Below are 455,724 nucleotides of genomic sequence, written 5' to 3'. Positions count from 1 at the left end.
GGAGGGCTGCCGGCCTGGAAGGCGGAGGGACGCCCGCTCGAGAGCGGCGAGCCGCAGCGCACGCCGCGAGTATTCACCGCGCGCTTCGACCCCGATCTCGTCGCCGACGCCGCAGCGGTGAGGGCCGCGCTCGAAAGCGGCGCCGCGCAGGTCGTCGACGCGCGCTCGGCCGAGCGCTTCCATGGTCGCGCGCCCGAGCCGCGACCCGGCCTGCGCTCGGGTCATATGCCCGGCGCGCGCAACCTGCCCTTCCCCGCCGTGATCCAGGACGGCCGCATGAAGGAAAGGTCCGGGCTCGAAGCCGCCTTCGCCGCCGCCGGGCTCGACCCCGACCGGCCGGTGATCGCGAGCTGCGGCTCCGGCATGACCGCCTGCATCCTGAGCCTCGCGCTTGCGGCCTCCGGACGCGCGCCGGCGACCGTCTATGACGGCTCCTGGTCGGAATGGGGCGGCCGCGCGGATTTGCCGGTCGTGGCCAATTGATTGATTGAAACAGGCGCCGCCGAACTGATCATCTATCGCCTAAAATTAAGGCATATCGTATAAATCCTCGGCGCCGGACCGGAATCCGGCGCCAGAACTTTGGCCATGGCGCCAAAATCGCTCCAATGCTAGAAGCTCGACGGCGTCGGCTATTGGCGAGGCATAGGCGCGGGCGCGGGCTTAGACGCAGCGCGGGGAAGAGAAATGAAGAAGGTCGAGGCGATCATAAAGCCGTTCAAGCTCGATGAAGTGAAAGAGGCTTTGCAGGCGGCGGGACTGCAAGGCATCACCGTCACCGAAGCTAAGGGTTTTGGACGCCAGAAGGGGCACACCGAGCTCTATCGGGGCGCCGAATATGTTGTTGATTTTCTTCCGAAAGTAAAAATCGAGATCGTCCTGGCGGACGAGGCCGTGGATCGCGCGGTCGAGGCCATTCGCAATGCGGCGCAGACGGGCCGCATCGGCGATGGCAAGATTTTTGTTTCCAACATCGAAGGCGCGATCCGAATCCGCACGGGGGAGACCGGCGCGGACGCGATCTAGACCATCGAGTTCCCGCCCCATGAGCTTTCTCGACAAGATCTTCCGACGCTCCGCAGCGCCCAACACGCACATAACCAGGCAACAGACAGAGGCAACGATCAAAATGACAACGGCCAAGGACGTAATCAAGCAGATCAAGGACAACGACGTTAAATACGTCGACTTCCGCTTCACCGACCCGCGCGGCAAGTGGCAGCACGTCACCTTCGACGTCTCGATCGTCGACGAGGACGCGCTGAACGAAGGCATCATGTTCGACGGCTCCTCGATCGCTGGCTGGAAGGCGATCAACGAGTCGGACATGACCCTGCTGCCCGACCTGTCGACCTGCACGATGGACCCGTTCTTCGCCGCTTCGACCATGTCGATCGTCTGCGACGTCATGGAGCCCCTGACCGGCCAGCCCTACAACCGCGACCCGCGCGGCATCGCCAAGAAGGCGATGGCCCACATCAAGACCGCCGGCGTCGGCGACACCGCCTATTTCGGCCCCGAGGCCGAATTCTTCGTCTTCGACGACGTGCGTTTCTCGGCCGACCCCTACAATACGGGCTTCTCTCTCGACTCGGTCGAACTGCCCACGAACTCCGACACCGCCTATGAAGGCGGCAACCTCGGCCACCGCGTACGCACCAAGGGCGGCTATTTCCCCGTTCCGCCGGTCGACTCCGCCCAGGACATGCGCGGCGAGATGCTGGCGGCCATGGCGGCCATGGGCGTGAAGGTCGAGAAGCACCATCACGAAGTCGCCTCCGCCCAGCACGAGCTCGGTCTGAAGTTCGAGACGCTCGTCACCGTCGCCGATCACCTGCAGATCTACAAATATGCGATCCATCAGGTGGCGCACTCCTACGGCAAGTCGGCCACCTTCATGCCGAAGCCGGTCTTCGGCGACAATGGCTCGGGCATGCACGTGCACCAGTCGATCTGGAACGGCGGCAAGCCGGTCTTCGCGGGCGACAAATACGCCGGCCTGTCGCAGGAATGCCTGTGGTACATCGGCGGCATCATCAAGCACGCCAAGTCGCTGAACGCCTTCACCAACCCGTCGACCAACTCCTACAAGCGTCTGGTCCCGGGCTATGAGGCGCCGGTGCTGCTCGCCTACTCCTCGCGCAACCGCTCGGCCTCCTGCCGCATTCCGTTCGGCACGAGCCCGAAGGCCAAGCGCGTCGAGGTCCGCTTCCCCGATCCGACGGCCAACCCCTATCTCGCCTTCGCAGCCATGCTGATGGCCGGCCTCGACGGCATCGCCAACAAGATCGATCCGGGCGCGCCGGCCGACAAGGACCTCTACGACCTGCCGCCGGAAGAGCTGAAGGCGATCCCGACCGTCTGCGGTTCGCTCCGCGAGGCGCTCGAGAGCCTGAAGGCCGACCACGCCTATCTGACTGCCGGCGGCGTTTTCGACACGGACTTCATCGAGTCCTACATCGAGCTGAAGATGCAGGACGTGATGCGCTTCGAAATGACCCCGCATCCGGTCGAGTTCGACATGTACTACTCCTACTGAGGAGCACGCGCCCGAACGGGCGACGGTCCCGACCGTCGCCTGTCATGCGCGCCGATCAAAGGCCCGAAAGCGGTTCCAACGCCGCTTTCGGGCCTTCTGTTTTTTCACCCTTCATTGCGGTTGAATCCACAGGCGCGACTCGCGTGGATTGACGCGCTCGCTTATGCTGGGCCGTGCGATCGGCGAACGGACAAACCCGCGTCTTTCGTCTTTTTCAGCGGCTACGCCGGTTTCCCGGGAACGTACGAATGTCGAAAAACAAGAACGAGACAGCGCTCGCCAGAAGGCTTGTCGCCAGCGTCGCCTGCCTGCTCGTCGCGCTCACGCCCGAATATTCCTTCGCCATCGATCCCCCGCCCGTCCCGACGCCGGACGCCGCCGCCCCGGCCGCTCCGCAGCCCGCGCCCGAGGCGCCGAAGTTCACGCAGGCCGAGCTCGAGAGGCTGCTAGCGCCGATCGCGCTCTATCCCGACGCTCTGCTGGCGCAATTGCTGCCCGCTTCGGCCTATCCGCTGGAGATCGTTCAGGCGCATCGCTGGCTCGAGAAGAACAGGGCGGCCGCCGAAAAACAGGACTTTTCAGGCGCGGACGCTCAGGACTGGGATCCGTCGGTGAAAGCGATGCTGCGCTTCCCGACCGTGCTCGACAAGATGAACGACGACCTCGAATGGACCGAGAATCTCGGCGCGGCGATCGTCAATCAGCCGCAGGACGTCGCCAATGTCATCCAGCTGCTGCGCGCCAGGGCGCAGAAGGCAGGAACGCTCAGGTCCGGCAAGGAGATGCAGGTCACGACCGAGAAACAGGACGGGCGCGACGTCGTTACGATCGCCTCCCCGGACCCTTCGGTCATCTATGTCCCCTCCTACGATCCGGTCGCGGCCTATGCGCCGGCCTATAATGGAACAGGCATGGCGGTCGCGGCCGGACTGCTGAGCTTCGGCGCCGGCGTCGCGATCGGCTCGGCCTGGCGCGGCAATTACTGGAACTGGGGCACGGGCGCGTTCTATCGGCCGGTCTGGCCGGGTTATCCGGCGTGGCGGCCGCCTTATCCCGGCTGGCGTCCCGGCATGGCCGTCGGCGGCGGCAACAACGTCAATATTGGAAATGACGTCAACATCGGCGGAAAGCCCTGGCGGCCGGATCCGGGCCATTACCGGCCCGGGGGCCGGCCGGGCATTGGCGGCGGACCGGGCGTGGGAGCCGGGCGCCCCGGCTATGGCGGAGGCCGTCCGGGCGCGGGGATCGGCGGCGGGCGCCCCGGCGCGGGAGGCGGACCCGGCAATAATGGCGGACTCGGAGGCGGCGGCGGGATCGGCGGCGGCCGTCCAGGCGTGAGCGGCGGGCGCCCCGGAGTCGGCAAGCCGGGCGTTGGCGGAGGCGCCAAACCCATCGCCCGCCCGAAACCTGTGACTCGCCCCGTGACCCGGCCCGCCACGAGACCGGCGATGAACCGGCCGATAGCGCGCCCGGCGGGCGGTTTCGGCGGCGCCGGAGTCGGCCGGCCCGCAGGCGGCTTTCGGGGCGGCGCCATGAGGGCCGGCGGCGGCTTCCACGGTGGCGGCGGTTTCCACGGCGGGCGCCGATCCGACTTGCGCCTCAAGCATGCCGTCACCCTCCTCGGCCGTCTCGACAATGGCCTCGGCTTCTATCGCTTCATCTACAACGGCGGCGAGAAAGCCTTTGTCGGCGTCATGGCTCAGGAAGTGCAGAAGGTCATGCCGCAGGCGGTCTGGCGCGCGCCGGACGGATATCTGCGGGTCGCCTACGACAAGGTCGGCGTCAAGTTCCAAAGCTACGACCGCTGGGTCGCATCCGGCGCAGAGATTCCCGCGACCCGACGCTGAGACCGGGCAGGCGGCCCCCCGGCCGCCTTTCCCTTGCCTCGCTGCCGGGCGCGGCTCAGTAGATGGGAAATTCAGCGCACAGCTTCCGCACCTCCTCACGAATGGCGGCGATCTCCCGCCCGTCGTCCGGCGCCCGCAGAACGCGGTCGATCCAGCGCGCGATTGTTTGAAACTCCCCGACGCCGAAGCCGCGCGTCGTTCCGGCGTTGCTGGAAAGGCGCAGCCCCGACGGCGCCTCGGGCGGCTGCATGTCGAAGGGGATGAGGTTCTTGTTCACGGCGAGTCCCGCCCGCTCCAGCGCCTTCGCCGCGATGTCGCCCGTGACGCCGCGCGGCGTGAGATCGACGAGCATCAGCCCCGTGTCGGTCCCGCCCGTGACGATGCGCAGGCCCGCTTCCGACAGCGCCTCGGCCAGCGCGCGGGCGTTTTCGAGCGTCGCCCGATTGTAAAGCGTGAACTCGGGCCGCAGCGCCTCGCCGAGACACGCCGCCTTGCCCGCGACCCCATGCAACAGCACCGATCCCTGAACGCCCGGAAAAATGCCGGCGTTGATCCTGTCGCTCAGGGATTCGTCGTTCCAGAGCGCAACGCCGCCCCGCGCGCCGCGAAGGGATTTGTAGGTCGTCGTGGTGACGACATGCGCGTGCGGGAAGGGGTGCGGATGCAAACCCGTCGCGACCAGCCCCGCGAAATGCGCCATATCGACGAGGAGATACGCCCCCGCCTCATCGGCGATGGCGCGAAGCCCGGAGAAGTCGATGGCGCGCGGATAGGCCGAACCGCCGGCGATAATCATGCGGGGACGCGCCGCGAGCGCAAGATCGCGAAGCTCGTCGAGATCGATGCGCTCCGTCTCCCGGTTCACGCCATATTGCGTGATCTTGTAGTCGCGCCCGGTAAGCGTGGCCGGATGCCCGTGACTGATGTGCCCGCCGGCGGCGACATTCATGGAGAGGATCGGATCGCCGGGCTTCAGCAGGCCGAGAAAGACGCCCGCATTGGCGTTGGAGCCAGAATGCGGCTGCACATTCGCGAAGCGGCAACCGAAGAGCCGGCATGCGCGTTCGACCGCAAGCGACTCGATCCTGTCGGCGTATTCCGCCCCGCCATAATAGCGGCGATAAGGCGCGCCCTCGACGGTCTTGTTGGTCAGAACCGACCCCTGCGCCTCCAGCACGAGGCGGGAGACGATGTTTTCGGAAGCGATCAGTTCGATCCCGTCCTGCTGGCGGCGCAACTCCCCGCGAATGGCGTCGGCAAGTTCGGGATCGGCGTCGAGCCCCGTCGTGAAATATCCCTGATGCAAGCAGCTCAATGGCGGCCTCCCCTTCACCGGAGCAAGGAAGCCCCACCTCGGCCGCGAGGGCAAGGCTTCCGGGCGCGTGAAATTTCCGCTGCCGGCGGAGATTGCCGTTCTGGCCGCGCGGCGCCCCCTTCACTCTCGCCGCCCGCTGGCCTAAGACAGTCGCCATGCAAGACTCGCCTGTCCTGACGCCCGCCGCCGACACGCTTGCCGAATTGCGCGCCGAGATCGACCGCATCGATCTCGAAATGCATCGGCTGCTGATGGCGCGTGGCGAGATCATCGACCGGCTGATCGCCGTGAAGCGCGCGCAGGGCGGCGGCTGCGCCTTCCGGCCAGACCGCGAGGCGCAGATGATGCGCGCGCTGGTCGAGCGGCATCGCGGCCTCCTGCCCGTCGACGCGGTCGAAGGCGTCTGGCGCGTCATCGTCTCGACCTTCACCTACGTCCAGAACAATTATTCCGTCCACGCCGACGACTCGGGCGGCGACGCGCAAATGCGCGACAGCGCGCGATTCCACTTCGGCTTCACCGTGCCTTACATCGCGCATCACGGCGCGAGCGCGGTGATCGACGCGGTGGCGGCTTCGGCCGGCGATCTCGGCGTGCTGCGCGCGACCGGCGCGATCAACGACGGCGCCTGGTGGGTGCGGCTCGTCGGCGAGAACGCGCCCAAGATCATCGCGCGTCTTCCCTTCGTCGAGCGGCCCGACCACCCGGCGGGCCTGCCCGTCTTCGTCGTCGCGCGCCCGGCGAAGGACGCCGCCTCGCGGGACATTCTGCTCTATGCGATCAACCTTCCGCGCTGGTCGCATTCCATCCCCGCCGTCGTCTCGGCGCTGGAGGGCGAAATCCTCGCCAGCGCCCCGCACGCCGGCGGCCTCTCGCTGATGGTCGCCGCGCCCGGCCATGTCGAGGCCGCGCGTTTCGCGCAGGAGCTTTCCGCCGCCGGCGTCGCCGATGCGGTCGTGGAGCCCATCGGCAGCCATGCGGGCAGATACGAACTCAACGAAGCGCGCAGCGGCGTTTTCGCGCCAAGGAGCTGACATATGACTCGTCCCGTCCCGCGTCCGGGCGTGCTGGCGATCGACCCCTACGTGCCCGGCAAGAGCGCCGCCCCCGGCGCCCGGCGCGTATTCAAGCTTTCCGCCAATGAGACGCCGCTCGGCCCCTCGCCGCGCGCCGTGCAGGCGTTGCGCGACATGGCCGGAGACATCGCGATCTACCCCGACGGCTCCTCGGCCAAACTACGCGCGGCGGTCGGCGCGCGTCACGGGCTCGACCCCGAGCGCATCATCATGGGCGCCGGCTCGGACAACATCCTCGAACTGCTGGCGCTCGCCTATGTCGGTCCGGGCGACGAGGGCGTCTACAGCCAGTATGGCTTTCTCGAATACAAGATCGTGATCCACGCCGCGGGCGGAACGCCCGTCGTCGCGCCGGAGACGAATTACACCGCCAGTGTCGACGCGATGCTCGCCTGCGTGAGCGAGAAGACGAAGATCGTCTTCCTCGCCAATCCGAACAATCCCACCGGGACCTATCTCCCCGCGTCCGAAGTCGCGCGGCTTGCGCGCGGCCTGCCGCCGCATTGCCTGCTCGTTCTCGACGCGGCCTACGCCGAATATGTGACCCACGAGGATTATGAGGCTGGCGCCGCGCTCGTCGACGCGCATGAGAATGTTGTGATGACGCGCACCTTCTCGAAAATCTACGGCCTCGCCGGCCTGCGGCTCGGCTGGGGCTACGGCCCCGCGCATGTCATCGACGCCCTGAACCGCATCCGCTCGCCTTTCAATGTGTCGAGCGCAGCCTCCGTCGCCGGCGTCGCGTCCGTGGAGGATGTCGCGCATCTCGAAGCGGCGATTGCGCATAACGACCGCTGGCTTCCATGGCTGACGCGCGAGATTTCGGCGCTCGGCCTCGACGTACTGCCGAGCGTCTGCAATTTCATCGCCATTCGCTTCCCGGATACGCCGGGGCGGACGGCGGCCGACGCCGATCGCTTCCTGACCTCGCGCGGCCTCATTCTGCGCGCGATCGGCGCCTATGGGATGGGCGAGTTCCTGCGCCTCACCGTCGGCTCGCAGGAGGCGAATGAGGCCGTCGTCGCCGCCCTCGCCGAATTCATGCAGGACGCGCAGGCGCCCGCGCAGCACGTCGCTCATGGCTGAGCCGATCTTCAACAGGCTCGCGCTGATCGGCGCCGGCCTCATCGGTTCTTCGATCGCCCGCGCGGCGCGCGCCTATGACGCCGCGCGCGAGATCGCCATTCTCGACGCATCGCCGCAGGTGATGGCGCGCGTGCGCGAAATCGCCATCGCCGACGAGGCGAGCGGTGATCCGGCTGAGGCGTTGCGCGGCGCCGATCTCGTCATCATCTGCACGCCGGTCGGCGTCTGCGGCGCGGTGGCGCAGGAGATCGCGCCGTACCTGGAGAATGGCGCCGTCATCTCCGACGTCGGCTCTGTGAAAGGCGCCGTCGTCGTGCAGGTCGCGCCGCATGTTCCGGAGGGCGCGCATTTCATTCCCGCGCATCCGATCGCCGGCACGGAATTTTCCGGCCCCGACGCGGGCTTTGCGACGCTTTTTCAAAACCGCTGGTGCATTCTCACCCCGCCCGACGGCGCCGACGCGGCCGCGGTGGAAAAACTCGCGGCCTTCTGGACGCGCATCGGCGCCAGGGTCGAGAAGATGAGCGCGGATCATCACGACAAGGTGCTGGCGCTCACGAGCCATCTGCCGCATCTCATCGCCTATAACATCGTCGGCACGGCGGATGATTTCGGCGAGCAGACGCGCTCGGAAGTCATCAAGTTCTCGGCGTCCGGCTTTCGCGATTTCACCCGCATCGCCGCCTCCGACCCGACGATGTGGCGCGATATCTTCCTCAACAATCGCGAAGCCGTGCTGGAGATGCTCGGACGCTTCAACGAGGATCTCTCCGCGCTTCAGCGCATGATCCGCCGCGGCGACGGCGACGGGCTGTTCGATTTCTTCACGAGAACGCGCGCCATTCGCCGCTCCATCATCGAACAGGGTCAGGACACGTCGGCCCCGGATTTCGGACGGCGCACGCCTCCCGCCAATTAAGCGTTGCGCCGACGCGAAGCCGTCGAATCATCACGGCTCATGTTCTGTCTAGCGTTCGGACGCAAAAGCGCGCACGCTTCTCCCGAACGCCTTTTCGGGATTCCCCGGTTCGAGTCAGGCTCGAAGGAGCCGATCGGCGAATTCGACGCTTGTCGCTGCTTACTTCTTCGGTGTGTGGCCGATTTTCAACACGTCATCCGCATTGTGCTGGATCATCTGCTGCACCCTGCCCGAGAGCGCGGCCAGCAGCCACGGCAGTTGCACCTCGACGCGCGCCATGTCGGCAAGCACGGTGATCTGCGCGCTCGCAGTCTGGCCGAGCGCCTTGACGTGAATATTGGCGACGTCGCCGGACCATGTGACTTCGGAATGCGCGACCTTGTCCACATAGTCGCGCTGCAATTTCGTCAGCCGTTCGGCGAGGCGCTGCTTCGCCTTCTCGACCCCCAGATTATGCGGCACGGTGACGACGATCTTGTTGGACATGGCGTTCCTCCGCTTCCGCTTGATCTGGGGCGCGACCGCTGGAAAAGAAGATCAGTCCGCGCCCTGCAGCAGTCGCGCCGCCGCCGCGCGCGCTTCGTCCGTAATCGCCGCTCCCGACAGCATACGCGCAATTTCCTCCCGCCGCTCGGCTTCTGCGAGCACGGCGACGCTGGTTGCGACGCGCCTGTCCTTGCCTGCGGATTTGCCGGCCTTCGCCGGCGCGCCTTTGCTGATGCGCAAATGGCGGCTCGCCCGCGCGGCGACCTGCGGCGCATGCGTAACGGCAAGCACTTGGGCGCGCGTGGCGAGGCGCGCGAGACGCTGGCCGATGGCGTCCGCCACGGCGCCGCCCACGCCGGTGTCGATCTCGTCGAAAACGAGGGTCGGCGCGGAGCCGCGGTCGGCGAGCACGACCTTCAGCGCCAGCATGAAGCGGGCGAGTTCGCCGCCCGAGGCGACCTTGGTGAGCGGGCCGGGACGTGAACCGGGATTGGTCTGCACCCAGAATTCGACGCGGTCGACGCCCTCCGGCCCGCCGTTTTCCGGATCGCTCGTCACCTGCGTCATGAAATGCGCGCCGTCCAGCCGCAGCGGCTTCAGCTCCGCATCGACGAGCGCGTCGAGTTTTTTGGCCGCCTTCTGGCGCGCGGCGGAGAGGGCGCGGGCGGCTTCGTCATAGCCCGCCTTCGCCGCCGCAAGCTCCTTGCCGAGCTTCACGAGCCGTGCTTCCGACGCGTCGAGCGCCCCGATGTCGTCCGCGAATTTCTGTGCGATCTTCGTCAGCTCCGCGACCGTCACGTGATATTTGCGCGCGGCGCCGCGCAGCGCGAAGAGCCTTTCCTCGACCCGCTCCAGTTCGGCGGGGTCGAAACGGGTTTCCGCCAGCGCCTGCTCGAGCGCCTGTTCCGCGAGGCTCAGCGCGTCGACGGCCTGCGCGAGGGCGCGCGCCGGCGGCTCCAATATCTGCGGCGCCTGCGTCAGCCGGCGCTCGAGGCGGCGCGCGACCTGCGCGATTTCGCCGGCAGGCGCCGCGTCGCTGGCGAATGCGGCGAGCGCGTCGCGAATGTCGGTCGCAACCTTCTCCGCGCGCTGCATGAAGAGACGCCGCTCGGCGAGTTCTTCCTCTTCGCCGTCCTGCGGCGCGAGCTTCGTCAGCTCTTCATGCGCGTGGCGCAAGTAATCCGCATCGGCGCGGGCTCTGGCGATGCGCGCTTCCTCCTCTGCGAGCGCGCGGCGCGCCGCCTGCCAGGCGCCGTAACGCGCACGAACCTCGTTCGCCTGCGTCTGCAATCCGCCGTGAGCGTCGACGAGCGCGCGATGCGCGGCGGGATCGACCAGCGCGCGGTCGTCGTGCTGGCAATGTATTTCGACGAGCTCCCTGCCGATCGCGCGCAGCGCCTGCGCCGTGGCCGGCTGATCGTTGACGAAAGCGCGCGTGCGCCCGTCCGCCATCTGCAGGCGGCGCAGAACGAGTTCATCGTCGCTCGTGAGTCCGAATTCGCGCGCGGCGAGATGGGCGGGGTGGTCAGCCGGCAGATCGAAGACGGCGGCGACCTGCCCCTGCTCCTGCCCCGCGCGCACGAGCGAGGCGTCGCCGCGACCGCCCAGCGCCAGCACGAAGGCGTCGAGAAGGATGGATTTGCCCGCGCCGGTTTCGCCCGTGAGCGTCGTGAGCCCCTGCCCGAATTCGAGGTCGAGCTCGTCGATGAGCACGATGTCGCGAATGGATAGACGGACAAGCATGACGCGTTACTCTTGGGCTCCCGCGCGCGAACGCCATTTTGCGGTGACGCCACGCATTGACGAGAGGGATGCTCGCTCCCGGCGGAGCGTTCGATTCGTTTCCCGACGGAGGTTGGCATGGCCGGAGCCGAAATCAACGATATTCGCGCGCTTCTCGGCGCAAAGCCCCGGCCCGTGGGCTGGGCGGAGCGGCGCGCGCGCATAGAGGAGGTCGGCGCGTTCTGGCCCGTCGCGCCCGACATCGCGCTGGAGCCCGCCCGTTTCGACGGAATTTCCGGCGAATGGTCGCTCGCGCCGGGGTCCGATCCCGGCCGTGTCCTGCTGTTCTTTCATGGCGGCGGCTATTGCTCCGGGTCGCTCGTCAGCCACCGTCGAATGGTCACCGAGGCCGGCCGGGCGGCGCGGGCGCGCACGCTGGCGGTCGCCTTCCGGCTCGCGCCGGAGCATCCCTTTCCGGCCGCCTATGACGACGCGCTGGCGGCATGGCGCTTTCTGCTGTCACAGGGTATCGCACCTGGGCGCGTCGCCGTGGGCGGCGACAGCGCCGGCGGCGGCCTGACCGTCGCGCTGATGAACCGGTTGCGCGACGGCGGCGAGGCGCTGCCCGCCTGCGCCTGGCTGGCCTCGCCATGGACCGATCTCGCCATGTCCGGTGACACGCTCGCAACGAAGGACGCCGTCGATCCGCTGATCCACAAGGCCTATCTCGAAGAATTGGCGAGCGCCTATGTCCCCGCGGGCGTGGATCGCAAGGATCCGCGCGTTTCGCCTCTCTATGGGGCGTTGCGCGGACTGCCGCCGCTCATCATCCAGGTGGGATCGGACGAGACGCTGCTCGCGGACTCGACGCGCTTCGCCGCCGCGGCTGGCGCCGCCGATGTCGCCGTGACTTTGGAAATCTGGCCGCACATGATCCATGCATGGCCGATGTGGAATGCGCGGCTCGAAGACGGCCGGCGCGCGCTTGCGAACGCCGGCGCCTTCATTCAGGCCCACACTCGATAGCGCCGCGTCAGATGGCGTGGAGCGTCTTGCCGATCTTGGAGAGCCAGGAGTCCGTATATTCATGCGGCTCCAGCCCGCCGGTCTTCAGCAAGGCGTGCGCATCCTTGTACCACTGCGAGTCGGGGAAGTTGTGGCCCAGAATCGCGGCGGCGGTCTGCGCCTCGTTCGTCACGCCCATCGCCATATAGGCTTCGGTGAGGCGGTACAGCGCCTCCTCCGTGTGGCGGGTCGTCTGATATTTGCCGAGCACGTCGTGGAAGCGGTTGATCGCCGCCGGATAATTCTTGCGCGTCAGATAGAAGCGGCCGACGTTCATTTCCTTGGCGGCGAGCTGGTCGCGCGTCACCTGAATCTTGTAGCGCGCGTCCGTCACATATTCGGACTTCGGATATTTCTGGATGAGCTGGGTGAAGATCTCCAGCGCCTTCTCCGCCGGCTGCTGGTCGCGCATGACGTCCGGCACCTGATTATAGAAGGACATTCCGGCGAGGTAATAAACGTAGGGCGTATCCGCCGAATTCGGATAAAGGCCGATGTAACGCTGCGCCGATTGCACCGACTCGTCGTAGGCGCCCTTCTGGAACTGAGCGAAAGTCGTCATCAGCAAGGCTTTGCGCGACCATTCGGACGACGGATACTGCTTTTCCAGATCGCCGAATTTTTTCGCGGCGCCCTCGTAATCCTTGCTCTTCAGCCTGGCGAGACCCTGATTGTAGAGGTCGTCGGCGGGGATGTCGGGCAGGATTTCCGTCTTGTATTTCTCGCCGCCGCCGAAGAGTCCGAAGCCGCTCGTCACGGAGTCGAGAAGGTCGGCGCGCGCCGGCGCCGGGGAAACAGCGACGGCCGCCGCCGCGGCAAGAGCGCCTAGACGGGCCGTCCGCATCGCAGAACGGAAGGAAATAGCGATAACCGACATATATTGCGCCCCTTGCGGCAAAGAGCGACGACGTCGCGCGCTCGTGAGCCTCTTAGCCTAAACCGCCGATCCGCGCCACCTCGGGCGCCCCGCGCCGCGGCGCCGGCGGGGCGAGGCGGCGGATTGTCTCGAGACGGCAGAGGGTAAAGACTCCCTTCTGGCGAGATTATGGCGAAGCGCGGCCATTGGCGTTACGATAAGAAATTCCGCCCGCTGTTCGCGGTTCATGGCGGCCGCCGCGTCGCTCCGCGCGACATTCGCCTCAGCAGGTTGAAGACACGCAGCGCCGCTACAATTGGCGCATTATAAACTCATCTGCACGTAACCGAAGGTGGGGATGCGTGCGCGCAAGGAAAAAAGCCGCCACAAACGAGAGGGCGCCCCATGAAATACATCTCATTGTTAATGTTGTCATTCATGGCTTGCGGCCTCCTGTTCGGCGCCGCGCCCGCCGGCGCGCAGGCGACCCGCACCTGGGTTTCCGGCGTCGGCGACGACGCCAACCCCTGCTCGCGCACGGCGCCCTGCAAGACCTTCGCCGGGGCGATTTCCAAGACCGCCGCCAAGGGCGAGATCAACACGATCGACCCCGGCGGGTTCGGGGCTGTCACAATCACCAAAGCGATCACGATCGACGGCGGCGGCGGGCATACGGCGAGCATTCTCGCTTCGCTCGTAAATGGCGTCATCGTCAACGCTGGCCCTAATGATATTGTCCAGTTACGTAATATCGACATCAACGGCGCCGGAAACGGATTGAATGGAATTCGCTTTCTCGCCGGCAACACGCTGATCGTCGAAAACGTCAAAATCTTCGGATTCACGCAGAAGGCGATCGACTTCGAACCGAACACCGCAGGAAGGTTAATCGTTGCGAATTCGACCATCTCGAACAATCTCGGCGCGACGGCGGGCGGAGTCTTCGTTCAGCCCGGCGCCGCCGGCTCCGCCTTGGTCGATCTCGTCAATGTCACTGCGTCCCGCACCGGCGACGGCTTGCGGCTTCTCGATCGCAGCAGGGCCAGCGTCCAGAACAGCGTGTTCAGCGGAAACTCGATCGGGGTGGTCACTCAATGCGCGACCGCAGTCTGCGAAATTGATCTTGAAAGATCCATTCTCTCGGACAACCAGATCGGCGTCAGGACGGCAGGCGCACAAGGGACCGTGCGTCTGTCGGAGACCGGGATCTACAACAACACGACCGGCATCAGCGTCGCGGGCGGCGCAGTGGTTTCCTTCGGCAACAACCGGATTGCCGGAAACACCACCAATGGCGCGCCGACATCGACGATCTCGCAGCAGTGAAAGCCGCGCCGCACGTGCCGGGAGTCCGGGAAACGCGGCGCACTCGGCAAATTTTCAGGATAAGGAGGCGTCCAGAGCTGCGGGCGCTTCCATCGACGGCCGGATTTCGCAGCGCTCGGCGGCGCCTTCGCGCGCCATGGCCTCCAGCAGGGCCAGATTGAGCCGGTGTCCGCCGCGATAGGAACGGAAGGCGCCGATGATCGGCGCTCCGGCGAGCGCGAGGTCGCCGACGACGTCAAGCATCTTGTGACGGACGAATTCGTCGGGGAAGCGCAGGCCGTGCGGGTTCAGGACGGTCTCGCCGTCGAGCACGACGGTGTTGTCGAGCGAGGCGCCGAGCGCCAGGCCCTCGCGCCAGAGCCGCTGGGCGTCGCGCAGGAAACCGAAGCTGCGCGCCCGCGCGATCTCGCGGCGGAAAGTTTGCGGCGTCAGCGCCAGCGCGCGCCGCTGACGCCCGATGCGGCCGTCGAAGGCGATCTCGACGTCGAGATGCAGGCCGCTGTCCGCCGGCCGCACCTCCGCCCAGCCGGCGCCGTCGGCTACGCGCACGGATCTGGTGACGCGCAAATAGCGGCGGGGGGCTGCGAGATCGATGACGCCGGCTTCGTCGACCGCGTCGACAAAGTCCGCCGCGGAGCCGTCCATCGCCGGGATTTCGCCGCCCTCGACATCGATCAGCGCATTATCGACGCCAAGACCGGCCAGCGCGGCCAACAGATGTTCGACCGTCGAGACGCACGCGCCTTGCGCCGCGATCTGCGTGCGAAGCTGGGTCGCGTCGACACAGGGCCAATGCGCCGGGATTTCCACGCCCGCGACGCTGAACTGGATTCCGGCGTCCGCGCATGCGGGCGCGAGCGTCACGCGCGCGGAGCGGCCCCCATGCGCGCCGCGCCCGGAGAGCGTGATGGTGCGGCCAAGCGTGGTTTGCGTGGCGCGTGATGTCGGGCGAATGACGCAACCCTCCCGGCGGTGGAATCGGCCAAGAACGCCGGCCAGATTAGCCGATGGACCCGGGCGTGCTCCAGTCACGCTTTCTTACAGATTGTTACAGATTGCCGAGCGCCCATGAAAACAGGGGCCCGCACGAGGCGGGCCCCTGAACTTTCGGCGGCGGGGCGCGTCAGTGATTTGACTGGCGGCGCAGGAAAGCGGGGATCTCCAGGTGATCCTCCTCGACCGGACGCGGCGCCGGGGCGCGGCGGCCATGCGGGTCGAGCGCCGCATGGGCGGGCGCATGACCTTGCGGCTGGGGCGCCGGCGCGGCCGGACGCTTGCCGTATTCCGCATGGGTCTGCGTCGGCTGAGGCGCGGCCGGCGCGCGCGGCGGCATCGGCGCGGGCTGGGCCTGCGGGGCCGGCGCCGGACCGCCGTGCATCGCGTCTTCCTGACGGCTCGCGCCGAAGGAGGCGAGACGCTCGAAGATCGACTTGCGGCGCGGATCATGCGCCGCCTCGGCGCGCTGCTGGCGGATCTGATCCTGAATCGGCTTCGGGAAGTCTTCGATCTGCGGCATGCGCGGCGCGCGCGGCATTTCGGGGGCCGGCGGAATATAGGGCGCCGGGGCGGGCTCGGCGGCCATGCGCGGCGCCGGCTCCATCATCGGCTCGCTGTAGGAGTGACGCGCAGGAGCCGGCTCCAGATAGACGCCATTGGTCGTCATCGTCGACGGCGCGACCGGCGCGGGCTCGGCGAAGTAGGACGGCGGAGCGGGCTCGCGCGCTTCCGGCTGATAGGCCGGCGCGGGCGCGCGCTCGGGCGCCGTGTAGATCTGGGCGGGCGCCTCGGCGACCGGAGCCGCCGGCTGCGGCTTCGCCGACTGCTGCATCTGGATGCGCATGCGCTCGGCTGCTTCCGCCATGCGGGCCTGGCTCGTCGGATCGTCCGCCGTGATGGCGGCGAGATCGATGCCGGTCGCGACAACCGAAACGCGCACGACGCCTTCGAGCGAGGAGTCGAAGGTCGCGCCGAGGATGATGTTGGCGTCCTCGTCGACTTCCTGACGGATGCGGCTTGCGGCCTCGTCCACTTCATAGAGGGTGAGGTCGTGACCGCCGGTGATGGAGATCAGCAGGCCGCGCGCGCCCTTCATCGACACTTCGTCGAGCAGCGGATTGGCGATGGCCGCCTCGGCCGCGAGATTCGCGCGGCGCTCGCCCGTGGCTTCGCCCGTGCCCATCATCGCCTTGCCCATGCCGCGCATGATCGAGCGGACGTCGGCGAAGTCGAGGTTGATGAGACCCTCCTTGACCATGAGGTCGGTGACGGAGGCGACGCCCGAATAGAGCACCTGATCCGCCATGGCGAAGGCGTCCGCGAAGGTCGTCTTCTCGGTGGCGATGCGGAAGAGGTTCTGGTTCGGGATGACGATCAGCGTGTCGACGCATTTCTGCAATTCGCCGATGCCCGACTCGGCGATGCGCAGGCGGCGCTGACCCTCGAAGTGGAACGGCTTGGTGACGACGCCAACCGTGAGAATGCCCATCTCGCGCGCGATCTGCGCGATGACCGGCGCGGCGCCCGTGCCCGTGCCGCCGCCCATGCCGGCGGTGACGAAGCACATGTGCGCGCCCTGCAGATGCTCGCGGATTTCCTCGCGGGCTTCTTCAGCCGCGGCGCGGCCGACCTCCGGCTGCGCGCCGGCGCCGAGACCCTCGGTGACCTGCAGACCCATCTGAATCACGCGCTCGGCAGGCGAGGAAGCCAGCGCCTGCGCATCGGTGTTGGCGACGAGGAAATCGACGCCGGACAGGCCGGACGAGATCATGTTGTTGACGGCGTTGCAGCCGCCGCCGCCCACGCCGCAGACCATGATGCGGGGCTTCAATTCCCGCAGTTCGGGAGCTTTGAGATTGATCGTCATTTGCCAGGCCTCTCGATATTTACACTGCTCATCGGCGTCGGTTGTCCGTATCCTTGGACGCCCCGTCGCCGAACGCGTCGTCCTCGGTATTTCCGCTCGGCGGCTCGTCTCGGTCTCACTGGCCCGAACGCGCGGAGTCTGGAGAATCACTTGCTCCCGATTCTAGAAGCTTTCTTTTAACCATCTACCCACTCGCGTCATGTAACCGTCGGTTCCGGTCGCCGCCCGTTCGAAGCGATGCGGCTCGAAATATTCGCGGCCCGCGACCTGCGGGTAGACAAGGAGTCCGGCGGCGGCGGCGAAGGCTGGGCTCCGCGCCGCGTCGGGCAAACCTTCGACGCCGATCGGACGACCGACGCGGACCTGGCCGCCGAGGATTCTGCGCGCGGCTTCCGCGACGCCGGTGAGCTGGCTCGCGCCGCCGGTAAGCACGATGCGGCGACTCGGGCCCGAGGGGTAGCCGGCGCGCGCGAGACGATCGCGCAGGAATTCGAGCGTCTCTTCCACGCGCGGACGGATGATGCGCACGAGATGCGATTTCGGCGCGTGTGCCTTGTGCGGGCCGCGCTCGCCGACATGATCGAAGGATACGGTCTCCCGATCGTCGGATGAGGAGGCGATCGCCGAGCCATGGAATGTCTTGAGGCGCTCGGCGTCCGCGAGGCGGGCGTCGAGTCCGCGGGCGATGTCCATGGTGACGTGATTGCCGCCGAGCGTCACGGCGTCGAGATGAACCAGCTCGCCGCGCGCGAAGACGGCGAGCGACGTCGAGCCCGCGCCCATGTCGACCACCACGACGCCCATCTCCGCCTCGTCTGGCTCGAGCACGGAGAGGCCGGAGACATAAGGCGTCGCCGCCATGCCCTCGACGCCGAGATGGCCGCGCTCCACCGCGAGAATGAGATTGCGCGCCGCCGCCTGATCGCAGGTCGCGACGTGAAGGTCGACGCCAAGCTCGTCGCCGATCATGTCCTTGGGCTCGCGAATGCCGCTGACGCCGTCGAGCGAGAAGCCCGTGGGCAACGAATGCACGGCCACGCGGCCGCGATGCAGATGATGCGCGGCGGACGCCTCCAGCACGCGATGGATGTCGGACTCGGCGACCTCGCGGCCGCCGATGGCGCGCTTCGCCTGGAAATGCTCGGAGGCGAGGCGCCCGCCGGAAGCGGTGACGATGACCCGGTCGACCTGCATGCCGGCCATGCGTTCGGCGGCGTCGACAGTCTGGCGAATGGCGCGCTCGGCTTCGTCCATGTCGACGACGAGCCCGTGCTTTACGCCCAGCGAACGCTGATGCCCGATGCCGACGACGCGAATGCGATGCGTGCGCCAATCGCCCGGCGCGACCTGTCCGACCGGCGTGAGGCGCGCGATGAGGCAGGCGATCTTCGACGTGCCGACGTCCAGAGCCGCGAGCGTCGCGGAGCGGCGCGGCGAAAGGGGCTTCATACGCGGCGGAACGATTTGGGCCTTCATGACTCTAACCACCACTCTTGTGCGACTTGCGCGACAGCGTCGCCTCGCGCGAGGCGGCGCCTTCTTCGGTGAGACGAACGGTGACGCGATCCGTCATGCGCAGATCTATGGACATCACATCCTTGTCGAGGACGCGCGCCTCGTGCTGCAGGCGCGAGAGCGTCTCCAGCGCGCCGAAGGGATTCTGCTCGGGAAGCCTGACCATGACGCCGTTGGTCATCTCGAGATCCCAGCGGCGGCCGGCGACGAGCACGCCCGCCTTGACGCGCTTGGCAAGATCGCCGGCGACTTTCATCAGCATGGAAAATTCCGCGAGGCGCTTCTGCGCGCCCTCGCCGACGACGAAGGGAAGATTGAGATAGCGGTCGTCGCGCAGATCGTCGATCGCCACGCCGTCCTCGGAAACGACCGACACATGCCCGTCCCGCTGCCACAAAGCCGAAGGCTGGCGCTCCTCTATCGCCACGACGAGGCGATTGGGATAGAGCTTCATCACCCGCGCCGATTTGACGAGCGGAACCGCCATCAGTCTCTCACGCACCGCATTGGCGTCGAGAAAAGGCAGCGACTGGCGCGGGCCGACGCCGGAGGCGACGAGCAATTCCTGTTCGCTCATCCGCGACTGACCGGTGATCGTGACGGCGGAAATGTCGAAGCCGACGGCGCGCGCGACAATGTCCCAGGGCTCGCCTTCACGGGCGACGAGATCGGCGTAGCCGCCATTCTGCACGAAACCCGCGAGGCCGACGCCGCCGAACAGGAGGACCGTGGCCGCAAGTCCGACGCCCGGCCGGCCGAGCGCCGCGAAGCGCGACAGTCGGGAAGAAACATCGACGCGACGGCGCGACTGCGCGCGAGGCGTTGGAGAACTTGCGGGCGCGGGCTGAAAGGGAGCCGTCGGGGCGCCCGCTATCGCCGGGCGGGCCTGGGCGAAGGGGGCATGAACAAGCGGAAGGGAAGCCGCTACCGACTCCCTCAACGATCGCAGGACGCGTCTTCCACCATCCATCTGACAAGCTCGCCGAACGAAAAACCTGCATAAGCCGCCATTTCTGGCACGAGCGAGGTCTCCGTCATTCCCGGCTGCGTGTTCACTTCCAATACGACGAGCTCGCCCGTACCTCCGGGGCGGTCGTCGTATCGGAAGTCCGCGCGGCTGACGCCGCGACAGCCGAGAGCTCTGTGAGCCTCGATGGCTAAATGTTGAACCTCTTGGTAAATATTCTGTTTAAGATTTGCAGGAAGAACGTGTTTCGAGCCGCCTTTCGCGTATTTCGCGTGATAGTCGTACCATCCGCCGTCTGCGGCCAGGATTTCGATCACGTCCAGCGCGCGGTCGCCCATCACCGCGCAGGTGAGTTCGCGGCCGGCGATGAATTGCTCCGCAAGCATCAGATCGCCATGCGCCCAGTCGGCCCTTGCAAGCTCCTGCGGCGGCGGCGCGTCGCCGTCCGTGATGATGAAGACGCCGAAGGATGAGCCCTCCGAAATCGGCTTCAATACATAGGGAACCGGCAGCACATGCGCCTTCGCCGCCTCCAGCCGATGGACGACTCGGCCTTTCGGCACCGGCACGCCGGCGGCGGCCATCACGACCTTGGCCACGTCCTTCTTCATCGCGACCGACGACGCGAGCACGCCCGAATGGGTGTAGGGAATGCGCAGAAGCTCCAGCACGCCCTGTATGCATCCGTCCTCGCCGAACTTGCCGTGCAGGGCGTTGAAGGCGACGTCAGGCTCGAGCGCAGCCAGAACGCTTGCGGCGTCATGACCCACGTCGACTCGCGAGACGCGATAAGCCTGCTCCTCGAGCGCCTTTGCGCAGGCCTCGCCCGAGCGCAGCGAGATTTCGCGTTCGGCGGAAAGTCCGCCCATCAGCACGGCGACATGTTTGGTCATCACGGTCTCGTTGTCTGGAATGAGGCTGCAAGCCTCGCTTGAGCGTTTCTTGGCGGGAGGCCGAAGCTCGACGTCTGGCGAGCCGCAGCCGGAATGGGGACGCTTGGCAAAATTCGCTTCGCGGATGGACGGACAATGATACGTGATTCGCGCTCAGGCCGGGACGCCGCCTTGAGCGGCGCAATATTGTCACGGCGCCTTGCGCGTCCAGATCTCGATCTCCCCGGCCTGTCCGGCCTTCTCGTAACCGTCGAGCGCGCGCGCCGTTTCGGGCTGCTTCACGACCCATTCGCGCGTGTCCCTGTCCTCGACGACAATCACGTCGGGCCGCCCGTCGCGCACATCCTCCATGAAGCCCGCAAGATCGCGGCGTCGATATTCCTCGAGACGCGCGCGCCACTGCGGATCTTTCACGTCGCGCAACAGATAGGCCGCGAGACTGGCCGTCCATAGGGCGTTGGGGCGGCCGACCCACACGCCGTCGAGCTGGCGCGTGACGGGATGGCCATAGTCCAGCTGGCGCGCCATGGCGATCACACGCGGATGCGGCGGCGCGACCCGCGCGATTTCCGCGCGCAAACCCGGATGCTCCTCGACATTGGTCAGCACCTTGACGGCGCCGAACAGCATCGGCGCGGCGATGAAGGCGGGAAGAAAGACGAATTTGAACAGCCGTCCGTCGCGGACCGCCTGCACGCGCGGATGCTTGTCGAGCGCGAAGAAACACCATGCGAGAAGCGCGAGCGCGACGCCCGGAAACGCATGGTTGCTCCAGCCTTTTCCCTGCAGGAAGAAGCCCGCCAGAAAAGCGGCCGACGCATAGGCGCAGACGCGCGCCGCAGCGGGCGCGACGAAGCCGGGAGCCACCGGCGGCGTCGCGAAGCCGCGCGCGGATGCTATGGCGAGCGCGACAAGCAGCGCGATGTTGAAAGGCGCAAGCGTGAAGAACGCCAGATTGCTCGAAGTGTCGCGCGCCGGCTGGTAAACGTCGACGATCACGGGCAGCGCGTAACCGGCGTAGGCCGGGAAGAACAGCAGCGTCGCCGCCGCATAGCCGAAGCAGACGCCAAGCGCCGTCGCCATTTCCGCAGTCAACAAAAGCCGGGGCGAGCGCTCGCGCGCGGCGAGCGCCAAGGCCGGCAGAACGATGGCGAGCGCGAAGAAGGGCTTGAAACACACGGCGACGCCGGCGCCGGCGCCAGCGATGACGCGCAGCGGAGTAGCGACGCGGCCGCCTTCGGCTGAAGCGGCGAGCGTCGCGAGCATGGGCGCAAGCGCCAGAAGCGCAATATGCTCGCGCTCGGCGAAAACCATCGCGGGCGTGATGAGCAGCAGGAACACGGCGCCGTTTACGAGCAGGCCCCAATCCTCCCGCGAACGCGGCGCGCCGGAACGGAAGACCAGCGCGCTGACGATGAAGGAAACATAGGCGAAAAGGAAAACGAGGCCCGCAACGACGGGCTCCACTGCGACATCGAGCGCGCGCGCCAGGGCGACCGCCGGCGCCAGCGCCAGAAAAGCGGCGGGCGGGTTGGGATCGGTGACGTCGACATAGGGAACGGCGCCGTCGAGAAATTTCTCCGCGAAAGTGATGAACCAGGAAACATCGCAGTCGAGATGACCGGCGATTTGCTGCGCGATCGCGATCAGCGCGAGCGCAAGCGTCGTCCAGGGGCTTGCCAGCGTCGACGCAAGCCGCGCAGGCCGACGTTCGGTCATCACTCCCGGCGCATGTCTCGAACTGATGGAGCTCATCTATGCAACGCCAATCCGTTTGATTTCCCATTGCAGCTCGACGCCGCTCGTCTCGCGCACGCGACGACGCACCGTCTCGCCGAGAGTCTCGATGTCGGCCGCGGTCGCTCTGCCGCGATTGATGAGAAAGTTGCAATGCATCTCGCTCACCTGCGCGTCGCCGACGACGAGTCCGCGACAGCCGGCGGCGTCGATCAACTGCCACGCCTTGTGGCCATCAGGATTTTTGAAGGTCGAGCCGCCGGTCTTTTCCTTGATCGGCTGCGAGGCTTCACGCGCTTCCGTTATGCGATCCATCTCGGCGAGAATCTGCTTCGGATCGCCGGGACGCCCCTGATAAAGCGCGCTCGTGAAGATCACATCATCCGGCGCCGAGCAGTGGCGATAAGTGTAACCCATGTCGGCGTTGGCGAAGACGCGAATATCGCCGTTACGGTCGACGCCGCACGCTTCGATAAGGGCGTCCTTCGTCTCGCCGCCATGCGCGCCCGCGTTCATGCGCAACGCGCCGCCGATGGCGCCGGGAATGCCCCGATAGAAGGCCAGTCCGTCGATGCCCGCGTCGGCCGCCGCGCGCGCCGCCTTCACATCGGGCACAGCGGCGCCAATGCGCAGACGACAATGGTCTTCGACGGCGATTTCGCCGAAGCCTTTTGCAGAGAGGCGTATGACCACGCCCGCGACGCCGCCGTCGCGCACGATGAGATTCGAGCCGAGGCCGATGACGGTGACGGGAATCTCGCGCGGCAGGTGCGCGAGAAAATAGGCAAGGTCCCCCTCATCCGCGGGCATGAACAAAAGCTGCGCCGGACCGCCCACGCGAAACCAGGTGTAGGGCGCGAGCGGCTCATTCGCGCTCACGCGTCCGCGCAATTGCGGCATGAGCCGCGCGATATCGGCGGTGAGGTCGGGGAAGGTCACTGCGCGCCGCCCGCCGCAAGCTGCTCCGGCAGCGCATAGGCCCATTGCGTGATATTGCCGGCGCCGAGGCACACGACATAATCCCCCGGCGCGACGATCTCTCGCACCATCGCGGGCAGGACCTCCGGCGACGGCAGCCCCACGGCGCGGCGATGACCATGCGCGCGAATGGCGTTGACGAGCGCGTCGCGATCGACGCCCTGAATCGGCTGCTCGCCGGCGGGATAAACGTCGGCGATGATGACGACGTCGGCGTCGTTGAAACAGGTCGAGAAGCCGTCGAACAGCGATTGCAGGCGCGTGAAGCGGTGGGGCTGCATCACGGCGACGACCTTGCCTTTCGTGGACGCGCGCGCGGCGCGCAGCACGGCGGCGATTTCCACCGGATGATGGCCGTAATCGTCGAAGACCTGCACGCCATTCCAGTCGCCCGTGCGCGTGAAGCGGCGCTTGACGCCGCCGAAGCCCGCGAGCGCCTTGCGAATCTGATCCGGCGAGAGGCCGAGCTGATAGGCGACGGTGATCGCAGCCGTCGCGTTCAGCGCATTGTGATGGCCCGGCATGGGCAGCACGAGATTTTCGAGATAGGTCGCCTGCGCCGTCTTGCGGTCGCGCAGCAGGACATTGAAGCGCGAGACCCCGCCTTCCAGATTGACGTCGAGCAGCCGAACGTCCGCCTGCGGATTTTCGCCATAGGTGATGACGCGGCGGTCCTCGATCCTGCCGACGAGCTCCTGAACCGTCGGATGATCGAGACACATCACCGCGAAACCGTAGAATGGAAGGTTCTCGATGAAATTGCGGAAGGCTTCCTTTATGGCGTCGAATGTGTGGAAATGGTCGAGATGCTCGGGGTCGATATTTGTGACGATCGCAACGTCCGCGGGTAGCTTGAGGAAGGTGCCGTCGCTTTCGTCGGCCTCGACAACCATCCATTCGCCGGCGCCGAGCCGCGCATTGGTGCCATAGGCGTTGATGATGCCGCCGTTGATGACCGTCGGATCGAGTCCGCCGGCGTCGAGCAGCGTGGCGACGAGCGAGGTCGTCGTCGTCTTGCCATGCGTGCCGGCGATGGCGACGCATTGCTTGAGGCGCATCAGCTCCGCGAGCATCTCCGCGCGACGCACGACCGGGAGGCGCTTCTCGCGCGCGGCCGCGAGTTCCGGATTGTCGCGCTTTATCGCGGTCGAGACGACGACGACGGCGGCGTCGCCGAGGTTCTTTGCGTCGTGTCCGATAAAAACGGAAGCGCCCTTCTCGGACAGGCGCTTGACGTTGGCGTTTTCGGAAGCGTCCGAGCCCTGCACCTTATAGCCGAGATTGAGCAGCACTTCGGCAATGCCTGACATGCCGATGCCGCCGATGCCGACGAAGTGAATGGGGCCGAGATCGCGCGGCAGCTTCATACCTGTCTCCGTTCCAAAGCGCGGGCCTGGGCCACGCTCAAAATTAGATCCGCAAGCCGCTCGGCGGCGTCGGCGACGCCGACATGTTTTGCGGCCTGCGCGCGCGCGGCGAGCTGCTGCGGCGCGTCGATGAGTTGCGCGAGGCGCGCCGTGAGAAACGCGGGCGTGAAATCGCTCTGTCTCACGGCCTCCGCCGCGCCCGCCTGCTGCAGGAAGGCCGCGTTGGTCGCCTGGTCCTGATCGAGCGCATGGGGCAGCGGCACCAGCATCGCAGGCCGTCCGATGACGGCGAGTTCCGACACAGTTCCCGATCCGGCGCGCGCGATGATGAAATGCGCGGCGGCCATGCGCGCCGGAAGATCGGTGAAGAAAGGCGCGATCTCGGCTTTGACATTAGCGCTATTGTAAATCGCCTCGACGCGCGAAATGTCTTCGGCGCGCGTCTGCTGCACGAGGCGGATGCGCGCGCGCAGATCGTCCGGCAGCGCGGCGATCGCTTCCGGCACGATGTCCGCCATCACGCGCGCGCCCTGCGAGCCGCCGGTGACGAGAAGGCGGAAAAGCCCGTCCGCGAAGTCGGGATAGGGAAGCTTCGCCGCCTCCAGCACATTGGGACGCACCGGATTGCCGGTGACGACGACCTTGCCCTGCAACGGGCCCGGCACGGCGAGATTGGGCAGGCCCGCGGCGATCCTGTCGACATGGCCCGCGAGAAAGCGGTTCGCTTTTCCCATCACGCCATTCGACTCATGCAGCACGCTTGGAATATGCAGCATGGACGCCGCGAGCAGCGGCGGCACCGTGGGGTAGCCGCCAAAACCTATGATCGCGCGCGGCTGCAATTTGCGCAGCAGCGCCGCCGCCTGCGCGGTTCCGTAAGCGAGACGCGCCACGGCCTGCGCGCGCGCGAGGAGCGAACCGCCGCGCGGCGTCGCCGCAGGGATCGTGTGCATGGCGCGCGCGGGAAAGCTCGCGCCATATTGCAGCGCGCGTTCGTCGGTGACGAGCTCCACCGCGACGCCTCGTGCAGCAAGCGCATGGGCGAGAGCCTCGGCCGGGAAGAGATGGCCGCCGGTGCCGCCGGCGGCGAGAAGGATGGGCGCTTCGCTCATGTCACGCAACCGCCGGCTGACCGCTCACGGCGACCTCTGTGAGAACGCGCGTGCGCGGACGCTTGCGCGTGACGGCGAGCAGGAAGCCCATGCCGAGCGAGAGCGAAATCAGCGACGAACCGCCATATGAGACGAAGGGCAGCGTCATCCCTTTCGCGGGCATGAGATGCACATTCACAGCCATGTTGATGCAGCTTTGCAGACCGAAGAGCATGACCAGTCCCGCCGTCGCGAAGCGGCAGAAGGGATCTTCATTTCGCGCCGCGGAGAAAAGCCCGCGCACGACGATGAAGGCGAAGACGGAGGCGAGCGCGATGCAGACGATCACGCCGAACTCCTCGCCGATCACCGCAAATATGAAGTCCGTATGCGAGTCGGGAAGGATACGCTTCACCGTTCCCTCTCCCGGCCCCTTGCCGAACCACGAGCCGGCGATGAAGCTTTCCAGCGCCGTCTCGGACTGGAAGTTCGACGGCACGCCCGCGACGGGCGGCGGCGGCTCGAGAAAGGCGTCGATGCGCGCCCGGACGTGCGGCGCGAATTTATAGGCGAGCAGCGCGGAGAAGCCGCCGAGACCGCCAAGCCCCACGACCCAGATCCAGTGCAGCCCGGCCATGAAGAACAGCGCCGCCCAGACGATGGAGATCAGCATGGTCTGGCCGAAGTCGGGTTGCAGCACCAGCGGGCCGATCGTGAGCGGAAAGAGCAGCAAGGCGATCGTATTGCCCGGCACGTCCTTGCGGCGCGCGCCCTCCGAGAAGGCCCAGGCCACGACGACCACGAAGGCGGGTTTCAGGAACTCCGAGGGCTGGATGCCGAAGATCCAGCGCTTGGCGCCCTTCACCTCCTGCCCGAAGAACAGGGTCGCGACGACGAGCGCGAGCGAGATGACGAAGATGACGAGCGCCGTGCGGCGCACATGACGCGGGGAGAGGAAGGACGTCCCGATCATCACCGCAAGCGCCGGCAGCAGATAGGCGACCTGCCGGTTGACGAAATGGAAGGTCGCCAGATGCAGGCGCTCGGCGACAGGCGGGCTGCCCGCCATCGCGAAGACGAGTCCCGCGACGATGAGAAGGCCGATGCTGGCGAGAAGCCAGCGGTCGACCGTCCACGCCCAGTCCGAGAAGGGCGTCCGCTCCGCGCGCGAAATCATGTGTGTGCTCCTCTGCGCGCCGCGAGTATCGCGGGCAGTCCATGCACGATTCCGCGAAAGGCGTCGCCGCGCACTTCGAAATTGGGAAATTGATCGTATGAGGCGCAGGCCGGCGACAGCAGGACGACAGGCTCCTGCGCCTCGCCCGCAAGCGCGTCGAGCGCCGCACGCGTCGTTGCGACATCGAGCGTCTCACAGCGTTCAAATGGAAGCGCGCCTTCCAGCGTGCGCGCAAATTCATCGCTCGCGGCGCCGATGAGATAGGCCTTGCGGATGCGCGGGAAATAGTCGCGCAAGGGCTCGATGCCGCCCTCTTTCGATTTGCCGCCGATGATCCAGTAAATGTCGTCGAAGCTCGCCAGCGCTTTTTCCGCCGCGGCGGCGTTGGTCGCTTTCGAGTCGTTGACGAATAGCGCGCGCTCGATGCGTCCGACTTCTTCCATGCGATGCGGCAGGCCCGGATAGCTCAGCAGGCCTTGCGCAATCTCGTCATCCTCGAGGCCGCATTCCCATGTGGCGGCGGCGGCGAAGGCGGCGTTCTGCGCATTGTGCGCGCCGCGCAGCGCCCGAGCGCCCTTGAGCGTTCCGATCAGCTCCGCCTCCTCCGGCGGATGTCCCTTTTCGCGAAAATAGACGCTGCCGTCCTCGACATAGAAACCCCAGTCCAGCGCGCGCGCGCCGGAAACCGGAACGACCCGCTGATCAGGGCGCGCCGCGGCCAGGAGACGCGCGCCGATCGCATGAGTGTAAATGTCATCGACGCCGACAAGCGCGACCTCGGCGCCGGCGACGAGCCGCTCCTTGACGGCCGCGTAATTCTCCATCGAGCCATGACGGTCGATGTGATCGGGCGTAAGGTTGATCAACAGGCCGATGGTGGGGTTCAGAGACGGCGCCAGATCGATCTGGAAGGACGAGCATTCGATGACATGGATGCGCTCGTCGGAGGGCGGCTCGAGATCGAGGATCGGCACGCCGATATTGCCGCCGAGCTGCACGTCGCGACCGGCCTCGCGCAGAATATGCGCGATCAGCGCGGTCGTCGTCGACTTGCCATTGGTGCCGGTGATGGCGACGAAAGGCGAGCCGCCGGTATGGGCCGCGCGCTCGCGACAGAAGAGCTCGACGTCGCCGATGATCTCGACGCCCGCCGCCTTCGCAAGCGGCACGGTCCAGTGCGGGGTCGGATGCGTCAACGGCACGCCGGGCGTGAGAATAAAGGCCGCGAATTGCGACCAGTCGGCCTGCGAAAGATCCTCCAGCGGCACGCCCTGCGCGACAGCCTTCAGACGCCCGGCCTCGCCGTCGTCCCAGGCGTGCACATGCGCGCCGCCGGCCATCAGCGCCCGGGCGGTCGAAAGGCCAGAGCCGCCGAGACCGAAAAGCGCGACGCGCTTGTCCTTGAATGTCGTAACGGGAGTCATCGTCACCTCAGCTTCAGGGTCGCGAGGCCCGTCAGGGCCAGAACGAAGGCGATGATCCAGAAGCGGATGACGATCTGCGGCTCCTTCCAGCCCTTTTGCTCGAAGTGATGGTGGATTGGCGCCATCAGGAAGATGCGCTTGCCGGTGAGCTTGAAATAAGCCACCTGGATGATGACCGAGGCGCCCTCGAGCACGAAAAGGCCGCCGACGATAACGAGCACGAATTCCTGCTTCACCGCCACGGCGACAGTGCCGAGAAGGCCGCCGAGCGCGAGAGAGCCCGTATCGCCCATGAAGATCTGCGCCGGCGGCGCGTTGAACCACAGGAAGCCGAGGCCGGCGCCGATGAAGGCCGAGCAGACGATGGTGAGTTCGCCGACGCCCGCCACATAATTGACGCCGAGATAATTCGAGAAGATCGAGTTGCCGACCAGATAGGCGAAGATCGCGAAGGTTCCCACTGCAATCATCGAGGGCACGATGGCTAGGCCGTCGAGACCGTCCGTGAGATTGACGCAATTTCCGGCCGCCACGATGACGAAGGCGCCGAAGACGACGAAGAACAGGCCGAGCGAACCTATGTAGCCCTTGACCATGGGGATCGCGAGCTTCGACATGTTCTCGCCGCCGACCCGCATGAGAAAGTAACATGCGAGTCCGGCAATGAGGAATTCGAGCGCCAGCCGCGCCTTTCCGGAGAAGCCGGCGTGCGACTGCTTCGTCACCTTCAGATAGTCGTCATAAAAGCCTATCGCGCCGAAGGACACGGTGACGAAGAGCACGATCCAGACATAGTAGTTGCGCAGATTCGCCCAGAGCAGCGTGGCGGCGACGAGGCCCGAGAGGATCATGAGCCCGCCCATGGTGGGCGTGCCCTTCTTCGTCACGAGGTGAGAGGCGGGGCCGTCCTCGCGGATCGGCTGGCCCTTGCCCTGCTTGATCCGCAAGGCGGCGATGCTGGTCGGACCGAAGAAGAAGACGAAAAACAGCGCCGTCGCGGCCGCCATCGCGGCGCGAAAGGTGATGTAGCGGAAGATGTTGAGCGGACTGAAGAGATACGACAGGTCCGCGAGCAGCGTCAGCATATTATTGTCCCTGGTTCGCCTTCTGCGGCGCGAATTTCTGCCTGACGGCGGCGACGATCCGCGACATGCGCGAACTGTTCGAGCCTTTCACCATCACCACGTCGCCGGCGCGGAGGGCGGCGAGAACGGCTTCCTCCAGCTCCAGCGCCGTCCGCCGATGCGCGGCGCGCATGGCGTTGGGCGAGGCGTAATAGAGGCTCGCCATCAGCGGTCCGGCGGTAAAGAGCAGATCACACTTGGCGCGCGCAAGGTCCCCCGCGAGTTCGCCATGCAGCTCGGCGCCGGAAGGGCCAAGCTCGAGCATGTCGCCGAGCACCGCGATACGCCGTCCGCCCGCGCCGGGCGTGGTCGCGCCGAGCAGCTCGAAAGCCGAGCGCATGGAGGTCGGATTGGCGTTGTAGCTCTCGTCGATCAGCGTGAACGGGCCGCTCGGCGCCATCAGTTTCTCGCGCGCGCCGCGCCCCGACGGCGGCGTGAAATCGGCTAACGTGAGCGCGGCCTTTTCCACATCGATGTCGAATACGGCGGCGATGAGCAGCGCGGCCAGCGAGTTGAGGGCGATATGTTTACCCGGCGCGCCGATACGATAGGCGAGGCGCTTGCCGAGAATCTCCGCCTCGACTTCGCAACCGTCGTCGATGCCCTTGTAGGACAGAAGACGCGCCTCGGCGCCTTCCGACTCTCCGAAGCTGAAGATATGGCCCGCCGTCGGCGCGGCGGCTGCGGCAAGCCGCTCATAGGTCGCATCGTCGCGGTTGACGATCGCGACGCCGCCATCGAGCGCGGAGAAGATCTCCGCCTTGGCGTCGGCGATGCCCTCGACCGAGGCGAAATGTTCGAGATGAACCGCTGCGACGCGCGTCACCACGGCGACATGCGGGCGCACTTGCGCGACGAGGCCCGTAATTTCGCCAGCGTGATTCATGCCGAGTTCGAACACGCCGAAGCGCGAGGCCGCCGGCATTCGCGCCAGCGTCAGCGGCACGCCCCACTGGTTGTTGTAGGAGGCGACGGAAGCATGCGTCTCGCCGAAACGCGACAGCATCAGCCGCGTCATGTCCTTGGTGGAGGTCTTGCCGACGGAGCCGGTGATCGCGGCGATGAAGGCGCCGCTGCGCTCTCTCGCGCGCTTGCCGAGCATTTCGAGCGAGCGCTGCACGTCCTTGACGATGAGGAGCGGTCCCGAGCCGGAAAATTCCGCCGCATGCGCTTCGTCGATGACCGCGGCGGCGGCGCCTTTCTCGAAAGCCGCGCGGACGAATTCATGGCCGTCGCGCGCCTCGCCCTTGATTGCGAAGAAGAGGTCGCCCGCCTTCAGCGTGCGCGTATCGATCGAGACGCCGGTCGCCTCGCGCGCGAGCGCGCCGCTCACGCGCGCATGCAGCGCGCCGACGAGCGCCAGACCCGACCACAAAGGTTCCTGCCTCATGAACGATGCTCCTGCAACGCTTGCGCTATTGCCTCGTGATCCGAAAAGGGCAAGACGCGATCGCCGACAATCTGGCCGGTTTCATGGCCCTTGCCCGCGACCACGAGCACGTCGCCGGCGCGAAGGTCGGCGACGGCCTTCGAGATCGCCTCGCCCCGGTCAGCGATTTCGATGATCTCCGCCCCGCCGCCGCGCGCGCCTTCGATGATCGCCGCGCGAATGGCGTTTGCGTCTTCGCTGCGCGGATTGTCGTCGGTGACGATGGCGACATCGGCGGCGCGCGCCGCGATTTCTCCCATAAGCGGACGCTTGCCCCTGTCGCGGTCGCCCCCGCAGCCGAAGACGACGATGAGGCGTCTTTTTGTCAACGGCCGAAGGGTCGCAAGCACTTTTTCGAGCGCATCGGGCTTGTGCGCGTAATCGACGAAGACCGGAGCGCCGTCGCGCTCGCCGATGAATTCGAGCCGGCCGGGAGCGCCCTTCAGCTCGTTGAGCGCTGAGAAAACGCGCGCCGGATCATCGCCGGCGGCGATTGCGAGGCCGGCTGCGACGAGCGCGTTCGACGTCTGGAAGGCGCCGGCGAGCGGAAGCTCGACACTGTAATCGACGCCGGCGTGACGCAGCTTCAGACTCGTCGCCAGCGCATGAGCGCGCGCCTCCCGCACCGCAATCGCCTCGCCTTTGGCGCCGACGCCGAAGACGTTCAATCCGCGCTTTTCGCACACCGCAGCCACACGCGGCGCAACGTCGCTGTCGGCGTCTATCACCGCCGTTCGCCCCGGCTGCGACAGCGTATCGAACAGCCGCATCTTCGCCGCGAAATATTCTTCCATGTCGCGATGATGATCGAGATGATCGCGCGAGAAATTGGTGAAGCCGGCCACCGAGAGGCGCACGCCGTCGAGTCGGCGCTGATCGATCCCGAGCGACGAAGCCTCCATCGCGAGATGCGTCACGCCGCGGCCGGCAAGCTCGTCGAGGATCCGATGCAGTTCAACGGGGCCCGGCGTCGTCAACGCGCCATAATGCGCGCCCTTGGAGTCGACGACCCCGACCGTGCCGAGCGACGCCGCTTCATGGCCCATCGTCGTCCATATCTGGCGCAGAAAGGCGACGACGGAGGTCTTGCCGCTCGTGCCCGTGACGGCCGCGATCACTCGCGGCTGCCGCGGATGGAAGCGCGCGGCCGCATGCGCCAGCTCCGCGCGCACATCGTCCACCACGACGAGCGGCAGCGAACATTCCGACTGACGCTGGGCGACGACGACGCGGGCGCCGCGCGCCCTGGCGTCGTCAACATAGGAGAGTCCGTCCCCCGCGTGACCGGGAATGGCGAAGAACGCGAACCCCTCGCGGATCGCACGGCTGTCCGCCGACAGTCCCGCAATCTCGATTCCCGCCAGAGCGGGATCGAGGTCGTTTCTCGCGAGGAGTTCAGTGAGACGCATCAGTGGCCGTGGCCTCCCGTGGCCGGAACATTGGCCATGCCAAAGCCGAGTTTCGCAAGCAAGGGGAAGGGCTGATGCGGCGGCTCGAAACGCGGCGCGAGGCCGAGGATGGGACCGACGCGCTCGATGATCTCGCCCGTGACATGGCCCGAGTTATAAGCCGCCGTCGCATAGCCGCCGGTTTCCGGCAGGCCCTGCGGTTCGTCCATGATGGTCAGGAACAGATATTTCGGCTTGTCGGAGGGCGCGACGGCCATAAAGGTCGTGAACAGGCGGTTCTTGGAGTAATGGCCGCCGATCACCTTCTCCGCGGTGCCGGTCTTGCCGCCGACGAAATAGCCGTCGATGTTGACCTTCTTGGCCGTGCCGATTTCAGCGTTGAGGCGCATCAGATAGCGCATCGCCTCGCTCGTCTCGGGCTTGACGACCTGCACCGCCGTCTTCATCGCCTCTTCCGGGGTGCGCTTCAGGAAGGTCGGCGTCATCAGATAGCCGCCGTTCATGAGGGCGCCCACGGCCATCATCGCCTGCAGCGGCGCGACCGCGAGACCGTGACCGAAGGCGATGGTCATCGTATTCAGCTCGCCCCAGTTCTTGGGCACGATCGGCTCGGCGCTTTCGGGCAGCTCCGTGCGCATGCGTGTGAGCTGGCCCATCTTGCGCAGGAAGGCCTTGTGCTTCTCCACGCCCTGCCCCATCGCCATGCGCGCCGTGCCGACGTTGGAGGAATAGGTGAACACTTCCGGCACGGTGAGCGCGCGATTTTGCGCGTGATAATCGTGGATCTTGAAGCGGCCGAAGGAGAGCGCGCCGCGCGCGTCGAGCCGCGAGTTGAGATTGACCTTGCCGGAGTCGAGCGCCATGGCGATCGTGAGCGCCTTGAAGGTCGAGCCCATCTCATAGACGCCGACGCTCATGCGATTGATGTGCAGCGGATCGAGCGCGTCGGTCGGCTTGTTGGGGTCATAGTCCGGCAGGGACGCCATCGCGACCACTTCGCCCGTGTTCACGTCCAGGATGGCCGCAGCGCCGGCTTTCGCCTTGAAGTGAATGACGCCCTTTTCGAGTTCGTCGCGTAGCGCATGGGTTGCGCGAATGTCGAGGGAGAGCGAGATCGGCTTCAGATCGTCGGGGGTCGCGCCGAAGCCCATATTGTGCAGATCGGCCAGTCCCTGTCCGTCGATATATTTCTCGACGCCGGCGATGCCCTGGTTGTCGATATTCGCAAAGCCCAGCACATGCGCGCCGATCGGGCCGTTGGGATAAACGCGCTTGTTTTCCGCGATCAGGCCGACGCCGGGAAGGCCCAGATGGAAGACCTCGTCGCGCTGATGCGGCGTGACTTCGCGCTTCACCCAGACGAAGCCTTTCTTCGAACCGAGGCGCTCGCGCAATTCCTTGGAGTCGACGTCCGGCAGGACGGCGGTGAGAAGCTCGGTCGCCTCGTCCTTGTCGATGAGGCGGCGCGGCTCCGCGAACACCGACATCACCTTCACATCGCTCGCCAGCACCTCGCCATTCCGGTCGAGAATATCTGGACGCGAGGCGGCGACGGCTTCCGCCGCGGCGCGGCGCGTCGTCGCCGGCTCAGGCCTGAATCCGAGATAAACGAGCTTGGCGCCGATCACGCCGTAAAGCGCGAGAAAACCGAAGGCGGCAAGCTTCATGCGCGGCGCGCTCGACGACAGGCTCGTCGAGAAGGCCGCATGCATGAAGCGGCGAAGGCGGGAGCTCTTTCGCGCCTGCCCCGGCGCCAGAGTTTCACGCATGTCCTGCTCGCGCATGTGCTGTTGCTGTGTCATTGCTTGTGCCGCTCATGGCTGGCGCTCTGGCTTGCGCCTTGCGCCCTGGTGTTCGTTGCGGGCTTGGCGGGCGCAGTCTTCGGGGTCGCCGGCGCGGCCTTCGGCGTCGTCGTCGGCGCCTGCGGAGCGGCGATCGGCGTGGCGGCGGCGCTCAGGCCGAGCGAATCCAGCTTGCTGCCAATGGCGTCGACGCGGGCCGCTTTCTCCGGCAATGACTGCGCCGCGACGAGTTGCGTCACCTGCAGCGGCTTCAGGTCGGCGAGATATTTGTCCGCGAGCGGCTGCAAACGCTCCGGGCGCGTCATATAGGACCATTCAGCGCGCAGCACCGCGATGGCGTCGCGCTCCGCCTTGATCTCGATCTTCGTCTTCGCGATCTGCTCGGCGCGATAGCTCGTCTGATATTTGATCGAATAGGCGTAGACCGCCGATCCGACGAGCGAAAGAATTGCGACGATGTTGAGAAGCCGCAGCATCAGGGTTTTCCTTTGTCGCGGACGGGCAGACGGGCGAGCCGCGCGAGCCTGTCGTCGAGCGGAAGCGCCGGCCCCGCCGTGCGCGTGGCGAAGCGCAGCTTCGCGGAGCGGGCGCGCGGATTCCGCTCGGTCTCCTCGCGCGTCGGCGCCACGGGCTGGCGCCCCTCGCAAATAAAGCTCCTCGGCGGCGGCGCGGCTTCGCCCGGCAGGCGGCGTGAACCGGTTTCGCCGCGCCCGCAGCGCTCGGCGAAAAACTGCTTCACGATGCGGTCTTCGAGCGAATGGAAAGTGACGACGGCAAGCCGTCCGCCCTCGGCCAGCGCGCGCTCCGCGCCGGCGAGACCGTCGAGCAGTTCGCCGAGTTCGTCGTTGACCGCGATGCGCAGCGCCTGAAAGCTTTTCGTCGCCGGATGAATGTCGCCCGGCCGGCCGGGCGCGACGCGCGCGATCATCTCGGCCAGCGCTCTGGTCGAGGCGAAGGGCGCGAGTTTCCGGTCGTGGACGATGGCGCGGGCGATGCGGCGCGCGGCGCGCTCCTCGCCGTAGAAATAGAGAATGTCGGCGAGGGTCTCTTCGTCCGCCTCGTTGACGATGTCGGCGGCGGTCTGGCCACGCCCTTCCATGCGCATGTCGAGGGGGCCGTCGCCGCGGAAGGAGAAACCACGCTCGGCCTCGTCGAATTGCATAGAGGAAACGCCGATGTCGAAAACGACGCCGTCGAGCGGCGCGAAGCCCCGCGCGCGCGCGACCTCATCGAGCTGCGAAAAGCGCGCTTCGACGAGCGTGAGCCGCCCCCGCGCCTCTTCGACCAGCGGCCGGCCGTCACGCACGGCGTTCGGGTCGCGGTCGAGCGCCAGCACGCGCGTTTCCGGATGGGCGAGGATCGCGCGCGTATAGCCGCCTGCGCCGAATGTGGCGTCGAGATAGCGACCGCCGGGCGTGGGGCGAAGGGCGTCGATGACTTCGCGCAGCAGCACGGGAACATGGCGAGCCGCTCCGCCTGTGGCGGCGAGGCCGTCCGCGCCGCGACCCGTCGTCATCCCCCTGCTCCCTGCCTTGACGCCAATCGCCATCCGCCCCTTTGCAAGCCTGTATCGGGACGCAAGTCCCCGCGCATGAGCCCCTCCGCCGGCGGCAAACCGGCTCCCGGTCTCTGGTCGTCGCGACGAAATCAGTTGGACGGGCATTGGTTTTTCGAAGCGTCGAAGAGACGGCGGCGGGCCGAAGCGCCTCTATGGCGCCTTACTCCATTAAGCTTTGTTAGTGTTAAGGGAGCGTTTACGCCGGGCCGGGATCGGCGCGGCGCGCGCAGCCGGCCGCCGGCGCGGACGCAAAAAATTCGCCAGCCGGCCTGTAAGCCGGGTTCTGTATGGCCGCGCCGGTTGCCCGGCGCGACGTGACGGCCATTCCTCTGGGACGGTCGTCGCCGACCGCCTCTGGCGACCAACCCGGGCGACGGCCCGGAGACGGGCATGGGAGCGAACTCCCGTGTCACCCCTATTCGGTCTTGCTCCCGGCGGGGCTTGCCATGCCTGGGGCGTCACCGTCCCAGCGGTGCGCTCTTACCGCACCCTTTCACCCTTGCCGCGCGGCGCGCTCTTGCGAGCGCAAGCGCGGCGGTTTGCTTTCTGTGGCGCTTTCCCTGGGGTCTCCCCCGCCGGACCTTATCCGGCGCCGTGTCTCCGTGGAGCCCGGACTTTCCTCTGCCTCGCGGCAGCGGCCATCCAGCCGACTGGCTGGATCAGGGATAGGGAGACGGAGCGCCAAATGCAAGCCTTGCGAAGGCGCCGCCCCCTCCCGTGACACGCAAGGAGCCGACGAATCCGCCGCGCGGCGCCCGCCAAGCTCAGCGACGGCAGTGCTCGGAAGCGCGTTTTTCGAGATCGATCGAAAACGAACGCGGCTCTCCCTGTCCGCCGAATACTTTCAACCCGATGTGATAGCCAAGGCGCCGGTAGCTCTCGAACTGCGACTCGCTGAAGAACTGGTCGCCCGTCGATTCATGCGGAAAATCGGGATGGGCGGCGGCGTAGCTCCATATGTCCTCCGGCTCGTCGCCATGGATCGCCGCCTTGATATAAACGAGCGCGCCCATCCCCTCGCCGTCCGGATACTGAACGCTGCCGATGTTGCAGTAAGGGGCGGCGCAGAGCGCGGCGGGGCGATTTGTCAGGCCGAGACGCCTGGGATCGCCGCCGGTCGCCGCGGGCTGCGGTTTGTCGAAAGTTATTTCCACCCCGAGGTCGATGCGGGCCTTGCGCACCAGATTGCCGAGATCCTCGTATTTCAGGTCCGCGTCGCAGCCGGCGTCGATCACCACTATGGTGCAGCAGCGGCGGCGCAGCATCTCGTAGACGCCGAGATTTTCGAAATGGCCGCCATCGCTGAGATATACGTAATATTGTTGTTCGTTGGTGAGGCCGAACAGCTCCATCATGAAAGGCCACAGCGCGAGGCTTGGTCCCGGCTTTTCCCAATTGCTCTTTTTCGGATTGCCCAGCCACCACCCCAGTCGCGCGTTGAACAGCGTCATGATGAATGTCAGGAACGGCGACGAGTGATATCCCATGTTGGGGCTCACCGCCGCGCCCGAAATCGCCATCGCCGTGGCGAGGCTGACCTGGTCGCCGTAGCGCTCGGCGGGCCGATAACCCAGCCGCGGATTGCCGGCGGTCAGCGGCGTGAAAGCGTAGGACGACGCCTTGCGCTCCTGTAACGCGAGCGAGTCGCCGTGAACGATATTGAGCGCCGTATTGACGACATGCAGCGGCTTCACCCTGGTCAGTTCGCTCATCATGACGTTGTCGTACTGATCGAGCCCCGTGAAGCGGTTGGGGCGGCGCTCCGCATTGGACGCGCCGAGATAGGCGCGCATCAGCCGATAACGATAATAGGCGTGCAGGGAGAATTTGTTGACGTTGATCATCCAGGCGGCGAGAGTCACCCAGATCAGCATCACGATCGCGGCAATCAGAAAGACGAAGACCGTGTCGTCGGAGACCCTGTGATGCGCGACGATTTTCGCGAGAGAATCGGGCAGCAGGATTAAATCCATCAGTCGTGACAATTCAAAGACCAGCGCGACCGTGAACAGCAGCGCGCCAGCCACCGCCACGCGGCTCCAATTGACGGCGCTCATGCTTTTCGTATCGCCTTGTGTCGCCGCCGTAGATTTGCTGTGTCCGAAGAGCGCCGCCGCGAGGCCCGTCGCGCCGCCGACGGAGGCTATGATCCCGTTGGCCCATTCGCCGAGCCAGTCCTTCATGTCGACGCCGGGCAAATCCTGCCTCGGATCCCAAAGGACCAAAGTAGCGTAAACCGTCCAGGCCAGCCCTATGACGATGAACCAGCCGCCGGAGCGCGCCGTCCATTCGAGCAGATCGTCGAGCCGCGCATTCTTGCTGCTCGTCGCCGCAAACAGGATGCTGCCGGCGAGATGGGCGACAAAGCAGCAGGTGACGCCGAAGACCACCGCATAGCGGGAGTCCCGCACACCGACGACCTCTCCAATAATATGAAAGGCAATCAGCAGAAAGACGCCGAAAACCGCGCCGGCGAAGATGCGCGAAACGGTCATTCGCGGCAATTCGCATAGATGTCTGTTTGCGCCGTCGTCGCAATCGCTGGAAGAAAACTGCGCTCCGAGATTCTCGCCCCACTCGCCGCGAATAAACGAAATGAAAACTGCGATGGCGAAAGGCGCGGCCCATAAATTTGCGCCGGCGGCCGCGAACCAGAACCATGTCGATGGATCGTCGAAGGCGATGCTGTCGCGGAAATAAACGAGCACCGCCGTCGTCAGACAGGCGGCCAAATATATCGGAACAATCACACATGCGAAGTGCATGACCTCGCCCGCGCCATAGGGCGTCGCCTCGACGTGGTCGGATTGCATTCGGGCCAAAGGCTGTTCTCGCTCCAGCCGTTCCCGACGTTTTTGCGCCTGTATGGAAACCAGTTGCTTGCTCGTGAACAGTTCTGCAACGGCGTAAAGAAAAGCCGCGCTCATGAGGAGCGCCCAGGGCGAAACGCCGCCGCCGGCGTCGAACTCGTAATGCAACCTCTCCAGAAGCAGAACGGTGATTTTCGGAACCCAGACAAGCAACAGGAACAGCGGCAGGAATAGCAACCAGTTGATGAGCAGATTTCGAACGACCGTCGCCGCGCCGGTCCAGGTGTCGGACGACATCAGCCCCGCGCGAGGCGTCAGATAATTGGAAAATTCACGAAGGCCGGTGAGCTCCGGGGGCTCGCCCTGCTGGTTCAGCCGCTCCTCGACGCCCTTCATCCCGCCCGCTTCGCGCGACGCCCAGGCCGAGAGCCAGGAGCCGATGTAGCCGCCGCCGGAAACCGTCGAGAGGTAATCGAATTTTCGCAACAGCCCTTGTTTTGCTAGGGCCTGGATGACGCCGAGGCAGAACGTCGCGCTGCGGATGCCGCCGCCCGAGAGACAAAGCGCAGTGAGCTCCGCATCGAACAGCTTTTTTTCGAAATCTTCCGCCAGCCACGGCGGTTTCGCATCCGACGACGCCGATCCATCCCGCATCTCCGCGCTCGCCTCTCCCGACGACGGCTGCTCGCCTGCGACGCCTCTGCCCAGAGTCTTTGCGATAACGGCGATGCTGTCGAGCGCCGCCGAAAACGGGCCGATCGGCTCCTTCGGCTTTTCCTTTTGCGGGAGCGGCGACGCAAGCCCGCTCTTTCGTCGCGTCGTGTTGATGCTTTCAATTTGCGCGAGCTCGGCGCAAATGACGCGCTCCAGGCTGAATGGCCCGTCCGGATTTTCCGCACCATTCGCGCGACCCGCGCTTTTGGCGGAAGGTGAAAATTCATTCGACATGGAATTCATCCCTGCTCAAATACGTCAAGCCGAAAAAAGCGCCAAACCCGTAGCGGAACCGGCGCCCGCGCGATAGAAAACAATCTGGTCCCCTGATTAACTTGTCGTATCGATGGCCCGCCGGCAAGGGCGACTTTCGACTTCGTCCCAATTCAAAACAGGCAAGGCCAAGGCGAGGAACTCCCGCGTCAATTTGTTCCATCCTGAAAGGCGCGGCCACGCTGGCGCGCGTTCACAGGAGCGCTATGTCCAAGCTGTGTGAAAACGCGTGACATGGCGCGACCGCGCCGGCGCCGCGTTATCGAGAGGGAGGAATATTCATGATCAATCGTCGACTCGTCTTCGCCGCGCTGGGCCTCGGCTTCGCTCTCGCGCTGGCGCCGCGCGCCGCGCTGGCGGAGAACCACCATATCACCCAGGCGGTCGCCGAGACCAGGGAGGCGATCCACGAAGGCAAGCAACACATGTTTTCATCCTTCGCGGAGCATACGCATAACGCGCTCGACCACGCGCGAGAGGCCGTCGCTGGCGGGTTCGATCCTAAGGGCCATGTGAAAATGGCGATCACTCATCTTCGTCAGGCCATCAAGACCGCGAAGCGGACGCATGACGCAAAACGTCTCGCCGCCGGCGTCCGTCATGCGGAACGCGCCCTGATCCACCTGAAAGTGGCGGCGGAGCATTAATAATTAATAACGCGAAGCCCACGCATTCCGCGGGCGCGAGCCGCCCGGACGGAACGCTACAGGGTTGATCTGGAGGCGGCCTTGTCCCGCCTCCAGCCTTATTACGTCACACAGGGAACTTCACCCGTCCCCCGACGTTTCTTTATGTGCCGATACGCGCCGCAAGCGCGCGGATTGCGACAAATCATTTTTTCCAAAAGGAGGGTTTCATGCGTATGGATACGTCCTGCGAGTGTGGTTTTTGCTCGATCATTCCGCCCTATATTTTCACCGGCATGGAGCGCTCCGGCGATGAGCGCCTGAGGCGTATCGCTGAGCATGTCCAGCAAGTGATGAAGCGGTTGCGTGAGCGCCGCATCGAACGCTTCTCCGCGACCGCGGTCGTGAAGTCGCTCGCAGCCAAACCCGCGCCGCTCAAGCGGATCATCTATGACTGCGAGCGGGGCGGGGATTTGCCGGGCAAACAGGTGCTCGTCGAAGGCGGTCAGCCGCCCGCCGATCCGGCGGTGCGCGAAGCCTATGAATATTCCGGCGTGACCTGGGACTTCTTCAAGAAGCTGTTCGACCGCTCCTCGATCAACAACGCCGGACTCACCCTGACTTCCTCGGTTCATTATCAGGAGGGCGCCGAGGGTCTCGACAACGCCTTCTGGGACGGCCGGCAGATGATCTACGGCGACGGCAGCGGGATCGCGTTCGATCGCTTCACCAAGTCGATCGACGTTGTCGCGCATGAACTCACCCATGGCGTCACGCAATATGAAGCGAATCTGGTCTATGAGAATCAGCCCGGCGCGCTGAACGAACATTTCTCCGACGTTTTCGGCATTCTGGTGCGTCAGTGGCACGGGGCGAACAAGGGCGACGCGAAGCAGAATGATCCGATGACCGCCGATTGGAACATTGGCGGCGACCTGCTGCTCCCCGGCGTGCATGGCGTCGGACTGCGGTCGATGAGCAATCCGGGCGGCGCCTACGACGATCCGCGTCTGGGCGGCAAGGACCCGCAACCCAAGCATATGTCGCAATATGTCGATCTTCCCAACAACGCCGACGGCGACTGGGGCGGGGTTCACTACAATTCCGGAATCCCCAACCATGCTTTCTATCTCGCGGCGGTCGCGGTCGGAAAGCCGGCTTGGGAAGTTCTCGGAAAGATATGGTACACGACCCTCACCGAACGCCTCAAGGCGGATGCGGACTTCGCCAAATGCGCCGCGGAGACGATCTCCGTCGCACGCGACTATTTCGGCGATGACGTCGCGCGCAAGGTTGCGGCGGCGTGGTCCAGCGTCGGCGTGACGGAGGTAGAACCGCGCGCCATGGCCGCGGCCTTCAGGACGAGCCTGCTGAAGCCGGCGGATGTGCTCGGATTGACCGAAAAGTCGACCAAGGCCAAGGAGAGCTTGAAGAAACTCGAGAAGACCGCCGTCGGCCGGGCGAAGAAAAAGGTTGCGGACGCCAGGAGCGCGATCGAGGCCGCAGCCCATAAGTAACGGTCATTCTCGCGCAAAGGGGAACGGTCTCATGTCGCCGGGAACGGAGAAAAGCGAAAGCCCTTCCGATAACCCGGCGGCGGACCCGGACAAGGGACCCCTGCTCCGCATCACCCGCCTCGGCGGGCATTTGCCGTTACTCAAGCCGAAGCGCGAAGTTCTGTTCAACACATTGTCGCAGGTCGAGCGCGGCGCGATCGAAGCCATATTTTCGCTCAAGACGCCCGAGGAGAGCGTAGAGGCGCGGCGTCCCGACGCGACGAGCTACAAATTTGAACTCGAGGGGCCAACGACCAACCTCTGCGTGACCGTTCCGGGTCTGAAAATCCCCAAACCGCTATCCAGACTGCTGCCGTGAACGTCTCTTAGTCGACCCTGCGGCAGGGAGTCCTCGCGACGACCGAAATATGGTCTATGACGGCTCCATGAGCGGGGCCGAAGACACCACCAACTCGCAGGCGCAGATCGTAGAGGTCCTGCCGCCCGTCGCCGTCGATGCGCCCTACTCCTATTTCGCGCCGCCGGCGCTGGGGCTTCAACCCGGCGACAGCGTGAAAATTCCGCTGGGGACGCGCGAGGCCTATGGCGTCGTCTGGGCCGTCGACGCGGCGCCCGCCGCCCGCGGCAATCTCAAGATGGTCATCACGCGGCTCGATCGGCCGCGGCTGTCGCAGAAGCTGCGTGACTTCATCGACTGGCTGGCGCGCTACACGCTCGCGCCGCGCGGCATGGCGCTGCGGCTCGCGACGCGCGCGGCCGAGGAAGCCGCGCCAGACGCCCTCCGCACGCTCTATCGCGCAACCGGCGCAACGCCCGAGCGTCTCACGCCCACGCGCGGGCGCGTGCTGGCCGCGGCGGAAGGCGGCATGGCCTTCACGAAAAAGGCGCTGGCCGACGCCGCCGCCTGTTCCCCGGGCGTCATCGACGCCCTGGTCGACGACGGCGCGCTGGAGACGATCGCCGCGCCGCCCGACCCGATTGCGCGCCCGCTCGATCCCGATCATGGCGCGCCGCTGCTGGAGCCCGCGCAACTCGCGGCCGCACAGGCGCTGACCGCGGCGGTGCGGGCGCATGCATACAAGCCGTTCCTTCTCGAAGGCGTCACCGGCGCCGGCAAGACGGAAGTCTATTTCGAAGCCATCGCCGCCGCGCTGAAGGAAGGCGGACAGGCGCTGGTGATGATGCCGGAGATTGCGCTCACCGCGCAGTTTCTCGAACGCTTCGCGACGCGTTTCGGCGAGAAGCCGGCGGAGTGGCATTCGGGCGTCTCCCCGCGCAAGCGGGCGCGCATCTGGCGCGCGGCGGCGACAGGCGAACTCAGCGTCGTCGCCGGCGCGCGCTCGGCGCTGTTTCTTCCGTTTCGCGACCTGCGCCTCATCGTCGTCGATGAGGAGCACGAAGGCGCCTACAAGCAGGACGACGGCGTTTCCTACCACGCGCGCGACATGGCCGTGGTGCGCGCGCGCATGGAGGACGCGACCATCGCGCTCGCCTCCGCGACGCCGTCGATCGAAACGCGGGTAAACGCCCAACGCGGCCGCTACGGACATCTGAAACTCGACGCGCGCGCCGGGTCGCGGCCGATGCCGCTGCTCGAATCCATCGACATGCGCGTCGAAGGGCCGCCGCGCGGACGCTGGATCGCGCCTCGTCTGGCCCTCGCCGTCGGAGAAACAATCTCGCGCGGCGAACAGGCGCTGCTGTTTCTCAATCGTCGCGGCTATGCGCCGCTCACTCTATGCCGCGTTTGCGGCCATCGTTTCCGCTGCGAGAACTGCGACGCGTGGCTCGTCGAACATCGCTTCCGCCGCGCGCTGGTCTGCCATCATTGCGGACATGTCGAACGCCGCCCCGACGTCTGCCCCGAATGCGAGGCCGAAGATTCGCTCGCCGCCTGCGGACCCGGCGTCGAGCGTCTCGCGGAAGAGGCGGCGACGCTGTTTCCCGACGCGCGCATTCTCGTTCTGTCGTCCGATTTCCCCGGCGGGGCGGAGCGCCTCAGGCGCGAGCTCGAGGAAATCGCAAAAGGCGCCTTCGACATCGTCATCGGCACGCAACTCGTCGCAAAGGGGCATAATTTCCCGCATCTCACGCTCGTCGGCGTGGTCGACGCCGATCTGGGCCTCGGCAGCGGCGATCCGCGCGCGGCCGAGCGCACCTTTCAATTGCTCAATCAGGTTACCGGACGCGCGGGGCGCGGCGACAAGCCCGGCCGCGCGCTGATCCAGACCTTTCAACCAGACCATCCCGTCATCGCGGCGCTGCTCTCCGGCGACGCCGAAAAATTCTACGCACAGGAAATCGCGCTTCGCGAGCGAGCGGGGCTGCCGCCTTTCGGCCGTCTGGCCGCGCTCATCGTCTCCGCCAGGGACGCCGCCGCCGCCGAGGCGCACGCCCGCGCAATTACGCGCGCCGCGCATGATCTGCCGCCCTCGCCGCGCTACCGCGTCGCGGCGCTCGGCGGACTGCCGGAGGCGGACGAAATCATGCTTCTCGGCCCGGCCGAAGCGCCGATCGCGCTCATTCGCGGCCGTTATCGTTATCGCCTGCTCGTGAAGGCGCCGCGCAGCGCCGATGTGCAGAGCTTCCTGCGGGACCTCATCGGCGCAAGCCCGAAGGAACGCGGCGGCGTGCGCGTGCAGATCGACGTCGATCCGCAGAATTTCATGTGATCGAGGCGCGAAATAATACGGGTCGTGGCGAGGGCGCCACGGCGATTGGATTGCAACGCGACTTTTCACCGCATTCATGTCGGCCGCGAGCGTAGCCATGTCATGTGACGGCGGGAATGTGCGTCCCCGGGACCGCGCAGGAGGAGGCGGCAGCGTCAACACTACAGAAAGTGCCCTGGCTCGGACCGTTGACGTTCGCAATTTCCGACACAGTTACAAGGCGCTATCAGGGAGAATTGAAAATGGCTTATCGGGCGTCAAACTTCATACACGGCGCGATTGCGGCCGTTGTCATGGGCGGCAGCCTGTTTGCGGCGCCGCCGCCGGCGCGAGCGCAGCATCCATCGGACATGTCCTGCGACGAATTGTGGTACGAGCGAAACAAGATCTACGCGCGTAACGGATATTGTTTCAAAACGGCCCGCGCCAGGGCCGAATTCGGCCCCGGATGCTTCCCCCCCTACGGCGATTTGCGCGGCTGGGAGAGAAGGCGCGTAAACGAAATTCAGATGTGGGAGAGCCGCAACGGCTGCAATTGATTGCCCAATTTAGGTGAAACCTCATCCACAAGGGACATGACATGGTTAAGCATGTGAATTTACTCGTTGCCGCCGCTGTGGCGGTCGGCGCCCTGTCCATGACCGCGACGAACGCCTCGGCCATGCCGGCGGCGCCGAAAGACGCTGTCGCGCAATCAGGCGAAGCCGCGGGTCTCGAACAGGCGCATGCGGTGTGGGTCTGTCGTTACGGCCGTTGCTTCTGGACGCATGGTGGTCACCATCACGGCGGCCATGGATGGGGCGGACACGGACACTGGGGCGGTCATCACGGCTGGGGCTGGGGCGGCCACCACGGCGGTCACTGGGGCCATCATGGTCATCATGGACATCATCACCATGGCCACCACCACGGCGGCCACCGCCGGTGATCATCCGGTTGAGACGCTGAAACAGGCGAGCATGACGCGGGCGGGGGCTGACGGTCTCCGCCCGTTTCTTTTCACCCGCCGCCGACGACGCGCGCAACGACTTTCGCGGTATAGTCCACCATCGGCACGATGCGCGCGTAATTCAGCCGCGTAGGGCCGATCACTCCGAGGGCGCCGATGATGCGCCGCTCGCTGTCGCGCAGGGGCGCGGCGATCAGCGAGGAGCCGGAGAGCGAGAACAGCTTGTTCTCCGAGCCGATGAAGATGCGGACGCCCTCGCCCTCTTCCGCGCGTTCGAGCAAATCGATCACGCCGGTCTTGGTTTCTAGATCGGCGAAAAGCAGCCGCACGCGCTCGAGGTCGGCGGCGGCGGTCAGATCCTCGAGGAGATGCGCCTGTCCGCGCACGATGAGCTGACGGGCGCCGCTCGATGCGCCCGCCCAACTCGCCATCCCTTCCTCCACGAGACGCGCGGTCAATTCGTCGAGCTCCATCTGCGCGGCCCGGCGCGACGCCTCTATGCCTTCGCGCGCTTCCGCCAATGTGCGGCCGGTGATGCGCGCATTCAGATAATTCGCCGCCTCGGTGAGCGCCGACGCCGGCAGATCGCGCGCGACGGGAATGACGCGGTTCTCGACCGTGCCGTCGTCGGCGACGAGGATCGCCAGCGCGCGTTCGGGCTCGAGCCGCACGAAGTCGATCTGCTTCAGGCGGACATTTTCCTTCGTCGCGACGACGACGCCCGCGACGCGCGTCAGGCCTGAGAGCAGGCTGGTCGCCTCCGACAGCACGCCCTGGAAATCATGCCCCTTCGAGGCGGCCTCGACCTCGGCGGCGATGCGGGCGCGCTCCGAGTCGTCGAGATCGCCGACCTGCAGCATGGAGTCGACGAAGAAGCGCAGGCCGAGTTCGGTCGGCAGGCGTCCCGCGCTCGTATGCGGCGCGTAGATGAGGCCAAGCTCTTCGAGATCCTGCATCACATTGCGCACGGACGCAGGCGACAGAGTCATCGGCAGAAGACGCGACAATTGCCGCGAGCCGACAGGCTCCCCGGAGGCGAGATAGCTGTCGACGATCTGGCGGAAAATCTCTCGGGACCGATCGGTGAGCTGAGCGAGACCCGAGGCCGGCGAAATTATCGGTGTTGTGCGGATCATGACATAAGACAATATCGCATCCCGCCGCGCCGTCGAGGCCGCGCCGCGAAACAAAAAAGCCCGGCCAAACCGGCCGGGCTCGAACGACGCGCGAGGCGTCGGTTGCTTTGCGTCGATCAGAGGCCGAGGCCATCCCATCCGAGCAGCGCGCCAATGCTCTTCACATTGTAGTTCAGGCCGACGCGGGCGAGATGCGTGTCGAAGCCGCGGCCGTCGAAGGTGCGGAAACCGTTCGGGAAAGCGAGGCCGGTGCCGCTCGGGCCCTTCATGCTCGTGTAGAGATATTCGGCCTTGATCGAGAACTTGTCCCAGAAGGCGTATTCGAGACCCGCGCCGACCGTCCAGCCGGCCTGCCAGGTCGAGGCGTTGGTCGGGAACAGGAAGCCGCCGATGGAATCCGTGCCGGAAGCCTTCACCCGGCCATAGGCGAGACCGCCGGTGACGTAAGGCAGGATGCGGCCGAAGGCGTAGCCGAAGCGGAGCCGCTCGGCGCCGAACCACTCGAGGCGATTGCTCACGCCGCCGAACCAGGAGTTGGTGTTGTTGCTGCGCACGTCGGCGTAGCTGAACTCCGACTCGTAGCCCAGAACGAAATTGTTGGAGAACTGCCACGTGTAGCCGCTCTCGTAACCGACGAGATAGCCGCTCGTGCCCCGCGAGGTGTTGACGTTCCATACGGCGGGAACGGCACCGAAGTCCCATATCCAGGAGCTGGTGCTGGACGAGCCGCCGCCATAGCCGCCGACGACGCCGATGTGCCAACCTTCCCAGCTGAAGACCGGCGGCGGGGGAATGTATTCCGGCGGGGCCTTTCGGCTGGGGAGATCCGCGGCGGAGGCGGCGCCGATCATGAGGACCGACGCCAATGCGCCGACAACGGTAGCCTTGAAAGTCATTTTACCCGTCTCCAATGCAAGGCCGCCGGGGACCCCGCGCAGCACGTCGATATCCAAGGTAACACCACTGAATTGATGAAGAAATTCTAACAACCGCCGGCCGCGTGATTTTCGCGCCGGCGTTGCGATTGCGCCACACTTTCTTCAAGGCCGTGTTTTCACAGCGTAAAAAGTCACGATCCGCGCGCAAGAAGCGGAGCCGTGAGCGTGGCGAGATTGCGCTCGTAGGCGGAGGATGAAAAGCGCGCGTCGTAGTAGGCGCGCGTCGCGCTCGCCCTCCGCGCCGATTCGTCCGCGGCCGGCGCCCGCGCAGCCTCGACGAGCGCGCGCGCGAAATCCTCTGCCGTATCCGCCAGGCTTACGCCGGGCAGCGAGAGCGCTTCCGCGTCCATGCCGCGCAGCGCCTGCGGCGTCGCGATCAAAGGGACGCCGCTGGACATGGCCTCGACCGTCTTGATCGAAAGGCCCGTGCCGCTGATCGTCGGCAAGAGCGCCAGACGGGCCGTCGCATAGACGGCGCCGGGATCGTCCACCCGGCCGAGAAACCAGCGCTTGTAGGAAGCATATTCCTCGGGGGCGCGGGCCCGCACGCCGGCGTCGACATTGCCGGCGATCTTCACCGTCACGCCCGCCGCTTTCGGCGCGACCTCGCGCAGGAACCAGATCACGCTTTCGACATTTGCCGTGTTGTTGCTCGCGACAAGCACGATGTCCTCGCCGCCGGGGCCGGTCGGGGCGGGCGGCGTCGCGGGATAGAGCAGCGAATGGCGCTTCTCCGGCAACATGGCGCGAAAGGCGTCGGATTCCTGCGCATTGAGATGCAACAAAAGATCGGCGCCGCGCATCGCCTCCAGCTCCTGCGCCAGCATCGCCTCATAGGTGACGCGCGGCGGGAGCCAGGGCATGCGCTCGTTGATCAGCGCGAACTGGCGGGCCTGCAGATCGTGGGTGTCGAGCATGATCGGCGCGCGACCGCGCGAGAGGCGGCGCGCGACCGGCATCAGGAAGAAATGGTTGCAGTGGACGAGGTCATATTCCGCCGCCTCGACCTCCGGCGAGAGGACGGCCCGTTCCGCCATGCCTAGGCGTATGACGGCCTGATCGCCATGGATATAGGGCCACAACACGCGCGTTAGGAACCGCGGATCGAGCATGGCGAGAAAGGATGCGCCGCCATAGAAGCGCGCGCCGGCGTCGAGCTCCGGCGTCGAATCGCTGAAGGATTTCCAGATCCACGCGCGCCCCGGAACGAAACCGGGATCGGAGCTGATGGCGACGGGGAACACCTCCGCGCCCAGCGCGCGATAGGCGGCGATCTGGCCCAGCACGACGCGATAGGTGCCGCAGGAGTGCCACGCCGGATGCGTCAGCGCGACACGGCGGCCGGCCAGCGGGCGGGAATCCGTTTCAACTTTGTAATTGTCCATCATCCCGCCGCGAGTAGAGTGTTTGTCAACGGCGCGACCTTAGCACTGCCTGTCCGCCTCAAGAAGGATCGTTACTGAAGGAGCGGCTCCACCGCCGCCGCCAGCGTGCGCGCGTAAGCCTGCGGGCTGAAGGAAGATTCATACAGACGCCGCGTGTCGCTCTCCAGAGGCGGCGTCTCGCCCCTGTCGGCCCGCTCCTGCGCCTCGCGCCAATGTCGCGCGAATTGCGCGGCGTCGTCGGCGAGAGCGACATTGCCCAGCGCATGCGGATCGACCTTCATGCCGCGAAACGCCAGCGGCGTCGCGACGAGAGGGGCGCCGCAGCAGAGCGCCTCGACCGCCTTGATCGACAGGCCGTGACCTTCGATCGTGGGCAGCAGGACGGCGCCGGCGTTGGCGTAGACGGAGCCAATGTCGTCGACCCGCCCCCTGAACAGCGCGCGATGGGCCTCGTAAAGGGCCCCGTCCCGACGCTTCACGCCGCCGTCGATATTGCCGTAGATCGCAACGCGCGCGCCCCCCGAGAGCGGGACGACCTCCTCCAGAAACCAGCGCAGGCTGACGTAATTGGCGTAATTGTCGCTCGCGACGATGATGACGTCGCGCCCGGCCGCGCGGGGGACTTCGGGCACGGCCGGATAGATCAGCGCGTGACGGGAATCGGGGAGGAGATCCCGGAAATCGTGAAACTCCTCCTCATTCAGATGCGCGGAAAGATCGGCGCGGCGCATCCAGTCGAGCTCGACCTTCAGCATGTTGTCATAGGTCGCATAGGGCGGGATGAAGAAGCCGCCCTTGTTGCGCAGGACATATTGGCGCGCCTGAATGTCCTGGGTCTCCAGCACCACGGGAATGCGCCGCCCGTTCTTCAGGGTCTCGACGAAGGGCAGCGTGAAATAATGGTTGGCGTGGATGAGGTCGACGGTCTCCTCCCCGAAGCCGTCCGGCAACGGCGCGCGCCTTGCGAGTTCGATCAGCCAGCTGGCCTGATCACCGTGGATGAGCCGCCACCAGCCGTCGACGAGAAGACGCGACGCCAGACCCGCGAACGGCGGGCCGGAAAAGAAGCGACGGTCGGCGCCGATGTCATGCGTGGCCGCAACATAGGCCCGCCACCGCGCCCCGCCCGGCGGCCGCGACGCAAGATCGTCCATCATCGCGACGGACAGGACTCGCGCGCCCAGCGCCCGATAGGCCGCAATCTGGGCCACATTGACCTGATAGCTGCCGCAGGAATGCCAGGCGGCGTGGACGACGGCGACTGTCTTGCCGGCCAGAGGCTGACCGGCGGGCGGAAGAGGTCCGATCTGCGCCCCCTTGCTTTTGCCTGAACTTTACAAGTACACCCCCTATATGAGCCTTCGTCTCCCGAATCCACCCCTCCGCGCCCCGGACGCCGAGACCGGCGCGGGGAGCGCCGGCAAACGTTACGGCATAGCCATCGTCGGCAACGACAAGATCATCGACTGGCTGCTGCCGTTCCTCGAGAGCTACCGCGACACCAATTCGTCTCTGCCGATCTACCTCATTCCCTATGACGACAATGTCGCCATGACGCGGAAGGCCGCCGACATCTACGGCGCGACCTATATCGCGGAGGAGCCGGTCGAGATCGACAGGCTCTCGCATGAGCTGTACCCCGGCTTTTTCAACAACAACCGCCGCCGGCTGCGCAAGCTGCAGGCGCTCGCCCTGCCGCTCGACGAAGTGGCCTATGTCGACGTCGACGTGATTCTCTTTCGCGACTTCACGCCGGTTTTCGGAAAGCTGGAGGAGGGCAAGACCGAGTTCATCGTCGCCTCTCCGAGCTTCGAATATGTCTACAACGAGCGTCGCGAAAAATATCCGTTCCTGAAGGACGTGCTGCTGTTCAACGACGGCTTCTGGGTTACGTCCAACAAATATCTGAAGCTCTCCGACTTCATCGACACGATGCGCGACGACGCCGCGATTTTCCACGACGTGCGCAAGCGCGGCCAGCTGTTCGCGCAGCCGCTCGTCAATTTCGTCACCCATCGGCGCGGCCTGAAGATCGAGCTGCTGCCGAATGTCGTTGAAAACGCCTCGCACGAGAGCTTCTACAAGGCGCCGGGCGTCACTTTCAGGGACGGCAAGCCGGTCGATTACGAAGGCAAGGAGATCTATTTCGCGCATTGGGCCGGCGCGACCGCCCTGCCCTCGCGCGGCGTCTTCGACCCCGCCTGGACGGAATATTCCAGGGCCGCCTGGGCGAGGTTCAAGAAATGACGCGGCCCCACAGGTAAGACCGGCCATGCCGCGGCTGCTTTTTTCCTACCTCTTCAAGCGCGTCGGATTCGGCGTGCTGGTCGTGCAGCTCGCGCTGTCGGTTCCCGTCGTCCTTTCCTACCTGCTCTATCAGTTGCCGCCGGCGGCGGTGCGCGGCGGCTTGGTGATTCCCGCGCTCGTCGGCATCACGCCGACCGTGGCCTATGTCACGCTGCCGATGGCGGTCGGCGTCGCGACGGCGCTCGAATTCTCCCGCATGGCGAGCGAAGGCATGATCGCCGTGCTCTACGCGCTGCGCCTTTCGGCATGGTCGATCTGCCGGCCGGCGCTGACCCTCGCGGCCGGAATCGTCGTGCTGGGCTATGCGCTCGCCAATTTCATCGCGCCGCATTATGCGACCAACATGCAGGACGTGCTCAACGTCGTGCGCAATTCGCTCAACCACCGCATGCTGGACGCGGCGCATTTCTATACTTTCGACAATGGCGTGAAGACGCTCTACATCGAGCGCTGGGTCACGCCCGATCTCGCCGCCAATCTCTTCGTGCGCCAGCTCTCGATCGAGAAAATGCAGGAAGAGACGATCACCGCGGCGCGCGCCGAGTTCCGCCGCAATGAATCAGGCGTCATCGTCGCGCTGTCGAATGGCAGCATCCAGACCCGCTCGCTGTCGTCCGGCGACGTTCGCATCGCCAATTTCGACGAATACGCCATGGCCCTGCCGATGCAGGGCAGCGGGGGCCTGCCGGACCGCGGCTGGCGCGGCGTCTATGAATTGTCAGCCGGCGCCTTCCTCGCCAATTACGAAAGCGCGAAAGGCGATCCGCGCCAGCTAGGCGAATGGCGGGCGGAGGCGGCCAAGCGTTTCGGCGTGCCGGCGCTGGCGCTGGCGCATACGCTTCTGGCCATGGCGCTCGTGCTGAGTTTCGGCAACATCACCGGCCGGCGCGGCGCCGGAGGCAGTCTCATCATCATCGCAATTCCGGCGGCGCATATCGCTTTTCTGGTGGGGCTGGAATCCCTCCTGCGCATCAGCGGGTTTTTTTTCCTGCTGCTGGCAGGGCTGGCGCTCGCCGAAGTCGGCGTCTCCGTCTGGCTGATCGCGCGGCTCAATCGCAGCGCGGCGCCGGCCCGGCTCTCCGCGGCCTATGGCGCGCCGCAGAGCGACGGTTACGCAAGCCCGCTCGCCTGAGCCGTCAGGCTCCCGTCCCCATTGCCTTGCGATAGTCGGCGATCACCTGCGCGGGGTCGCCGACCTCACGAATGACGCCGTTCTCCAGCCACAGCACGCGGTTGCACAGCGTCTGCAGGAAATTGAGATCGTGCGAGACCATCAGGATCGTGCCGTTCCGGCCGAAATCCGCGATGTATTTCTCGCATTTGCGCTGGAATATTTCGTCGCCCACCGAGAGCGCCTCGTCGACGATCAGCACGTCGGCGTCCGCATGAGCGCAGATCGCGAAGGCCACGCGCGCGATCATGCCCATCGAATAGGTGCGCATCGGCTGGTCGAAGAAGGGGCCGATGTCGGCGAAGGCGGCGATGTCGTCGATGCGCGCGTCGACCTCCTTGCGCGAGAGGCCCAGAATCGCCGCGCCGATTCGGGCGTTCTCACGCCCCGTCAGCAGCACGTCGAAGCCGGAGCCCAGCGCCAGGATCGGCGCGATGCGGCCCTGGACCTTGAACTCGCCCTTCGTCGGCAGGGTAATGCCGCAGAGAATTTGCAGCAGCGTGGTCTTGCCGGCGCCGTTGCGTCCGACGATGCCGACGCGCTCGCCCTTGTTGACCGTGAAGGTCACGTCGTGCAGGACCCACTTCTCCTTGTAGAATTTCTTCCACAATCCGAAAAGGACCTGCTTCAACTGGTCGTTCTGATGCGCATAGAGCTGAAACGCCTTGCCGACGCCCGCGCAGCGGATGGAGGGCTCAGATGACATCGACGATGACCGATTTGTAGCGCATGAAGAACTGGTAACCGCCGAGGAAGACCGCATAGGAGACGGCGACGACGGCGAGATAGCCGAAGACGTTCGGAATGGAGCCGTCGAGCGCCACGTCGCGCAGCATCTCGATGTAGTCGCCGACGATGTTGAGCCGCAGCCAGATCGCCGTCGTGGGCGACATCTGCGCAATCTGGTCGAGCCGGTAGAAGATCGGCGTCGCGAACATCAGCACCGGCACGATCGAGGCCATGATGTGCGCGACGTCGCGCGTGAAGGCCCCGAGCGCCATCAGGAACCAGACGACGCCGAGAATGAAGAGCGCAAAGGGCGCGATCAGCAGCGGCGACAGCACGATCGTCAGGGGGATCGTCCCCGCCACGATGAGCCGGAAGACGATGTAGACGGCGAAAGCGACGCCGGCGTAGGTGAAGGCGCGAATCGTCGCCGTCCAGGCGATGGTTTCGCTGGGAAAGATCGAGCGCTTGACGAAATTGACATGCTCGTGGAGCAGGATCGGCGCGCGATAGGCGAGTTCGCTGAACAGATTGAAGACGATCAGCCCGATGAAGATGCCGCTGGCGTAATCGGTCACGCTCATGCCGGCGGAGAGCTGGGGCACGGTGATCGAGAACAGCGCCGTATAGGTCAGCAGCATCACGAGCGGCGAGATCACCGCCCACGCCGGCCCGAGAAGCGAGCCGCGGAAGCGCGAAATGAACTCGCGCCGCACAACGGCGCGGATGAGCTCCCGGTGACGCCACGCCCGCTCGAAGGGGGCGACATAGGCGGGAGGGATCGAGGCGAGCAACAGGCGAAACGTCCTTTCGCTGAGAGGGGCGCCCGGGGCGCGACCGCCACCGCATAGACCAGTTCGGCCCGCCCACTGTCAATGGCGCGTCTGCGCCCCCTCCGGGGCGCGACAGTTCGCCGGCGCCGACGGGACGATGGTCTTACCCCCTTCCAGCCGCCGCGATTTTGCCATCGCCCGCTTCGCAATATTCTCCGCGTCCCTGCGCGGATTGAGGCGCCGCGACTCCCGGCGCGCGGGGCTTTTCGAAGCGGCCGCCCGCCTTCCATAGCCCCACGCGACGCGAAATGGCCCGGCGCGCCAGAGGCGCCCGCATCAGGCCGGCGAGCGGCTGATCCGCCAGACGTGATTCGGCGCGGTCGACGAGCTGGCGCAGCCGGCGGCGCGCGACGCCGACCTTCGCCTCCGTCACGCGCGACAGCGCGAAGGCGAACGCCACGGTCACGCCGGTCGAGACGGCGAGAACCTCCCACTGCTCGGCTCCCGCCGTGCTTTGGGCCCATTCCAGACCGAGAAACTGCGAGGCCGCCGCGCGGAGAAACACGATGGTCGGATTGTGGATCGCATAAAGCGTGAAAGAGAAATCGGCGAGCCGCTTGTGGCCGGACCAGTCGAGAACACGCCAGTCCTGGAGCGTCGAAAAACGCATCGTGAGGATCAGATTGGCGAAGGCGGCGGCCGTGATGGCGTCGGGAATGTAGAGAAGCGCCGGATAGTCCCGCATCATCGCGCCGGTGAAAATCACGCGCAGCGCGACGATGACAGTTGCGGTCAGGACGAGGGCCCTCGCGGGAGAGCGCATCAGCGGCCGCCGCGCGAGCGTGAGCGCTGCGCCAAGGCCCCAGATCAGGAAGCCGAAGGCGAACCAGATCTGCCTGATCGTCACCGCAATGCAGACGGTGAATATGACGGCGGCCACGATTTTCCGCGTTCCCGGCGAATAGGCGCGCCCGAAGGGGAGCAGGAGCAGAGGGAAGAAAATATAGTACCAGAATTCATAGGCGATGGACCACAAGGGTCCGTTCGTGCCGTAGAATTTGGTGATGATCCCCTGCAAGTTCACAAAGTCCGCCAGCATCAGACGCAGGTCGTAATGCCCCTCGAAATAGGAGACGCCATAGGCGCCGAATTCGACAGGGAAAATGGAGCGGCCGGCCGTGTCGAGAACGAAGGTCAGCACGATCGCCGGGATCAGCACCAGATAGATGCGCGCGAAACGGTGAATGCAATAATCGAGAAGAAACGGCTTGTCCTCCCGCAGCCGCGCAATCGCCGCGCCGCCAACGAGAAAGCCGGACATCACGAAAAAGCCAATGACTCCCTGCCGCGCGAACTCGTAACTGACGAGGAAACGCCAGGCCGCCACGAAGGCGGACTCGTCATTCGGGTCGAGGCGGTTGAAATTCAGGAATAATGCTGAGCCGTGAACAGAGAGAACAAGCAACGTGCCCGCCCAGCGCGCAAGGTAAAGCAGTTGCGACAATTGCTCAGGCACAGCCGCATCAGCTCTTGTTTGAACCTGAGGCGAAAACTGCCACGATGTTCTCGATGGCGATGAAAAGATGCGGTCTGAGATCATCGGTCAGGTCTCAGTTGCGGCTGTGAATTGTCTCAATTCTTAACAGACGCGCGCCCTGTTGCACGCATTTGGTGACGACAAATCAAAAATTCCGCAGCGACTGTGGCGAGTTAGTCACAATATGTGGAATCGGTCGGGGCGCGGGGTCCCGACCGCTGAAATGCAAGCGCAGCCTTTCCGCAAAACGCGAAAGCCGGGCTATTCCACGGTCACGCTCTTGGCGAGATTGCGTGGCTGATCCACGTCTTTGCCCATGAAAACAGCGACATGATAGGCGAGCAGCTGCACCGGCGCGGCGTAGACGATGGCCGCGAAGGGGCCTGACACGGCTTCCGGAAGCTCAATGAAGCCGGCGAGTTCGGCGGCCGCCTCCCTGCGCGCGTGCGGCGACCCGATGAGAATCAGGTGGCCGCCGCGCGCCGCCACTTCCTGAAGATTGGAGACGGTCTTTTCCAGGCTCGCGTCCGGCGGGGCGAGAACGATTACCGGCATGGCGTAATCGATGAGCGCGATAGGGCCGTGCTTGAGCTCGCCCGCCGCATAGCCCTCGGCGTGGATATAGGACAATTCCTTGAGCTTGAGCGCGCCCTCCATCGCCAGCGGGAAGGACGGCCCGCGGCCCAGATAAAGCACGCTGGAGGCGCGCGCCACGTCGCGGGCGACGGGTTCGATCCTCGCCTCATGCTTCAGAACGTCGGCCATCTGGCCGGGGGTGGCGATGAGTTCGGCGACGAGCTCGCGCTCGCGTTCACGGGTGAGCACGCCCCGGGCGCGGCCGAGCGCCAGCGCCAGGCAGGCGAACACGGCGAGCTGGCAGGTGAAGGCCTTCGTCGAGGCGACGCCGATTTCCGGCCCGGCGAGGGTCTTGGCGACCGTGTCGCTCTCGCGGGCGATGGTCGAGGTCTCGACGTTGACGATGGAGAGGATGTGCTGGCCATGCTCGCGCGCATAACGCAGCGCGGCGAGCGTGTCGGCGGTCTCGCCCGACTGCGAGACCACGATCATCAGCCCGTTCTCCGGCAGCGGCGGATCGCGGTAGCGAAACTCCGACGCAATGTCGATTTCGACGGAGAGCCGGGCGAAACGCTCCAGCCAGTAGCGTGCGACGAGGCCCGAGTAATAGGCCGTGCCACAGGCGGAGATCGTGACGCGGGTGAGGCTTTGGGGATCGAAGCCGAGTTCGAAGGGCAGCCGCACCACGCCCTCGGAGAGATCGAGATAATGCGCCAGAGTGCGGCCGACGACCTCCGGCTGCTCGTGGATTTCCTTGGCCATGAAGTGGCGGAAATTGCCCTTGTCCACCAGGAAGGAGCCCGCCTGAAGCGGCTGGCGGCGGCGCTCCACGACGGCGTCCGTCGCGTCGTGGAATTCGGCGCCGGCGCGGCGCAGCGTCACCCAGTCTCCCTCGTCGAGATAGGCGATCGAGGTGGCGAAGGGAGCGAGCGCCAGCGCGTCCGAGCCGAGATACACCCCTTCGTCGCTGAAACCGACGGCGAGCGGGGAGCCGCGCCTCGCGCCGATGAGGAGATCGGTCTCGCCCTCGAACAGAAATGCCAGCGCGAAGGCGCCCTTGAGACGCTTGAGCGCCACGGCGACGGCGGCCTCCGGGGTCGCGCCGCCGGCCATGCTCTCGGCGACGAGATGCGCGACGACCTCGGAATCCGTTTCGGAGGCGAAGACATGGCCCTTGGCCGTCAGCTCCTCGCGCAGCTCGCGGAAATTCTCGATAATGCCATTGTGCACCACGGCCACATGGCTGCTGGCGTGAGGGTGGGCGTTGTTCTCGGTCGGCCGGCCATGCGTCGCCCAGCGGGTGTGGCCGATGCCGATCGCGCCGGTCAGCGGCTCGCCCGCGAGTTTTTCCTCGAGGTTCTTCAGCTTGCCGCTGGCGCGCAAACGCGTCAGCCGCCCGTTCTCCAGCGTGGCGATTCCCGCCGAATCATAGCCGCGATATTCGAGGCGCTTGAGCGCTTCGACGAGCTGGCCCGCAACCGGACCCTTGCCGAGGATTCCCACAATGCCGCACATGACGACCTCCGAAGCGGTTATAGCAAGAGCGCCGCCAGCGCGGCCCGGCGCCCGGATCAGACGACGATCAGGGTTAAGGGCGACAGTCCGCTCAATCCTTTTCGCAGGGCGGAGGGGCCGATTACTTCTTTTCCTTCCGCTCCGCCTGCGCGGCGCGGAACGCCGCGGCCCAGCCGGCCTTCTCCATCTGCCGGCCGCGGGCGACGGCGAGCGCGTCGGCGGAGACGTCCTTGGTGACGACGGAGCCGGAGCCGACATAGGCGCCCGCGCCGACCTTCACCGGCGCCACGAGCGCGGAGTTGGAGCCGATGAAGGCGTTTTCGCCTATCTGGGTGCGGTATTTGAAGAAGCCGTCGTAATTGCAGGTGATCGTGCCTGCGCCGATATTGGCGTTCGCGCCGATGTCGGCGTCGCCGATATAGGTCAGATGATTGACCTTGGCGCCCCTGGCGACCGTTGCGTTCTTGATCTCGACGAAATTGCCGACCCTGGCGTTCTCCGCCAGCGCCGTTCCCGGCCGCAGCCGCGCGAAGGGACCGATCGTCGCGCCAGCCCCGACCTTCGCGCCCTCGAGATGGGAGAATGAATGGATCACGGCGCGGTCGGCGATTTCGACTCCGGGACCGATGACGACATTGGGCTCGATCAGCACGTCGCGGCCGAAGCGCGTATCGGCCGAGAGAAAAACGGTTTCCGGCGCGATCATGGTGGCGCCGGCGGCCATGGCGGCGCGGCGCAGGCGCATCTGCGCGATCGCCTCGGCCCGGGCGAGCTGGATGCGGTCGTTCACGCCGAGCACTTCGGACTCGTCGGCGACGACGATGCGCGCCTCACGACCTTCCGCACGGGCGAGTTCGACGACGTCGGTCAGATAATATTCGCCATTCGCGTTGCTGTTGCCGATCTTTTCGAGGAAGCCCAGCGCGCGGGCGCCGTCGATCGCCATGAGCCCGGCGTTGCAGAGACTTATCGCTCGTTCGGCGTCGCTCGCGTCCTTCTGCTCGCGGATCGCCATGAGGCGGCCCGCGTCATCCCGAATCAGCCGTCCGTAGCCGAAAGGATCGGCGGCCTCGAAACCGAGGACGGCGACGCCGGCTCCCGCCGCGAGGGCGGCGCGCAGGGCGATGATCGTCTCCCTCGTGACGAGCGGCGTGTCGCCGAAGAGCACGAGAAGATCGTCGCATCCCCCGGCGATGGCGGCGCGCGCGGCGAGAACGGCGTGGGCCGTGCCGAGCCGTTCGGCCTGCACGAAGGTCTGCGCCCCGGGGACGAGGCGCTCGGCCTCGGCGCGCACGTCGTCGCGCCCCGGCCCGACGACGACGGCGACGTTTACGACCTGCGCCCCGCCGACGGCGGCGAGCACATGGGCCAGCATGGAGCGGCCGGCGACCTCGTGCAGCACCTTCGGAATGTCGGACTTCATCCGCGTCCCCTCGCCGGCGGCGAGGACGATCGCGAGCGCTTTTCGGCTCTTTATCGCCTCAATCATCGAAGCTTCATCGCATTTTCTTCAACTGGAGCTCGGCGACGGGCGCCGTCCTCCGGCTACTTCGCAGATTCGGGCCGTGGAGAGCAAGTTTTCGCGAGAGCGTCGGAACCGGCGGCGCCTGCGGCGAAAGTCCCAAGAAAACCGTTTTGCTCCCTCATTTTCTTGTATAGATGAGCGACGCGCGATCCTCATTGACCGCTTTCTTCCACGCTCCCGGTTGCTCATGTTCGAACGCAGAGAAGTTTTGAAGGCGGCCTTCGGCGCGATCGCCGCAGGCGTCGCGCCGGCGCAGGCTCGCGCGCAGGGAGCTACGCCGCCGTCGCCCCCGCCCCCGGCGCCCTTCTCCCGCGACATGGTGGTCGATCTGGCGCATGCGCTCGCCGCAAAGCCCTATGTGGCTCCGCCGACCGATTTGCGGGAACCGTTCGAGAGCCTGAGCTACGAGCAGTTCGTCGGCATCAGGACAAAGCCCGGAGCCGCCGTCTGGGCCGGCGAAAACAGGGGCTTTTCGATCGAGCCGCTGCATCGCGGGCATATATTCACCGCCGCCGTCGATATTTTCATCGTCGAGAACGGGGCCGCGAGCCGTCTCGCCTACGACCAGTCGCGCTTCGATTATGGCGGCCTGAAAGTCCCGGAAAAACTGCCGGATCTCGGATTTTCCGGCTTTCGGGCGCTTCATGGGCGGGATGGCGGCGCGGAAGCGGAGCTCGCCATATTTCAGGGGGCGAGCTTTTATCGAGCCGTCGCCAATGGCCAGAACCTCGGAGTGACGGCGCGCGGACTCTCGATCCGCACCGCCGACCCGCATGGCGAGGAGTTCCCCGCTTTTCGCAGTTTCTGGATCGAGAAGCCGGCGCCGGGCGACAATGCGCTCGTCATTCACGCCCTGCTCGACTCCCCCAGCGTCGCGGGCGCCTATCGCTTCACCGTGCGGCCGGCCGAAGCGACCATCATCGACACCGAGCTGACGCTGTTTCCGCGCACGAACGTCGATCATTACGGGCTCGCGGGATTTGCCGCAGCCTCTCTCTACACGCCCCTCGACAGGCGCCGCGCCGACGATCTGCGCCCGATGGTGGCCGCGACGAACGGTCTGCAGATGCTCACCGGCAAGAACGAATGGCTCTGGCGTCCGGTCTCCAACCGCGAGAGCCTGCAGTTTTCGTCCTTCGTCGACGCCAATCCGAAAGGATTCGGGGCGCTGGTGAGAAGCCGCGACATCAACGATTATCAGGACGACGACCAGCATTGGGAGCGGCGCCCCTCGCTGTGGATCGAGCCGCTCGGCGAATGGGGCGAGGGGGCCATGCAGCTCGTCGAAATCCCGTCCGAATCCGAGAACAACGAGAATATCGTCGCCTACTGGCGTCCCAAGGCGTCGCTTTTCGGCGGGGCGGCCGCGACATTCGCCTATCGGCAGTTCTGGTGCTGGGAGCCGCCGATCAGCCCGCCGATGGCGGCGGCGGCGCAAGCGCGTTCCGGCCGCGCCCCGGGCGGCAAGCTCCGCCGTTTTCTTGTCGTTTTTTCAGGCGATGTGCTGGCCGATCCGAAAAAGACGGAGCGGCTCACCGCCGCCCTGACCACCTCGCCGGGATCGGCGACCAACATCCGCACGTTTCTCAACCCGTCGGCGAAAACGTGCCGGGTCTCCTTCGACGTCGATCCCGCCGGCGAAAATTTCTGCGAATTGCGCCTTGTCCTGAAAGCGGGCGAGGAGCCGATCAGCGAAACCTGGCTTTATAGATGGACTCTTTGAATAGCTCGCCAGCCGAAGCTCCCGCGCCGGCGGCCCCCTTCGCCGACGCCGCGCCGCCGACTCCGGTCGAGAACCGGCTTTCGATGCCGGCGCAGAATCTCTTCAAATTCGATGCGCGCCAGATACGCAAGCCCGCCGCGCCCTGGCTGTGGCATACGCCGTGGCTGGCGCGTCTCGTCGCTTTCGGCGGCGGCCTTGCGCTGACCGCCTATGGCGGCCACGAGATGTACAAGGTCATCGACGTCGGCGGCGTCACGACCCTGAAATGGGCGCTGCTCGGGCTCTTCGTTCTCAACTTCTCATGGATCGCGCTGAGCTTCACGAGCAGCATCGTCGGCTTCGTGATATTACTGCGCAGACGTCCCCCCGTCAGCCTGCCGACGGCGCTCAACGAGAAGACCGCCGTCGTCATGCCGATCTACAATGAAGCGCCGAGCCGGGTCTTCGCCGCGCTTCAGACGATCTACGAGGACGTGCAGGCGACGGGGCTCGGCGAGCATTTCGACTGGTTCTTCCTCTCCGACACCACCAATCCGGACGTATGGATCGCCGAAGAACGCGCCTTCATCGGCATCCGCCGCCGGCTGGGGCCGCAGGCGCGCGTCTTCTACCGCCGCCGCGAGAAGAATGTCGGCCGCAAGGCCGGCAACATCGAGGATTTCGTCACGCGATGGGGCGGCGCCTACGCCCATATGGTCGTGCTCGACGCCGATAGCCTGATGACCGGCCCGACGATTGTGAAACTGGCCGCCGCAATGGAGTCGGACCCGGACTCGGGCATCATCCAGACGCTGCCGCTCATCATCAACCGCAACACGCTCTTCGCCCGCGTGCAGCAGTTCGCGGCGCGCATCTATGGCCCCGTGATCGCCATGGGCCTTTCCGCATGGATGGGCCGCGACGGCAACTACTGGGGCCACAACGCCATCATCCGCACGGAGGCCTTCGCGCGCCACTGCGGCCTGCCCGACCTGCGCGGCCGGCCGCCGTGGGGCGGACATATCCTTTCCCACGACTTCGTCGAGGCGGCGCTGATCCGCCGCGCCGGCTATGCGGTCTACATGATGCCGACGCTCGGCGGCTCCTATGAGGAAAGCCCGCCCTCGCTCATCGACCTGTCGATCCGCGATCGGCGCTGGTGCCAGGGCAATCTCCAGCATTCGCGCGTGCTCTTCACGCGCGGCCTGCACTGGGCGTCGCGACAGCATTTCCTCACCGGCATCTTCGGCTATCTGACCTCGCCGCTGTGGCTGCTGCAGCTCCTCATCGGCATCGTGATCGTCTTTCAGGCGAGCTATTTCCGCCCGGAATATTTCACGAGCGAATTCGCGCTGTTCCCGACCTTCCCGCGATTCGACGCGGAGCGTTCGCTCGAGCTCTTCGCCCTCACCATGGGCATTCTGCTGGCGCCGAAACTCTTTGGCCTGCTCGTCGCGATCTACGAGCCGGAGACGCGCAGGGGCTCCGGCGGCGTCATCATGCTGTTGATCTCGACCCTGTTCGAGGTGGTGCTCTCGGCCCTGCTCGCGCCGATCATGATGCTGATCCAGACGGGCCATGTCGTTCATATCGTCTTCGGATTCGACACCGGCTGGGACCCGCAACGCCGCGACGACGGATCGGTGCCTTTCATCGATATCGTGAAGCGCCATCGCTCGCATGTAGCGCTCGGCGCGCTGAGCCTCATCGCCGGCCTGTTGATCTCCCCCTCGCTCGTCGCCTGGATGTCGCCGACGATCGCCGGCCTCATCCTGGCGATTCCGATTTCCTGGCTGACGAGCCAGCGCTGGCTCGGCCTCGTCTTCCGCCGCGCCGGCGTGCTGACGACGCCCGAGGAAACGACGACCCCGCCCGTCGCCAAGCGCGGCAAGGCGCTCTCCAAGGCGCTGGCCCGCGCGGACGAGGACGAAGTCAACGGAATCGTCGCGATCCACGCCGACCCCGAGCTTCGCGCGCTGCACGAAGCCTGGCTGCCGATGCGCAAGCCGCGCCAGCGCGGCGTCGTGACCGCCGACCGCGCAGTGGCGGAGGCGAAGATCGCCGACGCAGAGACGATCGAAGACGCAGTGGCGTGGCTCAATCGGGGCGAGCGTCTGGTCGCGCTCTCCGACCGCGCTTTGATCGGCATGATCGCGCGCCTGCCGCGCAAGGCTGACAAGCAGGCGGAAACCGCGCGGGCGGCGGAGTGAATTCGGACGCCCGCTTCTACGGGGTGTATCGCGCCCGCGTCGCGGAATCGCAGGACCCGGTAAGCCGGGGCCGCGTGAAGGTCGTCGCGCCGAACCTGTTCGGGCCGGAAATGTTTTGGGCGCGTCTGGCGACGGCCGTGGGCGCAAATGAGATAGCGACCGCGCCCGCAATCGGCGATGAAGTGCTGATCGCATTCGAAGCCGGAGACGCAAGTCTGCCTTTCGTCATCGGCGTTCTCTGGAAGGAAGGCGCTCCGCCGGCGTCTCACGACGCCGCGCGGTCCGACGCAGCCGTTGGCAACATGAAACGCATTTACAAGATCGTCTCCGCGCGCGAATGGCGCGCCGCCGAGGCCGCGGGCGTCTTCCTCGGCGCGGCGATAGACGTCACCGACGGCTTCATCCATTTTTCGAGCGCCGACCAGGTTGAAGAAACGGCGGCGAAACATTTCGCCGGACAGACGGACCTTCTCCTCGTTTCCATCGACGCCCACAGGCTCGGCGATGCGCTGAAATGGGAGGTCTCGCGCGGCGGCGCGCTGTTTCCCCATCTCTACGCGCCGCTCTCCCTCGACGCCGTCGCGCGCGTCGACCCGTTGCCGCTCGGGCAGGACGGGCGCCATGATTTTTCGGGGCTTCTCGCATGATCGACGCTTTCGGCCTCCTGCTTCCATTGTTGCGTCTGCTCGACGCCGAGGACGCGCATCGCGCGACGATCGCCGCGCTGAAATTCCTGCCGAAACGCACGCCCGAGAAGGACGATCCGCGTCTCGCCGCCTCCGCCTTCGGCCTCGATTTTCCCAATCCGGTCGGCCTCGCTGCGGGCTTCGACAAGAATGCGGAAGTCGCCGACGCCATGCTGGGTTTCGGCTTCGGCTTCGTGGAGGTCGGCACGCTGACGCCGCGCCCGCAGCCGGGCAACCCGCGCCCGCGCGCCTTTCGTCTCGTCGCGGACCGAGCGGTCATCAACAGATACGGCTTCAACAACGACGGCCATGCGCCGGCGCTGGATCGGTTGACGCGCCGCCTCGCCCGACTGGGCGAGACAAAGGAACGGCGCCATTACGGCGCCGGACCTTTTCGCGGCGCGCATGACGGCGCTGGCGTCGTCGGGGTGAACGTCGGCGCCAACAAGGACTCGGAAGATCGCGCGGCGGATTATGTCGCGGGCGTCGCGGCATTCGCCGACGCGGCGGATTATTTCACGATCAACGTCAGCTCGCCGAACACGCCCGGCCTTCGCGATCTGCAGGAGCCGGCGGCGCTCGCCGACTTGCTTGCGAGCGTCATCGACGCTCGCGACGCTTTGCCGACGCGGCGGCCCGTGCTCTTGAAAATCGCTCCCGATCTGGCCCTCGACCAGCTCGACGGCATTGTCCGCGTCGCGCGCGACAGGGGCGTCGACGGCATGATCGTCTCCAACACGACAATCTCGCGCCCCGATACGCTGCGCTCGCCGCTATCCAAGGAAACCGGCGGCCTTTCAGGCAAACCGCTCTTCCTGCTTTCAACCCGCATGCTCGCGCAAACCTGTTTGCGCGTCGAAGGACAGTTTCCGCTCATTGGCGCGGGCGGCGTCGATAGCGCTGAGGCGGCCCTCGCCAAGATCGAAGCAGGGGCGACGCTCGTGCAGCTTTATTCCGCGCTCGTCTACGAGGGTCCCGGCCTCGTGACGCGCATCAAGCGCGGGCTCGTGGAGGCGCTTCAGCGCGAAGACGTCGCGCTTTCCACGCTCGTGGGACGCCGGGCGAGAGAAATCGCGCAGGGGAAGACATATGACCGACGATGAAAAGGCGATCCGCGCCTTCGTGGATGAATGGTTCGCCGCGAGCAGAAGCGGCGACGTCGACGCGATCCTGCGGCTGATGGACGAAGATGCGGTCTTCATGTCGCCCGGCGCGGAGCCTTTCGGCGCGCAGGCCTTCAAGGCCGCCGCCGCGCAGATGAAGAACATGAAGATCGACATGGCGAGCGACATTCAGGAAATCAAAATCCTCGGCGACTGGGCGATCATGCGTAACCGTCTCGAACTAACCGTCGCGCCGCCCGGCGCAAAGCCGATCCGGCGCGCCGGCCATACGCTGACGATCCTGCGCAGGACCGAAGACGGCCGCTGGGTGCTCTCCCGCGACGCCAACATGCTCGTCTGACGCCCCGCCTTTCATATGACCGCACGCGATGCTATCGAGCGCGCATCCAACGAAGAGGGACAATCATGAGCGAACAAATCTGGCTGGCGACGGGCGAAGCGACGGTTCTGGCGGCTGACGGGCAATATACCGACGCAATGCCGGAAGTGCTGATCGGCAATGTGAAGGGCCCGGTCGGCCATGCGCTGGCCTCGATGACCGGACAGGTGGCGGGCCATCCGCGCATGTTCGTCATCCGCGACCTCAATCAGCAGGTGCGCCCGGCGACCATGATGACCACCAAGATGACGGTGAAGTCGGAAGCCTATGTCGAGCTGCTCGGCGGAATCGTGCAGGCGGCGACGGGCGACGCCATCGTCGACTGTGTGGCGGAAGGGATCATCCCCAAGGCGCAGGTCAACGAGCTGTGCATGATCATCATGGTCTGGCTCGACCCGCGCTGCGCGACGGATGAGAATCTCGACAAGAGAGACCTCTACCGCACCAATTACGAGGCGACGAAGCTCGCGATCTCGCGCGCGATGAAGGGCGAGCCGACGGCCGACCAGCTCATCGCCAACCGCAAGACGGTTTCTCATTACGCGCTGGAAGGCGTGTTCGACGAGTAATCAGCCCTCCTGTCGAGGGCGGGCGGAAATCACCATCCCGTCCTCGAACCAGCTGGCGAGAAACTGCGCGAGCCGCTCCGGCTCGATTTCGCCGGACTGCTGGAAAGCAGCCATCTGGCATATATCGCCGAAGGCGCGGCCGGCCCGCGCCTCGCTCAATGCGACAAATTCGTCTGGCTCCAGCCCACGGAAGGCGGATTCTTCATTGACGCGCCACACCGCGACGGCCTCGACGCCATCCGCTTCCGGCGCCTGCGCGCCTTCGTCGTCCGGCGACGGGTCATAGGCTTCGAGCGTGCCTGCGGCGAGCTCCAGAACGATGAGACTCGGATGGAAGCCGAAGACGAGGCGCGGCCAGTCTTCCGGCGCAAATTGAGCCAGCGCCTCGATCGTCAGCGGCTCGGCGTCGGCGGCGTCGAAGGCGTCCACCATCGCACGCTCGAACAGCGCCATCGAGACGGCGCGCCGGTCGTCGCGCCAACGCGGGCTTTCGCGCATGAAATCCGGCAGGCCGGTCGTGTACCAGCGCGCATTGCGGTTCCGCGGCGGAGTTGCGGCGATATAATCCTCGATGAGCGCGTCGAAGGCCTCATCGCCGAGGAGCGCGCGCAGGCCGGGGTGGTCTTCGCCGAGAAAATCCGCAAGCCGCGCGCGATAGCCGTGCTGATAAACGCCGAGCAGCGTCTCACGCTCCGCGCCGCGCTGCGAGGGGCGCAGCGCCGACAGCAGGGGCTTGTCGCCCTCCCCTGCCCCTTCCAGTATGCGGCCCTGGAACAGCGCCTGAAAGTCGGCGAGCTTCATGCGGCGTTCAGCGCGCCGTCGGCGGCGATGCGCGCGTCGATATCGCGCATGTGCTGAAGCTCCTCGAGCAGTTCGGAGAAGGGCGGGAAATTGTCGTCGCGCTCGATCATCGCCGAAACATTTCCAAAGCGGCGGCGAGCATGTTCGTAGAGCGCCCAGACTTCCTCGCAGACGGGCTGATCATGCGTGTCCACGCGATGCGTCTCGTTGTTGGTGTGACCGGCCATATGAAACTGCACGACGCGCTCGACAGGGATGGCGTCGATAAAGGGGATCGGATCAAAGCCGTGATTGAAGCTCGACACGAAGACATTGTTGACGTCGAGCAGCAACAGGCAATCGGCCCGCTCCGCCATCTCGCGAACGAATTCCTGCTCGCTCATCTCGGAGGCGACGAAAGAGACGTAGGTCGAAGCGTTTTCGACGACGAGTTGACGTCCGAGGAAATCCTGAACGCGCCGGATGCGATCGACGATATGGTCGAGCGACTCGCGCGTGTAGGGAATGGGCAGGAGGTCGTGCAGCGTCACGCCATGCACGCCCGTCCAGGCGACGTGGTCGGAGATCCAGGCCGGCTCAACCCGCTCGGCGAGCGCCTTCAACTGCTTGAGATAGTCGAAATCGAGCGGGTCGCAGGAGGCCAGCGACATCGACACGCCATGCATGACGATCGGATAGTTGGCGCGCACGCGGTCCAGCATGGCGAGCGGCCGACCGCCCGCGAGCATGTAATTTTCGGAGATGATTTCAAACCAGTCGACCGGCGGATTGGTCGAGAGAATCTCATCGTAATAGACGGGCCGCAGGCCGAGGCCGTATCCGAGCGGCGCGGGCTTATTCATCGCGCATATCTCTTCTCAAGGCCGCGCTTCAGCTCGGCGGGACATAATCAAAGACTGGGACGGCCGCGAGCGGCCGCCCCAAATTACGCAACTTACTTGCTCTTGCAATGGCTCTTGTGATGGCAGCCGGCCTTCGTGTGATGACAGCCGTGCTTGTGATGGCAATTGCCCTTGTGATGGCTCATGTGATGCTTGCACACGCCGGTCTTCGTCATGCACTTCATCTTGCCGCCGCACTGGCCCTTGGCCATGTTGCAGGTGTGGCCCTTGGCGTAGGCCGGCGTGACGGCGGCGCCGCTCAGCGCGAGCGCAACTGCGGCCGCGGCCAGAGCCGCGCCTGAAACGACTTTCGTCTTCATGTAGTTCTCCTCAGTAAAGCCCCCGACGGGAGCGAAAGGTCGTGCAAACCGGACGCCGCTGGCGACGCGGATGACTATCGGTTCATCGGCGCCGCGGACGGAGCGGCGCTCGCCGGCGCCGCGCCTGAAGCCGGAGCGCCGGGGGCGGCGTTGGCGGGCGCGGCCTCGTTGGTCGCCGGAGCAGCGGCTCCCTCGGCCTTGCCCTTCGCCGGGCACCCGGCTTTCGCGCTGCAGGCCATTTTCTCGGACGAGGCCGCGCCGCGATGATGCTTCTTGCCTTTGGCGGCGGCTGGAGCTGCGCCAGCGAGCGCGAGAGCCATGGCGGCGGCAGCGATGGCGGCTCCCTGGAAGGTCTTTGTCTTCATGAACAAAACTCCTGAAAAAGAGCGCGGCGCTTCGACGTCGTGCGAAGCAAAGACCACGCCACAAAAGTCAAGCTTACCATCCGATCGCCATTCCGCCAGCGCGTTTTCGGTCAGACCCCCAACAATCAAGGACATGGATAACGCCGACCGTGATTCTCCACAGCGTCAGATTGCTGCAACGCAGCGAATTTGGCAATGCGCCGCACCATCGAAACCCGGGCGGCTAGGCTTGCCGGGACACCGCCCCGCTGTTAGATAGCAGCGCATCGTCGGGCGACCCTCGTCCGGCGAAAACTGGTTTTCGATCGTCGGGCCGCGCCGGCCAGGTCAGACATGAACCTTTCGTCTCTCGCGCGCACGCGCAGGGACCTCCGACTATCGAAAGCCGATCCGTAACGCCAACCCATAGCCGGCGCCCGCCCGCAAAGGGCTCCTCAGGAGAAACAATGTCATCCGCAACGACTCAGCGCGCCCCCACGCGCGAAGATTTTGCCGCCCTGCTCGACGAAAGCTACGGCAATAACGAGGCTTTCGAAGGGTCCGTCATCAAGGGCCGCGTCGTCGCCATCGAGAAGGACGTCGCCGTCATCGACATCGGTCTGAAGACCGAGGGCCGCGTCGCCATCAAGGAATTCACCGGCTACGGCCGCGATCCCGCTCCGAATGTCGGCGACGAGGTCGAGGTCTATCTCGAGCGCGTCGAGAACGCGCTGGGCGAAGCCGTCATCTCGCGCGACAAGGCGCGCCGCGAGGAGAGCTGGGTCAAGCTCGAAAAGGCGTTCGAGACCAATGAGAAGGTCGACGGCGTCATCTTCAACCAGGTCAAGGGCGGCTTCACCGTCGACCTCGACGGCGCCGTGGCCTTCCTGCCGCGCTCGCAGGTGGACATCCGCCCGATCCGCGACGTCGCGCCGCTGATGAACGTGCCGCAGCCTTTCCACATCCTCAAGATGGACCGCCGCCGCGGCAACATCGTCGTCTCCCGCCGCACTGTGCTGGAGGAGAGCCGCGCCGAGCAGCGTCACGAGATCGTGGCGAACCTCGAAGAAGGTCAGGTGATCGACGGCGTCGTGAAGAACATCACGGACTACGGCGCCTTCGTGGATCTGGGCGGCATCGACGGCCTGCTGCATGTCACCGACATCGCCTGGCGCCGCGTCAATCACCCGTCCGAGGTGCTGACCATCGGCCAGACCGTCAAGGTGAAGATCATCAAGATCAATCACGAGACGCACCGCATCTCGCTCGGCATGAAGCAGCTGCTCGAGGATCCGTGGCAGGGCATCGAGGCCAAGTATCCGATCGGCGCGAAGTTCCATGGCCGCGTGACCAACATCACCGACTACGGCGCCTTCGTGGAGCTGGAGCCGGGCATCGAGGGCCTCGTCCACGTCTCCGAGATGAGCTGGACCAAGAAGAACGTCCACCCCGGCAAGATCGTTTCGACGAGCCAGGAAGTCGACGTTCAGGTTCTCGAAGTCGATCCGGTCAAGCGCCGCATCTCGCTGGGCCTCAAGCAGACCCTGCAGAATCCGTGGGAGGCCTTCGCGGAGAAGCATCCGATCGGTTCGACCGTCTCCGGCGAGGTCAAGAACAAGACCGAGTTCGGCCTGTTCATCGGCCTCGACGGCGACGTGGACGGCATGGTCCATCTCTCCGATCTCGACTGGAACCGTCCGGGCGAGCAGGTGATCGAGGAATACAAGAAGGGTGACGTGATCAACGCTCAGGTTCTCGACGTGGACGTCGAGAAGGAGCGCATCTCTCTCGGCGTGAAGCAGCTTGCGGGCGATCCCTTCGCCTCGGTCGGCGGCGGCGAGGAAGGCGGCGACGTCCGCAAGGGCGCCGTGGTCACCTGCGAGGTGGTCGAGGTCAAGGACTCCGGCATCGACGTCAAGATCGCCGGCACCGATCTCACGACCTTCATCAAGCGCAGCGAGCTCGCCCGCGACCGCGCCGACCAGCGCCCCGAGCGCTTCGCCGTCGGCGAGAAGGTCGACGCCCGCGTGACCCTGTTCGACCGCAAGGCGCGCAAGGTCGCCGTCTCCATCAAGGCGCTCGAGGTCGCCGAGGAGAAGGAGGCCATCGCGCAATACGGCTCCGCCGATTCCGGCGCGTCGCTCGGCGACATCCTCGGCGCGGCGCTGAAGGCCCGCGAGGGCGAAGCAAAGAAGGGCAAGAAGGACGAGTAATCCTTCCCCAAAAAAAAGATCAAAGGCCCGCGGCGCGCAAACGTCGCGGGCTTTTTCTTTTGGTTCGGCGCCGCCGAACCCGCGTCAACCTTTCATTCACCATAACGCAACCTGTTTTATCGGCGTTAACCCTAGTTTTGGCCGCGCAGGGCAAGATCGGCGCATCGTTAATGCTTGCCGAACGCGAGCCCCTGGAGTTGCGTCATGAGTGCGAACTCTTTTGATCATGAATATGCCGCCAGTCCTTACATGGGCCCTCTACGCGCCCGACCGCTCGGCGCGCTTGCCGCTTTCGGCATGGGCGCGGGCGCCTCGCTCATTCTCGCCGCGGCCGTGATCCTGACCCGCCATGCGGCCGACCCCCAGTCTGTCGCCAATGCGGACGCTCCCGCAGCCGCGGCGGCGCCCGCCGCCAAGATCGCCAACAAGATCGCCGCCGCCGGCCCGGACCAGGCCGGAGACGCCAGGGCGACGCCCTTCAGCGCCTTCGACCTCAACGCGCCGGAATTCGAGCGTGAGAAGAAGGTCGTCTCGGTGCGCGAGTCCGAAGAAGGCGGCGGCCGCGTCGACAGCCTGACCATGGGCCAGTTCGCGATGGGCGCGCCCTTGCTGCGGATCGACATTCACCAGAATCTGACCGCCAGGGACACCAATCCCGACTTCTTCCTCGACATGACCCGTCACGCCGCGCAGCTTGGCCTCAATGTCGCGAAGATCGGCCAGCCGACGGCGCTGACCACGCGCTTCGGCGCCTTCGAGACCGCCGACATCCGCCTCACCCAACCCGCGAGCGAAGGGGTCGCGGCGAGCGAGCGCTCCTGCCTTGCCACGCGTCTCGTCGACGGCAAGCTGCCGCTCGAGATCGCCGGTCTCGCCTGCGGCGCGGCAACCCTGCCGATCGAGCGCGCCTCGCTGGGCTGCATGCTCGACCGGCTGGAATATGTCGCGCCCGGCGACAACAAGGCGCTCAACGAGTTCTTCCTCAACGCCGAGGCGGCGCGCGGCAAGGGCTGCGCCAATGTCTCGCATGACGACGTGACCGCGAGCATTCCCGCCCGCAAGCCGCCTGCGAAACGAGCCGCCAAGGCCAAGCCGGTCGTTCACAAGACCCAGGCCGTGCGCTGACGCGATGGATGGCGGAGGCGCGACCGCCATTCACTCTAACGGGAAAAAGCCGGATCGCGGATCAAGTCTTGTCGCTTTTGCGAAACGATCCGCTATTATGATCCTAACCGGTTCAACTTGATGGGGATGGAGATGCGCAAAGCTTCGGTTATTTCGGCGGGACTTGCTTGCCTGATCGCGCTGGCGGCGGGCGGCGACGCGCTCGCCAAATCGCGCAATCGCCAGCCCGGCTATTCCGTCTCGCAGAGCCGCGGCCCCATCGAGGTCGAGCGCCGCAGCTTCCTCGACCCGGGCACCAAGGTTCCGACAGGCAGCACGAACCGCTACATGGTGCAGCAGACTTTCAACAATCAGGATCCGATCGAGGCCAATCAGCGCAGCTGGTACATGCAGGAGACCCTGCCCCGCAAATATGAAGTGCCTTACGACGACGGCTTCACGCTCGATCTTTTCCCGTAAGGCCGGGTTATTCTTGACACGGGGGACGGGCTGCTGTAGCTCCCCCTCAGCCTGACGCGGCACGGACCGCGCCGGGCATGCACCCGTGGCTGCTCTCTTCAGCAAAAGACGAGCGCCTGTCGGCCGGATATCCGGCAGAGGAGGGCGCGTTCCGGACCCCGGCGACGCCGGGAGCGTGCGGGAAACGCGATTGCGGCGAAGCGCCCCGAGCATAGGCTCGCGGCGCATTTTCGTCTTTTCGCCTCTCGCGCGCAACGCGACCATGAGAGGACGAAAGTAAAGTGACGAAGCGCGCAGAAGCCAAATACAAGCTCGACCGCCGACTGGGCCAGAACATCTGGGGCCGCCCGAAGAGCCCCGTTAACCGCCGCGAATACGGTCCCGGCCAGCACGGCCAACGCCGCAAGGGCAAGCTCTCCGACTACGGCACGCAGCTGAAGGCGAAGCAGAAGCTGAAGGGCTATTACGGCAATATCTCGGAGAAGCAGTTCCGCAAATATTACGCGGAAGCGATCCGCATGAAGGGCGACTCGGGAGACAATCTGATCGGCCTGCTGGAGCGCCGTCTCGACGCGGTCGTGTATCGCGCCAAATTCGTGCCGACGGTCTTCGCCGCGCGCCAGTTCGTCAACCACGGTCACATCCGCGTCAACGGCCGCCGTGTGAACATCCCGTCCTATCTCGTGAAGGTCGGCGATGTGATCGAGGTGAAGGAAGCCTCGAAGCAGGCGGTGACGGTGCTCGAGTCCGTCGCTCTCGCGGAGCGCGACACGCCGGAATATTACGACGTCGACCACTCCAAGATGACCGCAAAGCTGACGCGCGTTCCACACGCGACGGAAGTTCCCTACCCGGTCCAGATGGAGCCGAACCTCGTGATCGAGTTCTATTCGCGTTAGTAAAATCGACGCTATAAAATCAACATATAGCGTTTAAAAACAAAGATTTAGGCGCCATCATACTATGTGATGGCGCCTTTTCTTTTACACACGCGCCACACAGAACAAAACATGACCTAAATGGTTTAGTGGCTTTATTGGCATGAGAAAGGCTGTGACTTTACACAGACGCTACACAGGCTGTTAGAAGATGGTTGGGAGATTGGGAGCGGGGTTGGGGGCTGGGGAGGTTGGTGCGTAAGCATGCATGGTGGCACCTTGGCTTGGCCGACAATGACCAGCACTTCGGGAACTAGCCGTATCTTTAAAACTCCCGCCAGCTGAACAAAAATTCCGACCTAAATTTCCCATTTTCAGTATCTTGCGAAGCGTGCGGTATTACGTCGCGGCGCGAGCTGTAAATTTCTCGGGCCCTTAAGTGAATATAACAGTTCCTGATCCCGAATATACTCCAGCACTGAGAAAGGACGGTAATTACGTATGCCGCTAATCCCACCTCGCCCCCTACCGCCGCAGTTTGACGAGCCATCGGTCGGCCTCTTTTGGTGCATTGATGACACGATCGTGGCAGCTGGCAAGCCCCTCCGGATTGCAGACCGCTACGGTGAATATCTGACGTATGACGGCGGCCATGGTGAGCACTGGGAAAAGTGGAAGAAAGCCGGGTCTTCCTGGCTCAAGCGCGAAGGACTCCCGCTCACGATACTCAATTCCGAATATGACGACCACCCAAGGGGACGAGTGATCTATTCGCCGAATGATCACGAATTTCGGATCTATGCCGATGCGCGGTTACATGACGAACCAACCATCAACAAAATATGCAATCGCTTCGCGCTCGGAAACAATAAAGCAACCGTCTTTCGCGACTCTCACTACCGATAGGCGCGGCACATGGCGGGCAACGTAACGCACTCGGAAATGGATGCTCTTCTGCGCCTGCACTTTCCCAGCGATGGATAGATCGACCTTAGGTCCGAGTTTGCCGCGTTGTTCGGCCTCATTGAACATATGGGTGAAACCTACACGGTGATTGGTGCGTTTGCGCTTGGCGTGTCAAACGCCATTGAATCGGGAACCCAGTTTTTCATCCAAAAGGGACCCCTGTCTTGGCGCGAGTTTTCTGCCGTTATTGGCATGACGAAGTGGACAGGCTCAGGCGCGGTTCTTGAAGCGCCAGCTTTCGTTGCCGGTCTCGACGATATCGCCGTGATGGGTAAGGCGGTCGAGCAGCGCGGTCGTCTTCTTCGGATCGCCAAAGACGCTCGGCCATTCGCCGAAAGCCAGGCTAAGCTCTCATACACGTAGCCGTCCGGCGTAGGCCGCAGGCGCTGCGTGCGGGATGATTGGCGGGTCGATCTGCCAATTTATACGGGATGCAGGAGTCCGTCGGATTTTAGAGTTTCGATGGCCTTGTGTAGATTTAGGCCGCGATAGACTCGGAACCACTCGCCGGTGTGGCGACGCCACTGAATGTCGAAGCGGTCGGGGCTGATCCAATCGAGGCGAGCGAAGGGCGCATCGAACTCTTCGCCCTGATTGTCGGGGAAGCCGGAACGGTAACGTTGGATGAGGCGATATTTGGCGCCGTGCCATTTGCCGAGAATATCGACCGGATAGTTGAACTCGGTCGGTTGGATCGAAGGCAGGAAGCGAGGCTTCAGGAAGTCATTGATCAACAGCTCGCAGGCGGCGGTGACGCGCGCTTTTTCGGCCTCGGAGAATGCGGCGTTCGGCTTAAGCAGCTTGCGCATGGCTCATATGCGCCTTCCGCCAATTCCATGGCAGCAGTTCATCGAGCCGATGCGCGGGGTGCGCGGCGATGCGGGCGAGGACGTCGGCGAGCCAGGTCTGCGGATCGACGCCGTTCATCTTCGCCGTGACGATGAGGCTGTACATCGCCGCGGCGCGTTGACCGCCGCGATCAGATCCGCAGAACAACCATGACTTTCTTCCCAAAGCGATGCCGCGCAGGCCGCGCTCGGCGGCATTGTTGGACAAGCAGACGCGCCCATCGTCGAGGAACAGCGTGAAGGCCGGCCAGCGCTTCAGCATGTAATGGATCGCCTTGGCGAGATCGTGCCCGCGCGAGAGTTTGGCGAGTTGTTCGCGCAGATAGCTTTCCAGCGCGTCGACGAGCGGGCGGCTCGACGCCTGTCGAACGACGAGGCGTTCCTCCGCGCTCTTGCCTTTGATCGACCGCTCGATCGCAAACAGCGCGTCGATCCGACGAACGACCTCGATCGCGATCGGCGACAGCGGTATCTCCTTCTTGCCCGAAGCCTTGCGCCGCGCATTCTCGTCGATGTCCGCCATTGCGAAGAACGGGCGCCTCGCATGGACCCAGCACGCGGCCTCGCGGATCGGGCCGGGCGCGCGCCCTGCCAGATAGAGCTTGCCGTAGCCGTCATAGGCGTCGGCTTGCAGGATGCCGGACCAGTTCGCCAGATGGCCCTGTGGATGTTCGCCGCGCCGATCGCGCGAGTAATAGAACATCGCCGCCGGCGGCCCGGCGCCGCCGAAGGGCGCGTCGTCGCGCACATAGACCCAGCAGCGGCCTGTGTCGGTCTTGCCCTTGGCCAGCACAGGAACCGTGGTGTCGTCCCCGTGCAGCCGCTCGGCTGCGAGGACATGCGCCTCGACAAGACGCCGCAGCGGATCGAGCGCGGCGCAGATGGAGCCGACGGCGTCGGCCATGGTCGACAAGGCGATCGGCGCGCCTTCGAGCGCATAGCGCTCGGCTTGACGGTTCAGTGGTTGATGCTGGCCAAACTTCTCGAAGGCGATCATCGCCAAGAGGCTCGGCCCCGCCCAGCCGCGCGCAACGACATGGAACGGCGCCGGCGCCTGGGTGATCTTCTCGCAGTCCCGGCAGGTGAACTTCTCCCGCACGGTCTCGATGACCTTCCACTGGCGCGGCGTCGTCTCCAGCGTCCGCGTCACATCCTCGCCGAGCTTGCGCAGGCGCGAACCACCGCAGCAGGCGCAGGTCGTCGGCGCCTCGACGACCACGCGCTCGCGCGGCAGATGCTCAGGAAAAGTGTTGCGCTCCGGCCGCTTGCGCTCGAAGCCGGCGACGGTGGTCGTCTTTGCGACGGCGCGCTCCGCAGCGAGTTCGTCCTCGGTCGCGCTCGCTTCCAGCTCTTCGAGTTCGAGCGACAACTGATCGAGCAGCCGCGCCGAGCGCTCCGACTTTTGCCCGTAGATCTGGCGCTGCAATTTGGCGATCTGGAGCTTTTGCGCGGCGATCAGCGCCATGTCTTCCGACGCCTTCGCGAGCGCGACGGCGAACTGCGCTTTCAGCGCGGCGTTTTCGTCGAGAAGGGCGGCTGCGTCCATGAGGCGAAGTGAATCACAAAACCCGCGATTTGTGGCGCCTCAAACAGCAGACGACCCCAGCTTTTTTGCGTCTCACCCCGCGCTTTGCGGCCTGAAGGTGAGTTGCGGGTTTCGCCAGTCGATCCCTTCCAGCATATAGGCCATCTGCCCGGCCGAGATCGACACCGCGCCCGCGCTCGCCGAGGGCCAGATGAACTTTCCGCGGTCGAGCCGCTTGGCGTAAAGCGACAGCCCGATCCCGTCGTGCCAGAGGATTTTCGCGAGATCGCCGCGGCGACCCCGGAAAATGTAAAGGTCGCCCGCGTGAGGGTCGCGCTTCAACTGCTCCTGCACCTGAAGCGCCAGGCCCCGCATGCCCCGCCGCATGTCGGTATGGCCGGTCGCGATCCAGACCCGGCAGCCCGCCGGCAACGGGATCATCGGCGCAGCGCCTTCACGACCCGCGACAGCGCGGCTGTCTCGACATCGGCCCACACAATGATCCGATCACCGTCGGCGAGCACGATCTCCATCTGGCCGGTCGACCCTGGAGCGGAATACTCCGCCGTCGCGTCCGGCGTGATCGTCACCGGCAGGATCGGCGCGCGTCCCTGCGGCGCAGCCAGATCGAGGCCGAACTGCCGGCGCCAGGTGAAGAGCTGGTTGGCGTTGAGGTCGTAGCGTCGTGCGACCTCGGCGATCGAAGCGCCGTCCTCGAGGCTCTCGCCGACGATCCGGCGCTTCTCATCGAGAGCCCATGATCGGCGCTTGCGACGGAGAGCCGGCGGATCGTCATCGTTGCGCGACATCGGCGATAGTGTCCGCTTGTAATAGTACTGGACACGATCATCGCGCCAGCCGTCACCCAGCTATCCCGAAATCCGAGCTCACCGCCAGGCCGCCGCCGCCGGAGGGATACGCTCGATGTCATGGATCGTCTGAAACAGGAAACGCCGCGCCAACTCGCGAAACCAGCCAAAGACCGTTCGCCAATGACCGAGATGTAAGGGCAGCATCCGCCAGCCGCAGCCTGAACGCACGAGATAGCGCACCGCATTGACCACTTCGCGAAACTCCACTTCGCGAGGTCTGCCCCTGCGTCCGGGCTTCGGCATCAAGGGCGCGATTTGCGCCCATTCCTCATCCGTCAAATCAGACGGATAACGCTTGGTCTTTCCGGCGATCCTGGCCATCCGGCCCCGCTGCTTGCTTGTCCACATCCAAAGTGTGAATCATAGGCGCAGCGAAAAGGGAATCCCCGCAAACCTCGATTTCCAAACAGGCTCTAACCCAATCAACCAAAAACAACCTCGTCATCGGGCTGCTAATCCGGCGATCCGGTACGTCGCCTCATAATCACGAACCAATTTGGCAAAGTCGTATTTCGCTGACATTTCCTGCGCTCCTCGGGAAAATCGCACATAATTATCGGCGTCGAGCATCGCACGCATTGCTTCGGCAAGCTTTGCGACAAAAGTGTCGTCATCTTCCAAATTTGGAACGAGAATGCCCGCCGTTATGTTATTGGCCTCAACCATAAGTCGGAGTTCTCCAATATCAGTTGAGATTACGGGTTTGTATTTCATAATCGCCTCGACAATTGTAAGCGGATATGACTCTCCGGCAAATCTCGTGGGCAGCAGCGCGCAATCACACATATCATAGAACGCCATAACTTCGCGTTGATACCCAAGAAAGATGACGCCCGGCCTCTTGTGGTAGGCGTCGTAAAAATGCTGGTAATGCGGCCCCTCTCCACACAACACAACATATACAGGGACGTCACTTTCGGCTCGTACTTTCTCGAGAGCTTCCACGGCGATATTCCATCCCTTTGACTGGATGGCGCGCGAAGCTACGCCGAAAACAAAAGCATCATTTTCGATTCCGAGAGATTCTCTCGTGTAAGGGAACGTCGCAACGCGAACAGGCACTGCGTTTGGCAATTTGGTCGTCAAAGCTCGATCGAGACCGAGAGCGTCGAGCGTCGAGAGGTTTTTTTCGCTAATATAAACCCAATGTCGTACCGCGTTCATGATCGACTTCAACGTTTCGGGATCGATATCGGAAATCTCATAGGATCCGTGGTGGGTCACAACATAAGGCAATTGTTGCTTCTGGATAGCCCTGTGAAAATCCACGTCGGCGGAGACGTAATGAGTGTGAACCAAATCGATTTGGTAGCTTTCGAGAAAGCGATCGAAGCCGATATCTTCGATCAGCTTCCGCTCGAAAACAGGAATTCGTGAGTCGAGACGCCCTCGAATCTCTTCGTTTTCACCCGCCTCGGTCAACGTCATGACCGATACTGTATAGCCACGTTCGACGAATGCGTTCGCCAAATTGATAGGGAAAATCTCCCCACCCCCGGTGAAGAACCCAATAATGATCATCAAAACATGACGTCGCTCTCGACGCTGTTTCAGAATCGTGTTCAAATGAAAGAACTTCGAAAAATTTCGCTCTGTTTCTTTCTTGAATTGAGCATAGAAAAGACCCGCGACGCGCCTGTAAAACGCGAAGACAGCCGCCTGGCTGAGGCCGAATTGTCGTTGGAGCTCGAGCGCGATGCGAAAATGCTCCTCGAAAAACACAGCGCTATGAGTTTCACCACGGGAGGAGTTGTCTACCTGTGAATGAAAGTGAGTAACAGTTCTCGGGTCGAAAGCGATACGCCCACCGCGCGCAAAATGCATGTACAAATACCATTCGCCGCACACACTATATGTTTGGGCATCAGCCCACACCTCTCTCTCTAACGTCTGCTTTCGAATGAGGCATCCACCCACGCTATCGATAAGGTTCTGCATGCCGAAAGGACCTTTGAACCAAGCGGACGCAGCGTCGATGCGCGGCCCTTTTCCTAGTCCATGCTCGGCCCTTCCACAGTAGTTGTCCGACTCTGAGTTAAAAAGCCCCTCGGATGACGCCTGATCAAACGCGCCAAAAGCGATCATGACGCTTGAATCGCTAAAATACGGCGCAAGAGTCTCAAGGAACTTTTTGTCGCATTCAACGTTTGCGCCGAAAAACCACAATAAGTCCCCACTCGCGAGTGTTGCGCCTTTCTCCCACTGATGGAAAATATTTCCTGAAGGCGCGTCGTCCACGATCAACTTCACAGGAATTGCGAGATCTTTCGTTGCTCGCTCGATGACCTCATGGCCGCCGTCGCTGGATGCATCGTATAAAATTATTATTTCGACAGGAGACCATTCTTGTACAGCAATTGAATTGATGTGCTGCTCAAGCAAACTGGCGTTCTCGAAATTGGGAACGATCACGGAGACCTGCAATCGCTTGGAAGAGGCAGGCCGTTTAGCGCGCATATTGCTGGGCAGCCTTCCTTCGCCCCTTCCGTGCGTGAGATAGTGGTAGAATGGATTTAATCCGGCGCCCTGAACGTCTTGATAGCGCTTTAAATAAAAAGCAGTCGAAAACCATGCGCACGGGTCGCGATATTCTCGCCATCCAATTTCGTTATAGTGAGCTAATAAATTTTCATCATCGAGATGCTCTAGATCTGGATAAAGAAATCGATAGAAAACAGGATCAAAACCATCCTTGATGAGGGCGTCAACCTCAATCATCTGCCTATAGGCGATGTAAGCTATCACGCTTCTCACTGAGTATTGCGTCGTCATTTATGGTAACATCGAACATGCGCCGAGTCGCCCATGACGACAATCCCTCAGGCGCCGAACTACCAGATATTGAGCAACAAACGCCCCGGCTGTAGGCATGAACATATCCGGGACATAATTTGACGCCCGAGTAAGCGGCACAGCCAATTTCAAAACCTCGCTCATCGATTGTCAGCGCCGCTTTGGCGAACGGTGGCAAGTCCTTCCCTTAGGAATTCGCCTCCTGCGGCAAACCGATTTCCATCACCCCGGGGACGATCCTGCACGGCTCGAAACTGCCGCTGATCGTGTGGTTTTGGGCGTCCTACCTCATGCGCACCGATTCCGACGGAATTTCCTTGCCCCAATTGCAAGGGTGACTCGCGCTGGGCTGGTATAAAGTCGATGCCGCCCAACTGCGCCGCGCCATGAGCGCTCGGGATCTCCGTTCGCCTGCGGGGATGGTCGATGTCGATGAGTCGACCCCCCCCTTGCGGGGAACGAAAGAGCTGTTCTTGGGCGGACGCGGTCGCCCTCGCCAGGGCAAAATGCTTCTCGGCGCCGCGGTTTAGATCGAATCTGAAGGCCCGGTGCGGACCCGTCTCGGGAAGGTCGCGAACTACTTCGCCGCGTCGTTGCATGGTTTCGTCGACGTGAATTTGGCGCAAGGCGCGACAGTCGAGACTGACTGATGAGCCGCTTATCCGGAGGCGCCCGGCGTCGATCGCGAGACCCATGTAGCCGGCGCGATGGCCGCCCATGTTGTTTTGCCGTGGATCCATCGCGTCGTCTCTAATCCGAAGATCTAGGCGCTCGTCTTCTATCATGGGTTGCGGGATCAGTGTCTTCAAAGCTATCTGGACGAGTTCGTCTTTCGCTTCAACTCACGCCAATCGCGTCAAGCCGACTTCCGCCCTGTCTTCTCCATCGCCTGCGCCACACAGGCTGTTACATAAATACTATCGGCCAAACCTGAGCTTCGGAATAAGCCTCCGCCCATATTCATGACCGCGCGTTTCCATCTCAAGGCTATGGCCTTGCACGAAGATCTATTGAAGCTCGACCGTCTCCACCTCCCTCAATATCACATAGAATTACACGATTTCAAGCAATAATATTTTTTATGTCACAAATGCCCATCGGCGCACTGCCTGGAAGAATAAAAGTCCGCTGCGGCAGGACGCCTCGCCCCCATATTCGGCCTCCAGCTCATGCCCGAAGACATACTTCGAGGTGGATCAGTTCATCGTTCATCGGGGGTGAACCATGGAGAATTTGCCCACGATACGCCTCAAGGCGGCATTATTCGCCTACCGGACGCATATCGACCATGCAACACCGGGGACGATCTTGCTCGCAGCGTCCAGACGTACACGACCATCGGTTTGCCGCCCAAATTCGTCCTTCCAAAAATCGTTAGCGCTGGTCTCGATTCTTTCTCCAAGTGTCCCCCGCAAAAAGGCGCGCCCTATCGCTGGAGAGGGTCGCCCCCAAGTAGCAAATTATTGCCGGACAACCTCCGAATTTGACAGCAGGTTCTCTCTGGAGCTTCCGGGATTGAGGCCATAGTAAGACTCTAGGAAATTGCTGTAGTTTCGAAATGTGCACGCGTGCCGCTTTGCCCACTCATTGGACACGTTCAGCTTAAGAATAGCGTCGTTTAGAGCCACAGGGTTGCGAATGAGCGCATAATCGAAAACCACTCCGAAGTCCTCGTATTTGACACGATCTGCCTGTGCGCCGATGTCAAACACCAAAGGTGGAAGTCCGAGAGCGAAGGCGATGGAAAGCGAATAACAATAGGTCTCTGGCCAGATCGACGGGAACAGCGCAAAATCAGGCTCAAGCTTCTCTATCATCGATATGCACTGGGCGACCGTACTGTAGCGCCCTGTTTCTACGACATTTACTTCGCGCATTTTTTCTTCGCTCGAAGAGTAGCCCACTATATAGTATTCGATTGGCAAAGAGCGCAGTTTTGCATCGAGCGCCAGGGAGTAAAGCACATCGCGTCCTTTGTGGGCTCCGATAGCGCCGATCGTTACGACACGAATTGTTGAGCGTCCGGCGTGAGGCGAAAGAAAGGCGACATCGGTAAACGATTCCTCATGCTCACGAACGACGAACGATAGGCCGGGGAAATGGTGGGATAGCCGCTTTTGAGTATCCTCCGAAGGCACGAACACCTGGTGCGCGTGTTTCAAAAACGATCGATATGCCTCCTTTCGTTCCGCGGGATCGACGACGTCTACGGCGGCATTGTCATTGCGTACACAAATCCGGCAATCTGCTAATGTCATGACATCGCAATAGCGAGCTTCTCGATCCACCATATGGTGACGATGGCAGATCGAGTCATAATCATGCAGTGTAACGAAGAACGGGCCCGACCTGTCGCAAAGCATCTTCATCAAAAGCTTCGCTGAAGTCCAATTAACGATCGCAAACGAATGCACGTGGACAATTTCAGGACTCAGCCAATCGAGAAACTCTGCGATGAGGTTCACATTGGCCTTTATGTTAACCGGGCTGAGCGACGGTAAGTAGATATTCTTGCCTTGATCGAACAGACGTATAGTGGCGGTATCATTTTTGACGTAAAGCAACGCCGTCGTCATTCCGGACTCTTCGAGCCGCTCAGCGAGGCGTTCTACATGGGTCGGAATGCCGCCACTACTTTCGATCGTGATAAGGACCGCGGAACGAGGGCCGATATGACGCGCTAATCGATAGAGATCGAGTCGCATACGAGCTTCGAGCGCAGAATCGGCGTGGATGAACGCGCTGACCTGAGACTGATAGTCGGGATGCTTCCTTGCGAGAGCAAGTTGACCAGGCTCATACTCCTCTATACGAAACTCATTGAAGGAGACCTGACCACTGTGATAGACGAAGACGTCGTGCGCGAATAGATTCTTGTAACCGGCTTTTAAGGCGCGCATACAGAAGTCGTTCTCCTCGCCATAGCCTCGGCCGAAAACGAGATCGAAATCGCCGATTTCATCGATAACGGATCTACGCATATAGAAACAGAATCCGACGCCCGTCGGCACGCGCGTGCTTCGTCCCTTATTAGAAACGCTCGCATACTCATCAAGTTGTTCTAATGTGCACTCGAGTGCAAGAAAATTAGCACGATTCGTATCGGGATAACTGCAAATTGACGCGTTGTTGGAGAACGGCGTCACAGTCGCAACTCTCGAATCATTCTTGGCATGTTGAAGCAGGCGGTCGAGCCAATCGCCATAGACGAGCGTATCTGCGTTGAGCAGGACCACGTCATTGTGTGGCCGCATTTGCAATGCCTTGTTGACGGTCTTTACGAAACCAAGGTTTTCGGGGTTTTCGACATACACGAACAAGCCTTTCTGCGCCAAAGCCCGCAGCTTTTCCGTCAGGTTTGACTCGGGGCTCTTGTCGTTAACGACAATAAGATCAAATTTACATTTCTGCGGATTACAAAGAGCAGAATATATCGCGGCCAAAGAATCATCGTAGCCTTTATAGACAGGCACGATTACGCTTACATCGAGGTGTTCTTGGTCTGTCATGGGCGCCAGCTTTGCCCATTGTTCGTCAGTGGGGGCGACAGGACGCGACCATCGTTCCACACCCATAGGATTGGGCTTCAAGCCATTCTGCCGTCCATGGCGCAGATAGTGATGAAATGGATTCACGCCCGCCAACTTAACTTCGGGATGGCTGGACAGGTAATAATTAGTCCAGAAATACGCAGTTGGGTTACGCCCTTCCTTCCAGCCATAGTCAACGTAGTGACTGACCGGATTAACCTTAGCCCTTGCGATGTCTGGATTTTCATCGCAATAAAATCGCGCATCGAAATGTGGAGCAATCGCCGTTATCAGCTCCATCCTTTCGGCTTCTCTTGCGACTGATTGCTGGTCGCCGCCCATTTGTGTCGACGACGCTGCTTGCGCGCGCGAATTTTCTGCGGTTACGATGAAGTGATAAAATGGATTGATATCTGAGTTGGTAAGAAAGGAGTTGAGCGCAACATATTGTTGCGTGTCGAAATCCTCTCGAGGATTGAAACCCTGCTTCCAGCCGGATTCTAAGTAGTGATCAATAGGCTCAAGCCAGCTGAGCATAGGCCCATATTGTCGCTTGTAAAATGTTTCATCGAAAAGATAGGCAATTTCTTTTTTTTGTATTTCCAGCCATTCAGCCGGCGTTTTTGGAGCAGTGGCAGTCTTTTTTCCAAGTTGCGCGTAATGCAACAGAGGATTCATAGAAAGTTGGCCACCCGGCATATTTTTTTTTGCATAATATAACGTGTGGAAGCAGGAGGCAGGATTTCGGCCTTCCTTCCAACCATAATTGTGAAAGTGATCGTGTGCAGATATCCCTGACGCAACGACATCAGGGTATGCCGCGAGATAGAACTTCTCGTCGACGACCAACACTTCGGCTCCTGAAGAATTGACGAAACCAAGAAGTTTACGCCAGTAAGCTTTGCTCATCGGTCACCTCGGAACAAAGAGAAATTCGGGTAGGGGAGTCGTCCTTCTGCGAAGCCTGACCGCTCAAAGTGCTGCTGTCCCGATTCAAATATGTTGTCCTCGATCGCAGCGACGATATCCGGGTATTGTTGTCGATAAAAATCCTCATCGACCTTGATCGGCCGGGGTTGCCGGTTCTCCTTGTAGCCATAGAGACGATAGTGTTCGGCTGCGCTGTTTACAAAGCCAGCCTCAATTGCGCGTCCGACATCCTCGTATCGCGCTAGATACCAGTCTTCGTCGACTCTTATGCTAGACACGGCCGCATTCAATAAAATTTCGAACAGATAGCCAGGAACGATATACTCGGGCTGTTTGTCCCCATAGACGACCTTGGCATAAAGTCGATTTAATTCAGTGAATATCACTGGCGATCTCCTCCAAGGTAAGACGCATCCGAGTTGCTCAGCTAGTTGTCCGCAAATTCCTCTAGTGGAATTTGATCGGCGTCACGCACCGCCATAGCGGGACCCCGCACTAGTAGCTACTGTCGCATTTCGGTGAGAAGTAATTCAAGGCTGCATCGACAACCTTTCTGGAGCGACGCGGGTTACGTTGCCTTGTGATGAACGCGCCGAACTGGAGGGCTTGGCGCGCTCGATCAGGACGGAACGCCGCTCGCGAGTGAAGGCGCAAATCGTGCTGAGAGCTGTCGATGGCGCGGCGACGCGGGTGATTGGGCGCGCGCTCGGTTGGACAAAGTCCAAGTTTCACCAGAAACGGCTCAAATCGTGTTTCGCGCACCAGTGATCCCGGGCGCTTGTAGATCGCTTCCAGGGAAGGGATCATATTGGGCGCATCCAACACAAACCGGCGACTCATGAAAGGACCTGAATGCATAGGAGCGCCTTCAACGAAGCGCTGTTTTGGTTGCGCGCCAATTTAGTCGGCACATTGCCAGTCCTCCCAAACAGGGATTCTTTATTGCCACAACTTGGCGATATCAACAAGCCTCTGCATTTACATTTGATTGGCAAGAAAAATCGCTTGGCGTCGGCGTAAAAAATGCTGCTGTCGCCCCCAAGTATTATGCTCGAGGAACCTTGTGAGCTCCTCAATTGTGCTTCACGCCCGCGAACCCCGTCGCAGTCCGAGGGTTCTGATGTGAAGCACATCGCGCCCGAACACTCTGTTTGATCAACGAAAAAGCCCCGTTTCAATTAAAATCCTGGCCTATTGCGGCCCTTTGAGGGCAAGAGACCCCATGGGGAGGGGGAATAGTGAGCCTATCCAACGGGACGTATGTCGCACAGCGCCTCGCAATCCGCCAGAGTTATAGGCGGTCACTGTCATCCGCACTTGCTGAAGATGGCTTTGCTATAATCAGCCTGCGAAGTGTCAAGGCCCCGCCCCACCTCAGTCAAAGAGGCGGCTTCGTCCCAAGAATCGGGATGCGATTTCGTCGTTATCCGCTTGGAAGCGCTTCATCAACTGCTCCCGCTCGTCCGCGCTGAGGATGTCGTAAGCGGCAAATGCCGGTGAGCTCTGCTCGCGCATGATTTGGGCGCGAGATCGCTTCAACGCGTCTGGCGCGTCTTTTAGAGCCCGGTTTGCCTTGAGCATGAGACGCACGCCGTCGGAAGAGAGACCCGGATTCACTGCGGTGGCAGGCCGGTTCCAACCTGCGCCATTCACGCCAAGCTGGAGGAGAAAGTCGTCAAAGAGATCATCGAACTCGCGCTTGTCATAAACGCGCACCGTTACGGAACCTTGCCCAAAGACCCCTTCCAGGGTGTCGATGAATTGCTTGTAGTCCAATCGCCTTCCAAGCCTCTTGGCAAAGCTTTGTATGTCTTCGGTTTCGCCAAGAGACTTGACATGGTGGTTATATATTGACTCGAGCAGTTGATCCTGACGTCGCACATAACAGATGGGTCGAATCGACCATCCGTCAAAAGCATTCCTCACAGGCGCATAGGAATGGGCGCCGCGAATGAGACAAAATTCTTCGGAGCTAACGACTGCTTTTTTGCCAGCGATTTCCAAGCGCGCCTTGCGCCAGAGGCCGCTTTTGTCTCCATCCCGAAGCGTCCAGGCGAGTTCATGATGACCCCAGCTCACGGCGTTATCGAGCGCGCCCGTGACCGGACGGAAGACGCCAGCCTCGTTCAGTCGATCAGCGTTGTCGAAGAGGAACTTTTGTATCGCCGTGGTGCCGGTTTTATGTACACCAACGTGAAGGTACAGAATCGGTTTCATGACCTCAATCGCTATGAAAGGACGATCTTATGGCCATGGAAGTCCTGCTCGACGTTATGCCTGCCCTTCTGAATGTTTGTGCGGAAGTTCACGCTTTGCGGCTCATCGCCTTCCATGATCATGCTCTCGATGGCGGACCGGTACCGGTCCTCGTTTGATCGGTGCGCGAGAAACAATTTGTTGGAAATATAGGCCACAGGGACGACAGCGCGCGGCGTGCTCAAAAATGCATTTACAGCCTGATTAACGCCAATAGTCAGCGGATTGAGGAAATCATCCACGGCGATGACGCCTTCAGATCCCAGAACCTGCTCGCAAAGAAGAAGGTCACGATACACATTTTCGAAGTCATGCGCCCCGTCGATGCTAATGAAGCGGGGCTGCTGGATGGCCGCCGCAATCTCGTGCGGCGTCACGCTGGATGATTGCCGCCGCCAAATCGCGAAGGACTTTTTGCCGTCAGGGCCGAATACCCTACCAAGCTCATCCACCACGCGCTGCTCCGGCGAATACTGGAACGTATCGATACCCAGCGCGGTCGAATCGGTTGCTATCGCGGAATCGACCAAAACCGCAAAGTATTTGCCACAGAAAACGCCGATCTCCAGAAGGTTTCCCGTGATGCCTTGGTCGGCCTGCCAGCGGAGAATATCCATCGTTCTGTGAGCTGTCGTCTTATTAAGCCAACCCGGTATACGGTCGATTTGGTCATAGATGGCATACCGTTCGGTCAGTGCGTTTACAGGAGGTTGCATAACGCCCTTGTTCAACTTTCTGTGAGAGTTTAGTGGCTCAGCCAACAGGTAACTCGAAAGTAAATGATTAGACATCTTACGCGCAATAGCTTCGAAATTATTTTTCTATCGCGTCGATGTTCCGATCAGTTACCATTGTCTTCAGTTAGATTCCTTGTTCAGGCTCAACTGAAGCTTCGTTGTGCCGGGACGATAATACGATTCTTGGGTCCAAAGTCAACGACCCGCAAAGCATACGCCGCTTTTGGATGTCGTAATAGCCGCGGCCCGAGTCTGATGGCGAAGGCCGGACGCTTATCCCCGTGTCATGATGAACGGGGTTCCGTTTGAAGCCTATGAACCGCCCCCAAGCATGCAGATCGTAGAACAAGCCAGAAAACGTCGAAGCACAGCCCTTCCGTTGGCGGCATTTACCCAATGCTTGCGCGTTTTTCAGAATTGAAGCAAAAAGCAATCATACGGCTTGGGAAGCCTTTCCCAGTCATCCTCGTGCAGGAAGCAAGACTTGACGGGTTCCGGATCCACCGAGTGCGGCTGAAGTAAAGGATCGAAAACCATGTCGTCGATCCGGTCTCGATTGCATCATCGCGCTGGCGTCGGCATGCAAGGACCGACCGGTTCGATGGCGAGGCGCCGCTTCACGCGCTTCTTGCGTATGAGCGCGGCGCACCATGAGTCTGCGCGATGGTCAAGACGCCGCCTACCGAGGATAGAGGATCAGCGCCGTCTATGCCGCAATCGCAAGAACAAATAGAGCTGTTTCACGATGCCCGACAAAACCGTTCAAGACGATAAGGCAATTGTCGCAGGATTCGAGCGGCGGCGCGGGAGCGGACGAACACTGATTTTGCAAATCCACCGCACGATAGGCTTATTCGCGGGCGCAGTCTTCGTTTTGATCGGGCTCAGCGGAGCGCTCCTCGCCTATCGCGAGGACATCGACGAACAACTGAACGCGTCGATCATGCGCGTTGAGAAGCCGCAAAAAAACTCCGTCTATCGCCCGATCGACGAGATCATCGCCGCTGCGGTCGCCCTGATGCCGCCGGACGGCAAACTGGAAAGGCTCACAATGCCTCGCGGGCCTAAATCGGCCGCGGCGCTAACCTACATCGTCGAGACGGATGATCTCGACACCTACGCCTATGAAATATTTGTCGATCCCTACACTGCGAAAGTCAAGGGGCAGCGGCTTTTCCTGCATGGCGACGATCCGCTCTCGCAGCCGCTCGTTGCGAGCCTCATGACCTTTCACTGGACTTTATTGCTTGGCGTCAACAACGCTTACATCGTCGGAGCGTTGGGAATAGCGCTTTTCTTCTCGTTGATGCTCGGTCTGTATCTCTGGTGGCCGCTCAACGGCAACTGGCGGTTGGGTTTGAAGGTCAAATGGGGCGCCAGCCCCGAGAGAGTTGTGTATGATCTGCACAAGAGCATCGGCGCCTATTGTGCGGCTATTTTATTGATCACGCTGTTTACGGGAGTCGCCATGATCTTCAAACCGGCGACGCGATCCGTCGTCAATCTGTTTTCGCCTGTGCGAGCGGATCCGGATTTTGGAAAATCGACGCCGGGCGCTGGACGCCAGCCGATCGGCGCAGGCGAGGCGGCGGCGGTCGCGAATAAGGTGTTCCCTGACGGCAGGCTTCACTGGATTCTCTTCCCGAGCAGCCCCACGGCTGTTTATGTCGTCGGCAAGCAATCGGATTGGGAGCCGAACCAGACAAAAACCTATCGAAACGTCGGCGTGGACCAATACACGGGCCAGGTCCTGGGCGTGCAAGATCGTAGTCGTTTCACAGGGAGCGAGACCTTCCTCGAATGGCTGTTTCCGATACACAGCGGCGAGGCGTTCGGAGGCCTCGGGCGTCCAATCGCTCTGCTGATCGGTTTGTCGCCCCTCTTCCTCTTCCTGACCGGCGTTACGCGATGGCTACAAAAACGCCGCGCGTTGTCGCGCCCGACGTTGTTTTAGGTTTTCCCTCGTCCGCGGCCAGGAGAAACGTGGCGGAGTGCGCCGTTTACTGCCCGACGCGGATTGGCATTTCGATCGTGTCTTCCTTGTTCTTGGCTTCCCCGAACGCGACCTTGAGAACATATTTCCCTTTGTGGGGGACCGTCGCTTCCAGTGTTGCAAATCCGCTCGGATAGGGCTTCGAGGGCAGAGAATTTATCGGCTTGAGAGCGCCGTCGGATTCCTCCTGAAAGAATGAAAGCGCGACAGTTTCGCCCCTGGCTTCCTTTTCCATGAGAGTGATGGAGAAAATGACCTTGCCTGTTCCCGGCACCCGGTCGCAATATTCGTCATATTTGGTCAAATCGTCTGTTGCGCCTCCCGCGCTTTCGGATGAATCCGCCAGAAAATAAGTGGTGAGGTGCACTGAGTAAAAATCGCTCACGCCGAGACATTCGGATATCGTTCGGTCGCCTGCCTTTACGGCGGGTTTCAGCGTATGCGCTTTCCAGAAGTCGCTCACATATTGGTTGAAGGCGGGTCCCCACCATCCATAGGAAAAAACGGCTCCATTGACGCCCCCGAGTAGAACAATGCCCAGAAACAGGATCAAGTTTAACCGACCGGTCGGAGTCATCGCTTTGGCTTCCTTTCCCTCTCGACATTGAGCGCCTTCAACGCTTTTCTTGTTCGAATATGTCGCGGCGCGTCGCTCTCTCGAATTCAATTCAGGGGCGCACCTCGAATTCCCAGGCGCCGCTCACGAGATGGCCGTCGGCGGACAATGCGCGGTAGCGCACCGTATATTTCCCGGCAGTCAACGAATTGACGCTCACCGAAACATGGGCCGGATCGGCGCCGTCGATAGCTGCGTCGCGCTTGTCCACCCGTTCGCCGGATGCGCTGACGACCGCCAGGGCGGTGAAGGCGTCACGGATACCCGCGTCGTACCAAACATCGACCTTACCAATATTGGCGTCGGCGACGCCGCCCTGCGCTGGAGAAGTGCGGACGATAATCGCGTGCGCCAGAATGATCGGCCGCTGTGCTGGGGTCGGCGGCCGGGACGGGAAACTGAGCTCGATTTTTCGCGCCGGGGCGGACTGCCTGCGCTCCGGTTCGCCGGGCGCGAGGCCGTTCCCATAGGCCGCTGCGCGCTCGGGCGCCGTTGCGACCGCCAGAATGGCCCCGGCGAAAAACGCGATCCGTTTGCCCGCAAAAGCGTTCTTGTACCTATGCTGAAATTTCGTCATCACGCCCGACCTTCGACACGAAGAGTCCTCAGTTTGCCGCTTCCGGCGCATTCCGCCAATGCCCAAGGACCCAACCCATCCGCGTCGCCCGACCCGGACGCCCCGCCCAACGACGCCGCCGGACTTGAGCTTGTTATTCCTCGCACAATATGCACAATCCGCCAACAATGCATACGCAGCGTCTTTCCGTCACGTCAAGGGAGCCATCGGCAATGGCGCGGTCTATGGGAATCGCAGTCGCCGCCCTATGGGCGATGATTTTTCTCGTGACGGCCGCTGCCGCCCACACCGCCGATATTTCCAGCAGCCGGATCGTGCCGGAAGGGAATGGCCATTATCGCGTCGATGTCGGCTTCCTGGGCACGGATATCGAGCGGATGTTCGCTGAAAACAAGAAGGAATTAAAGGACATCGACCTCACCGAGCCGGGCGTCATCGAAGCGATGATCGGCAAATTCATCCAGAAACGCGTCGCATTGCAAAATGAGGAAGGCCAAACCTGCCCAAGCACGGTCGTCTCCGTTGGCGAAGACCCCACCAATCCTTATGATTCCAAGGCTATTCTGAGGATGGATTGCACCGCCGTCCCCGGGCAGATCTTCTACAACCCGTTCGAGCTCCTGAAAGCGCAGGGGCCACGCGCGAAGCATCTCGTCAGCATCGGCGAGAAGGACGACGCGTCGGCCTTGACCGAAGCGCAACGAATGGGCCGGGAGCCGGCGCCGGGTCAGGTCATGATCTATCCGGGCGACTCGCTGATCGATCTCTCGAAGCCCCTGCTCTCTCCCTGGCGCCTCGCGCCAAAATTCTTTGCGGCCGGTATCGAGCATATTATGACGGGATACGATCATTTGTGCTTTTTGCTCGCGGTTGTGCTGTGGGCGTCCCGCGCCTGGCCGGTCGTCAAGATCGTGACCGCCTTCACCATCTCACATTCGATTACCCTGTCGCTGGCGGCCCTTCAGGTGGTCAATATCCCTAGCGCATGGACCGAAACAGCGATCGCGCTTTCTATTATTTATGTCGCCATCGAAAATTTCTTTACGCGCAAGGTCGAGGGGCGGTGGCGCGACACTTTCCTCTTCGGCTTCGTCCACGGCTTCGGCTTTGCCAGCGGCTTGACTGAAATGGGCGTGCCGCAACGTGCGATTGTGCCGGCGCTCGCAAGTTTCAACCTCGGCGTCGAAGTTGGTCAGATTGGCGTCGTGATGGTGGTCGTCCCGCTCCTTGTGCTCATCGACAGACTGTTTTTCAACGGACAGCGCAATCTGCGCCTGGTGCAGATTTGCTCCGGGGTCATCGCCTGTTTCGGGGCATACTGGTTGTTCGCGCCGCCCGCATAGGCGACGGTCCCGCGCGCGTGGAGGGGCGATGACATCCCCTCGGACAAGTCCCGACCCTCCAGCGACGATTACCCGAGGACCGGGCTAGCCGGACGATTTGCCAAGCGCAACCGGCGGACCGCTGGCGTTGATCATGATCTGGCTGGCGGCTTTGTCGCCGATGATCGTTACAACCTGCCAGGCCCTGGGGCCGAGCGACGCGAGAAGCTCTCTCGCGTCGTAAACGACATCCCGCGTCGCACATTCGAAGGTCAGCACGACGAGAACGCCCTCTTCATTTGACGGGTCCTCCCCAGCTTTCTCGACTTTGCTCTGACAGGCTGCTCCTTCCACACTCTGCATCTTTATTTTTCTCGCGACGAATCTCCCTATCTCGAGTTCGAGGAGTCCCGGGCCCGAAAGGTCGATTCTGCCCAAGCCAGATAATTGCCTTCGGAACATCTCTTCGAAATCAGTCGCCAGGATGCTGACTTCCACAGTATAGTTTCTATTGTTTTCGAAAATTTTGGCTGCGGATATATCCGGCTGGATGTATGTGTTCGGCACGGCAGCGCCGGCTATGCCGACGTTGACAGCGCTAATTGCGACAGCGCATTTCAGACCCAAAGACCAAGAAAGTAAAGACATTCGATCGCTTTTCATCTGTGCGCACGATCGCAAGCGACCGAATGCGGAGGCGCGCAAGAAAGCCCCGTTTTCCTTTGTTGCGGCCGTCTCCATTCTATCCATTAGATTCGCCCTTCGTTACATCCTCAGTTCATGAAGGCCGAGCTAGAATAAGATAATTTTTTAGCTTCTGCACACCCCGTCTGTTCACATTCGCAGCAGGCGCAGACCAAGGCCGGAATGACTATGGACGCAAAACTGATCTGCAAGGAGAATCAGCGCATCACGGCCCGCCGCCTTCAGCGCTAAACTGGACACCTCCATAAACCCCTGGGCAAAATGCGCTTGAGCTGATTCACTCATATCATGTCGCGAAGGGGATGGCGGGCATGACGAAAGAAGCTCCCGGTTTTTTCGATGTGGACGAGCGCCTGGCGGAGTTGTCGGCCAAGGGCGACGATCTGGAGCGGCTGAACGCTCTCGTCGATTTCGAATTGTTCCGCCCTTCTCTGGAGTCGGCGGTTCCGCGCGGGGATCGCTCGAAGGGCGGGCGGCCGCCATTCGATCATGTGTTCATGTTCAAGATCCTGATCCTGCAGGCCATGCATGCGCTCTCCGACGAGCGCTGCGAATATCTGATCAAGGACCGGCTGTCCTTCATGCGCTTCCTCGGCTTGGGGCTCGCCGACGCGGTTCCCGACGCCAATACGATCTGGTCGTTTCGCGAGGCGCTGAAAAAGGCCGACGCCGTCGACGCCCTGTTCGCGCGCTTCGACACGGCGCTGCGCGAAGCGGGCTTTCTGGCGATGAGCGGACAGATTGTCGATGCGACGATCGTCGCCGCGCCCAGGCAGCGCAATACGCTTGAAGAAAAGAAGGCGATCCGGGACGGCCGCATTCCGAATGGCTGGACGGACAAGCCGAAGAAGCTCGCGCAGAAAGATCGCGACGCGCGCTGGACGGTGAAATACAGCAAGGCCAAGCCGCGCGAGGATGGCTCGCTTCCGCCGGTCGATCTGGCCATTGCGGCGTTCGGCTACAAGAATCACGTGTCGATCGACCGCGGCTTCGGCCTCATCCGCAAATGGACGGCGACCCACGCCGCCGCGCATGACGGCGCGCGGCTCGAAGACGTTCTGGACCGGACCAACACGGCGAGCGACGTCTGGGCGGATACGGCCTATCGCTCGGCGAAGAACGAGGCCATGCTGACACGGCGCGGCTTCGTCTCGCGCATCCACAGGAAGAAGCCGCAGGGCCGGCCGATGCCGGAACGCGTGCGGATCGCCAATGCGCAGAAGTCGAAGGTGCGCAGCGCAGTCGAGCATGTGTTCGCCTTGCAAAAGGGACCGATGGCCCTCTTTGTCCGCACGATCGGCATCGGAAGGGCCAGGGTCAAGATCGGCCTCGCCAATCTCGCCTACAACATGCGCCGCTTCGTCTTCCTGAAGGGAAAATACGCAACGGCCTGAGGCCGGGAGCCGACAGTAAGGCTGCCGCAGCCGCCTGAGGCCAAGATATCAGCCAGCCCAATCCGCGCTCGCGAGACGGTCGCCGGTATGCGACGACCTCCACCAGCCAAAATCGCGGTTTATGGAGGTCTCCAACTTTCATATGGATTTTCAACGCTCGACAGCCACCAAATCAGCGCTGCGCCACAAGGGGGTATGACAGGCTGCTAAGTCGTCGAAATATGAACGTTTTCCTATTACAAAGTTCCTGCCCGCGCCATTTTCAACATCGTAGGCCATTGTTTTTTCTCAACCCGACACTCCACCATGATTCGCGCTAAACCGTTTCGGCGTGAACACGCAAGATATAGGAAATTTTAAAAATCCGACGTCAGCATTTCATATGTTGGCCCCTTCTCTTCTCCGCGCGGTCTACCCGGAACAAGGCGTCGCCAAAATGAATGGATCGCAGTTTCCACTTTGAAACGGCGGCAAATTTCCAGAGGCGCCGTACAGATTGTCGGGCGCCGCTGGCAAGAAGCATGTCGGAAAAGATGACCAGTCGATTCATGGATGCAAGTCGACCGCTCCCTTGCCAGGAGCCTAAATCTTGTCGTGACATGGTCTTTTTTGCCAACACCGCCCGACGTCAAGTTCAGCTATTGTATTTCCTTTCGCCCGCAACCCAGGTTTCGCTGATTTTAATTTCACCAAGCTTTTCGGGCTGCGTCTTGTAAGGATCGCTCTCCAGAATGACGAGGTCCGCTTCCTTGCCCTTTTCAAGTGAGCCTATCCGGTCGCCAAGGCCTATTTGATGCGCGGCGTTTATAGTGACCGCCCGAAGCGCCTGATCTAGCGAGACCGCCTGATCCGGACCGATAGTCGAACCGTCTATCGCACAGCGGCGCGTGATCGCGGTGCTTACAAGCGCGAGCGATCCCGGCGGCGAACATGGCGAGTCCGTGTGCAAGGTGAACGGAAGGTCGGCTTTGACGCATTCACCAGCCGGATCTGTAAACGCAGTCCGCTCCGGGCCAAAGATTTGATCCCGATATGCAGCGCCGTAAAGTCGGACATGATTCATGAGGAAGCTCGGTTGTACATTGAGCTTCTTCATGCGCTGGATCTGGTCGGGTCGCGCCATCGTCGAATGTTCGATACGGTTGACGCCGTCCGACACTGACGCGCCATAAGCAGCCTCAATGGCGTCAAGAGCAATGTCGATTGCATAGTCGCCATTGCAGTGAATCAGCACCGGCAATCCGGCCGCCTTGACCTCGGCCACCATTTGCTTCAGCGTTCTAGCGTCGAAGTTCGGCGCGCCTTTCTCTTGCGTTCCCAAATAGGGCAACGTCTGTGCGCCGGTCTCTGTCTGGTTCGACCCATCGCCGACAATCTTTATGCCGTACAGGGAGAACAGCGAGTTTGGCAGTTGCGTGGCTTTGGACCCAAACCCAAGATCGCGATACGGTTCAATCCCCTTCATATCTTCATACATCAGGCTCGCACTGGTGCGGCAAGCGGCGCGCGAGGAAAATTTTGCAAAGGGAGCAATCCATTCAGAGCGAAGGGTGCCGGGTTCGTGCACCGTTGTATTGCCGACGGCCGCAACGGAGCGCAGATAATCCCCCATTGCTTTCGCAGCGAGTTGGGGAGTGATCTTCGGAAAAGCAAGTAGCGCAAATTTTTTCAGCGCGCTCTCTTCGTACACAAGCCCGTTCAGTTGTCCCTTCTCGTCGCGACCGAAATGCCCTCCACCCGTTAGAACGCCTATATCCTCCGGGATGTTCGCGACTTTCAACGCCATGCTGTTGACGCACGCGTCATGTCCATTTGTATACCAGACAAAAATCGGATGGCTGGTCGACACTCCATCCAGCTCCTCGCGTGAGAGGTCGCCGCCCTGCAGGAGATTATCGAAATTGGAGCAACTGATCCATTGACCGGGCGGCGTGCGCATTGCGATTGCACGCAATTCTGCGAGCAATTTCCCGCGCGTGGGAAATTTCGTGTAGCCAACGTCATTGAGAAGCTCGAAAATCAGGGAGGCGAGGACCGTATGGTGGTGGGGGTCGATGAAACCCGGCATCATGACGCGTCCATCGAGATCCACAATTTTCGTGTTTCTCGATTTGAGGCCCATTACGGAGCTTTCGGAGCCGAGCGCCAGAATCTTGCCGTTTGCAATTGCGAGCGCTTTCACTGAAGCGGATCCGGGAACCGGAATGATCTTCCCGCCCTTGAAGATGACATCGGCTTCCGTTTCCGCCGCCGTGGCAGAACGGCCGCTTGCGACAGCGGCGGCCGCGGTAGCTGCGGCGACCGAATACGCCATGAAATTACGCCGAGAGGGGCGGATTGAGGCGCCGCCAAACATTCGATCGCCGCCACTTTGATGGAGATCGCTATCGAAAACGAGAGGGCTGAAACAACCGCGGCACATGAGAGGGTCTCCGGGAAGGGAAAACTACCCAAGAGTGTAATCTCAATTTTGTCGGCGGAAAACCGCTTGTTTTAGGCGACCCTTCGAAAACTTCCTGTCCTGCTAAAAGGCATGAGCAAAAAACGCGGGAGGCGCGCGACGATGGCGACTACCCGACCCTTATTTGTCGTCAATTAACATCGTCAAAGGAGGTCAGCGCTAACGCTGACCAGGCGAGCATCGAAAGCCGGAAAACTGAGCTTCCCTTGCGGAGCCGATTTCAGTTTCTGACAATTCAACTCACGCTATTCGCTCGATCGGCAGCCGACGTCGCTATGCAGACGTCAATTGGACTATATTGCAGGCAAAGGCTGGATCGGCAGCATATCGGTAATTATTTCAAGCGTATGTCTTGGCTATTTTTCAATGCAATCGCCAATGTTTCGAGCGAAGCCGCCCGAATTTCATTGCGCGATGCCGTTCCTTGATCTGGCCATATACAGAATCCCCTATTGTCTTCCTTCACACGCGCCGCTTCCGGGCGGAACAGTCGCGAGACATTGTCGGGCGTCATTGGTTCATAAGACAAGCGAGCGGCAACGCCGGCGCTGGTCGCTGGTCGGAACGATCGACGCCGGCGCGCTTACAGAAATTAGTTGAAACTAAATCAGAAATTCAGACTTCCCTTTTCGATCCAACCGCTGACATTTTGGCCGACGGCATGCACCTGCGCCCATCTGCCGTCCTCCCCGATTACGTCAACCGAAGATCCGAAGACGGCTCTATCCAGAATTTTCGCGTTTGCTCTCGGCGCCTCCCGAATTGCGGCATTGTTCCCGGAGACGAGCGCCGCGCGGTGTTTTATCGGCGCCTTATTTTCTGTAAGGGCTATGCCAGATTCTGCTGTCTTGTGCCCGGCGACGCGCTTTTGCTTTTCGGCAGGTCTGTATAGTGTCGCATGGCGCTCTTTCGTCGAGGTCAGAGCCGAAACGGCGCCGAACACAACCGCCGTGGCGACGAGGCACTTCAAAACCAAGGCAACATATTTTCCCCTATCTCCACCAAGGAATGCCGGCGCCCAAATTCTTGGCGCCGTCCCGACCGACGTTTGCGATCGGCGTTGCTTCCTTGCGGGCTTCCTGTCGATACGCGTGGGGTTGGTCGTGATGGCCGCCATGAGAAATCCTCGAACGCTTCGAGCGACCATAGAGCGATAAGGGATTTAAAGGATCGTTGACATCGGCTGACCGGACGCGTCGCTTCCTATTGGCCGGTCCGCCGGGCGGCGCGCGCGACCGCACCGGCCGATCCCGGCCGCTCCAGATTTCACCTAGTCGATTTCGAGCGCCTTGCTTTGCGAGCCGTCGACATTGATCGCCGCAAAACATTCAGAAATTGATCACCCTGGTGTCAGGTTGTTTGGCGGCCGAATGGAAGTCGCTCATGCCGCCAAGCTTCACACGCTTGTCCAGTTTCGCCGCATCCAGTCCTCGAGCTTCGAGGCAGGGCTTGCAGACGAGGACCGACGCGTCGGGATGACCGACGACGTCCTCATATTTGTTGGGCGGCCCGACTGGCACGAGCCTGACGGCCGCTCCGTCGACGGCCGTAAAAACGGAGTCGGCGAACAGCATCAGCGTCACCTTGCCCCCGTCCTGAAGCGCCGTCGCTGCGAAGATAAAGGGCAGCATGGCCCTGGTCGGATCCGTTGGCCCATAGGTGGCGGAAATCACAAAATGCATCGCTTCCCTCCAATCTTTTCCGTATCCTGTTCATAATATCATCAATAGCTGAAGAGTGCGCGGAAGGCGCGGCGAGAAGGGAGCGCCGGTTTCGGCCGTTCGGGCATGCTTATGGTGCAGGGCCGCGATATGACGACGGCGGCGAAAACGAAGCAATTGTATACTCGCTCGAAAAAACATTGTCCTGCCCGCGCAGATAATCGAACGCCGCTTTCGGCAGACCCGAGATTCAGCCGGCATGGACCGCTGAATGGCGGAGCGCGGAATACGCCATGTCAAGTATCCACGCGACGATTGCCGGCCAAGGAACGGAAACAAAGCATCGTGAAACGAATCGAAAACCCGATATTTTGGTAATAGACAGCGAACGCACAAAAATCGCGTCGGCTCCAAATTGGTATACATTCTCCGGACAATGGATTTCGTTGACAGTCAGAAGCACAAATCCATCACTGAGCATGGGGTATGCATTTCTCTATTTTCGATTCACGAGAGCATCTAGGCAGGTGCAATGAGTTATGCGATTGTTTATTTATCTCATCTCGTTACTCAGGAGAAAATATGAAGAAAATTCTCACGGCCATCGCGGCACTGGTCCTCCTCGCGGCGACCTCGATCCCCGCTGACGCCTGGGTCAGAGGGCCGGGTGTTGGCGTTGGTCGTCCGGGGGCCCGCGGTTTTGGCGGCGTCGGCGGCCCGGGGCGGGTTGGAGTTGGGCCGGGGTTGCCCGGTCGCCCGACGCCCTACCGTCCCTATGTCGGCCGCGTTTATCGTTGAGCCGAAGGCGGGCAATCTATGGCCGCTCAGTTTGCTGGCGGCCATGGGTCATGCACTTCGCCTGTTTTGGCCGACGGTTCGCGACATAAACGCAGAGCCTGCAAATTTCGGTAGAAGCTAGTTTCTAAATATCCGGCGCCGGAGGCTCCGGTCGCTGATTTAATCTGGCTGATTGAAGCGTTGATGGCGTGCATGCGACATGGCACCATCATCATTGGATCAAAATGACGCATGGTCATCGAGACGCGATCATTGCATGACTTGGCAATCGGCGTCTCCTATGGGGTTTCTCCCCATAGGTCACTGCTCTTCTGGTTTACAGCGCCGATTTGGGGCAAAATCTCTCATTGGCGCTTTCGTCGTCGCGACGTCGCCGAAAGCGAGGATGAACCGAGGTCGACCATGGAATGGCGAGGGACGGACTCAATGCGCCCTGCGTTGCGCATCGACGGACTTTCTCTCAAATGGCTTGCTATTGTGCTTGCGGCTGCCGGACCGACCGCATCCGCCTCGGGTCAAGACGGCTGGCGAGAATGGGACGCCGGCGATGTCACATTTCTATCGCCGCCGAGGTTGCGCGCGCCTGGCGTCGACCGGCAAACGCCTGCGCAAGTAGACCGAAATGGGCCCGACTGGAATTTTACGATTACCGATAACCCCAACCGCCCGGATCGCGGCGCGACATTGACCTTCGTTTGGTCTCGCGACGTGACGGAGGAGCCGACAGGCGACGAAGTGATGTCGGATGCGCGCATGCGCCTGGGCGGGCGGGACGCCAGAAAAATCACGTGGCGCACGCCCTCGATGGGTTGGCGCGGCTACGATGTCATCATCGATGGCGGTGCGAAGGACGGCGCGCGATTCAGGTTCACTTGCCACGCCCCCGAATTTCGATGGCGGGAGACGCGCAGCCTTTGTGATCGCGTCGCTGAAACAATCCGTTTCCCGAACGAAACCGCGCAGGTCGCCAAGCCGTCGGACGAAGCTTCTCCGCAGCAGCAGCTCGAGATCGCGCGCGAACGCCTTGCGCTGTTCTTGAAGAATCAGGCGGTCGCCGAATGGCAGGGCGCTTATGAGGCGGCGAAAAAGGCTGTCGCCATGGAGCCGAGGAGCTCGGAGAATTGGCGGATTTACGGCTACGCCAATTCCCTCGCTCCGGCGGATCGGGAGAAATATGCTTCGCAGGCCGAGTCCGCGTATCGCAGATCGATCGAACTGGACGCGCGCAACACTCAGGCCCGGTTCCTCCTTGCGAGCCTCCTCATCTCCAGAGATTCGCTCGCGCCCGCCATCGAACAGATCGAAACGGCGCTCGACGTGAAGCCAGAGCTTGCAACCTGCAAGGTCGTTGAAGATCTTACGCATCTATACCAAAAGACCGGAGAGAGGGATCGCGGCGTCTCTTTTTATAGCGGCTTCGTCGTCCGCCATCCCGAAGCGCGGGCGGTCGCCCTGGGACAGGCTATCCTGTTGAAAGATACAGGCAAGCGCGCCGAAGCCCTGCTGGTGCTGCAAAAACTCGCGACTGATCCGAGCGCGGCGCCGGATGAAACGGCGCAGGCGCGCGCGCTTTTGAACTCGTGGCTCTGACGAGGCAAGATCATGAAAACACCTGTTGCCAGCGCCGCCCTTCCTGAGGGCGCGTCGCGCACGAAATGCGAACCCCGTCCTCGCGCCGCGCTTTGCGCGAGCGCCACATGGTTGCTCGCGATCATCACTTTTGCCGGCGCCGGAACCATTGTGTCTTCGCCGACGCAGGCCCAAGGTTCTTTAGTAGATCGCACATTGGATTGGGCGTCGGGCAAAACAGCCGGCATCGAAAATAGAGAGCGCATCCTGACCGTGCTCACCCACCAGCGCGTCATCAGCGTTCGCAATGGGCGGATCGAAGTCAACGATGAGAAGGCGCTGAAAGACTATTACCAAAAGCTGCGCACTCACAATGTGCTCAGGAACATGCCGCCGTTCAATGACGACCCATACGATGAAAAGGCGGGTCAGTTTTGGCGAAACTTCTTCGACGAGAAGGATCACTCAGGCGATCCGACTCTCCCGCGGATCGCAGATCCCTTCGCCAATCCGAAGCTTGCGACCGCGATTCACAATGAGTTGAGGGAAGCGACAAGTCCCGATGACAGCATAAAATACGCCGAAACGGCGAACGAATTGAAAATGCGCGGCATCGACGTGATGAACCAGCAGTTGCGCAAAGGCGTGGCGATTGGCGCGGAAGCGATGATCCAGTCGCTCAACGCCATCACCGGCGGCGCCTCAGGTCAAACGGTGAAATGGGTCGAAGCCGCGGCCGAAGCCGGCCAGAAGGCGAGTGAAAATCCCGCCGCCGCCGTTCAGAACACGATCAACTCAAAAGTCGACGACGCGATACGCGACATCTTCGGCGATAAGGTCAAGGCGGCCATAGGCGCGGACAATTACAAAAAGATCATGGATGGCTACAAAAAATATGGCGACGAGCAACAGCGCCTGAAAGCCTTCATGGACGACATGTACGCCAAGACGGGCGACGAGCGTTACAAGACCGCCTCGGGTCTTCTCGACAAGGCCTCCACCGACGAGATCAAGAAGAAACTCAGCGAAAAATCGAAGGAACTGGTCGAGGCCGCAAAAGGCAAACTGGCCGGCGCCGACAAGGACAAGGAGCCAAAGACCGAGAAAGAAAAAGAGGAGAAAGAAGGGAAAGAGACGGAAAAGCAGCCCGGCAAAGATAAGACAGCCGACAAGGGAAAACCGTCAACGGCGACGAAAGCCGAAGACGAAGCGGGGAAGGACAGTCGAGACGGGTCCAAAACGCCCGACGCCGGCAAGACGGCGCAGACGGGCACGAAATCATGGGCCCAGATGACCAATCAGGAAAAACGTGAAGCGCTGAAAGCGAACGACCCCGCCGCATGGGCGGCTTTAGGCAAGCTGGTCGTCAGCGACCCATCGCAGGCGACGGCGATCCTCGATTCAAAGAAGGGCGACGAAACGTCCGGCGCGAGCGGCGACGCGCCGACCGGCGGCGACGCTGGGACGGCCGAGATCGGTCAGGCGATCGCCGATGCCGGCGCAGCGGATATCCGCAAGCCCCCTGCTGCGACCTCGGACGCCAAGCCGGTGACGTCACCGGAGGTCAAGAACGATGCGCAGGCCGACGAAGAGCATCCGATCGCGCCGCCGGCCGAGACGCCGCCGCAGACTTCCACTGCGCCCGCAACAGCCGGGACAACCGAGGTCGAAGGCGGATGGCTGCAAGACAAGAATGGAAAGACGAAGGTCGTCTATATCTACGATGCGAAAGGCAATCGCATTGGTGGTTATTACGTTCACTATGACAAGGATGGTCGCGAAATCGGTCGTGACCCATTCAAGGAAAGTGGTGACGAAACGCAGCAACAGCCGGGCGCCGTGTTGGATGGCCGGTATCAGGGCCGGATAACTGGAAAGTCCTCTGGCACGATCACCCTTACCGTCTCGGGCTCCAACGTCTCCGGCACGATCAAGGGCGTCTATTCGGGCGACTCATTCACCGCGCGTTTCTCCGGCTCGCTTAATTCCGATGGCTCCTTCGACGCCGCCGCGCAGGGCGTGTTATACGGAGACTGGGGTGACAGGGTTACGCCCTACCGTGTCAGCGGCCACGTGAAAGGCCGCGTCGACGGTCGCAGGGGCGCGGGCTCGTGGTCCGGCAAGAACCAGTGGGGCAGCGACCAGGGCGCGTGGCAGGCGTCAAAATGATCGCCGCCCCGCGGGAACAAAAACATCGTCGACGACAGAACGCCGCCGCCTCACCAGGATAGCGAGTCGCCGAACAATTCGACGAATGGATTGCCGGCGGCTGCTTGCGACGGAGCGGCGTAGTTTCCACGACCGCGGCTTCTTGCAGAAGCATGAACGCCGGGCCCGCGAACTCTCGAATAACCGCCCGGTCTGGCGCCGGATATCGTAATGTGACCGCCTTCCGAGCGAACCATGTCGTAAAGTTGTTTTGCATGCCATGGCGCGAGCCGAACGCAACCATGTGACGCGGGACTGCCCAGTGACCCTGTTTCGTAACTCCCATGTATTGCATAGCCGCCGCGGAAGAATATTGAATGGGGCATCGGCGACATATGGTATTTTCGCGAATAATGCATGCGCTTCATGCTCTTCGGCGAATAGCTCCCGCGCGGCGTCACATATCCGGCGCGAGCGGTCGAGACGGGCCACGCGTAGCTGCCCCTCGAAGATTGCACATACATTGTTTGCGTCGACAAATTGATGTGAATGCGCGTATAGGCGGAGGCCGGCGCATTGGCGGCGATAGCGGCTACCGCAACCGCCAGGGCTCTGATCGACAAGCGCATGGTGACCTCCGCCTTTCGGGTAGGAGTTTGAGACAGAACATCCGAGGTAAAGCAGAAAACGGCAATCGGTTCGTTTTGTTAAGGTTTATAGCAACAGACGCCAGATTTGGCCCCGTGCGGAGCGGATGGACAATCGCGGACGCTCACGTCGCCAGTGAGGTCGCGCCAGCCAGAATCTCCTGCAGGACGGCGCCGCCGGCGCGAATCTCGTGACTTGAGTCGTCCAGGTCGTCGCCGACGGGCTCCGCGCGGCCGCCGAGATAGCGGGCCAGGAAAAGCTCCATGACGGCCTTGAAGGCGATGTCGTTTCCGGGCCGATCGAATCCGTGGCCTTCATCGGGATAAACGACATAGATCACGGGAACATGTTTCTCCGCCATCGCCGCGACAATCTGGTCGCTCTCGGACACTTTGCATCGCACGTCATTGGCGCCGTGGCCGATCAACATGGGCCTTGTAATGTCGCCAGCGCGGTGAAGCGGCGAGCGCGCCTTGAGCAATGCGACGCCGTCGGGCGTGCGCGGATCGCCGATGCGGTGACACTCCTGTTCGTAGAAGGAAGTCCAATAGGGCGGCGGATTGGCGAGCATCGTCTCCAGATTGGTGATCCCGACCACCGGAACGCTGCAACAAAATACGTCCGGCGTGAAGGCGGCGCCGACAAAGGCGGCGTATCCGCCATATGACGCGCCATAGATGGCGATGCGCTCGGGATCGGCGACGCCCTCTTCGATGGACCAGTTGACGGCGTCGATGAGGTCGTCGTGCATCTTCCCGCCCCACTCGCGGTCGCCGGCCCGGGTGAAGGCCTTGCCGAAGCCGGCGGAACCGCGGAAGTTCACTTGCAGAACCGCATAATTGCGGTTCGCGAGCCATTGGACGTCACGATTGTAACGCCAGCTGTCGCGCGCCCACGGTCCGCCATGCACGAGGACCACCATCGGCAGCGGATGGGCGGGGCGCGCGCCGGTCTCCGACGCGGGCAAGGTGAGATAGCAGACGAGATCGAGCCCGTCGCGCGCCTTGATGACGACGCCGTGCATGGGCGCGAGTTTCGCCTCGTCGAGCTTCGGCCTCGCCGAGAACAGGAACGTAATCGCTCCACTGCGCCGGTCGAGCAGACGCCATGAATAGGGACGATCCGGACGCTTCACGCCGACGACCCAGAGCGCGCCGTCATCGGACTGACTCTCGATTTCGATCGTCGCGTCGAGCTCACGCTCAAGCATCATAAGGTCGCGTCCGACAGCGGGGTCGACGACGATCCATTCGTCGCGGATATATTCGGCGCAAGCTGCGGTCACCTCATAGGTGCGCGGGTCGATCATCCACCCGGAGATGTCCGCTTTCTCATGGCTGGCGATGAGCGTCCGGGTTCCTGTGGTCCAGTCGACCCGAAACACGACAGCCTTGTCGCGGCCGACGGAACTGCGCAGGAACCAGGCGTCTCCGGCGCGATTGACGTGTAGCGGCTCCGTGACGAGCACATCGTCGGCCTCGATCGACATCGCTTCTTCGAAGGCGGCGCCGCTCCATTTCAGAATCGCCGAGCCGCTCCCTCTGTCTCGCATCGTCGCCGCGAGTCTCGGCCTCAGCGCGCTGTCGACGACGAAGCTCGCGATTTCATCCGTGTTCTCGTAGACGAGGCGGCGCTCGCCCGTGCGGATATCGACAATATAGAGGTCGTGCCATCGCGCGTCGCGATCGTTCATGCCGACTGCGACGAGATGCGGATCATCGTGATGCATGCCGAGGAGGATCGCGAACAGGTCGGGACAGGGCGTCAGATTTCGCGCGGCGCCGTCGAGTCCGACGCACCAGAGATTATAATTCTCGTCGCCGTCCCTGTCCTTGAGGAAAAGCACATGCTCATTGGTTCGCGCAAACCAGTGCGTGAAGATCGGTCGATCCGTCTGACGCGTCAACGCACGGGCCCTGGTCAAATCGTCTCTCGGCGCGACCCATATGTTCATGACCCCATCGACTGCCGCCAGCCAGGCGAGCCAGCGCCCGTCGGGCGAGAGTTGCGGGCTGGAGGCGCTGGCGTTCTCGAAGAAGGTCCTGCGCGGGATGAGGGGGATGGTCCTCTCGTTAGACATGCGTTTCTCGCCCTGCGACAGTCGAAGTTTCGTTTTCGCGTCGCGATCGCCGTTAATTATAGCCGCCCATTATCCGTATCCATCAACCAAAGATTTTCATCGGGCGGTCAAATCGGCTTGCTCCCTGCATATTTATCGCTCGCGTCTGTTTTCAGACATGCGATTCCTTTGTTAATGTAATGCTTGATGAATGCGCGTTCCATCCTGAGCGCGCCAATATCGAGCATGTCATGAACGAGGCGCGTCGGGAAGCGAGCATGACCTTCACATTTGGTTCCGATAGACAATATTGACGAAGAGGCAGCGCCGTATGAATATCCTGGGGATCAATGCTGTTTTTCACGAGTCCTCCGCTGCGATCGTCGTCGATGGAAAGGTCGTGGCGGCCTGCGAGGAAGAGCGCTTCACCCGCATCAAGCACGGCAAGGAGGCGCGGGTCGACAACCCCCAGGCGCTTCCGGAAAACGCCATTCGTTTCTGTCTGGATTACGCGGGGCTCAAAGCCGACGACGTCGACTTCGTGGCCTATTCATTCGAACCAAAGCTCCGTCGCACGAAGTTCCATGCCGATTGGTGGCCGGACAGCCGCCTGGAGGCTGACTTTCTGCGATCGCTCGACGCCGTGGATGACGCCGTCTCGAAAGTCATGGGCCGGCGCATCGGCAAGGCGCTCAAATTCACGCCGCATCATCTCGCGCACGCCGCCTCGGCCTTTTATCCGTCCGGCTTCGACCAGGCCGCGATTCTCGTCGTCGACGGCATCGGCGAGGCCGATTGCTCGATGCTGGCGCGCGGCGACGGCCTGCGCATAAAGACCCTCGAGACGTTCACCTATCCGCACTCCCTGGGGTTCGTATGGGAGCATGTAAGCGTCTATCTCGGCTTTTCGGCCTATGACGCCTCCAAGGTCATGGGGCTCGCAGCCTATGGCGACCCGGAGGTCTTTCGCCAGCAATTCGCAAAGATCATCCGGATCGGGGAGGACGGCTATGCGGTCGATCCAGACGCGATCGGCTTCCAGTCGCTCGAACCTCGCGGGCTCGACGCCCTTTTCGGGCCGCGGCGCGAGCCGGATGGCGAGATACTGCCTCACCACATGCATGTGGCGGCGGCGTTGCAGGCGGCCAATGACGCCGCCGTGATCGCGCTCCTGCGACGCCTCGAACACACGGTCGGAGGCGAGCGCCTTTGCCTCGCCGGCGGCGTCGCGCTCAATTGCGTCACCAACGCCTTGATCAGCCGGATGAGCGCCTTCTCGGACCTATTCATCCCACCGGCGCCGCATGACGCCGGCACGGCGATCGGCGCGGCGCTCGTCGTTCACTGCGCACAGCCCGGCGCCAGCCGGCCCTCGGGCGGCGCCACTCCCTATCTGGGTCCGGAATTCGACGAGCGCGAGATCCTCGCGGCGGTCAAGGCGGCCGGGCTCAAGCCGCACAAATGCAAGAACGCCGCCCGCGAGGCGGCCGACATGATCGCCGACGGCAATATTGTCGGCTGGTTTCAGGGTCGCATGGAATTCGGACCGCGGGCGCTCGGCAACCGGTCGCTTCTCGCCGACCCGCGCCGACCCGACACGAGGGCGATCCTCAATCGCCGGGTCAAGCACCGCGAGGATTTTCGACCCTTCGCGCCCAGCGTTCTCGCCGAACATGCGGAAGAATGGTTCGATATCGGCCCGCCCTCGGCGAGCCATGAATACATGCTCTTCGCCTGCGCGGCGAAGCCCGGCCGCGCGGACCGCATTCCTGCAGTGATCCATGAAGATGGCTCCGCTCGCGTGCAGATCGTGCGGCGCGCGTCCAACCCGCGCTACCATGCGCTGATTTCACATTTTTACGAGCGAACCGGCGTGCCGCTGGTTCTCAACACCTCCTTCAACGACAGCGAGCCCATCGTCTGCACGCCCGCCCACGCCATCGCGACCTTTCGCGGCGCCGGGCTCGACGCGCTGTTCATGGGGGATATCCGCCTCACGTCCGAGACGTGAGGCGGCGCGCCGACGGCGACGGGGGGCGTATTGACCGACGACATTCGCACGCTATACTAACCTATCGTATGGATTTTTGGGCCTTTTTGTAGGGAGGGTGTCATGGCGCGCTCATCAGACGACTCGCAAAACAAACGTGGTGGAAAGAAAGCGCTCGGCGTGATCGGCGTGTCGCTCTCGCTCGCCGGCGCGGGCTGCGCGACCAGCGCCCCCGCGGACGCCTCGACGACGCCGGCGACCAGCAACATGCGCACGATCGACCTCCATGAGGAAGAATTGTTCGACGTGGGACTGAGCTCCTTCCGCCTTTTCGACCGCGAAGAGGTCAAGGACGCCAAGGGCGAGCAGGTCGCTCAGTGGTGGGGTTGGGGCTGCCGCGGTTGCCGTGGTTGCCGTGGTTGTGGCGGCTGCCGGGGATGCAGGGGCTGCGGCGGTTGCCGTGGTTGCCGTGGCTGCGGCGGTTAACGTCGCAACTCGCCTCGTGACTGCGGGTCCGGCGACAAGTCGCCCGCAGAGCGAACGTGGCCTCGGGCCGATCTTTTGGGCCGAGGCTTCAGGGTCTGCCGTTACGTGCGGAAAAATCATGAGCTTCCGCAGGCGCCTGTTTCCGTTTCCAGGATTCCTGTAATCTAGTCGTTCAAACTCGTTGCCGGCGGGTTGCAGCGAGACGATGGAGCGCGCGCCAGCCAGATGACAGTCGAAGCATCCACACTGCCTTCCCCGGAGCAGGATGCGCGGGGCCGGGACGGCGACGTCCTTCGGTTCTCGCCGAATTTTTCCGTCTATATCCTGCCTCCCGACGTCGTCTGCCTCTATTCGGAAGACCGGAAGTTTTTTCTTCGCGGCGCGCTTTATTGCGCTCTGGCGGAGCGGATCGGCGCGGGCGAAGACGTCCACGCCATTTATCACGCGCTTTCCGCCGACTTTCCGTCCTCGAAGATAGACGAGGCGTTCAAGCGCCTGCGCGAGCGCCGCTTCGTTGTCCCCGCGGGCGTCTCGGAAGACGTCGCCGCGGCCTATTGGGCGAGCCTAGGGCTGCATCCCGAGGCGGCTGCGGAAAATCTGCAAAAGGTTTCGGTTCAGATCGAATCGCTCGGCGTCAACGGCGCGAGCGCGCTGGAGGAAGCCCTCCGCGGTTTCGGCGTTCAGGTCGTGAAGCGGTCTGGCGATTTGTCCGTCGTGCTCGTCGGCGATTATCTCGACGGCCAGCTCGAGGCGCTCAACCGCAAGCGCCTCGAACAGAAAAAAGACTGGCTGCTCGTGCAGCCCTCGGGCATTTTCCCCCTGGTCGGCCCGATCTTCAGCCCCGGCAAGAGCGCCTGCTGGAGCTGCCTCGCCGACCGCATGAAATGGAATCGGCAGGTCAAGGCGTTCCTCGATCGCAAGTCCGCGCATTGCGTCTCGGTCTCGCCGCTCGGCGCCAATCCGCTCGGGCGCAGCGGCGTCGGCCTTGCGGCGGCGGAGATCGGCAAGGCCATCGCCAGCGGCTTCCGCACGGATCTGCATCATCACATCGTGAGCCTCGACATGATGGGCTCGGAGGTCGCCCGGCATTATGTGCCGGCGAGACCGCAATGCCCTGTCTGCGGCAGTCCCGAGGCGCGCGACCCGGCCCGGACGCCGACGCCCGTCAGGCTGCGTGCCGGCGGGCGGATCGTCGTGACGAGCGGCGGCTACAGATCGGTGCCGCCGGGGGAGACCGTCGCCCGTTATCGCAAGCATGTGAGCCCGCTGACGGGCGTCGTGTCGCATCTGGAGCGGATCAAGAGCGAACAGCCGCTCGACGCGAGCTTCATCGCGCGGCACAACTTTTCGCCGCGCCCCGAAACCGTCGAAGCGCTCCAGGCCGGATTGAGCGGCGACAGCTATGGCAAGGGCAGCATCGCCGAACAGGGCGAGGCCAGCGCCCTGATGGAGGCTATCGAACGCTATTGCGGGATTTTCCAGGGCGACGAGATCAGGACCGTTCGCCGTTATACGGATTTCCTCGCGGGCGAAGCGATCCTTCCAAATGACATTCTGAACTACAGCGACGCCCAATATGAACAGGGCGGGGATTGTGGCGGCTGCTCGCCCGACGGCGCGCCGGCGCGTTTCGATCCCGATGCGGAGACGGAATGGTCGCCGGTCTGGTCGCTGCGCGACGAGCGCTTCAAATATGTGCCTACCGGGCTTTTGTATTTCTTCCATGAATCGGGCTGCGCCAATCGGATCAGCGCCGATTCCAATGGCTGCGCCGCGGGCAATACGGTCGAAGAGGCGATCCTTCAGGGGTTCCTCGAACTCGTCGAGCGGGACGCTTACGCCATCTGGTGGTACAACCGTCTGCGCCGGCCGGAGGTCGATCTCGACAAGATCGGCGACAGCTATGTGCGCGACCTGCGCGCCGTCTTCGCGGCGAAGGGCCGTGACATCTGGGCGCTCGACGTGACGAGCGATCTCGGCATCCCCGTCGTCGTCGCCGTCGCCCACTGGACCGAGGACGGCCGCGAATTCATCGAAGTGGCCGCGGGCGCGCATTTCGATCCGCGCATCGCCACGCTGCGCGCCATGACCGAACTCAACCAGTTTCTCGCCATCGAGAGCCTGCGGGGTCGTCCCTCGGGCGGGCCCGACGACGATTACGGCAACGATCCCCTGCCCCTCCGCAAGCACGCCTATCTCAAGCCACAGGGCAAGGCGTCGTTCGGCCGGTCGCGGTTCAAGAATTTCGGCCAGCTCGACCGGCGTGAGCAGGTGCTGGCCTGCGTGAAACTCGCCGCGCGCGCCGGTCACGATTTCCTCGTCCTCGATCAGACGCGCCCCGACGTCGAGGTGCCGGTCGTGCGGGTGATCGTTCCGGGACTGCGGCATTTCTATCGCCGGTTCGGCCCCGGCCGTCTCTACGACGTTCCCATCACGCTCGGTCTGCGCAAGCGGCCGGTGCGCGAGGCCGATCTCAATCCCCTGTTTCCGCGAACCTGACTTGCGCAGCGATCCGCCCCACCCTCCCGCCCGGCTCTTCGCCCGGCTCAACCCCGGCGTCACGGTCGAGGACGACGGGGCGGGCGGCCTTTCCGCATTTTTCGACGGACGGGGACTGCGGCTCGGAAAGTTCAGCCCCGGCCTGATCGAATGCGCCGCCGACCTCGCGTCGGGCGTCGCGCTCGAGGATGACCGGGATCGGGAAATCGAACAAGAGATAGGCGAACTCGTCCGGCGGCTGGCGCTTTACGGTCTCGTCGAATATCGCCTCGCCTGCGCGCAGGACGGGCCCGATCTGATGGTCGTCGAACCACAGATACGAGACTATGCGCCGAGAATATCCGGGCTGGATGACGATCGCGCGCTTGTCCTGTCGCGTTTCGCCTATGTGCGTCGGCGCGGCGCCGACATGGCTCTCGAGTCGCCGCGCGCCGGCGCGCTCTTTCGGCTGTGCGCCCCGAGCGCCCTGGCGATGATCGGGCGATTGTCCGAACCCCGCACGGTGAGGGAGCTGCGCGACGCGCCGGACTTTCCGGGCGTCGAGTTTCTGGCGCTGCTCCTCGAAGCGGACATTATCTTCACGCCGCCCCCCGGCGCGGACAGGGGTTTGCGCGCCGCCGAAGGCGACAACGATCTCATCCTTTGGGATTTTCACGATCTTCTGTTCCACACGCGCAGCACCAACGGACGGCATGCGAACCCCGCCGGCGGTCTTTACGCCCGCGCGCATCTCGTGCCGCCGCCGGCCGCCGTGCGGCCCGGCTGGCCGGGGACGGCGATCGAGCTGACGGGTCTCGACACGGCGCCGGCTTCGCCCTTCGCGCAGATGCTGCGACGCCGCCATTCGACCCGCAACTACGACGCCCACCATCCCATCACGGCTGCGCAAGTCGCGCGACTTCTCGACGGCGCCGCGCGCATCATATCGCGCGAGCGCTTGCGGGACGACGAGGGCGGCGAGGGGTTCGAGATCGCCGCGCGCCCTTATCCGTCCGGCGGCGCAAGCTACGAGCTGGAGCTCTATCTCGCCGTCGACAAATGCGATGGTCTGGCGCGCGGCTTCTATCATTACGACGCCGACCGTCACGCGCTCCTTCCGATCGAGACGAACGAACGCCTGCTTGCGGCGATGCTCGAAGACGGGCAACTCGCCATGGGCGCGTCGGCGCCCCCGCAGATCCTTATCACGATGGCGGCGCGCTTTGGCCGCGTGTCATGGAAATACAGCGGCTTCGCCTATGGGCTCGTCCTCAAGCACGTGGGCGTGGTTATGCAGACGCTCTATCTGATGGCGACGGAGATTGAGATCGGCGCCTGCGCAATCGGCGTCGGTGACATCGACCTCTTTTCCAGAATGACGGGCCTCGAATTTCACATCGAAGGCGCGGTCGGACAAATGGCGATCGGAAGCGCCGGCGCGGCGCGCGACGAATTTTGACGCGCCGAGCGGCTGCGCCCCTACCGGTCATGGGATCGGTTGAAAAATGACAGTCTCCACGAGACGCGCGTTTCTGATGGGCGCAGGGGCCGCAGTCGCCGCGGCGACAGACGCGCGGTCGCGCGGCGGGACGGCGCCTCTAAACGCCGTTCAGGTCCCGGCGTCCGAATGGGATTACTGCACGATCACGGAACTCGTCGACGCGTTGCGGACGAGGAAGATTTCCGCGCTGGAGCTGACGGATCGCGCCATCGCGCGCATCGAGTGCGTGGACCGCAGCGTCAATGCGGTCATCGTGCGCGACTTCGAGCGCGCGAGGGACGCGGCCCGGGCCGCGGACGCCGCCCTGATGCGCGGCGAGACGCGCGCATTGCTGGGCGTGCCGATCACCGTCAAGGAATCCTTCGATATCGCCGGCCTGCCGACGACGTGGGGCGATCCGCGATTCAGACGCTTCATGCCGAAGGAAGACGCGCTCGTCGTCGCCCGCGTAAAGAACGCCGGCGCCGCTATCCTCGGGAAGACCAATGTGCCGTTGCTGCTGAGCGATTGGCAGACCTACAACGACATTTACGGCACAACCAATAATCCCTGGGATCTTCGTCTGACGCCGGGAGGCTCCTCGGGCGGCTCGGCTGCTGCGCTCGCTTGCGGTTTCGGACCCTTGTCCCTTGGCTCGGACCTCGGCGGCTCATTGCGCGCGCCGGCCCATTATTGCGGCGTCTATGCGCACAAGCCGACATTGGGCGTCGTGCCGCGCCGCGGTCAAACGCCGCCGGGGACCCCGCCCTTCGCCCGCGACAGCGATTTTGCCGTTGTCGGCCCGATGGCGAGAAGCGCCGCCGATCTCGCGCTCGCGCTCGATCTTGTCGCGGGCCCCGACGAGCAGCGCGCGGGCGTCGGCTACCGACTGGCCCTGCCTGCCCCCCGTCGCGACCAGCTTCAGGACTTCCGCGTCCTCGTCATCGACGCGCATCCCCTCGCGCCGACGTCCGCCGTGGTGAAGGCGGCGCTTGGCCGACTGACCGAGCGGCTCGTGCGCGCGGGCGTCAAGGTCGCGCACGCCAGCCCATTGCTCCCTGACCTCGCTGAATCGGCGCGCCTCTATGCGCGGCTATTGTCCGCATATTGGGGAGCGGGTTTGCCGCCCGGGGAATACGCCCGCCTCGGCCGCAAAGCCTCGACATTGGCGCCGGATAACCGCAGCCTCGCCGCGGAGCGCATGCGCGGCGCGGTCATGAGCCATCGGGATTGGCTTGCCGCCGAAAGCGAGCGGGCGCTGCTTCAGCAGCAGTGGCGCGAGCTGTTTCGCGAATGGGACGTCGTGCTTTGCCCCGTCATGCCGACGCCGGCCTTTCCGCACGACCATTCATCGCCAATCGAGGCGCGACACATCCGGATCGACGGCGAATCATGCTCCTATCTCGACGCCCAGACTGTATGGGCGGAGCTCGCCACGACGCCGGGACTTCCGGCGACGGCGGCTCCGATAGATCGTTCAGAACACGGTCTCCCGATCGGCGTGCAGATCATCGGCCCCCATCTCGAAGACCGCACCACGATCGCCTTCGCGCGGTTCCTCGAGCAGCGCTTCGGCGGCTTCGCGCCGCCGCCGACCTGTTCGCAATCTACCGCGCAATGAGGCATGGCGGCGGGCGAGCGCTTCAACCTCTCCCGCCCGGCGCGACAAAAAACGCCCTCCCGGTTTTTTGTCGCAGATAAGATTCAGCAAAATGCGTCGCCGGCTGTTTTTTCCGTGAGTTGCTATACCCGCGGCGCCCGCCGCGCATCTCGCGGATCAGCAGGGCCGGTTCGTCATGCAGCTCGATGCGCGGGATGTTACACGGCAGATGTTTTTTGAAGCGTCGCCTCTTTTTGTGTCAGCAATTTGACTTGGACCTGACCACAGAAGCATAATTAGCGCCAGCTAAACAAGACAACGCCGACACTCAGGCGTTGCGGGAGGAAGCCTTGACCTTAGCCTTAGAGCAAACTTCAGATATTCAGCACACGCGCCGCCCTGACGCCAAAGCTCTGGCGAGACGCATGGGGGAGCTCAAGGCCGAGGCCCGTGACAAGGGTTATTTCAACGTCCCGCTCTGGGAGCAGGCGCTTCGCTGCCTGGAGCTCGTGATGCTCCCCGCCATCGCCTTCGCGCTCCTGACTCAGGGCGGCTTCGCCGCCGTGGCGGGCGCGATAATCCTCGCCATCCATTACCCCCGCTCGGGATATCTCGCCCATGACATCGCCCACAACCACTGGGGGCCGCGGAACGAGCCGAAGGCGCGCGCGATGCTGAGTGTCGTGGCCCTCACGCAGGGCTTCGGGGCGACGTGGTGGGTCGAAAAGCATGAGTTGCATCATTCCTTCCCCAACGGCTGCAGAATGGGCGACGACGGCGTCTTGAGGCCGATCGACGGCGACATCGACACCGCGCCATGGCTCGTCTGGGACAAGGCTCTGGCGAAATACAATGCGCTGGCGAGAAATACGGTTTGGGACAAGATTTTGTCCTTTGCGATGCCCCGGCTGCAGGTCGCCCTGTTTTTCCCGCTTCTCGCACTCTCCCGATTCAACTGGAGCTGGCAGAGCATCGAAACGGCGATGCGAAAGGAAAATTTCCTCGAAGCCTTTCTTTGCTCCGCGCACTGGATTTTGGGCCTTACCCTCGCCGGCTTTCTGACCCCCGGTCCCGCCTGGACGGGATGGGTATGGTTCCTTCTGGCCCAGTGCCTGGGCGGATTCATTCTCGGCTTTGTCTTCGTTCTCAACCACACCGGGATGGAAGTTTACGACGCCGGCGCGTCTGGCGGCTTCTATGACAGGCAGGCCCGAGCCACCAGAAACACGCCGAGTTCGATATTCCACGACTGGGCGACCGGCGGTCTCAACAGCCAGATCGAACATCATATGTTTCCGACGATGGCGCGGGGCAACCTGCCCAAAATGCGAGAGGCGACGAAAATCGCACTCCTCGACTGCGGCTACGCCTATGAGGAGCTCGGAAACCAGGAGGCCATCCGCGCCGTAATCAACACGTTGAGCGAGGCTGCGAGGGCCTGATCCTCAGACAACGCCCGTAATCATGCGGAAGGCCGACTCGTGATCGCCTTCCGCTCTTCCCGGCCCCCGGGCAGCGACAGGATATTTGGTTGTGACTTCCTTCCGGTTCGACTGAACCGAAAGGAAACGCCGCCCTTGAACCGACGGCGTTAATAGGCCCCCGCCTCGAATTCGAGGGGCGTGATATCCCCCGCCTTTCTCGCCTAACTGCATTCCGACCGGACGGCCAACGTCGGCATGAAATACGACAGCATTTGAACGGTGGCGACGACGCGCTCTACCGCGAGCCTCGGGACGTCGGCAACAGCCTCGGCAGAAAGAGAGAAATCTCACGCCGCGAAACGGCCCCTGCGCGCCAAACTATTTCAGGGAAAGAGCCTTGTCGCGCGATCAATATGTCCTGCTACTTGATGCAGTTCGCGATCTTAACGCCCGACAGCCTTCGCACATTCCTCGGGCGCGTTCTTGATCTTCATGCATTCGCTGTAACGCACCGCCTGCTCCTTTTGCATTCTGCTCTGGCTGTTCTCCCTGAGAGCGACAAGCGCCAGAGCGGCGAGGAGCGCGTAACCCAGCCACTTGCTCCATTTCTTCGTCTCGAAAGACATTTCCATTCCCCGATGAAGCCTGCAACCGTTCAATGATTGCGGGAATATTACAAATTCGATTGATATATGCCAAGCGCTTACGCCTGAAAGAGGCGCTCTCAACAAAGCCGGGAGAGAGTCTGTTTTCAAAAGTGATTTGCGCCTGAACGGCGCCAAATAAAAAGCGTCAGGGAGGCTCGCCTACTGACTTGGCCGGAGAGACGCCGGCCAAAGGGGCGATGCCGAGCCCTGGCTCCCGGCCGCCACAAACTAGCGTTTCAACTGATCGAGCGCCAGTTCGAGAGGTTCGGTGGACAATTGGATCAAGCCCATGAACGGCATGTCCAACTCGAGAATGAGGTAAATAGCGCCTGTGACGGAAGCGGCGGCCACGAACAGGGCGGTCACCACGCTTGCGTTTCGAGGAGCTGTCAGACCGAAGCTGAAGAAAATGCCCGAAAGCCAGAACAGGAGAACGGCCAAAAATGGCCATTGCAGACTGCTGCTCAAACTCTCGTAAATCTGCCATCGTGAATTCGCTATTTCACTTCCGATCGAAAGCGCTGATGATTTGAGCCAGGCCTGATCCTCGTTTTCGGGCCTGAGGGCAAGCAGCTTTCTTTGTAAATTGTCGATAATGGCGCCGGTATTCAACCTCTCGGCGTCCGCGCCCTGCGCATGCGCCGCATGAACGCGGGCTATTCCATTGATGACCACCTGACGTACCTGATCGCGCGCCTCCTCCGCCTTTGGTCCATATTTTTCAAGAGTACGATCCAACACAATGATTTTTGCGGCGGAAGATCGCAGCTCACTACCCTTCAAATCAAAGGAGCTCTTCGCGGAGGCGACAAGCAATCCGACGGTCAAGGCGGCAAGGCCAACGATCACTCCTCTGGCCGCCTTGATCGTATCGATCGATTGATCACTGAGGTGATGCTCGGGCAGAAAGGCGCCGAGAATCATGCCCGCCAGCGACCCGCCGAACACGCAAACGAAACCGATCAGGCAAACAATAGTCACGCTCACGGAAAAGCGCCCTCTGTCTGAAGAGTTCCCCCGGGAAGCCGGGTAAATCCGTCCCGGTCAACCGCCCGAGTCACTTCCTTGGCCTGCGCGCAGGCGTCTTGCCGCTCTTCTTGCCCAGGCCCATTGTCATCGCCAATTCAGAGCGCCTCTGGGCATAGTTTGGCGCGACCATCGGGTAATCTGGCGGCAAGCCCCATTTCGCCCGATATTCCTCGGGCGTCATTGAATATGAACTACGAAGGTGGCGCTTGAGCGATTTGAATTTCTTTCCATCCTCCAGACAAATGATGAAGTCGGGCGTAACGGATTTCTTGATCGGAACCGCCGGCTCCTTCGCGACGGCCGCTTCAGCGACAACGGACGCGCCCCTGGAAAGTCCAACCAGCGCAGCATGCACGGATTGCAGCAAGGCTGGAAGATCCGACGCCGGCACCGAGTTGTTCGATACATATGCAGACACGATCCCGGCGACGTGTTCGATGTTGGCTGCATGTTCCGGTTGTTTGTCGTCAGACATCCGAGTTCCTTCAGTTCAATCGAATCGCTCAACTCGATTACTAAATAAAACATTTATAGAGAGATCAATACCCGGAATCGGCGAAATCTGAACTGGATGCATTTTGATCTTTATGCTCACATTTTATCCAAAGATAAAGAAAGCTCGGATCATTGTGAACATGCTAATTATTTTCTTATAATTTATGTCCACTCATCATCGTGCGTTTAAATTAAATTACCATTAAACATTTAAGCGCCGCCGACCCATGCTAAACCTTGGCTATTAGCTACTTGCGCAGCTATCGTCCTTGGCGGAAGGGTAGCCGGCAATTGTAATCGGCGATCATTTCATCGACCGCGCTCCTCTCCCGCACGAGATAATTTGCGACAGCCTCGCCCAGACGGACATCTGCAAACTCATGCGCGGAATGTATGACAACGGGACGATATCCACGCGCGAGCTTGTGTTCGCCCTGGGCCCCGGCTTCGACTCGTTTGTAGCCATGACGAATTGCGAATTCGATCGCCTGATAGTAACAGAGTTCGAAATGCAGAAACGCCCTTTCTTCGATTGCGCCCCAGTTCCGTCCATAGATCGCGTCATCGCCGAGAAAATTAATGGCGCCGGCGATATATTTGCCGCCGCGACGCGCCATGACCAGTAGTATGCGATCGCTCATCGTCGCGCCGATCTCATCAAAAAAGGCGCGCGTGAGATATGGACGCCCCCATTTGCGGGAAGCCGTATTCAAGTAGAATGTGAAAAACGCATCCCAGTGAAAGGTTTTGATGTCCGCTCCCACCAGTAATTCTACGGCCAGTTCCGTTCCAAGCGCATCCTGCCGTTCACGTTTGATCATTTTTCTCTTGCGCGACGCGAGGGAGGCGAGGAAATCGTCGAAATCGCGATATCCCTCATTAATGAAGTGAAACTGTTCACCGGAGCGCAACATGAAACCAGCCTCGCGAAGAGCGCTGGCGTCCGTCGGCGAGGCAAAGGTGACATGAATTGAAGACGCCGCCGCCTCATCACGCAATGCGCGCAACGCGGCAATCAGAGACTCTCGCGCCTTCGCAGGCGCGTCGTCCGCGACGAGCAGCCGACGCCCCGTGACGGGCGTGAAAGGGATCGCAACCTGCACCTTGGGATAATAGCGCCCGCCTGCACGCTCATACGCCTCCGCCCAGCTGTGATCGAAGACATATTCACCCATGCTGTGGTTCTTCAGATAGGCCGGCGCGGCGGCTAAGAGGCGCCCGCCACCGTCTCCAACCAGGGCGTAGGCAGGCGTCCAGCCTGTGTTGCGGCCAACCGATTTCGATTTTTCGAGTGCGAGCAGAAAGGCCGAGGAGACGAATGGATTAAACCGCTCTACGACTTCTTTCTGCGCGGTCGCGCCGGATGGATTGGCGCAGGCGTCCCAGGCCGAGGCGTCGACATCGCCAAGCGATGCAGCGAATCGGATCGTCAACTTTGCGTCGGACATGATCACCAGGCGACGGCGGAAGCCGCTTAGATAGTCCTTCTAACACGACTAAACGAAATTCCGCATCAAGGCCGAGTCGCCGCCTCCAACGACCTCATAGCAGCGCTCACGCTCTCAGCTCCCCGAAAAATCTGCTCGCGTTCTTCGACGAACCGGTCAACGAGTTTGAACCCGCAGAGAAAGTCGGACCGCGGCTATTTTTAGACATCACGTTTTTTCGCCCGGCTGGCCGCAGCGACATTTCGACACATCAGCATCGATAGCGGGCTACCAAATCGCATGTTACCGATTGCGGTATTAAGCATTTCAACACGAGGTCTGGAATGAACCATAAACATCGCGCAGCTTTGCATGCGCTATTCTCACATCCGATCAGCAGCAACATCGACCCGAAGCTGGTGAAGTCAACCCTGGAGGAACTCGGCGCCGAGGTGGCGCATGGGGGTCACGGGCAGATGATCGTCAGACTGAACGGCTTTACCCACGGATTTCATGAAAGCCAGCATAGCCTCTCCAAGGACGAGGTGGCGGCGCTGCGCAAGTTCCTTGTCGAAGCGGGCGTGGATCCGGAGAGAGATTATCCGCTCTGAGATTGACGCCGGCGCCATCCCGCCCTCGAAACGGGCGTATGAACAAACCGACCATTATCGACATTGCTGTGAATGACAAGCTGGTGCGACAGCGACTGATTGCATCGTTTTGGCCGACAAGTCATTGATGGCCCGGCTCGCGCGAAACCACCAGAACCACGATGATTGGCTCAAACAAGACGCTCGACCAGACCGGTCGGGCGTCTTTAATATAGTATGATCAAGCGTTTCGTGAGCCGGCAGGACAAACATGCAACAAGCTGTCCCTCGCATTCGTCAGATTGCTGCTGCTGTGATCGGCAATGCTCTGGAGTGGTATGATTTCATCGTTTTCGGCTTCTTCACGACGATCATATCTCCGCTATTTTTCCCGAGCCATAACGCCCAGGCATCCCTTTTCCTGACAATGGCGACATTTGGCGCCGGCTTCTTCACGCGTCCATTGGGCGGCGTCGCGTTCGGTCTCTATTCGGATAGCAATGGCAGAAAGTCCGCGCTGCAACTTATTATTCTCCTGATGACGGTGGCTGTCGCATTGATCGCTTTTGCGCCTACCTATTCCAGCATCGGCCTATTCGCTCCGTTGCTGATAACATCAGGGAGATTGCTGCAAGGATTCGCCACCGGCGGCGAATTCGCCAGCGCCACCACTTTCCTCGTCGAGGCGGCGCCGTCGACGAAACGCGGCCTCTATGGATCGTTGCAAATGGTCGGCCAGGGCTTCTCCGCCATGCTCGGAACTCTCGCGGGCATCGTTGTCACCACCGTGCTGACGCCCACACAGATCACGGATTGGGGCTGGAGAATTCCATTCCTGATCGGCCTCCTCATCGGTCCTATCGGGCTATATATTCGCAAGCATCTCGATGAAACCGACGTCTTCGTCAGGCTGCAGCAAAGTGGCGCAGGCAGAGCAACGTTGCGCGGCCTGCTGCGCGAGCATCGCCGCGCTCTCTTTGTTTCATTCGGTTTGACAGTAAGCTCCACGATCTACTTTTACGTTGTTCTTGTTTACATGCCGACATATGGCAAGACCGAACTTGGATTGGCGCTCGGCGACGCTTTCATCGCACAGGCAGCGGGGTTGCTTTTCCTGATCGTGCTGACGCCGGTGTTTGGCTCTCTTTCGGACCGGATTGGCCGGCGCCCACTCCTGATGGTCGCCAACGCATTGTTCCTGCTTACCTTATATCCCTTGTTTTCATGGGTTCAAAAGGAGCCGTCGCTGACAAGATTGACAATGATGCAGATAATTTTCTGCAGCATGATCGCAATCGCAAGCGGGCCGATTTCGACCGCGCTGGCCGAGCAGTTTCCAACACGTATACGTTCGACGGGGCTGGCGACAGGCTACAATTTGGCCGTGATGATCTTCGGCGGCTTCGCGCAACTGATCGTCGCTTGGCTAATTGACGTTCTGAATACGCCAGTCGCGCCAGCCTTCTATGTGATGTTCGGCGCGTCCGTCGGATTGCTGGCCTCCTTTGTCCTAACGGATCGCTATAGAGTTTCATCGCTCGATTGAGCGAATCCTTGATTGCCGTTTCGGCGGATAGCCGGGATGACGAACAAATCCACCACAGCGATGTGCGCAGCGCGATTGCGCAGAAAGGCGCTCTACCCTGGCTCGGCGGTCCTCGCTGCCTGACCACGTGTTTGGGGACGGTTTACAGAGAACCCTCAAACCCGAGCTTCAGCAGTTTGCCGGGAATGCGCGGCGCGCCCCACAGCGGGAGCTCGCGCCTCATTTGTCGTATCCCCGCCCCCCGCTCGCCCTGAACCTCCGGTTGCCCGACCCAGCCCCATGATTTACGATCCCAATGGCGGCGGAAGCCAGCCCGGTGCCAGCGCAATAGGGTCTCGCGACGGACGATCGTGGCGCTATCGAGGATCGATGGCAACCATCGATCCAGCTGCACGAAAAATCCGGCAGTCGGCGTTCGTCAGCTCGGCGCGAGCGTGAACCTTACGCCACAAGATAATCAATTGTTTTCGGAGCGCGGCTTTCTCTGCTTCAAGTCCGATTCTTGAATTGACGGGTCAAGCCCGAATAGTCGGCAATACGCGATCCGCGCGATCAATTCGCCAGCTTGGCCGATTTCGTCGCCATATCAATGTGGATGAGATTTTCGACACATTCGGAGTTAGCATCCGCTGATAAACGCGCCGAACCGATCTCCGTCGCCCTCACGCCATATTTAGGCGTCGATCAACCGCAGCCGATCGTTCATGAGATCTGCATGGCCACCATTGCGATGTCATCGCTTGGCGGCGTCTCGCCGCAAAAAACGCGAAGATTTTTCAGCAACTCTTTGATCAGCGTCTCGGGTGAAAGATCACGATACGCCTTGAAGGCGTCGCAGAGACGTGCGACGCCGTAGAACTCGCCTTCTCGATTCTGCGCCTCCGTGACTCCGTCGGTGTAGAATAGAAGCTTGTCGCCTACGCGCAGTTTGAGGCTGCGCTCCTCATAGACCACGCCGCGCTTTACGCCGAGCACCAAGCCGTCCGCATCCAGCAGCGTGCAGCGTGTTTCCGACGACCGCAGCAGCACCGCCGAATTGTGGCCTGCATTGGCGAATTTCAGAATGTGGCGCTTGGGCAGGTAGCGGAAACAGAACATCGTGATGAACAGCTCGGCGCGCGTTAGGTCGGGATGCAGCAACTCGTTCAGGTCGCGCAACACATCTGCGGGTCCGCTCCGCGCCGAAGCCCTCTTGCGGAGCTCGGCGCGCAGGGTGCTACGGACCTCTGTCATGATCAGCGCGGCCCCGACGCTGTGGCCCGACACATCGGCGATGACGACGTCGACGACGCCGGAATTCTCGAAATAGTCGAAATAGTCTCCTCCTACATGAGTTGCGGGTAGGCAGACGCCCGCCAACTCCACGCCCGGGACATGCAGCGGGCCCGCCGGCAACAAGGAAAGCTGAATGTGCCGTGCGATCTCCAGTTCGTGCCGACTCTCCTCTGCCCTGCGCTTTTCGGTCACATCCGTCAGCACGCCAATGAAATGCGTGATTTTTCCTGTGTCGTCCACGACTGGCGAAATGAGCAAATCATTCCAGAAGGCGCCGCCGTCCTTTCGGTAGTTCATCATCGTGACTTCACAGATTTCGCCGGCGGCGAGGGCGTGACGAATTTGCTCCAATACAGCAGGGTCGGTTCCAGGCCCATGCAGCATTCGCATGTTGCCGCCCAGAAGCTGCTCGCGCGTATAGCCAGTGATGTGGGAAAGCGCCGGATTGACATAAATGCATGGATTCCCAGGCGCCCGCGCATCAGATATTACTATGCCGATTTGCACGGATTCGATCGCGCGATTGCGCACGCGCAATTCGTCCTCGAATTCCTTTCGCCGGGTAATGTCATGGTCCACGCCGCGCCACTTTATAAGCCGGCCGGCGCCGTCGAAAATCGGCGCGCCAGTAGACTCGGTGAATATGTCTCTCCCGTCCTTGTGACGATAGTGATTGACGATCCGATGGAAAGGACGCTGATTCCCAGCCTCCTGCGCACGCAATGTCATAAACGAAAGGTTCTGATTATCCGGAAAGAACAGCTCCAAGTAGCTCCTGTTGCGGATCTCGTCGGGGGTCAGACCAAGTATGTCATGGACGGCGTCGCTGCTATAAATGTAACGGCCGTCCGGATCCTGCTCCCATAGCCATTCACCCGCCATCGCTGCGACATTACGAAAACGCTCTTCGCTTTCGGCGAGGGCCTCCTTGTCACGCTTCTGCTCCGTTATATCCTGTTGGATCGCCAGATAATGCGTGATCTCTCCGTCAGCGTCACGCAGGGAGGTGATGGTCTCCTGCGCCCAGTATAGCTCGCCATTTTTTTTGCGATCTTGAATTTCGCCGCGCCATTCCTCACCGCTACGAATTGCCTCCCAGAGCCGACGATGCTGCTCCTTGCTCGTATGACCTGATTGCAGAATACGCGGATTTTTGCCGATGATCTCATTGGCTTCGTATCCGGTCAGGCGGGTGAAGCAGCTGTTTACATATTCGATGCAGCCATCCTTGTTTGAAATCATCACAGCGACGGGACTTTGATCGACGGCTGCAGACAATGTCAGCAGCCGCTTTTCGGCCAGCTTCAGCCTGGTCAGATCATGTGTGACGCCAACAAAATATCGCGCGCCCTCAAGCCGGATTTCGCCGACCGACAGATACATCGGGAAGGAAGAGCCGTCTTTGCGCTGGCCGGCGACCTCACGCCCCAGGCCAATGATCTTCCTGACGCCGGTTTCGCGATAGGACGAAAGATAGTCGTCATGCGCCTCCCGATAGGGCGAAGGCATCAGCATCTTCACGTTCTGGCCGAGCACCTCTTTTGCGGCGTAGCCGAACAGCTTCTCGGCCCCGGCGCTGAACAACTGAACCTTGCCGTATTCGTCGATCACGACCAGCGCATCCGGCATTGCGCCGAAGATAGCCTCGAGCTGCTCCTTCATATCATGAAGCGCGGCTCCTCCTCGCTCCTCGTCAGCGCGCTTGCGAAGCTTCAATAAAATCGAGACTGCGCCGGGCGTCTCGAGCGCACGCAGGTAGCAGGTCAGACTTGCTGTCGTTCCATCCTTGCGATTAAGCTGCGCAGGCGTCCATCGCTCACGCGGCCACAGCGACCAGTCAGCGGGGTCGATCCCGCGGTTTCCGAGTGTGACCGCAAGTTTCTCCACGAATGGCTGGCCGGACAGTTCATCCGTACGGTAGCCCGTCAGTTGCTCGGCCGCGCTGTTCATTTCGCATAGCGCTCCTGACGCGTCGAGCAGGCAAAGGCCTTCATCGAAGGCGTCGATGATCGTGCGCGCGGACGGATGCAATTTCACAAGGTCTGCTCCCTGATCCGACAATCGGCGTCCGCTCGCTATCGGCTCCATTTCTATCCTGCTCCCAGCGCTGCGTCTAACGCTGTGACGCCGGCGTCAATTAAGGTGTCCAGTTCCGCCACGAACGCCGCGAAGGGCGTGAGCGTAGTTGGTCCCGACTCGCAAAGCTCGGCGCGTAGTCGCTGAAGACACGAAACACGCGACTCCATGCCGAGCTCGGCGAAGAGCGACCCCAGTGTGCGCGATCCTTTGCGAAGTTGCATCGACACGATTCGTGCTGGAGCGGCGCGAAGGCGATCCTCGAGCGCGGACTGCAATCGTTGCTCCCAGGCATCTCTCGGTTTCACATTGCCTAGCAGCGTTACGATCTGGCGCAATCCCAGCATATTCGCGATCTCCTCGGAAAGCTCCGCGATGACATGCATGCTTTCGTGCGACGCCTGCACCAGTTCCACCAGAATCGGGAAGTCGCGCAGCCGCGTCAGGAATAATTGCCGAGAGGCTTCGGGGGCAATGAAGGTCAATTTGGCGAATTCTCCGTTCTCGCTGAACTGATCGAGATATTCGCGCAGATAGGCCCGCCACATTTCGACTTCCTCGTCGCGTGGAAGCAGGCGGCGGCCATGCTGAATGGCCCATCGGCAAAGATGCGCCAATGCGTTCTCCAGTTGCAGAAGATATTCATATTGAAGGCTCGCGGTCATCTTTCCGTCGAGCGCCAATATTGCTTCACGCCATCGATCGCCCTCCAGAATCCGATCAAAAGCGAGGTAAATGCCTACCGCCGCGAGCAAAGTGGTCGGCGCGAGAGACTCGCCAATCAGCAGGAACGATGCCCCCGCCTGATCGACTACTTTGTTACAAATCATTGTCGCGACGATCTCCCACGCAAGCGAGTGCTCTGTCAGGCGATCCGCGTAGCGCGCTCGCACTGCCTCGGGGAAATAGGCGGCGAGCAGATCAAGGGTCCATTCCGCCCGCAGGAAATCCGGCGACTCCAGAGCCGTGCGCTTGAGCGCCAGTTTCGAATGGGCCATCAACGTCGCTAGTTCAGGCCTGGTCAACTGTTTCCTTGCGCGCGAAGAGACTTCCTTGTGCAGCGGGAAAGCGTCGATCGTTCGATCCAGAAATCCCGCATTCTCGAGTTGGTCAGCGAGGTCCATGAAGGGCTTGGCGTCCTCGCCACAACGTTCGCATTCCAGCGAGAGGCAGAGGCTCTGGCGATAGTTGTTGCACAGGACTGAGGCGCAGACGTCTTCGGTCAGCGCGGCGAGCAAGCGATTTCGTTCGCCCTCGGAGCGAGCAGGCTGGGGGCGTTCCGACAGGCAGAGGAGGATCTTCAGATTGACCTCATGGTCGGAGAGATCGACCCCCGCGGAATTGTCTACGGCGTCGGCATTAATGCGGCCGCCGTTGAGGGCATATTCCACCCGCGCCTGATGGGTGAATGCGAGATTGGCGCCCTCTCCGACAACCTTGGCGCGAAGCTGGATCGCATCGACACGCGCGCCGTCGTTGACGCGATCGCCGACGCTTTCATTCGTCTCGAAGCTGGCTTTTACATACGTGCCGACGCCGCCCATCCACAACAGATCGACAGGCGCCGTCAGCAGCAGACGGATAAGGCCTTCGCCGTCGATCGAGTGTGTCCGGACGCCGAGCCATGCGCGCGCCTCCGCGCTCAGGCAAATGTCCTTGTCGTCGCGACGGAACACACCGCCGCCCTTGGAAATGAGCGTCTGATTATAGTCCTGCCAGGTTGAGTTTGGCGTTTCGAACAGGCGCTTGCGCTCCCCAAATGACAGATGCGGATCCGGCGCCGGATCCAGAAATATATGGTGGGAGCTGAATGCGGCAAGCAGACGAATATTGCTCGTGTGCAACATTCCGTTGCCGAACACGTCGCCGTCCATGGAGCCGACGCCGACGACGCTGAATGGCTGTTCGTCTATGTTGCGTCCAAGTTCAAGAAAATGCCGTCTTACACAGATCCAGGCTCCGCGCGCGGTGATCCCGAGCTGCTTGTGGTGGTATCCGTTCAATCCGCCGGTTGCGAAAGCGTCGCCCAGCCAGAAGCCGTAAGATTTCGCGATCTCGTTGGCAACGTCCGACCAGCCCGCGGTACCCTTGTCGGCCGCTATGACCAGATAGGGATCGGCGTCGTCGTAAGTTACGAGTTCAGCAGGGTGGATCACTTGAGATCCCGCCAGATTATCTGTCAGATCCAGCAATCCCCGAATGAAATCCGCATAGGCGTCCTTCGCAATGCGGTAGTTTTCGTAAGGCGTCCCGCCGGACATCTTGACCACGAATCCGCCTTTGGCGCCCTGAGCGACGATCAGGGCGTTCTTCACCATTTGGGTCTGCATCAAGTCCAGTATCTCGGCGCGAAAGTCTTCCAGCCGATCCGACCAGCGGATCCCGCCGCGCGAGACTCTCGCCCCACGCAAATGAACGCCTTCCATCGAGCGCGAATGGACGTAGATCTCCACCATGGGTTTCGGGCTCGGCATGTTGATGACGCCGAGACTGTTCATTTTGAATGCGATGGGATCATCGTCGCGTCGACCGCGCAGATATATGTTCGTGCGCAGCGTGGCGTCGATCAGATTGAAGAGATCACGTAGCAAACGATCGTCGTTCACATCCGCGACCTTATCAAATCCCTCGATCAGCTGAAGTCGGATGGATGTCAGAACATCGAGCTCGGCGTCATATCGCTCGCCTGCTTCGCCACTGGGCTCGAAGCGAGCCTTGAAATAGCGATACAGGAGACCGGCGACCTCGACATTGTTGACAAGCGACTGATATATTCGATTGCGATCGAAGCGTCCTCCGAGCTGGAGATAATAATTGCAATAGGCGCGAAGCAGATCGATCTCTTTCCAGTTCAATCCTGCTAGCAGGGTCAGCCGATTGAGAGAGTCGTCCTCCGCCCGCCCGGAGAGCAGGACGTCGAGCAATTGAAGGAGCGCCTTCTTTGAAGCCTGAAGGCTGCCGGCGCCCTTTGTCGTCGGCTCGACGATGAAATTTCGGATGAATCGGCGCTCGGCGCCGACGGTCACGTCGAACCGCATCTGATCGACGACGCGGAGCCCCAGGTTCTGCAGCACCGGCATGAGCTCGTCGAGTGTGTGTTCCTTTATGCAGTAGATTCTCAGTTCGTGGCGTGCGCCGTCGGGCAACTGCGGATGGAGATCCGCCACCTCGCGCCCACGGTCGGCCGCCGCTTCTAGCGACAGGAGGTCGCGGGCCGCACGCCACGGCGCAACCAGCAAACGATAGCTCGCCGGAAATACGCCTTCGACAGAACAGGCCGGCCGCTTCAGTCGAAATCTGCGGACTGCGCGATCAAGAAAGTTATGAAAGTCGGATTCCCAGTCCATTGCCTTATGACTATTGTGACGCCATCTGCCGCCTCGAATTCGCCCTGAGTTCGTCCCCTCGTCGCCGCTACGGTCAGGCAAGACATTTTCGCATTTCGAGGACATTTCCCGAATCCGTCTTGTGATACTCGACGGAATCCATCAGCGAGCGAATGAAAAAGATGCCCCTGCCGCGCTCGTCGAGATGATCGACCGCGGTCGTCGGCACGGCCGAGAGGTCGAATCCCTGTCCGTGGTCATAAACACGAACCCACAAATCCTTATTCTCGACTGACAGCGATATTCTGACAGTGTCCTTTCCGCCCTTGTCGACTCCATATTGAATTGCATTCACCATTGCCTCGGTAAGAACGAGGTTGAGATGATAGGCGAGATCGTCACGATCGCAGTTCGCCACCTCCAATTGCTTTGCCACCTGCTCGGCGATACTGCCAACCAGTCGTAGATAGCGGGTCTGGTTGGGGACGACGATCTCAAGGTTCACGATCTCGGACATTTCGATCACTCTAGCCCACGCCCTGGTCTGCTATTGCATCCTGAAGATCCGGGTAGATGTCGAACACGCGATGCAGGCGGGTGAGTTCGAACATCGACCTGACACGCGGTTGTAGGCCAACCAGCGCAAAGGCGCTCGAACGCAGACTGGCGTTTTTGTATCCGGACAGAAGCGCTCCCAGACCTGAACTGTCGATAAACTGGACCTGACCGAGATCGATGATGAGATTGCGCACGCCGGCTTCGAGAATTTTGAGGATGCGTTCTTTCAACTCGCTGGAATTATGCGCGTCGAGTCGATCCTCCTGTACGCTGAGGACAGTCCGTCCTCCCTGCATTTCCGTCACGAGTTTCATTGTTCAGATCCCGCTTCGAAAAATTGATCACGCTGCCCGACGCGTCATAGGTAGGGCGGCAATTGAATATGTGAACTCGCTTAAAACGGGTTCGGTGTTTTCCGTTTCTGTTCAGGATTCCCGAATCGACGAGAACATGGTTCCTTCATTGCGACAGCGATGGAGGCGGATATGGCGCGCTTACAGCTAGGATTTGCATGGTCGCGTGATTGACGCCGCATTGGCTGGCGTCCCGGCTCGCCATGCGGCGGCAAGGCTTGGGATTGTCGACGCCACGGCGATTGTCTGGGTGCGGCAGGCGCGAGAGACCGGGAGCGCACGGCGGGCAAACAGGGACAGCCTCGACGCTCGAACCTCGATCCATATCGGGATTATCTGCCGGGAGTGACCGAGGCGACGCCGGACTCGACGATCAGCGAACTCCTGGATCGGCTGCTTGCCGAGCACGGCGTGAGGCGCAGTTGCGCGACATTTTGGACGTTTCTCGACCGTTACTGTCTGACGTTCAAAAAAGACCATGTCCTTGTCGGAAATTAAATACGGACGTATCGGTGGCGTAGTCCGCCGAGAATTGGTGTGGGAGCAATGCGTCCGACGGCCTGAATGGCGCGCGGCATGGGTGCGTCTTTGTTCAATGAGAGGTGATTCCGCGCATCATTGTAATAGGACTGACCTGCCCCTGAGAAACTCCACCAGATGCGATTAGAGTCCGGCCATATCGGGACGGACGAGATGAAGAAGAAGCGGTTCACGGAAGAGCAGATCATCGGGATTTTGCGGGAGCACGAGGCGGGCGCGAAGGCGGCGGATCTGGCTCGCAAATATGCTGTGTCGGAGACGACGCTTTACAACTGGAAGGCCAAATATGGCGGCATGGACGTCTCCGAGGCCAAGCGGTTGAAAGCGCTCGAAGAAGAGAATGCGCGGCTGAAGAAGCTTCTGGCCGATCAGATGCTGGAAGCCGCGGCGCTGAAGGAGCTTTTGTCAAAAAAATGGTAGGGCCCGCCGCCAAGCGCGCAGCCGTTGCGCATCTGCGAGCCGCCATGGCTCTGTCGGAGCGTCGGGCCTGCCAGATTGTCGCCGTCGATCGCGCGACCGTCCGCTACATCTCGAAGCGGCCGACCGACAAGCCGTTACGGGAGCGGCTGCGGGAACTCGCCAACGAGCGCCGGCGCTTCGGCTATCGGCGGCTGTTCGTGCTGCTGCGGCAGGAGGGCGAGACGTCGGGCAAGAACCGCATCTACCGGCTCTATCGCGAGGAAGGGCTGACGGTGAGAAAGCGGCGCGCCCGCCGAAGGGCTGTCGGCGCGCGGGCGCCGATCCTCGTCGAGGCGCGGCCGAATGCGCGTTGGTCTTTGGACTTCGTGCATGACCAGTTCGCCAGCGGACGCCGGTTCCGCATCCTGAACATCGTCGACGACGTGACGCGTGAATGCCTCGCGGCGATCCCCGACACATCCATCTCGGGCCAACGCGTGGCGCGGGAACTGTCGGCGCTGATCGCACGGCGCGGCAGGCCCGGCATGATCGTTTCGGACAACGGCACGGATTTCACCTCGAACGCCGTGCTGTCGTGGTCGAGCGAGAACAGGATCGAGTGGCGCTATATCGCGCCGGGCAAGCCGATGCAGAACGGCTTCTGCGAGAGCTTCAACGGGCGCATGCGCGACGAACTGCTGAACGAGACGCTGTTCTTCGGGCTCGACCATGCCCGGGAGAAGATCAGCGCCTGGGCCCAGGACTACAATCACCGCCGCCCGCATTCGGCCCTCGGCTATGCGACGCCGGCGACCTTCGCGGCCAATCTCACCGCAACAGGCGACCGGCTGCGCAACCAGGACCAACTCCGCCGATCGCCTGTTGCTCCATTCGCGCCCTCGGGCGTATCAACCGGAAGGACTCAACCCGCCGCTGGATGAAAGTTCAGGGGCAGGTCACGATGACGTCAGGGACCGCAAGCTGATTGTTAACGCGTCGGAGGCGTCGACCGTTCGCATGATCTTCAAGCGCTACGCCGAGCTTGGCTCGCTCGGGTTGCTGAAAGCGGAACTCGATGCAAAGGGCGTCGTGAGCAAAGTCCGCTCGGGCGTCGGCGGCGTGCGCCTCTCGGGCGGCAACGCTTTCATGCGAGGCCCGCTTTATCTGATGCTGCAAAACCGGCTCTACCGGGGCGAGGTCGCGCATCGAGGCAACGTCTATCCCGGCCAACACGAAGCGATCGTCGATGAAGAACTCTGGCAAGTTGTGCAGGACAGGCTCGCCGCTAACCGGCGGGCGCGCTCACTGGGAATTGGCGCCGACGAGCCGAGCCTGCTGACAGGGCTGATCTTCGACGCCGACAATAATCGCCTGTCTCCCAGCCACGCCGTCAAGAAGGGAAAGCGCTATCGCTATTACGTTTCCAGCACTCTGATCAAAGGCCGTCGGTCGGCCCACCGCGCCGGGCAACGCATCCCCGCGGGCGACATCGAGGCGCTGGTGCTGGACCGGATTCGCGCGCTTTTTCAGTCTGAGCTCGTGGCAAGCGACGCTCTCGCGCCATTTTGCCTTTACGCGGCGCGCCAAAAGGCAGCGCTCGGCCGATTGGCGGAGCTCGCGGCCGAGTGCTCGAAGCTGCCTCGCTCGAACTGCGGGAAATCGTGCGCACGGTCGTCCAGCGCGTGGAGGCGGGAGGCGATCGCATCGTCGTGAGCGTCAATCGACCCGCAATCCTTTCGATCGCAACGTCCAGCACCGCGCCGGAAATCGCGCCGGACGCCACCCCAGACGATGCGCCCTTGACGCTGACAGTCGCCGCAAAGCTGCGCCGCGCCGGCAAGGGCGTGCGTCTGGTCATTGGCGGCGGCTCCGCCGACCGGATCGATCACGGGCTCGTGTCGCTCCTTGGTCGCGCGATGGCGACGCGCTGCAGGTTTCTTTCGGGCCGGGAGGACAGCGTCGACTCAATGGCCTCGCGACTCAGCCTGAGGCGAGATTATCTTTCCGTCCTCTTGCGCCTTTCCTGCCTCTCGCCCGAGATCGTTCGGGCGATCCTGGCCGGTCGACATTCCGTCGAGCTGACCCCGACGCGCCTGATCGAATTATCGAAAAATCTGCCGCACGACTGGCGCGAGCAAAGCCGGGTTTTGGGATTTTCGCCAGCCTGAAGGCTCTGCAGCTTCACTTCGACCGGGCATCGCCGCTCGACATCTGACGGTCCGAAAACCGGCCCGAGAGACTTTCCGCCCCCTGGCGCGCCGGAAGTCCCGGATTTTCGTCTCTGGGGAGCCAATGCTGCGACGCCGGCTCTGTAACCGGCGGAGTTGTCGGGAGGTTTCGACCGCGCCCGAAAATTATAAATGCGTGCAAACTCAATAGGTCAGCTGGCTGGGGCGGGAGGATTCGAACCTCCGTATGGCGGAATCAAAATCCGCTGCCTTACCACTTGGCGACGCCCCAGTGCGCCGCTCTCCATAATGCCGGCTGAGCGTCTCCGCAACCCGCGTTCCCTGGAATTGCGTCTGCCGCGGGGGACGGGCAGGAGACGCCTCGGGCACAGCGGTCATGCGGATCGCGCGCGGCGGCAAGACTGTCGATCTCAAAAAGCAACGCTAAATTAGTGATCAAATAATCCATCACGGCTAAAAGCAACGCTTACGTTTTCTGTCAGGACCCGAAATAAATTCGTTCAATTTTCGATGGATGTATATGCTCTTGTCCGACATGACATATTTGCATGGGCGCCGTGGGGCGCTTTTCGTCAATCCATTTCAGACCGCGCGGCCAGTTTGAAGCATAGGGGGTCAAGCAATGGCGGGGATCTTGAAATCGTTCTCAACCGCAAAGCGACATCGGCAGGCAAGGGCCCGCTCCGGCGCCGCCTGTCTCGGACTGAGCCTTTTGTTGGCGCCGGCATTGGCGTCAGCTCAGGAAGGGCCTTCGTCCCAGCCCGGAGAACGACTGCAGGTTCAGGCGGCCGATTCCTCGGAGTCCGGCACAGCGGCTGTCGGTCGCGCAGCGGAGCGTGCGAGCAAGTTGCAAGTGGGTCTAATAAAGGCCGACCTGGAGGCGAAAGCGGCCGCGGACAGGGCCCGCAGCGCTGCCGAGGGAACGGCGGGACGGGCTTCTTTGGACGAAACGGCCCGGGCGACGGTCGGCAATGCGTTGACGGGACCCGCGAATCCGTCCGTCGTCGGCGGACTCAATTTTGCCGGGTTGACGGACAATACGGGCTCCCCGCCGGACACGACCGGCGCAATCGGCACAACCAGATTCGTCCAACTCGTCAATCGCAGAGCGGGCATTTTCAACCGCACAACCGGGGCGCTGATCAGCTCCGGAACCCTGAACCAGCTGGCGGGCGTCGCATCGACCGTCAACAGCTTCGATCCGCAGATCATCTGGGATCCGACGACAAATCGTTTCTATTACACGATGGACTCGATCCATTCGTCGTCGAGCGCGCGGCTCTCCTTCGGCTTCAGCAGAACGAGCAGTCCTCTGAACGTGACGACGGACTGGTGCCATTATCAGATCAATTTCGGCACGCGTTTTCCGGACTATCCCAAGCTCGGCGACAGCCAGTTCTTCCTGATCATCGGAGTCAACAGCTTCAATCTCGTGACCGATAACTTCATTGCGTCGGACCTCATCGGGATCAGCAAGCCATTGGCGGGCACGACCTGTCCGGCGGCCAGCACGTTCAAGGTCGGCCGGAAGTTGAATCTGTTGAATTCGTCCGGTTCCCAGGTTTTTACGCCGGTTCCGGCCAATCAGATCGACACCGCCGCCACGGGCTATGTCGTCGCGCGAAATTTGAGCCTGCCCTCGAACAGGCTTTGGTTCTATAGCGTGGCGCGCAATTCCTCGACCGGCTTCCCGATTTTCGGCGGCCCGAGAGGAGCGACAGTCGCCGCCTATGCGTCCCCCCCGAACGCCACGCAGCCGAACTTTCCGGGCGGCGTCGTAGCGCCGACGCTCGACACGCTGGACGCGCGTCCGACTCAGGCCGTGCAGGCGATCGACCCGCGGCTCAGGACCTTCTCCTTCTGGACCCAGCATACGATCGCCAATGGATCGACAGGCTCTGCGGTGCGTTGGTACGAAATCAACCCGGTTCCCGCGACGCCGGTCGTCCAGCGGCAGGCGAACATCGCCTCGCCGAATGTTTTCTATTTCAATGCGGCGATTTCGCCAGACCGGAGAGTCGATGGCGCGACGCGGACCTTCGGGAATAATTTCGTTATCGAATACAATGTTTCGAGCAGGGCGGCCAACGTCAGTCCGCGCATCGTGGCAGGCTCCAGCGTCAACGGCGCAGCCTTGACCTTCCTGCTGGTGCGAAATGGCGTCGGCCCTTACCGCGATTTCACTTGCACAACCGCCAGCAGCGTGTGCCGCTGGGGCGATTACTCCGGCGCGACCCCCGATCCGCGGCCGACATTGGCCGGCCGTGGCCAGGTCTGGGGCACGAACCAGTTTTCTGGAATTCTCAACCCGCCTGTCAATGGCGTGAACTGGCGCACCCGGATTTTCAATCTGGCGCCGTGACGGTCTGAATTCACAACACTTCAGGGGTCCGCTTGAGCGGGCCCCTGCGTCCGAGAAAATGCGTCCGCAATATCGGGAACATAGCCGCGGTCAGCGCGTGCGCGAATTTACTGGGCCGCGCTAATTCCGGCTCCATGCGCGGAGTTCCGCATAGCGCGAGAATTTTTTCACCTGATGGCGCGACATGCGCGCAAGAACGTCGCGCAGGAAAGCGACGCCCCCGACAAGAAACGGCCCCTTGTTCAGCATCACGCAATCCGCCCGCTGCGACATGGCGGCGTCCGTCGTTTCCGGGCGGCTCGCGACTCCCTCCTTGACGAATTGATCCAGCACCTGCGTGGCCCAGATCACGGGAATGTGCGCCGCCTCGCACAGCCAGAGGATTTCTTCCTGAACTTCCGAGAGCCGCGCGAAACCCAGTTCGACGGCGAGGTCGCCGCGCGCCACCATCACCGCCGTCGGATGCTGCCGCGCGGAATGGAGCATCAGTCGCGGCAGATTGCGCACGGCGAGCGGCGTCTCGATCTTGAGAACCAGCGTCTGCGGGGGCGCGTCGCCGCGCCGGGCGGCGAGATGATCCTGCAGCAATTCGATGTCCGCCGGCCGTTGAACGAATGAGAAGCCGACGAGGTCCGCATGGCGGGCGACAATATCGAGATCGGCGAAATCCTTGCGCGTCAGCGGCGAAAGGTTGAGTTCGGTTGTCGGCAGATTTACGCCCTTGCCGGGCTTCAGGCGCACGCCCTTGGCGCGTGCGAAGAGAATTTCGACATCGGCGCGGCCGTCGGATTTCTCGACGACATGTCCGCCCGCCTTGCCATCGTCGATACAGACCTCGTCGCCCACGACGAGTTGATCGATCACCGAAGGCGCGTTCAGCGTCACCGCGACGTCGCCTTTGCGGCCATTGTCGAAACCCGACAGCAGTTGCAGACGTTCGCCGGGAACGAGCCGGTATTTCTCGGGCGCGCGCACCCCTTCGACGCGCAGTTTCGGGCCTGCGATGTCCATCATGATCCGGCACGGGCGGTTGCAGCCGCGCTCCGCCGCGCGAATGTTCTCGATCATTTTCAGCCACGCGTCGGCATCGTCATGCGCGCAATTGATCCGCGCGCAATCCATGCCAGCCTCGATCAGCCGCGCGACAAGGCCGGGGTCCGTCGCGGCGTCGCTCGGCAGCGTCGTCATCACGCGCGTCCGGCGCGGCGTGGCGTCGGCTCCGAAGATCCTTGCGCAGGCGGCGGCGAGCGCGTCATCCCCCGCCTGCATCTCGGCGCGGGACGGATAATGGGCGTTTGTCTCGCCGCACAGACGGCGCAGAGTGGCAAGCAGCGCATCGAGCGCCGCCGCGACCTTTGCCTCGCTGCGGCCCAGGGACGAGAGGCCGAAGGCGGAAAGCCGCAATTGCAGGGCGCTGAGATCATGTCGGCGCAGCGCGACATAATGGGCCAGATTGATCGCGGCGTCTTCGGGACGCAGAGTCCTGGGGTCGACGCCCCATTCACGCAGCAGCGCAGCGCCTTCCCGCGTCACCGACTCGCGCAACGCCGCAGTCTCGTCGAGGAGGCTGCGCAATTCGATCGATTCGCTGTCGATGGTTACGTCTTTACACATGTCGCTGTCGCCTCGCGGTCGTTCGCCGCCCGGTCTTTCCCAGCAACATGACAAGGCTGTTACAACGTGCGGGGAAACCCTGCGGCTAAATGCTCACCGCTCCGGCGCTCGCCGCCGCCTGACGCAATGCGGCGATGTTGCCTGCGTAGGCCGAAGGGCCGCCACGGAACGCCGCGGAACCCGCGACGAGCGCGTCGGCGCCGGCCTCGACGATCGCGGTCGCCGTCTGCGGCGTTACGCCTCCGTCGACTTCGAGGCGGATCGGACGCCGGCCGATCATCTCGCGAATGGCGCGGATTTTTTCGAGCTGGGACGGAATAAAGCTCTGACCGCCGAAGCCGGGGTTGACGCTCATCACCAGCACGAGGTCGATCTCGTCCAGCACATATTGCAGCGCGCTTTCATGCGTCGCCGGATTGAGCGACACGCCCGCCTTCTTCCCGCGCGCGCGTATCGCCTGCAGCGATCGGTGCAGATGCGGCCCCCCCTCGGCATGCACCGTGATGATGTCGGCGCCGGCGTCGGCGAAGGCGCCGATATAGGGATCGATCGGCGAGATCATCAGATGCACGTCGAGCGGCAGGGTCGTATGCGGACGCAGCGCCGCGACGACGGCGGGCCCAAAGGTGATGTTGGGCACGAAATGTCCGTCCATCACGTCGAGGTGGATCCAGTCCGCCCCCGCGGCCTCCATCGCGCGCGTTTCTTCTCCGAGCTTCGCGAAGTCGGCGGAAAGGATGGAAGGGGCGATGAGGATGTCGGACATGGGGACTCGGGCGTCGATCGGCAGGATTGTTATCTGGCGATGATGAATCCATCAACCATAAGAATGACACGGAGTCTGTTCAGATTGACTGCAGCGGGGGCGTACAGACAAGCTACAGGCTGTTTACGGGAGGGGAGTCTTTTGACAATACTGGAACGTCGTTTTTTCATCGCATCCTGCGCCCTGTTCATGGCGGCGGCGATGCTGGTGTCCGGCGCGGCGCGAGCGCAAAGCGCCGCCCGAACTCTCGAGGGGCGCCTTTCCGTCCTCTGGGCGGATCCGCGCCCGGGTCTTCCAGGCGGCGCCATACGTTTCAATCTCACGATGGCGGACGGCTCCAACGTTCCGTTGAGCGTGGCGTCGGTCGACCAGCTCGCCGCCATTCGCGCCTTTGGCAAGCGCGTGCGGATCGAAGGCCATGACGTGGGTCGGGCGGCGCCCCAAAAGGCGGGCGCCGCGCCGATCGCTGTCGACAAGATCTCCGTTCTGGACGCCGATGCCGCGCCCCGCGCCGCGGCCGCCGTCCCGACGACCAAACGCGTTCTCTTTATTCTGCTCAAATACAAGGGCGACACACAGACCCCCCATACCCCCGCGTTTTACTCAGCGCTGACAAACCCGCTGACGCCCAATACAACCTTGAAGATCCCGGCGACAATCAACGGTTTCTTCACTGCGACGTCATGGAACAATCTCAAATGGAGCGCGGATATCGCCGGCGTCGGCGGATTGAACCCGACGCAATGGCTGACCTTGCCGAAAACGAAATCCGGCTATGCGAATTGTGGCTGGAGCAGCGCCTGCGCCGACGTGTTTCAGCTTGCAAATGACGCCATGGCGCTGGTTACGGCGCAGGGCGTGAACGTCGCTCTCTACGACAATATCAACTTCGTCGTGAACAACGATCTCGATTGCTGCGCCTGGGGCGGCGGCTTCGTGTATCAGAGCAAACTCTACGGGGTGACATGGGAGCCGCCGTGGGGCCAGGACGCGAGCATTTATGTCCACGAAATGGGCCATAGTCTCGGCCTGCCGCATTCGGGCTGGACGTATCATGCGTATGACAGTCCATGGGACGAGATGAGCCGGGGCTCTCGGGCGCAGCAGGTTTCCTGCGGCACCTACCGCTCGGCCAACAGCGGCGGAGCGCTGGATACGCTCTATTGCTCGGAGCCCGGCGGCGGTTACATAGCGCCCTACAAGGATAAATTGGCTTGGATTCCCGCCGCGAACAAAGTCGTCGTGAATAGCATATCGACGCGGACAGTGACGCTGGAAGCCGATTCGACGCCGCTCGGCGCGAACCCCAAGATGATCAAGATCTGTCTGGTCAATCGGGCGTGCGACGGCTCGACGGCGCAATATCTGACGGTCGAGGCGCGGGTAAAAACGGTTGCTTACGACAAGGGGCTGCCGGGCGAAGGCGTGATCGTCCATGATTTCAAAGCCAACCGAACCCCTGTCGGCGCGGGCAACGCCTGCTTCTTCAATACCCAAAGCGGATGGGCGATGCCGATCGACGCGACTCCCGGGGACTATCGCGGCGCGCCCTATTGCGACAGCGGAGGCCGGCCCTACCCGAACTATGCGCTCAACAATGCGCAATACACGGTAGGAAAAACCTATCTGTCCTCAACACTCGGCATAAAGATCGAAGTATTGAGTCGCGTAGGCTCGACCTTCTCTGTTCGCGTTACGCGTTCCAAATAAAGGAGCAGGCCCGGTCCTCCCGGATTATTATCGCGAGGCCCGGGCCTGCCCTTTCCTGATCCTTACTCCGCAGCCTTCTTGCTCGCGAATTGCGGGTCGAGCGCCCCGCTCGCATAGCGCTTGGCCATTTCCGCCATGGGAATCGGCTTGATCTTCGACGCCTGGCCGGCTGTGCCGAATTCCTCGTATCGCTGCCTGCAAACCTTGACCATCGCCTCCTGCGCGGGCTTCAGATATTTGCGCGGATCGAATTCGCCCTTGTTCTTGCCCAGCGTCGCGCGGATCGCCGCCGTCATCGCGATACGGCAGTCGGTGTCGATATTGATCTTGCGCACGCCGAATTTGATGCCGTGCTGGATCTCCGAAACCGGCACGCCCCAGGTCTGCGGCATCTCGCCGCCGGCCGCGTTGAAGGCGTCCTGCAACTCCTGCGGCACGGAGGACGAGCCATGCATCACGAGATGGGTGTTGGGCAGGCGGCGGTGGATTTCCTCCACGACATGCATTGCGAGAATGGCGCCGTCCGGCTTGCGGGTGAACTTGTAGGCGCCATGCGAGGTGCCCATGGCGATGGCGAGCGCGTCGACCTTGGTGCGGGCGACGAAATCCTCGGCCTGCGCCGGGTCGGTCAGCAACTGGTCGTGCGAGAGCTTGCCCTCGGCGCCGTGCCCGTCTTCCTTCTCGCCTTCGCCGGTCTCCAGCGAGCCGAGTACGCCGAGTTCGCCCTCGACCGAGGCGCCGACCCAATGGGCAAGGTCGACGACGCGGCGGGTGACGTCGACGTTGTACTGATAATCCGCAGGCGTCTTGCCGTCGGCCTTGAGCGAGCCGTCCATCATCACCGACGAAAAGCCGAAGCGGATCGCGCTGGCGCAGGTCGATTCGCTGTTGCCGTGGTCCTGATGCATCACGATCGGAATGTCGGGATACATGGCGATGAGCGCCTCGATCATCTTGGCGAGCATGATGTCGTTGGCGTAGCTGCGCGCGCCGCGCGAGGCCTGGATGATGACCGGCGCGTCCACGGAGGAGGCCGCCTCAAGAACCGCGAGGCCCTGCTCCATGTTGTTGATGTTGAAGGCGGGCACGCCATAGTCGTGCTCGGCGGCGTGGTCGAGCAGTTGCCGAAGTGTAATGAGAGCCATTGTCGCCTCCGCTGAATCTCAAGCCTTAAGTAGGGTGATGGCCGCGTCGGCGACTGCCTCCGCGGTGATGCCGAAATGTTTGTAAAGTTCGGCCGCCGGCGCGCTGGCCCCGAAGCCTGACATGCCGATGAACATGCTGCGCTCGCCGAGCCAGCGGTCCCAGCCGAGCCTGACCGCCGCCTCGACGCCGACGCGCGGGGCCGCTCCAAGCACCTTGGCGCGATAGTCCGCCGGCTGCGCCTCGAAAAGCTCCCAGCAAGGCATGGAGACGACAGCCGCCTTCACGCCCTGCCCCGCCAGCGCGTCGGCGCCGGCGAGCGCAATCTCGACCTCCGAACCCGTGGCGAGAATCGTCACGTCGCGGCCGCCCGCCGGCTCGCGCAGCACATAGGCGCCTTTGGCCGAGAGATTCTCGTCAACCGGGCGATCGAGCGTCGGCAGGTTCTGGCGCGACAGGCTCAGCACCGACGGCGTGTGACGGGCGCCGAGCGCCAGCTCCCAGCACTCCGCCGTCTCGATGGCGTCGGCGGGCCGGAAGACATGGAGATTCGGCATGGCGCGCAGGGACGCGAGATGCTCCACCGGCTGATGCGTCGGGCCGTCCTCGCCAAGGCCGATGGAGTCATGGGTGAGAACGTAGATCACCCGCAGGCCCATCAGCGCCGACAGACGGATCGCCCCGCGCGCATAGTCCGAAAAGACGAGGAAGGTGCCGCCATAGGGCACGAAACCGCCATGCAGCGCGATGCCGTTCATCGCCGCGGCCATGCCGAATTCGCGCACGCCGTAATGGATATAGCGGCCGGAGAAGTCGTCGGGCGCGACCTCGCCCATCCCCTTGGTGATGGTGAAATTGGAGTGGGTCAGATCGGCCGAACCGCCGATCGTCGCCTGCGTCGCGTCATTGATGACGCCGAGCGTCATCTCGGAGGACTTGCGGGTGGCCACCTTGGGCTTTTCCGTGGCGAGCGATCTGCGAAAGGCCGCGAGCGGCGCAGCGACCTCGGCGGCTGCATCGCCCTTCAGGAAGCTTTCGAAGGCGGCGCCCTTCGCCGAGGCGGCGCGCCGCGCCTCCCAGGCCTTGCGCGCAGAGGCGCCGCGGCCGCCGGCCGCCCGCCAGCGGCTCATCACTTCCTCTGGCACGTCGAAGGGAACATGCGGCCATTCGAGGGCTTCCCGCGCGGCGGTGACCTCGCCCGCGCCGAGCGGCGCGCCGTGGCTGGACTCCTTGCCCTGCTTGCCGGGCGAGCCATAGCCGATGAGCGTGCGGCAGGCGATCATGGACGGGCGTGGATCAGCTTTGGCCGCCTCGATGGCCCGCGCCACCGCTTCCGGATCGTGGCCGTCGACTCGCGCCGTGGACCAGCCGGCGGCGGCGAAGCGCGCGAGTTGATCCATGGAGGTCGCGAGGCTCGTTGGGCCGTCGATGGAGATCGAATTGTCGTCCCACAGGACGATCAGCCTGGAGAGCTTCAGATGTCCGGCGAGATCGATCGCCTCGTGGCTCAGCCCTTCCATGAGACAGCCGTCGCCGGCGATGACGTAGGTGTGGTGATCGACGAGTTCGTCGCCGAAGCGCGCGGCCGCAAGCCGCTCGGCGATCGCCATGCCGACCGCCGTGGCGAGTCCCTGGCCGAGCGGGCCGGTCGTCGTCTCGACGCCCGGCGCATGGCCATATTCCGGGTGCCCTGCCGTCGGCGCGCCGAACTGGCGGAAGTTTTCGAGATCGGCCTTCGTCATCCCCGGATAGCCGAGGAGGTAATGCAGGGCGTAAAGCAGCATTGAGCCATGGCCGGCGGAGAGCACGAAGCGGTCGCGGTCCGGCCAGTCGGGCTGCGAGGCGTCGAATTTCATGAATCGCTGAAACAGCACGGTTGCGACGTCCGCCATGCCCATCGGCATGCCGGGATGGCCGGATTTCGCCTTCTCCACGGCGTCCATGGCCAGCGCGCGAATGGCGTTGGCGCAGCGGCGCGTCTCTGTTGCGGCGGGCGGATCGAGTGCTTCGGACATTGTCGGTTCTTTCAAGACGCGCTCTTCTTGCGTTTCACGAGTTCGAGAATCCTCGGCGTGAGGATGAGTTGCATGGCGAGATCGAGCTTGTTGCCCGGAATCACGATCGAATTGGCGCGCGACATCCAGCTCCCGGCGATCATAGCGACGAGATAGGGGAAGTCGACGTCACGGGGATCGCGAAAGCGAATCACGACGATCGACTCGTCGGGCGTCGGAATGGAGCGCGCCACGAAGGGATTGGAGGTGTCGACCGTCGGCGCGCGCTGGAAATTGATGTCCGTCTCCGAAAACTGCGGACAGATGTAATGCACATAATCGTGCATCCGCCGCAAAATGGTCTCGGTCACGGCCTCCGTCGTGTAGCCGCGGGAGTTGCGGTCGCGGTGGAGCTTCTGCGTCCATTCGAGATTGATGACCGGCACGACCCCGATCTTGAGGTCCGCATAACGGGCCACATTGACCTCGTCCGTCACCACGGCGCCATGCAGGCCCTCATAGAACAGCACGTCCGTATTGGGCGGCAGCTCCTCCCAGTCGGTGAAGGAGCCGGGGGGCACGCCCAGCAGAGCCGCCTCGTTCTCGTCATGCGCGTAGTGGCGATAGCGGCCGGAGCCCGTCTCGCCATATTCGCGAAACAGGTTTTCGAGCTCCGCGAGCAGGTTGGCTCCCGGACCGAAATGGCTGAAATGGTAATTGCCGCCCGCCTGGGCCTCGGCCATCCTGGCCTTCATCTCCTCGCGGTCGTAGCGGTGGAAGCTGTCGCCCTCGACATAGGCGACCTCGATCCTCTCGCGACGGAAGATCTGCTCGAAGGTCGCCTTGACCGAGCTGGTTCCGGCGCCGGAGGAGCCGGTGATCGAGATGATGGGGTGTTTGACCGACATGGGCGCTTTACCCAGTGAGTTCCTCGTCGAGCATGGCCGGCGACCCCGCCCGCAGGCTCCCCGCGCCCGGCTTGTCGCACGGCCGCACGGCAAAGGAAAGACTGAAGGACCAACTCGCGGCGCAGGATCGGGTTTCGGGGCGCGCGGCGGCTCCGGCCGCTGCGAAGGGAAGGAAACGCCTGTCGTCTCGCCGACTCCCCTGAAGCTGGACGCTCCAGTCGCCTGCGGCGCGCTTTTGCCCCGACGCGCCGACCTCCTGTCTTGACTTGCCGCCATCCGGCGACCTATATCCCTCCCCGCTGGAGGCTGCTTCAAGACAGCCCGGGGCGGAGTAGCTCAGTTGGCTAGAGCAGAGGAATCATAATCCTTGTGTCGGGGGTTCGAATCCCTCCTCCGCTACCAAACAAAACAATCACTTATAAAAATCATTGCTGGCGTTAGGCTCACTATAGTCTCCCAGACGCGAGCCCGAAAAATCCACACGAAGAGGAGCCAGTTCGTCATCGAACATCGTCGACGCGCACGATCGCGTCGTTTCCGCAGGCGCGAATCATCCGGTCGACTTCCGCGTATGGCGTAGCGCGTTTCGGAGCAGATATCTTCAACGTGACTGTGCAGTCGCTCATGCGCTCGTCTCCTGAGTAGAACGCAACCATGCCCTGCGACGCGACAAGCGACGTGGTGAAGCCGCTGCGCACTTTGAGACGATAGGGAATTCCCGAGACGAATTTGAGCAGGGCGTCCTTCGAGGCGAAGAGCGTGCGCGGCTCAAGCTTTATCGGCGACGACGGTGGTTCAGCAACGGGCGCAGTTGACGGGCGCGCAGCGGTCGGCGGGGAGATGGCTTGCGACAGAGGCGGCGCACTGCGGCGGGCGACGTTACTTCCCGGTGTGGTCGGCGCGACGACGGCCGGCGATAGCGCTCGCTCGCTTGGCGTTTGCGGCGCTCCGCGCTGCGTGTCGCCGACGATGACACCGATCATATAGAGGGCCAGCACGCCGCCGGTCAAAAGCCCGACGACGCCGCCCTGCTGCCCGAACTTGAAGATCAGCCCAAGGCAGACGAGCACGCTGATCGTCGCCAAGGGATAACTGAAGAGGGCAGCGCGGACTGGCGGAAGCCAGATGGTCATGAGGCCGAACAGCAGCAGCCCGGCGCTCATGTAGCCGCCCTTGTCGTTCTTGAGCGCCAGTGAGAGGAAGAAACCTATCCCCGAGCCGAGGACAATCAGGCTGCTGACGAAATTCGTTTCGACGAGCACGCTGCCGACGCCGATCAACGCGGCGGCCAGGACAGCGACGCCCTTCAGGCCGCTGTTGAGGAGTCCTCGGAAAAAGCGCGAGAGGTCGTCCCAGGTGAGCTTCGCCCAGGTCGCGCGATCCCCGGACTCCCATGCCTCTGCTCGCATCGTGCGGAGCGTCTCCTCATGCGCCTGCGCGGCGCGGTGCAGCTCTTCCAGTTCTTCGTCGATGTCGCGATAGGCTCTCTGCCGCCGACGCGCCTCTTCAGCTCGCGCGTCCTCGCCGCCGGCGCGATCGTATCTGGGAGCTTCCTCTTCCTGTCGCATATACGAGCGCTTGAGCTCGTCGAGGACGAAGGCGTAGGCGGTGTTGAGCTCGACCATCGACTCGTGGGTGCCGCCCAAATCCGGATGTCGCGTCTTGCTCGCGCGTCGATACGCGGCTCTGATCTCGTCGAAGCTTGCGCCTCGCGCGACACCAAGTATGTCGTACGGGTCGCGCATCACTCGGCTCGTGTCGTCGGAGTCATGGGTTCACTGCCCGCGCAGCTGGCGGATCAAGGCGTCGACCGAGAGAGGAACCTGCGTCATCGACTTGGATGATTCCGTCTTGCCGATCATCAACGAGAACGACAGCGGCGCTTTCGGCGAGCCGGGATTGGGAGCCGAACACTCCTCGGCGATTAGCGTACCGGCGACGCGGCCGCCCGCAGGAACGTAGACGGCGCGCGGCACTCCGACGCTGAGATCGACGCCGTAGGCGATGGCGTTGGGGCCTGGCAGAAGCGGCAGGCCCCCATGGGCGTTGCGAACTTCGGTGCATGAGCCCATCGACACCGAACCCATCGCGATGCCCATGTAGAGGTTCATGCCCGAATTGTTTGTAATCGCGTAGGAAATCGATGTGCGCCAGTCGAAGAGATTGGCTTTGGCGGCTGTGGCATTGGCTTCGAGCTTGAAGGATTCTGGGACGAGCTGCTCCTGCAGGGAGTTGTCTTCCAACACCTGTGCGACGGCCGGCGAAATCAACGCAAGAAAAACAACCATGGCCCTCAGCATCTTTGCCTCCAAATGCATTGAAGAGGGCCATAGCAAAATCCGGACAATGGCCCGGGTCAAGTGATTGGGACAAACGCCGTGCTTCCGGCCTCGCTACGGCCTACGCATTCACAGAGGGGAACAATCGCCATGCCCAAAGCCGAACTCGGTATGAAGCGCCGATGCCTGAGTTGCAACGCGTTGTTTTTCGATCTCAACCGCGCGCCGATAGTCTGCCCCAAGTGCGCCGCCGTTTTCCAGGTTGTGGAGATAGCGCGCTCGCAGCCAAGACGGACGCCGGCGCGTCCAGCCGCGGCCGAGAGACCGCCTCCAGTCGACGCCGCGGAGGCCGATCTGGCCTTGCCAGAGGTGGAAGTGCCGGACGATGAGAGTGACATTCTCCCGATCGAGGAAGACGAAGAAATCAAGGTCGAGGACATTGTAGAAATCGAGCGCGATAATGAGGGTCCGAACCAGTAGCCGGCTGCGGACGAATGTCGCCATGGTGAGAAGCGAGCCCCGCGAAAAGCGAGGCTCTGGAATTCAGAAGAACGACAAGCTCTCGCACTGCCGTTCATCCATCAGGGCGGCGAGACATTCGAGCTGGATGCTCTTGATGTCTTCAGTCAGGAAGCAGACCGTGTTGCCGCACCCGGCCTCAAAGGCCTTGAGCACGTCGAGCGGATCGCGCACGAGAAAGAGCTGTCCACTCCCCACCTTGTCGACGCCGAAAATGTGCTCTTGCGGGTCGAGCCCGTTGGGGAAGGTGAGCAACGGGGTGTCGTCCTTCACCGTGCGGCCCATGTAGCCGACGATCGTCCCATCCTTGGTCGCAACCGGCAGAGCGAGGCGCCCCCGATTGACGCCAGAGTTTGCATAGCCCGCGCTCCAGGCGCGGAGGGTCTCGGCGTCGACACCGAGCCCCGTCAACGCCTCGTGGCCCGGGTCGAGAGACTTGGCGTACGCCTCTGCGTCGAAGCCTGACCGTCTCTCCCGCCGGGGCTGGGGGGAAGCGTTGGAACGGGTCAACGCTTCGCCGGCCGCGCACAACTTCTCATAGAGTTCCTTTGCGGCAGCGTATGCGCCGTTCGGGTCTTTGCGAGGGTTGCCGCGCACGAGCGAGGCGAGTTCGATCTGATCGCCGCCGGCGGGGCACTTGAAGCAGTTGAACGCACCGGTCTTGTCGCGTCCGCCGTCACTCGTGACGACGAAGCAATCGACCCCGTTGCAGAAAGGGCATGCGCCTTTCCATTGCTTGGGGCTCCTTTGCTTCAATCTCGGCAAACCGAGATAGGCGATGACTTGCTCCATCGAGACGGTTCGCTTGAGTTCGTCGAAGTCGATCTTGTAGCTAGCTGTGGACATCGCGTCCTCCTCTAATTGCCTGTTTGAATTATACTTTCAGCAGCACAGCCAAGAGAGGAGATGTGCACATGTCCGCGATTGATCAGAGGGCGCAGCGAGAGGCGCATAAGAGCGAGAACCGCCAACCGGATTACGTGGTGAGAGCCAAGACCGGGCCGGGCCGCAAGGAATGGTGCACGATCGGCTCCGCGTGGACACGCGACAACGGAGAGGGAATCTCCATCAAGCTGCATGCGATGCCGATTGGCCCGCATTGGAACGGCGTGCTGAAGCTGCTGCCGCCCTATGCAGCCGACGACGCAAGCGATGCGTGAGGGAGGCGTTCCCTGACGCGAAAGGCCGCCATGTGCGGCCTTTCAGCTTGGCCAGCCGCGCCTATCCTGCAAGGATAAGGTCGTCATGGCCGACCCGTTTCCAGGGAGCGGCAAAGAGGCGGCCGGTCGGAGCCGGCGTTTTCATGAAGTCGCCGAAGCCAGGTTCCGCGCGAAAGCCGAACATGGTGCTCCTGCCGTTCTTCGCGATGAGCGCGAGTTCCTGCATGACGTTTTTCATCCGCGCTTCGCTCGTCGTGGCGAACAGCACACAGAGATTATTGATGCCGAGATGGTCATCGATGATCCCTGCGGCGACGATCTCGCGATAGGCGAGGATCTTCGGTACGATCACGCCCTTGATGCTTTCGGTCGCCTTGTCGGCCTCCAAGGCATAATGCCGGTCGCCGATCGCGAATAGCGCATCGGGTTCGACGAGGGTGTGACGGCCGTTCAGTTCGACCGGAATCTTCAGCGGCTTCGGCTGGGCGCGCGTCATCGCCGGGGCGGCGCGCAGGATGTCGATGTGGGATTTGTAAGGCGCACCGACCGCACGCGCGCCGATCTCGATGTCGAGGGCGATATCGGAGGCCATGTGGTCATGGGCTAAGCGGATGATGCGCGAGGGCGTCGTGCTGTTGCCCCCGATGCGGCTGTTCGCGACCCAATCCTCAGACGGGATGATCCCCTTGGCGCGAAGCAGCGCTTCGGCGTCCGCGCCGAGGCGGTGCATGTCATCGACCGAGAGGTGGTTGGCGAGGAGGATGTCTTCGCTGAGGCGATGCAGCCAGTGCGAGCGCTGTCCGGCGGTGCCGTGCCAGAGCGCGCCTAGGCGGGCCTTGGTGAGGATGGGATGACGCGCGCCGAATGCGACGAGCTGGCGCGTGGTCAGTTGCGCGTGGCGGGACAGCGGCTCAAAGATATCCCGGATGTCGTTGTCGGTGATGCGCACGCCCTTCGCCATCGCTTGGCGAGTGAGATGCGAACGGCGCTTGTGTTCGGTCGCGGATGTCATACGCGACGGATATGATGAGCGAGAGCAGCCGTAAACGTGACGCATGTGACGCCAGGCGCAGCGGTGGACGGCGAGGGTACGCCATGCTCCCGTGGAGAAATTTTACCACGGGCGAGATTTTTCCTCTGGCTCCGTACCGCAAGGTCGTGTGATTCTTGATCCTGCCTTATGACGCATCAGGATTGCGGCGCTTTGACTTTGATGCGGGGCGGTCAGTGGAGCCTTCCTGCGGTTCGTGGTGCTGGTCGGTTTTCGAGTCGATGGAGTTGGCATACATGTCTCGGTTGCGTTGCCTGACAAGGGCGCGTTCGGCCTCCGTCATGGTAGCGAACCGGGACAATGCGTTTAAGGGAAAACGCATCGATATCGCCTGCGGGGTAGCGCCGCGAACGAAAGTCGCGAAAGAGCCAACCTGCTGATCGCGGATGAAGTCAGGCACGGTATTCATGTCGCGCGCCATGGCGGAACGATCTGCACCTTCAATGCGCGAGGCCATCTTGATGCTGGTGTTTGCGGCAAGCGCCCGCAGCACGGGCGATTCAATCTGGCCGAGATACTGGTGAGCGAGCACGAGGCCGATATTCTGCTGGCGCGCCTCGGCAAGGATGATCTGCACCTTCGGGTCGTTGTGGATGTAATTGTGGCATTCGTCGACGTAGACGAAACAGGGAAGTCGTTGGCTGCGCGGGAGCGACGAACGTTGCGCCGCCGCCTGATTGATGAGCGCCAGGAAGAAGCGGCCGAACAGCTCGGTGCCTTCTTCCTTGAGCAACCCCTTTTCGGCATTGATCAGGATGACCTTGCCTGGTGTGTTGGTCTCGGCGAACAGGTCGATCTTCGACTGCGGGCTGGAGAACATGCGCAGGAATGTCTGATTACCGAGCACGGCCCACAATCGAGCGATGACTTGTTCCTTGGTCTGCTTCCATTGTGCATTGGCAAAATCGGTGGCGAAGAATTGGCGCGTCGTGTCGTCGAGCGTATCGATATACGGCTGATATTTCTTGGGGCCGTTCGCGAGGATGTCGTGGAAGGTATGAATCGTGGCGTTGGGGATTGCGAACAGGGCGCGGGTGACAAACCGGAACAGCGTCGATTGACGGCTGGTCATTTCGGCTTGCAGCAGTGACCCGATGATGAAGTCATACATCTCAAGCGCGCTATTGGTCAGCTTCTCCTTTTCGAGCGGCGATAGCGTTGCAAGCCGATCCAGCTTCATGTCGAACAGATTGACCGCAATCGGATATTCCACATCGGCGGCGTCGAGGAGGCATAGCTTGCCATCGAGCGGCTGTCCGGGGGCGAAGAGCTTGAGGCCCCACAGCTCCTCGATCAGCTGGTGCTGGCTATCGATGACGACAATCGAACATTCGCCGCGTGCGGCGCGTTCCAAGTCCTTGGCAAGAAGGTAGTGTAGCGCCGTTGTCTTGCCCGCGCCGCTGCCGGCCACGATCCAATGGTGCTCGTTGCGAATATTTTGGGGGATGTCCGTGCCGAGCGGCGTCGTCAGAATGCTCGCGAACGGCGTGCCGTCGAGGAACGGGGATGGGTCGTCGAGATGGTGCGGCTCGGCGAGTTTCGGGGGCTTGTCATATTTCCTGCGGGCGATGCCGGAGATGCGATAGACGTTATCTTCGTAGCGATCCGCGAAGGCCGGAAAGTGCGAGGCGTTGAGCGGGCGGACGAGGGTCTCGACGAACCTTCCCGGATTGACCAGCGTGCCGAGTGGCGAGGTGATCTCGCCATCGCCGACAATCTTTGGCAGGGCGGTGATGGCTGCTTCGATAGCAGCGAGACAGGCCTTCCGCATGGCGATGAGGGATGATTCGTTCATGCGTGCGATCTCGCGGCGCATCCGGTCGCGCCAGCGGATGCCGTCGAGATTGTCCAGGTCTGCCGGGATCGGCGGAACCTCCAACATCATGTTCTCGGCGTACAGCGATCGCAGGGACTCGAAGAGGGTGTCGTGCAGGCTGCGCGGTAGCTGGACATGGCGCAGCACTGAATCGGCGAAATCGTTCTTGCTCGGGAGGTCGCGGGAGAGGGAATAGGCTTGCCGGAACAGGTTTCGCGCTTCGGCAGTGTGGTCGGGCTTCTCGGAAAGATCGATGGCCTTCAGTAGTTCAGCGATAAAGCGGATTGGGAACCAGACGATGATGATGGCGAGGGCCATTGCCGTTGCACCGAGGAAGCCGCCCCAGGTTCTCGGGCGTGCCGCCGGCTGTGGCATCTCGGCCTTGACTTGGTTCCAGACGGTCTCCCACAGAGTCACAGTTCGTATACGACGGAGCACTCCGTCGTCCCAGAGGCGCGCGACAGGTGCTCGGCGACTTCCTCCAACTTCAGACGTAGCGCTGTCTCCGCCTGGTCGGCGGCGATGAGGTCGGGCCAAACGCCGAGCAAGGTCTTGCGGGAAAAGGCGAAAAGATCGCGGAGGAAGAACAGACCGAAGTCCTCTGCGTTGAGTTTTTTGATTTTCTCCGGGTCCGTCACGTCCGGGGGGAGAGGCGCGCGGAAGAAGACGTAATGGCCGAGGCCGGCATGCCTGAGCAGGTAGCGTTCCTCCTCGCTAAAATGGATGGTGAGATAGATGCAATAGGCCGGAATGGAGATGCGAGCGAACCATCCGGTCGGAATCCGGCGTTCCTCACGCTCCCGGTCGATTCTCACTCGCATTCAGCCAAAATCCGCATCCTTTTGGCTTTCGTCAAGGCTTCGCAGGGCCGGCGATAGCCAGTTTTACGCTCTACTTCCGTAGTGGCTAAGGCTCTGGTAACTTAGTTAAGGTGTTTTCGTCTGTGTAGCTGCCGTTGGCAAGGTCTCACATTCGATATTAGATTTCATTCGAATCCCGAACAGTGGTGATTCGTGTGCAACCAGCGCATTCCAAGAGAACTTATGACGAATAATTCAAGCCCATACCCAAGAGGGTCAGAGTGGCGGCAATGGGATCTTCACATCCATTCCCCGGCTTCTTTTCATTGGCGGGGCGAGAAATTCTCACCCGGATTCGATCAGCCTCGGGATATTACCCTGGTGGACGAAATGATCGAAGCGCTAAATGGCGCGACGCCAGCGGTTTTTGGGTTGATGGATTACTGGTGCTTCGACGGTTGGTTTGCCATCAAAAAAAGACTTGCCCAGAAGGGAGCACCGGTTCTCAAAAAGACTTTGTTTCCTGGAGTCGAGTTACGACTCGCCGCTCCAATGCAGGGCCGACTCAATGCGCACGTTCTTTTCTCAGACGAAATTTCTGACCAGCATCTATTGGACTTTCTTTCTCGCCTCAGACTCGAATTGACTGATCAGCCACTTTCTCGTGGCGCGCTGATCGACTATGCGCGGCGAGTTGGCAAGGACAAGTTAAAGGTTCACGGCTTTGACAAGGCTGATGTTGATCACGACGACCAGAAAGCTCTGGAAGCAGGGTATGTGGTCGCGGAACTCAAAGTTGATTCCTACAAAGATGCGATCCGAGCTGCTCCCGCCAACATGGCAGTCGGCTACATGCCCTTCACGACGAATGATGGATTGGGTAGCATCAAGTTCTTGGAACATTATGCGTATGCGATAGGCCTCTTTGAGGCTTCTCCGATTTTCGAAGCCCGAGACGATGCTACTTGGAATGCCTTTGTGGGACGGAAAGTTGAAGGTAACGAGAAGTGGATCGAGAATTTTCAAGCTGCGTTGCGAAACGTTCCGCGTCTTCCAATCTCGGGCAGCGATGCTCACCAATTTGTAGGGGTGGTCGGGGACAATGATCGGCGCGGTTATGGCGATTTTCCATCGGATAGAATTACCTGGATAAAGGCAGACCCGACTTGGCTTGGCCTCCTCCAAACGATCAAGGAACCGGCAAGACGCTGCTATATTGGCTCGCAGCCGCCTAAGCTACAACAAGTGGCGAAGAATGGTTCTTTTTATGTGAAGTCAGTTTCGATTTCGAAGGTCTCCAATAGCGCGCTTGCCGATATCTGGTTTGATGGAATTGATGTCCCACTAAATCCTGATCTCGTGGCGATCATCGGCAACAAGGGTAGCGGTAAGAGCGCATTGGCGGACGTGCTAGCGCTTCTTGGAAACTCCCAGGAACGAAAGTTCTTTTCATTCCTTAAGCCCGATCGCTTCAGGGGGAAATCTGGCGAGCCTGCTCGCCAGTTTAATGGCACACTTAATTGGCTCGCGGGCGAATCGTATCAAATGAACCTGGCAGACGATCCGTCGTCTGAGCGAGTGGAGTTGATTCGCTACATTCCTCAAGGACGATTTGAAGCGCTTTGCAATGACCACGTGGCTGGAAGGTCAGGCGCCTTTGAACGAGAGCTTCGAGCGGTAATTTTTTCGCACATTTCTGATGAGGCCCGCCTTGGTGCGCTCGACTTCGATCAGCTAACTGAAGAACAAGAGAAAGGTTTTCGAGGAAGATTAAGCGAGGCTCGAAAGAATCTAAACGCGGTTAATAGGTCGATAGCTGCGATCGAAGACCAGATGCACCCCTCTGTTCGGCAAAACATCGAGGAGCAGATAAGGCTTAAGCAGGTGCAGCTCAAGTCGTTGCAGGAGGCGAAGCCGGCACAAATAACTGAACCGTCAGAGCAGTTGACCACGGAGCAACAGGAAGCTGCTACCAAGCTGAACGAGATTTCGAAATCTGATGCAGAACTCGTAGTAGAAGAAAAAGCCTCTCGCGAGCACCAAACTCAAATTGCAGCAATCAAAAACGCTGCCAAGGAAGCAATCGAGCGGATTGATCTGTTCGAGACACAATTGGGAGCTTTTCGAGCGGAGTTGACGGTTCCTCTATCTAAACTAGGCATCAAGATCGACGATGTAGTCTCGATTGCGATTAATCGCGAATGCGTCAACAAAGCAATAGATGACGCACAAGCAGAGGGAGTGATAGTTGCCGAGAAACTCGCTGCGATGGCCGCAATGCGTGAGCAACATGCCGCAACAAAGAAAGTTGCGGCTGCTGCGCTCAACGAACCCCAGAGGCTCTACCAAAGTTATGTGTCGTCATTGAAAGAGTGGGAAAAGAACGTTGAGGTTCTTATTGGGTCCGAGAGTGTGCCGGACAGTATGAAGGGATTGGAAAGGCGTCGCGAACAAATTGATGCATTACCGGCGCAGCTTGAGGCAAAGCGGAAAGATCGCGCCACCCTGACGGCGTCGATTTTTGACGTATTGTCTGAACAACGTGATGCTCGTTCTGCACTTTTCGTGCCTTTGCAAAAGCTTATCGCCGATAATCAGTTGATCCGCGAGGAATATAAGCTGCAGTTTAAGGCAGAGCTGTCGTGCTTTCATGATAGCATTTCCGATAATTTGTTCTCCCTAATAAAGCAAAATGCGGGCAACATAAGGGGCGAGGATGAGAGTCGCCAGCAAATTAAATCACGCTGCGACACGCATGATTTGGACAAGAAAGACGGAGCTCTCGCATTTGTTGATGACGTACATAGCCTGTTGCAGGACGCTGCACGCCAAAGCACCCGTGAAGGATTCGATCTTGGACCCTTGATGCGAAAAGGTAAGGTGCCTACGGACGTGTATGACTATATTTTCGGGCTAGGTTATCTAGAGCCAAAGTACACGCTGCTATTCCAGGATACTCAGATCGAACAGCTATCGCCCGGCCAGCGCGGTGCTCTTCTCCTTATCTTTTACCTGCTCGTAGATAAGGGCCGCAATCCGATTATTCTCGATCAGCCTGAAGAAAATCTCGACAACGAAACTGTGGTCAGTTTGCTAGTGCCTGTCCTCAGCGCGGCGAAAGAACAACGGCAGATCATCATGGTGACGCACAACCCAAACTTAGCAGTAGTGTGTGACGCGGAGCAAATCATTTTTGCCGAGTTCGATAGAAAGGCCGGCTCTGTTATCCGCTATTCGACCGGCTCGATCGAGAATTCGAGGTTAAACGGACACGTTGTGAATGTGCTTGAGGGCACGAAGCCCGCTTTCGACAATCGAAGCAAGAAGTATCATTAAAGAAGCACACAGCACTGGGCGGGATGTGCCCGAAGCTAATCACTATGGCTGGTCGCAACAGGCAATCAATCTGGCTCGCGCACCTTGCGGCGATGGCGTGGGCGTTTAGCAGGCGTCTTGGGAAAGGAAGCATTGATTCGTGATTCGACGAGCGCACGGGGAACCATATGACGGGCATGGACGTGAGCAAGGACGCGTTCAAACTTCTTGCCTCGCTGTGGTGGCGGCAAGGTATGGATTAGCCGCGCTTCGCGTGGGGAGCCTTCCCGCATCAAACGCAACCATGCGTGGAAATTATCGGTCTCGCGCAATGGCTTGGGACTCGACATGCCGAGTTCGGCGGCAATCGCTGGGGCGTCCTGCGCGCCCACGCGGAAGGCGATGATCGTCCCGGCGTTGCCGAAGACCGCATGCTGGAGGCTTTCCGGCAGCTGAGCAATATGCTGATTCACCGCGACCAAGGACAGCCGCCATTTTCGTGCCTCTGACAGGATCGAGGCGAAGCTGTCGGTCGCGAAGTTCTGGAATTCATCGACGTAGAGCGTGAAGTCGCGCCGCTCGCTCTCGCGTGTGTGTCGCCGGGCTTCTGCGGCCTGGGAGAAGGCGGTGATCAGCAACGCGCCGAGAAGGTGGGCTGGCTCCGTCCCGAGCCCGCCTTTGGAGAGATTGATGATCAGCGCTTTGCCCTTGTTCATGATGCGAGAGATGTCCAGCGTCGAAGCGTTCTGGCAGAGGATGGCGCGCAAGTACGGGTTTGCGAGCAGAACGCCGATTTTGTTTTCGATCGGCGAAATCGCTTCGTTGCGGAAGCGCGGGTCGTAATCGGCGTAACGGTCGCGCCAGTAGCCGCGAATGACCGGATCGGCACAGCGGCGGACAAGCCATTCCCGGTAGACGTCATCGACAAGTAGGCGGGGAAGCCCGAGCAAAGTTTGATCCTTGGTGTCGAGGAGGAGCCGCAGCGCGTTCGTCAGGATAAATTCGAGGCGCGGCCCCCAGCTCTGGCTCCAGATGTTCTTGAACGCCGAGGCAATGTTCGCGGTCGCTGTGGCGCGCTCATTCTCCGGCACGTTCGAGAGGGGATTGTAAGCAAAGGTATATTCGGGATCGGACGGGTCGAGATAGATAATGTCCTTCATCCGCTCGGCCGGCGTCATGCCGGCAATGTCTTTGCTCGCGTCGCCGTGCGGGTCGAGGAAGCAGAACCCCGCGCCGGCTTCGAGGTCCGCGCGCATGAGATTGACCAGCAGTCCGGTCTTTCCGGTACCCGTCTGGCCGATGATATACAAATGGCGGCGGCGGTCTTCCGGCAGCAAAGGAACGGCCTCGCCCGTCGCGAGCTCACCAAGGATCGTGGAACCGTCCGTGCGCATAGGCCGGCGGCGGAGCCGTGTCGAGGGTTCGTGCCGCTGGTACGATCTTCGATCGGTATCTTGCGCCGGCCTTTGTGCGCGGTCACCCGCGCGGAAGAGCTTCCCGCTTTCATTATAGGCGACCCTGGCCGACGGAGCGGCAACACGCTGCTCAAACCCGCGCCCCTTTGAATTGGGCGCGCGGGAATCGTCGAAGCGGTGAAAATTTTCGGCCGGGCGCTGCTGCGCAGCGCCGGTGACGAAGCGTAAGCTAGTCTGCTTGTGTCGTCTGGTGATGTCCGCGCCAGTTCGTCGTGCCGCGCTAAGCGGCCGACCCAAGGGGCTTTCCCGCGCGACGTGCCCTTGTGGCCGGAGCGCGTGGCTGGCTGGCCTCCGACAGGGGACAGAAAGGCCCTTGGGTCGGGCGCGATAGCGCACGCGAACTGGCGCGGAAGTGTTGATAATTCAGCGGTTTGTTGAATCGTGGGTCATATATGCGGGATATATGACCGAATATATGAGCTGATATATGTGTTCGCGCTCGATCGCGAGGGGAGCTGTCGGGTGGGTTTCGGGAAGCAGGGGATAAAAAAGGGGGACTGACGGCAAATGCCGGCAGCCCCCAAGAGCACCCTTGTCAGGAGTTACTATTCAGCCGAAGTGGCTGGATCGCGTCGGGCGATCCGCTCGGCAATCCATTCACAGATTTCCTTGTAGCACCAGGCGACCCGGCATTGTCCGAGCTGTACCCGCTTGGGGAATTGGCCCGCCTTTTCGAGTCGCGAGATGTGCTGGAAGCTGTAAGGGATACCGATCGTCTTGAGCTCCTTTTTCGAGACCAGCAGTCTGTCGATGTGCATCGTAATACTCCCGTGTCAGGGAGCATCGCGATGCTCGCCAGGAACCGCCGGCGGGCGAAAAGAATATAACAGGTCACCATGGCTGCGGCGAGCGTGACGTGGCTGAACATGGCGGAACATGGCTGCTCTGGAAAAGAGGAAGCCCCGCGTGATGCGGGGCTCCGGGTTTTGACGACAGCGACGTCGCGCGACTGCCGGGCTATCCCGAGTGAGGTCTTAGGTCGTTCCGAGCGGGTCTCTATCGGACGGCGGCCGATGTTCGAACGGCTCGGTTTCTCCCTCGCCGCTTCCCGTCAGGCGCGACAGGGCGTCGAACGGGAAGGAAGGGAGCGCGCTCGATGACGGCGGCAACGCTTTCTCCTTGGCGGACTTTTGCGGGCAGGTACGCGCCGTGTGTTCCGTGCTACCGCATATCGAGCACCTCGGCTTCTTCGGGGCTTCGCCGCCGAACAGCTCGACGAGCTGCTGGTCGATCTCTTCCCGCCTCTTGATGAGGTCCTTGGCGAGAGCGATACGGTCTTCGATGTTCATTTAGTCCTCCTGTTGTCGTTGGCGGGCGTGGCGCGACGAAGCCGTTCGCGCGCCATGTCCAAATATTCGGCGTCCTGTTCGACGCCGATGCAGTTGCGGCCGAGGAGTTTGCAGGCGACGGCCGTGGTGCCGGAGCCGAGGAATGGATCGAGGACGGTCTCGCCAGGCTTGCTGAACGACGCGACGCACCACTTCATCACGTCGAGGGCCTTCTGCGTCGGATGCCCGACGCGCGGCTCCTTGCTGTCGCGGACGAACCCGCGCCAGCGGCTGTTGAACACTTGTGCGGGCTTGGCGAATGAAGTCCACGCCAATTCACAGTCGGCGAAGGTGCCGCAGGGCAGCCCGTCATTCTTCCACCACACCAGCCAGCATCGAGACGGGGGAAGGTAATGCGCGAAGTGATTGCCGCCCCAGATCACCTGGCGCTTGCTCACACGGAGCATCTCGTCGAAGTAGACTTTCGGCGGGATAGCGGAATCCCAGTTCTTGGGCGTGAACGTCGAGCTCCCGATCTTCCCGGTCTTTGCGATGCCGATGCCATAGGGCGGATCGGTGCACAGCAGGTCGATGCTCTTGTCCGGAAGCCGCACCAAGGTATCGAGACAGTTGCCGAGGATGAGCCGGTTCATGCCGCCCTCCTGTTGTCATTGGCGGCCTGCAGCTGCGCGAACATCTCCTCGAAAAGCGCGAGCGGGATACGGCTGCGGTCTTTGGCGAGGGCAATGCCCTGCGTGCCGGTCTTCGAACCGCGCGGGGCGGCCTGGTGGCACGCATCGCCGTTCTTGCAGGGAGGCTTAGGTTTCCACCACCCGGCGTTCGTCCAGATATCGGTCGGCTTCATACGCGTATCGCCGTACTGGCAATAGGTGACGGTGTGCCGCGTGAGTCCTTGCATGAATGGCATCTTGCGGAGCATCCCGCGCGGGTTCTCGATGAACCACCAAGTCGGGCCTGTGGCGGCGATGAGAGCGAGGGTGCGGACGACAAGAGCGAGCGCGGTTCGAGCTCGTTCGGTCTTGGGCCGCCCGTCGCGATGCCAGTTCCTGCCGATGACCGCGACGCTGAATCCTTCACAGGGCGGCGACGCCCAAAGGATGTCGGGGCGGCAAGGCAGGTCTCCTACCCGAATATGCCGGATGTCCTCGCATAGGTCGGGGTTGAACGAATTATCGTTGTCGACGGTGAAAGTCTGATGGCGGAAGCGCCGAGCGACACCGCTGAACGATTCGGTGCCGCTGAACAATTCGATTGTCTGCATCTGGTGTGTCCTCCAATGTGGCGGACACCCATTTATTCCCAGAAAATTCAGCTGTAACCGTCACGCATGTTCAGGTGCGCGCCGCCATGTTGCCAGTGAATGGCTATGAGGACACAAAAAATATTCGCTCACACGCCTCCCGTCATTCGTCTCGCGAAGTAACACGGTAAAGCCGCTACCGCCGGCCCGCTTGGTTACGGAAATCTCGTTCCAAAGACGACGGTGGTACACACATTTATATCGAGCCCGGTGCAATGTGCGCAAACGCACTGCGACGTTGCTCAGTCGCTTGTAGACGAAGCTGAGTACACCACCCTTGCATCGGAGATAGGGATGAGACGCTTTAGGCAATCCGCTACCATGGCTGTTCTCGTGATGATGATAGCGACGTCGAGCGCCACCGCTCAGTGTGTTCGCGCCGATGCATCGCTCGCCGGTCACTACTCTATGCGCGGCGTGATGGAAGTCGGGTCGGAACTTCGGCTGCAGGCGAACGGCCAGTTTGAATACATGCTGGCCTATGGCGCGCTCGACGAACTAGCATCGGGCTGCTGGTCGCGCGATGGTCAGGTAGTGACGCTCGTGGCGTCGACATTCGAGGCTAACGCGGAAGACCCTATGAAATTTGATCGACTCGAATTGGAGGTCAAACCGGGTGGCAAACTCATGCGCCGGTTCGATGACGGCCATACCGGCACATATTCTCGCTGATGTCATGCTGCGATAAAAGGAGCCCCGCTCAACGCGGGGCTCCGGATCCGGTCATGCGCTTTCCTCCAGCTTCTCGGAGAATGAGCGCAGGTAGTCGGCTGCCGCACTCGCTTTCGACGCTGCGGTGAAGATGGCCCGGTCGTCCTCCTTCAGAAGCGATAGCCAACTCGCGATGTACTCGTCGTGACGAAGGCGTCCCTCCACGCCAAGATGCGCGCACAAGAACGCCGCGCCGAGCTCGGCGACGAGCTCCTCGGCCGCATATGCTTTTGTGCCGAAGCGGTTCGCGAGATCGCGCTTGAGGCGCTTCTCGTTTCCGCTCCAGTGGACGAGCTCATGCAGCTTGGTCGCTTCGTAGTGCTGCTCGGATTCGAAGTCACTTGCATTCGGCAGCGCGATGAAGTCCCGAGAGGGGACATAGCAGGCGCGGTCGCCGCCGTGGCGGATGTCCGCGCCCGTCGCTGAGACGAAAGTCTCGACAACGCCAGAGAGCGGTGGCTCCGGTAGGGGAGCGAGCGCCTCGACCCCTTCCACCTGCGCGACATTGAAGACGGTGAACGCGCGCAACATGGAAATCTGGCGTGCCTCGTCATCGTCGTCGGTCACGCTGATGCGTTTGGTGAACACAATCTGCGTGCCTTTCTCGCCCTTGCGGACATGGCCGCCCGCATCGAGCGCCTGCTTGAAGGTCAGCCAAGCGTTTTTGGGGAAGCCTCGCTCATCGGCCGCGTGCCAGAGTATCGGCACGTTGATGCCACGGTAGTGGTGTCCGTTAATCGCGTTGGCCGGCATGATGCCGACGCGCGTGCCGCTCTTCCATGGCTTGATCCACGGCGCGGTTCCTCCTTCGAGTTCGGCGATGATGGATTTGGTGACGTTCTCGTAGACGGCGGCTATGTGCATGGCCGCCTCCGTGTCAACGAACGTGTCATTGGTCTGCTCCTCCTCACAATCGACGCGCGCGAGTCGTGCGCCGAATGGGGAGGAGGAGGCTGCTCAGTAAATTGTAGCGCCGGTCTGCAGTGGAAAGAATCTTTCGCCGGTGCTCAGAAGAACTTGCCGGCGCGGTAGAGAAGCGAGCCCACCCACAAGACGAGGACGAGGTAATAGAACGCCCATCCCTCGGCAGGCGGGAACCACCGCGACATCGTGCGGAAGTGCTGCAGATACCAGTCACGCCCGAAGTAGACCATCAGGTTCGCGCCGACGGCGTCGACGAGGAGAAGGATGAAGATGATCGCTTCGATATTCATGATGCAGCCTCGAAAGGAGGGTTTGACGAACCGCCATTTTCATTGCCTGATTAATCCGCGGGAAGCAGTTCAATAGGGGAGCGATTGCACTGATCTCAACCTGGGCTGAAATCTCGACGATTTGGATTATAGCACGAGGCAGCGGGATGGGGACGCGGGCACCGTGATACAATGCGCCGGCTCAACATTCGCGGCGTATGAAGGACGTGCTATTCAGAAAATGGATAACCCTCAAAGGAAATTTGCATAGTCGAAGGCATCAGCCCCCGTTCGTCTCCGAGGGAGACATTTGGTGGGCGAGCGTCGGAGAGAACGTCGGTTCGGAAATCAATGGGAAAAGCGATCTGTTCTCTCGACCGGTGGTGATCTACAAAAAGCTTGCCCATGGCTTCTACTTCGTCGTGCCGACAACGACCGCGGAGCGACAAGGCAGTTGGTTCGTCGCATTTCGCCAGAACAAGAAGTCGATGGCGGCGTGCCTGCATCAGGCGCGTGCGATCGACCATCGACGACTGTCATCGAAGCTCGGCGCGTTGGACGACGAGGATTTCGAGCGGATCAAAGACGGGTTCCGAACGCTCTATCGATAAAAAATTCCCCGCCATTGCTGGCGGGGCCGCGGGAGAATCCCGAATGTAAGTTCATTGTACGCGAAGGCATGGTTCGCGCAAGCCGCAACGTGCGAAATCGAAGGTCGGCAGGGAATGCCTCAACAGAGCCATTTTCTAGCGTCGCACAATATTTGTTTCGCGACCTGCAGCATTGGCAATCATCAGGGTCATCCCGTGATTTCGCTTCGGCGCGATTGAATATAACTGATCGCGTCCGCTTTCGAGCGGCTATCGATACCGGTAAATGTTATCTGATCGCCATCGCGGAAAACGATCTTTGTGGCCGTGGGAACGAACCACCCTGCATTTTGATTGTCTTCACTTATACTTGAAATATCCGCAATCGTGTGTGTTCTTGGACGACCAATCAAGGATGTACGAGTTATCGTGTCGCCTGTGATAGTGATTGTCTGGCCGAATTGAATAAATAGAGCCACCAATAATATCGCAAATATGAACCATGCTCGGTTAATCATTGCGCCGGCGTCAAACTCCCCTGGATTGAAGGCAAGACTTGCGAGGACAGCGAACACCACCATGACTATGGTATGAATTGTCGGTGCTCGAAGCACAAAGTGTCGCTCAGTGATCATTTTGTGGAATGAATGGGGACAGGCAAAATTAAGTTTGGAATCCTGTGTCATGATGGCGCAACGAGTTGTCATCCGTTTGCGTGACCCGACGAAATTATAGCAACGTTAGCTATTCCCCTCCCCTGATACGACCATAAAGAGAGGTTCGCACTGCGACACGCTGCCGCTTTATGTCAAGCCAGCCCCCTTCCTTGTCTCGTATCCAGATTTGTCGATGTTCTATTTCAGTTGCCCATCCGTCAATTCCTGTTGGATTTAATGGTCCTTGGAAGTATGGCTGCCTCTACAACGCTAATGGCCCGAAGTAGGTCACATACGCGCCTATGAGGAGCGAAATCCCTACAGCGAACATTGCGACGTCATATGTTTTTCGGAACCAGGGAGCATCAGTATCGATGAGCCAAGAGAACAAAGTTTCAAACCATGGATGATGGAGATCGTACAGCCACTCGGCGATTCGCGCGCTGCGCGCGATAAAGACAAGACCCAATGCTGCGATTATCAAGGATATTACTGGCACAATGTGTTTCTGGTAGAGGCTTTAGTCGAGCAGTCCTAGCGTCGCAAGCCCAAAAATTACCATGAGTGCTCCTATGAAAGCGCCTTTTGATCCGGTGATGCGCATGTTGGCAACGGCGTTTTGATACTCATCTGACTTTATGTCAGGTCGCTTTCCTTCGCTGCGTGAAAAATTCCATTGTTGATATGAGTGATGTGTCGCTAGCAATAATCCCCAAGTCAGGATGGCTGCGCCAATGATGATTGAACTTACCTGCCCTACAACGGCTAAGAATGCATTGATCGTAGGTAACACATTACGTCAGATTACAACTAGCAATACGTTCGAGGGCTATCACCGTCGCCAAACTCCTAGGCGAAGACCTGTGCCAATCCAGAGTACGACCGTTCCTATGTCTATCATCAGCAAAGTATCATTTGGTATCGCGGTCACATTCGTCGAAAACAGGTGGACGAGGCCAGCGGAGAGAGTATAAAGACCAGCGATAGACCAAAGCAGCTCATCGTTATGCAGGCTTCTCTTCCATCGAAGATAGCCATAAGCGGTCGCCGTCGCTCCAAAAAAGACCGTTAAGATGTGAAAAAAGTTGCCAGCCATAATCGATTTATTTACAGATAACGCCACATGTAGATTGTGGTTTTCGTAATTCTGCGTTTGTCTGCGCCATTTGAGGAAGGTTGGTCCCCTCCACTAGGGAGGTTTGTTGTCCTGTCGTAGTGGTTCGTGGCGCTGCAATTGATTCAGTCGGCATACAGCTGTCGCGGCATGCCTCTGGATAGCCTGCTGGGAACTGCTTTACAATTTGCGGTCTAGGCATTTGGGAATTGCGGAATGCTTCCGCCGTATTCGCAATGCTATCTGCCTTTTCCATGAGTGACTGCGCTACATCAATTAAGCCAATCGAGACACCAATTGTTGCGATTGTAGGGCCCCACTTTCCATGTGGCGGCCTAATGGATCCGTCCGGAAGGCCGTTTAGGTAAGCATTCTGTGTCACCAACTGACCTGTTTGGTAGTCCACGCCAGGCGCTGGGTAGTATTGCGAAGCAATATATACGGCCGCTGCAACAGAGCCTATAGCTATGACTGGCGGCAACCAAGCGGGCGCTGTAACAGCAATTTCTGGAATCAATGGAGCAAAGGCCGCCGAACTAGCAAACCGGCCATTTGGGTCTTTGCTTGTAACTGGATTGGCGTTGGCATACCCATAGCTATTGAGTTGCTGTGGGTTACTGAGAACGACTAGGCCCTCTCGGGTCCGCGAGATTTCCCAGAACACCGGGTCCTGTGAGAGGAACTGTCCCCTTCCCCCGTCGTAGTAGCGGGCGTTTAGGTAGCTTAGCCCGGTCGCGTCGCCGTATTCGCCGATATACTCTCGCTGCGCTCCGGCATACGTGCCCACTTTCGAATCGAGGCGTGTGACACCGTACGGATAGTAGTCGAGTGTCTGCACGACAGTGCCGGTACTGCTCGTCACGACCTGCGTTGATCCGAGATGATCGGCGAGGATGAAGCGGACTGCTGAGGTCGCCGAACTACCGCTGGAAGCCGAGACGAGCGGCTTGAAGGTGGCAAGAGAGGCCGCCCACGCGCCACTCGTGGAGACGGTAAACGTTGCGGCTGTGCTCGTGCCGGTCGAAACGACCTTGTCCTCGCTCGCGTGGCGCTCTACCCAGTCGTTGTCGATGACTTGCGTGCGAAGGGTGTAGCCTGTCCCGGCTGTCCACGTATCGTTTGTGTTCATACTCCACGCCGCGCCGAAGTACAGCTCGTTGTCCAGTGTGGTTGTCACGGAACCGGAGGAGAGTGCCGTGCCGGTGCCGACTGCCTTGTTGTTCTTGTCCAAGGGCGACGACGTGGCAACCCCGGAATACTCGTGTGCCGAGATGGTACCGCCTTTGCTGCTGGTAATAGTGAAGGAGGAGCCGCCCGTGACGTTCTTGGCGTAGAAGATAGCGATATGGTCGTCGCCGTTCCCAATCTCGTTGACGCGGGTGTAGGTGTTGCCCTTGTTGTCGGTAATTGCGTTCGTCGGAATTGCGGTGGTGCTCCAAACGGAGAGTGCGACGGTGACGAGATTGCCAGCCGTCACGGAATTCGGCAGCGTCACGACACCGCTCGTTGCGACGGCTGACTGGATGATCGCGGGCGTTGAGGTGCTCGGGCCGCTTGGCGAGCCAGGTGTTCGGTCGATCGTGGCTACGGGTAGGCCGAAGGCGAAAATGTGCTTGGTGTTCGTCGCACCGCTGGTGCTGAAATACTTGTTCGGGAAGAAGGTCGTCTGCGAGCCTTCCACCGTCTTCACTCGGTTTTCCGTGTGGTCGTATGAGTATGTAGACGTTGCCGCGCCGGTGCCTGCCGAGGTGAGGCGATTGCGATAGTCCCAGGCGTACGTCCAGGGGCTCGCGGCCGCAAGGTTGCCGTTGTTGTCGTAGGTGTAGGTGGTGGCCGAGCCGCCGCCTCCCTGCGTCACCAGTGGCTTGAAGGTGGCTAACGCCATCGCCCATTCGTCGCTCGTGCCGGTTGTGAATGTCGCCGAGGTCGTCGTCGCAGTCGTGAGAACGCGGTCTTCGCTTGCGTGTCGCTCGTACGAATTGTTGTCGATCTGCTCTTGACGCTTGGTGTATCCGGAGCCGGCTGTCCAGGAGTCATTGTGCGCCATGCTCCACGCGACGCCGAAGGCGAGTTCGTTACCGACCGTTGTCGTCACAGGGCCGGTAGTGGGTGTGTTGCTTGACCCCGTGCTCGTCGCGACCTTGTCGACTGGCGACGAGGTGGCGATGCCCGAATACTCGTGCACCGAAAACGTGTTGTTGATGCTGCAGTAGACAGTGAAGGAAGAGCCGCCGGTAACGTTCTTGGCGTAGAAGATCGCCGCGCGGTCGTCGCCATTCACCGCCTCCCCGAGCTTCGTGTAGGTGTTGCCCTTGTTGTCGGAGATGGCATCTGACGGAATAGGCACGGTGCCCCACGCGGTGACTCCGACGATGACGGTGTTGCCAGCCGTCACCGAGCTCGGCAGCGTGGCGGAACCGGTCGAGCGGTCGAGTACGCTTTGGATGTAGGTCGGGGTCGAGGTGCTTGCTCCTCCTCCCCCGCTGGAGATCGATGTCACCGCATGCGGGTTGGTATATCCGGTGCCGGCATAGCTATATGTGCCGGCCGGGCCAGAGAGGATGCTGCCGAGCGCGTCGTACGAGAAGGCATGCTTGAAGTCTTGGCTTGATGTCGCAGCCGACGAAGAGGCAGTGACGAGGCGCGAGAGCGCGTCGTACGTGTAGTCCATCGTCTTGGCTGTCGCCACGGTCGAGGCGTCGACGATGCGCGTTATGTTGCCGACGGCGTCGTAGGTATACGTGAGGTCCTGCGCTTTCTGCGCATTCGGGAGCGTCGAGACCTTCGAGGTGAGCCGGTACAGGGCGGCGGGGTTGTATGTATTGACCGTTGTCACGCCGTTAGCGAGCTGGAGGGTCGTGGGCAGCCATGTTGGCGCGTAGTCGACGTTGGTAAGGATATTCGTAAAGTTCGACCCTGATTCCTTCGCCTGGATGGAGTCGATGAGGCCGGCGGCATTGTAGACATAGCGAACCTGCGTGTTGTCCGGGTATGTGATGAGTGTCTCGTTCCCGTGCCGGTCGACTGTGTAGCCGGTCGCAAAGGACGTGGTGGTGCCGATGATGGTCACCGTGTCTGTCGCCTTCGAGCCGAGTGGGTTGTACGTAAACTGGTAACGAGCCGCCGTGCTGCTGGCGATGCACAGGCGTAATTTGCCGTAGGTGCAGGAGTCGTAGGTGTAGGTTACCTCGGTGCCGCTTGAACCGGTGTAGTCTTCGGTCGCTACGCGATTGAGGGCGTCGTAGGTGTAGTAGATGGTCTGAGTCTTCGGGTCGACGGTCTGCGTGAGATTGCCCGCGTCGTCGTAGGAATACGACCAGGCACCGAAGGTGCCGTCAGCGGGCGCGTGCAGGTCCTGCGCACTGAGCCGGCGCGAGCGGCCGTCGTAGGTGAAGTTGCGGATGTTGCCGAGAGCGTCGGTGATCTTGGTGAGGTTGTTGAGTACGTCGTAGGTGTAAGTGGTCGAGTAGGTAGATGTGGCAAGATACTCGTTGACCTGGACAAGGTTCTCGAAGGCGTCTTTGAGGTAGTCGTGCACCGAGCCGTTCGGGTCGGTGGTGGTCACCTTCCATGGCGTGTAGGCATTGGTCGTAGTGCCGACGGCGGTGGCGATTGTCGTTGGGCGGCGCAGGGCGTCATAGGTGTAGGTGGTGAAGAGCGATGCGGTGGTCGTCGGCGAGGTGTACGACGAGCCGGTCGAGAAGTATGGCAGCGACTCGGATGACGTGAGACTGTTGAGGCCGTAGGCGGTGTCGCGCGCGACGAAGGTGTTTGCTGCTTCGGCGGTCTTGCGCTCCTGAATGATGCGGCCGAGGCCGTCGAAGTATTGGTAGGCGTCGGTCGACGTGGCGCTGTTGAGGTGGTCGGTGCGGCGAACGGAAGTGGGCAGTGTGTTGTCGACGTAGGTGAAGGACGACTTCGTGACGAGTGTCGACGGCGTCGTGAGGTCGGGTTGCTTCACAAGCACGGGGCGGCCAAGGCCGTCATGCACGGTGCTTGTGACGAGTCCATTCGAGTCAGTGGTCGTGGCGACCTTGCCAGAGGCATAGTCGTACGAGTAAGTGGTCGACTGTGAGAGCGCGTTGGTGGTGGTGGCGACGTAGAGGTTGTAGGGGTCGTAGGTAGAAGTCGCGGTGTTCCCGCGCGCATCCTTCGACTGCATGACGAGGCCGTATGAGTTGTAGGTGCGCGTGGTACTTGCGTAGGATGTGCCGTCCTTCCATTCCTCGGTCTTCGTCTCGTTGCCAAGGCTGACCGAGCCGAGCGCGAGATTGTCGTAGTAATGGCGGGTCTGCTTCACCTGCGTCGCGCTGTGGTCGACGGTGACTTCATCGTACGGCGCGTTTTTCACGCTGGAGCCGCCACTCAACGCATAGCTGATGGTGGTCGTGCGGCTGTCGGTGCCGGTGTCGCTGAACGTGCCATCGGTCGCGCCGGTGACCTCTCCCCATTCTTTCTTCTCGGTGAGGTTGCCCGTCGTCGACGAGTAGGTGTACGAGGTCGCGCGATCGCGGTGCGTGCCCAGGCCGTCGTATGACAGCTCAACAGTCTGCGCGAGGAATGGGAAGGTTGCGCTGCCGCTGGTCGTCGCCTCATCCCACTTGGTGATGGCAAGGTGGTAGAGGGTGCCGGCGGTGCTGGCGGTCTCCACGCGGTACGGCTTGCCGATCTTGCCGTAGGAGTCGCTGTACTCGCCGAGCGTCGTGGACGATGTGTTGCCCTGGTGGAAGTACGTCGTGATGGTGCGATCGGAGTCTGTCTGCACGATCTTCGCGAAGCCGCCGAGACGGTGGTTGGACGCACTCTCGTAGTGGTTGACGCCGCCGTGGTAGCTGTAGGTGGTGGTGGCGCGCAAGCCGAGCCCGTCGTCGAAGCCTGCTGCCGAGAGCGTCTGCAGGAGGTACGGGAGCTTCGGATTGAGCAGCTGGTTGGATGCGTCCTTGTAGCGTGGCGTCGCCTGGTACGCGAAGTTGTATGCGCCGCCCTTCGGAAGGTTCGCCCGTATGAGGATATCGGTCGCGCGGTTGTTGCTGATCCAGACGTGATTGTTGCTCTGCAGATCGCTTTGGAATTCGTCGGTGACGCCGTCGCCGTTGAGGTCGGAGAACCCGACGCCCTCCTTCGTTGTGTACTCGGGCACGCTCCAGTCGGTCTCGGTGCGCCATGTGCCGTCGCCGTTGTTGATGTGCACGTCGTCGTGGTAGTTGGTTTCGCCGTACCACACCTTGTTCACCACGTCCGCAAGGCCGTCGCTGTTGACGTCGACGATCTCTGCGCCGAAGCCGGCGACCTTGTTGCCACCGAATGAGATGGGCATCTGCCAATCGTTCGCGAGCGTCCAGCCATGCCCGGTGCTCAGCCATACTTTGTTTGCAGGGCCGCCGGTGTTGGTGCCGGAGTTCGAGTGGTAGACGTCGACCAGGCCGTCGCCGTTGAGGTCGGCCATGCCGGTGCCATCCCAACCCATGTCGACCGGCACGGCCCAGGTAGTCGTGCTGTTCGTCCATGTGCTGTCGCCGTTATTGATGAAGACGTCGTCGAATATGAGGGAGGGGTTGTAGGCGATGTGGCGCACGAAGTCGGTGAGGCCGTCGCCGTTGACGTCGAGGACGTAGGTGCTGGTGTACGCGCTATCCATATTCAGCGGCAGTGTCGTGCTGCTGAGCGCCCAGCCTGCGCCGGTGTTCATCCACACGTTGTTGATGGTCGTCGTGCCGGCGACGTAGCTCTCGTAGATATCAGGGAGCGCGTCGCCGTTGAGGTCAGCGAGGCCCGCGCCGTTGGCGCTCCAGATGCCGTGATAGAGATAGATGGGAAGCGCCCAGGTCGAGGTGCTGTTCGTCCAGGTGCCATCGCCGTCGTTGAGGAAGACGTCGTTGTATTGGGCGCCCGCGCCGAAGTCGTATGAACGGATGACGTCGGTCAGCGCGTCGCCGTTGACGTCGATGAAGTAAAAGCCCGTGGCGTCGGTCGTCACGGCCGCGGGCATCGACCACGAGGCATCCTGTGCCCACCCCTTCGTCGTGGTCGCGTACGAGAAGGTTGCTGCCGGGAGAGTGACAACGCCTCCTCCTGCGTCTCTGCCGGATTCGGTGATGCCGGTCAGGAGCAGCCGGTTGCCTGCGACCCCGGTGCCGGTCGAGAGCGCGTACTTTCTCGCCCATGAGCCGTTGACGCTCGCAGCGATCTCGCTGATGCGGTAATTCGTCTTCACCGGGAAGCCGGCGAGCGCGGTGAGCTGCTTGTTGTCGGTGCGTGACGTACGCGTGAAGTCGATCTGAAAGACGCCATTCGTAGCGCCGTTGCCTGTGTAGATGATTGATGATGGGTATATCTGTCCTGCGTCCTTGTAGTACTGGTATGTGATGAAGTCGTTGTTCGTGTCGCGCACTTCCGTCAGCATCCATTTGTATATGCGGGTGCTGTCGGCCGGGTCGTCTTGCCGCTCCGCGGTGGTCGAGCCAAAGGTGTAGCGCGTGCCTCGCTTGTCGGTGACGACCCAGCGATTATCCGAGAAGAGATACGAGAGAAATGAGCCGTCGTCTGATTTGGCGATATAGGTGCTCGTTGCGCTCGTGGTCGCAAGCTCCCCGGAGAGGGAGGAGTAGAAGGAACTGCTCGACGCCATCTTCTCGATGCCGCTGCGATTCTCTCGCCGGATGAACGGAATATTCAATGACCACCCGTATCCGAACAGTACGTCTTCTGCCGAATGCTGATTGCTGTACGACAGCTGCAGATCGGGCTGCAGGCCGTTGCGGCCGGGAGGCAGCGTCAGCGGGTACGAGTATGTGAGAGCGCCGGATTCGTAGCCGGCGCGGTAAGGCAGATTGTTTTCCATCGTCGTGAATTCGCCGACGACGCCTGTTGAGAATGCGGCCGCGGCATCTGGTGCAGGCGTCTCGGGGGTGAGGCCTGCTGCCGGATTCGATACGTCGACCGCCGTATCGCTCGGTGATGGTTCGGGGAGCGGGGCGGGAGCTGCCGCAGGCGGATTCTCTGGCACGGGCGGCGCAACCTCGGGTGCTGCGCCTCCCACAGAATCTCGCTCTGGACTCACATGCCGTTCTGCTCGAACAGGAGGACTTGCGTCATCTTGAATGGGCGCTTCTTGCGCCAGTGCGACGCCAGTCGACGAAAGGTTGAGGGCGACAAGCAACACAGCAGCGATGCTTCGTTCGAGAACTCCTGCTCTTTGTGGCCAGAGCGACCCCATATGCCCCATATGCTACGCCTATTCCGGAAGCCCGCCACTGGCGCGTGTGGATATATCGTGTCGATTCGAGACGGCTTCATCAATATCCATGCGCTACCTTCTCTCGTCTCGCCGATTCGAGAACGCTACCTAAGTGCCGAGCATAGAGGATTACATTTGATAGGATTGCACGGCGCATGGGGAAGAATCCGCGCTCCGGGCCACATTGAAGCAAATCAGCTCGTTCCGGTTCCCGCTATCGCCATATCCCACTATCCTTCGCGAGTCTCCGAGATTTTCAACAATGTGTTGAGCACAAGAATGTCTGACCGAACGTGATTTTGGTAATAGTCAAAGTTGCGGCGCATCATCGCGAGCCGATCTTGCGGATTGTTCAACAGATGTCGAACATTGGCTATCAATTCAGATTCGGACGTGAATGGGAGATAATTGGTACCCTCGGTGAAGTCGCCTGGCAGCATGTAAGCTAGGGGCTCTGCGACCATCGCTCTGGCCGCGGCGACATATTCTCCGAATTTCCATCCGATGGAGTCGTGCAGGCCGGCAGTAGCAATGCATATATCGCTTTGCTTTACGGCCCGGAGAAAGGGCTCCCGTCTGGTGAGAGAACTCGGCAAAATGAGGTCTGGGGCTTGCGATCTCGAATACGCTTCATCCTGAAGCCCGCCAACAAATTGATCACCGAATTCGGCTCGACAAGCTCTGATGCAGTTGATTCGATTCTGGTTGATGGCTTCTCGTTCAGCCTTCAAGTGAGGCAGCGCAACATCGGCAGGGTTCCAAAGGCGGGCGAGGAACAGGATTCTGTCATTGCCGGTGGGCACCGGGTAATGTTCGAAGTCAGAAGCAGAAAACAACAATTTCCCGTAATAGGCGGAAAGCAGAAGCTTCGCCAGATCCTTCGCCTTATCGGCGATAGGCTTAGCCACGCCGTCCGTTGGTGAAAAAGCATAATTCAAGCCAAGGGGGTAGACTTTGCAATCCGGTGGAGCGTGTTGCGCAACCTGCTTATTGAAGCTTCTTTTGAAATAGAAATCTGCTTGAATGTGATGCTGGAAATACTGAAGATTGTCCTCTATCGTTCCGTCGATCCAGTTGAGCCCATCAAGGGTATCGTAGATTATGCGGTAGGAATCATTCACAGTCACTGCGAGAAGGGGTTTTTCTGGGTCACCCGTACTACTCGCGTAGGAAATGGAAACAATGCCCGCATCGGCCAGTCGTTGGAAGCCATCATAGAGTTGCGACAAATGCGGTGATGAGAAATATGACAATTCACACTTGAACGGAAACGTCATTGTCGACACTGTAGCACAAGCCGGAATATCGCAAATGACTGCTCATTTGGCGACGGCACACCAGTTTCTGTTCTCCCCTGGTTCGGCCGGATGACCGCGCACGAGTGGCGCTGCCTCGCCGGTGTCCATCATCACTCGCACCGGCAACAAATCGAGCGCATCAAAGCAGGGCTGGCTCAATTGTGAGCCTAGATTTTATCCTGGTAGCAATGCACCTTGCCCTGCGGAGGTGACCGTCGTCCCGGCGCGTCGAACCGCGTCCGTCCCTGTCTTGTCGCGACCTGTCGCGGCGCAGCGACACGAAGCACGCGCGTGTTTTCTGGGTTATCCCTCCTTGCGGGGGGAACAACAGATACCTGCTTTCGCAGCCCGGATATTGGCGGATTTTCTTTCTTTGAAAGCCACACAATGTGTTGAATATATTAAATACATATTAGAGAGCCGGAGGCGTTTTCAAACGAGTGAAGATTGGAGCGACGAAACGGTGATTTGGGCCTCTGATTTTTTCGGTCAAAACCCACACTCTTTTCGGTCAAAACCCACACCCCCTTCGGTCAAAACCCACACCCTGGGCTAGCCCGCTGTCCCTTTTTTCGGTCAAAACCCACACCCGAAATTTCGGTCAACCCCCCCACCTGACGCGAGCAATGACGCCGTTCTTAGCGATCGGCGCGCCAGTCCTCGAAGGTTCGAATTGCCGCGCGGTGGCGCTCGATGACAATCTCCTCGCGCTTGCGGTCGGTCATCATCTTGCGCAGCGACCCGGAAAAGGATGCGGCCCTCCCGGACGCCTCGGCGTCGATCGCCTCCCGCTCTTCGGGGGTGAGGGTCTCGTAAATCCGTCGCGCCTCGGAGCGCGTAAAGCGGTCGTACGCGTCCTGCTCCGCCTCGGACTCGCGCTCCTGCGACGCTTTCGCCGCCTGCGCCTTCGCGGACTTGCGGGCGTCCTTTGTCGCTTGGTAGCCGGCGAGGTACTGGCGGATGCCGCCGAGGGTCTGGACGTCAAAGTTCGTGCGCTTGGCCTCGGCGAGGGCGTAGTCGATGAAGTCGGCAACCTCCGCAAATGGGATGACCTGGAGAATCTCCTTGGCGGTCGAGACGTCCTTCGAGGGGAAGGATGCGATCTGACCGACCGGTTGCCCGGTGCGCTTGGCGACGAACAGTTGCGCGACGCGGAGCGGTTCGCTGATCTCGCGCTGCTCGCCATGGAACTCGAACTGCAGCTCCCCCTGCTTTCGGTTGCGGTAGAAGCGATCGTAATCCCGGAAGAAGGTTTCGCCCGGTCGGAAGGAGACGATGAAGTCGTCCGAGTTCGCCGACTTGGCGACCGTATACGAGGTGAGGACACCTTCGGCGACGAGTTGGTCGAGGTGCGGCCCAAGCTGCTCCCCCACGATTTTCGACTTGTGACGCAGTACTGTCAGCCCGCCGAGCCACTCGCTGCAGATGTCGTCGTAGCGCTTCTTAAAGCTGAGCTTCGACTTGTTGCGGCCGTCGTAGAGGTTCGCGAAGTGGAAGAAGCTGCGCATGTAGAGCGCTTGGCCGATGGTGCCGAGCCTGGTCATGAGCCCGTGGTTGAGGCAGGTGAAATGCTCGTCCTGGAGTGACGCGACAATCGGCTCCGCCAACATGATCGTGCAAGCCTCGATCGGATCGCTGAGAAACTCCCGGCGCTCGATTAGAATTTCCGGGAAGATGTTGAAGGACTGCTCGATGAAGCGGCCGGTCTTGTTGCGGAAGTGCGCCTTGATGAACGTGAAGTGGATTTCGTGCAGGGCGCGGGAGAGCTGCTCGCTGTCCTTCCCGCCCCATACCTTGCGCCCAATCAGTCTACCAAGCTCACGTTGGGTGAATGAGATTTCCTTCTGGATCGGTCGGCCGTAGTCCGAGTGCTTCTTGAGGAGCGCGACGAAAATCTTGTGGGCCAGTGGGCCGGGCTGCCCGAGCTCCGGGTCGGGGCGGATGACGATGCTCTTCTCCTTCACTCCCCGGTTGAGCTCGATGGTCCCCGTGTTCTTGGCGGCGCGCTTCGCGTCATGACAGAAGAGCGCGCCGGCGACGCGTAGCAAGGTGTTCTCCATGAACAGCTTGTCTTGAGCTTGTGCTTTCTCCTTCTCGGGAGCCGCGTTCATATACGGTCAGTATATCCCCCGGCTGCGCCTGCGCTGGTCGCGACACGGCGCGACACTGTGGAGAACCCCTACTGCTGCGGGCGCTGGTCGTATGTCTGCCCGGACTGATGCGGGTCTGGTGATCCCAGCAGCGGCGCGAGCAGTCGCTGCAGTCCTCCGATGAGAACGTTGGTCTCGCGGCTGCGCTCGGAGAGCTCTTTGATCTGCGCATCCTTTGTCGCGACCTGTCCGCGCAAGAAATCCACCTCGCTCTCCAGGCGGGCGACATAGCGCGACTCGGCCGCGCTGGTCGCGACCTGTCGCGCCTCTTCGTGTTGTGTCGGGGCAGGTGTCGCGGCAGGCGGCGTCGTGTCGTGCCCTGAAAATTGCTGAGCGACAGGCGTCGCGACGTGTCGCGGCTCGTCGACAATCGTCGGCGGCTCTTGTCGCATCGTGTCGCGCGGCGGATAGGCTGCGACGTCTTGCCCGAACGGTCGTGACATGTCGCGCCCTGTCGAGTCGGCGATCTCCTGGATGTAGGCGATGTGCTTATCAACCGATGCGGGAGAGATGAGATACTTCTCGCCGAACGGCGTCTCGATCAGCCGGGCGTCGAGGTGACCCTTGGCGCAGTAGCGCTGCACGCTGCGCGGCGTGCGGGGCAGACCAGCGCGAGCGTAGCGTTCGACGGTCTCGTCGATGGTCAGGGTAAAGTCGTTGTCGGGGCCGGTCGCGGCATGTCGAGACATGTCATCCATGGCCGAATCATAACCCGACCTCGTTCCACGCCGCGCCGGGTTGTCCACAGCTCTTGCGAGTGGAAAGCCGTGCGGTCACATCTGCCAAGCCTTTGTAAGGAGCGGCGGAGGGGTTAGAATACCCTCAACGAAACAGCTCTTTTTGATTCACGCTGATTCCTCGTCAAGAAGCGACCGGGGTGAAATGCGCTGCAGCCTAGCGTGGAGCATGAGTGAGTTTGCATGATTTACTCGATCATGAGCGGATCAATAAGAAATAGAACATGGCAAAGATCGAAGACCTTATAGCTCACATTCAGGACGAACGCCTCCGCAAAGCGATCACGGCTGAAGTGCGTGCACTAAAGAAGACCAAGAAGTTCGGTCTTGTATTCGAGGAGCATCTCCCGGAGACCGTGCACCTGCCGAACCTGCCGGTTAAAGAGGGCGAACTTGTCGCGAAAAAGGGGCAGTCGGGAAACGACCTCTGGCGGGTAAAGTCGATTCGTCGGAACACCGCGATTTTAGAGAAAGCAACGGAGGACGAATCTCCGCGCTCGGAGAGCACTGTCGACGTTTCCTTGGATGACATCGTCGTCGTGCGCAGCTTTGGCGATCCAATTTACCCGGCTCTGGTGCCGGTCGGTGGGGTTGCGCGCGGTGGTCCGGACAAGCCCTCGCATATGCTTATCAATGCAGACAACTTCCACGCCCTTCAGCTTCTGCTTTATGCCTACGATGGCAAAGTGGACGTGATCTATATCGACCCGCCCTATAACTCAGGTGCCCGTGACTGGAAATACAACAACGACGACGTGGACAAGACCGATTCGTTTCGACACTCGAAATGGTTGTCGATGATGAAGAAACGGTTGCTTTTGGCGAAACGGTTACTTCGGAAGGACGGCGTTCTCATAATCACGATTGATGAAAACGAAATCAATCACCTTGGAGTTCTGCTAGAGGGTGTTATGTACTTTGGTCGTTGATTGCCTTAGTAGAATCGGATGTCTCCGATTCGGAAGCCTTATCCGTCTGACGTCAACGACGAAGAGTGGTCGCTGGTTGCGCCGTATCTGACGCTCATGGACGAAAGCGCGCCGCAGCGTCAACATTCGCTGCGCGAGCTGTTCAACGGGCTACGTTACGTGCTGCGCTACGGCATCGCATGGCGCGCCATGCCTAATGATCTGCCGCCGTGGTCGGCCGTGTATCAGCAATCGCAGCGCTGGCTGGCGGCGGGCGTATTCGAGGCGCTGGCGCAGGATTTGCGCGCCGTCTTGCGCGTCGCCTCCGGACGGGCTGCCGAGCCGACGGCGGCGATCATCGACAGCCGCACCTTGCGGTCGACCCCGGAGAGCGGCCCGCGAGCCGGCTATGACGGCGCAAAGCGCAAGCGTGGCTCGAAGCTGCATATGGCGGTCGACACATTGGGCCATCTACTGGCGCTGCATGTCACGCCGGCCAACGTCGACGACCGCGCCGAGGTCGGCAAGCTCGCCGCCGCCGTGCAGGAAGCGACCGGCGACAGCGTCGAACTCATCTATGTCGATCAGGGCTACACCGGCGAGAACGCGGCCGAAGCAGCAAAAGCGCAGGGCGCCGAACTTTGCGTCGTCAAACTCGCCGAGGCGAAGAAGGGCTTCGTGCTGCTGCCCAAGCGCTGGGTGGTCGAGCGTTCATTCGCTTGGGCGACGCGATGCAGGCGGCTCGTCAAAGATTACGAGCGCTATGCTCAGACCCTCGCAGGACTACACGTCGTCGCTTTCGCATGTCTCATGCTCAAGCGCGCCGCGGAGTTCATCATACAGAGTGCATAACACCCTCTAGAGGAAATGTTCCCGAATAGTCTTCGGCACACGGTGACAATGGTAGTCAATCCAAAGGGTGCGGGCAAAAAGAATTTTGCCAGAACCGAGGAATATGCGCTTTTTTGTGTGCCAGACACCGGCCAGTCAGTAGTCAATGCGAATCTACTTAATGATTTAGCTCGTGTGGGGTTGAGCCAAGAGCTTATTGAAGAAGAAGAAGACGAAGAGGGGTCCGACGAGGAGACAGAAGCTGAAGCCCCGCTCGAACTACCTCATAATCTCAAGCCCGAGGACCTGCCATTCCCAATTGCGGAAATTGACCAATGGGAACTTCGGCATGCGCGTCGTCGTGGCAATGAGTCAAGCTACCGGCACCAGCGGAAAAATCAGTTTTACCCGATTTATATCGATGTCGCCAACCGCACTGTCGAAGAGATCGGCGATTCGATTCCGTTGAACGAGGAACCCAATTTCAAAAAGAAGAACGGCCTTACGCCAGTCTGGCCGATCGATAAAGAGGGCAACCATCGGTGCTGGCGGTTCATCCCCTCATCGATGCGTACTCTTCTTGAAGAGCGCAGGCTAGTTGTTGGCCGACAAGACTCAGTGACTGGCAATTGGACATTAAACATATGGGAACCGAAAACAAAACATAAGAAAGTGAAGACCGTATGGTGGCATTCGCGTCACGACGCGGGAACGCACGGCACCTCGATGTTGCATCAAATACTTGGAAGGCGGGATGCGTTCCCATTTCCGAAATCATTGTATGCCGTTCGCGATACACTCCTGACTGTAGTTGGTAACCGGCCGAATGCTTTGGTGCTGGACTTCTTCGCGGGTTCGGGAACCACTCTGCATGCCACAGCGCTCATCAATGCCCAGATAGGGGGAGCACGGCGATGCATTCTTGTTTCCAATAATGAGCCCGGCGAGAAAACCGCCAACAAGTTGCAGCGGCAAGGACACTTTGCCGGTGATCCAGAATTTGAATCTGTGGGAATATGCGAGAGCGTCACTTGGCCAAGGGTTAAGTTCGCGCTCAACGGCAAACGAGATGATAGCGTTGCGCTTAGGGGAACTTACCTCGACTTGGATGGACATCCCAAGGCTTTGCGCTGGTCCGATGGCTTCCAAGAAAATCTTGAATACTTCCGCCTCCACTTCCTCGACCCCGACGAAGTGGCGCGAGGGGACGCTTTCCGGGCCATTCTGCCAATTCTCTGGATGGTGGCGGGCTGCCGTGGGGAGCGGGAGGACTCTAAAGGCTCGATGCCCTGGTTCATCCCAAGGAAGTCTCCTTTCGCAGTGCTGATTCAGGAGAAGCAGTTTCGCGGATTTAAGGAGAAGCTCGCCGAGAGAAAGGATATTGAATGGGTTTTCCTTGTCACAGATAGCGAAGAGAACTTCGGCCAGATGCGGCGGACGCTGGGGCGCAAGTATGAATGCGTGCAACTGTACAAGAGTTATCTAGAGAACTTCCGCATCAACACCCATGATGCGCTAAACGGCTAACCGATAAATCGCATGAAGTTTGAACTTAAAGACTTTCAGACCACTTCGGCCCGAGGCATCATTACGAAGCTCGGCCAAGCGCGCCAGGGCGTGAGCAGCGGAGAGTTAGAGGCAATCGTCCTCAGCGCTCCGACCGGCTCCGGCAAAACAATCACCGTTGCAGCGGTGATTGATTGGATGTTCGGCGGTGCGGATGGCCTTCCGGCGCGGCCCAACACCACCTTCCTGTGGTTGTCTGATTCTCCGGAATTGAACCAACAGAGCAAGGGAAAGTTGCTCGCCGCTTGTGACTACGTGCCATTTCATCGATTAGTGACGGTGGACAGCGAGAGTTTCGACGAAGAACGACTGGCACCGGGGTATGTCTATTTCATCAACACGCAGCTGCTCGGTAAGGACAAATTGCTGACTAAGGGCGGGGACAAGAAGACCTTCACCTTCTGGCAGACTGTGGCGAACACCATCGCGGCGGCACCAGAAGATTTCGTTCTAATTATCGACGAGGCCCATCGAGGCTCGGGCGTCACTGATCGGGCGCGAAAGCCGATTATGCAGAAATTTATTACGGGCTCAGACGCTGATGGATTGCCGCCAGTGCCGCTAGTGTTGGGCATGAGCGCTACGCCTCAGCGATTTACTGAATTGCTCGGCAACACAACGCGGACGCAGCGCCCTGTGAACATCACTGCGGAAATGGTGCGGCAAAGCGGCCTCCTCAAGGACTTAATTATCGTCACCACCAACAAATCAACAACCGTGGAAAGCGACCTGACGCACCTTCAAAATGCGGCTGCGCGCTGGAAGCACTTCCGTGATCGGTGGGAGGCTTACTGTTCCAAGGAAAAGGAAAAGGCGATTGTGAAGCCGGTCTTGGTGGTGCAGGTACAAGATGGCACAGAAAGCACACTAACTGCAACGCCGCTCCATGATGTAGTCAAGGTGATTCAGCGTGTGACAGGTCCGCTGGCTGTAAATGAAATTGTCCACTGCTTTCAAGAGAAAGAGGAGATTTCATACGGAGGCTGCATTATTCGACGAATGGATGCATCGCGCATCCAGGACTCGCCCGACGTGAAAGTCGTGCTGTTCAAGACCGCCCTGACAACGGGTTGGGATTGCCCGCGAGCGGAGGTGATGATGAGCTTTCGCCGTTCCGTGGACGCGACAACCATCGCCCAACTCGTAGGTCGGATGATCCGGACACCCCTTGCGCGACGTATTGAAAGCGATGAGGCGTTGAATACCGTTGAACTGTTCCTGCCGCACTACGACACAGAGAATCTCACAGGCGTGTTAAATGCGCTTCGCAGCCCAGAAGCGCACGAGGGCGTCCCCAGCGATGTCACTACCCAAGCAGTCGAATACCCACGCAATCCTGCCTTTGCGGATGTCTTCGGACACCTTGCGAAGTTGACTACCTACAGCGTAAATCGCGCGCCCAAGATGACCGATGTAAAGCGTTCGCTGCGTCTCGCAGGGATGCTGGTGCATCAAGGCATCGACCAAGATGCAGACGAGCGCTTGCGCAACGCGCTCACGGCAAAGCTCAAAGAACTGCGGGATAATTACGAGAAGAATGACCCACAGTGGGAGAAGATGGTCAGAGAAGGGGGAGAGATTGATGTTGACGTGACGGCAGTAGCGACTGGAGATATGACGGTTTCCAAGCGTCACACGACGCGCTTTGCTCTGTCAGAAGAAAATATTGAACAGCTCTTCGATGAAGCGGGTCGGAAACTAGCTGCCGGAGAGGGATTACATCGTTCTTATTGGAAGCGCTATCACGCTCACGATGAGCCGACGGTAGCGAAACTCGAACTTGCCGCGGTGTTGCGGCAGGGCGATGCGCTCCCCGTGCTAGAGAAGCTCGCAAGAACGGAATTTGAAAAACTTTGGGCTACGAACAAGGGCGCGATCAAGCAGCTTCCGGCATCAGAGTCTGCTCGGTTCACACAGCTCGTTCAGTCCAGCGGTCAGCCTGTTGCACAGCAATGGGAGTTGCCGAATTGCATCGTGGAGAAGTCCGGAGATTTTAACTGGAAGGATCATCTTTTTGCTAACGAGAAGGGAGAATTCTCAGCGACGTTGAATGCCTGGGAGAGCGAGTTTCTCGCTTACGTAATGGGGCAAAAGGACTTCCTGTGTTGGCTACGGAATTTAGATCGCAGGGAATGGGCATTTTGCGTCCCGTATGAGTTGGGCGGCGATAAGCCATTCTTCCCGGACTTCGTGATAGTGCGGAAAAATGGGTCCAGCTACGAAGTCGACGTTTTGGAGCCGCATGATGATAGCCGCACAGATACATGGGCGAAAGTGAAGGGCCTCGCGAAGTTTGCTGAACAGCATCATATGGATTTTGGCAGGCTGATGGTCGGCAGAAAGAAGGACGGCAAATTGCAGGTCGTCGATGTTTCAGACGATAATGTCAGACAGAAGGCCTTAAAGATGGGCGCGCCCGCGGATTTAGAGGCACTTTTCGATCAAGTTTGACGGGTGTAGGGACAACTAGGAGAAGACGTGGATTTAACGGGCGGGGCTGGTCAAAAAGTTCTCAGTTTCTTTAGAGCAGCACCAAGATGGTTACTGCTCGCGCTCTTTCTTTCGGCCCTGATATTGTGGCTGATCCCGAAGGATGCACTCCCCGTTGAGCTCGTGCCCTGGCTACCAACCGTGACCGTGGTGCTTGGGGTCGCCGTTGTCTGTCGGTTTGCAGCGGACCTTACAGTCTACGCCGCTAAGCAACGCGCCCATGCGCTCGCTTACGATCGCCAAATGCTTATCCGCGTCTATCGGCCTCTTCGAATGTTATTTTTGACTCGCCACGTGATTATCAGCACCGGCGTAGCAGCGCCGAGATTTCGTGATAGGTGGGAAAACGCTCGCTATGAGATCGCCAGCCATCGACACTGGCGCGCCGCTGTAAAAAGGGCTTGGCGCGCGCTTTTCGATCGTAAGAGCTCAACTAGTGCAGAGATGGATTTTGGAGGTGAGTTCCCGTTAGGGGAGATATGCGAGCTTGCGAAATCTTGCTCGGCCTACGCTGACACAGAGCTGCTCGAACTAATTAGACGAGCTGACCGAGCGAGCTGTGAATGCGCTGCTGACACCAATTTACTGACAGATGAGGAGTTGGCTCTGTTTGAGCACATCATCGAAGAGCACGAACGACTCTCTCGCCGCACGGGGGGCCAGCTAGTCGATTCGTAAGCTCCATCTTGTCTATTACTAGATTTCTCGGGAACTTTAACAGAACAAACTGCACGGATTTACGTGCAGCTTCCTGCTTCGTTCTGCCTGCACTTGTCGAATCGGGTTTTCTGGCGATCCGGCAAGTGTCTGATTTCTCAGGAAAGGAGTGGTGCTGCAAGAGAGGATTGAACTCTCGACCTCTCCCTTACCAAGACTAAGAACCAACGAAACAGTGACGCATGTCGGCGGCTGCCAGGCGCGTGTCTGCGTAGGTCGCGACGAAGGCACGTTGGTCGGTCGGAAATTCGCCGTGGCGTTGGAGGTACAGCATCTGCCCGACGATTTCCGCGTCGATGAGTCTGCACAAGCGGCGGGTGCGCGGTGTGTTTCCATAGATCGCGATGAGCTGCCGGCGCTGCATACCCGCGACCGCAATCTCCCCTGCAGGGGAGAAGTCATGCCTGCCACGCCAGTGGCACCAGTCGTGCCACGCACGGACGGCGAAGTTGATCTTTGGGTCGGAATAGATCGTGCGCTCGGAGCCTCCCGACCAGACGACGAAGACGCCCTGCCCCTCAACTTGGCTGATCATTTCTTCGTACGTCTGTGGTGCGTCGTCCGCGACAATGAAGTCGCCTACAGTAAGCCACGACATCCGTACGACAGCCGCATCGAATTCAATGTCGGGCAACCAGTATTTTGATTCCATGATGCCCTCCTCTGGAGGAAGGCATCTGATTCATCACACGTTTCTTGTGCGCACAACGTTCTGAACTATAAAGAGTATTGCCTGGCGCAACTCGACGCATCGCAGTGAGCAAAGAAAAATTTTTCACGACGCCGGCGACCTGTCGCGACAGGCGACACCCGGTCGGGGCCTGTCGTGGCCGGTCGCGTTCGGACGCGCTGTGTCCGGAGCAACGACATCGGTGCCTACCTATGCGCGTGATAGCAGAGCAGTGAGTCGAGCCTCCCATGCGTCAATCGCTTGTCGCATCTCGTCCAAGTAGTTGTGGCGCTGATAAACACCGACGATACCACCGAAGCTCCCGGAGACATGGTTCAGAAGTTTCTCGGTCACCTCGATCCGCACGCCAAGCGCTGCCATGTTCGTTGCGAACGTACGGCGCAGGTCGTGCAGCGTCCAATCAGAGACACCGCAGGTTCGATCAAGCGATTCCTTGCACTTGCCCCAGCCGTTGAAGAAAACGGTTGGCTTTCCGCGCACGTGTTCGCGGCTTGCCGGGAAAACGAAGTCACCGATGCGGGGCGTGTTCTCCAAGATGGAGGCCGCCAGTGCTCCGTAGGGGAATGTGTGAGGACGCTTGTTCTTCGTGAGGCTTGAGGGGAGAGTTATCGTGCGTTCGCCGTCGTTGAGATACTCCCACCTCAACGCTGCTACCTCGCCGCGCCGCTGCCCGGTTAAGGTGAGAATTGCAACGATCCGCGAGAAGGCGTCCTGGCCTTCTAAGGCAGCTGCAAAGACCTTCTTCAGCTCATCGTCGGAAAGCACGCGCTCGCGAACGCGCTGCTTGGCGGCGGACATGGCTTCGCATGGGCTGCGAGATATCAGATGTCGTTTGACGCACCAGGACATGAAGACTTTCAACGCGACGAGGGCGTGGCTTTGCTCGGCTGGGGTCGCGCGCAAGCGATCAAGGCGACGCAAGATTTCTCGCGGCGTAACATCACCAAGCTGCGTGCGGCCGAATGGGAAGTGCGATGTGAGGAGCCGTTTGTAGTCGCGCGTGGTGAGAGGGCGCTTCGTCTGGGCAGAGTGGTCGAGGAATTGCGCAAGCGCGTCCTCAAAAGGAACGCTCCGTTCGAACGTGTGCCCGAGGGTCTTCTCAGCGAGGATGCGTTTCGCCTCCGCCCGGGCTTCCGCGAGCGAGATGATCGGATACCGCCCAATTGTGACACGGCGACGTTCAAGGCCGTGAACGAGAATGAACGATTTCGTGCCACCGGCCGACACGCGAACGCCGAACCCCCGCAAGGCGTCGTCCATGTAGGCGACCTGGCCCTTCTCCGGCGGCTTCAGGTTGCGGATAGTGATTTCCGTCAGCGCAGGCAATCTTAGGCTCGCTATAGGCTCTTAAAAGCTGTGCGTAGCGGGGAAACGCCACGCGCACCTATGTCGCATGAACAGTCTTAAAAATCAATCTAGTGGGCGCTCTCACGGAGAACCATGAGCGGCCATCTTCCGGCCAGAAAACGGAATCATAATCCTTGTGTCGGGGGTTCGAATCCCTCCTCCGCTACCATCTTACCCCACGGACCCGGTTAGGGTACGCGTTTTCCCCGAGCAGCGCCATTAAGCGGCCAGAAACCTTTACCTGGACGCCCCCTGCTCGGGAGGCATCCGGGAACACTGTGACTGTCTCGACCAAGTCCCGGATCGCCTCAGAACACTTAGTGTCACCGTCTCTGATCCCACCCGCCAAAGCAGCCTGGAGACGCGTCAGCTGCTCCTCCTACCGTGCGAGCATGGCCGGATGCAGGGAGACTGCCTCCTCGGGGTGACCCGCCTTCCCGAGTTCGACAGCGACCATTTTGCGTTCGCCATCCAAAAGCGTTGACTTGGGACCCAGAACGGCCGGGTCGCCCTGACCCCTCGCGATGGCGTCGACAAGACGGTCAATCTCACGGTTAAGCTCTCCCAGCCGTCGCTCGAGCCGCAACCGATGGCGACTCGCTTCGGCAGTGAGCTGTTTACGCACCGCGTGATAAGTCGGAACGTATTCGGCGATAACCTCGGGGTGGCGGAGTTCTGTCGTCAGTCCATTGAGGACAGCCGCCTCAACGGTGTCGAGATAGAAGGTCCTCGGATCTGGACATATACCACTCACGGTCGCCGCCGAGCATCGGATCCGAATACGTCCAGATCAATCCTTGCCATTGCTCGCCAGCCCCGCGCCGCATGCCCCGCATTTCAGCAATCCGGATAACATGTGACGGGGGCGGCGCTACTGACTTGGATGCGTGACGCTGCGCGCCTTCTTTCGCTTCTGGGCGGCTTCAAAAAGGTCTCGGCTTACAATTGCTGAGTCGGGAATATCTGTCGCCTGCCAATCCTTCTCGGCGTTCGGGCGAGAGATTCGCTTCCCCGTGTCCGGATTCTTCACCATGCGGACCTTGTTCCAAACCAGCCGCCCCACGTATAGCTCGTTGTTCAGGATCCCGTTTCCTCGCCGCATATTCCCGTTGATCGTAGAAGCTTTCCACGCCCTACCACGAGGCGGGGTGATCCGCTCCGCGTTGAGGTCGTGAGCTATGTCACGTGGCGTGCGTCCATCGACATAATCGCGAAAAATTCGACGCAAGATTCCCGCTTCCGCCTCGACGATCATGCGTCTCCCGGGATCGCAGGGCGCGGGCACGTAACCATAGGTGAGACCGCCGGCACTGAGGCCCTTGCCGACGCGTCCCGCCTGTCCCCTTCGCACCTTGTGCGCGGTGTCTTCGCGGTAGAGCTGCCCGACCAAACCACGCAAGCCAATCAAAACGGTGTTCACAACGCCTTCATGAACCGCGCGGATTTCAATGCCCAAGAACGATAGGCGTTTGTGAATGCCAGCGAGATCCTCCATATCGCGGGGGAGACGGTCGAGGGCTTCAACAACGATCACTTCGAACGCCCGTTCGCGCGCTTTATCCATGAGGACAAGCAAACCGTCGCGCCCGAGAATTGAGCCGCCCGAGCGCGCGCGATCATGGAAGACCGCGACGACATGAAGCATCTTGCGCTCAGCGTACTTTTTGCAAAGACTGACTTGATCTTCGATCGAGCGTTCATCCTGAAGATCGGTCGAAAAGCGGGCGTAGATCGCAGCACGTTTCATTTGCTGGGGCCTTGCCAGCGCGCTCTTGCGCATGATCTTCTCGCGCGGCCTGACGAGCGAGAGCGCGCGCAAGACGAAGAATCGCGCTATCCGCTGCGACATGCAAGGTCCGCTTTTCTAGTTGATTCGCGCCGTTCTGCTGAAGCTGTGATAGAGGAAGATTTGGAGGCGAGTCCATGTCCCCCGCGGAACATAAATGCTGGTTCGCGCCGCACTTGGAGACGGCAACAGCGCGCAGAACTCTCTTGGGACGCACGATCCTTCGGGCGTTGTCCGTATCCGATCATGGATGCGCAATCCAACTCTCGAAAGTCGATCACGGTGCGAGTCGAAGGAATGAGCTGCTGCCGGTTTCGTGGACGCCGAGAAACGGTGTTTCATGAGGCCGGAGGTTTGTTATGGCGAGACGGATATTCAGTCGGGAGTTCAAGGTCGAGGCGGTTCGGTTGGTGAAGGAGCGCGGCGTCACCGTCGCGCAGGCCTGCCGCGATCTGGATGTGCATGAGAACGTGTTGCGGCGCTGGGTTCGGGAGCTGACGACGGATCCCGTGCAGGCCTTCCCCGGACACGGCCAGCAGAAGCCGGAGCAACTGGAGATCGAAAGGCTGCGCCGTGAGGTCGCCAAACTGCGGGCGGAGCGCGACATTCTAAAAAAGGCCGCAACCTTCTTTGCGAGGGAAGCGAAATGAGGTTCGCTTTCGTCGCAAAGCACCGGAGCGTCTGGCCGGTGGCGTGGCTCTGCGAAGCGCTGGACGTGTCCCGATCGGGCTTTCACGCCTGGCTGCGTCGCGGGCCGAGCGCCCGATCGGTCGCGGACGAGATGCGTCGTGAGCGGCGCCGATTTTAGACCGTGCCATACGACGCGCGCCTTGATCACAACGCCGCGCGATTGGGAGGTCAGGCCGCGCAGCGCCGAGAGCCTCGCCGCCCGGCCACGGCCGAAATCGCCGCGCACCCTTCCGCGCCCGCCCAACAGACGGAGGCCGCCCGCCTTCTGCGTCGCGGGCAGCACATGCGACACGAAGTTCCCCGCTCTTCCCGGCTTCGTCGAGCGGATGCGGCCGGGCCGAACGCGAATGTCGTCGTCACTCGACATGGCGAAGCGCAGACGAGGGGAAATTGGCGCGTCGTTACAGGGACTTGCTACGAGCGAAAGGCTGTGCGCCGAAAACGCAGCCTGTATGAATGCATTGAAGCGCAACGACAAACCGACCGCCGGACAAAGCCGCAGGCTGTCCCTTTTATCTTGCGATAAGTCGGTCGCTGCCGCTCCCTGTGCAGCGCTCGCGCACAAAGGCGTGAGGACATGCGCAATTCTACGAAAATGGGGAAGCGGTGTCATTGGGACGCTCCAGACAACTGACGAATAGCGAAAAGGTCGGAGGCGCGCGAAGGAGCCGCAGGCGACGCAGCGTTTAGGCGGCCTGTTGCGCGCAAATCTGTTGCAAATTGTCTGACATCTGGCCGCGCCGGAACGAGAGAATGTCGTGTCCATCCGTCGGCTCTGACAGCGGTATCCGCGCTGTGTCTCGACTGTTTATCGTCCAACCCTCCCGACGCGGTGACCGCCACGAAGATTGGAGAGGCGCGGTTGCAGGAGGAAACCAAAAAAGGTGCCGGGGAGCGTCCGCCGAGTGAAAGTGCGGGCTCAATCCTTCGGACATAATCCGTCGTTTCGGCCGGCAAAGAGCGACCGCGAAGATAGTGCTCATAGCGCCCTGGACCGGCGTTATACGCCGCCAGAAAGCCGTGCTCGCCATATTGGTCGAGCAACTCGCGAAGGTAGGCGGCTCCGGCCAGAATATTGTCGTGAGCGTCGAACGGGTCGCGAGGCCGTAGCGCGTGCGCAACTCGGCGTAGGTCGCCGGCATGATCTGCATGAGTCCGATCGCGCCTTTGCTGGAGACGGATTTGGCCTCGCCGCCGCTCTCGGCGTGCATGACGGCGCGCAGCCAATGGACTGGGAGATGGAAGCGATTGGACGCCTCCGCCAGTGCGCTTTTGATAGCGAGAGGGCACGATTTTTCATTCGCTATAGCCTCGCCGCCTGTGGACAACGCAAAAGCAGGAAGCGCCGACAAGACGCAGAGCAGGGCGAGCGCACTCGCTTGAAATCTTGCCGAACGCCGACCGATAGAAGCGCCGTTGCACGTTGCGTTGCCGCAGAGGGATGGATCGACCATCACTCCGCCTCGGTCCAGATCGGTCGCGCTCGGCCGATGACAGCGGCAACCGGAAGCGCCCCGAAATACCGCCCGTCGAGCGAGGCGGGATTATCCCAATTGAGCAGGAAGACATCGCCTCGACTGAGCGTGTAACATCGGCGCCAGCGCGGCAGGTCGCGGCCTGCGTGATCGCGCGCACTCGCCTCCGCTACGACGCCCTCGTCGACGGAGATTGGGAGGTCAGTTCGGCAGAGTCTTAATTCGGGAAGCGCGGCCAAGCGCTTAATGAGCAGCGCGCCCTTGGGCAGATAGCCGCGCGTCGCAAGCCAATTGGCCAGCGGCTCCGGCGGCCGGGCGACGACGAGATCGGAGATAGCGAGCGCCCCGAGCGGGCGGAAGTCGCGACGCGCCGCCTTCGGTCGAGCGTTTGCTCGGTAATTGCTTTACCGAAGCGCAGCCAGCGTGCGATGTAAGCGCTGTTACGGCCCCACCTTCAAACGCGAGATGAAAGCGGCGAGTCTGGTCTCCTGATTTGGAGATAAGGCTCGTGTCCAGACTTGATCCTTTGCTTGATCCGAACGGCTCCGGGTTGCGGCGCATCGAGGTAATCACTGGAGCTGGCGGGCGGCGCCGGTGGTCTGAGGAAGAGAAGACGCTGGCGGTCCAAGAGTCGCAGGCTCCCGACGCGGTTGTCTCGCAGGTCGCACGTCGACATGGCGCGACGCCACAGCAACTCTTCACCTGGCGAAGGGAGGTGCGCCGCAGGGCTGAGGCGGTGGGCGCGCCGGCATTTGTTCCGGCGATTGCCGAGAACAGCGGCGCCGCCGTGCGCGCGCCGACGCCTGCGCCGAAAGCGGCGGCCGCCGCGCCCGTCGTGGAGATCGAGATCGGCGAGACGCATGTGTGGATCTGGCGTGACGCGGACATCGGCATGGCGACGGCGATCCTGCGCGCGCTGCGAACCTAGCCGGGGGCGAAGTGATCGGCCCGACGGGCGCGGTGCGCGTGATGGTGGCGACAAAGCCGGTCGACTTCCGCAAGGGCGCGGAGGGTCTCGCGGCGCTGGTGCGCGAGACGATTCATTGCGATCCCTTCGACAGCGGGATCTACGTCTTTCGCGCCAGGCGCGCCGACCGCATCAAGCTGGTCTTCTGGGACGGCGCGGGCGTGCGCCTCTTCGCCAAGCGGCTGGAGGACGGCGAGTTCCGCTGGCCCAAGATCGAAGACGGAGTCATGCGTCTGTCGGCGGCGCAATTTTCGGTGCTGCTGGAGGGACTCGACTGGCGACGCGTCCACTGCGCGAAAGAGGCGCCGGCGCCGGCCTTGCCGGGATGATGCGACACAGTGAATCAGGGCGCCGAAGCGTGTCGAAAGGCGGCGGAGAATATGATCTTCTGCGGTTATGGCGCAGCCGATCGAGACGCTTCCCGACGATCCGAACGAACTGAAGGCGATGCTCCTCGCCGAGCGGGCGCGCGACGAGCGCCTCGTTCGGAGAAACGCCGCAGTTCGGCGGGGTCTTCGGGCAAATCGGCAGCGGCGCGCGACATGGTTTCATCTATCACGAAACACGTGACGGCGCAGCTCAATAATGAATGGATTCTACAGGAAGGCCGGGCGCTCCGGCGCTTCTGGCGCAACCGTCCGCCGCCAGTCGATCCCTTCGATCAGCAAGGCCAGCTGCGCCGGCGTCAACTGCAGCGCGCCCTCGACGATCGGCGGCCAGACGAACTTTCCCTTCTCCAGCCGCTTGGCGAAGAGACACAGGCCTGACCCGTTCCAGGTCAAAATCTTCACGTAGTCGCCGCGCTTGCTGCGGAACACGAAGGCCGCGCCAGAAAAAGGATCGTTACGCAGCACCTGCGCCACGTCGGCGGCGAGCCCATCGAAGCCGCGACGCATGTCGACGGGCTTCAACGCCAGATAGACCTTCATCCCCGGTGCGAACTGAAGCATCAAAGATCACCCAGCGCAGACAACACGCGGCGCAGAGCGTCCGTATCCACATCCGCGTCGAGCGACAAGCGGGCGCCATTCGGCAGGCTGACTTCCATCACACCGCGCCGCACGCTCTTGCGCGCCCCCTCGCTGGCGTGGCGGCCATCTTCGCAACCGGTAACGACGACGGCGCCAGAGCCGGGCTCACCAGAGTTGGCTTCAACTCCAGAACCTCCACGGGAACGAAGGTTTGTGCGGCCGCGGTCTCTTTCGCCGGCGCGCGCCGACGATCCAGCCAGCCTTCGCGCGAACGCCGTAGCCATTTGAAAATCAGATTGGCGTTCAATCCGTGCCGCCGCGCAACCGCCGCTACGGACGCGCCAGACGTCAACGCCTCCGCGACAATCCGCTGCCGTTCTTCAAGGCTCCACGCGCGCCGCTTGACGCCATCCTTCGCCGCCGACATTTGGTGTCCACCTCTTCGATGGTGGATACCTAACCAACTCCATATGCGTTCCGGCAGGCGGTCGTCACATCACGGTTACTCTGCTGGTCGCGTGTCCGCCGGCGCTTCCATGAACTCCCCGCCGCTGGCGCTGCGCCGATCGCTTCGCAGGCGCTCGAACGCATCGGCGCGCTATACGCCATCGAGAGCGACATCCGCGGACGCAGCCCCGACGGGCGTCGTGACGCGCGGCAGGAAAAATCCCGCCCCATCCTCGACGCCCTCGAGCCATGGCTGCACGAAAAGCTCGCGCTGATCAGCCAGAAGACCAGGCTCGCCGGGGCGATCCGCTACGCGCTCTCGCGCTGGGACGGCCTGACGCGCTTCATCGACGACGGGCGCATCGAGATCGACTCCAACATCGTCGAGCGCGCCATTCGCCCCATCGCCCTAAATTGCAAGAATGCGCTCTTCGCCGGCTCCGGCGGCGGGGCCGAAAATTGGGCGATCGTCGCCTCGCTCATCGAGACCTGCAAACTCAATGACGTCGATCCGCAGGGTTACATGGCCGACGTCCTCACGAAGATCGTCAACGGCCATCTCATGAGCAAGCTCGACGAGCTCATGCCCTGGGCCTACGCCCCGCCGGTCACTCTCAGAGACGTGGCCTGAAAACAGCGCTTACAATCTACTCTCGCAGTCGCAAATTACACATTCATCCGGACCCTCGCTATCCTACAAACGGGTGTCATTGATCATTGCCCTTTCATTTCTTCTTGTTTCGTCGAAGAGTTCCGGGCGGGTGGTCGAAAAATCGCCGGAACGCCGCATTGAAGTGATTCACGTGAGAGTACCCTGCGCGCTCGGCCATTATCTTCAACGGCAAGTCTGTCTGCTCTACACAGTCACGAGCAAATCTAATGCGATGTTCAGTTATGAATGAATGAATGAATGGTTACACCATACTGCCTGACGAACTCAGCGTTAACCCATCTTATTCAGCGATGAGGTCATTTTGGGTTGGCGAGCGTAGCGTAGGATTTTGAATTAGCGTATACATTAGTTTCTTACGCTGATCCCTCACACCATCGCATCGCAGCCACACTCGCCATGACCGAAAGTATCCCCCTCCCGTTCTCGTTTCCAGCCGTTGGCCGCAAGAAGATCACTGCAGCCTTCGACGGTGGACGCATCACCTCGGATGCTGGGGTGATGCTTTTGGGGCAAGCCGAGCATCGTCCGGGTCTGGCCGACAAGCTCGCCGCCGTCATTGCCGATCCGCGTAATCCTTTGTTGATCACCCATTCGCTCACCAGCATTTTTCGTGCGCGCATTCTCGCTATCGCTTGCGGTAACGAGGATGCGGACGATCTCGATCATCTGCGCAAGGATCCGGTCTTCAAGATCGCTTGCGGGCGCTTGCCCGATACGGGGAACGATTTGTACTCGCACCCGACCATGTTGCGTTGGGAGAATGCGCCGGCTTTGCGCGAAATCGTGAAGCTCGGCGGCGTGCTGATCGATCTTTATTGCGCCAGCTACTCCACGCCTCCGAAAGCCGTCACGCCCGATATCGACGACACTTGCAACATCGTGCATGGGCATCAGCAACTGTCGCTGTTCAATGCTCATTACGACGAGCGCTGCTTCCTGCCGATCCATATTTACGACAACGCGACCGGACGCCCTGTCGCCATCATTCTACGTCCGGGAAAGACGCCGACCGGCAAGGAAGTGCGCGGTCATTTGCGCCGGATCGTCCACCGCATCCGCGCCCATTGGCCGACGACCAGGATCACCATTCGGGGCGACGGTCACTACGGCCGCCACGAGGTGATGGATTGGTGTGAGGACAATGGCCTCGATTATGTTTTCGGCCTGTCTGGCAATAAGCTTCTCGCCGCCGCCGTCGAAGAAAAGGCCGACGACATCCGCACCCGTCGCGCATTGGAACAGTTGGTCGTCCTGCGCGACTATGCGCAAACGAACTACGCCGCCAAATCCTGGCGGGCCGAGCGCCGCGTCTGCGCCCGCATCGAAGCGACGGAAATGGTGCTGGATATCCGCTACGCTGTCACCAACATCACGACTGGCTCAGCCGAACATATCTGCGACACGCTCTATTGCGCGCGTGGCCAGATGGAAAATCTGATCAAATTGCACAAGAGCCAGCTGGCGTCGGATGGCGCCTCCTGCCGGGAGCCGCTCGCCAATCAGATGCGGCTCTTCCTGCATACAGCCGCCTATTGGCTGATGCTCGAATTGCGCGACGCCATTCCAAAGCCTCATCCACTCGCCGTCGCTGAATTTGCCACCTTTCGCGAGAAGCTGCTCAAGATCGGCGCGCGCGTCGTCGAGACCGCAACCCGCATCAGCCTTGCGCTCGCCAGCGCCTGCCCGCAAGCCGAGCCATTCCGATGTCTGGCCGGCGCGTTGCAGCCGGCAGGACCGTGAACGACGGGGCCGAGACTACGTCCGGAAGCCCCAGATAGCCCGTCCTTTCATCTCCAACGCGTTCAAAAAGTCCGGACCTCACTCAACGGTAAAGCGCAAAGCGAACCCGCGTCCACGATCATGTCGCGGAAAAACTCAGCAAAGCTCGTCGGCTGTGCGAATAGGACGGGTTAAAGGCGGCTACGAAGCCTCGGTGCCACAGGGTCAACAGATCCAGTCGCGCATTTTCCTGTTCCTGATTGCGAATATATTCCCGCATCAGTTCCTTGTCCCGGCCGACCGTCGAAACGAAATATCCCCTCGCCCAAAAATGTTCGCCAACGAAACTGCGTTTGAGTTCGCCACGGACCCGCGTCAGATGGATCGCGCTCTTGCTGTTGATGTATCCCGTCACTTGGGAAACCGCATATTTCGCCGGGATCGCGAGCATCGTGTGGAAATGGTTGAGCATAATATCCCCCTCCTCGATCAGGCTTTCCTTTTGTGCGGCAAGCCTCTTGAACACCTCACCAAGACGCGGGCGAAGACGACCCTAAAGCGTTCGTCTGCGATATTTCGGGATGAACACGACATGGCATTTGCAGTCCCATTTCGTGTGGCTTAGGCTCTAATACTCGTCCATCGTGGAATTTCATCGTCGTGTGCTTGGCGGCTCGCAAGAGGAAATGTCCTCGATGGACTTCCGAAAACGTCAAGCTGCGACTGCCACCCCGGCAAAGCCGGGGGAGCTCTCACTTCGCTTTAGTGCTTTGGCGTAATAACGTCAGTCGGCACTGCACATCGCATTCATATTAAATGTTGAGCCCTTTAATAATCTCATGCGCTGCACGTTAGATACGACTATACCTGCCCGCTGACGCCAGGAAACCTGATATGGGACGCGAAGCCAATGCGTAATACATTGTTCATTCTGCGTCAGAAGTCATCCGCTCGATCGCTGATTGGAGTATTCGGACTGCCTCACCCTTGTCCGCCGTGGCAAGATTGACCGCCACGAGAAGCCCTTCGCGCTCTTCGTGAATAAGAGCCAACGCATCCGCGCTTTTCATTCGTGTTATTTTGTATGTGCGAATCGGCGCACTGATTCCTTTCACATGCAGTATAGTTTGCTCTTCTGCTTCTATCGCATCTCGAACGAGCGACATTGTCTCATGAGATATCAAGATCGTGCCCGGGGCGGCGGATTGCTCGAGTCGCGCCGCGACGTTAACCTGATGGCCTACAATCGTGTAATCCATGCGTTCCTGACTTCCGAAATCTCCAACTGTACAATATCCTGTGTTGATCCCGATACGTATCTGGAACCGGTTGTCCAAACCCTGCTGGCGCCATCTGCTCTCGAGGTGACGTGTCATCGATTGCATCTCTATCGCCATCGAGACGCAAGCCAGCGCGTCCTCCTTGACGCCTCGTGTCTCTGGGTCGCCGAAAAAGATCATCACAGCGTCGCCGATATATTTATCTATCGTTGCGCCGTGCCGCAGAGCGATGATGGCCATTTCGTTCAGATATTCGTTGAGCATTCGTGTAATATCTTCAGACTCCAGCCGCTCCGTCATTTCACTGAAGCCGACGATATCCGAGAAAAAGATCGTCAACTTTTTCCGCTTCGCCGAAATCGACGAGACCTGGTTGTTCCTGAACAGAGTTCCATACAGTTGGGGCGAAAGATATTTCGAAAGACGGGCCGAAAGCCTCTCCAGCTCTGTGTTTCTTTCCTCCAGAGCGAGGGTTCGTTCCTTTACGACCGAATCGAGGATCTTTTCGCGATCGAGAAAATCCTGGGCCATCTTATTGAAGACCCGCGCCAACTGTCCCACTTCATCATTGCGTATTTCAACGTCTGAAAGTTCGCCCGCCGAAAAGGCCCGGCGTTCGACATTGCGCGCAGCATTCGTTATCGCCACCACCGGCGCCGTCTGCCGCCGTGCGATCAAGGCGGCCATGGCGGCTCCGAAGAGAGTAATCGCCGCCGCAATCCCGAGGGCTGCTTCGATTTGCAGAGAAATGATGTTTTTGAGGCGATTGGTCGGGATCCGGATTAGAGCAGCCCCAATTACAGCGCCCTCATCACTATTTATCGGAGAAATCACGCTGAGCGTGTCGTTACTCTTTACCGATCGCGATTCTCCGCTTTCGATGACGGCGCGAACCGGGAGCAGCTCCTGCTCGCTCAAATGGTCGTCCCCGACTTTCTTGCGCGCTGTTTTGGGGCTCGCGATCAAGTCCGAATCCTTGTTGAAAACGAAGATCGCGTCGATCTCACCAGCGCCAAGAAGATTGTCGATGGCGCGCGGGAGGCCAATCTGTTCCGTGAGGGCGCCGAGATACTTCGCATTATAGCCGACCTGAACGATGCGGGGTTTGTCGACGCCGCCTACGCCGACATATTTGAACTTCTCGTTGTCAATTTCACGTTTTCGGGCTTCCTGAACAATTACGTTCTTGCGGCCTGTCAGCAAGTCCCAAAACTCGTATGCCTGCGGCTGTTCCAGAGCCGAAGAACTGAATGCGAAATCACTATGTTCGTTCTTATGAATATAGGCGTGGCCATTTTCATCGGTGACCCAGAACTCGTCGAGAATTGTCTTGCCCGTGATGGCGGTCAACCGATTGTTTATCTCGATTGCGCTCATGCCGGCTTTTTCCGCGGCGGCGACAAACTGCGCCAGAAGCTCTGCCGTGACAACCATATGCTCGGACAGCATCTGCTCCACTTCGAGCGGAAGCTCACGCGCGAGGCTGGCGCTTCTCGCCAGGAGTCGGGCGACGCTCTCGCCCTGGACTTCAGCTTCTGCAAGGGTGGCGCGATAATAGGACCACGACAGGAGAGCAGACGACATCAGCGTTGCGCTAACGCTCATTGCGGCGACCAGCGCAACGAGGCGGGAGGCAAAGCTAAGTTCGACAGGCCACATGTACATACTCGCGTTTTTCACCCTGCATTTCGACAGAGCATACCAAATTTCATTTTTGCGCCCATCCGGGCAAGCGATGCTTTCGACGTTTCCACGGTTCCCTCGGCGTTCTCCTCATGGATTCGGCGAGGGGCGGGTTGGGAGGCGAAGTCTTTCAACCGCAATTCCCGGTCTGTCTCGACGTGGCCTCCGCGGCATGCGCTGACGGAGAGGGGGCTTGCAACGCGGCCCCAAGGTAAAGATAGTCGCGCAAAACAGGTCCCGCCAAATTTCAACATGAGCGCTCGACGCTGGACGGTCGCGGGATACGAGGAACGCACCCGTGCGCGAGGATATCATGTCTACCCCTGCCCTTTTTTATCTGCTTGGCGTTATGCTCCTCGTCGAGCCGGCCTTTGCCGCCGAAACGCCGCCGCCCGCCGTACTGGTCGAGGCGGCGGAACTCCGTTCGCTCGCGCGTCAAAGGGATTTTGTCGGCCGGGTCGAGTCTCTCGAAAAAGTTGAACTGCGGGCTCGGGTGACAGGCCAGCTCGGGCCCCGGCGCTTTCAGGACGGCGACAAGGTGAAAACCGGCCAGGTCCTGTTCGAGATCGAGCGCGCTCCCTATGAGGCGACCGTCGCCCAACGCGAAGCGCAGGTTCTCCAGGCGCAGGCGGCGCAAGCCAACGCCGAACAGCAATTGCGGCGCGCCAAGGCGCTCGTGAAGACGAAGGCGATTTCAGAGGCGGAAGTCGATCGGCTGACCGCCGATGAATTGCGCGCCGCGGGACAGGTGAAAGAAGCCAAGGCCGCTCTCGACCTCGCGCGCATCAATCTCTCCTATACGACGATCGTCTCCCCCATCGATGGAAGGATCGGTCGCGCGAATGTCACGCCCGGAAATCTGGTCGGCCCCGACTCCGGCGTGCTTGCCACCATCGTCCGCGACGAGGAAGTGCGGATCCTTTTCCCGGTCAGCCAGAAGGAAATTCTCGAGGCGCGCCGCAATGGCTTCAAGGGCGGCAACTCGACGGTGTTCGTGAAGCTCGCCGACGGCACATTTCTGAAAGACCTCGGGCAGCTCGACTTCCTCGACGTTATCGTCGATCCGAGAACCGATGGACAGATCGTTCGCGCCACTGTCCAGAATCACGACCATCTTTTGACCGACGGTCAGACCCTGCGGGTGATGGTCGAGCAGCCGGCCGCGACGCGGGTCGTCGCTGTTCCCCAGGTGGCGGTCGCCTCCGATCAGGCCGGGCCTTACGTGTTCGTCGTGAACGACAAGAACCAGATCGAACGGCGTCCCGTCAAAGTCACGGATCAGCGCGAGGGCTATATTGCCGTCTCCGAGGGCGTGAACGCTGGCGAGCGCGTCGTGGTGCAGGGTCAGCAGCGCGTAAAGCCGGGGCTGACCGTGACGCCGCAAATGGCGCCGCGAGCGACGAAGTAACGGAGACCGCTCATGCTCTCCTCCGTTTTCATTCGTCGGCCGCGACTCGCTCTCGTCATCTCCATCGTCATCACGGTAGCGGGACTCATCGCCTATTTCGCCCTGCCGGTCGCGCAGTTTCCCGACATCGTGCCGCCGCAGGTGCAGGTGACGGCGGTCTATCCGGGCGCCGACGCCAGCGCGGTAGAACAGGGCGTCGCCCAGATCATCGAGCCCGCCGTCAATGGCGTTGAAAAAATGATCTATATGAAGTCCACCTCCGGCGCCGACGGCAGCTATACCTTGCTCGTCAGCTTCGAGGTTGGCTCCAATTCCGATCTCGACTCGGTGAATGTCACCAATCGCGTCAATCAGGTCATCGCGCAATTGCCGCCGGAGGTGCAACGCCTCGGCGTCACGGTGAAGAAGCGCTCCGCCGCGATGGTGCAGGTTGTCACCTTCTATTCGCCGGATGGATCGAAGGACGCGCTGTTTCTGTCCAATTATGCGACGATCAATGCGCTCGATCGGCTCGCACGCGTGCCGGGCGTCGGCGAGGCGCTATTGTTCGGGCCTCTCGATTACTCCATGCGCTTGTGGCTCGACATAGACCGGCTGTCGAGCCTCGGACTCACGGCGGCGGACGTGGTCAAGGCGGTCGAGGCGCAGAATGTGCAGGCCGCGGTCGGCCGCATCGGCGCGGCCCCATTGGTCGACTCCGTCGATTTCCAGATCAATCTCACGGCGCAGGGCCGCATGACCTCCGTCGAGGAGTTCGAGAACATTATCGTGCGCGCGAGCGGCGAAGGCGCGCTGGTGCGCGTCAAGGACGTCGCGCGCGTCGAACTCGGCGCGAAGGTGAGCGACTCCGCTACCCGCTTCAACGGCAAGCCGGCCGCGGGCATCGGCGTCTACCAGGCGCCGGGCGCCAACGCCATCGAGACGGCCCATGGCGTGCGAAAGGTGCTGGAGGAGCTGAAGCCGCGCATGCCCGAGGGCGTCACCGCAGAGGTGATGTACGACACGACCGTCTTCGTCGAACAGACGATGGAAGCGGTGAAACACACGCTTGTCGAAGCCTTCGTGCTCGTCGGCGTCGTCGTATTCGTGTTTCTCGGCAGCCTGCGCGCGACGATCATTCCGATCGTCGCCGTGCCGGTGGCGCTCATCGGCGCCTTCGCCGTCATGCTGGCGCTGGGTTTTTCTCTCAATACAGTGTCGCTGCTCGCGCTCGTTCTGGCCATCGGCATCGTGGTCGACGACGCTATCGTGGTGGTCGAGAATGTCGAACATGTGCTGGAACACCATCCGGAGCTGACGGCGGCGGAGGCGACCGAAAAAGCGATGGGGCAGATCACTGGCCCGATCATCGCCATTACGCTGGTGCTGCTCTCGGTCTTCGTGCCCACGGCCTTCATCCCGGGCATCACCGGCCAGCTCTACAAGCAATTTGCGGTGAGCGTCTGCTTCTCGATGCTCATCTCCGCTATTGCGGCGCTCAGCCTCTCGCCGGCGCTCTGCTCGCTGGTCCTCAAGCGACGCGAGCGGCCGACTGGCGTGATGGCGAAACTTCAGGGCGGCATCGACGCCGCACGCGACGGCTATGTCAGAATGGCGCGTCCCCTTGTGCATCGAGCGCTGATCTCCGGCGCCATTGTGCTGCTTTTCGCGATTGGCGCGGGCGCGCTCGCAAAGATCGTTCCGACCGGCTTCCTCCCGGACGAGGATCAGGGCGCCTTCATGGGCGAGATCCAGCTCCCCGACGCCGCCTCGGTCTCTCGCACCACGGCCGTGCTGGAGGACGTCGAGCAGATCATCATGCAGAAGCCCTGGGCGGCGGGCGTCTTCTCGGTTTCCGGCAAGAGCTTGCTCGACGGCCTCGCCTTGTCGAACAAGGCCTTTTTCGTCGTCACCCTGAAACCTTTCGCCGAGCGCAAGGATCCGTCCATGTCGGCTTTCGCCGCCCTTGCGGAATTGCGCGCGGCCTTCCAGAGCGTGGCGGCGGCGAATATCTTTCCCTTCAACCTGCCGCCGATCATGGGTCTCGGCACAGGCTCTGGCTTCGAGTTCCAGCTTCAGAGTCTCGCGGGCGCGAAGCCTGATGAAATCGCGGCGGTCGCGCGCGGCCTGATGATCGCCGCCAGTCAGGATCCGCGACTGAAGGGCGTCTTCACCACTTTCAGCGCCTCGACGCCGCAAATCCTCGTCAAGGTCGATCGCGAAAAAGCGCAGACCTTTGGCATTCCGCCCGCCGACATTTTCAATGCGCTGCAGACCGATCTCGGGGGCGCCTATATCAACGACTTCAACCTTTTTGGCCGGACATGGCAGGTGAAGGCGCAGGCTGACGCCTCGAACCGCATGACGCCGGACGACATCTTCCGCGTGAGACTGCGCGGCGCGTCGGGCGAAATGGTGCCGCTGCGCGCCGTCGCCGACATCGACATCGTCAACGCGCCGGCGTCGATCGTGCGCTACAACAATCTGCGCTCCGTCACGCTCAATGGCGGCCCGGCGCCGGGATACTCCTCCGGCGAGGCGATCGCCGCTATGGAAGAAGTCGCGAAGAACAATCTGCCGAATGGATTTGGCTATGAATGGACGGGCACGGCGCTTCAGGAAAAAGCCGCCGCCGGCCAGACCGGCCGCATTCTCGGTCTCGCCGTCCTCTTCGCCTACCTCTTTCTCGTCGCGCTCTACGAAAGCTGGTCGATCCCGACGGCCGTGCTGTTTTCAGTCTCGGTGGGTCTTTTCGGGGCCATGCTGGCGCTGAAACTCACGGGGCTGGACAATAACCTGTTTGCGCAGATCGGTGTTGTGGTGCTAATCGCGCTCGCTGCAAAGAACGCGATTCTCATTGTCGAATTCGCCACGGAGCGACGCCGCGCCGGCCTTTCCATACGTGACGCTGCGCTCGAAGCCGCGGGCCTGCGCTTTCGCGCGGTGATGATGACCTCCTTCGCCTTCATCCTCGGCCTCGTGCCGCTGGTGAAGGCGACGGGCGCCGGCGCCGCGACGCAACGTGCGGTCGGCACCTCCGTATTTGGCGGCATGCTGGCGGCGAGCCTTGTCGGCGTCTTCCTGATCCCGGGGCTTTACGTCATCATCCAGACGCTGCGCGAGCGAATCCGTGGACAACAAGTTCCGGCCGTCGCCCCCGAGGCGCCAAGCGATCCGCCCGAAGCGCATTGAGGAACGCGCGGCAAAAGATCCGGAAAATCGGGACGCAATGAAGAAAAGCCGGGGGCGACCAGCGCCTCCCGGCTTTTCCTTTTCAAACCCGAGCTTGGGTCACAGTTCAGCGAACCGCCGGCAACGCCTTAGCCCGGTTCTTCGACTGAGCCTGTGTGAAGGCGAGGCAGGTCGGATGTCCAAAACCGCCTGCGCTCACGCCCGTGCCGCCATTGGGATTCGGGGTGATGTCGAAGACGATGTTGTCCGGGCGCGCCGCATCGCCGGAAACGCCGCCGATCGTCGCGAGATAGTCCAGATTGAGATTGCGGCGCAGGCGCCACGCGACGAGGTGGTCCTCGCAAGAGGTGTCGCCGCTGACGCCGACGCCCCCAACCTTCACGCCGCCTTGGGCGTAAAGACCCAGACCGCCGCCGAAGACGTTGATGCCGCCGATGACCTGACCGATCATCGGGTCAGACGCCGTGCCATAGGTCGCCGTATCGATCGGGCCGGCGTATACGCCGCCGGGGCTGATCTTGTCGCCATAGGCGCCAGCCGCCGCGACCGGATTGCTGTGCTGCAGACCATAGAGGCTGCCGCCGGGGTTGACCGCCGAATAAAGATTGGCGGATGACAGCGCCAGCTTACCCGTCGCCAGCGGCAGTCCCGACCCCGAGTTGGCAGTCGGACCAAGGCTGAGCGTCGCGGCCGTAAACGCCTTTTGGGCGGAAATGACGCGGCTCGCAAGCCATTGGCCCTGAATGGGGTCGCCGCTCGAATTGGCGACCGCGCAAACAACGCCATCCGCTGCGACGACCGTCGCCCACATGTTGAGACCGAGACCAAGGCCGTTCGGGCCCGTCTGAACAATCGCGTTCTTCAGAGCCGTTTTAAGTTGAGCGTTCGAGATATTCGGGCAGGGAGCGTTCGCCGCAAACGCGCCAGTCGAGAAAAAGCAGGCGGCAGCGCCTGCGATCAACATCTTCTTAAGCATAGCCCCTCCAGAGAGAAAATTTAATTGGTCGCCCGAACTGCAAAGAAAAAACGCCACCGACAGATGAGGCGACGATCGTGCGTACCAAAAAGCAACATGAAACGCAATCCGGTAATAATGTTGCGCACACTCCAAATGTTGCAAACATGATACACTCATGAGCAAATCATCCAACCTGATTGGCGTGATATACAAAGCTGCGGCTTTTTATGGCATTTCTTTTCTCCAAGGGCGCGACGACGGAGACGCCTTGACAGTAATCGCTATAGGAGTTTCGATATGGCCAAGAATTTCTGCGCCGCAACATTTCTTGTTTGTTACTTTTCAGCCGCCGCCAGCTTCGCGGCCGACCTGCCATCTTACAAGGCTCCGCCGCCGCCCCCACCGCCGATGATGACATGGACGGGCTTTTATGTGGGTCTCAACGCCGGCGGAACATGGGGCCAAAGCAGCAGCGCCAATCTGTCTTCCTTCGCGCTTTTCAATGATCCGCTGTGGTTTCAGGGAAATGCCTTCGCATCGAGCGCGTGGGGCGCAGTTCCCACAAGCAATGCGAGCGGCTTCATCGGCGGCGGCCAGATCGGCTATAATTGGCAATTTGGGGGCTCCTTCCTTACTGGCGTCGAAGCCGACATTCAGGGCATAGCCGCGAGCAGCGGCCGCAGCAACGTCACAGGCGTCGCCTTCAACGCATTGACCGGCGCCATGGCGATGACGACGACGGACGTCAGCAAGCGGCTCGATTACCTCGGCACGGTGCGCGGGCGACTGGGCTATCTCGTCACGCCGACGTTGCTGGCGTATGGAACGGGCGGTCTCGCCTATGGCGGCGTTGGGCTCAACGCCTCGCAATTCTCCTTCGATACGGGCGCCTTTTTCGGGGCGGGGATCGGCAATACGACATTCAGCAACACGCTCGTTGGCTGGACCGCGGGCGGCGGCGTGGAATGGATGTTCATGCCGGGCTGGAGCGCAAAGGGCGAGTATCTCTATTATGATCTGGGATCAACGACGAACAATCTTGCGCCGGTTGCAGGCCTGGCCAATGTTTTCAACCTGCCTCCCGGATCAATCGGCTACGCCTATGCGTCGAACGTCTCGTCCCGCTACAATGGCCATATCGTCCGGGCCGGCGTGAATTACCATTTCAACTGGGGAAGCTCCGCCCTCCCAGGTTTCTGATCGAGATCGGACGACTTGCCATGAGGCGGGAAACGCAACGGGCAGTTGCCAGTGGATAATGATGAGGACGCCCGGCCGCCGCGAACGGCCGGGCGTGCTTATTTCCTGCATATCAATTTGCGGATGAGAACCTTAAATAAAGACGCGCTCACATCGTTTCCAACCGAGCGTTGCTCGAACTTTCCATTACCGCAGGTCCTGCCGCCCCGGGGGGATTGCAACATCTCGCCGTCGCCCGCGTATGAACCCGCCCTATTCGAGCGGACCGATCTGATCGAGCGCCATTTGAAGAGGCGCACTGGACATTCTGATAAGTCCCTTGTTTGGCGAGTCCAGATCAAGCGTCAGATGGATCGCCATCGCCATGGCTGATGCGACAACCACCATGGTTCCAACGGCCACCCAGTTTCGCGGAGCTACAATTCCGTAACTGACGAAAACGCCGGCCAGCCAGAAAATGAGGATGGCGAGAAAGGGCCACTGTATATTGCCTTCCGAGCCCGAATATTTCAGCCAACGAAAAGCGGCGAGTTCGCTGCTGAGCGTGAGCGCCGACGACCTGAGCCAGGTTTCGCGATCACTTTCAGGACTCAACTCGAACAATTTGATCTGTAACTTGTTGACGCCAATTCCCTTGCGAGTCTTTTCCGTATTGAAGCCTTCGTCGGCGGCGATCTCTATCCGCTCGATGCCTTTCGCAACAATTCGGCGCAACGCCTCCCGACTCTCTCTCGCTTTCGGTCCATATTTCGCCAATGTCGAATCGAGCGCGATGATCTTCGACGCGCTGTTTTCGACCTCGTTTGTCCTCAAATCGAAAGAGGCCGTGGCGGAGGCGATGATCAGACCGAGAGTCAGCGTGGCGAGCGCGACCAGCATGCGTCGCGCCTCCTTGATCAAATCACGATTGCGGTCTGTCAACTGCCCTTCGGGCAGGACATATCCGGCCCACATGCCGCCAAGCGACGCCGCCATGAAGCACGCGAAAGAAAACAGGCTGACTCCGATCGGGTACACGATAAGGCTCTCCAGCAGGTCTATCGCGCGATCGCGCGCGATTTCACCGAGGCGGAGAATAACGATCCATTCGCTGATTTTCAAAAGCGCCGGCCGACGGGATGTTTGCAATCGCGCATTCGGTCTTGGTTCAGGCCCTGTTCCCGGGTTATCAGTATGGCGCGCCATCCGAAGTTTCGGCGCTTCTCTCGGCACGCGCCCGATTGCTGGGGCAGTGGGGAATTGGTGAGTCCATGTTTAGCCAATCGAACAAGTCGAGCGCGATCGCGGCCTGCCTCATCGCGCTCCATACCGTCACAGTTGGCGCGACGGAGCGCCCTAAGACCCGCTGGCAGGATGGATTCGTATCGCGCGTCGAAATACTGGCGCTGCTGCAAACCTTAAACGCTAATCTGCTCGCTGGCCGTAGTGCGACAACCGTGCTGGAGAAGTGGTGCGCCGACCATAAAATGGCGGCAGAGCCAAAAGTGATCGCCCGCCGCATCGATGGTCCGGAGAAGCCCGCGAGCGCAGAAACGCGCCAACGCCTTCGCGTCGAACCGAACGAAATCGTGAAACACCGTCACGTGCAACTTTTCTGCGGCGACCACGTTCTGTCGGAAGCGGACAACTGGTATGTGCCCGCTCGTCTCACAGCGGAGATGAATCACACACTGGAAACGACGGAAACGTCATTCGGTCGAGTCGTGCAACCTTTGCGGCCGTTTCGGCAAAACATCGACGCAAAAATACTTTGGTCGCCATTGCCGCAGGGCTGGGAGTCCGGAGCCACGGCGACCGATGTGCCGAGCGACGCCGCCCCCCGTTCGATCCCCGTTCCGCATGAATTATTCGAACACCGTGCGGTGTTGTACTCTGAAGATCAGAAACCATTTTCCGAGGTCGATGAGCGATATACGAGTGAGAATCTCGACTTCGACTTTCGTCCGATATCCGCGCAATAAATTGCCGCGCGAGGGTCGGCTGACGCCCCTTTCACCGCTCCCGTCCGAGTGATCAGAGGCGCGCAGGGCTCGCGCGCCTCTCCGCGGACCCTCGGCAAACCGGTCTCCGCCAGGAATTGGCTCGCATCAGACGGGCCGGTTCTCGTTTCGATTGCGAACAGGCCCCATGCGCTGCAGCCCTTCCGTATAAGCGATAGCCTCGAAGGCGGCGTTGAAACGGAGCGCGGCGTCGGCGATTGCATCGATCTTGCCAGCCGTGGACATGCGCTTCAGCGAACCTTTGTCGAGGTAGAGCAGCTCCAGCAGCTCATTATAGACCGTCGCCTCGTCGATTGGCAGGACATGGAACGTCGCGCCGTCGATGACGACGTCATATTTGCTGAGGAGATCAATGTTGTTGCAGAAGACGAAATACTTTCCCTCCGGCGTCAGCAGCCCCTTCAACACATCTGCAAGCGCGGTGAGCGATTCGAAGGAATGCAGATAGGCTGCGAAAAAGGGGAACGTCCCCTCTCCCGCCTGCGCGACCGCGATGACCTGGTCGGCGCTCAGCTCCGGCGGACGCTTCTCATCAGCGAATTGCTGAGCGAATTTGATCGCCAGTTCGCCACGAAATCCGAAGCGCCCTGGACGCTCCGTCGGCGCCTTGAGAACCGCATTGAGCAGACGACCTTCCTTTTCCAGTCGAGCGAACGCCGTATCGTCTATCTTTGTCATCGTTGTCATCCAAAGTGTCGATTATCCGCGCGCGGCGATGTCGATGATTCCCTCGACTGTTCGGCCTGGCCGTTTTGCGCCATTCGCAAAGGGCCGTGCATGACCTTCGAGACCAGCGCGCAATGGGTGCTCGAAGACGATGCGTTCATCGATCGACCGGCAAGGGCTTTCCTGCCCTATGCGCCGCGATCCATTTTTCCAGCTCGGCGACGTGGCCGCGCTCCTCCTCGACGAATTCTTTCGCGAGAACCCTGATTTCAGGGTCGTTCGTCGTCTCGAGGATAGTCTTGTAATAGTTGTAGCCCGCCCTTTCGGCCTCGAGTGCGATCTCGAGCGCCTGCTCTCGGCCAACGAACGGGTCCGCCGCCCATATCGCCGCGGTCTCGGGGCTTTCGACGTCGGGCCAAACGAATTCGTCCGGCGTCATCTCTGGAACGTCCCGATACCCCGACCGGGTTCGCGCATCAGCGAGATGCAGGCGCGAATAATCGGCGAGCCGGCGAAACAACTTGCCGACTTCACGATTGCCGCAAGCCTCCATAGCATCAGCCAATTGCCCGAAGCGCTCGGCAGCCTCCTGCTCGAGCCTTATGGCGTAAGCGAGGAAGGTCTCGACAGACTCCATTCTCGTGCTCCCTGCCCCGTCGATGGTCAGATTGGCGTTCGACGTTCTTTCGCCATCAATCAATGAGCAGGCATGCCTCGCGTCGCCCATTCCTCGCGTGTGATCCATGCCTCCAGAACCTTGACATGTTCCGCCTCCTCCTTGACGAACTGCCTGGCCGCCGCAACCACCTCGGGCGATTTGGCGGTCGCAACGACTGCGCAATAGAATTCATAGCCGCGCCGCTCGCCTTGCAGGGCCGCCTTCAAGGCGCCAAGGCGCATGAGGGCGACGTCTCCAGACCATTGTGAGGCCTGCTCTGGCGAAGACTGGTTCGGCCAGGCGTAGTCCGGAGGAACAGACTTGGCTGGATCGATCGATTTCGCCGTCTCCTTCGCCTCGGCAAGATGTTGTCGCGAAAAGGCCGCAAGCTGGCGGAAGAGTTTCGCGATTTCCGTCGCGCCGTGCGTCTCGAGCGTAAGGGCGAGCGCCTCGAAATGCACTGCTGCGTCCTCCTCGACCTTGACCGCGTAACTGAGGAATTCATCGACCGTCGGAATTTCAGTGCCGCCCTTGAAGCGACTGGCCGCCTGGGTGACATACGGGCCCGCAGAGGGGAGCGTTTGATCACCCTCGAATTTGACGATGATGTCCTCATTACGAACGAAGCATTGGCACGCGAGACGATAGCGCGGCGGCATGTCATTCACTTCGGCGTTTTCAAGTTCCGCCTTGCTGATCTTGCCCAGTTGTTTCAGCATCTCCTTTTCCTTTTCGGTCAAGGCGACACCGTAGATTGCATTGGGATTCAGATGTTCCACTTCGACGAGGCAGGACCCGCATTCGCCATCCTGACAATCGAAGGGAATGGGAATCTTGTGAGCCTTGGCCACGGCCAAAATCGTCCCGCGATCGCCCGCGACGGCATAGACCGTAATGTCCTTCGGCATCACAGGTGATGAAAAAGTGATATTGGCCAAGGTCCGTCTCCTGATTTGCTCTCGGCTTGCGGGCGAACGACGCCACGCATCAGCTCGGAGCAAGACACGGACCAAGCAGCCGGCCCTTGAAATTCCTTTCAAATCAATTTCTATTTGATAAGAATCAACTGTCGTTAGCTACACTGTGTCTGGTTTCCGACATCGGTGTGCGAGACACGCCTGTTGCATCCGCGATCCAACAGAGCAGGGCGCAGGCTGCGGTTTCGCCCCCTCTTTGTCTGCCGCCTAGAATTTCTTCACTGCGATGCCGTGCTTCTGCAAGGCGTAGCCGATCTGCCGAGGCGTAAGACCCAGTAGCCTCGCAGCTTTCGCCTTCACCCAGCCCGCCCGCTCCATCGCGTCGACAAGCCTGTCATGATCCATGCGCGGATCCTTGTCGATGATGTTGCAATTCTCCGCCCCTGGACAGGTTTCCGGAGCGAGACTTTCTCCTGCTTCCGCTCCGGAAGCGTGCGGCGGCGACGGCGGCTTCACGCGGTTGGACGCGACGATCGGCAACGGTGAGAAATTCGACGCCCGCATCGTCGGGTCATGTGAACCGCTCCACAGGATCGAAGATAGACAACCGTCGTTACGGCAGGAAAAGTCCCTGTCGGTAATGACGTCGCCACGAGCCAGCGTCGCCGTTCGATAGATGCAGTTTTCGAGTTCGCGAATATTGCCCGGGAAGGCGCATTCGTTCAGCACACTCATCGCGGACTCGGAGAGTTGCAGGTGACTGCCCTGATCCGCATTGAAACGCTTTACGAACTCATTGGCGAGCGACTCGAGATCGCCTTTGCGCTCGCGCAACGGCGGCAGGAAGATGGGCACGACACTGATGCGATAGTAGAGATCAGCGCGAAAATCACCGCGTTGAACCGCTTCCTCAAGATTTCGGTTTGTGGCGCATACAAGCCGCACATCGACTTTCAGTGTGCGCGACCCGCCCACGCGTTCAAACTCGCCTTCCTGCAGAACGCGCAGCAGCTTTGCCTGGAACGCCGGAGTTATCTCCCCGATTTCATCCAGGAATAGCGTGCCTCCGTCAGCAAGCTCGAAGCGCCCCTTGCGAAGATTTGCCGCGCCCGTAAACGCCCCGCGCTCATGTCCGAACAACTCCGATTCGAGCACGCTCTCAGGCAACGCGGCGCAATTCAACTTTACGAACGGCTTCGAACGGCGCGGCGAAAGGTTATGGATCGCGGCGGCAAAAAGCTCCTTGCCCGTTCCCGACTCGCCGCGCAGCAATACCGTGGATTTGGCTTTTGCGACCACGCGAATTTTCGCGACGACCGCACGCACCGCCGGACTGTCGCCGACAATGCCCTTGAGCTTTTCTCCCGAAACGTCAATCGGCGGTTGCCGATCGACTTTCTCCAGACGCGCCTTCTCCTGCATTAGTCTTTCGCGATCTCGCGCGATCAGCTTGTGGAGACGTAGCGTCTGCCCAACGAGATTGGCGATCATAGTCAGAAACCGGACGTCGTGATCGAATAGCACGCCTGCGCGCGCATTATATACGCGATCAACGGTCAAGGTTCCGACAACGGTTTCACCTTCTTTGATCGGGACGCCGATCAACGAAAACGGCACTCCGTCTGTTGGTCCCCATTCGGAAAGATCGGTTCCCTCGAAAAGCGGCGACGTCGCCACATTCTCGATGACCAGCGGCATTTTTGTTGCAACGATTTGTCCAACTGCGCGCTCCGGCAAACGATCAAAGAAGCGCTTCGCCGCTCCTTCGGTCCAGCCGGAACCGACCACCATTTCTGGCGCGCCGCCTTGATCAAGCAGAGCGATGAGGCCATGCCGCATATCGAGAAAGCTCGACAATAAGCTCAGGACGCCCGCGAGCACGCTCTCCAACCGATGCGGCGACGCGAGGAGCTTGGATATCTCATATATTCCGACGAGTGCGGTTTCACCGGAGTCGATCGCGCGTCTCGGCGCGACGCCGACCTGGCCGCCGACTTCAAGACCCATGTTGAAGAGCCTCACAACAGGCTTTGATTTTGTCGTCTTTCAAGCAAACCGCGCGCCAGTTGAGACGGATCGCTGTTTCGCAATGATTTCTGCGGGTTACGCTAAAGCTCGCGCGATCGGAGCGCCACTTATTAGCGCGACTTGGCACGGTTTTGTGCTGCGGCGCCAAATCATCTGGCGCCGGTCGCCGATCCAACGAGCGGCGCAGCGGAAAATCCGCCGATGTTCGAATGTCGCGTAGCTAACAAGAAGATGACGGTTTGTAACATCGAAGAACTCCTCCCGCCCGGATGTCATATCTGGATTAATTCCAAACTTTTCAGCCAGCTATAACAACAAACGAACCATGGCATGCTTGTTGCGCTCCCTTTCGCAGCGCGGACAGCCCATTCGCAAGGTGGGCGAAATAAACCCTTCTCGCGGGGTCCAAACCTTCAACGCTCGTGAGGTTAAAAAATGGACGACGCTCACTCTTTCGACACCTTTGAATCCGACGCGGCGACGCCGCTCGATGAAGTCATGCAGAAAATCGCCGAGCACAAAGGTTGCGGCACAAGCGGCGGCAGCGGAAAGGCAAGCTGCGGCTCGGGCGCCGGCCAGAGCGACATGCCGGCCGAGATTTGGGAAAAGGTCAAGAATCATCCCTGCTACAGCGAGGAAGCGCACCATCATTATGCGCGAATGCATGTCGCTGTCGCTCCCGCCTGTAACATCCAGTGCAACTACTGCAATCGAAAATATGATTGCGCCAACGAGTCTCGGCCGGGCGTTGTCAGTGAGAAGTTGACCCCCGAGCAGGCCGCAAAGAAGGTTCTCGCCGTCGCATCCGCAATCCCGCAAATGACGGTCCTCGGGATCGCCGGCCCCGGCGATCCACTCGCCAATCCAGCGAAGACCTTCAAGACCTTCGAGCTTATTTCCGAGGCTGCGCCCGACATCAAGCTATGCCTTTCCACGAATGGTCTCGCCTTGCCAGATCACGTCGAAACGATCAAGAAATTCAACGTCGATCACGTCACGATCACAATAAACATGACGGATCCTGACATCGGCGCCGAAATCTATCCTTGGGTCTTCTGGAAGCACAAACGCGTCACCGGAAAGGACGCCGCGAAAATTCTCACCGAACGCCAGTTGCAAGGCCTGGAGATGCTGACGGCGAACGGAATTCTCTGCAAGGTGAACTCTGTCATGATCCCAGGGATCAACGACGATCACCTCGTCACCGTCAACAGGGAGGTGAAGTCGCGCGGCGCATTCCTCCACAACATTATGCCGCTAATTTCATCGCCGGAGCATGGCACGGTCTTCGGTCTTAACGGCCAGCGCGGCCCCTCGGCTCAGGAGCTGAAGGCGCTTCAGGACCGTTGCGAGGGCGAAATGAACATGATGCGCCACTGTCGCCAATGCCGCGCCGACGCCGTTGGCCTACTTGGCGAAGACCGTAGCGCCGAATTCACGACCGAAAAAATCATGGAGATGGATGTCAATTACGATCTAACCGCGCGTCAGGCGTATCAATCCAGAGTGGAGGAGGATCGCGTGGCCAAAGTCGCCGCGCGCAACGCAGAGCTCGAAGAGCTCGCCGGCGAGAACGCCGACATTGCGATCCTTGTCGCCGTCGCGACCAAGGGAAGCGGCCGCATCAATGAACATTTTGGCCATGCGAAAGAGTTCCAGATCTATGAACTCACCAGCAGCGGCGCGAAGTTTGTCGGCCATCGCCGCGTCGACCTGTATTGTCAGGGCGGCTACGGCGAGGAAGACAGCCTGGAAACGATCATCCGCGCAATCAATGATTGCACAGCCGTCTTCGTCGCCAAGATCGGTCATTGTCCAAAAGACGATCTCATCGCCGCGGGAATCGATCCGGTGGATCAATACGCCTATGAATTCATCGAACAATCAGCGATCGCCTACTTCAAGGATTACCTTGCCCGCGTGAAAGACGGCGAGATCATCCATGTCGCGCGCGGCGACGCGGATATCCGTCAAGGCGCCTTCATCCCTGTCTGACGCAGTTTTCCCAAAGGAGCTGAACCATGGCCTACAAAATCATCGCATCACAATGCACCTCTTGCTCCGCATGCGAGGCGGAGTGCCCGAACGTCGCAATTTCGGAAAAGAACGGCACTTTCGTCATCAATCCGAAGAAATGCACCGAGTGCATCGGCTACTTCGATATCCCACAATGCGTTGCGGTTTGTCCTGTTGACAACACTTGCGTGATCGACACGTCCTTTCCGCGTTATCAGGCGGGGGCGTGATGAAAATCGCATTCACTCCCGCCGCCGAGAAATTCATCCGCCGGCTCGTCATGTTCGACGGGCCACCCGGCTCCGGCTTGAGATTGCTTGTATCTCCTGGTGGCTGCTCGGGCATGTCGGCGGAGTTTTCCGTAGAGCCTGCGCCCCGCGATGGCGAACAGATCTATGCGCATGGCGTATTCAACCTTTTCTTACCTGCGCAAAGCCGCCTTCTGCTCGATGGCGTCACAATCGATTTCGTCGAAACGCCGACCTCGACGGGCTTCATCTTCCATGACCCGAAGGCGAAGAGCTGCGGCTGCTCGACGACCGACGCTCCCGTCTTCGTGGAGACGCACTGAGGGAAGAGTAATGTTCGCTTCCAAAGCGTCGCAGAATGATGCCCTGGCGATGCAGGATTTTCCTGCATCCGCCGTCCTCGGCGAGGGTCTTCCCGCCGAGGTGGAGAATCATCTTCGCGCAGCGGCGGCCGTGTATCATGATGACGAAATGGCCATGCGACACCTCGTAGAAGCACAACGAATTGCGCCCACGCATCCGGCGACGCTCATTGGCCTCTATCGCTTCCACTTTTACAAGGGGCGACTCGAAGAAACCCTTGCAGTTGCACGCGCCTGCCTCACGCGCGCGGCGATAGACAATTCTCTGCCATTTGACTGGCGCGCCGTTCGACCACAGGACGCAAAGTTTGGCGATTACGACGCGCCACAGCCACGCTTCTTCATGTTCACGCTCAAAGGATACGCCTATCTGAATATGCGGCTCGGCGATTACGAGGAAGGACGCGAAGCTATCGAAAAATTGCTTGAGCTCGATCCTGCCGACAAGGTCGGCGCGCGCGTGTTGCTCGACGTTCTCGATCGGATGGGGGAAGAAGATGTCGACTGACATCGACGAGGCGCTGGACTGGCTCGGCCGGCCAATCGATTGCGCTGACTGTGCGCACAAGGATCGACTGCTTGATGAGCGATGCAAGCCTCTAAGGGCATGCGCCCATGATCGTTACGCGCGTCGCATTGATCGTTTCTTCGATTGGAATCCGGATCTGGCGCGCGATTATCTCTCCCACCCCTATTTCGAGGCCCGGGCCTGCGCAGCCAAGGCCGCCGAAGTATTTCTTTTGCCGGCGTTGCTCAATGATCCTGAAGAAGCTGTTCGCTGGAGCGCCGCGCGCCGCCTTCCGAGATCCTACCTTCTGAAGCTCCGAAACGATCCGCATCGCGAAGTTCGCATACGCATTGCGGGTCGCCTCGAGGGCGCCGATTTGCTGCCCATGATGTCGGATCCCGATTATTTTGTCCGACAGATGGTCGCCAAACGACTGCCAACGGACCTTCTTGTCTTGATGATCAACGACGACGACGCCGAAGTTCGACGCGTCGTCGCGCAGCGAATAAATCAGGCGCTATTGATTCGTCTTGCAAGGGACCCCGACCCTGTCGTCCGTTTCGAGGCCGCGCAACGACTCGAGCCGTTGGACCTGCTCTCGCTCCTTGACGACCCCGATTGGCGCGTGCGTCACGAAATTGCGCAGCGCGCGGATATCAAATCAATCGGCGCCCTTCTTGCGGATGCAGATCCAATTGTTCGTGAAACCGCCCTCGAACGACGGCGCGCCGCGGGTCTGAACGATGATGCGTCGATCGCCATCCTCGCGACGGGCCAAGGAGAACGACGATGACAAACATCAGTCGCGACAGCGACACAGTCGAACTCGAAGGCCCGCCATATTTCGATTATGGCGACAAGGTTCGCGCCCGCCGGACGATCCGTAATGACGGAACTTTTCCGGGGAAGGACATCGGCGAAATCCTCGTGACGAAAGGAGAGGAAGGTTATGTCGTCAGCATCGGCTCCTTTCTCCAGCAGTTCTATATCTACGGCGTCGAATTCGTTTCGACTGGCCATCGTGTCGGCATGAAACGTAAGGAACTGGAGATGGTCGAAATGGTGGAGGAGAACCACGAATGAGCATGACGCCTGCGAAATATGATTGGGGTCAGCGCGTGCGAGCAGCTATCGACCTCATCAATGACGGCTCCTATCCCGATCGCGCGGCCGACGAACTCCTCGTCAGGAGCGGAGAGCCCGGCGAAATTGTCCAGGTTGGTTCGCATGTCGAAACCGAAACGATCGTCTATCTGGTCGAATTCTCGTCACAACTTGTCATCGGCTGTCTCGAGGACGAAATAGAAGCCCTTTGACCGCCGGGTTAACCAATGCAAACGAACGAGGCGCACCGTGAAAGTTATGATCAGAAAAGGTTCTGACGGCGTTCTGTCAGCCTATGTTCCCAAGAAAGACCTCGAAGAGCCGATCATCGAAGTTGAATCACCCCTCATGTGGGGCGGCTCCGTAACGCTTGCGAATGGATGGAAACTGCAACTTCCCGAGATGGATCCGGGCACGTCGCTTCCTATCACCGTCGAAGCCAAAAAGCTCGCGTGAGCATCGCATGAGTCTCGAGCCCGCGCAACTATCCGAAATCGACCTCGCTCTCGGGGCGGCGTCAGTCGACGCGCAGACGATCGCTGCATTGAGGCGACTGACGGGCCTCGTCGTCACCCGCTGCGACGCGATCGACATGCGCGACGAGACCCCGTTTCGAACCTATGAAAGATGCGCTCTCTACCTGATCGACGGTCGTGATCATTGTTGGAGAATCACCCAGGATCCACGCTACGCGACTGGCCTCGCGCTGACCGCCAAAGGAGGAGGAGCATGAAGACGACGCTGCTGCCCCTGAACGACCCCGACCTGGCCCAGAGCGACCTCGACGCGGTAACGGAAATTCTCTTGTCACAACGCCTGTCGATGGGCTCCGTCGTCGACGCATTCGAGGAGGAATTTGCGCGCTATCTTGGCCGCAAACACGCGATCGCCGTGTCGAGCGGCACAATCGGATTGTTGCTGATCTTGAAAGCGATCGGGATAGGGTCCGGTGACGAAGTCATTGCGCCCGCGTATTCATTCCGTGAGACGACGCACGCCATCACACTCTCCGGCGCGCGACCAGTCTTTGCGGACATTGACTATTGGGCGGGAACGCTTGACGCCCAAAAAGTCCGAAAGTTGGTCACCGAGAGAACGCGCGCGATCATCGCCAGCAACGCCAATGGACATCCGGCGCCATGGGAGCCGCTGCGCGGTCTCGCTGATGAGCACAGTCTCGCCGTCATCGAAGATTCCACCGAAGCGATCGGATCCGTCTACAAGGGCGCGCTCGTTGGCACATTCGGGGATTGTTCGATCTTCGACTTTTCGCAGCCCGGCGTTCTGGCGTGCGGCGAAGGCGCGATTATTGTCACTGACGATGATGAACGCGCATCCATGCTGCGTCGGTTGCGTAGCCGAAAGATCGAGGAACGCTCTTCCGTCGTGCTCGGCGCTTGGCCGCCATTGCAGGCGGGATTGAGCGACATCGCCGCGGCGCTCGGTCTTGCGCAACTGCGCCGATTGGAGCTTCTGCTTGCGCGCCGCAAGCGCGTGGAGCGTTGGTTCCTAGATTACGTTCGTTCATTCGAGGGAATTAAAGATCCATATGTGGCGCCGGAGGTTGAGCAGTGTCACTGGTTTCTTTACGTGGTGCATCTCGGTACACGATTCTCGCGCTCCAGCCGCGACGCAATCCTCGACGATCTGCGCACTGAGAGGATAGAAGGTTGCGCCTATGCTCAGCCCCTTCATCTGCAGCGCCATTATTTCGATCTCGGATACCGCCGCGGCGATCTCTTCGTGACGGAAAAGGTCGCCGACCGTGCGGTCGCCTTGCCATTCCATGCGCATCTCACAGAAGAGCAGGTTGCGTTCATTGTCGGCACGATGAAGGACGCATCGATCAATGTCGGCGCTGGAACCGCCATCTATCTTTGAATTTTCGAAATTTGCTCGGTTGCTTCAGCGCGGGCAATTCAACAGGAGCGAGACGATGCCTACACTTACGATTCTTCCTTCTGGAAAGACCGTTGAAGCAGCGACAGGAAGTCGTTTGCTCGACGCAATACTCGCTGCGGGCGAAGCGATCGTGAGCAAATGCGGCGGAGAAGCGAAATGCGGTCAATGCCACGTTTTCGTTCAGGAGGGAAAGAAAAGCCTGTCGAAGACGACACGCAGCGAAAACGAAAAGCTCGACTCGATTGTCGGCGTCAGCTCGAAGTCCCGCCTAGCGTGTCAGGCGTTAATTGGCGCCGAAAATGTCACTGTCGAACTACTGGGCTTCGGCTCAGGGTTCTGAATACTGCAACCGAGGAGACAAACGATGACCGACAAGAATCTCATCATTCATGTTCGATTTGCCCCCGACGGAACGGTCTTCGAGATCGGGGAAAGGCCGAGCGCGCTGACCGCGCAACAATGGTTTACGAAGCTGAGCGAAAAGGCCGGCAACGCCTTCGAATCCCTATCGGGCGGGCGTGGCGTGTTTCGCCTGTCGCGCGATGAAATTGAGTCGATGAAGGCGACAGTCCTTCAATAACGATCAGCCGGCTGCGCGGCAGGAGACGACTATGCTCAGCGAAATCGAAAACGCCTTTCGTCGGGGCGATATCATTCCCTATCTCGGGCCGGCGGTGACGGGGCTCGCGGGGGCAGATGCGCCGCCGGCGACGCCTGAGACGCTTGTCGCCCAGCTCGTCGCCGGCGTGACCGTCCCGCACAAAATTCGCAACAATCTGACTGCGGCGGCGCAGTATATCGAGAATTTCAAGCACCGAAAGACGCTTACCTGCCTGATGACCAAAGCGTTCACGTCGTCCGCGGCGCCGAGCGACTTGCATGTCTGGCTCGCTGCGCAGGATACATTGCCGCTCGTTGTTCACGCCTGGTATGATGATCTGCCACAAAAGGCGTTGCAATCGCGCAGCGACTGGGGCGTCGTACAAGGCGTGACGCAAAGCGAACATTTTGGCGAATGGGTGAATTACTTCCGCCCCGACGATTCGCTGGTTCCCGGGAAGAATTTCGTCCGGGATGGCTCGGGAGCGAAGGCCCCCGCCGAGGCGCCTGACGAAACTCTCAGCTGGAAAACCTTGCTTTATCAACCCCTCGGCTCGATTTCGCCGGGCGCAAATTACATCGTCTCAGATTCGGACTATGTCGAAATCCTTACCGAGATCGACATTCAAACTCCGATTCCGGAAACTGTGCAGGCGATAAGAAAAGGGCGCAGCTTCCTTTTCCTCGGATGTCGATTCACCAACCAGCTCGAACGGAGCTTTTCGCGCCAGATCATGAAACGATCCTCCGACAGGCATTGGGCCGTGATCGAGGGCAATTTGACGCGCAATGAAGAGAAATTCCTGCAGGAGCAGAATATCACCCGTATCGATGCGTCGCTGGTGGATTTCGTCGCCGACTTGACGCGCACGCCTGTCCGGGGTGTCGCCTGATCCCGATCCTGAAAGCAATGCACATGATCGCCGAACTTCCCGTCGTTTTCAAATATCACGTCTTCACATGCTTTCAACAGCGGCCGCCGGGTCATCCCCGCGGAAGCTGCGTCAGCGCCGGCGGCAAGCCGTTATGGGATCGCCTGCAGGCAAAACTAACTGCGCAGCCAATTCCGGACGTATCTATAACGGCGACCGGCTGCCTCGGCTTCTGTCGCGCCGGTCCGCTTATGGTCGTTTATCCGGAAGGCGTCTGGTATACGCCGCGCACGGAAGCCGACATCGATGAAATTATCCAGTCGCATTTCACCGAAGGAAATCCGGTCGAGCGACTGATTATCGTGCCGCAACTCTGAACGCGCCAATCATGCTGGCGTGCGAGACGGCCTTCCGTCCGCACCGACAAATGGGAACAGACCAGACTGGAAGCATTGCGTCATGTGCTGCGCACGTGCGATCGCTTGCGCGGCAAGCGGCTCCGGCATGGTTTCTCCGGCCGCCTCAGTGAAAAGCTCCAGCCAACGCGTAAAATGCGACGGTTCGATTGGCAAGTTGACATGCACGCCAAACGGCGTGCCTTGGTAGCGATCCGTTCCCAGTAGAGCATGGGACCAGAAATTCGCGACAATCGAGATATGCGACTCGAGCTCCGGTATGGATTCAGCGAATATAGGGCCAAGAAGAGGATCGGCCCCGCCTTTTTCGTAAAAGCGGCGCACGCAATCGCGAATGGACGATTCACTGATTTCGTTCGCGGGCGCCGCGCCCGACCTCTCGTTGTTCAGCATGTGCATCGGTTCCTCCTAGTGCGTATTCAGCACCGTGAGCGGAATAGTTACGCCCTTCCCGCGCCCAAGTGCTGCGTCAACCTTCTGACGTACAAACTCGACCTTTAGAGGCTTGGCGATAAAGCCATGCGCGCCCGCGCCCATGCATTCCTTCCCATATCGCGAGTCCGCAGTTTCGATAACGACAAGTATTTTCACGCCGGGCATCTCCGCTCTCAGTTCCGCAACCGAGCCTAATCCCAGTTTTCGTATCTGGCTCTCCGCCAGAAGAATTAGGTCAGGGGGCTGCTTTTTCGCCTTTTCTATCGCCAGAGATGCGCTTGCCACTTCATGTGCTTCGTACTCGTCATGCAACATGAACTGAAGCGCAGCGCGAAAAATCTCGTCGTCATCGACAATGAACACCCGCTTGTTCTCCATAGCTCGCGCCATTTCCACGCCGATCTGCATGTTGCCTCCTCCGGAATTGGACGCAGGACGGAAAGCAAGCGATGTGCCGCGGGCAAAGTTGAATCTTTTCTGAGGAATCGGCGGGTCAGTCGGGTTGCGAACATCACTGTCGGATTTGACACATGTGTTCGACCCAACCGCCGCAAGCACATAATTGGATTATTTCCAATAACTTATAGACGAAGAACAACATTGGCACGCCCTTTGCGCAACTAGGCTCGCAAGGCTTTTGGCTGTGGGTTGGGTCACCCCCGTTCGGAGATGTCCCAGAGTCCCGGAGCCCGCGCCTCGTCGCAAGGTGAAATGAATTCGGCATGCGTGTGGCGCGCGCCGATCCGATCAACGGTTAAATCCAAGGAGACTGCAATGTCGCTTCGACAGATAGCGTTCTATGGAAAGGGTGGCATCGGCAAATCGACGACCTCCCAGAACACTCTGGCGGCGCTCGCCGAGATGGGCAAGAAAATTCTCATCGTCGGCTGCGACCCCAAAGCTGACTCGACCCGCCTGATCCTTCACGCCAAGGCGCAGGACACTATCCTCTCGCTCGCTGCGGAAGCCGGTTCGGTCGAGGACCTCGAGATCGAGGACGTGATGAAGGTCGGCTACCAAGACATCCGTTGCGTCGAGTCGGGCGGTCCGGAGCCGGGCGTCGGCTGCGCCGGTCGTGGCGTGATCACCTCGATCAACTTCCTCGAGGAGAACGGCGCTTACGACGGCGTCGACTACGTCTCCTATGACGTCCTCGGCGACGTGGTCTGCGGCGGCTTCGCCATGCCGATCCGCGAGAACAAGGCGCAAGAAATTTACATCGTCATGTCCGGCGAGATGATGGCGATGTACGCCGCCAACAACATTTCCAAGGGCATTCTCAAATATGCCAACTCCGGCGGTGTGCGCCTGGGCGGGCTGGTCTGCAACGAGCGCCAGACGGACAAGGAACTCGAACTTGCCGAGTCCCTCGCCAAGAAGCTCGGCTCGAAGCTCATCTATTTCGTGCCGCGCGACAACATTGTTCAGCACGCCGAACTGCGCCGCATGACCGTCATCGAGTATGCGCCGGAATCCAAGCAGGCCGAGCATTATCGCGAGCTCGCGCGCCGCGTCGACGCAAATGTCGGCGCCGGCACGATCCCGACGCCGATCACCATGGACGAGCTCGAAGATTTGCTCATGGAACACGGCATCATGAAATCGATCGACGAATCGCAGGTCGGCAAAACCGCTGCGGAACTCGCCGTTGCATAAATAAGACCCATAGCCTGGCCTCTTCGTGAGGCCAGGCTCTAACAAGGACTTTTATGAAAGGGCTCCGTCATGAGTCTGGCGCAAGCTGAAACCATCGAAGAGATCAAAGCCCGCAACAAGGACCTCATCAAGGAAGTCCTGGAAGTGTATCCGGAGAAAACCGCAAAGCGTCGCGCCAAACATCTTGGCACGTTCGAAGACGGCAAGCCGGATTGCGGCGTAAAGTCCAACATCAAGTCCATTCCCGGCGTGATGACCATCCGTGGTTGTGCATACGCTGGCTCCAAGGGCGTAGTGTGGGGTCCAATCAAGGACATGATCCACATTAGCCACGGCCCCGTCGGCTGCGGTCAATATTCCTGGGCCTCCCGCCGCAATTATTACATCGGCACCACTGGCGTCGACACTTTCGGCACCATGCAGTTCACATCCGATTTCCAGGAGAAGGACATCGTCTTCGGCGGCGACAAAAAGCTCGCCAAGATCATGGACGAGATCGAAGACCTGTTCCCGCTGAACAAGGGCATCACCGTTCAATCCGAATGCCCGATCGGCCTCATCGGCGACGATATCGAAGCGGTTTCGAAGGCGAAGTCGAAGGAATTCGGCGGTAAGACGATCGTTCCGGTCCGCTGTGAGGGCTTCCGTGGCGTGTCGCAATCCCTTGGTCACCACATCGCCAACGACGCGGTGCGCGATTGGGTGTTCGACAAGCAGGACGGCAAGCCCGCGCGCTTCGAGCAGACGCCCTATGACGTCGCCATCATCGGCGACTACAACATCGGCGGCGACGCCTGGTCTTCACGCATTCTGCTCGAGGAAATGGGCCTGCGCGTCGTCGCGCAATGGTCCGGCGACGGCACGATCGCGGAGCTCGAGGCGACGCCCAAGGCGAAGTTAAATGTTCTGCACTGCTATCGTTCGATGAACTACATCTCGCGGCATATGGAAGAGAAATATGGAATTCCATGGGTCGAGTATAACTTCTTTGGTCCATCCAAGATCGAGGAGTCGCTGCGCAAGATCGCGAGCCACTTCGACGACAGGATCAAGGAGGGGGCCGAGAAAGTCATCGCGAAATACCGCCCCCTGATGGACGCCGTCATCGCCAAATATCGTCCGCGTCTGGAAGGCAAGAAGGTCATGCTCTTCGTCGGCGGTCTGCGTCCGCGCCACGTCATTGGCGCATATGAAGACCTCGGTATGGAAGTCATCGGCACCGGTTATGAATTCGGCCATAACGACGACTATCAGCGCACGACTCATTATGTGAAAGACGGCACGCTGATTTACGACGACGTCACGGGCTACGAATTCGAGAAGTTCGTCGAGAAGATTCAGCCGGATCTCGTCGGCTCGGGCATCAAGGAAAAATACGTCTTCCAGAAGATGGGCGTGCCTTTCCGTCAAATGCACAGCTGGGATTATTCAGGTCCGTATCACGGCTACGACGGCTTCGCCATCTTCGCACGCGACATGGACATGGCGATCAATTCGCCTGTCTGGAAATTCGCCAAGGCGCCTTGGGCCGCCTGATCTCGCGCAAAACAGGTCTCGTCTCCGTCGCGAGGCGGGACCGGCTCGCGGAAGCAAATGGGGAATCGCTATGCCACAGAATGCCGATAACGTCCTCGACCACTTCAATCTATTCCGCCAGCCGGAATACAGGGAGATGTTCGAGAACAAGAAGACGAACTTCGAGAACCCGGTCGCCGACGAGCGCCTCGAGCAGGTGCGCGAATGGACCAAAACAGAGGAATACAGGGAAAAGAACTTCGCACGCGAAGCTCTGACCGTGAACCCGGCCAAGGCTTGCCAGCCGCTCGGCGCCGTCTTTGCAGCCGTTGGCTTCGAGAGCACACTGCCATTCGTTCATGGTTCGCAGGGCTGCGTCGCCTATTACCGCTCGCATTTTTCGCGTCACTTCAAGGAGCCGACGTCTTGCGTCTCCTCCTCGATGACGGAAGACGCAGCGGTGTTTGGCGGGCTGAACAACATGATCGACGGCTTGGCCAACGCCTATAACATGTACAAGCCGAAGATGATCTCCGTCTCCACCACCTGCATGGCGGAAGTCATCGGTGACGACCTCAACGCCTTCATCAAGACAGCAAAGGAGAAAGGGTCGGTTCCGCAAGAATTCGACGTTCCCTTCGCGCATACGCCAGCTTTCGTCGGCAGCCATATCACCGGTTACGACAACGTCATCAAGGGCGTGCTGGAGCACTTCTGGGATGGCAAGGCGGGAACGGCGCCGAAACTCGAGCGCACGCCGAATGAAAAGATCAACTTCCTTGGCGGCTTCGACGGCTACACAGTCGGGAACCTCCGCGAAGTCAAGCGCATTTTCGGGTCCATGGGCGTCGACTATACGATTATCGGCGACAACAGCGATGTATGGGACACGCCGACGGATGGCGAATTCCGCATGTATGACGGCGGCACAAAGCTCGAGGACGTCGCAGCTGCGTTGAACGCCAGGGCGACGATTTCGATGCAGGAATTCTGCACCGAAAAGACGCTTCCCTACATCGCAAGCAAAGGGCAGGAAGTTGTCGCCCTCAACCACCCGATCGGCGTGCAGGGAACTGACAAGTTCCTGATGGAGATTTCGCGGCTCACTGGCAAGCCGATTTCCGCCGAGCTCACCAAGGAGCGAGGCCGTCTCGTCGACGCCATCGCGGACTCCGCGGCGCATATTCACGGCAAGAAATTCGCTATCTATGGCGATCCCGATCTTTGTCTTGGCGTCGCGGGCTTCCTGTTGGAGCTCGGCGCAGAGCCGACGCATATTCTTTCGACAAACGGCGGCAAGGCGTGGGCGGAGAAGGTGCAGGCGATGCTCGACGCTTCTCCCTTTGGCAAGAACTGCCACGTATATCCGAACAAGGATTTGTGGCACATGCGCTCATTGCTCTTCACGGAGCCCGTCGATTTCCTGATCGGCAACACCTACGGAAAGTATCTCGACCGCGACACCGGCACGCCGTTGATCCGCATCGGTTTCCCAATCTTCGATCGCCATCACATGCATCGATATCCGGTCTGGGGCTATCAGGGGGCCATGAACGTTCTCGTCTGGATCCTCGACAAGATCTTCGATGAAATCGACCGCAATACGAATGTTGTGGCGAAATCGGACTACAGCTTCGACATCATCCGCTGATCGACGACGGTTCGCCGGGCCGTGTTGGCCCGGCGAATGCATGTAAATGACGCGCGATTATCCGCGTGACGCTCGCAGGAGGCCGGAATGACGACGCTCTCGGAAAAAGTTCAGGACGTCTTCAACGAGCCCGGATGCGGCAAGAACCAGAACAAATCCGAGAAAGAACGCAAAAAGGGCTGCACCAAGCAACTCGCCCCCGGCGCCGCCGCCGGCGGCTGCGCTTTCGACGGCGCAAAGATCGCTTTGCAACCGATTACCGACGTCGCTCACCTCGTGCACGGCCCCATCGCCTGCGAAGGCAATAGCTGGGACAATCGCGGCGCAAAGACTTCCGGTTCCTCACTTTATCGCACGGGTTTCACGACGGACATGGGAGAAACCGACGTTGTTTTCGGCGGTGAGAAGCGGCTGTTCAAGTCAATCAAGGAAATCATCGACAAATATGATCCGCCTGCCGTCTTCGTCTATCAAACCTGCGTTCCAGCGATGACAGGCGACGATATAGGCGCCGTGTGCAAGGCTGCTGCGGAGAAGTTCGGCAAGCCGGTCATCCCGGTCATATCTCCTGGCTTCGTTGGCCCCAAAAATCTCGGCAACAAGCTCGCAGGCGAGGCGATACTCGATCACGTCATCGGCACGCAGGAGCCTGAATTCACGACGCCCTACGACATCAATATCATCGGCGAATATAACCTGGCCGGTGAATTGTGGCAGGTAAAGCCACTTCTCGACGAACTTGGCATCCGCATTCTCGCATGTATCTCGGGCGACGCAAAATACCATGAGGTCGCATCGTCGCATCGCGCCCGCGCCGCCATGATGGTCTGCTCCAAGGCAATGATCAACGTCGCCAGAAAAATGGAGGAGCGTTACGGAATCCCCTTCTTCGAAGGCTCATTCTATGGCGTCGGCGACATGAGCGATAGTCTGCGCGAGATTGCGCGACTTCTCATCGAACGCGGCGCGCCGGGGGAATTGATGACACGAACCGAGGCGGTTATCGCGCGCGAGGAGGCGAAAGCTTCGGCGCGTATCGCGCCCTACCGGGCCCGACTCGAGGGCAAGCGCGTGCTGCTCATCACCGGCGGCGTTAAGTCGTGGTCGGTCGTCGCGGCGCTTCAGGAAGCCGGTCTGGAAATTGTCGGAACGAGCGTGAAGAAATCGACAAAGGAAGACAAGGAAAAAATCAAGGAGTTGATGGGTCAGGACGCCCATATGATCGACGACATGACGCCGCGCGAAATGTACAAGATGTTGAAGGAAGCGCGAGCGGACATCATGCTTTCTGGCGGCCGCTCCCAGTTCGTAGCGCTCAAAGCCAAGATGCCATGGCTGGATATCAACCAGGAGCGGCATCACGCCTACGCCGGATACGAAGGCATGGTCGAACTCGTTCACGAGATCGATAAGGCTCTTCACAATCCGGTCTGGGAACAGGTGCGCAAGCCTGCTCCATGGGAAGAGCTTGGATGGGAAGCGCGCGCGTCCGAGGCAATCGCAGCTGAAGAAGCCGCCTTGGCAAATGATCCGGTCGCCGCCGAAGGCGCGAGGCGTGGAAAAAAGGTTTGCGCCTGCAACGACGTGTCGGTCGGCATGATCGAGGACGCCATTCGAGACGGCGGCCTCGACAGCGTAAGCGCGGTCGGCGCGGCGACTCGCGCCGGAACGGGTTGCGGGGGGTGTCAGGAGAAAATCGCGTCCATCATCGTTTCGCTGGCTGGCGCGCAAGCGCAAGCAGCGCCGCAGGCAGCGTGAGGCGACCATGGCGCGCGTCACCTCCTCGAAGAAAGCCTGCGCGGTCAATCCGCTGAAGATAAGCCAGCCGATCGGCGGCGCGCTCGCCTTTATGGGCGTTTCCGGCTGCATGCCGGTGCTGCATGGCTCTCAGGGCTGCACCTCTTTCGGGCTTGTTCTCTTCGTGCGGCATTTCCGTGAGTCGATCCCACTTCAGACGACGGCGATGAATGAGGTGGCGACCGTTCTTGGCGGACTTGACAATATCGAGCAGGCGATCCTCAATATCGTGAAACGCGCGAAACCAGATGTCATCGGCATCTGCTCGACCGGCGTCACTGAAATCAAGGGCGACGATGTCGAGGGCTATCTCAAGCTCGTGCGCAAACGTCACCCCGAACTCGCCGATCTTGGCATCGTCCATGTCTCCACGCCAGACTTCAAGGACGCTTTCCAGGACGGGTTCGCCAAGACCGTCACCAGACTCATCCAGGAATTTGTGCCGCAACACGAGACGCCGCAGCGACGCGCGCCTCAACGCGTCAATGTGCTTGCGGGGTGCCATCTGACTCCCGGCGATATCGACGAATTGCGCGACATTATCGAGGCCTTCGGTCTCCAGCCGACTTTTCTGCCCGATCTGTCCGGCTCGCTCGACGGTCACATTCCTGAGGACTTCACGCCGACGACGCTCGGCGGCGTGTCACGCGCCGATATTGCGGCGATGGGAACCGCCGCCTGGACCATCGCCATCGGCGAGCAGATGCGGGAGGCCGCAAAGACGCTCGAAGCGCGCGCGGACGTCCCCTTCATGCTCTTCGATCGGCTGACCGGCCTCGCCGTCAATGACGAATTCATGAGTTTCCTTACGCGCATAAGCGGCAGGCCGGCGCCGATCAAATTCCGGCGCCAGCGCGGTCAGCTCGTCGACGCCATGCTTGACGGTCACTTCCACTTCGGCGGCAAGCGCATAGCAATCGGGGCCGAGCCGGATCTGCTGCATAGCGTATCCCATTGGCTGAAGGAAATGGGCGCAGAGGTCGCAGCGGCGGTCACGACGACTTCATCCGTTTTACTCGAAAATATTCCCAGTGAAGAAGTCATCATCGGCGATCTGGGAGACCTCGAGAAACGAGCAGCCAATTGCGACCTCATCATCACCCATTCACATGGTCGCCAGGCGTCGGATCGTCTCGGAGTCCCGCTCTATCGCATGGGGCTGCCGATGTTCGACCGGCTCGGCGCCGCGCATGAGGTCAGCGTCGGCTATCGCGGCACCCGAGATCTCATCTTCGCGCTAGGCAACATATTCATCGGGCAGACGCCGGAGCCAACGCCCGACAGCTGGAGACGGCAAAGCGGGGACGAGGGCCATGAAACTACGGCGATTGCGTCTGATCTCGTCCAACCATCGCAAGCGCACTGACGGCAAAGGAGGCAATATGAAAGTTGCATTCGCCACCCAGGACCTTGAAACCGTCGATGCTCATTTCGGTTGGGCAAGGAATATCGCGATCTACGAACTGAGCCCGGACTCCTATCATTTTGTCGAGGCGATCCAGTTCGCCGGCGATTTGCAGGAAGACGGCAATGAGGACAAGCTTCAACCGAAGCTCGAAGCGATCAAGGATTGTTCGATTCTTTACGTCGCGGCGATCGGCGGCTCCGGGGCGGCCCGCGTCGTCGCTCAGAATATCCATCCAATGAAAGTGCAGCAACCGGAGAAGATCGTCGATCTGCTCCAGAGGCTTCAGGTCGTTCTGAACGGCGCGCCGCCGCCCTGGTTGCGCAAGATATTGTCGAAGAGTGGCGAGCGCACTTTCGATTTCGACGAGGAGACAGCAAATGCCTGAAGCAGCCGAAATCGCCGAAGAAAAACCGGAAGTGAGCCTCTTCATAAAGGAGCTCATCAAGGTCTGGCGCGCGCAGGACACACATGGAACATGGGACAACAAGAAGGACGTGGCCCTTCTCGATCCCTATATCGTGACGAGGGAACAGCGTCGGGAAATCCCGATCATCGGTGATCCGGACCCCGAAATCCTCTGGCGTCTCGAACTTTTTTACAACGCCGTCGGTCTCGCCATCGAACGCCGAACCGGCTGCATGGTTCAGCCGATGATGAAAATGAGCCATGAAGGATTCGGACGCATGATACTGACTGCCGGACGCCTGATCGTTGTCAACAAGCATCTACGCGACGTTCATCGGTTTGGCTTCGAGAGCCTAGAGAAACTCGCTGCGGAGGGCGCAAAACTTGTCGACGCCGGCGTCGAGATGATCGAGAAATTTCCAGAAGTGGCCCGCTATTGAACGGAGGCGTGACATGAGCGGCGTCGACGAATTGAAGGCCGAGATCAAGAAGCTCTCAGCCAAGGCCATGAACATGAAGATGAACCTGCACGACCTCTCCGAGGAGCTGCCAGTGAACTGGACGACGATAATGAGCGTCGCACAGGAAACCTACGACGCTTATGCGGCGTTGGAGGCGGCCCGCAAGAGGCTCAAGGAACTCGAGGCGGCGTGATGGGCGAATTCAAGACGCGAGACGGCTCGCCTTATACGCCGCTCTATCTCACCGACATCGACCCAGAGACCTGCATCGGTTGCGGGCGCTGCTTCAAGGTTTGCCCACAGGGCGTCATGGCGCTTTACGGAGTCAATGACGAGGGTGAAATTCTCGGGATCGTCACCGACGATGATGACGACGATTTCGACGGCGACCTGAACCGCAAGATCATGAAAGTCGAACACGCCGGCGCCTGCATCGGCTGCAACGCCTGCGCGCGCGTCTGCCCGAAGAACTGCCAGACGCATGTTCCGGCGGATCAGATCGCGGCGTGACGAATCATGGCGGACGTAGCGCGCGCGTGCTCCAGCCATGGCGCATCGCCAGGCACGCTCGACGCCGCGGCCATTTATTGCGCCATCTGTGAAAATCCGGGTCCTTTTGCGCTCGTCGACCCCTTCATGGCGCATGTCCTCGCCTGCGCCATCAGCGTTGGCGTCGTTGAAGCTGCCGAATTTCGTGACAACGTCTCGGAGGCAATTGGCCTGGACAAGGATGCGCTTGCCAGGATCATCGAAAACTGGTTGCCGGAAGCACGTCACGTCATTTCCCTCGACGCGCAATCAACCTCAATTTCTCTGGACGAGGAAGAAACTCAGGTTCGTGAATTGCTGGAGCGCTACCGCGTAGATGACTCTGACGCGACGAGTTGGATCACGTCGATCGTCACGCGTCGCTCAATGGCTCCGCGCCACCTTTGGCAGGACCTTGGACTTTTCAACCGCGACGAGCTGACACGCCTCCTGAAGCGGTGGCACCCGGGGCTCGCGTCACAAAATATTGATAATATGAAGTGGAAGAAGTTCTTCTATCGCAAACTGTGCGAACTTGAAGGCTTCAGCCTTTGCGCGGCCCCGACATGCCGCGAATGCGGCGATTTCAACTCTTGTTTCGGCGACGAAGGCGGCGAAAGCGCGTTAGCCCGTCTCACGCAGGGCCGCCGCGCTTAAACTTCGCTCCCGATCCGCTTCCTGCTCCTCGACGCCGCGAACCGCACATTGTCAGTTCTCCGACATTGACGCATTGCGGACATGCAAACTGCTGCAATGTTTTAGAAATACAGGACCTTGGCGCTGGCACAGGGGTTGCTACCGCTACTCGGAAACAATCTCATCTGACTGAAGGAGTCGTCACGATGATCCAGCTCACGGACAGCGCCGTAACCGCCGTGCGCACCGCTATCGCAGGGGCCGGCCAGGAGGTCGAGGGGCTGCGCATCATGGTCGAAGCCGGCGGCTGCGCAGGTCTGAAATACATGATGGGGCTGGTAAACGAACCGGATCCGAATGATCACGTCTTCGACAGCGAAGGCGTCAAGATTTTCGTCGAGGAAGGCTCGCTCGCCTATCTCGATGGAACCCGGATCGATTTCGTGATTGGCCTCGAAGGCTCCGGCTTCACCTTCGACAATCCGCAAGCCAAGTCGAGTTGTTCCTGCGGCAAATCATTCGGCTGAGCGCGAGGAGAGCGATATGTGGGACTATTCCGACAAGGTAAAAGACTATTTTTTCAATCCGAAGAACGCCGGCGTTCTCGGTGAGGCAAATGCGGTCGGCGAAGTGGGCGCTATCTCCTGCGGCGACGCGCTCAAACTGATGCTGAAGGTCGATCCCGAAACCGAAACGATTCTCGAAGCAAAATTCCAGACCTTTGGCTGCGGTTCCGCCATCGCATCTTCCTCGGCGCTTACCGAACTGATCATCGGGAAGACGCTTCAGGAAGCAATCACGCTTACCAACCAGGACATTGCGGATTTTCTTGGAGGCCTTCCACCTGAAAAGATGCACTGCTCGGTCATGGGCTACGAAGCTCTTCAGGCTGCAATCGCCAATTTCCGCGGCGAAGTCTGGAGCGATGATCACGAGGAAGGCGCGCTGGTTTGCAAATGCTTCGGCGTCGACGAAGGAATGATCGAACGCGCGATCAAGATGAACAAGCTGACCACGATCGAGGAAGTCACTTCCTACACCAAGGCCGGCGGCGGCTGTCTGACATGCTTCGACAAGCTCGAGGAGATCCTCGCCGCAGTGAACGCCGAACTCGTTGCGGAGGGCGTGCTGGCCGAGCATGAGGCCTATCGCCTCGGCACAGCCGACGCCAAGGAGATCAAGGCGAAAGCGAAGGCTGCGAAGGCGGAAGCTGCGCCGCCGACATCGCCGATCGCGCCGGCCTCTCCCCTGCCGCATCCCTCTGCCGGCATGACGAACCTCAAGAAGGTGCGTTTGATCGAAGAGGCGATCGAGGAGTTGCGTCCCTATCTCCAGAAAGATGGCGGCGATTGCGAACTCATCGACGTCGACGGCTCGAATGTTCTCGTCACCCTCAGCGGAGCCTGCATGGGATGCCAGATGTCGAGCGTCACCGTCTCGGGCATACAGGAACGGTTGATCGCCAAGCTCGGCATGCCGATCCGCGTCATTCCCGTCAAGCAGCACGCTCACTGAGGAGAACGACATGCGCGCGGTCTATCTCGACAATAATGCGACGACCCGGGTCGATCCCGAGGTTGTGGAGGCCATGCTGCCCTTCTTCACCGAACAGTTCGGCAATCCCTCCTCGATCCATTCATTCGGCGCGAGCGTTGGCGCCTCGGTCAAGAAGGCGCGGCAGCAATTGCAGGAGTTGCTCGGCGCCGAACATGATCACGAGATCATATTCACCTCCGGCGGCACTGAAAGCGATAATACGGCTGTATTGTCGGCGCTCGAAGCGATGCCGGGCCGCAACGAGATCGTGACTAGCCAGGTAGAGCATCCCGCAATTCTCTCGCTCTGCCAGCATCTCGAGAAGATCGGCCGCGCAAAGGTTCACTACATCGGCGTCGACTCTCTTGGGCGCCTCGACCTCGAAGCCTATCGCGCCGCTTTGTCACCCAACACGGCGCTCGTGACGCTCATGTGGGCGAATAATGAGACAGGGACGATCTTCCCGGTTGAAGCGCTTGCCGAACTGGCCAAGGAGCATGGCGCGCTCTTTCATACAGACGCCGTGCAGGCGGTCGGCAAGGTTCCGATTTCACTCAAGGGCAGCGCAATCGACATGCTGTCGCTGTCCGGCCACAAGCTGCATGCGCCGAAGGGCGTCGGAGCGCTATACGTGAAGCGCGGCGCACGTTTCAAGCCGCTGCTGCGTGGCGGACATCAGGAGCGCGGCCGCCGCGCCGGCACCGAAAATACGCCGGGCGTCATCGGCCTCGGCAAGGCGGCGCAGCTTGCGCTCGCGCATATGGGAGATGAGCAGACCCGCGTAAAGGAGCTGCGCGACCGTCTCGAAAACGCAATTCTGCAGCAGGTTCCCAATTGCTTCGTGAATGGCGATTTACGCGAGCGTTTGCCCAATACCACCAATATCGCTTTCGAATATGTGGAGGGCGAGGCGATCCTTTTGCATCTCACTCGCGCGGGGGTGGCGGCGTCCTCGGGGTCCGCATGCACATCTGGTTCGCTCGAACCGTCACACGTGATGCGCGCGATGAACGTTCCCTTCACAGCGGCGCATGGCTCGATCCGCTTCTCGTTTTCGCGCGACAATGTCGCGGAGGATGTCGATCAGGTCATCGAGGCGCTGCCGAAGATTCTCGAAAATCTTCGTGCACTATCGCCCTTCTGGGCGGGCGCCGACAAGGGCCCGACCGAGTTCAAACCCGTCTATGCCTGAGTGAAACCGTGAACCCCGACCATCCTCGCATCTACATAAACGACACCACGCTGCGCGATGGCGAACAAGCGCCTCGCGTCGCCTTTACGGCGGCCGAGAAGCTCGTCATCGCGCGCGCCCTGGCTGACGCGGGCGTCGATGAGATAGAGGCTGGAACTCCCGCGATGGGTCGAGACGAAATCGAAGCGATTTCGGGCGTGGTCGCAGAGGGCCTGCCATGTCGCGTGATGGGCTGGTGCCGCCTGAACAAGGACGACATCGACGCCGCGCGCGCGGCTGGCGTCGCTCATGTCAATATATCGGCGCCTATGTCGCGACTGCAGATCAGCGTAAAACTCGGTCTCACGATACCGACGCTTGCCGAGCGCGTGCGCGAAATTGTTTCATATGCGCGTGAACAAGGAATGACTGTCGCACTTGGCGGAGAGGATTCGTCGCGAGCCGATCCGCGCGATGTCGGATTGATCCTGCGCGCCGCAACGCAAGCGGGCGCCTGGCGTTATCGCTTCGCGGACACTCTCGGTTTGCTGGATCCGTTTTCCGCCTATGAGTCGATCCGCCGTATTCGCGAAGAAACAGACCTTCCGATCGAATTTCATGGCCATGACGACGTCGGACTGGCGACGGCGAACACGCTTGCGGCGTTGCGCGCCGGCGCGTCGCATGCGTCCGTCACGGTGATTGGTCTCGGCGAGCGCGCCGGCAACGCCGCTCTCGAAGAGGTCGTCGCAGCGCTCGGGCATATCGCCGCCGGCCGCACCGACGTGCGGCTGGAAAAGCTTCAGGCGCTGGCGAAACTCGTCGCGCGCCTGTCGGGACGCAAGATCGGGCGCGCCAAGGCGATCGTCGGAGCTGATATATTTACGCATGAATCCGGCATTCATGTCGCGGCGTTGCTCAAGGATGCGCGCACCTATCAGGGCGTCGATCCCGCTCGACTTGGACGACGCAACCGGATCGTCATCGCCAAACATTCCGGCCTTGCCGCGTTGAAAAGCAGGTGCTCCTCACTCGGCGTGGATATCGATCACGAAACGGCGAGCGCGCTGCTGTCGCACATCCGCCGGCGCGCCAATGACAAGAAACCGCCGATCACGCGCCGCGAACTCATTCGCTTTGTCGAAAGACGTCAGGCGTGGGCAGGAGGCGAAACTTGACTGTCGTGGCCACATTCGTCAATGCGCGCAGGCCGCATATTCGCGGCCTTCTGGCGACGCTTCGCAGCGACGTCGCCTGCGTCCTGCAACGAGACCCCGCAGCGCGCAATGCGCTCGAAGTTGCGATGCTTTATCCTGGCGTTCACGCCGTGATCTTTCATCGCTTGTCGCATCGACTTTGGCGCCGGGAATTCAAGTTCGCAGCACGGTTTCTGTCCTGGTTCGCTCGTCTCGTCACCAATATAGACATTCACCCAGGCGCGACGATCGGCGAACGTTTCTTCATCGATCATGGGGCCGGCGTCGTGATCGGCGAGACATCGGTCATTCATGATGACGTTACGATCTATCACGGCGTCACTCTCGGGGGCACCTCCTGGTCTACCGGCAAGCGCCATCCGACGATCGAAAGCGGCGTGCTGATTGGCGCGGGCGCAAAAATCCTCGGCCCGATAAGCGTTGGCGCACGCGCGCGAATCGGCGCCAATTCGGTCGTCATCGAGGACATCCCGCCGGAAATGACGGTGGTTGGCATACCCGGCCGCATTGTCCGCGAAGTGCGCCGCCGCTCCGGCGTCGACGGGCGCATCGACCTCGAACATCATCTCATTCCCGACCCCGTCGGCGACGCCATCTCGACGCTGATCGACCGCATCGATTTCCTGGAGGCGCGCTTTATGCATCTCCAAAGCCGCAAGAGTGAAAGCGCTCAAATGCGCGGGGAAAAGGAGACGAAGGAATGAGCGTGTTCGACGAGTTGCGCAAACTCTCCTCCGCGGAGGACTTCTTCGAAGCGCTTGGAGTTGATTTCGATCCTTCGGTGGTTCGCGTCGCGCGACTGCACATATTGCGGCGCATGGGCGAATACCTCGCCAGGAACGATCTCGACACAGCGTCCGACGACGAGGCGCGCGCCGCGTGCAGGGAATATCTCGCCAGGGCTTATGCTGATTTTGTCGCATCGTCTCCGATCGCGGAACGCGTATTCAAAGTTCACAAAGATGCGATCAAGCCGGCGCCTGCGCCAGCAAAACCCTTTGTGTCGCTGACGACGCTCACAACGAACGGCAATTGAGGAGCAGGCGATGAAGATTCTCGTTTGCATCAAGCAGGTTCCCGATAGCGCGCAGATACGCGTGCATCCGGTCACGAACACGATCATGCGGCAAGGCGTGCCGACGATCATCAATCCATACGATCTCTTCTCGCTCGAAGAGGCGCTGCGCCTGCGCGACAAATTCGGTGGCGAGGTTACTGTGCTCACAATGGGGCCGCCGATGGCCGCCGACTCTTTGCGCAAGGCGCTGGCCATCGGGGCCGATCGCGCGGTGCTGCTGACGGATCGCTTTTTTGCCGGTTCAGACACTTTGGCGACGACCTATGCGCTGGCGCAGGCGATCAGAAAAATCGAAGAGACCTTCGGGCCGCAAGACATCGTCTTTGCCGGAAAACAGACGATCGACGGCGACACGGCGCAAGTCGGTCCCGGCGTCGCGAAGCGGCTCGGCTTGTTGCAGCTGACATACGTTTCGAGGATTGCGGAATGTGACCCCGACAAACGCGAGCTGGTAGTAGAGCGGCGTTCGGAAGGCGGCGTCCAGGTGCTCAGGACGGCCATGCCTTGCCTGGTCACCATGCTCGAAGGCGCCAATGAAGTGCGTCGCGGCGCGATTGAGGATTCGCTTCGCGCGGCGCGCGCCGAGATTGTCACCTGGAGCGCGAAGGACGCGGGAATCGAGGATTTGACGAAGTGCGGCCTGAAGGGATCGCCGACAATCGTGAAGAAGGTTTTCGCGCCTTCGCCGCGATCCGAGCGCGCAGCCTTCGTGGAGCCCGCGAAGGCGGCCAGCGATTCCGCCGAAGCGCTGATCGAAGCCATTTTTTCGCGCCAACCGTCCCTCGAAGCGGACATGACCAAGCTTGCCTCGGGATTCTAAAGGAGACGAACATGTCCACCGCTGCTCCCGTCGCGCCTGCGTCGAACAGGGCCTCCACGAAGAAAGCGCTGCCTGAGCATTTTCTGGACTACAAACATGTCTGGGTCTTCGTCGAACTCGAACGTGGCGAAGTTCATCCCGTTTCCTGGGAATTGCTCGGCGAAGGCCGCAAGCTCGCCGACAAGCTTGGCGTCGAACTCGCGAGCGTCGTGCTCGGCGCGCCCGGCGACGCAACGAAGGTCGCCGCCGCGGAGTCCTTCAGATTTGGCGCCGACCTCGCGTATCTTGTCGAACACCCCGTGCTCGCCGACTATCGTAACGAGTCATACTCGAAAGCTATGACCCAGCTCGTGAAGACGCATAAGCCGGAGATCCTCCTGCTTGGCGCCACGACGCTCGGACGCGATCTCGCGGGCTCCGTCGCGACGACGCTGCTGACGGGTCTCACAGCCGACTGCACCGAACTTGCCGTGGACGCCGACGGATCTCTCGCCGCGACGCGGCCCACCTTCGGCGGCTCGCTTTTGTGCACCATCTACACGCTCAACTATCGTCCGCAGATGGCGACGATACGCCCGCGCGTGATGGCCATCCCTGCGAGAGATGAAGGCCGCACGGGAAGGATCGTGTCCTTCACACCCGACCTCAGCGAAGACGAGATCATCACCAAGCTGCTGCGATTCGTGCCGGACCGCGAATCGACCAAGACAAATCTCGCCTTTGCCGACGTCGTCGTCGCCGGCGGACTGGGTCTGCAAAGCGCTGAGAATTTCCAGCTGGTGCGCAATCTGGCCTCGACGCTCGGCGCCGAATTCGGAGGCTCGCGGCCGCTAGTGCAAAAGGGATGGCTCACTTCGGATCGGCAAATCGGGCAGACCGGCAAGACAATTCGTCCGAAGCTCTATATCGCCGCAGGCATTTCCGGCGCCATTCAGCATCGCGTCGGCGTCGAAGGCGCGGATTGCATCGTCGCGATCAACACCGACAAAAATGCGCCAATCTTCGACTTCGCGCATATCGGAATTGTCTCGGACGCCATTCGCCTGCTGCCCGCGCTGACCGAGGCTTTCCGCCAGCGGCTTTCGCCGCATCAACGCGACAGGCTCGCAGGCTGACAGTTTCACGCATGACGGCAGGCGCGTTCGCGAATTCGCGCATATGGAGGTTGCCATGATCGAAGAGAGATTCGACGCGATCGTGATCGGCGCGGGGATGGCTGGAAACGCCGCGGCCCATACGATGGCCGCGCGCGGATTGAAGGTGCTGCAATTGGAGCGCGGGGAATATCCCGGCTCCAAGAATGTGCAGGGCGCCATTCTCTATGCGGATATGGTCGAGAAGATCATCCCGAACTTTCGGGACGAAGCGCCGCTCGAGCGCCATCTCGTCGAACAACGCTTCTGGATGATGACCGATCGTTCGCACACCGGTCTGCAATATCGCAGCGACGACTTCAACGAAGAGAAGCCGAACCGCTATACGATCATCCGTTCGCAGTTCGACCGCTGGTTCTCCAGGGAGGTGCAGGCGCAGGGCGCGCTCGTCATCAGTGAGACGACCGTGACGGAACTCGTCAATGACGCTTATGGCAAGGTTATCGGCGTACGGACAGACAGGCGCGGCGGCACCATTTTCGCCGATGTCGTCGTTCTGGCGGAAGGCGTGAACGGTCTTCTCGGCGCGCGCGCGGGACTGCGTGAAACGCCGAAGCCCGAACATGTGGCGCTCGCCGTCAAGGAAATGCATTTCCTGCCGCGCGAGACGATCGAGGCGCGCTTCAATCTGCATGGCGACGAGGGCGTCGTCATCGAGGCGGCCGGCGCGATCTCCAAGGGCATGACAGGCATGGGTTTCGTTTACACGAACAAAGAGAGCATTTCTGTCGGCATGGGCTGTCTTGTTTCCGACTTTGCGGAGAATGAAGACACGCCAAACGGGCTGCTCGAAGCCTTCAAGGCGCATCCCTCGATCAAACCGCTGCTCGAAGGGTCGGAAGTGAAGGAATATGCGGCGCATCTCATTCCCGAAGGCGGATACAAAACCATTCCGCAGCTCTTCGGGGACGGGTGGGTCGTCGTTGGCGACGCGGCGCAGCTCAATAACGCCATTCACCGTGAGGGCTCGAATCTCGCCCTGACGTCCGGCCGGCTCGCGGGTGAGGCGATCTTTCAGGTGAAATCACGGCGCGAACCGATGACGAAGCAGAATCTGGCGCTTTACAAGAAGCTGCTCGACGACAGCTTCGTCATGAAGGATCTGAAAAAATACAAGGATATGCCCGCGCTGCTGCACGCCAATTCGCAGAATTACTTTCTTGCCTATCCGTCGCTCGTGTCGAAGGCGATGGAAAATTTCCTGCGCGTCGACGGCACGCCGAAACTCGACAAGGAGAAGGCGACGGTGCGCTCTTTTGTCAAGGAACGTTCATGGACGGGCCTGTTCGGCGACGCGCTGCGTCTGGCGCGCGCCTGGCGCTGAATTTGCGTAAGCGGACACAGGAAGAAGCGACAGGAGAACTCTCATGTCCATAGCCGCGCGAGTTGAAGAGAAACTCTTTCAGAACCGCTATCTGGTCGACGCCGGAAAGCCGCACATCAGCATTCGTCCGCACGACAAGCCGTCAGCCAATCTTCTGGCGATGACGCGCATCTGTCCCGCCGGATGCTATTCGGAAACGAGCAACGGACAAGTGGAAATCACGCCGGACGGTTGCCTCGAATGCGGCACATGTCGCGTTTTGTGCGAGTCGGCAGGCGATATTGTCTGGAATTATCCGCGCGGCGGATATGGCGTTCTGTTCAAATTCGGCTGACCGGTCGCCGCCCGGCTCCGGATGCGAACGTCCGGAGCCTTTCAGGATGTGCGGCTGGCGTTGCGCTGGAAGAACAGGGCCTGGCTTATCGTGGCCTTGACCGTGTCGACCTTGTAGGGTTTGCTGATCAGGAAGGCCGGCTCGGGCCTCTCGCCGGTCAGGAGACGCTCGGGAAAGGCCGTGATGAAAATCACCGGCGCATCGAAGCTTTCGAGCATTTCATTGACGGCGCTGAGGCCTGAACTGCCGTCCGCCAGCTGAATGTCGGCGAGGATGAGGCCCGGCTGCCTGTCCTTTGCAAGCGCAATCGCCTCCTTGTGTGTGCGCGCTATGCCGATCACGTGATGGCCGAGATCGCGAACAATAAACTCGATATCCTGCGCGATGAGCGCTTCATCCTCGATGATCAGAACATCGGTGGCGACGCGCTCCGCAATCTCGCGACCCGCTTCGTCGACCAGCGCCTCGACCTCCGGAACGGAGACCGACAGGATCGCCGCGACTTCTTCTAACGAAAATCCTTCGACGGTGCGCAGCAGAAAGGCCTGTCGGGATCGTGGGGTCAGCAAGCTGATGTTGCGCTGAACGGGGGGCAGTTCGTCGCCGGGAGGCTCCTCGACATTGAGCGCAATCGACGACCAAGACGCCATGAACAGATGGTAAAGTCCGACTTTGGGCGACATTTCCTTCGGAAAGGCGTCGATATCGGCGATGAGCGCCTCAAGCGTCGCGACCACATAGGCGTCCCCGCTCTTCTGGGAGCCGCACAAGGCCCGGGCGAAACGCCGCAGGTAGGGAAGATGAGGGGCAATCTCTTTTGAAAGGCTCATATGACGTCCCGCGGTCTTTCAAGAACTCCCGACCCGGCGCGAATCTTATTGTTCGCCGACACAAAAATCCACTGCCCTCGAAAATGGGAACGATTCTCCGCGGCAAGGGTTGCTAATCAGGGGCATTGGCTGGATCCGGATCGTAAACCGCTAAGGTTGCGCTGAAATGGAATGCGTTCTAGAGGTCGCTGATGAAGGAGAACAATAATCGCCAAACGCCGACCTCGCAGGAGCAGATGGATCCGCGCCGCGCAGAAGCGGATTTGACGATCGAGGAAAAGGCTTTTCTCGAGCCGCACATTCAGGAGGAGCTGGGTCGCGTTTTCCGTTCGTTCTGCGACGATCTGATCCACCAGCCCATTCCGGACAAATTCGTCGTGCTGCTCGCGCAGCTCGAAGCCAAACAGCGCGAAAAGAAATGAAAGACGCGACCTTCGGAGAACAGATGGTCGCGCAAATGCCGTATCTTCGCGCATTTGCGGTCTCTTTGTCCGGCTCCTACAGCGTCGCGGACGACCTCGTTCAGGACACGCTGATCAAGGCATGGTCACACGCCGATTCCTTCGCGCCCGGGACCAACTTCCGCGCCTGGCTGGTGACGATCCTGCGCAACACCTATTTCTCGCAATACCGGAAGCGCGCGCGCGAGGTGCAGGATAGCGACAATGTCCATGCGGAGCAGATTCCGGTCAAGGGCGGGCAAGAGTCCACCGTCACCATGCAGGATGTGCAAAAGGCGCTGAACAAACTTGCTCCCGAGCATCGCGAAATCCTGCTGATGATCGGCATCACCGAACTCTCCTACGAAGAGGCGGCGCAGGTCTGCGGGATCGCGGTCGGCACGGTCAAGAGCCGTCTGAACCGCGCCCGCGCCAAACTCGCCGAACATCTCGGATTGACCGGCTTCAATGAGGTCGCCGACGACCTGCTGACAGGCGCGCCGGCCGCGCGCAAGGAGATCAAGACGCCCTGATTCACGATTTTCTGCGCAATTTCGCGCTGCAAAAATCGGTTCAATGGAACTTGTGCGAGGCTTCGCCGGTTGCAACAGAGGGTTGTTCCCGCGCGTAGCGCCAGGACGCCCGGAACGCAGGGCCAGCACTTTGCGGGAGGGGTCGCTTGGGACGGTCAGGCGTGACGAAAATCCGGGGCGCGATTTCCTGGCCGCTCGCTTCTGTTCTCGCGATCGGAATTGGCGGAGCGGCGGCCGCAGAGGCCGAGAATTGCGTCATGGGACCGGGCGCAGCGGCCATCGCCCTCGCGGGCATGATCTTCGTTCTGCTCTTCACGCTTTATCGTCTCACCGCCTACCGTCGACGAATGCTGTACGCGCACAGTCGTCTCGCGGTTCTGACTCAGGATCTCAAGGCGGGGGAAATCACGAATTGGGTCGAGACAGGGATCGCCGATGTGGATGCGATCGCCGCCACTCTTCAGGATTTCGACAGGCGGCTGCGCGAAAAACGGTCGAAACTCGCCCGGTTGAACGAGGAGCTCATCAAGCGGGAGCCGATCGCGGGATCGACCGGCTTCAACAATGAGCTTCGCGCCATCATCAATGCGATGCCGGTCGGCGTCCTGATCGCCGAGGCCCCGAGCGGCCGGATTCTCGAAGGCAATCGCGCGATCGAGTCGATCCTTCGACATCCGGTGATCTATTCGGACAACGCCGACGCCTACAGCCAGTGGATCGCGGCGCACGAAAATGGCGCCCCCGTGCAGCCGTCAGAATTTCCGCTCGCTCGCGCGCTGGCGGGGGAGGAGCATCCGACGCTCGAATGTCGGTATCGGCGCGGGGATGGGAACTGGGGCTGGATCGACATCGTCGGGGCTCCGATCCGCAGCGACCGCAACGAGATTATCGGCGCGATCGCCGCCATCACGGATATCGACGGCATCAAGGCCGCGGAGGAACGCGGCCGGATGATGATTATGGAGCTGCACCATCGCGTCAACAACGCTCTGGCGATGATTCAGGGAATCGCCAACATCACATCTCGCTCCGCGACGAACCTCGATTGCTTCAGAAGCAATTTCTCCAACCGGATCCACTGCCTCAGCCGCATCTCGACGCTGCTCGTCTCGAAGTCGTGGACATGCACGCCGGTGCGGGAGCTCGTCGCAACGGTGTTCGCGTGCGAAAGCGCCGATTACGGCGACCGTATTTCGTTCTCGGGCGAAGACGTCGAACTGCGTTCCGAAGTCGCGCTGGCGCTTGGCATGGCGCTCCACGAACTTCTGTCGAACGCCGTCCGTTATGGCGCGCTTTCGACGGACAAAGGCAAGGTGACGGTCGATTGGCGCGTCGTGGATGGCGAGAAGCGCCATCTCGCGCTGACATGGACGGAGAGCGGCGGCCCCAGCGTCGAAGCGCCGGATCGGGTCGGCGTCGGGCAAATCCTGATGAAAAACATTCTCGCGCGCCAGTTCGGCGGGGATGTTGAAATACACTTCGACACCGAGGGCGTTCGCGCCGACATCACCGCGGAAATCTGAGCGGGCCTACTCGTCCTCCCGCGCCGCCTGCGGGGTCACGCGCAGCGCCGTCACGCGGTTGCGTATCTTGCGCATCACCTCGAAGCGAAAGCCGTGATAGGTGAAGACCTGCCCGGCCTCCGGGATCGCGCCCGCCTCGTGAATCACGAGACCAGCGATCGTCGTCGCCTCCTCGTCTGGCAGGCTCCAGGCCATGACGCGATTGAGATCGCGCACAGGCACCGCGCCGTCGACGAGCACCGAGCCGTCCGGCTGCGGCCGCACGCCCTGAACGGCGAGATCATGCTCGTCGCGAATGTCGCCGACGATCTCTTCGAGAATGTCCTCGAGCGTCACGAGGCCCATCACCTCGCCATATTCGTCGACGACCAGCGCGAAATGCGTCTTGCGCTTGAGAAAGGCCTCGAGCTGATCCTCGAGCGTCGTCGCCTCCGGAACGAACCAGGGCGCATACATCACCTCGTCGATATCGATCTTGGCGGCGTCGCCCCCGGCCGCGTCGAGCGCGCGCAGCAGGTCCTTGGAGTGCAGCACCCCGACGAAATTGTCCGGCCGTTCGCGCCAGAGCGGCATGCGCGTGAAGGGAGAGGAGAGCACTTCGCGCACGATCTGCACGGGCGACAGATCCGCGTCGATCGTGCGCATCTTGGTGCGGTGGATCATGACGTCCGCGACATGCAGCACCTGAAGATCGAGCACGCCGCCGAAAATGTCGCGCGCGGAACGCTCGATATTGCCCTCTTCGTGCAGGATGTCGACCGCGCCTTTCAGCTCCTCGTAGGGCGACAACATCGTGCGGCCGTGGCCAAGCTCGACGCCGGCGAGCCGTAGCACCGACCGCACGATGAATTCCACCGCGCCCAGCACCGGGCCGAAGACCGAGACGAAGGGCATGATGAATTTCGCCACCCGCAGAGACATTTCGTCGGGGTGGTTGATGGCGAGCGTCTTCGGCAAAACCTCCGCGAAGACCAGCAGCAGCGCGGTCATGATGATCGTCGCGTAAACCGCGCCATTTTCGCCGGCGATGACAACCAGCACGCTCGTCGTGAAAGCCGAGCCGCCGATATTGACCAGCGTGCTGCCAAGGAGCAGCGCGGCGATCATGCGATTGCGCTGACGCAACAAGCGATTGACGACGCCGGCGCGCTTGTCGCCCTCCTTTTCGAGCGTGTGCATGCGGGCGTGCGACGCCGCGGTGAGCGCCGTCTCCGATCCGGAGAAGAAGGCCGACAGGAAAACGCAAAGCGCCACGATGAGCACGGCGGTCCAGATATCGACCTGCGGCGCTCCGGATTCGATGCCATGCATGAGCGTTATGTCCGCGCGAGTTCGTCTTGCAGGAAACTTCTCACCGATTCGGCGTCGACCGACTTTGCGATGAAGGCCTCGCCGACGCCGCGCATGAGGATGAAGGTGAGCGCGCCGCCCTCGACCTTCTTGTCCTGATACATGGCGTCGAGGATCGCCGGGGCGTCGCCGCTCCAGCCGGGAATGTCGCGGATTTTCGTCGGCAGGCCGACGCTCGCGAGATGGCGCTCCACCCGATCCGCGTCCTCCTGCGAGCACAGACCGAGGCGCGCCGAGAAGCGCGCGGCGCAGACCATGCCGATCGCCACACCCTCGCCATGCACGAGACGCTCGCTGTCGTAATGCGCGAGAAGCTCGAAGGCGTGGCCGAATGTGTGGCCCAGATTGAGCAGCGCGCGGTCGCCCTGCTCCGTCTCGTCGCGCGCGACGATCGTCGCCTTGGTTTCGCAGCTCACCGCAACGGCGCAGATCTGCTCGGGACGGCTGTGGAAGACGGCCTCGGCGTCCGCCTCCAGCCATTCGAAGAAGCGCTTGTCGCCGATGAGCCCGTATTTGACCACCTCGGCGTAGCCGGCGCGGAATTCGCGCATCGACAGCGTCCGCAGCACGTCGACATCGGCCAATACGAGCGAGGGCTGATGAAAGGCGCCGATCAGGTTCTTGCCATACGGCGAGTTGATCCCGGTCTTGCCGCCGACGGAGGAATCGACCTGCGACAGAAGCGTCGTCGGAATCTGCACGAAGCGCGAACCGCGCCTCACGCTCGCCGCGACATAGCCTGCAAGATCGCCGACGACGCCGCCGCCGAAGGCGACGATGAGATCGCGCCTTTCGATCTTCGCCGCGAGGACCTCGTCGCAGACGCGGCCGAAGGTTGCGAGCGACTTCGATCCCTCGCCGGGCTTCACGACGATCGTCGTGTATCGAACGCCCGACTTCGCGAGGCTCTTCTCCAGCGTCGCAAGATGCAGCCGCGCGACATTTTCATCCGTGATGATCGCGCAAGCCGCGCCAGGCGCGATCCTGACGATGTGCTCGCCGGATTCCTCGAGCAAATTCGCGCCGATGATGATGTCATAGGAACGCCCGCCGAGCGCGACGCGCACGATCTCGCGATGCGTCGCGCCCTGATCGGCCTGCGCGCGTTCCGGATGCAAATGGGTCATGGCCTTGGCGAAATCCTTTTTCTTCGCGGCGCCGCGCGCGACGGCGATCCTGGGCAGTTCGGCGCACAGCGCGTTCATCGTTTCCTCGACCATGACGTCTTGCGGCGCGTCATGCGACTCTACGCGAATGTCGGCGAGTTCATAGATCGGCCGGCGCGCCTCCAGCAGGCGGCGCAGCGTCTCTTCGGGATCGTCGGTGTGCAGCAGCGGACGGTCGTTCTTGCGGCGGACGCGTTTCATCAGCGTCTTGAGATCGGCGTCGAGCCAGAGCGAGACTCCCCGCTCGGCGATGCGCTCGCGCGTGCGGGGGTCCATGAAGGCGCCGCCGCCCGTCGCAAGCACGATCTGGCCGCTGTTCAGGAGGCGCATGATGACCCGCCGTTCGCCGTCGCGGAAATAGCGCTCGCCATATTTTGCGAAAATCTCCGGGATCGACATGCCGGCCGCCGCCGCGACGATCTCGGCGTCGGCGTCCACGAAAGGCAGGCCGACGCGCGCGGCGAGGCGCTGTCCGATGGCGCTTTTCCCCGAGCCCATCATGCCCACGAGAACGATGGCGCGGCCGCCAAGACCGGCAAGGATGGCGGGAACACGCTCGTCCAGGACGCCGGGCGGAGGCGCCGGCGTTGCGCCGATGGGTAGAATCCGTGTCATGGCCCGCAATCTATACTGCGCCTGCGAGAAATTCAGCCCCTCTCGGCAAGGCCGAAGGCCCTCGACAAAAACCCGACCATGAAGGCCGGCAGGCGTGAATCGTCCAGAAACTCTCCGCCGGAAACCATATGGACGTCGGCAAGCTCCGGCCGGTCTTCGGCCGCAAGGAAGCGCCGCGCCCGCGCCGCAAGCGCAGCAGCGGACGCCGGCCAGTCGATGCGCTTCAGACAGGCGACGCGCTGACGGTCGAAAACGATCGTCCAGCCCGGCGCCGCCACCCCCTCCCCGCCCGGCAGGCCCGTTTCCTCCGCGAGCTCGCGAATCAGGCTGCCGGTCAGATCGACAGCTCCCTCTTCCGTCACGTCGGAAGGGTCGGGCGTGCCGCCCGGGAAATAGAGCTGCCCGGCGCAGGAATGGTCCGCGCCCATTTCCCCCACGAGATAGGCGCCGTCACTGGAGCGCACCGCCGGCATGGAGAAGCAGTTGTAGACGCTTTCGTCGGGCCAGCCGAAATCGCGCCAGGCCAGGAAACGTGAGAACCGCGTCTCGAAGGCGTCGAGCAGCAGGGTTCTAGCGCCTTCCTGCGTCACGAGTTCGGCGCGGCAGGCGAGCAACACCGGGCCGTCGTAGAGTGAGGGGTTCTCGCGCCGGCGCTCGGCCCAATGTCGGTCGATGTCCGCCGCTCGCGCGCGGGCAAATTCCCAGTGATGCGTGACGAGGCGGCAATCCACCCTGTCGACATCGACAATGCGCAAGGCTTCGGTCACAGGCGCAGCGCTCCCTCGCCGACGCGCACGACCTGGCCGCCGATGGCGACGACGGCGAGAGCGCCATTTTCGACCGTCATGCGCAAGGTGATGCGCGAGGGCCGGCCCATGGCGTAGCCCTGTTCGATGAACAGTTCGTGCTCTCCGTCGTCGGGCCGCTCGAATTCATGGGCGACGCCCGCGAAGGCGGCCGCGGCCGAGCCTGTCGCGGGGTCCTCGTCGATGCCCAGACCATGGGCGTACATGCGCGCATGGATCGCGTTGGCGAAGTCGACGGTATCATGCGTATAGAGGAAGGCGCCGATCGCCTCGCCCACGGCGTCCGCGAATGTCGGCCCCCGGCGCGCCCGGTCGAGCGCCTCGCGGGACTGGAGGGGAACGAAGAGGAAAGGGGCGCCGGCCGAATAGATCGTCGGGACATGCGCCCCAAAGCCGATCTCTCCCGGCGTCAGCGACAGGGCGGCGGCGAGAGCTTCGCGCGCCGGGCTCTCCCCGATTTTTCGCGGCGCAGCCGGCAGCGCCGTTTGCGCATAGGTCACGCCGTTGCGCCCGCGCAGCGCCTCGCAGCGCAATGCGCCGATTTCCTCCTCCAGAACGATGACGACGTCGCTTCGCGCGAGAATGTCGCCCGCCCGCGTCTCCGCGAGCAGCGCCGCCGCGCCGATCGTGGGATGGCCGGCGAAGGGCAGTTCCTTTTGCGGCGTGAAGATGCGCGCGCGGGCGCTGTTCACAGGATCTTGCGGCGACTGGAGAAACACCGTCTCGCTGAGGTTGAATTCACGGGCGATGGCCTGCATTTCGGTCGCCGTCAGCTCATCGGCGCCCTCGACGACGGCAAGCGGGTTGCCGCAAAAGCGACGGTCCGTGAAGACGTCGAGCAGGTGATAGGGGAGCTTGCGGGCCACGGGGTCGGGTCAGTCCTGCATCTGCAGGAGCGCGACGCTGTCGCGAAATTCGACGATCTCGACGATCAGGCCCTTCCGGAAGCGCGCGAAATCGGCAAGCTCGACCAGCCCGAGCCGGCCAGTGCCGCGATGCCGCCATTCCACCGTGCGTCGAACCGCCGCGCAGTCGCCGTCGACGACCACCTCCGGCATGGCGTGGCCGAGCTGCTCGAATTCGACGCCGATCGTGCGGATGATATTGGCGAGCGCCTCCATGCCGCGGTGCCGGCCGGCGTAGGAAATGCTCGCCCTGTCGCCGACGAATTCGCAGACGACGTCCGGCGCGCAGAATTCCCGGAACAGCGCGACGCTCGGTCCGCGCTCGGAGAAATTGCCCAATTCGATCATCCGCCGCGCGATCTCGTCGCGATCCAGTCCCGGGTCGCCCGGCGCCAGCATCTCCTCGAAATTCGGGATCAGGACATCCGGCGCGCGCGACGCGCAGTGATGATCGACGAATTCGCTCATCTGCGCGACGAGGCCGTTTCGCCAGCGCAGGAAATGCGCCATGTCCATCCGGAAAATCTGGCCGGTCGCGCGATGACGCCACTTGCCGAGCCAGCGCACGGCCGTGCGATCGCCCTCGACGAGCACGGAGAGGATTTCCGCATCGAAAGGTTCATAATCGATGTCGGTGCGACGCAGATTTTCGCGCAGCGCGTCGCGGCCGCGCCATTGGCCGGCCGGAAAGAGCCCCAGCTTGGTGCAATTGTAGGTGAGTTCGACGTTTTCGACGAAAAGCCTGACCATCGACGCGACGTCGCCGGCCATGCGCAAACGAATGATCTCATGGACGCGCCGACGCAATTCGGCTGCGGCGTTCTGGCCGCGACGCCCGCCCGGTCCGTGCATATAAAACTCTCGCCCGAAACGGGCGGCTCCCCCTCGTCGTCGGCGCCCCTCGCGCAGACGACGCCCCCGGACCCAGAGTCCGGAGGCGATTCTCGATTATTTTCAGCTATTATGCGTCAATTGCGGTCTTTGTCGACAAGCTTGTTCTTGCCGATCCAGGGCATCATGGCGCGCAGGCGGGCGCCGACTTCCTCGATCGGATGCGCATTGTTGCGCGCGCGCGTCGCCTTGAAGGAGGTCTGATTGACCTTGTTCTCGAGCATCCAGTCGCGGGTGAACTTGCCGGACTGGATGTCCTCGAGCACGCGCTTCATCTCGGCCTTGGTTTCCGGCGTGATGATGCGCGGGCCGGTGACATATTCGCCATATTCGGCCGTGTTCGACACTGAATAGTTCATGTTGGCGATGCCGCCTTCATAGATCAGGTCGACGATCAGCTTCACCTCGTGCAGGCACTCGAAATAGGCCATCTCCGGCGCATAGCCGGCTTCGACCAGCGTCTCGAAGCCATTGCGGATCAGCTCGACGAGGCCGCCGCAAAGCACGACCTGCTCGCCGAAGAGATCGGTCTCGCACTCCTCACGGAAGGTGGTCTCGATGATGCCCGCGCGGCCGCCGCCGATGGCGGAAGCGTAGGACAGAGCGATCTGCTTGGCGTTGCCGGAGGCGTCCTGATGCACAGCGACGAGGCACGGAACGCCGCCGCCCTTGAGATATTCGCCGCGCACCGTGTGGCCGGGGCCCTTGGGGGCGACCATCATCACATCGAGGTCCTTGCGCGGCTCGATCAGGCTGAAATGGATGTTGAGGCCGTGAGCGAAGAGCAGCGCCGCGCCCTGCTTGAGATTCGGGGCGAGTTCGTTGGCGTAGATGTCGCCCTGCAGTTCGTCGGGCGTCAGCATCATCACGACGTCGGCCCATTTGGCCGCTTCCGGAACCGTCATCACCTTGAGGCCCGCGCCCTCGGCCTTGGCGGCGGAGGCGGAGCCCGGGCGCAGCGCCACGGCCACGTCGGAGACGCCGCTCTCCTTGAGGTTGAGGGCGTGGGCAAAGCCCTGGCTGCCGTAGCCGATGATGGCGACCTTCTTGCCCTTGATCAGATTGATGTCGGCGTCCCGATCGTAATAAACGCGCATTTCCTGTCGTTCCCTGATTGTCTGGTTTTTTGGCGGATGACGGGACCGCCGGCGTGACGTCATAAATTTGGCGCGCCCCTTCTACGCGTGGCGGCCGCCAAGGTCAAAGGCCGCCGGATGCGGCGGCCTTTGCGCAGAGCCAGAAAGATCAGTATTTCGCGACGACTGGCGCCGGCCCCGCGCCGCCGAAGCGCCAGTTGAGGCCGATGCGCGTCACATGCGTCGCGAAGCGGCCGGTAGAGAAGGCGCCCGCGAAGGGCGCGGGAGCGATCCCGGCTGCAGGGCCGCTCACGCCCGCAAAGCTCAAATAGAGGTAATCGGCCCTGAGCGACAAATTGGGCGCGAGCGCATATTCCGTCCCCGAGCCCACCGTCCAGCCAACCTGCGAGCGCGCGCCGGCTCCGGTGAAGAGCGCCCCGGCCGCCTGCGTCCCCGAGGCGGTGATCTCGCCATAGGCCACGCCGCCCGTGACATAGCTCAGCGAATAGCCGCGCGCGAGGCCGAGCCGCGCGCGCGTGGTGCCGAACCATGTCATGGCGTTGGGCGTGTCGGTGAAGACATAGCCGTTCGGCCCGCCGACGGTCGTCGCCTGATGCCACGCCTGGACACCGCTCCACTGCGCGTCGGTCTCGACGCCCACGACAAACCGATCGGCGAACTGATAGGCGTATCCGGCCTGTCCGCCGGCGACCGCGCCGCCGGTGCGGTTGGAGACGCTGGTCGAGAAGGCGAGGCCCGGCTGCGCGAAGCCGGTGACGCCGTCCACGACGCCGCCGCCATAGCCGCCATTCACGCCGACGTAAAAGCCCGTCCAATCGAGCTCCGGCTTCTGGAACAGAATGTCGAACAGGCTACCCTGCGGCATGGACGGCGCGAGATCGCCGAGGCCGCCAAAACGGTAATTCATGCCGCCGCGGACCATGTGCGCCTCGACGAGACCGGTCGAGAAAGAGCCGACGAGCGGAGGAAGCGGCGGCGGAGTCAGACCGACGGCCGGGCCGGAGACTCCCGGCAATTGCAGATAGAGATATTCGGCCCGGGCCGACAGGCGGGGCGAGAGAGCGAAGTCGAGGCCGGCGCCCGCCGCCCAGCCGACATTGGTCTCGCGCGCGCCGCCGACGCTGACGAGGCCCGCCGCGAGCGCCTGCGCGCCGCGCGCCTCCACCTGGCCATAGGCGACGCCGCCCGTGAGATAGGGAAGCATCCGGCCAAAGGAGTAACCGACGCGGCCGCGCGTCGTGCCGAACCAGTCGAGACTGTGGCTCGTGTCGGCATTGGTGAGAAGCAGGGGATTGGAGGCGATGGTCGTCGCCTGATGGGACGACCGGATGTCGCTCCATTGCATGTCGCTCTCGACGCCGAGCACGACGCCGTTTTCGAACTGGTAGTCGTAGCCGATCTGGCCGCCGACGAACCAGCCGCTCGCCTGATCGAAGGTCCGCGTCGCCGTCCCGCCGAGCCCCGGAGCGGCGAGCGCCACGCGCGCTTCGGACACCGCGCCGCCGAAGCCGCGGTTGAAGCCCAGATGAAAGCCCGTCCAGGAAAAGACCGGCGGCGGCGCCGGGGGCGGGCTCTTTTGCGCGGGAAGGTCGGCCGCCTGCGCAGAAAGCGCGATCGCGGGAAGAGCCGCGAACGACTGTAAAAACTTCTTCAACATCCGGGACACTCCCTGGCCGGGCCGCTTCGGCTTCGACCGGCCGCCTTCCATCAAAGAAGGACGACGGCAAAGAAAGCGTCAACGCACACGAGCGGGGCGAGCGCAGCCTACGCCCTTTTTGCGTGCGCCTGTGTCATTTGAGCAACTAAAACGACTATTGTTTACAGTCAGATCGGGTCCGGTCCGCGCGAAATCGCGGCGACGCCCGTCCGCGAGACCTCGACGAGGCCGATGGGGCGCATCAGATCGACGAATTCGTCGATCTTCTCGGGTTTGCCGGTCAGCTCGAAGATGAAGCTCTCCGTCGTTGCGTCGACGACGCGCGCGCGGAAGGCTTCGGCAAGCTGAAGCGCGTCGTTGCGATTGTCCCCGCGGCCGCGCACCTTCACCATGGCGAGCTCGCGCTCGAGCGAGCGCTTGGACGCAGTGAGGTCCGTCACCTGTTTCACCGGCACGAGACGCTCGAGCTGATGGTGGATCTGGTCGATCGTCTCCGGCGCGCCGGACGTCACTATGGTGATGCGCGAATGGTGCTCCGCATGCGCCACCTCGGCGACGGTGAGGCTCTCGATATTGTAGCCGCGGCCCGAGAACAGGCCGACGACGCGCGCGAGGACGCCCGGCTCATTGTCGACGAGAACGGAAAGCGTATGCGACTCGATCTTGGCGTTCGGCGTGGCCGCCGAATAGGGAGAAGGCGGGGAGGCTGGAGCGTTCATTTCAATCCTTGAAGCAGGTCGACGACGGGCGTAAGCGAAGCTGCAGCGCCTGCCGCTTCGCTTCAAGCCTTAAACGAGCATCTTGCCCTTCTCGTCGATGATGGCGCCGATGTCGACGCCCGCGTCGTCCGAAAGGTCGGCAAGCAGCATGTCGTTATGCGCCTTGCCCGAGGGGATCATCGGGAAGCAGTTCTCGACCTTGTCGACGACGCAATCGAAGAGCACCGGCCCGTCGTAATCGATCATCTCCTGGATCGCCGCGTCGAGATCCTTCGGATCGGAGCAGCGGATTCCCTTCGCCCCGAAAGCTTCCGCAAGCTTCACGAAATCGGGCAGCGCCTCGGAATAGCTGTGAGAATAGCGTCCGCCATGCAGCAGCTCCTGCCACTGGCGCACCATGCCCATGTATTCGTTGTTGAGGATGAAGACCTTGACCGGCAGGCGGAACTGGATCGCGGTCGAAAGCTCCTGAATGCACATCAGGATCGACGCCTCGCCCGCAATGTCGATGACAAGCGAGTTGGGATGCGCGAGCTGCGCGCCGATCGCCGCCGGCAGGCCATAGCCCATGGTGCCGAGGCCGCCGGAGGTCATCCAGCGGTTGGGCTCGTCGAAATGATAATGCTGCGCGGCCCACATCTGGTGCTGGCCGACTTCGGTCGTGACATAGGGGTCGCGATCCTTCGTCAGCGCATAAAGGCGCTGCACGGCGTATTGCGGCTTGATCGTGGTGTCGGAGTTTCGGAAGGCGAGCGACTTCTTCGCGCGCCATTCGTCGATCTGCGCCCACCAGTGATCCAGCGGCTGCTTGTCTGCGTGCATCGCCTCCGCGCGCCAGGTGCGCACCAGCGCCTCCAGCACATGGCCGCAATCGCCGACGATGGCGAGATCGACCTTGACGTTCTTGTTGATCGAGGAACGATCGATGTCGATATGGATCTTCTTCGAGCCCGGCGAGAAGGCGTCGAGGCGCCCCGTGATGCGGTCGTCGAAACGCGCGCCGACCGCGATCATCAGGTCGCAGTCGTGCATCGCATTATTGGCCTCGTACGTGCCGTGCATGCCGAGCATGCCGAGCCAGTTGGCGCCCGAGGCCGGATAGGCGCCGAGCCCCATCAGCGTCGAGGTGATGGGGAAGCCCGTCAGGCTCACCAGTTCGCGCAGCAGCGTCGAGGCCGCCGGGCCGGAATTGATGACGCCGCCGCCCGTATAGAAGATCGGGCGTTTTGCCGCCGCCATCATCCGCACGGCCGCGCGGATCGACTCCATGTCGGCGTCGAGCCGCGGCTGATAGGTCTTGTGCGCCGCGCCGCGCGGGGGCGCATAGACGCCGCGCGCGAACTGCACGTCCTTCGGAATGTCGATCACGACCGGGCCGGGGCGGCCGGACGAGGCCACATAGAACGCCTCGTGCAGCACGCGCGGCAGGTCACTGATGCTCTTCACCAGATAATTGTGCTTGGTGCAGTGGCGGGTGATGCCGACCGTGTCGCATTCCTGGAAGGCGTCGGAGCCGATGAGATGCGTGGGCACCTGCCCGGTGATGCAGACGAGCGGGATCGAATCCATCAGCGCGTCGGTGAGGCCGGTGACGGTGTTGGTGGCGCCGGGGCCGGAGGTCACCAGCAGCACGCCTACCTTGCCCGACGAGCGCGCATAGCCTTCGGCCGCATGGGCGGCGCCCTGCTCGTGGCGCACGAGAATGTGCTGCACCTTCTCCTGATGGAAAAGGACGTCGTAAATCGGAAGGACGGCGCCGCCGGGATAGCCGAAAATAATTTCCACGCCCTGATCCTTCAGGGCCTCGACCACCATCTCGGCGCCGGTCATTTCCTTCGACATTTTTCCGTTCCGTTTGCTCTTCGTGCGGCGGGCAACAAAAAAGGCCCACACGGGGCCTTGGGTCAAGCGCCATCGGCGGACAGCGGGCGCTAGCCCCGCTCCGTCTCCGGCGCTCTATGTACTACGAGAAGACCGCGCATTCTGCGTCCCGCTTTTTTCGGATGCGTCGACGTTAAGGGACGCGCGGCGGAGAATCAAGCGGCGATTACGCTTCTCCAGCGAAGGGAGGGCGACGGCTCCCGCGCGCGGACAGGGCGCGGGTCACGCGCCGTCGGCGCCGGCGTCAAGGATCCAGTTCCTCCCGCAAAAGGAGACGTAAAGGCGCTCCTGCCCCAGCGCCTGCCCGAGTTCGGCCGCGAGTTCGTTCAGCATCGCCTCTATGTCGGCGTCCGGCAGATGGCCGAGATAGGCGTGCACCGCCTCGCCGTCGAAGATCGCCACGGGCTCGCGGTCGGAGCCCGCCGTCCCGTCCTCCTTCGGCCAGGCGTAGGTCACCTCGCCGCGCGTAAACATGCCCGAGAGCGCCGGAAGCCCCTGCTCCACCCGCCTGCGCATCCAGGCGCGGGCGGTGCGTACCGCTTCCGACACGTCATAGACCCGCCCCTCCGGGTCCCAGCCCTCCCGCAGCCCGACGGTGATGCGGAAATCGCGGCGGGGGCCGAACGAATTGGGGACGATGCGGTAAGCCGTTTCGCTCATGGCGCCCCTATTCGAGGATTGCGGCGAGTTTCGCTAACGCCTCGGCGACGATGTCGTCGGGGGCGCTTTCCAGTTTTTTGGCGCGCCGGGCGGAAAGGTCCAGTGCGCGGGGCTGATCGCATCGGATGACGCCGGTGGTTTGCGTGCCTGCGCTCGGGAAGATTAAGAGTTTTCCTTTGCAGCAGGCTTCCGCCAAGCAGGCTTTTTACCGGGCACCTTCGGGGATTGCTCCAGTTGACCACGGTCACGGAGCTTATAAAAAACTTGTTTCATAGAGTTTTCTGACTTTATTCCTGTCAGATCTCTAGCGATAAAATTGGTTATCTCCTCTGATGTCTTCAAATAGTCCATAACTATTTGCTCCGGCGAGGCAAGACTTTCGTGTTTTAGCGTCACGACAACAGAACTATCTCGCTCTTCAATTATCGGCTTCTTAAGCCTCAATTTCCCCATCGCCTCAAAGGCGGTGTTTACCCCCTCTCCAACGTCTTTGTTCGGGGGATTCCTGAATTTATTTATAAGTCGTACAATTTTCGGGTTTCTTGCAAATTGGGTCTTAGCGATGTTCTCAACCGTCACGTGGCCAGGAAGTCTGCCAGGACTCTCAATTTCGACACGATTATCAAAAATACGAACCTGAACATCCGAAACTACGTTATAATCGCGATGAAGAACCGCATTAGTAAGTATTTCATGCAGCGCCTCCTCAGGATACGTGATCTTTTCTAACCCTGAAGGACCGATCTTTTCTATACCTTCAATAATCTCTTTAACTTTATCAACTGCATCGTATATCAGATTGTATAGGTTTCCTTCGATCGTAATCGGATCAAAAGCCAAAAAGTCACGTTCAGCTTCCTGCCTTGTCTGGTAGCGCAAAACTTTCACGGCAGACCGCTTGGCAAGAATCGATTGAGGGTTGTCAGAAAAAAGTAAAACGCCGGCTACGGTTGGGCGGCCCTCTAAAAGCACACGTTGTTTCGAAAGCCACTCTTCCGGCTCTCCTGTGGGGACTATTTCTAATAAAAATTCAATTATCGCACTTGAATTCGTTATTTCGGAAGCATCAATATTCAATAACTCGTCTTCAAAAGACTTTATCCCTTTATCATAACGCAGTCGCTCGAGAGCTCCTTCATCATACAAGGGTAGGCTTTGGGCATTACGCCTGACGTAAGCCTTTCCGTCCGTGGCAGAAACAACGTCGGTCGTTTTTAGGATGGTCAGATGTAAAACATATCCTAAACTTTTATCGGAGGATAAAAATTCTGCAATGAAGTTGTTATTTAGAGGACTTAACTGCTGCAGTACTTGAAAAATTGGATTAGCCGCTTCGAGGTCCACGAAGCCTTTCCATTCGCGGATCTTTCCATTTTCACTTACTGATTCCTCGATCCCAACATAAATTTCTCCACCGCTGGTGTTCGCAAACGCTGAAATAGTTTTACTCAATTTTCCAGGATTAATATCCGCACTCTTTAAATCAGAAAAATGCGACTCCTCAGAATACAAAAGCTCTTCATATTCGGTTGAGTTCAGTTTCTTGATAATAATATGCATCATGAGCCTATATAGATTTATTGCCTCACACCAACCTGCTCTGCGCCTTCGCCGCCGCAATAAAACTCGCGAACAGCGGATGCGGCTCAAACGGCCGCGATTTCAGCTCGGGGTGATATTGCACGCCGATGAACCAGGGGTGGTCGGGGATTTCGACCGTCTCGGGCAGCAAGCCGTCGGGGGACGTGCCCGCAAACAGCAGCCCCTTTTCCTCCAGCCGCTCGCGATAGGCGAAATTCACCTCGTAGCGATGGCGGTGGCGCTCGGAGATTTCCGTCGCGCCGTAAATCTGCGCGATGCGCGAGCCGGGCTTGAGCAGCGCCGGGTAGGCGCCGAGCCGCATGGTGCCGCCTAAACCCTCGCCGACGCCGCGCTTTTCGAGCTCGTTGCCCTTGAGCCATTCGGTCATCAGGCCCACGACCGGCTCCTCGCAGGGGCCGAATTCGGTGGAGTTGGCCTTTTCGATGCCCGCAAGCGCCCGCGCCGCCTCGATCACCGCCATCTGCATGCCGAAGCAGATGCCGAAATAGGGCACGCCCCGCTCGCGCGCGAATCGGGCCGCGAGAATCTTGCCCTCCGCCCCGCGCTGGCCGAAGCCGCCCGGCACCATGATGCCGTGCACATGCTCCAGATGCGCGGCCGGATCGGCGCTTTCGAATATCTCCGATTCGATCCAGTCGAGATTGACCTTCACGCGATTGGCGAGGCCGCCATGGGCGAGCGCCTCGATGAGGCTCTTATAGGCGTCCTTCATCTCGGTGTATTTGCCCACCACCGCGATGGTGACTTCGCCCTCGGGATTCATGATCCGCTGCGTGACCGCGTTCCAGCGGCTCATGTCGGGCTTGGGCGCAGGCTCGATGCCGAAGGCCGCGAGCACCTGCGCGTCCAGCCCCGCCGCATGATAGGCGCGCGGCACGTCGTAGATGTTGGCCGCGTCGCGCGCCTCGATGACCGCCTGCTCGCGTACGTTGCAGAACAGGCCGAGCTTGCGGCGCTCCTCGCGCGGTATCTCGCGATCGGTGCGGCAGAGCAGAATGTCCGGCTGGATGCCGATGGAGCGCAGCTCCTTCACCGAATGCTGCGTCGGCTTGGTCTTGAGCTCGCCCGCGCTGGGGATGAAGGGCAGCAGCGTGAGATGGATATAGATGCAGTGATGCGGCGGCAGATCGTTCTTGAGCTGGCGGATCGCCTCGAAGAAGGGCAGGCCCTCGATGTCGCCCACCGTGCCGCCGATCTCGATCAGCGCGAAATCGACGTTCTCATTGCCTTCCAGCACGAACTCCTTGATGGCGTTGGTGACGTGCGGAATGACCTGGATCGTCGCGCCGAGATAGTCGCCGCGCCGCTCCTTGTTGATGATGTCCTGATAGATGCGGCCGGTCGTGACATTGTCCTGCCGCGACGCCGGGCGGCCGGTGAAGCGCTCGTAATGGCCGAGATCGAGATCCGTCTCGGCGCCGTCGTCGGTGACGAAGACTTCGCCGTGCTGATAGGGGCTCATCGTCCCCGGATCGATGTTGAGATAGGGATCGAGCTTGCGAAGCCGGACCGTGTAGCCGCGCGCCTGCAGGAGCGCGCCGAGAACCGCCGACGCGAGACCCTTGCCAAGTGAGGAGACCACGCCGCCGGTGATGAAGATGTAGCGCGCCATGGGGCTTAACGCCTAACGCCTTTCGCTGGATTTGGGTAGCACATAATTGGGCCGGGGAAGGGTTCTTCCCCAGCCGATTTCTTTTTCGAGGGAGCTGAGAAGCCCGCGCTTACTGCGTGGGCGACTTCCAGATCGTCGGCGCGGCCGGCTTCGTCTCGGCAGGCTTGGCCTCCGGCGCAGGCGCCGACGGGGCGACGGGGGCCGCCTCGGTCTTCGGGGCCTCGGCCTTGGGGGCGTCGACTGCCGGAGCCTCTGATTTCGGGGCCTCGCCTGCGGGCGCTTCGGTCTTCGGGGATTCCCACTTCGGCGCTTCAGACTTCGGAGCTTCGGTCTTGGGCGCCTCTACCTTCGGGGCCTCGGCCGGAGCGGCGGCCTCGGGCGCCTTCGGGGGCTCCTGCGACGGGCGCAGGGCCGGCTTTTCGGCGGCAGGCGCGGCCGGAGCCGGAGCGGCGGGCGTCGCCGGAGCCGTCTCGGCGGGCGCAGTCTGCTGGCGCTTCTGCTGTGCGCGCTGCAGCTGCTCGAAGATGCTGTCCTTGCCGGCTTCCGGAACGGGCGCGGCTTCGCCGGGCTTGGCGCCCTTGTCTTCCGGCTTGAGCTCCTTGAACTTGATCGAGTCCTGATCGATCGCCTTGGTCCAGTCGTCGCCGCCGGCGGCGCGACGCTCCCAGGCCGGCAGGACCGTCAGCGCGATGCTCGTGATGAAAAAGATTGTCGCGAGGATGCCGGTCGCGCGGGTCAGCGCATTGGCCTGGCCGCGGCCGGTGAAGACGCCGCTTCCGCCCATGCCGAGCGCGCCGCCCTCGGACTTTTGATAAAGGACGAGAATGACGAGCGCCGTCACCACCATCAGGTGGATCGCGATGATGACCTGCTGCATTTTAACCCTTCTCCCTGCGGAGCCGACCGCAAGACGCGGCGCTCGACGCCATATTCCGCCGCGCTTCTACACCAACAGGCGGGCGCGAGCAAAGCCCGCCGGGACATGACGAGGGCAAAAAAAATCGCGGACCGGGCGGCCCGCGATCTCTTCCGGCCGATTCGCCCGGCTCAATACATATTGCCGTCCTGGCCCTTCCACTTGCTGCCTTCCTGGTCGAAGCGGGTCTCGTCCTTGAATTCGATGACCTTGCCCGGTTCGATATACTGCTTTTCCTTCACCATCTTGTTCTGGATCGTGGTGGAGAAATAGGTGCTGGCGGAGCAGCCTTCCTTCACCTTGCCGGCGTCGTCCGGCTTGCATTCGAGATTCGCGCCCTTCGGGAAACGCACGTTGGCGGTGAAATAGAATTCATAGCCGGCGTGGCCGGCGCCCTCGACGTCGAGCGGCCAGAAGCGCGTGATGTCGAACTTCTCGATCACAGCGTCCTTGTCGAATTTCGTCTTCACGAGATTTTCGAAGACCTTGCGGGCGTCCTCCGGCTTGGGCTCGCAGTTGATAAGGCAGAACGCCTTGGCGGGAACGGTTGCGGCCAGCGCGCCGGCGAGCGCCAGCCCCGCGATCTTCAAGCTTTTCATCTGTTGCGTCTCCCTGGTTCCGCCCAAACGGCTGTCGCGGCGACGCTGCTCGTTCATTGGCGCGTCGAACCCCGAAGCCGTGGTTCCTTGACCTATTTCAAGCTGCACGCCTTCACTCGCGCCGGCAAGGGCGCCCGCGCGCGCGAATTGTCGCACAGCGCCGCCTCGCCACGCGGTGTTGCGTCGCGCCATCCGGCGCTCTATTGACGGCGCGGGTTTCTCCAACGTCGAAGAGGGTTTCATGTCCGCCTACAAGCTCCTGCTCCTGCCCGGCGACGGCATCGGTCCGGAAATTGCCGCCGAGGCCGAGAAGGTTCTGGCCTTCCTCGGTCAGGCGGGGGTTGCGAGCTTCGAGATCGAACGCGGCCTCGTCGGCGGCGCGGCCTATGACGCCCATGGCGTCGCGATCAGCGAGGGCGACATGGCGCTGGCGAAGGCGGCCGACGCCGTGCTCCTCGCCGCCGTCGGCGGTCCGAAATGGGACGGCGTGCCCTATGACGTGCGCCCGGAAGCCGGCCTGCTGCGCCTGCGCAAGGATCTCGGCCTCTTCGCCAATCTGCGTCCCGCGATCTGCTATCCGGCGCTCGCCGACGCCTCCTCGCTCAAGCGCGAGCTCGTCGACGGCCTCGACATCATGATCGTGCGCGAGCTCACGGGCGGCGTCTATTTCGGCGAGCCGAAAGAGATCGTCACGCTGGAGAATGGCGAGAAGCGCGCCGTCGACACGCAGGTTTACACGACCCACGAGATCGAGCGCATCGGCCGCGTCGCTTTCGAACTCGCGCGCAAGCGCCGCAACAAGGTGACGTCCTCCGAGAAGGCGAACGTCATGAAGTCAGGCTATCTGTGGCGCGAGGTGATCACGGCGCTGCACAAGCGCGAATATGCGGACGTGCAGCTCGAGCATATGCTCGCCGACGCGCTCGGCATGCAGCTCGTGCGCTGGCCCAAGCAGTTCGACGTGATCGTCACCGACAATCTCTTCGGCGACATGCTGTCGGACGAAGCCGCCATGCTCACCGGCTCGCTCGGCATGCTGCCTTCGGCTTCGCTCGGAGCGGCCGACACGAATGGCAAGCGCCACGCCATGTACGAGCCCTGCCACGGCTCCGCGCCGGACATCGCCGGGAAGGGCGTTGCGAACCCCATCGCCATGATCGGCTCGCTCGGCATGGCGCTGCGCTATTCCTTCGATAATGCGAAGGCGGCGGACGCGATCGATACGGCCATCGCCGCCGTGCTCGCCAAGGGCCTGCGCACCGTCGACATCAAGGGCGACGCGCCGTCCTCCATCTCGACGAGCCAGATGGGCGACGCCATCGTCGCCGAACTGAAGAACACGCTGGGCTAGTGAAAAATCCCGGCGCGTCGCCACTGGGGCGGCGCGCCGCGATCAGAACCGCATTTCAGGCGAAGCTCGCCGCAAGATCGGCGAGCGCCTTCTCGACCTTGGGGCCAAGCGCCTTCTCGCGCCCGCCGAAGAGATTTTTCGCTTTGTCGGCATAGCTGTTGCGGCCGGACAAGGCGCAGTCGACGACGGTCGCCGCGCCTTCCGGCCTCAGCGCAAAGGTAACGAAACTCTCTGATTTCGCGGGCCTCCCGGAGTCGAGCCGCAGCACGAGCAGCTCATCCGGCCGGCTCTCAACGATCGTCGCTTCTCCCTCGCCGGCCCAGGCCGACAAGACATCCGCTTCATTGATCCGCCTGAAAATCCGTCTGGCGTCCGCGCCGATTTTCGCCGAGCGCCGCACGACATAGCGGTCCTGCTGCAAAACCAAGGCGGCGGCGAGAATCGCCATACCGAAATAGAGGAGAACGAGACCCACGCCCCACATGCGGCAATCTCCTTCTGTCTCCTCATATTATAGAGCAGGATCGCGGGAATCGAGATCCCCGCGATCCTCAATGCCTGTCATGCGCCGCTTTAGAGACGCGGCGGGAGGGCGCGCGCAGCGCGCGGCCCGCGCCCTGCTTCAGCGCCGGCCCTTTTTCCCCGACGATTCGCCGAACTCCGCCCGGCAGCCCGGGCTCAGGGAGCGCATGTTTGCGCGCAGGCATTTTTCGACCGCGATCGCGTCCGGCACCTGCGCCTCACAGAAACGATAGGCGTCGTTCTCGCACGCCGCGCGTTGCTCGGCGGTTCCTTGAGCCATTGCGGGCGCAGCCGCGAAGAACGCCAGCAGAGCCGAGAGCCGGAAAAAGATGCGCATTCACACGTCCCTTCTAGGTTTGCGTTGATCAGAGACTTTTCCTGATCCGTGTCTTTCCCTGCGACCTGGGGAGCGGGTCGCGGACCGGCGCGATCATACGCGACCTGAGCGCGCGGACAATCCGATTTTGGCGCAATCCACGCAACTAACCTTGAACGCGAGCGCGTCCCGCTATGCGCCAATACGCGCAAATTTTCCCCGAAAGGATGGTTTTCCCGACAAAAACAGTCGCTTCGCGAACATCAGCCGGCAGAAAGACGGCGCGCCTCCTCGCTTCGCCGCATCCGCCTTCCCGCGTTGAACGCCCGTTCAGTCTGTGATTGGCGACGATCTGACGCCGTCGCACGGCCCGCTCGAGTGTTTGTCAACTGACGCGCCGCTGAAAGTAGCGCGACGAATGTCGACCACTTCCGAATTGCGCGGCAACGCGAAAACAGCTTAATTCCGCGCCGCAGTTGCGATTTTTCCTCCAAGAAAACGAGAATGCGCATGAAGGGCGCCGACCTGCGTCTCTTTATCGAGCAGACGCCCATCGCGGCCGCAATGTTCGACCGGGAAATGCGCTATCTCGCCATGAGTCCGCGCTGGCTGTCGGAATATCCTGTCGACGGTCCGATGTTGGGCCTTTCGCATTATGAGCTGTTCCCGGAAATACCCGAAAGATGGAAGGAGGCGCATCGACGCGGCCTTGCCGGCGAGACGCTGAGCGCGGCGGAGGATTGTTTCGTTCGCGCTGACGGCGGCGTCGTCTGGATGAGCTGGCAATTGCGTCCATGGTTCGAGGCCGATGGGACGATCGGGGGAATCGTCATTTTCGCGGAGGACGTCACGCCGCGAAAAAGGGCCGAGGAAGCCCTGCGTCTGAGCGAGGAGCGGCACCGTTACGCGATGCAGGCGACGCGGGAAGGCCTGTGGGACTGGAACATAAAGACCGGCGAGGCCTTCATCAGCCCATATTACTGCGCGATGCTCGGCTATGAAGAATCCGACTTCGCCCCGGATGTTGTCCGTCACTGGATGGAACTTCTCCATCCTGACGATCGGGATGCCACGCTGGCGCGCGTTGACGAATGGTTGTCCGAATCCGGCGCCTATTCCTGCGAATTCAGGCTCCGGACCAAGGACGGCAAATATCGCTGGATATTGAGCCGGGGCGAGGTCGTCGAACGGGACGAAGCGGGCGCGCCATCGCGCGCTGTCGGCGCGCATGTCGACATCACGGAACGCAAGCAGGCCGAAGCCGCCCTTATAGAAAGCGAACATCGCTTCCAGCAAATCGCGGATCATACGCCGGCGCTGATATGGATGTCGGGCGCGGAAAAGGGTTGCACATATTTCAACAGGACCTGGCTGAATTTTACCGGCCGCGCGCTCGAACAGCAATTGGGCGACGGCTGGACGGCGTGCGTTCACCCGAACGATCTCGACCGCTGTCTCGAAACCTACGGGTCGGCTTTCGACGCGCGCAAACCCTTCGAGATGGAATATCGATTGCGTCGCCACGATGGGGAATATCGCTGGATTCGCGACATCGGCGTTCCCCGCTTTACGCCGGAAGGGGAATTTCTCGGCTACATCGGTTCGGGCGTCGACGTGACGGAACGCAGGAATGCGGAAGAGGCGCTGCGCAAGAGCGAGGAAAGGCTGAGCCTCGCCCAGTCGTCGGCGCATATCGGAATTTGGGATTGGGATCTCGGCGCGAACGAAACATTCCTCAATAATGAATATTACGACCTCTATGGCCTGCCGCGAGGCGCGTCTCTAACATATGACGATTTCCTGTCGCGCGTTCACCCCGAGGATCGCCAGCGTGTCGACTCGGAAATGCAGGCGGCCCTGTCGGGCGGCGGACGCCTCGACTTCCAGTGCCGGATCGTGCGTGCAGACGATTGTGAGACGCGCTGGATTGCGTCGAAAGGCATTGTGTTTTTCGACGCCGACGGCCATCCGTTTCGCGCCATGGGCGCCGTTTACGACATTACGGAATTGAAAAAGATCGAGGAGGAGCTACTCAGCGTCGACCGTCGCAAGGACGAATTTCTGGCGACGCTTGCCCATGAATTACGAAATCCGTTGGGCGCAATCAGCAATTCCGTCAATCTGCTGAACATCCTGACGTCCGAAACATCGGCCGCTGAAGAGAAGAAGCGCGCGTCGCTTGCAAGGATCGAGCGGCAGGTCAATCATCTCAAACGCATCGTCGACGATCTTCTCGAGATCACGCGCATCAAGCATGGCAAGATCGAACTGAAAAAAGAGCGCGTCGAACTGGGTGAAATCCTGTCGCAGGCGGTCGATCTTTGTCAGCCGCTCGTTCAGGAGAATGGTCACCAATTGACAATGGAACTTCCCTCGCGCCCCCTGGAGATCGACGGCGATCCTGTGCGTCTCGTGCAGGTTTTCGGCAATCTTATCAACAACGCGGTCAAATTCACGGATGCTGGCGGGCGCATCGACATCGCTGCGACCCATGGTGAAAAGGAAGCAATCGTCAGCGTGCGCGACAATGGCGCCGGCCTGCCGCCCGAAACGCTCGGTTCGATTTTCGACATGTTCGCGCAGGTCAAAACCGGATCGCGCATTGCGTCGGGCGGCATCGGCGTGGGACTCGCGCTCTCCCGGGGCCTTATACTTTTGCATGGCGGGCGCATCGACGCGCACAGCGATGGGCCGGGACATGGCAGCGAATTTGTCGTCCGCCTTCCCCTGGCGAAGTGATAACATTATGTCGAACGCCCGATGGCGCATCTAATCCCGATTGACATTATGCGTGACTCGAATATGTTCGAAACATGGCGACGAGAGGGGCATTATCGTGGAGCGTGCGCCGCATGTTTTATGCGGCGGTTGTCGCTTGCCTGCTCGTTCTTCAGGGACTGCTGCCAATAAAGTCCTCGCTTGCGACGCCCGTTGAAGCAGATGTGTTCTTCGACGCTCACGGCGCCGCGATCACCCGCGTCATATGTCTCAACAATGCGGGTCAGGACGCCCCTGTTCACAAGCACGCCGACGATTCCGACTGCTGCCTTTCATGTTCGGCGAATGCGTCTGACGAATCCTGGCTTCTGACGGCGATCGTCGCGATCGTTGCGAGCTTTATGGATAGCGGGCTCGGCGCTTCCCTCTATACGGGTTTTGCCGAGGTTTCCTCGCTTCTTACCGGAACAGGCTGGGGCAGCGTCTGGGCTGCTCGCGCGCCGCCGATCGGCTAAATAAGCCGCGCCCAACATCGGCCGCATCCTCGAGAGATGCGCTGCTGATCCAATAACGCTTCCAACAAATTCAAAAGCCTCATCGCATCGGCCATCCGGTCCGACGCCAGAAATCTGCTGCGTCCTCACAGAACGGGGACGTCGGCCGATAGTCGTGTCATGTCCAAACAAAGGAAAAGATGATGAAGACGCTAGTTTGTCCGACGCTTCTTGTTACTGCGCTCGTCTCTCAAGCGGCGATGACGCCGGCAGTGGCGCATGAATCCCGCACGCTGCCCGCCTCGAAGAAATCTATCGTTCTCACGGTCGGCTTCAGCAGCGAGCCGGCGTTCGAAGACACATTCAACGGCGTCGATGTCATTCTGAAAGCCGATGACGGCGAATGTCCGGCGAGCGCCTCGGCTTCCGCGACATCCGACGAGGCGGCGGGCGACACGCGCCACGCCAACCATCCTCACATTACCGCGCCGATCGACACCGCTGCGGGCGACACGGTCAGTCTCAAGGTGTCGGCGATTTACATGAACACCGCCATGAAGCCGACCGGAGCGGGCGGCAGCGTTTTGCCCGCCGCAGCAGGCTTTCGCGCGAGCCGTGAGCTCACCATCGAATATCCGCTCAAGGCGAAGTACAATACGCCCGGGACCTATCAAAGCTTTTTCAGGCCGACGAATCCCGGCCCGGGCACGGGCGCGAACAGCGGGGCTTACGCCTTTCGTGTCTGGGGCACGGTGCGCGTAGTCGCAAAATCGTCGACGTCCTGCGGCGGGTCGCCGATCTCGATGCAAGCGCGGACGGCCACGATCAACAGCGTCTTCGTCTGCGGCCCCAACGGAACGATGTCGGCCGACGGCTCATACAACTGCATCAAGTCGATACAGCCCTTCCCGGGAAATGCGGCCGAGGGATACAAGCCCAGCATGAAGTTCTGATCACGAAGGCGGATCGCAGCGGGAACACGCGCGGACCGCGTTTGCCCGGTTGATTGCGAAAGAACCACTCGGCGAGGGGCCGCGATCGGAGCCGATCGCGGCCTCTTTGCGCCGGCAAGATGCGCCCGCTCGCCGGCGGATGACGGCCGTCGATGATGAGGGAGCGACGCCCGCTCCCCCAACGCTCCCGAAGATTTCAGGTAATTTTGAAGATCGTAAATTCAGATGGTGGGCGGCACAGGGATTGAACCTGTGACCCCTCCCGTGTGAAGGGAGTGCTCTCCCGCTGAGCTAGCCGCCCGTCGCGATTTTCGCGAGACGCCTCCCCTGTAAGAGAGGGCGAGGCTGTCCGTCAAGTGCGACCGGGGGCCGGCGCGCGCAAAATGGCGTGGGTCGCGTCCCACAGATCGTCGAAATGCGAGATGATCCGGTCCGGGCCGAGTTCCGACACCGGAACGTCCGTGTAGCCGAAATCGACCGCCACCACCGGCGCGCCGGCGTTTTTCGCCGTGTCGACGTCCGTCTTCGAATCTCCGACCATCACCGCGCGGCGAGGGTCGCCGCCCGCCGCCTCGATCGTCAGCAGCAGCGTGCGCGGGTCGGGCTTGTGCATGGGGAAAGTGCCGCGTCCGCAGATCGCCGCGAAACGATCGGCGGCTTCGAGCTTTTCGAGCAGAAGCTTCGCGAGCCGCTCCGGCTTGTTGGTGCAGACCGCGAGGCGGAAGCCGGCGGCGGCGAAGCGGTCTAGCGCCGTCAGCGCCCCGGGAAAAAGCCGGCTCTCGTCCGCGATATGGGCCTCGTAATGGGCGAGGAAATCCTGCACCAGCGGATCGACCTGCTCGGGCGGCGGCGGCGCGCCGTCGAGGGCGAATCCGCGCTCGATCAGCGCCCGGGCGCCGGCGCCCACGAGGCTGCGCGCCGCTTCCGGCGCGACCTTCGGCCGTCCCTCGCGCGCCAGCAGGACGTTGAGGGTCGCGATCAGGTCATGGGCGGTGTCGGCCAGAGTGCCGTCGAGGTCGAATACGAGGGTGGGCGCAGTGGTTGTCATCGCCGAGGGCGTAGCGGGGCGGATCGAGCCGGGTCAAGGAATTTTTCGCCGCAATCGGCGCCGCGCAGCCTGCGCGTGTAGACTGCCCCGACCGATTCGCGACAGGGAGCGGACGAATGCGTCACACGCGTTTTTTCCACATGCGACGATTCCTATTCCTCGCGGCCTCATTCGCCGCCGCGAGCGTTGCGCCGGCCGCCGCGGCGGGGAACTATGAATTTCTCGCCGCCCCGCAGACGGACCTCAACCGCGTGTTCCGGCTCGACAGGGCGACGGGTGAAGTCGGCGCCTGCCAATATGGCCTCAAGGAGGGTTCGCCGATCGGCGTCACGCTTTGCTATCCCCCGGGCGAGGGCGCAAAGGCGGGAACCTTCAGCGAATATGCGCTGGTCGCCTCCCGTCACACGGGCGAGGGCGGCGTGTTCCGCGTCGATCTGCGCTCGGGCATGATGTCGATCTGCTTCGTGCTCAACGAGAGCTCGGTCGTCTGCACCCCGCAGGCGAAATGACCGTGGTCGCACTTTCCGCCGAGGCGATGAAACGCGCCGCAGCCGCGGCCGCACTGGAAACCGTGACCCATGGCATGAAGCTTGGGCTGGGCACCGGCTCGACCGCCGCACATTTCGTCGATCTTCTCGGCGCCCGCGTGCGCGACGGTCTCGAGGTCCTTTGCGTGCCGACGTCGGAACGCACCCGGGCCCAGGCCGAAGGCCTCGGAATCAGGCTTTCGACGCTGGACGAAACGCCGGAACTCGATCTCACAGTGGACGGCGCCGATGAATTCGACGCCCGGTTGCGGCTGATAAAGGGCGGCGGCGGCGCGCTGTTGCGCGAGAAGATCGTCGCGGCGGCCTCGAGGCGCATGGTCGTCATCGCCGACGCAACGAAGGAGGTGCGGACGCTCGGCGCTTTTCCCCTGCCCGTCGAGGTCGACCGTTTCGGCGCGCGCTCGACGCAGCTGCACATCGAGCGCGTCGCTCGCGGCCTCGGCCTGATCGGGACGATCACCCGGCGCATGGCGGCGCCGGACGCGCCCTATCTCACCGACGGCGGACATTACATATTCGACTGCGCCTTCGGCGCGATCGACGCGCCCGAGGCGCTTGCCGAGCGGCTCTCCTGCATTCCGGGAGTCGTTGATCACGGGCTCTTCATCGGCCTCGCCAAGGCGATCTTCATCGCCGGCGCGAAGGGCGTTCGCATCATCGGAGACATCTCGGGCGAGGGGCCATGAGCGATTTCGACTACGACCTCATCGTCATCGGCGCCGGCTCCGGCGGGGTTCGCGCGGCCCGCGTCGCGGCGAGCCACGGCGCGAAGGTCGCCATCGCCGAGGAATTTCGCGTCGGCGGCACCTGCGTCATCCGCGGCTGCGTGCCGAAAAAGCTCTATGTGCTGGCGAGCCGCTTCAGGGACGAATTCGAGGACGCCAGGGGCTTCGGCTGGCGCGTTGGCGACGTCTCCTTCGACTGGCCGACGCTGGTCTCGGCCAAGGAGAAGGAGATCACGCGGCTCTCCGGCCTCTATGAGCAGACGCTGGGCAACGCCGGCGTCGAGCTGATCCGCGCCCGCGCGACCATCGCCGGGCCGAACGCCGTCCGCTTCTCGGACGGCCGCACGGCCAGCGCGCGCTGCATCCTTGTCGCCACGGGCGGCGCGCCAGCGCTTGCGCCGCATATTCCGGGCCTCGAATGGGGCCTCTCGTCGAACGAAATTTTCGACCTGCCCTCCTTCCCGCAGCGGCTGCTGATCGTCGGCGCGGGCTATATCGCGGTGGAGTTCGCAAGCGTCTTCGCCCGCCTCGGCTCCGAGGTCACGCTGGCCTATCGCGCGGAACTGCCGTTGCGAGGCTTCGACGAGGATCTGCGCAAGCGCCTTTCCGAAGCGCTGGAGCATGCCGGCGTCCGCCATCACGCCGGCGCGTTGCCGTCCCGCATCGACAAATCCGCAAGCGGCCTCGCCGTCACGATGAGCGACGGGGAGGAATTGACCGTCGACGCCGTGCTGGTCGCGACAGGCCGCCGGCCGCTGACCCAGCATCTCGGGCTGGAGCTGGCGGGCGTGAAGACGCGCGAAAATGGCGCGATCATCGTCGACGCGCAGTCGCGCACCAATGTCGCGTCGATCTACGCCGTCGGGGACGTGACCGACCGAGTCAACCTCACGCCCGTCGCCATTCGGGAGGGCCACGCCTTCGCCGACAGCGTCTTCGGCGGCGCGCCGACGACGGTGGACTACGACTGCGTGCCGAGCGCGGTGTTCACGACGCCCGAGATCGGCACGGTGGGACTGACGGAAGCCGCCGCGCAGGAAAAGCATCCCGCGCTCGATATTTACGAGACGTCCTTCCGTCCGATGCGGGCGACGCTCTCGGGCCGCGCGGAGCGCGTATACATGAAGCTCGTCGTCGAGGCCGAGAGCCAGCGGGTGCTGGGCGCGCATATTTTCGGGCCGGAGGCGGGCGAGATGGCCCAGCTCGTCGGCGTCGCCTTGCGCATGGGCGCGACCAAACGGGACTTCGACGCGACGATGGCCGTGCACCCGACCATGGCGGAAGAACTCGTCACCATGCGCGCGCCCGCGCGCCGGCGTCGCCCCGACTGATCCCGACAGGACGACGTCTACTCCGCCGGCCTCGCGGCGGCGGGCGCGATTCTGTCGAGAAGGCTTCGCAACGCCCGCCGGGCGGCGCCGGTCCTGGCCTCCGTGAGGCGCGAAAAACCGTAACCCGAGACGATCGTGACCGCCATGGCCGCAAAGGCGGCGGCGTAATTCTGCGGCGTGGCGAGCTGCGTCGCCCAGTCGCGGCCGAATACATGGCCGACCATGGCGCGCATGAAAATCAGCATCGGCAGGTGGATCGAATAGAGCGAGAAGGAGAAATCGGCGAGCGTCTTGTGAAGCTTGGGCCGCAGCAGGGAGAAACCCTCGTGCGGACCGAAGCGGAACGACACCAGAACGACGATGAAGAGCATCGAGGCGACAAAATCCGAAATATCCATCAACCGCGGCCAGGCTAGGAGATTGGGGCCGCGCACGAGAAAGCGTATCAGGATCACGACGACCGCATAGAGCGCTAGGGCCAGCCAGCGCGAACGGATGATCGGCCGAGGCAGAAGCGTGGCGAAGGCGCCGGCCGCCCAGAGAATATAGCCGAACTTGAAGAAGCTCGGCGGGATGGAAAGCGCGACGAGCAGCGCCAGGCCCAGCGCGAAGCCGCCAAAACGCAGCGCCGGCGAATAATTGCGCGCCAGGGGCAGCAGCAGCAGCGGGAAGGTGACGTAATACCAGAACTCGCAGGCGAGCGACCAAAGCGGGCCGTTGGTGCCGAAATAGTCGAAGGCGATGCTCTGCAGATTGACGAGGCTCGCGAAAAAAAGCGTCGCCGAAAAATGTCCGTCGAACATCGGCCACTCATAGACGCCGCTGTCGGCGAAGGCCCGGCGGCCAATCTGATCCAGCATGAGGGTGAAAATCACCGCCGGCACGAGGACGAGATAGATTCGGGTGACGCGATGGATGAAATATTCGCGCAGGAAGTCCTGCCGCTTGAGGATATGCGACACGACGGCGCCGCCGACGAGATAGCCCGACATCACGAAAAAGCCGAGCACGGCCTGGTGGCCGAGTTCGAAGGCCGCAAAGAACCACCATGCGTATACCGGCGGCGCATGTGGCGCGGTCATGATATCCGCAAGGTTGATGTACATATTGTTCGTGTGGACCGCCAGCACGACGAGCGCGCCGATCCAGCGAGCGGCCTCGATGAATTGCGACAGAATGAAAGGCATGGGCTCCCGACGCGGCATGCGGATGCGTTCCGCTTATAACCGCTGACGGGAACCGTCGCCAACTGGGGGCCCCAATTAAGCCTTCGCCGGGGGTCTATGGCGAAAGGGTCGCTTTTCAAGCCGTTTTCATCTATAAGCGCCTCTCGCGCCGATGCTGCGGCGCCGCTGACGCGCCCGCTTGGGCGTTGATTTTTCGGAGTTTGGGATAGTGGAACGCTGGACGCCGGGCAGTTGGAGAAATTTGCCGATCGAGCAGACGCCGGTCTACCGGGATCAGGCGGCTCTGGCCGATGTCGAGCGGCAGCTCGCCGGTTTTCCGCCCCTCGTCTTCGCCGGCGAGGCGCGCAACCTCAAGCGTCAGCTTGCCGACGTCGCCGCCGGAAAGGCTTTCCTGCTGCAGGGCGGCGACTGCGCCGAGAGCTTCAACGAGCATTCGGCCGACAACATCCGTGACTTTTTCCGCGTCTTCCTGCAGATGGCCGTGGTGCTGACCTATGCGGCGGGCTCGCCGGTGGTGAAGGTCGGCCGCATCGCCGGCCAGTTCGCCAAGCCGCGCTCCTCGCCCGTCGAGAAGAAGGGCGACAAGGAGTTGCCGAGCTATCGCGGCGACATCATCAACGATATTGACTTCACCGACGCCGCGCGCGAGCCCGATCCGCAGCGCCAGCTTCTGGCCTATCGCCAGTCGGCGGCGACGCTGAACCTCATCCGCGCCTTCGCGGCCGGCGGCTTCGCCAATCTCGAGAACGCCCATCGCTGGATGCTGGGCTTCGTCAAGAGCAGCCCGCAGTCGGAGCGTTACCAGAAGCTCGCCGACCAGATCACCGAGACGCTCGGCTTCATGCGCGCGATCGGGCTCGACCCCGAGCACCATCCCGAACTGCGCCAGACGGATTTCTATACGTCTCACGAGGCGCTCCTCCTCTGCTACGAACAGGCGCTGACCCGAATCGACTCGACCACCGGCGATTATTACGCGACCTCCGGCCACATGCTGTGGATCGGCGACCGCACCCGGCAGGAAAATGGCGCGCATGTCGAATTCATGCGCGGGCTGAAGAATCCGATCGGCCTGAAATGCGGCCCGAGCCTGACGCCCGACGGGCTGATGCGCCTCATCGACGCCCTGGACCCGGAAAACGAGCCGGGACGCCTCACGCTCATCTGCCGCTTCGGCGCCGACAAGATCGCCGACTCGCTGCCGGCGCTGGTGCGCGCCGTGTCGCGCGAGGGCCGCAACATCGTGTGGTCCTGCGACCCCATGCACGGCAACACGATCAGCGCCGCAGGTTACAAGACGCGGCCATTCGACCGTATCATGTCGGAGATCCGCAACTTCTTCGCCGTCCATCAGGCGGAAGGCACCTACGCCGGCGGCATTCATCTCGAAATGACCGGCAAGGACGTGACGGAGTGCACCGGCGGCGCCCGCGCCATCTCGGAAGACGACCTGCGCGACCGCTATCACACCTATTGCGATCCGCGCCTCAACGCCGAACAGGCGATCGAGGTGGCCTTCCTCGTGGCGGAGCTGCTGAAGGCGGAACGCGTCGCGCGCGGCGTGCAGGAACAACACGCGGCGGAGTGAGTCGGTCGCTCCGCCGATCGGGTCTGCGCGGCGCGACGCTGCGCAGAGCGCGACGGAGTGGCGCGAATGGACGACCCCCATGATCTCCGGCGCTTCGTGGATGCGCAGCGTTCCGCTTACGATCGCGCGCTTCGGGAACTGCAGGCGGGGCGCAAGACGAGCCACTGGATGTGGTATGTCTTTCCTCAACTGCGCGGCCTAGGTTTCAGCGAGACGGCGCAGTTCTACGGGATTTCTGGACTGGACGAGGCCGTCGCCTATCTCGCCCATCCCATCCTTGGCCCGCGGCTGCGCGCCTGCGTCGAGGCGATGCTCGCTATCGAGGGCCGCACGGCAGCAGACGTGCTCGGCGACGTCGACGGCAAGAAATTCAGATCGTCGATGACCCTCTTCGCGCACGCCGCGCCGCAGGAAGCGATCTTCGCGAAGGCACTGGAGAAATTTTTCGCGGGCGAAGAGGACGCGCGAACGCTCGCAATGTTGCGGGAGGGCGCGCGCTAAAGCAAATTCGGCCGAATTTGCTCCAGCGGCATATCCTGTCGCGCGTTCGAACGGAAAACCGCCTACACATTTCCCGAACGCCCTACCCGGCCGTGTCCTCCACTTCGCGAACGGTCATCGCATTTCCGTGCCAGACGAAATCGTCGAAGAGCACAGCATCGACAAACATCACCGGCAAAAGCAGGTCGCGCATGGCGAGCGCGAAGGGGGTGCGCCAGTCGACGGGAAACCCGCAAATTCGCGCAAGCATGATCTCGCCGGAATGCAGCGAGAGGGCGATCAGCGCGGCCGCCAGCGCCGCGGCGCTGACGCTCCCATCGAATTGCAGGGCGGCGTATGCGCCGAGCACAATGGCGACGAAGCTGCCGTTCATGAATTCCGGCGCGAAATAGGCCGGGAACGTGACGCGCCGCAGACGCGCCCAGCGCACATGGCGCGAATAGACTTCATGCGCCGTGCGTTCTCCCAGAGGCTGCTCGAAGGGCATGTCGACGAGGCGCACATTCATCTTTTGCGCGCGGATGATCTTCGTCGAGGCGGCGTCCTCGGCGATCTCGCTCCCCAGCGCGCGAATGCCGCCGGCGCGGTCAAGCACCTCGCGCCGCCACATCATGTTCTTGCCCTGCGCGAAGCCGATGCCGATGGCCTCGGCTCCATACTGCCAGCGCGCCTGGAAAGTGTTGAGGATGGCGCATTCGACCGCCGCCCAGAAGCCTCTCGGCCGGGAGCCGATCGGCATCGACACGGTCATCGCCGTGTCGGGCCCGAAGGCCGCGAGCATCGTCTGCACATAGTCCCGCGGCGGCAGGGCGTTGGAGTCGGCGAGGATGACGTAGTCATGGCGCGCCGCCTCCCAGCCCTTCACGCAATTATTGAGCTTGGGATTGGCGCTGACATAATCGTCGCCGACGAGAAGACGCGCCTCCCGCCGCGGATGCTCCGCGATCACGCGCTCGACGAGCGGGATGATCGGATCATTCGGCGACTGGACGCAGAAGATGATTTCATAGTCGGGATAGTCGAGTTCGAAAGTCGCGCGCAGCGTCTCCTCGCTGAAGGTCTCGAGGCCGCGCAAGGGGCGCACGATGCTCACCGGCGGCGCGGCGGCCGGCGCCGGCAGGGTGCGGGGCCGCGCCTTGCATTTTCGCGCCATGACGCCCATCGCGGCGAAGTTCAGGACGAGGATGAAAGCGCACCATCCGGCGCAGACATAGGCCAGCAACATGGGCGCGGCGCGTTACGCGTCGCAACGCAGGGCGCTGGCGCGGCGCCGGCGCGAGACCTGCTCCTTGTCGCGGGACGCGCGACCGGCGACGCCCGGACGCGGCCAGCTCAATATTCCGCCTGACAAGGCCGCCGCTTCTTGGCAAAAGGGCTGCAGCGCGAGAATCTTTTCGCGACGCATGGTTTGCGAAAACTCCTGACGAAGCTTCCTCATGACCTCTCCTATCGTTCGATTCGCGCCCTCGCCGACCGGCCGCATCCACATCGGCAATGCGCGCGTGGCGCTGTTCAATTTCCTGTTCTCCGCAACGCACCATGGACGATTCATACTGCGGTTCGATGACACCGATTCCGCCCGGTCAACCGAGGAGTTCGCGCGGGGGATCGAGGTCGATCTCGCCTGGCTGGGCATTGTTCCGCACGCCGTCTTCCGGCAGTCGGAGCGCGTTGCGCGATACGAGGCCGCGACGGCGAAGCTGCGCGAGGAGGGGCGCCTCTATCCCTGCTACGAGACGCCGGAGGAGCTGGAGAAGCGGCGCAAGATCCAGCAGGCGCGCGGCCTGCCGCCGGTTTATGACCGCGCCGCGCTGCGCCTGACCGACGCCGAGAAAGCGAAGCTGGAGTCGGAGGGACGCCGCCCGCACTGGCGATTCAAGCTGGAGCCCGGCGTCGTGGAATGGACCGATCTCATTCGCGGGCCGGCGCATATCGACTGCGCGGCGCTCTCGGACCCGGTGCTGATCCGCGCGGACGGGAGCTTCCTCTATACGCTCCCCTCGGTCGTCGACGACATCGACATGAAGATCACCCATGTCATCCGCGGCGAAGACCACGTGACGAACACCGCCGTTCAATTGCAGCTTTTCAGGTCGCTCGCCCCACAAGCCGTCGCGCCGGTCTTTGCGCATCACAATCTGCTGGTGAGCGCGAGCGGCGAGGGTCTCTCCAAACGCACGGGCTCGCTTTCAATCGCCTCGCTGCGCGAGGAAGGCTACGAGCCCATGGCGGTCGCCGCGCTCGCGACGCTCACCGGCTCCTCCGACAATGTGCACGCCATGCGCTCGCTGGAGGAGTTGGCGAAGAGCTTCGACCTCGCGCATGTGTCGCGCAATCCGGCGCGTTTCGACCCCGACGATCTGCGAACGCTCACCCATCGCACGCTCGCGCTATATGAATTCGGGGACGTGAGAGAGCGCCTCGCAGCTCATGACGTCGTCGGCCACAAGGCCGAGCCGCTGTGGCGCGCAGCGCGCGGCAACCTCTCGCGTTTCGACGAGATCCTGAAATGGTGGCGCGTTGTGGAAGGGGAAATCACGCCGATCCACGAGGACGCCGGTTTCCTCGGGGAGGCGGCGCAGCTCCTTCCCGCCGAACCATGGGACGAAACGACCTGGTCCACCTGGACGGGCGCGGTGAAGGCCGCGACGGGCCGCAAGGGCAAGGCGCTGTTCCACCCGCTGCGCCTCGCGCTGACAGGCGAGGAAAGCGGACCGGAGCTTGCGGCGCTGCTGCCGCTCATCGGCCGACACAAGGCGCTCGCGCGGCTCGGCGGATAAGCGCGGGCAGGTTGACGCGGGGGCCTCGGGCATGGCTTGATGATCGCGGGGAAGGCGATCTCCCCGTTTGGCTATCGGCCAATCCGGCGACATGCCCAAGCATCGCGTCCAGCTTCGCAAGCCGAGGGCGCTTCATGTCGTCTGAATCCGTATCTCAGGTTCTACGCCCCGTCACACTCGCCGCCGCTGCGCGCGTCTGGGCCCACATCGCGCTTCTGAGCTTCGGCGGTCCCGCCGGGCAGATCGCGCTGATGCATCGCGTGCTCGTCGACGAAAAAAAGTGGGTCTCCGAGCGCCGCTTCCTGCACGCGCTGAATTTCTGCATGCTGCTGCCGGGTCCCGAGGCGCAGCAGCTTGCGACCTATATCGGCTGGCTGATGCACGGAACGATCGGCGGCCTTGTCGCCGGCGGGCTGTTCATTCTGCCGGGCGTCATCGCCGTCATGGCGCTGAGCCTCATCTATGCGGCCTATGGCGCAACGCCGGCCGTCGACGGCGCCTTTTTCGGATTGAAGGCCGCCGTGCTGGCGCTGGTCGTAGCCGCAATCTGGCGGCTCGCGGGACGCGCGCTGAAGAATCCCGCACAGAAAGCGATCGCTGCGCTCGCCTTCCTCGGGCTCTTCGTCTTCCATGCGCCCTTTCCACTCATCGTTTTGGGCGCAGGTCTGATCGGCTTACTCGGCGCGCGCATCGGGCTCGCGGGCCAAATGGCGGCGCATGGCGAGGCGACCGGCGATGATATGGACGACGCTCCGCCCGCGCGGCGGGCGCTCATGGTCGCCGCTGCCTTCGCGGCGCTCTGGCTTGTTCCGGTCGCCGCGCTTGCCGCAATCCTCGGCGCCGGCGACGTCTACACCCGCATCGCCGTCTTCTTCTCGAAAATGGCGGTCGTCACTTTCGGCGGCGCCTATGCGGCGCTCTCCTATGTCGCCCAGCAGGCCGTTGACCATTTCCACTGGCTTCAGCCGGCCGAGATGCTCGACGGGCTCGGCATGGCGGAGACGACGCCGGGGCCGCTGATCATGGTCGTGCAATTCGTGGGCTTCATGGCCGCCTTCCGCAATGCTGGCGCCCTGCCCCCGCTTGTGGCCGGAGCGCTCGGCGGACTGCTTGCGGCCTATGTGACCTTCGCGCCCTGCTTCCTGTGGATTTTCGCCGGCGCGCCCTTCGTCGAGCGGCTACGCGGAAACAAGGCGCTCGGCGCCGCGCTTGCGGCGATCGCGGCGGCGGTCGTCGGCGTCATTACAAATCTTGCTTTGTGGTTTGCGACGCACTTCCTCTTTCGCGCCCATTGGGCGCCGGAAGGCCTGCCCTTCGAACTTCCTGTCCTCGCCAGCGTCGACATGACGGCGCTGGCGCTCTCGGCCGTCGCGGGCGCGGCGATGCGCTTCGGTCTGGGCCTCGGCCCGACGCTCCTGCTCAGCGTAGGGGCCGGGCTCGCCCTGCGTCTTTTATAGCCTAACCCCGCAGGACGGCGACGCCGAAGAGCCACGGGTGCAGGAAGAGGATCAAGACGAAGATCGCCGTCCCCGCGCCGACCGCGATCGCATCGCCGCGCGTAAAGGCTTCGAGGCGGGGGGCGCCCATGTCGCCCCGCTTCTTCACGGCGATGCGGTCATAGACGGCCCATCCGAGCAGCGACCCGAACAGGATCATGCCGCCGAGATCGCCATTGACGAGGAGATGCGCGAGCGCCCAGCTCTTCACAGCGACTAGCGTCGGATGACGCAGCCAGCCCCTTATCCGCGACGGCGGCGCGCGGCGGCTCGCGAGCGCGATGAAGGCGAACCAGACGAGCGGCATGGCCAGATGGCGCGTCCACTCCGGCGGCGACCAGATCTGGATCATGCCCTCGGCGCGATAGCGCGAGAAGCCGAAGATGATGAGCGCAAGCCCCGCGGCCGCGACGAGCGAGTAGACGAGCTTGTAAGTCTTGAGACCGAGCCGCTCGATCAGCGCCGCCCGCTGTTTGCGAAAGCTAGCGAAGACATGGACGCCGACAAAGATCGCGATTCCGAGAATGAGAATGAGCATGTGCCCTCCGCCGCTTTCGAGATAACTAGAAACACCTGACCTGCGCTTCGGCCTGCGCGCGCCGCAAGGTCTCCAGCACGTCGCGCGCCGCGCCGGTGTTGCGCATCATCATGCCGACCTGCCCCGCCTGCTGATTGACGCTCGCCACGGTTTCGGCGGCGACATAGCCCTCATAGGGCAGGATGCTGGCGATGACGTCGATCGAGCAGGAGCATTGTTCGAGCGACAGTCGCGTGTCGCCATTGGCCTTCATGCAGCCGAAGACGTAATCGGCGCGCGCCGAGGTCGGATAGTCGTTGAGATCAGCCGCGGCCGCAGGGCCGGCGGGATGACTGAGGGCGGCAAGCGTCACTGCGGCGAAGAGCCGGCGCATGTTGTCAACCTTCGAAGCGTTTCGACGCGCCGATCTTACCGTGTCCCCGGGCCGGAGAGGAACCCGCTTTGCGGATCTGCGCAGATCTTGATCCGCAAGGAGAAGGCGCAATCTACCCTATGGCTCCACGGCGCGCCGGAAGGCGGGCGGTCGCGGATCATTCACGAGGGATGCGGCGGACGAGAGACGGGCCGGTAGCGGGCGGGACGGGGTTTCGCCCGGGCCGCATATCCGTCGGCTCCGTTGCGCGCCATATGCGAAGCAGGCGCTTTCGGCCCGGCCCGAACGATGGGAGGACGATATGTTCAACCTTCGATTTCCCGCCCTTTGCGCGCTGGCCGCATTGGGCGCATCTGGCGCCGCGCCGGCGCTGGCGCATGGCGCCATACGGCACGAGCAGGAAGCCTGCGTCCTGAAAGTCGGCCCGGATTTCATGTATTTCACCGGCTACCAGCCGAGCCTCTCGCACAGGAAATTCTGCGAGGACATTCCAGCGACCGGAGACACGATCTTCATCCTCGACTATGCGCAGAACGAAATGCGCGACATGAAGACGGATTTCCGGATCGTGCGCAATGTCAGCGAGGAACAGGAGGAGCAGGAGAAGCTCGACAGGATCACCGTCGCCTACCTGCCGCCCCGGGTCTATCCGACAGGCACGCTCAATCTCGAATATGATTTCAAGGAAAGCGGCGATTATGTCGGCATTGTCACCGTCGACGGGCCGAACGGCGAACATTGGGTGTCGCGCTTTCCGTTCTCGGTGGGGCGTCTCTATTCCGCGCGCACGCCGTATTACCTCCTGACGGCGGCCGTGTTGCTGGCGCTGCTGGCGCTCTTCTGGGGAAAGGACAGCGAGCCCGCGCCGGCGCGAAAGAGGTGATGCGGCGAAAGCTGCGCGCTTTTGTCATGCAGCCGTCAATTTCACTCTTTATACGCCTGAGGGAGTTTTCCGGCGCCCAGGCGCAAGGAGGAGCTCAAAAACGCCGGGCCGGAGGTACGTCCGGCGTTTTTTTTGTCGGCCGCACGGGCGACCGTGGCTGCGATGGTTCAGCGAAATTATACGCTCCCGCAGCCAAAAATACGCTTAGCTACAGGCTCTTGCGCGGACCGCGCGAATGCGATCATTCTACCGCGGGGAGTCGCCATGGGTGAATCGGTCCGGCGGTTTGCGGGTTTCAGCTACAGCGCCCGAGGCGGCCTTCAGCGGGATGGGAAACACATCCACCTAGGCCCGCAGGCGCGCCAGCTCCTGGAGCTTCTGCTCGACTCGAACGGCGCTGTCGTCTCCAGAGACCTCATCGCCTCGCGCCTCTGGCCGGACCGGCCGGCTTCCGACGAATCGATCGACCGCTGCGCCTATCTTCTGCGCAAGCCGCTGCGCGAGGCCGGCGGGAGGGATCTGATCGCCACGTCCTACGGCCGCGGGCTCTCGCTGAGGGCCGAGATCGAGGAGGTCGACATCGACGCCGAGCCATGGCGTCGCGCGGAAACCTCTCCCAGCGCCCGCATCCTCGACCTGTGGCAGACGGCCTACGAACTCGCCGGAAACCGGACCCGGGACGGTTTCGAGCGCGCGCAGGCGGCGATCGCCGCCGCGGCCGAGCTCGATCCCGGCTCCGCCCCCGTCTGGTCTCTCGCCGCCGACATCGCCGCCGGCCGCGTCGCCCGCGGCTACCTCCGGCCGCCGCAGGCCGCCGCGATTATCGAGGACGCGGCCGGCCGGGCGCTCGCCATCGCGCCCGATTTCGCCCCGGCGCTGGCGGTTCTCGGCTGGGCGCGCGGAACGCTGTTGGGCAGACCGCAGGAGGGGCTGACGCTCCTCGATCGCGCCGTCGCCGACGATCCGCGCTACGGCAAGGCGCGGTGGTATCGCTGCTGGGTTCTGGCCGCACTGGACCGCCTCGCCGACGCCATCGCCGACACGGAGGAGGGCCTGCGCGCCTCCCCCCTCGATCAGGTGCTGCTCTCGCTTCAGGCATGGCTCACGCTCTGCGCCGGCGACCGCGAGGGAAGCGTCGCCCGCGCGGGCCGGGGCCTGGAGCTTCGCCCGGACGCCGCCACGCTTCACCTCGTCGTCTCGATTGTCGCAAGCCTCGACGGACGGCACGAGGAGGCGATCGCCGCCGCCCGCCGCGGCGTGCTGGCCAGTCCCGGCGATCCCTTCGTGCTGAGCGTTCTCGCCTATGCGCAGGCGCGCGCGGGCGAGACCGCCGAAGCCGAAGCGACATTCGCCGCCGCAACTACCGGAGCGGACGCCCGCGCGCCGCGGTCCTTCGCGGCCTCCGTCGCGCTGGCGCTCGGCCGCGAGGCCGAAGCGGTGAGCCTCCTCGAACGCGGCAAGGCGGAAGGCTGCCCGTGGTTCGCCTTCGTCGCCCATGATCCGCGCCTGGCCCCGCTCCGGGACCAGATCGCCTGCATCCGCGCCGCGTAGCGGGGCTTCCGCTCGCGTGGAATCCTGCGAGCAACAAGAAATCACGCAAAAACATAAATTTGGAGCGCATTCCGGCCGCAAGGGTCCGTCAGCTTTTGCTGAATGCGCTCCGACGGCGAATCGGGGCGCGCGGTTGAAATTGTCCCGCCGTGGCCTTATTGCCGCATGGAAACATAGCCGCGCGCGAACGCCCGCAAATTCTGGAAGGAAGAAATGATCGGTCGTCTGAATCACGTCGCCATCGCCGTCGACAGCGTCGAAAAGGCCTCCGCCGTCTATCGCAACGCGCTCGGCGCAAAGGTCTCGACGCCCGAGACCGTGGCCGAGCACGGCGTCACCGTGGTCTTCGTCGAGCTGCCGAACACCAAGATCGAGCTGCTCGAGCCCTATGGCGAGAATTCGCCGATCGCCGGCTTCGTCGCCAAGAATCCGTCGGGCGGCATTCATCACGTCTGCTACGAGGTCGACGACATCATCGCCGCCCGCGACCAGCTGAAGGCCTCCGGCGCGCGTGTGCTCGGCGACGGCGAGCCGAAGATCGGCGCGCATGGCAAGCCGGTGCTGTTCCTGCATCCGAAGGACTTCTGCGGCACGCTGGTCGAGCTGGAGCAGGCGTAAGCCATGCCCTTCCCCATCCCGCTCGCTCTGGCGATCTACGCCACCATCTGGTGGATCGTGCTGTTCGCCGTTCTTCCGCTGGGCGTGCGCTCGTCGGAAGAGGCGGGCGAGGAACGCCCGGAGGGCGCCGACCCCGGCGCACCGGTCGCGCCCCAACTGGCGAAGAAGGCGGCGATTACGACCGTGGTCTCGGCGGTGATTTTCGGAGCGGTCGTGCTGGTTGCAAAATACATGATTTGACGGGCTCGCGCGGTCGACGCAGGAAAAGGGGCCCAATTGGAATTCGCCGGGGTTGACCGGTAGGGCGCCGGCCGGTAGTTGATCACGGCCGTTTCACGCGGCAGGCGAGCGGACCGACCCGCTTCGCTTTCGTCACCGGGACGCAGATCCGGTCGCGCTTGCGACCGGTTGGAGCGCGTAGCTCAGTCGGTAGAGCACCTGACTTTTAATCAGGGGGTCCTGGGTTCGAGCCCCAGCGCGCTCACCAATAAAATCAATATGTTTCATAGATGCGCCCTTGACCTTCCCCGCACGGTTGGGCGTTCAGTTGGGAATTTTTGTTCTTGTTTCGAGCTTGCGGATGGCGCTCTTGCCCAGCTCTGCGACCCGGCTGAAATAATGCTTCTCGAGGATCGATCGGACATCGGAGACAGCGTGGCCGGTGATCGCAGCGATTTCCATCTCGGTCGCGCCGGCGACAGCCAGGCGCGTGACCGCCGTTCCCCGCAGGTCATGAAAGGTTAGCCCCTTCACCCCCGCCCGCGCTTGCGCCGTCCTGAAGCTGGCGCGGAAGCCGGAAGACGTGAATGGCCGCCCCTCGTCGTTCGTGACGATCTGCGGCGCACGGCGCGGCGTGGCGTCCAGAATTTCCTTCAAGGGACCGCCGACGGGAATGACCAGTCGGACGCCGGTCTTACCCTGTCTGAATCGGATCGATGCGCCGTCATAGGCGGACCATGTGACGTTCAGCACGTCAGCCTGACGCTGGCCAGTCCAGAGCGCGAGCATATAGGCGAGTCGCATCTGTGAGCTCGCCACGGCCATGAACGCCGCCTCATCGGCGTCGGACCAGATGTTGTCCGCACGAGACGCCTTATAGACGCGACCACCCCTTTCGCAGGGATTGGCGTCCACAAGTCCGCGATCCAAGGCCCACGACAGAACCCGCGCGAGCACAGACCAGCCGTAATCGGCCGCGCGCTTTGAACGCTTGGCGACATTGTCGCGCCAGCGCAGAAATTCGCGACGTGCATCTCGCTCCGACAATCCAGCCAGAGGAAAATCGCCAAACTCACGTTCGATCGCTTCGATGTATCGCCGATAATCCAAAGCCGTTCGCGGCGCCAGCGAACGGAACGCCTCGCTGTCCTGATAGGCGTCGAGCACAGACGAGAGATGACCTGTATTGGCGCGACTCCGGGCGGCATGCGCCGCCCGGTAAGATTCGATGAACTCTGGCGAGCCCGGCTCGCCAATCAGCGCAGGCCCGCCTTTCCACGCATAAAAATAGGTCCTCGATGAGCCGTCAGCGAGGCGCTTCGTGATTTTGTTAATGCCCTTTAGTCGCACGCGCATTTTTTTTGTCGAGCCATTCTTGAACAGCGGATTTTGGCGTCATCACCACATCGGGAGAGGTCAACACCACAATTTTCGCCCCACAGATTTCGACGCGCACGACAGGAAGGCCTGCCCGCTGAACGGCTTTTACAGCTCTCGTAATGTCAGCTTGTCGAGGAGTGCGCGGGGCGGTCTCGAGTTCTGGCGAAGTCACCGCCATGCTCCGCGCCTCAATTCGGTGGACCAGTTTAATGACGCATGAGAGCGAAAAATATGAAGGCGACAGCGCACGCCGAGACAGCGCGGTTGAGGCGTCGACACCGCGGACGGCGCGTCTACAATTTTCATGATGGGGGACCTCCATAGCTTGGACTACGACGGGAGGCCGTAGCTCTATGCCTATAGCGATTTTGCGTTGGCACCCCCCGCGACAGAATGTCACATGTAGGCTGATCAGCATGCAAGTAATTGCGGTCGCTAGAATTTCCGACATTCTTGGGTAATCCGGAACCGCTGGGCGATCCCACACAATCCTCTCGAACTGCGTCTCACGTTCACAGCTCACCGTAAGGGGAAGACCGGTCCGGGAAGCCGCACCAGCGAACCGAGGACGGCTCAACGGAGCGTGTGCGGGGAACGCAGTTCTGCATGATCAGAGGAGGCTTCCCGATTATCGCGGCTGGGTTGCCGGCACTTCGACGCAAAGCGCCACGTTTCATCGACTCCGAAGGATAGACCATAAGCCACAGACATCTGGATCATTCGGGGCAAAGAGGTCATGCTCGCGCTACACCGCGCGTTGCTGGACCTACGCCTCCCGAACCAGGCGTGATCTACACCTGCCCCATGCACCCGCAAGTCCGCCAGGTAGGCCCCGGCGTTTGTCCAATCTGCGGCATGACGCTGGAGCCGCTGGTCACGACGGCAGCGGAGGCCCCGAGCACCGAGCTCATCGACATGACGCGGCGCTTCTGGATCGGTCTATCGCTCGCCGTCCCGGTTTTCTTCCTGGAAATGGGCGGGCACTTCCTCGGTCTCCATCATTACATGCCACCGCAGCTATCGAATTGGGCGCAGTTCCTCCTCGCCACACCGGTCGTCCTGTGGGCCGGCTGGCCGTTCTTCGTGCGCGGCGCGCAATCGCTGGTCACCCGCAATCTGAACATGTTTACGCTGATCGCCATGGGGACCGGCGTCGCCTGGGTATACAGCGTCGTGGCGACCTTTGCGCCATCGCTGTTTCCGCCCGCATTCCGAAGCGTCGATGGCTCCGTGCCTATCTATTTCGAGGCGGCGGCGGTCATCACTGTGCTGGTGCTGCTCGGCCAGGTCCTCGAACTGCGCGCCCGCGAGCAAACCGGGGGCGCGATCCGCGCGCTCCTCAATCTGGCGCCCGTTACGGCCAAGCGTGTCAGAGAGGATGGGTCGGACGAAGAGGTGGCGCTCGAACAGGTCCATGTCGGCGACCGGCTGCGCGTGCGCCCGGGCGAGAAGGCGCCAGTCGATGGCGTCATTCTCGAAGGCCGCAGCTCGCTCGACGAATCCATGGTCACCGGCGAGTCCATGCCCGTGACGAAAAGCGTCGGTGACAAGGTCATCGGCGGGACGCTCAATCAGACGGGCGGGTTCATCATGCGGGCGGACCACGTTGGCGCCGACACCATGCTGTCGCGGATCGTCGATATGGTCGCCTCCGCCCAGCGCAGCCGCGCCCCCATCCAGCGCCTCGCCGATCAGGTTTCCGGATGGTTTGTGCCGCTCGTCATTCTCGTCGCTATTCTCGCCTTCGCGGGTTGGGCTGTGTGGGGGCCAGAGCCGCGGATGAGCTATGGTCTCGTCGCCGCCGTTTCGGTGCTCATCATCGCCTGTCCCTGTGCGCTCGGCCTCGCCACGCCCATGTCCGTCATGGTGGGCGTCGGGCGCGGCGCGCAATCCGGCGTGCTCATCAAAAACGCCGAGGCTCTGGAGCGCTTCGAGAAAATCGACACGCTCGTCATCGACAAGACCGGCACGCTGACGGAGGGCAAACCACGCGTCACCGTCATTCGCCCTGTTCAAGGCGTGAGCGAAAACGAATTGCTGGCGGTCGCGGCGAGTCTGGAGCGATCGAGCGAACATCCCCTCGCGCAGGCGATCGTCCAGGCCGCCCTTTCGCGCGGCCTCACGCTGAGCGAAGCCTCGGAGTTCGACTCGCCGATAGGAAAAGGCGTGAGCGGCCGCATCGGCGCGCAATCGGTTGTCATCGGCAACCGGCGCTTTCTTGCCGAGAGCGGCATTGAGACGAGCGCGCTCGATACAGAGGCGGAGCGCCTGCGCGAAGATGGCGCCACGGCGATCTTCGTAGCTATCGAGCGGCAGGCGGCGGGGATCATCGCCATTGCGGACTCCATCAAGGAGACGACGCTGGAGGCGCTGCAAGCGCTGCGTGAGGAAGGCGTTTCGGTCGTCATGCTCACGGGCGACAACTGGACCTCCGCGCGCGCTGTCGCGAAGCGGCTAGGCATTACCGAGGTCGAAGCCGAGATCCTTCCCGAGGACAAGAGCAAGGTCGTCGCGCGTCTGCGCGAAGCCGGGCGCATCGTCGCCATGGCGGGCGACGGGGTGAACGACGCGCCGGCGCTCGCCGCGGCGGATGTCGGCATCGCCATGGGGACCGGAACCGACGTGGCGATCGAGAGCGCCGGGGTGACGCTGCTCAAGGGCGATCTTCGCGGCATCGTGCGCGGGCGCCGCCTGTCGCGCGCCACCATGCGCAACATCCGCCAGAACCTGTTCTTCGCCTTCATTTACAACGCAGCCGGCGTGCCGCTCGCGGCGGGCGCCCTTTATCCTGCTTTCGGCCTGCTGCTCTCGCCCACCATCGCCGCCGCGGCCATGGCGCTGTCGTCGGTCAGCGTCGTCGCAAACTCGCTGCGTCTGCGGCACATGCAAATCGAGCCTGCCAGGCTGCTCGAAATGCCGCCCTTCCCCGGAATCACATGAGGATGCGAGAAACCCCTAGATCTCAACGGAACTTTTCCCAAGCCCAAAGGCGGCTTTTTGTTCTGCGCCCGCGACGCCGTCGGCCGCCGGCAGCCCCACGCCCTTCACCAATGCGTAGATTGCAGGGATGACGACCAGCGTCAGCAGCGTCGACGACACCATTCCCCCGATCATCGGCACGGCGATGCGCTGCATCACCTCGGAGCCTGCGCCCGTGCTCCACAGGATCGGCACGAGGCCGGCCATGATGGCGACGACCGTCATCATCTTGGGCCGCACGCGCTCGACGGCGCCGACCATGATGGCTTCTCGCAGATCGGCCTTCGTGAAAACGCGCCCTTCTACGGCGCGCTTCTCCGCCACTTCACGCATCGCGGCGTCGAGATAGATAAGCATGACGACGCCCGTCTCCGCCGCGACGCCAGCGAGCGCGATGAAACCCACGCCCACGGCCACCGACATGTTGAAATTCATCAGCCACATCAGCCAGACGCCGCCCACAAGCGCGAATGGCAATGAGAGCATGACGATGAGCGTTTCCGTTATTCTGCGGAAGTTGAGATAGAGAAGCAGAAAGATGATGAAGAGCGTGACGGGCACGACGATCTTCATGCGCGCCTGTGCGCGTTCGAGATATTCGAACTGGCCGCTCCAGACGGCATAGGAGCCCGGCTGGAATTCGACCGCTTCCGCCACGGCCTTTTGCGCTTCGGTGACGAAGCCGCCAATGTCGCGATCCCTGATATCGACGAAGAGATAGACCGCAAGTTGCCCGTTCTCCGTCCGGATCGACGTCGGGCCGCGAACAAGTTCGACTTTCGCGACCTCGCCAAGCGGGATCGTCCCGCCGCCGGGAAGCGGGATCAGCACGTCGCTCGCAATCGCTCTCGGGCTCGATCGGAAGTCGCGCGGATAGCGTATGTTCACGCCGTAGCGCTCGCGACCTTCGACGGTCGTCGTCACCGTCTCGCCGCCGAGCGCCATGGCGATGGTCGCCTGAACGTCATCGATCATCAGGCCATAACGCGCGAGGGCCGCGCGATCCGGAGCAATGTCAAGATAATAACCGCCCATGACGCGCTCGGCGTAAGCGGAGGATGCGCCGCGCACGCCCTTCACGACCTTCTCGACCTGACGCGCGAGCCCCTCCAATTGGGCGAGATCGCGCCCCATGATCTTGACGCCGACGGGCGTCCTGATGCCCGTCGCGAGCATGTCGATGCGGTTGCGGATCGGCATGGTCCAGGCGTTGGAAACGCCGGGAAACTGCAGCGCGGCGTCCATCTCGGCGATGAGACTGTCGACGGTCATACCCGGCCGCCACTCTTCCTTTGGCTTGAGGTCGATGATCGTCTCGAACATTTCAAGCGGCGCCGGGTCCGTCGCCGTCGAGGCGCGGCCCGCCTTGCCATAGGCGGATTTCACTTCCGGAAAGGATTTGATGATCCGGTCCTGCGTTTGCAGGAGCTGCGCGGCCTTGGTCACGGAGAGGCCCGGCAACGTGGTCGGCATATAGAGCAGCGCGCCCTCGTTCAGCGCGGGCATGAATTCCGAACCGAGCTGGTGCGCTGGCAGGATGGTGACGGCGAGCGCCGCGATCGCGAGAAGGATGGTCGGAACCTTGGCGCGCATCACGAGACGGATCACGGGCCGATAGGCCCAGATCAAGGCGCGATTGATCGGGTTGCGGGCCTCGGAGACAATCCTGCCGCGCACGAAGATCACCATCAACGCCGGAACCAGCGTGACGGAGAGGAGCGCCGCCGCCGCCATGGAGAAGGTCTTGGTATAGGCGAGAGGGCTGAAAAGACGGCCCTCCTGCGACTCCAGCGTGAAGATCGGCAGGAAGGAAACGGTGATGACGAGCAGGCTGAAGAAGAGCGCCGGACCGACTTCCGTCGCCGCGTCGATAAGAATCTCCACCCGCGACTGGTCGGGCGACGCGCGTTCGAGCCGCTTGTGCGCGTTCTCGATCATCACGATTGCGGCGTCCACCATGGCGCCGATCGCGATGGCGATGCCGCCCAGGCTCATGATGTTGGAGCCAAGCCCGAGCGCCCTCATGGCCGCGAAGGCCATCAGCACGCCGACCGGCAGCATGAGGATCGCGACCAGCGCGCTGCGGAAATGGAGCAGGAAGACGACGCAGACGAGCGCGACGATGATGCTTTCTTCCACTAGCGTGCCACGCAGCGTCTCGATGGCTGCGTGGATCAACCCGGAGCGGTCATAGACGGGGACGATCTCCACGCCTTTGGGCATGCTCGGCGCGATCTGCGCGAGGGCCGCCTTGACGTTGTCGATCACCGTCAGCGCATTGGCGCCGTAGCGCTGGAGCGCGATGCCGCTCGCAACCTCGCCCTCGCCATTGAGCTCGGTGATGCCGCGGCGTTCGTCGGGACCAAGTTCGACGCGCGCGACATCCCTCAAGAGCAACGGCGTGCCGCCCCCGGCTTTGAGCACGATGTTTTCAAGGTCGGCGACGCCCTTGAGATAGCCGCGTCCGCGCACGATGAACTCGAATTCGGAAAGCTCGACCGTGCGGCCGCCCACATCGGCGTTATTGGCGCGGATGACCTCACGAATGCGCGACAGCGGAATGTTTAGCGCCCGCAGTCGATTGGGATCGACGACGACGTTATATTGGCGCACGAAGCCGCCGACGCTCGCAACCTCCGCAACCCCTTCGGCCTTTGCGAGGCCGTAGCGGATGGTCCAGTCCTGCAGGGAGCGCAACTCGGCGAGCGTCATGTCCTTCGCGACGAGCGCATATTGATAGACCCAGCCCACGCCCGTCGCGTCGGGGCCGAGCACCGGGGTTGCGCCGGCCGGCAGGCGCTTTGTCGCCGAGCTCAGATATTCGAGCACGCGCGAGCGCGCCCAATAGACGTCCACCCCGTCCTCGAAAATCACGTAGACGAAGGACACGCCGAAGAAGGAAAAGCCGCGCACGACTTTGGAGCGCGGCACGGTCAGCATGGCGCTCGCCAGCGGATAGGTGACCTGATCCTCGACGACCTGCGGGGCCTGTCCCGGGTATTCTGTGTAGACGATCGCCTGCACGTCGGAGAGGTCGGGAATGGCGTCGAGCGGCAATGTCCGCAGCGCATAAACGCCCGCGGCGACCGCGAACGCCATGCCAAAGAAGATCAGCACGAGATTGCGCGCCGACCATGCGATGAGGCGCCCGATCATTTGCCGGCTCCCTGATCCAGCGCCTGCAACGCCGCCTTGAGGTTGCTTTCGGCGTCGATCAGGAAATTGGCCGAGGTCACGACCCTGTCGCCTTCGGTGAGCCCGCTCGTGATTTCCGCATAGCCGTCGCCGCGCCTGCCGATCTTGACTTCGCGCGGTTCGAAGCGACCTTCGCCCTTGTCGAGGATCACGACCTGACGTTTGCCGGCGTCGATGACGGCGCCCTCCGGCGCGGCGAGAACCTTTTCCCTGTCGCCGGTTTCGATCTCGACGTCGGCGAACATGTCGCCGAGCAGACGCCCGTCGGGGTTCGGCAGTTCGATGCGCACGCGCGCCGTGCGCGTCTCCATGTTCAGATGCGGATAAATGAGCGCGACGCGACCCTTGAACGGATGGTCGGGATAGGATCGCGCGCGAATGATCGCTGTCTGCCCCGGCTCCACGGCTTCCACGTCGCGCTCGGGAATGTCAGCCAATATCCAGACGAGGCTGTGATCGACGATACGAAACAGCGTCTCGCCGGGCGCGGCGCGCATGCCGCTCAGCGCCGTGCGCTCGATGACATGGCCTTCCTGCGGGGCGGGCCATTCAATCACACGGGGAACGCGGCGGCTCTTCGCGATCGCGGCGATCGTCGCGTCGTCGAGGCCGAGATTGACGAGGCGACGGCGCGCGCCTTCGACCCGGGCCGTCGAATGCGCGTTGAGCACGGCCACATATTCAGCGGCCGCACTCGAGAGGTCTGGCCCGTAGACGCGCATGAGTGGCTGGCCCTTGCGCACATAATCACCCTCCGCGACCTTCTCGACGGATTCGATGAACCCCTCGAAACGCAGGGCGACGACCGAGGTGCGACGCGGATCGAAATCGACCCGCCCCGCCGCTCGAACCGGCGAAGTCACGATGCGAAGCCCGACGGGCTCGGAGCGCACGCCAGCCTTCTGCAACTTGCCCGGACTGATCGTGAGGGTGGAGGCGTCCTGCGGCTCGTCCTCATAGACGGGCGCATAGTCCATCCCCATGGGGTCTTTTTTCGGCACGGGCGATGTGTCGGGAAGGCCCATGGGGTTGCGGTAATAACGGATGCGCCGCCCGGACGGTTGGGGCTGAGCGACTTCCGGCGGCTTGTCGTCGAAGGAGACGTCCTCGCTGGCGCGGACTGCGACGTAGTCTTTGCCTGCGGCGTTCTTCTTGGGCGCCGCCGAATAAAAGGGGCCGTCGGGATCGCGGTAATAGATGATCGGCCCGGTTCCATGCGCGTGGGTCGTGGGCGTTGGCTCCGGCGCAATGGCGCGCCACAGCAGAAGGACGCCGCCAAGGGCCGTCACGACGAGGACGGCGACGCCGATAGGTTTCGCGCGGCTCATAGCGCGCCTCCTGCAAGGCGTTCGAGATCAGCGTATTTGCTCTGCTCCTCGACTCTCAGGGCGAGAAGCTCCAATTCGACGGCGCGCAGGCGCCGCTCGGTTTCGAGAAGTGTCGCGAGCGGGGTCGTTCCAGCGTCGAAGCCGCTGCGCGCGGTGTCGACCGAGAGCTTCGCCGGCGGAAGCTGCATTTGCTCGAAAATTTTGATCGCCTTGCGGATGGCCTCCAGCCGATACCAGGCCTCGGCGACCTCGCCGTCGAGCCGGATGCGAAGCGCATCGTTTCGCGCCTGCGCGGCCCCGAGACTGGCGCTCGCCGCACGCTGCTCGGCATCCTTGGCTTCATATTGCAACGGCACCTTGAAGCCGAGCAGGAACATGCCGCTGGTTTCGCCGTTCCGCCGCTCCACCAGATTCGCGCCGAAGGTGATGTCGGGATAGTAGTTGAGATCGGTCAGCGCCTTTGCCCCCGTCGCCGAGCGCACCTGTGCATGCGTCGCGGCAAGTTGGGGGTTCGAGGACCGCGCGAGTTCCTGCACGCCCGCGAGCGAGAGTTTCGTCTTCAGCGCCGGAAAGCCCTTGGCCGGAGCGAGCGGCGCGCGGGCTTCCCTGCCAATGAGCGCGTTCAATCGAGCCCCTGCGGATTTCGCTTCGCCCTCCCGGCGGGCGACATCGGCCGCAGCGTTCGCCGCTTCGAGCTCCGCCTTGATCACCTCCTGCTGATCGACCGAACTTGCCCCGTAACGCAGCCGCAGCAACTCCAGGAGCTGGTCGACCCGCTGCTTGAGAGATTTGGACAGTTCCAGCGCGCGCTGGGCGGCGCTGTATTGGGCGTAGGCCGACTTAACGCGGGCTACGACCTCCACCTCCGTCGCCTCGCTCTGTCGCCTCGCCGCATCGGCGTCGGCATGGGCGATCCCTTTTTCGAGGTCGGTCTTTCCCCACAGCTTGAAAGTCTGCTCGGCGCCGATCCAGGTCTGGCCGACACCCTTGCCGTTCACGTCCCAGGCTTGCAGCGTGACCGTAGGGTCCGGCTGCACCCCGGCGGCGCCAACTCGCTGGGACGCGGCGTCCGCCTCGAGAATAGAGGCTCGCAGCTCGGGGCTCAGCCGCTTGGCGAAGGCCACGACGCTCTCCAGTGTCGCGCCTGGCTGGCCCCGCTCCGCGCCGGAGGCGGTCACAGCGGAAAGGCTCGCGGCGGCGCCTAACAACAGGATAAGAAAGGGTCGTCTCATGGCGTTGCCCTCAAGATCAGCCGGCTTTGGAGCGTTCCGGTCTCGCCCTGAATCTTCGCCGCGATCGAGATGCGCCAGCGACCCTCATCGGTCAGGTCGACCTTGAACCGGTAGAGCCCTGGCCCGGGACTTTGCGCGGGTTCGATCGCGCCCGTCATCGACTCCATGTCATCCGGAGCCATATCGAGCCGCGTTGCGAAAATGACGGCGTCAGCTACCGGCTTGCCGTCGGTTTTATGGATCAAGCGGACATCGACGGCGCCTTGTCCCTTCTTGACCTGAGCTTTGACCAGTTCGAAGGCGTAATCGTCGATGCCCGCGCGAGCATAATCAAGGCCGAGTGCAATCACGCCCAGCGCGCCGGCAAGCCGCAGGAAATTCCTTTGCATCTGAGTTCTCTGTCGCGCCACGCGCAGGCGTCACCGCGCGCGGCTCCTTTCGAAAGGGGCGTTGAGACCGTAAGAACGGCTAGACCGCGCGACGCGTCGGGCACAATCGTCTCGTATGGACGCCATGGTCCGTCAGTCGCGACAAAAGGCGCGCGCCACGATGGAGCGCACGCCAGCCAAGCGTCACAGAATGGGAGGACGAAGGTGGGGCGGCGCCGAAAGCCCCGGATGCGCCGCGTCGCTCAATATAAGGCGGACGGAACCGACCCCAGTCAGTGTCGTCGGCGTTTGCGCTTCGATAGACGTGAGCTGGAGAGCGCCACAAACGAGCGAATCGCAATGCCGAGGCGCAGTCGCATTGTCGTCCGCATGATCGGGGCAATCGTTCATGAGAGAAATTGAGGCGCAGTCGTGGACCGAGGACGCAGCAATGCCGGACGCCGACCCTGACAGGGCGGCGACGACAACCATCGCGGAGATGACAAGGCGCAGCAGGCTCGGCTTCATTGCGGAGAAACGCTAGCATGGCGAGGCCCGGACCGCAAAAAGTAAAGTAATTGAGACATGTTTCGCAAATGGACTATTTGAGACTAGTTGAGGCCCCAGCGTCTTCCGGACAAACCGGGAGGGGAGCGCATGCGGGAATACGTCGCGGAGGACCAGGAACCGTCGACGAGCATCGGTTCATCCCCGCGTGTGCGGGGAACGCTCGCCGGCGCGGTCAAGCGTCGCGCCGAGGTTCGGTTCATCCCCGCGTGTGTGGGGAACGCATCCGTTGAAAAGCCGCGAAGGTGAAAAACGTCGGTTCATCCCCGCGTGTGCGAGGAACGCTTCTTCGGCGACGCCCTCCAACATGTCCGTCGCGGTTCATCCCCACGTGTGCGGGGAACGCACCGTGACGATGACGCGCGCCGACGTGGCGTTCGGTTCATCCCCGCGTGTGCGGGGAACGCGGTCATAACGACTCCGGCTCGGCCGCGCGGTTCGGTTCATCCCCGCGTGTGCGGGGAACGCCGCTTCCGATCAGCCCATACGCGGAATTTGGGCGGTTCATCCCCGCGTGTGCGGGGAACGCGAGATTTGCAGCGGCGTCCATAGCCGCCATCTCGGTTCATCCCCGCGTGTGCGGGGAACGCTCGACGGCGTGCTTGGGCTTCAGATAGGGCGGCGGTTCATCCCCGCGTGTGCGGGGAACGCACGACGGCCTGAAGCTTGCCGGAGGCGTAGGCCGGTTCATCCCCGCGTGTGCGGGGAACGCAGGATTTGTGGTAGCCAGTCCGCGCCTTCCCACGGTTCATCCCCGCGTGTGCGGGGAACGCTTGTCCTTGTCGAACTTGAACGAACCAGCTTCCGGTTCATCCCCGCGTGTGCGGGGAACGCCGACAGTCGCTATCTTTGGCCCGCTCTTTACGCGGTTCATCCCCGCGTGTGCGGGGAACGCCCGATCGAGCGCCGTCACATGTCGAGCCATTGCGGTTCATCCCCGCGTGTGCGGGGAACGCCATGTCAGGCGTTTTCTGTCGCCGGAAAACGTCGGTTCATCCCCGCGTGTGCGGGGAACGCAAGCGACAGCCTATGACACAAGCACGGTCACACGGTTCATCCCCGCGTGTGCGGGGAACGCGCGCCGACGCCAACTCGGGCAGGGTCCACTTCAGGTTCATCCCCGCGTGTGCGGGGAACGCTTAGGCGACGCGCTATCTAAAGCCGCGAAATCCGGTTCATCCCCGCGTGTGCGGGGAACGCGCTGAAGCCGTCGGCCGCCATCGCGGCGCGCGCGGTTCATCCCCGCGTGTGCGGGGAACGCTCGATTGCGCCGTATGAGCCAGTTACTATTTCCGGTTCATCCCCGCGTGTGCGGGGAACGCTGTTTCGCGCCGGCGAAGGCGGTTGCATAGACCGGTTCATCCCCGCGTGTGCGGGGAACGCAATACGGCCGTAACGCCGTATTCCGCCTCCCGCGGTTCATCCCCGCGTGTGCGGGGAACGCGCGGCCGATGTCGTCGATGCGGCGAAACTCGCCGGTTCATCCCCGCGTGTGCGGGGAACGCGGGACGGCGATTGCGCGCATCTTGCGCTTGTCCGGTTCATCCCCGCGTGTGCGGGGAACGCTCACGGCTGCGGACGGCGTTTGCCACATCTGTCGGTTCATCCCCGCGTGTGCGGGGAACGCTTTTCGCAGCGACGCGAGCGCGGCGCGGTGAACGGTTCATCCCCGCGTGTGCGGGGAACGCAAGGTCTTGGCGACGCTTTTTCGGAGTCCCGCCGGTTCATCCCCGCGTGTGCGGGGAACGCGTTTGGTCATCCTGCTGCTTTCAAGCCACTATCGGTTCATCCCCGCGTGTGCGGGGAACGCGTAGATCGTTATCGACGAAGGCGCGCAGGAAGCGGTTCATCCCCGCGTGTGCGGGGAACGCTTTAGCCAACGCGGCCTGGGACAGCCCGCGTTCGGTTCATCCCCGCGTGTGCGGGGAACGCTGCCGCTGCGCTGAAGCGGCAATTTGGCCCTCCGGTTCATCCCCGCGTGTGCGGGGAACGCATGAACGATCGCCAGCGCACGGAAGCATTGTTCGGTTCATCCCCGCGTGTGCGGGGAACGCTGACGGGGAATGTTTCAATGCTCATTGCGGACCGGTTCATCCCCGCGTGTGCGGGGAACGCGCGAGCAGATAGGCCAATTCGTCATCCGGCATCGGTTCATCCCCGCGTGTGCGGGGAACGCAATCTAAAAAATGCCCTGTGGAGGGAATTTCTCGGTTCATCCCCGCGTGTGCGGGGAACGCCGAAGGCGAAGCCGTCCAAGAAACCCTGCTGACGGTTCATCCCCGCGTGTGCGGGGAACGCGCGATCGGCGCGCAGGTGCAGCTGCACAAAAACGGTTCATCCCCGCGTGTGCGGGGAACGCATATGGCGCGTGGTAAGCGGCCGGGGCGGCATCGGTTCATCCCCGCGTGTGCGGGGAACGCGTTACAAGCGCGATGAAGTTGAATGCGAAAACCGGTTCATCCCCGCGTGTGCGGGGAACGCTCTTCCCAGAAGCGTTTGATCTTATTTTCTCTTCACGATGTCAAACAACGCACCGGCGTTCCAATTCTGTTCCGGTCAGTTTCTATCGGCGTTTTACGGCGCTCATTCCGTTGGTTTTGGGGACGGCAGGAAACTCATCAGTGTAAATCCGTCCAGATCAACCGGAATGCGGCGGTTGGCGCCACAGGTCTCGATGACGAAGCCCGCATCGTTGGGAGCGGCAAAGGCCATCACCGCGTTTCCGTCGCCGATCGCACCCTGAACTTCGTTCCAGATCATCTCGCACGTGCGGCGGGAATATACGCCCACGTAGACCCCGGCTCGCGCCTCGATGAACCAGACTGCCAGTCGTCCGCGCAATCTTGGCGGCGCGTTTTCAACCACGATGACCAGCATCACCACTGGGCTCCTTGTCCGGGAAAGCCGGTCCGACCGAGTCGTCCGGCGGTGAAGGTTTTTCAATGCCTCCGGCGGCAAGCGCCTCCTCTATGGAGGGGATCAGCCGCTCCAGCAGATTCGCGCGGCGAAAGCTGTCGCGGCAGGCGCGGCGCACGGCGCGGGCGGGCTCGTCCTTCAGCGAGCCCTTTGCCACCTTGCCGGCGATCTCGAATGCGACGGGCACGACCGTCTCGAATTTGAAGAGATCCGCAATGTCATAGACGAACGACAGAGGCTTGCCGGTATGGAGAAAGCCGATCGCCGGCGCATAACCCGCCGCGAGAACCGCCGCCTCCGCCAGCCCATGCAAACAGGCCGTGGCCGCGGACACGCAACGGTTGGGGACATCCGAAACGTCCCAATTGGACGGGTCATAATTCCGCCGTCGCCAGGTGACGCCGTGCTGCTGCGCGAGAAGCTCGTAAATCCTTTTCACACGCGCGCCTTCTATGCCCCGCAGCTGCTCCACCGAACGACGCTCCGGGGCGCTCTCCTTGAAGCGCATTTCGAACATCTTGCGCACGACCTTGAGGCGCAGGTCGTCATCGAGTGCGAGGCGCGCCTGATAAAGCAGGCGATCGGCGCGAGCCCCGCCCGGCTGGCCTGCGGAGTAGAGCCGCACACCCGCCTCGCCGACGAAGACGATCAGGGTTCCAGCCCGGGCGGCGAGCGCCGCCGCCGCATGAGACAGTCGCGTTCCCGGCTCGAGCATGAGGCAGACAAAGCCGCCGACGGGAATCTGAGTGCGCACGCCATTGACGTCGATCACCACGAACGCGCCGTCGATAACGTCTATCTGGCCGTATTCGATGAAAATGATCGAGGAGCGGTCTTTCAGCGGCAGCGGGCGCGGCGGCGTCAGGCCCGGCATGCCGTCGCGGGGATCGCGCTGCGACGTCGAACCTGTCACGGATCGTTAACTCCTCACGCGCGACGAATCAGCATCAGCCCGCAGCCGAAGGCGCGGGCGCGGCCGAATCCCGCCGCCAGGGCGCGCAGGAATTTCTGCGGCTCCGTCACAACAAGGTGCCCTTCGAAATTCAGCGCCGAAACGGAAATCGGCGCACGCCCATCACCGCGCGCTATGTTCAGCTGGTCGTAGCCGTCGATTTCGATTTCCCCGGCATCGTCGAGCCTGAAGCCGGAATGCTGCGCTTTTCGCTCCAGCCAGGCGCGACCGGCGTCGCAGATCGCCTGATATCGGGCGCCAGCCCGCTCGCCAGGAGGCAGATGGGCGAGCGCGTCCATGACGACGTCGTGCCGACCGCTGACCCTGACGCCGTTCACCCGGCGGATGCGGTCGATGGTAGGATTGGCGTAAAGTGAGAACCGCAGCCTGTCGCCGAGCGAAAGCGCGGGCTCGAACGATTTGGTCTCCACGTCGAAGAGCGGCGCGTTCTCGTCGGGCGGTCGCTTCGAAAGGATCAGAAAGGCCGCCCGTTGCGCCGTCGTCTTCGTGTCTTGCCGACGAAACAGGAAGTCGCGCGGCGCGTCACGATCGCCAGCAAAAAGCGACCACACGAGGCGATGATCGGTCTGGAGCCGAGCCGAGGCGTCGGCCGGCATGAGAACGGGCGCGAGCGCTTCGAGCGCCGGGTCGCGTTTAAGCGTCGCGCGCGAGAAATAAAGCGGCTCCCTCATGATCCCGACCACTCCGTATCGAGGCGCGGCAGCACAATTTCCTCGCGCAGATCGAAACGCCAGCCCCTTCGGTCGACAACGACGTCACGTCGCTGCTCGCGGCGCCCGCTCGTCACGCCCGGCGGCGGCGCGAGCCCATGGGCATGAAAGACGGCGCTCAGGGAAACTTCACCGTCCGGGTCGCGCCAGCGGACGCGCTCCGGTTGGCGGTCCTCACGAAAAGCGTCGTAGGCGTCGAAAGCGCCGCGCAAAGTTTTCGCCTGCACGAGCAATGGATCGGGCGGCAGGCAGAGGGGACAGGATTTACGACCAAGATAGAGCGTCATCATCGGCCGCCGCAGGGCTTCGGCGATTTCATGCAATGAGGCGACGGTTTCCTCAATCGGGAGACAGGCGATGCTGAAGGCGCAGTCGGCGTGATAGTCGCGGCGGGAAAGGATGGTATTCACCTCTCCCGAAAGCTCTTCGCGCCGCGTCGCCCATGTGCGCCCCTTGCGGGCCGGCGGCGTCTGCGCGGTGTGATAATCGGCGAGCAGCGGCCCAAGGCGGTCGCGGCGCGAGGCGAACGCGAGACTGGCAGAAAATTGCGGCTGTCGAGGATCAGCGCGTTCTAGGCCTAGCGAAGCGCCGAGCAATCCGATGAGACCAGAATGGCTGGGTCGCGGCGCCGTTTCCCGTCGTTCGCCGACTGCGACCGCGCCAAAGGCTCCGATCGGCGCGACGAGTTGGAACATCAGAAGCTCGGGCATCACAGCCCCTCTTTGGCGAAGGCGACGATGTCAGCAAGTGCGCCCGCGCCCGACAGCGTATCCATTTCGACGATGACCACGCCCTCGTCGCCATAGGCCTTCACGAAGCTCTCTCGCGTCTGGCGCAATTGCCGGATCGAGACGGCGAGCTGGCTTTCGTCGCGGGCGACCTTGTCGATCGGCTGCAAAAAAGCGCCCGCAAGCGTGCGCGGCGCGGCGTCGCCCCGCTCCGCGAGGATGTAGGCGGCACGGGCGAAGCTAGCGAAGCTCGCCGATTTGCCGCGCGGACCAATGGTCGCTGCGGCCGTGATCAGCGCTTCGATCGCCTTCCGCGCAACTTCGGCGTCGCCGCCGAGATTCTTCATCAACAGAGCTCGGTCGATATTGGCGTAGAGATAGAAGACGCCCGCGCCGAAACCGGTTTCGCCGATGAAGCCCGCGCCCGCGTCCTCGGCCGGCGTCTTCAGATCGTCGACAGCCGTATAATAATCGTCATCGACGACGACCTTGTGAGTGGTGATCGCGTGCGCAACCTGGACAGCGGCCTCGCGATTGAAGTCGGGACTGTCGGCGAGCATGCGGCCGAACATAGCGATGTCGGCGGCGGTGTCGGTCTTGCGCAGCAGAAGTTCAGTCAACGCCTTCTTCTCTTCCGCGCCCTTGGCGCCGGAAGCGCGGGCCTCGGCGTAAGCCAGCGCGGCTTGCTGTTCTTCGGGAGAAACAAAGGCCAGCTGCTCGGTGAACATGGCGTTCTTGTCGGTTTCCGCCTTCACCTTTCCGAAAGCCGCCGCAACCTCACGAGCGATTTCCAGAGCTTTCGCGTCGTCGACATTTGCGCGCAAATGATCTCGCACAACCGCGCCAATGCGCTGTGTGCGCTTGGCGAGATGATTCGCCAACATTGTCTCGGCGACGGGAGATGTGCGCCACGCTCGTTTCAGCGCTTGGCTGGAGATGCGCAAACGCGTGACGCCGCCGACGATCGCCGTCTTCGGCTTGCCCGTGTCGTCGCGGTTGAGATTGGCCGGCGGATAAAAGGTCAGGAGATGCAGCTGAACAAAGCGGTTCATGAGTGGCCTCGACAAGTTGCGATAAGTCAGGCGGAGACGAACGCGGACGTAGCTTCGGCGCTCGCGGTTTCGCTTTCACTTTCGCCAGCGGCGTAATAATCGAAGATGAGCCGGCGTCTGACGCCTTCGTCGTCGAAGCCGAGCACGTATCGGGCGACGTCCCGCACATTCGCCGAGCCGCCGAGGATCGCTATGGCGCGCCGGAACGCGGTCGTGATTTCGTCTTCCGTCTGCGCATCGAGCAGTCGCTTGAAGCGCCCGAGCTTTAGCGCCGCGCTCTGTTCGTCGTCGATCGACGCGCGGCCGATCTGGCGGCCAAAGCGGCCCTGCCGGTCCTGGCGGATCGTAGAAAGCGCGGCCGCCAATGTCGCGACGCGCGGCAGACGCGCGGGGTTTTTGTATCGAAGCGCGCGAAAAAGGCGCAGCGTCGCCTCCTCGGTCATTGCCTCCTGCGGCGAGGCGCGCCGCAAACGCGCCAAGGCCGCGCGATCTTGGCCCGATTGCGGTTTTCCCTCGCCTTCGCCATTCAGTGAACGCCACCAGAGGAAGGCGGCGAACGCCGGCTCGAATTTCTGCCCCTGCGCCTCTGTCGCATCTTCGGTCATGCAGCCTTCCCCGCTTTCTTCTTTGGTTGCGGCGGCTCGAGATCGAGGGCGGCGAAGATCTTCCTGCCCATACCGCCGAATCCCGAAAAGGCGCCGATGAGATCGCGACGCGCAGGAACCGCGCGCTCCATGATTTTCAGCGGCAGGACGTCGAAGCCGACCGCCTCTTCGAACATGGCGAGGGATCGTGCTTTCAAAATTTTGAGCCAGCGATCACCGATCTCGTGTTGCATGGGCGTCGGATCACCGGAAAAAGAAGCGAAGCGATGGGCGAACTCCCGCAAAAGCGCGAAGAAATCGTCCTGCGTCTCTTGAAAGAAAGCTTCGCGCAGCGCCGAGAATGGGGTCGCCTTGCCATCGGCGCGTTCGCCGGCGAGCGCGATTCGAACAGCGATCCCCGTGGCGCTTGCGGCGAGATCGGCCGCGCCGACAATTCCCCGCGCCGAATGATGAAATTCCTCGATCGCTTCCTCCGGAAGAAGGAATATCGGCATCTCGGTTTCGACGAAGCCGCGTGCCTTCATGTTGTCCATATCGAAGCCGGCGGCGAGAAGCCGCGCCTCCGCGACTCGCCCCAACGATCTGACCCGCCGCGCCGCAATGGCAACAATCCTCGCGGGTCGCTCCTCCTCGCTTGCCTCGCCGGCGACCGACGGCCAGTCTTTATAGAGAACGCCGCCGGGCTGCGGATGAACCGGGAGCCAGTCGCCCTTCGCCTTCGGCCGATAATAGGGCGACAGATTATGTTCGAATGAGGCGTCGTAGGACACGCCATACGGGCGCGTGCGGTAGGTGGCGACGATGCAATCGTCGATTTCACCGGTGATCGAACACTGCGCGCGCGAAGTATTCGGTCCGAAGCTCAGCCTGATGCGGCGCGGCATGCCCCAGAACGCCTGCAAGATGTGCGAAGAGTGGGGAGAGACAGTGCGCGGCGGCTTGCCCTCGGAGGTCATTGTCGGCGCTAGCCAGGGAAAGATTCTCTCTTTCGAGTCATGCGCTGGAGGATACGCGCTGTCGACTTGCGGCGTATTGAGCCACAGCAATCGCCAGAGCTCAGTCGTCCCGTAGGACGGCGCAACAAGAGTGGTGAGCGGCCCGCCGCCGCGCAACGACACGCGGTGCCCCGCGCCGCCGGATGGCGCGAAGGTCTGGAGCGTGAAAAGCGCCATTGCCGCGGCGGCGCGGGACAGGCCTTGGACCTGACCGCGCTTCTGAAAAAGATCCTTGTTTTCCTTGATCGTGTTGGCACCCGGTGCCTCGATGAGCAAACCCGAGATCGGCGTCTCATCCGCATCCGCGAGCGCATCCATGTCCTGTCCGAAGCGCGCCCCTTCGCCATCGAGCACGAAGGCGGCGACGAAGGGCGCAAACGCTTCGTCGAGTTGCGCGGCTTCAGGCGGGTCGCGCCACCAAGCGAGAAAGGTCTTGCCGTCCGCCGGCGCAAAAGCCGTCGCCAGCAGGCCGATCATGAACTCGCGCGCGGCGGCGTCGAAATCGGGGCGCCCCCACGCGAAGGCGACGACCGGATCGTCGGCGAAGTTCGAGGCGATTTCCGCCGGACGAATGACGCTTTTGGCGCCGCTGCGGCGGCGCACAGGGAGCCAGGGCGTGGCGAGCAACGAAAACGTCATGAAGACACTCAGCAAGTCGCTTTCGAATTTCATTTCAAGATGAAGGAAAAAGTAGCCCTTGCAATTGTTATTCAGTCGATGTCGACATTAATCCACAGGTCTCGTCGTAGAGGAGCACGATCGGCTGAACACCGCCTTTGAAGGCTTTTCCCGCGTTCGCACGCCAAGGCGCGCCCCCGATAAGCGGTAAAATGACCGCGCTGTCGCCATTCCTGCGCCAGAGCTCCTCCAGCGCCCGAGCGGCCGCTTCAACCTCATCGTCATACTGGCCTCGTCCTGAAGCGCGAGTCGCGCGAACGGAAACCTCCGACAGCGCCCAGGCGCGAAAAACATCCGGATCTTCCGCATAGGGACGAAGGCTTCCGTCTTTCCAGAAAGCCAGACGAAAAATTGTCTGTTCGTCGCCCAGTCGCGTCGGCGTTCGCACGTCGCTCGACCACGCGCGATGATCCGCCGCATAGCCGGCGAAAAAATCCAGTAAATTATTGTCAGCGTGGCTCATCTCGCCGAAGGCAGCCCCTTCCATCGCATCAAAATTGGGTCGAAGCCCCTCGGGGATTTTTTCCCGGGCGTCAGCGCCGTAAACTGTTTCGATCATTTCGCGCACGCCTTCAGGCGAAACGATCGCCGCGGCGTCGAACAGGACTTTTGCGCTCAGCCAAAGCAGCCCGTGCGCTTTGTAGACATATGCAGCGCGTTGAAAAAACTTAGGGAACCAGTCCTCAGCCGCAGCTTCGATTGGCTCCGGCGAAACGACAAATAACTGCGGTCCCGCGATTGGACGCGGCCCGCGCTCATGGCGCCAAAGACGGCCAGCACGCTGAACGATCAGATCGATTGGCGCAAGGTCCGTGATGATTAGGTCGAAGTCGAGGTCGAGCGACTGCTCGATGATCTGCGTGGCGACAAGCACGCGCCCGCGCCTTTGTTCCGCCGTTCCAGTCTTGCCAAAAATCGCGAGCGCCTCCTCTTCGACCTTCAAACGATCAATCATGGCGAAGCGGGCATGAAAGAGAATCGGCGCCAGCCCTTTTTTTCGCAAATCTTCGAAAGCGTCGATCGCATCATCGACCGTATTGCGGATATAGGCGACCGACGCTCCCTGTGCGGCCGCCACCACGATGCGGTCCAGCGCTTCCTCTACCGTCGGGAGTCGCGCGACGTAGACACGCCGTTTCAAGTCCGCGCGTGCCTCGATCGGCGCTTCTACGGGTTGGGCTCCGGGCGAAATCGTGGATACCAGCGGATAGGCATCGCTTTGCATCGCCACCATCTGATAGCTGCATCCGCCCAGAAATGCGGCGGCGTATCGCTCTTTCATGCGTCTGGGCAAGGTCGCTGAGAGAATGATCGACGAGCCGCCCATCCCGGCGTGGAAGGTCAACAGTCGCTCCAGCTCCCTGGAAATGTAGGCGTCATAGGCGTGCGCCTCGTCGACAATCAGAATTTTGCCGGCGAGTCCGAATTGCCGCAGCGTCGCATATTTAGTCGGAAGAACGCCAAGCAGCGCCTGATCGATCGTGCCGACACCGACATCGGCGAGCAGCGCCTTACGTCGATCGTCGGCGAAGAAGGCCGAACAGGCAGCCTGAACGGTTTCGATTTCGCCGTCCGCGCCGCCCTCCGACCTGCCATGATTTGGCAGAACCGACGCGCGAAAGCCTTCGTGAAGCCGGGAACGGCCGTGTGCGAGCGCGAGGGACGGCGTCGCGCCTGTCGCGAACAATCGCCGGTAACAGGAAGCCATGCGCGCATACATCGCGTTGGCGGTAGCCATCGTGGGCAGGGCGACGAACAGCCCTTTCGCCTTTCCGGCGATCATCATGCGCTGTGCAAGAAGCAGCGCGGCCTCGGTTTTGCCTGAGCCTGTTACATCCTCAACGAAGACTAGCGCCGGGCCTGGCGGCAGGACAAATTTGCTGCAATAAGCCTGCCCCGCGGTCGGCGCCCAGGTAGCGTCGAACAGCGTTCGATAGCTCGCGTCCAAATTCGGTGGAGAGGGCGCGATCCGCAGCGCCTGCAATGCTGCCCGGGCGCGCGGTCGGGCAACTTTCGACCAGTAGTCGCCCGGCGTGAAATCCGCACGCTCATAATGGAAAAAGTCGGTCGACGATCCGATCCAATCCGCCAGCGAAACAAGGCCGGAGAGACGCCAACTCATTTGCCTCGCGACTTCCTCGGAGATGGCCGGAAGAGTTGGCAGAGTATGGTTGTCGAAGGCGGAGATGATCGCTTCCGCGACGGCGCGGGCGTTTTGCGCCGTTCCCCAGGAAAGTGACGAACCGCCGGCGGGATGGCGATCTTGCGGTTTGCCATGATGGAAGGCGATCGGCGCAAGCAAGGCCTCTCTTGCATAGAAATCGTCGTCTTTCAGAAGCTTCGCGACGAGTTTGCCCAGCGGGCCGTCGAAAAGCTTCATACTCCCGGCGGCATGATCGTAAGCGGCCGGCTCGCCCGGCCAAGGGCCTAGCGACTGCGGCCATGAAATCCTGCTCTTGGCCTGAAATTTCGCATCGACCTTGCCGATATCGTGCAGGGCGACGAGTGCCGAAAGCGGCTCAACGATCGCGCCGCTAGGGCAGCCAAACGGCGCGGCCATATTCGAAAGGACCGACGGGTCGGTCAGCAGCAGTGCCTCAAATACAGCCGCGACATCCAGCGCGTGGTAGATGAGCGGATGAAATGGCGTCGATTCAGCATTTGCGGGAGAAGCTTTACCCCAAAATTGGAGCTCGTTCATCAACCGTCACCTTAAAGGATACCACGGGAACCAACCCAGATACTGGTTTGCGAGTCGAAAGCAGATGCGTCAAGGGCATCCGCGACTGTAATACCTACAACTTCTATGTCGAGCCAAATTGTCAACACACCTGCCGCCTGCTGCGCATTCGTCGATGCATCGAGCCGATAGTTGCTCGATCCGTGCGAGAACGGACACCGCGCAATTCACGCCGGGCATACGAGAATCGCGTCATCAGATGATCCGGGAAATCCGCGTCCGCGCTGCTTAACCGGCCGCTTCACAAACGATGGAAAAATTTTCTCGTCCGCAAGCACCGGATTGTTTAGCTGGCGGCTTTTTCCCGAGTGATTCGAAGAAATTTCGTCGCGAAAGTTTCGAGATTCGCCTTAGTGGGGAAGCTTCCGGCGACTGACGATGAAGAGGTTATTCAGCATTATCTTCGTTGTTAAGCTCACCCTGGAATATAACTAAACGAAACCGAGCTGCTTCTTGACGTTTTTCATCGTTTTCGATCGCTGCTCTTATTTAAGTGAAATCCGCCGTTATTTATTTCTGTTAAGTTGAGTATGCCCTTCGACGATACCCGATAAGCAAGGGAGATGTAAAAACGACAAGGATAATTATGAACGACAATGCTCAGCAGGGAGAACATCAGAGAGACCCTGCTCGAATGCATCGAGTAAAATGAGCCTGAAGCTTCATGAGGAGATGAAGGCGTCGAGGGATGAGTTTATAGATTGTCTGTATTGGATCAAGGCGAAGCTCAGTATGGCAATATAATACTATTGCGGCCTAAAAACGCCGCGTTCGTTTTTCGCAATTTCCGAGCTGACGGTCGCCCGAGCGTCGCAAGCGGCAGACCTGATCGGTTCCCGGCTGAGAGAGGCTCTCAGAATTCGTCAGGAACGACGAAGTTCTGGAATGATAACGCATAGCCTACGCTTTTGGCAACATATTCCGCAACGCCACGCTGATTCGTGATGTTCTGAACGTCTACAGTTCCTGACGGAACCAGCTCCTTCCAGTAGATCGGAGCCCATTTGTCAAAGCGGTCCTCATAATCCTGTCGCGCATCCGGCCAAGGCGGGAAAAACTGAACAAGCCCATGCCAATGCGGGTTCGACGCGGGCTTTTCGAGGAAAAAGAAGCCCCAGATCCGATCTTCAGGCCGCGTCTGCCACTTGGGTCCGACCACCTTCCGGTTTACCCGCGCATCCCATTCGCGGAGAAGTTTCCGCATCCGCACAAGACCGCGCTCATCGTCGCCATGAGCCGACAGTAGCGGATCGTTCGACGCCAGCGTTATGAAACGATCGAATGTCCAGCGCTCCAGCCAGTCGACAATCGCCTCGCCATCCTTCGGACGGACCATTCGCGCGCGAAAGGCGGGGGAAGGCGGAGTGTAAACTGACGACAATGGCAGCCTCACGATAATGGCGACGGCGCGGAGTTAGACGCGCGCCTTTCGTTCATTTCATTATACTATATTATTGGAGGCGCGAGCATCGACGCCGGCATTTGATCGAGCAGAAGCGCTTCTGTTTGTCGACATGTTTCCTTTCTCGCCAAGACTGCTCTGATCAGGGGACGAGCAAAAACGACGATCACGCGCATGAAGCGTCCGTTCGAGCAGTCGCTGGCCGCACAGCTGATGGTCATGCAGATGAATCGTCCGGACGATATGAGGGATTTTGCTGATCGCAGTCTCGGCGCACGGCGCGGTTCCACGCCAAGTAAGTCGAAGAAATCGCACATAGCGCCGTCGTCGCGGAAGTCCGTTCTCGTCAATCGTGCCTGCATCGAGTCTCGGCCTGGCGATGCCTACCGCTGTCGTGATCGCCCGGATTGACCTGCTCGACCGGTCAGGCGGCGGAGCTCCGCGCGCCATCGTTTCCAACGCGCGCGAGTGCGCTGATCCGCGTCGTCCGGGATGATCATCGGCCGCCAGCAAAAGCGCGCCTTGTCGCGTCTGACATGCGGAGGCCGCCCGGAACGCCTGGGGAGCACAGGGGTGCGCTCCGCGAATCGAGGCGCTACTCATGTAGCTTGAACAGACAGGAAAGTGCCGGTGAGCTTCTTTAGCGACCGGAGCCTGATAGAGACGACCGGAGTCGCCGAAATTGCGCGGTCATAAAAGAAGATAAAATTATAAGTTATAAAATATATATATATATTATCTCCGCGCAATTTCGGACATGAGCTTGGCTATTGCCTCCGGCTCCTTTGTTCCGGCTTTCTCCGACGATCATCTCCGGCTCATTTTCGATCTACTCCGGCTCCCCCCTTTCGAGGTCCGTCTCCGACTCGTGAGTTGCGTCTCCGGTCCGTCTTCACCGGACAAGTGAACAAGTCGCTTTACAAAGCGCGAAAAAAAGTTTTTCGAGCCGCAGCCGGATTTGTTTAGTTGCACCGGACCGGCTCTGATGCGCGCCATCTGCTTCATCTGGGCGCGGCCGGAACCGTCTTGCGGCGCGCCGGATTAAGAAGCGCGGAAAAAGATAAGAATATCTAAATCACAGGATAAATGTTATTGGCGGTTTCTTATCAATTGAACTACCACTGAACGCCTCCGAGGCGGCGCTGTTAAGCCCTTTTTCCGCCTCGGTTAAGCGTCTGTGAAGGAGACCGGCAAGGTTCTGAACCGTTCTTAATGGATCAGCAGCTTCAGGCCGACGCCGACGAAGGTGATCTGGAGCGCCAGACTGAAGCCGACCATCCACTTCAACACCATCCTGTCGGACTTGAGCGTGGCGACGTGCTTCTTCACGTCCTTCATCTCCGTCTCCAGCGTCGCAACGTCTTTCTTGATGATGCGAATGTCGCCGGTCAGATCGTCAATGTCGCCGCCGAGATCGCGGTCGCGCCGACTCAGCGCCGTCGCCGCCTTGATAGCCTTCTCCTCCGGCGCGCCGATCTCACGCATGACTTCGTAGGCCTCAGAATGCATGACGGCCATGGCGTCTCCCTGCCGCTGAAATTTACGAAGGAGCGATCTGGCGTCAAGTCGAGCGGACATGATTTAAGGCGACGTCGTCGGCCTGATGCAGCCAGCGGCGCCAGAGCGATCCGGGTCGTTGCGTTGCGCAGCAGATCGGACCGCAAGGACGCCTGAACATCCGGCGCAATGTCGTCTGCCCGACCCGGGCGACCTGCCGGGGAACCCTCCGCGCCGCGCCCTCCCCCTCGGCGGCCTCTCGTATCTCGCTTTGCGTCTCGCCGGCGCGCAGTCGCGCCGGCCAGGATTGTTTGTCATTTCGGCCTCCGATTGTCCTGCGCTCATGGCTCGGGGATGATCCAACGAAGGTTGCAAGCTTATTCCACCGATGATCCTGATGGGGCTCGCGGCGAGCGCTTGACCATTTCGGACTGCTCTTCCCGGACAAACGGAAACGGCCGCTCAGTCGGTCGTCAACGCCTTCCGCAAGCGCTCCTTGACCGCTTCACTCGGCGCGGGATCACTATTGTCGGTCGAAGCGCGGATTTCCTCGATAAAAGCGAGCTCATTGCCCGAAACGACATTGCCAAAAATCTCGTGAACAACCTTCGCCACTTCGGGATGATGCTGCTCGAGGGCAAGTCGGAACAAATGCGCCGGATCGACGGCGAGCGCCCTGGCCATCGCCGGAACGCGATCCAGCGGCAATTTCATCTCGCCCTTCTTGAGCATCGAGATGACATTCGGCCTATCGTAACCGATCTCGAAAGCAATTTGACGCTAATTCTTGGCATGTGAAATCGCGTCGATTTGCCCGGTCAGGTATTTTGCGAGAGCGGAATGCTCATGTGCAAATCCTGCGTGGGACCGCGATGTTTCCGGGAATTTTGTTGTCGTCATTTCGTGCTCGCCTGTCTTTTTCTATAAATCACTCGTTCGTCGAACGAATCTGCAATCACGCAGACTGCATGCTTGAAATATAGCGAGTTCGACACGGCGTTAGTTTGGGTGTTGAGTTTTTCATGAGGCAGAGTGTCGTTTGAAGGAAAGGTGAGCGGAGCGATCATTTACGACCAATGACCGATTCCGCCGCGCCGTTGCCCCGCTCGCAGCAAGTAGTGACAGCCGTCCCATGTTGACAGTCGCGTCGGAACGACGATGTAACTCGCGGCCGCCGTGCCGTATCGGCGAAATCGTTGGTGTCAGGGCCTGCGCGAAGAAAATCCATGGCGGTAGGGCAGGACGGCGACGGAGCCATGTTCCCCGGCGGCATCCCCATCAGCATTCGACGCGTTTTCTAGGACTTCGCTCGCGATCGAAATCGACGTGGCTACAAAATCGGCCGACAGAAAAGTTCCTTCACCCCCCATTGGGGGCTTTCAGCGCCCTTGACTTCGGCGATGAGAAAATGAGCGGTGACATTCTGGAGCGCTGTGACTCGTGATCAGGTCGCGCCGGCAGGAAAGGATCGATACTGGGCATCTCGCGCTGCTGGCTGGCTCGACGTCGGCGACGACCCACACTATTCGAAACTCCGCTGCATCGACCCTTTTCCTTCCCCTCTCGCGGACGCTCCGCAAAAAGCCCCGGTTACACATCATTGCCGAGGAGCTCGACGCCCATCGTAAACGCGTGCTTGGCGAGCATCCGCATCTGACCCTTCCTGTCCTATACATGTTATGGCGCGCCTGCGGGAAGGCGTTGAGCCGAGGCGTGCGAACGGAATGAGCGCCCCATCCTCGACGATGGCCTCGTGCTAATACTGAAGGAGCTGAATGACAGGCTCGACGCCGCGGTCACCGCCACCACCGCGTATGGCTGGCCGGTCAACGTCGCGGACGACGATATTCTCGCCCTCCTCGCGCGCTCAATAAGGAGCGCGTGCAGGAGGAGGCTCGCGACCTTATCCGCTAGCCGCGGCCTGAATAACAAATCCCGCGTTTCGGGCCGATCGAAGAAAAGGTCGAACTCGAACTCGTCGGTGGCGCGAGGGCGTTGGTGCCGCGGCACCCGTCACTTCAAAAGTTGCCGTCCCGGCCGAAGACATTGCCCAGACCGGGGCCGTCATGTCCGTGCTTGCCGAAGCATCAGAGCCGCGCGACGCCAAAGCGTTAGCACGTAGGGCCTTCGTCAGCAGCGCGGATGGCGGCCGAAGCTTCATGCTGCGTCGCGTGGCATAAAATTTAGCCAGCTTGAATCCGGAGATTTGCCGCGTCGCTGCGACTTGACGCAGGCGTTGTCATTTCGCGCGCAAGGTCGTCCAATCGTTCGAGGCCCATTCTTCTGAATGCTTCTGTCATCGTCATGGATTCCGACCGCGAATTTTTCCATGTTACAAGCGCGGCTTTCCGGGTCGCGCTGAGGCTGAATTGCGACTTGACCGACGACTTCAATTCCGCGTTTTCCGCCTCGAGCGCGGCGACTCGCCTTTCAAGCCCATCGATATGCGCGGCAGTTTTCGCGGCCTTGTTCGCACACCATCGCCGATTTCTTTCAACTTGAGTTTGGTCCGCCATCTAGCCCCTTTCCGTAATGCTCACGGCGTAATGCTCAAGCCCATTAAAGAATGTAATACTCACGGTTTCTGTCGGGCGTGAGCATTACCATTTTCTGTTTCCGACACGCTCGCTTCGCGAGCTTGTCGCCGGCGCACGCTTCGCGCGCGCGGCGCACTCTGGAGTCCGTTCCTGGAGCCTGCGAAACAGAATCTTGGACCCTGCGGAACAGATTTACTCCCCTGTCCGAACGCGAATGAAGCGAGTCGGAAACGCCAACCCGCAATCGCGCCCGAACAAGGAGGGGAAGCTGTCGACCTGCGTCTACAGACCACATCAGCGGGGCGAGGCGCGATACGCCAGCAGGCGGGAGCCCGTTGCCTGCATGTAACCCCGGTTCACCCTTGCCTTTCAGCAAACTCCGGTTAGCTCTTGCGAGCCGCGACGCCTCTCAGCTCTGATTGCCACCGAGGGACGCCTCGGGGTCGCTTCGCAGCGTCGCCCCGATCTTTCCGTTTTTGTTCAAAACGCTCTTTCGAGCGCCGCTCTGATTGGCCGCGCTCCCGGCTCTCACCTTCCCGTTGGATCGACGGGACGATTTTCCGGCTGGTCCGGCGCTTCGGCTCTCTGCGGTCATGTTCCCGCGTCGGAGCCTGACGTTGTCCGGTATGTGCGTCGCAGGCTTATCAGGCCCGGGACGCGAGCCAGCGCGCGCGCGCGTAGACAGCAAGTGCGGCCGGCGGCTTTTTCGTGGGGTCAGTGGGGCGCTTTGGGGCGTAGTTCTCAGGCGCTGGGGATGGTTGCAAGTTTGTCTTCCGAGATGGTGCGCGGGACGGAGAAGTTCAAGATCGATGAAAGACAATCCCTCTGATTTCGTAACTGAGAATGCATCACGTGCGTGAAGACCGCCCCCCAGGCGAGAGGCTCGCATCTGTGGCGCTTAGGTCTTCGCCGCTGTCGCCGCTTCGTTTTCGAGGTCATCGAAGACGAAATAGCCATGCAAGTGTCGACGCTCTGCTATTCAACGTCGTCGGCGTCTCCCTCGTCATGGCGGGGAAAAAGGTCGGTGAGTTCATCTTCGCCGAGATCACGGATTTCGATGATCGGAAGCCGGTCGAGACGATCGACTCGATCGAGACCGAGCGGCGCGGTTTCAAGCGTCGTAACGCCGCGACGCATCCGCCCTCATCAGCCTTTCGCCGGGATTTCGTGCGGAGGTTCGACGCCCCCCTTCCCGGCGGCCTGAATGAGCGGGACATCGCTTTCGGCGAGGATTTCCTGATCAAGCAGGAGTTGCGCGGCCTCCCGATGCAGAGATGCGCAGCGCTGTAATATGGCGCGCGCGCGTCCGGGCTCGTCCAGCTCGTCGATGAAGATGACGCAGGGCGCAATGAAGCGCACCTGCGCGAAGCGACCCCCGATGCGCGTCGACGCCGGCGACGTCGGCGAAACCGACCTTCACGTCCTTCTCCATGAAGACCTTTGCCCTGCTCTGCCCGACCGACATGATCGAGCCGAGCCCCTGCCCGACGCGGCGCGCGAAAAAATTCCAGATGAAAAAGAAGATCACGGCCGGCGCCAGCCAGTAGAGCAGCGTCGTGACCCATGTGTTTTCGGCGGCGCCCGAATATTTCACCTTCGCGGCCTCGAGCTCCTGCGCGAAGCTGGGATCGACGCGGACGGCGAGCACCTGCTTGCGGCCGTCCGGCAGGGGCTTTTTGAGCGTCGTCTCCACCACCCGCTCGCCGACCTTGACCTCAGCGATCCTGTCGTCGCGCAGCATGTCGGCGAATTCGCTGTAGGGGATGACCTGCGTCTGGCTTTGCGTCTGCCAGAACTGCTAAAAGGCGAGAATGGCGAGGACGGCGAGAAGAAGATAGCCGACCCCCAAGCCCCATTCTCCCGCCTTGTCGGACTTTTCCATCGGCTCGGGTCTCGTTGCGTCGTCGTCGTGGTCGGCGGCGAGCATAGTGTTTCCTGATTACGCCCTTGTGTCAGCTTCGATTTTCCGAGAGAACAAATAAGGAACATATTGTTTTTGGGAGGTCTCGACGGTGGCGCGCAACAAAGTGCAATTTCAGAAAGAGCTCAGCGAAACCGAATTCAATAAGGCATATGGGAGCGAGGAGCGATGCCACGCGGCGTTGGTGGAATGGCGCTGGCCGAACGGCTTCGAATGTCCTGATTGCGGCGGGACCGCGCATTGCGTCGTGACGCGCGGGGCGCGCAAGCTGTTCCAATGCAACGCCTGCCGCAAGCAGACCTCAGTGCGCGCAGGGACGATCTTTGCTTCGAGCAAGCTGCCACTGCGCCTTTGGCTTGCGGCGATGTATCACCTGACACAAACGAAACAGGGAATCTCCAGCCTTGAACTCTCGCGACGGCTCGGGATCACGCAGAACGCGGCCTGGAAAATGAAGCACAAGCTCAAACAGGTCATGCTGGAGCGCAACGCGAAGAAACGCCTGAAAGGCAAGGTTCAGATGGACGACGCCTATCTCGGAGGCGAGCGCGCCGGCCCGCCGGGGCGCGGTGCCGAGGGAAAGACGCCGTTCGTGGCGGCGGTCGAGACAACAACGGATGGCAAGCCGCACAAGATCATCCTGCGGCGCGTTCACGCTTTCAGCAAGACCGCGCTTCGCAACCTCGCCAGCTCGGCGCTCGAAAGCGGCGCAGAGGTCGTCTCCGACGGCCTCAAATGTTTCGCCGCCGTAACCGAGGCAGGATGCAAGCACACGGCGATCGTCACGGGCTCTGGCCCAAATGCCACCAAGACGCCGGCGTTCAAGTGGGTCAACACGGCGCTCGGCAACATCAAAACGGCGCTCGTTGGAACCTATCGCGCCGTGCGTGAAAAACATGCGCCCCGTTACCTGGCCGAGTTCGAATATCGTTTCAACCGACGATACGATCTCGGTGGAATGATCCCTCGCCTTGCCCGCGCCGCTCTCACCACCAAGCCTATGCCATATCGCCTTCTAAAGCTGGCTGACTTTCAGGCGTAATCAGGTAGTGTTTTGCGCGCGTGGTGCCTACATTTCTGGGCCGCGTCGGGGGGCGGCGATGGCGAAGCGTTCGTCTGGGTCGATTTTTTCTGATTCTTTGAAAGAAATGCGAATTATTCTGATGAACCCATTGCCAATGCGCTGCATCAGACGGAACAGGCCGTCGCATCCGCCCCCTTCTCGAATTTGGCTTCCACCGGCTCGCTCTCTGTGTGAAGGCGACGCGCGAGGCGCCCGTCGGCGCAGACATGGACGCGCTCCCGAACAGTCTCCTCGGCCGCAGAGCAACGACAAGCCTCGGCGCGTCCTCGCCCCTCGTCTGGCGCGCAGGTCTCCTACCCGTCTTGCGTGAAATGATGTGAGGAAACCTCACGCAAACGAAGAGCGGCCTGCTCGGCGGTGATATCGCGCTGCGGCGATCCGAGCATTTCGAATCCGACCATGAACTTGCGCACATTCGCGGAACGCAGCAGCGGCGGATAGAAATGCGCGTGAAAGTGCCAGGCGGGATGCGCGCCGCCATCCGTCGGCCGCTGGTGAAATCCCATCGAATAGGGAAAATCCGTTTCGAATAGATTGTCATAGCGGATCGTGAGACGACTCAGCATGTCGGCGAGCGCGAAGCTTTCCTCCTCGCTGAAATCCTCCAGCGCGCCGGCGTGGCGCCGAGGCAGCAGGAGCGTCTCGAAGGGCCATATCGCCCAGAAGGGAACGAGCGCGACGAAATGCGCGTTCTCGTCCACCACGCGCTCGCCGAGCCCGCGCTCCAGCGCGAGATAATCGCACAGGAGACACGAGCCCTTGCGCGCTGCGGCTTTGCAAAAGAGGCACTGTCATAGATCTGTCGTAAGAGGCGGGCTTGGTCGCAGGCGATGGTCGTGATGGTCCCCCCGGCAAAAATGGAGACCTCGCAAGTCGTTCGCGAGGCGTATCCCTCGTCAGCCGAAAGCGGAGCCTTCTCAATTCAGGCGCAGCTGGTCCACAGCACGCCGGGCCGCGCGCGCTTTCGAGACGTCCGGCTGCTCGGGCGGGAGAACCATGCGCGCTCGGTCGAGGCGACGTTGAGGCGGCTTCCCGGCGTAGCCGCCGTCCGGTCGAGTGATCTGACCGGCTCGATTCTGGTGGAATATCGAGCCCCGTTGACGCTCGAGCAACTGACCGCCGCGATCGACCTTGCGACGGCGAGCGAGTCCGTGACGTCCCCGGAGACGTGCGCCGATTCCTGCGAGTCCGACGCGCAGTTTCATGTCGAGTCGCTCGATGAGATCGCCGCCCGCCTCGGAGCCCGCCTGACGAGCGGGCTTTCGTCGGAAGAAGCCCGGGCGCGTCTTGCGGAACATGGCCCCAACGAGTTGCGTCACGCCAAGCCGCGGTCGGCGGCCGCAATCTTCGCCGAACAGCTGGCGACCCTGCCAATCGCCCTGCTGGCGGGCTCGGCGGCGCTGTCGCTGGCCACGGGCGGCCTCGCCGACGCAGTCATGATCGCGGCGGTGGTTCTGGTCAATGCGAGCATCGCCACCGCGACCGAGCGGCAGGCCGATCGGACCATCCTCAGCCTCCTCTCGGAAGCGCCGCAGCCGGTGACGGTCATCCGCGACGGCGAGCGCCGGAGTATGGACCCGCGCGACATTGCGCCCGGCGATCTCTTGATGGTCGAGCGTGACACGCTCATTCCCGCAGACGCGCGCCTGATCGAAAGCGACGACCTCACCGTGAATGAATCCGCGCTGACCGGCGAGGCGCAACCGGCGCGCAAGGACGCGTGGGCGGTTCTGGCGCCGGATACGGGCGTGTCGGATCGCCGCAACATGGTGTTCGGCGGCACGGCCGTGACCGGCGGCTCCGGCGCCGCCATCGTGACCGCTACAGGCGCGCGCAGCGAGATCGGGCGCGTGCAGGAACTGCTCGGCGCGGTGCGGCCGCCGGAGACCCCCATCCAGCGCGAGCTGGGCGACGTCGGCCGTGAGCTGGTTATCGTCAACGGCCTAATCTGCGCGGCGGTGTTCGGACTTGGGATGTTGCGAGGGCACGGTCTGATCGCCACCCTGCGCAGCGCGGTTTCACTCGCCGTCGCCGCGATTCCGGAGGGCCTGCCAGCGGTGGCGACGACCACGCTCGCGCTCGGCGTGCAGGACATGCGCAAGCGAAAGGTGCTGGTGCGCAAGATCGACGCGGTTGAAACGCTCGGCGCCGTGGAAGTCGTCGGACTAGACAAGACGGGAACCCTCACCGAAAACCACATGGCGACGACTGCGGTCCATGTGGACGGTCTGCTGCTCGAGTTGAAGGACGGGCGTCTGACGCACGGGGGCGCCGATGTGGAGCCCGGGACGAAGGCTGTCGCTCGCAGGCTTTTCGAAGTCGCTGCGCTTTGCAGCGACGCGGTCGCAAGAGTCGCCCCTGCGGGCGTGGAGATCGATGGCACGCCGACCGAGACCGCGCTCATCGAGGCGGGCATGGCGCTCGGCGTCGATCCGATCGCCCTGCGTCTGTCGTCGCGCATCATGTCGAGCGCGGCGCGCGGCGAAGGACGCAAGCGCATGAGCGCGCTGCACGAGGCGGACGGCCGGCGATTCCTCTGCGTCAAAGGTGACCCCGTGGAGGTGCTGTCGCGCTGCGCCATATGGCGGACGGCGTCGGGCGACGAGCCGCTGGATCACGATGCGCGCGCCGCCGTGCTGAAGGCCAATGAGCGCATGGCCGGGGATGCGCTGCGCGTGCTTGGCGTCGCGCTTGGCGAGGATGGCGGCGATCCGCGCGACGAGCGCGGCCTCGTCTGGCTCGGCCTCGCCGGCATGGCCAATCCCATCCGCCCGAGCGTCGCTCCCGCGCTCGCGCAATTGCATCGCGCCGGCGTGCGCACGGTGATGATCACCGGCGACCAGAGCGCAACCGCTTTCGCCATCGCGCGACAGCTGGATCTGGGCGACGGCGACGAATTGCGCGTGCTGGAGGCCGGCCAGATCGCGAAGATGCAGCCCGAGGTGCTCGAGGCGCTCGCTGCGCAGCCGCATGTGTTCGCGCGCGTCACCCCCGTCGACAAGCTCAACATCGTGAAGGCGCTGCAGGCCAATGGCCGCATCGTCGCAATGACGGGCGATGGCGTGAACGACGGCCCCGCCCTGCGCGCGGCCGACGTTGGCGTCGCCATGGGCGGAGAAGGCGCCGACATCGCGCGCCGCGTCGCCGACATCGTGCTCGCGAGCGACGACATGGACGGGGTCGTGGAGGCGATCCGGCTCGGTCGCGCCACCTACGCCAATATCCGTAAGGTCCTACGTTACCTCGTCTCGACGAACGCCTCGGAGACCATCGCCATGCTGGGCGCGGCGCTCGTCGGGGCCGCCGAGCCGCTGACGCCCATGCAACTGCTCTGGCTCAATCTCGCCACCGACGCGTTGCCGGCGATCGCGCTCGGTCTCGAACCTCCGGAGCCCGATGTTCTGGACCAGCCGCCGCATGATCCCTCGGCCCCGATCATGGCTGCCGCCGATTTTCGCCGCGTGTTGCGGGAGGGCGCCGTGATTGGCGGCGCCGCGCTGGCGGGTTATTTCGCGGCGGGCGGCCTGGCCGGCGGCGCGCGCGCGAGCACCATAACTTTTCACGGGCTGACGATGGCGCAATTGCTGCACAGCATCTCCTGCCGATCCGAAGCGCGCGGCATGTTGGCCGAGTTCGGCCGGCCGCCGAACAAGAGCCTGTATGGCGGCGTCGGCGTGTCGCTGCTGATGCAGGCGGCGGCGCAATTCTTCCCCGCGACGCGCACGCTTCTGAATCTCACGCCGCTGCGCGCCGGTGATCTGCTTCGCATCGGCGCGATCGCGGTCGGCAGCACGCTGGCGAATGATCTTCTCGGATATCTTGCCGAACACGGGCGCGCGTCGGGGCCACGGCCGCCGCGGCCCACGGGAGCAAACCATGTCGCCTGACATGATCTTCACGTCGGAATCGGTGACGCCTGGCCATCCGGACAAATTGTGCGACCAGATCAGCGACGCCGCGATCGACGCCTTCCTGCGCGAGGACGCGGGCGCGCGGGCGGTTGTGGAATGCGCGCTCGCGACGGGCGTGGTGTTTCTCGCCGCCCGTTTCGCCGCGGACGCGCGCGTCGATCTGTCCACGCTTGCGCGAAAGGTGATCCTGGACGCCGGCTATTGCGCCGAAGGATTCGACGCGCGCAGCTGCTCGATCCTCACGAGTTCAGCGGAGCTGCCGCTGGAGGCGCGCGAGCCGCCGCCCGACGCGCTGGACGAGGAGGCGATCGCCCGCCGCGTCGCGCATGAACAGGCCAATGTCTTCGGCTTCGCCTGCCGCGACACGCCGGAACTCATGCCGGCGCCGATCAGCTTCGCGCATCGGGTCGCCCGCGCGCTCGACGGCGCGCGCCGCGCGGGCCTCGTCCCGTCGCTGTCGCCGGATGCGAAGACGCAGGTCTCGGTCGAATACCGCCGTGGGCGGCCATCGCGCGTCCACGGGATATCGCTCACTCTCGCCTTCGACGAGCCCGCGCCGGGGCCGGACGCCCGGGAGCGTATCCGCGCGCTCGCCCTCGAAGCCCTCGCAGGGGGCGAGGTTGCTCCGGACGCTGGAACAACAGTCCATATCAACGCCGGCGGACCATTCGAGATCGGCGGGCCCGCGCGTCACGCGGGGTTAACCGGGCGCAAAAATGGCATCGATACATATGGTGAATTCGCGCGACAGAGCGGCTCGGCGCTTTCCGGCAAGGACCCTTCCCGCATCGAGCGGGCCGGCGCCTACGCCGCCCGCCACGCTGCAAAGAACATCGTCGCGGCGGGACTCGCGGACCGATGCGAAGTCCATCTCGCCTATGTCGTCGGCCAGGCGCAGCCGCTGAGCCTGTCGGTCGAAACCTTCGGATCCGGCGTCATGAGCGACGAGGCGCTGTCGAAACGCTTGTCCGCCGTATTGGACTTTCGGCCCGCGGCCATCGTTCGCCGCTTCGCCCTGCGAACGCGGCCGGCTTCCGCGGCCCCGACGGGCTTTTATCTACCGCTCGCCACTTTCGGCCATTTCGGGCGTCCTGATCTCGATCTGCCATGGGAGGCGGGCGACGCCGCCGAGGCGCTCCGCGGCTGAGGCTTACCCGTTGAAAGAGGCGCTCTGCTTCGCCTTAGCGGCTTCATTCGCCGAGGTCGACGTCGCCGCTCGACCAGAGGCCTCCCAAATTGCTTGCATACCAGAGGAGAGTGAGGGCCGGCGGCAGCACGCGGTCCTTCGAAAGCTGCCACGCCGCCGCGCCGCATAATGCGAGCGCGAGCATGATCTTGGGATCGATTGCGGGACCGGACGCGGGCGGAGCTGCGGGCGCCGGCTCGCCCACGGCAAAAAGCCGCGCCTCCGCCGCCGCTGCGCCGATGCGCGAGAGAGGCCCGACATGCTGGATCAGAACGCTGCCGGTCAGCGGCGTGACGCTGACCTTGCTGACGCCGGCGATCGCCGAGAGACTGGTCGCGAGGGAAGAGAAAAACGCGGCGTCCCCTCGTCGATCCGAAATGCGCAGACGGGCGCGGCCCGGCATTGCGTGAACGATTTCCGCCAGCGGCAGGTCGTCGCCCATCGTTCAGGCGCTCTCCCCGGCGGCTCGCGCCGGCGGGGCTTCTTCCGCCGTCCTCGAACCGTCCGATTTCGCATCGGCGGCTTCCCCGGCCGGTTGTTCCTGGGTCTTCGCCGCCGCCGCTTTCGCCTGAGCCTGCGCCGCCGCCATCGCCGCGGCGAAAATGTCCATCGCCGCCTCCGCTTTCGCCTCGGCGATGAGATCCTCGGCGGCTTCGGCGAGTTGCGCGGTCTGGGCGCGCGCCTCGTAATAGGCCATCATCGCCGCCTTCAGCGCCGCCTTTGCGACCGGCCGCGCGCGATTGGCGTTCGGACGGCTCAGGATCAGGGCGGCGGCTGCTCCCGTCAAAGCGCCCAGGGCAAATCCCAACGGTTTCATGACGACGACTCCACGGTCCCGGCCGCAGCACTTGTGGAAGCGCGATCATTCTCCGCGACGGGCGCGCGAACGCTTTTCCGGCAAGTGACGAAGTTCACACTATTCCAACGGGATTGATACAATTTTGTGACAAGCGGAAGCTTGTCTGCATAACAAAAAACATGAACAGCCGCCAGTGTCATACGCGTTAAATCTTTGAAAGCGAAAAATCCCCGCTTCATCAATTTTCACTCCACAGAGCTGCGAAAAGCTTCATGTCCGTCATCGCCAGCGACGTCCCGGGCGCCGTCATGTCCTCCGGGTCGCAGAATGTTCAGACCGTCGCGCATTACCTCGTGTCGTCGGTCCCCGTCGCCGCCTCATGGGAGACCGCCGGAGAAGTTCGCGCGCGCATCGTCGGCGGCCAGCATTATGAGGACGCGTCGCATGTCTTCGTTCTTTCCGGCGATTGCCGGCTGGTGGGAGTGGTCGCGATCCGGGATCTCTTGTCCGCTGCCCCGTCGACGCCCGTCATGACATTTGCGCGCGGCGTAGACTCGCATTGCGTCATGCTCGACGCCGACCGGGAGGACGCCGCAAGCATGGCCATTCGTTCCGGACTTTCGATTCTCCCGGTATGCGATGAACAAGGTCGCCTGCTCGGCGCCGTGCCCGCGCGCGCCCTGATGTCGATCCTGCGGGACGAGCATCTCGAGGACCTCCACCACATGGCGGGCATTCTCGGCAAATCGGAAGCCGCGCAGGACGCGCTGACCGCGCCGCCGCATCGTCGCGCGCTTTATCGTCTCCCGTGGCTTCTCGTCGGCATGACCGGAAGCGCCGCGGCGACGGCGATGATGTCGCACTTCGAAGCTGCGCTCGCCGCCAATATCGCCGTTGCTTTCTTCATCCCCGCGATCGTCTATCTCGCGGACTCGATCGGCACCCAGTCGGAAGTGGTGGTGATTCGTGGCCTTTCGTTGACCGACGCCGCGCTCCTGCCGCTTTTCATGGGTGAGCTTGGCACTGGCGCGTTGCTCGGCGTGATTCTGGGATGTCTCGCCTTCCCGATCATATGGTTCTTTTTCGCGAGCGCCGGACTCGCCGCGACTGTGGCGATTTCACTCGCTGTCGCAAGCACGATCTCGACGGCGCTCGGATTTCTCATGCCATGGATCTTCGCGCGGCTAGGCTTCGACGCGGCGCTCGGCGCCGGCCCGGTGGCGACCGTCGTTCAGGACAGCTTCTCCTTGCTGACCTATTTCGTCTTCGCCTCGATTTTCGTCTTTTGACGAGGATCGATACGTCTTGCAGCGCGGGCGCCGGGAGAGACAATCGTCCCGACGCCGAGCAACTGTCGCCCCGCTCGCCATCAACCGTGATCGAGCGTCCCCGGCCTTCTTCCCCTGTCCCGCTTCTTTTTCAGGCGCCTATGATCTTGCGTCCGCGACTCGATCGTTTCAGCGATTCAGATTGCTTACGTTAATGAAAATGTTTTCATCCCACATCATTGATCTACTGACCGGATCGCGGGCCGCCTTCAGCGGGGTCCGTCAATTTATTTCAGACGTTCCACTCTTCCGTCTCCCAATCGAAGCCGGAATCATCGCCGCGAAGCTGCAAGGCGACCTCGTAGACGGAAGGGACCGCCGTATGGTCGACATCGGGTCGTGTAACAGCGAAGAATCCGGCGCTCCCAATTTCGCGCCGCGCTACCCCCGGGAATGTGTCGCTGACGCGCTCAATCAGCCTTTCGCCGCTTAGCCCCTCCGCCGCATATTGAACCAGGCAGGCCGCGATCTCGTTTTTCTGGGCGTCGAGCATCTTCCTACTCCTTTACGACCCGGATTTTCTAGCCAAATCGCGTCAGAAAATGAATGGCTAATTTAGCGGCGATCAAAAAAGCTTTAGTCAAACGCATGTCATGAAACCGCGCCATGCTAACGTCTTGAACCTGCGTCCGGGCGCCGTTACATGCTTCCATATCCTAAACTTCTCTTCGCAGGGAAATTGGGCGGATTGGCCTTGCTGCTGCATGGGCTCATCGGCGCCAACGAGGGGAGCCCAGCTACAAAAGGCCTTCTGGTGCTGGGCGCGCTTCTGGTCGTCATCTGCGTCAAATGCAGCCCGGCCCGCAAATCCGGTTAAGTCGCCCGCTGGACTTCAATTTCCTCGCCCCCGCTTTGCGAAGGGCGATGGCGCGGGAAATCCGAACGCCGAATGGATCGATATTTATTCAACAGAAGAGTTGTCGGCTGACGTGACGAGACCGCGACAGGCCGCACGCGCCCTCTCGCCTTCCGCCATCACGTCAAGCCGATTCTTCCTCGCGAATTAAAGTCGCATGCTCACCCCGCGACAGATTACGCTCGATGGCGTCCAGCTTCAGAACGTTCCTTAGTCGTTGCAACATTTTCAGGGTGCGGGGCTCCATTTCATCGATAGCGCCTGCAACGAATTCCACGGCTGCGATGGCCTTTGCGCGTTCTTCGAGACTCGGCAAGAGGAGCGGCAGCGTGTCGATTGCGGCTTCGCGTTCGAATTCGACGATTATCGACTGTTCATGAATGAGCTGCGCACGCCGCTGCGCCCCAAGCGATGCGAAAGGCTCGTCGCGGCTTAGAATATGAGCCGAGCGCTCCAGGCGGTCGCGACGCACCGAACCGCGCGCTTCGCTGAGCAGCAGCAACATGCGGATCACCGCCTCCGGGAAGCCGCCTCGGGCAAGGTTCATCAGCGCGGCCTGCGCCTGTGGCATCAGTCGCAGTTCGTTTGCGTCCTTGTGCGTGCGCGTAAAGTTATTGAAGCGCCCGGCCCAATGCATGACGGGGCCGCCGTAGAGCGTCAGGAACGCCGTTTCGTAACAGGCGTCCCGCCAGTCACGCCAGAAATCGAGCGCCTGCTCGACGCCCGAAGCCCAAAGTCGCTCGGCGAGGACAAATGGATTGTCATCGACGACGGTTCTGTTTCGTTCTGCGCGCGCCTGTTCGGCGGCGGTCGGCAACCAGGCAAGCAAGGGGTTCCTGCTGGAAAATACGCGTCGCTGCAACCGTGCCGGATGCGCGTCGCGCATCCATTGAGCCGATTGTGGCGTCGCCAGCGACTGAACCAAGGGACGCAGAAGAAGATCATAGGCGTCGGCGTTAAGCTGCGACAGGCGCGCCACCGCAGCGAAATCAGCCTCCTCGGCCCTGTCGTCCTCATCGATGGCGAGGATGTCGGAAATACGCCGCTCGGCGAAGCTGACGCGGAAGCGCTTGTGAAACCCTTCTCCGGTCTCCTCTTCGATCTGCATTTCATAGAGGCCCGGCGCCAGCGCCTCGATCGTCTTCATGGTCGACGTTACTTCAGCGTGCTCTTTCTTCGCGACAGAAGAGGAGACGAAAATGCCGAGGTGTCCAACCTTATTGTGAATCATATAGACGATGCGCTGTCCGCAGATCTTGATTTCGTGCTCGTCCGCGTAAGTGTCGACAATCCAGTTCAGCGCCTGTGGCGGCGGCGTGATATTGTCGCCCCAGCTCGCAAAAACGATGATCGGAGAGCGAATGGCCTTGAAGTCGAGCCGTCTGCCGCGCTCAATCCGCGCCTCGCCGCGCGAGAGTTGGTTGCCGACGAAAAGCTGTTCGACGATCCAGCGAATTTCGGCTTCGGTCATATAGTGGAAGCCGCCCCACCAGCGCTCGAACTCCAGGAAACGGTCCCGGTTTTGCTCCACGTTCGCGAAGAGATCGTAATATTTGCCGAAAAAATTACGGCTTGGATTCAGCAGTTCGAAATTCGATACGAGATGAGCGCCGTCAAATTCGCCATGGCCGAGGTCGGCAAGGAAGAGAACCGTCGCGAGCCCGCCGAGAAGGCCTCCGTTGTATCGCATGGGGTTTTCGCCGAGCCGGCCGGACCAATAAGCAAGGGGCGATCCATTGATGACGAGCGGCCCGGTAATGTCCGGATTGGCGGCGGCAAGCACCATCGTCGCCCAGCCGCCCTGACAGTTGCCGACGATAATGGGTTTGGGCGATTTCGGGTGCCGTCGTGCGATCTCCCGCACGAATTCCGCCTCGGCTCGCATAACGTCCGCGAGCGTCTGCCCCGGCTCCGGATGAGGCCGGAATACCAGAAAATAGACCGGATGGCCGTCATGGAGCGCGACGCCAACCTGGCTGTCTGATTTGAATCCGCCTATGCCGGCGCCGTGACCGGCGCGCGGATCGATGATCAGATAGGGCCGTTTCCAGTCGAACGTCTGCACTCCCTGCGGTGCAACGATGCGCAGAAGCTCGTAATTTACGGGATGCGACAAATTACGCCCGTCGAGCACGAGTTCAGTTTCATAAGAGAGCACCGGCGGCGCGCCGGCGGCTTCATGGGCGGCGTCATTGTCGGCGCGTTCGCGCAAGACGTCTAACGTCAAAATAGTCCGCCGGACGGCGTCCTTCGCATAGGTCGCAGCGGCGTCGAGACAGTCGGCGTTGGATGTGTTCATAGCCGCGACCAGGCGACCAAATCTGCGCCAGAATTCTTGAGTTCTCTCGCCATGCGTGCGCCCGATGCGTTCCATATGACGTCCGGCGGCGATCAAAATATGCTGCGCCTGAAGACCCGAGATCGTTTGCGACTGGGCGACGTGCGCGGGAAAATTCACGGGACTGAAGGTCGGCTCCATCTGCTTCTCCAGGGTTGTCAGGCTGCCGCCGGGCGACCGAGGCCCGCCGCGTCGATTGTATGGCGCGCAATCATTGACTCCTCGTCCGTCGCCAGGACATAGACGGACGCGCACGACGCCGCCGAGGAGATTAGCTGCGCATTGCGTGCGTTGGCGCCTGCGTCGAGCTTGACGCCAAGCCAATTGAGGCCCGTCACGACGCCCGCTCGCACATGGGCCGAGTGTTCGCCAATGCCGCCTGTGAAAACCAGCGCATCGAGCCCCTCCAGCGCTGCTGCGAGGGCGGCGATCTCCATGCGGATGTGATGCACGAAATAAGCTATCGCCTCTTGCGCCTCCGGGGACCCGGAGGCTTCGAGCGTGCGCATGTCCTGCGAGATCCCGGAAAGGCCGAGGAGACCCGACTCGCGATAGAGCAGTCGCGTCAAATCCGGCGCTGATAATTTCTCATGTTGGAGGAGATAGAGCAGAAGCCCCGGGTCGATGCGCCCGCATCGCGTGCCCATTGGTAGCCCTTCCAGGGCCGAGAAACCCATGGTCGTTGCAACGGAGCGGCCGTCCTTCATCGCGCAAAGCGAGGCGCCATTGCCGAGATGCGCCACTACGATGCGTTGACCGGCGCGAACCGGATCGATCTCCTGCAGGCGGCGCGCGATGAATTCATAGGAAAGGCCGTGAAAGCCGAACCGCCGTAACCCGCGGTTATAGTAGTCGCGCGGCAAGGCATAGACGTCGTTGATAAAGTCGTGGCCGCGATGAAAGGCCGTATCGAAACAGGCGATTTGCTGAACGCCGGGAAAGGCCTTGCGCGCGGCCTTTACGCCGGCAAGATTATGCGGTTGATGCAGCGGCGCCAACGGAACAAGCATCTCCAGCGAGGACATAATTGCGTCGTCGACAACGACTGGCGCCGCGTAGGAAACGCCGCCATGCACGACGCGATGACCGACTGCCGCGATGATCGCATGGGGGAATGCGCGGGTAAGCCAGACGACGATCGCGCCGATCGCGCCCGTATGATCATTGAAACCGAGCGTCGACTCATGGCGGCGCCCGCCGACGATATACGTGTGGAAGCGCGGCTCGGCGCCGAGTCCTTCCACCTGTCCGCTCGCAACTGGCACCGGATGGTTCGTCTCGATGGCAAAAAGGGCGAATTTCACTGAAGAAGAGCCCGCATTCAGCGTCAGGACATGTTCGGGCATCGCGCTTACTCGGCCGCCTTCGACACGATCTGCGGCGCTTCGGAGACCGCCGAGCCGGTTTTACGCCAATGATCGTAGAGCGCCGCCAGCGCGCTCGAAGCGAGCCGCGCACGCTCATTGTCCGCGCGGCTTGTCAGCATCACGGGAATCCTTGCGCCAAGGACAAGTCCTGCAGCCTCCGCCCGAGCGACAAAAGTGAGCTCCTTGGCCAGCATGTTGCCAGCCTCGATATTGGGGGCGATGAGAATGTCAGCTTGTCCCGCGACAAGCGACGCGATGCCCTTGGTGCGCGCCGCGTCAGCGTCTACGGCGTTGTCCATGGCGAGTGGGCCATCGACGACGCCACCCCGGATCTGGCCGCGGTCCGCCATCTTGGAGAGAATGGCCGCGTCGAGCGTCGATGGAATGGCGACATTGACAGTCTCGACAGCGGAGAGCACGCCAACCTTCGGTTTCTCTATGCCGCAGGCGCGCGCGAGATCGATGGCGTTCTGGACAATATCCACTTTGGCGGCGAGGTCTGGCGCGATGTTCACCGCGGCGTCCGAGATGAAGAGCAACCGGTCGAGCGTCGGCGCATCGATCGCGAAGACATGACTGATGCGTCGCTCGGTGCACATGCCTGCGTGTTTATTGACGATCGCTGCGAGGATTTCATCCGAGTGAACATTGCCCTTCATTATGGCGCGCGTCGCGCCGCGCTGGGTCAGCTCAACCGCTCGCCCGCATGCTTCGTGATGATCTTGGGCGTCGGCGATCCAACTCGCGTCGAACGGCGCGCCAACCGTCGCGGCGATTTCGATCATTTTTTTGCGCGGACCGATCAGGACAGGCTCAATTAATCCATGCTCGGTCGCCAAAAGCGCGCCGGCGAGCGAGTTCTGATCATCCGGCCAAACGACCGCCGTTGGCAACGGATCAAGCATTGCGGCTCGCGCGATAAGTTTGGCGAAATGGTCATGATGGTCGAGAATGAGCGCCGGAAGCGCGCTCCTGCTTGAAATGATGCTTTGTAGGGGGGCGGCGACCTCGGCGAAGCCTTCGCAGGCTATGGCGCCATCGGCCTTCAGGACGCGCGCTTCGAACACGGCAACGGGTTTTTCCCGCAACTCCACGCAGCGCACTTGGATCGAGAGAATGTCGCCTGGGTGGACTCGCGCGCCGAAGCGAAAATTTTGCGAGAGATAGAGCGTGCCAGCTCCGGGTAAAATATTGCCCAAAACTGCGGAAACGAGCGATCCGACCCAGAGGGACGGCGCCATCGGAAGTTCGATCGCCTCGCCATCATTCGCAGGCAGCATCAACGGATTCACATTGCCTGTAACATGCGCGAAGAGAATGAGATCGTCGACCGTGCAAGCGCGTTCGATCCGCGCAGCTGCGCCGATCTGCAACTCGTCCCACGTCACGTTTTGAATTGCGTCTTCTTTGGTCATCGCCGCCGCTCCGTCGAGCCGCCTGTATAAGCGGCGCGCCGATCGACAGTCTGCCGCTTGTGCTTGACAATGATGTGAAGAAATAGACCGCCTAAATGCCGACGTAGATTATTTAAAATCGCAACAGGTTCATCATGAGTCTGTCGAAATGTGGTGGGAGAAGGCGTTCGTCCTGTGCGCAATCTCCCTGAAAGTGGACGCGAGATGATCCAAGGAAAGACCGCGCTTGTAACCGGCTCGACCAGCGGAATCGGCCTCGCAATCGCGAGCGCCTTTGCCGCGCAAGGCGCCAACATCGTCATAAATGGCCTTGGCGCGTCTCATGAGATAGAGGAAGAGCGCCTGCGGATCGAACATGAATTCGGCGTGCAGGCGCGCCACTCGGCGGCGGATATGAGAAAGCCTGCTGAAATTATCGAGATGGTTATCGAGGCGGAAAAGAATTTCGGCTCGGTCGACATTCTCGTCAACAATGCTGGAATACAGCACGTCGCGCCGATCGATGAGTTTCCGCCCGAGCAATGGGACGCAATCATCGCCATCAATCTGTCTGCCGCCTTTCACGCCATCCGCGCCGTCGCGTCGGGCATGAAGAAACGCAACTGGGGACGCGTTATCAATATGGCGTCGGCGCACGCCCTGATCGCCTCTCCCTTCAAATCTGCCTATGTCGCGGCCAAGCACGGCGTCGCCGGACTGACAAAAACCGCCGCGCTCGAATTTGCGCGTCACGGCGTCACGGTCAACGCCATTGCGCCGGGCTACGTCTGGACCCCTCTCGTCGAGCACCAGATCCCCGAGACGATGGCTGCGCGTGGCATGACCAGAGACCAGGTGATCCACGACGTTCTTCTCGACGCGCAGCCCACGAAGGAATTCGTAACCAGCGAGCAGGTCGCCGCTCTAGCGGTATTTTTGGCGTCAGGCAACGCGGCGTCGATCACCGGGGCGATCCTTTCCATCGATGGAGGCTGGACGGCTCACTAAGGTTTTGTTCGGGTGACGCTACGCAGGTTCGCGTTCTGGCTGCGACCTCGACGACGGTCTGGTCGTTCGCAGGAACGACCATGCGCTCGGTTAGTTTCATGGCTCTTGTCTCGAGCGCCGGAGCGATCGCGCAGGAGGCTGGCCTCGGCAGCGCGGCGCCTGACGCCGTATCGACCAGCAAGAAGGTCCCTTTGGCGCCGCTGGGCGTTTTCGGCTCCGACGTCCCCGGCGTGGGGAAATTTTCAATTTGCGGTCTCCGACGGTTTTGCAGAAATGGGCGGCTCGCACGTCGGGCGGATCGTCGTGTCGCCGAAATATGTCGTCACTACCACGCCATGGCATCCCGGCGCGGCGAAACTCGTTCGCCTCGTTCCGAGGAGCGTTTTTCTGACGTCACAAGCCATTGCGTTTAGTTACGGCGTCGCGGAAAATCTCGCAGTCGTCATCGCCATAGACGGAGTCGAAAAGAACCACGTCGCATTGACATTCACCAAGCCTACCGGCGTGCGCTTTCGAAGTGGAAGGTATGCCTGCATGCGCGGGAATAACGATATGGAGGTCGCCGGCGCCTTGCGCGTCTATCGAGATGAGACGCATCGCCTGCTCGTTTCCGTCTGCATGACCTTCCAGACATGGCGTAACGATCGGCCCTTCACACCACTCCTCAGGAGGGGGAAATACGGGACGGTTCGCGCTTTCTATTCGATACAGCCCGGAAGCGGAACATGCGACTTCCTACGCGGCGTCACCTATGGCGGCGTTTCGGGACCGTATTCCTGGGGCGTCGCTTATCGCGGACGCTGGCCGCTGGGGTTTAATCCCCAAGGCTACCGATACAGCAATCTCTATGATCTGCATGGCTGGGTGGGATATATTTGGACGCCGGCGATCACGGCCACCCTCCACGTGACGTGGACGACGAAAGGCCACATCCCTGGTTATGATCCCGAAAGCGACGGCAAGTCGCAGTGTGCGAACCCCTATTTTTCTGGAGGCCATCGCGTCGAACTTTTTTAGCGGCGCGACCATCGCCGGCGGCCTCTTCGGCCTCTACGCTCGCCATGGCGGCCGGGACGCCCGTCTATCAAAATCTGAATGGCCCTCAGCTCTTCCGTAATTGGCAGGCGCTTACGGCGCTATGCATCAACCCTTAAAGCCGCTCGATGGTGGAGCGTCGATAAAGGTTTTGGATCAATGCGCGACAACGCGCCGCGTGCGATCAAAACTTCGAATTCACGAAGTCGTTATCACCGGCGCCTAGAAGCGAAAACGCTGCAACTGGAGGGAAGACCATGGCCATGATTGATTCGCAGGAATCCCTCGATCCGCTGCCGAAGGTCTGGGACCCCGAGATGCGCATTGGCGACATGTTGCGCGGCAAACGCGGTCTGGTCGTCGGCGTGGCCAATGAGAACAGCATCGCCTTTGGCTGCGCCGCGAAATTGCGCGCTTTCGGCGCCGAGATCGGCCTGACGTTTGGGGCCGAAAAATCCGAACGATTTGTGCGGCCGCTCGCTGAGCAGATACAGGCTGACTTTCTTCTCCCGATGAATGTCGAGCGTCCCGGCGAGATGAAGGCCGTGTTCGAACATATTCGCGCAGAGTGGGGGCGGCTGGATTTCGTAATCCACTCCATCGCCTACGCACCCCGCGAGGATCTTCACGGCAGGGTGCTGGACTGTTCGCTTGAGGGCTTCCAGCAGGCGATGCGCATCTCCTGCTATTCATTCATTGAGATGGCCCGTCTTGCAGAGCCCCTGATGATGGATGGCGGCGCCCTGCTGACGATGAGCTATTACGGGGCCGAAAAAGTCGTCAACCATTACAATATCATGGGTCCGGTGAAGGCGGCGCTCGAGGCTACGACGAGATATCTTTCGGTTGAACTCGGCGGAAAAAACATCCGCGTTTTCGCTGTCTCGCCGGGACCGCTAAGGACGCGCGCGGCGAGCGGCATAGATCATTTCGACGAATTGGTGGCGGCTGCAGTCGCGCGCAGTCCGGGCCGGCGTCTGGTGGAAATTGCCGAAGTCGGCCGGGTCGTTGCGTTTCTTGTCGGGGGCGCCGCCTCCGGCATGTCCGGCGACACTATCTATGTGGACGCTGGTCTGCACAACGTCGCCTGAGGGGGGGGGGGGGATCATGAGAGAGGCGATTTCGCCGGAAGCCGCGGCCGCCCTTATCCCGAACGGCGCGAGCGTTATGATCGGCGGGTTCTTGGGTGTCGGCGCGCCTGCGCGGCTGATCGACGCGCTTGTGGCGCGCGCCGCCCGAGGCCTGACCGTGATCTGCAACGATACGGCTACGCCGACATGCGGCGTCGGAAAGTTGATCGAAGCCGGATGCGTTTTGCGCGTCAAAACGTCGCATATCGGAACCAATCCCTCCACGCAGAAGAAGATGATTGCGGGCGAGATCGAAGTGGAGCTCATTCCGCAGGGCACGCTCGCCGAACGCATTCGCGCCGGCGGTTGCGGTCTTGGCGGCGTGCTGACGCCGACAGGGGTTGGCACCATCGTCGCCGAAGGCAAGCAGGTCGTCGAAGTCGACGGCAAGAGCTTTCTGCTGGAAAAGCCGCTGCGAGCCGATTTTGCGCTCTTGGGCGCGCATGAGGCCGACTATTGCGGAAATCTTACGTATCGGCTCACCGCGGCGAATTTCAATCCAATTATGGCCTTCGCCGCCGACTGTGTCATCGCCGAGCCCGGTGAGATCGTGCCCGTAGGCGTCATTCCGCCGGACGCCGTGCGAACGCCGGGCGTGCTCGTGCATCACCTCGTCAGGAGGCCAAAATGATGGACGCCAAAGAAATCATCGCCCGCCGCGTCGCACTCGAGTTGCGAGACCGCACGCTGGTCAATCTCGGCATCGGCCTGCCGACCCTCGTGGCCGGCTATGTGCCCGAGGGCGTGTCGGTCGCCTTTCAGAGCGAAAACGGAATTATCGGCTTCGGCGCGCGACCGCCCGAAGGGATGGAAGACCCGTATCTCACCGACGCCGGCGGCGGCTTTATTTCCGCCTTGCCGGGCGCCGCGAGCTTCGACAGCGCAACAAGCTTCGCACTCATCAGAGGCGGCCACCTCGACATGACGGTCCTGGGTGGGCTGCAGGTCAACGCCCGGGGACTTCTCGCGAACTGGATGGTTCCAGGCGAGCTCGTTCCAGGCATGGGGGGCGCGATGGATCTCGTCACTGGAGCGAAACGCGTCGTTGTCGCCATGCAACATACCGCCAGGGGGCGGCCGAAGATCGTCGAAGAGCTATCCCTGCCGCCCACGGCTGCGCGTCGCGTCAGCCTCATTGTGACGGAACTGGCCGTAATCGAGCCTACCGGCGAAGGGCTCGCTCTGCGCGAGCGCGCGCCGGGCGTGGAGGTAGAAGAAATCGTCGCGCTGACCGGCGCGCCGCTAATTATGTCACATTCAACTCCGGAGATGCGGATTGACATTTAGGCTTTCCGCATAGGCCAAATATAAATTATCTATTGAAGATGTGAAACAAGCGCTGGATGCAAGAGACGCTGTTGGCGATCCGGGGCCTTCCGTCCTGAGCAGAATGGCGACGCTCATGACAAGCGGGAATCGGCTCGACCGGCGCCCTGGCTCCCTGCCCGAGCAGCCGGCGGATCAATAAAACCGCTCCGTCGGCCGAACAAGGGTCTCCGTGTCTAATTTCAATGTGATTGGAGACTTTTTTGCTCGGAATTACCGTCATCGAACAGGGCCGCCAACGAGCCGACCAAGGCGCCGAAGGGGCCAGTCACAATTGCTGCGACAATTACGACATCGAAATCGTTAGCATGATGGCTGGACAGCAAATCGATTGCGAGCGCCCCAAACCCCGCGCCATTCAAATATCCGATAATTATGCCATGGAAGATTGCGAAGAGCTTCGGCATCTCCGCGCCCTCTCAGTTTTTGGCCGCTCTGGCCGGCACATGATCCGCTTAGGATCGTCGACTATTGTGGCGCGCGTTTCATGACATCTGGATGACAGTGTCGCCTTGGCGACGAAGCTCACGTCAGGGGCAAGCGCGCAATGTTGGCCCAAAAGGTTGAAGCGAAATGCCGGGGTAGCCGGCTTCACCGTCCGTCATCGTCGCGTCGCGAAAGGAAGCTGAGTGCAGGACAACACGAACGTGGCGTGTTCAGCGCAAGTTTCTGGCAGTGGGGGGTTAGATGGATTTTTCTCAAAGGTTCACCTTTCTCTTTTCCGCGCCAATCTTCGATGCGGATGACCTTGAAGGGCTGAGGGTCAGTCAAATAATCGCCGCCATAGAGCGGATGGGCTTCCAGGTCGTAAGAGCAAGACGATTGGAGGATGCGGAACTCGTCGTTCAGACTGATGCGGCGATCGGCTGTCTCGTCGTCGATTGGGGCAAGAGAGGGCTGGAGGGAAAGACCGCTTCGCTCATCGAACTAATGCGCAAGCGTGGCCTCGAAATGCCTATCGTCCTCCTCATCCGGAGAAAGCGGTTCGAGGACATTCCAGTCGAGGTGCTGGACTTCATTGACGGCTATGTCTTCCTCGCGGAGGAGACGCCCGAGTTCATCGCCAAGAATCTTGTCTCACGCCTCAAGCAATACGCCGAGACATTGAAGACGCCCTTTTTCGGTGCGCTCGTCGACTATGCCGAGGAAGGGAACCAGCTTTGGACCTGCCCCGGCCACAATGGCGGCATTTTTTATAGTCGCAGCCCTATAGGCCGCATCTTCATGGAACATCTTGGAGAGGCGGTTTTCCGCGACGACTTGGATAATTCCGTCATCGAGCTCGGCGACTTGCTGACCCACGAAGGTCCAGCCCTTGCTGCGCAGAAGGCGGCGGCGGAGATCTTTGGAGCCGAGAAGACCTATTTTGTCCTCAATGGCACATCGTCGTCAAACAAAGTCGTTCTCACGAATCTGGTGGCCGAAGGCGATCTTGTTCTTTTCGACCGAAACAATCACAAAGCGGCGCATCACGGCGCGCTCCTGCTCGGCGGCGGCGTGCCGATCTTCCTGCCGACGACACGCAATGCCTACGGATTGATCGGCCCGATTGCCCCCGAGTCTCTCGACGAAAAGATACTGCGCGAGCGGATCCGCGACCATCCACTTGTCAAGGACAAGGACGCCTGGCGGAAGGAGCGTCCTTTTCGCGCAGCGGTAATCGAACAGTGCACTTATGACGGGACGATCTATGACGCGGAGTGGATCGTTCAAAAGATTGGACATCTATGCGATTATGTTCTCTTCGACGAAGCTTGGGCGGGCTTCATGAAGTTCCATCCGCTCTATGAGCGGCGCTTTGCCATGGGGCTGAAAAATCTGACCGAGGCTTCGCCCGGCATCGTCGCGACGCAATCGACCCATAAGCAGCTCGCGAGTTTCTCGCAGGCCTCGCAAATCCACGTCCGCGACCGCCATATCAAGGGCCAGAAGCGCCGCGTCGAACACAAGCGTTTCAATGAAGGTTTCATGCAACATGCGTCGACGTCGCCCTTCTATCCCCTGTTCGCGTCGCTCGATGTCGGCGCACAGATGATGAAGGGGCGATCCGGCGAGGTCTTGTGGGACGACACGATCCGTCTCGGCGTCGAATTGCGCAAGAAGCTGCGGGCCGTGAAGCGTGAATTCGAGCTCAAGGAGAAGGATCCGGCGCGCCGCTGGTTCTTCGATCCGTTTGTGCCTGACAAGGTCTCCATTCCGGACGCGGCGCGCGAAGCTGGCGCGCACCACGTTTCGTGGGAGACCGTGTCGACGGACCAGCTTGCGCGCAATGCGGCCTTCTGGGAGTTCGCGCCAAGCGCGGGGTGGCATGGTTTCAAGGGCATGGAGCCAGGCTTTGCGATCACAGACCCGGCAAAGTTAACGCTTTTGACGCCCGGCTTCGATCGCGCCAGCGGCGCCTATGAAGATCACGGAATCCCGGCCCCGGTCGTCGCGCAATATTTGCGTGAGAACCGAATCGTGCCGGAGAAGAACGACCTGAATTCGCTTCTCTTCCTGCTGACCCCAGGCGTCGAGTCCAGCAAGGCGGGCACCCTTGTCTCGGCGCTCGTCGCATTCAAGCGGCTGCACGACGACAATGCTTTGCTTTTGGACGTCATTCCGGAGTTCGTCGCACGGCGGCCGGCCCGCTACAAGGGCGTGCGCCTCCGGAACCTCTGCGGGGAGATGCATCAATTCTTCAAGGAAGCGGGCGTGAGCGACCTGCAACGTGCCCAGTTCATGGGCGAGCATCTCCCCCGGATGGTCATGACGCCTCGCGAAGCCTATTTGCATCTCGTGCGTAACAAGGTCGACTATCTTCCGATCGACGAGATCGAGGACCGCATTGCAACAACGCTCTTCGTTATCTATCCTCCCGGCATCGCGACTATTGTTCCCGGTGAGCGCTTGTGTGAAAGAGCGCGGCCAATGATCCAATATCTCAAGACATTCGAACACAGCGCCAATGTGTTTCCGGGCTTCGACTATGAGATACAGGGGCTTTACAAGGAAATCGACGAGACGGGCCGGCTGCGACTCCATACCTATGTCGTGAGCGAATGACATTGCGACAAGAGGTCAGCGAAGTGGCGGAGTTGAAGCCCTCCGCTGTCATTGTCAGGCCATCGGGCGACGAAGACGTCGACGCGATGCTGGCCATCAATCTTCATCACGTTCGCAAGGGCCTCGACCGCTTGGAGGCCCCGCTCTACGAGGCGCCGCAGAAGGAAGACATCAGGCGGCGGCGCAAGAACATGGGGAATCACCGGCTGCCGCATCTCGTCGCGGAGCTCGACAGTATTGTCGTCGGCTACGCTTACGCCGTGCCGTTCCGCAAGCGGCCGGCCTATCGCTATGTCGTGAAGCACTCTATCTACGTGGATTCCGGCTATCTGCGTCATGGCGTCGGCGGCCTGCTGCTACAGGGATTGATCGACGCCTGCGCGGCAGCCGGATTCCGGCAAATGATCGGATATATCGACGCCTCGAACACGGCCTCGCTGAAGCTCCACAAAACCCTCGGGTTCGCGCAAACGGGCTATCTCCCGACCGTCGGCTACAAATTCGACCGCTGGACCGACTCCGTGATCATGCAACGCTCGCTCGGCGCTGGCGCTTCGTCCCCGCCCGGAGATAAGGTTTAACCTTTCGCGCTGCGCTCGCTGCTGTTGACGGAACCCCGCGCAAGGCCCGGTTCCCCCGCCTGCATCGATGGGTCGCCCGCGCCGGAAGCGTTTATGGGCACGAACGACTGGATCGATGAAGCATTCGGAACGTGAACGGACATTTGCCGCCCGACGAGGAAATCGAGGAAGCTGACGAACAAAAGGTCCAGCATCGCATCGCTCCAAAGCGGCAATAAGAACAGAAAACAGAAATAGGCATGCTGCCCAGCTCTGAAAAGCTTTACCGTCATTATAATTTTCGAAGCGTAAAAGAATGCCGCCCTGGCGTCGCCTGGTGCGCCGTCACACTTCGCCTTGCTTCGCTCCCAAATCCTCGGCGGCGCATTTCTCATCGAGGATGCGTTCTGCCGCGCTCGCGACGCCAAGCCACACGGCGCACCCGTCGCAATCCCTATGGCCATTCAGCCGGTCGGCGTATACCCGTGCGTTTGATGGCGCTTTTCCCTTATGCCGTTGCACGAGCGCCCGGGCATGAATTTCGATCGCTTGTTCGAGAGAGATGTTCATAAACTTAGCATAAGGTCTGGTCCCGGCCAACGCCAGTCCTGTGATTAAATGGCTCCCTCAGCTTGGCCGCAACGGCTCCTTGCCGGCCTTAGGCATATTGCGAGGGCTGGCGTTGCTCCAATGATCCTCGCTGTTCCAGTAGTAACGAAAAGATTCGTCAGTCGATCAGCGCCCGAGACGCCATCGGATTAGCGGGCCGAGCGCTTTCGTCACGGCGTCATCCCGGGGGGCGGCCTCATCGCGGAAATGTCAGGCGCGACTACCGAGCGCATTCCGGCTATCGCCAGAAGCACAACGCATTTTTGAAAGCGCGCCAGTCATCTTTCAGGAGCATCTCGGGGTTGCTCGATTCTCGCCCATACCAGCCTAACACAATGCCCGCCGCGCGATGTGCAGCGCCTCCGGCCTCCTGTTCAACATCTCGAACTGTTTTCAAGGCGACAACAGCATCATTGTGTGCCCCGAGAGAATCCTGCAATGCGGAAAGGGTTTTCGTGAATTTTTTTACGTCTCGTGGTTCTTCGAATAGCGAACCAAAGAAATCCGCCGCATAGCGAAGGTTCTTGAGACAGATCCGAAGACGGTGCCGTTCCTCCGGATCAATACCCATTATGTCCTTGCCCAGTCTTCGAGCGCGTCGGTAGAGCCCTTGCAAGGCGTCCGCGGCGAAGCCATGCGCGGGCTTTCCAAGCCTCGTAAGATCTTCTGTCCCCAGCTTGTTGCGCCAGCCTCGCGACGCCACGAACGCCTGCAACTCGAGAACAAAGCGGGATGTTTCGGGGGCGCGGACGACTTGCCTCGCGATTTCATATGCATGCAAACGCCGGGCTTCCGAAGCAGAAAGAAGAGCTTCGAAACTCTCGTCAGAAGCGAAAGCCATGAGCGGGCCATCTGTAACGAGCGCTATAAAAACGTCGTGATCCCTTGCTCCCCCCAAAACGTCGGCTATACGCTTGGCCTCGGCGCGGAAGGCTTCAAAACCGGCGCCGGGGAACGCCTTTTCGAACAATCGAAGCGCAGCACGCAGACGCCTCAAAGCAACCCGCATTTGATGTATCGACTCAGGAAGATCCGATTCCAGTAAAGCAGGCCAGTTTCCCAGAAATTGTCTTATATTATTTTCAATGATGACCCCAATCACTTCTTCTACCAGAGTCCCGGGATCAAATTGGGGCTCCGTGGCGCGAACTTCGGTAGGTTTTTCTCCGCGGGCAAGCAGATAGCCACGCTGCGCCTTTGGCGCAGGAGCAAGCCACAGGCCGGCGCTGGCGACCTGCGCGGCAAGCGTGAACAGCGCAGCGGGATCTCCTTCCTTAAGCTCCAGCTCGCACTCCGAAATCTTGATAGAACGGTCAGCGGAGACGATTTCGCCTTCATCAAAGGCGATCTCGACCCGCGTGTCTCCGAGAGACAAGTCAGCGACACGTCGGCGAACTATTGTTTCGAAACGGCAAACGAGCGGCTTGTTATCGCTCGTTTCAAGCACTTTCGTCGCAATCTCCGGATCGAACCTTTCCAGATCTGGCGCGTCGCCGTTCACCGAGACTTCGACCTCGCCACGAAAGAAAAGTCTCTCCTGCGGCCGCGTCCACTTTAGAGTCATGATTCGCCGGGTCCCTGATTTGCGGACCCGTAACGTCATCCCCGCGCCATCGAGCTTATCGTCTTGTGTGTCGAAATAGGCGCCGACGAGTCTCTGCGAGCGAGCGTGAAGTTTGGCGGCGCTGAGAGGGCCGACATCAAACAACTTCCTCAGCTTCCCCGGTTCACATTCCAGCTTTACCTCAAGCTCGTGCGGCGCAATCTCCGGTGTCCTTGTTTCCTCGGGACATGGCGGGAGAGCGCGTGTCGAATCGGATGTTTTCACTGGCGCTCCAGCCATCAGGCTGTTGGTTGATCCTGCTTGCCGGCTTTCCGTCTCTTCAACACCAGCGTGATCCTGTTTCCTTTTTTTGACACCTTGACTGACTTCAGCTTTCCTTCTCCAACGATAAGATTACCCCCGACGCCTTCCAGCCAAGCGCGCGCGGCGTCCGTGGGTTTTTGGGAACGCTCCCCCTGCATATTTGCCTCCAATTCCTCGATCTTCGTCTGGCCGCACGACGTCGCCCGTCACTCTGCCGGTTTCGACCTGACCCGAAAAACTTTCGTGACATGGCCGTTCGGCAGGACGTGTCTATCATCGCAATGTCATCTATTTCACATGCGACTGTCACAATGAAGGCCTTTCACTGCAGAAGCCGAACGCATCCGGCTGCCGGCGACCATGCAGAAGGGCACAAGAAAATTGTTGCAGCCGGATTGCTCGACGATGAAGCAATCGTTGCGGACCACAGTCTTCCAGGCTGTCAATAATCCTCTGGTTCAGGAGCAGATGGGCGACGGCGACTTACTGAACGCATGATCGCGGTCCCTGCAGTTAAGATCCGCTCACAAGACAGTGGTTGCCGCTCCAGGGAGAAAGCTTTCGGCGCCTCGGGTCACAGCTGTCGAAATGAAACAGGTCCGAGTTTCATCGCGCCATTTCATTATGCATGGAACTCGTCGTGGCAGCGAACGGGTATCAGGAGAGCCTCAGCATGCCGACCCGCCGCCAGGTATCGATTCAGCTCGCTGCAGCCGGGGCCGCGTTATTGAGTCCAACACAGGCGCTCTCGACGGGCGAAGGCGAAGGATATGAAATCGGGGAGTGGACCGGCGACAGCTTCGCGCCCATGCACGCCATCCGTGATGGCGTCTGGGATCGCCCTCTGCCGTCCCCCGAGCGCCAGGTGGAGGTCGTTATCATTGGCGCCGGAATTGCCGGCCTTGCGATAGCGACCCTGCTAGGGGATTTCGATCTTCTTCTTTTGGAGCGTGAGACGGAGCCGGGAGGGAACGCCAAGGCAAAAAGCTGGCGCGGCGTAAGCCATGCGCTCGGCTCTGCATATTTCGTGGATGTGTCTGAGCCTTTTGGCTCCTTCTATGACGGGCTTGGGCTGCGGCTTCCCCGAGTGCCGGAGCCGGTTGACCGAGCGCTTATGGACGCGCCCGGGTCGCCGGACGCACTAATTGGTTCGTTGAAAGTTCCCTACGAACGCCTGCGTCGGCATATTGCGGCTGTCGCAGACAATCCCGACTTTCCGAGCTTGCCGATCGAAAAGGCGACAGCATCAGCGCTCGCGTTCGACCGAATAACTCTCCTCGAATATCTCAAACGGGAGCAAGTCGACCCAGCCCTTTTTGCTTTCATCGACGCATTCTCCTGCTCGTCTCTCGGCGCTGGAGCCGACCAAGTGTCCGCCTATGCCGGCCTCAACTTTCTTTCCGACCTCACCCGGCCGGTGTATGGGTTCCCTGGCGGCAACGCTTTCATTGTCCGGGCGATGGCCGAGCGCGTCGAGTCGGCGGGCGCTGGAAGGTTGATGACCGGCGCTGCCGTGTTCGGCATCGAGCCGGCCGAGAACGGACTGACCCGCGTCGGTTGGTTCGATGCTCTCCGGTCACGCGAACCGCGCTGCATCACGGCCCGGTGGGTTGTGTTGGCGGCACCGCTTTTCTTCTCCGCCCGAATACTGCGTGGCGCAGGCTCGGAATTGTCGAGCGCCTGCGCGGGACTGAGCCAAGGCAGCTATCTCGTGGCGAGTCTGTGCTTCGACGGCGCTTTCCCGATCCGGGCTTACGATAGCTGGACGCCGGGCAATCCCGCCTTCACCGATATAATCGACACCGCCGCCGCGCCCTCAGTTGGGTCGGGATCAATGACGAAGCGCGTGTTGACCGTTTACGCGCCCTTCCGCGACCCTGCCCAAGGGCGGGCGCTGCTCTTGAGTGGCGATCGGGCGGCGCTCGCCAAGCCCATTGTGGCCGGAATGAAGCGTTTCCTGCCGGAGGCTTTCGCTGATGCGCGCCTTTCGGAAGTGCGGCTGACGCGCTGGGGGCATCAACCTCTGATCCCGCGGCCGGGCATTATTTCCAGGCTCCGCAAGCTGCCAAAGCGTTATGGGAATGTCCTGCTTGCTCATTCCGATGGACAAGCGATGCCGGCAGTAGAGAGCGCGATAATCGAAGCCTTGCGCGTGGCCGCAATAATCCGCCGGGATAGGCGATGATAAAGCCGATAATGCAATCGGCGCTGAATCTCTCGCGAGGCGGGACAATGGCGCGCGCGAACTCGGCCTGGAAACGGTGGCGGCGCAACGCGATTGGGAGGCGCTGAAGGCTTGCGGCATGTCGATCCAGACGCCGCGCCCGAAAAACCCGAAGTCGGCGTCGCCCGAAGAGGCGGCGGCGTTCAAAAAAAGATCGAAGACGTCGTCGCCGAGGAAGCCGCAAAGTATCCCCGGCGCCCGGTTGAAGTGTTCGCGAGCGACGAGCATCGGCTCGGCCTGAAGCCTGTCACGCGGCGCGTCTTGGCGCCCATTGGCGAACGGCCAACCGCGCCCGGCCACCATCGTTTCGACTGGCTTTACGTCACCGCCTTCGTCTCGCCCGCGACTGGCGAAACCTTCTGGTATGTGCACGACGGCGTGTCGAAGCCGTTCTTCGAGAAGCTGCTCGCAACCTTCGCGCGCGAAGCGAAAGCCGGCGTCGACCACACCCTTGTCCTCGTGCTCGACAACGCCGGCTGGCATGGCGAGACGGGGCTGAGGGTTACAGAGGGCGTCCGCCTCATCTTTCTCCCGCCCTACACACCAGAACTGCAACCGGCGGAGACGTTATGGGCGCTTGTTGATGAGCCCATCGTCAACAAGCATGTCGAAACAATCAACGCACTCGACGAGATCGTCGCCAAGAGATGCTTCGCCCTGGCTAACGAACGCGAAACCATCAAAAGCCGCGCCGGATTCCACTGGTGGCCAAAAATCGCCAACTCGAATTAATCAGCCGGAAACCGTATCAGGAGGGGACCGTCGGCGTGTTGGTTCCTCGGACAAAATGCGCCTCAGGGCTGCATGATGACCGTCGCGCCGACGCTCACGCGGTCGAAGAGATCCGCGACGTCTTCATTGCGCATGCGGATGCAGCCATAAGAGGCGGCCGTTCCGACCGAGGCGCGCATCTTGGTCGTCGTGCCGTGGATGGCGACCTCGCCGCGATCGAGAAGCATGGCGCGCGTTCCCATCGGATTGTTCGGCGCGCCGCCGGGAATGAGGTCGGGCAGTTCCGGATGGTCGGCCTTCACCGCCGCCGGGGGCGTCCAGTCCGGATTGACGTGCTTGGAGCTGATCGAGGTGACGCCCGACCATTCCTTGCCGCGCTTCGGCACGGCGACGGGATAGCTGATGGCGACGCCATTGCCGACAACATAGAACAGCCGGCGCTGGCTGGCGCTGATAACGATCGCGCCGGGCTCCACGTCCGTCGCGAATTCGACGACAGCGCCGCCCGGGGCCGTGGTTCGGCTCTGGGAGACATTGGCGGCGGCGGGCGTCGCGGCCATCGTGGAGCCAATCATGATCGCCAGGGCTGCGCCGGCGACGAATTTGCGAAGATTGATCATTGTCCCCTCCAGGAAATTGCGTCGTTCGATGGAGGGAAGGTAGCGACGCGAGACAGGCGCGCCTGTGCGGCTACACACGTGCTGGTCAGCAGAGTGCGATCGATGCTCGCCGGACGCTACGCTATAAGGGTCGTCATGGCAGAGCTTGGCGGGACCGGCCAGGAAAACGCCCCTCACTGTAGCCTCGCAACGCGCAACGCCGTAGATCGCTCACGGCCGCAACCCAGTCCATGACGCGGTCGCCGTTCCGCGCAGTCGCCATATGCCTGGTTCGGACGGCGGCTGGATGCCCGCCGAGGAGCGCATTTCCCTGCAACCCGACGCACGATCAAGTCGTTCAAGCCAGTTGGGAAAGCTTTCCATAAGGCATTGATTCTTATTACCCATTTTTCGACGCAGTTGGGAAAAATCGTCAATGATTTCAACCGATTTACGCTGACTTTTAATCAGGGGGTCCTGGGTTCGAGCCCCAGCGCGCTCACCAATAAAATCAACGAGTAGCGGCTTCGCTGCATGGCCCACTCGTCGTTCTGCCCCAGCAGGATCGCTCCGACGAGCCGGACGACGGCGTCTTCGTTGGGGAAGATGCCGACGACCTCGGTCCTGCGCTTGATCTCGCCGTTCAGCCGTTCGATCGGATTCGTGCTTTGCAGCCTGGGGCGATGCGCGGCCGGGAAGCCCATACAAGCGATCACATCGGCTTCCGCGTCGTCCATCAGCATCGCGAGCTTCGGCAGCTTGGGCCGCAACTGATCGGCGACCTTGCGCCATTGTCCCTTCGCCGCTTCGGCGTCGTCCTGTGCGAAGGCGGTGGCGATGAAGGCGGAAACGACCCGCCTGCCGCTCTTTCCGGCGTGGGCGAATGCGTTGCGCATGAAGTGGACGCGGCAACGCTGCCAGGTCGATTGCAAAACCTTGGCGACCACCGCCTTCAACTACTCATGGGCGTCGGAGACGACCAGTTTTACGCCGTGCAGCCCTCGGCGAAGGAGCTTGCGCAAAATATCCGCGTCGGGCGCCTTTTCCACATGCGCGCGCAGGTTCATCATCTCATCGGTCATCGGCGGTTCCTCGGTTGCGTTGGCGTGTCGCAACGCGATCCCACCGGCGAACCGTCGATGACCACCGCAAGCCGCTTGCTCCGCCTCAGCTACACCACTTCTCGGGCCACGATCTTGCAAAAGAGGCGCTGTCTGTTGATTTCCGCCTGGATTTGACCCGGGCTTTTCACTGAGAAGTGACCCACCTGGATTTATGGTTCGATGTTCAGTCGGTGGTAAAGTTTTTGGGCCTCTCCTTTCGTCCTTTTGTTGTGACGGCGCTGGCCTTGAAGCGGAAGCTGTCGTTGCCGGTCTCAACGATATGGCAGTGATGCGTCAGGCGATCGAGCAATGCGGTCGTCATTTTTGCATCTCCGAACACGCCGGCCCATTCACTGAAGCTGAGGTTCGTAGTGATTGCCACGCTGGCGCGCTCATAGAGCTTGCTGAGCAGGTGGAAGAGCAAGGCCCCGCCGGACGGGCTGAATGGCAAATAGCCGAGTTCATCCAGGATCACGAGATCGTTGCGAACCAGCTGTTCGGTGATCTGGCCGGTTTTTCCTAAGGCTTTCTCCTTCTCGAGCGCATTGACCAGTTCGACCGTCGAGAAGAAGCGAACCTTTTTGCGGTGATGTTCGACGGCTTGAACGCCGAGGGCCGTCGCCAGATGCGTCTTTCCGGTTCCGGGGCCTCCGACGAGCACGACATTGTCGGCATTGGTGATGAACTCGCAGCGATGGAGTTGTCGCACCAGAGCTTCATTGACCTCGCTGGAGGCAAAGTCGAATCCGGTCAGATCTTTGTAGGCGGGGAAGCGCGCCGCCTTGATCTGATAGGCGATCGATCTGACCTCTCGTTCGGCGGTTTCGGCTTTGAGCAGTTGGGAGATGATGGGGACAGCCGCTTCGAACGCCGGCGATCCTTGCTCCATGAGATCGCTCACGGCCTGCGCCATTCCATACATTTTCAGGCTGCGTAACATGATGACGATGGCGGCGCTGGCGGGATCATGACGCATGGCGCGCCTCCTGCGGCGCTTCTTCGCGGCGGAGCGCGTCGTAGCGTTCGACGTCGGCGCGCGGTTCCTGGGTCAAAGTCAGCGCCTGCGGCGGCTCCACCGTCGATGTGATCGGGGATTTGCCGTCGACCAGTCGATGCAGCAGGTTCAAAACGTGCGTCTTTGTCGGCGCGCCGGCGTTCAAGGCCAACTCGACGGCGCACAGCACCGCCTCCTCGTCGTGGTGGAGAACCAAAGCGAGAATCTCCACCATTTCCCGGTCGCCGCCGGGATGTTTGAGCAGATGCTGCTGGAGCTTCTTGAAGCCTTCCGGCAGATCGACGAAGGGCGCGCCATTGCGCAGGGCGCCGGGTTTGCGCTGGATCACCGCCAGATAATGCCGCCAATCATAGACCGTCCGCCCCTGGCGATCATGCGAACGATCAATCAGCCGCGCATGCTCGCAAAGCACTTGCCCTTCCGCGACGACGACAATGCGTTCGGGATAAACGCGCAGGCTGACCGGTCGATTGGCGAAGGACGCCGGCACGCTGTAGCGATTGCGCTCGAGATGAACAAGGCACGTTGGCGATACGCGCTTGCTATATTCGACAAAGCCGTCGAAGGGCCGAGAGAACGGCGTCAGACTCGCCGCTTCGCATTCCCAGACGTCGGCAATCGCTCCCGGTTGGCCGCCATGTGGCGTCTCGCGCCAAAGCTCGATGCAACGCTGCTCCAGCCAGTCATTCAATGCATTCAGCGTCGGAAAGCGCGGCATCGTCTGCCAGGGCCGATGGCGGATGTCCTGCACGTTCTTTTCAACCTGGCCTTTTTCCCAGCCGGAGGCCGGATTGCAGAACTCTGCGTCGAAAAGATAGTGGCTGGCCATGGCCGAGAAGCGAGCGTTGACCTGGCGCTCCTTGCCGCGGCCAACGCGATCCACCGCGGTGCGCATGTTGTCGTAAATGCCACGCCGTGGAACGCCGCCGAACACCCCAAACGCATGATAATGCGCGTCGAACAGCATTTCGTGGGTTTGAAGAAGATAGGCGCGAACGAAAAAGGCGCGGCTGTATGACAACTTCACGTGAGCGACTTGCAGCTTGATCCGCTCATTGCCGATGAACGCCCAATCCTCGCTCCAGTCGAACTGGAACGCTTCGCCCTGCTGGAAAGCCAACGGCACGAAGACGCCACGACCAGTCGTTTGCTGCTCTCTTTGTCGATCCGCTTTCCAGTCGCGAACAAAGGCGGCTACGCGGCCATAGGAGCCGTCGAAACCAAAAGCCATCAGATCTGCATGCAATTGCTTGATCGTGCGCTTTTGCTTGCGCGGCTTACCGGCTTCCGTCTTCAGCCATCCCGCCAATTTGTCGGCGAAAGCATCCAGTTTGCTCGGGCGCTCAGGAACCTTGAACTTCGGCTCGACCGTTCCCGCGCGCAGATACTTGCGGATCGTGTTGCGCGACAGGCCGGTCCGACGCGCAATCTCTCGGATCGAAAGCTGGTCCCGCAACGCCCAGCGGCGAATAACGCTCAACAACGCCATGTCTATCACTCCGTTGACCCCCGCTGAAAACAGCCAGGGCGGGTTCAAAACATGGGTCAATTCTCAGCAGAAAATTCTCCTTCCCCGGGTCAAATCCAGGCAGAAATCAACATTTTCTGGGCGTCGAGCATCTTCCTACTCCTTTACGACCCGGATTTTCTAGCCAAATCGCGTCAGAAAATGAATGGCTAATTTAGCGGCGATCAAAAAAGCTTTAGTCAAACGCATGTCATGAAACCGCGCCATGCTAACGTCTTGAACCTGCGTCCGGGCGCCGTTACATGCTTCCATATCCTAAACTTCTCTTCGCAGGGAAATTGGGCGGATTGGCCTTGCTGCTGCATGGGCTCATCGGCGCCAACGAGGGGAGCCCAGCTACAAAAGGCCTTCTGGTGCTGGGCGCGCTTCTGGTCGTCATCTGCGTCAAATGCAGCCCGGCCCACAAATCCGGTTAAGTCGCCCGCTGGACTTCAATTTCCTCGCCCCCGCTTTGCGAAGGACGATGGCGCGGGAAATCCGATCGCCGAATGGATCGATATTTATTCAGCAGGAAAGTTGGCGGCTGACGTGATGGCGCCAAAAGTCGGAACCCGTCGCGACCCGAAAGCGCTGACGCAGCGCCGCTGAATGGAAAAGGCGAAACGCCTCGTGAAAAAAAGACGGCGCAACGCAGCGCCGCCCTGTTTTCAAGCGAGGCTCGCGCGGATCAGAATTTCACCGTCAGTCCCGCATAGAAGTTTCGGCCCATGCCGGGCACCTGACGCACATAGAGCAGGCCGGCGGCGGGATTTCCATACAGTGCGGCGGCCCGGTAATATTGCGTCAGGTCGAATCCGCCGAGCGGAAGCGAGTAGAGCGCGTCGGTGATGTTATCGACGCCTGCGTCGATCCGGAAATTACTCCACTCGTAGGAGCTGCGTAAGTTGAGCAGAGCGTAACCCGGCGTGCGGAACTCGCCCTGATTGGCCGAAACATGGTTCTTGGCGTTCACCAGGTTGGCCTCCGCGGCGAGCGTCAGTCCGCCGATCTGATGCTCCAGCGTGATCGTGCTGTTCAACGGCATCATGTTCCACAGACCGTCGCCCTTGTTCCAGAGGAATGAGGCGACCGAGCAGAAGCCGGACCCCGGCAGACAGCCGGTCGGATTGCCGATGTCGAGGTTCTCTCCATAGACATAGCTGACGGTGGCGGACGCGGTCAGGCGGCCATATTCCGGCGAATCGAAGAGCTTGTATTTTCCGTAGCCGTCCACGCCATAGAGCTGGGCGTTGTAGTTTCTGAACTGCAGGATCTGAAAGATATAGGCGGGCGTTATGCCAGTCGGGAAGTTGAACGTCCCGCCCGTCCGTCCGCCGGCGATGTAGTTCTCGACATAGCTGTAGAACGGCGAAACGCGCGCCTCCCACCTGTTCTCGCCGGACATGTCCTTCCATGTGCCGGTGACCGAAACATTGTGGGAGACTTCGGGCGCGAGGCTTAGGCTGCCGGTATATCCGTTGCCGTCGCCAAACCAGTTGAACATGCCCATGAACGGACCGGCGACGGGCCAGACATAGCGCTCGTAAAGGCTCGGCGAGCGCGTCTTGCGCGAATAGCCGACCTCGTAAAGCGCGCCTTCCGCCGGCTTGTAGCGGGCGATGGCGGTCATGTCGAAATTGGCGTCCGTCCGCGCATGGCCCTGGGCGTTGAACAGCACCGAAGCGAAGGCGTTGGCGCGCGCGAAGGGCGTGCCATAGCGGAAGGAGAAGGGATCGTATGGCTGGACGTTATTGGTGTCCATCCAGACGGTGTCATTCCGGAAGCCGAGCACCGTCGACCATTCCCGGCTCCATGCGCGCTCCCACTCGGCATATGTGCCCATGCGATTGCGCTGGCCGCCGTTGATGACGACAAAATTGAAGGGGCGGGTCATCAGACCGGGGAAGCCGGTCAAATCGGAAGGCCAGTAATCCTGCAGGCGCTGACCGTGGAACTCGTTTCCGACGCGGAGCAGATCCTTGTCCGTCAACGGTATCTCTGATTTGATCGAATAGCCGAAGTCGCGTCCGTCGTTGAGCATGCCATGGTTCAGCGTCGACCGGTCGTCGAGGAAGCCCATCTTGTGATAGACTTGGGCCCAGTAGACGCGCGCGTCGAGCGTTCCCCAGTTGAACGCGCCCTTGTAGTTCGCCTCGATCGAATAGGCCTTGTTGCGCGTCATATCCATGCGCATGTTTGGAAAGCCCTGATAGGGGATGTTTTGATACGTGCCTCGCAAGGTGACCAGATGGCCCTCGTTCTGATAACCGAGGGTCACGGCGTGGTTTTCAGACTGGAAATTGGTCGAATAGACCTGACCCGCGCCGCCGCCGGCCTGATAATTGCCGGCGCGCTGGAAGGAGCCGTTGTAGAGGACGCTCCAGTGATCCGTCGCCATGTTGAGGACGCCGGACACGCCCCAGCCGTTGTTGTTGCCCCGGAAGAAGCTGGACAGGCTCCCCGTCGCCAGCACTTCCTTGTTGGGGCCGAAACGCAGCGCGCCCGGCGCGTCCCACGGCAGTAACGGCATCGGCTGAAGCGGGGCGCCGGCGGCCGTGACGATGGGCGAGACCGGCCCGGGAATGCCCGAGGTCGCAAACATCGGCGCGCGCGGCGAGACGATGATCGAGCCGCCCGTCGAGTCGCCGCCTTTGCTGACGGAGGAAACGCCGTAGACGATGTCGACGGAGCCGATGGTGTTGGGGTCGGTGTAGCTCAGCGGCGAGTTCATGTGATTGGCGCAGGCCGACGTCGTCTGCACGCCGCCGACAATCACCTTGATGCGCTCATCGGCCTGTCCGCGGATCGCGGGAAGGCCCGATACGCCGCCCATCGTATACATGCTTACGCCGGGCTGCTCGGCGATGACTCTCGCCGTGTCGGTGAAGCGCGGCTTCTCCGGCTGGATCTCCCGCTGCGTGACGACCTTTTCATCAGGCGTCGGCTTCTGCTCGGGTTCGGGCGCCGGCGCCGGCGTTGGCGCCGCGACCTGGGCGGGGGCCGCTGTCGACGGCCCGGACCGCCCGGCGGATCGCGCCGCCGCGCCGATCGTGATGTTCGGGAGAGGGGTTTGGGCCTGCGCTGTTGCGATACAGGCGAGGGTAAGGGCGGCGGCGCTGGCGCCGCGCATGAGGGCGTAACGGGACATGGGTAAAGCTCTCCTGATCCGCCGGAACGGTGGCGGCGAAGCGACTGGGTGACGAGGGACTTTCTTGGCCAGAGCGTCAGGAGGCGACAGGCGGCGCGCGCGAGCGCTTTTCACCGGCGCCGCGCGGTTTGAACGGATCGATCCAGTTGGGCTGGAAAAAGACGAGACGGCCTTCGAAAAGAGGCGCGTAGTGGAACGGCTCTTTGCCGGGCAGCGTCGGCGACGTCGCAATGGCGCAATCGCTGCAATGGTCGAAAGCCGCGTCCGCGTGACCGGGATTCGCCTCGGGGCGATCGGCGGTTTGCGCGTCGGTTCGGGATTCGATGCAGAACCATTCGCCTGCGACGACAGGCGCGCGCACAGTCGTGAGCGCAAGATGCGCGAATAGCGAAAAAGCCATGAAGAGCGCGCTGAACGTCACTCGACCGGGCCCTGCCCTCCACCGCTTGCGAGCTGTTGCTTCTCCGCGCCGCATGATCCTGGAGAACCTTCTCGACGATTTCCTGCAAAATTCGCAGCGTGGCTGACGAATCCTCAAATGCACAATGAGTGTAGCTGTGCAATGCGTTCGGCGGCCCCTCCCGATCGGGAGGGGCCGAGCGGCTTATCTCGATATTTCTCCACGATGTTGCAGCGGCGCCACGGTTCGATTATCCTGTCAAGGCAGAGACAGGCGATGTTTTTCTTGTCATCTGGAGGCTATGGAGGAAGGCGCGCGTTTTCGTGCATGGAGCGTGGCCACGCCGGTCCGATTGCCCGAAAACGCGGCGCGACGATGCGGCGAGAATCTCATGACACAGGCGCAGGACAACGCGGCGTGCGCCGCGATCGTCAAAACCATCGATGACGCGCGCGCGGATCCGAGCCTTTGGCCGGGCGCATTGAACGAAATCGCGCAATATCTGAACGCCTCTTTCGCCGCGCTGATCTTCGAAGACAGCGCTTCGGCGCTTCTGGAGCTGAAATATTCGCCGCACGCCGCGAAAGGGTGGATCACTGAATTTCTGCGGCATTATCGGAAGCTCGATCCCTTGCGCGCGCGCGCCTTCGCCGACATCGGCGTCGGTCGCGCCTTTTCGTCTTCCGACCTCGTGTCGAGCGCGCGTTTTCAGCGTAGCGCCGCCTTTCATCGATGGATGGCGCCGCATGGGCTCCTGGATTTTCTCGGCGCGGTGCTGCATCGCTCAAAGAACGGCGCCTGCCTGTTCGTCGCTTTTCGCGACGAGGCGAGTGGCGCGGCGGACGAGATTTCCAAAACTCGCCTGAACGCCCTCCTTCCGCATCTGGCTCGCGCAAGTGAGGAGGGGCCGGCGAGCGCTTCGCTCGGCGACGAACTTCTGGATTTGTTCGGCGAGCTTGCCGCTCCAGTCCTCGTCGTCGACGCCGGGATGCGAATCCTCTATCGCAATCGCAGCGCGGAAGAGATGCTCGAAAATCATCCGGCGCTCAACGCGAAAAACGGCGTGATGACGATCGTCGACTCTCGCGCAAAGGAAGCGCTCGAGGCGGCGCTCGGCGCGAGCGGCGACGGCAAGACGAGCCCCGAAAGCCTTGCAATCATGCTCAGGAGCGGCGACGAGCGGTGCTGCGTGATTCATGTCTTGCGCTTGCATGACGGTGGCGCGGCACTCTTCGTGCGTAGCCTTGCTCTCGGAGCGGTCCACGGCGGCGGCGTGGTCTCCGATCTCTACGGCCTGACCGCGCGCGAGCGCAGCGTGCTTCTGGCGATCGCCGAGATCGGCGGCGTTCCGGCGACCGCAAAGGCGCTGGGCCTCAGCGAGGGCACGGTCAAAGGCTATCTGAAAAGCATTTTCCAGAAGACCGGCGCGACGCGTCAGGCCGATCTCGTCAAACTCGTGCTTGCGCTCGAATCGCCGTTCCGGGCGGGCGCAAGGGAGAAGTTGACCGCGTGAATGGCCCTGTCCGCCGATCGCCCAAACCTGTCAGCGGGCCTCAGAATCTCACTCAAGCTCCAAATCTCGACGACACAATGCTGTCCATCGACAATGTACGAGTTACTTTGACAAACGGTGCAGCCTCCGTGTTGAGCAACTGCCTCGGTAAGACCGTCCCACCTGTTGCTGTTGGAAATGCGTCAGGCAGAGCTTCTCTGGGCCCCAGACTCTGACCTGTAGGGGACACTCGGCTTTCGAGGATTCGAACGAAGCTAGCCCTGGCCGCGTAAGGACAGGGCTAGCCGAGAAAGAGAACGTCGGGATCGACGCCGCATTGTCAGGGTCTCCCTCGCGCCGGGAGGCCCGGACGCGGCGTCGCTTTTCCCCCGGCCCCGGGCGTATGAGGCGTCAGCCCACTCCGCTCTGCCAGCGACGGCTACAGCATCTGAATGCCTGTTTTTGTGGCGCCTCAGCGTTTCCGGCTTGTTTCCTCCCCGCACAAATATCTGATTTTAAATAACCACAGCGCATGGACCGGTTATTGCAACTCGATCGCGCGAGCACGACAAAACCCGATGCGATGGAGACGAGCAAAATGAAATGGGTGGCTTTTTTCGTCGCTTTCTTCGCCTGCAGTCCCGCGGTTGAGGCGCAGCAGGCGGACCCCAATCCGTCCACGAAACAGTCAGGCGCCTCGAGCTACGGCGGCGGCACCACCGAATACACCACGGCGACCGGCCGGCAACTGGGAAGCGTTACGACCATCGGCGGCACAATGTATTTCACCGACGCGGACGGCAGGGCCCTGGGAACGGCGGAGACAATCGACGGTCATAGGGTTTATAAGACTTACTGACGCGGTACGCCGGCACGAGCCGATCTACCCCGGCCGAGACAAGGGCGCGCCGGGCGTCTTCGCCAACTGGAATGCGGGCGACGTCCGCCCGCTGGCTGTCTTTGTCGCAGCTGTAATCTGATCGGCCCCCGGATGGTGACGCCGCTGAACGAAACCGACATCGCGAAAACGGGCGAGAATGCCGCGACTGCCCATCAAATGCGCATATTCGTGGGCGTAAAGGTCGCGCCAGGGATCGCTGGCGACCTCGCCGGTCTGGCGCGAGAACTCGAGCATGCCGCCGTTCGGCTCGTGCGGATCGCCGATATTCACCTTACGCTCGTGCCGCCATGGAATGAGACGTCACTCTCGCAGATAGCCGAAAAGATCCGGGCGACAATAGATCGCTTTGAGCCATTCACGCTGACATTTCGGCGCCTCTGTTATGGCCCCCGGCCCGAGCGGCCCCGTCTGCTATGGGCGGAATGTGTTGTATCGAACGAAGTCGAGCTATTGCGCGCCGAGCTCCTTAACACGTGCGGCGCAAGCGACGAGCGGCCATTCCGGCCGCACGTCACGCTCGCCCGCCTGCGCGGCGACGGAAGAGCGATCGCACGGCGACATCCGATCGATCGGGAGCTTTCCTTCACGCAGCGGGTCGATTCAATCGAGATCTTCCGCTCGCCGCCGCCCAGCGCAACCGGTTACGAGATCCTCGCGTCTCTGCCGCTGACGGAAGGCCGCCGCTCGGCGTCAGAGGCCTGATGGCGCAGATTTCCGGGACAGGCGGAAATCTGCGCCATCATCGGAACCAGACAAGGCGAGACTCATGCTTTGACGCCATGTGACGAATTCAGTCGGCGAAGCCGCGTTGGCGCAGCAGCGGTTCGACGGTCGGCATCCGGCCCCGAAAGGCCAGATAGGCCTGCGCCGCATCCTGCCTGCTCCCGGCCGCATAAATGAAATCACGAAGCTTCCTTGCAACCTCCGGCGCGAACGGGTCGCCCGCCTCCTTGAAGGCCTCGAAGGCGTCGGCGTCGAGGACTTCGGCCCACAAATAGCTATAGTAGCCCGCGGAGTAGCCGTCGCCCGAGAAGATGTGACTGAAATGCGGCGTGCGGTGGCGCATCACGATTTCCTCGGGCATGGAAATCTTTTCCAAACACTGTTTTTCAAAAGCGCCAACATCCAGTTCGCTTCGTGTATCGCGCTCATGCAGATCGAGGTCGACGTATGCCGAGGCGCAAAACTCCACCGTTGCGAAACCCTGGTTGAAGTGACGCGATCTGACGATGCGTTCGAGCAGGTCGTCCGGCATGGGTTCGCCGGTTTCCGCATGCAGCGCGAATTCGCGAAGCACGGCGGGCTCCAGCAGCCAGCGCTCGAAAAGTTGCGACGGCAGCTCCACAAAATCGCGCGCGACGTTCGTTCCCGAAAGAAGCGGATAAGTCACATCCGAAAGCATGCCATGCAGTGCATGACCAAATTCGTGAAACAATGTGCGCGCGTCGTCTAGACTCAACAGGGTCGGTTCGCCTTCCGCCCCTTTCGTGAAGTTCATGACATTGACGACGATCGGTCGAACATTGCCGTCAAGCTTATGCTGTGACCGAAATTCCGACATCCAGGCGCCGCTACGTTTCGATGGCCGCGCGAAATAGTCGGCGAGGAACAACGCGACATGCTCGCCCTCTCCATCCAAAACCTCGAAGGCGCGCACTTCTGGATGATAGAGCTCCAGACCTTGCAGCTCCCTGAACTGAACCCCGAAAAGCCTCCCCGCCACGCTGAAAGCCGCCGCGATCATCTTCTCCAGTTGAAAATAGGGACGCAGCGCCGTCTGATCGAGATCGTATAAATTCTTCCTTTGTCGCTCGGCGTAATATCGCCAGTCCTGCGCCGCGATCGCGAAATTGGCGCCGTCTTCGTCGACGATCGCCTGAAGATCAGCGCGTTCCTCCCGCGCGCGCGCCAAAGCCGGCTCCCACACGCGGTCCAGCAGCTCGCGCACGGCGGCGGGCGTCCGGGCCATAGTGTCGTCGAGCTTGTAGTCGGCAAAGCTCTCATAGCCAAGGAGCCTGGCGCGGCGGTCGCGCAGTTCGAGAATTTCCGCGATGGTCTTGCGATTATCCGTAGGGCCGCCGCTTTCGCCGCGGCTCGCCCAGGCGCGGAAGACAGCTTCACGCAAATCGCGGCGCGCGGAGCTTTGCAGAAACGGTTCCGCGCTCGAGCGGGCGAGTGTCACCGCATATCTGCCAGCCGCGCCGCGATCCGCCGCGAGGCGCGCGGCCGCCGAACGAAAATCTGGCGACAGGCCTTCGAGATCGGTCTCGTCCAGCAACAGCAAATAGCTCGACTCATCGGCGAGGACATTTTGCGAGAACTGGGTCGAAAGAACCGCGAGCCGCTCCATTATCGCAGCCAGCCGTTCTTTTTCTGCTTCCCCCAGTTTCGCGCCGGCGCGCACGAAGTTCTTGTGGACAAGCTCCAGCACGCGCGCCTGCTCCGGCGTCAGCGCGAGGCTCTGGCGCTGCGCATGGAGGGCGTCGATCCGGCGAAAAAGCGCCGCATTCATGGAAATTTCGCTCGCGTGCCGGGAAAGCGCGCCCGAGACCTCGCGTTCGATTTCCTGAAGCTCCGGATTTGTGTCAGTGGCGGTCAGGTTCCAGAAGACGGCGCTGACGTCGTTCAGCAACCGGCCTGATCGTTCGAGGGCAGCGATCGTGTTATCGAAACCGGGGGGCGCCGGATCATCGGCGATACGCGCAATCTCCTCACGATGCTCGGAAAGCGCGGCGTCGAACGCGGCTCTGAAATGCTCGCCGCGTATCATGCCGAAAGGCGGAAGCCCAAAAGGGGCGCTCCAGGCGGCAAGGAGAGGGTTGGGCGCAAGGGACATGGATTTTCCTCGAAGCGGGATAAGGTTCATAAAGAATATTGCCTCGTCGCGCTCCTTGCCAGAGCGGCGGACGATCGAATCCGGCGGCGGTCGAAAAAACCAGATCCAGGGAACCTTTTTGAACCTCTGCCGCCCAAGGCAGAAATTATTCGGCTATCTGTTCGATCTCCGCCCCCGTCGTCCATACGGAAGCGGCCGTGTCCGTGACATATCCTGCGGCCATGACCACGGCCTCGAGTCCAAGGTCACGGCAAGCCACGACGACGGCGACCGCAAGTTCGAGAAGGCGATCCCCGTAATACCGCCGACGGCCATCGATATTGAATCCATCGCTGACCTATGGAAACCTGCATGAGGCCGCTTTCAACGTTGTGACATACCCATGCGCGTCGCGATTTCAAATCTTGCCTGGGACGCCGACGAAGACGATCTCATAGCCCCGCTGCTGGCGCGCTTCGGTATCGACGCGATCGACATCGCGCCGGGCAAATATTTTTCCGATCCCGGCAGAGCCTCTGACGCCGACATCTCGCGTCTGCGCAATTTCTGGCGTGATCATGGCGTCGAAATCATTGGCGCGCAGGCCTTGCTTTTCGGCGCAACGAATCTGAACATTTTCGGCGCTCCGGAAAGCCAACGGGCGACACTGGAGCGTTTATCGGCCGTGAGCCGCATTGCTGCGGGCCTCGGCGCGACGCGACTCGTGTTTGGTTCCATACGAAATCGAAATCGCGCGCATCTCGGAGATCAAGCGGCTTTCGATATGGCTGTCAGCTTTTTCCGTCGTCTGGCTATGATCGCGCAATCCTGGGGCGTATTCATATGTCTGGAGCCCATTCCTTCAAGGTATGGATCGAATTTTCTTACAACGACGGTGGAGGCTGCACGCATGGTCCTCGCGGTGAACGAGCGAACGATAAGGCTTCAACTCGACACCGGAACGATCGCCGTCAACCGAGAGGATCCTGCGGCCGTAGTGAGCGATTTTGCGTCCATCATCGGACATGTCCATGCGAGTGAGCCGGATCTTGCTCCCTTGGGCGCAGGCGACGCTGATCATGCCGGGACGGCGCGGGCGCTCGCGCGGCATTTACCTGAGCAAGTCGTGACCGTCGAATTTCTGGCGACGGAAAATGAACCGCACGAAAGCGCCGTCGCCCGTTCTCTGTCGATCGCCGTGCGGCAGTACCGAGAGATATGAATAGCGCTGACGCATCTCGAGGCGCGTCAATGGCGACGACCGCAATCGTTGCGCACGACCAATTCCTCAATGGCGTTGCCCGCGCAATTTGCGCCGCGACGACAAGGCAGCTGACGGAATCGCGAAGATCAGATATGGAATCGTCATGAAGACAATCCTCGTTACAGGCGCCACCTCCGGATTTGGAGCCGCATTCGCTCGCCGCTTCGTCAAAGACGGGCATCGCGTCATCGCCACTGGACGACGCGCCGAGCGACTTGCGGAACTGGCGTCGGACATAGGCGGGAATTTATTTATCGCAAAGCTGGATGTGACGGACTTATCAGCCATCACCGATTTTCTGGCGGCGCTCCCGGAAGGCTGGCGCGACATCGACGTGCTCGTGAATAATGCGGGGCTTGCGCTGGGGCTATCTCCGGCATGGGAGGCCTCGCCACAGGACTGGGATACGATGATCGCCACCAATATCTCCGGCCTTGTCCATATGACGCGCGCGATCCTGCCCGGGATGGTCGCGCGCAATGACGGGATCATTCTCAATATAGGATCGACGGCAGGCGAATATCCATATCCCGGCGCGCATGTCTATGGCGCGACCAAAGCTTTCGTACGACAATTCTCCCTCAATTTGCGCGCAGATCTCGTGGGCCGGAATATCCGCGTGACAGACATCGAGCCGGGTCTCGTCAGCGGCTCGGAATTCAGCAAGGTGCGCTTCGGAGGCGACGAGGCGAAGGCGGCGGCCGTTTATGAAGGCACGCAGCCATTGACGGCCAACGATATCGCGGAGACGGCGTCATGGATCGTCTCGCTTCCACCACACGTCAACATCAACCGAATTGAAATGATGCCGACCTGTCAGGCCAGCGCTGGCCTTGCTGTCAAAAGGAGCTAGCAAGGCGAGATTCGGATTTTAATCTCCGAGAAGACGATGTGTCGGACAGGGACCGTTTTTAGCATCATTCGACTTCCAGCGTTCCTTGCAGACATGAAATCCTTTCGCGATCAGGGAATCATCAAAACAGGCGCGCCTATTCTGACCCGATCAAAGAGGTCGATGACATCCTCGTTCAACATGCGAATGCAGCGATAGGACGCGGCCGTTCCGATCGACCGGCGCATTTTTCTGCTCGTCCCGTGAATGGCGATATGAAGTCGATCAAGCGTGATGGCGCGTGCGCCCATCGGATTTCCCGGCGCGCCTCCGGGGATGATATCCGGCAATTCAGGATGGTCGGCCTTGACGCAAGGCGGCGGACTCCAGTCAGGATTGATATATTTTCCGCTGACATGAGCTGCGCCCGCCCATTCCTTTCCCCGCTTCGGGACGGCGATACGATAACGGATCGCAACGCCGTCGCCGACAACAAAAAACAGCGCGCGCTCCCTGACCTTTATGATAATCGCGCCTGCCGACGCTGACGGCGAAAACCCGACGATTTCCCGTGCGCGACCGATGTCAGGGAAGATAACGGCGCCAGCGATCAACGACGCAAGAATGAGGACCGACCAAGTCTTCGCTGAGCGGCGCCTGTAACGAATCCGCGGGGCGCAAAGCGCATATAGCCATTTCATGGCTGTTCGACCCCCTCGATTGATGGGAAATGCGACAAATTTACGTCCCGACTGCTTCCCCCAGCACACGCTCCAAACGGTTGCCGGCCGCGCGATGATGCAATATCTGCCCGGCGCGTTCGGCGATCAGGCCGCCAGCTTCAACAGGGGGCAAACCCTGACGATAGATATTGGAGATGACCGTATATTCGTAGCGGATGTCGCCATGCCCGCTCGAGGCGCGCGCCACATTGCGAACTTCGTCGTCTTCGAGTCGATAAGCGAGATAGGCGGACATGCTGCGCGCGGCCATGGCGTCGCCGCCGGGCCTCTCCCCGATCAGAATAATTACCAGCTTCGACTTCAGGCTATTGCCGATCTCCTCGGCAAGTTTTACGCGACCATAGGGCGCGAGGATAGGCGTTCCGACGGTAATCTGCTGCTGAGCTAGTCCATCCATCAGGACCGGCAACAACTCGGCAATGTTGTGATGAATCGCCTCGGCGCTCAGTCCATCTGAAATGACGATCTGAACATCAAACTCTTCGGGCTGAAGCCTTGCGCGCAGTTGCCCGTCGAGTCGCGCGCCGAGGTCCGGGTTATTCAGATGATCGGCCTTCGAACCGGCCTTTGTCGAAATTCGGCGGAAGTCGAAAGACCCAAGTTTCTCCGCCGATATATCGGTGTAAATTGCTTCGCGGGCGGCCGCGATGTTTGCCTTGATGTCGCGCGAAACCGCGTTCGCTGGCCGTGGCCCTGCATTCTCCCAGCCATACGCCGCCGGTAGATTTTCTCGCAGTCTCTGCAATTCCATGTCGGAATCGCAAAATATGCGGGGATTGCCCCAGTTCGGTCCACGTTCAAGCGCGCCTTCGGCGTCCCGTTGAAAAATTCCGAGCTCCATGGCCCATGCCGCAAATTCCGGCGCCGGTTCGAGGCCATATGTCTCCCGCATCGTCTGATCGTCGTGCGACGAGGTGTCGAAATAGGCGAGCATCCGATCGACGCCAAGATAGACATCCATGAAATAATTGGCGCCGGCGGCCGAAAGAAGCTGGGCGGCGATCTGCTGCCCTTCCATTGTGACCTCGGAATGAAGGGTGTAGCAGGGCGCCATCCCCATCGGAATTCCGAGGAGCTTGCCGATGAAATGATCCTGCAGATTGGACAGTATCATTTCGACATTTGTACGGTGCGTTTCCGGCCCGATAAAACCGGTCACATTATTGACCATGAACGGATCGTAGCGGCGCGCAAGACCATAGCAGAGCGCTTCGGTCGTCGTCATGTCCGCGCCATTGTGCTTTCCGTAACTGACTTCGCTCCCCTGTCCGGTCTCGAAATACATGAACTGCTTCGCGTCATCGCCAATCGGTCGGCGCTCCAGCATGACGCGATATGCGCGATCGAGAAGATCGACCGTGCAATCGAACTCCTCGATCAGCGTCCGATCCGTTCCTGCAAGACTCTGGAACATGATTTCGACCGGATCGCCCCTTTCCAGGCAGGCGAGCTGCGTCTTTATGTGGGCCAGAACGCAAATCTGCGTCGGCGCGCCGGTTTGTCGGCGAAGCTTGTCGAGATGGTTCAGAATTGCGGCGGCGTTGTCGACCGTGTCTATTGCGGGATTGAGACCGATGAGAGCGTCTCCGGCGCCCAGACTCAGACCCGTATAAACGAGGAGGGTGACGGCGGACAGATCGTCGGTCGGGTGATTGGGCTGCAGACGGGAGGACAAGGTTCCGGGAAGTCCGACCGTCGTTCGCGCGGTCGCGGAGCGTTTCAGCTTCTTCGCCGAATAGACCAGTTCGTGGACATCCATGAGCTTTGCGATCGCAGCGGCCATCACCCCGGTCAATGCGGTCCCCAAGCGCTTTATTGCCGGTGCCTTGTTTCGCAGGATGAAATCCTTGGCTTCCCCGACAGTCAGATCGGCGAATTCGGCGAAGACGTCGAGATCGATATCGTAATTTACCCGCATGACCTGATCGACCCGCCCCTGGCCGTCGGTCAATGGACGATCGTAGAGATGCCTTAATTTAAGATTTGAAAGAATTTTTCGCGCCGCTTCTCTCTCGACGTCGTTTTGTGCGGCGAGCGCGGCAAGTCGATCGCCAGCCTTGTCGAAATCCGCAGCGCCCAAAAGCGCTTTCAATCCCACGAACCTGAAAGACCTGTCGAACAGACCGATTTCATACGCCTCGTCCGGCATCGGCGTCGGGACATGGATTTCGGACAATGGCTTAAGCGCAATCATCTCCTGCGTCCTCCGCTTCCATTCCACCCTTTTGCGCCAACGCGCGCGAACTTCAGTTCATACCATAGAAGGAAACCGGAACCACGCCGCTTCGCATTGCTCCGAGATTTACGAACTGCGCTTTTCGCGTCGGAATTTCGTCTATGACGATCAGTCTCCGAGCGGAGGATTTCCAGGCGGTCGCGTAATTGCCGAGAGCCTTGCCTACATTAGCGTTCGTCAGAATCACGAGCGGCGCGTCGGATGGAAGACTAGCTTCATTGAGCGCTTCCGAAATCGTCAACCCAAGCTTCTTCACATCGCCGTAACAGGGCGACGTTTCGTCCCAGGCGAGCTGGATGCAAACACCGCGTCGCGAACCGCCGGCGAGTTTCAGCGCTCTCGTCAATGTGCGGGCGTCAACCCTCGAGGAGAGCGACGCCACGATCGGCAGATCTGGAAGCGGAAGGGCGGCGGCGCCGAGGAATAATGTCGTGCCGGAAATTTCGGTGTTGTTATAGGTGAGGCCCTGTACCGTCGCGCGTCCCCTATGTTCCGGAACGAAACGCTGAATATCCGCCGCGAGCCGCTTATCGGCGACAATAGCCTGAGCAAGGTTGACGCCGAGATCGCCATAGGCGGTTGTCGCCGGCGACGCTTCTCCCGCGCTGATAGCGTAAACGAGTTCGCCGACGCCGCCGGAGAATGTCACCGCCGGCGCAATCGACGCATCGTAAACGCAAGGCGCGGGCGCAATGAGACGACCAAGCGGATTGTCGAAAAACTCATGATCCTGTTCGACGATCGCCACTAACGCATCCGTCAGATATTTCGTCAGACGAGCGACCGCCTTGCTGGATAGATCGGACCCGACCGAATGTTCAAAACCGAAATTCTCGAGCATCGCTGCGCCGAAACGCGAGAAATTTTTCAAACGATAGCGTCCCGGCTCGAACTCGAAATGACGCGCGCCAATGAAGTAGCACCCGACAGCCTTGACATCGCCGGCCAGCCCAAGGGCCGGATTCGTCGTACCGCCGCCGATGTCCATATTGAGTATCGGTTGTTCCGGATGGGCGCGAGAAACCGCCGAGCCCGCGCCCATGAAGGCGAGCCATGATTCCAGGCGCGGATCGTCGGCTGTCGCAACAACCGCGTCGCCAAGCAAGTCAATGACGGTCGCCCTCAGCGCGTCGGCGTTCTCCCGCTCCGCCGCCAATCCTGTGACGATCGCGCCGCCGGCGAAAATATCCTCGCGCGCAGTCCCGGCCTCCGTGAGCCATGACAAGACCCGGGACCGTATCGCCTCGAGATCGAGTTTTTGCTGATTGAGCGGCGTGAAGATCGGATCAGGACGATAAATGGCGCGAGGATTACGAAGCGCCATTCGCCCGGTGACGCAATTGCCAGAGATTTCCGCCTGTAATGCGAGAAAACTTGTTGTCGTCGAGCCGAAGTCCAATCCGACCAGCTTCACCTGGTTCAAACCGACGCGTGCAACCATCCCCCTGCGGCTCCAGTCAAAAGACATTCGCAGTTGTTATTTAATGTCGCCCGGCTTGCCGAACAGGGATGGAGGCGATCGGGTTTCTCGCGCCGCATAACCGGGAAAAAAAGCGCCGGCCCGGCCATTTGAGCCGGGCGCCTCGATGATTCCATCGCCGGGGCGGGCTTTGTCACCCCATCGTCGAATTCCAGAATGAGCTTCGATCAATAGGAAGCGACGACCGGATCTGCGTCCCAATTGAAATGATAGTTCACGCCTGCGCGCGCAATATGTCCATCGAAGCGGGTGGACGCATGATTGTTGCTGACCATTATGAGCGCGCCGAACGCCTGATCGGTTGTTACGCCGGTGGGAAATGTAACACCGCCAAGATCGTAATAGAGATATTCCGCCTTGACGCTCCAGTCAGTTGAAAACATCCACTCGAGGCCGCCGCCGAGAGTCCAGCCGGCGCGAGTGTTGGAAAAGCGGCCGGCGTTGATCGCGAGGAGTTCAAATCCCGGCGTATCATTGGGGATTGTCTGGAAGAAATCCGCTCTCGCCGTGATCCCGCCATACGCCAGACCGCCGGTCGCATATGCGAGGAGGGTTGGCGTGACGAGATAGCCGATCCGGCCGCGAACGGTCCCGAGATAATCGAGCCGTTTGCTGGCCGACATCGTCGTCAGATAGCTGAGGCCAGCGGCCGGCGTTGGGAGCAAGCTGACGTTGCGAGCGCTATTTGCGCCGCCGGCCACGCCCTGAATATCTGCCTCGACGCCGGCGATGAAGCTTTCACTGAACCGCCCATTGTAACCAAGTTGGCCGCCGCCAATGAAACCGGCTGCTTGTGTCGAAAGCGCGCGGCTTGCGGCAAAGGACGAGGTCGCTGCCCATATCTCCTCGCCAATCCCCGGGGCCACGAAGACCGGCGCGGACAGCAAATTGACAGCTGTGCTTGCGTTCCATGCGCCGCCGGCATTCAAGCCGACATAAAATCCGGCCCAGGGCGTCGTCTCCATCGCCGGAAGCTCCGGCAAGGGTGGAAGCTTGTGTGACGAGAGATCCGCGGCAAAAGCCCCTCCCCCGATCAGGGATAATGTCAACACGGCGGAGGAAGCGATGCTTTTCATTGTGGTGCGCCTATCAATTCTGTCGCGTTCATCCGCATGGTTCGGCAAGCCGGGAGATCGCAGCTCGCAAGCGGATCGCTGCACTCGGGGCGGTGGGAAACGTAAATATTGATGGTAAATATTTACCTAAACTGAAAATAGCTTCATAATGTTAAGCCATAGACTGTTGACAATCTACCGACGTGTTTCGTCTCGACTGCCGCATTCGCCAAAGTTCGAAGCGCTGCTCGTGCTCGAACGAAAACACATGTTTGGCGAAAAACGGCGGCGCGTCCGCACGCAAGGAACCGGAAATCCGCCAATGGGACGCCCCTGCCCGGGCAGCGACGCCGTCGCTCTGGCTCGAACGCAAACAATGCTCTAAGATTCGGGCGCTCCCCATGTTCACGGGACGATCGAGCCAGCCGCAGGTGTTTTTCAATGGCGAAAATGCTGCTTCTTCCGCGATCACTGTGTCGCATGCTCATCGGCGTCGTTCTGATCGGCGCGTCGCCCTCCGCCCTGGGGCAAGGCGGCGAGGCATCCCCGTCCGCGACGCAGGGCTTTATTGTCGTCGACGCGAGAGGGAAAGCGGTAGGGCAACTCGTTGAACGAAATCTCGTGCAGCGGCAAGTAAACGGAACATGGGTAAGCTTTCCATTTGGATACAGTGGTCTTAAATCGGAGGGTCTGATTTTATACTTTGCAACGAAGAATTGCAGCGGACAAGCTTACATGAATGCAAATGACAGCCCTTTGCGCGGCGTCATATTCACGACGCCGGGCGCCGGGTCCATGGTCTCGGACGGCTATTACACTGCTTCCGGCGCCCTTGTTTTTCCTGAACCGCCAATGATCATGATCAAGGTGACGTCGGTTCTCGCCGTACAATCCCTGTCGCCATTGAGCGGCGTGTGTTCGGAGCCGGATTCAAAGCTGAATGCGCTGGTTGGCGCAGCGGCGACTTTCAATCTGGGGCCGTTCACGCCGCCCTTCAAATTGAAATAGCCTCGTCGCTATAGCCTCGCCGAAACGGAAGTGACGCTCCGCCTTCTTCCACCAACATCGTGACGCGCAGCACGGCCAGGTTTCACCTGCGCTAAAGGCGTCATCCATGGTCAGGCGCCGCGGCGACGTTTGGAGCACATTCAGGTCCGACTTCGGCCGCATTTGTAAACAATAAGCCGCCCGACTTGTTTTCCTGTTCAAACGGAAGCTCTGGCGGAGTCTTTGGGAATGGTTCGAGCACGCGCCTCGCTTTTTGGGAGCTTCATGGCCCTGATTGTCGCGTCGCCGGCCCCGGCGCTGGACAATCCATTGAACCGTGGAGCGCTCGCCGATTTTGTCAATCTGTTCCGGGAGCAGGCGATACCTCGCCAGCTTGTGATCTGGCGCCATCCGCAATTCATGAGAGGCACGATCGTCGTGGCGACGAAGCAACGGCGCCTTTACTATGTGCTTGGCGACGGTCAGGCGATCGAATACGGCGTTGGCGTCGGTCGGGAAGGATTTACCTGGTCGGGAACGAAAACGGTCACCCGAAAACGCGAATGGCCGGATTGGTGGCCGCCGCCACAGATGCTGAAGCGGCGCCCCGATCTTCCAAGACATATGGCCGGCGGAATGGAGAACCCGCTCGGCGCGCGCGCACTGTATCTCGGCTCGAGCGAATACAGAATCCATGGCTCCAACGAGCCGGACACGATCGGCGCAGCAGTGTCCTCGGGATGCATCCGTATGACGAATCGCGATGTCGTCGACCTCTATGGGAGAGTCAAGGTCGGCACGAAGGTTGTCGTCTTGAACTGACCGATCTGCGCGGCTCGCATGACGCGACACCGGTCAGGCGCCGCGAAATCCTCTTGCGGTGAGCAATATGTGTAAGCGGGTCTGCGCACGGCCATCGCGCGAGATAAAAAAGGGTCCGGCGTTAGGCCGGACCCGAAGAAACCAAAGAAGTTGAGCCTTCTCAAAATATTCGATCGCCTCTCGCCGCACAGCACATTCTCCGCCATTCGCCGAACGCAGTTCGCCATGGAGCTTATTGGAATAGCCCAGTGAAGGAAGAGCCGGCTGAGGCTGCCGTCAAATGCATTCCGCTTCCGATCTGGAAAACAAACGATAGCCCAAGCGAACATGAAGACGCCTTGTCAGGCGGTCTTGCCTCCATGCGCTCAATTGCGCCCGCTCCTTGCGAAAGGCTCCAGAGAAAGTCGATTACGGCGCTCCCTAGTTGAAATCGACGATCATCACTTTGGTGTAGACGATGAGCCCGAAAGCGACGACGCAAAGCATCAACCCGTGCTCGAGGGTCGAGACCCGAACGTCGCCGGTTGTCGCTTTCTTGAATCCCAAAAAGAATTTGCGCATGTTGCTGCCTCCTGACGGCTTGACTGGAGCGCTTGCCCCGCCTGTCGCCTCGCGGCCGGCGATCCGAGGCTATATGGTTAATGCGTGGTTCTTAAAAAGCCGTTGACCATAGGATGCGTTATGAATGCGGCGCTTCACCCGACGTGGATTGACCAAAAACCGATCCTCGCATGCGTTATGGGCTTTTCCCAGGACGCGGCGCATGGGTCATGGCGAAAACGCTCTAAGCAACAATCTGCTGGCATGGATGAGCGCGATTCGGCGGAGGGGCCGTCTCCTGCGGATGCGACGCATGTGTCGGAGCGCCTGGTCGATCGAATGGCGCTGCGGGCAAAGGCCAGCGCCTCTATCTTCACTTTTCTCCTATGGCAAAAAAGAGGCCCGGAAGTCTCCGGGCCGAAGGGGGAACCTGGGATGGTCGTAAAATAAAGATACTCCGCTCCCCCTTTGACGACAGTGGTTCTCCTGCCAAATACCGCCAGTTTTCCGCCATGCCCTCGTACAGGCGTCTTCAATCCCGCATGGACGGTGAAGCGACGCCAGCCTGGAACCGTTTAGGGGGCCAGCGAGTTTGAAATTTTGTGCTGGAGATCGCAGCGGACGCGATCCTGCGCGAGGGGACGAGTCAGGTCCCGATACGCGACTTCGCACGTGATTTCATTGCGCATGACGATTACAATCCCGCGCCATGAAAAAATACTCGCTGATGATCCACGGCGGCGCGGGAACGATACATGCGCCCGAACGATATGAAGCGTCTCTTCGCGACATAGTGGAAACCGGCGCACGCCGGCTCGAGACTGGCGCGTCGGCGCTCGACGTCGTAACCGAGTGCGTCATGCGGCTAGAAGACAACCCGCTTTACAATGCGGGCCGTGGATCTGTCCTGAACGCAGATGGACTCGTTTCATGCGACGCGTCGATCATGGACGGTCGCAATCTGGACGCCGGCGCCGTCGCCGGCCTGCGTGGCGTCAGAAACCCGGTGCTCCTTGCACGCGCCATCATGGAGAAAAGCGATCATGTGTTCCTAATCGGCGAAGGAGCTGAACGATTCGCCCGGGATAATGGCGTCGACTTCGAGAATTCGGATTATTTCCTGACGGCGGAGCGCGTTGCGCAATTCGAGAATGTTCGCGCGGCGCGATCGACCGCGCTCGACCATTCACGAGCGAATGAAGTGAAACCTGGCACTGTCGGAGCCGTCGCGCGAGATCAATCCGGCGACCTCGCCGCAGCGACCTCGACCGGCGGCGTCGTGAACCAGCTTCCGGGTCGGGTCGGCGACTCCCCGATCATCGGCGCGGGAACCTTCGCGGATAATTCGAGCTGCGCAATATCCTGCACCGGGGTTGGAGAGGATTTCATTCGCACGTCGCTCGCCCGCACTGCCGCGCTGTTCATCGAATATCGCGGCATGCATGCGCAAGACGCGGCGAATGAAGCGATACGCTTCCTCGTCGACAAAGTGCAGGGATATGGCGGGCTGATCATCATCGATCGCAATGGCGAGTGCGCGCGCGCCCATTCGACGCCGGGGATGATTACAGCAACGGCTGCGGACGGCGAGATTACGCTGCGCCCTTGCTAGGCGAAGATAGGGGGCCTCTGTCGCGGCGGCGTATGAACGACGACGATAAATTAAAAGGGCCGGCGCCAAGAGCGAAAGACCGGCGTCGCCGCCCCAAATCAACCGTTGCGGAATCATTTATCGTTCTTACGGCGTTGGAGTTTTAACCCATCTTTCATCCCTCGACTGGTCGACGCATCGTCTTCCGGATCTCTGTTACAGGTTAGCTCGGCTGCGTGGCCTGCGTCAGCGCGCCCCCGATCGTGGTCGAGACCTAAACGACTGACCCAAACCTGGCGGCGCCACGGCGTCAACATTCGTTTCGGATTTGATGTTGCGCTTCCAGTTCTTATGTTACATTTTACCGCGAGATGTGGCCTGTATTTCCCGCCTTTCACCTGCCCGGAGGTGAACTGTTCGCGAGGCGGGACGAAAAGAAACCGAATGGACCGAAAAATAGCCGGTAAAGCACCCGGCAGCCGGGAATAGATTATTTGAGTGCGGAGTCTGAGAAAATGGAAGCATATAACGGATTCTACATCCTCAAATGCGGAGAGTTTAGCTCCGATTACATCATAGATTCATCGTTCAAGCTGACTTCATCTATAATAGATGCAGATGATAATGTTATACATTCAAATGAAACTTTGCAAATTAGATTTAATGATGGAAATGAACAAAAGAATATCTTCTATTTGGGACGAACTGCCTTAGGCGAGCCGATCGTTTTGGAAGGACAGAGAAAGTATTTACTTACAAGTGACTCGCGCCTTCCAAAAGACCACCCAGTTCACTGTTTCGATTTGCCGCTTCTGCTTTACAAGCAGGGTGCGGTATGTTTCGCCTAGAGAAGACATCTTAGTGTCGGTCCGAGGACAAGTTGAATCGGAGGAATCGGTTATGATTCAATGATGCGGCCTGATTCTCGAAGGGGCCGCCGATGTGGACGAATGAAAATCGTGCGCGATACGATCGCAGCAAATTGCGCTACCCGAGCGACGTGACCGACTCGGAATGGGCGCTCGTCGAACCGCTGATCCCACCTGCGAAGCGGGGTGGAGGGAAACGCACGGTCGAGATGCGCGCGGTTGTGAACGGCTTGATGTATGTGCTCTCGACCGGCTGTCAGTGGCGCGCGATCCCGAAGGATTTGCTGGCCAAGAGCACGGTTTACGGCTATTTCGATCTTTGGACATATGACGGGACGCTCGATCGCATCCACCATGCTCTCTACGTGAAATGCCGCGAAGCGGCGGGGCGCGAGGCCAGCCCGACCGCCGCCGTTATCGACAGCCAGAGCGTGAAAGGCGCAGAAAAAGGGGGCGTCGCATCGATCCGCATGGCTACGATGCAGGAAAGAAGATCAAGGGCAAGAAGCGGCATATTCTCGTCGATACGATAGGCCTGCTGCTTCACGCGCTCGTTCATCCTGCCGACATCCAGGATCGCGACGGCGGCGTTCTCGTCCTGCGCACGATGTTGGGAAAATTCCCGTTTCTGCAAAAACTGTTCGCGGATGGCGGCTATCAGGGCCCGCAATTCAGGGACGCGCAGAAGAAGGCCTTGCCCTTCGTCGTCACCGAGATCGTCAAGCGCTCGGATGCCGCCAAAGGTTTCGAGGTTTTGCCCCGACGCTGGGTCGTCGAAAGAACCTTTTCATGGCTTGGCCGCTGCCGAAGGCTGGCAAAGGACTTCGAAAACCTCAATTGCAAGGCGCTCGCGTTTCTGCACCTCGCTTCCATCCGCCTGATGCTCAGAAGGCTCTGTAATCAAGAGTGAAGTTCACGGACAGACTCTAAGTATTTCGAATGTGCGAAGTGTTTTGAAAACACGGGGCGTCGCCGCGATCTCCGCCAACAGGCTACTACATCGGCGCCCCGTATTACATTATTCGTATCGTGTGTGGCCGCATGGCCGAAATGGACGGGTTCCGACGAAGGCACGACCCGCCGCCTCAAGGTAAATTCCCCGACGCGGTGGAGAGGCGCGCTTGAGTCGCCGAATGTACCGGAGACGGCGCGAACGTTTTGCGACTGTCAGCCCGAAAACGGCAAGCCCCCTGCCGCATAAGTGCGGCTCTAGCTTTACATCTTGTTGCGCGTTCAAACGGATGACCGCATACACTTTTCCTGAAGGCGCTCTATCCGGAGATTCCGCGCCGCTGCGGATACTTCATCAATTCCTGGCGACGGCCGGCTCTGCGGCGAACAGATCGAAGTGGCGGTTCACGCCTGCCTGAACCAGATCGCCGTTGAACCGGGTGGACGTCGAGGCGTTGTAATTGAAGGCGCCGCTGCTCGGCGCCGCAAAGCCGGAGGCGCGCGCATTGCCGAGGTCATAATGCAGGTAATCGACCTTGGCGCTCCAATTGGGCAAAAACATCCACTCCACGCCGCCGCCGGCCGACCATCCAACCAGCGTGTCCTGGAACACGGGATTGACCTGTGTCTGACTCGTGCCGCCGACGCGTCGGGTGAAAATCGCCGTATTGGAAACGACGCCGCCATAGGCCATGCCGCCGGTTCCATAGACGACCAGCGTCGGCGTCGCGAGATAGCCGAGGCGGCCCCGGACCGTGCCGAGATAGTTCAGCGTCGCCGTGCGCTGCTCATAGGTCAGGAACGTATCGCCGCCGCCATTGGCCGACGTGAGCTGCCATTTCGTGTCCGTGTTTCCCGAGACGCCGTGGAGATCGGTCTCGACGCCGGCGAGGAAATTGCCCGAAAAATTCCAGTTCGCGCCGAGCTGCAGACCGCCGATGAAGCCGGCGAGATGGTTGCCCGTATCGATCGGCGCCGCGCTGAAAGCGACAGGCAAGCTCGCCGGCGCCGGGCCGACGCCCACAACCTGCACGTTCGACGCAGGGCTGGACCATGCGCCGCCGCCATTGAGACCGACATAGACGTCCGTCCAGCTGGGACGCGGCGCGGGCGGCGCATCCGGCGCCATGCTGGCGAAGAAATCGGAACCCGGCGGTTTGGCGATGGGCTGTCCGTCGCCGAAGCCGTTCGCCGAGACTTCCAGATAGAAGAAATCGGTGGGCCGCGCGGTCAGGCCGTTCGTCGATCCGGTCTGTCCGAGCGCGGATTGCCCGGGCCAGGCGACCGGCGGCCATTGCAGCGACGTCGGCGGCGCGAAACTCGAGGTGAAGGAGCCCGGCCAGAAACGCGCATAGCTGGCGGTGAGATTGATGAACTGATTCAACTTGTGACGGATACGGATGTCATATTCTGTCCCCATGAAATCACCCCTGTTGCCGAGGGGGGCGTATAAATTGGCGCGATCCCACGCAGCCGCCGTGCTCGCCAGCCAATAGGCGCTGAAGGCCGTGTCGATCTGCGTATTTTTGGCCGGTTCGAACTCCAGCCGCGCCTTGACGTTCTTCGCGTTGTTCCAGCCGAGATAATCATTGCGCGAAAATGGCTGATTGAAGCCATAGAAGGGATCGAAGTTCTGGTTGACGCTGTCATACGGACTTTTGTTCCCGGTGCCGTAGACATAGACGGCGCTCACGCGCGGCTTCCACGGATGGTCCGAGAACGTGTAACCCGCCTCAAAACCATAGCCGATGGCGTCATGCTGGAGTGTCGTCTGAATGGCGTTTCTGCGCGTCCCGAGATCGCGGAATTCTCCAACTTCGCCCATTTGCTTGTTGATGTCGAAGTCATAGTCGAAGTTGCCGAGCACGCCATAAACGCGCAACCCCGGCGCATAAGTGTCTCGATGAACCTTGAGCGCATTGGAGGTATTGAGGACGTCTCCATATTGTTTGCGGCCGATGAAATAGGGCTGGATCGTCGCATATTCCGACCAGCGGCGAATGCTGAGAACGCTCCCGTAAATCCAATTGCCCCACTCGGGACGGTCGAATTCATATGGATAGCGAATGACCGGCCGCATCAGAAAGCTGTCGACGGCCCAGTCGTTTTCGTTCTTGCCCAACTTGATGCGAAAGCCCTCGAAATTATTCGTCGTGTTGCGAAATTCGTTGTTGCCGATCAACCGCCTGTCGAGCAGTTCCAGATGGAAGCGGCCGGCGCGCAGGCTCAGCGGGCGGTCGTTCCCCAACGGGTCTTTTCCCAGCGCATCCTTGAAATAAAGTTCCGCGAAGCCCTGAAGCAATTCCGACTGATTGATTTCCTGTCCCTGCAATTCATAGATACTGTTGAAGGCGCGAGAATCCTGGAACTCCACCACGAAACGCAATGGATCGAGCACATTCTTGACGCCGAAATAGGCGCGTGTGCGCAGCAACCAGAGCGAGTTCGGGAAATATCTTCTCTGCGAAGCTGGCGGACTGACGCTGGTGTCGGTCCACGGACGATAATCGTCCTTGCGATATTCGAAACGCACGCGCGAATCGAGGCCGATGTTCAGCCAGTCGATCCCCTCGAATTGCTTGTATGTCTTGCCAAGCTCCCGAACATACGGCGGCACGTCAGGCTGCGGCTCCAGCCGATAGCCGCGAGTCTTGACGTAGTAACTTTTCTTTTCACTGGCCGCGACGGCGGGCGCAACCTTCGACTCGGGTGTCGCCTTCGGCTTCGCGCCATTGCTGGCGACGCTGTCCGCTTTTGGCGCGTCCACTTTTACGGGATGATTCTCCTCGGAGAATGCGTATCCGGGCGACACTGCGACCAGAGCCGCTACCGCCGGTCCGAGCCTCTTGTTTCGTTGAAACTTCGCCATTCCCCAACTCTCTCGGTTTGTTCTTTGTAGAGCGCGGTCCGCGCGGCCAGCAATGTAATTCTCTGACCGGCCTGACACGCCAAGTGAACCGCATCTGCGTTTTTATGTCTATTGAAAAGATAGATTAACTGCACATTCAGCCCATTCCGTTGCACAATTGCAACAGCCGGGAACAAAGGCGCGCCCGGTCGCGCAAAAGCCCCGCGAAATCGATCTTGCGGCGCGCGCCGGTGCGACGACGCCCACGTGCCGCCGCTTCCCATCGCGCGGCCAGCCAGAAGCCCCCGGCCGCTATTTTTGCAAGACGAAAAACAGCCTCGGGTAGCGCAGCAGAACCTTGCCGTTCGGCTGCCGCGGATAGGCTTCCGCGAGCTTCTCACGATAGCGCGAGAGAAAATCGGCGCGTTCATCCGGGCTGAGAAGATCGAGGAACGGACGTAAAGCCGATCCCTCGAACCAATCGACGACGCCCTGCGGTCCGTCGAGCGGATGGATGTAGATCGTCCGCCAGATGTCGAGTTCCCGGCAGAGCGGGGTCAGCAGATTGTAATATTCCTGAGGCGGGCCGATCACCACGCTGGACTTGGCGATCGGGACGAGGCGGCTCGCCCAGGGTCCGTCTGCGGCCACCATGCGCATCGCCGCATGTGACAATTCATGCACGATGTCCGGCATCTGCACGGCGAGACGCCCGCCCGGCCGAAGATAGGACGAGAGGCGCGTCAACAATCCGGGATGGTCCGGAAGAAAATGCAACGCCGCATTGGCGAAAATCAGATCGACTTCCTGAGCGGGACGCCAGCTTTCAATATCTTGTTTGAGAAATGTCGCCGCCACCGCGCGAGCGCGCGCGACGGCAAGCATATTTTCCGAATTGTCGATCCCGACGACTGAAGCGCCCGGAAAGGTCGTCGCCAGCAATTCCGTGCTGTTTCCGGGACCGCAGCCAAGATCGAAAACGACCTTCGGCTCGAAGGAAGGAATGCGCGCAAGAAGATCGCGCGCTGCGCGCGTGCGTTCATTTTCGAACTTCAGATAAAGATCCGAGTTCCAGTCGTTGACGGGGGCTTCGACATGATCCGTCCGCAATATCGCTGACGAGTGGCTCAAATGCCGTCTCCCGCGTTCAGATAATCGCCGCTCTCCGATGACTCCATGGGGAAGATGCGCGCATTCGCCAGCGAAATCGGCACGCGATCGCCGAGCGCCGCGGCGCTTTCGAGCGGCGAATCGATTTCGAGCGTCTGATCATAACCATCGATGGCGATTGTGGCGCGCACGCCGGCGGGCGTTCGGCGCAGGCTTTCGACGCGGCCTTCGAGTTCGCCATGTCCCGGCGTCGCGACCGCGATATCGGCCGGGCGAAAGAAGACCTTGGCCGGGCCGTTGCGCAGTCCATGCGTATCGATGTGCAGCTGGCGCCCGGCGAATTCGACATGGCCCGCCGCAACGGTGACCGGTAGCGCGACCGCCTCGCCGACAAAGGAGATGACGAAGGGAGACGCTGGCCGATCATAAAGCTCCTCGGGCGCGCCAATCTGTTCGATGCGCCCTTCATTGAGCACGACGACGCGATCGGCGAGCTCCATGGCCTCGTCCTGATCATGAGTGACGAAAACCGTGGTCAGGCCGGTTTCCTTGTGCACCTCTCGCAACCAGCGACGCAGATCCTTGCGCACGCGCGCGTCGAGCGCGCCGAAGGGCTCGTCGAGCAAGAGGACGCGCGGCTCGATGGCGAGGGCGCGCGCAAGCGCCACCCGCTGGCGCTGGCCGCCGGAGAGCTGCGCGGGAAAACGCGCGTCGAGACCTTCGAGCTGGACGAAACGCAGCAGTTCGGCGACGCGCGCCCTGATTTCGGCGCGCGACGGACGCGAACGGCGTGGGCGCACCCTGAGGCCATAGGCGATATTGTCGGCGACAGTCATATGTTTGAACAGCGCATAGTTCTGAAACACGAATCCGACGCGTCGATCCTGCACGGGGAGATTGGTGGCGTTCTCGCCGTCGAAGTAAACATGGCCGCGGTCGGGCGCGTTGAGGCCAGCGATGATGCGCAGAAGAGTCGTCTTGCCAGAGCCCGAAGGCCCGAGCAGCGCGACGAGTTCGCCGGGCCGGATGTCGAGGGAGACGTCACGCAGCGCGGCGAAAGCGCCGAAATCCTGCGCGACATGTTCGACGCGAATGGCGGCGCCGCGCCTGTTCAACTCAGCGCCGCCGCGCCCGTCCCGAAAGGGCGTCGGCGTGACGCCACTCGAGGAGGGTCTTGAGCCCGAGGGTGACGAGCGCCAGCCCCGCAAGAAGAACCGCGAGAGCGAAAGCGGCGACGCTGTTGTATTCATTGTAGAGTATCTCCACTTGCAGCGGGATCGTATTGGTCAGGCCGCGAATATGGCCGGAGACGACAGAGACGGCGCCGAATTCGCCCATGGCGCGCGCATTGCACAGCAGCACGCCATACAGCAGGCCCCATTTGATATTAGGCAGCGTCACGGTGAGGAAGGTCCTGAAACCCGATGCGCCCAGCGTCAGCGCCGCTTCCTCCTCGACGTTTCCCTGCTCCTGCATCAGCGGAATGAGTTCGCGCGCAACGAAGGGGAAGGTGACGAAGATCGTCGCGAGCGCAATGCCCGGCTCGGCGAAGATGATCTGCACGCCATGCGCCAGCAGCCACTTGCCGAACAGCCCCTGCGCGCCGAAAACCAACATATAGACGAGGCCCGAGACTACTGGCGATACGGAGAAGGGCAGATCGATCAGCGTGATCAGAAGGCTCTTTCCGGGGAAGGAGAATTTGGCGATCGACCAGGACGCGGCAAGGCCGAACACCAGATTGGCGGGCACGCTGATCGCCGCAATGAGCACGGTGAGACGGATGGCGGCAAGCGATTCCGGATCCTTGAAAGTCTCGAAAAACGTCGATGCGCCTTTGCTGGCGGCCTCTGCGAACACGACGGCGAGCGGCGCAAAGAGGAAGATGAGAAGAAAGACGACGGCAATCGTGATCAGCGCAAAACGCGCCAGCGGCGAATCCTGCGTGACGGCGCGAAGCTTGACGCGGCGGCGCGATATGGAGGCAAATGCTGTCTCAGACATGCCCGAATCTCCTTCGGCTCCACGCCTGAACGAGATTGATGATAAGCAGCGCGGCGAAAGAGATCGCCAGCATGATCGTCGCAATCGCCGTCGCGCCGGCGAAATCATATTGCTCGAGCTTCACAACGATCAGCAGCGGCGCAATCTCCGACACATAGGGAATATTGCCGGCGATGAAGATTACGGACCCATATTCGCCAATGGCTCTCGCGAATGCGAGCGCAAAGCCTGTGAGCAACGCCGGAACGAGCGGCGGCAGCAACATGCGGATTACAGTCTGCAGGCGCGCCGCGCCAAGGGTGGCGGAGGCCTCTTCCAGCTCCGTCTCCAGCTCGGAGATGATTGGCTGGACCGTGCGCACGACGAAGGGCAGACCGATGAAGATCAGCGCGACAAGAATGCCTGCGCGCGTGAAGGCGATCTTCACATCTACATCCGCAAGCGGCGCGCCGAACCAGCCGTTGGGAGAATAGAGCGCCGCAAGCGAAATGCCGGCGACGGCGGTGGGAAGCGCAAAGGGAAGGTCGACGAAAGCGTCGAACAGGCGACGGCCAAAGAAGTCATAACGCGCGAGCGCCCATGCGACGACGAGGCCGAAGAAAAGATCGATGATAGCCGCCACGAAGGAGAGGAGGAAAGTCGTTCGCAACGCCGCAGCAACGCGCGGCTCCGTGGCGATTACATAGAGTCCATGCAGACCAAGTCCCGACGCGCGCCATATCAACGTCGTCAGCGGAAACAGCACGATGAGCCCGAGATAGAGCAGCGTGAAGCCGAAGGTCAGGCCGAAACCGGGGATGACGCTCGGCGCCGTGAAGCGCCGAGCGTTGCGGCCAGCGAGGGTCGGGGAGGTCACCTCACGGCCTCTTGCGTCTGGATCTGATCGAAGACGCCGCCGTCGGCGAAATGCTTTTTCTGAGCGGCGGCCCAGCCGCCGAAAGCCTTGTCGATGGTAATGAAATTTATCTTGGCGAATTTCTTCAGATCCTCTTTCGCCGCATACTCGGGATGCACCGGACGATAGTTGTAGCGCGCGATGATCGCCTGCGCGGCGGGCGAATAGAGAAAATCGAGATAGGCTTCCGCAACCTGCCGATTGCCCTTGGCGTCGACGTTGGCGTCGACGACGGCGACAGGAGGCTCCGCGAGGATCGATTGGGACGGCGCGACGATCTCGAATTTGTCGCCGCCGAACTCCTTCAATGCGAGAAAGGCCTCGTTCTCCCATGTGATCAGCACGTCGCCCAGGGCGCGCTGCGCGAAAGTGATGGTCGAACCGCGCGCGCCCGTATCCATGACCGGCGCGTTCCTGTAGATCGCCTTGACGAAATCCTTCGTCTTCTCCTCGTCGCCGTCGAACTTCTTCAGCCCATAGCCCCAGGCCGCGAGATAATTCCAGCGCGCGCCTCCGGAGGTTTTCGGGTTGGGCGTGATGACCGCGACGCCCGGCTTCGCCAGATCGTCCCAGTCCCTGATCGCCTTCGGATTGCCCTTGCGAACGAGAAACACGATCGTCGACGTATAGGGTGACGAATTATTCGGCCGGCGCTTCTGCCAGTCGGCCGGGATTTTTCCACTCTTGTTCGCAATGGCGTCGATGTCGCCAGCCAGCGCCAGGGTCACGACATCCGCATTGAGCCCGTCAATCACTGCGCGCGCCTGGGAGCCAGAGCCGCCATGCGAGGTCTGGATCTCCACGCTTTCCCCGGTTCTCGCCTTCCAGTCGGCGACGAAGGCCGGATTGATCGCCTTGTAGAGCTCACGCGTGGGATCATAGGAGACGTTCAGGAATGTCTGCCCGGCCTGGGCATAGAGCCCTCCAAAGACGCCGAGCGCGGCGGCCGCGATCGTAAAGATACGGAGAAAAGCCTCGGTTTTTCGCGTGCGCTTGTTCATGTCTCGAGCTCCAAAATCGACCTTCTGATATAGTCTATAAATCTAGTATTTTGATCAGGCAAGAGGGATTTTGAAAAGCGCCGCGTTTTCCAGACGGGAGCGGGCGCGCCTCACGGCTCTGAAAGCCGTCAGATCGGCCGAGGCCTTACGCCGCAGCAAAAGAAAATTGGTGTAGAAACTGATGCTTATGGCGTCTGGATCAGTGCTGTCGCCTCAGGGAGACAGCCGGTCCAGGCCGCATTTTTTCGCGGGTGCAAGGAAAAGGCTTCGCCCGGAAGACCGGTTCGAGACGCTGTCCCGGCGTGCTTCACCGGGAGCCATTCACGTCTATGCCGCGGCCACAGCCGCTTCCGATTACATCAAGGCATGAAATCATATATTCGCTCCTTCTCGAGCGAGAGGCCGCCAGCGCCCGCCTCGAAATCCGAGCCGCTATCTGCTTTCGCGCGTCATCGCCAACGCTTTCGCGCGGTCGATGTAATCGCATGTCCGCCGCGCGACTTCCTGCGTCAGGGAGATTTCCGCTTCCGTCCAGTCGCGCGGACGCGCCTGTTGAACATGAAGAACCCCGAGCAGCCGGTCGGCCTTCACTATTGGCGCGCCGACCATCGCGCGGACGCCGCTCATCGACGCCGTCGGCGCCTCCGACGCCGCAAGCTCTCTCGACACGTCCGCTATCGCGAAACGGCGGCCGGCGCGCATCTCCCTGACAAAAGCCGCACCGAAATCTTCGAGCCGTGGAGAGCGTTCGGCTGTCACGATCCCCGATCCTGTCCATTCGGTCATGACAACTCTGGCGGCGTCCCCGGCGGCCACTGTCTCGTAACCGACGCCATCGGCGCCGAGCTTCCGTCCGAGCGCCTCAACTGCTTCCGTCATGATTTGTGGCGCATCGACAAGGTCACGCAGTCGATCCGTCAGCCGTAGCAGGAAGGCCTGCGTCTCCAGATGCTCGCGCAACTCACGCTCGGCCTTGTTGCGTTCGCTGATGTCGATCAGCGCGGCGACGCCGCCCCGAACTCCGCCATTCGCGTCGAACAAGGGAACGGCGTTTCCTGTCGCCTCCACGCGCTTCCCGTCCGGAAAACGGAAATCGACATAGACGTCGCGCACCGGTCGGCGCGTCGCAATCGCCCTTTGTATCGGCAGTTCTTCAGGCCGGAACTCCGAGCCGTCCTGTTTCAACTGGCGCAAATAGATCGCCTGCCCGATGGCGACGACGCTTTGCGAGACATTCGCGCCGGGCGTGACGCCCGTCATTTCGTTGGCGGCGTTGTTGCCGCGAATGACACGGCAATCGGCGTCGCCGAACCAGATGAAAGCTGGCGCGGCGTCGATGACCGCCTCGAGCTCCTCGGCGCGCTGGCGCAGTTCCTCGTCGTTTTCTTGGCGCTCCATGAAGTCGGTCGTCTGCCGCGCGTAGAGTGCGAGCAGCCGCAATTCCTGCCCGCTGATGCGACGGGGCGTGCGATGATATGTCGTGATGACGCCCATTCGCAGACCGGTACGTCCAATGAGCGGCGTGCACTGAACGGCGCGAACGCCGGCGGCGTGGGCAAGCGACCGCAAAAGGCTCATTGCGGGGTCGGCGTCTATGTCCTCGATTATGAGACATTCGCCGGAATGCAGCGCCCCGCTGCAGGCAAAGCTGTTCCAGGTCGAAATTTCGTGAAAATAGGAAAGGAAATTATTGTCGAAGCCCTGCTGCGCGACGATCGTCAGCGTTTCACGTTCGCGATCGAAGATTTGCAGATGCCCCATGTTCGCGCCGGCCAGGGCCATCGTCGCCGCGAGCATCTCCTCGAGCCCGAACTGCAGATTGCGCGTTCGCCAAAGGCGGGACGCGGCGTCGTTGAGGCGCCGCAGCGCTTCCGCCTCAACTTCGACGTCGGCGCTCATGTCGCTCGTGGTTGGGGCGCATTCGTCATTTTCGGCCTTTTCCAAGCGGGCGCCCTCACTCCGTGGCCCTGACGTGAAGCTTACGGCGCCAGAGATAACACATGTTCTGTCGCCAATCGCCTGTAAAAAAATGGCGTAAGCTAGATTATTTCCTCCGCGTCTGTCGCGAGGCTGTAGCGGTTGGCCGGAGGATCGCCGCTTGCCCGGGAGCTGCGCCGCATGGGATGCGCGGTCGTTTCGAAAGGGACAACATTGCAAGCAGGGGGAAACAATAGGCGCGACGCCGTTCCGCCACGTCCGAATCAATTATTTTCAATGGAATTTGATTGTCGATATGGTGCCCAGGAGAGGACTCGAACCTCCACGGCTTTCACCACTGGTACCTGAAACCAGCGCGTCTACCAATTCCGCCACCTGGGCATCTGCGGCCGTGTCTTAGGGGCGCCGGGCGCCTCCTGTCAATGCGCTCCTGCGCGAAAAAGCCGCGGCTTCGGCAAAAAGCCCAAAAAGCCGCCGCGCGGAGTCGTTCGGAGCCTGCCGGCGCATTCCCTTTGCGCGCGAATTTCGCTACAGGACTGGGCGAAGAATTCAGCCGGCCGGGCCGGCGCGGGACAAGCGGAGCAAGGACGATGAGCGGCGAGAGCGTTGGGGCGGGGCGCATTGTGACGGTGTTCGGCGGGTCGGGCTTCGTTGGCCGCCATGTCGTGCGAGCGTTGGCGCGTGACGGCTGGCGCGTGCGAATCGCCTGCCGCCGTCCGGACCTCGCCTTCCACCTGCAGCCCCTCGGCCGCGTCGGTCAGGTGATGGCGGTGCAGGCGAATGTGCGCAAGCCCGAATCGGTGGCGGCGGCGCTGCGGGGCGCGGAGGCTGTCGTCAATCTCGTCGGCATTCTCGCCGAGACCGGCGCGCAGAAGTTCAGCGACGTGCAGGCGGCTGGCGCGCGCGCCGTCGCCGAGGCGGCGAAGGCCGTCGGCATCGATAATGTCGTGCATATTTCCGCCATCGGCGCGGACCCGAAGTCGGCTTCCGCCTATGGCCGCAGCAAGGCCGAAGGCGAGGCCGCCATGCATGCGGCGGTTCCCACCGCCGTGATCCTGCGCCCGTCGATCATCTTCGGGCCCGAAGACGACTTCTTCAACCGCTTCGCCACCATGGCGCGTTTCTTCCCCGTCATCCCCATCGTGGGCGCGGAGACCAGATTCCAGCCCGTCTATGTCGGCGACGTCGCCGAGGCGGTGGCCACGGCGCTGGCCGGCCGCGCGAAGGCGGGCGCGATTTATGAACTGGGCGGGCCGGAGATCAAGACCTTCGCGGAGCTGATCGACTATGTGCTGAAGGTGACGGAGCGCGAGCGCGGCGTCGCGAAGCTGTCCTTCAGCACGGGCAAGCTCGTCGCCGGCATTACCCAGACATTCACCAAGCTGTCGCTGGGGCTGTTCCCGACGCTCCTGCGCATGACGGGCGATCAGGTGGAGCTGCTACGCCACGACAATGTCGTCAGCGACGCCGCCATTCGGGAAGGCCGCACCCTCGCGGGGCTGAACATCGAGCCGCAGTCGATCGAGGCGATCGTGCCGAGCTATCTCTATCGCTATCGCAAGACGGGCCAGTATCAGTCGCAGCGGCTGGGGGCCTGACGCCCCCGCCACGCGCCTTTCAGCGGGCGCGCCGCTCGGGCGAAATCATCTTGTGGATGCGCGACATGAAAGCGACGCCGAACAGCGGCGTCAGCACATTGAGCCCGGGCGTCATCACGAAGGCGGCGATGAACAGCCCCGCCAGAAAAAGTTGCGGCGCATAGCGACGGCGCAACTCCATCGCCTCCTCCAATGTCCGGAAGCGGGTCGCCGCGAAGAGGAAATATTCGCGGCCCAGCAGATAGGCGTTCGCCAGCACGAAGGCGATGGCGTTGATTCCCGGAATCAGCAACAGGAACAACGCCAGAATATTGACGCCCGCCGAGACCGCCGCGAATCGCACGCCCATCATGATCGCCTGAGAGGCGGGAATGGCCCGCCCGCGCTGGCCCGAGGGGTAAAGGTCCTCCTCGACGACATCGGCCAGATCGTCGAGAAAAAGGCCCGCGACCAGCACCGAAATGGGGCCGATGAAGAACGCCAGAAAGAGGAAAAGGCCGAGGCCCGCCGCGTAGGTCAGCGCGATCTGGAGCCAGGGGTGATTCACTGCAATGTACGACAGCGCGAGCTTGTCGAGGCCAACCCAGGCGAGCGCCAGGAAGAGCAAGGTCATTCCCAGACTCTTCAAAAGCACGTTGCGGAAGGGCGGCGAGAGAATCTCGCGCAGCGCCGCCAGCGCGGCGTCGAACATGAAGGTCATTTCAGTGGCCTCTGACGGCCGCGTGCGACGGCCGCCCTGCAAATGGCGTGGCGGCGCCTCCCGCGCAAGGGGCAACTCAGGCCCAGCGCGTCACCGCATGCGCCGCTAACGCATAGGCGATCCACAGAAAGCCGATGGTCGATACGGTAAAGCTCAGCGCCGTGTAGGCGCGCCAGAATTTCTTGTCCCAGAAATTCGGATCGAAAGCGGCGATCGTGAACACGGTCGGATTGGAGAAGCCGCCAATGGCGACGCACCAGCAGGCGATGACCGGCAATTCCACGCCGGAACCATAAAAGCCGACCCCGAACAGCGCCATCAGCGCATAGTCGACATGCGCCCGGATCATCGTCTTGTAGTCAACGACGAAAGCGTCCACGGCCTTGATGGGAAACCATTTGGCGAGCGTCATCAACCAGGCTGTGACGATGAGGGCGGTGATGCAGGCGGCCGAGCCGATCAGAAGAACTTCCATCCCGGGTTCCTTTTCATTGGGCGAAGCTCTTCTAGCTCAGGCTATGCCGCCTGTCTTGGCAAATCGCCCGGGCGAATGGCGTCCGGAACGGGAAGGCGCGCTCCGCGAACGCAAGCGCCAACCCCGTTTTCAATAGCTGATCGAGTGGATGAGGCCGTTGCGCGTCGTCCGGCGCCGCGGCCCCTTCGCATCATCCCGCCTTCGCGACCTCGCGTTGCGCAAAGCCGAGGCGAATATTCAGCTCGTGCAGCAATTGCTCCGCCGCCTGCGGGATATTGGTGCCCGGCGGGAAGATTGCGGCGGCGCCGGAATCGTAAAGCTGCTGGAAGTCGTCCGGCGGAATCACGCCGCCGACGACCATCATGATGTCGCCGCGGCCCACGTGCGAAAGGGCGTCGCGCAATTCGGGCGTCAGCGTGAGATGGCCGGCGGTCATGGTCGAGACGCCGACGATGTGCACGTCGGCCTCGGCGGCCTTCCGGGCCACTTCGTCCGGCGTCGCGAAAAGATCGCCGATGACGACGTCGAAGCCCATGTCCGCGAAGGCGGAGGCGATGACCTTCTGGCCGCGATCATGGCCGTCCTGGCCCATCTTGGCGACGAGAATACGCGGCTTACGCCCTGTGTTTTCCGCGAAGTCGCGCGTCATGCCGACAATGCGGCCGATCTGGGCGCTGTCCTTGCCCGCCTCGCGCGCATAGACGCCGGAAATGACGTTCGCCTTGGGTTTGTGGCGCGTGAAGACCTTTTCGAGCGCGAAGGAAATTTCGCCGACGCTCGCCTTTGCGCGCGCGGCCTTCACGGCGAGATCGAGCAGATTGGCGCCCGAGGTCGCGCCTTCCGTCAGCGCGTCGAGCGCCGCCTGGGTCGTCGCCTCGTCACGCTCGGCGCGCAGGCGCTTCAGCTTTTCCAGCTGCGCGGCGCGCACGGCGGCGTTGTCGACCTTGAGCACATTCGGCTTGGCGTCGTTCTCAGGGCGGTATTTGTTGACGCCGACGACGACCTGCGTTCCGCTGTCGATGCGCGCCTGCGTTTTCGCGGCCGCTTCCTCGATGCGCTGCTTCGGCACCCCCGCCGCGATCGCCTTAGCCATCCCGCCGAGCTGTTCGATTTCCTCGATATGCTTCCAGGCGCCCTTGGCGAGTTCGGCGGTGAGGCGCTCGACATAATAAGAACCGCCCCACGGATCGATGACGCGCGTCGTGCCGCTCTCCTGCTGCAACACGATCTGCGTGTTGCGGGCGATGCGCGCCGAGAAGTCCGTCGGCAGCGCCAGCGCCTCGTCCAGCGCATTGGTGTGCAGCGACTGCGTATGGCCCTGCGTCGCCGCCATGGCCTCGACGCAGGTGCGGATCGAGTTGACGTAGACGTCCTGCGCGGTGAGCGACCAGCCGGAGGTCTGGCAGTGGGTGCGCAGCGTCATGCTCTTCTCGGACCTGGCGCCGAGGTCTTTCATGAGTCGCGCCCAGAGCAGACGCGCGGCGCGCAGCTTGGCGACCTCCATGAAGAAATTCATGCCGATGGCGAAGAAGAAGGAGAGCCGCGGCGCGAAGGCGTCGATGTCGAGGCCCGCAGCGACGCCGGCGCGCACATATTCCACGCCGTCGGCGAGCGTGTAGCCCAACTCCAGATCGGCCGAGGCGCCCGCCTCCTGCATGTGATAGCCGGAGATCGAGATCGAGTTGAACTTCGGCATATGCCTGCTGGTGTAGGCAAAAATATCCGACACGATCCGCATGGAGGGGTCCGGCGGATAGATGTAGGTGTTGCGCACCATGAATTCTTTGAGAATGTCGTTCTGGATCGTGCCGGTGAGCTTGTCGGCCGAAACGCCCTGCTCTTCCGCCGCGACGATGAAGAGCGCCAGCACCGGCAGCACCGCGCCGTTCATGGTCATCGACACGGACATCTGATCGAGCGGAATGCCGTCGAAGAGCGTCCGCATGTCGTAGATCGAATCGATCGCGACGCCCGCCATGCCGACGTCGCCCATCACGCGCGGATGGTCCGAGTCATAGCCGCGGTGGGTCGCGAGGTCGAAGGCGACGGAGAGGCCCTTCTGGCCGGCCGCAAGATTGCGGCGATAGAAGGCGTTGGAGTCCTCGGCCGTGGAGAAGCCGGCATATTGGCGGATCGTCCAGGGCTGGGCGACATACATGGTGGAATAGGGCCCGCGCACATATGGCGCGACGCCCGGAAAACCATCGACGAAGGAGAGGCCCGCTATATCCGCGGGGCCATAGGCGCTCTTCACTTCGATCCCCTCTGGCGTCAGCCAGGCCCGCGGCGGCGCCTCCTGCGCGACGTCGGTGGCGGCGAAGGGAATCTTGGAGAAATCGGGGATCGCGGACATTTTGCGCCTCGGCTGGTTTCAGCGCGCTTATTAGACCAGCAAAACCCGGAGCGCAAAGGCGGCGGATGGCCGCGCGCAAGGACACGGGCAAGCGGGCGCCGCATCCGCCCCCCATGGCCCGGCGCAAGCTCGACTATTATGGCGACGCGCATCCGTCCGCAGTCGACCAGCCGCGCTTCGTCATTGACGGATCGGGTCAAATCGGCTGGACGACAGCCTCGGGCAAGCCCCGGCTGGCTAATCTCGCGCCCGGAATCCGGCCATCGCGGCCGTGAAAACGAGGCTCCCCCATGGATTTCGACAAGGCCATCGACGCACATGTCGAGTGGAAGACCAAACTGCGTGGCGCGATCGCCGCACAATCGACTCTGGACGCCGCCGCAATCGGCAAGGACAACGCCTGCCCGCTCGGCCAATGGCTTCATGGCGACGCCAAGATCAAATATGGGCATCTGCCGACCTTCGCCGGCTGCGTGAGCGCTCACGCCGTTTTCCATCGTGAGGCCAGCCGGGTCGCCGCCATGATCAACGACAAACGCTATACCGACGCCGACGCCGCCCTCGGGGCAGGCACGCCCTATACCTCCGCCTCCATGGCGACGGGCGTCGCGATCGCCAAGTTGCGCAAGGAAGTCAGCGCCTGAGACGCTCAGCGCCTCTGGATCGAGCCCAGATAGGCGAGCAGAGCCTCGATCTGCGCGGCGCTGAAGCGGAACTGGGGCATCTCCATGCCCTCATGGCCGACGACGATGCCTTCGCCCAGCGCCTCCTCCAGATTGTGAAGCGGATATTTGCGCGCCAGATGGCGGAAGGGTGGCGACTTCGGATTCGGGCTCTCGCCCGCGCGGCCGACGGCGTGGCACTTTCCGCAATTTTCCTGCGCGATCGCAAGGCCGCGCCTGAGCATGGCCGCATTTCCTGCCGCGGCGAAAACCGCCGTTGAAAGGCCGAAAACGGCGCAAAGGGCAAGCGCGGAGATTTCGAATCGACGCATGGTCAAACTCTAGTCGCCGCTCCCGCCCCTGTCACGCCGCGCTTATTTGCGCACCACCAGAACGGAACATTTCGCGTGGCGCACGATCGTCTTGGCGTTCGAGCCCAGAAGATAGGTCGCCATGGTGGGACGGTGGGAGCCGACGACGATGAGATCCGCTCCCCAGTCCTCGGCCTCGGCGAGAACCTCCGGGTAGACCGCGCCGAACCGCACTGTGGAGGTTACCCGCTCGCGCGGCAGGTCGATCGCGGCCGTCAGGGCGGCCAGCTCCTTTTCCGCTGTCTCGCGCATCTCCTCGTCGAAATTCGGCGGGATATAGTCGATGAAGGCCACGGGCACGAGCGGCTGCACATTGATGAGCCGCAATTGCGCCCCGCCATTGGTTCTGGCCAGCGCGAGCGCCGCATCGAGCGCAAGCTGCGTCATTTCGGGCTCGCCCACGTCGACCGGCACGAGAATCTTGGAATACATGGGCGCCTCCCTTTGTTCGCCAATCTGCGCGCGATCCGCCGAATCCATCCGACTATACAAGAGCGGCGGCCGCGCGCCACCCATTCGCCCGCCGCGGCCGCTGGCGTGATCGACGAAAATCGACGTGCGAACAAAAAAAGAACTTGGCGGCAAGAACAAATCATGCACAATAGGAATATCAACCGACCGTTGCCTCTGCCCGCAAAACCGTGCCAGAAGGAATTTCAGCCGTGAGCCAAGCCAATCTCCGCCTCGTGGAAGGATCGTCCGTGGACAAGACCAAGGCCCTTGACGCCGCGCTGTCGCAAATCGAGCGCGCCTTCGGCAAGGGCTCGATCATGCGGCTCGGCAAGAATCAGAAAGCCGTCGAGATCGAGACGATCTCCACCGGCTCGCTCGGCCTCGACATCGCCCTGGGCGTCGGCGGCCTGCCGCGCGGCCGCGTGGTGGAGATTTACGGGCCCGAATCGTCGGGCAAGACGACCTTGACCCTCCATGTCATCGCCGAGGCGCAGAAGTTGGGCGGCGTCTGCGCCTTCGTGGACGCGGAGCATGCTCTCGATCCCGTTTACGCCCGCAAGCTCGGCGTCAATCTGGAGGAGCTGCTGATTTCCCAGCCCGACACGGGCGAGCAGGCGCTCGAGATCACCGACACCCTCGTGCGATCCGGCGCGGTCGACGTGCTCGTCGTCGATTCTGTCGCGGCCCTGACGCCGCGGGCGGAGATCGAGGGAGAGATGGGCGACGTTCAGCCCGGCCTGCAGGCGCGCCTGATGAGCCAGGCGCTGCGCAAGCTCACCGCCTCCATCGCCCGCTCCAACACGCTCGTCATCTTCATCAACCAGATCCGCATGAAGATCGGCGTGATGTATGGCTCGCCGGAAACAACGACGGGCGGCAACGCCCTGAAATTCTACGCCTCCGTCCGGCTCGACATCCGTCGCACGGGATCCATCAAGGACCGCGACGAGGCGATCGGCAATCAGACTCGCGTCAAGGTGGTCAAGAACAAGGTTGCCCCGCCCTTCAAGCAGGTCGAATTCGACATCATGTATGGCGAAGGCGTCTCCAAGGTCGGCGAATTGATCGACCTGGGCGTGAAGGCGGGCGTGGTCGAAAAATCGGGCGCCTGGTTCTCGTACGACAGCCAGAGACTGGGCCAGGGCCGCGAGAACGCCAAGAATTTTCTTCGCCAGAACCCCGAAGCCGCCGCCCGTATCGAACAGGCGATTCGCGAAAACGCCGGTCTCATCGCGGAACGCATTCTCGACGTCGCCGATGGCGACGAGGCCGAGGACTGAACCGACCGGCGCGCCTCTCATGCGCTGCTTGGGCGCCATATCGTGCGACCCCCGCGGGTTTTCATCGCGTCAAAGGCCCGCTCATCGGGCCTTTTTCATTGCCGAAACCGCGCAGGACTGGCATATCGCCCGCAAATCCCGGATGTCCGGCGACATGAACCGCCGCCGGCGCCCGTTTCCCGATCGGGCGCGCTTGCCCGCAAGCGCCCTCGCGCGGACGGCCGGTTTCCCCATATGATCGTGGAGTGATCCCGATCCTGCTCCAGCGAGCTGCATGACAATGAGTGGCGTCAACCAGATCCGTTCGGCCTTTCTCGACTACTTCGTGCGCAATGGGCATGAGAAAGTCGCCTCCTCCCCGCTTGTGCCGCACAACGACCCGACGCTGATGTTCACCAATGCGGGCATGGTGCAGTTCAAGAACGTGTTCACCGGCGTCGAAAAACGCCATCAGGCGCGCGCAGCCTCCGCTCAGAAATGCGTGCGCGCCGGCGGCAAGCACAATGACCTGGACAATGTCGGTTACACGGCCCGGCATCACACATTCTTCGAGATGCTGGGGAATTTTTCCTTCGGCGACTATTTCAAGGAAGGCGCGATCGAACTCGCCTGGGGCCTGATCACCAAAGAATTCAGCCTGCCGGTCGAGAAACTCCTCGTCACCGTCTATCACGACGACGACGAGGCGTTCGATTTATGGAAGAAGATCGCCGGTTTCCACGACAGCCGCATCATCCGTATCGCGAGCTCCGACAATTTCTGGAGCATGGGCGACACCGGTCCCTGCGGCCCCTGCTCCGAAATCTTCTACGATCAGGGCGAGACGCTCACCGGCGGCCCGCCCGGGAGCCCGGATGAAGACGGCGACCGATTCCTGGAATTCTGGAACCTCGTCTTCATGCAATATGAGCAGGTCGCCCCCGGCCAGCGCGCGCCGCTGCCGCGACCCTCGATCGACACCGGCATGGGGCTCGAGCGCATCGCCGCCCTTATGCAGGGCGTCACCTCCAATTACGAGATCGACCTTTTCCGCTCCCTCACCGGCGCCGTCGCCGAATATACCGGCGCGCCCGTCGGCGGCCCCCAGAGCGCAAGCCATCGCGTCATCGCAGATCATCTGCGCGCGTCGTCCTTTCTTGTCGCAGACGGCGTCACGCCGTCGAATGAGGGTCGCGGTTACGTGCTCCGCCGCATCATGCGCCGCGCGATGCGCCACGCGCAGATCCTCGGCGCCCAGGAGCCGCTGATGTGGCGTCTCGTCCCCACCCTGGTCGCGGAAATGGGACAGGCCTATCCCGAACTGGTTCGCGCACAGGCGCTCATCGTCGATACGCTGAAGACCGAAGAGACCCGCTTCCGCGCGACGCTCGCCCGCGGCCTCGCCATCCTGGACGACGAGACGGCGAACCTCGGCAGGGGGGACAAGCTGTCAGGCGAGACCGCCTTCAAACTCTACGACACCTACGGCTTTCCCCTCGATCTGACCGAGGACGCCCTGCGTCCGCGCGGCGTCGGCGTCGACAAGCAAGCGTTCAACGCCGCCATGGAGCGCCAGCGCGCCGAAGCGCGCAAGGCTTGGGCGGGTTCGGGCGAGACCGCGACCGAGACACTCTGGTTCGCATTGAAAGAGCGTCTCGGCGCCACCGAATTCCTCGGCTACGAGACCGAGAAGAGCGAAGGCGTAGTATCCGCCATCGTCCACGACGGAGCCGAAGCCTTCGTCCTGAAGCAGGGCGCGCGCGGCGCCGTGATCCTCAACCAGACGCCGTTCTATGGCGAATCGGGCGGCCAGGTCGGCGACGTCGGCGTCATGCGCGGCAGGAATGTACGATTCCGTGTCGAAAACACCCAGAAGAAACTTGGCGACCTCATTGTTCATGAAGGCGTCGTCGAGGAAGGCGAAATCGTCCCCGGCGTCGTGCTCGAACTCGACGTCGATCACGAAAGACGCCGCGCGACGCGGGCCAACCATTCGGCGACCCATATCCTTCACGAGGCTTTGCGCCAGGTGCTCGGCGACCACGTCGCTCAGAAGGGTTCGCTCGTCGCGCCGGAGCGACTGCGCTTCGACTTCACGCATCCCAAGCCGCTGACCGAGGAAGAACTCGCCCGCGTCGAAGCGCTCGCCAACGAAATCGTCCAGGACAATGCGCCGGTCGACACGCGCCTGATGGCTCAGGACGACGCCATTCGATCCGGCGCCCGCGCCCTGTTCGGAGAGAAATACGGCGACGAGGTCAGGGTCGTCTCCATGGGCCGGCCGGACCCCGGCGTCGCGCATCCTTTCTCGGTCGAACTCTGCGGCGGCACCCATGTCTCGCGCACGGGGGACATCGGCCTGATCTCCATCGTCGGCGAGGGCGCAGTCGCATCGGGCGTTCGCCGGATCGAGGCGCGCACGGCGGAAGGCGCGCGCAGCCATCTCGTCACGCAGTCCCGCGCGCTGCGCGAAATCGCCTCCCTCATCCGCGCGCCCATGGAGGAGGCTCCGGCCCGCCTCGGCCAGCTTCTCGAAGAGCGTAAACGCCTCGAGCGCGAGCTTGCCGACGCCAGGCGCAAGCTCGCGATGGGCGGTGGGCCGGGTAACGGCGGCGGCCAGGAGTGGCGCGACGTCGCCGGCGTAAAGCTGCTGACCCGCGCCGTCGACGGCGTCGACGCCAAGGATCTCAAATCTCTCGTCGACGACGCCAAGAAGAATATCGGCTCCGGCGTGGTCGCCTTCGCCTGCGCCTCGCCAGATGGCAAGGCCGGCATTGTAGTCGGGGTCACGGACGACCTGACTTCCAAATTCAGCGCCGTCGAATTCGTCCGCGTCGCCAGCGCGACGCTCGGCGGGAAGGGCGGCGGCGGTCGTCCCGATCTGGCGCAGGCCGGCGGCCCCAACGCCGCGGCAATCGAGCAGGCGCTCGCCTCGGTCGAGGACGCGCTGCGCGGCAAGGCAGCGCAGTGAGCACGGAGGAACGGCGCCGCGGCCTCGCCTGGTGGCGCCGTCGCCTTCATGTGATTCTCGACGGGGGCGCGCATGATCGGCTCGCGCGCTTTGTCCATCGCGCGCTGATCGGCCTCGTCGCTCTCTCGGTCGGATCGGTGATCCTCGAATCGGTTCCCGAATACGCCGAAGAGTACGAACGCATCTTCACATTTATCGAATATGTCGCGGTTGGCGCCTTTACGCTCGAGTATTTTCTGCGCCTGTGGTGCGCGCCGGAACATACCCCCTATTCTGACCGCACGCCTTTCGGGGCGCGCGTAGCTTTCGTGAAATCCGGGTCGGCGATCATCGATTTGCTCACGATCCTGCCGGTCTATCTGTCATTTTTCATCGAAGCGGATCTTCGCGTCTTCCTGATTTTGCGTTTGCTTCGCTTTTTCAAGCTCGCCCGCTACTCGCCGGGGATCCGCACGATAATTGCGGTATTGGAGGCGGAGCGAAAGGCGCTTTTAGCCTCAGGCATCCTCCTCTTCGGCGCCGTCCTGTTCTCGGCGACCGCCATGCATGTCGCCGAACATACGACGCAACCCGAAAAATTTGGTTCGATCCCGGCGTCCATGTGGTGGGCGATCGTGACGATCACAACAGTGGGCTATGGCGACGTGACCCCCGTGACGCTCGCCGGACGCGTGATCGCGTCCTTCACCATGGTGCTGGGTTATGTCATGCTGGGCCTGCCCGTCGGCATCGTGGCGACCGCATTCGCCGAGGAAATTCACCGTCGCGAATTCGTCGTCACCTGGAGCATGGTGGCGAGCGTCCCATTGTTCCGGGAACTTGACGCGCAGGCGATTGCGGAGATCATGCGTTACTTGCGCGCGCAATCGGTCCCGGCCGGCACGCTGATCGTGCGGCGAGGCGAAGTCGCGCATTCGATGTATTTTATCGCGGAAGGCGAAGTCGAGGTCGAATTACCGACGGAAGCCGTTCGCCTCGGCGTCGGTCAGTTCTTCGGCGAAATCGCGGTGCTCCACAAGACGCTTCGCACCGCCAGCGTGCGCGCCACGGAGCCGACGAAACTCCTGATCCTTGACGCCTATGATCTTCAGACGCTCACGGCCCGAAACCCGGAGATCGGACTGACTGTCCGACGAGTGGCTGCAAGCCGCACGGAACTGAGTGCGCAGGAACGTCACGGCGACATGATCGAGGCTGAGCTCGAACAGCCGGTCGAGCCGGAGCCAAAGGAGTAAAAGCGGCCCCGCAGATCGCGCCTATGCGCTCAGGCGCCGACAGACGCGCGCAACTCCTGTAACTGGGCGATTCTCTCGGCGGCCGCGTGACGGGCCTCCTCAGTCTTGGCGTCGGCCAGATCTTCGCGCGCATCCTTCAGGTCGGCGTCGACCTTGGCTACGTCGATCTCTGACAGCGGGATCGCAAGTTCGGCGAGAATGGTGAAACCTGCCGCGCTCACATCCGCGAATCCGCCGCGCACGAAAAGCTTCTCTACCTTGCCGTCGCCGCCTGCGACCGTGACGACGCCCGACTTCAGGGTCGTCATGACCGGCGCATGGTCCTTGAGGACAGTGAACTGCCCCTCCGCCCCCGGCGCGACCACGGATTCGACATCGCCCGAGAACAGCAACTTTTCGGGAGAGACGAGTTCAAAGTGGAATGCGGCCATGTCTTTCTCCGGCGGCGCTTCTTGCATTCAGCAAATGATGGCCGGCGGCGCCGGCCATTCAGTTTCGTAAATCGCTCTGGCCCGCGGAACCCGGACCGTGAGCGAAGGCGTCAGGCCGCTTCCTTGGCGAGCTTGGCGGCCTTTTCGATCGCCTCCTCGATGGAGCCGACCATATAGAAGGCAGCCTCCGGAAGGTGATCGTATTGACCCTCGACGAGACCCTTGAAACCCTTGATCGTGTCGGCCAGCGCAACGAGCTTGCCGGGCGAACCGGTGAAGACTTCGGCGACGTGGAAGGGCTGCGACAGGAAGCGCTCGATCTTGCGGGCGCGGGCGACGACGAGCTTGTCCTCTTCCGAGAGTTCGTCCATGCCGAGAATGGCGATGATGTCCTGCAGCGACTTGTAGCGCTGCAGGGTCGACTGCACCTTGCGGGCGACTTCGTAATGCTCCTCGCCGACGATGGCCGGGGAGAGCATGCGCGAGGTCGAATCCAGCGGGTCGACGGCCGGATAAATGCCCTTTTCCGCAATGGAGCGCGAGAGCACGGTCGTGGCGTCGAGGTGGGCGAAGGAGGTGGCCGGCGCCGGGTCGGTCAGGTCGTCGGCGGGCACGTAAATGGCCTGCACCGAGGTGATCGAGCCCTTGGTCGTGGTGGTGATGCGCTCCTGCAGCGCGCCCATGTCGGTTGCGAGCGTCGGCTGATAGCCCACCGCCGAAGGGATGCGGCCGAGAAGCGCGGAGACTTCCGAGCCCGCCTGCGTGAAGCGGAAGATGTTGTCCACGAAGAACAGAACGTCCTGGCCCTGGTCGCGGAAGTGTTCGGCGACCGTGAGGCCGGTCAGCGCGACGCGGGCGCGGGCGCCCGGCGGCTCATTCATCTGTCCATAGACCAGCGCGGCCTTTGAGCCCGTGGCCGAGCCGTTCACCGGCTTCTTGTTCACGCCGCCCTCGATCATCTCGTGATAGAGGTCGTTGCCCTCGCGGGTGCGCTCGCCGACGCCGGCGAAGACGGAATAACCGCCGTGCGCCTTGGCGACGTTGTTGATGAGCTCCATGATGAGAACGGTCTTGCCGACGCCTGCGCCGCCGAACAGGCCGATCTTGCCGCCCTTGGCGTAGGGCGCGAGAAGGTCGACGACCTTGATGCCGGTTTCGAGAATCTGGGCTTCCGTCGCCTGCTCGGCGTAGGAAGGCGCCGGCTGGTGAATGGCGCGCTTGCTGGCGGTCACGAGCGGGCCGGCCTCGTCGACCGGCTCGCCGATGACGTTGATGATGCGGCCGAGCGTCTCGTCGCCGACGGGCACGGAGATCGGCGCGCCGGTGTCGACCACTTCCTGACCGCGCGTCAGGCCTTCCGACGTGTCCATGGCGATGGTGCGCACGGAGTTCTCGCCGAGGTGCTGCGCGACTTCCAGAACGAGGCGCTGGCCCTGGTTCGTGGTCTCGAGCGCGTTGAGAATCTCGGGGAGATGCCCGTCGAACTTCACGTCGACGACGGCGCCGATGACTTGGGTGATGCGCCCGGTGGGCTTGTTGGCGGCCATGTTACGTCCTCGTCTATTTTAACGATCAGAGCGCTTCGGCGCCCGAGATGATTTCGATGAGTTCCTTGGTGATCATCGCCTGACGCGACCGGTTGTAGAGGGTCGTCTGCTTTTTGATCATGTCGCCGGCGTTGCGCGTGGCGTTGTCCATCGCGCTCATGCGCGCGCCCTGTTCCGAGGCGGCGTTTTCGAGCAGCGCGCGGAAAACCTGCACGGAGATGTTGCGCGGCAGGAGTTCCGAGAGAATCTCGTCCTGACCGGGCTCATATTCATAGGACGGCTGCGCGCCCTCCACGGCGGGAGCGTTCTCATTCGCCGCGATCTGCGCGGGGATCAGCTGCTGCGCCGTCGGAATCTGCGCAATCACCGACTTGAACTTCGAGAAAAACAGCGTGGCGACGTCGAATTCGCCCGCCTCGAACATTGCGATGACCTTCTTGCCGATCTCGTCCGCGTTCTCGAAGCCGATGGTCTTGAGGCCCCGCAGCTCGATCAGCTCCACGATCTCTTTTTCGTATTGGCGGCGCAGCTGGTCGAAACCCTTCTTGCCGACGCAGAGAATCTTGACCGTCTTGCCCTGTCCCTGAAGGCGCTGGATGTGCTCCCGGGCCATTCGCACGATCGAGGAGTTGAACGCGCCGCAGAGGCCGCGCTCGGCGGTGGCGACGACGAGCAGATGCACGTCGTCCTTTCCGTTTCCGGCGAGAAGCTGCGGGCCGCCGGTCGAAACGCCGGCGGCGAGATTGGCGAGCACGGATTCCATGCGCTCGGCATAGGGACGCGCGGCTTCGGCCGCCGTCTGCGCGCGGCGCAGCTTGGCCGCCGCGACCATCTGCATGGCCTTGGTGATCTTCTGCGTCGCCTTGACGGAAGAAATCCGGTTTCGAAGATCCTTCAACGAGGGCATGAGTGTGCTTCTTGTCTCGAGGTCGTCGCGCGCCCGTCAGCGGGCGCGCGAACCGTCAGCAGTCGGATCAGGCGAAGGACTTCGCGAAGGACTCGACGACGCTCTTGAGCTTGGCCGCAGTATCGTCGGACAGGTCCTTCGACGTGCGGATGCTCTCGAGAATGTCGTTGTGCGACGAGCGCAGCAGCGCCAGCAGCCCGTCCTCGAAGGCGCGGACGCGATTGACCGGCAGCGGATCGAGATAGCCGTTGACGCCGGCGTAGATCACGCAGGTCTGCTCTTCCATCTTCAGCGGCGAGAACTGCGGCTGCTTCAGGAGCTCGGTGAGGCGCGCGCCGCGGTTCAGCAGACGCTGTGTCACCGCGTCGAGGTCGGAGCCGAACTGGGCGAAGGCCGCCATTTCGCGATACTGGGCCAGCTCGCCCTTGATCTTGCCCGCGACCTTCTTCGTGGCCTTGGTCTGCGCGGACGAGCCGACGCGCGACACGGAGAGGCCGACGTTCACGGCCGGACGAATGCCCTGATAGAAGAGGTCGGTCTCAAGGAAGATCTGGCCGTCGGTGATCGAGATCACATTCGTCGGAATGTAAGCCGACACGTCGTTGGCCTGCGTCTCGATGACCGGCAGAGCCGTCAGCGAGCCCGCGCCGCGATCGTCATTGAGCTTCGCCGCGCGCTCGAGGAGACGGGAATGCAGATAGAACACGTCGCCCGGATAGGCTTCGCGGCCCGGCGGACGGCGCAGCAGCAGCGACATCTGGCGGTAGGCGACGGCCTGCTTGGACAGATCGTCATAGATGATGACGGCGTGCATGCCGTTGTCGCGGAAATACTCGCCCATGGCGCAGCCGGCGAAGGGCGCCAGAAACTGCATCGGGGCCGGGTCCGAGGCTGTGGCCGCCACGATGATCGAATATTCGAGGGCGCCGCGCTCCTCGAGCACCTTCACGAACTGCGCGACGGTCGAACGCTTCTGGCCGACGGCGACGTAGACGCAGTAGAGCTTCTGGCTCTCGGGCGCGCCTTCGACGTTGAGCGACTTCTGGTTCAGGATCGTGTCGAGCGCGATCGCGGTCTTGCCGGTCTGGCGGTCGCCGATGATCAGCTCGCGCTGGCCGCGGCCGATCGGGATGAGGGCGTCGACGGCCTTGAGGCCCGTCGCCATAGGCTCATGAACCGACTTGCGCGGAATGATGCCAGGGGCCTTGACGTCGACGCGGGCGCGCTGGGCAGCCTTGATCGGGCCCTTGCCGTCGATCGGATTGCCGAGCGCGTCGACGACGCGGCCGAGAAGCTCCTTGCCCACCGGCACGTCGACGATGGCGCCCGTGCGCTTGACCGTCTGGCCTTCCTTGATGTCGCGGTCGGAGCCAAAGATAACGATGCCGACGTTGTCGCTTTCGAGGTTCAACGCCATGCCGCGCACGCCGTTCTCGAACTCGACCGTCTCGCCGGCCTGCACATTGTCGAGGCCATAGACGCGAGCGATGCCGTCGCCGACGGACAGGACCTGACCGACTTCTGTGACCTCGGCCTCAGTGCCGAAGTTGGCGATCTCGTTCTTGAGGATCGCGGAAATTTCTGCGGCGCGGATATCCATCAGCCGACCTCTTTCATACGTGTGCGGATTGCGTTGAGCTTGGTGCGGACGGAAGCGTCGACCATGCGTGAACCAAGTTTGACGATGATGCCGCCGATGATCGACGGATCCGTCGCGATATTGAGATTGATCGACTTGCCGCCGGTGACGCCCGAGAGCGTCTGACGCAGCGCGGTCGCCTGCTCCGGCCGCAGCGGCGCGGCGACCGTGACGTCGGCGCGCACGAGGCCCTTCGAGGCGTCGTGCAGACTCTGATAGGCGTCGATCATGTCGGAGATGACGAAGAGGCGGCGCTTCGACGCGACGAGGCGGATGAAATTTGCGGCAATGCCGGAAATTCCCGCCTTGTTCAGAACGGCGTCGAGCGCCTTGACCTGCTCCTGCGCGGAGAAGACAGGGCTCCTCACCAGGCGCTTGAGGTCGGCGCTGTCGTTCACCAGCGTCTGGAATGCGGCGAGCGCGGCGGCGACCTCGTCAGCGGCGCGCTTTTCAGTCGCCAGTTCATAGAGGGCGGAGGCGTAACGTCCTGCGACGCCGGAAAGCGAAACTCCGTCTTGAGCCACTTTTTTCGCTCGTCAAATTCGCATCGTTCGAAGCGCCGGCCGCAACGCGAAAACGCGCGAACGCAGCAGATAGCGGTAGCTTCAAGCGACGGATGCTGTAGGAACAAGGGACAAGGGCTGCAACGCCCCAGTCCCAAGGCGTGCGTCCACTAACACAGGCATTTTTGCGGCGCAACCCTGTCACGGCGCCGTAGCGCGCGTGAATTTTTCGCGCGCGCTTATTCTGCGAGAGGAGCGGCGATGACCAAAGCTGTTGTCGGAATTATCGGCGGTTCAGGCGTTTATGATTTGCCCGGCGTGAAGAATCCGCGACGCGAAAGAGTTGCGACCCCCTGGGGCGAGCCCTCCGATGAACTTGTTTTCGGCGAGGTCGGCGGCACGAGCGCGGTCTTTTTGCCGCGCCACGGGCGCGGTCATCGGCTCTCACCTTCGGGCATAAATTACCGCGCGAACATCGACGCGCTGAAGCGCGTCGGCGTCACGGACATCATTTCGGTTTCGGCCTGCGGCTCCTTCAAATCGCAATTCTTTCCTGGTCTCTTCGTCCTCGTCGATCAATTCGTGGATCGCACTTTCGCGCGTGAATCCTCGTTTTTCGGCAATGGCTGCGTCGCGCATGCGTCGATGGCGCATCCGATCGCGCCGAAACTCTCCGAGCGCATCGCGAGGGCGGCGCGGGACGAGGGAATCGAGATCGCGATCGGCGGAACCTATGTGTGCATGGAGGGGCCGCAATTCTCCTCCTATGCCGAATCGCTCCACTACAAGGCCGCCGGTTTCGACCTCATCGGCATGACCGCGATGCCGGAGGCGAAGCTCGCACGCGAGGCGGAGATTTCTTACGCGACCATCGCCATGGTGACGGACTTCGATTGCTGGCACCCCGAGCACGACAATGTGGATGTTTCCTCGGTGATCGAAATCGTGCGCAGGAACTCCGCCGCCGCCACGAAACTGATCGCCCGCGTGCTGGCGGATTTCCCGGCCGAGCACGAACCTTGCCCCGTCGGCTCGGACCGGGCGCTCGACAACGCCATACTGACGCCGCCCGAGGCGCGCGATCCGGAAGTGATGAAGAAGCTCGACGCGGTGATGGCGCGACTCATTGGCGCAGGTCAGTAATACCACTGCCCGTTGATGGACTCTCCCTCGCGGCGCGGCGCCGGCGGGGGCGGAGGCGCCGACGGGCCGCCGCCGTAATAGTCGGCGCTGTCGGGAACCGGGACAGGGACGGGAACGGGAACAGGCCCTGGATAGGGCGGCGGGTAAGGCCGGCGCCCGACGTTCGGCGGCGGCGGATAGCCGGGGGCGCCGCCGAAGCCCCGCCCGCCGGCGGCTCGCGCCTCGGCGGCGAGGAGAAAGGACGCGGCCAGAAGGCAGGCGACGCGCGCGAAGCTGGACATGGGCTGAAATCCTTGGAGGTCGTCACGTCCGAGTGTAATGACTCGCGACGCATGCTCCAGCCTGAACTCAACCTTTAGTTGAACAAACCTGAATCATCACGAGAGAAAAAAGGTCTTCCATGCCCCTCGCATCCTCCATCCGCACCATTCCGGACTATCCGAAAAAGGGCATTCTCTTTCGCGACATCACGACGCTTCTCGGCGACGCCAGGGCGTTCCGCAGGGCGGTGGACGAGCTCGTACAGCCCTGGGCCGGCACGAAGATCGACAAGGTGGCGGGAATGGAGGCGCGCGGCTTCATTCTCGGCGGCGCGGTGGCGCATCAGCTCTCGGCCGGCTTCATCCCCATTCGCAAAAAAGGCAAATTGCCACACAAGACTGTCTCGATGTCCTATGCGCTCGAATACGGAACCGACGAGATGGAGATGCATGTCGACGCCGTGTCGGCGGGGGAGCGGGTGATTCTCGTCGACGACCTGATCGCGACCGGCGGCACGGCCGAGGGGGCGATCCGGCTTCTGCAGAAGATGGGCGCAGAGGTCGTCGCCGCCTGTTTCGTCATCGACCTTCCCGATCTCGGCGGCGCGAAAAAGATCGAGGCGCTCGGCGTGCCCGTGCGCAGTCTCGTCGCCTTCGAGGGTCATTGACGGTCAAGCTTACGATATGTTTGCCACGTTGCGGCTCTATCGGTAGGATTTGCAGTCAGGAAGTTCAAAACGCTCCGGATGAAGCCGCGACTCACACATCTGCTGCTGGCGTCTCTCGCCCTCGCCGCGCTTGGCGGAGGGGTCGCCATCCTGCGCTTCCTGCCGGGCGTCGCGCCGCAGCGCGGCGCTTCTCCGGCGCAACAGACCGCAATGGCGGCGAAGCCGGCCGTTGGCCCGATCGGCGGCGCGATGTTGCCCGGCCTGCGCCGTGGAGTTCCGCCAGAAGCGACCTCGCCAGTCGCTGCGCCTGCCGAGACGCCTGCGCCGGTCACGATCCCCGCCCTCGCGCCCGCGGCCCCGGTCGCGACGGCAGCGCAGGAGCCGCCGCAAACGCCGCCCTTCCCCACCGCTGTCGCGCCGGAAGCTTCACCTGCAGCTGAAAATCCGGATGTGGAAGGCGTCGTCTCCTTCCCGCCGCAACCCGCCGCGCCGCCTTTGCCGCCGAGCCGGCCGGCCGATCTGGCGAAAATCGCGGCCCAGACGCCTTTGCCGCCGAGCCGCCCGGGCGATCTGGACCGGCTTGCCGCAGTGACCGCGCCCCCGCCCGAAGCGCCCCCGGCCGCCTCGGCGCCGGCGCCTGAATCGCCCTCGGTCGCGCCTGTCCCGCCCGCGAGCGAGGCGGCGCAGACCCCCGAGCGGACGCCCGCGCCGGACGCTCCCCTCCCGCCGACCCGGCCCCGCGAACTCGCCGGCGTCGCGGCTTCGACGCGGGTCGCCGCCGCGTCGGCCGATCAGGCGACGCCCGCTCAACCCGCCGCCGCGGCGCCGGCTCCGCCGGCGGCCGCCGCGCCGACGACGCAGGTCGCCCGCCTGCCGGAGCCGGCCTTGCGGCCCGCGCCCGAGGACGCCTTCCAGCAGCCGCCGCCGAAATTCGGCATGGGCGACCAGGTCTTTGTGCGCATCTTCAAGCAGGAGGGGCAGCTCGAGCTCTGGCTGAGGAAAAATGGCCGGTTCAACCTCTACAAGACATTTCCGATCTGCAAATGGTCGGGGCGCCTCGGGCCGAAGATCAAGGAGGCCGATTACCAGTCGCCCGAAGGTTTCTACAGCGTCTCGGCGCGCCAGCTGAACCCGCACTCCAATTACCACCGCGCCTTCAACGTCGGCTATCCGAACGCCTTCGACCGGCAAAACGGGCGGACCGGCGGGCTCGTCATGGTGCATGGCGCCTGCAAGTCCGTGGGCTGCTTCGCCATGACAGATCGAGGCATCGAGGAAATCTACGGTTTCGTGGAGGCGGCGTTGCGCGCCGGGCAGAAGGAAATCGCGGTCCACATCTTTCCCTTCCGCATGACGGACGCGGCGATCGCCCGCGAGACGGGCGGCGGCTGGCTCGCCTTCGTCGGCGGCGGCGGCAATTATGCGCAGTGGACCAGCTTCTGGAAAAATCTGAAACAGGGCTATGATCTGTTCGAGCGCACCGGAGAGCCGCCCGTCGCCTTCGCCTGCGGCGACCATTACGAGTTCGACGGCGGCGGCGCGTCCTGCCGCCGCGTCGCCGGCTGGTGAGCCGTTCACACAAGCTTCAGCTCTGATCGGCGAGATTGAATCAGTCGCGCGGCGCCGCCGCGCCGAAACCGGGAGAGGCCGCAATGCGGCGGATTGTTCATTATTTCATCCTCGCCGCCATCGTCGGAGCGCTGGCGCCGGCTCCCTCGGCGCAGGCCGCGCCCAATGTGCCGCTGTGTTTCGCGATAGCCAATAATTACAACAACTGCATGCGCCAGTTTCAGCGCGGCGGCGGGCGCCACGGCTGGAACAACGCAGGTCCGGAGTCCTATGGCGGCTATGGGGGCGGCGGCTGGAACGGCGGGGATTACGACGACGATTATCAGTATCGCGTCTACCGGCAGCAGCGACGCGCGGCGCGCGCCCAGGCCAATTGCGCCATCTGGCTGGCGCAGATGCAGGCCAGCGGCTGCACGCAGTAAGCGGCCATTCGGCGCAGCGAGCATTGACAAAAGCGTCTTGCGCGGTTTAGGTCGTTCTTCGCTTCGGCGCGGCGGTTTCGCCGCGTTTTTCTTTTGCGCCAACCGCGCAGGAGAGAGAAGCGCAACCGGTTCAACTGTCAAAAAGCCGGCCGGCGGAAACGCCAGAGTCGGGACGAACACAGGAAAAAACGATGTTCGCAGTCATCAAAACCGGCGGCAAGCAGTATAGCGTGTCCGCCGGAGATATTATCACCGTCATGGCGCTCGACGGCGCGCCGGGCGACAAGATCACCTTCGACGAAGTGCTGATGGTCGGCGGCGATACGCCGAAGATCGGCGCCCCGACGGTCGCCGGCGCCAAGGTTTCGGGCGAGATCGCCGAGCAGACGCGCAGCGCCAAGTCGATCTCCTTCAAGAAGCGCCGCCGCCAGAACTCCAAGCGTAAGCGCGGTCATCGCCAGGATCTGACGCTCGTCAAGATCACGGCGATCGAGGGCTGAGCCCCTCGCGCCAAAAGGCTTGGTGAAACCGGGCGCCGCGCGTTATCATTTCGATAGGCGTCGAGCGCCAACCAGATTTCAACGCGGCGCGTGAGCGTCGCAGGAAAGTAAAGTCGGAGCAGGACAATGGCTCACAAGAAAGCGGGCGGCTCGTCGCGCAACGGCCGCGACTCGGACGGCCGCCGTCTCGGCGTCAAGAAGTTCGGCGGCGAATCGGTCGTCGGCGGCAACATCATCGTGCGTCAGCGCGGCACGAAGTGGCATCCCGGCCGCAATGTCGGCATGGGCAAGGACCACACGCTCTTCGCGCTCGTCGACGGCGTCGTATTGTTTAAATCCAGCGGCGGGCGCGCAAGCGTTTCCGTCGTGCCGGCGGCGGTAGCCGCAGAGTAAGGCGGTCGGATCGGTAACGACCCTCCGCCGGCCCCATTCCCCGGCGGACAATGGTCGTTTCGACCAGCGCGAGGAGCAGAAAGCTCCGATTGAGCGAAATGTCCGGAAAAGGCCCAACTGGGTCGATAGGGGAAGCGGGCGCCGCTTCCCCTTTTTTCGATCCGGGGCCAAATTCGGTCTTTCGCTTGGAGCTTTCGATGTTTCCTGAAATCACGCATGACGACGTTTTCAGGCTGGAAACCGAACGCATGTGGCTGCGCTGGCCGCGCGCCGCCGACGCCCGCGCCTTCACGCGGTTTCTCGGCGATCCCGAGGTTTCCTCGCAGACCGCGACTATTCCCCACCCCTACAATATTCGCGACGCAGAGGAGTTCATCCTGCGCGCCCGGGCCGAAAATTCGGCTGGCGAAGGGCTCGTTCTCGCGCTCGCCTTCAAGCGCCAGCCCAATGACGCGATCGGCGTGATCGGCGCGCATGGCTCATCCTTTCGCGGCGTCGCGCGCCTGGGCTACTGGCTGGGGCGGGAATATTGGGGTCAGGGGCTGATGACCGAGGCCGCGCGCGGCTTCGTCGACCTGATCTTCGGCGTGTCGTCGCTGGGCGAAATCACCTGTGACGCGCTGCCGGCCAATCTCGCCTCGCGCCGCGTGCAGGAGAAGCTCGGCTTCACGAGCCTCGGTCAGATCGAGATCGACGCGCCGGCGCGCGGCGGCAAGGTGACGGTCGAACGCACGCGCCTCACCCGCGGCGCGGCGCACACCGCCTTCGGCGCGCGCCGCCCGAAACTCACATCCACCTGAGCGACAAATGAAATTTCTGGATCAGGCCAAGGTCTATGTCCGCTCCGGCGACGGCGGCGCGGGTTGCGTCTCCTTCCGGCGCGAAAAATTCATCGAATTCGGCGGACCGGACGGAGGCGACGGCGGCCGTGGCGGCGACGTCGTGGCCGAATGCGTCGACGGGCTGAACACGCTCATCGACTATCGCTACCAGCAGCATTTCAAGGCCAAGACCGGCATGCACGGCATGGGCAAGAACCGCGCCGGCGGACGCGGCGCCGACGCCGTGCTGAAGGTGCCGGTCGGGACGCAGATCTTCGAGGAGGACGAGGAGACGCTGATCGCCGATCTGACCGAGGTCGGCCAGCGCGTCGTGATCTGCAAGGGCGGCAATGGCGGCTTCGGCAACGCCCATTTCACCACCTCGACCAACCGCGCCCCGCGGCGCGCCAACCCCGGCCAGTCGGGCGAGGAGCGCACGATCATCCTGCGGCTGAAGCTCATCGCCGACGCCGGCCTCGTCGGCCTGCCCAACGCCGGAAAGTCCACCTTTCTCGCCAGCGTCACCGCCGCAAAGCCGAAGATCGCCGATTATCCCTTCACGACGCTCCATCCCGGCCTCGGCGTGGTGCGCCGCGACGAACGCGAATTCGTGCTGGCCGACATTCCCGGCCTGATCGAAGGCGCGCATGAGGGCCACGGCCTCGGCGACCGTTTCCTCGGCCATGTCGAACGCTGCCGCGTCCTGCTGCATCTCGTCGACGCTTCGGGCGAACACGCCGGCAAGGACTACAAGACCGTGCGGGGCGAACTCGCCGCCTATGGCGCCGGGCTCGACGAAAAGCCGGAGATCGTCGCGCTCTCCAAGATCGACATCGTCGATCCGGAGCACCTGAAGAAGCAGCGCGAACGCCTGAAGCGCGCCATCGCCAGCGCCGGACCGCCGCCGGAAGCGCGGGGCGGGGTGCTGACGGTCTCGGCCGCGACCGGCGCCGGCGTGACCGAGGCGCTGCGCGCCGTCGGCGCGGCCATCGATGAATCGCGCGCGCAGGAGCGCTCGGCGGAAACGCCGGCCGAATGGCGGCCGTGAGGCAGCTTCCACGGCATTAGTGGAGTCCGGCGGGCCCTTCATCGGGGGTCCGTTCGTCTCTCCGCGAGCGGAGATGTTGATAACTACTGCGTGAGAAGCGGAAAAATCCGCGGGATTATTGAATTTCGACAAGCGAGCGTAAATGAAAACAAAAGCAATTCCAGCGCTTTAACATTTTATTGCAAGGCCCCGACCCAAGGTCTGTGCAATGACGGGACTTCCAGGCGGCTTCGAAGCGAGCCCTGAAGGAACCCCTCACGCAAGGACAGGCCAATGTCACGTCTTTGGGAAAACTCGCAGCCCGCCGCGGGTGATCGTTTGCGGACCTTTATGAAGGACCATGACGGCGCCGTTGCGGTGATCTTCGCCTTCGCCACTCTGCCAATGGTCCTTCTCATCGGCGGAGCGGTCGATTACTCGCGCGCGATCGGCGCCAGATCGAATCTCCAACAAGCGCTGGACGCCGGCGTGCTCGCCGCCGCGGTGAAGGGCGGCAATCCGGATTCCGGGCAGCTCGCCAGATATCTGAACTCGAATATGTCGCCCGGCGGCGCGGCGACGAATGTCACCCTGACCAGGTCTGTTGCGACAGGGGGAGCGGTGACTTTCGTCGGCGACGCCGATTTTTCGGTCGCCACGAACTTCCTGAAGATGGCCGGCCTCGGCGCCATAAAACTGCACTCCCACTCGGAAGCGACCCTGCCGGCCCAGATCGTGACGGCGACCTTCAAACCGACCAGTGCCCAGGGCGCCTATTCCAAGGACATTTTCATCTGGACGAAGAACGCCGCCGGCACGGTCGTTTCCAGGCAAACAGTGCTCACCTATCGTTACAACTCGTCGAACGGGAGCAAGGTCACCACGCCAGCGATCGGCTCATGGAGCCTGACGTTCACCGTGCCGTTATATTCGACTTTCGGCGTCGGCATGGTCGTCTATCAGGACTGGCAAAAATATTCGGGGGCCCTCGTCAATCCGGTCGAATTGTGGAGCGACGCCGCCAACGCCTCCACCTTCATGAGACAGAGCGGTCTCTGTACAGACGATGCAGGCGCGACCTACAATTGGGAAGACGGCGGCGATGGAAACTTCGTCGATTTCGTCTACACCATGAAATGCGCGACGGGCGTGGCCGCGAAGACCGTCGCGCGGCTATCGAAATGACCGGCGCAAACGCTGTCATACGCCGGTGAAAAAAGCCGGGGATCTCCCGACCCCCGGTCTCGTCTTTCCGTCAGGCGCGGGACGCTATTCGACGACCCCCAGGAAGTTCGGCCGCGCTGCGCCGGCGACGCCGTTCCTGCCGACCGCCGGCAGCTGGATGAAGGCGTCCTTGGCGTGACCGTCCTCCTGCTGCACGCTGATCGTATCGCCGACATGCCCGTTCGGGACCAGGAGTTCCGGGTGATCGAACGGCGCCGCGTCACGCCGCACGCGATCGTCGGTCAGCGACTTCACGAAATCGATCAGCTGGGCCTTTTCGGTAGAGCTTAAGCCAAGCCGCTCGATATCAGCATCGAAGTCATTGATGTTGAATGACTTGTGGTTTCCGCCGCGGTTGTAGAACTCCACCAGCTGCCGCAGATTCAACACGCCGCCATTATGGAAGAAGGGCTGCGTGAGTTCTGCGTTGCGGACGGTCGGAGTCTTGGCCGCGCCCATCACCGCGATACGTTCGCCCGGCGCCACAGAGATATTCGGCGAAATGCCGATCATATTCTGAAAGCCGGACGATCCGAACTGCTGCGCGATCGCCGTGTTCGACAGGGGCTTGCCAAAGGCGTCTCGGCCGCCATTGAGCAAATCCTCCGATGTCCTGGTGACGGCGATGTTGTAGAAGCCCTCGTCATAGACTGCGACGCCGCCGTTGCCCATCACCATGCGCTGCAGAGGCTCCTTGAGGGTCTTGCGCACGCTCGCGTTGGTGAATTCGGCGCCGCCATGGCAATTGGCGCATTTGGCCTTTCCGAAGAACAGGTTCATGCCGGCCGTCTGCGAGGACGTCATCGCCGACGTATTGCCCGCCATGTAGCGGTCGAAGGGCGAGTCGTCGGAGACCAGCGTCGATTCGTAGAGTTGAATCGCCAGACCGAAGAACAGGCTGAAATTGGCCTGCATCTGCGTGTACTGGTTCGCCGCCAGCGAGCCGGGCATGGCGATCACCGTCTTGTTTCCGGCCGCGTCGACCTGGACGGCCTGGGAGCCGTTCCACCACTCGGGCTTGAACGCGACCTGGATCGCCTGGGCGTAGCTCTCGACAGTCAGGCCCTTGCCCGAGAGGCTCGCATAGGGTCCGAGCACGCTGTCGTCCGGCGCGACCCTCTGAAGGGCGAGCGGACGCGCGGTCAGAAGCCGCTTGCCGATGTCCATCAGCGTGCGGCCGTCGGCGCTCATCTCGAAATTGCTCGACGGCGGCCCGACCGCCTGCGACGCGAGGCTGGCGTTGTCGATGCGCACCTGCACCGGCGTGACGGTCCCGCCCACGTTCTTGAACACCCGGGCGCTCTCGTCACGCGCGCCGAAGGGATTGACCCCGTTGAAGATAAATTGCGCGCGCCCGTCCCAGAAGTTGCGGAAGTTGAAGACCGCGTTGATCGTCGTGGGCGTATTCCGGGGTTCGACGCGGCGGGTGTTGAGCGAGCCGACCTTGAAGATGAGGTCGGAGCTCAAATAGAAATTGTCCCAGGACTGGCCGGGCGGCCCCGAAGCGAAACGGGAATTGAACACGCCCTGCGAACTGGCGACGTCATTGAAGTCCCGGGTGACCGACGAATTCGGGTCATCCGGGTTTTGCCGCTGGAAGAAGGGGAAGTCGCTGGCGACGAACTGATGGTTCGGTCCGCCGATCTGGAAAGTCGTATCCGGCCACGCCACCGTGGGAGAAGACGCGCGGGCAAGACCCGGATTGACCGAGTTCTTGCTGCGATTGTCCGCGCCGGCGTGGAAATGGCAGGAGGCGCAAGCCTGCACGGCGTCGCTGCCGACCTGCATGTCCCAGAACAGCGCCTTGCCGAGACCGATCGCGGCTTCCCTGTTCGCGACAAAGTCGTAAAGATTGGACGGCGTGGGAATGGCGACGCCCTTCAGGCCTTCAGGCCTGGGCGGCGGTTCGCCAGTCGTAACGGAAACCTGCCACGTAATGCTTTTCATCCGCAAGCTGCCGTAGAATATGCTTGCAGTAATCGTATCCGTATATGTCCCGTTGACCGGCGCCGTTTTGTCTATCAGCTTTGCATATACGGTCCTGTTGCTGAATCCGAGACCGACGGAGACAGAATCTACGCCGAGGCTATTGCCCCAGATTTTCGAAAAACCGGAATCCTGATAAAGATTATATTCCAGTTTGTAGCCGCCCGGACCCGTCAAGAAGCGTCTCGTTCCCGATCCGCTGGCGCCATAACTCAAGGTTATGCGGCACGAAGACAACAGCGACAGGACGTTTGCCGTCATCGAGCCTGTCGCCGTGTTGTTGGCGGTCAAATCGGTCCTGACGCCGAAAGAGACCCCACCCGTTCCCGAAATGGAACAGGTGGCCTGCGCCGTAAGCGTCATTGCGCAAAGGCCGCCGACTGTCAGCAACGCTCTCAGAGCGCCCCGCGCGTGAAGCGCTTTCCGCGAGATCGCCGCTACGGCCGGCAAAAAAAGCGACGCGGAGCGCAAGCGCCCCGCATGACACAGACTTCTCAAGAGTTTACTCATACGCCCCCCATCAGGCACGGTCTCGAAAACTGCCATGTTGCAGCTTCGTGGGGCCTCAGGCGCAAGCGGCGGGCCAGCAAAACTGTTTCAAAAAAGCGTACGGCGCCGATGTCCCAGACCCGATCGCTTACGGCTGCGCCATTGACCTTGCCGCCCGTAATGACTAGCTTCGAGAGTTATGAACCCGCGGAGCGAGGCGAGAAGCTGGCAGTTTGGACCGACGGCAGTTACGCTGCTCGTCGCCTATCTGCTTGTCCTTCAAGGCCTTGCGGTCGGCGTGTCATCGGGGGTTCGGGGCGCCGGTCTGTTCGCCGACGCGATCTGCCTGAGCAAGAGTTCCGGCCCCCTCGACAATAATCCGGCGACTCCGGCGCGGCATTCCCGGCATGACGGCTGCTGCGTATTTCACAGCGCGTCGCCGGGCGGCGCGGCGACGCCCTCGCCCTTCGTGGGCGAACCTCCGCCGTCGCTGTCCTATATCGAGATCAAGCTCGCCTTCGATGGGACGCAGCTTCGCTCGGACGCCGCCACGCCGCCGCTCGGCTCCCGAGCGCCCCCTGCCCTGATCTGAAGCCCGCCGCGGCCAGCGGCGCATGTCGTCCGGCTCGCCCTCGCGAGCCGAGACCGGTTCAGATTCGCGTTTCCATCGGAAGTTGACCCTTGAAAAAACCTTCGATTGCACAGGGCTTTGACGCCGCTGCGCCGAGGATCGATCAGCCATCCGACTGGACCGCGTTCAGTGACTTCGGATCATGGAACAGAAACCTCAAAGGACGCGAAAGCCGGTCAAGACGGTTGCGCGCATCTCCTCCCGGGAGCGACGCTGCTCGCAGAACGGGACTTTAACCGCGGCGCTTGACGGCGCCATTCGGATCAAACCCGAGCCGGCGCCGGAAAAAGGCCGGGTCGAAGTCGTCGAGGCCTATTTCGACGCGGAGGGGCGGCCGATCAAGCGCAAGAGTCTCGGCGCAGCGCGCGTCGCGCGCGCCTATGACGCTCAGGGAAACCAGGTCGAGGAGGCCTATTTCAACGCCGAGGGCAAGCCCACGGTTCGCAAGGATCTCGGGGCCGCCCGCATCGCCTGGCGCTACGACGACAGCGGCAGGCGCGTGGAGGCCTCCCTCTTCGGCGCGGATGGCGCGCTGATCTCGAGCCCCGCGGGAAACCGCAAGCGGCAGCTGGAAGGCGCCTGAGCTGAAAAGCGGCGCTGGCAGCGCCAGACAAAAAGACGCGCGCGAGAAATTCGCTCGCGTCTTTTTTTTTGCGTGCGGCGCCATCAGCGCGGCGGCTCGTCGCGCTTCGAAGCGATTGCCACGCGCGAGCCGGCTGCGGCGCAGTCCAGCCCGCGCTATTTCACCATGGCGATCAGGAAGCCATCCCACCCCTTGGATCCGACGGTCTGGATGGCGGTCGCCGTCACACGCGATTCGTCGGCGACTGCATCGAACAAGGTGCGAGCGCCGAGCGCGCTGTCCTCTTTGGTCGAGGGATCGGCCACCGCGCCGTCCCGGACGACATTATCGACGATGATCAGCGCGCCGGGCCGCGACATTTTCAGCGCCCAGTTGAAATAGGCGGCGTTGTTCGCCTTGTCCGCGTCGATAAAGGAAAGGTCGAAAGGTCCCGCCCCTTCCGCCTCAATCTTCGGCAGGATATCGAGCGCCGCGCCGACCCGCAGATCGACCCGGTCGGTCAAGCCCTCGCGGGCAATGTTGGCGCGCGCGACCTCCGCGTGACGGGGGTCGAATTCCACGGTGACGACCTTGCCGCCGGGTTCGAGCGCGCGCGCCAGCCAGATCGTCGAAAAACCGCCGAGAGTCCCGATTTCGAGAATACGGCGCGCGCGAAGCGCTCGCGAGAGAATGTGGAGGAGCTTCCCCTGCGGGGCCGAGACGTCGATGGCCGGCAGACCCGATCGCCTGTTCGCGTCCAGGGTCTCGTGCTGCTGCTCGGGCCGAGCAATCAGACGGCCCGCGATATAATCGTCGACCGCTTGCCATTGTTTTATCATCAGACCGCCTCCGGATCGGCCGGCGCTTGCCGGGCCGACATTCGAAACTATTTGACCTCAAGCGATTCTTCGTGCGAAGTGCCGCAGTTCCCGCTCGGAAGAGGGAGCGGAACAGGGAAGGCTTGATGGCCGCATTGTCTCAAGCCCCAGTTCCCTGCGGCCGACAATGCCGCCTTTCAGCCGAAAATTATGGGAGTGAAACGAATGATCAAGCTCACTTTGACCACGGCCGTCGCCGTCGTCGCTTTCAGCGCCTCAGCTTTCGCCGCCGGCTATAGCGTCACCGAGATCGCCTCGTCGGGCATCAAGCGCGCCAACGGCACCTGGACGCTCAACACCGAAGGCGACAAGGTGAGCGGCAAGGCCGACATGCAGCTCGATAACGGCTCGGTCGTCACCTACAAGCTCGACGGCAAGGTCGAAGGCGGCGTCATGACGCTCAACCTCACCGACCGCACCGACGGCAAGAAGGACTGCGTCTGGACCGGCAAGCCGAATGAAAACGGCAAGGTCTACAACGGCGAAGTCGTTTGCGGCAGCGAGAAGTTCCTGATCCGCGCCGGCGTCCAGTAAGCGCTTCGCAAACCGAGCATCGAAACGCCGGCCTCTGGCCGGCGTTCTAATTTTCGGGAGCAGATCCGTCAGGCCTCCTCCATCGCCTCCAGCTCCGCGATCAGCCCCTCGATCATTTCAAGACCGATGTTCCAGAACGCCGGATCGCGCGCATCCAGCCCGAAGGGCTTCAGCAGCTCGTTGTAGGGCTTCGCGCCGCCGGCCTCGAGCAGCGCGAAATAGCGTTCCGCAAAACCTTCGTGCGCCTTCTGGTAGACGCCATAGAGCGAATTGACGAGACAATCGCCGAAAGCGTAGGCGTAGACATAGAAGGGCGAATGGATGAAGTGCGGGATATAGGCCCAGAAGCATTCATATCCCGGCCCGAGCCGGATGGACGGCCCGAGACTCTCCGCCTGCACGCTCATCCACAGGTCGCAGATCTGGTCGGCGGTGAGTTCGCCGTTGCGCCGCTCGGTGTGAACCTTTCGCTCGAAGGCGTAAAAGGCCATCTGTCGCACCACCGTGTTGATCATGTCCTCGACCTTGGAGGCGAGCAGCGCGCGGCGCTGGTTCTTGTCGGTCGCCTGCGCGAGCAGCGCGCGGAAGGTCAGCATCTCGCCGAAGACCGAGGCCGTCTCGGCGAGCGTCAGCGGCGTCGGCGCCATCAGCGCCCCCTGACGCGCGGCGAGCACCTGATGCACGCCATGGCCGAGCTCATGCGCGAGCGTCATGACGTCGCGCGTCTTGCCCTGGAAATTGAGCAGCACATAGGGATGCGCCGAAGGAACGGTCGGATGTGAAAAGGCGCCCGGCGCCTTGCCCGGCCGCACCGGCGCGTCGATCCATTTCTTGTCGAAGAAGTCCCCGGCGATCTGCGCCATGCGCGGCGCAAAGCCTTTATATGCGCCGAGCACGATCTCGCGCGCCTCCGGCCAGGTGTAGAGCTTGCTCGGCGTCGCCGGCAGCGGCGCGCTGCGGTCCCAGTAGTCGAGCGCCTCCTTGCCGAACCATTTGGCCTTGAGCCTGTAATAGCGGTGCGAGAGGCGCGGATGCGCGTCCTCCACCGCCTTGGCCAGCGCCTCCACCACCTCACGCTCGACGCGGTTGGAGAGATGGCGCGAATCGGCGACGTCCTCGAAGCCGCGCCAGCGGTCCGAGATTTCCTTGTCCTTGGCGAGGGTGTTGGTGATGAGCGAGAAGACGCGCTGATTGGCCTTCAGCGTCGCGCCGATCGCCAGCGCCGCCTCCTTGCGCTTCGCCTCGTTGGGGTCCTGCATCAGATTCAGGACAGGCTCGATCGCGAGCTCTTCGCCGCCGACCTTGAAGCGCAGCGAGGCGATGGTCTCGTCGAAAAGGCGGTTCCACGCCGCGGCGCCCGAAATGTATTTCTCGTGGAAAAGTTCCTCGAGCTTGTCCTCGAGTTCGTAGGGCTTCTCCTTGCGAATGTCCTCGAGCCAGGGCCTCCAGCGCAGCAGCGGCTCCTTGCCGGCCGCCGCCATCAGGGTCTCGTCGTCGAGGCGATTGAGTTCGAGCTGGAAGAAGAGGAGCTGCGCCGAGGCGTTGGTCACCTTTTCCTGCACGTCGCCGTAGAATTTCGCGCGCGCCGGGTCGGTGGTGTCGCCGCTGTAGAGCAGCCCGGCGAATGACATGAGGCGCCCGAGCAGATCCTGCAGCGCCTCGTAGCGTGCGAGCGCCTCTCCGAGCGTGACGCTCGCGTCCGCGCCCGTCGCCATCTCAGCGAGGCGGCCGCGATAGTCCTTGCCGAATTGCGCAACCTCCGTCGCCGCTCTGGCCAGATCGCTCTTCAACTGCGGCGAATCGGTTCCCGGATAAAGGTCGGCGAGGTTCCATTCGGGCAGCGATTCGGAAGCACCCGCCGCGGCCTCGGCCGTGGCGCGGGTGGAGCGCGTTGTGAAGAGCATGGCGAAAACCGTTTCGAGTTGCGGACGCCGCGAGGCGAATGGTCAAACATATGGGCAAAGCCCAAGCGCGATCAACCCGATCCGCGACGTCGACAATCGCCGGGAATTGGCGGCGCGAATTCGAATTTTCGATTTTTCGCGCCTATTTACAACGCGCCGTTGCGCCTTCCCCCGCGCCGGATTAACCCGCCCTTTACCCTGTTTCGCAACGATGGGCGCGCCGACAAACAGTCCCGGCGCAGATGCGACGAGGGTGCAGCCGCGGGCTGCGGGGCGGGACAAAGGGGCGTGATGACTTCCATAATTCTCATTGCTGACGACGATCCGGTGCAACGCCGCCTGCTCGAGGCCATGGTGCGGCGATTCGGTTACGAAGCCGAGACCGTGGAGGGCGGCGAACAGGCCCTTGCGCGGCTGACGCAACCCGGCGCGCCGCCGATCGCGCTGCTCATTCTCGATCTCGTGATGCCCGATCTCGACGGCATGGGCGTGCTCACGCGCATGCGCGACACGAAGATCGCGACGCCCGTCATCGTGCAGACCGCGCATGGCTCGATCGAGGCCGTGATTTCGGCGATGCGCGCAGGCGCGCACGACTTCGTCGTGAAGCCGGTCGGCGCCGAGCGGCTGCAGATCTCCATCAAGAACGCCCTGTCGGCGGACGCGCTCGCCGGCGAAATCCGCCGCATCAGCCGCCGCGCCTCGGGCGCGCTCACCTTCCGGGACCTCGTCTCGCGCAGCGAGGATATGGCGCGCGTGATTCGTCTCGGCGAACGCGCCGCGCATTCGTCCATACCCGTGCTGATCGAGGGCGAATCCGGCGTCGGCAAGGAGCTGGTCGCCCGCGCCATTCAGGGTGGCTCCGATCGCAGGGGCAAGCCCTTCGTTACTGTGAACTGTGGGGCGCTCCCCGCCAATCTGGTGGAGTCGATACTCTTCGGCCACGAGAAAGGCGCCTTCACCGGCGCGACCGAAAAGCATTCGGGCAAGTTTCTCGAAGCCAATGGCGGCACGCTTTTCCTCGATGAAATCGGCGAACTGCCCCTCGACATTCAGGTGAAGCTCTTGCGCGCGCTGCAGGAGGGCGAGATCGACCCCGTCGGCGCGAGGCGGCCGGTGCGCGTCGATATCCGCCTGATCTCCGCGACGAACCAGAATCTCATCGAACTCGTGAAGCGCGGGCAGTTTCGCGAGGACCTGTTCTACCGTCTCAACGTCTTTCCGATCAGCATTCCGCCGCTGCGCGCGCGCCGTCAGGACATCGCCGATCTCGCGCGGCGTTTCGCGGCGCGTTTCGCGGCCGAAGAGGGCCGCAACATTCGCGGGGTCACGGCCGAAGCGCTGTCGCTGCTGACGACATATGACTGGCCCGGCAATGTGCGGCAGCTTGAAAACGCCGTGTTTCGCGCCGTGGTGCTCGCGGACGGCGACGAACTGACGGTCGCCGAATTTCCGCAGATCGCCGCCCATGTCGACGGATATGACGTGCGCGTGCCGCCCGCGCCGGCGCTCGCTCCCGCAGCCGACGCGCCGCGTCAGCGCGAGATCGTGCATGTCGAAATCCGCGATCCCAACGTCATTTCCATGCTCGGCGCCAATGGCGAGATGCGCAAGCTCCAGGATCTGGAGGCGGAGACGATCCGTTTCGCGCTGACGCATTATCGTGGCCAGATGTCGGAGATTGCGCGACGGCTCGGCATCGGCCGCTCGACGCTTTATCGCAAGATGAAGGAATATGGCCTCGACGAAGGCGCCGAATCCGAGGCCAAGCCCTCCGACAGCCTGGTGGCGTGAGAGAGAAATTTATGCGAGCCTATTGTAAAAGGAGGCGCGCATGACGACGCTCTATGATATCGAGGCCACGACGATCGACGGCGCAACCAGATCCTTGCGCGATTACGCGGGCAAGGCGCTCCTCGTCGTCAATGTCGCGAGCCGCTGCGGCTTCACCCCCCAATACAAGGGGCTCGAGGCGCTCTATCGCAAATTCGCGGACAGGGGGTTTGTCATTCTCGGCTTTCCCTGCAACCAGTTCGGCGCGCAGGAGCCGGGTTCGGAAAGCGAGATTGCCGCCTTTTGCTCGACGAATTACGACGTGACCTTTCCGATGTTCGCCAAGATCGACGTGAATGGCGAAAAGGCGCATCCGCTTTATCGCCTGTTGAAACATGCGGCGCCGGGACTGCTCGGCTCCGAGGCCATCAAATGGAATTTCACGAAATTTCTCGTTGATCGCAATGGCGCTGTCGTGAAGCGATATGCGCCGACCGATACGCCGCAGGCGATCGAGAGAGACATCGAGGCGCTTCTGTGAGCGCGACGATAAGCGTCTTGCGCGTGAGCGGGGGCGATCCGATGTCCTTCGACGTGACGGTTCGGGAAGCGAATGGCGAAACACGCCATCGCGTAACGCTTTCGCAAAATGACCTTGCCCGCCTCGCAGGCGGAGCGAATGCGGAGGCGATGATCGAAGCCTCCTTCCGCTTCCTCCTCGACCGCGAGCCGAAGGAAACGATCCTCTCGCGTTTCGACGTCAGCGTCATCTCGCGCTATTTTCCCGACTTCGAGAAGACGCTGCCGGCCTATTTCTGATCGCGTCAGAACGCGCCGCGCAGCCGCAGGCCGAAGACATTGATCGGCCCGCGCGCGCTGTTGTGCCCGGGATTGACGAGCAGCTGATAATCTAAAGTGGCGTCGAAATTCCTGCCGAAGCCGACCTTGTAATAAGCCTCCAGATTCTTCTCGCCATCATAGGAGAGCGCGCCGTCGCCGATATAGACGCTCGTTCCGCCGAGCGCGAAATAGCGCACGCGTGAGCCATGAAGTCCGCTGAAGGCGGCCGCGACGCCGATCTCGTCGTGATCGCGTCCCCACAAGGCGCCGCCGCCGACAAGTCCGAACGACACGGACCGGTCGACGTCAGTGTAATCCACTGTCTCATAGCGACCGTCCGCCATGCTCGCGCGCAGGAAGAACCCGAGATTCGGCGCCAGCTGTTGCTTTACATTGATTCCCCCGCCCCTCTTGACGGCGCGCTTGCGGAAGGAGTCGACACGCGGCGGGAACTCGCCTGTCAGATAGGCGTAGCGCACCACATCGTCCATCTTGCTCAGATTGCCATTGTCGCCATAGCCGAGAAACTTGATTGCTCCCGGCTGGCCGAAAAGGTCGTAGCGGCCCTCGAACTCTGCGACGGCCATATATTGACGGAATAATTCTGGCTCGATCTCGAGCCCGTTCGGCACGGTCGAGAGCTGAAACACGCCGCCGCGCGCCGTCCACCAGTTCTGTTTCCATTCCACGGCCAGGCCATGCGTGTAGCCCCAGGAGTCGGCCGCGTAATCGAAGGCGCCCATGGTGTTGAAGGCGAAATTCATGAAGCCTGTCGTCGGGTCGTGCGCGTAGACGTTGTCGTCGAAGACGTCTCCCACGGCGAATTTGCCCAGCGTGATGATGATGCGGTCGCGATCGACCTTGCCGGAGATCTGGTTCTGCGTCGATTCGAGCACTTCGCTGCGCGAGCCCTGGTCTGGATCATGTCCGCGGTCGCCGCCGCCGAGCCCGATGATCTGGCGCAGGAAATAACGCTGAAAGCGCATGTAGGGCGCGCTGGCGCCGACCTTGGCGACCGCGCCGTTGACGTAAGAGGCGGCTCCAACCGAATTGGCGAGTCCGTAGCCCTGATCGATCTCGGGGTTGAGATAGACCGCGCCGCCTTCCCACAGGCGCAGGCCAAGGAAGATGTTCGTCGTCGATCCGAAATTCGCCTTTCCGCCGGAAGGAAAGCTGTTAGGTCCGTCATAGGCCGCGCGAAATCGCGGATAGCCCTGCACGACATTGGTGGTCTGGGCGTGCACGCTATAAAACTCCGGCGCGTTTTCGCCGCTCTCGCCACTCGCGCCATTTCCGCCGTGGCCGTTTATTCCGCCGTATTGCAACGGAGCGACGATCTCGTTCTTGGCGCCGAAATGATAATTCAGCCCGAAGCGCAGGATCTGGTTTTCATTTCGGATGCGTGAGGCGTAGAGATAGCCCGCGCCATTGTCGAAAGTCTGCGTGTTCAGCGAATGGTTCAGAAAGAGATATTCCGCGCGCGCCGACCAATTATCTGCGAAGGCGTATTCGAAACCGGCGCCGAAAACATATTTCATCCGCGAGGATTGCGACCAGGGCGCCTCGAAAATCGCATCGGGGCCGCCGGCGCCGAGCGTAAGCGTTGCAGGTCCGCGCGCGCCGCCCGCCGCTACGCCGCCGGTCAGATAGAGGAGCGCGCGGTCGTAGGCGAAGCCGACGCGGCCGCGAATGCTGGCGAAATAATTTGCGCTCGAACCGGGATACAATGTGTAAACGGGTAGTCCCGGCGCATAGGCGTCCGAAGACGCGAACAGTCCGTTCGGGCCGCGGCGGCCGTCGAGCAGGCTCAAATCCGTCTCGAAGCCCCAGACCCAGGGCCCGTCCTGCCAGTTGTAGCCGACCTGCGCGCCAACCGTGACGCCAGGCCTTGTCGCGCCTGCGGGGTAGAGATCGTAAATGGGCGAGCCGAAGCCGCTCCCCGCCTGCAACCGCTCGCCGCCGTGAAGCGGAAAGGCAGCGCCGAGACTCGCTCCGAGATACATGCCGACCCAGTTGAACACCGGCGGCGGCGCTTCCGCGTAGGCCGCCGGCGCGGCGAGAAGCAAAAGCGAGGCAAACCCGGTTGCGCCCATTCGCCGGGAACTGGCGGGGCTCGAAAGCGCATGTCGCAGGCGCGCGCGATCTCGCGCCTCTCTCACATATTCGCGACGCGTCGGCAAAACCGAAAACCCGATGAATCATATGTCGGCAAGCGCAGGTTACGCCAGCCCGGCAGAGTCCTACAGAGACAATATGACAATTTTTTCGAACTTCTGGCGCAGTTCTTGCGAAGCTCTTCCCGACCGCAGTCTCAAAGGCCGGAACCCCTGTGAATACAGGCTCGGCCCGAAAATACGAGGAGCGCCGACAGTGGATCTGCGTGTGACGCAATTCGATGAAATGGGCGGCGTGAACGGGGCGACGCGCGCGCCATACGAAAAGCTTTCGCAATGGCTGGCGGGCACGACCCCCGACCTTCTCGCCTCGCGGCGTGAGCAGGCAGAGTTGCTGTTCCGGCGCATCGGCATCACCTTCGCCGTCTATGGCGCTCAGGACGCCACCGAACGGCTCATTCCCTTCGACATTCTGCCGCGCATCATCGCGCGCAGCGAATGGGCGGCGCTGGAGCGCGGCCTCGTGCAGCGCGTCACCGCGCTGAACATGTTTCTCAAGGATCTCTATAACGGCGGCGAGGCGCTGAAGGCCGGGATCATTCCCGCCGATCTCGTCTATCGCAATCCCGGCTATTGCCCGGAAATGGCGGGCCGCCGCGTTCCGCACGACATCTATGTCCACATCGCCGGCGTCGATATCGTGCGCACGGACGACCATGGTTTCTATGTGCTGGAGGACAACGCGCGCACGCCGTCGGGCGTCTCCTACATGCTCGAGAACCGCGAAGTGATGATGCGGCTCTTTCCCGAGCTTTTCGCGATGCATCGCGTCGCGCCGATCGAGGATTATCCCGACGAACTGCTCGCGACGCTGCGCTCCGTCGCGCCGCCGCGCGCGTCGAGCGATCCGACTATCGCGCTGATGACGCCGGGCCAGTATAATTCCGCCTTTTACGAGCACTCGTTTCTCGCCGACAAGCTCGGCGTGGAATTGGTCGAAGGCCGCGATCTCTTCGTGAAGGACGACGTGGTCTACATGCGCACGACGGAAGGCCCGCGCCGCGTCGACGTCATCTATCGCCGCATCGACGACGATTTCCTCGATCCGCTGGCGTTCCGGCCGGATTCGGCGCTCGGCGTCGCGGGACTCATGGGCGCCTATCATGCAGGCAATGTGACGCTCGCCAATGCAGTTGGAACAGGCGTCGCCGACGACAAGGCGACATACACCTACATGCCCGACATCATCCGTTTCTATCTCGGCGAGGAGCCCCTCCTGCAAAACGTCCCCACCCATCGCTGTCGCGAGCCGGAGGCGCTGTCCTATGTGCTCGACCATCTCGACGAGCTGGTGGTCAAGGAGGTCAATGGCTCGGGCGGCTACGGGATGCTCGTCGGCCCCCATGCAACCAGGGCCCAGATCGAGGAATTCCGCGCCAAGCTCAAAGCCCATCCCGACAATTTCATCGCCCAGCCAACCCTCGCCCTTTCCACCTGCCCCGTTTCCGTCGCGCAGGGCGTCGCGCCGCGCCATGTCGACCTGCGGCCCTTCGTGCTTCAGGGCGCGAATGGCGTGCGCGTCGTTCCGGGCGGACTCACCCGCGTCGCCATGACAGAGAAGTCGCTGGTCGTGAATTCGAGTCAGGGCGGCGGCACGAAGGACACCTGGATCATCGATGACGCGCTCATGGGGCAGGCCTGATGCTCGATAGCTTCCAATCGTTCGAGGAACATCACGGAATCGCGCATCCGGAAGAGGCTTTCGCCGTCCCCGATCCCGTCGTTCCCCTCGCAAAGGCCGCAGACAAATTCAGGCGCGAGCGCGCGCAACCGGAACGTCACATGCTTTCACGCACCGCCGACAACCTCTATTGGCTCGCCCGCTACATGGAGCGCGCCGACTTTCTCGCGCGCGCGATAGAAGCGTCGCGTCGTCTCGCCTCGCTGCCCAAGACCTACGGCGGCGCCGAATCGGAATGGGAAAGCGTGCTTCTCTCGTCGGGCGCATCTAAGGCGTTCGAGGATTCCGGGCGTCCGCTCGACGAAGCGAATGTGGTGGAGTTCCTCACCTTCGCGCCCGACAATCCGGGGTCGATCCGCAACTGCATCGAATACGCCCGCGCCAACGCGCGCGCCGTGCGCACCGCGCTCACGGTCGAGATGTGGGAGGCGATCAACGGCGCCTATCTCGAAATGAAAGCGCTCGAAGCGCGCCGCGGCGCCCATTCCGCCGACGAATTGGCACGCTTTCTCGAATTCGTGAAACAGACGTCCCTCACATATGACGGCGGCGCCTATCGCACGATGCTGCGCAATGACGCCTACTGGTTCTCGCGCGTCGGTCTCTTCGTCGAGCGCGCCGACAACACCGCGCGCCTGCTCGACGTTAAATACCACGTGCTGCTGCCGGAGAAGGAGGTCGTCGGCGGCTCGCTCGACTATTTCCAATGGGCCGCGATCCTTCGCGCGGTCTCGGCGCACACCGCCTATCACTGGGTCTATCGCACCAGCATGAAACCGTGGCTCGTCGCCGACCTGCTCATCCTGCGCCCCGAGATGCCGCGTTCGCTCATTTCCTGCTACGAGAGCATCGTGCGCAATCTCGATTATCTCGCCCGCGCGCATGGGCGTCAGGGCGCGGCCCAGCGGCAGGCGCGCAGCGTCTATGGCAAGCTGGAAAATCTGACGATGGAGAGCGTCTTTCAGGGCGGCCTGCATGAATTCGTGCAGGGCTTCATCGGCGAGAACAATCAGCTTGGGACGCTGATCTCCGAACAATATCTGTTCTGACGGGAAAACATGCGCATTCGCATCCGCCACGAGACGATCTACCGCTACAGCGAACCGGCGCGATCGGCGATCCAGTCGCTGCGGCTGACGCCGCGCAACTACGACGGCCAGCATGTCGCGCATTGGCGCATCGACGTCGATCGCGACTGCCGCCTGAGCCAGTCGGAAGACGCCTTCGGCAATATCGTGAACCGTTTCACGGCCGACGGGCCGCTCGAATCGATCTCGACGATGGTCGAAGGCGAGGTCACCACCTTCGACACCGCCGGCGTCGCGTCAGGCGCGGTCGAGCGCTTCCCGACCGCGCTGTATTTCCGCCAGACGCCGCTCACCGCGTCGAGCCCCGCGATTGTCGATTTCGCTCGCACGACAACAGCGGGCGAGAATGGAGCGCTCGGCCGACTGCACGCGCTGCTCGGCGCGCTTTACGAGTCGATGAGCTTCGACACCGATGCGACCCATGCTGCGACGACCGCGGTAGAGGCCTTCGCACACAAGAAGGGCGTCTGCCAGGATTTCGCCCATCTCTTTATCGCCTGCGCGCGCGCGATCGGCGCGCCGGCGCGATATGTGAGCGGCTATTACTTGCGGAGCGACAGCGACGATCAGGTGGCGGGTCACGCATGGGCGGAGGCCCATGTCGAGGGTCTCGGCTGGGTCGGGTTCGATCCGGCGCATGGCGTATCGCCGGGTGAGCGTCATGTGCGTCTCGCCGCCGCGCTGGATTATCTCGACGCCGCCCCCATCCGCGGGGCGCGGATCGGCGGCGCTGGCGAAACCATGGAAGTCAGGGTGCGGGTCGCGCCGACCAATGCTCAGGCGCAGGTTCAGACGCAATCATGAAAAAACGCCCCGCGTGAGACGCGCGGGGCGTAAATCGGCAATTCAGGCCGCCGCGGCGTGGTCGCCGCTCGCCTCCATAACCTGATCCCGCGCCGGCGCGCCGCGGAAGGGCGTCCAGTGCAAGCCACTGTGATCGAACGAGAAGTCGGTGACTCCCTGCTCCTCCATGGCGGCGATAACGTTCGGCCAGACGCCTTTTTTCGCCCAGCGGTTGAATCGCGTATAGGTTGTATACCACTTGCCGAACTCACCCGGCAGATTGCGCCAGGGCGATCCGGTCTTTGCGATCCAGAACACCGCTTCCAGGAACAGACGATTGTCGCGCCCCGTGCACCCGGGATCGCCCTCTTTTCCGGGCAATACCGGCGCAAGGGCCGTCCAGAGCTCGTCGGAGATATATCTGTCGGTCAAGCCAGCCTCCATCTCGAGCGTTCTGCGCGATGCTGACGCCTTTCGTGGTGATCGGAGATTCGGAAGCGCACTCGGTCTGCGAACGCTTCGCCGATTCACTAAAAATTTCACGAAGGCGCCGCGACGTCTCGCGCAACGCTTGGATAGACACTACCTTTGGTTGTATATTTTTGCAATACAACCTGTCCACATTTCGCCTGAAATTTGCCACGAGCCGAATTGACCTTCACATTTCGCCAAACGGCCACGCAAAACTCGCCACACCTCCCGCTTGCGACTCGCGTCGCGCTGTGGCACAAGGCCCTCGTTTCGCGGCGACCACGGCGAGTGGTGGCGCAGGAACCAATGCTGCAGTAGCTCAGTGGTAGAGCACTCCCTTGGTAAGGGAGAGGTCGAGAGTTCAATCCTCTCTTGCAGCACCATTCTTTGCCTTTAAATTTCGAAGACTTACGAATTTGTCCTCGGCGCGACGTTCTCGTTCAGGCGGCAATACAATCATATCGCCTGACCGGGAGGCGGAATCGCCCCTTGGCGACCTCCACAGCCAATCATCAGCAGTCCTTCCATGCCGGAAAGGTCATCCTCCATCAGCTCGAAAATCGCACGAAGCAGCTCTGGCTGCGTCGAATTGAGGTTCAGAATGGAACCGGATACATGCGCCGGGGCACGGGAGCCTGCGACCTCTACCAAGCCGGGAAGTTCGCCGACGGGTTGCGGATCAAGACCAAGTTCGGTCAGTCCATCACCGGCCCGAACCTCGCCAATTTGGTCGAGGAGTTCGGCTCGCTCGCGCGGGTCGAAGGAGGGCCGGCGAAACGGGGCCTCTGAATCATCGCCTGATCCTTGTCGCTCAATGATTTCGAGCAAAACATGACGATAATTCGTCTCATCATGGCTGCATTCGATCGCCCGCTTCGCCAAGGCGATCAAGCCGATTTCGATTGACCTGACGGGCGGCGCAGGGCCTTTTAATCCGGTCAACGAACGAAACGGGGCCTCGCATGGGCGACAAGACCATTATCGAAGAAGAAAGCGCAAGACGCATGCGCGCTCTTGTTGACCCGGTCGGCCACTTCCTCTCCGAGGCGTTTCACTTTCTTGGCCTCTTTGCGATTGGAGGAGCGACCGTCTGGTCGGCGGTAAAGGCTTTCATCGCAATGTCCGAAAAGGGGCATGCGTCGATCGAAGACCTGCTGCTCCTGTTCATCTATCTCGAAATCGGCTCCATGGTCGGCATATATTTCAGAACCAACCACATGCCGGTGCGATTTCTGCTCTACGTCGGCATCACCGCGCTCACCCGTCATCTCATCGTCTATGTGCAAACGGACAGCGTGCCGGACTTCGGCGTGTTGATCCTCGCAGGAGGCACCCTGATTCTCGCTCTTGCCGTGCTCGTCATCCGTTACGCGACATTCCATTACTCGGCGCCGGATTTGAACCCGTCCGCCAGACATTCGAAAATGGCCGACTGAGGCGATGAGCGAAACGCCGGCTTCGCCCGAACCGCGCTCCAATTCAAAGCCCGAGCGTCAACTGATCTTGATCGCCGGCCTGAGCCGCGCCGAGCGAGGAGATCGATACGCCGAGCAGGCGAACCGGTTTCCTGAACGGAAACGCTCCGGTGAGGGTTTCAAACACATTCCGCGCAAGTTCTGCGCGCGTGTCGATGGCGTGCGGCAAGGTCCGACTGCGGGTGATGAGATCGAAATCGGAGAATTTCACCTTCAGGGTCACGGTTCGCCCACGCACGCCGGTCGTTTCGCAATGGCGCCATACCTTGTCGATGACAGGCTCCAGCGCTTCACGCATCGCCGCCAGATCAGTCATGTCCAGAGCGAATGTCTGCTCTGCTCCAACTGACTTGCGTATTCGATCGGCGCGCACGGGTCTGTGGTCGACCCCGCGCGAGATCCAGTAAAAGTGGCCGCCCGCTTTTCCGAAATTCTCGATGAGGAATGGAAGCGCATGCGATCGAAGATCGCGTCCGGTGTGAATGCCGAGCCGGTTCATTTTCGCTTTTGTCGCCGGCCCCACGCCGTGGAATTTTTCGACAGCCATGCCCTCGACAAAGGCCGGACCCATCCTCGGCGTGATGACGAACATACCGTCGGGCTTGCGATGGTCGGAGGCGAGTTTTGCGAGGAATTTGTTGTAGGATACGCCGGCCGAGGCTGTCAGGCCGATTTTCGATCGGATCGCCGCCCTGATCTCCTGCGCAATTTCCGTCGCCGTTTCGATTCCCTTGAGATTTGTGGTGACGTCGAGATAGGCCTCGTCGAGCGACAGAGGTTCGATGATCGCGGTATATTCCGCGAAGATCTCGCGGATCTGCGTCGACACCGCCTTGTAAACGTCGAACCGCGGCTTCACGAAGATGAGATCGGGACATTTGCGTCGCGCCGTCACGGACGGCATCGCCGAATGCACGCCGAATTTCCGCGCCTCATAGCTTGCGGCGGCCACGACGCCACGCTCGCTCGACCCGCCGACAGCGACGGCCTTTCCGCGCAGATCGGGATTATCGCGCTGCTCGACGGAGGCGAAGAACGCGTCCATATCGACATGAATGATCTTGCGGTGAGGCGGCGTCTGGAATTGGCGCGGAGGATCCCCTGCGGACGGGCGGTCCTGCGGCGCTCGCTCCTCATGGTTTTCGGCGATCATGTCTCACCGCCACTTTTTCGCGCCGCCCCGGCGCCTGATTTTTCCCTATCCGCTTCGAATTACGCCCGACGCGCCCTCCCGCCAAGCCATCTTGCAAGCCATCCCGGCCCGGGCGCCTTCTCTATCTGCGCCTTTGGCTCCCGCTTTCAATGACGCCCTCCGGATCAGGCCGTTCAGTAAGTAATCGTCACAACCACCGTGTCCGTATAAGTCGCGGCCGCAGGCGTCGATTGCGCCGGCACGCGGCCATAGCCCGTTTGCGCCTGCGCGAGCCCCGTGCCCGTCCCGCTCAGCGTGAAAGTGCCGGAGGTTCCATCCCCCCAGATCTCCGTGCGACCGGCATTACGATAGATGGTGTAATCGATCGTCGCTCCGCCGGGCCCGGTCATCTTGCGCAGCGCGACAGTTCCGCCGACGCCGCTTCCCGCGCTGAGGCTGGCGTTCCAGGGCGTGCCGTTCGTGCAGGTGACGGAGATCGTGTTCGTAGAGTCGACATTGGCGTTCAGCACGCCAGTCGACCCGAAATCGAGAGTCGTGGCGGAGACGAGACAATTGGACGCGACTGTCGCGCTGACGGTGAAGGTCGTATCGCTGGAGCCCTCCATTGAGCTGCTGCACGCAGGACAAATGACGAGAAGGCAAAAGGTCCAGTTGAGCCGCGCGTTGACGCCCGAAAAGGACGAAAGATAGGAGAGCGCCGGCGCCGTCGACTGCCCGCCCGGCAGTCTCGCGTATAGCGTCGTCGTCAGCGAACCGCTGCCCAATAGTCCGAGTGGAACCGTCAGAGTCGGCGGCGGGTCGGCGAAACCCCACAAACTGGAGCCCCAGACCGTTGTGCGTGCGGCGTCCTGATACAGCTGGTAATTGAGCAGATTCGAGCCATTGCTCATGTGTCGCGTCGACGACGTGGCTCCGCCGGAGCCGGCCCCGATATTCGGGCAGGCGCGAACAACGAGACTTGCAAGCCCGCCGCTGCAATCGATGTTCACTGTCGATGTGACGTCGACGGCGCCGCCTCCGAGGACATCGGCCACGCCAAAGGCCACATTATCCACGCTCCAGCTGCAGGCGTGCTGCGCAAGGGCGTTCGTGGCGATGAGCGACGTCAGAAAGGCGAATATCCACCCGCACAAATATCGCGAACGTCGCATCATCGACATATGACGCCCCTTATGACCGTCTGCTCCCCCGCGCGCGGGGCATATTCGAATTCCGCAACGCAAGAGCCTTCTTCGGAAACGTCGATGCGCACGGCGTTCTGATCGGACAGATTGCGAATATAGGCCTGCCCGTCGTAACCGATGACGAAGGGCTGGCCATCGCTCTCCAGCCTTCCCCTGACGCCGACGCGCAATGGCTTGCCCGCGCTGTCCACGAATGCGACGAGCGCCGCCTTCGGCGTTTGCGACACGCCGAATTTCACGACGACGCCGTTGCGGTCTGCAGGGACGACAATTTCATTCGTCGTCGTCACATCCGCGTCGACCGGCACACTTTTCGGATCGATCGACAGCTTGTTTTTCTGATAGGAATTCAGATAAGGCACCAGCAGCTTGCCCTGGCGGTTCGTTCGCCCGATGGGACGGTTCTCATATTGCACCTCGACATCGGGCGCGCCCGCGTCGACGACGGCGAAAGCGTCGTCGATCCGGTTTCCGAAGAAAACGCCGCCGCCTGCGACTGCAATGGAGCCCTCGGCCTGGCCGGTCGCGCGCGTTTGATTGGCGTATTGCTGAACATTCGCTTCGACGCGCGCAAATGACGCGCGGTAGCTGGCGCCAGCAAATCTGTCCGTGCGATAGCCTTCGCCATCGCGCAGGCGCCAGCCGTAACTGCCCTCCTCGCGTTTTTCCGCCTTCACCGCGCTCGTAATGAATCTCACGCCGTCGGGCGCGCGCTCGGCGCCGGTGGACAGGGTAATGTCATTGCCGAAGGGGAACGACAGTCCGGCAAAAAAGCCAAAATTGCGTTCATTTGCGAGATCCTTGAAGGCGGACAGAAACGCCGAGCCGCCAAAGATGATCGGCCGGCTGTAGGAGAACCCCAGAACGCGCGTCCGGTTCCCCAGCGCATTCTGCAATTGCGTGAAATTGACGCTCAAGCTCGAGGAATCGAAAGGGATCGGGACTCCGAGGCCGAACTGGTCGATGGCTCTGGGCGGCAGAATATTCGTCACCGCGAAACCGCCGAGAATGGAAGGCGGAAATGCCGGCGTTCCCCATTGGGGAACCGCGCAGACATTTCCGGTCAGGAAGGTGCAATTGGCGGTGACCGCGGCAATATCGAGATAATTGCCGAATGTGCGCTGGCTGCGCGCATAAATCGAGACGCCGCGGATATTGGTCTCGAAGCTCGCGTTGAAAAGCCCGCCGGTCAATCCTCCGAAACGACTGCCAGCCAAAGCCAGGGAGGCGGCGCCCCAGGAGCCGAGCGTGAAGGCCGCGCCCGCCCCGGCGTTGATCAATCCGCCGCCGCCGCCCTCCCCATGCCCCTCGAGCGTAAGCCAGTTCGTGAGACCGTAGCGGGCGCTGGCGGAGCCGATCGGCCGGCGATCATAATTATTGGATTCGATTCCACTGAAGCGTCGCGCGAAACCGGCTTCCATGGAAAAATCGTAGAGCCCTTCCGCAAGCTGCTTGCTCGACACATAGAACGGCAAAGTGGCGACCGTCTCACGCCCGAGAGAATCATGCAGCACGACTTGCGCCGTGCCTGCGCCGCTCGCAACCGGCATATGCGTAATCTCGAACGGCCCGGACGGCACCGCGCCGGAATATGTCTTCACGTTCTGCGCATAGACGTCGATAGTGGAGGGCACGGCCGCGCTGCCGGACAGAACCGGAAGCGGCAAGGTGACGAGATCCGGCCGAAGCGCAAAATTGCGCTGGACCTGAACGCCGGACATGCGCACGGGCCGAGTCCAGGCAAGACCGCCGGAAATAGTGTCGCCGACGCGATAGGTTATCAGCCTTTCCGGGTCGGAATAGGTCCATCGCGTGTCGAGGCGCACGAAGCCGAGCTGGCGAACCGCGGAATTCGCAAGGAAGGACTGACTCAATGTTCCATAGGGGCTGAAGACGCGCGCGTCGAAATTCCCCGATACGCCGCGCAGATTCAGCGGATAGCGAAAGAATGTTCCGTCGGAATTTGCAAAGAGCGTGTAATTGAGCACGCCGCCGAAGCTCGTCAGCGGAATCGGATTTTCCGCGGTCCGCCTCGGACTGAGGTCGATGACGCGCGGCGCGCGCGCGGTTTCCGCGACGGTAAAGAAAATCCGCTGCGACGCCTCGTCGATTCGATATTGCACGCCCGCGAGGCGATCGATGTGGACGAGCTTGTCGGTCCCGATGGCTTCGCGTTTTGGCTCGAGACCGATCGCCCGCGTTTCTTCCGGCGTCGTCGCGAGAGAGCCGTGGGTGAGCTGCCTGAAGGCGCCGATGAGGCCAATGGGAGCCCCGTCGATGAAAACTTCGAGCTGAAGTTCGCGGGCCGTGATCGCGACTCCATTCGACAAGCCGCTCGCATCAGGGACTTGTTGAGCGCGCGCCGCGCAGGGAGTGACGACGGACACGCCCACGAGCAGGAGCCAGCTAGCGGCCGGAAGAAACCGCGACCGTCGCATTGATCGCTCCCGAATCGCCTTTGGCGGAGAGCGTGAGCGGACGGCGTGAGACAGCGCCGCCCTTCATGCGCGGAATCGACCAGCGCATGACGGCGCCCGGCAGCACATAGCCCACCAGTCCGTTTCGGACGGCGACGGTCTTGCCGCCGTCCGACAGTTTCAGATCGGAGACGCGCAAATGACGGGAGCCATTGTTTTTCGCGCTCAGCTCGATTCCGGCCTTGGACGGCTCCGCGGTCCACACGACCTGCGGCGGCTCGGCGTCGCGACTCGTGATGAATATCGGGATCGAATAGCGAACGACGACGGTGACGGCGCCGGGAACGCGTCGCGAGTCGTCCGGCAGTTCGTCCACGAGCAATCGATAGCTCTCCTCCCCTTCGACCGGAGATTTCGTCACACGAACGACGCGAACCAGATAATCGGCGCCTGGCGGAAGCGTCGTCAGCGGCGGACTGGCGACGACGTCGCCCGTCGGTTCGAGAATCTCTTCCCCTCCCTCCTGCGACCACCGGAAGACGCGGATCTGGACATTGAGGGGCCTGGAGTCCTCATTGCGCAGACTGAGCGTCGCGGCGCTGTCGGGAGCGATGAGATCGAGCCTCGCCGGAGCGGCCCGGAGCGACGCGGCCTGTGCGGCGGCTTGGCCCAGCAAAGCTGCGGCGGCGGCGATCAACAAGCGCGAACGCAAGCCCGCCCTCCCTAAAATGTGACCGTAGCCGTGATGGTGTCGGTGTATGTGCCGGCGGCTGGCGTCGATTGCGGCGGAACACGGCCATAGCCTGTCTGAGCCTGCCCCGTGCCGTTCCCGGTTCCGCTCACGGTGAAGGTCGAGGAAACGCCATCGCCCCAGACCTCCGTGCGGGCCGCGTCCCTGTAGATCGTATAATCGACGGTGGCCGACGCCGGTCCCGTCATCTTGCGCACAGCCAGCGTCGCGCCGGAGCCCGTGCCTTCATTCAGGCTGATGCTCCAGGGAAGACCGTTGTTGCAGGTGACGGTGATGGTGTTCGTCGAGTCGACATTGGCCGAGAGAACGCCGGACGAGCCAAAGTCCAGAGTCGTCGCCGATAATGTGCAGGCGCTCTGTATGACGATCTGGACATTGAAGGTTGTTGTCGATGTCGCTGCATAGGCTGCGCAGGCGACGAAGCCGAACGCCGCAGCCGCCATCCGCAGCGTTATCGCACGATATCGCATCTGGCCCGCCTCTGAATTTGTAGACGTAGTCATTCATATTTGATGCGCTCGGCAGTGCAAGCGTTGCCGTTGAAATATAATTACATTACACTATCACGTGCAACGCTAACATAAATTGTGTATTTTTCACGCGATTTCGTTGCTTCTTTTGCGGTTCGCCGCCTGCAAACTCACGTGATGTCATCGTAATAATTATTTACAGTAGCGACGCGCTTATCACCCGCCAGCCTGAGAAGGCGACGACAAACAGATGTTCTTGTCGCAACAATTCCTGCGAAGTCATCAAATCACGTCACAGGGATGAGCGGGCGCCCGTCCGAGAGCCCGGTGCGCATTGTGATCGCCGCGCGCTCTCTTTGTCGCCGGGGGCGCCGACGATTGCGTGCGACGGTCAGGCGCCGGTCCGCTTCATTCAGCCATGCAGGCCGGGAGCCTCGTGGCCCGTGCGCGCCACATATTCCGTATAGCCGCCGCCATACTGATGAACGCCCTCGGGCGTCAGCTCCAGCACACGATTGGACAGCGCAGCCAGGAAATGCCGGTCGTGCGAAACGAACAGCATCGCGCCCTCGTAATTCGATAGCGCCGTAATGAGCATTTCCTTCGTCGCGAGATCCAGATGGTTCGTGGGCTCGTCCAGCACGAGGAAGTTCGGCGGGTCGTAGAGCATTTTCGCCATGACGAGCCGCGCCTTCTCGCCGCCCGAGAGCACACGGCATTTCTTCTCGACGTCGTCGCCGGAAAAACCGAAACAGCCGGCCAGCGTGCGCAGCGAGCCCTGCCCCGCCTGCGGGAAAGAATCCTCCAGCGACTCGAAAACCGTCCGCTCTCCGTCGAGCAGGTCCATGGCGTGTTGCGCGAAATAGCCCATCTTAACGCTGGCGCCGAGATCGACCGCGCCGTCGTCCGGCGCAGTGGCGCCGGCCACCAGCTTCAGCAGCGTGGACTTGCCGGCGCCATTGACTCCCATGACGCACCAGCGTTCCTTGCGGCGAACCTGGAAGTCGAGCCTCTCATAGATGCTGCGGGAGCCATAGCGCTTGCTCACGTTCTTCAGCGTCGCCACGTCCTCGCCCGAGCGCGGCGCCGGCGGGAACTCGAACAAGATCGTCTGACGGCGCCTGGGGGGCTCCACCTTTTCGATCTTCTCCAGCTTCTTCACACGGCTCTGCACCTGCGCGGCGTGCGAGGCGCGCGCCTTGAAGCGCTCGATGAACTTGATTTCCTTGGCGAGCATCGCCTGCTGACGCTCATACTGGGCCTGCGCCTGCTTCTCGCTCTGCGCGCGTTGCTGCTCATAAAACTCGTAGTCGCCCGAATAGGTCGTCAACGCGCCGGCGTCGATCTCCACGATCTTCGTGACGATGCGATTCATGAACTCGCGGTCGTGCGAGGTCATCAGCAACGCGCCCTCGTAACCCTTGAGGAAGCCCTCCAGCCAGATGAGGCTTTCGAGGTCCAGATGGTTGCTCGGCTCGTCGAGCAGCATGGCGTCGGGGCGCATGAGGAGGATGCGCGCGAGCGCTACGCGCATCTTCCAGCCCCCTGACAGCGCGCCCACGTCGCCGTCCATCATCTCCTGCGTGAAGTTCAGGCCCGCCAGCACTTCGCGCGCCCGTCCCTCCAGCGCGTAGCCGTCCAGTTCCTCGAAGCGCGCCTGGACCTCGCCGTAGCGTTCGATGATCTCGTCCATCTCGTCCGCCCGGTCGGGATCGACCATGGCCTGCTCCAGCTCCCTCAGCTCGGCCGCCACGGCGCTCACCGGGCCGGCGCCGTCCATTGCCTCGGAGACCGCGCTGCGGCCCGACATCTCGCCCACGTCCTGATTGAAGTAGCCGATGGTGACGCCGCGATCGACGGCGACCTGCCCCTCGTCCGGCTGGTCCTGCCCCGTGATCATCCGGAAGAGCGTCGTCTTGCCGGCGCCGTTGGGTCCGACGAGGCCGACCTTCTCGCCTTTCAGGAGCGTCGCGGAAGCCTCGATGTAGAGGATCTGGTGGCCGTTCTGTTTGCTGATGTTTTCGAGGCGAATCATGTGCTCACGGGAACCGGGGGAGACTGCCTCGCCCTTACGCCATGCGGCGCGCGGGCGAAAGAGCGATCAGGGGATCACACCTCCTGGCCCTGGCAGGCGTCGCCGTCGCGGCCGGACAGGCGACGGAACGCGCGGTCGCCCTTTTCGGTGATCACCCAAAGACGGGGTTGGCGAATGAAACGGCATCCCTCCTTCACCGGGCAATGCCCGCAGGGAGCCGCGCATTGCGACGCGACCGCCGCCAGATAGCCCAGGCGCACGAGCTCCTCGAAAAGCTGCTCCGCCACGGCCGGGCTTACCGCCATCTCGCGCGCGAGCGCGTCGATCGTCAACGCACCCTTGTCCGCCGCAAGACGAAGGACATTGTCGAGCATGTCTACGCCGCCTTTGTGAACCAGCTCGCCGAGTGATAGGCGAGCGCGCCGCCAAGGACCGCTATGACGAAGAGCAGCGCGACGCTGAAAAGCGTCCACGCCCAGCTGCGCGTCTCCTGCTTCATCGCGGCGACCGTCGCAGCGCAGGGAATGAAGAGCATTGTGGTGACGAGAAACGAAAGGCCCGACGCCATCGTCACCGAGGTCGAAAGCGCGTCGGCGAGCGAGCCGCCTTCGGCCTTGTAGAGGATGCCGAGAGTCGAAATGGCGTTCTCCTTGGCGACGAAGCTCGTGAGAAGGGCGACTGTAAGGCGCCAATCGAAGCCCAGAAGACCCCCGAGCGGCTCGATCACGCGTCCAAGCTGCGCCAGATAGCTTTGCTCGATATCGCCGGTGGGAAAATAGCCGAGCGTCCACACCGCGGTCGCCACGGCGAGAATCATCGTGCTCGCCCGACGCAGGAACGACCATGTATGATTCCACATGAACAGCCCGATGGAGCGCATATTGGGTCGATGATACAGCGGCAGCTCCATGATGAACGCCACGCGCTCACCCCGAAAGAGCGTGTGATTGAGGACGGCGCCCACGACAGCCAGAATGGCGATGTTCAGCATGACGAGCCCCCAGGAGACCCAGACCGCATATTGGCCGAAGAACACGGGGGCGAGAAAGGCGAGGACCGCGAAACGCGCGCTGCACGGCACGAGCGGCGCCAGAAGGATGGTGAGCAGGCGTCCGCTCGCCGACTCGATCACGCGCGCGCCCATGATCGCCGGCACGTTGCAGCCGAAGCCGAGGCAAAAAGGCAGGAAGCTCTTGCCGTGCAGACCGATGAGATGCATGAAGCGGTCCGTGAGATAGGCGACCCGCGCGAGATAGCCCGTGTCCTCCAGCAGGCCGAAAATCGCGTAGAAGACGAGAAGCAGCGGAACGAAGGTCATCACGAGACCGACGCCGCCCAGCACGCCGTCCGTCAGGAAATGTGAAAACGCCGCTGGCGCGCCCGTGAGCGCCGTTCCGGCCCATTCCCGCAACGGCGCGATGACGCCGGTTTCGAGCATCCGCTGAAGCGGCCAGGCGATCGCGAAAGTCAGCCAGAAAGTCAGGCCCAGCACGCAGATGAGCATCGCCATGCCGAACAGCGGATGCAGCGCGATCCGGTCGATCCGTTCGGTGACGTTGACAGCCTCGAGCCGGGGCCGCTCCACCGCCGCCGAGACCATGCGGCCGACCCATTCATATCGGCCGCCGGCCACGTCGAGGACGGCGTCCTCATGCTGCGCCAGAAGCGTCATGACCTTTTCCCAGCTTTTCTCCGGGAGCCAGCCTTGCGCCAGCGCGCTTATTTCTCGATCGCCTTCGAGCAACTTGGTGGCGACCCATTCCGCCTGATAGGGGCGCGGCGCGTGATCGCCTATCAACGCGCGCAAATCGGCGAGCGCGCGCTTGTGGCCGGCGCCGATCTGCGGACGCACGGGATGGAACGAGCGAGGATCGTCCGCCAGACGGATCGCCGCTTCGACGACTTCCGCCACGCCCTTATTACGGGTGGCGACGATCGGCGCGACGGGCACGCCGAGAGCGGCCTCCAGCATCGCCGGCTCGATATGAACGCCCTCATCCGCCGCGACGTCGATCATATTCAGCCCGAGCACGACCGGCGCGGGCAGCGCGAGCAATTCGGCGAGAAGATAAAGATTGCGCTCGATCGCCGCGGCGTTCGCCACCATTATCACGACGTCCGGCTGCTCCTTTATGATGAAGTCTCGCGCAATTCTCTCCTCCTCCGAACTTGCGGTGAGGCCATAGGCGCCGGGGAGATCGAGGATACGGATCTCCCGCCCGCCACGCGTGAACACGCCTTCCTTGCGCTCCACGGTCTTGCCGGGCCAATTGCCGACATGCTGGCTGAGACCGGTCAGCATGTTGAAGATCGTCGATTTCCCGACGTTCGGCTGACCGGCGAGCGCGATCGTCATCGCGCGACTGGGGTCGCTTGCGCTCACTGGGAGACCTCCACGATAATCTGGCGGGCTTCATCGCGGCCGATGGCGAGGAGAGTGTTGCGCGCGCGTATAAGCATCGGCCCCCGGAAAGGGTTTTGCAGAACCTCCGCCGCCGTGCCGACCGCGAGCCCCAGCAGCATGAATCGCCCGTTGAGCTCCCGATCGGCCCGCAGCTCGCGCACGACCACATGGGCGCCGGCCCTGATCTGGTCGAGGGAAGGGTATTTAACGTCTGACATCGTCATGATCCGCCGGCGCAAGCGTCCCCTTGCGGCGAGAATGGTCGCTTCGTGTCTCCCAACCAAATCTAACCCCTTCGCGCCTCTTTCAAGAAGCCCGCTTCGGCAAAGGCGTCGGCGTCATTTGGACGCTGGGGACAGAACCCGGTTGTTTGCGGGAGGGACGCGCGAAGACGGGCGTCGTTCGGACCCTCATGGATCCGCCGCCATTGCGCCGCGGGCCCGATTCCGGATCGGGCGCGAGCGTCGCCGCATCCCGGCGATCTTGCCGGCGCCGCCCGGCCGCGCGCCGTTCCGCAACCAGCGGCGAGAAATCACAGGGCCTCCGGCGCGGCGCCTGTCGAAACGAAAGCCGGCGCAGAAATGGAAAGGACCGCTACGTCCAACGTAGCGGTCCCCTGCTTGCCGTAAACCGATTTCCGGCCGTCGTTCTTCGTCACTCCCAGAACTTCACCAACTGGAATGGCTCCGTCAGGTCGGGACCCTTCTTGATTGACGGATCGAACTCGATCGGTCCGCCAAAGGTCAGACGCCATGACGGCGGCTCGACCGGATGGCCGACAACGCCCATCTGACCGACGCCGCAGACATCCGGCGTCGTCGGGAGGCCGGAAAGGCCGTTACACGCCCTGAAGAGCGGGTCGGTCGGCAGGAATGATCCATAGGCGTATGCGATCTGCTGCGAACGCGAGTTGAACATGTTGAAGACATCGAGCTGAAGCTTCCAGCCTTCCTTCCAGCGATAGCCGACGCGCAGGTTCACCGTGCCGATCGCCGGGCTCTTGAAGTAGCCGTCCTCGGTCAGGGCGCGCGGCGCGATATAACGATATTTGGCGTTGGCGAACCAGCCGGTCGCCTCGCCCAGTTCGATCGCGCCGGTCGCGATGATCGGCGTCGCATTGACGAGATAATTGCCGGGGGCGTTGCCCGCCCAGGCGCCCCATTCGAATGCGCCGGGCTGCAGGAGCGCCCAATAGAGATCGGCCTGATCCTGATTATACCCTCTGAACCGGGCGTAGGTCGCCGTCACGTCGCCCTCGAAGGCCATCCATGACAGCGGGCGGTAGTGGTTGGTGAATTCGACGCCGACGCGATTGGCGCCGCGCGCGATTTCCGTATTGCCCGAGTCGCCGGCGAAGATGTTTTCCTGATTCGTCCGGATGAAGAACAGCGTCGCGGCGCTTTCGAGCTTGTCGATCGCCCTCGTCTTGACGCCGATTTCCGCGCCGGTCGAAGCCGAGAGAAGCCCCTGTCTCTGGACGGGCACATAGCCGAATTCCTCGGTGACTTCGGAAGCGTTGAAGCGCTGCGTCGTCGCGCGGAAGTCGTTCGAATGGAAGCCGCGTCCGAAATTCATGTAGAAATCGGTCTTGTCATCCCAGGGATTGATGACGACCGAGGCTTTCGGGCTGATCAGCTGGGCGTTCGACGCCCCGTTATTGAAAGGCCCCGTCCACACGCGGAAGGCGTTCTGGAACAGATTGGCGCCAGGGTCCAGGCCGATTCCGGCGATAGGCGCCTGCAAATAGGTCTGGAGCCCGTAATTGCTGCCCCAGAAATAATCCCAGCGCGTGCCGACGATCGTTCTCAGCCACGGCGACCATTTGGTCTTGAGTTCCGTCAGCAGCGAAATATTGCCCTCGCTGACATGATCGTTCCGGATCGTGTCATAGGGGCTGCGAAGGAACGTGTCCTGCAGACCGATTCGAATATCGTCGTAGCGCGACTGGAAGCCGAACTTCAGTTCCGACTCCTTGTCCAGAAGTGTAAATTTCCGCGTGTGATAGGCGTTGCCGCCGACCATCGTGCGCCGGTCGAACTGGCGGAACTGATCGCCCAGCACGGGATTGACGAGGTAATAGGTGAAGTTGTTGTAGAGATTGAGCGTCGAATGCATCGCGAAGGCTTCGACCTTCGTTCTGTAATTCTCCGTCTCCTCCGCCCAGCGGCCGGAAAGGCTGAAGCGTGTCGTGTCGCCCCCGTCCGTCGGGTTCAGCGTGCCCCAGCGCGACATCTGGTTGGTGTCGATGGCGCGCATCGGGATCTGGTCGGTCGAGTTCCAGCGATTCGCATAGGCCATGCCGGTTATCGACATGCCGTTGTTTTCCTCGCCGCGCGACCAGCGCAGGACGGTGTTGATCTTGCGCGCATTGTTCGGGGAAATCCACGGCCCCTGATAGGTGGAGATTTCGCCGCCGCCGAGAATGTCGCCGCCAGCGTATTCCCAGGACTTCATGCCGAACTGGCGACCGTAGCCGAAGGCTCCAGCGGTCGACGAGAAGACGCCCTCCGGCACTTTCTGCAAATATTGCATCCGGATCGTGCCGGCGTTGGAGAAATCGCCGTCCTCGACGTTATAGGGTCCCTTGCGCGCGTCGATATAGGCCAGCATTTCGGGAATGACGAAATTGGCGTCCGCGTATCCCTGGCCGTGACCATGGGTGCGCATGTTGAGCGGCATGGAGTCGAGATAGAGCGCGAGATCGGTGCCGTGATCGAGATCGAAGCCACGCAGATAATATTGGTTGGCCTTGCCCTCGCCGCTGTGCTGCGTGACAGCGAGACCCGGAACGATCTCCAGCGCCTCGCCGGGTCTGAATGTGGGGATGGTGTTGACCTGTCCGCCGGTGAAGAAACGCTCGCTGGAGGAAGGCATTTCCTTCGGCGGCGCCGGATAGTTGATCCTCGGGCCAAGCGCCGTGTTCTGCTGCGCGGAGGAGCCGAAAGAATCATTCTTGTCGGGAGCGGGAGCAGGCGCCGCGGCGATGATCGGGGACGACGGCCGGGCGGCTGTCACCGGCTGCCTCGCGGCGCGCGCATGTTCGTGCGGCACCGAGACCATTCTGCGATGCCCGCCGACGTCGATCGTCGGCAGCGATACTGTATGAGCGAAGGCTTCGCTGAAACAGCCGGCGGCGAGAAGCGCGAGAACGGAGGTGGCGGCCGATTGTTTAATGCGCATTTTGATCGTCCCCGGATCAAACGGACCTTGTTGCTGCAAATTGACCGATAGGGACGGAAAGGGCTATAGGCTCGGTAAGCGCTTTTCAGCTTTTACTCATATCTGTTGCCGATATGTCACAATTTGGCGCGCGACTTTGCAATGCAAAGAAACTCGCAAACCGCCGCGCCCGCACTGGTGTCGTGCTTGCAACATGTTCCCCCTCAGGACAGCGGAATCCGAACGGCGACGCTTCGCCTTTTCCCGAAGCCCGGACGAACATTCACGACCCCCCATTTGACGCCGAACGGTCGAGCTTAACGGGCGCGCCGGGTTCGCGAGCAATTTCCCGGCGGAGGTTCGGCCGGCGTCCTATCGCGCGATGTGACGCATGAAATCCGACACTCTCGCCAGCCCCGCCCTGAGCACGTCACGGTTGTTCGCATAGCCGATCCGCACATAGCCTTCGCTGTCCATCGCGCTGCCGGGCGTGAACATCACGCCTGTCTTTTCGAGCAGCGCGACGCAAAATTCGCGCGAGGTCATCTGCGTGTCGATGCGCACCCATGCCGTCGTGCCCGACCTAGGCTTCACATAGGAGAGGCGTGCTTCTCCGGCGATCCATTCGTCGAGCAGCGCGAGGTTCGTGCGCAGAATGCAATGATTGCGCTTCAGGATCGCGCCGCGATTATCGAGGGCGATCGACGCGAGCAGATCGTTCAGCATGCCGACGCTGATCGTATTGTAGTCGCGATGGATCTGCACGCGACCAATCACCTCGGCGGGCGCGACGATCCAGCCGACGCGCAGGCCCGCGAGCGACCATGTCTTCGACATGCTGCCCGTGCTGATCCCTTTCTCGTAGAGGTCCGCCATCGACGCCGTGAAACCGTCGCCATGCTGATCCGCGCCGCGATACACCTCGTCGCACAAGACATGAGCGCCGCATGAACGCGCAAGCTGCGCAATCTGCTCCAGAAACGCGCGCTCCATCAGCGAGCCGGTCGGATTGTTCGGATTGTTGATGACGATCACGCGCGTCGCCGGCGTGATCATTCGTTTCAGTTCGTCGAGGTCGGGCAGGAACGCATTTTCCTCGCGCAATCGCAAAACGTCGACTTTTGCGCCGTAGCTCTCGGGAATCGAATAATGCTGCTGATAGGTCGGCAAGACCGATATCACATGATCGCCCGGCTCGATGAGCGTCTCGTAGACGAGCGCGTTCGCGCTGATCGCGCCATGCGTGATCAGCACATTCTCGGCGCCCTGATTCTCGTATAGCGACGCGACGGCGTCGCGCAGACGCTCCGTGCCGTCGATCGCGCCATATGTGAGCTTCATCGGCAAAATCTCGCCGAGGAAAGCGTCCTCCTTGCCCGCGATCTTCAAAAGCTCGCCGACCGTCAGCGATTCGACGCAGGTCTCGGCGAGATTCAGCTGGCAATCGTTCTCGTAGAGATACATCCAGCGTTCGACCCCGAATTCCCTGATTTGCATGTCATCCGTCCTCGAGCAGCGGCTGTCGCGCGGGGCGCGCGGCCGGTTACGCCTGCGCAGCGCGGTTTGCCGCCGGGTATAGAACGTCGCGCGAAATCGCGAAATCGAGGGCGCAAGCCCTCGCCGGCGTGGGCGGGACAAATTGCGCGCCGACGCCAAGGGCCGGCGCGGCCGGAGAAGGGCGGCCTTTTTCCTCGCAAGCTCCCGTCATGTCCCGACGATCAGGAAGCTCAGCCTTTGGGCGTCGAGGTCGAAACGCACCGCAAGCGTCGAGGGTGATGATTCGAGCAAGAATCGCATCGTAGACCATTCGACTTCAATGGAGCCGCCAAGGGTCAGATTTCGACCCCTGCGAGGCTCAAGATCCAGAGTTCCTTTTCGCTCCGGGTGCGCCCGGTGAGAGCATGCCATGCGATTTCGCTGCGTCTCTCCTTTCGAACACAGCCTCAGCTTCGCTTATAATCACACAAAGGAAGTTATTCTTCTCGGGAAACAAGCGGGCATGTGCGCGCGCGACGCCGCTGGTCACCTCGCAAATCCCAAGTTATGTAAAGGAACGAGCGGGCGGCGAGGAACGGATGGCGCTACCATCGGGGCACAAGAGAAGCGAAAGGCGAACATGAAAATATCATATAACTTCGTTCGTGCGTTTTGCGCCCTAACCTGTTTTGTTTTCGCCACCTCGGGAATGACTGTTTCGGCCATCGGCTGGAGCCGGAACATTGCGCGAGATACAAAACTCGCTCAAGCAAACGGAACCACAGTTGTGGACTCCAATGGGAGGGTCGTCGGCAAACTCTTGAATGACTATGTGGTCGTACGAAAGATGTACAATGGGTATGTGCGGCTCGTGTTCGACGAATACGGGTTTGTGCCTACCGCCTCATTATTTATTTACGTTTACGCCACGTCTGACTGTTCGGGGACAGCGTATCTTCAACCCCGTGGGGTTCCGCCTGCGGGTTACGCCCTTTTGGAAGACTCTCAGTCTTCGCCACCGTACAGGAATTCGGCGACAATTTATTATCCGGGACCAGTCTCGCTCCGAACTATTGGCTCTTATTCGAGACCAATGCAAATCCCGCCAGAAGGATGCATCACTTTAGATAGACCCTCAAAAGTGCTCTCCGGCACAGTAGAGTCTCAGCAGCTGTGGTTCAGCCCGCCTTTTTCGCTCAAGTAAGACGCGAAAGCGCAGTTGCCCGACGCTTGCGCCCGCAAGGAAATTGGCGCCGCCTGTTCTGGCTTTGGTTTTGCTCGTGATGCGCCGGCAGAACAGGAAGACGCCGTCGCCTCCCGTCGCGAGTTCCCGGACAAGGGTTGAGAAACAGCCTTTCGGGCAGGACACAGCAACGTTTTTGACCCTGGCATCACCAAAGGAGCGGCCAAACCCACTTAAGCTATTGTTTTGATGGAAAAGCGCCGAAGCGAGTGGTGCCCAGGGGCGGAATCGAACCACCGACACTGCGATTTTCAGTCGCATGCTCTACCAACTGAGCTACCTGGGCCCGCGCCGCAGCGCGTTGAGGGGGCTTATAGAAAGCGGGCGGCGACTTGTCCAGACCTCTTGCGCCGACTTTCTGCTTCCGGGCTGTGACCCGACAGATCATATGGCACAGGCGGGCGTAGGCGGGGGTTGGCGGGATTTCGTGGGCGAAGGGCTTTGAAAACCGGGCTTTAGGGCAAACTGCGCGGGGCCGAGCGGGCTGCGCGGCGCGACAAATCAAATGGCACATTTGCCGAGGCCGATCCGGCCGACGCCTCGCCGAAACGCCCGGATTTACGGGCTTTTTCATTTTGCCGATCTGGCGGAGTGGGAACTGGAAGCGCCCGATCGTCAAAAATTCAAAAAATTCATAACTCCCCGGTTTCCTTGGCGTTGCGGCCGATAGCGAATAGTCTACCAAAATTGTAAAGAGGGAACCGGGGAGGCCGTTTCAAGCGGCTTTCAACGCCGTTTCAGAAAGCCCGAGGCGATCGATCCTCTGGGGCCGAAGCCGTCTTCCATCCACGAGCAAAGGGTCGCCTTGTCCTGCGAGCCGAAGGTTGCGTCGATCCTGTCCATTTCGGCGCGCGCCGTCTGGGCAATCTCGCCGCCCGGCTCGAGCGCGTCTTTCGGGAGGCCGAATTCGCGCATCGCCTGGACGATCACCAGCATATTCATGCGCAGTTCGGGGCATCGCTTCTCGGCATATAGAAGAATGGCCAAGTTTTTGGCGAAATTCCCCTGCTCGGTCGTCAACGCCGACGCGCCGAGCGGCGCGAAAACAGCCATGGCCACCAGAAAACGACGCATCGAAATCCTCCCTCAAAGCCGGTTGTCCCACCATATCACCCGGCCGTGGATAATGCAGCGCTTCAGCTCTGGGCCGCGCAGGATTTCGGGGTCGTAGGCGAGATTGTCGCTGATCACGACGATCTCGCCCTTGCCGTTCCGGCGCAGGCGCTTCACGCGGGGCTCATCACCAAAGACGTAAATGTCGGGATGGTCCCAATCCGACTTCCGTGGGGGCGGGCGCGGCGGCAGATCGGTCTCGCTCTCATTGACCAGCAAAAGCGCCCCGTCTGCGATCGTCGGCAGCATCGAGTCGCCCGAAGCGCGCATGAAAGCGAGCTTCGCCTTCGCCGCGCCGAGCTTGTGAAGCATCCATGCCGGGAAGGCCAGCCGCTCCTTGACCGCGACGATGTGATTGACGGAGCCGGGGCCGGCAGCGGCGCGCACGTCGAGATGCGGCACGACGGCGAACTGCGTCTCCGGCGCCCGCTTTTCACCATGCGTGGCGATTTGAGGCGTCGGATCATCGTCGACGCCCAGCAGATAACTCATCGAGACGCCGAGTTTTTCAGAGAGCGCGAGAAGCAGAGGCGCCTGCGGCTCATTTTCTCCGGCTCGCGCGCGGCGCAGCGTGTTGTCCGGAACACCCAATATTCTCGCGGCGTTAGCGACTGACCCGAGCGGGTCAGTCAGCTCGCAGACGCGGCGAGCGAACTCGGCCAGGTGCTCGGGCGGGACCTTACGACGCATTTTTGTCATCGCGCCTCACCAACCATGGTTGACCGAGCGCCAACCTTGGTTGTAAATTCACCATCAATGGTGATTTGCAGTTAGGTGAGGCGATGCAGATGGATTTTGCCACCACGGACGGTTGGCATCGGGCGGACATCCACGCGGCTGTCCGCAAGGCCGGGACCAATCTCGCCCGGATCGGCGAGAGCATCGGCCTGCGACGGCAGACGATGTATTGGGCGCTTTTTTCCAAGCCGAACCCCAAGGCGAATATGGCCATCGCCAATGTCATTGGCGTTCCTGTGCACCTGCTGTGGCCGCAGTGGTACGACGTGGACGGGAAAATCATCTCCACGCGACCGATCCCCAAGCCAGCGCGCGACCTTACCGCGCGGCGGTTTCAACCGTCCAGACCGCGCAACTTGGCGGCGTAACCCCGAATCCGGGCGGGCCTCGACATCACTCCCCGCCCCAACTCGCACTGCGGCCGTGTTCCCGGCCTCCCAGGCTCCTCCGGCCGCAGCGCTTTTTCTTCCTTGTGAGGCTTTTCAATGACCGCCGAGACGATCCGCCGCCTGCTCATCGAGGCCCTCGCCCATGGCGACGATTACGACGCCTTTCGCACCCGCCTGCGCGCGGCGCTGAAGGACGCCGACGCCGGCGACGACCCGCCGCCGCTCTTTCAGCCAGCGCCGCGCGCCATCCCCTGTTTCCCCCATCCTCAGACGAGCGCCTAAATGACCGAGAAGACCATCAAGATTTCCAACATCGACGCTGAAAACCGCAAGCGCCCGATCGACCCCGACACCGTCGCCGCCTATGCGGCCATCGCCGAGCAGCGCATCGCTGAGGGGTGGAGCCCGCTCATCCAGGCCATCACGGTGCGCCCCATCGATGGCGGCTACAAGCTCGTCACAGGCGGCCATCGCCTCGCCATGCTCAAGGAAATCGGCTTCGAGACGCTGAGCGTCGGCGTCGAAGTCAATGTGAAGGAGATGGATGACCAGGCGGCGTTCGAGGACGAGCTTTTCGAGAACCTCGCCAACGCCGGTCTCACGCAGCTCGATCGCTCGCTGTTCATCTATGACGCATGGAAAGCCTATCGGGCGAAGAAAGGCGAGACGCGCGGTCGTAAATCGAAAATCGAGCAGCTTCAAGAGGATAAAAAAGAGCCGGAGTTCGGCCTTTTTTCCTCCGAGCGTTTCACCGACGCCGCCGCAGAGCGCGTCGGCTTGTCCAAAACGCAAGTGAAGCTGGCCAAGCAAATTGCTGAGCGGCTGATCGAGGCGGACGCCGTGGACGAAATCCGCGGCACTATGGTCGCGGACAATCAGAATGAGCTGAAGCAGCTCGTTGATATGCCCGCCGGGAAGCGCCGCGAGGCCGCCGCCGCCATCAAGCGCGGTGAGGCGAAAAACATCGCTCAGGCCCGCGTCGTGATCGGGCTCGACAAGCAAAAAACCGACGACCCGCAGGCGCGCTACTGCGCGACCGTCCTCGATGCCTGGGGGCGCAGCAGCAAGCTGACGCGCATCACGATCGTCCAGACGCTGGGGTCGGAACTCAAGAAGCTGGTGCTGGAACATGTCAAAGACTGACGCCGACGCGCTGCTGCGCTATGTGCGCAAAAACTTCGATCATCTGACCTCGGCCGACGTTGAAAGCCTCTATCAGGCTCTGCTCGGCGTACAGATTGTCTGGCTATTCCGCCGGCTCGACGCCGCCCGGCGGCGCGATTTTCTGCGCCACATCGGCGTCCCAGCCGACTCTTTCGACTGGCGCGACGCCGACCTCCCGGCGGCCTATCGCTTCGAACGTCTCGGCGAGGGCGCCTGACCATGCGCGACTGGCTCTCCGCCTCCGACCTCGCCGGTCTCGGCCTGCCGGGCCTCCCCGCCACCAAGCGGGGATGGACAGACTATGCCGAGCGCGAGGGCTGGCTGGAGCGCCGGGACGCCAACGGGCGCCCGCTGGTGCGCGTCGTGAAGGGCGTGGGCGGCGGCCGCCTGCAATATCACATCGACCTGCTGCCGCCCGCGACGCTCGCGGCCTATGTCGCGAAGCATGTCGGGCGCGTCGATCTGCCCGTCGCCGACGCAGAGGAGGCCGCGCTCGACGATGCGCAGACCATCACGGCGCAGGAGGCGCGCGACGCGCGTCTCTCCATCATCGCCGCCGCCGACCGGCTGGCGCGCGACGGCGGGCTCTCTCGCGTCAACGCCGACCGCATGTTCGCCGGGCTCTACAACATGGGCCGCATCGAGGTCGAAGGATGGGTGCGGGCGGCGGTCAGAAAGCTCTCGCCGCGCACGCTGGCGCGCTGGCGGGCGCTGAAATCGACCGAAGGAATTTCAAGGCTCGGCGTCGACAAGGGCGCCGCGCGTCGCGGTAAGGGTAGGCTCGAGTCCGGCGAGGAGGGAAAGGTAAGAGCGTTCCTCCTCGCCGCCATCGCCCAACAGCCGCATCTCTCCAGTGATCATCTGCGCCTGCTGACGATCGCGCAATTCCCATCGCTCGCTGATGTGTCGCCGCGCAGCTTCCAGCGCATGCGCGCCAAGATCGAGCGCGAGGAGAAGGTGCTCCTCACGCGCGTCACCAACCCCGACGCCTACAAGAGCAAATACCGCCTGTCGGGCACGAATTCGCACCCCGTCTCGCGGCTCAATGAGCTTTGGATGATCGACGCCTCGCCAGTCGACGCGCTCTGCGTCGACGGCCGTCATTCGGTCTATCTCTGCGTCGACATCTTCTCGCGGCGGCTCATCGTCTATGTGTCGAAGACGCCGCGCGCGCAGGCCGTGCAGCTGCTCATGCGCCGCGCCATCGTCGCCTGGGGCGTTCCGGAGCGCGTCAAGACCGACAATGGCTCGGACTTCAAGGCCAAGAGCACGCAGCGGCTCTTCGCCGCGCTCGGCATAGAGGTCGAGGCCTCCGCGTCCTTCTCGCCAGAGGAGAAGGGCCACATCGAGCGCGCGGTGAAGACGTTCCAGCACGATCTCACGCCGCTGCTGCCGGGCTTCATCGGGCACAATGTCAAGGACCGCAAGGTCATCGAGGAGCGCCGCGCCTTTGCGCAGCGGCTCGGGATTGACGACGCGGGCGCCTTCAAGGCCGAACTCACGGCCAAGGAATTGCAGTCCATCTGCGACGACTGGGCGGCGGGCCGCTATGCCAACCGCCCGCACGCCGGGATCAATGGCGCGACGCCCTTTCAGGCCGCGGCGGCCTTTGCCGGCGTCGTGCGCCGCATCGACGATATTCGCGCGCTCGATCTGCTGCTCGCGCCGATCGCGGCCGGGGACGGCACGCGTATCGTCACCAAGCGCGGCGTCCGCATCGACGGCTCCTATTATCTCGCGCCGAATGTGCTGCCCGAGACGCGCGTCTTCGTGCGCATGGACCCCGAGGACATGGGCCGCGCCTGGCTGTTTTCGGACGACGGCGCGGAGTTCCTCGGCGAGGCGATCTGTCCCGAGCTGGCGGGCGTCGATCCGGCCGCCGCCGTGGCCGAGGCGCGCGTGCAGCAGAAACGGCTGCTCGACGAAAACGCCGCTCGGCTGCGCGCCGACATGAAGAAGATCAAGCCGCGCGACATGGTCGACGTGATCGTGCGCAACGCGGCGCGCGACGCGGGCAAGCTGGTCGAGTTCCCGAAGCCCGTCGAGAGCTACACGACGCCGGGGCTGGAGGCCGCGAAGGCGGCCGTGAGCGACGCTTCAACGCCCGTTGAAGCGCCCGCCAAACCGGCTGCAACGGCCATCGAGACGCATGTCCATCGCCTGCCCGAGACGCGCCAGCAGCGCTATCGGCGCGCGCGCGAACTGGAGGCGCGGCTCGCGAACAATGAGCGCATCGACATGGAGGAGATGCGCTGGCTCGTCGGCTACCAGACCGGCGCTGAATATCTCGCGATGAAGGAGATGTTCGAGGAATTCGGGGAGGCGGCGCTCAAATAGCCGTCGCCCGAAAAGGCGAGAGGCGCGCCCGGTGCAACGGACGCGCCCCTCAATCATCAAAAAGCACGAGGGAATAATGACAGAGATACAACCTCCCGTCAAACCGCGCGGCACGATCGGCGCGCTCAAGAACGTCTCCGCCTTTCTGGAGCTGGTTTTCCGCGTGCGCGACCGCGCGCCGAGCCTGCCGAATATCGGCGTGATGTACGGGCACTCCGGCTACGGCAAGACCTATGCCTCGATCTATGCGCAGAACAGGACGCGCGCGATCCGCGTCGAAGTCGGCGACACCTGGACGCGCAAGACGCTGCTCACCGCGATCCTGCAGGAATGCGGCGTCGTGCGGCCGCAGGGCTCGATCTCGGAGCTGTCGCAGCAGGTGATCGCGGAGCTGGCGAGCGAGCTGAAGCGCCCCCTGTTCATCGATGAAGCCGACAAGATTTGCGACAAGGGCTATATCGAACTCGTGCGCGAGATCGCCATGGGCTCCAATGTGCCCGTGCTGCTCATCGGCGAGGAGCTGCTGCCGCAAAAGCTCTCCCGCGTCGAGCGCGTGCATAACCGCATTCTCGACTGGTATGGCGCCGAGCCCTGCGATCTCGAAGACGCGCGCGCGCTCGCCGATCTGCTGCTCGCGCCGGTCGCGATCAGCGATGATCTGCTCGACGACATCCGCGTGAAGGGCGAAGGCCGCGCGCGCCGCATCGCCACCTCGCTCGACGGCGTCGCCAACTGGGCCAAGAACAACGGCGCGAAGACCGTCACGCGCGAGAGCTACACGGGCGCGATCTACACCGGCGAGCCGCCCCGCGCGCGCTCCATCCGCATCAACGCCGCAAAGGCGAATGGCGGGAGGGCTGCGTGAGAAAGCCCATCCACATCGAAGTCGCCATGCCCTCGGGCCCGGCGCATTACTGGAAGGCGATGCTCTCCGCTGGCGCGAAGGGCTTCACCATCCGCGCCATCGCGCTCGCCTCCGAGGGCGTCGCCTATGACACGGTCAAGCGCTACGTCTGGTTTCTCGAAAAGCAGGGCTATGTCCTGAAGATCGGCAAGAAGCTCGACGGCTACGCCACGCAGAACGTCTACGCCGTGAAGAAGCGGCAGACGAAGGCGCCGATCGAGCGGCCGGACCCGGCGTCGCGCCCGCTCACCGCGCGCGACGCCATGTGGAACGCCATCCGCACGCTGTCGCAGTTCACGGCGCGGGAGCTTGCCGTTGCGGCCGCGACGGAGGAGCGCCCGGTCTCGCTGCGCGCGGCGGAGCTTTATGTGCAGAAGCTCGTCCAGGCGGGCGTGCTGCAGGTGGTGACGGCGCCCGCGCGGGCCAGCGGCAAGAGCGCCTCGGGCGCGCCGCAGGGCGCGACGGCGGGCGTCTATCGCCTGCTCAAGACCGCCAACACCGGCCCGCAGGCGCCCAAGGTCTGCAACGCCGGCTTCGTCTTCGATCCCAACTCTTCCCGCGTCCTCGGCGCGGCCATCGTCACGGAGGCGCGTCAATGACCGCCGTCAAAACACAATTGAAGACCGACTATCTCGCAACGGCGCGCGAGGCCTATGGCGACGCGCTGCCGGACTGGGTGGAGGAGCTGGCGAAATACGCCTCGCAGACCTCCGGCGTGCAGGCCGCGAAGCGCATCGGCTATTCGTCGAGCGTCGTCACCAGCATCTGCCGAGGCAAATATGCGGGCGACATCGCCTCCGTCGAAGGCTCGGTGCGCGGCGCGCTGATGGGCGCCATGGTGATCTGCCCCGTCCTGGGCGAGATCGGCCGCGACCAGTGCCTGCAGGAGCAGGGCAAGAAGTTCGTGGGCTCATCGGCCGCGCGCACGGCGCTCTATCACGAATGCCGCAACGGCTGCCCGCATTCCCGCATCCGCAACGAGGGAGGCGCGGATGTCTGATCATCCCCCCTTCCTTTCGCGCGACATATCGGCGCTCGCCGGCTGGGTGCGCATGATCGTCGATCAGAATTGCGAGTTCACGCGGGCCAGCGCGATCGACCTCGCGCGCTCGCTCGATCTGCTCGCCAGCGAGGCGCGCATGCTCGAAGACGGGCTGCGGCGCGCGACCACGCATCTCGCCGCCGCCGATGCGCGCATCGCGGCGCTGAAATCGACGGATCACGTCGGCGAGGCGCTGCGCAATATCGCGATCCATGAGGCCGAATGCGCGGGCAAGGTCATCGACCTGCGCGGCGTCTTCGCCCGCGAGATGCAGGAAAACATGGCCGACGCGCTTGCCGCCGACATCGCCGCGCAGATCGAAGCCGACCGCGACCCGGGAGACGCCGCATGACGACCTCCACCAAGACCGACCTCACCGAAGAGATGGCCGCAGTCACCTTCGACGATGTGCATCGCTTCTATGTTCTCAAGGCGGCGTGCGGCGCGACGGTCGATGATCTGAGCATAGCCATCGAGGCGAACGTCCACGCGACCATCATGTCCTTCATCGCTATGTTGGCGCCGGAGCATCGCGCCAATGCGTTGTCTGCCCTGATGACGAACCTCGGGAACGGGTTTTCGCGGTGTTCCGTCATGCGAGGTGACGCATGAGCGCCCCCGTCCATATCTCCGACATCATCGAGGTTGTCTGCGAGCAGTATCGGGTGACGCAGACCGACATCCGGTCGGCGCGGCGCACGGGCAGGCTCGTCGAGCCGCGGCACATCGCCGCCTATCTGGCGGCGAAACTGACTGACAAAAGCCTGCCGCAGATCGGGCTCCTCATGCGGCGCGATCATACGAGCGTGCTGCATGGCCGCGACAGGATCGCCGCGCGGGTCGCGGAGGACGCGACCTTCGCGGAGCATGTCTATGCGCTGGAGCTTGCCTGCGTCTCGCTTTCGATGATGCGCGGGCGGGGCGTCCTGCCCGCGCCCGTCGAGCCGATCGTCCCGCACGATCTCGCGCGGCGCATCATGGCGGGGGGGCGACGCGCGGCGATGCGCGTCTCCCCCGACCATGTGCTCGAACTGTGCGAGGCGCTGATCAGCGCGCATGACTTCGAGACAGAGAACGGTGCGCCGGCGCCGGTCCTTGTCCCGGCCCCGCCGGTCGCGCTGTCGACGCTCGTCAGAGACTTCCTCGCGCTGGAGGCGGGCTACCGGCGCAGCCCCTCGATCAATCTGCGGGAGCTGCGCGACCGCGCGATCGACAGTCTGCGGGATCGCGTCGACGACGACGACATTCGCGCGCTCGTCGTGGCCGCCGACATCTTGCGGCGGGCCGAATACACCGCCGCCGAACGCGATGCGCAGGCGCGCTACCAGCGCGCCGTGAACGTGCTTTCAAAGAGATTTCCGGACAACGCTCGCAAGGAGCAAGAAACCAATGGCTAAGGCTGCAACGAAGGCGAAGACCCGCGGCTCGAATGTTCCGGTGCCGCAAAGCCGCGAGGAGGCGGCGCGCTTCATCCACGACATCGGCGAGGCGCAGCGCGCGATCGCGCGCATCGAGGCCGACATGAACGACGAGATTGCCCTCGCCAAGAAGACGGCGGAGGCGAATGCGCTGCCCTATCGCTCGCGCATCGAGGAGCTGACGGACGGCCTGCGCACCTGGGCGGAGGCGAACCGCGTGAGCCTCACTGACAATGGCAAGCGCAAGCACGCGGAGCTGGGCACGGGCCGCATCGAATGGCGCTTCGCGCCGCCGCGCGTGACGATCAAGGGCGTGGACGAGGTCATCGCGCGCATCCGCACGCTCGGCCTCTTGCTGTTCCTGCGCGAGAAGACCGAGATCGACAAGGAAGCCATGCTGCGCGAGCCCGACAAGGCCCGCCTCATCGCCGGCGTCACCATCGGCACGGCCGGCGAGAATTTCTCGGTCGAGCCCTTCGAGGCCGAACTGACGGGGGCGGAGTGATGCGCGAGTCCCTTCAGATCGGAGAGACGGTGGCCTTCGCCGTCGAGACAAGCGACGGCGAGGCGCATGTCCTCGCCACGCTCGAAGCCGTCGTCGATGGCCGCGCGCTGGTGCGCGCCGCCAATCGCATGACCTTCTCGGTCGACGTCGATGCGCTGCATCGGCCGGAGCAGATGGAGCAGGCGGCATGAAAAGGGTCGACCCGAGAGTCACCGAGCTGCGCACGCGCGGCGTCCGCTTTCTCTGCGAGGGCGAAGCCGTCGACACGCAATTCGTCGACCTGGTCTTCGTCGTCGAAGCCCGCGTCGGCGAAAGCTGGCTCGCCTTCGCCAAGGGGAAGGACGTTCTCACCTTTCACAATTTCTCGAACGCCGAAGCCTTCAGGCGGCAGATGGCGCGTCGCTACAGACTGGAGAAGGCCGCATGAAACCGACAGAGCGCATCTTTCTCATCGCCCTCGGCATGTTCATGCTCGCGACCTATGCGGGCGCCGGCTTCTGCCTGTGGCGCGGATCACTGGGCTTCGCGGCGCTTTTCGCGCTCATCGGCCATGGCGGCGTCGCGCTGCTCATCGCCTTTGGCTGCGCCTGCCGCGGCGGCTCCGGACACAGGGGAGGCTGATCATGACCACCGCCGCGCAAACCCGCGCCATTCATTCGCTGCGCAAGCAGGTCGCGCATTTCACGGATGACGACTATCGCGCCCTGCTGCGCGACAATTTCTCCGTCTCGTCCTCGTCGCTGCTCTCGGAACGGCAGGCCGCGAAACTCATCGACATGCTGAAGGTTCTCGCGGGCAGTCACGCCCGCGTGCGCCGCGCCAGCGACACGGCCTCCGGCCCCTATGCCGGCAAGCTGCGCGCGCTGTGGATCAGCGCGTGGAATTTGGGCCTGGTGCGCTCGCGCGACGACAAGGCGCTCATCGCCTTCGTCGAGCGGCAGACGAAGCTCTCGCACACGCGCTTCCTCACCGAGCCCGCCGACGCGATGAAGGCGATCGAGGCGCTCAAATCCATGGTCTCGCGCGGCGCGAAGATCGACTGGCCGGAGACGGATTCGCCCGCCGACATCAAGAAGGCGGTCGCCATGGCGGTCGCGGCGCGCTGCATCGAGACGGGCTGCTTCAGGCCATTCATTCGCGAGGGCCAGAACAACACCGTCGACGCCAATCTCGAACGCTATGGCTATGCGGTCGGCAATCCGGCGAGCTTCGAATTCTACACCGGCGAGCATTGGGACAAGCTCGCGAGCGCGCTCGGCAAGCGCCTGCGCGTGCGGCTCGAAGCGATGAAGAAGGAGGCCGCGTGACGGCCATTTTGCAAAGGAGAGAAACGATGAAGAAGCAACGTAAATCGAACTATGACCGCGCGGCCGTGATGCGCCGCGCCCATGAGCTGCGCGCCGGCGGCATGGAATTCGGCGCGGCGATCAGCGAGGCGTGGCGTGAGGCGAAGGCCGCGAAGGCCGTGGCGACCGTCGCCGTGAAGGCGCAGCCCTCCGGCGCCCGCGCGGCCCTGCGTCGCTATGGCGTGGACGTTGACCGCGCCGCTGACCTCGCCGCCCGCGCCGTGACCGCCGTGAAACGCGCCGCGCGCGAGGCCATCCGCCGCACGGCCGCCCCCGCCGCCTTGCCGCATTACGGCGGCGCCATCGACGCCCGCAAGGGCGCGGACGGCGTCTATCGGGTTTGAGAGGAGGGGCGCATGACGAGGAGGCGTCGATTCTCTGATCGCGACATGCAGGAAATCGCGGAATTGCGGGAAGCCGGATGGACATACGCCCGCATTGGCCAGCGCTTCGGGATAAGCGGGAATTCAATCTCCTACTACTGTCTGAAGATGGGCGTCGAGCCGCCGGTCGTCGCCAAATGCTGGTCGAGTGTGAAAGGGCCGGCCTCCATGGTCAGGGGGAATCATGTCGTTCGCCGATTCACGCCCGTCGAAGATTCCCTGCTGCTGAAACTGGAGGCCGAGGGCGCATCTTATTCCGAGATCGGGCGGACCCTCGGCCGCGCTCCCAATTCGATAGCGGGCAGGCTGATGACTCTCGCGCGTCGCGATGCGCGGGAGGAGCCGGCCGCATGACCCTGCAGCTCGATTTCTTCAAGCGCGTCTCGAAGCCGCGCGAGATCAGGATGAGCTTCGTCGACGCCGGCTGGAATGTGCGGGGCGAGTCGGTCGCCTGGTTCGAGTGTCATCAATGCGGGCTCAAGAGCGGCATGATCCGCTGCGAGCCCGAGGACCGCGCCGACGGCCCGCCCTGCGTGAAATGCAACAAAAAGAGAGCCGCCAGATGACCGCCGCGAAAACTGCTTTCGTCGCCTATCTCACCGCCGCGCTCGGCGCGGGCGCGCTCGCCCTGGGCGCCGTCGACGAGCCGCCCTTTCCCGCGAGCTGCCGCGTCGAGCGGCTCGCCTATGCGCCCGCCGACAATCTGGAGGCGATCGACGTCGCGCTCATCGGCCAGGCGCGCCGCCGTATCGACTTCGCGGCCTATGTGCTCACCAATATTCGCGTCGTGGAGGCGCTGGACGCGGCGGCCGCGCGCGGCGTCGCCGTTCGGCTTTATCGCGACGGCGCGGACCAGCCCATGCCGCGCGCGCTCGCCGCGCCCTATGACCGGCTCGCCGCGCGCATGAATGTCGAGATCCGCTACAAGGCCGAGCCCGCCCCTTTCATGCATCTGAAGGCCTACGCCATCGACGGCGAACTGCTGCGCGAGGGCGCCGGCAATTTCTCCCATTCGGGCCTCACGCGGCAGGACAATTCGCTCATCGCGCTGCGCTGCAAGCCGGCTGTCACGCGCTTTGAAACGGCCTTTGAAACCATGTGGAGGCGCTGATGATCAGCGACCAGAGCCAGCTCTCCGCGCTGCGCACCGCCATCGATCTCGCCCATGGCCGGGTGCGCCTCACGCCGTCGCAGCGTGAGCTGTTCGAGAAGCACATCGAGGCGATCATGGACCGCATCATCGCGGCGCAGGAAAAGCGCCGCGCGAAGGAGGCGAACGGCAAATGACGCTCCACGTCACCGACCACGCCGTGCTGCGTTACATCGAACGGATCCACGGCGTCGACATCGAGCGGCTGCGCGAGGACATGCGCCAGCGGCTGCTGCGCGCGGCCGACGCGGCGGAGGGGATCGGCGGCGGCTCCTATGTGATCAACGCCGAGGGCGTGCGTTACCGCGTCGTCGGCTTCAACGTCGTCACGGTGCTCTCCCCGAGGGAATCATGAGCGACGACTTCGCCTATCTCCCGCAGCAGCTCGCCGAGATCGCGGAGGTCGCGGGTCTCGACGCGGCGCTGAAGCTCGCCGAGGCGCGCGGCGGGCAGGCGGTCTATATCCCCGCGCGGGCGCCGGAGGGCCACTGGCTCGTGCAATGCGTGGGGCGCACCGCCGCCGACGCCATCTGCCGGCATTACGCCTGCTACATGCCGAGCGACGCCGAGCCCTCGCATCACGGCCTCAAGATCGTCATCCCGCTCGGCGTCACCAGCGTCGTCGCGAAGGCGCGCCGCCGCGCGGTCGACATGCTGCTTTCGGGCGCGAGCAACCCGGCTGCCGCGCGCGCCTCCGGCCTGCATCTGCGCACGATCGAGAAATTGCGCCAGCGGCTGCGCCTGCGCGACAATCGGCAGGGCAACTTGTTTTAAGCCGCGTTCGGCGGCATATTGAATCGACGGCGAAGCGCCCGCCCGAACGCGTTCGGGCCTATTGCGGGACGGCCCTGCTCATAGCCTGCGGGGCATGAGCAAATCATCACTCGAAATCATCGGCTCCTTCATCGCGGCGCTTTCTTTCGCGCTCGCGCTGCTGTGGCTCGCGCCCGCCCATGCGGGCTTTCTCGACGAGATATTCGGCGCGCAGGAAGCCGCGCTGCATCCCTCCAACACCGGCTGGCGCCGCCCGCATCTGCGCCGCCAGATCGAGCGCGCGCATTTCGTCACGCCAGAGGGCGCGCGCAGCATGGTCGCGAGCTACTACGGCGGCGGCGAGCGCCTCAACGCCCACACCGCGACCGGCGAGCGCTTCAATGCCGGCGGCTACACCGCCGCGCATCGCAGCCTGCCTTTCGGCACGCGCCTCACCGTCTGCCTGCATGGCTGCGTGACGGTGCGCGTCAATGATCGCGGCCCCGCCGCCTGGACCGGCCGCTCCCTCGACCTCGCGCGCGGCGCCGCCGCCCGCATCGGCATGATCGGCGCGGGCGTCGCCCGCGTGTCGGTCAGGATTGGAGGCTGACATGCCCATGGACACCCGCAGCGAATCCCGTCTCAACGGCGTGCACGCCGATCTTGCAAAGGTCGTGCGGCGATGCGCGAAGGACTCGAAGATCGAATTCATCGTGACCGAGGGCCGGCGCACGATGGAGCGGCAGAAGGCGCTCGTCGCCGCCGGCGCGTCGAAGACGCTGAAGTCCCGCCATCTCACCGGCCACGCCATCGACCTCGCCGTGAAGGTGGGCGGAAAGGTGCGTTGGGACTGGCCGCTCTACGCCCGTCTCGCGGCGGACATGAAAAAGGCCGCCGCCGCCGTCGGCGTGCCGATCGAATGGGGCGGCGACTGGCGCAGCCTCAAGGACGGCCCGCATTTCCAGCTGCCCTGGGCGAAGTATCCGGCATGAGACGCGCCGCGCTCGCCCTCGCGATCGTCGCCCTCGCGCTCTCCGGCTGCGCCAGCCCGGAGGGGCCGCGCGACGCGCTGATGATCGGCGGCTACGTCGTCAAGAAAATCGTCAATCCGCGAACGGGACGGTGAGCCATGATCGATCCTCGCGGCTTCATTTACGCGCTCATGACGGCGGCCGTCGTCGCGATGGGCGCGAACCTCATCATTCGCGTCGGGCTCTCCGTCGCGGAGGAAATGCGCTGGGAACTCGCCCAGTAAGCAAGGCCCGCCTCGCGGGCAGACAGGGAAGAAAGCAATGAAAGACTGGATGGCCGTGCTCGACGGCAAGAAGACCTATCTCGTGATGCTCGCGACTTTCGTCGTCGGCGGCCTTCAGGCGCTGGGCTACGAGGTGCCGAGCTGGGTGATGACCATGATCGCCGGAGCGGGCGTCGGCGCTGCGCGCAGCGCCATCAACAAGGTCGGCGTTTAAAGCCGCTTTCAAGCCGGCCGCAACACGCGGCCGGCGTTCCCCTCGATCATCAGGAGCAACAAATGTTTTCTGGGCGTTTTTCTCTCATGGCCTCGGCCTTTGCAGCGTTGTCGATGAGAAACACGATGATGAGCGCTCTCCTCGCGACCCGCGATCTGCACCGTGTCGCGCATGGAACCGCGCGGCGAGACTATGCGCCAAAGCGCTCACGCTACGACGGCGCGGCCCTGCGTGAGATACGCGCTCGCGGACAGGCGCGGGAATGCGCACGCCGCCGTCAGCGCGCTTTGGCCGCGTGAGCCCCCTCGATCATCAGGAGCGCACATTGACGAATATCGAAATCCTTCTCGCCTTCATCGCCTTCTCGGTCGGGCTGATCGGCCTGCAGCTCCTCGTGCTGCGAGGCGAATTGGCCGCAGCAAATCGGCGCCTGGAGCATTACGCCGCGCGCATCGCCCAGGCGGCGGAGGACGGCGTCTATGAGGACTGGGACGACTCGGGCCGCGACATGATCGCGACGCTCGACGCCTGGTCGGGCGACTATGACGTGATCACGAAGGGGCTGGTCGACGATCCTTATGTTCCGACCAAGGGCGTCTGACCATGCCGATCTTCACCCTCATCGCCCTCGCCATCGTCGTCGCCGGCGGAGCATTGCTCGCGCGCTACGGCAAGACCGTCGCCAAGGCCACGAAGGCCGAACAGCTCGAAAAAGACCTGCAAGCCGCGCGCGACCGGGCGACGGACGCAGCCAGATCAGCGGAGACGCGCCATGAGATCGATCGCGGTGATTTTGACGACGCTGTCGATCGGCTCTGAGGCGCTCGCCATGGGCGGGCCCGTCTATGTCGATTCGACCTGCGAGACGATGCGCGCGGCGAAGGCCAGCCCGGCGCTGAAGCAATGGCTCAAGAGCCAGTGCCCGAAGGGCGAGGCCAGCGCGAACACGATCTGCGCCGACCTCGCGCCCTTCATCCGCGACGTGGCCGCGAACAATGAGAACTACAGGCGCAAATGCGGGGGCGCGCAATGATCGCCCGCACGCTGATGCGCGCCGTGGCGCTCACCGCATGGCTCTGGAAGCTGAAGGCGCGGCGCCATGCATAGGAAAACGAAGGACGCGCTCGGCGTCGCCGTCATCAGCGCAATCGCGGCCGCGCCCGCGATCCTCGCGCTCATGGCGTTTTTTTTTCGAGGGGAGGTTCTGGTGAGTGATCACGGCGGCGTCGAATGGGGCTCGATCGCGCAATGGGTCGCACCATGGGTATCGTCGGCTGCGGCGCTGCTCATTGCGTTGTGGGCGGCCTTCTCGCGGCGCGACGAAGCGACGCTCAGCGCGATCAGGGACGACATCGACGAATTGCGCAAGGACGACGCCCGCCTCTTCGAGCGCGTCGACAAGGTCGAGCAGCGCATGGCGACCGTCGAGACGGAGATCAAGCATCTCCCGACTCGCGAGGAGGTGCATCGCATCGACGTGAAGATCACCGGCATCGCCGCGACGCTCGAAGCGCGGTTCGAGTCGCTGTCGCGGCAGATCGACACGCTGATCTCGCAGAACGAACGCGCGCAGGACCGTCTGGCCGAAAGGGAAGACCGGAAATGAGCATGACCGACATCATCCGCGAACACGCCCGCCTCATCATCCTGCGCGACCTGGCCGAACAGCCCGACCGGCGATGGAACAGCGAGGCGCTGCGCGAAGACCTCGAATTGCGCTGGGCGATCAACAGGCCGCGCGAATGGGTGCATGACGAATTGCGCTGGCTGGAGACCATGGGCGCCGTCACGATCATCGAAAGATCGAGCGTGCTCATCGCCTCGCTGACGACCAAGGGCCTCGATCACGTCGAGCGCCGCATGATCATCACCGGCGTTAAGCGCCCCAGCCCGGAGGCGTGACGTGGAGGATCGCCAGAGCCGCGGCCGGCTGTCGTCGATCGACCTGATCCCCGAGGAGGGGCAGGACGACGTCTGCTGGGCGATGGACGAACTCAACCGGCGCCAGCGCACGCAGGCGGACATTCTCTTCGAGCTGAACGACCGCCTCGCGGCGAAGGGCATTGCGCCGATCTCGAAGAGCGCCTTCAACCGCCGCGCGGTGCGCTCCTACGCCGCGAGCCAGCGCATCGCCGAGCAGCGCGCGCTCTTCGCCGGCATCGCCGACCAGTTCACGCCCGAGTCGATCGACGAGGGCAACATCGTGCTCGGCGAATTCATCAAGACGCTCATCACCGAGATCATCTCGGCCGGCGCGGGCAGGATTTCGCCCAAGGGCGCGATGGAGCTGGCCAGCGGCTACAAGGCGGCGATCGAGGGCCAGAAGAAATCGAGCGAGCACCGCGCGAAGCTCGTCGCGGAGTTCCAGAGCAAGGCCGCCGTGGCGGTCGACGCCGTGGCGAAGTCGCGCGGCCTGAAGCCGGAGATGGTCGACGAATTGAAGGCGCAGATTTTGGGGATCAAGAAATGAGCCATCACTACACGCTGCGGGAAAGAGTCGAGAGGATGGTGAAAGCGGGCATGAGCGATGAGGAGATCATCGCCAATGTCGGCGCGGGGAGGGATCGCCTCGGCTATGCGCGCCATTGCATCCAGCTCTCGCGCGAGGCCGTGGAGCAAGGCGGCGGCGTGAACCGCCGCGGCCCGTGGCCGGTCTCCTATGTGCGCAACACGGGCGAGAAGGTCTTCCGCGTCGGGCCGGGCCACGACATCCCCGAGGGCTCGCTCAAGGCGTTCGGATTCGAGGCGACGGCGTGACGCCCGACACGCAAAGGATCGTCGCTGAAATCAGCGAGAACAGGCGCAGGCTCGGCTCCTGCGTCGAACATCGCTTCCCGTCGCTCGAAGCGAACTGGATCGCGAAATATCGCTGCGCGAATTGCGGCGGCGAGGCGGACTATTCCTACATCGCCGCCTATTGCCAAGGCTTCAAAGCCGCCGGCGGCGATCCCCGTGACGTGTGCGCCAACATAGAGGGCGACGCATGACCGACGAGGCCAAAAGCCCCCGTCTCATCACCCGCGACGAATGGATCGCGCATCGCCGCGCGCATCCGCTGCCGGACGAGGGCGCGACGCCGGACGTGCTGCTGCCCTATCAGAAGCGGCTCGTGGAACTCGCGATGAGCGAGAAGGTGACGGTCGTCGAGAAGAGCCGCCGCACCGGCGTCACCTGGGCGGGCTGCGCGGCCATGGTGCTCATTTCCGCCGCCGCGGCGGGCGGCATGGACTGCTTCTACATCGGCTACAATCTCGAAATGGCGCGCGAGGCGATCGACACCTGCGCCGAATGGGCGAAACACTTCGACCAGGCCGCGAGCGCGGTGGAGGAGTTCCTTTTCGACGATGAGGCCGACAAGGCCATCAAGGCGTTTCGCATCACCTTCGCCTCGGGCCATCACATCGTCGCGCTGCCCTCGCGCGCCCGCTCTCTGCGCGGCATGCAGGGCTTCGTCTGCGTCGACGAGGCGGCCTTTCACGACGACCTTGAAGAGCTTTTGAAAGCGGCTTTCGCGCTGCTGATGTGGGGCGGCCGCGTGCTGGTCATCTCGACGCATAATGGCGTCGACAACGCCTATAACCGCCTGATCAGGAGCTGCGCGGCGCGCGGCGGCGACAAGCCATATGCGCTGCTGCGCGTCGATCTCGATGAGGCGCTCGACGACGGGCTCGCGCGCCGCATCATGCTCAAGAGCGGCGAGGCGTGGAGCCCCGAGGGCGAGGCGAAATGGCGCGACGACGTCATCGCCTTCTATGGCGACGCAGCGGACGAGGAGCTTTTCTGCATCCCCTCGGAGGGCGACGGCGCCTTCCTGCCCGCGCCGCTCATCGAGGCGCGCGCGCGGCAGGGCGTCCCCGTGCTGCGCCTCTCGCGGCCCAATGATTTCACGCACTGGCGCGCGGAGCTGCGCGAGCGCGACGTGCGCGAATGGTGCGAGGCGGAGCTGGCGCCGCTGCTCGCGACGCTCGACAAGTCCCGCGCGCATTATCTCGGCGGCGACTATGGCCGCGTCTCCGACCTCACCGTGCTCTGGCCGCTGGCCGTGACGCAGACGCTCAAGCGCGTGACGCCCTTCGTCGTCGAGATGCGCAACATGCCCTTCGACCAGCAGCGGCAGGTGCTCAAATTCATCTGCGACCGCCTGCCGCGCTTCTCGGCGTCGAAGCACGACGCCACCGGCCTCGGCATGTCGACGGCCGAATTCGCCGTGCAGACCTATGGCGAGCTGCGGACCGAGGCCGTGATGCTCAATGTGCCTTGGTATCGCGAGAACGCGCAGCCGCTGAAAACGGCCTTTGAAGACGACTGGATCGAGATCCCCGCCGACGCCGACATCGCCTCCGACCTGCGCCTGCTGGTCGTGAAGAACGGCGTGCCGCAGGTGCCGGCGCTCAAGAGCGGCGTCAAGAAGGACCGCCACGGCGACGCCGCCGTCGCCCTGATGCTGGCCTATGCGGCGACGCGGACAGGCGTCGTCGAGATCGATTACACCCCCGCGTCGAAAGGGCGCGACGAGCCGGGCGACTGGCTCTTTCCCGAATCCTCCAGCCATGAGCGCGCCCTATGGTAGCGACCCGCCGATCCTCGATCCTCGGCCCCGACGGCCGCCCGATCGAAGTCCCGCTGCTCACCGGCGAGATCGCGAGCCCCGAGAAGCAGGGCGCGCGGGCGCTGGTCTATTATTCCGAGGCCTCCGGCCTCACGCCGCAGCGCCTCGCCGAGATCATGAAGGGCGCGAACCTCGGGCACGCCAAGCCCTATCTCACGCTCGCGATCGACATGGAGGAGCGCTACCTCCATTACGCCTCGCAATTGCAGACCCGCCGCCTCGCGCTCGACGGCGCGACGGTCTCGGTCTCCGCGCCCAAGGGTGTGAAGCCGGAGGCCGTCGATTTCGTCGAGAGCCTCATCGCGGACCCGATGTTCCCCGACATGGTCTCGGCCCTGCAGGACGGCGTCGGCAAGGGCTATTCCGTCGTCGAGCCGATCTGGGAATATCAGCAGAAGGCGCTGCGGCCGGTGAAATACAAGCACCGCGACGCGCGCTGGTTCCGCTACGACGAGACGGGGCTCGACACGCTCTGCCTGCTGGAGGACTCGGGGCTTCCCGGCGCCGAGATCACGGCGCCCTATTTCATCCGGCACGAGCCCTTCCTGCGCGCGGGCTCGCCGGTGCGGCGCGGCTACGCCCGCTCGGCCGCATGGGCCTTCGTCATGCAGACCTTCGCGCTGCAGGACTGGGCGGCCTTCTGCGAGGTCTATGGCCTTCCGTTTCGCGTCGGCAAATATCACGCCTCCGCGACCGACCGGGACAAGGCGACATTGCTGCGCGCGGTGCGCTCGATCGCCAATGACGCGGCCGCCATCATTCCCGAGGCGACGCAGATCGAATTCCACGAGGTCAATGGCTCGCGCGGCGAGGCGGTGTTCGGCAATTTCATCGACTATCTCGACCGCAAGGTGTCGCTCATCATTCTCGGCCAGACGATGACGTCGGAGGTCTCGTCGTCGGGCGGCTCGCTCGCCCAGGCGAAGGTGCAGGAGAATGTCCGCACCGACATCACCCGCGCGGACCTGCGCCAGTCGGCGGCGACGATCAATCGCGACCTGGTGCGCCCGGCCGTGGCCATGAACTTCGGCCCGCAGGACGTCTATCCGATCGTCGAGATGGAGCTGGCGGAGAACGAAGACCTCGCGGCGCTCGCGACCTTCCTCGAAAAGACGATCCCGCTCGGTCTTCAGGTCGGCCAGAAATATGTGCGCAAGCGCGCCTCGATTCCGGAGCCGGACGAAGACGACGAGCTTATGGGCGAGAAGCCCGCCGCAGATGTTTCGAGCGGCGGGGAAGACAGCGCCGCTGGCGACGAAACGAATGCGGCGGAGCAGCCGAAGGACGGCGACAAGGGGGCGGCGCGCGCCAAGAACGAGAAGCCGGGGAGCGACCAGGCCAATCTCGCCGCCTTCGGCTGCACATGCCCGAATTGCGGCGAGACGCGAACCGCCCGCCTCGCCGCCGACGATCCGGCGCAGGGCTTCACGGCGCTCGACGACACGGACGCGATCACGGACGATGCGCTCTCCGACTGGCGCGAAATCCGAGACCCGCTGCTCGCGGGCCTGCTCTCGGCGATCGGCGAGGCGACGTCCTTCGAGGACGCGCTGGCGAAGCTCGCCGCGGCGCAGATCGACAGCGGCCCACTCGTCGACGCGCTGGCGAAGGCGACCGCGAAATCGCGCGGCCTCGGCGACGTGAGAGACTGACGTGAAGCCGCCCGCCCAGCGCGGTTTCCAGACGCCGCCGGAGGTCATCCGCTATTTCGCCGACAAGGGGTTGAAGCCCTCCTTCTCGTGGAAGGATGTTTACGGCGAGGAGCACGCCCACGCCTTCACCGTCGCCAAGGCCGTCGATCTCGAGCTTTTGAACCTCTTCAAAAGCTCCATTCAAAAGGCGCTCGAAAACGGTCAGGGCTTCGAGACGTGGCGGCAGGGGATCGTTCCCGAGCTGCAGCGGCTCGGCTGGTATGGCCGCCGCAAGGTCGCGGATCCCGAGGGGCGGTGGAAGTCGAAGATCGTCGACTTCTCGAAGCCCGCGCGGCTGCAGACGATCTTCTGGCACAATGTCCGCGCCGCGCGCGCCGCCGGGCAGTGGGAGCGCATCCAGCGCACCAAGCGCGGCCTGCCCTATCTGCTCTATGTGCGCACGGCGAGCGTCGAGCCGCGGCCCGAGCATCTCGTCTGGGCGGGCGTGATCCTGCCCGTGGACGACGATTTCTGGAAGACGCATTTCCCGCCCAACGGCTGGGGCTGCAAATGCGCCGTGCGGCAGATCACGAAATTCGAATTCCAGCGGCTCGACGGACAGGACGGCTACACGACCGACCGGCCGTCCATGGAGACGACGACCTTCGTCAATAACCGCACCGGCGAGGTGACGCAGGTGCCCGTCGGGATCGACCCCGGCTGGCAGACGAACCCCGGCCTCGCCCGCGCCCGGACGCTCGTCGAGAATTTCTCGGCGCGGCTCGCGGACGCGGGCGAAGAGGCCGCACGCAAGTCGATCGCGGAATTCGTCGCCTCGCCCGCGCCGCGCTTCCTCGCGACGATCCCCGGCGCGAGCTTCGACATTCCCGCCGCCGTGATGGACGGCAGGATCGTCACCGCGCCGAGCGGCGCGCTCACGGGCAAGAGGCCGCGCGTGCGCGCGCAGGATCTTCCGCTCGTGCAGCGCGTGATCGACGAGGCCGCGAAGCGCGAGGCGGGCGAGAAGCCGCGCGGCTTCACGCTGCGCGCGCTGATTGCCAGGACGCGCTGGCGGCTGTCGCTGTCGCGCCTGCTGCAGATTTTGAGCTTCGGGAAAGACGATGCGAAAGACCCCGCGTGATCCGCTGCTCGCCGCGCGCGAGACGACGCATGGCGACTTCGGCGCGGTCGCGGAGCTGGAGCAGTCGCTCAAGGAGCTTATGCGCGGCGCGCCCAACTGGGAGCGCATGCCGCCGACGATGCGCAGCGCGCTCGATCTCAAGGCCACGAAGCTCGCGCGGCTGCTCTGCGGCGACTTCGCCGAGCTGGAGCACTGGCGCGACGACGCGGGCTATTCGAAACTCGTTCTGGAGCGCCTGCCAGAGAGGAAAGGCGCGGGCCGCAGAAACGGCCGCTGATGCGTCGAATGCGATTTCCGCTGTCTTCGGCCATTGTGGCTGAAAACGCGCGTCCAGGGCTTTCAATACCCTTTTAACGTCGATTTTATCTGAAGGGGTCGCGCGCGGTTCGCGCTTGCGCCTCTCGGGGCGGGCCGAACATGTTCGGGGCCATTGCTCCCGGCCGGCAATTGCATCTTGCCGACATGCAGACCGCTTCGCAAGCCGATTTCGCATTTCACGCTCTGGCCGCCGTGCTTCCCGAAAGCGACGCGCCGCCGGAGTGGATCACGATCTTCGCAAAGCGCGGTCGCGTCGACACCCGTGACGGGAGGTCTTTCGATGTAGACCCCGAGCTGCTCGTCTCCCGCTTCAATGCGGACGGCGTCGACCTGCCGGTCGACGTCAATCACGCCACGCATCACGCCGCGCTCACCGGCTCCCGCGCCGACGCGATCGGCTGGATCAGGGAGCTTCGCGTCGACGGCGGCGCGTTGCAGGGCCGCGTCGAATGGCTCGACGAAGGCAAGGCGCTGCTCGCGGCGCGGAAATACCGCTTCGTCTCCCCCGACTTTTTCCACACGCCGGAGCGCAGGCCGACATGGCTGCGATCGGTCGCGCTCGTCACGGCCCCGGCGCTCGGCAATCAGAAGGCGCTCGCCGCCGCATCCTCCCAGGAGAACATGATGGACAAACTCGCCAGCGCGCTCGGCGTCACGGCCGGCGCCAATGAGGCCGCCATGCTGACGGCTCTCGAAGCCGGCTTCGTGGAGAAGAAGGTTCACGACGAAACGCTGGCGCAGCTCGCCGCGACGTCGAAGGAGCTTTCCGACATCAAGGCCGCGGGCCGCAAGGCGCAGGTCGACGCGCTGCTCGAGGACGCGGTGAAGGGAAAGAAGATCGTTCCCGCCGAGCGCGAGCATTATGCGCGGCTCTGCGCCACCGACGCCGGCCTGGAGACGGTGAAGGCGCTGCTCTCGGCGAAGACGCCCGTGCTCTCCGGCTCCGGCCTCGACGACAAGAAGCCGCCGGAGGGCGGCGGCGTCCCGACCGGCGCGCAGCTCGCCGCTGAAGCGCGCGGCCTCGTCTCCGCCGGCAAGGCTCCCGACTTCATGTCCGCCATGGCGGCCCTCGAAGCCAAATATCAGGCCACGGCCTGACCTCCGCTAACGACAGGACTTAAGCGATGAGCGCCAGCCCCTGCTTCAAGAGCTTCTCGATCACCGCCGCCGCAGCGGCGAAGACGATCGTCAAATACACATCGAACCGCGGCGAGGTCGCGCCGGCGACGGCGGCGACCGACAAGATCGCGGGCGTCATCGACATGGGCGCGACCGGGGCCGGACAGATGGTCGACGTCGCCATCGACGACGTCCACGAGGTCACGCTGGGCGGCACGGTCGCCGCCGGCGACCCGCTCACGTCGGACGCCAACAGCAAGGCTGTCGCGGCGACCTTCACCTCCGGCCAGATGAAGCACGTCATCGGCTTCGCGCTCGTTTCGGGCGTCGCCGGTGACGTCATCCCCTTCCAGGTCTCCAAGGGCGTCATCGCCGGCTGACCGGCTGACGCCCCTCTTTCGCAATCGAGGCAATCATGGCTGCTCCTGCTCGCCCCTTCGTCGTCAACCCGGTGCTCACCGGCTATGCGATCGGCTATTCCAACCCCGACCTCACGCTCATCGCCGACCAGGTGCTGCCGCGCGTGCCGGTCGCTGGCGAAAGCTTCAAATGGCTTGAATACCCTCTGGCCGAAGGCTTCTCGCTCCCCGACACCAAGGTCGGACGCAAGGGCCGCGTTCCGCTCGTCGAATTCAGCGCGATCGAGCAGAATGGCGCCGTCGACAGCTATGGCCTCGGCGACGTGATCCTCAATTCCGACATCAAGGCAGCCGAGGCGCAGCGCCGCGCCGGCATCTCCAGCTATGACCCGCGCGCGCATGCCGTGAACTGGCTCACCAATCTGCTCATGCTCGACCGCGAGGTCCGCGTCGCGGCCATGATGCAGAATACGGCCAATTACGCCCCGGCGCGCATCACCGCGCTCACGGGAACTGCCCGCTTCGAGGACTATGCGAACAGCGACCCGATCGGCGTCATCAACGCCGCGCTCGACTCGACGCTCATCTATCGGCCGAACACGGTCACGATGGGCTTTGCGGTGTGGCAGAAGCTGCGCTCGCATCCCAAGCTCGTGAAGGCCATCGCTAACAGCTATTCCGGCGAGGGCATGATCACGCGCAAGCAGTTCGCCGACTTCTTCGAGATCAAGAACCTCTTCGTCGGCGAGGGCTGGGTGAACACCGCGCGCAAGGGGCAGGCGGCCAGTCTCCAGCGCGTGTGGGGCAAGCACATCTCGCTCACTTACATCGACCGCGCGGCGCGCCCCGACGGCGGCGTGACGTGGGGCCTCTCGCCCCAGTTCGGCGAGCGCATCGCGGGCTCGGTCATGGACTCGGACGTCGGCCTGGAGGGCGGCGAGGAAATCCGCGTCGGCGAGAAGATCACCGAGCTGGTGATGGCCAAGGACGCGGGCGCGCTCATCACCAATGCGGTGAGCTGATCGCTCCAATAAACCGCGCGCCCGGACGTCGGGCGCGCATCTTTCCTTCAAGCATCGAGACGCATCATGGCCAGAACAGATCAGGGCGCCGCGACGACGGCCGAACAGGGCGCGACGTCCCCCGCCGAGCCGGCGGCCGAAACGAAAGCGGCCAAGGAGAAGACGCAGGAATTCGCCGCCGTCTTCAAGGTCGTCGCGAGCGCGGGAACCTTCGCGCCGGGCGAGAAGGCGAAGCTCACCCGCGCCGAATGGGAGACGCTCTCCGCTCTCGGCGCGATCGAAGGCGAGTGGAAGTGAGTTTTCTGCGGGGTAGAGCAGCCCGGTAGCTCGGCAGGTTCATACCCTGCAGGTCGCTGGTTCAAATCCAGCCCCCGCATCCAGTTTCGTCTGCAATGCCGTGCAGCGCCCGGTTCTGGCTTCGCCTTTATCGGGAGCGGGCGTGAGACCCGCCGGACGATCCCGCTAGCGCAGCGGCAAGCGCCAAGCCGGTGGAAGGCCGGCGCCCCATCCCGCGAGACATCATGGCCGCCACACCTTTCGCCACCATCGACGACGTGCAGGCCCGCTATCCCAACGAGGCGCAGCTCGTCTGCGCCGACGAGGCGACGCGGCTGCCGGACTGGGCGCGCTTCGACGCCGCCCTCGCCGACGTGTCGATGGAAATCCGCATCATCCTGCAGGGCCGCTACACGCGCGCGCAGATCGACGATCTCGACGAGGAGTCGCTCGGCGCGCTGCGTCTCTTCGCCATCGACATGGCCATGCATCGCGTCGCTCTCTCCTTCGCGCGCGGCTCGGAGGAGATGAAGGCGCGCTACGACACCGCCGTCGCGCGGCTCGAAGGCATCGTGAAGGGCCGCGGCGGGCTCACCTTCCTTTCCGGCGGCGGCTCGGTCGACGGCGCGACGCCGACGACGTCGCCGGGCGAAGCCATCGTCATCGCGCCGCCGCGCCAGTTCACCCGCGACAATATGGGGGGCTGGTGATGGACATCGGCGTCCGCATCGAGATCGACATGGCCGATCTGGCGCGCGTCAACGCGCTCGTCACGCGGCTCACGGAATTCGACGCGGGCGAGCTGGTCGCGGAGATCGTGGACCTCGGCGAAAACCAGACGCGCAAGCGCATCGAGAGCGGCGGCCCCGGCCCCGACGGCGAAGCCTGGCCGCCGAACCTCACCGGCACGCCGATCCTCATGCGTACGGGCGACCATCTGCGCTACTACGTCGCCTCCTCGTCGTCGGGGAGCAGCGGCGAATGGGGCGACAGCTGGGAATTCGCTCACGTCCATCAAGATGGCGCGACCATCACGCCGAAAAACGCGGAGCGGCTGGCCTTCATGCTCGGGCCTAAACGCGTCTTCGCGAAAAGCGTGACGATCCCGGCGCGCCCCTTCGTCGGCGTCTCGGCCGATGACGCGCGGGAAATCGAAGAACTCGTCACCGACTTCATGAGGGCGATGCTGTGACCGCCTTCACCCGCGCCTCACTTATCGATCAGGCCCGCGTCCATGCGCTGCGCGACGCGATCGTCGCCGCCCTCGCCGCGCGCTTCGCCGACATCGAGGTGAAGGCGCATTACGGCAAGCTCGACATCTCCGACGTGATGAAGAAGGGCGTCTTCAACGCGCCCGGCGTCTATGTCGCCGCGACGCGCATCCTGCCCGACGGGCGGCTCTCGGGCGCCGACGATTTCGAGGCGCAGATGACCGCCTATGTCGTCGCCGAGGATCTGATGGTCGCGGGCCGCCGCGTCGAGCGCGACGAGATGGCGCTCGCGATCTGCGAAGGGCTGCTGAAGGCGCTCACCGACGACGATTTCGCGCGCTGGGGCGTCGAGAACATCGGCGAAGCCCGCGAGGCAAGCGCCGCCCCGCTCTTCACCGCGAGGGATTTCGCGCAGGGCTGCGTCTATTACGCCGTGACGTGGAAGCAGACGCTCTACGCCGTCGCCGACGCGTCCTTCTTCACGGGAGACGACGCATGAGCCTCGCCGCGCAGGAGCTTCGCCGCGCGCGCCGCGAGCTGGTGCGGGTCAATCGCCGGCTCGCCCTCTCGCATGTCGAGGGCATTGTCGCCGAGCGCGACGAAAAGAAGTGGAAGGTGCGGCTCGAGATCGGCCGCGACGAGGACGACAAGCCCATCCTCTCGCCCTGGATGAAGCCGCATTCGAACAGCGCGGGCGCCTATAAATATTCGCCGCCGCTCCCGGCCGTGGGCGACCGCATGCGCATGATGAGCCCCTCGGGCATTGTCGGCGCGGCCTCCTACGCCGTGCCCTCCGCCTTCGACGACGAGCTGAAGCGGCCCCAGCAGGACAAGGACGAGAGCGCGCGCGAATACGACAAGACGCGCATCTCGCAGAAAAAGGACTCGCTCGCCCTCACGACCGAGAAGACCTCGATCGCGCAGTCGAAAGAGGATGTGAGCGTCACGGCCGAGAAGGACATCAGCGTCAAGGCCGACAAGAAGGCATCGATCGAGGGCGAGGAGGCGCGTCTCAAGGGCAAGACGAGCTACGTCCACGGCGACAGCATCGACAAGATCAAATTCATCGTCGGCGGGCAGGCCTTTCGCATTCGCGAGGAAGCCCTGCTGCCGACCAGCGCGTGAGAAGAACCATGAGCGAGAAGAAGACCTACGTCACCACCGAGCGCGCCGGCTTCGTCGTCGCCGGCCATCGCATCCCGCCCGTCTATGAGGAGGGCAAGCCCGCGCGCCCGACGGTCGGCCACGAGCTGCGTCTCACGGACGCCGAGGCCGAATATGAGCTGGCCCAGCAGACGATCGTCCTCGCCCAGCCGCGCGCAAAAAAAAACGCGCCCGAAAGCAGCTCTGAAAGCGCCTGAAAGGGCCGTTGAATGATCCGCTACCGCACCGGGATTTCGTCGACGACGGGCGCTCCGCTCTCCGGCTATGCGCATCTCGCGCAGTCGCTCGACAAGATCATCATGACGATCCCGACCGAGCGCGTCATGCGGCTCGACTTCGGGCTCGACCCGGCGCGGCGGCTCGGCCGCAACATCTCGCCGCAGCTCGCGGCGCATCTCTATCGCAACCTCGTGACCGCTATCCATAAATGGGAGCCGGAGTTCCGCATCGTGCGCATGCAGCTCGTCTCGGTCGACCGGACGGGCGGCCTCGCGATCTATCTCGAAGGGCGTTACTTCCCCGAGGGGCGCTACGGCAATTACGCCGTCGAGGAGCCGGCCAATTTCAACATTCCGCTCGCCCTCATCAAGCGGGGCGCGGCATGACGATCCTCGCGACCCGCCGCTTCGATCCCGTCAACCCGGCCGCCGTCGCGACGCCAGCGGCGCTGGAGACATGGACCTTCGAGGCCATTCTCGCCGCGCGGCTCGACACCTTCCTGCGATACTGGAACGCGGCCCACGGCGACGATCCGGGGGCGCCGGAATTCACGGTCGCCCTGCTCGAAAGCGACCCGGCCGTCATCCTCCAGCAGGTCGACGCCTTTCGCGAGGGGCTCGTGCGCCAGCGCGTCAACGAGGCGGTGCTGGCGACGTTTCTGCTCTTCGCCAAGGGCGCCGATCTCGACGCGCGGGCCGCCGAATACAACACCATTCGCGCGCCGGGCGAGAGCGACGCGTCGCTGCGTCTGCGCGCCATCCTCGCCTGGGAGAACCTCTCCATCGGCGGCTCCTATGGCGGCTATGAATATCAGGCGCGCTCGGTCGCGCCGGTCGATATTCTCGACGTCGCGGTCTATGGGCACGAGGCGCCCGGCGTGCCGAAGGGCGAGGTGCATATCGTCGTGCTCGGCAATTCGCCGCTCGGCCGCACGCCGCCCGCGCTGCTCGATCGCGTGCGCGCGCGTTTCGCGTCGCGCGACGCGCGCAAGGTCAATGACAAGATCGTCGTGCGCGCGGCGCGGATCGTCCCCTATGAGGTCGACGCGACGCTGGTGCTGCCCGGCGGCGCGGACGCGCAGGTGGTGCGCGACGCGCAATATGCGGCGGTCCAGAAATATGCGGCCATGCGCCGGCTCATCGGCGGCTCGGTGACGCCCTCGGGCCTCTTCGACGCAATCGGCCACGACGACCCGCGCGTGGTGCTGGGCGTCGAGATGCGCGCGCCCTTCACGACATTCAACCCGGCCAACCCGCCCGTCATCGGCGGCGGCCATTTCGACGCGCCGGTCTGCACGGGCATCCGGCTCAACTGGCGGGCGGCATGAGCGACGAACCGGACGACCTCCTGCCCGGCAATGCGACAGCCTGGGAGCAGGCGCAGTCGAAAACCTCGGCGCGCATTCTCGACACCGACACGGCCGTCATTCGCCGCGAGCGCGACCCCGCGCGGTGCGACGCCGCCTTCCTGCCGTTCCTCGCGGCCGAGCGCAGCGTGCACCAATATGCCGGCGGGCTCGCCGCGAAGCGCGCGCGCACGGCCGAGAGCTTCGACGATCATCTCGCCTATGGCACGCCCGCGAAACTCGAAGAGGAGATTGCGCGGGACACGGGGCAGGAGGTTCGCATCGTCGAATATTTCGAGGA

Annotated in this window: 424 protein-coding genes, 8 tRNA genes, 1 other RNA gene, 12 pseudogenes and 1 CRISPR repeat array (2 of these 446 running past the window's edge); of the genes and pseudogenes, 229 read left to right on the top strand and 216 right to left on the bottom strand. The window is 62.1% G+C overall.

What is annotated here, in order from left to right:
• The 4 genes from sseA to LG047_RS19675 all read left to right on the top strand — a co-directional run.
• Positions 1–483, top strand: the 3' portion of a protein-coding gene (gene sseA / locus LG047_RS14730; protein WP_227967514.1) for a 3-mercaptopyruvate sulfurtransferase. It extends 372 nt beyond the left edge of the window; only the last 483 of its 855 coding nucleotides appear in the window; its start codon lies beyond the left edge, outside the window; its stop codon occupies positions 481–483.
• Between the two features lie 204 nt (positions 484–687).
• Entirely contained in the window at positions 688–1,026 is a 339-nt protein-coding gene (locus LG047_RS14725) for a P-II family nitrogen regulator (RefSeq protein ID WP_036283130.1), read from the top strand.
• A gap of 103 nt (positions 1,027–1,129) precedes the next feature.
• Complete coding sequence (glnA, locus tag LG047_RS14720) at positions 1,130–2,539, top strand: type I glutamate--ammonia ligase (RefSeq protein ID WP_036287841.1); 1,410 nt, start codon at positions 1,130–1,132, stop codon at positions 2,537–2,539.
• Positions 2,540–2,787: 248 nt separating this feature from the next.
• Entirely contained in the window at positions 2,788–4,386 is a 1,599-nt protein-coding gene (locus LG047_RS19675) for a DUF3300 domain-containing protein (protein ID WP_305080338.1), read from the top strand.
• 55 nt (positions 4,387–4,441) lie between these two features.
• Here LG047_RS19675 and glyA read toward each other — a convergent pair whose 3' ends face one another.
• A complete protein-coding gene (glyA, locus tag LG047_RS14710; protein WP_227967513.1) occupies positions 4,442–5,701 on the bottom strand; it encodes a serine hydroxymethyltransferase in 1,260 nt (419 codons plus the stop codon).
• Between the two features lie 155 nt (positions 5,702–5,856).
• Between glyA and LG047_RS14705 the strand changes: the two genes are divergently transcribed.
• From LG047_RS14705 to LG047_RS14695, 3 genes are read left to right on the top strand one after another with little or no spacing between them, the layout of a single operon-like run.
• Positions 5,857–6,735, top strand: coding sequence for a chorismate mutase (locus LG047_RS14705; protein ID WP_036287846.1), 879 nt, complete (start codon positions 5,857–5,859; stop codon positions 6,733–6,735).
• Positions 6,736–6,738: 3 nt separating this feature from the next.
• Positions 6,739–7,863, top strand: coding sequence for a histidinol-phosphate transaminase (locus LG047_RS14700; RefSeq protein ID WP_227967512.1), 1,125 nt, complete (start codon positions 6,739–6,741; stop codon positions 7,861–7,863).
• Positions 7,856–8,782, top strand: a complete 927-nt coding sequence (locus LG047_RS14695; RefSeq protein WP_227967511.1) for a prephenate/arogenate dehydrogenase family protein — start codon at positions 7,856–7,858, stop codon at positions 8,780–8,782. Before LG047_RS14700 ends, LG047_RS14695 begins: the two co-directional genes overlap by 8 nt.
• 159 nt (positions 8,783–8,941) lie before the next feature.
• On the opposite strand, the gene LG047_RS14690 is transcribed toward LG047_RS14695, so the two are convergent.
• Both LG047_RS14690 and recN read right to left on the bottom strand, forming a co-directional pair.
• Complete coding sequence (locus LG047_RS14690) at positions 8,942–9,268, bottom strand: polyhydroxyalkanoic acid system family protein (protein WP_227967510.1); 327 nt, start codon at positions 9,266–9,268, stop codon at positions 8,942–8,944.
• 51 nt (positions 9,269–9,319) lie between these two features.
• Entirely contained in the window at positions 9,320–11,011 is a 1,692-nt protein-coding gene (recN, locus tag LG047_RS14685; RefSeq protein WP_227967509.1) for a DNA repair protein RecN, read from the bottom strand.
• Positions 11,012–11,128: 117 nt separating this feature from the next.
• Between recN and LG047_RS14680 the strand changes: the two genes are divergently transcribed.
• Positions 11,129–12,016: an alpha/beta hydrolase gene (locus tag LG047_RS14680; RefSeq protein ID WP_227967508.1), complete on the top strand. Its 888-nt coding sequence runs from the start codon at positions 11,129–11,131 to the stop codon at positions 12,014–12,016.
• 7 nt (positions 12,017–12,023) lie between these two features.
• Here LG047_RS14680 and LG047_RS14675 read toward each other — a convergent pair whose 3' ends face one another.
• The gene (locus LG047_RS14675) at positions 12,024–12,932 is read right to left on the bottom strand and encodes an outer membrane protein assembly factor BamD (RefSeq protein WP_227967507.1); all 909 of its coding nucleotides are present in this window, start codon (positions 12,930–12,932) and stop codon (positions 12,024–12,026) included.
• A gap of 384 nt (positions 12,933–13,316) precedes the next feature.
• On the opposite strand from LG047_RS14675, the gene LG047_RS14670 reads away from it, so the two are divergent.
• A complete protein-coding gene (locus LG047_RS14670; protein ID WP_227967506.1) occupies positions 13,317–14,237 on the top strand; it encodes a right-handed parallel beta-helix repeat-containing protein in 921 nt (306 codons plus the stop codon).
• Between the two features lie 54 nt (positions 14,238–14,291).
• On the opposite strand, the gene lpxC is transcribed toward LG047_RS14670, so the two are convergent.
• The 19 genes from lpxC to LG047_RS14575 form a co-directional block, all read right to left on the bottom strand.
• The gene (gene lpxC, locus LG047_RS14665) at positions 14,292–15,269 is read right to left on the bottom strand and encodes a UDP-3-O-acyl-N-acetylglucosamine deacetylase (protein ID WP_227967505.1); all 978 of its coding nucleotides are present in this window, start codon (positions 15,267–15,269) and stop codon (positions 14,292–14,294) included.
• 91 nt (positions 15,270–15,360) lie between these two features.
• The gene (ftsZ, locus tag LG047_RS14660; RefSeq protein ID WP_227967504.1) at positions 15,361–17,100 is read right to left on the bottom strand and encodes a cell division protein FtsZ; all 1,740 of its coding nucleotides are present in this window, start codon (positions 17,098–17,100) and stop codon (positions 15,361–15,363) included.
• 162 nt (positions 17,101–17,262) lie between these two features.
• On the bottom strand, positions 17,263–18,576 hold the full coding sequence (gene ftsA, locus LG047_RS14655; RefSeq protein WP_227967503.1) for a cell division protein FtsA: 1,314 nt from the start codon (positions 18,574–18,576) through the stop codon (positions 17,263–17,265).
• Between the two features lie 4 nt (positions 18,577–18,580).
• Complete coding sequence (locus LG047_RS14650) at positions 18,581–19,585, bottom strand: cell division protein FtsQ/DivIB (RefSeq protein WP_227967502.1); 1,005 nt, start codon at positions 19,583–19,585, stop codon at positions 18,581–18,583.
• Complete coding sequence (locus LG047_RS14645; protein WP_227967501.1) at positions 19,552–20,475, bottom strand: D-alanine--D-alanine ligase; 924 nt, start codon at positions 20,473–20,475, stop codon at positions 19,552–19,554. Before LG047_RS14645 ends, LG047_RS14650 begins: the two co-directional genes overlap by 34 nt.
• A gap of 189 nt (positions 20,476–20,664) precedes the next feature.
• A complete protein-coding gene (locus LG047_RS14640) occupies positions 20,665–22,194 on the bottom strand; it encodes a hypothetical protein (RefSeq protein WP_227967500.1) in 1,530 nt (509 codons plus the stop codon).
• Positions 22,195–22,230: 36 nt separating this feature from the next.
• The gene (murB, locus tag LG047_RS14635; RefSeq protein ID WP_227967499.1) at positions 22,231–23,151 is read right to left on the bottom strand and encodes a UDP-N-acetylmuramate dehydrogenase; all 921 of its coding nucleotides are present in this window, start codon (positions 23,149–23,151) and stop codon (positions 22,231–22,233) included.
• Positions 23,148–24,557 (bottom strand): UDP-N-acetylmuramate--L-alanine ligase, encoded by a 1,410-nt coding sequence (gene murC / locus LG047_RS14630; protein ID WP_227967498.1) that lies wholly within the window; start codon positions 24,555–24,557, stop codon positions 23,148–23,150. The genes murB and murC overlap by 4 nt, the downstream gene beginning before the upstream one ends.
• Positions 24,554–25,669 (bottom strand): undecaprenyldiphospho-muramoylpentapeptide beta-N-acetylglucosaminyltransferase, encoded by a 1,116-nt coding sequence (gene murG, locus LG047_RS14625; RefSeq protein ID WP_227967497.1) that lies wholly within the window; start codon positions 25,667–25,669, stop codon positions 24,554–24,556. Before murG ends, murC begins: the two co-directional genes overlap by 4 nt.
• Position 25,670: 1 nt before the next feature.
• Positions 25,671–26,825 (bottom strand): FtsW/RodA/SpoVE family cell cycle protein, encoded by a 1,155-nt coding sequence (locus LG047_RS14620; RefSeq protein ID WP_036283148.1) that lies wholly within the window; start codon positions 26,823–26,825, stop codon positions 25,671–25,673.
• Positions 26,822–28,249: a UDP-N-acetylmuramoyl-L-alanine--D-glutamate ligase gene (gene murD, locus LG047_RS14615; RefSeq protein ID WP_227967496.1), complete on the bottom strand. Its 1,428-nt coding sequence runs from the start codon at positions 28,247–28,249 to the stop codon at positions 26,822–26,824. The genes LG047_RS14620 and murD overlap by 4 nt, the downstream gene beginning before the upstream one ends.
• Before the next feature lie 2 nt (positions 28,250–28,251).
• Entirely contained in the window at positions 28,252–29,334 is a 1,083-nt protein-coding gene (mraY, locus tag LG047_RS14610) for a phospho-N-acetylmuramoyl-pentapeptide-transferase (RefSeq protein ID WP_036283150.1), read from the bottom strand.
• A 1-nt stretch (position 29,335) separates the two neighbouring features.
• Complete coding sequence (locus LG047_RS14605) at positions 29,336–30,763, bottom strand: UDP-N-acetylmuramoylalanyl-D-glutamyl-2,6-diaminopimelate--D-alanyl-D-alanine ligase (protein WP_227967495.1); 1,428 nt, start codon at positions 30,761–30,763, stop codon at positions 29,336–29,338.
• A complete protein-coding gene (locus LG047_RS14600) occupies positions 30,760–32,211 on the bottom strand; it encodes a UDP-N-acetylmuramoyl-L-alanyl-D-glutamate--2,6-diaminopimelate ligase (protein ID WP_227967494.1) in 1,452 nt (483 codons plus the stop codon). The genes LG047_RS14605 and LG047_RS14600 overlap by 4 nt, the downstream gene beginning before the upstream one ends.
• On the bottom strand, positions 32,211–34,013 hold the full coding sequence (locus tag LG047_RS14595; RefSeq protein ID WP_370635057.1) for a peptidoglycan D,D-transpeptidase FtsI family protein: 1,803 nt from the start codon (positions 34,011–34,013) through the stop codon (positions 32,211–32,213). The genes LG047_RS14600 and LG047_RS14595 overlap by 1 nt, the downstream gene beginning before the upstream one ends.
• Positions 34,010–34,489, bottom strand: coding sequence for a hypothetical protein (locus LG047_RS14590; protein WP_227967493.1), 480 nt, complete (start codon positions 34,487–34,489; stop codon positions 34,010–34,012). The genes LG047_RS14595 and LG047_RS14590 overlap by 4 nt, the downstream gene beginning before the upstream one ends.
• The gene (rsmH, locus tag LG047_RS14585) at positions 34,489–35,529 is read right to left on the bottom strand and encodes a 16S rRNA (cytosine(1402)-N(4))-methyltransferase RsmH (RefSeq protein ID WP_227967492.1); all 1,041 of its coding nucleotides are present in this window, start codon (positions 35,527–35,529) and stop codon (positions 34,489–34,491) included. The genes LG047_RS14590 and rsmH overlap by 1 nt, the downstream gene beginning before the upstream one ends.
• Before the next feature lie 298 nt (positions 35,530–35,827).
• An RNA gene (gene rnpB, locus LG047_RS14580) (RNase P RNA component class A) lies at positions 35,828–36,225 on the bottom strand.
• A gap of 110 nt (positions 36,226–36,335) precedes the next feature.
• Positions 36,336–39,329, bottom strand: coding sequence for a patatin-like phospholipase family protein (locus LG047_RS14575; RefSeq protein ID WP_227967491.1), 2,994 nt, complete (start codon positions 39,327–39,329; stop codon positions 36,336–36,338).
• 320 nt (positions 39,330–39,649) lie between these two features.
• On the opposite strand from LG047_RS14575, the gene smbP reads away from it, so the two are divergent.
• The 6 genes from smbP (at position 39,650) to LG047_RS14545 (ending at position 45,111) form a co-directional block, all read left to right on the top strand.
• Complete coding sequence (smbP, locus tag LG047_RS14570) at positions 39,650–40,015, top strand: small metal-binding protein SmbP (protein WP_227967490.1); 366 nt, start codon at positions 39,650–39,652, stop codon at positions 40,013–40,015.
• A gap of 209 nt (positions 40,016–40,224) precedes the next feature.
• Positions 40,225–41,511, top strand: a complete 1,287-nt coding sequence (locus tag LG047_RS14565; RefSeq protein WP_227967489.1) for a M4 family metallopeptidase — start codon at positions 40,225–40,227, stop codon at positions 41,509–41,511.
• A gap of 31 nt (positions 41,512–41,542) precedes the next feature.
• Positions 41,543–41,869: a protealysin inhibitor emfourin gene (locus tag LG047_RS14560; RefSeq protein ID WP_227967488.1), complete on the top strand. Its 327-nt coding sequence runs from the start codon at positions 41,543–41,545 to the stop codon at positions 41,867–41,869.
• A gap of 67 nt (positions 41,870–41,936) precedes the next feature.
• Positions 41,937–44,183 carry a primosomal protein N' gene (locus LG047_RS14555; RefSeq protein ID WP_227967487.1) on the top strand — a complete coding sequence of 749 codons (2,247 nt, stop codon included), beginning with the start codon at positions 41,937–41,939 and terminating at the stop codon, positions 44,181–44,183.
• Positions 44,184–44,425: 242 nt separating this feature from the next.
• Complete coding sequence (locus tag LG047_RS14550; protein ID WP_084679309.1) at positions 44,426–44,722, top strand: YARHG domain-containing protein; 297 nt, start codon at positions 44,426–44,428, stop codon at positions 44,720–44,722.
• A 41-nt stretch (positions 44,723–44,763) separates the two neighbouring features.
• On the top strand, positions 44,764–45,111 hold the full coding sequence (locus LG047_RS14545) for a hypothetical protein (RefSeq protein WP_227967486.1): 348 nt from the start codon (positions 44,764–44,766) through the stop codon (positions 45,109–45,111).
• Between the two features lie 71 nt (positions 45,112–45,182).
• Here the strand turns inward: LG047_RS14545 and hrcA are convergent, their stop codons facing one another.
• The 4 genes from hrcA to LG047_RS14525 form a co-directional block, all read right to left on the bottom strand.
• Positions 45,183–46,268, bottom strand: a complete 1,086-nt coding sequence (gene hrcA / locus LG047_RS14540) for a heat-inducible transcriptional repressor HrcA (protein ID WP_227968505.1) — start codon at positions 46,266–46,268, stop codon at positions 45,183–45,185.
• Positions 46,269–46,384: 116 nt separating this feature from the next.
• Positions 46,385–47,164: an outer membrane protein gene (locus LG047_RS14535; protein WP_036287882.1), complete on the bottom strand. Its 780-nt coding sequence runs from the start codon at positions 47,162–47,164 to the stop codon at positions 46,385–46,387.
• 173 nt (positions 47,165–47,337) lie between these two features.
• A complete protein-coding gene (locus LG047_RS14530) occupies positions 47,338–48,594 on the bottom strand; it encodes a glycosyltransferase (RefSeq protein ID WP_227967485.1) in 1,257 nt (418 codons plus the stop codon).
• A gap of 68 nt (positions 48,595–48,662) precedes the next feature.
• Complete coding sequence (locus LG047_RS14525) at positions 48,663–49,802, bottom strand: glycosyltransferase (protein WP_227967484.1); 1,140 nt, start codon at positions 49,800–49,802, stop codon at positions 48,663–48,665.
• Between the two features lie 142 nt (positions 49,803–49,944).
• Here LG047_RS14525 and LG047_RS14520 point away from each other — a divergent pair, with 142 nt between their 5' ends.
• Together LG047_RS14520 and LG047_RS14515 are read left to right on the top strand one after the other, a co-directional pair.
• The gene (locus tag LG047_RS14520; RefSeq protein WP_227967483.1) at positions 49,945–50,838 is read left to right on the top strand and encodes a hypothetical protein; all 894 of its coding nucleotides are present in this window, start codon (positions 49,945–49,947) and stop codon (positions 50,836–50,838) included.
• A gap of 25 nt (positions 50,839–50,863) precedes the next feature.
• On the top strand, positions 50,864–52,030 hold the full coding sequence (locus tag LG047_RS14515) for an LptF/LptG family permease (protein WP_227967482.1): 1,167 nt from the start codon (positions 50,864–50,866) through the stop codon (positions 52,028–52,030).
• Between the two features lie 4 nt (positions 52,031–52,034).
• On the opposite strand, the gene LG047_RS14510 is transcribed toward LG047_RS14515, so the two are convergent.
• The 5 genes from LG047_RS14510 to glmU form a co-directional block, all read right to left on the bottom strand.
• Entirely contained in the window at positions 52,035–52,775 is a 741-nt protein-coding gene (locus tag LG047_RS14510; protein WP_051134165.1) for an ABC transporter ATP-binding protein, read from the bottom strand.
• Complete coding sequence (locus LG047_RS14505; protein ID WP_036283161.1) at positions 52,765–53,589, bottom strand: ABC transporter permease; 825 nt, start codon at positions 53,587–53,589, stop codon at positions 52,765–52,767. Before LG047_RS14505 ends, LG047_RS14510 begins: the two co-directional genes overlap by 11 nt.
• 142 nt (positions 53,590–53,731) lie before the next feature.
• Positions 53,732–55,084 (bottom strand): acyltransferase, encoded by a 1,353-nt coding sequence (locus LG047_RS14500; RefSeq protein ID WP_227967481.1) that lies wholly within the window; start codon positions 55,082–55,084, stop codon positions 53,732–53,734.
• Between the two features lie 282 nt (positions 55,085–55,366).
• Positions 55,367–57,196 (bottom strand): glutamine--fructose-6-phosphate transaminase (isomerizing), encoded by a 1,830-nt coding sequence (gene glmS / locus LG047_RS14495; RefSeq protein ID WP_227967480.1) that lies wholly within the window; start codon positions 57,194–57,196, stop codon positions 55,367–55,369.
• 121 nt (positions 57,197–57,317) lie between these two features.
• Positions 57,318–58,685 (bottom strand): bifunctional UDP-N-acetylglucosamine diphosphorylase/glucosamine-1-phosphate N-acetyltransferase GlmU, encoded by a 1,368-nt coding sequence (glmU, locus tag LG047_RS14490; protein ID WP_227967479.1) that lies wholly within the window; start codon positions 58,683–58,685, stop codon positions 57,318–57,320.
• A gap of 223 nt (positions 58,686–58,908) precedes the next feature.
• Here glmU and LG047_RS14485 point away from each other — a divergent pair, with 223 nt between their 5' ends.
• The 7 genes and pseudogenes from LG047_RS14485 (at position 58,909) to LG047_RS14455 (ending at position 65,391) form a co-directional block, all read left to right on the top strand.
• Entirely contained in the window at positions 58,909–60,444 is a 1,536-nt protein-coding gene (locus tag LG047_RS14485) for a glucan biosynthesis protein (protein ID WP_227967478.1), read from the top strand.
• On the top strand, positions 60,432–62,633 hold the full coding sequence (mdoH, locus tag LG047_RS14480; RefSeq protein ID WP_227967477.1) for a glucans biosynthesis glucosyltransferase MdoH: 2,202 nt from the start codon (positions 60,432–60,434) through the stop codon (positions 62,631–62,633). Before LG047_RS14485 ends, mdoH begins: the two co-directional genes overlap by 13 nt.
• Positions 62,630–62,863 (top strand): annotated as a pseudogene (locus tag LG047_RS14475) (phage baseplate assembly protein V); the annotation flags it as partial. The gene mdoH and the pseudogene LG047_RS14475, both read left to right, overlap by 4 nt.
• 72 nt (positions 62,864–62,935) lie before the next feature.
• Positions 62,936–63,280: a DUF952 domain-containing protein gene (locus LG047_RS14470; protein ID WP_227968504.1), complete on the top strand. Its 345-nt coding sequence runs from the start codon at positions 62,936–62,938 to the stop codon at positions 63,278–63,280.
• Positions 63,277–64,422, top strand: coding sequence for a quinone-dependent dihydroorotate dehydrogenase (locus tag LG047_RS14465; RefSeq protein WP_227967476.1), 1,146 nt, complete (start codon positions 63,277–63,279; stop codon positions 64,420–64,422). Before LG047_RS14470 ends, LG047_RS14465 begins: the two co-directional genes overlap by 4 nt.
• Complete coding sequence (locus LG047_RS14460) at positions 64,409–64,783, top strand: SgcJ/EcaC family oxidoreductase (protein WP_036283167.1); 375 nt, start codon at positions 64,409–64,411, stop codon at positions 64,781–64,783. Before LG047_RS14465 ends, LG047_RS14460 begins: the two co-directional genes overlap by 14 nt.
• A gap of 65 nt (positions 64,784–64,848) precedes the next feature.
• The gene (locus tag LG047_RS14455; RefSeq protein ID WP_227967475.1) at positions 64,849–65,391 is read left to right on the top strand and encodes a formaldehyde-activating enzyme; all 543 of its coding nucleotides are present in this window, start codon (positions 64,849–64,851) and stop codon (positions 65,389–65,391) included.
• Here LG047_RS14455 and LG047_RS14450 read toward each other — a convergent pair whose 3' ends face one another.
• The 4 genes from LG047_RS14450 to LG047_RS14435 form a co-directional block, all read right to left on the bottom strand.
• The gene (locus LG047_RS14450) at positions 65,392–66,192 is read right to left on the bottom strand and encodes a DNA-binding domain-containing protein (protein WP_227967474.1); all 801 of its coding nucleotides are present in this window, start codon (positions 66,190–66,192) and stop codon (positions 65,392–65,394) included.
• A complete protein-coding gene (locus LG047_RS14445) occupies positions 66,189–67,034 on the bottom strand; it encodes a DUF692 domain-containing protein (RefSeq protein ID WP_227967473.1) in 846 nt (281 codons plus the stop codon). Before LG047_RS14445 ends, LG047_RS14450 begins: the two co-directional genes overlap by 4 nt.
• Positions 67,035–67,126: 92 nt before the next feature.
• Positions 67,127–67,393, bottom strand: coding sequence for a hypothetical protein (locus LG047_RS14440; RefSeq protein ID WP_036283171.1), 267 nt, complete (start codon positions 67,391–67,393; stop codon positions 67,127–67,129).
• Between the two features lie 74 nt (positions 67,394–67,467).
• Positions 67,468–67,758 carry a hypothetical protein gene (locus tag LG047_RS14435; RefSeq protein WP_144259596.1) on the bottom strand — a complete coding sequence of 97 codons (291 nt, stop codon included), beginning with the start codon at positions 67,756–67,758 and terminating at the stop codon, positions 67,468–67,470.
• Between the two features lie 446 nt (positions 67,759–68,204).
• Between LG047_RS14435 and rpsA the strand changes: the two genes are divergently transcribed.
• The 5 genes from rpsA (at position 68,205) to LG047_RS14410 (ending at position 73,318) form a co-directional block, all read left to right on the top strand.
• Positions 68,205–69,950, top strand: coding sequence for a 30S ribosomal protein S1 (gene rpsA, locus LG047_RS14430; RefSeq protein WP_036283173.1), 1,746 nt, complete (start codon positions 68,205–68,207; stop codon positions 69,948–69,950).
• A gap of 204 nt (positions 69,951–70,154) precedes the next feature.
• Positions 70,155–71,075: a hypothetical protein gene (locus LG047_RS14425; protein WP_227967472.1), complete on the top strand. Its 921-nt coding sequence runs from the start codon at positions 70,155–70,157 to the stop codon at positions 71,073–71,075.
• Positions 71,076–71,207: 132 nt separating this feature from the next.
• Positions 71,208–71,534, top strand: a complete 327-nt coding sequence (locus tag LG047_RS14420; protein ID WP_036287895.1) for a hypothetical protein — start codon at positions 71,208–71,210, stop codon at positions 71,532–71,534.
• A 281-nt stretch (positions 71,535–71,815) separates the two neighbouring features.
• Positions 71,816–72,433 (top strand): 30S ribosomal protein S4, encoded by a 618-nt coding sequence (gene rpsD, locus LG047_RS14415; protein WP_036283174.1) that lies wholly within the window; start codon positions 71,816–71,818, stop codon positions 72,431–72,433.
• A gap of 564 nt (positions 72,434–72,997) precedes the next feature.
• Complete coding sequence (locus LG047_RS14410; protein ID WP_227967471.1) at positions 72,998–73,318, top strand: hypothetical protein; 321 nt, start codon at positions 72,998–73,000, stop codon at positions 73,316–73,318.
• Positions 73,319–73,588: 270 nt separating this feature from the next.
• On the opposite strand, the pseudogene LG047_RS14405 reads toward LG047_RS14410, so the two are convergent.
• From LG047_RS14405 to LG047_RS14355, 11 genes and pseudogenes are all read right to left on the bottom strand, one after another.
• Positions 73,589–73,723: pseudogene (locus LG047_RS14405) on the bottom strand (ATP-binding protein); the annotation flags it as partial.
• 77 nt (positions 73,724–73,800) lie between these two features.
• Positions 73,801–74,187: a hypothetical protein gene (locus LG047_RS14400; protein WP_227964445.1), complete on the bottom strand. Its 387-nt coding sequence runs from the start codon at positions 74,185–74,187 to the stop codon at positions 73,801–73,803.
• On the bottom strand, positions 74,171–75,772 hold the full coding sequence (locus LG047_RS14395) for an IS66 family transposase (RefSeq protein WP_227964447.1): 1,602 nt from the start codon (positions 75,770–75,772) through the stop codon (positions 74,171–74,173). Before LG047_RS14395 ends, LG047_RS14400 begins: the two co-directional genes overlap by 17 nt.
• A gap of 72 nt (positions 75,773–75,844) precedes the next feature.
• Positions 75,845–76,192: an IS66 family insertion sequence element accessory protein TnpB gene (tnpB, locus tag LG047_RS14390; RefSeq protein ID WP_227964450.1), complete on the bottom strand. Its 348-nt coding sequence runs from the start codon at positions 76,190–76,192 to the stop codon at positions 75,845–75,847.
• Positions 76,189–76,560 (bottom strand): transposase, encoded by a 372-nt coding sequence (locus LG047_RS14385; protein WP_227964452.1) that lies wholly within the window; start codon positions 76,558–76,560, stop codon positions 76,189–76,191. Before LG047_RS14385 ends, tnpB (LG047_RS14390) begins: the two co-directional genes overlap by 4 nt.
• Positions 76,561–76,671: 111 nt before the next feature.
• A pseudogene (locus LG047_RS14380) lies at positions 76,672–76,971 on the bottom strand (transposase); the annotation flags it as partial.
• A 93-nt stretch (positions 76,972–77,064) separates the two neighbouring features.
• Positions 77,065–79,395 (bottom strand): glycosyltransferase, encoded by a 2,331-nt coding sequence (locus LG047_RS14375; RefSeq protein ID WP_227967470.1) that lies wholly within the window; start codon positions 79,393–79,395, stop codon positions 77,065–77,067.
• Between the two features lie 1,481 nt (positions 79,396–80,876).
• On the bottom strand, positions 80,877–83,855 hold the full coding sequence (locus tag LG047_RS14370) for a glycosyltransferase (protein ID WP_227967469.1): 2,979 nt from the start codon (positions 83,853–83,855) through the stop codon (positions 80,877–80,879).
• Positions 83,852–84,262: a hypothetical protein gene (locus LG047_RS14365; RefSeq protein ID WP_036285743.1), complete on the bottom strand. Its 411-nt coding sequence runs from the start codon at positions 84,260–84,262 to the stop codon at positions 83,852–83,854. Before LG047_RS14365 ends, LG047_RS14370 begins: the two co-directional genes overlap by 4 nt.
• Positions 84,263–85,250: 988 nt before the next feature.
• Positions 85,251–86,093, bottom strand: coding sequence for a hypothetical protein (locus tag LG047_RS14360; RefSeq protein WP_227967468.1), 843 nt, complete (start codon positions 86,091–86,093; stop codon positions 85,251–85,253).
• A gap of 11 nt (positions 86,094–86,104) precedes the next feature.
• Positions 86,105–86,749, bottom strand: coding sequence for a class I SAM-dependent methyltransferase (locus LG047_RS14355; protein WP_227967467.1), 645 nt, complete (start codon positions 86,747–86,749; stop codon positions 86,105–86,107).
• An 865-nt stretch (positions 86,750–87,614) separates the two neighbouring features.
• Here LG047_RS14355 and LG047_RS14345 point away from each other — a divergent pair.
• Complete coding sequence (locus tag LG047_RS14345) at positions 87,615–88,823, top strand: PepSY domain-containing protein (protein ID WP_227967466.1); 1,209 nt, start codon at positions 87,615–87,617, stop codon at positions 88,821–88,823.
• 46 nt (positions 88,824–88,869) lie between these two features.
• On the opposite strand, the gene LG047_RS14340 is transcribed toward LG047_RS14345, so the two are convergent.
• The gene (locus tag LG047_RS14340) at positions 88,870–89,439 is read right to left on the bottom strand and encodes a hypothetical protein (RefSeq protein WP_227967465.1); all 570 of its coding nucleotides are present in this window, start codon (positions 89,437–89,439) and stop codon (positions 88,870–88,872) included.
• Between the two features lie 91 nt (positions 89,440–89,530).
• A complete protein-coding gene (locus LG047_RS14335; RefSeq protein WP_227967464.1) occupies positions 89,531–90,055 on the bottom strand; it encodes a copper resistance CopC family protein in 525 nt (174 codons plus the stop codon).
• Between the two features lie 212 nt (positions 90,056–90,267).
• On the opposite strand from LG047_RS14335, the gene LG047_RS14330 reads away from it, so the two are divergent.
• On the top strand, positions 90,268–91,398 hold the full coding sequence (locus tag LG047_RS14330; RefSeq protein ID WP_227967463.1) for a HupE/UreJ family protein: 1,131 nt from the start codon (positions 90,268–90,270) through the stop codon (positions 91,396–91,398).
• Positions 91,399–91,482: 84 nt separating this feature from the next.
• Here the strand turns inward: LG047_RS14330 and LG047_RS14325 are convergent, their stop codons facing one another.
• Together LG047_RS14325 and LG047_RS14320 are read right to left on the bottom strand one after the other, a co-directional pair.
• Positions 91,483–92,118, bottom strand: coding sequence for a hypothetical protein (locus LG047_RS14325; protein WP_227967462.1), 636 nt, complete (start codon positions 92,116–92,118; stop codon positions 91,483–91,485).
• A 93-nt stretch (positions 92,119–92,211) separates the two neighbouring features.
• Complete coding sequence (locus LG047_RS14320; protein WP_227967461.1) at positions 92,212–92,367, bottom strand: hypothetical protein; 156 nt, start codon at positions 92,365–92,367, stop codon at positions 92,212–92,214.
• A 26-nt stretch (positions 92,368–92,393) separates the two neighbouring features.
• Here LG047_RS14320 and LG047_RS14315 point away from each other — a divergent pair, with 26 nt between their 5' ends.
• Complete coding sequence (locus tag LG047_RS14315) at positions 92,394–93,476, top strand: transposase (protein WP_227965592.1); 1,083 nt, start codon at positions 92,394–92,396, stop codon at positions 93,474–93,476.
• Between the two features lie 634 nt (positions 93,477–94,110).
• Here LG047_RS14315 and LG047_RS14310 read toward each other — a convergent pair.
• From LG047_RS14310 to LG047_RS14300, 3 genes are all read right to left on the bottom strand, one after another.
• Complete coding sequence (locus LG047_RS14310) at positions 94,111–95,790, bottom strand: amidohydrolase (protein ID WP_227967460.1); 1,680 nt, start codon at positions 95,788–95,790, stop codon at positions 94,111–94,113.
• 754 nt (positions 95,791–96,544) lie between these two features.
• On the bottom strand, positions 96,545–97,054 hold the full coding sequence (locus tag LG047_RS14305) for an SH3 domain-containing protein (protein WP_227967459.1): 510 nt from the start codon (positions 97,052–97,054) through the stop codon (positions 96,545–96,547).
• Positions 97,055–97,265: 211 nt separating this feature from the next.
• Entirely contained in the window at positions 97,266–97,619 is a 354-nt protein-coding gene (locus tag LG047_RS14300; protein WP_227967458.1) for a DsrE family protein, read from the bottom strand.
• 561 nt (positions 97,620–98,180) lie between these two features.
• Here LG047_RS14300 and LG047_RS14295 point away from each other — a divergent pair.
• Positions 98,181–98,396, top strand: coding sequence for a hypothetical protein (locus tag LG047_RS14295; RefSeq protein ID WP_144259608.1), 216 nt, complete (start codon positions 98,181–98,183; stop codon positions 98,394–98,396).
• Between the two features lie 26 nt (positions 98,397–98,422).
• Here LG047_RS14295 and LG047_RS14290 read toward each other — a convergent pair whose 3' ends face one another.
• A complete protein-coding gene (locus LG047_RS14290; RefSeq protein ID WP_227967457.1) occupies positions 98,423–98,635 on the bottom strand; it encodes a hypothetical protein in 213 nt (70 codons plus the stop codon).
• 445 nt (positions 98,636–99,080) lie between these two features.
• On the opposite strand from LG047_RS14290, the gene LG047_RS14285 reads away from it, so the two are divergent.
• Both LG047_RS14285 and LG047_RS14280 read left to right on the top strand, forming a co-directional pair.
• Positions 99,081–99,986 (top strand): hypothetical protein, encoded by a 906-nt coding sequence (locus LG047_RS14285; protein ID WP_227967456.1) that lies wholly within the window; start codon positions 99,081–99,083, stop codon positions 99,984–99,986.
• 12 nt (positions 99,987–99,998) lie between these two features.
• Positions 99,999–102,134 (top strand): hypothetical protein, encoded by a 2,136-nt coding sequence (locus tag LG047_RS14280; protein ID WP_227967455.1) that lies wholly within the window; start codon positions 99,999–100,001, stop codon positions 102,132–102,134.
• A 50-nt stretch (positions 102,135–102,184) separates the two neighbouring features.
• Here LG047_RS14280 and LG047_RS14275 read toward each other — a convergent pair whose 3' ends face one another.
• Both LG047_RS14275 and LG047_RS14270 read right to left on the bottom strand, forming a co-directional pair.
• The gene (locus LG047_RS14275; protein WP_227967454.1) at positions 102,185–102,742 is read right to left on the bottom strand and encodes a L,D-transpeptidase; all 558 of its coding nucleotides are present in this window, start codon (positions 102,740–102,742) and stop codon (positions 102,185–102,187) included.
• A gap of 143 nt (positions 102,743–102,885) precedes the next feature.
• Positions 102,886–104,841, bottom strand: a complete 1,956-nt coding sequence (locus LG047_RS14270) for a S9 family peptidase (RefSeq protein WP_227967453.1) — start codon at positions 104,839–104,841, stop codon at positions 102,886–102,888.
• A gap of 310 nt (positions 104,842–105,151) precedes the next feature.
• On the opposite strand from LG047_RS14270, the gene LG047_RS14265 reads away from it, so the two are divergent.
• The 6 genes from LG047_RS14265 to LG047_RS14240 all read left to right on the top strand — a co-directional run bounded on the left by LG047_RS14265 (position 105,152) and on the right by LG047_RS14240 (position 114,296).
• A complete protein-coding gene (locus tag LG047_RS14265; protein WP_227967452.1) occupies positions 105,152–106,831 on the top strand; it encodes a carbamoyltransferase C-terminal domain-containing protein in 1,680 nt (559 codons plus the stop codon).
• Between the two features lie 102 nt (positions 106,832–106,933).
• Positions 106,934–107,296, top strand: coding sequence for a hypothetical protein (locus LG047_RS14260; protein ID WP_227967451.1), 363 nt, complete (start codon positions 106,934–106,936; stop codon positions 107,294–107,296).
• Positions 107,297–107,521: 225 nt separating this feature from the next.
• Positions 107,522–109,795, top strand: coding sequence for a TOMM precursor leader peptide-binding protein (locus LG047_RS14255; protein WP_227967450.1), 2,274 nt, complete (start codon positions 107,522–107,524; stop codon positions 109,793–109,795).
• A 1-nt stretch (position 109,796) separates the two neighbouring features.
• On the top strand, positions 109,797–111,233 hold the full coding sequence (locus LG047_RS14250; protein WP_227967449.1) for a SagB family peptide dehydrogenase: 1,437 nt from the start codon (positions 109,797–109,799) through the stop codon (positions 111,231–111,233).
• Between the two features lie 46 nt (positions 111,234–111,279).
• A complete protein-coding gene (locus LG047_RS14245; protein ID WP_227967448.1) occupies positions 111,280–112,875 on the top strand; it encodes an amidase in 1,596 nt (531 codons plus the stop codon).
• A 404-nt stretch (positions 112,876–113,279) separates the two neighbouring features.
• Positions 113,280–114,296 (top strand): fatty acid desaturase, encoded by a 1,017-nt coding sequence (locus LG047_RS14240; protein ID WP_036283217.1) that lies wholly within the window; start codon positions 113,280–113,282, stop codon positions 114,294–114,296.
• Between the two features lie 425 nt (positions 114,297–114,721).
• Here LG047_RS14240 and LG047_RS14235 read toward each other — a convergent pair whose 3' ends face one another.
• From LG047_RS14235 to LG047_RS14220, 4 genes are all read right to left on the bottom strand, one after another.
• Positions 114,722–114,904, bottom strand: coding sequence for a hypothetical protein (locus tag LG047_RS14235; protein ID WP_144259610.1), 183 nt, complete (start codon positions 114,902–114,904; stop codon positions 114,722–114,724).
• A 249-nt stretch (positions 114,905–115,153) separates the two neighbouring features.
• Positions 115,154–115,912, bottom strand: coding sequence for a DUF4239 domain-containing protein (locus LG047_RS14230; protein WP_227967447.1), 759 nt, complete (start codon positions 115,910–115,912; stop codon positions 115,154–115,156).
• Positions 115,913–115,982: 70 nt separating this feature from the next.
• Positions 115,983–116,429 (bottom strand): MucR family transcriptional regulator, encoded by a 447-nt coding sequence (locus tag LG047_RS14225; RefSeq protein WP_227967446.1) that lies wholly within the window; start codon positions 116,427–116,429, stop codon positions 115,983–115,985.
• A 280-nt stretch (positions 116,430–116,709) separates the two neighbouring features.
• Entirely contained in the window at positions 116,710–117,897 is a 1,188-nt protein-coding gene (locus LG047_RS14220; protein ID WP_036283223.1) for a GNAT family N-acetyltransferase, read from the bottom strand.
• A 323-nt stretch (positions 117,898–118,220) separates the two neighbouring features.
• Here LG047_RS14220 and LG047_RS14215 point away from each other — a divergent pair, with 323 nt between their 5' ends.
• Together LG047_RS14215 and LG047_RS14210 are read left to right on the top strand one after the other, a co-directional pair.
• The gene (locus LG047_RS14215) at positions 118,221–118,487 is read left to right on the top strand and encodes a hypothetical protein (protein WP_227967445.1); all 267 of its coding nucleotides are present in this window, start codon (positions 118,221–118,223) and stop codon (positions 118,485–118,487) included.
• A gap of 250 nt (positions 118,488–118,737) precedes the next feature.
• Complete coding sequence (locus LG047_RS14210; protein WP_227967444.1) at positions 118,738–120,012, top strand: MFS transporter; 1,275 nt, start codon at positions 118,738–118,740, stop codon at positions 120,010–120,012.
• A gap of 702 nt (positions 120,013–120,714) precedes the next feature.
• Here the strand turns inward: LG047_RS14210 and LG047_RS14205 are convergent.
• The 4 genes from LG047_RS14205 to LG047_RS14190 all read right to left on the bottom strand — a co-directional run bounded on the left by LG047_RS14205 (position 120,715) and on the right by LG047_RS14190 (position 127,561).
• Positions 120,715–123,324, bottom strand: coding sequence for a PAS domain S-box protein (locus LG047_RS14205; protein WP_227967443.1), 2,610 nt, complete (start codon positions 123,322–123,324; stop codon positions 120,715–120,717).
• A gap of 53 nt (positions 123,325–123,377) precedes the next feature.
• Entirely contained in the window at positions 123,378–126,602 is a 3,225-nt protein-coding gene (locus tag LG047_RS14200) for an NAD-glutamate dehydrogenase domain-containing protein (RefSeq protein ID WP_370635056.1), read from the bottom strand.
• 181 nt (positions 126,603–126,783) lie between these two features.
• Positions 126,784–127,206 (bottom strand): ATP-binding protein, encoded by a 423-nt coding sequence (locus LG047_RS14195; protein ID WP_227968503.1) that lies wholly within the window; start codon positions 127,204–127,206, stop codon positions 126,784–126,786.
• Between the two features lie 10 nt (positions 127,207–127,216).
• Complete coding sequence (locus LG047_RS14190; protein ID WP_227967441.1) at positions 127,217–127,561, bottom strand: STAS domain-containing protein; 345 nt, start codon at positions 127,559–127,561, stop codon at positions 127,217–127,219.
• A 732-nt stretch (positions 127,562–128,293) separates the two neighbouring features.
• Between LG047_RS14190 and LG047_RS14185 the strand changes: the two genes are divergently transcribed.
• From LG047_RS14185 to LG047_RS14175, 3 genes are all read left to right on the top strand, one after another.
• Positions 128,294–129,480, top strand: a protein-coding gene (locus LG047_RS14185) for an IS3 family transposase (protein ID WP_370635072.1) whose coding sequence is annotated in 2 segments (ribosomal slippage) — positions 128,294–128,546 and positions 128,546–129,480 — 1,188 coding nt in all. Because the reading frame shifts where the segments join, the coding sequence is not laid out codon by codon here.
• Positions 129,422–130,252: a recombinase family protein gene (locus tag LG047_RS14180; RefSeq protein WP_227967440.1), complete on the top strand. Its 831-nt coding sequence runs from the start codon at positions 129,422–129,424 to the stop codon at positions 130,250–130,252. Before LG047_RS14185 ends, LG047_RS14180 begins: the two co-directional genes overlap by 59 nt.
• Positions 130,165–130,707 (top strand): hypothetical protein, encoded by a 543-nt coding sequence (locus LG047_RS14175; protein WP_227967439.1) that lies wholly within the window; start codon positions 130,165–130,167, stop codon positions 130,705–130,707. Before LG047_RS14180 ends, LG047_RS14175 begins: the two co-directional genes overlap by 88 nt.
• A gap of 217 nt (positions 130,708–130,924) precedes the next feature.
• Here LG047_RS14175 and LG047_RS14170 read toward each other — a convergent pair.
• Positions 130,925–130,999, bottom strand: a tRNA-Gln gene (locus LG047_RS14170).
• A gap of 669 nt (positions 131,000–131,668) precedes the next feature.
• Here LG047_RS14170 and LG047_RS14165 point away from each other — a divergent pair.
• On the top strand, positions 131,669–133,090 hold the full coding sequence (locus LG047_RS14165) for a hypothetical protein (protein WP_227967438.1): 1,422 nt from the start codon (positions 131,669–131,671) through the stop codon (positions 133,088–133,090).
• A 120-nt stretch (positions 133,091–133,210) separates the two neighbouring features.
• Here LG047_RS14165 and LG047_RS14160 read toward each other — a convergent pair whose 3' ends face one another.
• Both LG047_RS14160 and rpe read right to left on the bottom strand, forming a co-directional pair.
• Entirely contained in the window at positions 133,211–134,704 is a 1,494-nt protein-coding gene (locus LG047_RS14160) for a pyruvate kinase (protein WP_227967437.1), read from the bottom strand.
• An 85-nt stretch (positions 134,705–134,789) separates the two neighbouring features.
• Positions 134,790–135,470: a ribulose-phosphate 3-epimerase gene (rpe, locus tag LG047_RS14155; RefSeq protein WP_227967436.1), complete on the bottom strand. Its 681-nt coding sequence runs from the start codon at positions 135,468–135,470 to the stop codon at positions 134,790–134,792.
• Positions 135,471–135,611: 141 nt separating this feature from the next.
• Here rpe and LG047_RS14150 point away from each other — a divergent pair, with 141 nt between their 5' ends.
• Positions 135,612–137,180 carry a hypothetical protein gene (locus LG047_RS14150; RefSeq protein ID WP_227967435.1) on the top strand — a complete coding sequence of 523 codons (1,569 nt, stop codon included), beginning with the start codon at positions 135,612–135,614 and terminating at the stop codon, positions 137,178–137,180.
• Positions 137,181–137,242: 62 nt separating this feature from the next.
• Here the strand turns inward: LG047_RS14150 and fba are convergent, their stop codons facing one another.
• Genes fba through LG047_RS14135 form a run of 3 tightly spaced genes read right to left on the bottom strand, consistent with a single transcriptional unit; the run spans position 137,243 to position 141,225 of the window.
• Positions 137,243–138,325, bottom strand: coding sequence for a class II fructose-bisphosphate aldolase (fba, locus tag LG047_RS14145; RefSeq protein ID WP_227967434.1), 1,083 nt, complete (start codon positions 138,323–138,325; stop codon positions 137,243–137,245).
• An 18-nt stretch (positions 138,326–138,343) separates the two neighbouring features.
• Complete coding sequence (tkt, locus tag LG047_RS14140; protein ID WP_227967433.1) at positions 138,344–140,338, bottom strand: transketolase; 1,995 nt, start codon at positions 140,336–140,338, stop codon at positions 138,344–138,346.
• 11 nt (positions 140,339–140,349) lie between these two features.
• Complete coding sequence (locus LG047_RS14135) at positions 140,350–141,225, bottom strand: phosphoribulokinase (protein ID WP_036283250.1); 876 nt, start codon at positions 141,223–141,225, stop codon at positions 140,350–140,352.
• A gap of 325 nt (positions 141,226–141,550) precedes the next feature.
• Here LG047_RS14135 and LG047_RS14130 point away from each other — a divergent pair.
• Positions 141,551–141,627, top strand: a tRNA-Met gene (locus LG047_RS14130).
• Between the two features lie 98 nt (positions 141,628–141,725).
• Here LG047_RS14130 and LG047_RS14125 read toward each other — a convergent pair.
• Positions 141,726–142,970 (bottom strand): DnaJ domain-containing protein, encoded by a 1,245-nt coding sequence (locus tag LG047_RS14125; RefSeq protein ID WP_227967432.1) that lies wholly within the window; start codon positions 142,968–142,970, stop codon positions 141,726–141,728.
• 30 nt (positions 142,971–143,000) lie between these two features.
• Complete coding sequence (locus LG047_RS14120; RefSeq protein ID WP_227967431.1) at positions 143,001–143,525, bottom strand: hypothetical protein; 525 nt, start codon at positions 143,523–143,525, stop codon at positions 143,001–143,003.
• Positions 143,526–143,654: 129 nt separating this feature from the next.
• Here LG047_RS14120 and LG047_RS14115 point away from each other — a divergent pair, with 129 nt between their 5' ends.
• The gene (locus LG047_RS14115; protein ID WP_227967430.1) at positions 143,655–143,984 is read left to right on the top strand and encodes an FYDLN acid domain-containing protein; all 330 of its coding nucleotides are present in this window, start codon (positions 143,655–143,657) and stop codon (positions 143,982–143,984) included.
• A 63-nt stretch (positions 143,985–144,047) separates the two neighbouring features.
• Here the strand turns inward: LG047_RS14115 and LG047_RS14110 are convergent, their stop codons facing one another.
• Positions 144,048–144,869, bottom strand: a complete 822-nt coding sequence (locus LG047_RS14110) for a hypothetical protein (protein ID WP_227967429.1) — start codon at positions 144,867–144,869, stop codon at positions 144,048–144,050.
• A 68-nt stretch (positions 144,870–144,937) separates the two neighbouring features.
• On the opposite strand from LG047_RS14110, the gene LG047_RS14105 reads away from it, so the two are divergent.
• The gene (locus LG047_RS14105) at positions 144,938–145,183 is read left to right on the top strand and encodes a hypothetical protein (protein WP_227967428.1); all 246 of its coding nucleotides are present in this window, start codon (positions 144,938–144,940) and stop codon (positions 145,181–145,183) included.
• Between the two features lie 61 nt (positions 145,184–145,244).
• On the opposite strand, the gene LG047_RS14100 is transcribed toward LG047_RS14105, so the two are convergent.
• The 3 genes from LG047_RS14100 to LG047_RS14090 form a co-directional block, all read right to left on the bottom strand.
• Positions 145,245–146,132: a replication-relaxation family protein gene (locus LG047_RS14100; RefSeq protein WP_227967427.1), complete on the bottom strand. Its 888-nt coding sequence runs from the start codon at positions 146,130–146,132 to the stop codon at positions 145,245–145,247.
• A 229-nt stretch (positions 146,133–146,361) separates the two neighbouring features.
• A complete protein-coding gene (locus LG047_RS14095; RefSeq protein ID WP_227967426.1) occupies positions 146,362–148,467 on the bottom strand; it encodes a type IV secretory system conjugative DNA transfer family protein in 2,106 nt (701 codons plus the stop codon).
• The gene (locus LG047_RS14090) at positions 148,464–148,871 is read right to left on the bottom strand and encodes a hypothetical protein (RefSeq protein WP_227967425.1); all 408 of its coding nucleotides are present in this window, start codon (positions 148,869–148,871) and stop codon (positions 148,464–148,466) included. The genes LG047_RS14095 and LG047_RS14090 overlap by 4 nt, the downstream gene beginning before the upstream one ends.
• A 222-nt stretch (positions 148,872–149,093) precedes the next feature.
• Between LG047_RS14090 and LG047_RS14085 the strand changes: the two genes are divergently transcribed.
• Positions 149,094–152,186, top strand: coding sequence for a TrlF family AAA-like ATPase (locus LG047_RS14085; protein WP_370635055.1), 3,093 nt, complete (start codon positions 149,094–149,096; stop codon positions 152,184–152,186).
• 65 nt (positions 152,187–152,251) lie between these two features.
• Here LG047_RS14085 and LG047_RS14080 read toward each other — a convergent pair whose 3' ends face one another.
• The 5 genes from LG047_RS14080 to LG047_RS14060 all read right to left on the bottom strand — a co-directional run bounded on the left by LG047_RS14080 (position 152,252) and on the right by LG047_RS14060 (position 156,190).
• Entirely contained in the window at positions 152,252–153,877 is a 1,626-nt protein-coding gene (locus LG047_RS14080; protein ID WP_227967424.1) for a type IV secretory system conjugative DNA transfer family protein, read from the bottom strand.
• A 308-nt stretch (positions 153,878–154,185) separates the two neighbouring features.
• On the bottom strand, positions 154,186–154,398 hold the full coding sequence (locus LG047_RS14075; RefSeq protein WP_227967423.1) for an AlpA family transcriptional regulator: 213 nt from the start codon (positions 154,396–154,398) through the stop codon (positions 154,186–154,188).
• 216 nt (positions 154,399–154,614) lie between these two features.
• Positions 154,615–154,929 carry a hypothetical protein gene (locus LG047_RS14070; protein ID WP_227967422.1) on the bottom strand — a complete coding sequence of 105 codons (315 nt, stop codon included), beginning with the start codon at positions 154,927–154,929 and terminating at the stop codon, positions 154,615–154,617.
• Positions 154,926–155,561 carry a DNA methyltransferase gene (locus LG047_RS14065; protein ID WP_227967421.1) on the bottom strand — a complete coding sequence of 212 codons (636 nt, stop codon included), beginning with the start codon at positions 155,559–155,561 and terminating at the stop codon, positions 154,926–154,928. Before LG047_RS14065 ends, LG047_RS14070 begins: the two co-directional genes overlap by 4 nt.
• Positions 155,558–156,190, bottom strand: coding sequence for a DNA cytosine methyltransferase (locus LG047_RS14060; protein WP_227967420.1), 633 nt, complete (start codon positions 156,188–156,190; stop codon positions 155,558–155,560). The genes LG047_RS14065 and LG047_RS14060 overlap by 4 nt, the downstream gene beginning before the upstream one ends.
• Positions 156,191–156,550: 360 nt before the next feature.
• Between LG047_RS14060 and LG047_RS14055 the strand changes: the two genes are divergently transcribed.
• Entirely contained in the window at positions 156,551–156,901 is a 351-nt protein-coding gene (locus tag LG047_RS14055; protein ID WP_227967419.1) for a hypothetical protein, read from the top strand.
• Between the two features lie 51 nt (positions 156,902–156,952).
• Here LG047_RS14055 and LG047_RS14050 read toward each other — a convergent pair whose 3' ends face one another.
• Positions 156,953–157,804: an ArdC family protein gene (locus LG047_RS14050; protein ID WP_227967418.1), complete on the bottom strand. Its 852-nt coding sequence runs from the start codon at positions 157,802–157,804 to the stop codon at positions 156,953–156,955.
• Between the two features lie 143 nt (positions 157,805–157,947).
• The gene (locus tag LG047_RS14045) at positions 157,948–158,154 is read right to left on the bottom strand and encodes a hypothetical protein (protein WP_227967417.1); all 207 of its coding nucleotides are present in this window, start codon (positions 158,152–158,154) and stop codon (positions 157,948–157,950) included.
• Between the two features lie 197 nt (positions 158,155–158,351).
• Between LG047_RS14045 and LG047_RS14040 the strand changes: the two genes are divergently transcribed.
• Positions 158,352–158,744: a type II toxin-antitoxin system PemK/MazF family toxin gene (locus LG047_RS14040; protein ID WP_227967416.1), complete on the top strand. Its 393-nt coding sequence runs from the start codon at positions 158,352–158,354 to the stop codon at positions 158,742–158,744.
• A 188-nt stretch (positions 158,745–158,932) separates the two neighbouring features.
• Here the strand turns inward: LG047_RS14040 and LG047_RS14035 are convergent, their stop codons facing one another.
• The 5 genes from LG047_RS14035 to LG047_RS14015 all read right to left on the bottom strand — a co-directional run bounded on the left by LG047_RS14035 (position 158,933) and on the right by LG047_RS14015 (position 171,924).
• Positions 158,933–159,409: a hypothetical protein gene (locus LG047_RS14035; RefSeq protein WP_227967415.1), complete on the bottom strand. Its 477-nt coding sequence runs from the start codon at positions 159,407–159,409 to the stop codon at positions 158,933–158,935.
• Positions 159,410–160,482: 1,073 nt separating this feature from the next.
• Positions 160,483–167,499: a SpvB/TcaC N-terminal domain-containing protein gene (locus LG047_RS14030; protein WP_227967414.1), complete on the bottom strand. Its 7,017-nt coding sequence runs from the start codon at positions 167,497–167,499 to the stop codon at positions 160,483–160,485.
• A 461-nt stretch (positions 167,500–167,960) separates the two neighbouring features.
• Positions 167,961–169,007 (bottom strand): hypothetical protein, encoded by a 1,047-nt coding sequence (locus LG047_RS14025; RefSeq protein ID WP_227967413.1) that lies wholly within the window; start codon positions 169,005–169,007, stop codon positions 167,961–167,963.
• A 659-nt stretch (positions 169,008–169,666) separates the two neighbouring features.
• Positions 169,667–171,139 (bottom strand): replication initiator protein A, encoded by a 1,473-nt coding sequence (locus LG047_RS14020; protein WP_227967412.1) that lies wholly within the window; start codon positions 171,137–171,139, stop codon positions 169,667–169,669.
• 68 nt (positions 171,140–171,207) lie between these two features.
• Positions 171,208–171,924, bottom strand: a complete 717-nt coding sequence (locus LG047_RS14015) for a hypothetical protein (RefSeq protein WP_227967411.1) — start codon at positions 171,922–171,924, stop codon at positions 171,208–171,210.
• A 215-nt stretch (positions 171,925–172,139) separates the two neighbouring features.
• Between LG047_RS14015 and LG047_RS14010 the strand changes: the two genes are divergently transcribed.
• From LG047_RS14010 to LG047_RS13990, 5 genes are read left to right on the top strand one after another with little or no spacing between them, the layout of a single operon-like run.
• Positions 172,140–172,844, top strand: a complete 705-nt coding sequence (locus LG047_RS14010; protein ID WP_227967410.1) for a DNA methyltransferase — start codon at positions 172,140–172,142, stop codon at positions 172,842–172,844.
• A gap of 18 nt (positions 172,845–172,862) precedes the next feature.
• A complete protein-coding gene (locus LG047_RS14005) occupies positions 172,863–173,675 on the top strand; it encodes an IS5 family transposase (RefSeq protein WP_227965742.1) in 813 nt (270 codons plus the stop codon).
• 48 nt (positions 173,676–173,723) lie between these two features.
• On the top strand, positions 173,724–175,181 hold the full coding sequence (locus LG047_RS14000) for a DNA methyltransferase (RefSeq protein ID WP_227967409.1): 1,458 nt from the start codon (positions 173,724–173,726) through the stop codon (positions 175,179–175,181).
• Positions 175,182–175,193: 12 nt separating this feature from the next.
• Positions 175,194–177,671 (top strand): DEAD/DEAH box helicase, encoded by a 2,478-nt coding sequence (locus LG047_RS13995; RefSeq protein ID WP_227967408.1) that lies wholly within the window; start codon positions 175,194–175,196, stop codon positions 177,669–177,671.
• A 27-nt stretch (positions 177,672–177,698) separates the two neighbouring features.
• Entirely contained in the window at positions 177,699–178,388 is a 690-nt protein-coding gene (locus LG047_RS13990) for a hypothetical protein (protein WP_227967407.1), read from the top strand.
• A gap of 196 nt (positions 178,389–178,584) precedes the next feature.
• Here the strand turns inward: LG047_RS13990 and LG047_RS13985 are convergent, their stop codons facing one another.
• The 4 genes from LG047_RS13985 to LG047_RS19795 form a co-directional block, all read right to left on the bottom strand.
• Positions 178,585–179,079 (bottom strand): hypothetical protein, encoded by a 495-nt coding sequence (locus LG047_RS13985; protein ID WP_227967406.1) that lies wholly within the window; start codon positions 179,077–179,079, stop codon positions 178,585–178,587.
• Between the two features lie 228 nt (positions 179,080–179,307).
• Positions 179,308–180,444, bottom strand: a complete 1,137-nt coding sequence (locus LG047_RS13980) for a site-specific integrase (RefSeq protein WP_227967405.1) — start codon at positions 180,442–180,444, stop codon at positions 179,308–179,310.
• A 400-nt stretch (positions 180,445–180,844) separates the two neighbouring features.
• Positions 180,845–181,219, bottom strand: coding sequence for a hypothetical protein (locus LG047_RS19800; RefSeq protein WP_370635054.1), 375 nt, complete (start codon positions 181,217–181,219; stop codon positions 180,845–180,847).
• A gap of 117 nt (positions 181,220–181,336) precedes the next feature.
• Positions 181,337–182,314: a recombinase family protein gene (locus LG047_RS19795; RefSeq protein ID WP_370635053.1), complete on the bottom strand. Its 978-nt coding sequence runs from the start codon at positions 182,312–182,314 to the stop codon at positions 181,337–181,339.
• Positions 182,315–182,610: 296 nt separating this feature from the next.
• Between LG047_RS19795 and LG047_RS13970 the strand changes: the two are divergent.
• Positions 182,611–183,035: pseudogene (locus LG047_RS13970) on the top strand (transposase); the annotation flags it as partial.
• A gap of 515 nt (positions 183,036–183,550) precedes the next feature.
• On the opposite strand, the pseudogene LG047_RS19790 reads toward LG047_RS13970, so the two are convergent.
• Positions 183,551–184,152: pseudogene (locus LG047_RS19790) on the bottom strand (lytic transglycosylase domain-containing protein).
• A 242-nt stretch (positions 184,153–184,394) separates the two neighbouring features.
• A complete protein-coding gene (locus LG047_RS13960) occupies positions 184,395–184,751 on the bottom strand; it encodes a S26 family signal peptidase (RefSeq protein WP_227968500.1) in 357 nt (118 codons plus the stop codon).
• A 173-nt stretch (positions 184,752–184,924) separates the two neighbouring features.
• Between LG047_RS13960 and LG047_RS13955 the strand changes: the two genes are divergently transcribed.
• Together LG047_RS13955 and tnpB (LG047_RS13950) are read left to right on the top strand one after the other, a co-directional pair.
• Positions 184,925–185,344 carry a transposase gene (locus LG047_RS13955; RefSeq protein WP_227967404.1) on the top strand — a complete coding sequence of 140 codons (420 nt, stop codon included), beginning with the start codon at positions 184,925–184,927 and terminating at the stop codon, positions 185,342–185,344.
• An 11-nt stretch (positions 185,345–185,355) separates the two neighbouring features.
• Positions 185,356–185,712, top strand: a complete 357-nt coding sequence (tnpB, locus tag LG047_RS13950; RefSeq protein WP_227967403.1) for an IS66 family insertion sequence element accessory protein TnpB — start codon at positions 185,356–185,358, stop codon at positions 185,710–185,712.
• Between the two features lie 267 nt (positions 185,713–185,979).
• On the opposite strand, the gene tnpB (LG047_RS13945) is transcribed toward tnpB (LG047_RS13950), so the two are convergent.
• Positions 185,980–186,333, bottom strand: coding sequence for an IS66 family insertion sequence element accessory protein TnpB (gene tnpB / locus LG047_RS13945; protein WP_227967402.1), 354 nt, complete (start codon positions 186,331–186,333; stop codon positions 185,980–185,982).
• Positions 186,334–186,430: 97 nt separating this feature from the next.
• Entirely contained in the window at positions 186,431–186,781 is a 351-nt protein-coding gene (locus LG047_RS13940; protein ID WP_227967401.1) for a transposase, read from the bottom strand.
• 81 nt (positions 186,782–186,862) lie between these two features.
• On the opposite strand from LG047_RS13940, the pseudogene LG047_RS13935 reads away from it, so the two are divergent.
• Positions 186,863–187,432: pseudogene (locus LG047_RS13935) on the top strand (transposase); the annotation flags it as partial.
• Between the two features lie 94 nt (positions 187,433–187,526).
• Here LG047_RS13935 and LG047_RS19785 read toward each other — a convergent pair.
• On the bottom strand, positions 187,527–187,697 hold the full coding sequence (locus tag LG047_RS19785; RefSeq protein ID WP_227968499.1) for a helix-turn-helix domain-containing protein: 171 nt from the start codon (positions 187,695–187,697) through the stop codon (positions 187,527–187,529).
• 173 nt (positions 187,698–187,870) lie between these two features.
• On the opposite strand from LG047_RS19785, the gene LG047_RS13925 reads away from it, so the two are divergent.
• On the top strand, positions 187,871–189,214 hold the full coding sequence (locus tag LG047_RS13925; RefSeq protein WP_227967400.1) for an IS1380 family transposase: 1,344 nt from the start codon (positions 187,871–187,873) through the stop codon (positions 189,212–189,214).
• 196 nt (positions 189,215–189,410) lie between these two features.
• Here the strand turns inward: LG047_RS13925 and tnpA are convergent.
• Positions 189,411–189,782, bottom strand: a pseudogene (gene tnpA / locus LG047_RS13920) (IS200/IS605 family transposase); the annotation flags it as partial.
• Between the two features lie 337 nt (positions 189,783–190,119).
• Positions 190,120–192,132 carry an adenylate/guanylate cyclase domain-containing protein gene (locus LG047_RS13915; RefSeq protein WP_227967399.1) on the bottom strand — a complete coding sequence of 671 codons (2,013 nt, stop codon included), beginning with the start codon at positions 192,130–192,132 and terminating at the stop codon, positions 190,120–190,122.
• Positions 192,133–192,469: 337 nt separating this feature from the next.
• On the opposite strand from LG047_RS13915, the gene LG047_RS13910 reads away from it, so the two are divergent.
• Positions 192,470–193,564 (top strand): efflux RND transporter periplasmic adaptor subunit, encoded by a 1,095-nt coding sequence (locus LG047_RS13910; protein WP_144259727.1) that lies wholly within the window; start codon positions 192,470–192,472, stop codon positions 193,562–193,564.
• Positions 193,565–193,576: 12 nt separating this feature from the next.
• Entirely contained in the window at positions 193,577–196,735 is a 3,159-nt protein-coding gene (locus LG047_RS13905) for an efflux RND transporter permease subunit (protein WP_227967398.1), read from the top strand.
• Positions 196,736–196,841: 106 nt separating this feature from the next.
• Here the strand turns inward: LG047_RS13905 and LG047_RS13900 are convergent, their stop codons facing one another.
• Positions 196,842–197,711 carry a heme-binding protein gene (locus LG047_RS13900; protein WP_227967397.1) on the bottom strand — a complete coding sequence of 290 codons (870 nt, stop codon included), beginning with the start codon at positions 197,709–197,711 and terminating at the stop codon, positions 196,842–196,844.
• A 279-nt stretch (positions 197,712–197,990) separates the two neighbouring features.
• On the opposite strand from LG047_RS13900, the gene LG047_RS13895 reads away from it, so the two are divergent.
• Positions 197,991–198,893, top strand: coding sequence for an outer membrane protein (locus LG047_RS13895; protein WP_227967396.1), 903 nt, complete (start codon positions 197,991–197,993; stop codon positions 198,891–198,893).
• 252 nt (positions 198,894–199,145) lie between these two features.
• Here the strand turns inward: LG047_RS13895 and LG047_RS13890 are convergent, their stop codons facing one another.
• Complete coding sequence (locus tag LG047_RS13890) at positions 199,146–199,910, bottom strand: hypothetical protein (protein ID WP_227967395.1); 765 nt, start codon at positions 199,908–199,910, stop codon at positions 199,146–199,148.
• 101 nt (positions 199,911–200,011) lie between these two features.
• Between LG047_RS13890 and LG047_RS13885 the strand changes: the two genes are divergently transcribed.
• The gene (locus tag LG047_RS13885; RefSeq protein ID WP_227967394.1) at positions 200,012–200,854 is read left to right on the top strand and encodes a hypothetical protein; all 843 of its coding nucleotides are present in this window, start codon (positions 200,012–200,014) and stop codon (positions 200,852–200,854) included.
• Between the two features lie 126 nt (positions 200,855–200,980).
• Here LG047_RS13885 and LG047_RS13880 read toward each other — a convergent pair whose 3' ends face one another.
• The 4 genes from LG047_RS13880 to nifA all read right to left on the bottom strand — a co-directional run bounded on the left by LG047_RS13880 (position 200,981) and on the right by nifA (position 205,141).
• On the bottom strand, positions 200,981–201,580 hold the full coding sequence (locus LG047_RS13880; RefSeq protein ID WP_227967393.1) for a hypothetical protein: 600 nt from the start codon (positions 201,578–201,580) through the stop codon (positions 200,981–200,983).
• Between the two features lie 136 nt (positions 201,581–201,716).
• The gene (locus LG047_RS13875; protein WP_227967392.1) at positions 201,717–202,196 is read right to left on the bottom strand and encodes a ferritin family protein; all 480 of its coding nucleotides are present in this window, start codon (positions 202,194–202,196) and stop codon (positions 201,717–201,719) included.
• 59 nt (positions 202,197–202,255) lie between these two features.
• On the bottom strand, positions 202,256–203,155 hold the full coding sequence (locus LG047_RS13870; protein WP_227967391.1) for a ferritin family protein: 900 nt from the start codon (positions 203,153–203,155) through the stop codon (positions 202,256–202,258).
• A 246-nt stretch (positions 203,156–203,401) separates the two neighbouring features.
• The gene (gene nifA / locus LG047_RS13865; RefSeq protein WP_227967390.1) at positions 203,402–205,141 is read right to left on the bottom strand and encodes a nif-specific transcriptional activator NifA; all 1,740 of its coding nucleotides are present in this window, start codon (positions 205,139–205,141) and stop codon (positions 203,402–203,404) included.
• 456 nt (positions 205,142–205,597) lie between these two features.
• Between nifA and nifB the strand changes: the two genes are divergently transcribed.
• The 14 genes from nifB to LG047_RS13795 are packed head-to-tail and all read left to right on the top strand — an operon-like array spanning position 205,598 to position 213,151.
• A complete protein-coding gene (nifB, locus tag LG047_RS13860; RefSeq protein WP_227967389.1) occupies positions 205,598–207,157 on the top strand; it encodes a nitrogenase cofactor biosynthesis protein NifB in 1,560 nt (519 codons plus the stop codon).
• 26 nt (positions 207,158–207,183) lie between these two features.
• Positions 207,184–207,408: a 4Fe-4S binding protein gene (locus tag LG047_RS13855; RefSeq protein ID WP_227967388.1), complete on the top strand. Its 225-nt coding sequence runs from the start codon at positions 207,184–207,186 to the stop codon at positions 207,406–207,408.
• Positions 207,408–207,749 (top strand): iron-sulfur cluster assembly accessory protein, encoded by a 342-nt coding sequence (locus LG047_RS13850; protein WP_227967387.1) that lies wholly within the window; start codon positions 207,408–207,410, stop codon positions 207,747–207,749. The genes LG047_RS13855 and LG047_RS13850 overlap by 1 nt, the downstream gene beginning before the upstream one ends.
• A 10-nt stretch (positions 207,750–207,759) precedes the next feature.
• Positions 207,760–208,296, top strand: a complete 537-nt coding sequence (locus LG047_RS13845) for a tetratricopeptide repeat protein (protein WP_227967386.1) — start codon at positions 207,760–207,762, stop codon at positions 208,294–208,296.
• The gene (locus LG047_RS13840; RefSeq protein ID WP_227967385.1) at positions 208,286–209,089 is read left to right on the top strand and encodes a 4Fe4S-binding leucine-rich repeat protein; all 804 of its coding nucleotides are present in this window, start codon (positions 208,286–208,288) and stop codon (positions 209,087–209,089) included. Before LG047_RS13845 ends, LG047_RS13840 begins: the two co-directional genes overlap by 11 nt.
• Complete coding sequence (locus LG047_RS13835) at positions 209,086–209,379, top strand: nitrogen fixation protein NifZ (protein ID WP_036285714.1); 294 nt, start codon at positions 209,086–209,088, stop codon at positions 209,377–209,379. Before LG047_RS13840 ends, LG047_RS13835 begins: the two co-directional genes overlap by 4 nt.
• Before the next feature lie 2 nt (positions 209,380–209,381).
• Positions 209,382–209,612, top strand: a complete 231-nt coding sequence (locus tag LG047_RS13830) for a nitrogen fixation protein NifZ (RefSeq protein ID WP_036285712.1) — start codon at positions 209,382–209,384, stop codon at positions 209,610–209,612.
• A gap of 37 nt (positions 209,613–209,649) precedes the next feature.
• Positions 209,650–209,856 (top strand): putative nitrogen fixation protein NifT, encoded by a 207-nt coding sequence (gene nifT, locus LG047_RS13825; protein ID WP_036285710.1) that lies wholly within the window; start codon positions 209,650–209,652, stop codon positions 209,854–209,856.
• A 7-nt stretch (positions 209,857–209,863) separates the two neighbouring features.
• Positions 209,864–210,133 (top strand): hypothetical protein, encoded by a 270-nt coding sequence (locus tag LG047_RS13820; protein WP_227967384.1) that lies wholly within the window; start codon positions 209,864–209,866, stop codon positions 210,131–210,133.
• Entirely contained in the window at positions 210,130–211,281 is a 1,152-nt protein-coding gene (locus LG047_RS13815) for a DegT/DnrJ/EryC1/StrS aminotransferase family protein (protein WP_227967383.1), read from the top strand. Before LG047_RS13820 ends, LG047_RS13815 begins: the two co-directional genes overlap by 4 nt.
• Positions 211,282–211,336: 55 nt before the next feature.
• A complete protein-coding gene (locus LG047_RS13810; RefSeq protein ID WP_227968498.1) occupies positions 211,337–211,642 on the top strand; it encodes a 2Fe-2S iron-sulfur cluster-binding protein in 306 nt (101 codons plus the stop codon).
• A gap of 24 nt (positions 211,643–211,666) precedes the next feature.
• Positions 211,667–211,882: a hypothetical protein gene (locus LG047_RS13805; protein ID WP_227967382.1), complete on the top strand. Its 216-nt coding sequence runs from the start codon at positions 211,667–211,669 to the stop codon at positions 211,880–211,882.
• Between the two features lie 31 nt (positions 211,883–211,913).
• Positions 211,914–212,795, top strand: coding sequence for an SIR2 family protein (locus tag LG047_RS13800; protein WP_227967381.1), 882 nt, complete (start codon positions 211,914–211,916; stop codon positions 212,793–212,795).
• A gap of 23 nt (positions 212,796–212,818) precedes the next feature.
• Complete coding sequence (locus LG047_RS13795) at positions 212,819–213,151, top strand: ferredoxin (protein ID WP_036288931.1); 333 nt, start codon at positions 212,819–212,821, stop codon at positions 213,149–213,151.
• A gap of 9 nt (positions 213,152–213,160) precedes the next feature.
• On the opposite strand, the gene LG047_RS13790 is transcribed toward LG047_RS13795, so the two are convergent.
• Positions 213,161–213,589 (bottom strand): group III truncated hemoglobin, encoded by a 429-nt coding sequence (locus tag LG047_RS13790; protein ID WP_227967380.1) that lies wholly within the window; start codon positions 213,587–213,589, stop codon positions 213,161–213,163.
• A 9-nt stretch (positions 213,590–213,598) separates the two neighbouring features.
• Positions 213,599–214,033: a response regulator gene (locus tag LG047_RS13785; protein ID WP_227967379.1), complete on the bottom strand. Its 435-nt coding sequence runs from the start codon at positions 214,031–214,033 to the stop codon at positions 213,599–213,601.
• Between the two features lie 366 nt (positions 214,034–214,399).
• Between LG047_RS13785 and nifH the strand changes: the two genes are divergently transcribed.
• The 20 genes from nifH (at position 214,400) to LG047_RS13685 (ending at position 232,316) form a co-directional block, all read left to right on the top strand.
• Positions 214,400–215,281, top strand: coding sequence for a nitrogenase iron protein (gene nifH / locus LG047_RS13780; RefSeq protein ID WP_036288926.1), 882 nt, complete (start codon positions 214,400–214,402; stop codon positions 215,279–215,281).
• 69 nt (positions 215,282–215,350) lie between these two features.
• Complete coding sequence (nifD, locus tag LG047_RS13775) at positions 215,351–216,817, top strand: nitrogenase molybdenum-iron protein alpha chain (RefSeq protein ID WP_036285698.1); 1,467 nt, start codon at positions 215,351–215,353, stop codon at positions 216,815–216,817.
• Positions 216,818–216,887: 70 nt separating this feature from the next.
• Positions 216,888–218,447, top strand: a complete 1,560-nt coding sequence (gene nifK, locus LG047_RS13770) for a nitrogenase molybdenum-iron protein subunit beta (protein ID WP_036285696.1) — start codon at positions 216,888–216,890, stop codon at positions 218,445–218,447.
• A gap of 87 nt (positions 218,448–218,534) precedes the next feature.
• Positions 218,535–220,205: a nitrogenase iron-molybdenum cofactor biosynthesis protein NifE gene (gene nifE, locus LG047_RS13765; RefSeq protein ID WP_227967378.1), complete on the top strand. Its 1,671-nt coding sequence runs from the start codon at positions 218,535–218,537 to the stop codon at positions 220,203–220,205.
• A gap of 7 nt (positions 220,206–220,212) precedes the next feature.
• Complete coding sequence (gene nifN / locus LG047_RS13760; protein WP_227967377.1) at positions 220,213–221,610, top strand: nitrogenase iron-molybdenum cofactor biosynthesis protein NifN; 1,398 nt, start codon at positions 220,213–220,215, stop codon at positions 221,608–221,610.
• A 16-nt stretch (positions 221,611–221,626) separates the two neighbouring features.
• On the top strand, positions 221,627–222,037 hold the full coding sequence (gene nifX / locus LG047_RS13755; RefSeq protein WP_036285693.1) for a nitrogen fixation protein NifX: 411 nt from the start codon (positions 221,627–221,629) through the stop codon (positions 222,035–222,037).
• A complete protein-coding gene (locus LG047_RS13750) occupies positions 222,030–222,497 on the top strand; it encodes a NifX-associated nitrogen fixation protein (RefSeq protein WP_036285692.1) in 468 nt (155 codons plus the stop codon). The genes nifX and LG047_RS13750 overlap by 8 nt, the downstream gene beginning before the upstream one ends.
• A 13-nt stretch (positions 222,498–222,510) precedes the next feature.
• On the top strand, positions 222,511–222,711 hold the full coding sequence (locus tag LG047_RS13745; RefSeq protein ID WP_036285691.1) for a CCE_0567 family metalloprotein: 201 nt from the start codon (positions 222,511–222,513) through the stop codon (positions 222,709–222,711).
• Positions 222,711–223,028, top strand: coding sequence for a ferredoxin III, nif-specific (gene fdxB, locus LG047_RS13740; RefSeq protein ID WP_192815609.1), 318 nt, complete (start codon positions 222,711–222,713; stop codon positions 223,026–223,028). Before LG047_RS13745 ends, fdxB begins: the two co-directional genes overlap by 1 nt.
• A 6-nt stretch (positions 223,029–223,034) precedes the next feature.
• Positions 223,035–223,703, top strand: a complete 669-nt coding sequence (locus LG047_RS13735; protein WP_227967376.1) for a nitrogen fixation protein NifQ — start codon at positions 223,035–223,037, stop codon at positions 223,701–223,703.
• Between the two features lie 185 nt (positions 223,704–223,888).
• Entirely contained in the window at positions 223,889–224,209 is a 321-nt protein-coding gene (locus tag LG047_RS13730) for an iron-sulfur cluster assembly accessory protein (RefSeq protein ID WP_227967375.1), read from the top strand.
• A 16-nt stretch (positions 224,210–224,225) separates the two neighbouring features.
• Positions 224,226–225,197, top strand: a complete 972-nt coding sequence (gene nifU, locus LG047_RS13725; protein ID WP_227967374.1) for a Fe-S cluster assembly protein NifU — start codon at positions 224,226–224,228, stop codon at positions 225,195–225,197.
• A 10-nt stretch (positions 225,198–225,207) separates the two neighbouring features.
• The gene (gene nifS / locus LG047_RS13720; protein WP_227967373.1) at positions 225,208–226,410 is read left to right on the top strand and encodes a cysteine desulfurase NifS; all 1,203 of its coding nucleotides are present in this window, start codon (positions 225,208–225,210) and stop codon (positions 226,408–226,410) included.
• 8 nt (positions 226,411–226,418) lie between these two features.
• Positions 226,419–227,567, top strand: coding sequence for a homocitrate synthase (nifV, locus tag LG047_RS13715; RefSeq protein WP_227967372.1), 1,149 nt, complete (start codon positions 226,419–226,421; stop codon positions 227,565–227,567).
• Entirely contained in the window at positions 227,564–228,310 is a 747-nt protein-coding gene (gene cysE, locus LG047_RS13710) for a serine O-acetyltransferase (protein WP_036285682.1), read from the top strand. Before nifV ends, cysE begins: the two co-directional genes overlap by 4 nt.
• Entirely contained in the window at positions 228,307–228,642 is a 336-nt protein-coding gene (gene nifW, locus LG047_RS13705; RefSeq protein WP_227967365.1) for a nitrogenase stabilizing/protective protein NifW, read from the top strand. The genes cysE and nifW overlap by 4 nt, the downstream gene beginning before the upstream one ends.
• Positions 228,643–228,652: 10 nt before the next feature.
• Entirely contained in the window at positions 228,653–229,504 is an 852-nt protein-coding gene (locus LG047_RS13700; RefSeq protein ID WP_227967363.1) for an electron transfer flavoprotein subunit beta/FixA family protein, read from the top strand.
• Positions 229,505–229,515: 11 nt separating this feature from the next.
• Complete coding sequence (locus LG047_RS13695; protein WP_227967361.1) at positions 229,516–230,619, top strand: electron transfer flavoprotein subunit alpha/FixB family protein; 1,104 nt, start codon at positions 229,516–229,518, stop codon at positions 230,617–230,619.
• Positions 230,620–230,674: 55 nt separating this feature from the next.
• Positions 230,675–231,982: an FAD-dependent oxidoreductase gene (locus tag LG047_RS13690; RefSeq protein WP_227967359.1), complete on the top strand. Its 1,308-nt coding sequence runs from the start codon at positions 230,675–230,677 to the stop codon at positions 231,980–231,982.
• A gap of 43 nt (positions 231,983–232,025) precedes the next feature.
• Positions 232,026–232,316, top strand: a complete 291-nt coding sequence (locus tag LG047_RS13685) for a ferredoxin family protein (RefSeq protein ID WP_036285674.1) — start codon at positions 232,026–232,028, stop codon at positions 232,314–232,316.
• Between the two features lie 41 nt (positions 232,317–232,357).
• Here the strand turns inward: LG047_RS13685 and LG047_RS13680 are convergent, their stop codons facing one another.
• Entirely contained in the window at positions 232,358–233,146 is a 789-nt protein-coding gene (locus tag LG047_RS13680) for a response regulator (RefSeq protein WP_036285673.1), read from the bottom strand.
• A 191-nt stretch (positions 233,147–233,337) separates the two neighbouring features.
• On the opposite strand from LG047_RS13680, the gene LG047_RS13675 reads away from it, so the two are divergent.
• The 3 genes from LG047_RS13675 (at position 233,338) to LG047_RS19780 (ending at position 235,642) form a co-directional block, all read left to right on the top strand.
• Complete coding sequence (locus tag LG047_RS13675) at positions 233,338–233,568, top strand: NepR family anti-sigma factor (RefSeq protein ID WP_036285672.1); 231 nt, start codon at positions 233,338–233,340, stop codon at positions 233,566–233,568.
• A complete protein-coding gene (locus LG047_RS13670; RefSeq protein ID WP_227967357.1) occupies positions 233,565–234,119 on the top strand; it encodes a sigma-70 family RNA polymerase sigma factor in 555 nt (184 codons plus the stop codon). The genes LG047_RS13675 and LG047_RS13670 overlap by 4 nt, the downstream gene beginning before the upstream one ends.
• A 161-nt stretch (positions 234,120–234,280) precedes the next feature.
• Positions 234,281–235,642, top strand: a complete 1,362-nt coding sequence (locus tag LG047_RS19780; RefSeq protein ID WP_227967355.1) for an HWE histidine kinase domain-containing protein — start codon at positions 234,281–234,283, stop codon at positions 235,640–235,642.
• A gap of 6 nt (positions 235,643–235,648) precedes the next feature.
• On the opposite strand, the gene LG047_RS13660 is transcribed toward LG047_RS19780, so the two are convergent.
• From LG047_RS13660 to LG047_RS13590, 15 genes are all read right to left on the bottom strand, one after another.
• A complete protein-coding gene (locus LG047_RS13660; RefSeq protein WP_036285670.1) occupies positions 235,649–236,953 on the bottom strand; it encodes an HlyC/CorC family transporter in 1,305 nt (434 codons plus the stop codon).
• 5 nt (positions 236,954–236,958) lie between these two features.
• Positions 236,959–238,773, bottom strand: a complete 1,815-nt coding sequence (gene aroB / locus LG047_RS13655; protein ID WP_227967352.1) for a 3-dehydroquinate synthase — start codon at positions 238,771–238,773, stop codon at positions 236,959–236,961.
• Positions 238,774–238,805: 32 nt separating this feature from the next.
• On the bottom strand, positions 238,806–239,540 hold the full coding sequence (locus tag LG047_RS13650) for an NUDIX hydrolase (protein ID WP_227967350.1): 735 nt from the start codon (positions 239,538–239,540) through the stop codon (positions 238,806–238,808).
• Positions 239,537–240,445 carry a PhzF family phenazine biosynthesis protein gene (locus LG047_RS13645; RefSeq protein WP_227967348.1) on the bottom strand — a complete coding sequence of 303 codons (909 nt, stop codon included), beginning with the start codon at positions 240,443–240,445 and terminating at the stop codon, positions 239,537–239,539. Before LG047_RS13645 ends, LG047_RS13650 begins: the two co-directional genes overlap by 4 nt.
• Positions 240,446–240,454: 9 nt before the next feature.
• Positions 240,455–241,336 carry a nuclear transport factor 2 family protein gene (locus tag LG047_RS13640; RefSeq protein ID WP_227967346.1) on the bottom strand — a complete coding sequence of 294 codons (882 nt, stop codon included), beginning with the start codon at positions 241,334–241,336 and terminating at the stop codon, positions 240,455–240,457.
• A gap of 116 nt (positions 241,337–241,452) precedes the next feature.
• Complete coding sequence (ilvC, locus tag LG047_RS13635) at positions 241,453–242,472, bottom strand: ketol-acid reductoisomerase (protein ID WP_036285667.1); 1,020 nt, start codon at positions 242,470–242,472, stop codon at positions 241,453–241,455.
• Positions 242,473–242,620: 148 nt separating this feature from the next.
• The gene (locus LG047_RS13630) at positions 242,621–244,129 is read right to left on the bottom strand and encodes an outer membrane protein (protein WP_227967344.1); all 1,509 of its coding nucleotides are present in this window, start codon (positions 244,127–244,129) and stop codon (positions 242,621–242,623) included.
• 167 nt (positions 244,130–244,296) lie between these two features.
• Positions 244,297–244,848 carry an acetolactate synthase small subunit gene (gene ilvN, locus LG047_RS13625; RefSeq protein ID WP_036285664.1) on the bottom strand — a complete coding sequence of 184 codons (552 nt, stop codon included), beginning with the start codon at positions 244,846–244,848 and terminating at the stop codon, positions 244,297–244,299.
• A gap of 69 nt (positions 244,849–244,917) precedes the next feature.
• Entirely contained in the window at positions 244,918–246,690 is a 1,773-nt protein-coding gene (locus LG047_RS13620; protein WP_036285662.1) for an acetolactate synthase 3 large subunit, read from the bottom strand.
• 261 nt (positions 246,691–246,951) lie between these two features.
• Positions 246,952–247,389 carry a hypothetical protein gene (locus LG047_RS13615; RefSeq protein WP_227967342.1) on the bottom strand — a complete coding sequence of 146 codons (438 nt, stop codon included), beginning with the start codon at positions 247,387–247,389 and terminating at the stop codon, positions 246,952–246,954.
• Positions 247,390–247,396: 7 nt separating this feature from the next.
• Positions 247,397–247,585, bottom strand: coding sequence for a type II toxin-antitoxin system PemK/MazF family toxin (locus LG047_RS13610; RefSeq protein WP_227967340.1), 189 nt, complete (start codon positions 247,583–247,585; stop codon positions 247,397–247,399).
• Positions 247,552–248,952, bottom strand: a complete 1,401-nt coding sequence (locus tag LG047_RS13605) for an ATP-binding protein (RefSeq protein WP_227967338.1) — start codon at positions 248,950–248,952, stop codon at positions 247,552–247,554. The genes LG047_RS13610 and LG047_RS13605 overlap by 34 nt, the downstream gene beginning before the upstream one ends.
• A gap of 22 nt (positions 248,953–248,974) precedes the next feature.
• A complete protein-coding gene (locus LG047_RS13600; protein ID WP_036285650.1) occupies positions 248,975–250,603 on the bottom strand; it encodes a CTP synthase in 1,629 nt (542 codons plus the stop codon).
• Between the two features lie 109 nt (positions 250,604–250,712).
• Positions 250,713–251,480 (bottom strand): preprotein translocase subunit SecG, encoded by a 768-nt coding sequence (secG, locus tag LG047_RS13595; RefSeq protein WP_227967336.1) that lies wholly within the window; start codon positions 251,478–251,480, stop codon positions 250,713–250,715.
• A gap of 170 nt (positions 251,481–251,650) precedes the next feature.
• Entirely contained in the window at positions 251,651–252,118 is a 468-nt protein-coding gene (locus LG047_RS13590; RefSeq protein WP_227967334.1) for a hypothetical protein, read from the bottom strand.
• Positions 252,119–252,359: 241 nt separating this feature from the next.
• Between LG047_RS13590 and leuB the strand changes: the two genes are divergently transcribed.
• Positions 252,360–253,469 carry a 3-isopropylmalate dehydrogenase gene (gene leuB, locus LG047_RS13585; protein ID WP_227967332.1) on the top strand — a complete coding sequence of 370 codons (1,110 nt, stop codon included), beginning with the start codon at positions 252,360–252,362 and terminating at the stop codon, positions 253,467–253,469.
• Between the two features lie 55 nt (positions 253,470–253,524).
• Here the strand turns inward: leuB and LG047_RS13580 are convergent, their stop codons facing one another.
• Both LG047_RS13580 and LG047_RS13575 read right to left on the bottom strand, forming a co-directional pair.
• Complete coding sequence (locus LG047_RS13580; RefSeq protein WP_227967330.1) at positions 253,525–253,953, bottom strand: hypothetical protein; 429 nt, start codon at positions 253,951–253,953, stop codon at positions 253,525–253,527.
• Between the two features lie 138 nt (positions 253,954–254,091).
• Positions 254,092–254,328 (bottom strand): hypothetical protein, encoded by a 237-nt coding sequence (locus tag LG047_RS13575; RefSeq protein ID WP_036285640.1) that lies wholly within the window; start codon positions 254,326–254,328, stop codon positions 254,092–254,094.
• A gap of 489 nt (positions 254,329–254,817) precedes the next feature.
• On the opposite strand from LG047_RS13575, the gene LG047_RS13570 reads away from it, so the two are divergent.
• From LG047_RS13570 to LG047_RS13560, 3 genes are all read left to right on the top strand, one after another.
• The gene (locus LG047_RS13570) at positions 254,818–257,046 is read left to right on the top strand and encodes a PAS domain-containing protein (RefSeq protein WP_227967329.1); all 2,229 of its coding nucleotides are present in this window, start codon (positions 254,818–254,820) and stop codon (positions 257,044–257,046) included.
• 113 nt (positions 257,047–257,159) lie between these two features.
• On the top strand, positions 257,160–257,540 hold the full coding sequence (locus tag LG047_RS13565; protein WP_227967328.1) for a hypothetical protein: 381 nt from the start codon (positions 257,160–257,162) through the stop codon (positions 257,538–257,540).
• A gap of 179 nt (positions 257,541–257,719) precedes the next feature.
• Positions 257,720–258,472, top strand: a complete 753-nt coding sequence (locus LG047_RS13560) for a hypothetical protein (protein ID WP_227967327.1) — start codon at positions 257,720–257,722, stop codon at positions 258,470–258,472.
• Between the two features lie 226 nt (positions 258,473–258,698).
• Here LG047_RS13560 and LG047_RS13555 read toward each other — a convergent pair.
• Together LG047_RS13555 and LG047_RS13550 are read right to left on the bottom strand one after the other, a co-directional pair.
• Positions 258,699–258,773, bottom strand: a tRNA-Val gene (locus LG047_RS13555).
• Between the two features lie 51 nt (positions 258,774–258,824).
• Complete coding sequence (locus LG047_RS13550) at positions 258,825–259,520, bottom strand: HAD family hydrolase (RefSeq protein WP_227967326.1); 696 nt, start codon at positions 259,518–259,520, stop codon at positions 258,825–258,827.
• 140 nt (positions 259,521–259,660) lie between these two features.
• On the opposite strand from LG047_RS13550, the gene LG047_RS13545 reads away from it, so the two are divergent.
• The 3 genes from LG047_RS13545 to gor are packed head-to-tail and all read left to right on the top strand — an operon-like array spanning position 259,661 to position 262,124.
• Positions 259,661–260,029 (top strand): hypothetical protein, encoded by a 369-nt coding sequence (locus LG047_RS13545; protein WP_036288900.1) that lies wholly within the window; start codon positions 259,661–259,663, stop codon positions 260,027–260,029.
• Positions 260,026–260,754, top strand: a complete 729-nt coding sequence (gene rpiA / locus LG047_RS13540; protein WP_227967325.1) for a ribose-5-phosphate isomerase RpiA — start codon at positions 260,026–260,028, stop codon at positions 260,752–260,754. Before LG047_RS13545 ends, rpiA begins: the two co-directional genes overlap by 4 nt.
• Positions 260,751–262,124 carry a glutathione-disulfide reductase gene (gor, locus tag LG047_RS13535; protein WP_036285603.1) on the top strand — a complete coding sequence of 458 codons (1,374 nt, stop codon included), beginning with the start codon at positions 260,751–260,753 and terminating at the stop codon, positions 262,122–262,124. Before rpiA ends, gor begins: the two co-directional genes overlap by 4 nt.
• A 17-nt stretch (positions 262,125–262,141) precedes the next feature.
• On the opposite strand, the gene LG047_RS13530 is transcribed toward gor, so the two are convergent.
• Positions 262,142–263,329, bottom strand: coding sequence for an acyltransferase (locus tag LG047_RS13530; protein ID WP_227967324.1), 1,188 nt, complete (start codon positions 263,327–263,329; stop codon positions 262,142–262,144).
• Positions 263,330–263,516: 187 nt separating this feature from the next.
• On the opposite strand from LG047_RS13530, the gene LG047_RS13525 reads away from it, so the two are divergent.
• Entirely contained in the window at positions 263,517–264,899 is a 1,383-nt protein-coding gene (locus LG047_RS13525; RefSeq protein ID WP_036288894.1) for a class II 3-deoxy-7-phosphoheptulonate synthase, read from the top strand.
• A 66-nt stretch (positions 264,900–264,965) separates the two neighbouring features.
• A complete protein-coding gene (locus LG047_RS13520; RefSeq protein WP_227967322.1) occupies positions 264,966–265,400 on the top strand; it encodes a DUF1810 domain-containing protein in 435 nt (144 codons plus the stop codon).
• A gap of 82 nt (positions 265,401–265,482) precedes the next feature.
• Here the strand turns inward: LG047_RS13520 and LG047_RS13515 are convergent, their stop codons facing one another.
• Positions 265,483–266,625 carry a ceramide glucosyltransferase gene (locus tag LG047_RS13515; RefSeq protein WP_036285599.1) on the bottom strand — a complete coding sequence of 381 codons (1,143 nt, stop codon included), beginning with the start codon at positions 266,623–266,625 and terminating at the stop codon, positions 265,483–265,485.
• A gap of 12 nt (positions 266,626–266,637) precedes the next feature.
• Positions 266,638–266,838, bottom strand: coding sequence for a hypothetical protein (locus LG047_RS13510; protein WP_036285597.1), 201 nt, complete (start codon positions 266,836–266,838; stop codon positions 266,638–266,640).
• On the opposite strand from LG047_RS13510, the gene gltX reads away from it, so the two are divergent.
• On the top strand, positions 266,837–268,180 hold the full coding sequence (gene gltX / locus LG047_RS13505; protein ID WP_227967320.1) for a glutamate--tRNA ligase: 1,344 nt from the start codon (positions 266,837–266,839) through the stop codon (positions 268,178–268,180). The genes LG047_RS13510 and gltX overlap by 2 nt on opposite strands.
• Before the next feature lie 134 nt (positions 268,181–268,314).
• The gene (gene chrA / locus LG047_RS13500; RefSeq protein ID WP_227967318.1) at positions 268,315–269,637 is read left to right on the top strand and encodes a chromate efflux transporter; all 1,323 of its coding nucleotides are present in this window, start codon (positions 268,315–268,317) and stop codon (positions 269,635–269,637) included.
• Position 269,638: 1 nt separating this feature from the next.
• On the opposite strand, the gene LG047_RS13495 is transcribed toward chrA, so the two are convergent.
• The gene (locus LG047_RS13495) at positions 269,639–270,214 is read right to left on the bottom strand and encodes an NnrU family protein (RefSeq protein ID WP_227967315.1); all 576 of its coding nucleotides are present in this window, start codon (positions 270,212–270,214) and stop codon (positions 269,639–269,641) included.
• 25 nt (positions 270,215–270,239) lie between these two features.
• Entirely contained in the window at positions 270,240–270,587 is a 348-nt protein-coding gene (locus tag LG047_RS13490) for a hypothetical protein (protein WP_036285589.1), read from the bottom strand.
• Positions 270,588–270,888: 301 nt separating this feature from the next.
• Between LG047_RS13490 and LG047_RS13485 the strand changes: the two genes are divergently transcribed.
• From LG047_RS13485 to LG047_RS13465, 5 genes are all read left to right on the top strand, one after another.
• Positions 270,889–271,470, top strand: coding sequence for a hypothetical protein (locus LG047_RS13485; protein WP_227967313.1), 582 nt, complete (start codon positions 270,889–270,891; stop codon positions 271,468–271,470).
• Positions 271,471–271,734: 264 nt separating this feature from the next.
• Positions 271,735–273,021 (top strand): winged helix-turn-helix domain-containing protein, encoded by a 1,287-nt coding sequence (locus tag LG047_RS13480; RefSeq protein WP_227967311.1) that lies wholly within the window; start codon positions 271,735–271,737, stop codon positions 273,019–273,021.
• Between the two features lie 213 nt (positions 273,022–273,234).
• Positions 273,235–273,639 carry a methylmalonyl-CoA epimerase gene (gene mce / locus LG047_RS13475; protein ID WP_036285583.1) on the top strand — a complete coding sequence of 135 codons (405 nt, stop codon included), beginning with the start codon at positions 273,235–273,237 and terminating at the stop codon, positions 273,637–273,639.
• A gap of 3 nt (positions 273,640–273,642) precedes the next feature.
• Positions 273,643–273,879, top strand: coding sequence for a DUF1467 family protein (locus LG047_RS13470; RefSeq protein ID WP_036285582.1), 237 nt, complete (start codon positions 273,643–273,645; stop codon positions 273,877–273,879).
• Between the two features lie 171 nt (positions 273,880–274,050).
• Positions 274,051–274,126: transfer RNA gene (locus LG047_RS13465), tRNA-Lys, on the top strand.
• A 56-nt stretch (positions 274,127–274,182) separates the two neighbouring features.
• On the opposite strand, the gene LG047_RS13460 is transcribed toward LG047_RS13465, so the two are convergent.
• Together LG047_RS13460 and LG047_RS13455 are read right to left on the bottom strand one after the other, a co-directional pair.
• Positions 274,183–275,214, bottom strand: a complete 1,032-nt coding sequence (locus LG047_RS13460; RefSeq protein ID WP_227967309.1) for a tyrosine-type recombinase/integrase — start codon at positions 275,212–275,214, stop codon at positions 274,183–274,185.
• Complete coding sequence (locus LG047_RS13455; RefSeq protein ID WP_227967307.1) at positions 275,189–275,416, bottom strand: hypothetical protein; 228 nt, start codon at positions 275,414–275,416, stop codon at positions 275,189–275,191. Before LG047_RS13455 ends, LG047_RS13460 begins: the two co-directional genes overlap by 26 nt.
• A gap of 518 nt (positions 275,417–275,934) precedes the next feature.
• On the opposite strand from LG047_RS13455, the gene LG047_RS13450 reads away from it, so the two are divergent.
• Positions 275,935–278,178 (top strand): copper-translocating P-type ATPase, encoded by a 2,244-nt coding sequence (locus tag LG047_RS13450; RefSeq protein WP_370635071.1) that lies wholly within the window; start codon positions 275,935–275,937, stop codon positions 278,176–278,178.
• 15 nt (positions 278,179–278,193) lie between these two features.
• On the opposite strand, the gene LG047_RS13445 is transcribed toward LG047_RS13450, so the two are convergent.
• From LG047_RS13445 to LG047_RS13430, 4 genes are read right to left on the bottom strand one after another with little or no spacing between them, the layout of a single operon-like run.
• Positions 278,194–281,373 (bottom strand): efflux RND transporter permease subunit, encoded by a 3,180-nt coding sequence (locus tag LG047_RS13445; RefSeq protein WP_227967305.1) that lies wholly within the window; start codon positions 281,371–281,373, stop codon positions 278,194–278,196.
• Positions 281,370–282,740 carry an efflux RND transporter periplasmic adaptor subunit gene (locus LG047_RS13440; protein ID WP_227967303.1) on the bottom strand — a complete coding sequence of 457 codons (1,371 nt, stop codon included), beginning with the start codon at positions 282,738–282,740 and terminating at the stop codon, positions 281,370–281,372. Before LG047_RS13440 ends, LG047_RS13445 begins: the two co-directional genes overlap by 4 nt.
• On the bottom strand, positions 282,737–283,972 hold the full coding sequence (locus LG047_RS13435) for a TolC family protein (RefSeq protein WP_227967297.1): 1,236 nt from the start codon (positions 283,970–283,972) through the stop codon (positions 282,737–282,739). Before LG047_RS13435 ends, LG047_RS13440 begins: the two co-directional genes overlap by 4 nt.
• On the bottom strand, positions 283,969–284,361 hold the full coding sequence (locus tag LG047_RS13430; protein ID WP_227967295.1) for a FixH family protein: 393 nt from the start codon (positions 284,359–284,361) through the stop codon (positions 283,969–283,971). The genes LG047_RS13435 and LG047_RS13430 overlap by 4 nt, the downstream gene beginning before the upstream one ends.
• Before the next feature lie 388 nt (positions 284,362–284,749).
• On the opposite strand from LG047_RS13430, the gene LG047_RS19605 reads away from it, so the two are divergent.
• Complete coding sequence (locus LG047_RS19605; RefSeq protein WP_255679575.1) at positions 284,750–284,884, top strand: hypothetical protein; 135 nt, start codon at positions 284,750–284,752, stop codon at positions 284,882–284,884.
• 157 nt (positions 284,885–285,041) lie between these two features.
• A CRISPR array of direct repeats spans positions 285,042–287,388; the repeat unit is 29 nt; unit sequence CGGTTCATCCCCGCGTGTGCGGGGAACGC.
• Positions 287,389–287,490: 102 nt separating this feature from the next.
• Here LG047_RS19605 and cas2e read toward each other — a convergent pair.
• From cas2e to LG047_RS13385, 9 genes are all read right to left on the bottom strand, one after another.
• Positions 287,491–287,784, bottom strand: coding sequence for a type I-E CRISPR-associated endoribonuclease Cas2e (cas2e, locus tag LG047_RS13425; RefSeq protein WP_255679574.1), 294 nt, complete (start codon positions 287,782–287,784; stop codon positions 287,491–287,493).
• Positions 287,765–288,736, bottom strand: coding sequence for a type I-E CRISPR-associated endonuclease Cas1e (gene cas1e / locus LG047_RS13420; RefSeq protein ID WP_227967291.1), 972 nt, complete (start codon positions 288,734–288,736; stop codon positions 287,765–287,767). The genes cas2e and cas1e overlap by 20 nt, the downstream gene beginning before the upstream one ends.
• Positions 288,737–288,750: 14 nt before the next feature.
• A complete protein-coding gene (gene cas6e / locus LG047_RS13415; protein ID WP_227967287.1) occupies positions 288,751–289,467 on the bottom strand; it encodes a type I-E CRISPR-associated protein Cas6/Cse3/CasE in 717 nt (238 codons plus the stop codon).
• Positions 289,464–290,216 carry a type I-E CRISPR-associated protein Cas5/CasD gene (gene cas5e / locus LG047_RS13410; protein WP_227967282.1) on the bottom strand — a complete coding sequence of 251 codons (753 nt, stop codon included), beginning with the start codon at positions 290,214–290,216 and terminating at the stop codon, positions 289,464–289,466. Before cas5e ends, cas6e begins: the two co-directional genes overlap by 4 nt.
• Positions 290,216–291,286, bottom strand: coding sequence for a type I-E CRISPR-associated protein Cas7/Cse4/CasC (cas7e, locus tag LG047_RS13405; RefSeq protein WP_227967281.1), 1,071 nt, complete (start codon positions 291,284–291,286; stop codon positions 290,216–290,218). Before cas7e ends, cas5e begins: the two co-directional genes overlap by 1 nt.
• A 26-nt stretch (positions 291,287–291,312) precedes the next feature.
• The gene (casB, locus tag LG047_RS13400) at positions 291,313–291,891 is read right to left on the bottom strand and encodes a type I-E CRISPR-associated protein Cse2/CasB (RefSeq protein ID WP_227967280.1); all 579 of its coding nucleotides are present in this window, start codon (positions 291,889–291,891) and stop codon (positions 291,313–291,315) included.
• Positions 291,888–293,525 (bottom strand): type I-E CRISPR-associated protein Cse1/CasA, encoded by a 1,638-nt coding sequence (gene casA, locus LG047_RS13395; protein WP_227967279.1) that lies wholly within the window; start codon positions 293,523–293,525, stop codon positions 291,888–291,890. Before casA ends, casB begins: the two co-directional genes overlap by 4 nt.
• Positions 293,526–293,592: 67 nt before the next feature.
• Positions 293,593–296,265: a CRISPR-associated helicase Cas3' gene (gene cas3, locus LG047_RS13390; RefSeq protein ID WP_227967278.1), complete on the bottom strand. Its 2,673-nt coding sequence runs from the start codon at positions 296,263–296,265 to the stop codon at positions 293,593–293,595.
• 892 nt (positions 296,266–297,157) lie between these two features.
• On the bottom strand, positions 297,158–297,640 hold the full coding sequence (locus LG047_RS13385; RefSeq protein WP_227967277.1) for a hypothetical protein: 483 nt from the start codon (positions 297,638–297,640) through the stop codon (positions 297,158–297,160).
• Positions 297,641–297,880: 240 nt separating this feature from the next.
• Between LG047_RS13385 and LG047_RS13380 the strand changes: the two genes are divergently transcribed.
• Positions 297,881–298,117 (top strand): hypothetical protein, encoded by a 237-nt coding sequence (locus LG047_RS13380; protein ID WP_227967275.1) that lies wholly within the window; start codon positions 297,881–297,883, stop codon positions 298,115–298,117.
• Positions 298,118–298,915: 798 nt separating this feature from the next.
• On the opposite strand, the gene LG047_RS13375 is transcribed toward LG047_RS13380, so the two are convergent.
• From LG047_RS13375 to LG047_RS13365, 3 genes are all read right to left on the bottom strand, one after another.
• The gene (locus tag LG047_RS13375) at positions 298,916–299,224 is read right to left on the bottom strand and encodes a hypothetical protein (RefSeq protein WP_227967273.1); all 309 of its coding nucleotides are present in this window, start codon (positions 299,222–299,224) and stop codon (positions 298,916–298,918) included.
• Positions 299,225–299,665: 441 nt separating this feature from the next.
• Positions 299,666–299,917 (bottom strand): hypothetical protein, encoded by a 252-nt coding sequence (locus tag LG047_RS13370; RefSeq protein WP_227967271.1) that lies wholly within the window; start codon positions 299,915–299,917, stop codon positions 299,666–299,668.
• Positions 299,918–301,386: 1,469 nt separating this feature from the next.
• Complete coding sequence (locus tag LG047_RS13365) at positions 301,387–301,719, bottom strand: hypothetical protein (protein ID WP_227967269.1); 333 nt, start codon at positions 301,717–301,719, stop codon at positions 301,387–301,389.
• A 1,026-nt stretch (positions 301,720–302,745) separates the two neighbouring features.
• On the opposite strand from LG047_RS13365, the gene LG047_RS13360 reads away from it, so the two are divergent.
• Entirely contained in the window at positions 302,746–303,030 is a 285-nt protein-coding gene (locus tag LG047_RS13360) for a hypothetical protein (protein ID WP_227967267.1), read from the top strand.
• A 9-nt stretch (positions 303,031–303,039) separates the two neighbouring features.
• Here the strand turns inward: LG047_RS13360 and LG047_RS19775 are convergent.
• From LG047_RS19775 to LG047_RS19600, 3 genes and pseudogenes are all read right to left on the bottom strand, one after another.
• A pseudogene (locus LG047_RS19775) lies at positions 303,040–303,099 on the bottom strand (hypothetical protein); the annotation flags it as partial.
• 238 nt (positions 303,100–303,337) lie between these two features.
• Positions 303,338–303,520 (bottom strand): annotated as a pseudogene (locus tag LG047_RS19770) (ATP-dependent metallopeptidase FtsH/Yme1/Tma family protein); the annotation flags it as partial.
• Positions 303,521–303,538: 18 nt separating this feature from the next.
• Positions 303,539–303,667 carry a hypothetical protein gene (locus tag LG047_RS19600; protein WP_255679573.1) on the bottom strand — a complete coding sequence of 43 codons (129 nt, stop codon included), beginning with the start codon at positions 303,665–303,667 and terminating at the stop codon, positions 303,539–303,541.
• Between the two features lie 85 nt (positions 303,668–303,752).
• On the opposite strand from LG047_RS19600, the gene LG047_RS13350 reads away from it, so the two are divergent.
• Positions 303,753–304,703, top strand: coding sequence for an IS1595 family transposase (locus LG047_RS13350; RefSeq protein WP_227967266.1), 951 nt, complete (start codon positions 303,753–303,755; stop codon positions 304,701–304,703).
• A 335-nt stretch (positions 304,704–305,038) separates the two neighbouring features.
• Here the strand turns inward: LG047_RS13350 and galT are convergent.
• A pseudogene (gene galT, locus LG047_RS13345) lies at positions 305,039–305,503 on the bottom strand (galactose-1-phosphate uridylyltransferase); the annotation flags it as partial.
• A gap of 81 nt (positions 305,504–305,584) precedes the next feature.
• On the opposite strand from galT, the gene LG047_RS13340 reads away from it, so the two are divergent.
• Both LG047_RS13340 and metK read left to right on the top strand, forming a co-directional pair.
• Positions 305,585–308,632 carry an HAD-IC family P-type ATPase gene (locus LG047_RS13340; RefSeq protein ID WP_227968494.1) on the top strand — a complete coding sequence of 1,016 codons (3,048 nt, stop codon included), beginning with the start codon at positions 305,585–305,587 and terminating at the stop codon, positions 308,630–308,632.
• Positions 308,622–309,803: a methionine adenosyltransferase gene (gene metK / locus LG047_RS13335; protein WP_227967265.1), complete on the top strand. Its 1,182-nt coding sequence runs from the start codon at positions 308,622–308,624 to the stop codon at positions 309,801–309,803. The genes LG047_RS13340 and metK overlap by 11 nt, the downstream gene beginning before the upstream one ends.
• Before the next feature lie 43 nt (positions 309,804–309,846).
• On the opposite strand, the gene LG047_RS13330 is transcribed toward metK, so the two are convergent.
• Together LG047_RS13330 and LG047_RS13325 are read right to left on the bottom strand one after the other, a co-directional pair.
• The gene (locus LG047_RS13330; RefSeq protein ID WP_227967262.1) at positions 309,847–310,284 is read right to left on the bottom strand and encodes an HMA2 domain-containing protein; all 438 of its coding nucleotides are present in this window, start codon (positions 310,282–310,284) and stop codon (positions 309,847–309,849) included.
• 3 nt (positions 310,285–310,287) lie between these two features.
• A complete protein-coding gene (locus LG047_RS13325; protein ID WP_227967260.1) occupies positions 310,288–310,659 on the bottom strand; it encodes a DUF5132 domain-containing protein in 372 nt (123 codons plus the stop codon).
• A gap of 254 nt (positions 310,660–310,913) precedes the next feature.
• Here LG047_RS13325 and LG047_RS13320 point away from each other — a divergent pair, with 254 nt between their 5' ends.
• Positions 310,914–311,930: a magnesium transporter gene (locus LG047_RS13320; RefSeq protein WP_227967258.1), complete on the top strand. Its 1,017-nt coding sequence runs from the start codon at positions 310,914–310,916 to the stop codon at positions 311,928–311,930.
• Between the two features lie 271 nt (positions 311,931–312,201).
• Here LG047_RS13320 and LG047_RS13315 read toward each other — a convergent pair whose 3' ends face one another.
• Positions 312,202–312,462 carry a hypothetical protein gene (locus LG047_RS13315; protein WP_227967256.1) on the bottom strand — a complete coding sequence of 87 codons (261 nt, stop codon included), beginning with the start codon at positions 312,460–312,462 and terminating at the stop codon, positions 312,202–312,204.
• Between the two features lie 150 nt (positions 312,463–312,612).
• Here LG047_RS13315 and LG047_RS13310 point away from each other — a divergent pair, with 150 nt between their 5' ends.
• On the top strand, positions 312,613–312,786 hold the full coding sequence (locus LG047_RS13310; RefSeq protein WP_227967253.1) for a hypothetical protein: 174 nt from the start codon (positions 312,613–312,615) through the stop codon (positions 312,784–312,786).
• Between the two features lie 163 nt (positions 312,787–312,949).
• Here the strand turns inward: LG047_RS13310 and LG047_RS13305 are convergent, their stop codons facing one another.
• Genes LG047_RS13305 through LG047_RS13295 form a run of 3 tightly spaced genes read right to left on the bottom strand, consistent with a single transcriptional unit; the run spans position 312,950 to position 317,945 of the window.
• On the bottom strand, positions 312,950–315,304 hold the full coding sequence (locus tag LG047_RS13305; protein ID WP_227967252.1) for a DUF3141 domain-containing protein: 2,355 nt from the start codon (positions 315,302–315,304) through the stop codon (positions 312,950–312,952).
• Positions 315,305–315,321: 17 nt separating this feature from the next.
• Positions 315,322–316,509 (bottom strand): acetate/propionate family kinase, encoded by a 1,188-nt coding sequence (locus LG047_RS13300; RefSeq protein WP_227967251.1) that lies wholly within the window; start codon positions 316,507–316,509, stop codon positions 315,322–315,324.
• Positions 316,510–316,514: 5 nt separating this feature from the next.
• Entirely contained in the window at positions 316,515–317,945 is a 1,431-nt protein-coding gene (locus LG047_RS13295) for a bifunctional enoyl-CoA hydratase/phosphate acetyltransferase (protein WP_227967235.1), read from the bottom strand.
• A gap of 204 nt (positions 317,946–318,149) precedes the next feature.
• On the opposite strand from LG047_RS13295, the gene LG047_RS13290 reads away from it, so the two are divergent.
• The 5 genes from LG047_RS13290 to LG047_RS13270 all read left to right on the top strand — a co-directional run bounded on the left by LG047_RS13290 (position 318,150) and on the right by LG047_RS13270 (position 322,384).
• Positions 318,150–318,932 (top strand): 3-hydroxybutyrate dehydrogenase, encoded by a 783-nt coding sequence (locus tag LG047_RS13290; protein WP_227967232.1) that lies wholly within the window; start codon positions 318,150–318,152, stop codon positions 318,930–318,932.
• 273 nt (positions 318,933–319,205) lie between these two features.
• Positions 319,206–319,949, top strand: a complete 744-nt coding sequence (locus LG047_RS13285) for a hypothetical protein (RefSeq protein ID WP_227967230.1) — start codon at positions 319,206–319,208, stop codon at positions 319,947–319,949.
• Positions 319,950–320,224: 275 nt separating this feature from the next.
• Positions 320,225–321,058, top strand: a complete 834-nt coding sequence (fabI, locus tag LG047_RS13280; RefSeq protein ID WP_227967227.1) for an enoyl-ACP reductase FabI — start codon at positions 320,225–320,227, stop codon at positions 321,056–321,058.
• 16 nt (positions 321,059–321,074) lie between these two features.
• Positions 321,075–321,728 carry a CoA transferase subunit A gene (locus LG047_RS13275; protein ID WP_227967225.1) on the top strand — a complete coding sequence of 218 codons (654 nt, stop codon included), beginning with the start codon at positions 321,075–321,077 and terminating at the stop codon, positions 321,726–321,728.
• Positions 321,728–322,384, top strand: coding sequence for a 3-oxoacid CoA-transferase subunit B (locus tag LG047_RS13270; protein ID WP_227968493.1), 657 nt, complete (start codon positions 321,728–321,730; stop codon positions 322,382–322,384). The genes LG047_RS13275 and LG047_RS13270 overlap by 1 nt, the downstream gene beginning before the upstream one ends.
• Before the next feature lie 221 nt (positions 322,385–322,605).
• Here LG047_RS13270 and LG047_RS13265 read toward each other — a convergent pair whose 3' ends face one another.
• Positions 322,606–322,830 (bottom strand): hypothetical protein, encoded by a 225-nt coding sequence (locus LG047_RS13265; protein WP_227967223.1) that lies wholly within the window; start codon positions 322,828–322,830, stop codon positions 322,606–322,608.
• A gap of 280 nt (positions 322,831–323,110) precedes the next feature.
• Here LG047_RS13265 and LG047_RS13260 point away from each other — a divergent pair, with 280 nt between their 5' ends.
• The gene (locus LG047_RS13260; RefSeq protein WP_227967221.1) at positions 323,111–325,468 is read left to right on the top strand and encodes an Orn/Lys/Arg decarboxylase N-terminal domain-containing protein; all 2,358 of its coding nucleotides are present in this window, start codon (positions 323,111–323,113) and stop codon (positions 325,466–325,468) included.
• A complete protein-coding gene (locus LG047_RS13255) occupies positions 325,465–326,049 on the top strand; it encodes a GNAT family N-acetyltransferase (RefSeq protein ID WP_227967219.1) in 585 nt (194 codons plus the stop codon). The genes LG047_RS13260 and LG047_RS13255 overlap by 4 nt, the downstream gene beginning before the upstream one ends.
• On the opposite strand, the gene LG047_RS13250 is transcribed toward LG047_RS13255, so the two are convergent.
• The 3 genes from LG047_RS13250 to LG047_RS13240 form a co-directional block, all read right to left on the bottom strand.
• Entirely contained in the window at positions 326,046–326,321 is a 276-nt protein-coding gene (locus tag LG047_RS13250) for a hypothetical protein (protein ID WP_227967217.1), read from the bottom strand. The genes LG047_RS13255 and LG047_RS13250 overlap by 4 nt on opposite strands.
• A 52-nt stretch (positions 326,322–326,373) precedes the next feature.
• Positions 326,374–326,598 carry a hypothetical protein gene (locus LG047_RS13245; protein ID WP_227967216.1) on the bottom strand — a complete coding sequence of 75 codons (225 nt, stop codon included), beginning with the start codon at positions 326,596–326,598 and terminating at the stop codon, positions 326,374–326,376.
• Positions 326,599–326,875: 277 nt separating this feature from the next.
• Complete coding sequence (locus LG047_RS13240; RefSeq protein WP_227967215.1) at positions 326,876–328,465, bottom strand: CYTH and CHAD domain-containing protein; 1,590 nt, start codon at positions 328,463–328,465, stop codon at positions 326,876–326,878.
• 667 nt (positions 328,466–329,132) lie between these two features.
• On the opposite strand from LG047_RS13240, the gene LG047_RS13235 reads away from it, so the two are divergent.
• Positions 329,133–330,689: an NAD(P)-binding protein gene (locus LG047_RS13235; protein ID WP_227967214.1), complete on the top strand. Its 1,557-nt coding sequence runs from the start codon at positions 329,133–329,135 to the stop codon at positions 330,687–330,689.
• 111 nt (positions 330,690–330,800) lie between these two features.
• Complete coding sequence (locus LG047_RS13230; protein WP_227967213.1) at positions 330,801–331,460, top strand: IS630 family transposase; 660 nt, start codon at positions 330,801–330,803, stop codon at positions 331,458–331,460.
• A gap of 62 nt (positions 331,461–331,522) precedes the next feature.
• On the opposite strand, the gene LG047_RS13225 is transcribed toward LG047_RS13230, so the two are convergent.
• From LG047_RS13225 to istA, 4 genes and pseudogenes are all read right to left on the bottom strand, one after another.
• Positions 331,523–332,080, bottom strand: coding sequence for a L,D-transpeptidase (locus LG047_RS13225; RefSeq protein ID WP_227967212.1), 558 nt, complete (start codon positions 332,078–332,080; stop codon positions 331,523–331,525).
• A 446-nt stretch (positions 332,081–332,526) separates the two neighbouring features.
• Positions 332,527–333,087, bottom strand: a pseudogene (locus tag LG047_RS13220) (transposase); the annotation flags it as partial.
• Positions 333,088–333,346: 259 nt separating this feature from the next.
• Positions 333,347–334,138 carry an IS21-like element helper ATPase IstB gene (gene istB / locus LG047_RS13215; protein WP_227967210.1) on the bottom strand — a complete coding sequence of 264 codons (792 nt, stop codon included), beginning with the start codon at positions 334,136–334,138 and terminating at the stop codon, positions 333,347–333,349.
• Positions 334,128–335,666: an IS21 family transposase gene (gene istA / locus LG047_RS13210; protein WP_227967209.1), complete on the bottom strand. Its 1,539-nt coding sequence runs from the start codon at positions 335,664–335,666 to the stop codon at positions 334,128–334,130. The genes istB and istA overlap by 11 nt, the downstream gene beginning before the upstream one ends.
• 281 nt (positions 335,667–335,947) lie before the next feature.
• On the opposite strand from istA, the gene LG047_RS13205 reads away from it, so the two are divergent.
• Positions 335,948–336,121, top strand: coding sequence for a hypothetical protein (locus tag LG047_RS13205; RefSeq protein WP_227967208.1), 174 nt, complete (start codon positions 335,948–335,950; stop codon positions 336,119–336,121).
• 251 nt (positions 336,122–336,372) lie between these two features.
• On the opposite strand, the gene LG047_RS13200 is transcribed toward LG047_RS13205, so the two are convergent.
• Positions 336,373–338,832 (bottom strand): TonB-dependent receptor, encoded by a 2,460-nt coding sequence (locus tag LG047_RS13200; protein ID WP_227967207.1) that lies wholly within the window; start codon positions 338,830–338,832, stop codon positions 336,373–336,375.
• 76 nt (positions 338,833–338,908) lie between these two features.
• Complete coding sequence (locus LG047_RS13195; protein WP_227967205.1) at positions 338,909–339,232, bottom strand: hypothetical protein; 324 nt, start codon at positions 339,230–339,232, stop codon at positions 338,909–338,911.
• A 391-nt stretch (positions 339,233–339,623) separates the two neighbouring features.
• Here LG047_RS13195 and LG047_RS13190 point away from each other — a divergent pair, with 391 nt between their 5' ends.
• The 3 genes from LG047_RS13190 (at position 339,624) to thpR (ending at position 342,327) form a co-directional block, all read left to right on the top strand.
• Entirely contained in the window at positions 339,624–340,745 is a 1,122-nt protein-coding gene (locus LG047_RS13190) for a LuxR C-terminal-related transcriptional regulator (protein WP_227967203.1), read from the top strand.
• Between the two features lie 577 nt (positions 340,746–341,322).
• Positions 341,323–341,583: a hypothetical protein gene (locus LG047_RS13185; protein ID WP_227967195.1), complete on the top strand. Its 261-nt coding sequence runs from the start codon at positions 341,323–341,325 to the stop codon at positions 341,581–341,583.
• Positions 341,584–341,781: 198 nt separating this feature from the next.
• Positions 341,782–342,327: an RNA 2',3'-cyclic phosphodiesterase gene (gene thpR / locus LG047_RS13180; protein WP_227967193.1), complete on the top strand. Its 546-nt coding sequence runs from the start codon at positions 341,782–341,784 to the stop codon at positions 342,325–342,327.
• Between the two features lie 88 nt (positions 342,328–342,415).
• Here thpR and LG047_RS13175 read toward each other — a convergent pair whose 3' ends face one another.
• Positions 342,416–344,461, bottom strand: coding sequence for a M3 family metallopeptidase (locus LG047_RS13175; protein ID WP_227967191.1), 2,046 nt, complete (start codon positions 344,459–344,461; stop codon positions 342,416–342,418).
• On the opposite strand from LG047_RS13175, the gene LG047_RS13170 reads away from it, so the two are divergent.
• The 3 genes from LG047_RS13170 (at position 344,460) to LG047_RS13160 (ending at position 346,557) form a co-directional block, all read left to right on the top strand.
• The gene (locus LG047_RS13170; protein WP_227967189.1) at positions 344,460–344,816 is read left to right on the top strand and encodes a hypothetical protein; all 357 of its coding nucleotides are present in this window, start codon (positions 344,460–344,462) and stop codon (positions 344,814–344,816) included. The genes LG047_RS13175 and LG047_RS13170 overlap by 2 nt on opposite strands.
• A 27-nt stretch (positions 344,817–344,843) precedes the next feature.
• On the top strand, positions 344,844–345,662 hold the full coding sequence (locus LG047_RS13165) for a sugar phosphate isomerase/epimerase (protein WP_227967186.1): 819 nt from the start codon (positions 344,844–344,846) through the stop codon (positions 345,660–345,662).
• A gap of 145 nt (positions 345,663–345,807) precedes the next feature.
• Entirely contained in the window at positions 345,808–346,557 is a 750-nt protein-coding gene (locus tag LG047_RS13160; protein WP_227967184.1) for an SDR family oxidoreductase, read from the top strand.
• A gap of 110 nt (positions 346,558–346,667) precedes the next feature.
• On the opposite strand, the gene LG047_RS13155 is transcribed toward LG047_RS13160, so the two are convergent.
• The 4 genes from LG047_RS13155 to LG047_RS13140 form a co-directional block, all read right to left on the bottom strand.
• Positions 346,668–347,237 carry a L,D-transpeptidase gene (locus tag LG047_RS13155; protein ID WP_370635052.1) on the bottom strand — a complete coding sequence of 190 codons (570 nt, stop codon included), beginning with the start codon at positions 347,235–347,237 and terminating at the stop codon, positions 346,668–346,670.
• A gap of 40 nt (positions 347,238–347,277) precedes the next feature.
• Complete coding sequence (eutB, locus tag LG047_RS13150; RefSeq protein WP_227967182.1) at positions 347,278–349,473, bottom strand: ethanolamine ammonia-lyase; 2,196 nt, start codon at positions 349,471–349,473, stop codon at positions 347,278–347,280.
• Between the two features lie 52 nt (positions 349,474–349,525).
• A complete protein-coding gene (locus LG047_RS13145) occupies positions 349,526–350,956 on the bottom strand; it encodes an ethanolamine ammonia-lyase reactivating factor EutA (RefSeq protein WP_227967180.1) in 1,431 nt (476 codons plus the stop codon).
• Positions 350,957–351,162: 206 nt separating this feature from the next.
• Entirely contained in the window at positions 351,163–352,071 is a 909-nt protein-coding gene (locus LG047_RS13140) for an outer membrane protein (RefSeq protein WP_227967178.1), read from the bottom strand.
• 420 nt (positions 352,072–352,491) lie between these two features.
• Here LG047_RS13140 and LG047_RS13135 point away from each other — a divergent pair, with 420 nt between their 5' ends.
• Both LG047_RS13135 and LG047_RS13130 read left to right on the top strand, forming a co-directional pair.
• Positions 352,492–353,058, top strand: coding sequence for a hypothetical protein (locus LG047_RS13135; RefSeq protein WP_227967175.1), 567 nt, complete (start codon positions 352,492–352,494; stop codon positions 353,056–353,058).
• Between the two features lie 264 nt (positions 353,059–353,322).
• Entirely contained in the window at positions 353,323–353,859 is a 537-nt protein-coding gene (locus tag LG047_RS13130; protein WP_227967167.1) for a L,D-transpeptidase, read from the top strand.
• 420 nt (positions 353,860–354,279) lie between these two features.
• Here the strand turns inward: LG047_RS13130 and LG047_RS13125 are convergent, their stop codons facing one another.
• A complete protein-coding gene (locus tag LG047_RS13125) occupies positions 354,280–354,420 on the bottom strand; it encodes a hypothetical protein (protein ID WP_158497336.1) in 141 nt (46 codons plus the stop codon).
• A gap of 688 nt (positions 354,421–355,108) precedes the next feature.
• On the opposite strand from LG047_RS13125, the gene LG047_RS13120 reads away from it, so the two are divergent.
• Together LG047_RS13120 and LG047_RS13115 are read left to right on the top strand one after the other, a co-directional pair.
• On the top strand, positions 355,109–356,011 hold the full coding sequence (locus LG047_RS13120; protein WP_227967165.1) for an isoaspartyl peptidase/L-asparaginase family protein: 903 nt from the start codon (positions 355,109–355,111) through the stop codon (positions 356,009–356,011).
• 919 nt (positions 356,012–356,930) lie between these two features.
• Positions 356,931–357,769, top strand: a pseudogene (locus LG047_RS13115) (IS5 family transposase).
• A gap of 396 nt (positions 357,770–358,165) precedes the next feature.
• Here the strand turns inward: LG047_RS13115 and LG047_RS13110 are convergent.
• The 8 genes from LG047_RS13110 to LG047_RS13075 all read right to left on the bottom strand — a co-directional run bounded on the left by LG047_RS13110 (position 358,166) and on the right by LG047_RS13075 (position 367,987).
• Positions 358,166–360,679, bottom strand: coding sequence for an alginate export family protein (locus LG047_RS13110; RefSeq protein ID WP_227967161.1), 2,514 nt, complete (start codon positions 360,677–360,679; stop codon positions 358,166–358,168).
• Between the two features lie 291 nt (positions 360,680–360,970).
• Positions 360,971–361,789 (bottom strand): trans-aconitate 2-methyltransferase, encoded by an 819-nt coding sequence (gene tam / locus LG047_RS13105; protein WP_227967159.1) that lies wholly within the window; start codon positions 361,787–361,789, stop codon positions 360,971–360,973.
• Complete coding sequence (locus LG047_RS13100; protein ID WP_227967157.1) at positions 361,786–362,883, bottom strand: sulfate/molybdate ABC transporter ATP-binding protein; 1,098 nt, start codon at positions 362,881–362,883, stop codon at positions 361,786–361,788. The genes tam and LG047_RS13100 overlap by 4 nt, the downstream gene beginning before the upstream one ends.
• A gap of 1 nt (position 362,884) precedes the next feature.
• A complete protein-coding gene (gene cysW, locus LG047_RS13095) occupies positions 362,885–363,772 on the bottom strand; it encodes a sulfate ABC transporter permease subunit CysW (protein WP_227967155.1) in 888 nt (295 codons plus the stop codon).
• Positions 363,765–364,628 (bottom strand): sulfate ABC transporter permease subunit CysT, encoded by an 864-nt coding sequence (cysT, locus tag LG047_RS13090; RefSeq protein WP_227967154.1) that lies wholly within the window; start codon positions 364,626–364,628, stop codon positions 363,765–363,767. The genes cysW and cysT overlap by 8 nt, the downstream gene beginning before the upstream one ends.
• Entirely contained in the window at positions 364,625–365,668 is a 1,044-nt protein-coding gene (locus LG047_RS13085; protein WP_227967153.1) for a sulfate ABC transporter substrate-binding protein, read from the bottom strand. The genes cysT and LG047_RS13085 overlap by 4 nt, the downstream gene beginning before the upstream one ends.
• A gap of 432 nt (positions 365,669–366,100) precedes the next feature.
• Entirely contained in the window at positions 366,101–367,567 is a 1,467-nt protein-coding gene (locus LG047_RS13080; RefSeq protein WP_227967152.1) for a GAF domain-containing protein, read from the bottom strand.
• Between the two features lie 335 nt (positions 367,568–367,902).
• Positions 367,903–367,987 (bottom strand) — tRNA-Leu (locus LG047_RS13075).
• 209 nt (positions 367,988–368,196) lie between these two features.
• On the opposite strand from LG047_RS13075, the gene LG047_RS13070 reads away from it, so the two are divergent.
• Entirely contained in the window at positions 368,197–369,204 is a 1,008-nt protein-coding gene (locus tag LG047_RS13070; RefSeq protein WP_227967151.1) for a complex I NDUFA9 subunit family protein, read from the top strand.
• A 19-nt stretch (positions 369,205–369,223) separates the two neighbouring features.
• On the opposite strand, the gene LG047_RS13065 is transcribed toward LG047_RS13070, so the two are convergent.
• From LG047_RS13065 to scpA, 3 genes are all read right to left on the bottom strand, one after another.
• Positions 369,224–369,904, bottom strand: coding sequence for a sulfate transporter family protein (locus LG047_RS13065; RefSeq protein ID WP_227967150.1), 681 nt, complete (start codon positions 369,902–369,904; stop codon positions 369,224–369,226).
• Positions 369,905–369,980: 76 nt separating this feature from the next.
• Entirely contained in the window at positions 369,981–370,379 is a 399-nt protein-coding gene (locus tag LG047_RS13060) for a hypothetical protein (protein WP_227967149.1), read from the bottom strand.
• A 190-nt stretch (positions 370,380–370,569) separates the two neighbouring features.
• Positions 370,570–372,732, bottom strand: coding sequence for a methylmalonyl-CoA mutase (gene scpA / locus LG047_RS13055; RefSeq protein WP_227967147.1), 2,163 nt, complete (start codon positions 372,730–372,732; stop codon positions 370,570–370,572).
• A 65-nt stretch (positions 372,733–372,797) separates the two neighbouring features.
• Between scpA and LG047_RS13050 the strand changes: the two genes are divergently transcribed.
• Positions 372,798–373,007: a hypothetical protein gene (locus tag LG047_RS13050; protein ID WP_036285434.1), complete on the top strand. Its 210-nt coding sequence runs from the start codon at positions 372,798–372,800 to the stop codon at positions 373,005–373,007.
• A gap of 15 nt (positions 373,008–373,022) precedes the next feature.
• On the top strand, positions 373,023–373,376 hold the full coding sequence (locus LG047_RS13045; protein WP_227967145.1) for a CZB domain-containing protein: 354 nt from the start codon (positions 373,023–373,025) through the stop codon (positions 373,374–373,376).
• A gap of 5 nt (positions 373,377–373,381) precedes the next feature.
• On the opposite strand, the gene LG047_RS13040 is transcribed toward LG047_RS13045, so the two are convergent.
• On the bottom strand, positions 373,382–373,726 hold the full coding sequence (locus tag LG047_RS13040; RefSeq protein ID WP_227967142.1) for a cytochrome c: 345 nt from the start codon (positions 373,724–373,726) through the stop codon (positions 373,382–373,384).
• 42 nt (positions 373,727–373,768) lie between these two features.
• Positions 373,769–374,197, bottom strand: coding sequence for a universal stress protein (locus LG047_RS13035; RefSeq protein WP_227967141.1), 429 nt, complete (start codon positions 374,195–374,197; stop codon positions 373,769–373,771).
• Between the two features lie 230 nt (positions 374,198–374,427).
• Here LG047_RS13035 and recA point away from each other — a divergent pair, with 230 nt between their 5' ends.
• From recA to LG047_RS13020, 3 genes are all read left to right on the top strand, one after another.
• A complete protein-coding gene (gene recA, locus LG047_RS13030) occupies positions 374,428–375,498 on the top strand; it encodes a recombinase RecA (RefSeq protein ID WP_227967140.1) in 1,071 nt (356 codons plus the stop codon).
• Between the two features lie 280 nt (positions 375,499–375,778).
• Positions 375,779–378,448: an alanine--tRNA ligase gene (gene alaS / locus LG047_RS13025; RefSeq protein WP_227967138.1), complete on the top strand. Its 2,670-nt coding sequence runs from the start codon at positions 375,779–375,781 to the stop codon at positions 378,446–378,448.
• Positions 378,445–379,683: a cyclic nucleotide-gated ion channel gene (locus LG047_RS13020; protein ID WP_227967135.1), complete on the top strand. Its 1,239-nt coding sequence runs from the start codon at positions 378,445–378,447 to the stop codon at positions 379,681–379,683. The genes alaS and LG047_RS13020 overlap by 4 nt, the downstream gene beginning before the upstream one ends.
• A gap of 29 nt (positions 379,684–379,712) precedes the next feature.
• Here the strand turns inward: LG047_RS13020 and LG047_RS13015 are convergent, their stop codons facing one another.
• From LG047_RS13015 to LG047_RS12995, 5 genes are all read right to left on the bottom strand, one after another.
• On the bottom strand, positions 379,713–380,114 hold the full coding sequence (locus tag LG047_RS13015) for a F0F1 ATP synthase subunit epsilon (protein WP_227967134.1): 402 nt from the start codon (positions 380,112–380,114) through the stop codon (positions 379,713–379,715).
• 110 nt (positions 380,115–380,224) lie between these two features.
• A complete protein-coding gene (atpD, locus tag LG047_RS13010) occupies positions 380,225–381,661 on the bottom strand; it encodes a F0F1 ATP synthase subunit beta (protein WP_227967133.1) in 1,437 nt (478 codons plus the stop codon).
• Between the two features lie 25 nt (positions 381,662–381,686).
• Positions 381,687–382,568: a F0F1 ATP synthase subunit gamma gene (locus LG047_RS13005; protein WP_227967126.1), complete on the bottom strand. Its 882-nt coding sequence runs from the start codon at positions 382,566–382,568 to the stop codon at positions 381,687–381,689.
• A 67-nt stretch (positions 382,569–382,635) separates the two neighbouring features.
• Entirely contained in the window at positions 382,636–384,168 is a 1,533-nt protein-coding gene (gene atpA / locus LG047_RS13000; protein ID WP_227967124.1) for a F0F1 ATP synthase subunit alpha, read from the bottom strand.
• Positions 384,168–384,731, bottom strand: a complete 564-nt coding sequence (locus tag LG047_RS12995; protein WP_036285413.1) for a F0F1 ATP synthase subunit delta — start codon at positions 384,729–384,731, stop codon at positions 384,168–384,170. The genes atpA and LG047_RS12995 overlap by 1 nt, the downstream gene beginning before the upstream one ends.
• Positions 384,732–384,971: 240 nt before the next feature.
• Here LG047_RS12995 and LG047_RS12990 point away from each other — a divergent pair, with 240 nt between their 5' ends.
• The gene (locus LG047_RS12990) at positions 384,972–385,853 is read left to right on the top strand and encodes an S-methyl-5'-thioadenosine phosphorylase (RefSeq protein WP_227967122.1); all 882 of its coding nucleotides are present in this window, start codon (positions 384,972–384,974) and stop codon (positions 385,851–385,853) included.
• On the opposite strand, the gene LG047_RS19595 is transcribed toward LG047_RS12990, so the two are convergent.
• Positions 385,847–386,134, bottom strand: coding sequence for a hypothetical protein (locus LG047_RS19595; protein ID WP_036285408.1), 288 nt, complete (start codon positions 386,132–386,134; stop codon positions 385,847–385,849). The two genes, LG047_RS12990 and LG047_RS19595, sit on opposite strands and share 7 nt — an antisense overlap.
• 119 nt (positions 386,135–386,253) lie before the next feature.
• Here LG047_RS19595 and LG047_RS12980 point away from each other — a divergent pair, with 119 nt between their 5' ends.
• The 8 genes from LG047_RS12980 to LG047_RS12945 all read left to right on the top strand — a co-directional run bounded on the left by LG047_RS12980 (position 386,254) and on the right by LG047_RS12945 (position 392,698).
• Positions 386,254–386,781, top strand: coding sequence for an adenine phosphoribosyltransferase (locus LG047_RS12980; RefSeq protein WP_036285407.1), 528 nt, complete (start codon positions 386,254–386,256; stop codon positions 386,779–386,781).
• Between the two features lie 78 nt (positions 386,782–386,859).
• The gene (locus LG047_RS12975) at positions 386,860–388,350 is read left to right on the top strand and encodes a murein L,D-transpeptidase family protein (protein ID WP_227967121.1); all 1,491 of its coding nucleotides are present in this window, start codon (positions 386,860–386,862) and stop codon (positions 388,348–388,350) included.
• An 83-nt stretch (positions 388,351–388,433) separates the two neighbouring features.
• Entirely contained in the window at positions 388,434–388,772 is a 339-nt protein-coding gene (locus tag LG047_RS12970) for a hypothetical protein (RefSeq protein ID WP_227967120.1), read from the top strand.
• A 191-nt stretch (positions 388,773–388,963) separates the two neighbouring features.
• Complete coding sequence (rplU, locus tag LG047_RS12965; protein WP_036285404.1) at positions 388,964–389,272, top strand: 50S ribosomal protein L21; 309 nt, start codon at positions 388,964–388,966, stop codon at positions 389,270–389,272.
• Positions 389,273–389,398: 126 nt separating this feature from the next.
• The gene (gene rpmA, locus LG047_RS12960) at positions 389,399–389,665 is read left to right on the top strand and encodes a 50S ribosomal protein L27 (protein WP_036285402.1); all 267 of its coding nucleotides are present in this window, start codon (positions 389,399–389,401) and stop codon (positions 389,663–389,665) included.
• A 197-nt stretch (positions 389,666–389,862) separates the two neighbouring features.
• Positions 389,863–390,465 carry a GNAT family N-acetyltransferase gene (locus LG047_RS12955; RefSeq protein ID WP_036288778.1) on the top strand — a complete coding sequence of 201 codons (603 nt, stop codon included), beginning with the start codon at positions 389,863–389,865 and terminating at the stop codon, positions 390,463–390,465.
• A gap of 7 nt (positions 390,466–390,472) precedes the next feature.
• Positions 390,473–391,534 (top strand): GTPase ObgE, encoded by a 1,062-nt coding sequence (gene obgE, locus LG047_RS12950; RefSeq protein ID WP_227967119.1) that lies wholly within the window; start codon positions 390,473–390,475, stop codon positions 391,532–391,534.
• 273 nt (positions 391,535–391,807) lie between these two features.
• Positions 391,808–392,698 carry a TadE/TadG family type IV pilus assembly protein gene (locus LG047_RS12945; protein ID WP_227967118.1) on the top strand — a complete coding sequence of 297 codons (891 nt, stop codon included), beginning with the start codon at positions 391,808–391,810 and terminating at the stop codon, positions 392,696–392,698.
• Positions 392,699–392,782: 84 nt separating this feature from the next.
• On the opposite strand, the gene LG047_RS12940 is transcribed toward LG047_RS12945, so the two are convergent.
• Positions 392,783–395,086, bottom strand: coding sequence for a spore coat protein U domain-containing protein (locus LG047_RS12940; RefSeq protein WP_227967117.1), 2,304 nt, complete (start codon positions 395,084–395,086; stop codon positions 392,783–392,785).
• Between the two features lie 325 nt (positions 395,087–395,411).
• Here LG047_RS12940 and LG047_RS12935 point away from each other — a divergent pair, with 325 nt between their 5' ends.
• Both LG047_RS12935 and LG047_RS12930 read left to right on the top strand, forming a co-directional pair.
• Positions 395,412–395,804, top strand: a complete 393-nt coding sequence (locus tag LG047_RS12935) for a DUF2946 family protein (RefSeq protein ID WP_227967115.1) — start codon at positions 395,412–395,414, stop codon at positions 395,802–395,804.
• Between the two features lie 181 nt (positions 395,805–395,985).
• Positions 395,986–396,426 (top strand): hypothetical protein, encoded by a 441-nt coding sequence (locus LG047_RS12930; protein ID WP_227967113.1) that lies wholly within the window; start codon positions 395,986–395,988, stop codon positions 396,424–396,426.
• Between the two features lie 155 nt (positions 396,427–396,581).
• Here LG047_RS12930 and LG047_RS12925 read toward each other — a convergent pair whose 3' ends face one another.
• Positions 396,582–397,244 carry an O-methyltransferase gene (locus LG047_RS12925; RefSeq protein WP_227967111.1) on the bottom strand — a complete coding sequence of 221 codons (663 nt, stop codon included), beginning with the start codon at positions 397,242–397,244 and terminating at the stop codon, positions 396,582–396,584.
• Positions 397,245–397,448: 204 nt separating this feature from the next.
• Here LG047_RS12925 and LG047_RS12920 point away from each other — a divergent pair, with 204 nt between their 5' ends.
• Positions 397,449–397,817, top strand: coding sequence for a hypothetical protein (locus LG047_RS12920; RefSeq protein WP_036285391.1), 369 nt, complete (start codon positions 397,449–397,451; stop codon positions 397,815–397,817).
• Positions 397,818–397,885: 68 nt separating this feature from the next.
• Here the strand turns inward: LG047_RS12920 and LG047_RS12915 are convergent, their stop codons facing one another.
• Positions 397,886–399,721: a M3 family oligoendopeptidase gene (locus tag LG047_RS12915; protein ID WP_227967108.1), complete on the bottom strand. Its 1,836-nt coding sequence runs from the start codon at positions 399,719–399,721 to the stop codon at positions 397,886–397,888.
• A gap of 291 nt (positions 399,722–400,012) precedes the next feature.
• Here LG047_RS12915 and LG047_RS12910 point away from each other — a divergent pair, with 291 nt between their 5' ends.
• Genes LG047_RS12910 through LG047_RS12900 form a run of 3 tightly spaced genes read left to right on the top strand, consistent with a single transcriptional unit; the run spans position 400,013 to position 402,313 of the window.
• The gene (locus LG047_RS12910; protein ID WP_227968491.1) at positions 400,013–401,515 is read left to right on the top strand and encodes a sigma-54 dependent transcriptional regulator; all 1,503 of its coding nucleotides are present in this window, start codon (positions 400,013–400,015) and stop codon (positions 401,513–401,515) included.
• Between the two features lie 40 nt (positions 401,516–401,555).
• Positions 401,556–402,035, top strand: coding sequence for a glutathione peroxidase (locus tag LG047_RS12905; RefSeq protein ID WP_036285385.1), 480 nt, complete (start codon positions 401,556–401,558; stop codon positions 402,033–402,035).
• Positions 402,032–402,313 (top strand): hypothetical protein, encoded by a 282-nt coding sequence (locus tag LG047_RS12900; protein ID WP_227967105.1) that lies wholly within the window; start codon positions 402,032–402,034, stop codon positions 402,311–402,313. The genes LG047_RS12905 and LG047_RS12900 overlap by 4 nt, the downstream gene beginning before the upstream one ends.
• Before the next feature lie 5 nt (positions 402,314–402,318).
• Here LG047_RS12900 and LG047_RS12895 read toward each other — a convergent pair whose 3' ends face one another.
• On the bottom strand, positions 402,319–404,427 hold the full coding sequence (locus tag LG047_RS12895; protein WP_227967098.1) for a carbohydrate porin: 2,109 nt from the start codon (positions 404,425–404,427) through the stop codon (positions 402,319–402,321).
• A gap of 307 nt (positions 404,428–404,734) precedes the next feature.
• On the opposite strand from LG047_RS12895, the gene LG047_RS12890 reads away from it, so the two are divergent.
• From LG047_RS12890 to LG047_RS12880, 3 genes are all read left to right on the top strand, one after another.
• Entirely contained in the window at positions 404,735–406,150 is a 1,416-nt protein-coding gene (locus LG047_RS12890) for a circularly permuted type 2 ATP-grasp protein (protein ID WP_227968490.1), read from the top strand.
• Positions 406,151–406,290: 140 nt separating this feature from the next.
• On the top strand, positions 406,291–407,238 hold the full coding sequence (locus tag LG047_RS12885; protein WP_227968489.1) for an alpha-E domain-containing protein: 948 nt from the start codon (positions 406,291–406,293) through the stop codon (positions 407,236–407,238).
• Between the two features lie 9 nt (positions 407,239–407,247).
• The gene (locus LG047_RS12880; RefSeq protein ID WP_227967097.1) at positions 407,248–408,081 is read left to right on the top strand and encodes a transglutaminase family protein; all 834 of its coding nucleotides are present in this window, start codon (positions 407,248–407,250) and stop codon (positions 408,079–408,081) included.
• Between the two features lie 42 nt (positions 408,082–408,123).
• On the opposite strand, the gene LG047_RS12875 is transcribed toward LG047_RS12880, so the two are convergent.
• Positions 408,124–408,492 (bottom strand): transposase, encoded by a 369-nt coding sequence (locus LG047_RS12875; RefSeq protein ID WP_051134550.1) that lies wholly within the window; start codon positions 408,490–408,492, stop codon positions 408,124–408,126.
• A gap of 347 nt (positions 408,493–408,839) precedes the next feature.
• On the opposite strand from LG047_RS12875, the gene LG047_RS12870 reads away from it, so the two are divergent.
• Positions 408,840–408,914 (top strand) — tRNA-Thr (locus tag LG047_RS12870).
• A gap of 73 nt (positions 408,915–408,987) precedes the next feature.
• Here the strand turns inward: LG047_RS12870 and LG047_RS12865 are convergent.
• Entirely contained in the window at positions 408,988–409,422 is a 435-nt protein-coding gene (locus tag LG047_RS12865) for a hypothetical protein (RefSeq protein ID WP_227967095.1), read from the bottom strand.
• A gap of 71 nt (positions 409,423–409,493) precedes the next feature.
• Between LG047_RS12865 and LG047_RS12860 the strand changes: the two genes are divergently transcribed.
• The gene (locus LG047_RS12860; protein ID WP_227967093.1) at positions 409,494–409,967 is read left to right on the top strand and encodes a phosphate-starvation-inducible protein PsiE; all 474 of its coding nucleotides are present in this window, start codon (positions 409,494–409,496) and stop codon (positions 409,965–409,967) included.
• 43 nt (positions 409,968–410,010) lie between these two features.
• On the opposite strand, the gene dinB is transcribed toward LG047_RS12860, so the two are convergent.
• From dinB to LG047_RS12790, 14 genes are all read right to left on the bottom strand, one after another.
• Entirely contained in the window at positions 410,011–411,159 is a 1,149-nt protein-coding gene (gene dinB / locus LG047_RS12855; RefSeq protein WP_227967091.1) for a DNA polymerase IV, read from the bottom strand.
• A 173-nt stretch (positions 411,160–411,332) separates the two neighbouring features.
• A complete protein-coding gene (locus LG047_RS12850; protein ID WP_227967090.1) occupies positions 411,333–412,313 on the bottom strand; it encodes a spore coat U domain-containing protein in 981 nt (326 codons plus the stop codon).
• Positions 412,310–414,781, bottom strand: a complete 2,472-nt coding sequence (locus LG047_RS12845; RefSeq protein ID WP_227967089.1) for a fimbria/pilus outer membrane usher protein — start codon at positions 414,779–414,781, stop codon at positions 412,310–412,312. Before LG047_RS12845 ends, LG047_RS12850 begins: the two co-directional genes overlap by 4 nt.
• Complete coding sequence (locus LG047_RS12840) at positions 414,750–415,472, bottom strand: molecular chaperone (protein WP_227967083.1); 723 nt, start codon at positions 415,470–415,472, stop codon at positions 414,750–414,752. Before LG047_RS12840 ends, LG047_RS12845 begins: the two co-directional genes overlap by 32 nt.
• A gap of 11 nt (positions 415,473–415,483) precedes the next feature.
• Complete coding sequence (locus LG047_RS12835; RefSeq protein ID WP_227967070.1) at positions 415,484–415,981, bottom strand: spore coat U domain-containing protein; 498 nt, start codon at positions 415,979–415,981, stop codon at positions 415,484–415,486.
• A gap of 412 nt (positions 415,982–416,393) precedes the next feature.
• Entirely contained in the window at positions 416,394–418,016 is a 1,623-nt protein-coding gene (locus LG047_RS12830) for an ABC-F family ATP-binding cassette domain-containing protein (RefSeq protein WP_227967067.1), read from the bottom strand.
• 74 nt (positions 418,017–418,090) lie between these two features.
• Complete coding sequence (locus tag LG047_RS12825) at positions 418,091–418,390, bottom strand: hypothetical protein (protein WP_227967064.1); 300 nt, start codon at positions 418,388–418,390, stop codon at positions 418,091–418,093.
• Positions 418,391–418,392: 2 nt separating this feature from the next.
• Positions 418,393–420,399: a ferrous iron transport protein B gene (gene feoB, locus LG047_RS12820; protein ID WP_227967061.1), complete on the bottom strand. Its 2,007-nt coding sequence runs from the start codon at positions 420,397–420,399 to the stop codon at positions 418,393–418,395.
• The gene (locus tag LG047_RS12815) at positions 420,396–420,638 is read right to left on the bottom strand and encodes a FeoA family protein (protein ID WP_158497333.1); all 243 of its coding nucleotides are present in this window, start codon (positions 420,636–420,638) and stop codon (positions 420,396–420,398) included. The genes feoB and LG047_RS12815 overlap by 4 nt, the downstream gene beginning before the upstream one ends.
• Before the next feature lie 436 nt (positions 420,639–421,074).
• Entirely contained in the window at positions 421,075–423,600 is a 2,526-nt protein-coding gene (locus tag LG047_RS12810) for a TonB-dependent receptor (RefSeq protein ID WP_227967059.1), read from the bottom strand.
• A gap of 351 nt (positions 423,601–423,951) precedes the next feature.
• Positions 423,952–425,076 (bottom strand): aminotransferase, encoded by a 1,125-nt coding sequence (locus LG047_RS12805; protein ID WP_227967057.1) that lies wholly within the window; start codon positions 425,074–425,076, stop codon positions 423,952–423,954.
• A 1,432-nt stretch (positions 425,077–426,508) separates the two neighbouring features.
• Positions 426,509–426,584: transfer RNA gene (locus tag LG047_RS12800), tRNA-Phe, on the bottom strand.
• 440 nt (positions 426,585–427,024) lie between these two features.
• Positions 427,025–427,372, bottom strand: coding sequence for a hypothetical protein (locus LG047_RS12795; protein WP_144259697.1), 348 nt, complete (start codon positions 427,370–427,372; stop codon positions 427,025–427,027).
• Positions 427,373–427,384: 12 nt separating this feature from the next.
• Positions 427,385–428,101, bottom strand: a complete 717-nt coding sequence (locus LG047_RS12790; RefSeq protein WP_158497332.1) for a S24 family peptidase — start codon at positions 428,099–428,101, stop codon at positions 427,385–427,387.
• A 98-nt stretch (positions 428,102–428,199) separates the two neighbouring features.
• Here LG047_RS12790 and LG047_RS12785 point away from each other — a divergent pair, with 98 nt between their 5' ends.
• From LG047_RS12785 to LG047_RS12530, 53 genes are all read left to right on the top strand, one after another.
• Positions 428,200–428,517: a helix-turn-helix domain-containing protein gene (locus tag LG047_RS12785; protein WP_158497331.1), complete on the top strand. Its 318-nt coding sequence runs from the start codon at positions 428,200–428,202 to the stop codon at positions 428,515–428,517.
• Positions 428,518–428,634: 117 nt separating this feature from the next.
• On the top strand, positions 428,635–428,820 hold the full coding sequence (locus tag LG047_RS12780) for a hypothetical protein (protein WP_036285342.1): 186 nt from the start codon (positions 428,635–428,637) through the stop codon (positions 428,818–428,820).
• Positions 428,821–429,681 carry a ParB/RepB/Spo0J family partition protein gene (locus LG047_RS12775; RefSeq protein ID WP_036285340.1) on the top strand — a complete coding sequence of 287 codons (861 nt, stop codon included), beginning with the start codon at positions 428,821–428,823 and terminating at the stop codon, positions 429,679–429,681.
• Positions 429,668–429,919, top strand: a complete 252-nt coding sequence (locus LG047_RS12770; protein ID WP_036285338.1) for a hypothetical protein — start codon at positions 429,668–429,670, stop codon at positions 429,917–429,919. The genes LG047_RS12775 and LG047_RS12770 overlap by 14 nt, the downstream gene beginning before the upstream one ends.
• Before the next feature lie 2 nt (positions 429,920–429,921).
• Positions 429,922–432,039, top strand: coding sequence for a DDE-type integrase/transposase/recombinase (locus LG047_RS12765; protein WP_036285336.1), 2,118 nt, complete (start codon positions 429,922–429,924; stop codon positions 432,037–432,039).
• 76 nt (positions 432,040–432,115) lie between these two features.
• A complete protein-coding gene (locus tag LG047_RS12760; RefSeq protein ID WP_036288748.1) occupies positions 432,116–432,904 on the top strand; it encodes an AAA family ATPase in 789 nt (262 codons plus the stop codon).
• Positions 432,901–433,542 carry a hypothetical protein gene (locus tag LG047_RS12755; RefSeq protein WP_051134320.1) on the top strand — a complete coding sequence of 214 codons (642 nt, stop codon included), beginning with the start codon at positions 432,901–432,903 and terminating at the stop codon, positions 433,540–433,542. The genes LG047_RS12760 and LG047_RS12755 overlap by 4 nt, the downstream gene beginning before the upstream one ends.
• Positions 433,539–433,943 carry a hypothetical protein gene (locus LG047_RS12750; RefSeq protein WP_036285334.1) on the top strand — a complete coding sequence of 135 codons (405 nt, stop codon included), beginning with the start codon at positions 433,539–433,541 and terminating at the stop codon, positions 433,941–433,943. The genes LG047_RS12755 and LG047_RS12750 overlap by 4 nt, the downstream gene beginning before the upstream one ends.
• Positions 433,936–434,337: a hypothetical protein gene (locus tag LG047_RS12745; RefSeq protein ID WP_036285331.1), complete on the top strand. Its 402-nt coding sequence runs from the start codon at positions 433,936–433,938 to the stop codon at positions 434,335–434,337. Before LG047_RS12750 ends, LG047_RS12745 begins: the two co-directional genes overlap by 8 nt.
• Complete coding sequence (locus tag LG047_RS12740; protein WP_036285328.1) at positions 434,334–434,597, top strand: hypothetical protein; 264 nt, start codon at positions 434,334–434,336, stop codon at positions 434,595–434,597. The genes LG047_RS12745 and LG047_RS12740 overlap by 4 nt, the downstream gene beginning before the upstream one ends.
• Positions 434,594–435,382 (top strand): helix-turn-helix domain-containing protein, encoded by a 789-nt coding sequence (locus tag LG047_RS12735; RefSeq protein ID WP_036285325.1) that lies wholly within the window; start codon positions 434,594–434,596, stop codon positions 435,380–435,382. Before LG047_RS12740 ends, LG047_RS12735 begins: the two co-directional genes overlap by 4 nt.
• A complete protein-coding gene (locus LG047_RS12730) occupies positions 435,375–435,908 on the top strand; it encodes a host-nuclease inhibitor Gam family protein (RefSeq protein WP_036285322.1) in 534 nt (177 codons plus the stop codon). The genes LG047_RS12735 and LG047_RS12730 overlap by 8 nt, the downstream gene beginning before the upstream one ends.
• Positions 435,908–436,099 (top strand): hypothetical protein, encoded by a 192-nt coding sequence (locus tag LG047_RS12725; protein WP_036285319.1) that lies wholly within the window; start codon positions 435,908–435,910, stop codon positions 436,097–436,099. The genes LG047_RS12730 and LG047_RS12725 overlap by 1 nt, the downstream gene beginning before the upstream one ends.
• Positions 436,096–436,335 (top strand): hypothetical protein, encoded by a 240-nt coding sequence (locus LG047_RS12720; RefSeq protein ID WP_036285316.1) that lies wholly within the window; start codon positions 436,096–436,098, stop codon positions 436,333–436,335. The genes LG047_RS12725 and LG047_RS12720 overlap by 4 nt, the downstream gene beginning before the upstream one ends.
• The gene (locus LG047_RS12715) at positions 436,332–436,529 is read left to right on the top strand and encodes a hypothetical protein (protein ID WP_036285312.1); all 198 of its coding nucleotides are present in this window, start codon (positions 436,332–436,334) and stop codon (positions 436,527–436,529) included. Before LG047_RS12720 ends, LG047_RS12715 begins: the two co-directional genes overlap by 4 nt.
• A gap of 2 nt (positions 436,530–436,531) precedes the next feature.
• Positions 436,532–437,215, top strand: a complete 684-nt coding sequence (locus tag LG047_RS12710) for a regulatory protein GemA (protein ID WP_051134319.1) — start codon at positions 436,532–436,534, stop codon at positions 437,213–437,215.
• Positions 437,216–437,241: 26 nt separating this feature from the next.
• Positions 437,242–437,598, top strand: a complete 357-nt coding sequence (locus tag LG047_RS12705; protein WP_036285310.1) for a hypothetical protein — start codon at positions 437,242–437,244, stop codon at positions 437,596–437,598.
• Between the two features lie 12 nt (positions 437,599–437,610).
• Entirely contained in the window at positions 437,611–437,991 is a 381-nt protein-coding gene (locus LG047_RS12700) for a hypothetical protein (protein ID WP_144259696.1), read from the top strand.
• A complete protein-coding gene (locus tag LG047_RS12695; protein ID WP_036285304.1) occupies positions 437,988–438,203 on the top strand; it encodes a hypothetical protein in 216 nt (71 codons plus the stop codon). The genes LG047_RS12700 and LG047_RS12695 overlap by 4 nt, the downstream gene beginning before the upstream one ends.
• On the top strand, positions 438,200–438,748 hold the full coding sequence (locus LG047_RS12690; protein WP_051134318.1) for a phospholipase D-like domain-containing protein: 549 nt from the start codon (positions 438,200–438,202) through the stop codon (positions 438,746–438,748). Before LG047_RS12695 ends, LG047_RS12690 begins: the two co-directional genes overlap by 4 nt.
• Entirely contained in the window at positions 438,748–438,924 is a 177-nt protein-coding gene (locus tag LG047_RS12685) for a hypothetical protein (protein WP_158497330.1), read from the top strand. Before LG047_RS12690 ends, LG047_RS12685 begins: the two co-directional genes overlap by 1 nt.
• Positions 438,921–439,142, top strand: a complete 222-nt coding sequence (locus LG047_RS12680; RefSeq protein ID WP_036285298.1) for a hypothetical protein — start codon at positions 438,921–438,923, stop codon at positions 439,140–439,142. The genes LG047_RS12685 and LG047_RS12680 overlap by 4 nt, the downstream gene beginning before the upstream one ends.
• Complete coding sequence (locus tag LG047_RS12675) at positions 439,139–439,561, top strand: hypothetical protein (RefSeq protein ID WP_036285295.1); 423 nt, start codon at positions 439,139–439,141, stop codon at positions 439,559–439,561. The genes LG047_RS12680 and LG047_RS12675 overlap by 4 nt, the downstream gene beginning before the upstream one ends.
• A 94-nt stretch (positions 439,562–439,655) precedes the next feature.
• The gene (locus tag LG047_RS12670; protein WP_051134317.1) at positions 439,656–440,150 is read left to right on the top strand and encodes a septal ring lytic transglycosylase RlpA family protein; all 495 of its coding nucleotides are present in this window, start codon (positions 439,656–439,658) and stop codon (positions 440,148–440,150) included.
• 1 nt (position 440,151) lies between these two features.
• The gene (locus tag LG047_RS12665) at positions 440,152–440,532 is read left to right on the top strand and encodes a M15 family metallopeptidase (protein WP_036285292.1); all 381 of its coding nucleotides are present in this window, start codon (positions 440,152–440,154) and stop codon (positions 440,530–440,532) included.
• Positions 440,529–440,666, top strand: coding sequence for a hypothetical protein (locus LG047_RS12660; RefSeq protein WP_158497329.1), 138 nt, complete (start codon positions 440,529–440,531; stop codon positions 440,664–440,666). Before LG047_RS12665 ends, LG047_RS12660 begins: the two co-directional genes overlap by 4 nt.
• 3 nt (positions 440,667–440,669) lie before the next feature.
• Positions 440,670–440,795, top strand: coding sequence for a hypothetical protein (locus LG047_RS19590; protein ID WP_255679571.1), 126 nt, complete (start codon positions 440,670–440,672; stop codon positions 440,793–440,795).
• A gap of 37 nt (positions 440,796–440,832) precedes the next feature.
• Positions 440,833–441,009, top strand: a complete 177-nt coding sequence (locus LG047_RS12655; RefSeq protein WP_158497328.1) for a hypothetical protein — start codon at positions 440,833–440,835, stop codon at positions 441,007–441,009.
• A gap of 262 nt (positions 441,010–441,271) precedes the next feature.
• Positions 441,272–441,610: a hypothetical protein gene (locus LG047_RS12650; RefSeq protein WP_036285286.1), complete on the top strand. Its 339-nt coding sequence runs from the start codon at positions 441,272–441,274 to the stop codon at positions 441,608–441,610.
• A gap of 2 nt (positions 441,611–441,612) precedes the next feature.
• Entirely contained in the window at positions 441,613–441,828 is a 216-nt protein-coding gene (locus tag LG047_RS12645) for a hypothetical protein (RefSeq protein ID WP_036285284.1), read from the top strand.
• The gene (locus LG047_RS12640; RefSeq protein ID WP_144259694.1) at positions 441,782–442,042 is read left to right on the top strand and encodes a hypothetical protein; all 261 of its coding nucleotides are present in this window, start codon (positions 441,782–441,784) and stop codon (positions 442,040–442,042) included. Before LG047_RS12645 ends, LG047_RS12640 begins: the two co-directional genes overlap by 47 nt.
• 66 nt (positions 442,043–442,108) lie before the next feature.
• Positions 442,109–442,615: a DUF2730 family protein gene (locus LG047_RS12635; protein WP_036285279.1), complete on the top strand. Its 507-nt coding sequence runs from the start codon at positions 442,109–442,111 to the stop codon at positions 442,613–442,615.
• Positions 442,616–442,617: 2 nt separating this feature from the next.
• A complete protein-coding gene (locus LG047_RS12630; protein ID WP_051134316.1) occupies positions 442,618–442,911 on the top strand; it encodes a hypothetical protein in 294 nt (97 codons plus the stop codon).
• Between the two features lies 1 nt (position 442,912).
• Positions 442,913–443,479, top strand: coding sequence for a phage protein Gp27 family protein (locus LG047_RS12625; RefSeq protein WP_036285273.1), 567 nt, complete (start codon positions 442,913–442,915; stop codon positions 443,477–443,479).
• On the top strand, positions 443,476–443,766 hold the full coding sequence (locus tag LG047_RS12620) for a hypothetical protein (protein WP_036285271.1): 291 nt from the start codon (positions 443,476–443,478) through the stop codon (positions 443,764–443,766). Before LG047_RS12625 ends, LG047_RS12620 begins: the two co-directional genes overlap by 4 nt.
• Complete coding sequence (locus tag LG047_RS12615; RefSeq protein WP_036285269.1) at positions 443,763–443,996, top strand: hypothetical protein; 234 nt, start codon at positions 443,763–443,765, stop codon at positions 443,994–443,996. Before LG047_RS12620 ends, LG047_RS12615 begins: the two co-directional genes overlap by 4 nt.
• Positions 443,993–445,579, top strand: coding sequence for a hypothetical protein (locus tag LG047_RS12610; protein WP_144259693.1), 1,587 nt, complete (start codon positions 443,993–443,995; stop codon positions 445,577–445,579). The genes LG047_RS12615 and LG047_RS12610 overlap by 4 nt, the downstream gene beginning before the upstream one ends.
• The gene (locus LG047_RS12605) at positions 445,573–447,270 is read left to right on the top strand and encodes a DUF935 family protein (protein WP_036285267.1); all 1,698 of its coding nucleotides are present in this window, start codon (positions 445,573–445,575) and stop codon (positions 447,268–447,270) included. Before LG047_RS12610 ends, LG047_RS12605 begins: the two co-directional genes overlap by 7 nt.
• A 1-nt stretch (position 447,271) precedes the next feature.
• Positions 447,272–448,390 (top strand): phage minor head protein, encoded by a 1,119-nt coding sequence (locus tag LG047_RS12600; RefSeq protein ID WP_051134315.1) that lies wholly within the window; start codon positions 447,272–447,274, stop codon positions 448,388–448,390.
• A complete protein-coding gene (locus LG047_RS12595) occupies positions 448,371–448,667 on the top strand; it encodes a hypothetical protein (RefSeq protein ID WP_051134314.1) in 297 nt (98 codons plus the stop codon). The genes LG047_RS12600 and LG047_RS12595 overlap by 20 nt, the downstream gene beginning before the upstream one ends.
• Before the next feature lie 140 nt (positions 448,668–448,807).
• On the top strand, positions 448,808–449,806 hold the full coding sequence (locus LG047_RS12590; protein ID WP_036285265.1) for a phage protease: 999 nt from the start codon (positions 448,808–448,810) through the stop codon (positions 449,804–449,806).
• A 26-nt stretch (positions 449,807–449,832) separates the two neighbouring features.
• Positions 449,833–450,207, top strand: a complete 375-nt coding sequence (locus tag LG047_RS12585) for a DUF2190 family protein (RefSeq protein WP_036285262.1) — start codon at positions 449,833–449,835, stop codon at positions 450,205–450,207.
• A 35-nt stretch (positions 450,208–450,242) separates the two neighbouring features.
• Complete coding sequence (locus LG047_RS12580; protein ID WP_227967048.1) at positions 450,243–451,208, top strand: major capsid protein; 966 nt, start codon at positions 450,243–450,245, stop codon at positions 451,206–451,208.
• Between the two features lie 66 nt (positions 451,209–451,274).
• On the top strand, positions 451,275–451,505 hold the full coding sequence (locus LG047_RS12575; protein WP_036285258.1) for a hypothetical protein: 231 nt from the start codon (positions 451,275–451,277) through the stop codon (positions 451,503–451,505).
• A 6-nt stretch (positions 451,506–451,511) separates the two neighbouring features.
• Positions 451,512–451,588, top strand: a tRNA-Met gene (locus LG047_RS12570).
• 141 nt (positions 451,589–451,729) lie between these two features.
• Positions 451,730–452,194, top strand: coding sequence for a phage protein Gp36 family protein (locus LG047_RS12565; RefSeq protein ID WP_036285256.1), 465 nt, complete (start codon positions 451,730–451,732; stop codon positions 452,192–452,194).
• Positions 452,194–452,676 carry a phage virion morphogenesis protein gene (locus tag LG047_RS12560; protein WP_036285254.1) on the top strand — a complete coding sequence of 161 codons (483 nt, stop codon included), beginning with the start codon at positions 452,194–452,196 and terminating at the stop codon, positions 452,674–452,676. The genes LG047_RS12565 and LG047_RS12560 overlap by 1 nt, the downstream gene beginning before the upstream one ends.
• Positions 452,673–453,194, top strand: a complete 522-nt coding sequence (locus tag LG047_RS12555; protein WP_036285252.1) for a hypothetical protein — start codon at positions 452,673–452,675, stop codon at positions 453,192–453,194. Before LG047_RS12560 ends, LG047_RS12555 begins: the two co-directional genes overlap by 4 nt.
• Positions 453,191–453,820, top strand: a complete 630-nt coding sequence (locus LG047_RS12550) for a phage baseplate assembly protein V (RefSeq protein WP_051134313.1) — start codon at positions 453,191–453,193, stop codon at positions 453,818–453,820. The genes LG047_RS12555 and LG047_RS12550 overlap by 4 nt, the downstream gene beginning before the upstream one ends.
• An 8-nt stretch (positions 453,821–453,828) precedes the next feature.
• Positions 453,829–454,056 (top strand): hypothetical protein, encoded by a 228-nt coding sequence (locus LG047_RS12545; protein WP_144259692.1) that lies wholly within the window; start codon positions 453,829–453,831, stop codon positions 454,054–454,056.
• Positions 454,057–454,068: 12 nt separating this feature from the next.
• On the top strand, positions 454,069–454,464 hold the full coding sequence (locus LG047_RS12540) for a GPW/gp25 family protein (RefSeq protein ID WP_036285247.1): 396 nt from the start codon (positions 454,069–454,071) through the stop codon (positions 454,462–454,464).
• Positions 454,461–455,405: a baseplate J/gp47 family protein gene (locus tag LG047_RS12535; RefSeq protein ID WP_036285245.1), complete on the top strand. Its 945-nt coding sequence runs from the start codon at positions 454,461–454,463 to the stop codon at positions 455,403–455,405. Before LG047_RS12540 ends, LG047_RS12535 begins: the two co-directional genes overlap by 4 nt.
• Positions 455,402–455,724, top strand: partial view of a phage tail protein gene (locus LG047_RS12530; protein WP_036285242.1) — the 5' portion only. The gene runs 283 nt beyond the window's last position; 323 of the gene's 606 nt are visible here — the first part of the coding sequence; it begins with the start codon at positions 455,402–455,404; its stop codon lies off the right edge, out of view. Before LG047_RS12535 ends, LG047_RS12530 begins: the two co-directional genes overlap by 4 nt.

The sequence above is a fragment of the Methylocystis sp. WRRC1 genome, assembly GCF_020733155.1.
Lineage (GTDB): Bacteria > Pseudomonadota > Alphaproteobacteria > Rhizobiales > Beijerinckiaceae > Methylocystis.
Note: the sequence above shows the minus strand (reverse complement) of the source record. Positions and strands in the feature narration are given on the sequence as shown.

What these genes read in the sequence shown, in the direction of transcription:
- LG047_RS14510 (WP_051134165.1), bottom strand. Translation starts at nt 52,775, where the DNA reads ATGTCATCTGAGCCCTCCATCCGCTGCGCGGGCGTCGGCAAGGCGTTT.
- LG047_RS13015 (WP_227967134.1), bottom strand. Translation starts at nt 380,114, where the DNA reads ATGGCCGCATTCCACTTTGAACTCGTCTCTCCCGAAAAGTTGCTGTTC.
- LG047_RS13320 (WP_227967258.1), top strand. Translation starts at nt 310,914, where the DNA reads ATGTCCGTCATCGCCAGCGACGTCCCGGGCGCCGTCATGTCCTCCGGG.
- LG047_RS13255 (WP_227967219.1), top strand. Translation starts at nt 325,465, where the DNA reads ATGACATTGCGACAAGAGGTCAGCGAAGTGGCGGAGTTGAAGCCCTCC.
- LG047_RS14400 (WP_227964445.1), bottom strand. Translation starts at nt 74,187, where the DNA reads ATGCGCAAGCTGCTTAAGCCGAACGCCGCATTCTCCGAGGCCGAAAAA.
- LG047_RS13205 (WP_227967208.1), top strand. Translation starts at nt 335,948, where the DNA reads ATGCTTCCATATCCTAAACTTCTCTTCGCAGGGAAATTGGGCGGATTG.
- casA (WP_227967279.1), bottom strand. Translation starts at nt 293,525, where the DNA reads ATGACGTTTTCGTTGCTCGCCACGCCCTGGCTCCCTGTGCGCCGCCGC.
- LG047_RS13660 (WP_036285670.1), bottom strand. Translation starts at nt 236,953, where the DNA reads ATGCATGGCATCGAATCCGGAGCGCCGCAGGTCGATATCTGGACCGCC.
- murG (WP_227967497.1), bottom strand. Translation starts at nt 25,669, where the DNA reads ATGAGCGAAGCGCCCATCCTTCTCGCCGCCGGCGGCACCGGCGGCCAT.
- LG047_RS12715 (WP_036285312.1), top strand. Translation starts at nt 436,332, where the DNA reads ATGAAACCGACAGAGCGCATCTTTCTCATCGCCCTCGGCATGTTCATG.
- LG047_RS13790 (WP_227967380.1), bottom strand. Translation starts at nt 213,589, where the DNA reads ATGCACATGCTGAACAACGAGAGGTCGGGCGCGGCGCCCGCGAACGAA.
- LG047_RS14650 (WP_227967502.1), bottom strand. Translation starts at nt 19,585, where the DNA reads ATGGATGGTGGAAGACGCGTCCTGCGATCGTTGAGGGAGTCGGTAGCG.
- LG047_RS13620 (WP_036285662.1), bottom strand. Translation starts at nt 246,690, where the DNA reads ATGTCGAAGGAAATGACCGGCGCCGAGATGGTGGTCGAGGCCCTGAAG.
- LG047_RS13985 (WP_227967406.1), bottom strand. Translation starts at nt 179,079, where the DNA reads ATGGAATCAAAATACTGGTTGCCCGACATTGAATTCGATGCGGCTGTC.
- LG047_RS13085 (WP_227967153.1), bottom strand. Translation starts at nt 365,668, where the DNA reads ATGAACAAGCGCACGCGAAAAACCGAGGCTTTTCTCCGTATCTTTACG.
- LG047_RS13880 (WP_227967393.1), bottom strand. Translation starts at nt 201,580, where the DNA reads ATGACAACGATGACAAAGATAGACGATACGGCGTTCGCTCGACTGGAA.
- LG047_RS14055 (WP_227967419.1), top strand. Translation starts at nt 156,551, where the DNA reads ATGGCTGTTCTCGTGATGATGATAGCGACGTCGAGCGCCACCGCTCAG.
- LG047_RS12605 (WP_036285267.1), top strand. Translation starts at nt 445,573, where the DNA reads ATGGTAGCGACCCGCCGATCCTCGATCCTCGGCCCCGACGGCCGCCCG.
- ftsA (WP_227967503.1), bottom strand. Translation starts at nt 18,576, where the DNA reads ATGAAGGCCCAAATCGTTCCGCCGCGTATGAAGCCCCTTTCGCCGCGC.
- LG047_RS14260 (WP_227967451.1), top strand. Translation starts at nt 106,934, where the DNA reads ATGGCGCGCTCATCAGACGACTCGCAAAACAAACGTGGTGGAAAGAAA.
- LG047_RS13200 (WP_227967207.1), bottom strand. Translation starts at nt 338,832, where the DNA reads ATGTCCCGTTACGCCCTCATGCGCGGCGCCAGCGCCGCCGCCCTTACC.
- LG047_RS12890 (WP_227968490.1), top strand. Translation starts at nt 404,735, where the DNA reads ATGGGCGGCGTGAACGGGGCGACGCGCGCGCCATACGAAAAGCTTTCG.
- istA (WP_227967209.1), bottom strand. Translation starts at nt 335,666, where the DNA reads ATGGCGTTGTTGAGCGTTATTCGCCGCTGGGCGTTGCGGGACCAGCTT.
- LG047_RS12805 (WP_227967057.1), bottom strand. Translation starts at nt 425,076, where the DNA reads ATGCAAATCAGGGAATTCGGGGTCGAACGCTGGATGTATCTCTACGAG.
- atpA (WP_227967124.1), bottom strand. Translation starts at nt 384,168, where the DNA reads ATGGATATCCGCGCCGCAGAAATTTCCGCGATCCTCAAGAACGAGATC.
- LG047_RS14370 (WP_227967469.1), bottom strand. Translation starts at nt 83,855, where the DNA reads ATGAGCAAAGCTTACTGGCGTAAACTTCTTGGTTTCGTCAATTCTTCA.
- LG047_RS14190 (WP_227967441.1), bottom strand. Translation starts at nt 127,561, where the DNA reads ATGAAACTCGTGACGGAAATGCAGGGAGGACGGACTGTCCTCAGCGTA.
- LG047_RS13510 (WP_036285597.1), bottom strand. Translation starts at nt 266,838, where the DNA reads ATGAGGAAGCTTCGTCAGGAGTTTTCGCAAACCATGCGTCGCGAAAAG.
- rpe (WP_227967436.1), bottom strand. Translation starts at nt 135,470, where the DNA reads ATGTCCGACATCCTCATCGCCCCTTCCATCCTTTCCGCCGACTTCGCG.
- LG047_RS13675 (WP_036285672.1), top strand. Translation starts at nt 233,338, where the DNA reads ATGAAGGAGAACAATAATCGCCAAACGCCGACCTCGCAGGAGCAGATG.
- LG047_RS12850 (WP_227967090.1), bottom strand. Translation starts at nt 412,313, where the DNA reads ATGATGCGACGTTCGCGATATTTGTGCGGGTGGATATTCGCCTTTCTG.
- LG047_RS14305 (WP_227967459.1), bottom strand. Translation starts at nt 97,054, where the DNA reads ATGGCGGCCATCACGACCAACCCCACGCGTATCGACAGGAAGCCCGCA.
- LG047_RS12790 (WP_158497332.1), bottom strand. Translation starts at nt 428,101, where the DNA reads ATGCGTCGTAAGGTCCCGCCCGAGCACCTGGCCGAGTTCGCTCGCCGC.
- LG047_RS13490 (WP_036285589.1), bottom strand. Translation starts at nt 270,587, where the DNA reads ATGCGCCGGCTCTTCGCCGCAGTGACGCTTGCCGCCCTCAGTCATCCC.
- LG047_RS14220 (WP_036283223.1), bottom strand. Translation starts at nt 117,897, where the DNA reads ATGTCCGACGCAAAGTTGACGATCCGATTCGCTGCATCGCTTGGCGAT.
- LG047_RS14565 (WP_227967489.1), top strand. Translation starts at nt 40,225, where the DNA reads ATGCGTATGGATACGTCCTGCGAGTGTGGTTTTTGCTCGATCATTCCG.
- LG047_RS14005 (WP_227965742.1), top strand. Translation starts at nt 172,863, where the DNA reads ATGTCTCCGATTCGGAAGCCTTATCCGTCTGACGTCAACGACGAAGAG.
- nifW (WP_227967365.1), top strand. Translation starts at nt 228,307, where the DNA reads ATGAGCGTGTTCGACGAGTTGCGCAAACTCTCCTCCGCGGAGGACTTC.
- LG047_RS12685 (WP_158497330.1), top strand. Translation starts at nt 438,748, where the DNA reads ATGATCAGCGACCAGAGCCAGCTCTCCGCGCTGCGCACCGCCATCGAT.
- LG047_RS12895 (WP_227967098.1), bottom strand. Translation starts at nt 404,427, where the DNA reads ATGGGCGCAACCGGGTTTGCCTCGCTTTTGCTTCTCGCCGCGCCGGCG.
- LG047_RS12815 (WP_158497333.1), bottom strand. Translation starts at nt 420,638, where the DNA reads ATGTCAGACGTTAAATACCCTTCCCTCGACCAGATCAGGGCCGGCGCC.
- LG047_RS12610 (WP_144259693.1), top strand. Translation starts at nt 443,993, where the DNA reads ATGACCGACGAGGCCAAAAGCCCCCGTCTCATCACCCGCGACGAATGG.
- LG047_RS12725 (WP_036285319.1), top strand. Translation starts at nt 435,908, where the DNA reads ATGCGCGAGTCCCTTCAGATCGGAGAGACGGTGGCCTTCGCCGTCGAG.
- LG047_RS14245 (WP_227967448.1), top strand. Translation starts at nt 111,280, where the DNA reads ATGACAGTCTCCACGAGACGCGCGTTTCTGATGGGCGCAGGGGCCGCA.
- LG047_RS14690 (WP_227967510.1), bottom strand. Translation starts at nt 9,268, where the DNA reads ATGTCCAACAAGATCGTCGTCACCGTGCCGCATAATCTGGGGGTCGAG.
- LG047_RS14315 (WP_227965592.1), top strand. Translation starts at nt 92,394, where the DNA reads ATGACGAAAGAAGCTCCCGGTTTTTTCGATGTGGACGAGCGCCTGGCG.
- LG047_RS12860 (WP_227967093.1), top strand. Translation starts at nt 409,494, where the DNA reads ATGGGCGACAAGACCATTATCGAAGAAGAAAGCGCAAGACGCATGCGC.
- LG047_RS12700 (WP_144259696.1), top strand. Translation starts at nt 437,611, where the DNA reads ATGACGAGGAGGCGTCGATTCTCTGATCGCGACATGCAGGAAATCGCG.
- LG047_RS12580 (WP_227967048.1), top strand. Translation starts at nt 450,243, where the DNA reads ATGGCTGCTCCTGCTCGCCCCTTCGTCGTCAACCCGGTGCTCACCGGC.
- LG047_RS14085 (WP_370635055.1), top strand. Translation starts at nt 149,094, where the DNA reads ATGACGAATAATTCAAGCCCATACCCAAGAGGGTCAGAGTGGCGGCAA.
- LG047_RS13445 (WP_227967305.1), bottom strand. Translation starts at nt 281,373, where the DNA reads ATGATCGGGCGCCTCATCGCATGGTCGGCGCGCAATCTCGTGCTGATC.
- LG047_RS19600 (WP_255679573.1), bottom strand. Translation starts at nt 303,667, where the DNA reads ATGCTCGCCGCCGACCACGACGACGACGCAACGAGACCCGAGCCGATG.
- LG047_RS14695 (WP_227967511.1), top strand. Translation starts at nt 7,856, where the DNA reads ATGGCTGAGCCGATCTTCAACAGGCTCGCGCTGATCGGCGCCGGCCTC.
- LG047_RS12550 (WP_051134313.1), top strand. Translation starts at nt 453,191, where the DNA reads ATGAGCCTCGCCGCGCAGGAGCTTCGCCGCGCGCGCCGCGAGCTGGTG.
- LG047_RS13575 (WP_036285640.1), bottom strand. Translation starts at nt 254,328, where the DNA reads ATGCGCATCTTTTTCCGGCTCTCGGCTCTGCTGGCGTTCTTCGCGGCT.
- LG047_RS13690 (WP_227967359.1), top strand. Translation starts at nt 230,675, where the DNA reads ATGATCGAAGAGAGATTCGACGCGATCGTGATCGGCGCGGGGATGGCT.
- LG047_RS14435 (WP_144259596.1), bottom strand. Translation starts at nt 67,758, where the DNA reads ATGAAGACAAAGACCTTCCAGGGAGCCGCCATCGCTGCCGCCGCCATG.
- LG047_RS14115 (WP_227967430.1), top strand. Translation starts at nt 143,655, where the DNA reads ATGCCCAAAGCCGAACTCGGTATGAAGCGCCGATGCCTGAGTTGCAAC.
- ftsZ (WP_227967504.1), bottom strand. Translation starts at nt 17,100, where the DNA reads ATGACGATCAATCTCAAAGCTCCCGAACTGCGGGAATTGAAGCCCCGC.
- LG047_RS13630 (WP_227967344.1), bottom strand. Translation starts at nt 244,129, where the DNA reads ATGTTGAAGAAGTTTTTACAGTCGTTCGCGGCTCTTCCCGCGATCGCG.
- LG047_RS13565 (WP_227967328.1), top strand. Translation starts at nt 257,160, where the DNA reads ATGTTTTATGCGGCGGTTGTCGCTTGCCTGCTCGTTCTTCAGGGACTG.
- LG047_RS14120 (WP_227967431.1), bottom strand. Translation starts at nt 143,525, where the DNA reads ATGCTGAGGGCCATGGTTGTTTTTCTTGCGTTGATTTCGCCGGCCGTC.
- LG047_RS12930 (WP_227967113.1), top strand. Translation starts at nt 395,986, where the DNA reads ATGGAACAGAAACCTCAAAGGACGCGAAAGCCGGTCAAGACGGTTGCG.
- LG047_RS19675 (WP_305080338.1), top strand. Translation starts at nt 2,788, where the DNA reads ATGTCGAAAAACAAGAACGAGACAGCGCTCGCCAGAAGGCTTGTCGCC.
- LG047_RS13430 (WP_227967295.1), bottom strand. Translation starts at nt 284,361, where the DNA reads ATGCAAAGGAATTTCCTGCGGCTTGCCGGCGCGCTGGGCGTGATTGCA.
- LG047_RS14290 (WP_227967457.1), bottom strand. Translation starts at nt 98,635, where the DNA reads ATGACCATGCGTCATTTTGATCCAATGATGATGGTGCCATGTCGCATG.
- LG047_RS13155 (WP_370635052.1), bottom strand. Translation starts at nt 347,237, where the DNA reads ATGAAATGGCTATATGCGCTTTGCGCCCCGCGGATTCGTTACAGGCGC.
- LG047_RS12560 (WP_036285254.1), top strand. Translation starts at nt 452,194, where the DNA reads ATGGACATCGGCGTCCGCATCGAGATCGACATGGCCGATCTGGCGCGC.
- LG047_RS13325 (WP_227967260.1), bottom strand. Translation starts at nt 310,659, where the DNA reads ATGAAACCGTTGGGATTTGCCCTGGGCGCTTTGACGGGAGCAGCCGCC.
- LG047_RS13685 (WP_036285674.1), top strand. Translation starts at nt 232,026, where the DNA reads ATGTCCATAGCCGCGCGAGTTGAAGAGAAACTCTTTCAGAACCGCTAT.
- LG047_RS12740 (WP_036285328.1), top strand. Translation starts at nt 434,334, where the DNA reads ATGACGACCTCCACCAAGACCGACCTCACCGAAGAGATGGCCGCAGTC.
- LG047_RS14360 (WP_227967468.1), bottom strand. Translation starts at nt 86,093, where the DNA reads ATGAAACCGATTCTGTACCTTCACGTTGGTGTACATAAAACCGGCACC.
- LG047_RS14395 (WP_227964447.1), bottom strand. Translation starts at nt 75,772, where the DNA reads ATGGACGCAGCCGCCCTTCTCGACGAAAACGCCGCGCTGAAAGCGCAG.
- LG047_RS14455 (WP_227967475.1), top strand. Translation starts at nt 64,849, where the DNA reads ATGAGCGAACAAATCTGGCTGGCGACGGGCGAAGCGACGGTTCTGGCG.
- mraY (WP_036283150.1), bottom strand. Translation starts at nt 29,334, where the DNA reads ATGCTGACGCTGCTCGCGGACCTGTCGTATCTCTTCAGTCCGCTCAAC.
- LG047_RS13850 (WP_227967387.1), top strand. Translation starts at nt 207,408, where the DNA reads ATGAAAATCGCATTCACTCCCGCCGCCGAGAAATTCATCCGCCGGCTC.
- LG047_RS14645 (WP_227967501.1), bottom strand. Translation starts at nt 20,475, where the DNA reads ATGACCAAACATGTCGCCGTGCTGATGGGCGGACTTTCCGCCGAACGC.
- LG047_RS13070 (WP_227967151.1), top strand. Translation starts at nt 368,197, where the DNA reads ATGAGCGGCGAGAGCGTTGGGGCGGGGCGCATTGTGACGGTGTTCGGC.
- LG047_RS12575 (WP_036285258.1), top strand. Translation starts at nt 451,275, where the DNA reads ATGGCCAGAACAGATCAGGGCGCCGCGACGACGGCCGAACAGGGCGCG.
- LG047_RS14460 (WP_036283167.1), top strand. Translation starts at nt 64,409, where the DNA reads ATGACCGACGATGAAAAGGCGATCCGCGCCTTCGTGGATGAATGGTTC.
- LG047_RS14060 (WP_227967420.1), bottom strand. Translation starts at nt 156,190, where the DNA reads ATGCAGACAATCGAATTGTTCAGCGGCACCGAATCGTTCAGCGGTGTC.
- murD (WP_227967496.1), bottom strand. Translation starts at nt 28,249, where the DNA reads ATGACTCCCGTTACGACATTCAAGGACAAGCGCGTCGCGCTTTTCGGT.
- LG047_RS13810 (WP_227968498.1), top strand. Translation starts at nt 211,337, where the DNA reads ATGCCTACACTTACGATTCTTCCTTCTGGAAAGACCGTTGAAGCAGCG.
- LG047_RS13270 (WP_227968493.1), top strand. Translation starts at nt 321,728, where the DNA reads ATGGACGCCAAAGAAATCATCGCCCGCCGCGTCGCACTCGAGTTGCGA.
- nifE (WP_227967378.1), top strand. Translation starts at nt 218,535, where the DNA reads ATGACGACGCTCTCGGAAAAAGTTCAGGACGTCTTCAACGAGCCCGGA.
- cas3 (WP_227967278.1), bottom strand. Translation starts at nt 296,265, where the DNA reads ATGAACGAGCTCCAATTTTGGGGTAAAGCTTCTCCCGCAAATGCTGAA.
- LG047_RS14125 (WP_227967432.1), bottom strand. Translation starts at nt 142,970, where the DNA reads ATGCGCGACCCGTACGACATACTTGGTGTCGCGCGAGGCGCAAGCTTC.
- LG047_RS12880 (WP_227967097.1), top strand. Translation starts at nt 407,248, where the DNA reads ATGCGCATTCGCATCCGCCACGAGACGATCTACCGCTACAGCGAACCG.
- LG047_RS12990 (WP_227967122.1), top strand. Translation starts at nt 384,972, where the DNA reads ATGACCAAAGCTGTTGTCGGAATTATCGGCGGTTCAGGCGTTTATGAT.
- LG047_RS12835 (WP_227967070.1), bottom strand. Translation starts at nt 415,981, where the DNA reads ATGCGATATCGTGCGATAACGCTGCGGATGGCGGCTGCGGCGTTCGGC.
- LG047_RS14035 (WP_227967415.1), bottom strand. Translation starts at nt 159,409, where the DNA reads ATGACACAGGATTCCAAACTTAATTTTGCCTGTCCCCATTCATTCCAC.
- LG047_RS14675 (WP_227967507.1), bottom strand. Translation starts at nt 12,932, where the DNA reads ATGTCGGTTATCGCTATTTCCTTCCGTTCTGCGATGCGGACGGCCCGT.
- LG047_RS12920 (WP_036285391.1), top strand. Translation starts at nt 397,449, where the DNA reads ATGATCAAGCTCACTTTGACCACGGCCGTCGCCGTCGTCGCTTTCAGC.
- LG047_RS13275 (WP_227967225.1), top strand. Translation starts at nt 321,075, where the DNA reads ATGAGAGAGGCGATTTCGCCGGAAGCCGCGGCCGCCCTTATCCCGAAC.
- rplU (WP_036285404.1), top strand. Translation starts at nt 388,964, where the DNA reads ATGTTCGCAGTCATCAAAACCGGCGGCAAGCAGTATAGCGTGTCCGCC.
- LG047_RS14600 (WP_227967494.1), bottom strand. Translation starts at nt 32,211, where the DNA reads ATGCGTCTCACTGAACTCCTCGCGAGAAACGACCTCGATCCCGCTCTG.
- LG047_RS13060 (WP_227967149.1), bottom strand. Translation starts at nt 370,379, where the DNA reads ATGGAAGTTCTTCTGATCGGCTCGGCCGCCTGCATCACCGCCCTCATC.
- LG047_RS12780 (WP_036285342.1), top strand. Translation starts at nt 428,635, where the DNA reads ATGACCGCCGAGACGATCCGCCGCCTGCTCATCGAGGCCCTCGCCCAT.
- LG047_RS13855 (WP_227967388.1), top strand. Translation starts at nt 207,184, where the DNA reads ATGGCCTACAAAATCATCGCATCACAATGCACCTCTTGCTCCGCATGC.
- LG047_RS14470 (WP_227968504.1), top strand. Translation starts at nt 62,936, where the DNA reads ATGAAACGCATTTACAAGATCGTCTCCGCGCGCGAATGGCGCGCCGCC.
- LG047_RS13265 (WP_227967223.1), bottom strand. Translation starts at nt 322,830, where the DNA reads ATGCCGAAGCTCTTCGCAATCTTCCATGGCATAATTATCGGATATTTG.
- LG047_RS14590 (WP_227967493.1), bottom strand. Translation starts at nt 34,489, where the DNA reads ATGCTGCGGCTTCTCAACATCGTCGCAATTCTTTCGCTCGTCGGATCG.
- casB (WP_227967280.1), bottom strand. Translation starts at nt 291,891, where the DNA reads ATGACCGAAGATGCGACAGAGGCGCAGGGGCAGAAATTCGAGCCGGCG.
- LG047_RS12750 (WP_036285334.1), top strand. Translation starts at nt 433,539, where the DNA reads ATGACCGCCGTCAAAACACAATTGAAGACCGACTATCTCGCAACGGCG.
- LG047_RS12825 (WP_227967064.1), bottom strand. Translation starts at nt 418,390, where the DNA reads ATGCTCGACAATGTCCTTCGTCTTGCGGCGGACAAGGGTGCGTTGACG.
- LG047_RS13160 (WP_227967184.1), top strand. Translation starts at nt 345,808, where the DNA reads ATGAAGACAATCCTCGTTACAGGCGCCACCTCCGGATTTGGAGCCGCA.
- LG047_RS12925 (WP_227967111.1), bottom strand. Translation starts at nt 397,244, where the DNA reads ATGATAAAACAATGGCAAGCGGTCGACGATTATATCGCGGGCCGTCTG.
- LG047_RS13245 (WP_227967216.1), bottom strand. Translation starts at nt 326,598, where the DNA reads ATGAACATCTCTCTCGAACAAGCGATCGAAATTCATGCCCGGGCGCTC.
- LG047_RS14535 (WP_036287882.1), bottom strand. Translation starts at nt 47,164, where the DNA reads ATGACTTTCAAGGCTACCGTTGTCGGCGCATTGGCGTCGGTCCTCATG.
- rpsA (WP_036283173.1), top strand. Translation starts at nt 68,205, where the DNA reads ATGTCATCCGCAACGACTCAGCGCGCCCCCACGCGCGAAGATTTTGCC.
- LG047_RS14090 (WP_227967425.1), bottom strand. Translation starts at nt 148,871, where the DNA reads ATGCGAGTGAGAATCGACCGGGAGCGTGAGGAACGCCGGATTCCGACC.
- secG (WP_227967336.1), bottom strand. Translation starts at nt 251,480, where the DNA reads ATGCAGCAGGTCATCATCGCGATCCACCTGATGGTGGTGACGGCGCTC.
- LG047_RS14020 (WP_227967412.1), bottom strand. Translation starts at nt 171,139, where the DNA reads ATGAACGCGGCTCCCGAGAAGGAGAAAGCACAAGCTCAAGACAAGCTG.
- LG047_RS14335 (WP_227967464.1), bottom strand. Translation starts at nt 90,055, where the DNA reads ATGACGAAATTTCAGCATAGGTACAAGAACGCTTTTGCGGGCAAACGG.
- scpA (WP_227967147.1), bottom strand. Translation starts at nt 372,732, where the DNA reads ATGTCCGCGATCCCCGATTTCTCCAAGATTCCCTTCGCCGCCACCGAC.
- LG047_RS14450 (WP_227967474.1), bottom strand. Translation starts at nt 66,192, where the DNA reads ATGAAGCTCGCCGACTTTCAGGCGCTGTTCCAGGGCCGCATACTGGAA.
- LG047_RS13925 (WP_227967400.1), top strand. Translation starts at nt 187,871, where the DNA reads ATGACCGAAAGTATCCCCCTCCCGTTCTCGTTTCCAGCCGTTGGCCGC.
- LG047_RS14700 (WP_227967512.1), top strand. Translation starts at nt 6,739, where the DNA reads ATGACTCGTCCCGTCCCGCGTCCGGGCGTGCTGGCGATCGACCCCTAC.
- LG047_RS12670 (WP_051134317.1), top strand. Translation starts at nt 439,656, where the DNA reads ATGAGCAAATCATCACTCGAAATCATCGGCTCCTTCATCGCGGCGCTT.
- LG047_RS12760 (WP_036288748.1), top strand. Translation starts at nt 432,116, where the DNA reads ATGACAGAGATACAACCTCCCGTCAAACCGCGCGGCACGATCGGCGCG.
- LG047_RS13145 (WP_227967180.1), bottom strand. Translation starts at nt 350,956, where the DNA reads ATGGTTGCACGCGTCGGTTTGAACCAGGTGAAGCTGGTCGGATTGGAC.
- LG047_RS14445 (WP_227967473.1), bottom strand. Translation starts at nt 67,034, where the DNA reads ATGAATAAGCCCGCGCCGCTCGGATACGGCCTCGGCCTGCGGCCCGTC.
- LG047_RS13845 (WP_227967386.1), top strand. Translation starts at nt 207,760, where the DNA reads ATGTTCGCTTCCAAAGCGTCGCAGAATGATGCCCTGGCGATGCAGGAT.
- LG047_RS14330 (WP_227967463.1), top strand. Translation starts at nt 90,268, where the DNA reads ATGGCGCGGTCTATGGGAATCGCAGTCGCCGCCCTATGGGCGATGATT.
- LG047_RS19795 (WP_370635053.1), bottom strand. Translation starts at nt 182,314, where the DNA reads ATGTCGCAGCGGATAGCGCGATTCTTCGTCTTGCGCGCGCTCTCGCTC.
- ilvC (WP_036285667.1), bottom strand. Translation starts at nt 242,472, where the DNA reads ATGCGCGTTTATTACGATCGGGACGCCGACATCAATCTGATCAAGGGC.
- LG047_RS13700 (WP_227967363.1), top strand. Translation starts at nt 228,653, where the DNA reads ATGAAGATTCTCGTTTGCATCAAGCAGGTTCCCGATAGCGCGCAGATA.
- chrA (WP_227967318.1), top strand. Translation starts at nt 268,315, where the DNA reads ATGTCGTCTGAATCCGTATCTCAGGTTCTACGCCCCGTCACACTCGCC.
- LG047_RS13290 (WP_227967232.1), top strand. Translation starts at nt 318,150, where the DNA reads ATGATCCAAGGAAAGACCGCGCTTGTAACCGGCTCGACCAGCGGAATC.
- LG047_RS14255 (WP_227967450.1), top strand. Translation starts at nt 107,522, where the DNA reads ATGACAGTCGAAGCATCCACACTGCCTTCCCCGGAGCAGGATGCGCGG.
- tnpB (WP_227964450.1), bottom strand. Translation starts at nt 76,192, where the DNA reads ATGATCCCGTTGCCGGCGGGCTGCCGGGTCTGGATCGCGACCGGCCAT.
- LG047_RS13800 (WP_227967381.1), top strand. Translation starts at nt 211,914, where the DNA reads ATGCTCAGCGAAATCGAAAACGCCTTTCGTCGGGGCGATATCATTCCC.
- cas5e (WP_227967282.1), bottom strand. Translation starts at nt 290,216, where the DNA reads ATGCCCGAGCTTCTGATGTTCCAACTCGTCGCGCCGATCGGAGCCTTT.
- LG047_RS13895 (WP_227967396.1), top strand. Translation starts at nt 197,991, where the DNA reads ATGGCCAAGAATTTCTGCGCCGCAACATTTCTTGTTTGTTACTTTTCA.
- LG047_RS12885 (WP_227968489.1), top strand. Translation starts at nt 406,291, where the DNA reads ATGCTTTCACGCACCGCCGACAACCTCTATTGGCTCGCCCGCTACATG.
- LG047_RS13175 (WP_227967191.1), bottom strand. Translation starts at nt 344,461, where the DNA reads ATGTCCCTTGCGCCCAACCCTCTCCTTGCCGCCTGGAGCGCCCCTTTT.
- LG047_RS14545 (WP_227967486.1), top strand. Translation starts at nt 44,764, where the DNA reads ATGGTTAAGCATGTGAATTTACTCGTTGCCGCCGCTGTGGCGGTCGGC.
- LG047_RS12620 (WP_036285271.1), top strand. Translation starts at nt 443,476, where the DNA reads ATGAGCCATCACTACACGCTGCGGGAAAGAGTCGAGAGGATGGTGAAA.
- LG047_RS13440 (WP_227967303.1), bottom strand. Translation starts at nt 282,740, where the DNA reads ATGAGCCGCGCGAAACCTATCGGCGTCGCCGTCCTCGTCGTGACGGCC.
- LG047_RS13495 (WP_227967315.1), bottom strand. Translation starts at nt 270,214, where the DNA reads ATGCTCATTCTCATTCTCGGAATCGCGATCTTTGTCGGCGTCCATGTC.
- LG047_RS14465 (WP_227967476.1), top strand. Translation starts at nt 63,277, where the DNA reads ATGATCGACGCTTTCGGCCTCCTGCTTCCATTGTTGCGTCTGCTCGAC.
- LG047_RS13295 (WP_227967235.1), bottom strand. Translation starts at nt 317,945, where the DNA reads ATGACCAAAGAAGACGCAATTCAAAACGTGACGTGGGACGAGTTGCAG.
- istB (WP_227967210.1), bottom strand. Translation starts at nt 334,138, where the DNA reads ATGCGTCATGATCCCGCCAGCGCCGCCATCGTCATCATGTTACGCAGC.
- LG047_RS14340 (WP_227967465.1), bottom strand. Translation starts at nt 89,439, where the DNA reads ATGACTCCGACCGGTCGGTTAAACTTGATCCTGTTTCTGGGCATTGTT.
- LG047_RS12565 (WP_036285256.1), top strand. Translation starts at nt 451,730, where the DNA reads ATGGCCGCCACACCTTTCGCCACCATCGACGACGTGCAGGCCCGCTAT.
- LG047_RS13170 (WP_227967189.1), top strand. Translation starts at nt 344,460, where the DNA reads ATGGATTTTCCTCGAAGCGGGATAAGGTTCATAAAGAATATTGCCTCG.
- LG047_RS12830 (WP_227967067.1), bottom strand. Translation starts at nt 418,016, where the DNA reads ATGATTCGCCTCGAAAACATCAGCAAACAGAACGGCCACCAGATCCTC.
- rpiA (WP_227967325.1), top strand. Translation starts at nt 260,026, where the DNA reads ATGACCGTGGTCGCACTTTCCGCCGAGGCGATGAAACGCGCCGCAGCC.
- LG047_RS13545 (WP_036288900.1), top strand. Translation starts at nt 259,661, where the DNA reads ATGCGACGATTCCTATTCCTCGCGGCCTCATTCGCCGCCGCGAGCGTT.
- LG047_RS13135 (WP_227967175.1), top strand. Translation starts at nt 352,492, where the DNA reads ATGGCGAAAATGCTGCTTCTTCCGCGATCACTGTGTCGCATGCTCATC.
- gltX (WP_227967320.1), top strand. Translation starts at nt 266,837, where the DNA reads ATGACCTCTCCTATCGTTCGATTCGCGCCCTCGCCGACCGGCCGCATC.
- LG047_RS13750 (WP_036285692.1), top strand. Translation starts at nt 222,030, where the DNA reads ATGCCTGAAGCAGCCGAAATCGCCGAAGAAAAACCGGAAGTGAGCCTC.
- LG047_RS19590 (WP_255679571.1), top strand. Translation starts at nt 440,670, where the DNA reads ATGATCGATCCTCGCGGCTTCATTTACGCGCTCATGACGGCGGCCGTC.
- LG047_RS14420 (WP_036287895.1), top strand. Translation starts at nt 71,208, where the DNA reads ATGCGCAAAGCTTCGGTTATTTCGGCGGGACTTGCTTGCCTGATCGCG.
- LG047_RS12905 (WP_036285385.1), top strand. Translation starts at nt 401,556, where the DNA reads ATGACGACGCTCTATGATATCGAGGCCACGACGATCGACGGCGCAACC.
- rsmH (WP_227967492.1), bottom strand. Translation starts at nt 35,529, where the DNA reads ATGACGACGGGTCGCGGCGCGGACGGCCTCGCCGCCACAGGCGGAGCG.
- metK (WP_227967265.1), top strand. Translation starts at nt 308,622, where the DNA reads ATGTCGCCTGACATGATCTTCACGTCGGAATCGGTGACGCCTGGCCAT.
- nifN (WP_227967377.1), top strand. Translation starts at nt 220,213, where the DNA reads ATGGCGCGCGTCACCTCCTCGAAGAAAGCCTGCGCGGTCAATCCGCTG.
- LG047_RS14375 (WP_227967470.1), bottom strand. Translation starts at nt 79,395, where the DNA reads ATGACGACGCAATACTCAGTGAGAAGCGTGATAGCTTACATCGCCTAT.
- LG047_RS13640 (WP_227967346.1), bottom strand. Translation starts at nt 241,336, where the DNA reads ATGCACGGACCGGGCGGGCGTCGCGGCCAGAACGCCGCAGCCGAATTG.
- LG047_RS13605 (WP_227967338.1), bottom strand. Translation starts at nt 248,952, where the DNA reads ATGATGCATATTATTATCAAGAAACTGAACTCAACCGAATATGAAGAG.
- LG047_RS12945 (WP_227967118.1), top strand. Translation starts at nt 391,808, where the DNA reads ATGTCACGTCTTTGGGAAAACTCGCAGCCCGCCGCGGGTGATCGTTTG.
- LG047_RS14725 (WP_036283130.1), top strand. Translation starts at nt 688, where the DNA reads ATGAAGAAGGTCGAGGCGATCATAAAGCCGTTCAAGCTCGATGAAGTG.
- LG047_RS14235 (WP_144259610.1), bottom strand. Translation starts at nt 114,904, where the DNA reads ATGTCTTTCGAGACGAAGAAATGGAGCAAGTGGCTGGGTTACGCGCTC.
- LG047_RS13125 (WP_158497336.1), bottom strand. Translation starts at nt 354,420, where the DNA reads ATGCGCAAATTCTTTTTGGGATTCAAGAAAGCGACAACCGGCGACGTT.
- LG047_RS13375 (WP_227967273.1), bottom strand. Translation starts at nt 299,224, where the DNA reads ATGGCCGTCATGCATTCTGAGGCCTACGAAGTCATGCGTGAGATCGGC.
- LG047_RS13840 (WP_227967385.1), top strand. Translation starts at nt 208,286, where the DNA reads ATGTCGACTGACATCGACGAGGCGCTGGACTGGCTCGGCCGGCCAATC.
- LG047_RS12770 (WP_036285338.1), top strand. Translation starts at nt 429,668, where the DNA reads ATGTCAAAGACTGACGCCGACGCGCTGCTGCGCTATGTGCGCAAAAAC.
- LG047_RS14595 (WP_370635057.1), bottom strand. Translation starts at nt 34,013, where the DNA reads ATGACACAGCAACAGCACATGCGCGAGCAGGACATGCGTGAAACTCTG.
- nifH (WP_036288926.1), top strand. Translation starts at nt 214,400, where the DNA reads ATGTCGCTTCGACAGATAGCGTTCTATGGAAAGGGTGGCATCGGCAAA.
- LG047_RS13360 (WP_227967267.1), top strand. Translation starts at nt 302,746, where the DNA reads ATGGCGGGGAAAAAGGTCGGTGAGTTCATCTTCGCCGAGATCACGGAT.
- LG047_RS14520 (WP_227967483.1), top strand. Translation starts at nt 49,945, where the DNA reads ATGAGCCTTCGTCTCCCGAATCCACCCCTCCGCGCCCCGGACGCCGAG.
- LG047_RS14110 (WP_227967429.1), bottom strand. Translation starts at nt 144,869, where the DNA reads ATGTCCACAGCTAGCTACAAGATCGACTTCGACGAACTCAAGCGAACC.
- LG047_RS13110 (WP_227967161.1), bottom strand. Translation starts at nt 360,679, where the DNA reads ATGGCGAAGTTTCAACGAAACAAGAGGCTCGGACCGGCGGTAGCGGCT.
- LG047_RS12540 (WP_036285247.1), top strand. Translation starts at nt 454,069, where the DNA reads ATGATCCGCTACCGCACCGGGATTTCGTCGACGACGGGCGCTCCGCTC.
- LG047_RS14560 (WP_227967488.1), top strand. Translation starts at nt 41,543, where the DNA reads ATGTCGCCGGGAACGGAGAAAAGCGAAAGCCCTTCCGATAACCCGGCG.
- LG047_RS13040 (WP_227967142.1), bottom strand. Translation starts at nt 373,726, where the DNA reads ATGCGTCGATTCGAAATCTCCGCGCTTGCCCTTTGCGCCGTTTTCGGC.
- LG047_RS13590 (WP_227967334.1), bottom strand. Translation starts at nt 252,118, where the DNA reads ATGAAAAGCTTGAAGATCGCGGGGCTGGCGCTCGCCGGCGCGCTGGCC.
- LG047_RS13835 (WP_036285714.1), top strand. Translation starts at nt 209,086, where the DNA reads ATGACAAACATCAGTCGCGACAGCGACACAGTCGAACTCGAAGGCCCG.
- LG047_RS14040 (WP_227967416.1), top strand. Translation starts at nt 158,352, where the DNA reads ATGAAGGACGTGCTATTCAGAAAATGGATAACCCTCAAAGGAAATTTG.
- LG047_RS14705 (WP_036287846.1), top strand. Translation starts at nt 5,857, where the DNA reads ATGCAAGACTCGCCTGTCCTGACGCCCGCCGCCGACACGCTTGCCGAA.
- LG047_RS12720 (WP_036285316.1), top strand. Translation starts at nt 436,096, where the DNA reads ATGAAAAGGGTCGACCCGAGAGTCACCGAGCTGCGCACGCGCGGCGTC.
- LG047_RS13600 (WP_036285650.1), bottom strand. Translation starts at nt 250,603, where the DNA reads ATGGCGCGCTACATCTTCATCACCGGCGGCGTGGTCTCCTCACTTGGC.
- LG047_RS12645 (WP_036285284.1), top strand. Translation starts at nt 441,613, where the DNA reads ATGCCGATCTTCACCCTCATCGCCCTCGCCATCGTCGTCGCCGGCGGA.
- LG047_RS13830 (WP_036285712.1), top strand. Translation starts at nt 209,382, where the DNA reads ATGACGCCTGCGAAATATGATTGGGGTCAGCGCGTGCGAGCAGCTATC.
- LG047_RS13875 (WP_227967392.1), bottom strand. Translation starts at nt 202,196, where the DNA reads ATGGAGTCTGTCGAGACCTTCCTCGCTTACGCCATAAGGCTCGAGCAG.
- LG047_RS13560 (WP_227967327.1), top strand. Translation starts at nt 257,720, where the DNA reads ATGATGAAGACGCTAGTTTGTCCGACGCTTCTTGTTACTGCGCTCGTC.
- mdoH (WP_227967477.1), top strand. Translation starts at nt 60,432, where the DNA reads ATGGACTCTTTGAATAGCTCGCCAGCCGAAGCTCCCGCGCCGGCGGCC.
- LG047_RS14530 (WP_227967485.1), bottom strand. Translation starts at nt 48,594, where the DNA reads ATGATGGACAATTACAAAGTTGAAACGGATTCCCGCCCGCTGGCCGGC.
- LG047_RS13225 (WP_227967212.1), bottom strand. Translation starts at nt 332,080, where the DNA reads ATGATCAATCTTCGCAAATTCGTCGCCGGCGCAGCCCTGGCGATCATG.
- LG047_RS14640 (WP_227967500.1), bottom strand. Translation starts at nt 22,194, where the DNA reads ATGACCGAACGTCGGCCTGCGCGGCTTGCGTCGACGCTGGCAAGCCCC.
- LG047_RS14385 (WP_227964452.1), bottom strand. Translation starts at nt 76,560, where the DNA reads ATGTCGCGCAACGATGACGATCCGCCGGCTCTCCGTCGCAAGCGCCGA.
- LG047_RS14620 (WP_036283148.1), bottom strand. Translation starts at nt 26,825, where the DNA reads ATGATTTCGCGCGCGGAGCGGACGCCCTTCTCGGACTGGGCGTGGACG.
- LG047_RS12910 (WP_227968491.1), top strand. Translation starts at nt 400,013, where the DNA reads ATGACTTCCATAATTCTCATTGCTGACGACGATCCGGTGCAACGCCGC.
- LG047_RS12680 (WP_036285298.1), top strand. Translation starts at nt 438,921, where the DNA reads ATGACGCTCCACGTCACCGACCACGCCGTGCTGCGTTACATCGAACGG.
- LG047_RS13580 (WP_227967330.1), bottom strand. Translation starts at nt 253,953, where the DNA reads ATGTGGGGCGTGGGTCTCGTTCTCCTCTATTTCGGTATGGCGATTCTC.
- LG047_RS14160 (WP_227967437.1), bottom strand. Translation starts at nt 134,704, where the DNA reads ATGTGTAAAGACGTAACCATCGACAGCGAATCGATCGAATTGCGCAGC.
- LG047_RS13165 (WP_227967186.1), top strand. Translation starts at nt 344,844, where the DNA reads ATGCGCGTCGCGATTTCAAATCTTGCCTGGGACGCCGACGAAGACGAT.
- LG047_RS12970 (WP_227967120.1), top strand. Translation starts at nt 388,434, where the DNA reads ATGCGGCGGATTGTTCATTATTTCATCCTCGCCGCCATCGTCGGAGCG.
- LG047_RS12730 (WP_036285322.1), top strand. Translation starts at nt 435,375, where the DNA reads ATGGCTAAGGCTGCAACGAAGGCGAAGACCCGCGGCTCGAATGTTCCG.
- glmU (WP_227967479.1), bottom strand. Translation starts at nt 58,685, where the DNA reads ATGATTGAGGCGATAAAGAGCCGAAAAGCGCTCGCGATCGTCCTCGCC.
- LG047_RS14265 (WP_227967452.1), top strand. Translation starts at nt 105,152, where the DNA reads ATGAATATCCTGGGGATCAATGCTGTTTTTCACGAGTCCTCCGCTGCG.
- LG047_RS13050 (WP_036285434.1), top strand. Translation starts at nt 372,798, where the DNA reads ATGGCCGCGCGCAAGGACACGGGCAAGCGGGCGCCGCATCCGCCCCCC.
- LG047_RS13785 (WP_227967379.1), bottom strand. Translation starts at nt 214,033, where the DNA reads ATGCAGATCGGCGTGGAAATGGCGCGAGCTATGGAGAACAAGCGGGTG.
- LG047_RS12975 (WP_227967121.1), top strand. Translation starts at nt 386,860, where the DNA reads ATGAAGCCGCGACTCACACATCTGCTGCTGGCGTCTCTCGCCCTCGCC.
- nifK (WP_036285696.1), top strand. Translation starts at nt 216,888, where the DNA reads ATGCCACAGAATGCCGATAACGTCCTCGACCACTTCAATCTATTCCGC.
- LG047_RS13185 (WP_227967195.1), top strand. Translation starts at nt 341,323, where the DNA reads ATGAAATGGGTGGCTTTTTTCGTCGCTTTCTTCGCCTGCAGTCCCGCG.
- LG047_RS12735 (WP_036285325.1), top strand. Translation starts at nt 434,594, where the DNA reads ATGAGCGCCCCCGTCCATATCTCCGACATCATCGAGGTTGTCTGCGAG.
- LG047_RS13885 (WP_227967394.1), top strand. Translation starts at nt 200,012, where the DNA reads ATGTTTGCAATCGCGCATTCGGTCTTGGTTCAGGCCCTGTTCCCGGGT.
- LG047_RS13005 (WP_227967126.1), bottom strand. Translation starts at nt 382,568, where the DNA reads ATGCCCTCGTTGAAGGATCTTCGAAACCGGATTTCTTCCGTCAAGGCG.
- LG047_RS13190 (WP_227967203.1), top strand. Translation starts at nt 339,624, where the DNA reads ATGACACAGGCGCAGGACAACGCGGCGTGCGCCGCGATCGTCAAAACC.
- cas7e (WP_227967281.1), bottom strand. Translation starts at nt 291,286, where the DNA reads ATGAACCGCTTTGTTCAGCTGCATCTCCTGACCTTTTATCCGCCGGCC.
- LG047_RS12545 (WP_144259692.1), top strand. Translation starts at nt 453,829, where the DNA reads ATGAGCGAGAAGAAGACCTACGTCACCACCGAGCGCGCCGGCTTCGTC.
- LG047_RS12940 (WP_227967117.1), bottom strand. Translation starts at nt 395,086, where the DNA reads ATGACGCTTACGGCGCAGGCCACCTGTTCCATTTCGGGAACGGGTGGG.
- LG047_RS13260 (WP_227967221.1), top strand. Translation starts at nt 323,111, where the DNA reads ATGGATTTTTCTCAAAGGTTCACCTTTCTCTTTTCCGCGCCAATCTTC.
- LG047_RS14485 (WP_227967478.1), top strand. Translation starts at nt 58,909, where the DNA reads ATGTTCGAACGCAGAGAAGTTTTGAAGGCGGCCTTCGGCGCGATCGCC.
- LG047_RS12595 (WP_051134314.1), top strand. Translation starts at nt 448,371, where the DNA reads ATGCGAAAGACCCCGCGTGATCCGCTGCTCGCCGCGCGCGAGACGACG.
- LG047_RS14575 (WP_227967491.1), bottom strand. Translation starts at nt 39,329, where the DNA reads ATGTCGAATGAATTTTCACCTTCCGCCAAAAGCGCGGGTCGCGCGAAT.
- LG047_RS12695 (WP_036285304.1), top strand. Translation starts at nt 437,988, where the DNA reads ATGACCCTGCAGCTCGATTTCTTCAAGCGCGTCTCGAAGCCGCGCGAG.
- LG047_RS12980 (WP_036285407.1), top strand. Translation starts at nt 386,254, where the DNA reads ATGCCCCTCGCATCCTCCATCCGCACCATTCCGGACTATCCGAAAAAG.
- LG047_RS13300 (WP_227967251.1), bottom strand. Translation starts at nt 316,509, where the DNA reads ATGCCCGAACATGTCCTGACGCTGAATGCGGGCTCTTCTTCAGTGAAA.
- obgE (WP_227967119.1), top strand. Translation starts at nt 390,473, where the DNA reads ATGAAATTTCTGGATCAGGCCAAGGTCTATGTCCGCTCCGGCGACGGC.
- LG047_RS13460 (WP_227967309.1), bottom strand. Translation starts at nt 275,214, where the DNA reads ATGCGCGTGCGACTAAAGGGCATTAACAAAATCACGAAGCGCCTCGCT.
- LG047_RS13035 (WP_227967141.1), bottom strand. Translation starts at nt 374,197, where the DNA reads ATGTATTCCAAGATTCTCGTGCCGGTCGACGTGGGCGAGCCCGAAATG.
- LG047_RS13530 (WP_227967324.1), bottom strand. Translation starts at nt 263,329, where the DNA reads ATGCCGCGTCGGGAGCCCATGCCTTTCATTCTGTCGCAATTCATCGAG.
- glmS (WP_227967480.1), bottom strand. Translation starts at nt 57,196, where the DNA reads ATGTGCGGCATTGTGGGAATCCTCGGCAAGGGTCCGGTTGCGGGCCAG.
- LG047_RS13310 (WP_227967253.1), top strand. Translation starts at nt 312,613, where the DNA reads ATGCTTCCATATCCTAAACTTCTCTTCGCAGGGAAATTGGGCGGATTG.
- LG047_RS14555 (WP_227967487.1), top strand. Translation starts at nt 41,937, where the DNA reads ATGAGCGGGGCCGAAGACACCACCAACTCGCAGGCGCAGATCGTAGAG.
- eutB (WP_227967182.1), bottom strand. Translation starts at nt 349,473, where the DNA reads ATGATTGCGCTTAAGCCATTGTCCGAAATCCATGTCCCGACGCCGATG.
- LG047_RS12785 (WP_158497331.1), top strand. Translation starts at nt 428,200, where the DNA reads ATGGATTTTGCCACCACGGACGGTTGGCATCGGGCGGACATCCACGCG.
- LG047_RS12955 (WP_036288778.1), top strand. Translation starts at nt 389,863, where the DNA reads ATGTTTCCTGAAATCACGCATGACGACGTTTTCAGGCTGGAAACCGAA.
- LG047_RS13615 (WP_227967342.1), bottom strand. Translation starts at nt 247,389, where the DNA reads ATGAGCGAAACGGCTTACCGCATCGTCCCCAATTCGTTCGGCCCCCGC.
- LG047_RS12635 (WP_036285279.1), top strand. Translation starts at nt 442,109, where the DNA reads ATGCATAGGAAAACGAAGGACGCGCTCGGCGTCGCCGTCATCAGCGCA.
- LG047_RS14075 (WP_227967423.1), bottom strand. Translation starts at nt 154,398, where the DNA reads ATGCACATCGACAGACTGCTGGTCTCGAAAAAGGAGCTCAAGACGATC.
- tkt (WP_227967433.1), bottom strand. Translation starts at nt 140,338, where the DNA reads ATGTCCGAAGCACTCGATCCGCCCGCCGCAACAGAGACGCGCCGCTGC.
- LG047_RS14025 (WP_227967413.1), bottom strand. Translation starts at nt 169,007, where the DNA reads ATGACGTTTCCGTTCAAGTGTGAATTGTCATATTTCTCATCACCGCAT.
- LG047_RS13520 (WP_227967322.1), top strand. Translation starts at nt 264,966, where the DNA reads ATGGACGACCCCCATGATCTCCGGCGCTTCGTGGATGCGCAGCGTTCC.
- LG047_RS13365 (WP_227967269.1), bottom strand. Translation starts at nt 301,719, where the DNA reads ATGGCGGACCAAACTCAAGTTGAAAGAAATCGGCGATGGTGTGCGAAC.
- LG047_RS14310 (WP_227967460.1), bottom strand. Translation starts at nt 95,790, where the DNA reads ATGGCGTATTCGGTCGCCGCAGCTACCGCGGCCGCCGCTGTCGCAAGC.
- LG047_RS13910 (WP_144259727.1), top strand. Translation starts at nt 192,470, where the DNA reads ATGTCTACCCCTGCCCTTTTTTATCTGCTTGGCGTTATGCTCCTCGTC.
- LG047_RS13735 (WP_227967376.1), top strand. Translation starts at nt 223,035, where the DNA reads ATGGCGGACGTAGCGCGCGCGTGCTCCAGCCATGGCGCATCGCCAGGC.
- LG047_RS12775 (WP_036285340.1), top strand. Translation starts at nt 428,821, where the DNA reads ATGACCGAGAAGACCATCAAGATTTCCAACATCGACGCTGAAAACCGC.
- murC (WP_227967498.1), bottom strand. Translation starts at nt 24,557, where the DNA reads ATGAAGCTGCCGCGCGATCTCGGCCCCATTCACTTCGTCGGCATCGGC.
- LG047_RS19595 (WP_036285408.1), bottom strand. Translation starts at nt 386,134, where the DNA reads ATGTCCAGCTTCGCGCGCGTCGCCTGCCTTCTGGCCGCGTCCTTTCTC.
- LG047_RS13670 (WP_227967357.1), top strand. Translation starts at nt 233,565, where the DNA reads ATGAAAGACGCGACCTTCGGAGAACAGATGGTCGCGCAAATGCCGTAT.
- LG047_RS12705 (WP_036285310.1), top strand. Translation starts at nt 437,242, where the DNA reads ATGAAGAAGCAACGTAAATCGAACTATGACCGCGCGGCCGTGATGCGC.
- LG047_RS14270 (WP_227967453.1), bottom strand. Translation starts at nt 104,841, where the DNA reads ATGTCTAACGAGAGGACCATCCCCCTCATCCCGCGCAGGACCTTCTTC.
- LG047_RS13550 (WP_227967326.1), bottom strand. Translation starts at nt 259,520, where the DNA reads ATGACAACCACTGCGCCCACCCTCGTATTCGACCTCGACGGCACTCTG.
- atpD (WP_227967133.1), bottom strand. Translation starts at nt 381,661, where the DNA reads ATGGCCGCCAACAAGCCCACCGGGCGCATCACCCAAGTCATCGGCGCC.
- LG047_RS13695 (WP_227967361.1), top strand. Translation starts at nt 229,516, where the DNA reads ATGTCCACCGCTGCTCCCGTCGCGCCTGCGTCGAACAGGGCCTCCACG.
- LG047_RS12935 (WP_227967115.1), top strand. Translation starts at nt 395,412, where the DNA reads ATGAACCCGCGGAGCGAGGCGAGAAGCTGGCAGTTTGGACCGACGGCA.
- LG047_RS12745 (WP_036285331.1), top strand. Translation starts at nt 433,936, where the DNA reads ATGTCTGATCATCCCCCCTTCCTTTCGCGCGACATATCGGCGCTCGCC.
- fdxB (WP_192815609.1), top strand. Translation starts at nt 222,711, where the DNA reads ATGGGCGAATTCAAGACGCGAGACGGCTCGCCTTATACGCCGCTCTAT.
- LG047_RS14225 (WP_227967446.1), bottom strand. Translation starts at nt 116,429, where the DNA reads ATGTCTGACGACAAACAACCGGAACATGCAGCCAACATCGAACACGTC.
- LG047_RS14070 (WP_227967422.1), bottom strand. Translation starts at nt 154,929, where the DNA reads ATGAACATCGAAGACCGTATCGCTCTCGCCAAGGACCTCATCAAGAGG.
- LG047_RS13250 (WP_227967217.1), bottom strand. Translation starts at nt 326,321, where the DNA reads ATGACGGTAAAGCTTTTCAGAGCTGGGCAGCATGCCTATTTCTGTTTT.
- LG047_RS12675 (WP_036285295.1), top strand. Translation starts at nt 439,139, where the DNA reads ATGAGCGACGACTTCGCCTATCTCCCGCAGCAGCTCGCCGAGATCGCG.
- tnpB (WP_227967402.1), bottom strand. Translation starts at nt 186,333, where the DNA reads ATGCTTCAGTTCGCACCGGGGATGAAGGTCTATCTGGCGTTGAAGCCC.
- mce (WP_036285583.1), top strand. Translation starts at nt 273,235, where the DNA reads ATGATCGGTCGTCTGAATCACGTCGCCATCGCCGTCGACAGCGTCGAA.
- LG047_RS13995 (WP_227967408.1), top strand. Translation starts at nt 175,194, where the DNA reads ATGAAGTTTGAACTTAAAGACTTTCAGACCACTTCGGCCCGAGGCATC.
- LG047_RS14325 (WP_227967462.1), bottom strand. Translation starts at nt 92,118, where the DNA reads ATGGAGACGGCCGCAACAAAGGAAAACGGGGCTTTCTTGCGCGCCTCC.
- LG047_RS13330 (WP_227967262.1), bottom strand. Translation starts at nt 310,284, where the DNA reads ATGGGCGACGACCTGCCGCTGGCGGAAATCGTTCACGCAATGCCGGGC.
- glnA (WP_036287841.1), top strand. Translation starts at nt 1,130, where the DNA reads ATGACAACGGCCAAGGACGTAATCAAGCAGATCAAGGACAACGACGTT.
- LG047_RS14295 (WP_144259608.1), top strand. Translation starts at nt 98,181, where the DNA reads ATGAAGAAAATTCTCACGGCCATCGCGGCACTGGTCCTCCTCGCGGCG.
- LG047_RS12665 (WP_036285292.1), top strand. Translation starts at nt 440,152, where the DNA reads ATGCCCATGGACACCCGCAGCGAATCCCGTCTCAACGGCGTGCACGCC.
- LG047_RS14440 (WP_036283171.1), bottom strand. Translation starts at nt 67,393, where the DNA reads ATGAAGACGAAAGTCGTTTCAGGCGCGGCTCTGGCCGCGGCCGCAGTT.
- nifX (WP_036285693.1), top strand. Translation starts at nt 221,627, where the DNA reads ATGAAAGTTGCATTCGCCACCCAGGACCTTGAAACCGTCGATGCTCAT.
- gor (WP_036285603.1), top strand. Translation starts at nt 260,751, where the DNA reads ATGAGCGATTTCGACTACGACCTCATCGTCATCGGCGCCGGCTCCGGC.
- LG047_RS13485 (WP_227967313.1), top strand. Translation starts at nt 270,889, where the DNA reads ATGTTCAACCTTCGATTTCCCGCCCTTTGCGCGCTGGCCGCATTGGGC.
- LG047_RS13900 (WP_227967397.1), bottom strand. Translation starts at nt 197,711, where the DNA reads ATGCTTAAGAAGATGTTGATCGCAGGCGCTGCCGCCTGCTTTTTCTCG.
- LG047_RS13680 (WP_036285673.1), bottom strand. Translation starts at nt 233,146, where the DNA reads ATGAGCCTTTCAAAAGAGATTGCCCCTCATCTTCCCTACCTGCGGCGT.
- LG047_RS13385 (WP_227967277.1), bottom strand. Translation starts at nt 297,640, where the DNA reads ATGGTCCGTCCGAAGGATGGCGAGGCGATTGTCGACTGGCTGGAGCGC.
- LG047_RS14065 (WP_227967421.1), bottom strand. Translation starts at nt 155,561, where the DNA reads ATGAACCGGCTCATCCTCGGCAACTGTCTCGATACCTTGGTGCGGCTT.
- cas2e (WP_255679574.1), bottom strand. Translation starts at nt 287,784, where the DNA reads ATGCTGGTCATCGTGGTTGAAAACGCGCCGCCAAGATTGCGCGGACGA.
- LG047_RS12590 (WP_036285265.1), top strand. Translation starts at nt 448,808, where the DNA reads ATGTTCGGGGCCATTGCTCCCGGCCGGCAATTGCATCTTGCCGACATG.
- aroB (WP_227967352.1), bottom strand. Translation starts at nt 238,773, where the DNA reads ATGACACGGATTCTACCCATCGGCGCAACGCCGGCGCCTCCGCCCGGC.
- LG047_RS14195 (WP_227968503.1), bottom strand. Translation starts at nt 127,206, where the DNA reads ATGTCCGAGATCGTGAACCTTGAGATCGTCGTCCCCAACCAGACCCGC.
- LG047_RS14280 (WP_227967455.1), top strand. Translation starts at nt 99,999, where the DNA reads ATGAAAACACCTGTTGCCAGCGCCGCCCTTCCTGAGGGCGCGTCGCGC.
- LG047_RS12640 (WP_144259694.1), top strand. Translation starts at nt 441,782, where the DNA reads ATGAGATCGATCGCGGTGATTTTGACGACGCTGTCGATCGGCTCTGAG.
- LG047_RS12585 (WP_036285262.1), top strand. Translation starts at nt 449,833, where the DNA reads ATGAGCGCCAGCCCCTGCTTCAAGAGCTTCTCGATCACCGCCGCCGCA.
- LG047_RS12710 (WP_051134319.1), top strand. Translation starts at nt 436,532, where the DNA reads ATGACCACCGCCGCGCAAACCCGCGCCATTCATTCGCTGCGCAAGCAG.
- LG047_RS14105 (WP_227967428.1), top strand. Translation starts at nt 144,938, where the DNA reads ATGTCCGCGATTGATCAGAGGGCGCAGCGAGAGGCGCATAAGAGCGAG.
- fabI (WP_227967227.1), top strand. Translation starts at nt 320,225, where the DNA reads ATGGCCATGATTGATTCGCAGGAATCCCTCGATCCGCTGCCGAAGGTC.
- LG047_RS14670 (WP_227967506.1), top strand. Translation starts at nt 13,317, where the DNA reads ATGAAATACATCTCATTGTTAATGTTGTCATTCATGGCTTGCGGCCTC.
- LG047_RS12915 (WP_227967108.1), bottom strand. Translation starts at nt 399,721, where the DNA reads ATGCTCTTCACAACGCGCTCCACCCGCGCCACGGCCGAGGCCGCGGCG.
- LG047_RS13805 (WP_227967382.1), top strand. Translation starts at nt 211,667, where the DNA reads ATGACCGACAAGAATCTCATCATTCATGTTCGATTTGCCCCCGACGGA.
- LG047_RS14240 (WP_036283217.1), top strand. Translation starts at nt 113,280, where the DNA reads ATGGGGGAGCTCAAGGCCGAGGCCCGTGACAAGGGTTATTTCAACGTC.
- LG047_RS14050 (WP_227967418.1), bottom strand. Translation starts at nt 157,804, where the DNA reads ATGCACATAGCCGCCGTCTACGAGAACGTCACCAAATCCATCATCGCC.
- LG047_RS13285 (WP_227967230.1), top strand. Translation starts at nt 319,206, where the DNA reads ATGGGCGGCTCGCACGTCGGGCGGATCGTCGTGTCGCCGAAATATGTC.
- LG047_RS13315 (WP_227967256.1), bottom strand. Translation starts at nt 312,462, where the DNA reads ATGCTCGACGCCCAGAAAAACGAGATCGCGGCCTGCCTGGTTCAATAT.
- LG047_RS12655 (WP_158497328.1), top strand. Translation starts at nt 440,833, where the DNA reads ATGAAAGACTGGATGGCCGTGCTCGACGGCAAGAAGACCTATCTCGTG.
- LG047_RS14045 (WP_227967417.1), bottom strand. Translation starts at nt 158,154, where the DNA reads ATGAATATCGAAGCGATCATCTTCATCCTTCTCCTCGTCGACGCCGTC.
- LG047_RS13905 (WP_227967398.1), top strand. Translation starts at nt 193,577, where the DNA reads ATGCTCTCCTCCGTTTTCATTCGTCGGCCGCGACTCGCTCTCGTCATC.
- LG047_RS13235 (WP_227967214.1), top strand. Translation starts at nt 329,133, where the DNA reads ATGGAACTCGTCGTGGCAGCGAACGGGTATCAGGAGAGCCTCAGCATG.
- LG047_RS13370 (WP_227967271.1), bottom strand. Translation starts at nt 299,917, where the DNA reads ATGAAATTGCCGCTGGATCGCGTTCCGGCGATGGCCAGGGCGCTCGCC.
- hrcA (WP_227968505.1), bottom strand. Translation starts at nt 46,268, where the DNA reads ATGATCCGCACAACACCGATAATTTCGCCGGCCTCGGGTCTCGCTCAG.
- LG047_RS14425 (WP_227967472.1), top strand. Translation starts at nt 70,155, where the DNA reads ATGAGTGCGAACTCTTTTGATCATGAATATGCCGCCAGTCCTTACATG.
- LG047_RS14605 (WP_227967495.1), bottom strand. Translation starts at nt 30,763, where the DNA reads ATGAGGCAGGAACCTTTGTGGTCGGGTCTGGCGCTCGTCGGCGCGCTG.
- LG047_RS13815 (WP_227967383.1), top strand. Translation starts at nt 210,130, where the DNA reads ATGAAGACGACGCTGCTGCCCCTGAACGACCCCGACCTGGCCCAGAGC.
- LG047_RS13570 (WP_227967329.1), top strand. Translation starts at nt 254,818, where the DNA reads ATGAAGGGCGCCGACCTGCGTCTCTTTATCGAGCAGACGCCCATCGCG.
- LG047_RS14680 (WP_227967508.1), top strand. Translation starts at nt 11,129, where the DNA reads ATGGCCGGAGCCGAAATCAACGATATTCGCGCGCTTCTCGGCGCAAAG.
- LG047_RS13745 (WP_036285691.1), top strand. Translation starts at nt 222,511, where the DNA reads ATGAGCGGCGTCGACGAATTGAAGGCCGAGATCAAGAAGCTCTCAGCC.
- LG047_RS14135 (WP_036283250.1), bottom strand. Translation starts at nt 141,225, where the DNA reads ATGTCGGTCAAACACCCCATCATCTCGATCACCGGCTCCTCCGGCGCC.
- LG047_RS14515 (WP_227967482.1), top strand. Translation starts at nt 50,864, where the DNA reads ATGCCGCGGCTGCTTTTTTCCTACCTCTTCAAGCGCGTCGGATTCGGC.
- cas6e (WP_227967287.1), bottom strand. Translation starts at nt 289,467, where the DNA reads ATGAGGGAGCCGCTTTATTTCTCGCGCGCGACGCTTAAACGCGACCCG.
- LG047_RS14300 (WP_227967458.1), bottom strand. Translation starts at nt 97,619, where the DNA reads ATGCATTTTGTGATTTCCGCCACCTATGGGCCAACGGATCCGACCAGG.
- LG047_RS13480 (WP_227967311.1), top strand. Translation starts at nt 271,735, where the DNA reads ATGGGTGAATCGGTCCGGCGGTTTGCGGGTTTCAGCTACAGCGCCCGA.
- thpR (WP_227967193.1), top strand. Translation starts at nt 341,782, where the DNA reads ATGCGCATATTCGTGGGCGTAAAGGTCGCGCCAGGGATCGCTGGCGAC.
- LG047_RS19605 (WP_255679575.1), top strand. Translation starts at nt 284,750, where the DNA reads ATGAGAGAAATTGAGGCGCAGTCGTGGACCGAGGACGCAGCAATGCCG.
- LG047_RS12660 (WP_158497329.1), top strand. Translation starts at nt 440,529, where the DNA reads ATGAGACGCGCCGCGCTCGCCCTCGCGATCGTCGCCCTCGCGCTCTCC.
- LG047_RS13065 (WP_227967150.1), bottom strand. Translation starts at nt 369,904, where the DNA reads ATGACCTTCATGTTCGACGCCGCGCTGGCGGCGCTGCGCGAGATTCTC.
- LG047_RS12795 (WP_144259697.1), bottom strand. Translation starts at nt 427,372, where the DNA reads ATGCGTCGTTTTCTGGTGGCCATGGCTGTTTTCGCGCCGCTCGGCGCG.
- LG047_RS14355 (WP_227967467.1), bottom strand. Translation starts at nt 86,749, where the DNA reads ATGGATATTCTCCGCTGGCAGGCCGACCAAGGCATCACGGGAAACCTT.
- LG047_RS14000 (WP_227967409.1), top strand. Translation starts at nt 173,724, where the DNA reads ATGGTAGTCAATCCAAAGGGTGCGGGCAAAAAGAATTTTGCCAGAACC.
- LG047_RS13130 (WP_227967167.1), top strand. Translation starts at nt 353,323, where the DNA reads ATGGCCCTGATTGTCGCGTCGCCGGCCCCGGCGCTGGACAATCCATTG.
- LG047_RS13435 (WP_227967297.1), bottom strand. Translation starts at nt 283,972, where the DNA reads ATGAGACGACCCTTTCTTATCCTGTTGTTAGGCGCCGCCGCGAGCCTT.
- LG047_RS13795 (WP_036288931.1), top strand. Translation starts at nt 212,819, where the DNA reads ATGATCGCCGAACTTCCCGTCGTTTTCAAATATCACGTCTTCACATGC.
- LG047_RS14320 (WP_227967461.1), bottom strand. Translation starts at nt 92,367, where the DNA reads ATGAGTGAATCAGCTCAAGCGCATTTTGCCCAGGGGTTTATGGAGGTG.
- alaS (WP_227967138.1), top strand. Translation starts at nt 375,779, where the DNA reads ATGAGTGGCGTCAACCAGATCCGTTCGGCCTTTCTCGACTACTTCGTG.
- nifU (WP_227967374.1), top strand. Translation starts at nt 224,226, where the DNA reads ATGTGGGACTATTCCGACAAGGTAAAAGACTATTTTTTCAATCCGAAG.
- nifD (WP_036285698.1), top strand. Translation starts at nt 215,351, where the DNA reads ATGAGTCTGGCGCAAGCTGAAACCATCGAAGAGATCAAAGCCCGCAAC.
- LG047_RS12810 (WP_227967059.1), bottom strand. Translation starts at nt 423,600, where the DNA reads ATGCGCATTAAACAATCGGCCGCCACCTCCGTTCTCGCGCTTCTCGCC.
- LG047_RS14550 (WP_084679309.1), top strand. Translation starts at nt 44,426, where the DNA reads ATGGCTTATCGGGCGTCAAACTTCATACACGGCGCGATTGCGGCCGTT.
- LG047_RS13470 (WP_036285582.1), top strand. Translation starts at nt 273,643, where the DNA reads ATGCCCTTCCCCATCCCGCTCGCTCTGGCGATCTACGCCACCATCTGG.
- nifB (WP_227967389.1), top strand. Translation starts at nt 205,598, where the DNA reads ATGGACGACGCTCACTCTTTCGACACCTTTGAATCCGACGCGGCGACG.
- LG047_RS13120 (WP_227967165.1), top strand. Translation starts at nt 355,109, where the DNA reads ATGAAAAAATACTCGCTGATGATCCACGGCGGCGCGGGAACGATACAT.
- LG047_RS13340 (WP_227968494.1), top strand. Translation starts at nt 305,585, where the DNA reads ATGGTCCCCCCGGCAAAAATGGAGACCTCGCAAGTCGTTCGCGAGGCG.
- dinB (WP_227967091.1), bottom strand. Translation starts at nt 411,159, where the DNA reads ATGATCGCCGAAAACCATGAGGAGCGAGCGCCGCAGGACCGCCCGTCC.
- ilvN (WP_036285664.1), bottom strand. Translation starts at nt 244,848, where the DNA reads ATGAACGCTCCAGCCTCCCCGCCTTCTCCCTATTCGGCGGCCACGCCG.
- LG047_RS14215 (WP_227967445.1), top strand. Translation starts at nt 118,221, where the DNA reads ATGAACCATAAACATCGCGCAGCTTTGCATGCGCTATTCTCACATCCG.
- LG047_RS13915 (WP_227967399.1), bottom strand. Translation starts at nt 192,132, where the DNA reads ATGTGGCCTGTCGAACTTAGCTTTGCCTCCCGCCTCGTTGCGCTGGTC.
- recN (WP_227967509.1), bottom strand. Translation starts at nt 11,011, where the DNA reads ATGCTTGTCCGTCTATCCATTCGCGACATCGTGCTCATCGACGAGCTC.
- LG047_RS13045 (WP_227967145.1), top strand. Translation starts at nt 373,023, where the DNA reads ATGGATTTCGACAAGGCCATCGACGCACATGTCGAGTGGAAGACCAAA.
- cysW (WP_227967155.1), bottom strand. Translation starts at nt 363,772, where the DNA reads ATGTCTGAGACAGCATTTGCCTCCATATCGCGCCGCCGCGTCAAGCTT.
- LG047_RS12765 (WP_036285336.1), top strand. Translation starts at nt 429,922, where the DNA reads ATGCGCGACTGGCTCTCCGCCTCCGACCTCGCCGGTCTCGGCCTGCCG.
- LG047_RS12535 (WP_036285245.1), top strand. Translation starts at nt 454,461, where the DNA reads ATGACGATCCTCGCGACCCGCCGCTTCGATCCCGTCAACCCGGCCGCC.
- LG047_RS14210 (WP_227967444.1), top strand. Translation starts at nt 118,738, where the DNA reads ATGCAACAAGCTGTCCCTCGCATTCGTCAGATTGCTGCTGCTGTGATC.
- LG047_RS13940 (WP_227967401.1), bottom strand. Translation starts at nt 186,781, where the DNA reads ATGTCGGCGGCGAAGGATGGCGTCAAGCGGCGCGCGTGGAGCCTTGAA.
- LG047_RS13515 (WP_036285599.1), bottom strand. Translation starts at nt 266,625, where the DNA reads ATGTTGCTGGCCTATGTCTGCGCCGGATGGTGCGCTTTCATCCTCGTC.
- LG047_RS13820 (WP_227967384.1), top strand. Translation starts at nt 209,864, where the DNA reads ATGAGTCTCGAGCCCGCGCAACTATCCGAAATCGACCTCGCTCTCGGG.
- LG047_RS13195 (WP_227967205.1), bottom strand. Translation starts at nt 339,232, where the DNA reads ATGGCTTTTTCGCTATTCGCGCATCTTGCGCTCACGACTGTGCGCGCG.
- LG047_RS13140 (WP_227967178.1), bottom strand. Translation starts at nt 352,071, where the DNA reads ATGAAAAGCATCGCTTCCTCCGCCGTGTTGACATTATCCCTGATCGGG.
- LG047_RS12630 (WP_051134316.1), top strand. Translation starts at nt 442,618, where the DNA reads ATGACCGACATCATCCGCGAACACGCCCGCCTCATCATCCTGCGCGAC.
- LG047_RS13730 (WP_227967375.1), top strand. Translation starts at nt 223,889, where the DNA reads ATGATCCAGCTCACGGACAGCGCCGTAACCGCCGTGCGCACCGCTATC.
- nifA (WP_227967390.1), bottom strand. Translation starts at nt 205,141, where the DNA reads ATGGGTCTTGAAGTCGGCGGCCAGGTCGGCGTCGCGCCGAGACGCGCG.
- LG047_RS13305 (WP_227967252.1), bottom strand. Translation starts at nt 315,304, where the DNA reads ATGGAGCCGACCTTCAGTCCCGTGAATTTTCCCGCGCACGTCGCCCAG.
- nifS (WP_227967373.1), top strand. Translation starts at nt 225,208, where the DNA reads ATGCGCGCGGTCTATCTCGACAATAATGCGACGACCCGGGTCGATCCC.
- rpmA (WP_036285402.1), top strand. Translation starts at nt 389,399, where the DNA reads ATGGCTCACAAGAAAGCGGGCGGCTCGTCGCGCAACGGCCGCGACTCG.
- LG047_RS12845 (WP_227967089.1), bottom strand. Translation starts at nt 414,781, where the DNA reads ATGCGACGGTCGCGGTTTCTTCCGGCCGCTAGCTGGCTCCTGCTCGTG.
- LG047_RS12690 (WP_051134318.1), top strand. Translation starts at nt 438,200, where the DNA reads ATGACCGCCGCGAAAACTGCTTTCGTCGCCTATCTCACCGCCGCGCTC.
- LG047_RS12650 (WP_036285286.1), top strand. Translation starts at nt 441,272, where the DNA reads ATGCGCACGCCGCCGTCAGCGCGCTTTGGCCGCGTGAGCCCCCTCGAT.
- leuB (WP_227967332.1), top strand. Translation starts at nt 252,360, where the DNA reads ATGTCCGCCTACAAGCTCCTGCTCCTGCCCGGCGACGGCATCGGTCCG.
- LG047_RS13080 (WP_227967152.1), bottom strand. Translation starts at nt 367,567, where the DNA reads ATGAGCGCCGACGTCGAAGTTGAGGCGGAAGCGCTGCGGCGCCTCAAC.
- LG047_RS13455 (WP_227967307.1), bottom strand. Translation starts at nt 275,416, where the DNA reads ATGGCGGTGACTTCGCCAGAACTCGAGACCGCCCCGCGCACTCCTCGA.
- fba (WP_227967434.1), bottom strand. Translation starts at nt 138,325, where the DNA reads ATGGCTCTCATTACACTTCGGCAACTGCTCGACCACGCCGCCGAGCAC.
- LG047_RS14275 (WP_227967454.1), bottom strand. Translation starts at nt 102,742, where the DNA reads ATGCGCTTGTCGATCAGAGCCCTGGCGGTTGCGGTAGCCGCTATCGCC.
- smbP (WP_227967490.1), top strand. Translation starts at nt 39,650, where the DNA reads ATGATCAATCGTCGACTCGTCTTCGCCGCGCTGGGCCTCGGCTTCGCT.
- LG047_RS14010 (WP_227967410.1), top strand. Translation starts at nt 172,140, where the DNA reads ATGGCAAAGATCGAAGACCTTATAGCTCACATTCAGGACGAACGCCTC.
- LG047_RS13380 (WP_227967275.1), top strand. Translation starts at nt 297,881, where the DNA reads ATGAAGCGTCCGTTCGAGCAGTCGCTGGCCGCACAGCTGATGGTCATG.
- LG047_RS14345 (WP_227967466.1), top strand. Translation starts at nt 87,615, where the DNA reads ATGCCCGACAAAACCGTTCAAGACGATAAGGCAATTGTCGCAGGATTC.